At 43.2% G+C, this 461,373-nt stretch carries 422 protein-coding genes and 3 tRNA genes (2 of these 425 running past the window's edge); 212 read left to right on the top strand and 213 right to left on the bottom strand.

Annotation, left to right across the window (positions count from 1 at the left end; all coding sequences use genetic code 11):
• Both ACFQZI_RS05525 and ACFQZI_RS05520 read left to right on the top strand, forming a co-directional pair.
• Positions 1 to 498, top strand: partial view of a glycoside hydrolase family 78 protein gene (locus ACFQZI_RS05525; RefSeq protein ID WP_377139485.1) — the 3' end only. It extends 2,166 nt beyond the left edge of the window; 498 of the gene's 2,664 nt are visible here — the last part of the coding sequence; the start codon falls outside the window, past its left edge; the stop codon is at positions 496 to 498.
• Positions 499 to 668: 170 nt separating this feature from the next.
• Positions 669 to 1,058 (top strand): group III truncated hemoglobin, encoded by a 390-nt coding sequence (locus tag ACFQZI_RS05520; RefSeq protein WP_377139483.1) that lies wholly within the window; start codon positions 669 to 671, stop codon positions 1,056 to 1,058.
• A gap of 84 nt (positions 1,059 to 1,142) precedes the next feature.
• Here ACFQZI_RS05520 and ACFQZI_RS05515 read toward each other — a convergent pair whose 3' ends face one another.
• Positions 1,143 to 1,532, bottom strand: coding sequence for a hypothetical protein (locus ACFQZI_RS05515; protein WP_377139480.1), 390 nt, complete (start codon positions 1,530 to 1,532; stop codon positions 1,143 to 1,145).
• Between the two features lie 41 nt (positions 1,533 to 1,573).
• On the bottom strand, positions 1,574 to 2,380 hold the full coding sequence (locus ACFQZI_RS05510; protein WP_377139477.1) for an SDR family oxidoreductase: 807 nt from the start codon (positions 2,378 to 2,380) through the stop codon (positions 1,574 to 1,576).
• A gap of 36 nt (positions 2,381 to 2,416) precedes the next feature.
• On the opposite strand from ACFQZI_RS05510, the gene ACFQZI_RS05505 reads away from it, so the two are divergent.
• A complete protein-coding gene (locus tag ACFQZI_RS05505; RefSeq protein WP_377139475.1) occupies positions 2,417 to 3,064 on the top strand; it encodes a YceH family protein in 648 nt (215 codons plus the stop codon).
• On the opposite strand, the gene ACFQZI_RS05500 is transcribed toward ACFQZI_RS05505, so the two are convergent.
• From ACFQZI_RS05500 to ACFQZI_RS05410, 19 genes are all read right to left on the bottom strand, one after another.
• Positions 3,065 to 3,652: a TMEM175 family protein gene (locus ACFQZI_RS05500; protein ID WP_377139472.1), complete on the bottom strand. Its 588-nt coding sequence runs from the start codon at positions 3,650 to 3,652 to the stop codon at positions 3,065 to 3,067. It lies immediately after the preceding gene.
• A 56-nt stretch (positions 3,653 to 3,708) separates the two neighbouring features.
• Positions 3,709 to 5,166, bottom strand: coding sequence for a phytoene desaturase family protein (locus ACFQZI_RS05495; RefSeq protein WP_377139470.1), 1,458 nt, complete (start codon positions 5,164 to 5,166; stop codon positions 3,709 to 3,711).
• Positions 5,167 to 5,174: 8 nt separating this feature from the next.
• A complete protein-coding gene (locus ACFQZI_RS05490) occupies positions 5,175 to 5,966 on the bottom strand; it encodes an NIPSNAP family protein (protein ID WP_377139467.1) in 792 nt (263 codons plus the stop codon).
• A gap of 48 nt (positions 5,967 to 6,014) precedes the next feature.
• Positions 6,015 to 10,148: a hybrid sensor histidine kinase/response regulator gene (locus tag ACFQZI_RS05485; RefSeq protein ID WP_377139464.1), complete on the bottom strand. Its 4,134-nt coding sequence runs from the start codon at positions 10,146 to 10,148 to the stop codon at positions 6,015 to 6,017.
• 193 nt (positions 10,149 to 10,341) lie between these two features.
• A complete protein-coding gene (locus ACFQZI_RS05480; protein WP_377139462.1) occupies positions 10,342 to 11,106 on the bottom strand; it encodes a 3-keto-disaccharide hydrolase in 765 nt (254 codons plus the stop codon).
• Positions 11,107 to 11,129: 23 nt separating this feature from the next.
• Positions 11,130 to 12,005, bottom strand: coding sequence for a sugar phosphate isomerase/epimerase family protein (locus ACFQZI_RS05475; protein ID WP_377139459.1), 876 nt, complete (start codon positions 12,003 to 12,005; stop codon positions 11,130 to 11,132).
• 55 nt (positions 12,006 to 12,060) lie between these two features.
• A complete protein-coding gene (locus ACFQZI_RS05470; protein ID WP_377139457.1) occupies positions 12,061 to 12,948 on the bottom strand; it encodes a hydroxypyruvate isomerase family protein in 888 nt (295 codons plus the stop codon).
• 2 nt (positions 12,949 to 12,950) lie between these two features.
• Positions 12,951 to 14,213, bottom strand: a complete 1,263-nt coding sequence (locus ACFQZI_RS05465; protein WP_377139454.1) for a nucleoside permease — start codon at positions 14,211 to 14,213, stop codon at positions 12,951 to 12,953.
• Positions 14,214 to 14,254: 41 nt separating this feature from the next.
• Positions 14,255 to 14,701 carry a c-type cytochrome gene (locus ACFQZI_RS05460; RefSeq protein WP_377139451.1) on the bottom strand — a complete coding sequence of 149 codons (447 nt, stop codon included), beginning with the start codon at positions 14,699 to 14,701 and terminating at the stop codon, positions 14,255 to 14,257.
• A gap of 37 nt (positions 14,702 to 14,738) precedes the next feature.
• On the bottom strand, positions 14,739 to 15,791 hold the full coding sequence (locus ACFQZI_RS05455) for a sugar phosphate isomerase/epimerase family protein (RefSeq protein ID WP_377139449.1): 1,053 nt from the start codon (positions 15,789 to 15,791) through the stop codon (positions 14,739 to 14,741).
• Positions 15,792 to 15,794: 3 nt separating this feature from the next.
• Positions 15,795 to 16,952 (bottom strand): Gfo/Idh/MocA family protein, encoded by a 1,158-nt coding sequence (locus tag ACFQZI_RS05450; RefSeq protein ID WP_377139446.1) that lies wholly within the window; start codon positions 16,950 to 16,952, stop codon positions 15,795 to 15,797.
• Positions 16,953 to 17,093: 141 nt separating this feature from the next.
• The gene (locus ACFQZI_RS05445) at positions 17,094 to 17,666 is read right to left on the bottom strand and encodes a gluconate 2-dehydrogenase subunit 3 family protein (RefSeq protein WP_377139444.1); all 573 of its coding nucleotides are present in this window, start codon (positions 17,664 to 17,666) and stop codon (positions 17,094 to 17,096) included.
• A gap of 45 nt (positions 17,667 to 17,711) precedes the next feature.
• Positions 17,712 to 19,151, bottom strand: coding sequence for a Gfo/Idh/MocA family protein (locus ACFQZI_RS05440; protein WP_377139442.1), 1,440 nt, complete (start codon positions 19,149 to 19,151; stop codon positions 17,712 to 17,714).
• 22 nt (positions 19,152 to 19,173) lie between these two features.
• Positions 19,174 to 20,853 (bottom strand): GMC oxidoreductase, encoded by a 1,680-nt coding sequence (locus ACFQZI_RS05435; RefSeq protein WP_377139439.1) that lies wholly within the window; start codon positions 20,851 to 20,853, stop codon positions 19,174 to 19,176.
• A 179-nt stretch (positions 20,854 to 21,032) separates the two neighbouring features.
• Complete coding sequence (locus ACFQZI_RS05430) at positions 21,033 to 22,748, bottom strand: GMC oxidoreductase (RefSeq protein ID WP_377139436.1); 1,716 nt, start codon at positions 22,746 to 22,748, stop codon at positions 21,033 to 21,035.
• Positions 22,748 to 23,302 (bottom strand): gluconate 2-dehydrogenase subunit 3 family protein, encoded by a 555-nt coding sequence (locus ACFQZI_RS05425; protein ID WP_377139434.1) that lies wholly within the window; start codon positions 23,300 to 23,302, stop codon positions 22,748 to 22,750. The genes ACFQZI_RS05430 and ACFQZI_RS05425 overlap by 1 nt, the downstream gene beginning before the upstream one ends.
• A gap of 71 nt (positions 23,303 to 23,373) precedes the next feature.
• Positions 23,374 to 24,288: a sugar phosphate isomerase/epimerase family protein gene (locus tag ACFQZI_RS05420; RefSeq protein ID WP_377139431.1), complete on the bottom strand. Its 915-nt coding sequence runs from the start codon at positions 24,286 to 24,288 to the stop codon at positions 23,374 to 23,376.
• A gap of 22 nt (positions 24,289 to 24,310) precedes the next feature.
• On the bottom strand, positions 24,311 to 25,852 hold the full coding sequence (locus ACFQZI_RS05415; protein ID WP_377139428.1) for a TolB family protein: 1,542 nt from the start codon (positions 25,850 to 25,852) through the stop codon (positions 24,311 to 24,313).
• 131 nt (positions 25,853 to 25,983) lie between these two features.
• A complete protein-coding gene (locus ACFQZI_RS05410) occupies positions 25,984 to 27,072 on the bottom strand; it encodes a fatty acid desaturase (RefSeq protein WP_377139426.1) in 1,089 nt (362 codons plus the stop codon).
• Between the two features lie 228 nt (positions 27,073 to 27,300).
• On the opposite strand from ACFQZI_RS05410, the gene ACFQZI_RS05405 reads away from it, so the two are divergent.
• From ACFQZI_RS05405 to ACFQZI_RS05395, 3 genes are read left to right on the top strand one after another with little or no spacing between them, the layout of a single operon-like run.
• Positions 27,301 to 30,084: an outer membrane beta-barrel protein gene (locus ACFQZI_RS05405; protein ID WP_377139424.1), complete on the top strand. Its 2,784-nt coding sequence runs from the start codon at positions 27,301 to 27,303 to the stop codon at positions 30,082 to 30,084.
• Between the two features lie 27 nt (positions 30,085 to 30,111).
• On the top strand, positions 30,112 to 30,534 hold the full coding sequence (locus ACFQZI_RS05400; RefSeq protein WP_377139422.1) for a PH domain-containing protein: 423 nt from the start codon (positions 30,112 to 30,114) through the stop codon (positions 30,532 to 30,534).
• A 24-nt stretch (positions 30,535 to 30,558) separates the two neighbouring features.
• Entirely contained in the window at positions 30,559 to 31,257 is a 699-nt protein-coding gene (locus ACFQZI_RS05395) for a hypothetical protein (protein WP_377139419.1), read from the top strand.
• Positions 31,258 to 31,315: 58 nt separating this feature from the next.
• On the opposite strand, the gene ACFQZI_RS05390 is transcribed toward ACFQZI_RS05395, so the two are convergent.
• Entirely contained in the window at positions 31,316 to 31,816 is a 501-nt protein-coding gene (locus ACFQZI_RS05390; protein ID WP_377139416.1) for an FKBP-type peptidyl-prolyl cis-trans isomerase, read from the bottom strand.
• A gap of 77 nt (positions 31,817 to 31,893) precedes the next feature.
• A complete protein-coding gene (locus ACFQZI_RS05385; protein WP_377139413.1) occupies positions 31,894 to 33,891 on the bottom strand; it encodes a thioredoxin domain-containing protein in 1,998 nt (665 codons plus the stop codon).
• A 194-nt stretch (positions 33,892 to 34,085) separates the two neighbouring features.
• Here ACFQZI_RS05385 and ACFQZI_RS05380 point away from each other — a divergent pair, with 194 nt between their 5' ends.
• The 4 genes from ACFQZI_RS05380 to ACFQZI_RS05365 all read left to right on the top strand — a co-directional run bounded on the left by ACFQZI_RS05380 (position 34,086) and on the right by ACFQZI_RS05365 (position 37,889).
• The gene (locus ACFQZI_RS05380; protein ID WP_377139411.1) at positions 34,086 to 34,472 is read left to right on the top strand and encodes a hypothetical protein; all 387 of its coding nucleotides are present in this window, start codon (positions 34,086 to 34,088) and stop codon (positions 34,470 to 34,472) included.
• 94 nt (positions 34,473 to 34,566) lie between these two features.
• A complete protein-coding gene (locus ACFQZI_RS05375; protein ID WP_377139409.1) occupies positions 34,567 to 36,846 on the top strand; it encodes an ATP-dependent helicase in 2,280 nt (759 codons plus the stop codon).
• Positions 36,847 to 37,000: 154 nt separating this feature from the next.
• Positions 37,001 to 37,375 carry a helix-turn-helix domain-containing protein gene (locus tag ACFQZI_RS05370; RefSeq protein WP_377139407.1) on the top strand — a complete coding sequence of 125 codons (375 nt, stop codon included), beginning with the start codon at positions 37,001 to 37,003 and terminating at the stop codon, positions 37,373 to 37,375.
• A 223-nt stretch (positions 37,376 to 37,598) separates the two neighbouring features.
• The gene (locus ACFQZI_RS05365) at positions 37,599 to 37,889 is read left to right on the top strand and encodes a hypothetical protein (RefSeq protein WP_377139405.1); all 291 of its coding nucleotides are present in this window, start codon (positions 37,599 to 37,601) and stop codon (positions 37,887 to 37,889) included.
• Between the two features lie 8 nt (positions 37,890 to 37,897).
• On the opposite strand, the gene ACFQZI_RS05360 is transcribed toward ACFQZI_RS05365, so the two are convergent.
• Positions 37,898 to 39,340 carry a tetratricopeptide repeat protein gene (locus tag ACFQZI_RS05360; protein WP_377139402.1) on the bottom strand — a complete coding sequence of 481 codons (1,443 nt, stop codon included), beginning with the start codon at positions 39,338 to 39,340 and terminating at the stop codon, positions 37,898 to 37,900.
• A gap of 504 nt (positions 39,341 to 39,844) precedes the next feature.
• Between ACFQZI_RS05360 and ACFQZI_RS05355 the strand changes: the two genes are divergently transcribed.
• The 8 genes from ACFQZI_RS05355 (at position 39,845) to ACFQZI_RS05320 (ending at position 41,746) form a co-directional block, all read left to right on the top strand.
• Positions 39,845 to 39,991 (top strand): hypothetical protein, encoded by a 147-nt coding sequence (locus tag ACFQZI_RS05355; RefSeq protein ID WP_377139399.1) that lies wholly within the window; start codon positions 39,845 to 39,847, stop codon positions 39,989 to 39,991.
• A gap of 46 nt (positions 39,992 to 40,037) precedes the next feature.
• A complete protein-coding gene (locus ACFQZI_RS05350) occupies positions 40,038 to 40,184 on the top strand; it encodes a hypothetical protein (RefSeq protein WP_377139392.1) in 147 nt (48 codons plus the stop codon).
• A 44-nt stretch (positions 40,185 to 40,228) separates the two neighbouring features.
• The gene (locus ACFQZI_RS05345) at positions 40,229 to 40,375 is read left to right on the top strand and encodes a hypothetical protein (RefSeq protein WP_377139389.1); all 147 of its coding nucleotides are present in this window, start codon (positions 40,229 to 40,231) and stop codon (positions 40,373 to 40,375) included.
• A gap of 58 nt (positions 40,376 to 40,433) precedes the next feature.
• The gene (locus ACFQZI_RS05340; RefSeq protein ID WP_377139387.1) at positions 40,434 to 40,664 is read left to right on the top strand and encodes a hypothetical protein; all 231 of its coding nucleotides are present in this window, start codon (positions 40,434 to 40,436) and stop codon (positions 40,662 to 40,664) included.
• A gap of 67 nt (positions 40,665 to 40,731) precedes the next feature.
• On the top strand, positions 40,732 to 40,932 hold the full coding sequence (locus tag ACFQZI_RS05335) for a hypothetical protein (RefSeq protein ID WP_377139385.1): 201 nt from the start codon (positions 40,732 to 40,734) through the stop codon (positions 40,930 to 40,932).
• Between the two features lie 68 nt (positions 40,933 to 41,000).
• Positions 41,001 to 41,228 (top strand): hypothetical protein, encoded by a 228-nt coding sequence (locus tag ACFQZI_RS05330; protein ID WP_377139382.1) that lies wholly within the window; start codon positions 41,001 to 41,003, stop codon positions 41,226 to 41,228.
• 70 nt (positions 41,229 to 41,298) lie between these two features.
• On the top strand, positions 41,299 to 41,526 hold the full coding sequence (locus ACFQZI_RS05325) for a hypothetical protein (protein WP_377139379.1): 228 nt from the start codon (positions 41,299 to 41,301) through the stop codon (positions 41,524 to 41,526).
• Between the two features lie 46 nt (positions 41,527 to 41,572).
• On the top strand, positions 41,573 to 41,746 hold the full coding sequence (locus tag ACFQZI_RS05320; protein WP_377139376.1) for a hypothetical protein: 174 nt from the start codon (positions 41,573 to 41,575) through the stop codon (positions 41,744 to 41,746).
• A gap of 95 nt (positions 41,747 to 41,841) precedes the next feature.
• Here ACFQZI_RS05320 and ACFQZI_RS05315 read toward each other — a convergent pair whose 3' ends face one another.
• Positions 41,842 to 42,354, bottom strand: a complete 513-nt coding sequence (locus ACFQZI_RS05315) for a hypothetical protein (protein ID WP_377139374.1) — start codon at positions 42,352 to 42,354, stop codon at positions 41,842 to 41,844.
• Between the two features lie 381 nt (positions 42,355 to 42,735).
• On the opposite strand from ACFQZI_RS05315, the gene ACFQZI_RS05310 reads away from it, so the two are divergent.
• A complete protein-coding gene (locus ACFQZI_RS05310; RefSeq protein ID WP_067062306.1) occupies positions 42,736 to 42,942 on the top strand; it encodes a hypothetical protein in 207 nt (68 codons plus the stop codon).
• A gap of 71 nt (positions 42,943 to 43,013) precedes the next feature.
• Here the strand turns inward: ACFQZI_RS05310 and ACFQZI_RS05305 are convergent, their stop codons facing one another.
• Positions 43,014 to 43,484: a CYTH domain-containing protein gene (locus ACFQZI_RS05305; protein WP_377139371.1), complete on the bottom strand. Its 471-nt coding sequence runs from the start codon at positions 43,482 to 43,484 to the stop codon at positions 43,014 to 43,016.
• Between the two features lie 174 nt (positions 43,485 to 43,658).
• Here ACFQZI_RS05305 and ACFQZI_RS05300 point away from each other — a divergent pair, with 174 nt between their 5' ends.
• The 4 genes from ACFQZI_RS05300 (at position 43,659) to ACFQZI_RS05285 (ending at position 48,298) form a co-directional block, all read left to right on the top strand.
• Positions 43,659 to 46,373, top strand: a complete 2,715-nt coding sequence (locus ACFQZI_RS05300) for a carboxypeptidase regulatory-like domain-containing protein (protein WP_377139368.1) — start codon at positions 43,659 to 43,661, stop codon at positions 46,371 to 46,373.
• A gap of 62 nt (positions 46,374 to 46,435) precedes the next feature.
• The gene (locus tag ACFQZI_RS05295) at positions 46,436 to 46,840 is read left to right on the top strand and encodes a DUF1761 domain-containing protein (protein WP_377139366.1); all 405 of its coding nucleotides are present in this window, start codon (positions 46,436 to 46,438) and stop codon (positions 46,838 to 46,840) included.
• A 125-nt stretch (positions 46,841 to 46,965) separates the two neighbouring features.
• Complete coding sequence (locus ACFQZI_RS05290; RefSeq protein WP_377139364.1) at positions 46,966 to 47,832, top strand: aldo/keto reductase; 867 nt, start codon at positions 46,966 to 46,968, stop codon at positions 47,830 to 47,832.
• A gap of 70 nt (positions 47,833 to 47,902) precedes the next feature.
• A complete protein-coding gene (locus tag ACFQZI_RS05285; RefSeq protein WP_377139362.1) occupies positions 47,903 to 48,298 on the top strand; it encodes a hypothetical protein in 396 nt (131 codons plus the stop codon).
• Positions 48,299 to 48,350: 52 nt separating this feature from the next.
• Here the strand turns inward: ACFQZI_RS05285 and ACFQZI_RS05280 are convergent, their stop codons facing one another.
• A complete protein-coding gene (locus ACFQZI_RS05280; protein ID WP_377139359.1) occupies positions 48,351 to 48,641 on the bottom strand; it encodes a YciI family protein in 291 nt (96 codons plus the stop codon).
• A gap of 143 nt (positions 48,642 to 48,784) precedes the next feature.
• Here ACFQZI_RS05280 and ACFQZI_RS05275 point away from each other — a divergent pair, with 143 nt between their 5' ends.
• The 6 genes from ACFQZI_RS05275 to ACFQZI_RS05250 all read left to right on the top strand — a co-directional run bounded on the left by ACFQZI_RS05275 (position 48,785) and on the right by ACFQZI_RS05250 (position 56,832).
• A complete protein-coding gene (locus ACFQZI_RS05275; protein ID WP_377139357.1) occupies positions 48,785 to 49,954 on the top strand; it encodes a galactokinase in 1,170 nt (389 codons plus the stop codon).
• Positions 49,955 to 49,979: 25 nt separating this feature from the next.
• A complete protein-coding gene (locus tag ACFQZI_RS05270) occupies positions 49,980 to 50,510 on the top strand; it encodes an RNA methyltransferase (RefSeq protein WP_377139354.1) in 531 nt (176 codons plus the stop codon).
• 62 nt (positions 50,511 to 50,572) lie between these two features.
• Positions 50,573 to 54,088, top strand: a complete 3,516-nt coding sequence (locus tag ACFQZI_RS05265; RefSeq protein WP_377139352.1) for a TraB/GumN family protein — start codon at positions 50,573 to 50,575, stop codon at positions 54,086 to 54,088.
• A gap of 17 nt (positions 54,089 to 54,105) precedes the next feature.
• The gene (locus ACFQZI_RS05260; protein WP_377139349.1) at positions 54,106 to 54,768 is read left to right on the top strand and encodes a YdeI/OmpD-associated family protein; all 663 of its coding nucleotides are present in this window, start codon (positions 54,106 to 54,108) and stop codon (positions 54,766 to 54,768) included.
• A 349-nt stretch (positions 54,769 to 55,117) separates the two neighbouring features.
• On the top strand, positions 55,118 to 55,489 hold the full coding sequence (locus ACFQZI_RS05255) for a BlaI/MecI/CopY family transcriptional regulator (RefSeq protein WP_377139346.1): 372 nt from the start codon (positions 55,118 to 55,120) through the stop codon (positions 55,487 to 55,489).
• Positions 55,486 to 56,832, top strand: coding sequence for a M56 family metallopeptidase (locus ACFQZI_RS05250; protein ID WP_377139344.1), 1,347 nt, complete (start codon positions 55,486 to 55,488; stop codon positions 56,830 to 56,832). Before ACFQZI_RS05255 ends, ACFQZI_RS05250 begins: the two co-directional genes overlap by 4 nt.
• Positions 56,833 to 57,008: 176 nt before the next feature.
• Here ACFQZI_RS05250 and ACFQZI_RS05245 read toward each other — a convergent pair whose 3' ends face one another.
• Together ACFQZI_RS05245 and gltB are read right to left on the bottom strand one after the other, a co-directional pair.
• Entirely contained in the window at positions 57,009 to 58,490 is a 1,482-nt protein-coding gene (locus tag ACFQZI_RS05245) for a glutamate synthase subunit beta (RefSeq protein WP_377139342.1), read from the bottom strand.
• An 8-nt stretch (positions 58,491 to 58,498) separates the two neighbouring features.
• Entirely contained in the window at positions 58,499 to 63,022 is a 4,524-nt protein-coding gene (gltB, locus tag ACFQZI_RS05240) for a glutamate synthase large subunit (protein ID WP_377139340.1), read from the bottom strand.
• 251 nt (positions 63,023 to 63,273) lie between these two features.
• Here gltB and ACFQZI_RS05235 point away from each other — a divergent pair, with 251 nt between their 5' ends.
• The 11 genes from ACFQZI_RS05235 (at position 63,274) to ACFQZI_RS05185 (ending at position 74,272) form a co-directional block, all read left to right on the top strand.
• Positions 63,274 to 63,765 carry a D-glycero-alpha-D-manno-heptose-1,7-bisphosphate 7-phosphatase gene (locus tag ACFQZI_RS05235; RefSeq protein WP_377139338.1) on the top strand — a complete coding sequence of 164 codons (492 nt, stop codon included), beginning with the start codon at positions 63,274 to 63,276 and terminating at the stop codon, positions 63,763 to 63,765.
• A gap of 130 nt (positions 63,766 to 63,895) precedes the next feature.
• Complete coding sequence (locus ACFQZI_RS05230) at positions 63,896 to 65,413, top strand: hypothetical protein (protein WP_377139335.1); 1,518 nt, start codon at positions 63,896 to 63,898, stop codon at positions 65,411 to 65,413.
• Positions 65,414 to 65,761: 348 nt separating this feature from the next.
• Positions 65,762 to 66,613 (top strand): ATP phosphoribosyltransferase, encoded by an 852-nt coding sequence (gene hisG / locus ACFQZI_RS05225; RefSeq protein ID WP_377139333.1) that lies wholly within the window; start codon positions 65,762 to 65,764, stop codon positions 66,611 to 66,613.
• 95 nt (positions 66,614 to 66,708) lie between these two features.
• Complete coding sequence (gene hisD / locus ACFQZI_RS05220) at positions 66,709 to 68,010, top strand: histidinol dehydrogenase (protein WP_377139330.1); 1,302 nt, start codon at positions 66,709 to 66,711, stop codon at positions 68,008 to 68,010.
• 116 nt (positions 68,011 to 68,126) lie between these two features.
• Entirely contained in the window at positions 68,127 to 69,173 is a 1,047-nt protein-coding gene (hisC, locus tag ACFQZI_RS05215) for a histidinol-phosphate transaminase (protein WP_377139327.1), read from the top strand.
• Between the two features lies 1 nt (position 69,174).
• Positions 69,175 to 70,323 carry a bifunctional histidinol-phosphatase/imidazoleglycerol-phosphate dehydratase HisB gene (gene hisB / locus ACFQZI_RS05210; protein WP_377139324.1) on the top strand — a complete coding sequence of 383 codons (1,149 nt, stop codon included), beginning with the start codon at positions 69,175 to 69,177 and terminating at the stop codon, positions 70,321 to 70,323.
• Between the two features lie 81 nt (positions 70,324 to 70,404).
• Entirely contained in the window at positions 70,405 to 70,995 is a 591-nt protein-coding gene (gene hisH / locus ACFQZI_RS05205; RefSeq protein ID WP_377139321.1) for an imidazole glycerol phosphate synthase subunit HisH, read from the top strand.
• 3 nt (positions 70,996 to 70,998) lie between these two features.
• On the top strand, positions 70,999 to 71,748 hold the full coding sequence (locus ACFQZI_RS05200) for a 1-(5-phosphoribosyl)-5-[(5-phosphoribosylamino)methylideneamino]imidazole-4-carboxamide isomerase (protein ID WP_377139318.1): 750 nt from the start codon (positions 70,999 to 71,001) through the stop codon (positions 71,746 to 71,748).
• Between the two features lie 115 nt (positions 71,749 to 71,863).
• Positions 71,864 to 72,616 carry an imidazole glycerol phosphate synthase subunit HisF gene (hisF, locus tag ACFQZI_RS05195; RefSeq protein WP_377139315.1) on the top strand — a complete coding sequence of 251 codons (753 nt, stop codon included), beginning with the start codon at positions 71,864 to 71,866 and terminating at the stop codon, positions 72,614 to 72,616.
• A gap of 93 nt (positions 72,617 to 72,709) precedes the next feature.
• Positions 72,710 to 73,297 (top strand): bifunctional phosphoribosyl-AMP cyclohydrolase/phosphoribosyl-ATP diphosphatase HisIE, encoded by a 588-nt coding sequence (hisIE, locus tag ACFQZI_RS05190; protein WP_377139312.1) that lies wholly within the window; start codon positions 72,710 to 72,712, stop codon positions 73,295 to 73,297.
• Between the two features lie 72 nt (positions 73,298 to 73,369).
• A complete protein-coding gene (locus ACFQZI_RS05185; protein WP_377139309.1) occupies positions 73,370 to 74,272 on the top strand; it encodes a WD40 repeat domain-containing protein in 903 nt (300 codons plus the stop codon).
• Here the strand turns inward: ACFQZI_RS05185 and ACFQZI_RS05180 are convergent.
• Both ACFQZI_RS05180 and ACFQZI_RS05175 read right to left on the bottom strand, forming a co-directional pair.
• The gene (locus ACFQZI_RS05180) at positions 74,269 to 75,030 is read right to left on the bottom strand and encodes a C40 family peptidase (protein ID WP_377139306.1); all 762 of its coding nucleotides are present in this window, start codon (positions 75,028 to 75,030) and stop codon (positions 74,269 to 74,271) included. The two genes, ACFQZI_RS05185 and ACFQZI_RS05180, sit on opposite strands and share 4 nt — an antisense overlap.
• A gap of 102 nt (positions 75,031 to 75,132) precedes the next feature.
• Positions 75,133 to 75,486 (bottom strand): 4Fe-4S dicluster domain-containing protein, encoded by a 354-nt coding sequence (locus tag ACFQZI_RS05175; protein ID WP_377139304.1) that lies wholly within the window; start codon positions 75,484 to 75,486, stop codon positions 75,133 to 75,135.
• A 104-nt stretch (positions 75,487 to 75,590) separates the two neighbouring features.
• Here ACFQZI_RS05175 and ACFQZI_RS05170 point away from each other — a divergent pair, with 104 nt between their 5' ends.
• The 9 genes from ACFQZI_RS05170 to ACFQZI_RS05130 all read left to right on the top strand — a co-directional run bounded on the left by ACFQZI_RS05170 (position 75,591) and on the right by ACFQZI_RS05130 (position 84,169).
• Positions 75,591 to 76,616: an acyl-CoA reductase gene (locus tag ACFQZI_RS05170; protein WP_377139302.1), complete on the top strand. Its 1,026-nt coding sequence runs from the start codon at positions 75,591 to 75,593 to the stop codon at positions 76,614 to 76,616.
• A gap of 118 nt (positions 76,617 to 76,734) precedes the next feature.
• Positions 76,735 to 76,938, top strand: a complete 204-nt coding sequence (locus ACFQZI_RS05165; protein WP_377139300.1) for a fructose-6-phosphate aldolase — start codon at positions 76,735 to 76,737, stop codon at positions 76,936 to 76,938.
• A gap of 5 nt (positions 76,939 to 76,943) precedes the next feature.
• Complete coding sequence (locus ACFQZI_RS05160) at positions 76,944 to 77,627, top strand: cell division ATP-binding protein FtsE (RefSeq protein ID WP_377139297.1); 684 nt, start codon at positions 76,944 to 76,946, stop codon at positions 77,625 to 77,627.
• A gap of 201 nt (positions 77,628 to 77,828) precedes the next feature.
• A complete protein-coding gene (locus ACFQZI_RS05155) occupies positions 77,829 to 78,398 on the top strand; it encodes a nucleotide exchange factor GrpE (protein WP_377139295.1) in 570 nt (189 codons plus the stop codon).
• An 85-nt stretch (positions 78,399 to 78,483) separates the two neighbouring features.
• Positions 78,484 to 79,647, top strand: coding sequence for a molecular chaperone DnaJ (gene dnaJ, locus ACFQZI_RS05150; protein ID WP_377139293.1), 1,164 nt, complete (start codon positions 78,484 to 78,486; stop codon positions 79,645 to 79,647).
• A 95-nt stretch (positions 79,648 to 79,742) separates the two neighbouring features.
• Entirely contained in the window at positions 79,743 to 80,888 is a 1,146-nt protein-coding gene (locus ACFQZI_RS05145; protein ID WP_377139290.1) for an exo-alpha-sialidase, read from the top strand.
• A 60-nt stretch (positions 80,889 to 80,948) separates the two neighbouring features.
• A complete protein-coding gene (locus ACFQZI_RS05140) occupies positions 80,949 to 81,857 on the top strand; it encodes an ABC transporter ATP-binding protein (protein WP_377139288.1) in 909 nt (302 codons plus the stop codon).
• Between the two features lie 3 nt (positions 81,858 to 81,860).
• Positions 81,861 to 83,105, top strand: a complete 1,245-nt coding sequence (locus ACFQZI_RS05135; RefSeq protein ID WP_377139285.1) for an ABC transporter permease — start codon at positions 81,861 to 81,863, stop codon at positions 83,103 to 83,105.
• A gap of 134 nt (positions 83,106 to 83,239) precedes the next feature.
• Positions 83,240 to 84,169: a Ppx/GppA phosphatase family protein gene (locus tag ACFQZI_RS05130; protein WP_377139282.1), complete on the top strand. Its 930-nt coding sequence runs from the start codon at positions 83,240 to 83,242 to the stop codon at positions 84,167 to 84,169.
• 220 nt (positions 84,170 to 84,389) lie between these two features.
• On the opposite strand, the gene ACFQZI_RS05125 is transcribed toward ACFQZI_RS05130, so the two are convergent.
• The 5 genes from ACFQZI_RS05125 to ACFQZI_RS05105 form a co-directional block, all read right to left on the bottom strand.
• A complete protein-coding gene (locus ACFQZI_RS05125) occupies positions 84,390 to 84,959 on the bottom strand; it encodes a Maf family nucleotide pyrophosphatase (RefSeq protein WP_377139280.1) in 570 nt (189 codons plus the stop codon).
• A 44-nt stretch (positions 84,960 to 85,003) separates the two neighbouring features.
• A complete protein-coding gene (locus ACFQZI_RS05120; protein ID WP_377139278.1) occupies positions 85,004 to 85,525 on the bottom strand; it encodes a KdsC family phosphatase in 522 nt (173 codons plus the stop codon).
• An 83-nt stretch (positions 85,526 to 85,608) separates the two neighbouring features.
• Positions 85,609 to 85,851, bottom strand: coding sequence for a Fe-S cluster assembly protein IscX (iscX, locus tag ACFQZI_RS05115; RefSeq protein ID WP_377139275.1), 243 nt, complete (start codon positions 85,849 to 85,851; stop codon positions 85,609 to 85,611).
• Between the two features lie 42 nt (positions 85,852 to 85,893).
• Entirely contained in the window at positions 85,894 to 86,226 is a 333-nt protein-coding gene (locus tag ACFQZI_RS05110) for a 2Fe-2S iron-sulfur cluster-binding protein (RefSeq protein ID WP_377139272.1), read from the bottom strand.
• 19 nt (positions 86,227 to 86,245) lie between these two features.
• A complete protein-coding gene (locus ACFQZI_RS05105) occupies positions 86,246 to 87,043 on the bottom strand; it encodes a Rossmann-like and DUF2520 domain-containing protein (RefSeq protein ID WP_377141740.1) in 798 nt (265 codons plus the stop codon).
• Between the two features lie 63 nt (positions 87,044 to 87,106).
• Between ACFQZI_RS05105 and ACFQZI_RS05100 the strand changes: the two genes are divergently transcribed.
• Genes ACFQZI_RS05100 through ACFQZI_RS05085 form a run of 4 tightly spaced genes read left to right on the top strand, consistent with a single transcriptional unit; the run spans position 87,107 to position 90,426 of the window.
• Positions 87,107 to 88,018 carry an alpha/beta fold hydrolase gene (locus ACFQZI_RS05100; protein ID WP_377139269.1) on the top strand — a complete coding sequence of 304 codons (912 nt, stop codon included), beginning with the start codon at positions 87,107 to 87,109 and terminating at the stop codon, positions 88,016 to 88,018.
• A 34-nt stretch (positions 88,019 to 88,052) separates the two neighbouring features.
• Positions 88,053 to 88,388: a YbjQ family protein gene (locus ACFQZI_RS05095; protein ID WP_377139267.1), complete on the top strand. Its 336-nt coding sequence runs from the start codon at positions 88,053 to 88,055 to the stop codon at positions 88,386 to 88,388.
• A 13-nt stretch (positions 88,389 to 88,401) separates the two neighbouring features.
• Positions 88,402 to 89,010 (top strand): class I SAM-dependent DNA methyltransferase, encoded by a 609-nt coding sequence (locus ACFQZI_RS05090; protein WP_377139265.1) that lies wholly within the window; start codon positions 88,402 to 88,404, stop codon positions 89,008 to 89,010.
• Positions 89,011 to 89,052: 42 nt separating this feature from the next.
• Positions 89,053 to 90,426 carry a dipeptidase gene (locus ACFQZI_RS05085; protein ID WP_377139263.1) on the top strand — a complete coding sequence of 458 codons (1,374 nt, stop codon included), beginning with the start codon at positions 89,053 to 89,055 and terminating at the stop codon, positions 90,424 to 90,426.
• A 78-nt stretch (positions 90,427 to 90,504) separates the two neighbouring features.
• Here ACFQZI_RS05085 and ACFQZI_RS05080 read toward each other — a convergent pair whose 3' ends face one another.
• A complete protein-coding gene (locus tag ACFQZI_RS05080; protein WP_377139261.1) occupies positions 90,505 to 91,608 on the bottom strand; it encodes a mandelate racemase/muconate lactonizing enzyme family protein in 1,104 nt (367 codons plus the stop codon).
• Between the two features lie 197 nt (positions 91,609 to 91,805).
• Here ACFQZI_RS05080 and ACFQZI_RS05075 point away from each other — a divergent pair, with 197 nt between their 5' ends.
• From ACFQZI_RS05075 to ACFQZI_RS05060, 4 genes are all read left to right on the top strand, one after another.
• A complete protein-coding gene (locus ACFQZI_RS05075) occupies positions 91,806 to 92,546 on the top strand; it encodes a DUF4290 domain-containing protein (protein ID WP_377139259.1) in 741 nt (246 codons plus the stop codon).
• A gap of 146 nt (positions 92,547 to 92,692) precedes the next feature.
• Positions 92,693 to 94,000 carry a UDP-N-acetylglucosamine 1-carboxyvinyltransferase gene (gene murA / locus ACFQZI_RS05070; protein WP_377139256.1) on the top strand — a complete coding sequence of 436 codons (1,308 nt, stop codon included), beginning with the start codon at positions 92,693 to 92,695 and terminating at the stop codon, positions 93,998 to 94,000.
• A 133-nt stretch (positions 94,001 to 94,133) separates the two neighbouring features.
• On the top strand, positions 94,134 to 95,690 hold the full coding sequence (locus ACFQZI_RS05065; RefSeq protein ID WP_377139253.1) for an ArnT family glycosyltransferase: 1,557 nt from the start codon (positions 94,134 to 94,136) through the stop codon (positions 95,688 to 95,690).
• 139 nt (positions 95,691 to 95,829) lie between these two features.
• Entirely contained in the window at positions 95,830 to 96,201 is a 372-nt protein-coding gene (locus tag ACFQZI_RS05060; protein WP_377139250.1) for a DMT family protein, read from the top strand.
• 62 nt (positions 96,202 to 96,263) lie between these two features.
• Here ACFQZI_RS05060 and ACFQZI_RS05055 read toward each other — a convergent pair whose 3' ends face one another.
• From ACFQZI_RS05055 to ACFQZI_RS05005, 11 genes are all read right to left on the bottom strand, one after another.
• Complete coding sequence (locus ACFQZI_RS05055; protein WP_377139248.1) at positions 96,264 to 97,625, bottom strand: pyridoxal-phosphate dependent enzyme; 1,362 nt, start codon at positions 97,623 to 97,625, stop codon at positions 96,264 to 96,266.
• A 127-nt stretch (positions 97,626 to 97,752) separates the two neighbouring features.
• Positions 97,753 to 98,613, bottom strand: coding sequence for an AMP nucleosidase (locus ACFQZI_RS05050; protein ID WP_377139245.1), 861 nt, complete (start codon positions 98,611 to 98,613; stop codon positions 97,753 to 97,755).
• 136 nt (positions 98,614 to 98,749) lie between these two features.
• Entirely contained in the window at positions 98,750 to 99,988 is a 1,239-nt protein-coding gene (gene clpX, locus ACFQZI_RS05045; protein ID WP_377139243.1) for an ATP-dependent Clp protease ATP-binding subunit ClpX, read from the bottom strand.
• Between the two features lie 87 nt (positions 99,989 to 100,075).
• Positions 100,076 to 100,807, bottom strand: coding sequence for an ATP-dependent Clp protease proteolytic subunit (locus tag ACFQZI_RS05040; RefSeq protein ID WP_377139240.1), 732 nt, complete (start codon positions 100,805 to 100,807; stop codon positions 100,076 to 100,078).
• A 201-nt stretch (positions 100,808 to 101,008) separates the two neighbouring features.
• Positions 101,009 to 102,358: a trigger factor gene (gene tig, locus ACFQZI_RS05035; protein WP_377139237.1), complete on the bottom strand. Its 1,350-nt coding sequence runs from the start codon at positions 102,356 to 102,358 to the stop codon at positions 101,009 to 101,011.
• A 96-nt stretch (positions 102,359 to 102,454) separates the two neighbouring features.
• A complete protein-coding gene (locus ACFQZI_RS05030) occupies positions 102,455 to 103,423 on the bottom strand; it encodes a c-type cytochrome (RefSeq protein ID WP_377139235.1) in 969 nt (322 codons plus the stop codon).
• 90 nt (positions 103,424 to 103,513) lie between these two features.
• Positions 103,514 to 104,239, bottom strand: a complete 726-nt coding sequence (locus ACFQZI_RS05025; protein WP_377139232.1) for a head GIN domain-containing protein — start codon at positions 104,237 to 104,239, stop codon at positions 103,514 to 103,516.
• A 129-nt stretch (positions 104,240 to 104,368) separates the two neighbouring features.
• Positions 104,369 to 104,980: a GIN domain-containing protein gene (locus tag ACFQZI_RS05020; protein ID WP_377139229.1), complete on the bottom strand. Its 612-nt coding sequence runs from the start codon at positions 104,978 to 104,980 to the stop codon at positions 104,369 to 104,371.
• Between the two features lie 1,065 nt (positions 104,981 to 106,045).
• Positions 106,046 to 106,654 carry a GIN domain-containing protein gene (locus tag ACFQZI_RS05015; protein ID WP_377139226.1) on the bottom strand — a complete coding sequence of 203 codons (609 nt, stop codon included), beginning with the start codon at positions 106,652 to 106,654 and terminating at the stop codon, positions 106,046 to 106,048.
• Between the two features lie 340 nt (positions 106,655 to 106,994).
• Positions 106,995 to 108,887, bottom strand: a complete 1,893-nt coding sequence (locus ACFQZI_RS05010; protein ID WP_377139223.1) for a RecQ family ATP-dependent DNA helicase — start codon at positions 108,885 to 108,887, stop codon at positions 106,995 to 106,997.
• 209 nt (positions 108,888 to 109,096) lie between these two features.
• Positions 109,097 to 110,383 carry a citrate synthase gene (locus tag ACFQZI_RS05005; protein ID WP_377139220.1) on the bottom strand — a complete coding sequence of 429 codons (1,287 nt, stop codon included), beginning with the start codon at positions 110,381 to 110,383 and terminating at the stop codon, positions 109,097 to 109,099.
• Positions 110,384 to 110,529: 146 nt separating this feature from the next.
• Between ACFQZI_RS05005 and ACFQZI_RS05000 the strand changes: the two genes are divergently transcribed.
• On the top strand, positions 110,530 to 113,796 hold the full coding sequence (locus ACFQZI_RS05000) for a PAS domain-containing hybrid sensor histidine kinase/response regulator (RefSeq protein ID WP_377139217.1): 3,267 nt from the start codon (positions 110,530 to 110,532) through the stop codon (positions 113,794 to 113,796).
• Between the two features lie 17 nt (positions 113,797 to 113,813).
• Here the strand turns inward: ACFQZI_RS05000 and ACFQZI_RS04995 are convergent, their stop codons facing one another.
• Positions 113,814 to 115,061, bottom strand: a complete 1,248-nt coding sequence (locus ACFQZI_RS04995) for an ABC transporter permease (protein ID WP_377139214.1) — start codon at positions 115,059 to 115,061, stop codon at positions 113,814 to 113,816.
• Positions 115,062 to 115,258: 197 nt separating this feature from the next.
• Between ACFQZI_RS04995 and queA the strand changes: the two genes are divergently transcribed.
• Positions 115,259 to 116,308, top strand: coding sequence for a tRNA preQ1(34) S-adenosylmethionine ribosyltransferase-isomerase QueA (queA, locus tag ACFQZI_RS04990; RefSeq protein ID WP_377139211.1), 1,050 nt, complete (start codon positions 115,259 to 115,261; stop codon positions 116,306 to 116,308).
• Positions 116,309 to 116,421: 113 nt separating this feature from the next.
• Complete coding sequence (locus ACFQZI_RS04985; RefSeq protein ID WP_377139208.1) at positions 116,422 to 117,141, top strand: 2-C-methyl-D-erythritol 4-phosphate cytidylyltransferase; 720 nt, start codon at positions 116,422 to 116,424, stop codon at positions 117,139 to 117,141.
• A gap of 27 nt (positions 117,142 to 117,168) precedes the next feature.
• Here ACFQZI_RS04985 and ACFQZI_RS04980 read toward each other — a convergent pair whose 3' ends face one another.
• The 4 genes from ACFQZI_RS04980 to ACFQZI_RS04965 all read right to left on the bottom strand — a co-directional run bounded on the left by ACFQZI_RS04980 (position 117,169) and on the right by ACFQZI_RS04965 (position 118,566).
• Positions 117,169 to 117,315, bottom strand: a complete 147-nt coding sequence (locus tag ACFQZI_RS04980) for a lmo0937 family membrane protein (RefSeq protein WP_377139205.1) — start codon at positions 117,313 to 117,315, stop codon at positions 117,169 to 117,171.
• A 122-nt stretch (positions 117,316 to 117,437) separates the two neighbouring features.
• Positions 117,438 to 117,587: a lmo0937 family membrane protein gene (locus ACFQZI_RS04975; protein WP_322227803.1), complete on the bottom strand. Its 150-nt coding sequence runs from the start codon at positions 117,585 to 117,587 to the stop codon at positions 117,438 to 117,440.
• 123 nt (positions 117,588 to 117,710) lie between these two features.
• Positions 117,711 to 117,932, bottom strand: a complete 222-nt coding sequence (locus ACFQZI_RS04970; RefSeq protein WP_002996718.1) for a DUF2795 domain-containing protein — start codon at positions 117,930 to 117,932, stop codon at positions 117,711 to 117,713.
• Positions 117,933 to 118,017: 85 nt separating this feature from the next.
• Positions 118,018 to 118,566, bottom strand: coding sequence for a cob(I)yrinic acid a,c-diamide adenosyltransferase (locus tag ACFQZI_RS04965; RefSeq protein WP_377139202.1), 549 nt, complete (start codon positions 118,564 to 118,566; stop codon positions 118,018 to 118,020).
• Between the two features lie 205 nt (positions 118,567 to 118,771).
• Between ACFQZI_RS04965 and ACFQZI_RS04960 the strand changes: the two genes are divergently transcribed.
• Positions 118,772 to 119,791: a chitinase gene (locus ACFQZI_RS04960; protein ID WP_377139200.1), complete on the top strand. Its 1,020-nt coding sequence runs from the start codon at positions 118,772 to 118,774 to the stop codon at positions 119,789 to 119,791.
• Between the two features lie 235 nt (positions 119,792 to 120,026).
• On the opposite strand, the gene ACFQZI_RS04955 is transcribed toward ACFQZI_RS04960, so the two are convergent.
• Positions 120,027 to 121,250, bottom strand: coding sequence for an ABC transporter substrate-binding protein (locus ACFQZI_RS04955; RefSeq protein WP_377139198.1), 1,224 nt, complete (start codon positions 121,248 to 121,250; stop codon positions 120,027 to 120,029).
• 136 nt (positions 121,251 to 121,386) lie between these two features.
• Between ACFQZI_RS04955 and ACFQZI_RS04950 the strand changes: the two genes are divergently transcribed.
• On the top strand, positions 121,387 to 122,010 hold the full coding sequence (locus tag ACFQZI_RS04950; RefSeq protein ID WP_377139195.1) for a hypothetical protein: 624 nt from the start codon (positions 121,387 to 121,389) through the stop codon (positions 122,008 to 122,010).
• Positions 122,011 to 122,068: 58 nt separating this feature from the next.
• Here the strand turns inward: ACFQZI_RS04950 and ACFQZI_RS04945 are convergent, their stop codons facing one another.
• The 3 genes from ACFQZI_RS04945 to ACFQZI_RS04935 form a co-directional block, all read right to left on the bottom strand.
• Positions 122,069 to 122,833, bottom strand: coding sequence for an ABC transporter ATP-binding protein (locus ACFQZI_RS04945; RefSeq protein ID WP_377139193.1), 765 nt, complete (start codon positions 122,831 to 122,833; stop codon positions 122,069 to 122,071).
• 130 nt (positions 122,834 to 122,963) lie between these two features.
• The gene (gatC, locus tag ACFQZI_RS04940) at positions 122,964 to 123,251 is read right to left on the bottom strand and encodes an Asp-tRNA(Asn)/Glu-tRNA(Gln) amidotransferase subunit GatC (RefSeq protein WP_377139190.1); all 288 of its coding nucleotides are present in this window, start codon (positions 123,249 to 123,251) and stop codon (positions 122,964 to 122,966) included.
• Complete coding sequence (locus ACFQZI_RS04935) at positions 123,226 to 123,978, bottom strand: lysophospholipid acyltransferase family protein (protein ID WP_377139187.1); 753 nt, start codon at positions 123,976 to 123,978, stop codon at positions 123,226 to 123,228. The genes gatC and ACFQZI_RS04935 overlap by 26 nt, the downstream gene beginning before the upstream one ends.
• Positions 123,979 to 124,121: 143 nt before the next feature.
• Between ACFQZI_RS04935 and trpS the strand changes: the two genes are divergently transcribed.
• From trpS to ACFQZI_RS04895, 8 genes are all read left to right on the top strand, one after another.
• Positions 124,122 to 125,117 carry a tryptophan--tRNA ligase gene (trpS, locus tag ACFQZI_RS04930; protein WP_377139184.1) on the top strand — a complete coding sequence of 332 codons (996 nt, stop codon included), beginning with the start codon at positions 124,122 to 124,124 and terminating at the stop codon, positions 125,115 to 125,117.
• Positions 125,118 to 125,245: 128 nt separating this feature from the next.
• Complete coding sequence (locus ACFQZI_RS04925) at positions 125,246 to 125,860, top strand: deoxynucleoside kinase (protein ID WP_377139181.1); 615 nt, start codon at positions 125,246 to 125,248, stop codon at positions 125,858 to 125,860.
• 9 nt (positions 125,861 to 125,869) lie between these two features.
• Positions 125,870 to 126,325, top strand: a complete 456-nt coding sequence (locus ACFQZI_RS04920; RefSeq protein WP_377139178.1) for a hypothetical protein — start codon at positions 125,870 to 125,872, stop codon at positions 126,323 to 126,325.
• Between the two features lie 64 nt (positions 126,326 to 126,389).
• Positions 126,390 to 127,712 carry a peptidoglycan DD-metalloendopeptidase family protein gene (locus tag ACFQZI_RS04915; RefSeq protein WP_377139175.1) on the top strand — a complete coding sequence of 441 codons (1,323 nt, stop codon included), beginning with the start codon at positions 126,390 to 126,392 and terminating at the stop codon, positions 127,710 to 127,712.
• Between the two features lie 154 nt (positions 127,713 to 127,866).
• Complete coding sequence (locus ACFQZI_RS04910) at positions 127,867 to 129,477, top strand: CTP synthase (protein ID WP_377139172.1); 1,611 nt, start codon at positions 127,867 to 127,869, stop codon at positions 129,475 to 129,477.
• A gap of 23 nt (positions 129,478 to 129,500) precedes the next feature.
• Positions 129,501 to 131,342 carry a membrane protein insertase YidC gene (yidC, locus tag ACFQZI_RS04905; RefSeq protein ID WP_377139169.1) on the top strand — a complete coding sequence of 614 codons (1,842 nt, stop codon included), beginning with the start codon at positions 129,501 to 129,503 and terminating at the stop codon, positions 131,340 to 131,342.
• A 158-nt stretch (positions 131,343 to 131,500) separates the two neighbouring features.
• Positions 131,501 to 132,868: an exonuclease domain-containing protein gene (locus ACFQZI_RS04900; protein ID WP_377139166.1), complete on the top strand. Its 1,368-nt coding sequence runs from the start codon at positions 131,501 to 131,503 to the stop codon at positions 132,866 to 132,868.
• A 247-nt stretch (positions 132,869 to 133,115) separates the two neighbouring features.
• Entirely contained in the window at positions 133,116 to 133,649 is a 534-nt protein-coding gene (locus tag ACFQZI_RS04895) for a pyridoxamine 5'-phosphate oxidase family protein (protein WP_377139163.1), read from the top strand.
• A 93-nt stretch (positions 133,650 to 133,742) separates the two neighbouring features.
• Here the strand turns inward: ACFQZI_RS04895 and pyrF are convergent, their stop codons facing one another.
• Positions 133,743 to 134,573 (bottom strand): orotidine-5'-phosphate decarboxylase, encoded by an 831-nt coding sequence (gene pyrF / locus ACFQZI_RS04890; RefSeq protein WP_377141737.1) that lies wholly within the window; start codon positions 134,571 to 134,573, stop codon positions 133,743 to 133,745.
• Between the two features lie 82 nt (positions 134,574 to 134,655).
• On the opposite strand from pyrF, the gene ACFQZI_RS04885 reads away from it, so the two are divergent.
• The 4 genes from ACFQZI_RS04885 to purS all read left to right on the top strand — a co-directional run bounded on the left by ACFQZI_RS04885 (position 134,656) and on the right by purS (position 139,252).
• On the top strand, positions 134,656 to 136,188 hold the full coding sequence (locus ACFQZI_RS04885; protein ID WP_377139160.1) for a toxin-antitoxin system YwqK family antitoxin: 1,533 nt from the start codon (positions 134,656 to 134,658) through the stop codon (positions 136,186 to 136,188).
• Positions 136,189 to 136,498: 310 nt separating this feature from the next.
• The gene (gene rho / locus ACFQZI_RS04880) at positions 136,499 to 138,124 is read left to right on the top strand and encodes a transcription termination factor Rho (protein ID WP_377139157.1); all 1,626 of its coding nucleotides are present in this window, start codon (positions 136,499 to 136,501) and stop codon (positions 138,122 to 138,124) included.
• A 91-nt stretch (positions 138,125 to 138,215) separates the two neighbouring features.
• Positions 138,216 to 138,959, top strand: coding sequence for a CDP-diacylglycerol--serine O-phosphatidyltransferase (pssA, locus tag ACFQZI_RS04875; protein ID WP_377139155.1), 744 nt, complete (start codon positions 138,216 to 138,218; stop codon positions 138,957 to 138,959).
• A 38-nt stretch (positions 138,960 to 138,997) separates the two neighbouring features.
• Entirely contained in the window at positions 138,998 to 139,252 is a 255-nt protein-coding gene (gene purS, locus ACFQZI_RS04870; protein WP_377139153.1) for a phosphoribosylformylglycinamidine synthase subunit PurS, read from the top strand.
• A 150-nt stretch (positions 139,253 to 139,402) separates the two neighbouring features.
• Here the strand turns inward: purS and ACFQZI_RS04865 are convergent, their stop codons facing one another.
• Together ACFQZI_RS04865 and folK are read right to left on the bottom strand one after the other, a co-directional pair.
• On the bottom strand, positions 139,403 to 139,780 hold the full coding sequence (locus ACFQZI_RS04865; protein WP_377139151.1) for an Hpt domain-containing protein: 378 nt from the start codon (positions 139,778 to 139,780) through the stop codon (positions 139,403 to 139,405).
• A 22-nt stretch (positions 139,781 to 139,802) separates the two neighbouring features.
• Positions 139,803 to 140,282: a 2-amino-4-hydroxy-6-hydroxymethyldihydropteridine diphosphokinase gene (gene folK / locus ACFQZI_RS04860; protein WP_377139149.1), complete on the bottom strand. Its 480-nt coding sequence runs from the start codon at positions 140,280 to 140,282 to the stop codon at positions 139,803 to 139,805.
• Positions 140,283 to 140,363: 81 nt separating this feature from the next.
• Here folK and sppA point away from each other — a divergent pair, with 81 nt between their 5' ends.
• From sppA to ACFQZI_RS04820, 8 genes are all read left to right on the top strand, one after another.
• Positions 140,364 to 142,142 carry a signal peptide peptidase SppA gene (gene sppA / locus ACFQZI_RS04855; protein WP_377139146.1) on the top strand — a complete coding sequence of 593 codons (1,779 nt, stop codon included), beginning with the start codon at positions 140,364 to 140,366 and terminating at the stop codon, positions 142,140 to 142,142.
• 125 nt (positions 142,143 to 142,267) lie between these two features.
• Positions 142,268 to 143,947 carry a helix-hairpin-helix domain-containing protein gene (locus ACFQZI_RS04850; protein WP_377139143.1) on the top strand — a complete coding sequence of 560 codons (1,680 nt, stop codon included), beginning with the start codon at positions 142,268 to 142,270 and terminating at the stop codon, positions 143,945 to 143,947.
• Positions 143,922 to 144,974, top strand: a complete 1,053-nt coding sequence (gene rfaE1 / locus ACFQZI_RS04845; RefSeq protein WP_377139140.1) for a D-glycero-beta-D-manno-heptose-7-phosphate kinase — start codon at positions 143,922 to 143,924, stop codon at positions 144,972 to 144,974. The genes ACFQZI_RS04850 and rfaE1 overlap by 26 nt, the downstream gene beginning before the upstream one ends.
• Before the next feature lie 85 nt (positions 144,975 to 145,059).
• Positions 145,060 to 145,614, top strand: coding sequence for a D-sedoheptulose 7-phosphate isomerase (gmhA, locus tag ACFQZI_RS04840; protein ID WP_377139137.1), 555 nt, complete (start codon positions 145,060 to 145,062; stop codon positions 145,612 to 145,614).
• A gap of 62 nt (positions 145,615 to 145,676) precedes the next feature.
• Positions 145,677 to 146,195, top strand: coding sequence for a D-glycero-beta-D-manno-heptose 1-phosphate adenylyltransferase (gene rfaE2, locus ACFQZI_RS04835; RefSeq protein WP_377139135.1), 519 nt, complete (start codon positions 145,677 to 145,679; stop codon positions 146,193 to 146,195).
• Positions 146,196 to 146,261: 66 nt separating this feature from the next.
• Complete coding sequence (locus tag ACFQZI_RS04830; RefSeq protein ID WP_377139133.1) at positions 146,262 to 147,230, top strand: glycosyltransferase family 9 protein; 969 nt, start codon at positions 146,262 to 146,264, stop codon at positions 147,228 to 147,230.
• 56 nt (positions 147,231 to 147,286) lie between these two features.
• Positions 147,287 to 147,916, top strand: coding sequence for a porin family protein (locus ACFQZI_RS04825; protein ID WP_377139130.1), 630 nt, complete (start codon positions 147,287 to 147,289; stop codon positions 147,914 to 147,916).
• 63 nt (positions 147,917 to 147,979) lie between these two features.
• Entirely contained in the window at positions 147,980 to 148,456 is a 477-nt protein-coding gene (locus tag ACFQZI_RS04820) for a SixA phosphatase family protein (protein WP_377139127.1), read from the top strand.
• A gap of 93 nt (positions 148,457 to 148,549) precedes the next feature.
• On the opposite strand, the gene dprA is transcribed toward ACFQZI_RS04820, so the two are convergent.
• Positions 148,550 to 149,650: a DNA-processing protein DprA gene (dprA, locus tag ACFQZI_RS04815; protein ID WP_377139124.1), complete on the bottom strand. Its 1,101-nt coding sequence runs from the start codon at positions 149,648 to 149,650 to the stop codon at positions 148,550 to 148,552.
• Positions 149,651 to 149,829: 179 nt separating this feature from the next.
• Here dprA and ACFQZI_RS04810 point away from each other — a divergent pair, with 179 nt between their 5' ends.
• A complete protein-coding gene (locus tag ACFQZI_RS04810; protein WP_191176196.1) occupies positions 149,830 to 150,207 on the top strand; it encodes a BlaI/MecI/CopY family transcriptional regulator in 378 nt (125 codons plus the stop codon).
• Positions 150,204 to 152,318 (top strand): M56 family metallopeptidase, encoded by a 2,115-nt coding sequence (locus ACFQZI_RS04805; protein WP_377139122.1) that lies wholly within the window; start codon positions 150,204 to 150,206, stop codon positions 152,316 to 152,318. The genes ACFQZI_RS04810 and ACFQZI_RS04805 overlap by 4 nt, the downstream gene beginning before the upstream one ends.
• On the opposite strand, the gene rsmG is transcribed toward ACFQZI_RS04805, so the two are convergent.
• The 3 genes from rsmG to ACFQZI_RS04790 are packed head-to-tail and all read right to left on the bottom strand — an operon-like array spanning position 152,311 to position 154,557.
• Positions 152,311 to 152,946, bottom strand: coding sequence for a 16S rRNA (guanine(527)-N(7))-methyltransferase RsmG (gene rsmG, locus ACFQZI_RS04800; RefSeq protein ID WP_377139119.1), 636 nt, complete (start codon positions 152,944 to 152,946; stop codon positions 152,311 to 152,313). The genes ACFQZI_RS04805 and rsmG overlap by 8 nt on opposite strands.
• The gene (locus ACFQZI_RS04795; RefSeq protein ID WP_377139116.1) at positions 152,936 to 153,541 is read right to left on the bottom strand and encodes an RNA polymerase sigma factor; all 606 of its coding nucleotides are present in this window, start codon (positions 153,539 to 153,541) and stop codon (positions 152,936 to 152,938) included. The genes rsmG and ACFQZI_RS04795 overlap by 11 nt, the downstream gene beginning before the upstream one ends.
• Entirely contained in the window at positions 153,532 to 154,557 is a 1,026-nt protein-coding gene (locus ACFQZI_RS04790; RefSeq protein ID WP_377139113.1) for a glycosyltransferase, read from the bottom strand. The genes ACFQZI_RS04795 and ACFQZI_RS04790 overlap by 10 nt, the downstream gene beginning before the upstream one ends.
• A 296-nt stretch (positions 154,558 to 154,853) precedes the next feature.
• Here ACFQZI_RS04790 and tgt point away from each other — a divergent pair, with 296 nt between their 5' ends.
• The 5 genes from tgt to ACFQZI_RS04765 all read left to right on the top strand — a co-directional run bounded on the left by tgt (position 154,854) and on the right by ACFQZI_RS04765 (position 159,141).
• Entirely contained in the window at positions 154,854 to 155,984 is a 1,131-nt protein-coding gene (tgt, locus tag ACFQZI_RS04785) for a tRNA guanosine(34) transglycosylase Tgt (RefSeq protein WP_377139110.1), read from the top strand.
• Complete coding sequence (locus ACFQZI_RS04780) at positions 155,985 to 157,100, top strand: LptF/LptG family permease (protein WP_377139107.1); 1,116 nt, start codon at positions 155,985 to 155,987, stop codon at positions 157,098 to 157,100.
• Positions 157,100 to 158,023, top strand: coding sequence for a DMT family transporter (locus ACFQZI_RS04775; RefSeq protein ID WP_377139105.1), 924 nt, complete (start codon positions 157,100 to 157,102; stop codon positions 158,021 to 158,023). Before ACFQZI_RS04780 ends, ACFQZI_RS04775 begins: the two co-directional genes overlap by 1 nt.
• 501 nt (positions 158,024 to 158,524) lie before the next feature.
• Complete coding sequence (locus ACFQZI_RS04770; RefSeq protein WP_377139102.1) at positions 158,525 to 158,746, top strand: hypothetical protein; 222 nt, start codon at positions 158,525 to 158,527, stop codon at positions 158,744 to 158,746.
• 110 nt (positions 158,747 to 158,856) lie between these two features.
• Complete coding sequence (locus tag ACFQZI_RS04765; protein WP_377139100.1) at positions 158,857 to 159,141, top strand: hypothetical protein; 285 nt, start codon at positions 158,857 to 158,859, stop codon at positions 159,139 to 159,141.
• A 61-nt stretch (positions 159,142 to 159,202) separates the two neighbouring features.
• Here ACFQZI_RS04765 and ispE read toward each other — a convergent pair whose 3' ends face one another.
• Entirely contained in the window at positions 159,203 to 160,006 is an 804-nt protein-coding gene (gene ispE, locus ACFQZI_RS04760) for a 4-(cytidine 5'-diphospho)-2-C-methyl-D-erythritol kinase (protein WP_377139097.1), read from the bottom strand.
• 166 nt (positions 160,007 to 160,172) lie between these two features.
• On the opposite strand from ispE, the gene ACFQZI_RS04755 reads away from it, so the two are divergent.
• The 7 genes from ACFQZI_RS04755 to ACFQZI_RS04725 all read left to right on the top strand — a co-directional run bounded on the left by ACFQZI_RS04755 (position 160,173) and on the right by ACFQZI_RS04725 (position 167,488).
• Positions 160,173 to 160,994 carry a thymidylate synthase gene (locus ACFQZI_RS04755; protein WP_377139094.1) on the top strand — a complete coding sequence of 274 codons (822 nt, stop codon included), beginning with the start codon at positions 160,173 to 160,175 and terminating at the stop codon, positions 160,992 to 160,994.
• 25 nt (positions 160,995 to 161,019) lie between these two features.
• Entirely contained in the window at positions 161,020 to 161,217 is a 198-nt protein-coding gene (locus ACFQZI_RS04750; RefSeq protein ID WP_377139091.1) for a hypothetical protein, read from the top strand.
• The gene (locus ACFQZI_RS04745; RefSeq protein WP_377139088.1) at positions 161,214 to 161,606 is read left to right on the top strand and encodes a type II toxin-antitoxin system death-on-curing family toxin; all 393 of its coding nucleotides are present in this window, start codon (positions 161,214 to 161,216) and stop codon (positions 161,604 to 161,606) included. Before ACFQZI_RS04750 ends, ACFQZI_RS04745 begins: the two co-directional genes overlap by 4 nt.
• Positions 161,603 to 162,085, top strand: coding sequence for a dihydrofolate reductase (locus ACFQZI_RS04740; RefSeq protein WP_377139086.1), 483 nt, complete (start codon positions 161,603 to 161,605; stop codon positions 162,083 to 162,085). Before ACFQZI_RS04745 ends, ACFQZI_RS04740 begins: the two co-directional genes overlap by 4 nt.
• Positions 162,086 to 162,199: 114 nt before the next feature.
• Positions 162,200 to 165,184 carry a protein translocase subunit SecDF gene (gene secDF / locus ACFQZI_RS04735; RefSeq protein ID WP_377139083.1) on the top strand — a complete coding sequence of 995 codons (2,985 nt, stop codon included), beginning with the start codon at positions 162,200 to 162,202 and terminating at the stop codon, positions 165,182 to 165,184.
• Positions 165,185 to 165,312: 128 nt separating this feature from the next.
• Positions 165,313 to 166,626 (top strand): NAD(P)/FAD-dependent oxidoreductase, encoded by a 1,314-nt coding sequence (locus tag ACFQZI_RS04730; protein ID WP_377139080.1) that lies wholly within the window; start codon positions 165,313 to 165,315, stop codon positions 166,624 to 166,626.
• A 4-nt stretch (positions 166,627 to 166,630) separates the two neighbouring features.
• A complete protein-coding gene (locus ACFQZI_RS04725; RefSeq protein WP_377139077.1) occupies positions 166,631 to 167,488 on the top strand; it encodes a hydroxymethylglutaryl-CoA lyase in 858 nt (285 codons plus the stop codon).
• 63 nt (positions 167,489 to 167,551) lie between these two features.
• Here ACFQZI_RS04725 and ACFQZI_RS04720 read toward each other — a convergent pair whose 3' ends face one another.
• The 3 genes from ACFQZI_RS04720 to fbaA form a co-directional block, all read right to left on the bottom strand.
• Positions 167,552 to 167,980 (bottom strand): GNAT family N-acetyltransferase, encoded by a 429-nt coding sequence (locus ACFQZI_RS04720; RefSeq protein WP_377139075.1) that lies wholly within the window; start codon positions 167,978 to 167,980, stop codon positions 167,552 to 167,554.
• Positions 167,946 to 168,446, bottom strand: a complete 501-nt coding sequence (locus ACFQZI_RS04715; protein ID WP_377139072.1) for a low affinity iron permease family protein — start codon at positions 168,444 to 168,446, stop codon at positions 167,946 to 167,948. The genes ACFQZI_RS04720 and ACFQZI_RS04715 overlap by 35 nt, the downstream gene beginning before the upstream one ends.
• Before the next feature lie 94 nt (positions 168,447 to 168,540).
• Complete coding sequence (fbaA, locus tag ACFQZI_RS04710; protein ID WP_377139070.1) at positions 168,541 to 169,620, bottom strand: class II fructose-bisphosphate aldolase; 1,080 nt, start codon at positions 169,618 to 169,620, stop codon at positions 168,541 to 168,543.
• A 255-nt stretch (positions 169,621 to 169,875) separates the two neighbouring features.
• Here fbaA and accD point away from each other — a divergent pair, with 255 nt between their 5' ends.
• Positions 169,876 to 170,757, top strand: a complete 882-nt coding sequence (gene accD / locus ACFQZI_RS04705; RefSeq protein ID WP_377141734.1) for an acetyl-CoA carboxylase, carboxyltransferase subunit beta — start codon at positions 169,876 to 169,878, stop codon at positions 170,755 to 170,757.
• Between the two features lie 155 nt (positions 170,758 to 170,912).
• Here the strand turns inward: accD and ACFQZI_RS04700 are convergent, their stop codons facing one another.
• The 4 genes from ACFQZI_RS04700 to glmM all read right to left on the bottom strand — a co-directional run bounded on the left by ACFQZI_RS04700 (position 170,913) and on the right by glmM (position 174,480).
• A complete protein-coding gene (locus ACFQZI_RS04700; protein ID WP_377139068.1) occupies positions 170,913 to 171,203 on the bottom strand; it encodes a hypothetical protein in 291 nt (96 codons plus the stop codon).
• A gap of 111 nt (positions 171,204 to 171,314) precedes the next feature.
• On the bottom strand, positions 171,315 to 171,788 hold the full coding sequence (locus ACFQZI_RS04695) for a hypothetical protein (RefSeq protein WP_377139065.1): 474 nt from the start codon (positions 171,786 to 171,788) through the stop codon (positions 171,315 to 171,317).
• 88 nt (positions 171,789 to 171,876) lie between these two features.
• Complete coding sequence (locus tag ACFQZI_RS04690; protein WP_377139062.1) at positions 171,877 to 173,013, bottom strand: cysteine desulfurase family protein; 1,137 nt, start codon at positions 173,011 to 173,013, stop codon at positions 171,877 to 171,879.
• Between the two features lie 75 nt (positions 173,014 to 173,088).
• Positions 173,089 to 174,480 (bottom strand): phosphoglucosamine mutase, encoded by a 1,392-nt coding sequence (glmM, locus tag ACFQZI_RS04685; protein ID WP_377139060.1) that lies wholly within the window; start codon positions 174,478 to 174,480, stop codon positions 173,089 to 173,091.
• 136 nt (positions 174,481 to 174,616) lie between these two features.
• On the opposite strand from glmM, the gene ACFQZI_RS04680 reads away from it, so the two are divergent.
• On the top strand, positions 174,617 to 175,186 hold the full coding sequence (locus tag ACFQZI_RS04680) for a phosphatase PAP2 family protein (protein WP_377139057.1): 570 nt from the start codon (positions 174,617 to 174,619) through the stop codon (positions 175,184 to 175,186).
• A gap of 300 nt (positions 175,187 to 175,486) precedes the next feature.
• Here ACFQZI_RS04680 and ACFQZI_RS04675 read toward each other — a convergent pair whose 3' ends face one another.
• From ACFQZI_RS04675 to ACFQZI_RS04635, 9 genes are all read right to left on the bottom strand, one after another.
• A complete protein-coding gene (locus ACFQZI_RS04675) occupies positions 175,487 to 175,936 on the bottom strand; it encodes a MarR family winged helix-turn-helix transcriptional regulator (RefSeq protein WP_377139054.1) in 450 nt (149 codons plus the stop codon).
• Positions 175,937 to 175,965: 29 nt separating this feature from the next.
• The gene (locus ACFQZI_RS04670; RefSeq protein WP_377139052.1) at positions 175,966 to 176,127 is read right to left on the bottom strand and encodes a DUF5522 domain-containing protein; all 162 of its coding nucleotides are present in this window, start codon (positions 176,125 to 176,127) and stop codon (positions 175,966 to 175,968) included.
• Positions 176,127 to 177,065: an exonuclease gene (locus ACFQZI_RS04665; RefSeq protein WP_377139049.1), complete on the bottom strand. Its 939-nt coding sequence runs from the start codon at positions 177,063 to 177,065 to the stop codon at positions 176,127 to 176,129. The genes ACFQZI_RS04670 and ACFQZI_RS04665 overlap by 1 nt, the downstream gene beginning before the upstream one ends.
• Positions 177,062 to 177,664 carry a dephospho-CoA kinase gene (gene coaE / locus ACFQZI_RS04660; RefSeq protein ID WP_377139047.1) on the bottom strand — a complete coding sequence of 201 codons (603 nt, stop codon included), beginning with the start codon at positions 177,662 to 177,664 and terminating at the stop codon, positions 177,062 to 177,064. Before coaE ends, ACFQZI_RS04665 begins: the two co-directional genes overlap by 4 nt.
• Positions 177,665 to 178,612 (bottom strand): YbbR-like domain-containing protein, encoded by a 948-nt coding sequence (locus ACFQZI_RS04655; protein WP_377139045.1) that lies wholly within the window; start codon positions 178,610 to 178,612, stop codon positions 177,665 to 177,667. It lies immediately after the preceding gene.
• A gap of 107 nt (positions 178,613 to 178,719) precedes the next feature.
• The gene (gene yajC, locus ACFQZI_RS04650) at positions 178,720 to 179,040 is read right to left on the bottom strand and encodes a preprotein translocase subunit YajC (RefSeq protein ID WP_377139043.1); all 321 of its coding nucleotides are present in this window, start codon (positions 179,038 to 179,040) and stop codon (positions 178,720 to 178,722) included.
• A 63-nt stretch (positions 179,041 to 179,103) separates the two neighbouring features.
• Positions 179,104 to 179,550: a DUF1573 domain-containing protein gene (locus ACFQZI_RS04645; RefSeq protein ID WP_377139041.1), complete on the bottom strand. Its 447-nt coding sequence runs from the start codon at positions 179,548 to 179,550 to the stop codon at positions 179,104 to 179,106.
• A gap of 84 nt (positions 179,551 to 179,634) precedes the next feature.
• Positions 179,635 to 180,582, bottom strand: coding sequence for a transcription antitermination factor NusB (gene nusB / locus ACFQZI_RS04640; RefSeq protein WP_377139038.1), 948 nt, complete (start codon positions 180,580 to 180,582; stop codon positions 179,635 to 179,637).
• A gap of 42 nt (positions 180,583 to 180,624) precedes the next feature.
• Positions 180,625 to 181,710: a Glu/Leu/Phe/Val family dehydrogenase gene (locus ACFQZI_RS04635; RefSeq protein ID WP_377139035.1), complete on the bottom strand. Its 1,086-nt coding sequence runs from the start codon at positions 181,708 to 181,710 to the stop codon at positions 180,625 to 180,627.
• A gap of 208 nt (positions 181,711 to 181,918) precedes the next feature.
• Here ACFQZI_RS04635 and ACFQZI_RS04630 point away from each other — a divergent pair, with 208 nt between their 5' ends.
• Together ACFQZI_RS04630 and ACFQZI_RS04625 are read left to right on the top strand one after the other, a co-directional pair.
• Entirely contained in the window at positions 181,919 to 183,706 is a 1,788-nt protein-coding gene (locus ACFQZI_RS04630) for an ABC transporter ATP-binding protein (RefSeq protein ID WP_377139033.1), read from the top strand.
• Between the two features lie 126 nt (positions 183,707 to 183,832).
• The gene (locus ACFQZI_RS04625; RefSeq protein WP_377139030.1) at positions 183,833 to 184,153 is read left to right on the top strand and encodes a DUF3276 family protein; all 321 of its coding nucleotides are present in this window, start codon (positions 183,833 to 183,835) and stop codon (positions 184,151 to 184,153) included.
• 78 nt (positions 184,154 to 184,231) lie between these two features.
• Here the strand turns inward: ACFQZI_RS04625 and ACFQZI_RS04620 are convergent, their stop codons facing one another.
• Positions 184,232 to 184,711, bottom strand: a complete 480-nt coding sequence (locus ACFQZI_RS04620) for a DUF5362 family protein (RefSeq protein ID WP_377139028.1) — start codon at positions 184,709 to 184,711, stop codon at positions 184,232 to 184,234.
• A gap of 93 nt (positions 184,712 to 184,804) precedes the next feature.
• Positions 184,805 to 186,175 (bottom strand): magnesium transporter, encoded by a 1,371-nt coding sequence (gene mgtE, locus ACFQZI_RS04615; RefSeq protein WP_377139026.1) that lies wholly within the window; start codon positions 186,173 to 186,175, stop codon positions 184,805 to 184,807.
• Positions 186,176 to 186,369: 194 nt separating this feature from the next.
• On the opposite strand from mgtE, the gene ychF reads away from it, so the two are divergent.
• From ychF to ACFQZI_RS04595, 4 genes are all read left to right on the top strand, one after another.
• Positions 186,370 to 187,473, top strand: coding sequence for a redox-regulated ATPase YchF (ychF, locus tag ACFQZI_RS04610; protein WP_377139024.1), 1,104 nt, complete (start codon positions 186,370 to 186,372; stop codon positions 187,471 to 187,473).
• A gap of 145 nt (positions 187,474 to 187,618) precedes the next feature.
• The gene (locus ACFQZI_RS04605) at positions 187,619 to 188,626 is read left to right on the top strand and encodes an SDR family oxidoreductase (RefSeq protein ID WP_377139022.1); all 1,008 of its coding nucleotides are present in this window, start codon (positions 187,619 to 187,621) and stop codon (positions 188,624 to 188,626) included.
• A gap of 104 nt (positions 188,627 to 188,730) precedes the next feature.
• Positions 188,731 to 188,802 (top strand) — tRNA-Arg (locus tag ACFQZI_RS04600).
• A gap of 160 nt (positions 188,803 to 188,962) precedes the next feature.
• Positions 188,963 to 189,304, top strand: coding sequence for a hypothetical protein (locus ACFQZI_RS04595; RefSeq protein WP_377139020.1), 342 nt, complete (start codon positions 188,963 to 188,965; stop codon positions 189,302 to 189,304).
• A gap of 173 nt (positions 189,305 to 189,477) precedes the next feature.
• Here ACFQZI_RS04595 and ACFQZI_RS04590 read toward each other — a convergent pair whose 3' ends face one another.
• The 6 genes from ACFQZI_RS04590 to ACFQZI_RS04565 form a co-directional block, all read right to left on the bottom strand.
• Complete coding sequence (locus ACFQZI_RS04590; RefSeq protein ID WP_377139017.1) at positions 189,478 to 189,921, bottom strand: carboxymuconolactone decarboxylase family protein; 444 nt, start codon at positions 189,919 to 189,921, stop codon at positions 189,478 to 189,480.
• A 202-nt stretch (positions 189,922 to 190,123) separates the two neighbouring features.
• The gene (locus tag ACFQZI_RS04585) at positions 190,124 to 190,696 is read right to left on the bottom strand and encodes a Crp/Fnr family transcriptional regulator (RefSeq protein WP_377139015.1); all 573 of its coding nucleotides are present in this window, start codon (positions 190,694 to 190,696) and stop codon (positions 190,124 to 190,126) included.
• A gap of 46 nt (positions 190,697 to 190,742) precedes the next feature.
• Complete coding sequence (locus tag ACFQZI_RS04580) at positions 190,743 to 191,138, bottom strand: hypothetical protein (RefSeq protein WP_377139013.1); 396 nt, start codon at positions 191,136 to 191,138, stop codon at positions 190,743 to 190,745.
• A gap of 79 nt (positions 191,139 to 191,217) precedes the next feature.
• On the bottom strand, positions 191,218 to 192,156 hold the full coding sequence (locus ACFQZI_RS04575) for a sugar phosphate isomerase/epimerase family protein (RefSeq protein WP_377139011.1): 939 nt from the start codon (positions 192,154 to 192,156) through the stop codon (positions 191,218 to 191,220).
• Between the two features lie 131 nt (positions 192,157 to 192,287).
• Positions 192,288 to 193,463 (bottom strand): GAF domain-containing sensor histidine kinase, encoded by a 1,176-nt coding sequence (locus ACFQZI_RS04570; protein ID WP_377139009.1) that lies wholly within the window; start codon positions 193,461 to 193,463, stop codon positions 192,288 to 192,290.
• A gap of 245 nt (positions 193,464 to 193,708) precedes the next feature.
• Positions 193,709 to 194,104 (bottom strand): plastocyanin/azurin family copper-binding protein, encoded by a 396-nt coding sequence (locus tag ACFQZI_RS04565; protein ID WP_377139006.1) that lies wholly within the window; start codon positions 194,102 to 194,104, stop codon positions 193,709 to 193,711.
• Positions 194,105 to 194,302: 198 nt separating this feature from the next.
• Between ACFQZI_RS04565 and ACFQZI_RS04560 the strand changes: the two genes are divergently transcribed.
• Entirely contained in the window at positions 194,303 to 194,971 is a 669-nt protein-coding gene (locus ACFQZI_RS04560) for a phosphatase PAP2-related protein (RefSeq protein ID WP_377139003.1), read from the top strand.
• A 102-nt stretch (positions 194,972 to 195,073) separates the two neighbouring features.
• Positions 195,074 to 196,180: a twin-arginine translocation signal domain-containing protein gene (locus tag ACFQZI_RS04555; RefSeq protein ID WP_377139000.1), complete on the top strand. Its 1,107-nt coding sequence runs from the start codon at positions 195,074 to 195,076 to the stop codon at positions 196,178 to 196,180.
• Positions 196,181 to 196,203: 23 nt separating this feature from the next.
• Here the strand turns inward: ACFQZI_RS04555 and ACFQZI_RS04550 are convergent, their stop codons facing one another.
• A complete protein-coding gene (locus ACFQZI_RS04550) occupies positions 196,204 to 197,547 on the bottom strand; it encodes a M20/M25/M40 family metallo-hydrolase (RefSeq protein ID WP_377138997.1) in 1,344 nt (447 codons plus the stop codon).
• Positions 197,548 to 197,630: 83 nt separating this feature from the next.
• On the opposite strand from ACFQZI_RS04550, the gene ACFQZI_RS04545 reads away from it, so the two are divergent.
• The gene (locus ACFQZI_RS04545; RefSeq protein WP_377138994.1) at positions 197,631 to 198,677 is read left to right on the top strand and encodes an endonuclease/exonuclease/phosphatase family protein; all 1,047 of its coding nucleotides are present in this window, start codon (positions 197,631 to 197,633) and stop codon (positions 198,675 to 198,677) included.
• A 68-nt stretch (positions 198,678 to 198,745) separates the two neighbouring features.
• On the opposite strand, the gene ACFQZI_RS04540 is transcribed toward ACFQZI_RS04545, so the two are convergent.
• Together ACFQZI_RS04540 and ACFQZI_RS04535 are read right to left on the bottom strand one after the other, a co-directional pair.
• Entirely contained in the window at positions 198,746 to 200,779 is a 2,034-nt protein-coding gene (locus ACFQZI_RS04540) for a glycosyl hydrolase family 95 catalytic domain-containing protein (RefSeq protein WP_377138991.1), read from the bottom strand.
• Between the two features lie 9 nt (positions 200,780 to 200,788).
• Positions 200,789 to 202,117 (bottom strand): vanadium-dependent haloperoxidase, encoded by a 1,329-nt coding sequence (locus ACFQZI_RS04535; protein ID WP_377138988.1) that lies wholly within the window; start codon positions 202,115 to 202,117, stop codon positions 200,789 to 200,791.
• A 202-nt stretch (positions 202,118 to 202,319) separates the two neighbouring features.
• On the opposite strand from ACFQZI_RS04535, the gene ACFQZI_RS04530 reads away from it, so the two are divergent.
• Entirely contained in the window at positions 202,320 to 203,255 is a 936-nt protein-coding gene (locus tag ACFQZI_RS04530; protein ID WP_377138986.1) for a hypothetical protein, read from the top strand.
• Here ACFQZI_RS04530 and ACFQZI_RS04525 read toward each other — a convergent pair.
• From ACFQZI_RS04525 to ACFQZI_RS04485, 9 genes are all read right to left on the bottom strand, one after another.
• Positions 203,252 to 206,608 carry an FG-GAP repeat domain-containing protein gene (locus ACFQZI_RS04525; protein ID WP_377138984.1) on the bottom strand — a complete coding sequence of 1,119 codons (3,357 nt, stop codon included), beginning with the start codon at positions 206,606 to 206,608 and terminating at the stop codon, positions 203,252 to 203,254. The two genes, ACFQZI_RS04530 and ACFQZI_RS04525, sit on opposite strands and share 4 nt — an antisense overlap.
• A 6-nt stretch (positions 206,609 to 206,614) precedes the next feature.
• Positions 206,615 to 209,914, bottom strand: coding sequence for a VCBS repeat-containing protein (locus ACFQZI_RS04520; protein ID WP_377138981.1), 3,300 nt, complete (start codon positions 209,912 to 209,914; stop codon positions 206,615 to 206,617).
• Positions 209,915 to 210,006: 92 nt separating this feature from the next.
• On the bottom strand, positions 210,007 to 211,593 hold the full coding sequence (locus ACFQZI_RS04515; protein ID WP_377138978.1) for a RagB/SusD family nutrient uptake outer membrane protein: 1,587 nt from the start codon (positions 211,591 to 211,593) through the stop codon (positions 210,007 to 210,009).
• 13 nt (positions 211,594 to 211,606) lie between these two features.
• Positions 211,607 to 214,534: a SusC/RagA family TonB-linked outer membrane protein gene (locus ACFQZI_RS04510; RefSeq protein WP_377138975.1), complete on the bottom strand. Its 2,928-nt coding sequence runs from the start codon at positions 214,532 to 214,534 to the stop codon at positions 211,607 to 211,609.
• A gap of 497 nt (positions 214,535 to 215,031) precedes the next feature.
• Positions 215,032 to 216,651 (bottom strand): DUF6377 domain-containing protein, encoded by a 1,620-nt coding sequence (locus ACFQZI_RS04505; protein ID WP_377138972.1) that lies wholly within the window; start codon positions 216,649 to 216,651, stop codon positions 215,032 to 215,034.
• Between the two features lie 223 nt (positions 216,652 to 216,874).
• On the bottom strand, positions 216,875 to 217,258 hold the full coding sequence (locus ACFQZI_RS04500; protein ID WP_377138969.1) for a hypothetical protein: 384 nt from the start codon (positions 217,256 to 217,258) through the stop codon (positions 216,875 to 216,877).
• A 120-nt stretch (positions 217,259 to 217,378) separates the two neighbouring features.
• Positions 217,379 to 219,838: a glycoside hydrolase family 31 protein gene (locus ACFQZI_RS04495; protein WP_377138966.1), complete on the bottom strand. Its 2,460-nt coding sequence runs from the start codon at positions 219,836 to 219,838 to the stop codon at positions 217,379 to 217,381.
• Positions 219,839 to 220,086: 248 nt separating this feature from the next.
• Positions 220,087 to 220,614 carry an adenine phosphoribosyltransferase gene (locus tag ACFQZI_RS04490; protein WP_377138963.1) on the bottom strand — a complete coding sequence of 176 codons (528 nt, stop codon included), beginning with the start codon at positions 220,612 to 220,614 and terminating at the stop codon, positions 220,087 to 220,089.
• Positions 220,611 to 221,444 (bottom strand): helix-hairpin-helix domain-containing protein, encoded by an 834-nt coding sequence (locus tag ACFQZI_RS04485; RefSeq protein WP_377138961.1) that lies wholly within the window; start codon positions 221,442 to 221,444, stop codon positions 220,611 to 220,613. The genes ACFQZI_RS04490 and ACFQZI_RS04485 overlap by 4 nt, the downstream gene beginning before the upstream one ends.
• Before the next feature lie 64 nt (positions 221,445 to 221,508).
• On the opposite strand from ACFQZI_RS04485, the gene ACFQZI_RS04480 reads away from it, so the two are divergent.
• A complete protein-coding gene (locus tag ACFQZI_RS04480; protein ID WP_377138959.1) occupies positions 221,509 to 223,263 on the top strand; it encodes a lysophospholipid acyltransferase family protein in 1,755 nt (584 codons plus the stop codon).
• A 312-nt stretch (positions 223,264 to 223,575) separates the two neighbouring features.
• Here the strand turns inward: ACFQZI_RS04480 and ACFQZI_RS04475 are convergent, their stop codons facing one another.
• The 10 genes from ACFQZI_RS04475 to rpsT all read right to left on the bottom strand — a co-directional run bounded on the left by ACFQZI_RS04475 (position 223,576) and on the right by rpsT (position 232,104).
• Complete coding sequence (locus ACFQZI_RS04475; RefSeq protein ID WP_377138956.1) at positions 223,576 to 224,112, bottom strand: Mpo1 family 2-hydroxy fatty acid dioxygenase; 537 nt, start codon at positions 224,110 to 224,112, stop codon at positions 223,576 to 223,578.
• A 55-nt stretch (positions 224,113 to 224,167) separates the two neighbouring features.
• A complete protein-coding gene (gene rny, locus ACFQZI_RS04470; RefSeq protein WP_377138954.1) occupies positions 224,168 to 225,733 on the bottom strand; it encodes a ribonuclease Y in 1,566 nt (521 codons plus the stop codon).
• A gap of 297 nt (positions 225,734 to 226,030) precedes the next feature.
• A complete protein-coding gene (locus tag ACFQZI_RS04465) occupies positions 226,031 to 226,324 on the bottom strand; it encodes a cell division protein ZapA (RefSeq protein ID WP_134337669.1) in 294 nt (97 codons plus the stop codon).
• Between the two features lie 21 nt (positions 226,325 to 226,345).
• A complete protein-coding gene (locus ACFQZI_RS04460) occupies positions 226,346 to 226,633 on the bottom strand; it encodes a hypothetical protein (protein ID WP_377138952.1) in 288 nt (95 codons plus the stop codon).
• A 38-nt stretch (positions 226,634 to 226,671) separates the two neighbouring features.
• Positions 226,672 to 226,806 carry a hypothetical protein gene (locus ACFQZI_RS04455; protein WP_377138950.1) on the bottom strand — a complete coding sequence of 45 codons (135 nt, stop codon included), beginning with the start codon at positions 226,804 to 226,806 and terminating at the stop codon, positions 226,672 to 226,674.
• A 14-nt stretch (positions 226,807 to 226,820) separates the two neighbouring features.
• The gene (locus tag ACFQZI_RS04450) at positions 226,821 to 226,949 is read right to left on the bottom strand and encodes a hypothetical protein (RefSeq protein WP_377138948.1); all 129 of its coding nucleotides are present in this window, start codon (positions 226,947 to 226,949) and stop codon (positions 226,821 to 226,823) included.
• Positions 226,950 to 227,008: 59 nt separating this feature from the next.
• Positions 227,009 to 229,408 carry a phenylalanine--tRNA ligase subunit beta gene (gene pheT, locus ACFQZI_RS04445; protein ID WP_377138946.1) on the bottom strand — a complete coding sequence of 800 codons (2,400 nt, stop codon included), beginning with the start codon at positions 229,406 to 229,408 and terminating at the stop codon, positions 227,009 to 227,011.
• A 711-nt stretch (positions 229,409 to 230,119) separates the two neighbouring features.
• Positions 230,120 to 230,359, bottom strand: a complete 240-nt coding sequence (locus ACFQZI_RS04440) for a hypothetical protein (protein WP_377138944.1) — start codon at positions 230,357 to 230,359, stop codon at positions 230,120 to 230,122.
• 138 nt (positions 230,360 to 230,497) lie between these two features.
• The gene (gene radC / locus ACFQZI_RS04435) at positions 230,498 to 231,196 is read right to left on the bottom strand and encodes a RadC family protein (RefSeq protein ID WP_377138941.1); all 699 of its coding nucleotides are present in this window, start codon (positions 231,194 to 231,196) and stop codon (positions 230,498 to 230,500) included.
• Positions 231,197 to 231,849: 653 nt separating this feature from the next.
• Entirely contained in the window at positions 231,850 to 232,104 is a 255-nt protein-coding gene (gene rpsT / locus ACFQZI_RS04430) for a 30S ribosomal protein S20 (protein ID WP_377138938.1), read from the bottom strand.
• 678 nt (positions 232,105 to 232,782) lie between these two features.
• Between rpsT and ACFQZI_RS04425 the strand changes: the two genes are divergently transcribed.
• A complete protein-coding gene (locus ACFQZI_RS04425) occupies positions 232,783 to 233,748 on the top strand; it encodes a zinc dependent phospholipase C family protein (RefSeq protein WP_377138936.1) in 966 nt (321 codons plus the stop codon).
• Positions 233,749 to 233,753: 5 nt separating this feature from the next.
• A complete protein-coding gene (locus ACFQZI_RS04420; RefSeq protein WP_377138934.1) occupies positions 233,754 to 234,170 on the top strand; it encodes a hypothetical protein in 417 nt (138 codons plus the stop codon).
• A gap of 15 nt (positions 234,171 to 234,185) precedes the next feature.
• Here ACFQZI_RS04420 and ACFQZI_RS04415 read toward each other — a convergent pair whose 3' ends face one another.
• From ACFQZI_RS04415 to dnaN, 4 genes are all read right to left on the bottom strand, one after another.
• Entirely contained in the window at positions 234,186 to 234,842 is a 657-nt protein-coding gene (locus ACFQZI_RS04415) for a DedA family protein (RefSeq protein ID WP_377138931.1), read from the bottom strand.
• 49 nt (positions 234,843 to 234,891) lie between these two features.
• A complete protein-coding gene (locus tag ACFQZI_RS04410) occupies positions 234,892 to 235,641 on the bottom strand; it encodes a DUF4397 domain-containing protein (RefSeq protein WP_377138929.1) in 750 nt (249 codons plus the stop codon).
• Positions 235,642 to 235,643: 2 nt separating this feature from the next.
• Complete coding sequence (locus ACFQZI_RS04405) at positions 235,644 to 236,324, bottom strand: DUF4397 domain-containing protein (RefSeq protein ID WP_377138926.1); 681 nt, start codon at positions 236,322 to 236,324, stop codon at positions 235,644 to 235,646.
• A gap of 170 nt (positions 236,325 to 236,494) precedes the next feature.
• Positions 236,495 to 237,619: a DNA polymerase III subunit beta gene (gene dnaN, locus ACFQZI_RS04400; protein WP_377138924.1), complete on the bottom strand. Its 1,125-nt coding sequence runs from the start codon at positions 237,617 to 237,619 to the stop codon at positions 236,495 to 236,497.
• A 193-nt stretch (positions 237,620 to 237,812) separates the two neighbouring features.
• Here dnaN and ACFQZI_RS04395 point away from each other — a divergent pair, with 193 nt between their 5' ends.
• Positions 237,813 to 238,169, top strand: a complete 357-nt coding sequence (locus ACFQZI_RS04395) for a hypothetical protein (protein ID WP_377138921.1) — start codon at positions 237,813 to 237,815, stop codon at positions 238,167 to 238,169.
• Positions 238,170 to 238,182: 13 nt separating this feature from the next.
• On the opposite strand, the gene gldG is transcribed toward ACFQZI_RS04395, so the two are convergent.
• The 4 genes from gldG to ACFQZI_RS04375 all read right to left on the bottom strand — a co-directional run bounded on the left by gldG (position 238,183) and on the right by ACFQZI_RS04375 (position 242,781).
• A complete protein-coding gene (gene gldG / locus ACFQZI_RS04390; RefSeq protein ID WP_377138918.1) occupies positions 238,183 to 240,594 on the bottom strand; it encodes a gliding motility-associated ABC transporter substrate-binding protein GldG in 2,412 nt (803 codons plus the stop codon).
• A 184-nt stretch (positions 240,595 to 240,778) separates the two neighbouring features.
• On the bottom strand, positions 240,779 to 241,294 hold the full coding sequence (locus tag ACFQZI_RS04385; RefSeq protein WP_377138915.1) for an outer membrane beta-barrel protein: 516 nt from the start codon (positions 241,292 to 241,294) through the stop codon (positions 240,779 to 240,781).
• A 176-nt stretch (positions 241,295 to 241,470) separates the two neighbouring features.
• Complete coding sequence (locus tag ACFQZI_RS04380) at positions 241,471 to 241,965, bottom strand: outer membrane beta-barrel protein (protein ID WP_377138913.1); 495 nt, start codon at positions 241,963 to 241,965, stop codon at positions 241,471 to 241,473.
• A 111-nt stretch (positions 241,966 to 242,076) separates the two neighbouring features.
• Positions 242,077 to 242,781 (bottom strand): ATP-binding cassette domain-containing protein, encoded by a 705-nt coding sequence (locus ACFQZI_RS04375; RefSeq protein WP_377138910.1) that lies wholly within the window; start codon positions 242,779 to 242,781, stop codon positions 242,077 to 242,079.
• A gap of 153 nt (positions 242,782 to 242,934) precedes the next feature.
• Between ACFQZI_RS04375 and ACFQZI_RS04370 the strand changes: the two genes are divergently transcribed.
• The 3 genes from ACFQZI_RS04370 to ACFQZI_RS04360 all read left to right on the top strand — a co-directional run bounded on the left by ACFQZI_RS04370 (position 242,935) and on the right by ACFQZI_RS04360 (position 247,892).
• Positions 242,935 to 244,413: a glycine--tRNA ligase gene (locus tag ACFQZI_RS04370; RefSeq protein ID WP_377138907.1), complete on the top strand. Its 1,479-nt coding sequence runs from the start codon at positions 242,935 to 242,937 to the stop codon at positions 244,411 to 244,413.
• A 154-nt stretch (positions 244,414 to 244,567) separates the two neighbouring features.
• Positions 244,568 to 246,664, top strand: a complete 2,097-nt coding sequence (locus ACFQZI_RS04365; protein ID WP_377138904.1) for a tetratricopeptide repeat-containing sensor histidine kinase — start codon at positions 244,568 to 244,570, stop codon at positions 246,662 to 246,664.
• Between the two features lie 88 nt (positions 246,665 to 246,752).
• Complete coding sequence (locus tag ACFQZI_RS04360) at positions 246,753 to 247,892, top strand: AI-2E family transporter (protein ID WP_377138902.1); 1,140 nt, start codon at positions 246,753 to 246,755, stop codon at positions 247,890 to 247,892.
• 129 nt (positions 247,893 to 248,021) lie between these two features.
• Here ACFQZI_RS04360 and ACFQZI_RS04355 read toward each other — a convergent pair whose 3' ends face one another.
• From ACFQZI_RS04355 to ACFQZI_RS04305, 11 genes are all read right to left on the bottom strand, one after another.
• Positions 248,022 to 248,552, bottom strand: a complete 531-nt coding sequence (locus ACFQZI_RS04355; RefSeq protein ID WP_377138899.1) for an REP-associated tyrosine transposase — start codon at positions 248,550 to 248,552, stop codon at positions 248,022 to 248,024.
• 162 nt (positions 248,553 to 248,714) lie between these two features.
• The gene (locus ACFQZI_RS04350) at positions 248,715 to 250,049 is read right to left on the bottom strand and encodes a M16 family metallopeptidase (protein ID WP_377138897.1); all 1,335 of its coding nucleotides are present in this window, start codon (positions 250,047 to 250,049) and stop codon (positions 248,715 to 248,717) included.
• Between the two features lie 18 nt (positions 250,050 to 250,067).
• On the bottom strand, positions 250,068 to 251,447 hold the full coding sequence (locus tag ACFQZI_RS04345; RefSeq protein ID WP_377138895.1) for a M16 family metallopeptidase: 1,380 nt from the start codon (positions 251,445 to 251,447) through the stop codon (positions 250,068 to 250,070).
• A 74-nt stretch (positions 251,448 to 251,521) separates the two neighbouring features.
• A complete protein-coding gene (locus ACFQZI_RS04340) occupies positions 251,522 to 252,112 on the bottom strand; it encodes a DUF4230 domain-containing protein (protein ID WP_377138892.1) in 591 nt (196 codons plus the stop codon).
• Positions 252,113 to 252,193: 81 nt separating this feature from the next.
• The gene (locus ACFQZI_RS04335; RefSeq protein WP_377138890.1) at positions 252,194 to 252,613 is read right to left on the bottom strand and encodes an OsmC family protein; all 420 of its coding nucleotides are present in this window, start codon (positions 252,611 to 252,613) and stop codon (positions 252,194 to 252,196) included.
• 304 nt (positions 252,614 to 252,917) lie between these two features.
• Positions 252,918 to 253,985, bottom strand: a complete 1,068-nt coding sequence (gene namA, locus ACFQZI_RS04330) for an NADPH dehydrogenase NamA (RefSeq protein ID WP_377138888.1) — start codon at positions 253,983 to 253,985, stop codon at positions 252,918 to 252,920.
• Positions 253,986 to 254,096: 111 nt separating this feature from the next.
• Positions 254,097 to 254,801 carry an SDR family NAD(P)-dependent oxidoreductase gene (locus ACFQZI_RS04325; protein WP_377138886.1) on the bottom strand — a complete coding sequence of 235 codons (705 nt, stop codon included), beginning with the start codon at positions 254,799 to 254,801 and terminating at the stop codon, positions 254,097 to 254,099.
• Positions 254,798 to 255,052 (bottom strand): PIN domain-containing protein, encoded by a 255-nt coding sequence (locus ACFQZI_RS04320; protein ID WP_377141732.1) that lies wholly within the window; start codon positions 255,050 to 255,052, stop codon positions 254,798 to 254,800. Before ACFQZI_RS04320 ends, ACFQZI_RS04325 begins: the two co-directional genes overlap by 4 nt.
• 103 nt (positions 255,053 to 255,155) lie before the next feature.
• Positions 255,156 to 255,401, bottom strand: a complete 246-nt coding sequence (locus ACFQZI_RS04315; RefSeq protein WP_377138884.1) for a hypothetical protein — start codon at positions 255,399 to 255,401, stop codon at positions 255,156 to 255,158.
• A 22-nt stretch (positions 255,402 to 255,423) separates the two neighbouring features.
• Positions 255,424 to 257,202, bottom strand: a complete 1,779-nt coding sequence (locus ACFQZI_RS04310) for an aromatic amino acid hydroxylase (protein WP_377138882.1) — start codon at positions 257,200 to 257,202, stop codon at positions 255,424 to 255,426.
• 130 nt (positions 257,203 to 257,332) lie between these two features.
• Positions 257,333 to 258,289, bottom strand: coding sequence for a lysylphosphatidylglycerol synthase transmembrane domain-containing protein (locus ACFQZI_RS04305; protein ID WP_377138880.1), 957 nt, complete (start codon positions 258,287 to 258,289; stop codon positions 257,333 to 257,335).
• Positions 258,290 to 258,487: 198 nt separating this feature from the next.
• On the opposite strand from ACFQZI_RS04305, the gene ACFQZI_RS04300 reads away from it, so the two are divergent.
• Positions 258,488 to 259,357, top strand: coding sequence for a carbon-nitrogen hydrolase (locus ACFQZI_RS04300; protein WP_377138877.1), 870 nt, complete (start codon positions 258,488 to 258,490; stop codon positions 259,355 to 259,357).
• Positions 259,358 to 259,480: 123 nt separating this feature from the next.
• Complete coding sequence (locus ACFQZI_RS04295) at positions 259,481 to 260,524, top strand: agmatine deiminase family protein (protein WP_377138875.1); 1,044 nt, start codon at positions 259,481 to 259,483, stop codon at positions 260,522 to 260,524.
• Here the strand turns inward: ACFQZI_RS04295 and ACFQZI_RS04290 are convergent, their stop codons facing one another.
• Entirely contained in the window at positions 260,525 to 261,676 is a 1,152-nt protein-coding gene (locus tag ACFQZI_RS04290; RefSeq protein WP_377138872.1) for a hypothetical protein, read from the bottom strand.
• Positions 261,677 to 261,846: 170 nt separating this feature from the next.
• On the opposite strand from ACFQZI_RS04290, the gene ACFQZI_RS04285 reads away from it, so the two are divergent.
• From ACFQZI_RS04285 to ACFQZI_RS04270, 4 genes are all read left to right on the top strand, one after another.
• A complete protein-coding gene (locus tag ACFQZI_RS04285) occupies positions 261,847 to 262,680 on the top strand; it encodes a LiaF transmembrane domain-containing protein (RefSeq protein ID WP_377138869.1) in 834 nt (277 codons plus the stop codon).
• Positions 262,681 to 262,753: 73 nt separating this feature from the next.
• On the top strand, positions 262,754 to 263,788 hold the full coding sequence (locus ACFQZI_RS04280) for a sensor histidine kinase (protein WP_377138867.1): 1,035 nt from the start codon (positions 262,754 to 262,756) through the stop codon (positions 263,786 to 263,788).
• Positions 263,785 to 264,531 (top strand): LytR/AlgR family response regulator transcription factor, encoded by a 747-nt coding sequence (locus ACFQZI_RS04275; RefSeq protein ID WP_377138864.1) that lies wholly within the window; start codon positions 263,785 to 263,787, stop codon positions 264,529 to 264,531. Before ACFQZI_RS04280 ends, ACFQZI_RS04275 begins: the two co-directional genes overlap by 4 nt.
• A gap of 177 nt (positions 264,532 to 264,708) precedes the next feature.
• On the top strand, positions 264,709 to 265,413 hold the full coding sequence (locus ACFQZI_RS04270; protein ID WP_377138861.1) for a L,D-transpeptidase family protein: 705 nt from the start codon (positions 264,709 to 264,711) through the stop codon (positions 265,411 to 265,413).
• A gap of 1 nt (position 265,414) precedes the next feature.
• Here the strand turns inward: ACFQZI_RS04270 and ACFQZI_RS04265 are convergent, their stop codons facing one another.
• The 3 genes from ACFQZI_RS04265 to ACFQZI_RS04255 all read right to left on the bottom strand — a co-directional run bounded on the left by ACFQZI_RS04265 (position 265,415) and on the right by ACFQZI_RS04255 (position 268,258).
• Positions 265,415 to 266,140 carry a DUF3891 family protein gene (locus ACFQZI_RS04265; RefSeq protein ID WP_377138858.1) on the bottom strand — a complete coding sequence of 242 codons (726 nt, stop codon included), beginning with the start codon at positions 266,138 to 266,140 and terminating at the stop codon, positions 265,415 to 265,417.
• 97 nt (positions 266,141 to 266,237) lie between these two features.
• Positions 266,238 to 267,125, bottom strand: coding sequence for a flavin reductase family protein (locus tag ACFQZI_RS04260; protein ID WP_377138856.1), 888 nt, complete (start codon positions 267,123 to 267,125; stop codon positions 266,238 to 266,240).
• A 137-nt stretch (positions 267,126 to 267,262) separates the two neighbouring features.
• Positions 267,263 to 268,258 carry a fumarylacetoacetate hydrolase family protein gene (locus ACFQZI_RS04255; RefSeq protein ID WP_377138853.1) on the bottom strand — a complete coding sequence of 332 codons (996 nt, stop codon included), beginning with the start codon at positions 268,256 to 268,258 and terminating at the stop codon, positions 267,263 to 267,265.
• Between the two features lie 624 nt (positions 268,259 to 268,882).
• Here ACFQZI_RS04255 and ACFQZI_RS04250 point away from each other — a divergent pair.
• The 4 genes from ACFQZI_RS04250 (at position 268,883) to ACFQZI_RS04235 (ending at position 272,441) form a co-directional block, all read left to right on the top strand.
• Entirely contained in the window at positions 268,883 to 270,040 is a 1,158-nt protein-coding gene (locus ACFQZI_RS04250; RefSeq protein WP_377138850.1) for a homogentisate 1,2-dioxygenase, read from the top strand.
• A 91-nt stretch (positions 270,041 to 270,131) separates the two neighbouring features.
• Positions 270,132 to 271,256, top strand: coding sequence for a 4-hydroxyphenylpyruvate dioxygenase (gene hppD, locus ACFQZI_RS04245; RefSeq protein WP_377138847.1), 1,125 nt, complete (start codon positions 270,132 to 270,134; stop codon positions 271,254 to 271,256).
• 109 nt (positions 271,257 to 271,365) lie between these two features.
• Positions 271,366 to 271,863 carry a TspO/MBR family protein gene (locus tag ACFQZI_RS04240; RefSeq protein WP_377138844.1) on the top strand — a complete coding sequence of 166 codons (498 nt, stop codon included), beginning with the start codon at positions 271,366 to 271,368 and terminating at the stop codon, positions 271,861 to 271,863.
• A gap of 41 nt (positions 271,864 to 271,904) precedes the next feature.
• Positions 271,905 to 272,441 (top strand): hypothetical protein, encoded by a 537-nt coding sequence (locus ACFQZI_RS04235; RefSeq protein WP_377138841.1) that lies wholly within the window; start codon positions 271,905 to 271,907, stop codon positions 272,439 to 272,441.
• 84 nt (positions 272,442 to 272,525) lie between these two features.
• Here ACFQZI_RS04235 and tamL (ACFQZI_RS04230) read toward each other — a convergent pair whose 3' ends face one another.
• Entirely contained in the window at positions 272,526 to 274,832 is a 2,307-nt protein-coding gene (gene tamL, locus ACFQZI_RS04230; RefSeq protein WP_377138839.1) for a translocation and assembly module lipoprotein TamL, read from the bottom strand.
• A 14-nt stretch (positions 274,833 to 274,846) separates the two neighbouring features.
• Here tamL (ACFQZI_RS04230) and ACFQZI_RS04225 point away from each other — a divergent pair, with 14 nt between their 5' ends.
• The 3 genes from ACFQZI_RS04225 to ACFQZI_RS04215 all read left to right on the top strand — a co-directional run bounded on the left by ACFQZI_RS04225 (position 274,847) and on the right by ACFQZI_RS04215 (position 275,951).
• Positions 274,847 to 275,626, top strand: coding sequence for a TrmH family RNA methyltransferase (locus tag ACFQZI_RS04225; RefSeq protein WP_377138836.1), 780 nt, complete (start codon positions 274,847 to 274,849; stop codon positions 275,624 to 275,626).
• Between the two features lie 47 nt (positions 275,627 to 275,673).
• A tRNA-Cys gene (locus tag ACFQZI_RS04220) sits at positions 275,674 to 275,744 on the top strand.
• Between the two features lie 30 nt (positions 275,745 to 275,774).
• Positions 275,775 to 275,951, top strand: a complete 177-nt coding sequence (locus ACFQZI_RS04215; RefSeq protein WP_377138834.1) for a spore protein — start codon at positions 275,775 to 275,777, stop codon at positions 275,949 to 275,951.
• 72 nt (positions 275,952 to 276,023) lie between these two features.
• Here the strand turns inward: ACFQZI_RS04215 and ACFQZI_RS04210 are convergent, their stop codons facing one another.
• The gene (locus ACFQZI_RS04210; protein WP_377138831.1) at positions 276,024 to 276,374 is read right to left on the bottom strand and encodes a hypothetical protein; all 351 of its coding nucleotides are present in this window, start codon (positions 276,372 to 276,374) and stop codon (positions 276,024 to 276,026) included.
• Positions 276,374 to 277,414 (bottom strand): quinone-dependent dihydroorotate dehydrogenase, encoded by a 1,041-nt coding sequence (locus tag ACFQZI_RS04205; RefSeq protein ID WP_377138828.1) that lies wholly within the window; start codon positions 277,412 to 277,414, stop codon positions 276,374 to 276,376. Before ACFQZI_RS04205 ends, ACFQZI_RS04210 begins: the two co-directional genes overlap by 1 nt.
• 155 nt (positions 277,415 to 277,569) lie before the next feature.
• On the opposite strand from ACFQZI_RS04205, the gene abc-f reads away from it, so the two are divergent.
• From abc-f to ACFQZI_RS04180, 5 genes are all read left to right on the top strand, one after another.
• Positions 277,570 to 279,492 carry a ribosomal protection-like ABC-F family protein gene (gene abc-f, locus ACFQZI_RS04200; RefSeq protein ID WP_377138825.1) on the top strand — a complete coding sequence of 641 codons (1,923 nt, stop codon included), beginning with the start codon at positions 277,570 to 277,572 and terminating at the stop codon, positions 279,490 to 279,492.
• 76 nt (positions 279,493 to 279,568) lie between these two features.
• Positions 279,569 to 280,000, top strand: a complete 432-nt coding sequence (locus ACFQZI_RS04195) for a hypothetical protein (RefSeq protein ID WP_377138823.1) — start codon at positions 279,569 to 279,571, stop codon at positions 279,998 to 280,000.
• 86 nt (positions 280,001 to 280,086) lie between these two features.
• Positions 280,087 to 281,346: a type IX secretion system plug protein gene (locus tag ACFQZI_RS04190; RefSeq protein ID WP_377138820.1), complete on the top strand. Its 1,260-nt coding sequence runs from the start codon at positions 280,087 to 280,089 to the stop codon at positions 281,344 to 281,346.
• A 72-nt stretch (positions 281,347 to 281,418) separates the two neighbouring features.
• The gene (locus tag ACFQZI_RS04185) at positions 281,419 to 281,952 is read left to right on the top strand and encodes an acyl-CoA thioesterase (protein ID WP_377138817.1); all 534 of its coding nucleotides are present in this window, start codon (positions 281,419 to 281,421) and stop codon (positions 281,950 to 281,952) included.
• Between the two features lie 32 nt (positions 281,953 to 281,984).
• Entirely contained in the window at positions 281,985 to 282,506 is a 522-nt protein-coding gene (locus ACFQZI_RS04180; RefSeq protein WP_377138814.1) for an O-acetyl-ADP-ribose deacetylase, read from the top strand.
• Between the two features lie 68 nt (positions 282,507 to 282,574).
• On the opposite strand, the gene ACFQZI_RS04175 is transcribed toward ACFQZI_RS04180, so the two are convergent.
• Positions 282,575 to 282,982 carry an EVE domain-containing protein gene (locus tag ACFQZI_RS04175; RefSeq protein ID WP_377138812.1) on the bottom strand — a complete coding sequence of 136 codons (408 nt, stop codon included), beginning with the start codon at positions 282,980 to 282,982 and terminating at the stop codon, positions 282,575 to 282,577.
• 161 nt (positions 282,983 to 283,143) lie between these two features.
• On the opposite strand from ACFQZI_RS04175, the gene ACFQZI_RS04170 reads away from it, so the two are divergent.
• The gene (locus ACFQZI_RS04170) at positions 283,144 to 283,695 is read left to right on the top strand and encodes a PAS domain-containing protein (RefSeq protein ID WP_377138810.1); all 552 of its coding nucleotides are present in this window, start codon (positions 283,144 to 283,146) and stop codon (positions 283,693 to 283,695) included.
• Between the two features lie 21 nt (positions 283,696 to 283,716).
• A complete protein-coding gene (locus tag ACFQZI_RS04165) occupies positions 283,717 to 284,100 on the top strand; it encodes a hypothetical protein (RefSeq protein ID WP_377138807.1) in 384 nt (127 codons plus the stop codon).
• 8 nt (positions 284,101 to 284,108) lie between these two features.
• Here ACFQZI_RS04165 and holA read toward each other — a convergent pair whose 3' ends face one another.
• Positions 284,109 to 285,128, bottom strand: coding sequence for a DNA polymerase III subunit delta (gene holA / locus ACFQZI_RS04160; RefSeq protein ID WP_377138805.1), 1,020 nt, complete (start codon positions 285,126 to 285,128; stop codon positions 284,109 to 284,111).
• Positions 285,129 to 285,252: 124 nt separating this feature from the next.
• Between holA and ACFQZI_RS04155 the strand changes: the two genes are divergently transcribed.
• On the top strand, positions 285,253 to 285,705 hold the full coding sequence (locus ACFQZI_RS04155) for a type I restriction enzyme HsdR N-terminal domain-containing protein (RefSeq protein WP_377138802.1): 453 nt from the start codon (positions 285,253 to 285,255) through the stop codon (positions 285,703 to 285,705).
• Here ACFQZI_RS04155 and ACFQZI_RS04150 read toward each other — a convergent pair.
• Both ACFQZI_RS04150 and ACFQZI_RS04145 read right to left on the bottom strand, forming a co-directional pair.
• Complete coding sequence (locus ACFQZI_RS04150) at positions 285,702 to 287,513, bottom strand: ATP-binding protein (protein WP_377138800.1); 1,812 nt, start codon at positions 287,511 to 287,513, stop codon at positions 285,702 to 285,704. The two genes, ACFQZI_RS04155 and ACFQZI_RS04150, sit on opposite strands and share 4 nt — an antisense overlap.
• A 108-nt stretch (positions 287,514 to 287,621) precedes the next feature.
• Positions 287,622 to 290,261 carry a valine--tRNA ligase gene (locus ACFQZI_RS04145; RefSeq protein WP_377138797.1) on the bottom strand — a complete coding sequence of 880 codons (2,640 nt, stop codon included), beginning with the start codon at positions 290,259 to 290,261 and terminating at the stop codon, positions 287,622 to 287,624.
• Positions 290,262 to 290,679: 418 nt separating this feature from the next.
• Between ACFQZI_RS04145 and ACFQZI_RS04140 the strand changes: the two genes are divergently transcribed.
• The 3 genes from ACFQZI_RS04140 to ACFQZI_RS04130 all read left to right on the top strand — a co-directional run bounded on the left by ACFQZI_RS04140 (position 290,680) and on the right by ACFQZI_RS04130 (position 295,038).
• Entirely contained in the window at positions 290,680 to 292,749 is a 2,070-nt protein-coding gene (locus tag ACFQZI_RS04140) for a M13 family metallopeptidase (protein WP_377138795.1), read from the top strand.
• 149 nt (positions 292,750 to 292,898) lie between these two features.
• Positions 292,899 to 293,585: an OmpW/AlkL family protein gene (locus ACFQZI_RS04135; RefSeq protein WP_377138793.1), complete on the top strand. Its 687-nt coding sequence runs from the start codon at positions 292,899 to 292,901 to the stop codon at positions 293,583 to 293,585.
• Positions 293,586 to 293,703: 118 nt separating this feature from the next.
• A complete protein-coding gene (locus tag ACFQZI_RS04130) occupies positions 293,704 to 295,038 on the top strand; it encodes a rhodanese-like domain-containing protein (protein WP_377138790.1) in 1,335 nt (444 codons plus the stop codon).
• 16 nt (positions 295,039 to 295,054) lie between these two features.
• Here ACFQZI_RS04130 and ACFQZI_RS04125 read toward each other — a convergent pair whose 3' ends face one another.
• From ACFQZI_RS04125 to ACFQZI_RS04115, 3 genes are all read right to left on the bottom strand, one after another.
• A complete protein-coding gene (locus ACFQZI_RS04125) occupies positions 295,055 to 296,770 on the bottom strand; it encodes a GMC oxidoreductase (RefSeq protein ID WP_377138788.1) in 1,716 nt (571 codons plus the stop codon).
• A gap of 80 nt (positions 296,771 to 296,850) precedes the next feature.
• Positions 296,851 to 297,405 (bottom strand): arylesterase, encoded by a 555-nt coding sequence (locus tag ACFQZI_RS04120; protein ID WP_377138785.1) that lies wholly within the window; start codon positions 297,403 to 297,405, stop codon positions 296,851 to 296,853.
• A 28-nt stretch (positions 297,406 to 297,433) separates the two neighbouring features.
• Positions 297,434 to 297,781 (bottom strand): hypothetical protein, encoded by a 348-nt coding sequence (locus ACFQZI_RS04115; protein WP_377138782.1) that lies wholly within the window; start codon positions 297,779 to 297,781, stop codon positions 297,434 to 297,436.
• A 195-nt stretch (positions 297,782 to 297,976) separates the two neighbouring features.
• Here ACFQZI_RS04115 and ACFQZI_RS04110 point away from each other — a divergent pair, with 195 nt between their 5' ends.
• Entirely contained in the window at positions 297,977 to 298,129 is a 153-nt protein-coding gene (locus tag ACFQZI_RS04110) for a hypothetical protein (protein WP_377138779.1), read from the top strand.
• 70 nt (positions 298,130 to 298,199) lie between these two features.
• Here ACFQZI_RS04110 and ACFQZI_RS04105 read toward each other — a convergent pair whose 3' ends face one another.
• The 3 genes from ACFQZI_RS04105 to ACFQZI_RS04095 form a co-directional block, all read right to left on the bottom strand.
• Positions 298,200 to 299,648: a hypothetical protein gene (locus ACFQZI_RS04105; protein ID WP_377138776.1), complete on the bottom strand. Its 1,449-nt coding sequence runs from the start codon at positions 299,646 to 299,648 to the stop codon at positions 298,200 to 298,202.
• Positions 299,649 to 299,760: 112 nt separating this feature from the next.
• Positions 299,761 to 302,556, bottom strand: a complete 2,796-nt coding sequence (locus ACFQZI_RS04100) for a TonB-dependent receptor (RefSeq protein WP_377138773.1) — start codon at positions 302,554 to 302,556, stop codon at positions 299,761 to 299,763.
• A 117-nt stretch (positions 302,557 to 302,673) separates the two neighbouring features.
• Entirely contained in the window at positions 302,674 to 303,036 is a 363-nt protein-coding gene (locus ACFQZI_RS04095) for a helix-turn-helix domain-containing protein (RefSeq protein ID WP_252756283.1), read from the bottom strand.
• A 486-nt stretch (positions 303,037 to 303,522) separates the two neighbouring features.
• On the opposite strand from ACFQZI_RS04095, the gene ACFQZI_RS04090 reads away from it, so the two are divergent.
• The 3 genes from ACFQZI_RS04090 (at position 303,523) to ACFQZI_RS04080 (ending at position 307,106) form a co-directional block, all read left to right on the top strand.
• Positions 303,523 to 304,200 carry a hypothetical protein gene (locus tag ACFQZI_RS04090; protein WP_377138769.1) on the top strand — a complete coding sequence of 226 codons (678 nt, stop codon included), beginning with the start codon at positions 303,523 to 303,525 and terminating at the stop codon, positions 304,198 to 304,200.
• Between the two features lie 113 nt (positions 304,201 to 304,313).
• Positions 304,314 to 305,951 carry an L-glutamate gamma-semialdehyde dehydrogenase gene (gene pruA / locus ACFQZI_RS04085; RefSeq protein WP_377138766.1) on the top strand — a complete coding sequence of 546 codons (1,638 nt, stop codon included), beginning with the start codon at positions 304,314 to 304,316 and terminating at the stop codon, positions 305,949 to 305,951.
• 135 nt (positions 305,952 to 306,086) lie between these two features.
• Complete coding sequence (locus tag ACFQZI_RS04080) at positions 306,087 to 307,106, top strand: LLM class flavin-dependent oxidoreductase (protein WP_377138763.1); 1,020 nt, start codon at positions 306,087 to 306,089, stop codon at positions 307,104 to 307,106.
• 105 nt (positions 307,107 to 307,211) lie between these two features.
• Here the strand turns inward: ACFQZI_RS04080 and can (ACFQZI_RS04075) are convergent, their stop codons facing one another.
• The 5 genes from can (ACFQZI_RS04075) to ACFQZI_RS04055 all read right to left on the bottom strand — a co-directional run bounded on the left by can (ACFQZI_RS04075) (position 307,212) and on the right by ACFQZI_RS04055 (position 311,658).
• Positions 307,212 to 307,883 carry a carbonate dehydratase gene (can, locus tag ACFQZI_RS04075; protein WP_377138761.1) on the bottom strand — a complete coding sequence of 224 codons (672 nt, stop codon included), beginning with the start codon at positions 307,881 to 307,883 and terminating at the stop codon, positions 307,212 to 307,214.
• Between the two features lie 15 nt (positions 307,884 to 307,898).
• Positions 307,899 to 308,651, bottom strand: a complete 753-nt coding sequence (locus ACFQZI_RS04070; RefSeq protein WP_377138758.1) for a YoaK family protein — start codon at positions 308,649 to 308,651, stop codon at positions 307,899 to 307,901.
• A gap of 113 nt (positions 308,652 to 308,764) precedes the next feature.
• The gene (gene can, locus ACFQZI_RS04065) at positions 308,765 to 309,484 is read right to left on the bottom strand and encodes a carbonate dehydratase (RefSeq protein WP_377138755.1); all 720 of its coding nucleotides are present in this window, start codon (positions 309,482 to 309,484) and stop codon (positions 308,765 to 308,767) included.
• A gap of 72 nt (positions 309,485 to 309,556) precedes the next feature.
• Positions 309,557 to 311,179: a SulP family inorganic anion transporter gene (locus ACFQZI_RS04060; protein WP_377138752.1), complete on the bottom strand. Its 1,623-nt coding sequence runs from the start codon at positions 311,177 to 311,179 to the stop codon at positions 309,557 to 309,559.
• 146 nt (positions 311,180 to 311,325) lie between these two features.
• Positions 311,326 to 311,658 carry a hypothetical protein gene (locus ACFQZI_RS04055; RefSeq protein ID WP_377138750.1) on the bottom strand — a complete coding sequence of 111 codons (333 nt, stop codon included), beginning with the start codon at positions 311,656 to 311,658 and terminating at the stop codon, positions 311,326 to 311,328.
• Between the two features lie 213 nt (positions 311,659 to 311,871).
• On the opposite strand from ACFQZI_RS04055, the gene ACFQZI_RS04050 reads away from it, so the two are divergent.
• The 6 genes from ACFQZI_RS04050 (at position 311,872) to ACFQZI_RS04025 (ending at position 318,102) form a co-directional block, all read left to right on the top strand.
• Entirely contained in the window at positions 311,872 to 313,413 is a 1,542-nt protein-coding gene (locus ACFQZI_RS04050) for an acyl-CoA carboxylase subunit beta (protein ID WP_377138748.1), read from the top strand.
• 236 nt (positions 313,414 to 313,649) lie between these two features.
• On the top strand, positions 313,650 to 314,087 hold the full coding sequence (locus ACFQZI_RS04045) for an endonuclease domain-containing protein (RefSeq protein WP_377138745.1): 438 nt from the start codon (positions 313,650 to 313,652) through the stop codon (positions 314,085 to 314,087).
• Between the two features lie 242 nt (positions 314,088 to 314,329).
• Positions 314,330 to 314,746, top strand: a complete 417-nt coding sequence (locus tag ACFQZI_RS04040) for a GNAT family N-acetyltransferase (protein ID WP_377138743.1) — start codon at positions 314,330 to 314,332, stop codon at positions 314,744 to 314,746.
• Positions 314,747 to 314,961: 215 nt separating this feature from the next.
• Positions 314,962 to 316,077: a M42 family metallopeptidase gene (locus ACFQZI_RS04035; protein ID WP_377138740.1), complete on the top strand. Its 1,116-nt coding sequence runs from the start codon at positions 314,962 to 314,964 to the stop codon at positions 316,075 to 316,077.
• A gap of 62 nt (positions 316,078 to 316,139) precedes the next feature.
• Positions 316,140 to 317,042, top strand: a complete 903-nt coding sequence (locus tag ACFQZI_RS04030) for a nucleotidyltransferase family protein (protein ID WP_377138737.1) — start codon at positions 316,140 to 316,142, stop codon at positions 317,040 to 317,042.
• Between the two features lie 685 nt (positions 317,043 to 317,727).
• Positions 317,728 to 318,102, top strand: coding sequence for a response regulator (locus ACFQZI_RS04025; RefSeq protein WP_377138735.1), 375 nt, complete (start codon positions 317,728 to 317,730; stop codon positions 318,100 to 318,102).
• Here ACFQZI_RS04025 and ACFQZI_RS04020 read toward each other — a convergent pair.
• Positions 318,099 to 319,217 (bottom strand): DUF922 domain-containing protein, encoded by a 1,119-nt coding sequence (locus ACFQZI_RS04020; protein ID WP_377138732.1) that lies wholly within the window; start codon positions 319,215 to 319,217, stop codon positions 318,099 to 318,101. The two genes, ACFQZI_RS04025 and ACFQZI_RS04020, sit on opposite strands and share 4 nt — an antisense overlap.
• A gap of 222 nt (positions 319,218 to 319,439) precedes the next feature.
• Between ACFQZI_RS04020 and ACFQZI_RS04015 the strand changes: the two genes are divergently transcribed.
• The 14 genes from ACFQZI_RS04015 (at position 319,440) to ACFQZI_RS03950 (ending at position 340,358) form a co-directional block, all read left to right on the top strand.
• On the top strand, positions 319,440 to 322,589 hold the full coding sequence (locus ACFQZI_RS04015) for a tetratricopeptide repeat protein (RefSeq protein ID WP_377138730.1): 3,150 nt from the start codon (positions 319,440 to 319,442) through the stop codon (positions 322,587 to 322,589).
• Positions 322,590 to 322,602: 13 nt separating this feature from the next.
• Positions 322,603 to 324,450: a hypothetical protein gene (locus tag ACFQZI_RS04010; protein WP_377138728.1), complete on the top strand. Its 1,848-nt coding sequence runs from the start codon at positions 322,603 to 322,605 to the stop codon at positions 324,448 to 324,450.
• 38 nt (positions 324,451 to 324,488) lie between these two features.
• The gene (locus tag ACFQZI_RS04005; RefSeq protein ID WP_377138725.1) at positions 324,489 to 325,592 is read left to right on the top strand and encodes an HU domain-containing protein; all 1,104 of its coding nucleotides are present in this window, start codon (positions 324,489 to 324,491) and stop codon (positions 325,590 to 325,592) included.
• Positions 325,593 to 325,641: 49 nt separating this feature from the next.
• The gene (locus ACFQZI_RS04000) at positions 325,642 to 326,358 is read left to right on the top strand and encodes a MotA/TolQ/ExbB proton channel family protein (RefSeq protein WP_377138723.1); all 717 of its coding nucleotides are present in this window, start codon (positions 325,642 to 325,644) and stop codon (positions 326,356 to 326,358) included.
• Complete coding sequence (locus tag ACFQZI_RS03995) at positions 326,355 to 326,756, top strand: ExbD/TolR family protein (protein WP_377138721.1); 402 nt, start codon at positions 326,355 to 326,357, stop codon at positions 326,754 to 326,756. Before ACFQZI_RS04000 ends, ACFQZI_RS03995 begins: the two co-directional genes overlap by 4 nt.
• An 82-nt stretch (positions 326,757 to 326,838) precedes the next feature.
• Positions 326,839 to 327,654: an energy transducer TonB family protein gene (locus ACFQZI_RS03990; RefSeq protein WP_377138718.1), complete on the top strand. Its 816-nt coding sequence runs from the start codon at positions 326,839 to 326,841 to the stop codon at positions 327,652 to 327,654.
• An 88-nt stretch (positions 327,655 to 327,742) separates the two neighbouring features.
• Positions 327,743 to 329,062 (top strand): bifunctional folylpolyglutamate synthase/dihydrofolate synthase, encoded by a 1,320-nt coding sequence (locus ACFQZI_RS03985; protein ID WP_377138716.1) that lies wholly within the window; start codon positions 327,743 to 327,745, stop codon positions 329,060 to 329,062.
• Positions 329,063 to 329,174: 112 nt separating this feature from the next.
• Positions 329,175 to 330,164 (top strand): L-glyceraldehyde 3-phosphate reductase, encoded by a 990-nt coding sequence (gene mgrA / locus ACFQZI_RS03980; RefSeq protein ID WP_377138713.1) that lies wholly within the window; start codon positions 329,175 to 329,177, stop codon positions 330,162 to 330,164.
• Positions 330,165 to 330,359: 195 nt separating this feature from the next.
• On the top strand, positions 330,360 to 332,819 hold the full coding sequence (locus ACFQZI_RS03975) for a DUF5686 and carboxypeptidase regulatory-like domain-containing protein (protein ID WP_377138710.1): 2,460 nt from the start codon (positions 330,360 to 330,362) through the stop codon (positions 332,817 to 332,819).
• Positions 332,820 to 332,854: 35 nt separating this feature from the next.
• On the top strand, positions 332,855 to 333,799 hold the full coding sequence (locus ACFQZI_RS03970; protein ID WP_377138708.1) for a hypothetical protein: 945 nt from the start codon (positions 332,855 to 332,857) through the stop codon (positions 333,797 to 333,799).
• An 84-nt stretch (positions 333,800 to 333,883) separates the two neighbouring features.
• Positions 333,884 to 335,413: a glutamine-hydrolyzing GMP synthase gene (guaA, locus tag ACFQZI_RS03965; protein WP_377138705.1), complete on the top strand. Its 1,530-nt coding sequence runs from the start codon at positions 333,884 to 333,886 to the stop codon at positions 335,411 to 335,413.
• A complete protein-coding gene (locus tag ACFQZI_RS03960) occupies positions 335,400 to 336,632 on the top strand; it encodes an ABC transporter substrate-binding protein (protein WP_377138703.1) in 1,233 nt (410 codons plus the stop codon). The genes guaA and ACFQZI_RS03960 overlap by 14 nt, the downstream gene beginning before the upstream one ends.
• Positions 336,629 to 337,831: an RsmB/NOP family class I SAM-dependent RNA methyltransferase gene (locus tag ACFQZI_RS03955; RefSeq protein WP_377138701.1), complete on the top strand. Its 1,203-nt coding sequence runs from the start codon at positions 336,629 to 336,631 to the stop codon at positions 337,829 to 337,831. Before ACFQZI_RS03960 ends, ACFQZI_RS03955 begins: the two co-directional genes overlap by 4 nt.
• Positions 337,832 to 337,961: 130 nt before the next feature.
• Entirely contained in the window at positions 337,962 to 340,358 is a 2,397-nt protein-coding gene (locus ACFQZI_RS03950) for an ABC transporter permease (RefSeq protein WP_377138699.1), read from the top strand.
• Positions 340,359 to 340,498: 140 nt separating this feature from the next.
• Here ACFQZI_RS03950 and ACFQZI_RS03945 read toward each other — a convergent pair whose 3' ends face one another.
• The 7 genes from ACFQZI_RS03945 to ACFQZI_RS03915 all read right to left on the bottom strand — a co-directional run bounded on the left by ACFQZI_RS03945 (position 340,499) and on the right by ACFQZI_RS03915 (position 347,705).
• Positions 340,499 to 341,068, bottom strand: coding sequence for a MarC family protein (locus ACFQZI_RS03945; RefSeq protein WP_377138696.1), 570 nt, complete (start codon positions 341,066 to 341,068; stop codon positions 340,499 to 340,501).
• Between the two features lie 4 nt (positions 341,069 to 341,072).
• Positions 341,073 to 342,266 carry an MFS transporter gene (locus ACFQZI_RS03940; RefSeq protein ID WP_377138693.1) on the bottom strand — a complete coding sequence of 398 codons (1,194 nt, stop codon included), beginning with the start codon at positions 342,264 to 342,266 and terminating at the stop codon, positions 341,073 to 341,075.
• 47 nt (positions 342,267 to 342,313) lie between these two features.
• Positions 342,314 to 343,834, bottom strand: a complete 1,521-nt coding sequence (locus ACFQZI_RS03935; protein WP_377138690.1) for an amino acid permease — start codon at positions 343,832 to 343,834, stop codon at positions 342,314 to 342,316.
• A gap of 285 nt (positions 343,835 to 344,119) precedes the next feature.
• Positions 344,120 to 344,557, bottom strand: coding sequence for a DUF4348 domain-containing protein (locus tag ACFQZI_RS03930; RefSeq protein ID WP_377138687.1), 438 nt, complete (start codon positions 344,555 to 344,557; stop codon positions 344,120 to 344,122).
• Positions 344,558 to 344,567: 10 nt separating this feature from the next.
• On the bottom strand, positions 344,568 to 344,774 hold the full coding sequence (locus ACFQZI_RS03925; RefSeq protein ID WP_377138685.1) for a hypothetical protein: 207 nt from the start codon (positions 344,772 to 344,774) through the stop codon (positions 344,568 to 344,570).
• A gap of 38 nt (positions 344,775 to 344,812) precedes the next feature.
• Positions 344,813 to 345,094, bottom strand: a complete 282-nt coding sequence (locus ACFQZI_RS03920) for a hypothetical protein (protein ID WP_377138683.1) — start codon at positions 345,092 to 345,094, stop codon at positions 344,813 to 344,815.
• A 367-nt stretch (positions 345,095 to 345,461) separates the two neighbouring features.
• Positions 345,462 to 347,705, bottom strand: a complete 2,244-nt coding sequence (locus ACFQZI_RS03915; RefSeq protein WP_377138681.1) for a sodium-translocating pyrophosphatase — start codon at positions 347,703 to 347,705, stop codon at positions 345,462 to 345,464.
• 146 nt (positions 347,706 to 347,851) lie between these two features.
• On the opposite strand from ACFQZI_RS03915, the gene ACFQZI_RS03910 reads away from it, so the two are divergent.
• The 6 genes from ACFQZI_RS03910 (at position 347,852) to ACFQZI_RS03885 (ending at position 353,432) form a co-directional block, all read left to right on the top strand.
• Positions 347,852 to 349,288, top strand: a complete 1,437-nt coding sequence (locus ACFQZI_RS03910) for an APC family permease (protein ID WP_377138678.1) — start codon at positions 347,852 to 347,854, stop codon at positions 349,286 to 349,288.
• Positions 349,260 to 350,675, top strand: a complete 1,416-nt coding sequence (gene dacB / locus ACFQZI_RS03905; RefSeq protein WP_377138675.1) for a D-alanyl-D-alanine carboxypeptidase/D-alanyl-D-alanine endopeptidase — start codon at positions 349,260 to 349,262, stop codon at positions 350,673 to 350,675. The genes ACFQZI_RS03910 and dacB overlap by 29 nt, the downstream gene beginning before the upstream one ends.
• 228 nt (positions 350,676 to 350,903) lie before the next feature.
• On the top strand, positions 350,904 to 351,758 hold the full coding sequence (locus tag ACFQZI_RS03900) for a bifunctional helix-turn-helix domain-containing protein/methylated-DNA--[protein]-cysteine S-methyltransferase (RefSeq protein WP_377138672.1): 855 nt from the start codon (positions 350,904 to 350,906) through the stop codon (positions 351,756 to 351,758).
• A 1-nt stretch (position 351,759) separates the two neighbouring features.
• Positions 351,760 to 352,467, top strand: coding sequence for a 2OG-Fe(II) oxygenase (locus ACFQZI_RS03895; protein ID WP_377138670.1), 708 nt, complete (start codon positions 351,760 to 351,762; stop codon positions 352,465 to 352,467).
• On the top strand, positions 352,464 to 352,727 hold the full coding sequence (locus tag ACFQZI_RS03890) for an Ada metal-binding domain-containing protein (protein ID WP_377138667.1): 264 nt from the start codon (positions 352,464 to 352,466) through the stop codon (positions 352,725 to 352,727). The genes ACFQZI_RS03895 and ACFQZI_RS03890 overlap by 4 nt, the downstream gene beginning before the upstream one ends.
• 114 nt (positions 352,728 to 352,841) lie before the next feature.
• Positions 352,842 to 353,432 carry a tetratricopeptide repeat protein gene (locus ACFQZI_RS03885; protein WP_377138664.1) on the top strand — a complete coding sequence of 197 codons (591 nt, stop codon included), beginning with the start codon at positions 352,842 to 352,844 and terminating at the stop codon, positions 353,430 to 353,432.
• A gap of 3 nt (positions 353,433 to 353,435) precedes the next feature.
• On the opposite strand, the gene ACFQZI_RS03880 is transcribed toward ACFQZI_RS03885, so the two are convergent.
• Positions 353,436 to 354,392, bottom strand: coding sequence for an MBL fold metallo-hydrolase (locus ACFQZI_RS03880; RefSeq protein ID WP_377138661.1), 957 nt, complete (start codon positions 354,390 to 354,392; stop codon positions 353,436 to 353,438).
• A gap of 28 nt (positions 354,393 to 354,420) precedes the next feature.
• On the opposite strand from ACFQZI_RS03880, the gene ACFQZI_RS03875 reads away from it, so the two are divergent.
• The gene (locus tag ACFQZI_RS03875; protein WP_377138659.1) at positions 354,421 to 354,726 is read left to right on the top strand and encodes a hypothetical protein; all 306 of its coding nucleotides are present in this window, start codon (positions 354,421 to 354,423) and stop codon (positions 354,724 to 354,726) included.
• Positions 354,727 to 354,752: 26 nt separating this feature from the next.
• Here the strand turns inward: ACFQZI_RS03875 and ACFQZI_RS03870 are convergent, their stop codons facing one another.
• Both ACFQZI_RS03870 and ACFQZI_RS03865 read right to left on the bottom strand, forming a co-directional pair.
• A complete protein-coding gene (locus tag ACFQZI_RS03870) occupies positions 354,753 to 356,045 on the bottom strand; it encodes a hypothetical protein (RefSeq protein ID WP_377138656.1) in 1,293 nt (430 codons plus the stop codon).
• A 118-nt stretch (positions 356,046 to 356,163) separates the two neighbouring features.
• Complete coding sequence (locus ACFQZI_RS03865) at positions 356,164 to 357,258, bottom strand: AI-2E family transporter (protein ID WP_377138653.1); 1,095 nt, start codon at positions 357,256 to 357,258, stop codon at positions 356,164 to 356,166.
• Between the two features lie 316 nt (positions 357,259 to 357,574).
• Here ACFQZI_RS03865 and fabG point away from each other — a divergent pair, with 316 nt between their 5' ends.
• The 8 genes from fabG to ACFQZI_RS03825 all read left to right on the top strand — a co-directional run bounded on the left by fabG (position 357,575) and on the right by ACFQZI_RS03825 (position 367,608).
• Positions 357,575 to 358,318: a 3-oxoacyl-[acyl-carrier-protein] reductase gene (gene fabG / locus ACFQZI_RS03860; protein ID WP_377138650.1), complete on the top strand. Its 744-nt coding sequence runs from the start codon at positions 357,575 to 357,577 to the stop codon at positions 358,316 to 358,318.
• 217 nt (positions 358,319 to 358,535) lie between these two features.
• Positions 358,536 to 358,778, top strand: a complete 243-nt coding sequence (locus tag ACFQZI_RS03855; RefSeq protein ID WP_377138647.1) for a DUF3253 domain-containing protein — start codon at positions 358,536 to 358,538, stop codon at positions 358,776 to 358,778.
• A gap of 85 nt (positions 358,779 to 358,863) precedes the next feature.
• Positions 358,864 to 360,918, top strand: coding sequence for a hypothetical protein (locus ACFQZI_RS03850; RefSeq protein ID WP_377138644.1), 2,055 nt, complete (start codon positions 358,864 to 358,866; stop codon positions 360,916 to 360,918).
• A gap of 90 nt (positions 360,919 to 361,008) precedes the next feature.
• Complete coding sequence (locus ACFQZI_RS03845; protein WP_377138641.1) at positions 361,009 to 361,857, top strand: endonuclease/exonuclease/phosphatase family protein; 849 nt, start codon at positions 361,009 to 361,011, stop codon at positions 361,855 to 361,857.
• A gap of 127 nt (positions 361,858 to 361,984) precedes the next feature.
• Complete coding sequence (gene ligA, locus ACFQZI_RS03840; protein ID WP_377138639.1) at positions 361,985 to 364,000, top strand: NAD-dependent DNA ligase LigA; 2,016 nt, start codon at positions 361,985 to 361,987, stop codon at positions 363,998 to 364,000.
• An 8-nt stretch (positions 364,001 to 364,008) separates the two neighbouring features.
• Positions 364,009 to 364,983: a Gfo/Idh/MocA family protein gene (locus tag ACFQZI_RS03835; RefSeq protein ID WP_377138637.1), complete on the top strand. Its 975-nt coding sequence runs from the start codon at positions 364,009 to 364,011 to the stop codon at positions 364,981 to 364,983.
• A complete protein-coding gene (locus ACFQZI_RS03830; RefSeq protein ID WP_377138635.1) occupies positions 364,983 to 367,079 on the top strand; it encodes a M48 family metalloprotease in 2,097 nt (698 codons plus the stop codon). Before ACFQZI_RS03835 ends, ACFQZI_RS03830 begins: the two co-directional genes overlap by 1 nt.
• A 19-nt stretch (positions 367,080 to 367,098) precedes the next feature.
• Positions 367,099 to 367,608, top strand: coding sequence for a hypothetical protein (locus ACFQZI_RS03825; protein ID WP_377138633.1), 510 nt, complete (start codon positions 367,099 to 367,101; stop codon positions 367,606 to 367,608).
• 27 nt (positions 367,609 to 367,635) lie between these two features.
• Here ACFQZI_RS03825 and ACFQZI_RS03820 read toward each other — a convergent pair whose 3' ends face one another.
• Positions 367,636 to 367,815: a DUF6496 domain-containing protein gene (locus tag ACFQZI_RS03820; protein WP_377138631.1), complete on the bottom strand. Its 180-nt coding sequence runs from the start codon at positions 367,813 to 367,815 to the stop codon at positions 367,636 to 367,638.
• 656 nt (positions 367,816 to 368,471) lie between these two features.
• Between ACFQZI_RS03820 and ACFQZI_RS03815 the strand changes: the two genes are divergently transcribed.
• Complete coding sequence (locus ACFQZI_RS03815; RefSeq protein ID WP_377138629.1) at positions 368,472 to 368,972, top strand: DUF695 domain-containing protein; 501 nt, start codon at positions 368,472 to 368,474, stop codon at positions 368,970 to 368,972.
• Positions 368,973 to 369,410: 438 nt separating this feature from the next.
• Here ACFQZI_RS03815 and ACFQZI_RS03810 read toward each other — a convergent pair whose 3' ends face one another.
• The 6 genes from ACFQZI_RS03810 to sucD form a co-directional block, all read right to left on the bottom strand.
• Positions 369,411 to 369,617: a cysteine-rich CWC family protein gene (locus ACFQZI_RS03810; RefSeq protein ID WP_377138626.1), complete on the bottom strand. Its 207-nt coding sequence runs from the start codon at positions 369,615 to 369,617 to the stop codon at positions 369,411 to 369,413.
• Between the two features lie 164 nt (positions 369,618 to 369,781).
• A complete protein-coding gene (locus ACFQZI_RS03805; RefSeq protein ID WP_377138624.1) occupies positions 369,782 to 372,160 on the bottom strand; it encodes a ribonucleoside-diphosphate reductase subunit alpha in 2,379 nt (792 codons plus the stop codon).
• A gap of 145 nt (positions 372,161 to 372,305) precedes the next feature.
• Positions 372,306 to 373,280, bottom strand: coding sequence for a ribonucleoside-diphosphate reductase small subunit (locus ACFQZI_RS03800; RefSeq protein WP_377138621.1), 975 nt, complete (start codon positions 373,278 to 373,280; stop codon positions 372,306 to 372,308).
• A 678-nt stretch (positions 373,281 to 373,958) separates the two neighbouring features.
• Positions 373,959 to 374,333 (bottom strand): methionine-R-sulfoxide reductase, encoded by a 375-nt coding sequence (locus tag ACFQZI_RS03795; RefSeq protein ID WP_377138618.1) that lies wholly within the window; start codon positions 374,331 to 374,333, stop codon positions 373,959 to 373,961.
• Positions 374,334 to 374,624: 291 nt separating this feature from the next.
• On the bottom strand, positions 374,625 to 375,059 hold the full coding sequence (locus tag ACFQZI_RS03790; RefSeq protein ID WP_377138616.1) for a hypothetical protein: 435 nt from the start codon (positions 375,057 to 375,059) through the stop codon (positions 374,625 to 374,627).
• A 123-nt stretch (positions 375,060 to 375,182) separates the two neighbouring features.
• Complete coding sequence (gene sucD / locus ACFQZI_RS03785; RefSeq protein ID WP_377138613.1) at positions 375,183 to 376,061, bottom strand: succinate--CoA ligase subunit alpha; 879 nt, start codon at positions 376,059 to 376,061, stop codon at positions 375,183 to 375,185.
• 214 nt (positions 376,062 to 376,275) lie between these two features.
• Between sucD and ACFQZI_RS03780 the strand changes: the two genes are divergently transcribed.
• Positions 376,276 to 377,277, top strand: a complete 1,002-nt coding sequence (locus ACFQZI_RS03780; protein ID WP_377138610.1) for a hypothetical protein — start codon at positions 376,276 to 376,278, stop codon at positions 377,275 to 377,277.
• 54 nt (positions 377,278 to 377,331) lie between these two features.
• On the opposite strand, the gene dctA is transcribed toward ACFQZI_RS03780, so the two are convergent.
• The 3 genes from dctA to ACFQZI_RS03765 form a co-directional block, all read right to left on the bottom strand.
• A complete protein-coding gene (gene dctA, locus ACFQZI_RS03775; RefSeq protein WP_377138608.1) occupies positions 377,332 to 378,564 on the bottom strand; it encodes a C4-dicarboxylate transporter DctA in 1,233 nt (410 codons plus the stop codon).
• Between the two features lie 104 nt (positions 378,565 to 378,668).
• The gene (locus ACFQZI_RS03770) at positions 378,669 to 379,508 is read right to left on the bottom strand and encodes a sulfite exporter TauE/SafE family protein (RefSeq protein ID WP_377138605.1); all 840 of its coding nucleotides are present in this window, start codon (positions 379,506 to 379,508) and stop codon (positions 378,669 to 378,671) included.
• 89 nt (positions 379,509 to 379,597) lie between these two features.
• The gene (locus tag ACFQZI_RS03765; RefSeq protein ID WP_377138602.1) at positions 379,598 to 380,050 is read right to left on the bottom strand and encodes a DoxX family protein; all 453 of its coding nucleotides are present in this window, start codon (positions 380,048 to 380,050) and stop codon (positions 379,598 to 379,600) included.
• Positions 380,051 to 380,098: 48 nt separating this feature from the next.
• Here ACFQZI_RS03765 and ACFQZI_RS03760 point away from each other — a divergent pair, with 48 nt between their 5' ends.
• Together ACFQZI_RS03760 and dapA are read left to right on the top strand one after the other, a co-directional pair.
• Complete coding sequence (locus tag ACFQZI_RS03760; protein ID WP_377138599.1) at positions 380,099 to 381,937, top strand: UbiD family decarboxylase; 1,839 nt, start codon at positions 380,099 to 380,101, stop codon at positions 381,935 to 381,937.
• Between the two features lie 488 nt (positions 381,938 to 382,425).
• Entirely contained in the window at positions 382,426 to 383,304 is an 879-nt protein-coding gene (dapA, locus tag ACFQZI_RS03755) for a 4-hydroxy-tetrahydrodipicolinate synthase (protein WP_377138596.1), read from the top strand.
• Between the two features lie 131 nt (positions 383,305 to 383,435).
• Here the strand turns inward: dapA and ACFQZI_RS03750 are convergent, their stop codons facing one another.
• Positions 383,436 to 383,612, bottom strand: coding sequence for a histone H1 (locus tag ACFQZI_RS03750; protein WP_096354567.1), 177 nt, complete (start codon positions 383,610 to 383,612; stop codon positions 383,436 to 383,438).
• Between the two features lie 286 nt (positions 383,613 to 383,898).
• On the bottom strand, positions 383,899 to 385,050 hold the full coding sequence (locus ACFQZI_RS03745; protein ID WP_377138592.1) for a hypothetical protein: 1,152 nt from the start codon (positions 385,048 to 385,050) through the stop codon (positions 383,899 to 383,901).
• Positions 385,051 to 385,154: 104 nt separating this feature from the next.
• Here ACFQZI_RS03745 and ACFQZI_RS03740 point away from each other — a divergent pair, with 104 nt between their 5' ends.
• On the top strand, positions 385,155 to 385,892 hold the full coding sequence (locus ACFQZI_RS03740) for a DUF5020 family protein (protein WP_377138589.1): 738 nt from the start codon (positions 385,155 to 385,157) through the stop codon (positions 385,890 to 385,892).
• 48 nt (positions 385,893 to 385,940) lie between these two features.
• On the opposite strand, the gene ACFQZI_RS03735 is transcribed toward ACFQZI_RS03740, so the two are convergent.
• The 14 genes from ACFQZI_RS03735 to mraZ all read right to left on the bottom strand — a co-directional run bounded on the left by ACFQZI_RS03735 (position 385,941) and on the right by mraZ (position 403,095).
• Complete coding sequence (locus ACFQZI_RS03735) at positions 385,941 to 387,176, bottom strand: aminotransferase class I/II-fold pyridoxal phosphate-dependent enzyme (protein ID WP_377138586.1); 1,236 nt, start codon at positions 387,174 to 387,176, stop codon at positions 385,941 to 385,943.
• 109 nt (positions 387,177 to 387,285) lie between these two features.
• Positions 387,286 to 388,893 carry a cell division protein FtsZ gene (ftsZ, locus tag ACFQZI_RS03730; protein WP_377138583.1) on the bottom strand — a complete coding sequence of 536 codons (1,608 nt, stop codon included), beginning with the start codon at positions 388,891 to 388,893 and terminating at the stop codon, positions 387,286 to 387,288.
• Between the two features lie 210 nt (positions 388,894 to 389,103).
• Entirely contained in the window at positions 389,104 to 390,453 is a 1,350-nt protein-coding gene (ftsA, locus tag ACFQZI_RS03725; RefSeq protein WP_377138580.1) for a cell division protein FtsA, read from the bottom strand.
• 4 nt (positions 390,454 to 390,457) lie between these two features.
• Entirely contained in the window at positions 390,458 to 391,384 is a 927-nt protein-coding gene (locus ACFQZI_RS03720; protein ID WP_377138577.1) for a cell division protein FtsQ/DivIB, read from the bottom strand.
• On the bottom strand, positions 391,377 to 392,732 hold the full coding sequence (gene murC, locus ACFQZI_RS03715) for a UDP-N-acetylmuramate--L-alanine ligase (RefSeq protein WP_377138575.1): 1,356 nt from the start codon (positions 392,730 to 392,732) through the stop codon (positions 391,377 to 391,379). Before murC ends, ACFQZI_RS03720 begins: the two co-directional genes overlap by 8 nt.
• 45 nt (positions 392,733 to 392,777) lie before the next feature.
• On the bottom strand, positions 392,778 to 393,881 hold the full coding sequence (murG, locus tag ACFQZI_RS03710) for an undecaprenyldiphospho-muramoylpentapeptide beta-N-acetylglucosaminyltransferase (protein WP_377138572.1): 1,104 nt from the start codon (positions 393,879 to 393,881) through the stop codon (positions 392,778 to 392,780).
• 40 nt (positions 393,882 to 393,921) lie between these two features.
• On the bottom strand, positions 393,922 to 395,067 hold the full coding sequence (locus ACFQZI_RS03705; protein ID WP_377138569.1) for an FtsW/RodA/SpoVE family cell cycle protein: 1,146 nt from the start codon (positions 395,065 to 395,067) through the stop codon (positions 393,922 to 393,924).
• 67 nt (positions 395,068 to 395,134) lie between these two features.
• Complete coding sequence (gene murD / locus ACFQZI_RS03700) at positions 395,135 to 396,496, bottom strand: UDP-N-acetylmuramoyl-L-alanine--D-glutamate ligase (protein WP_377138567.1); 1,362 nt, start codon at positions 396,494 to 396,496, stop codon at positions 395,135 to 395,137.
• A gap of 33 nt (positions 396,497 to 396,529) precedes the next feature.
• Positions 396,530 to 397,771 carry a phospho-N-acetylmuramoyl-pentapeptide-transferase gene (mraY, locus tag ACFQZI_RS03695; RefSeq protein ID WP_377138564.1) on the bottom strand — a complete coding sequence of 414 codons (1,242 nt, stop codon included), beginning with the start codon at positions 397,769 to 397,771 and terminating at the stop codon, positions 396,530 to 396,532.
• Between the two features lie 10 nt (positions 397,772 to 397,781).
• Positions 397,782 to 399,242 carry a UDP-N-acetylmuramoyl-L-alanyl-D-glutamate--2,6-diaminopimelate ligase gene (locus ACFQZI_RS03690; RefSeq protein ID WP_377138561.1) on the bottom strand — a complete coding sequence of 487 codons (1,461 nt, stop codon included), beginning with the start codon at positions 399,240 to 399,242 and terminating at the stop codon, positions 397,782 to 397,784.
• Positions 399,239 to 401,329 (bottom strand): penicillin-binding protein, encoded by a 2,091-nt coding sequence (locus tag ACFQZI_RS03685; RefSeq protein WP_377138558.1) that lies wholly within the window; start codon positions 401,327 to 401,329, stop codon positions 399,239 to 399,241. The genes ACFQZI_RS03690 and ACFQZI_RS03685 overlap by 4 nt, the downstream gene beginning before the upstream one ends.
• On the bottom strand, positions 401,326 to 401,739 hold the full coding sequence (locus ACFQZI_RS03680) for an FtsL-like putative cell division protein (protein ID WP_377138555.1): 414 nt from the start codon (positions 401,737 to 401,739) through the stop codon (positions 401,326 to 401,328). Before ACFQZI_RS03680 ends, ACFQZI_RS03685 begins: the two co-directional genes overlap by 4 nt.
• Complete coding sequence (rsmH, locus tag ACFQZI_RS03675; RefSeq protein WP_377138552.1) at positions 401,736 to 402,638, bottom strand: 16S rRNA (cytosine(1402)-N(4))-methyltransferase RsmH; 903 nt, start codon at positions 402,636 to 402,638, stop codon at positions 401,736 to 401,738. Before rsmH ends, ACFQZI_RS03680 begins: the two co-directional genes overlap by 4 nt.
• On the bottom strand, positions 402,631 to 403,095 hold the full coding sequence (gene mraZ, locus ACFQZI_RS03670) for a division/cell wall cluster transcriptional repressor MraZ (protein ID WP_377138549.1): 465 nt from the start codon (positions 403,093 to 403,095) through the stop codon (positions 402,631 to 402,633). Before mraZ ends, rsmH begins: the two co-directional genes overlap by 8 nt.
• 457 nt (positions 403,096 to 403,552) lie before the next feature.
• Between mraZ and ACFQZI_RS03665 the strand changes: the two genes are divergently transcribed.
• Positions 403,553 to 404,659 (top strand): hypothetical protein, encoded by a 1,107-nt coding sequence (locus ACFQZI_RS03665; RefSeq protein WP_377138546.1) that lies wholly within the window; start codon positions 403,553 to 403,555, stop codon positions 404,657 to 404,659.
• Positions 404,660 to 404,662: 3 nt separating this feature from the next.
• Here the strand turns inward: ACFQZI_RS03665 and ACFQZI_RS03660 are convergent, their stop codons facing one another.
• From ACFQZI_RS03660 to ACFQZI_RS03610, 11 genes are all read right to left on the bottom strand, one after another.
• On the bottom strand, positions 404,663 to 406,183 hold the full coding sequence (locus ACFQZI_RS03660; RefSeq protein WP_377138544.1) for a glycoside hydrolase family 32 protein: 1,521 nt from the start codon (positions 406,181 to 406,183) through the stop codon (positions 404,663 to 404,665).
• A gap of 99 nt (positions 406,184 to 406,282) precedes the next feature.
• Positions 406,283 to 406,705, bottom strand: coding sequence for a hypothetical protein (locus tag ACFQZI_RS03655; RefSeq protein WP_377138541.1), 423 nt, complete (start codon positions 406,703 to 406,705; stop codon positions 406,283 to 406,285).
• Between the two features lie 99 nt (positions 406,706 to 406,804).
• Positions 406,805 to 407,230, bottom strand: a complete 426-nt coding sequence (locus ACFQZI_RS03650; protein ID WP_377138539.1) for a tail fiber domain-containing protein — start codon at positions 407,228 to 407,230, stop codon at positions 406,805 to 406,807.
• A gap of 70 nt (positions 407,231 to 407,300) precedes the next feature.
• Positions 407,301 to 407,543 (bottom strand): hypothetical protein, encoded by a 243-nt coding sequence (locus tag ACFQZI_RS03645; RefSeq protein ID WP_377138536.1) that lies wholly within the window; start codon positions 407,541 to 407,543, stop codon positions 407,301 to 407,303.
• 117 nt (positions 407,544 to 407,660) lie between these two features.
• Positions 407,661 to 408,077, bottom strand: a complete 417-nt coding sequence (locus tag ACFQZI_RS03640; protein WP_377138533.1) for a VOC family protein — start codon at positions 408,075 to 408,077, stop codon at positions 407,661 to 407,663.
• A gap of 170 nt (positions 408,078 to 408,247) precedes the next feature.
• The gene (locus ACFQZI_RS03635; RefSeq protein WP_377138530.1) at positions 408,248 to 410,104 is read right to left on the bottom strand and encodes a CocE/NonD family hydrolase; all 1,857 of its coding nucleotides are present in this window, start codon (positions 410,102 to 410,104) and stop codon (positions 408,248 to 408,250) included.
• A 91-nt stretch (positions 410,105 to 410,195) separates the two neighbouring features.
• On the bottom strand, positions 410,196 to 411,389 hold the full coding sequence (locus ACFQZI_RS03630; RefSeq protein WP_377138528.1) for a phosphoglycerate kinase: 1,194 nt from the start codon (positions 411,387 to 411,389) through the stop codon (positions 410,196 to 410,198).
• Between the two features lie 99 nt (positions 411,390 to 411,488).
• Positions 411,489 to 411,923, bottom strand: coding sequence for a GNAT family N-acetyltransferase (locus tag ACFQZI_RS03625; protein WP_377138525.1), 435 nt, complete (start codon positions 411,921 to 411,923; stop codon positions 411,489 to 411,491).
• Complete coding sequence (gene gap, locus ACFQZI_RS03620; RefSeq protein ID WP_377138522.1) at positions 411,920 to 412,918, bottom strand: type I glyceraldehyde-3-phosphate dehydrogenase; 999 nt, start codon at positions 412,916 to 412,918, stop codon at positions 411,920 to 411,922. The genes ACFQZI_RS03625 and gap overlap by 4 nt, the downstream gene beginning before the upstream one ends.
• 53 nt (positions 412,919 to 412,971) lie before the next feature.
• On the bottom strand, positions 412,972 to 414,078 hold the full coding sequence (locus tag ACFQZI_RS03615; RefSeq protein ID WP_377138518.1) for an MraY family glycosyltransferase: 1,107 nt from the start codon (positions 414,076 to 414,078) through the stop codon (positions 412,972 to 412,974).
• 55 nt (positions 414,079 to 414,133) lie between these two features.
• Entirely contained in the window at positions 414,134 to 414,880 is a 747-nt protein-coding gene (locus tag ACFQZI_RS03610) for a glycosyltransferase family 2 protein (protein WP_377138515.1), read from the bottom strand.
• A gap of 73 nt (positions 414,881 to 414,953) precedes the next feature.
• On the opposite strand from ACFQZI_RS03610, the gene ACFQZI_RS03605 reads away from it, so the two are divergent.
• A complete protein-coding gene (locus ACFQZI_RS03605) occupies positions 414,954 to 415,751 on the top strand; it encodes a polysaccharide biosynthesis/export family protein (protein WP_377138512.1) in 798 nt (265 codons plus the stop codon).
• Positions 415,751 to 415,957, top strand: a complete 207-nt coding sequence (locus ACFQZI_RS03600; RefSeq protein WP_377138510.1) for a hypothetical protein — start codon at positions 415,751 to 415,753, stop codon at positions 415,955 to 415,957. Before ACFQZI_RS03605 ends, ACFQZI_RS03600 begins: the two co-directional genes overlap by 1 nt.
• A gap of 84 nt (positions 415,958 to 416,041) precedes the next feature.
• Here the strand turns inward: ACFQZI_RS03600 and obgE are convergent, their stop codons facing one another.
• The 4 genes from obgE to ACFQZI_RS03580 all read right to left on the bottom strand — a co-directional run bounded on the left by obgE (position 416,042) and on the right by ACFQZI_RS03580 (position 418,431).
• The gene (gene obgE / locus ACFQZI_RS03595) at positions 416,042 to 417,058 is read right to left on the bottom strand and encodes a GTPase ObgE (RefSeq protein ID WP_377138507.1); all 1,017 of its coding nucleotides are present in this window, start codon (positions 417,056 to 417,058) and stop codon (positions 416,042 to 416,044) included.
• Positions 417,059 to 417,165: 107 nt separating this feature from the next.
• A complete protein-coding gene (locus ACFQZI_RS03590) occupies positions 417,166 to 417,738 on the bottom strand; it encodes an adenylate kinase (protein ID WP_377138504.1) in 573 nt (190 codons plus the stop codon).
• Between the two features lie 55 nt (positions 417,739 to 417,793).
• Positions 417,794 to 417,867: transfer RNA gene (locus tag ACFQZI_RS03585), tRNA-Arg, on the bottom strand.
• Positions 417,868 to 417,969: 102 nt separating this feature from the next.
• Complete coding sequence (locus ACFQZI_RS03580; RefSeq protein ID WP_377138501.1) at positions 417,970 to 418,431, bottom strand: redoxin domain-containing protein; 462 nt, start codon at positions 418,429 to 418,431, stop codon at positions 417,970 to 417,972.
• Between the two features lie 244 nt (positions 418,432 to 418,675).
• Between ACFQZI_RS03580 and ACFQZI_RS03575 the strand changes: the two genes are divergently transcribed.
• The 15 genes from ACFQZI_RS03575 to ilvA all read left to right on the top strand — a co-directional run bounded on the left by ACFQZI_RS03575 (position 418,676) and on the right by ilvA (position 435,193).
• On the top strand, positions 418,676 to 418,870 hold the full coding sequence (locus ACFQZI_RS03575) for a hypothetical protein (protein WP_377138499.1): 195 nt from the start codon (positions 418,676 to 418,678) through the stop codon (positions 418,868 to 418,870).
• A 101-nt stretch (positions 418,871 to 418,971) separates the two neighbouring features.
• Positions 418,972 to 419,955: an NAD(P)H-quinone oxidoreductase gene (locus ACFQZI_RS03570; RefSeq protein ID WP_377138496.1), complete on the top strand. Its 984-nt coding sequence runs from the start codon at positions 418,972 to 418,974 to the stop codon at positions 419,953 to 419,955.
• A gap of 227 nt (positions 419,956 to 420,182) precedes the next feature.
• On the top strand, positions 420,183 to 421,688 hold the full coding sequence (gene atpD, locus ACFQZI_RS03565) for a F0F1 ATP synthase subunit beta (RefSeq protein ID WP_377138493.1): 1,506 nt from the start codon (positions 420,183 to 420,185) through the stop codon (positions 421,686 to 421,688).
• An 82-nt stretch (positions 421,689 to 421,770) separates the two neighbouring features.
• Entirely contained in the window at positions 421,771 to 422,025 is a 255-nt protein-coding gene (gene atpC, locus ACFQZI_RS03560) for an ATP synthase F1 subunit epsilon (RefSeq protein WP_377138490.1), read from the top strand.
• A 361-nt stretch (positions 422,026 to 422,386) separates the two neighbouring features.
• Positions 422,387 to 424,099: a dihydroxy-acid dehydratase gene (gene ilvD / locus ACFQZI_RS03555; RefSeq protein ID WP_377138487.1), complete on the top strand. Its 1,713-nt coding sequence runs from the start codon at positions 422,387 to 422,389 to the stop codon at positions 424,097 to 424,099.
• A gap of 86 nt (positions 424,100 to 424,185) precedes the next feature.
• Positions 424,186 to 425,934, top strand: a complete 1,749-nt coding sequence (ilvB, locus tag ACFQZI_RS03550) for a biosynthetic-type acetolactate synthase large subunit (RefSeq protein ID WP_377138483.1) — start codon at positions 424,186 to 424,188, stop codon at positions 425,932 to 425,934.
• 49 nt (positions 425,935 to 425,983) lie between these two features.
• Positions 425,984 to 426,589, top strand: coding sequence for an acetolactate synthase small subunit (gene ilvN, locus ACFQZI_RS03545; protein ID WP_377138480.1), 606 nt, complete (start codon positions 425,984 to 425,986; stop codon positions 426,587 to 426,589).
• 172 nt (positions 426,590 to 426,761) lie between these two features.
• Positions 426,762 to 427,820: a ketol-acid reductoisomerase gene (gene ilvC, locus ACFQZI_RS03540; protein ID WP_377138477.1), complete on the top strand. Its 1,059-nt coding sequence runs from the start codon at positions 426,762 to 426,764 to the stop codon at positions 427,818 to 427,820.
• A gap of 81 nt (positions 427,821 to 427,901) precedes the next feature.
• Positions 427,902 to 429,317: a 3-isopropylmalate dehydratase large subunit gene (leuC, locus tag ACFQZI_RS03535; RefSeq protein ID WP_377138474.1), complete on the top strand. Its 1,416-nt coding sequence runs from the start codon at positions 427,902 to 427,904 to the stop codon at positions 429,315 to 429,317.
• Positions 429,317 to 429,907 (top strand): 3-isopropylmalate dehydratase small subunit, encoded by a 591-nt coding sequence (gene leuD, locus ACFQZI_RS03530; RefSeq protein WP_377138471.1) that lies wholly within the window; start codon positions 429,317 to 429,319, stop codon positions 429,905 to 429,907. Before leuC ends, leuD begins: the two co-directional genes overlap by 1 nt.
• Before the next feature lie 41 nt (positions 429,908 to 429,948).
• Positions 429,949 to 430,743: a methyltransferase domain-containing protein gene (locus ACFQZI_RS03525; protein WP_377138469.1), complete on the top strand. Its 795-nt coding sequence runs from the start codon at positions 429,949 to 429,951 to the stop codon at positions 430,741 to 430,743.
• Positions 430,744 to 430,755: 12 nt separating this feature from the next.
• Entirely contained in the window at positions 430,756 to 431,826 is a 1,071-nt protein-coding gene (gene leuB / locus ACFQZI_RS03520; protein WP_377141729.1) for a 3-isopropylmalate dehydrogenase, read from the top strand.
• A 54-nt stretch (positions 431,827 to 431,880) separates the two neighbouring features.
• On the top strand, positions 431,881 to 432,639 hold the full coding sequence (locus ACFQZI_RS03515; RefSeq protein WP_377138466.1) for a class I SAM-dependent methyltransferase: 759 nt from the start codon (positions 431,881 to 431,883) through the stop codon (positions 432,637 to 432,639).
• A gap of 133 nt (positions 432,640 to 432,772) precedes the next feature.
• Positions 432,773 to 433,939: a 2-isopropylmalate synthase gene (locus ACFQZI_RS03510; RefSeq protein WP_377138463.1), complete on the top strand. Its 1,167-nt coding sequence runs from the start codon at positions 432,773 to 432,775 to the stop codon at positions 433,937 to 433,939.
• A gap of 3 nt (positions 433,940 to 433,942) precedes the next feature.
• Entirely contained in the window at positions 433,943 to 435,193 is a 1,251-nt protein-coding gene (gene ilvA / locus ACFQZI_RS03505; RefSeq protein WP_377138461.1) for a threonine ammonia-lyase IlvA, read from the top strand.
• Between the two features lie 172 nt (positions 435,194 to 435,365).
• On the opposite strand, the gene ACFQZI_RS03500 is transcribed toward ilvA, so the two are convergent.
• On the bottom strand, positions 435,366 to 436,853 hold the full coding sequence (locus ACFQZI_RS03500) for a phytoene desaturase family protein (RefSeq protein WP_377138458.1): 1,488 nt from the start codon (positions 436,851 to 436,853) through the stop codon (positions 435,366 to 435,368).
• 125 nt (positions 436,854 to 436,978) lie between these two features.
• On the opposite strand from ACFQZI_RS03500, the gene ACFQZI_RS03495 reads away from it, so the two are divergent.
• Genes ACFQZI_RS03495 through ACFQZI_RS03480 form a run of 4 tightly spaced genes read left to right on the top strand, consistent with a single transcriptional unit; the run spans position 436,979 to position 439,324 of the window.
• Entirely contained in the window at positions 436,979 to 437,812 is an 834-nt protein-coding gene (locus tag ACFQZI_RS03495; protein ID WP_377138455.1) for a phytoene/squalene synthase family protein, read from the top strand.
• Between the two features lie 25 nt (positions 437,813 to 437,837).
• On the top strand, positions 437,838 to 438,404 hold the full coding sequence (locus tag ACFQZI_RS03490; RefSeq protein WP_377138453.1) for a hypothetical protein: 567 nt from the start codon (positions 437,838 to 437,840) through the stop codon (positions 438,402 to 438,404).
• Positions 438,405 to 439,088: a lycopene cyclase domain-containing protein gene (locus tag ACFQZI_RS03485; RefSeq protein WP_377138451.1), complete on the top strand. Its 684-nt coding sequence runs from the start codon at positions 438,405 to 438,407 to the stop codon at positions 439,086 to 439,088.
• Entirely contained in the window at positions 439,088 to 439,324 is a 237-nt protein-coding gene (locus tag ACFQZI_RS03480; RefSeq protein WP_377138449.1) for a cytochrome b5 domain-containing protein, read from the top strand. Before ACFQZI_RS03485 ends, ACFQZI_RS03480 begins: the two co-directional genes overlap by 1 nt.
• Positions 439,325 to 439,522: 198 nt before the next feature.
• Here the strand turns inward: ACFQZI_RS03480 and ACFQZI_RS03475 are convergent, their stop codons facing one another.
• Positions 439,523 to 440,059, bottom strand: a complete 537-nt coding sequence (locus tag ACFQZI_RS03475; RefSeq protein ID WP_133229354.1) for an RNA polymerase sigma factor — start codon at positions 440,057 to 440,059, stop codon at positions 439,523 to 439,525.
• 271 nt (positions 440,060 to 440,330) lie between these two features.
• Positions 440,331 to 441,350 carry a UDP-N-acetylmuramate dehydrogenase gene (gene murB, locus ACFQZI_RS03470; RefSeq protein ID WP_377138446.1) on the bottom strand — a complete coding sequence of 340 codons (1,020 nt, stop codon included), beginning with the start codon at positions 441,348 to 441,350 and terminating at the stop codon, positions 440,331 to 440,333.
• On the opposite strand from murB, the gene ACFQZI_RS03465 reads away from it, so the two are divergent.
• Complete coding sequence (locus tag ACFQZI_RS03465) at positions 441,342 to 442,343, top strand: tetratricopeptide repeat protein (RefSeq protein WP_377138444.1); 1,002 nt, start codon at positions 441,342 to 441,344, stop codon at positions 442,341 to 442,343. The genes murB and ACFQZI_RS03465 overlap by 9 nt on opposite strands.
• Here ACFQZI_RS03465 and ACFQZI_RS03460 read toward each other — a convergent pair whose 3' ends face one another.
• Positions 442,344 to 442,784: a sterol desaturase family protein gene (locus ACFQZI_RS03460; protein WP_377138442.1), complete on the bottom strand. Its 441-nt coding sequence runs from the start codon at positions 442,782 to 442,784 to the stop codon at positions 442,344 to 442,346.
• Positions 442,785 to 442,879: 95 nt separating this feature from the next.
• On the bottom strand, positions 442,880 to 444,283 hold the full coding sequence (gene lpdA, locus ACFQZI_RS03455; RefSeq protein WP_377138439.1) for a dihydrolipoyl dehydrogenase: 1,404 nt from the start codon (positions 444,281 to 444,283) through the stop codon (positions 442,880 to 442,882).
• A 224-nt stretch (positions 444,284 to 444,507) separates the two neighbouring features.
• Here lpdA and ACFQZI_RS03450 point away from each other — a divergent pair, with 224 nt between their 5' ends.
• The 3 genes from ACFQZI_RS03450 to ACFQZI_RS03440 all read left to right on the top strand — a co-directional run bounded on the left by ACFQZI_RS03450 (position 444,508) and on the right by ACFQZI_RS03440 (position 449,076).
• On the top strand, positions 444,508 to 446,373 hold the full coding sequence (locus tag ACFQZI_RS03450; protein ID WP_377138437.1) for a CocE/NonD family hydrolase: 1,866 nt from the start codon (positions 444,508 to 444,510) through the stop codon (positions 446,371 to 446,373).
• Positions 446,374 to 446,541: 168 nt separating this feature from the next.
• Positions 446,542 to 448,191, top strand: coding sequence for a M1 family metallopeptidase (locus ACFQZI_RS03445; RefSeq protein ID WP_377138434.1), 1,650 nt, complete (start codon positions 446,542 to 446,544; stop codon positions 448,189 to 448,191).
• A 186-nt stretch (positions 448,192 to 448,377) separates the two neighbouring features.
• Positions 448,378 to 449,076 carry a head GIN domain-containing protein gene (locus tag ACFQZI_RS03440; RefSeq protein ID WP_377138432.1) on the top strand — a complete coding sequence of 233 codons (699 nt, stop codon included), beginning with the start codon at positions 448,378 to 448,380 and terminating at the stop codon, positions 449,074 to 449,076.
• Positions 449,077 to 449,127: 51 nt separating this feature from the next.
• On the opposite strand, the gene ACFQZI_RS03435 is transcribed toward ACFQZI_RS03440, so the two are convergent.
• Entirely contained in the window at positions 449,128 to 450,168 is a 1,041-nt protein-coding gene (locus tag ACFQZI_RS03435; RefSeq protein WP_377138430.1) for a sulfite exporter TauE/SafE family protein, read from the bottom strand.
• A gap of 76 nt (positions 450,169 to 450,244) precedes the next feature.
• Positions 450,245 to 450,565, bottom strand: coding sequence for a thioredoxin (gene trxA / locus ACFQZI_RS03430; protein WP_377138427.1), 321 nt, complete (start codon positions 450,563 to 450,565; stop codon positions 450,245 to 450,247).
• A 187-nt stretch (positions 450,566 to 450,752) separates the two neighbouring features.
• On the opposite strand from trxA, the gene ACFQZI_RS03425 reads away from it, so the two are divergent.
• Entirely contained in the window at positions 450,753 to 451,079 is a 327-nt protein-coding gene (locus ACFQZI_RS03425) for a hypothetical protein (protein ID WP_377138424.1), read from the top strand.
• A gap of 34 nt (positions 451,080 to 451,113) precedes the next feature.
• Here ACFQZI_RS03425 and ACFQZI_RS03420 read toward each other — a convergent pair whose 3' ends face one another.
• Positions 451,114 to 451,425 (bottom strand): EthD family reductase, encoded by a 312-nt coding sequence (locus ACFQZI_RS03420; protein WP_377138422.1) that lies wholly within the window; start codon positions 451,423 to 451,425, stop codon positions 451,114 to 451,116.
• A gap of 149 nt (positions 451,426 to 451,574) precedes the next feature.
• Positions 451,575 to 455,165 carry a DNA polymerase III subunit alpha gene (gene dnaE, locus ACFQZI_RS03415; RefSeq protein WP_377138420.1) on the bottom strand — a complete coding sequence of 1,197 codons (3,591 nt, stop codon included), beginning with the start codon at positions 455,163 to 455,165 and terminating at the stop codon, positions 451,575 to 451,577.
• Between the two features lie 295 nt (positions 455,166 to 455,460).
• On the opposite strand from dnaE, the gene ACFQZI_RS03410 reads away from it, so the two are divergent.
• Complete coding sequence (locus tag ACFQZI_RS03410; protein ID WP_377138417.1) at positions 455,461 to 460,578, top strand: translocation/assembly module TamB domain-containing protein; 5,118 nt, start codon at positions 455,461 to 455,463, stop codon at positions 460,576 to 460,578.
• Positions 460,575 to 461,373 carry the 5' end (the start) of a translocation and assembly module lipoprotein TamL gene (gene tamL / locus ACFQZI_RS03405; protein ID WP_377138414.1) on the top strand. The gene runs 1,463 nt beyond the window's last position, so 799 of the gene's 2,262 nt are visible here — the first part of the coding sequence; it begins with the start codon at positions 460,575 to 460,577; its stop codon lies off the right edge, out of view. The genes ACFQZI_RS03410 and tamL (ACFQZI_RS03405) overlap by 4 nt, the downstream gene beginning before the upstream one ends.

Genomic DNA, 461,373 nt, shown 5'->3' with positions numbered 1-461,373 from the left:
GCAATTTTGGGCGCTTTAAGTGATAACGGCTATCCGGATGTTGCCTACAAAATCGCATCGCAGGAAACCTATCCATCATGGGGTTGGTGGATGGTTAACGGGGCAACTACGCTTTACGAGAATTGGAACATTGATGCCAAGCACGATATATCACTCAACCACATTATGTTCGGGAATATTGGCGCATGGTTGTATAGCGGTATTGCCGGCATTAAGCCTGATGAAAGGCAACCCGGCTTTAAAAATGTAATACTTCAACCTAATTTTGTACCGGGTTTAGACCAATTCACTGCCGAGCATGCAAGTCCTTACGGCAAGATTGTTTCCTCGTGGAAACGTAATGGTGATGCTGTGGAATATTCAGTAACGGTTCCTGCTAATACATCGGCAGAAATTACTTTCCCGGTAAGTGGCGGCAAAAAGGCTTGGTTGGATGGAAAGGCGGTGTCGGGAATTTATCATGTTGCTGCGGGGAGCTATCAGTTCACTATTAAATAGCTCTGTCATCCTGAGCGACAGCGAAGGATCTACGTGAGCTTTGCATCTCATAAATGCATGGCGGTTAATAGATGCTTCACTATAGTTCAGCATGACAAAAATAAAAATGCATTTACTTTCTTCGGACTTTCGGATCGCCAACTTTCCGGCTTAAGTGGTACCTTTGTATCATGACCACCGCCCAAATATTAACCTTCGATGATATCAAACTGCTTGTTGATACTTTTTACAACCGTATCCAAGCAGATGAGTTGTTGGGGCCAATATTTAATGAACGGATAAAGGACAACTGGCCGGTTCATCTTGAGAAAATGTATCGCTTTTGGCAAACCGTTTTGCTTGAGGAATATACGTACAATGGCAGGCCCTTCCCGCCGCACGCGCAACTGCCTGTTGGCGCGGAGCATTTTAATCAGTGGCTGGCACTATTTATCCAAACCGTTGATGAACTTTTCACCGGCGATAAAGCCACCGAAGCTAAATGGCGCGCCGGTAAAATGGCAAAAATGTTTCAGCATAAGATAGCGTATCTAAAAAATAATCCGTTTAATATCGTTTAGTTTTGCCATAGAGGACACAAAGAAAGAGCACGAAGGTCACGGAGATCTCTGTGGTAACCATCTGTTGTCTCTGTGGTTAAATATTTACAACGTTTCTACCTCATTAGGATGTTTGGGTTGCCAGTAAGCGTAGTAATAAGCGAGGCAAAAAACGCCTAACATAAATGGAATTATCGCAAGGTGCTTGTAGGTAATCGTGCTATAAAACCTGTGCCCATCGAAACCCATAAACTCACTTATCATCCAGTAGGAGTTGGCGCTTATCCAAAAGGTAATGGCCAGGTTGTGGCAAAGTTCAGATACCATATCGCGGGTGCGGTAAGCTATCATTACAGAAATAAATAGCGTGGGTATTATCATCACAAGCCCAAGTGGTTTCCACAAAAGGCACCAGCCAATATCTTTAAAAAGCCAGAAAACGATGTGCAGGTTTTCCATCCTGCGATACTTTAGGGGAATGCTGTATTGTGACATGGTAAGGCTAAAATAGCAAATTATTTACTTTACTAACTGTGTTATTTAAGCCAGTCGTACCAGTTCTTGATGTAGTATTCGTAGCCTAAAAATTTGCCATTATTTACGCTCGAAATCACTTTCCATTCTTTTAGTTCGGGTAGAAATTCCGGCGCCTCCAGCCCTGCTTTTGCTGCTGCCTGTGCGTAAAACGCAAACTTAGGCGGGTGATGCGGCGTGCAGGCATTAAAGGTATAGCCAAAGGCATCTTTATTGAGCACACGCATAGTAAAGCCCACGCAATCCTGCTGGTGAATCATGTTAACTGGCGCCAATCCGTTAGGGATATCTTTCTTATCCGCAAAAAATCTGCCCGGTTCACGGCCGGGGCCTATCAATCCGCCAAAGCGGATAATGGTTGTTTTAAAGCTACTTTGTTGTTTAAATAATTCCTCAGCATTATATAACACCTGTCCCGATGTTGTATCAGGCTCAGGATCATCCGCCTCGGTTAATTCCCGGTTTTGATCTGCATAAATTCCTGTGGAACTGATGAGGATTACTTTTTTTACCCCCTGCTTCGTGGTAGCATCAAGTACCTTTTGAAGTTTCGGCACATATTCCGCACCCTCTCCCGAGCGGGCTTTTGGCGGGATGGCAATAACCAACACATCACATATGAAAAACTCCGGGCTGTCATCTAAATTTCCGGCAGACAGGTCGGCCAAAAAGGGCTCGATACCCTCGGCTTTTAGCAATGGTAATTTAAATGCCGATGTTGTAGAACCCTTGACCTTTGTACCATCAGCAATAAGCGCCTTTGCAAGTGCCAATCCATACCATCCGCAACCTAAGATACTAACCGTCATTTGGGCGAAGATAAAAAACCAATGTTATATTTGTGCATGGATACTCCGCAAACTTTACCCTTATTAACCGATACCGAACTGCGCGTGCTGGGCTCGCTCATGGAAAAAAGTAAAACCACGCCCGACTATTACCCTATGACGCTAAACGGCCTCACCGCCGCCTGCAACCAAAAAACGGCGCGCCGACCGGTGGTTGATTATGACGAGAACACAGTAATGCTTGCGCTGGATACCCTCAAACGCAAAGGCCTTATTTCTACCGCAACGGGCGGCAGCAGCAGGGCCACTAAATACAAACACAATTTTGGTATCGTGTTCCCGGTGGTGCCTTCAGAAGTGGCGGTGATATGTTTGCTGATACTTCGGGGACCACAAACCCCGGGCGAGATCAACACCAATTCGGGCAGGCTTTATGAGTTTGAGGATTTGGATGAGGTACAGGCCATGCTGGAAAAACTGGCGAATGATGAACCCGCATTTGTAGTACAAATGCCAAAGCGCCCCGGCCAGAAAGAAGCGCGTTACCGCCACCTGTTAGGCGGGACTATCATTGAAGATGATACCTTGGATGAACCAACACGCAGAGCAAATACAACCGAATTAGAAGAGCGCCTGGGCAAAGTAGAAACTGAATTGGCCGAACTAAAAGAGGCTTTTGATAAGTTGATGAAAGAGCTGAGCTAATTACCCGCGCCCTTCCTGTTTCATTTTACGTTCTATACGCCTGTCGGGAATAAACCAAACACAGGCGACAACAAAGTACATACCTACGGCTATCCATGGGTGTACAAATGTTACTGCTACCGCTGCTGCGTAAATACCCACAGATGCTTTTCCTTTGGTATCACTGCCTACCGCGGCTGCTAATACTGAATTTTCGCCATGGTGTTTAATGAGTAATTTTGATAAGATGCTGTAAGCTATGCCGCTCATGATCATTACAACACCATAAGCAATAACAGGGAGTTGCGCAAAATGATTTTCGCCCATCCATGCGGTAACAAACGGTACTAATGATAGCCAAAACAACAAAAATAAGTTAGCCCATAAGATTGCTCCATTAACAGATTTTGCCGCATGGAGCATATGGTGATGGTTATTCCAATAGATACCTACATAAACAAAGCTTAAAACATAGCTTAGAAAAACCGGGGCCAGATGACGCAGGGCCTCCCAGGTGGCATCATGGGGCACTTTAAGCTCCAACACCATTATTGTAATTATAATTGCTATTACTCCGTCGCTAAAAGCTTCTAAACGCCCTTTGCCCATAATTATATTGCATAAGTTTGGTTAGAGCAAAATAAGCAAATAATACCGGGTACCGATCAGTTATTGGAACTAAGCCCTACCGAAATATCAAAAATATCTTTTAAAGCCTTTTTAGCGGCATAATATCCGCACATGCCATGCACACCACCACCCGGCGGTGTAGATGATGAGCAAATGTACATACCCTTTTCAGATGTTTTGTAGGGAGAGTATCGCAATGCGGGGCGTGTAAAAAGCTGCCCCAAGTCAATTACCCCGCCATTAATATCACCACCTATGTAATTAGGGTTATATTCTTCAATCTGTATGGTATCCATAGTATGTTTGGCCAATATCGCATCCTTAAACCCTGGTGCGTATCGCTCTACTTGCTTCTCAATAACATCGGTCATGTTCTTGGTAGAGTCATTAGGCACGTGGCAATATGCCCAGGCAGTATGCTTACCTTGGGGGGCGCGGGTATCATCATAAAGGCTTTGCTGGGCCAAAAGCACGTATGGTTTATCGGGATGTTTACCGTTCCATGTTTGCTGCTCGGCATCGCGAATCTCGTTGAGGGTGTTGCCAAGGTGTACCGTACCCGCTTTACGGCAGGCATCCGATTGGAAAGGCACCTGCTCACTTAGCGCCCAATCAATCTTATAAACGCCCATGCCGTAACGGTAACGCTCCAGCTGCCACTTATATATAGCAGAGAACTTATGACCCGCTATCTCTAATAATTGCTTTGGCGTAACATCAAATAATACGGCATGTGCCGAAGGTAACTGGTTTAATGATTTAATATAGGTACCGGTCTGGATCTTACCACCTATCGATTCAAAGTAGGAAGCCAGCGCTTTAGCAATACTATTAGAGCCTCCTTTTGGTATCGGCCACCCGTGGAGGTGCCCGGTTGCCATTAGCACCAGGGCAATTGCCGATGTGGCCATATTTGTAACCGGCTGCATAGCGTGTGCGGCCATCCCGGCTATTAACGCTTTAGCCTGTTTCGTTTTAAATTGTTTGGCAAGCAGGGTCGCGGGCTTTAAAGCATCCAGCCCAAAGCTTGCTAAAGCCAGGGGGTGTTTAGGGAAATGCAAAGGGCCTAAAACATCGGCATCAATTAACGGCCAGTTTTTAGTGACTGACCGAAGTAATTTACGATATATATTTGCGTCGTCGCCTAAATGCTGCGCGGTCACATCAATACTGCGGCACAGTAAAGCTGGTTTGGCATGTTCTAACGGATGGGCGGCATCAATTTCGGGGTAAATGTAACTAAGACCATGATCGGCCAGTGGCAGGGTCTTAAAAAATGGCGAAGCTGCCGCCAGCGGATGAATGGCCGAACAGATATCATGTTTAAAACCGGGCAAGGTTAACTCCGCTGTTCGTAAACCACCACCTATTTCATCTTTACCTTCAATTAATAAAACCCGTTTGCCGTTTTGCTGCATGAGTATGGCAGCGGCCAAACCGTTTGGGCCCGACCCTATTACCACTGCATCAAAATCCCGTTTGTCGAGCGCCATGTTGAATCTTAAAAGTCCGAGTAATCTGTCGGATATAAAAATGTGATATCCGCTTTTGATACATTATTCTGGAATTCCTTTCGCGACGAAAGATCCTTCCACTGTGCATCTTTGCCAAAAGCATCCCAATGTTTATCCCTATCTGCCTTGTTATTAAACGTAGTGAGATACATTAGGTTTGGCATTGTACTGCCTGCAATAACGTTGCCATAAAATACCGGGTTAAATCCCAAACGGTCAAACAGGTCGGTTTCGCCGCTATTAAACATCCGCACTTTATTAAAGTTCAAAGCTTCGGTGGGGCTTTCGTAACTGCGCAATTCATAAATGCGTTTAGCACGCTCGCCGGTTAGTTTAATGCTCAAGGGCGTGGGCCGTGTAACAAAAGCCGTTAAAATAATGGTTTCGATACGATGGTAAGGCGCTTTGTTGTAGGCCGCATTCGGGTATTCCGCATGGTTAGCAGCAAAAGTATTGGGTTCTTCTGCCGATGCGTTAAAGGTTTCAATTTCTTTCCAGTTTTTAAAGGGGATAAAGACATAGATCTTCCTATCGGCTGTATCTGTTTCTACCGGTTTTAGCACCCCTACATTGGTAAAACCTTTTTTGTGCAGCATTGGCAGGTAAGCATGCTGCAGGTAGCTATCCAATACCCTTTCCTGATCGTTAGTTTTAAAATGGTAGATCTTTATCTCGTAATAATATCCCGTGCCCGCTGATTGAGCGTTTGATAAATTTGATGAGAATACAAAAAACGATAACAATACCGCGCAGCGGAATATCTTTTTATAAAATGACATATAGGTAAATTTAGAAGGCTAATTTATTCAAAAATTTCCACCTGCATTTTAAGATAAAGCATTATCATCAGGTTTATAGGCAGACAGAACATCCATCAATTCCTGCAACTTCAACGGTTTGCTTAAATAACCATCCATCCCTGCCTTAAGGCATTTCTCTTTATCTTCTACCAGTGCGTTGGCCGTCATAGCTACAATGGTTGGCTGGTGCTCCATATTCTGCCGTATAAAGCGTGTAGCTTCCAGCCCATCCATTTCGGGCATTTGTACATCCATTAATACCAGATCATATCTTTTACTCACCAGCGCGTTTATGGCATCGTGCCCGTTCTCAACCAAATCAGGCTTATAACCCATCTTGTTTAAAATATAGCGGGCCAGCTTTTGGTTTATGGTGTTATCTTCGGCAATCAGGATGCTCATGGGGTGATGCCTTGCAAAATCTTCAGAGAATGGGGTTTTTACAGGCTGCACCTCTGTATTGAGTTCGCTGTTAATTTTTAATTGCTGTATGATGTGTTTATACAGCGCCTGGTGCTTTGTAGGCTTGGTTAAAGCTACATTAAACAAGTGGGTGTTTTTGCGGCTTTGTTCGTTCCCCATAGATGTTAACAGGATAATAGGTACCTGGCTTTGTTCACGAATCTTTCCGGCAAGTTCTATACCATCAATACCGGGCATATTCATGTCAGATATCACCAGGTCTATACCTTCATTTTCATTTAAAATACCCAAAGCTTCTAACCCGGATGAAGCCATTACCGGTATAAAGCGCCATTGCTTCAGTTGTTCTTCTAATATATCCCTATTGGTTTTATTATCATCAACCACCAAAATATGTTTGTCCTGTATCTCGGCCACATTAAAATGCACATAATTACGCGGCGCTTTAATACCCAGCTTAGCCAATATATTGAACGAGAAGGTAGTGCCTTTACCTACTTTACTTTTTACGCTGATATCACCGCCCATTAAATTGACCAGCTTTTCGCTTATAGCAAGACCAAGGCCCGTGCCGCCGTATTTACGCGTGGTACTGGAGTCGACCTGCGAAAATGCTTTAAACAGCCTGTTTAGCTTATTAGGCGGGATGCCTATACCCGTATCGCGGATCTCGAACAACAGGTTAAACCTGCCATCTATACTTTCCTTTAATTTTACGCAAATGAATACCTCACCCTTAGATGTAAATTTAATGGCATTACCTACCAGGTTTATAAGTATCTGCCTTAAACGAAACGCATCAGCTATAATTTGCGATGGCACATTATGCTCTACCTGGTAAACCAGATCGAGGTTTGCACGCGCAGCCTTTTCTGCAAATACATCAAGCACAGCCTCAATACAATCGCGCAGGTCAAAATCCTGCTCATCCAACTCCATATTGCCCGATTCTATTTTAGAAAAATCGAGAATATCGTTGATAACATTTAGCAAAGTATCCCCGCAATTTTTTATCGTTTCGGTATACTCCTGCTGCTCGGGGTTTAGCGGGGTATTGGCTAAAAGCGCTGCCATGCCCATTACACCATTCATAGGCGTGCGGATCTCGTGGCTCATGGTAGCCAGGAAAATACTTTTAGCTTTGTTCGCCTGCTCGGCTTCCTCGCGTGCTTTTTCGGCATCCTTACGCAGTACACGTTCGTCGTTGGTCATTTTGGCAAGGCGTTCGGTACGTTCTGCTACCTGATTTTCCAGAACGGCTTTCTGAGCATTTATAGCACGCAGGCGTACAATAAAAATAATGTAGATAAGCGCCAATACAACTATTACAGCCAGTATTTTAAACCACCACGTTAACCAAAAAGGCGGCCTGGTAATAATTTCCAAACCAATTGTAACCGGCGACCAAGCCCCTGCTGTATTTTGATATTTTAACTTGAACGTATAGGTACCGGCAGACAAATTTGTATAAGTTGCCGTATTGCGCGTGCCTACATAATTCCATTCCTTGTCAAAACCTTCCAAAAAGTAAGCATAACGCTTTTTATCAGGCGATGAATAATCTAACGCGGCAAATTCAAGTGATATAACCGATTGCGTGTGATTAAGCGTAATGCTCTTTGTATCGGCAATATCTTGTTTAAGTGGCGAAGGGTCTTTATCATCTTTTGCCGGCAAAACGTTTTTGTTGAATAACCGGAGTGCTGTTATTACTACAGGCGAAAAACCCTGCGGTTTTAGGATCTGCCCGGGGGTAAACGCGTTGAAACCATTTATACCTCCAAAGTAAAGTTTATTCCCCTGTCCCTTAAATGCTGAATGCGATTTAAACTCGTTGTCCTGCAAACCATCCTCAACCCCATAATTTTTAAATGTGCGCTTAGCCGGGTCAAACATAGATAAACCTGTGTTGGTACTCACCCAAAAATTACCGTTATCGTCCTCGCGAACAGCGTAGATAATATCGCTTGGCAAACCATCTTTTTTACCATATCTTGTAAAATGCCCGCTAACCGGGTCAAACATGTTCAGGCCCGAAAATGTACTTAGCCAAATGTTCCCCTTACTATCTTCAAACAAATCGGGGATATTATCATTACTGATACTGTTCTTTTTACTATTGTATTGATAGCGGGTAAATTTATTGGTTTTTCTATCCAATAGATTAAGCCCGCCATCAAAGGTACCCACCCAAAGGTTGCCCCGCCGGTCCTCCAGTAAAGAGTATACCCTATCGCTGCTCAGGCTATGTGGGTCATTTACATTATACCTGTAATTGATGAATTTTTTGGTTTTCTTATCGTAGTGGTTTAAGCCGTTATTGTAAGTGCCAATCCAGGTAGTATGGTCTCTTGAGTGGATGAGCGCGTAAATATTGTTGCCTGCTAAACTATTGGGATTATCAGGGTCATTCTTAAAATTGGTGAAAACATTGGTTTTTGGGTTAAAGATGCTTAGGCCATCGGCCCAGGTTCCTATCCAAAAATCTCCTTCATAATCCTGGTTAACCGTTAGCACATAATTACCTGCAATACTATTTTTACCCGTTTTGCTTTTGATGTAATGGTTAATAGTGCCATCTTTATAGTTAAACTTGTTAAGGCCGCCACCATCGGTACCAACCCAAAGGTTTTGATCTTTATCTTCATAAATGGCAAGCACAAAATTGTCAGATAAGCTATTGGCCAACGAACTGTGCCTGTAATGTGTAAAGCTTTTGGTACTGCGTTTAAATATGTTTATACCACCACTGTACGCGCCCAGCCACATATTTCCCAACCTGTCTTTACAAATACTGTAAATGGTGTTACCCCTTAAACTGCTTCCGTCAATATCATCGTGCTGATAGTTAACAATACTTTCAGTTTCGGGGTTAAGGATACACAAGCCGCCATTATCGCTGCCTATCCAAATGTTGCCATTATCATCGGCATTAAGGGAAAGAATAGTGTTGCTTGTTAGCGATCTGGGTGAACCCGGTACACTTTTATACTGTTTGAATGTATTGCTTTTATCATCAAATAAATTAAGCCCCGCATCCTGCGTGCCTATCCACATCCGATGCTTCTCATCCTCAAAAATGCAGCTAATGTTGTTACTCGATATGCTTCGGAGGCTATTATCATCATGGCGAAAGGTCTTGAAAACACCCGTGCCTTTGTTTAAAATCTGTAAGCCGCCTGTAAATGTGCCCACCCAGATATTATGGGCTGCATCCATATAAACATAGCTTACATTGTTATCTATTAAGCTACCGGGGTTATTATCAGCATGCCTGTAATGTTTTATTTTATTGGTGCGGGTATCAAGGTAGTCTAATCCACCCTGGCTGGCTATCCAAAGGTTACCTTTTTCGTCAACAACTAACTTATTAAGGATGTTATTAGAAATGGTATTGGCGTTTTTGTCGTCGTGGCGGTACTGTATAATGCGGCCGGTTTTACGTTCCAGTTTGTTTAGGCCAATAATGGTCGCAATCCAGATATTACCTTCTTTATCCTCAACAATGTCTGATGCCATACTGCTGCTAAGAGATGCAGGGTCCTGCTCATCATGGCGGTAAGTTGTAAACTTATATCCGTCGTAACGATTAAGTCCGTCGCGGGTGCCTATCCACATAAAACCCCGGCTATCCTGTATAATAGTAGCTACGTTTACCTGCGATAAGCCTTCGGCAGTGCCTATGTGCTCAAACTTAAGGCTTTGGTTTTGGCCAAAACTGCTGAGCACGCAAAACATAAGTATAATAAATATATAATGCTTATACATTAAAAGCCGGACTGTGATAAATAGTAAAAGTAACTGGGTATATTGGTTTATAATATCTTATACGGAGCGGCTTTTAATAAGTTCAATAAATACAAAAAGAAATTGGAAGCCAACAAAAAAGCCCATTGTTTTAGCAATGGGCTTTAAATAATTTGCGGGCTTGTTACAGTTCTCTTACCCAAATATTACGGAAGCTAAGCGGTTCGCTTTTATCACCGTGTGCCTGTAATTTAATAGGCGACGGGCCGTGCGCTTTCCTGTAGGCAGGTGTGCCAATGTACTGTGTTGGGCCTAAAAGTTCGATGTTGTTCTCTACCAACACACCGTTGAATAATACGGTTACGCGTGCAGGGGTTTTAACGTTATCGCCGTCAAAAGTTGGGGCGGTCCATATCACATCGTAAGTATTCCAAACGCCCGGCGGCTTGGTTGGGTTTGCCAACGGTATAAACTGCTTGTAGATGCTACCGGCCATACCATTAACATAAGTTTTGTTGTTGTACGAATCTAAAACCTGTAGTTCGTATCCTGCATCGCCTTTACCAATTGATGCCAGGAACACGCCGCTGTTACCACGGCCCTGGCCTGTACCTGTTATATTTGCAGGCACTTTCCATTCAATGTGCAACTGGTAACTCCCGAATGATTTTTTGGTTTCGATGTTCCCTGATGATTTATTAACGGTTAATACATCCCCTTTAACATCCCATTTGGCATCGCCGCCGCTGGCTACATCTTTCCATTCGCTAAGGCCGGTTTTACCGTCAAACAAAACGATCGCGTCAGATGGTGCATCGCTTGTGGTTTTCCCAGCGGTTACAACCTTAGGTACAGGCTCCCATTTTTCGGTATCCTCCGGCTTGTTTTGCGCATTCGCGATGAAGGCTGTGCCTGTTAGCAATGCGCTTAAAATTACTTTATACTTCATTTATTTATAGTTTAATGGTTGGCTTACAAATACAATTTTGTTTTTAAGTATTTAGCGCTTTTAGCAATACTTACATAAGGATCTATATTGGTAAAGTTTTCCTGCTCTACCAGGTAATGTTTTATACCTGCCAATTTTGCTTTGCCTAATATGGTTTTAAAATCGATGGTACCCGATCCTATCTCGGTATTCAGTTCATGATTTGCTTTATCCATATCCTTAACATGTACCATGGCAAAACGACCGGGGTGCTTTTTAAAGATAGAGATAGGGTCATGTCCCGCACGTACTACCCAATAAATATCCATTTCCATAGCTACCAATGATGGGTCGGTTTTGGCAAGGATGGTATCGTAAAAGGTTGTGCCTTCTACCTTTTCCCATTCAAAATTATGGTTGTGGTAACCTAACTTTAATCCTTCTTTTTTACAAACCGCGGCGGCTTTGTTCATTTTATCGGCTATTGAATTAAAATCAGCAGCTGTCTTGATAAGGTCGTGGTTTAAGGATGGGATAACTATGTAGGTTTGGCCGGTTGCATGTGCCGCCTCTATATAGCTGTAAAACTCTTCAGTTTTACCTGTGCTAAAAAACTCGTCCATACCGTAATGGCCACTTGGTGTTTTTAAGCCATTTGCCCTAAGTACCGCTTTAAATTCTTTTGCGCTAAGACCCCAAAAACCATTTTGCTTAGAGTAGCCAAAGGTTTCTACTTCTTTATATCCCGCTTTCGCTATTTTGGCGATAACGCCTTTTGGGTCTTTGGGTAACTGATCGCGCAGGCTATAGAGTTGGATACCAACGCCGTTTACGCTTTTTGCCGATAGTAAAGACGGTGCAAGCACCATACTTGCCGACGCTAAGCCCGCCTGCGCTAAAAATGTTCTTCTGCTTGTCATTATATTAAATTGGTTGATGTAAAATGTTAAATAGACCCGCTATAGGCCTAATGGTTTAAACATCGCAAATGTGTACAGCTTTGCGTAAGGATGCGATCTTGTCTTTTTGCTTAGGGATAAATTCCTGCGCAACAAAACCTTTGTGCCCTACCTCTAACACTGCTCGCATAATAGCCGGGTAATAAAGTTCCTGGCTTTCGTCTATCTCATTACGGCCCGGTACGCCCCCTGTATGGTAATGCGCTATGTATTGATGATGATCGCGAATGTTACGGATAACATCGCCTTCATCTATTTGCATGTGATAAATATCATAAAGCAACTTAAAATTCTCCGACCCTAAACGCTTACAAAGTTCTGCACCCCATGCGGTATGGTCGCACTGGTAATCTTTGTGGTCTATTTTGCTGTTCAATAGTTCCATTACCAAAACAACATTGTGCTGCTCGGCGAGTTTCACCATCGGCTTAAGCCCTTCAACACAGTTTTTCCAGCCTTCCTCATCGGTTTTACCACGACGGCTGCCGCTAAAGCAAATTAGGTTCTTGTAACCTGCAGCTGCTACTTTCGGTATCATGGCACTGTATTGCTTGTGCAACTGGGCGTGAAACTGTGTATCACCAAAGCCATCCGTCAGGTTTATTTCGGCGCCGTTACACATAGATGAGTATAACCCGTGTTTTTTAAGCGTAGGCCAATCCTCAGGGCCAACCAGGTCTATCCCTTTTATACCAATGTTCTTGGCGGCAACGCAAAGCTGCTCTACCGGGATATCGCCATAACACCAGCGGCATACCGCATGGTTTATATTGCCCTTTAACTTTTTATCAGCCATGCCCTCTTTTTGTTCCGACTTAAAAGACGACAGCACGCCCGATGTGCCAATGGCCGCCGAGCCTGCAAGCAAGCTTTTTATAGCCGATCTTCTGTTTGTGTTTGCCATTCCTATACTTCTACGCGGCCTGTTCCCGGTTCTTCAATATCTAAACCCGGTTTAGTTTGAATTTGGTTGGTATCTTTAAATGCTAACAGGAATACAACTAACACAACTGCAGCAATACCTGCAGGAATCAACCAAATAGATTGCCAATTATGTGTAGTTTCTGATATTTTATATGTATCTACAATTTTACCAGCCATAATAGAACCGATAAGCATACCTACACCATAAGTAGCCAAGGTGATGAAACCCTGTGCCGCACTTTTAAATTTCTCGCCGGCAAGGTTATCTGTGTAGATCTGGCCTGTTACGAAAAAGAAATCATAACAAATACCATGTAAAACGATACCACCTATGAGCATCCAATAGTTACTACCTGCATCGCCATAAGCAAACAGAACATAGCGTATAGCCCAAGCTATCATACCAATTGCAAGCATCTTTTTAACACCTAAGCGTACAAAGAACAATGGAATAAGTATCATAAATAAAGTTTCTGATACCTGGCCAAGAGACTGTGTTACGGTGGTTGCTTTCATACCTACTTCCGCAAAGAAAGGGTTTGCAAAGCCGTAATAAAATGCCAGTGGTATACAAATAGCTACCGATGCCAAAAAGAATATTAAGTAAGATTTGTTTTTCAAAAGACCTATTGCATCTAAACCTATAATCTCACGGAAAGAAACTTTTTGTCCTGCTTTTGCTGGGGGTGTTGCAGGTAAAGTGAAACTAAACAATCCCAGTGCAAGGGAAGCAAAACCAGCTAATTTGAAAGTATTTACTAATGCTGCTTCGTTGCCTTGTTTGTCCCAATTAAGATAACTAATCACTATACCGGCTACTATCCAGCCAATTGTACCCAACACCCTTATAGGCGCAAACTCTTTACTTGGATTACTCATTTGCCTGAAAGCAACAGAGTTTACCAAAGCCAGAGTAGGCATATAAAGAACCATATAGACTAAAATTACAGGAAAAAATGCGTTAAAATTTGTTATAGTGGTGATGTATAATAATAAACCGCCACCTATTAAATGTAGAACTCCTAAAACTTTCTGAGCTGAAAAAAACTTATCGGCTATTAATCCAATAATAAAAGGCGCTATAATGGCACCCCATGATTGTGTGGCATAGGCGTTACCGTTTTCTACTCCGGTTGCACTTAAAGTTTTGGTAAGGTACGTCCCCATAGTTACAAACCATGCACCCCAGATAAAAAACTCCAGGAACATCATGGTTGATAACTTAACGCGTGTTGTTACGGTCATAATTGGTTTTGGTTTAAATTAATTGGTTAGGTTGTGATTATTTATTTTACTGATAAAATATATTTCACCATCTCTTTTGCGTCGTTAACAGCCAGATCCGGGTGTGGCGTCATGGCAACAGTTCCCCAGTTACCCGAACCGCCTTTAATAACTTTGTTAGCCAGCATATCAATGTCGCTGTCTTTGTATTTTTTGGCGATGTCAACCAACGCAGGGCCAATAACTTTACTTTGCGCGTTGTGGCAGGTATTACAATCGCTGTTTGCCATTAAAGCCTCTCCTTTATTATCCGGGGTGCCGGCTGCTTTTGTTGTACCAATGTTGTTTGCAGCTGTATCGTTAGCAGCATCAGAGTTATGTGCTACCGCATTCTGGTCTGCCGATTGTGCGCTATCTGCTTCACTGCCGCCTGTAGGTGTTTTATCTGAATTACCACCACAAGCTGCCATAGCTAAGCTTAAACCTAATATTACGAATATCTTTTTCATGAGCGTTTTTCTTTAGAGCGTTTGTATTTGTTTTTATTTATAATCCAATTAGTGATCTGTTAAATGCATCATCGCTGCCCGATGCTGCAAAATCATCAAAGGCACGATCTGTTACCCTGATGATATGGTCTTTAATGAACTGCGAGCCTTCGCGCGCGCCGTCTTCCGAGTTTTTAAGGGCGCATTCCCACTCAAGCACTGCCCAGCCTTTATAATCGTACTGGGTTAGCTTGCTAAAAATGCTTTTAAAATCAACCTGTCCATCCCCTAAAGAGCGGAACCTGCCGGCACGGTCTATCCAATCTGAATAGCCACCGTAAACGCCTTGCCTGCCCGTAGGGTTAAACTCGGCGTCCTTCACATGGAACATCTTTATACGTTCGTGGTAAATATCAATATATTCCAGGTAATCCATAGCCTGCAATACAAAGTGCGACGGATCATATAACAAGTTAGCACGCTTATGGTTGTTAACCTTGCTTAAAAATCTTTCGTAGCTAACGCCATCATGCAGGTCTTCGCCCGGGTGGATCTCGTAACAAAGATCAATGCCATTCTCGTCGAACACATTCAGGATGGGTTCCCAGCGTTTAGCCAATTCATCAAAAGCGGCATCAACCAAACCGGCAGGGCGCTGAGGCCACGGATATACCATCCCCCATATTAGCGCGCCGCTAAATGTAACATGCGCATCTAAGCCTAAATTTTTTGATGCTTTGGCAGCCGCGTGTAATTGCGATACCGCCCACTTTTGCCTTTCGGCAGGGTTGCCTTTTACCTGTGCAGGTGCAAACGCGTCAAATAAGCTATCGTATGCAGGGTTAACCGCTACTAACTGGCCTTGCAGGTGTGTAGATAGCTCGGTGATCTGTACACCGGCTTCATTAGCAATACCTTTTATCTCGTCGGCATACGTTTTACTATCCGCTGCCTTTTGCAGATCTATAAAGCGCAGATCATTAGTTGGCAACTGCACACCTTTGTATCCTAAACCCGCAGCCCACTCGCAAATAGACTTCAGATCGTTAAATGGTGCCGCGTCACTAATAAACTGGGCTAAAAATATAGCCGGTCCTTTTATGGTAGTCATGCGTTAGATAGTATATTTTGTCCATTTTTCGTCGCTGGCATTTGAAGCAACAACGTTGTTTATAAATGCCATACCGCGAATACCGTCGTCAACTGATGGAAAATCGATCCATTCAGGCACTTCGCGCCCTTCAATTTTAGCGCTAAGTGCTAAAGCAAAGTTGCGATACAGGTTACCGAATGCTTCCAGATAACCCTCAGGGTGGCCGCCCGGTGTACGGCAATTTGATGATGCCGCACTTGATAAGTTGGCAGTGCCGGCACGTAATATTTCGGCAGGTTTATCCAGCCATCTTACAATAAGTGTGTTAGGTTCCATCTGGTGCCACTCCAGGCCGCCATTTTCACCAAAGACACGGATAGACAAAGCGTTCTCTGAACCAGCGGCAACTTGCGATGCTATAAGTGTTCCTGTAGCCCCGCCATCAAAACGAAGCAATACAGCGCCGTCGTCATCAAGCATACGGCCATCAACCACAATGTTTAACGAAGCACTTAGCTCATCAATTTTTTGGCCCGAAATATACTCAGCCAAATGAGCGGCATGTGTGCCAATATCGCCCATCGCGCCCGCTTTGCCGGATTTAGACGGATCGGTACGCCATGAGGCTTGTGCATTACCCTCACGTTCCGAAAGGCGGCTTAACCAGCCTTGCAGATACTCAACATATATTTTTCTTACTTTACCTAAAGCGCCGCTTTTAATAAGCTCGCGTGCCTCTTTTACCATCGGGTAACCGGCATAGGTGTGCGTAAGCAATAACATCAAACCTGTTTCCTCAACTTTTGCTTTTAGTTGCTGGGCTTCTTCAAGCGTAAAAGTTATAGGCTTTTCTATAACCACGTTAAAACCGTTCTCTAACGCCTGCATTGCCGGGGCAAAGTGGGCAAAGTTTGGGGTAACTATGGTTACAAAATCCATACGTTCATCAGCCGGTTTTTGGGCTTCGGCCTTAAACATTTCATCGTAGGTGTTGTAAGTTCTTTCGGGATCAAGAAAAAGCATTTTACCGCTCTCCTGTGCTACATCGGGATGCATGCTTAGGGCACCGCATACCAATTCTACCTGGCCGTCCATGTTGGCTGCAATGCGGTGGATAGCACCTATAAAGGCATCCTTGCCGCCGCCAATCATGCCCATGCGCAATTTTCTGTTACTCATATTATAGTAGATAAACTTTTAAAAAAACCAACCGTAGCTGGGTACTGCCGCGGCTTATGGCCGGGAGTTTTTAAAAGTATAAAATTTAGAATTAAAAGAAAAGCCCTTCCGCAGGAACGGAAAGGCTTATTTTATAACGTCCTATGAAAGCGCCCAGGCCCTGTCCCCTTTTTTGTAAGGGTAGTTTCCGTCGTATTTTCCCGGTACAGGCAAATAGCGTAATGCTTTAGTAGCGCCCACTTCTGATGTAAAGTAACCCAACAAAGTTAGTTGCTTGATCATGGTAAAGTAGTGGTTCGGATCTTCCGGCTTTTTGGTCTTAGCGTATTCCTTAGCCTCTTTATCAAGGTCCGTTAAAACCTCGGTGCGTTGTTTGGCATCAGCCTCCATAAAAGTCTTTTTAAACTTCTTGTCGGTTGCTTTGTCAAGCTCAGATAAGCCGTTCTTAAACACCTTCTGATCAGCCTCGGTATAGCAATCTCTCACCATAATAGCCATAAAGCCACCAACATTCGCAGCTTTTGCGCCCGGGGTTTTAGTTTCAGGCAAAATGGTTTCGCCAACCTCATTTAAAAATGCGGTGGTATCTTTTGCAAAAAGGTCGTTGGTATCAACCTTGCTGCCAGATTTACAGCCTGATATAAAGAACTCGGCACCAATTACCGTTCCTCCAAGTATCAAACCAACTCTGCTTATCGCGTCTCTTCTATTCATTTTTTTATAGAATTATGAGTTAATGTTTTTAATTATCATTTATTATTATGCCTTCAGCTCAAAACCAGCCGGATATTGACGCTTAACATATTGGTTAACGTCATCAAAGTTGGTAACCTTCATGGCATTATTATCCCATGTGTATTTGAAGGCACCGCCTTTAAGGTCGTGGCCGCGCACAGCTAAATTAGCCATCAGCAATGCTTCTGTAAGCGGGCCGGCAACCTCAAACGGTGAGCTTACCTCCATTTTACCATAACCTGCCAAACATGCCTCAACCCATTGCGCGTAGTGGCCGTTAGCGCCGCCCGGTACACGTTTGTACTTTTGCGGTGCTTTGGCATCCTTGGTGCGCTCTTTTGGTAACAATGTGGCCGCGTCAGAGTATGTACTCGCGTACATTTTACCCTTTGAACCAATAAATAGCGTACCGTTGCCTTCTTCGCCACCCCATTTCTCGTTAGGGCCAAGCTCTTCAGGTCTTTCGGGCTGTATACCGCCGTCCATCCAGTGCAGGGTAACGTCGCCTTTGGTTTTATTAGTTTTAGGGAAAGTTAATGTAATGTGGCTTGACGGAGGGCAGCTTTCAGGGAAATTACCTTTTCTAAACGAATCAACGTAAACGCTGCCAACGCTTGCCTGTACATCTTTAACATACTGCAGACCTAACACACGGAAAGGTGCCTCAACCAGGTGGCAACCCATATCGCCAAGTGCGCCGGTTCCGTAATCCCACCAGCCGCGCCAGTTAAACGGAACAAGTTTTTCAACGTAATCCTTTTTAGGAGCTGTGCCTAACCATAAGTTCCAGTCAAGTTCTTTAGGGATATTGGTGCTTGGCTCAGGCCATTTAATGCCTTGCGGCCATACCGGGCGGTTAGTCCAGCAGTAAATGGTGTCAACATCGCCTATCAGCCCTGCATCGTACCATTCGGCCATTAAACGCGTGCCATCGTTTGACGCACCCTGGTTACCCATCTGGGTTACCACTTTATATTTTTTGGCCGCGTCAGTTAATAAACGGGCCTCCCAAATATCATGCGTTAGCGGTTTTTGCACATAAACGTGTTTGCGCAACTGCATGGCATGGTAAGCTATAATAGCGTGGTTATGATCGGGCGTTGATACAGATACGGCATCAAAGTTCTTGTGCTCTTTATCATACATTTCGCGCCAGTCCTTATAATACTTAGCCTTAGGGAATGCCGCTCTTGATTTAGCTGCGCTACGGTCGTCAACGTCGCACAGAAAAGCAATATTTGCTTTGCCGCTTTTTGCAAAATTGGCAATATCACTTTCACCTTTACCGCCGGCACCTATACCTGCAACATTAAGCATATCACTTGGTGCGGTGTAGCCTGTTCCGCCTAATACAAAGCGTGGCACTATCATAAAGCCCGCGGCCGCTAATGCGCCCGACTTTATAAAATCCCTTCTGGAAGGGTTTGAACTTTCGTTCGTTGTGGTTTCTTTCTTTTCAGTCATTGTTAGTCGAATTTCAATACTGTTAAATATTACCTTTTTTAAGTTCTTTTACAGCAAAATCAGCCGCGCGTGCTGTAAGCGCCATATAAGTAAGCGATGGGTTTTGGCAAGCTGCCGATGTCATGGCGGCACCATCTGTAACAAATACGTTTTTAGCGTCCCAAACCTGGTTCCATTCGTTAAGTACCGATGATTTTGGATCGCGACCCATACGGGCAGTACCCATTTCGTGGATACCACGGCCTAATACCGGTTCTGATGTATATGTCTGTACATCTTTAACACCTGCATTCTCCAGCATCTCTTTAGCGTCGTTCATCATATCGATGCGCATTTTGCGCTCGTTATCTTTACACTCCGCATCAATAGCCAATACCGGTAAGCCCCATTTATCTTTCTTGTTTTTATCCAGGTAAACTTTGTTCTCGTGGTATGGAAGCGTTTCGCCGAAGCCACCCATTCCAAAGCTCCATGATCCTGGTTCTGTTAAGGCATCTTTAAAGTCGCCGCCGATGTTTAATTCGGCAATATCGCGGCCCCAACCGCTGCGGCTACCGCCACCCTGGTAACCAAACCCGCGAATGTAATCGCGTTTTTCGCCATTTAAGTTACGGTAACGTGGTATATATATACCGTTAGCCCTGCGGCCAAAGGTGTATTTATCTTCAAAGCCTTCTACACGGCCGCCGGCGCCAACACCTAAGTGGTGGTCCATCAGGTTGTGGCCTAACTGGCCGCTGCTGCTGCCTAAGCCGCCTTCCCATACGTCGGTAGCAGAGTTCATTAACACCCAGGCGCTGTTTAGTGCCGATGCATTAACGAAAACTATTTTGGCAAAAAACTCATATGTTTTATTGGTTTCAGCATCCAAAACCTCTACGCCTTTAGCTTTTTTAGTGTTTTTATCGTAAAGGATCTTTGTTACGATTGACCACGGACGAAGCGTTAAGTTACCGGTTTTCATGGCAGCAGGCAAAGTAGCCGACTGTGTGCTGAAGTACGCGCCAAACGGACAGCCTAACCAACACTTATTACGGTACTGGCAGTTTGTGCGGTTATTATGAGGTACAGTAATGTTAGCTGTACGGCCAATTATAAAGTGGCGTGCATCTTTATAAAACTCTTTATAACGTTTTTGAATATCTTTTTCTACAATATTCATTTCCATTGGAGGCATAAAATCACCATCCGGAAGGATTGGAACGCCATCTTTATTACCCGAGATACCTGCAAAGCGTTCTGCATAACCATACCAGTCATGAAGGTCTTTGTAACGAATAGGCCAGTCGGTACCAATACCATCTTTTAAGTTCGCCTCAAAATCGGTATCGTGCCAACGGTATGATTGACGGCCCCACATTAAAGAACGGCCACCTACGTGGTAGCCGCGGAACCAATCGAAACGCTTAATTTCTGTATACGGGCTCTCCTTTTCGTTGGTCCAGTAATCCAGATTGGTTTCATTTAGCGGATAATCGCGCTTTAATACCGGATAATCCTCGATCATTTTTTGCGTACGACCGCCCCTGTGTTCAAATTCCCACGGGCCTTTGTTGGCATTTACATAATCTTTAATGTGCTCGATATTTTTACCGCGCTCCAGCATAATGGTTTTTAAGCCCTTCTCGGTCAGTTCTTTAGCAGCCCAGCCGCCGGAAATCCCTGAACCAATGACGATAGCGTCATAAGTGTTTGTAGACATAAAGGTATAGCGTTTAATAAATTATTATAGTAATTGGTTGTTCCGTCTAATGTATGAATAAAAATTATTTTACAAACTTTTTTCATTGTGTTTTTTACACACAATGTGTTAGTTGGCAGTTTTTAGTTTGCGGTTTGCAGTAAAAACTGCCAACTGCTATTCGTCCACTGCAAACTGACCTATATGTTCCCTTTTTTCAATTCGCCTATGGCATGGTCTACCGCGCGGGCGGTAAAGGCCATATAAGTAAGCGATGGGTTTTGGCAGCTGGTTGATGTCATGCTGGCGCCATCGGTTACATACACATTGTTACAGGCGTGCAGGCGGTGCCATTTATCAAGCATAGATGTTTTAGGGTCTTTACCCATACGCACACCTCCCATTTCATGAATATCAAGCCCCGGTGCCCTATGATCTGTAGATGCTTGTATGTTTTTGAAACCCGCAGAGGTGAACATTTCCGTCATCTGCTCAACGTAATCCTTCTTCATTTTCTCGTCGTTATTATCATAATCAACCGAGATCTTTAATTGAGGGATACCCCAGGGGTCTTTAAGCGATTTATCTAACGCAACGTAGTTTGTTTCTTTGGGTATGGTTTCGCCCATCATGTGCGAACCTACATGCCAACTGCTCAGATCCTTTTTCACAAGGTTCTTCTTCAGGTCCTGGCCTATTCCATCACTGCTATGTTGCTCCCAGCGATAAGCGCTGAAGCCGCAGGCATAGCCGCGCAAGAAGTCTGTTTCCTGTTTGTAAACGTTCCTGAAACGGGGAATGTAACCGCCTCCTGCCGGGTTTCGTCCGTCGGTAGTCCATTCTTTAGCGCCATCGTACTCGGCATTAATATGTGCCGAATAATTGTGGAACGCCACGTATTTGCCCAGGGTGCCACTATCATTACCCAAACCGTTAGGGAAACGGCTTGAGATTGAATTAAGTAAAATAAGATTGCTGTTTAAAGCCGCCGCGTTAACAAAAATAACATTAGCGTAATACTCTATTGCTTCCTTAGTATTCGCGTCAATTACCCTTACGCCTGTTGCCTTGCCTTTTTTCTCATCATAGATGATAGACTCTACTACCGAATGCGGCCTCAATGTACAATGCCCCGAGCGTAGCGCCCACGGTATGGTTGATGAATTAGCGCTAAAGTAGCCGCCGAACGGGCAGCCGCGCTGGCAAAGTGTACGTTCCTGGCACTGCCCCCTGCCCTGATCTAAATGGATCTGGTTAGGTTTTGACAAGTGCGCGCAACGCGCGCTTATAACATGCCTGCCTTTGTACGTTTTTTTTACGTGATTACTAAAGTAGGTTTCTACCGCGTTTAACGGGAATGCGGGTAAAAACTCACCATCCGGCAATTCTACAAGGCCATCGCGGTTACCGGAGATACCCGCGAATTTTTCTACATAGCTGTACCAGGGTGCTATATCCGCGTATCGGATAGGCCAGTCAACCGCGAAACCATCTCGTGCCGGGCCTTCAAAATCAAACTCGCTCCAGCGTTGGGTTTGGCGTGCCCAAAGCAAGGATTTACCTCCTGTTTGGTACCCGCGGATCCAATCGAAAGGTTTTTCCTGCACGTAAGGATGCTCGGCATCCTTTACAAAAAAGTGTGCCGCATCTTCGCCAAAGGCATAGCAGCGATTAACTATAGGGTTTGCCTTCTGCACATCATCGGGCATAACGCCGTGGTGCGGAAACTCCCATGGGTATAAGTTTGTAGTGGGGTAATCCTTTAAATGTTTTACATCACGGCCACGCTCAAGCACCAGGGTTTTAAGCCCTTTATCGGTAAACTCCTTTGCGGCCCAGCCACCACTCATACCCGAGCCTATAACAATGGCATCAAACGTACGATCTTTAATACTATCAATATTCAAATTTGCCATTATACTGCTGCAGCCTTTTTAACAGGGAAGTACGCGTTGTACCTACCCGGAACCAATTCATAAACTATTTGCTTCGTCATAAAATATTTAGACGTGGTGTAGCCAAACACGGTTTGGTCTTTCACCATGCGGTAAAAAGCGGTAAGCTTAGTACTATCTTTATATTTTTCGTCTTTAGCGTTCTTATCTACCGTACCAACAAAAGTTGTGCGTTCCGCAGGCGAGGCTTCGTTGAATGATTTACCCATTTGTTTTTTGGCGGCGGCGTCAAAATCGGACAAACCGGTCATAAAATCCTGTTGATGCTCTTTATCATAGCAATCATCGATCATTTTAAAAACAAACAGGTTTATGCCTAACTCGGCAGCACCGGGGGTATCTGTTTTTGGCAGAATGGTTTCTGTAAGGTTGTTAACCAATTGCTCCTGGGCGGCATCTACCTTAAGCTTTTTTAGCTGTATAACAGGTTTGCCTTTATCAGTAAGGCACGAAGGTAAAACCACAGCACCGCCCAAAATAAGGGCCATGTTCCTGATGGCAATACGCCGGTTCATATTTAAATTCAATGACGAGAGAATTAAATGTTACAAATACGGTTACGGGAGTGTAAGGTAGTTTTTAACTACTAATATCCCCATTTTTTCATGGTTTGTAAATCAATTTTTACACAATCTATCGGGTCAAGTCCCTGGTATGATTCCTGCTCGATGATAAGATATACCGTGCCACCAATTTTTTTAGCCACTTTAAGCGTATCCTTAACCGGTAATACACCCCGGCCCAGGATGGTACTTTCGTAGCCTGTACCTTCGGTTGGTTTAGCACTCTTCACTTCATCCTTAACGTGCATGGATACAAACCTGCCGGGATATTTCTCCAGTAAGCCAATGGCGTTGTTCTCGCGGCCAAACATGTTACCAATATCCAGTTGCTGCGAAACTTTATCAGGATCGGTGTTTTGCATAATATAATCAAACAGGCGCATATCGCCCACCATGGTAGTAAATTCAAAATCGTGGTTATGGTAACCAAACTTCATATTATACTTTTGGCAAAGCTCGCCGCTTTTATTAAACCGCTCCATTGTGCGTTTAAGCAGGTCGGTATCATGGCGAACCCTTTCATCCATCCACGGGCTAATTACAAACTTTTGGCCCATTGCGGCGGCATCTTCAACAGTATTTTTCCAAACGTCGGTAAAATCATTTTTGGCGTCGTCCCAATGCGCAGGGGTCATCACGGTGTGGCCGCTTGGCATTTGCATGCCCAGGTCGTCCAATCTCTTTTTAAATTCTTTTGCTGTCCAGCCGTAAAATTTTCTATCTATATAGTTGGCGTGTTCTACATGCTGGTAACCCATATCGGCCAGTTTCTTTAAAGTACCTGCGGGGTCCTTCATCATGGCATCGCGTACCGAGTAAAGCTGTAAGCCCACCCTTTGTATAGGCGCAGGCGCTGCAAATATGCTTTTAGGCATTACTGCTGCGGCTGTAGCTGCAATGGCACCCGTTTTTAAAAAGTTTCTTCGTGATGAATTCATAGTATTTGAGATTTAGTTGAACTTAGTTTTTACTTATTGGAAACGTTGGGAAAAGTAAAGCACTGTTGCTTACAAAAGCAATATGCTTACTATCCGGCGACCACGACGGTGTGTTAATTGTACCCTGCCCGCCATAAAGGTAAGCCACAACCTTTGGATCGCCACCACCAATTGGCATTACACGAATGTATACGTGTTTATAAAATGGATGGTCGCCCGGAGCTACCTCGCTTTTGAGGAAGGTAATAAACACTATCCACTTACCATCGGGCGATACATGCGGGAACCAGTTGTTGTTATCGTCGTTTGTGATCTGCGTTTGGTTGCTGCCATCAGCATCCATTCGCCAAACCTGCATCAGCCCGCTACGTACAGAGTTAAAGTAGACATGCTTGCCATCCGGCGTATATTCGGGGCCGTCATCAAGCCCTTTAGTTGTAGTAAGCCTTTCTTCGGCACCGCCATTTACAGGCACGCGGTAAACATCATATTCGTTATTGCGTTCGCCGCAAAAAACAAGATACTTACCATCGGGCGACCAGCCATGCATATAAGATGCCCCTTTACCTAATTGAGTAACCCTGCGTGGTTCACCACCTGTAATGGGCACTACGTAACCCACAGACGGGCTCCCCTTATCATTATTACTAATGGTTAGCCACTTCCCGTCAAAGGATATTACGTGGTCGTTATTATTACCTTTTGCGCTACCGGTATTTAAAACCGACGGCGTGTTGGTGGCCAGATTAAATTTGTAAAGCAAGCCCTCGCTGTTGTAAATAAGCGATTTGTTGTCTACCGTCCAGTTTGGGGCCTGCAGTGATCTTGGCGACTGATAAATAATACGGCTGTTTTGGGTAGCCATATCCAATACTTCGATACTACTGCCAATATACTGCTTGTATGTAACCAGATCCGGCGGTGCGGGCACTACTATCCGTACGTTATTAAATATGGCCTTCTCGGTATTGTCGGCATTATGGGCGCAAACAAATATGCCTACATAAACATCATCGCCCAGGTCAAGATCTACTTTTTCTTCGGGCCCAAAAACATCGCCTTTACGGGCTACAGATACGGTATAGGTTTTCCCTTTACGCTCTAACTGTATTATATCTGCTGCGGTAATTAAAAACTTTTGCTCTTTGGTGGAATCACCATCTGCTTTGCGGTATTGTAATGATGTTAAACCATCGCCGTGTACAACAGCGTTAACATGTGCCGATGAGGTATTTAAAGACTTACGCACCATTAAGCCATATTTGCGATGCGCCTCTAAACCTTTATTAACGAAACGGGCGTTTGTGCGCAGAATAAAGTCGCCTTTGATTTTTTTCCATACAAAGCGAAACTCGTCGTGATCTGCCCAGATGTTTGTGCCCGACCCTATAACGGTATATTGTTGCAATTGGGCATCATATACAACACTACCTTGATGCTTAACTTCCCCAACATCTGTACTGCCATCAAATATGCCAACAGGTTTGCTTTGGGCACATGCACCCGCAGCAAATACAGCGGTTACCAGTAAACCGGTAAACACACAAATAGCTTTTTTAAACATCAGATTATCAGGTTATGAATATTGGGTTGCCTAAGTTATACATTCATTTCTAAAAATCACAGCGCTAAATAGCTTTTAAACAAAAAAAGGGGCACTTTCGTGTCCCTTTCCGTTTAAATTAAACCCGTATCTTATATAACCTCGGTAGCGAATATCTGCTTACCGGTTGTTGGGCAAAAAACAGGTTCGGCAGAAAGTACAGCGGGCGCTGCTTTTATATAGTCTTTATAAAACTGTTTTTTAGAATCGTGGTAATGACTCACTGCACCGATGAAGTGCATAAATTTAATGTAGTACCAGGCGCTATCTACCTGGTGTGGCTTAAAGCCCGAGCGCGCGCTTTTAGGATACAGGTGGTGGTTATTATGCCATTCGCCTGCAACAATACCCGGCCAAAGCTGGTTTATCGACATATCTTTACGGTTATGGTCAACACCTTCGCGGCGTTTATCTTCGCCTTTACCGTGGCCTTCATAATTAAATGTACGCACACCTACTGCCCAAAAGCCGGCAGCGCCAAACAGCGCGCAAGCAATCCCGATACCACCCAATAGGTAAAACACCGTAAACCAGAATGCCCAGTTAACAATAACACCCAATATCATATGAAACGGGTTTGCAATAGATCCCCATTTTTTATACTGTGCGTAAGTATTACAGGTAACGCCGGTATGTTTCATTAAAGTAATGCAACGGTTAAAACCTTTTTCTTCTAAGTTACGGTTAACCGGCTGATGATTTGCATCCGCCAGGAAACAGTATAGAAAACCGCCCTGCGCGTTATAAGGGTCGCCGGGGGTATCAGACAATGCATGGTGTACATGGTGCGATATGGCGTAAATCTCTTCCGGGATAATTTTAAGGGTAAGGTTTTGCGTTACAAAACGCCAAAAATTATTACGAAATTTAAAAGCACCATGAGTACAGTATCTATGATACCAGATGGTGCCATGTGTACCCATAACCATCATACTGTAAACAAAGGCGATAATTAGACCCTTTATACTAAAGTACTTAAACAAAAACAAGAATAAAAAAGGTGCAAGGCATAAAACCATGGCCCAGCTCATGAAAGAAAGCCAGTTTTTTTTGTCTTTAAATATATTAAGTCTTGTAAAAAATTCCGAGAAAAGTTGTTTTGGAGTTGGCTTTGAAAGCTGGCCATCAGCGTTTTTCCATCCGTAAGATGGTTCTTGTAGCACATCGTGTATAAATGCCATTCGTTAGTTTAATTAATTGGTTTTATAGGGACTTACGGACTAAAGATACCCTTTAGTTTTGAAAAATCGTTAAAAAACTTAAAGAATAATTAAATTGTCAGCATAATGTCTGCTCTATTGCAACAATTGCATTACGCTCCTCATCTACTGCAACATTTATATTACGATGGCTTTAATGCTTAAACTTTACCAATACCTTCATTGTCACATCGCTAAACAACAACTGGCATGGCAAAATACTTTACTCTTGCACTCTTTGGTATATTTATATCAGTTAAGGCTTTTGCACAATCACGGGATGTTAACGGAACGGTTACCGATACGCTTGGCCATGTTGCAGGCGTTACAGTAAAACTTACCTCAGCAGCCGATAGCATTGTTGTTGGCAGCGATCTAAACGGCAAATTCCATTTCCCGCAGGTTAAATCAAAAAATTTTAAGATAACTGTTTCCGGGTTGGGTTACCAGATGTTTACCCGCCGGTATGTAATGGATAACGATACCAAGCCTATACAGCTTGCCCCTATCAAACTTACTATACAAGTAAACAAATTAAATGGGGTAACTATTACCGCAGCCGCTGTGCCTATTGTTATAAAAGAAGATACCGTTGAATACAATGCGTCTGCATATAAAGTGCGCGAAGGGTCGCAGGTGGAGGACCTGATCAAGAAAATGCCGGGCATTACCGTTGATAAAGATGGCAACGTTACCGCACATGGCAAGCAGGTAACCAAGGTGCGCGTAAACGGCAAAAATTACTTTAGCGGCGATGTACAAACGGCCACTCAAAACCTCCCGGCAGACATTGTAGAGAACATACAGGTAATTGACGATTATGGCGACCAAGCCAACCTAACCGGTATAAAAACCGGCGAACCCGAAAAGATCCTGAACATCACTATCCAAAAAGGTAAACGCACCGGCAAATTTGGGCAGGCTACGGTAGGTGCAGGTAACAATGACCGCTACATCGCCAAACTATCCGCAAATGCTTTTAAAGAGGACAGGCAGGTCTCCGTAATAGGTACCTGGAACAACACCAATACCAACTCCTTTAACCTTGGCTCAGGCGGTGGTGGCGGTGGTCGAGGAGGACGTAACGGCGGTGGCGGCGGGGATGCCGGTGGCGTGAGTACGGCAAACGGCATTACCACCAACCGTTCGCTGGGGTTTAACTATCGTGATGAATGGGGCAAGAAAATAACGGCTTATGGCAGCTACAGTTTTGCCGACAGGGACAGGCTTACTACCAGCACATCTCAGCAGCAAATCACTTTTCCGACCGGGGTAATTGTAAATAATGATAACAGTGTGGGCAAAACCAACAACATTAACCACAGGCTCGATTTTAACCTGGAGTATCGGATAGATACGGCCAACTATCTTAAAATTAACCCCAGCTATTCATACAATTCATCAAACAGCAGTAACACCGATGTTTTTAACAATACCCGGCGTAATATTGAGATCAACGGCAATGAGCTTACCTTAACCAACGGCAATTCGCCCAGCGGAGGGTTAAGCGTGCTGTTTAACCATAAATTTAAAAAGAAGGGCCGTAATTTTAGTATTAACGGTGGTTACAATTTTTCAAAGAACGACCAGGACCAGTATGAACAATACATAACAGAGCCTCAGGACCCAACAACACCGCCATATCAACAGATATATACTAATAACAGCTCTAAAAGGGCCAATGTGAGCCTGAGTTATACCGAGCCTATTGGGAAAACCACTTACCTGGAAGCCAACTATGCTTACAACTATTCTAACACAGATAATAACCGCTTAAACTATAGAATAGACAGCACAACAAAAGCACAAACTTTTATCGACTCGTTGAGCACGGTTTATAATTACCAGTTCATTACCAACCGCTTTGGTTTAAACATTCGTGGCATTGGCACCAAATACAACTATACTGTTGGCCTTGCAGTGCAGCCTGCCACATTAAATGGCCAATCACGTAATTTCAAAACCTCAACAAGCACATTCAATTATATACCTACGGCGAGGTTCATTTATAATTTCAAAAAAAATCATTCACTGTCTGTAAACTATACCGGTACAAACAATCAGCCGTCGTTTACTCAACTACAGCTCCAGCCCGATTTTTCGAACCCCCAAAACCGTATTTACGGTAACCCGGACCTGAAGCCCGAATTTACCAACAACATCAGCCTGCGTTACAACCAGTTTGACCTTGCGAGCGGAAACTCCTTGTTTACCAATCTTTCGTTCAGTACCACGCAAAACAAAATTGTTACGAGCACACGCCCCTTAATAGGCGCGGACTCTAATCGCCTTGCCCAGGAAACGCGCTACTTAAATACAAGTGGTTATTATTCGGCTAATGGCAACTATGCTTTTTCTAAACCGTTTGCCAATCGTAAATTTACGGTAACCTTAAACGGCGGCGCCAATTTTAACAACAATATCAATTTTACTACAAATGAACTTACCGGCGAGCTTCAACGTAACCTTGCCAAAAACTGGGTATTTAACCAGGGCGCTAAGATCCGTATAGATATTGACAGTCTGATGGATACCGAGATAAGCGGTAATTACAGCATTAATAAAACACATAACAGTATACCAACCTTTTTAAGCTCGGACGCTAAAACTTGGACATTGGGACTGGATGGCCGCAATTACTTTTTTTATAACCTGGTACTTGGATACAACCTCACCCAAACCTTTAACAGTGGTTTTAGCAGCACCGTTAAAGCCAACCCTACCCTGTTAAGTACTTATGTGGAATACCAGTTCCTGAAAAACCATTTAGCTGCCTTGCGTTTACAAGCGTTTGACCTTTTTAACCAAAATACAGGCATAACCCGGTCTGTAAGCGGCAACCAGATAATTGATACCCGTACCAACCGCCTGGGCAGGTACTTTATGCTGTCATTTACCATGCGTTTGCAAAAATTTGCCGGCAGGCAGGGTGGCCGTAATGGCGGCGGCGGTGGCCGGCGAGGACGTGGAAGCGGTATGCGGGGTGGCATATAATTTTAGGTTTTTACCTATCTTTATAAAATGACAACCGGGGATAAAGTTTACCCATCAAAAAAGGGATTTTTAATTTATATGGTGATTGGCCTTATGCTAATTATGGAAGTGAGCTATATATTTAACGGCTTGTACCTCCCGGCATTACTACTAATAACTTTAACAGCGGTTATTTTTTTACCATTGCTAAATACCCGTTACACCATAACCGTAGATAATACCCTTAAAGTAAAATGCGGCTTTTTTGTGAACCTCACCATCCCTATTGAAAGTATACGTAAAATAACATCAACCAAAACAATTTTAAGCGCGCCTGCCCTATCTTTCGACAGGTATGAGATATTTTATAACAAGTTTGATTCGGTTGTTATTTCGCCTGTAAATAAAAAAGAATTTATTGCCGACCTGCAAAACATAAACCCGGCTATCGGGTATATTCATGGAGCCTAATAACCCATTATACCACTTACTAAAATGTTAAAACGCTATCTGCTGCTTATTGCCGCTATATTATCTAATACAATTTGTTTTGCGCAAGATACCATTGAGGTAAAACGCAAAATATCTAACGATGTAACCGAGATTTACAAGGTTTTAGCCAAAGATGTAAACACACGCCAGGGGTTATTTAAAGCGCTGTACAAGGGTAAAACAATAGTTGCTACCGGCCTTTACGCTAATGATAAAAAAGTTGGGCTATGGAAGTTTGCAGACCGTAAGGGTAAGATTGTGCAAACGTACGACTACACTAATAACCGCCTTTTTTACGAAGCACCCGAAGACAGCACATCTCGTATAGCTTACTTTGTGGATAAAGAACTTAAAGAGGGTGACAGAATTACTAAGCCTGTTAAAATTGGCGGGGTATTTTACGGCTATTTGCCCTACCTTACTTTGTTTACATTACCAAAAGGATTTAAAGAAATAGACCGCGACCTGGTTATTGCCACTGTTGAGCTGTTAGTAAGCCCGGGCGGGCGCCTGGCCGATTATAAAGTTAACTTAATAGCCGATGCATCGGGCAGGCCATTTAAAAGCATCAATATGAACATTAAACTACCCGATCCTGCCGATCTGGTATTTACACCAGCTACATTAAACGGCGAAGCAATTGCCTGCCGTGTTGTTATACGATGCGTGGTGAACAGCAGGCTGCATTTAGATTTTGAATAGGCACTAATAAAAAGGGAGGCGATTGCCTCCCTTTTTATTATGATATTGTCGCGCAAAATTAGTGTGCGTGGTGACCATCTGGGCCATGCGCGTGTCCGTGAGATAATTCTTCCGGAGTTGCGGGGCGTACATTCAATATCTCGCCTTTAAAGTGCAGGTCTTGCCCGGCCATTGGGTGGTTAAGGTCAACAATTACCGAATCTTCGTTAATTGATACAACCTGGCCCTGGAAACGGTTACCATTGTTATCCTGTAACGGTAATACCTCGCCTATTTGCGGCATTTCCTGGCCCTGGAACATTTCTTTAGGCAGGTTAGCAACTGCTTCTTCGTCAAATTCGCCGTAAGCTTCTGCCGCCTGTATATGAAAATCGTAAGTATCACCTGTAGACAGGGTGCTTAATTCTTCTTCAAATTTGGGAATCATTTGCCCGGCGCCAAATAAAAAGGTAAGCGGCTGCTCTTGTGTGGCGCTTTCTTGTAAGCCTTCTGTTCCGTCCTCTTTCTTAACATACAGATCGTATGTTAATGATACTACGTGTTGTGGTTGTATTTTCATCTAATGGTTTTTTGTAGGCTTGGAACTCCATCCCGCGTTAGCCGGTTATCACAATACCTGTTTATTTATATAAGGATTTAATTATTTATTTGTTTTAAAGCATCTTGGGTATTATACGCCGGTAAGCCGCAGGTTTTATCCCTGCACACAAAGATCCGGGTATCATCACCAAATTTTTCTGCCAGCAAAGGTAAACTTCCATCCTTACCTCCCAATATTATTTTATTTGGAATGTAATTTTGTTCTATTTCAATACGCTTTGCTTCGGCATCGTTACCGGTTATGGCAACTTCATAAGTGCCAAAAACTTCATCCAGCAGTAATACCGACCAGTTTGAATATGCTGAGCCATACTTAGCCAGGTGCGGTACTATGTTGCGAAGCAACTGTGCCGATACCTCCAGGTAACCTTCGATATCAAAAAACAAGCCCAGCTTTTTAAGATTACGTGCCATTACCGAGTTAGATGCCGGAATTACCCCATCCATAATTTCCGATTTTCGGGCTATCAGCATTTCATCATTATCGGCAGTGTAAAAGAATATCCCGCCCTCCCGGTTATAGTAATGCGCAAGTGTATGATCAGTAAGTTTTTGTGCACGGATAAGCCAATCTTCGTTAAATGTCACTTCGTAAAGTGCGATAAACGCGTCTATAACGTTAGCATAATCATCTAAAAATGCCTCTCCCTGATCTTGCTTATTGTAAACTCTGCTAAGCTTCACGCCTGAAACCAGATTTGTAGTTATGAAGGCAGCGTTTTTTAAAGCCAGTTCTAAATACTCCGGCTTGTTAAAAGCACGGTAAGCCTCGCAGAGCCCCTTTAACATCAATCCATTCCATGATGCCAGGATCTTATTGTCCAACCCCGGGCGGATGCGTTGGCTACGGGCTTCAAATACCTTTTGCCGGGATGCCTTAATGCGACGCAGCATTTCATCTACCGGCAGGCCCAATTTTTCGGCAAGTTCGGTATCCTCCTCTCGGCGGAAAAACACGTTTGATTCTTCTTCTTCCCAGTTCCCGGCATCGGTAACGTGGTAATAAATATTGAACAGGTCGGCATCATCGCCCAATATTTCAGATATCTCTGCCTTGGTAAAAATGTAAAATTTACCCTCCTTGCCCTCACTATCGGCATCAAGCGCCGAGTAAAAACCGTTCTCCGCCGAGGTAAGTTCGTGGCTCACAAAGGCAACTATTTCATCGGCGATGGTTTCGTAGAGCGGGTCTGAGTTCCAGGTATGGGCCTCCGCGTAAAGGCTCAGCAACTGCCCGTTATCATAAAGCATTTTCTCGAAATGCGGCACATGCCAAACACCATCAACCGCGTACCGGGCAAAGCCGCCGCCAATATGGTCATAGATACCGCCAAAGGCCATTTTCCTGAGCGTCAATTTTACATTCTCAGCCAAGGCCTCATCTTTCATCATATGCGCGTAGCGCATCAAAAACAATGTGTTATTTGGCATAGGGAATTTAGGCGCGCCGCCGAAACCACCTTCAACAGGGTCGATATACCTGCGCCAGGTGGCTATGATGGCCTCCAAATCGGCTTTGGTATATGTTGCCTGTTCGGTTACAAACTGAACCGATTCGTATTGTTTAATGCCCTCGGTTAGTCGCACGGCGTAATGTTCGGCTTCTTCGGGTTTGGTTTTGTAAAAATCGGCCAGGTTAAAAAGCAGGCTCGTCCAGTCATTCTTACGGAAGTATGTGCCCCCGTAAATAGGTCGTTGATCGGGCAGGCAAATGCAGTTCAGCGGCCACCCACCACGACCGCTCATCAACTGTATGGCGCTCATGTAGATCTGGTCGACATCCGGGCGCTCTTCCCTATCCACTTTGATGCACACAAAATACTCGTTCATTACTGTGGCAACGGCTTCGTCCTCAAAACTCTCATGCTCCATTACGTGGCACCAGTGGCAGGCAGAATAGCCTATGCTCACCAAGATCAGTTTGTTCTCGTCCTTAGCTTTTTGCAACGCTTCCGGCCCCCATGGGTACCAGTTTACCGGATTGTTGGCATGCTGTAGTAAATATGGCGAGGTGGAGTTAGCGAGCTTGTTCATATAAATAGATAATAGGCTAAAATGGTAATTGTTTTGAGGATGTGCAACCTGAGTTTTTAACCATAGAGGGCACAAAGATTTGCATCACGATGATCCACAAAGGACACAGAGGTTCTATTTGGCTCTGTGGCCTTTGTGGTTTTCCTTTGTGCACTCTGTGGTTAACTATACAGCGAGTTACTATTTTTACGGATATGACCACCAAACTCAAAGCTGCCAAAACCATTATGTTGCTGGCTGCTATCTATAATATTTTCTGGGGGATTGTAATCTCCGCCTACCCGCAGATCATCCTCTTCGGCAACCCGCCTACCGATTTCCTGCTTATCATCCTGCGCTGCGTGGGAATGCTGGTTGGGGTTTATGGTATCGCCTATTACTTCGCATCAAAAGACCCGGTGGCATACTGGCCGCTCATACTCGTCGGCTTTATTGGCAAGGTGCTTGGTTTATTATATCTGGCTCGGCAAATTGGCCCCCTCTTTCTTTTGGGTAAACGTTTGGAACGATATGATCTGGCTTGTGCCTTTCGGGTGGATAATTTGCAGGCAGTTATCAAACAGCTAAACAAAAATGGTTAACAAATTACCGGTGGTGGAAAAATTGGTTTACCAATTAATTTAGCTTTCCCGCGCAAATAACTAATTTCGCCGTACAAGAAAAAAGGAACAGGATTTGGATTATTTAGAGGGGTTAAATCCCGAACAAAAGGCAGCCGTATTACAAATTAAAGGCCCGGTGATGATCATTGCTGGCGCGGGTTCGGGTAAAACACGTGTTATTACTTTTAGGGTTGCGCACCTTATACGCAGTGGTGTAGATAGCTTTAATATACTGGTGCTTACCTTTACCAACAAGGCTGCACGCGAAATGCGCGAGCGTATCAATCATATTTGCGGCCCCGAAGCCAAAAACATTTGGATGGGTACCTTCCACTCGGTTTTTGCCAAGCTTTTACGGGTTGAGGCCAACCGCATTGGCTACCCAAGCAATTTTACCATTTACGATACCGACGACAGCAAGAGCGTACTGCGTGCAATCCTGAAAGAAATGCAACTTGACGATAAGTTATACAGCGTAAACTTTGTACTTAACCGTATCTCGGCAGCAAAAAACAACCTGGTTGGCTGGCAGGAATATCAAAATAACGAACAGATACAAGCCGACGACTTTAGCAGCGGCCGTGGTATGCTGGGCACCATTTATCAAACCTATGTGCAGCGCTGTTACCGCGCCGGCGCAATGGATTTTGATGACCTGTTATTTAAAACCAATGAGTTACTCAAAAACCACGCGGATATACTAAATAAATACCAGCAAAAGTTTAAATACCTGATGGTTGATGAGTACCAGGATACCAACTTTTCGCAGTACCTGATCGTGAAACGTCTGGCGGCTGTTAACGAAAATATATGTGTGGTGGGCGATGATGCCCAAAGTATTTATGCGTTCCGTGGCGCTAACATCCAAAACATCCTGAATTTTGAGAAGGATTATCCCGATCTTAAAATATTTAAGCTGGAGCAGAATTACCGCTCTACCCAAAACATTGTAAATGTTGCAAATAGTGTTATTGCCAATAACAAAGAGCAGCTTAAAAAGAATGTGTTCTCGCAAAAAGAAAGCGGCGACAAAATAAAAGTAATGCGCGCTTTTAGCGATAATGAGGAAGGTAAATTGGTTGCTGATGCAATTATGTACCAGCGCACCTCAAATGGACTTAAATGGCATGATTTCGCTATCCTGTACCGTACAAACGCTCAGTCGCGCTCTATGGAGGAAGCGCTGCGTAAGAATGGCATACCATACAAAATTTATGGGGGCTTATCTTTCTATCAACGTAAGGAGATCAAGGACCTGATAGCCTACTTCCGCCTTACGTTTAACCCTAACGATGAGGAAGCGCTGAAACGCGTTATTAACTACCCAAAACGTGGTATTGGGGATACCACCGTTGACCGTATTATTGTTGCTGCCGATAAAAATAATATTACCCCTTTTGAGGTGATATTAGAAGCTAACCGTTATGTAGAGAAAGCGCCTGCTTCGCTGAATGCCTTCGCGGCTATGATACAGAGTTTTCAGGTGATCACCAAAAACCAAAGCGCCTACGAGGCGGCACTACATATAGCGCAACATTCGGGTTTACTTAAAGATCTGTACGAAGATAAATCTGTAGAAGGGCTTAATCGGTATGAAAACATACAGGAGTTGCTTAACGGTATAAAAGAGTTTTCGGAACGTGAAGACATAGAAGAAAAAGGCCTGGATATATTTATGCAGGATGTGGCCCTTTTAACAAACGATGATAAAGATAAAGACAAGGATGCCGATACAGTATCGTTAATGACCATCCACTCATCCAAGGGGTTGGAGTTTCCGCAGGTGCATATTGTGGGGCTGGAGGAAAACCTTTTCCCTTCGCAAATGTCGCTTAACTCGCGCAGCGATCTGGAAGAAGAACGCAGGCTATTTTATGTAGCCATAACCCGTGCCGAATACAAGTTAACCATCAGTTATGCAACATCGCGTTTTAAATTCGGCACGCTTATTAGTTGCGAACCAAGCCGTTTCCTGGACGAGATAGACGCGAAATACCTGGAGCTCGACTTTACAGCCAAACCCGCGGCCTCTTCATCTTTTGACGATGAGCGTAGCGCCTGGACACGCAAAAACGATACATATACCAAACCTAAGGCAGCTACGGCCCCGCCGGTAAAAACCACCTCTATACTGGCCAAAGCTCACGTGCCATCGCCAGGTTTTAAGCCGTCAGATACTTCAAATTTACAAGTGGGTATGCAGGTAGAGCATGAACGTTTTGGCTTTGGTAAAGTGCTTACGCTGGAAGGCAACAAACCCGATATAAAAGCAACCATATTTTTTAAAGAAATTGGCCAAAAACAGTTGTTGCTGAAATTTGCTAAACTGAGTATAGTTGGTGTTGTGGAGTAATATAATTCCCGCTTATGTAGAATAAATTCCCCGGTTTTTTATTTCAAAACATTAACTGTGCGTTAATTGTACCGAATTAGCCCATATTTAAATATGGCATTAGGTTTGGTTAATAGTTAATACCCTTTTCCCTTTATTAACTATTATTATGTACATGATGAGCGATACTATCAAAAAGAAGACGAATAAATCGGCCGGTAAAAATATTCGTACACTACGCCACGAGCATGGCTGGAGCCAGGAAGACGTTGCCAACCGATTGGGTATATCAATCCCTGCTTTCTCTAAAATTGAGACGGGTGTTACGGATATCAATTTGTCGAGGTTAGAGCAAATTGCCAATATTTTTGAAGTGAGCGTTGTAAACCTGCTATCGCTTGAATACACCGAAGAACCAAGCACACAAGATGTGAGCCTGAGCATAATTCAGAAAAAACTGGCTGACCGTGAAATTGAGATAACCAATCTTCAACGCAAAGTAATTTTACTTTACGAAGAATTGCTGAGTAAAGGGAATGTTGCTATCTAACAACCATACTGTTCTATAAACACAACAGTTTATAAGTGTTGGCAACGGCAATACGTCAAATACACTTCACTTTAATTTAATTATTTTAAGCCAATCTTAATTAATTAAGTTAAATGAAACAAAGTTTGATTAATTGCCGTTTTTGCATATAAAATTTATCCAATTAACTCAATTGGATTTATAATTGCATTGACATAGGTGAACACCAAAAAGGAAATTCACCATGTCTAATTATATGATATCTATAGCTAACGCCGATCAGCACACAGTTGGAACTATACATGACAGGCGCAGCAAGTTAAAGGTTAAAGCTTTTGGGTTATTCAGGTCGCATTTAAAGCCCAGAGAGGGTGAAGTTAGGTTTTTTGTCACAGCCGGTGATGAAACATTAGCATTTGAAACTGAAGGTTATAAAAGGCACAGACAGTTGCTTATACTACAAATGATATCCAGGTACTGCATGTATTTGGGATTATTTGAGGCGCAGATACACAGCACTTATCCGGGGATGTAATTTTCTAACTAAACGGTAGTGGGCCTGCTTGTATCATTCAGCATTTCACTCATCTCAATTATCTTTTGGTCGATATCTGAAACGCATTTATCCATCATCTCTATACACTCTTTTTCGTCAACTAAGCCTTCTTTTTCAAGATTCATTAAGCCACGCAATGTTGCTATAGGCCCACGGATCTGGTGCGACAGGTATGATGAATATTCCGAAAGTTTCTTATTCTTTATCTGCAGGTCCTTGGTACGCTCATCAATAATTTCTTCGAGGTGATGGTTCACCCTGTCGAGATTATCTTTTTGCCGCGACACTTCTTCATTCAGCTCGGTAAGTTTGATATTAGTAGCGCTTTTGCGCTTTACATTACTCACCAGCAGCACTATAACAACCAACAGAAGGCCTGCTACCACTGTAACGGCCCAAAACTTAATACGGTCATTTTGTTGCCGCTGAATGGTTAATTCGTTCTCGCGTTGCTTCGCCTGTTGCTTAAACTGCTCCTGCAGCATATTTATCTGCGTAGATTCGTTAGACGCGTAAATTGTGCTATCCTGTCTGAATATAGTTTGAAGATATTGCAAGGCCCTGTCGTAATGTTTTTGCTTGGCCTCTAACTGGTAGTTTGTGTACAGGTAATCAGATTCCAGCTTTTCGTCTTTAAGCGCCTTGGAATAAGCCTGGCCCTCTAATACCACTTTAGTTGCATCGGCAAAACGCCCCTGGGCTATGTAAAGCGATGCGAGGGTAAGATTGGTACTGGCTACAGGCTTGTTTAAATCCATTTCTTTTGCCCACTTGTTAGCAGCTAACAAAAGCTGTTCGGCTTTATCATACTGATTCAGGTTAAAATAAATTACCCCCCTGTTTTGTAATGACTGTATAGTATTAAAGGTATCTTTTATAGCTAAAAATATGGCGTTCCCCTTGTCGTAGTAACTAAGTGCCTGGTAAAAGATTTTCTTACGATAGTAAACGTTACCAATGTTTAAATAGGTAGAACCTATTAACTGCTGATCGTTTAACTTCTGGGCTATAGCCAACGATTTCTTGAGATATACTAATGAACTTGCATAATTATTATCAAGATATAAGTTGCCAATATTATTATAAACCTTAGCCTCGCTACGCAGATCCTTAATTTTCGCGAAACTCGATAATGCCTGTAAATAATCGCGAATAGCGGCGCTTGCCTGGTTTAAATAATAATTCCCGATTCCCCTTACTCTATAAGCCTCACCTATCCCCTTTTCATAACCTACTTTTTCGGCAATGGCTAAAGCTTTGTTAGCAAATTCAACCGTTTGCTCGGGGTTGGTGCCACGGTTATCATAAGCAAGCTTATTTAATTTATTTACCTCAATCGTATCCTGCGCTGCAATGCCGCTTTTATCCAGAGCATACACAGCGGTACAGCTAACAAGAAATAAAACAAGCAACGTAAAAATTTTATTCATCAGGGCTCTATACATAGATATAAGGGTGAAGTTATAAAATTATTGCTACTATATTTCATTTAGTTAAAGTTAATAAAAATCCACAATCATTTTTTTTTCAACATTGCGTGAAAATTAAAAAACATAATTATATTTGTATGGTTAATTTATTGATTGTTAACAAGTTATACAGTTATCTTGACATTTTCTTATGTTTTGATAATCGAAAAAATATAGGTTTTTTATTAACTAATAGTTATTAAAAGTTAGCAATACTACAACAAATAGTTGTATAATTAAATGTTGCTTAAAGGCTAAATTAATTGGAGTAATTAAGTTATTGGACGAATATGAAAAAAATGATGTTGACATACGTATTTCTACTTGGTTGCTTGCTCATAACAAGCTGTGTTAAATCAAGTAACATTCGTATAACGATGAAGATGTTTTTAAAAGCAACAACAGGCATCAAAAAAGATGTTGGCACAGCTGATTAATTATATAAATAGGAATAAACATAAGAATATGAAAAAGTTAATTATAGCAGGAGTATTGATACTGGCAACAGGCGTTATACCATCATACACCAAACAAATTATTGTTAAACCGGCCCCGGCAGCTTTCGACCAAAGTAATTTTTCGTTCAGAAAAGATATTGGTACCGCCGATTAATTAACTACATAAAATATTAAATACCCAATAATTAAATAATACAGTTATGAAAAAGATATTAATAGCAGCAGTCATTTTATCAACAGCGGTTTTATCCTCATACACTAAACAAGTTCCCGTAAAAACTAACGCTAATATATTAATTGAACCGAGCCTGGCTCTTGTAAAAAAAGACATAGGTACTGCCGACTAACTATCTATTATCATAACATCACTTACCATAATAAAAATACGATCATGAAAAAATCAATTATAGCAGCAGCGATCATCATTTTAAGCGCAGGCATTTTACCATCATGCACAAAAAATGCCGAGGTTAAACCAACCGCAACCTTTGAGAAAAGTACAGTAGCCAACAAAAAAGATATAGGTACAGCCGACTAATTAACAATTAAAACGACACACATAACCCAAGAATATACCTTAAAAAATTATAACGATCATGAAAAAATTAATCATAGCAACAGCAATCATATTCGGCGCATTAACAGCAAATACTGTTAACGCATCAACAACTATCACCAACAAAAAAGACGTAGGCACCGCCGATGCTAAAAACAAAAAAGATGTAGGCACCGCCGATAATAAAAAGGATGTAGGTACTGCCGATGCAAGGAATAAAAAAGATGTAGGCACTGCCGATAACAAAAAAGACGTAGGCACTGCAGACTAATTATCAACAACCACAGAGAATAAACAAAACACATTAACAAGCACCACACAATATATACAACACGATCATGAAAAAATTAATCATAGCAGCAGCAATCATATTCAGCACAGTAACATCAAATACCGTTAACGCAGCAACATTTACAAACAAAAAAGACGTAGGCACCGCCGATGCTAAAAACAAAAAAGATGTAGGTACTGCCGATGCAAGGAATAAAAAAGATGTAGGCACTGCCGATAACAAAAAAGACGTAGGCACTGCAGACTAATTATCAACAAACCACAGAGAATAAACAAAACACATTAACAAGCACCACACAATATAAACAACACGATCATGAAAAAATTAATCATAGCAGCAGCAATCATATTCAGCACCGTAACAGCAAATACCGTTAACGCAGCAACATTTACCAACAAAAAAGACGTAGGCACTGCCGATGCTAAAAACAAAAAAGATGTAGGCACCGCCGATAACAAAAAGGATGTAGGTACTGCTGATGCAAGAAACAAAAAAGATGTAGGTACTGCCGATAACAAAAAAGACGTAGGCACTGCAGACTAATTGAACCAACAAGCCACAGAGAATAAACAAAACACATTAACAAGCACCACAATATATAAACAACACGATCATGAAAAAATTAATCATAGCAGCAGCAATCATATTCAGCACCATAACAGCAACTACCGTTAACGCAGCAACATTTACAAACAAAAAAGACGTAGGCACCGCCGATGCTAAAAACAAAAAAGATGTAGGCACCGCTGATAACAAAAAGGATGTAGGTACTGCTGATGCAAGGAATAAAAAAGATGTAGGCACCGCCGATAACAAAAAAGACGTAGGCACTGCAGACTAATTAATCATCTAACCATCACAACAGGTCACCAATAAGTAAAACAAACATGAAAAAGATCATCATAGCAGCAGCATTAGTATTAGCTTCAGCAGTAACCGCATTTTCACTTACTACTAAAACCGACAATAGTGTAAATGCTGATAAATTGAAAGAAGATGCCGTAACGGTTTCTGTTAAAAACACATCAGCGCCAAAATCAGATGTAGGCACCGCCGATTAAGCCTTGACGGCACTACATCTATATAAATAAAAATGCCCCGCTGTATAACGAGGCATTATATAAGTCGGAATATCTTACTTTAAATATAAGTAGAATTAGAGCGATGGTTTAGCCGCAGTTTTAAATTTACTGCAGTTATCAAGCTTGTATATTATAGTATAACCAGCAGCCCCATCAGTTTCCTGGCGGCCATCCTTAGTAACTTTAAAGGGTTTTTGCCTAAGTTCCTGGGCCGATAACTGAAACGCTACAGACATTGTATCTTTAGCGCCCTCCTGCATAAACGTCCATACTGCTTTAATATCGTTACCCTTCATAGTTCCTTCGAGGGCTCCTTTCCGCGCATCCTTTTCTTTGGGCAACCATTGCATTTCACCACTTACCTTACCGGCATTAATAGTTAAATGAATGGCAGTTGTATCCTGGTTACTTGCACCCTCTGTACGTAAAAAACAGTAATCCATATTTTGGGCTGGCGCATTCAGCGTAGCCGTGTTAGATGTATCCTCTGCTGTCGTGTTTTTTGTACTATCAGCACTTTTATTTCCGTTGCCTGTACAAGATGCAAGCGCCAGTGCGCACATGCTTAAAAAAATATATGGTTTCATGCTAAATTGTTTGATTGGTACTTAAACACCTTAAAAGATTAAAAGTTCGATGTTTTATAATTATACCTAAATAAGTTCGATACAGCTATGCCTTTAACAAATACGCTTTAGTAAGAAAAGCTAAATTATAAACAGGCTTAGCAAGAGAGGGTTAGTTATACCAAAACATTTACCATCAGGGCAAATTTACAAAAAGGGTTATTTAATCGTTAATATGTGCAAAAAAATCACCTTTTGTATAATTTGTTAGTTAAGTATAAATACATATATTGCCTTCATTATTAAAAAACATTATCTGTAGTGTGCTAAAACAAACTGACAAATAATGAAAACAAAACATAATTAATCCAGTTACAATTAAAAAACTTAAAAAAACTAAACATGGCAGCTTCAGGAATCACCGCGTATTCAGTAAAGACTAAAACCAAAAATGTTCCAATGATCGATCCGGTTATCGACATTAAATCTGGCAGATACATAGCTACAGGTAAAGATGCAGAAGGTAACAAAATGGCTGCTATCATGGGCAAAGCTACTGCTGAAGAGCATATCAAAGCAGGTAATGCAAAAAAAGGTTCAGGCTGGTAAATCATATTTATCTCCAATAAAAAAACCTGCTTTACAGAGGCAGGTTTTTTTATGCGCTAATTTTACCGTAGCTACGCCCAATTCTTATACGGGTTTAACGATAAACTGGCGTTTGTATATCTGCCATCGTGGCTCACTTCCCGGCCCGCCCAATCGGGTTTTTCAAAGGCTTCACCCTCGCTTTGTAATTCTATTTCGGCAACAATAAGTCCTTCGTTTACGCCGCTAAAAACATCAACCTCCCATAAGTGCCCCCCATGGTAAATATTATAACGTACCTTCTCTATAGTTGATGTTGCAAAATTCTGTAAGATCTCGTTGCCTTCATCAACCGGGATAGTGTATTCATATTCGCTGCGGCTTATACCAGTTGATGCACCTTTAAAGGTAATATATGCCGCTGTGTCTGTAACCCGTATCCTAACGGTACGCTTTTCTTCGCTTAAAATGTACCCTTGTTTATAAAGATTACCCGCGGGTTTAACAATCTGCTCCCACCTGCTGTGATCTACCAAAAATTTACGTTCAATTTCTGTTGGCATAAGCTTCTATTTTGTAGCACTTAATTTACAATAATACTATTTTTAAAAATGCGTTTATACGGTACATTTATAGCATTTTGTTAGCCAATCAAGTTAACAAATGTTAAATCCGAAACCGTGCAACACGCGGTAAAGCTAAATGTTTATATTAGCCACGCTACTTTAACTATTATAATGAGCTTAAAAAAATTTGTGCTGACCATACTACTGGCTACCTGTTTAATTGCCCCTGCCCTTGCCCAACGTGACACTGTTGCCCTTAATACAATTATCACTAAAACGGCTAACTACATCACTAATTTCCCGATAGAAAAGGTTTACCTGCATTTAGACAAGCCATACTATGCCGCCGGCGATACTATTTGGTTTAAAGCATATATAACGCTTGACAAGCACCAGCCATCAAACCTTAGTAATATAGTATATGTAGATATAGCCGGGCAAGATTCTATTATGAAACTGGTTAAACTGCCGGTGGTAAACGGTGTTGCACATGGCAATATCATACTGGCTCCCGGTATTTACAAACAAGGCAACTATCATCTTAGGGCCTACACCAATTGGATGCGTAACTTCGAAACAGATTATTACTTTAACAAAAACATAGCGATAGGCAACGCCATACAAACCAATGTAAATACCAGTATTGTTTTTAACCGTATCGCAGGCCAACCTAAAATTAGCGCCGCCATTTCCTACAGCCAGCCCGGCGAAGTATTAGCCAATAAAAAGGTTAATTGGAGTATTACCACACCTACCGGCGATGAACTAAGTAAAGGTAAAGGCACAACTGATGCAAATGGTGTGTTAACTCTTGTACTTACAGAAACAGCCGCCGCATCGCTTAAAAACGCTACGCTTACCACTAATATCGAACTGGCAAACAAAAAAGAAACACTCAATAAATTTCCGCTTACTGCGGCCGCGGCCGACCGGGATGTGCAGTTTTTCCCTGAAGGAGGCGAACTAACCCTTGGCATACGCTCAAGAGTAGCCTTTAAGGCAATTGGCGCTAACGGGCTCGGTGTAACTATCAAAGGCACTATTACCAATAATACAGGTGAAGTAATAGCTAATTTAGAGTCGGCCCACCTGGGCATGGGTATTTTTGCACTAACGCCCGAAGATGGTAAAACCTATAAAGCCAATATTACCTTCCCTGATGGCGTTACCACTGCTTATGATTTACCACGTATAAAACCGGCAGGTATCACCTTAGCGGTGTACAGCAACGATTCCGATAATATTAACATTAAACTGGCAGCCAACGACCCTTACTTTAAGGCAAACCAGGGGAAAACATACTATGTAGCTGCCCAAAGCGGCGGCGCCATTTATTTCGCAGCTAAAACCGCTTTAGAAACATCTACCTACAGCTCAGCCATTCCAAAAAGCAAATTCCCAACGGGCCTTATACAATTTACGTTGTTTAGTGAGCGTGGCATTGCCCTTGCCGAGCGCATTGTTTTTATAAAGCGTAACGACATGTTGAACCTCACCATGGCGCCGGATCGTAAGGCTTTCTCGGTTAGGCAAAAGGTAAGGTTTACGGTATCAGCAAAAAATAATGCGACGCCTGTCGCAGGCGAATTTTCTGTTGCTGTAATTGATGAAACAAAAGTGCCGGTTGATGAGGATAGCGAAACAACCATCATGAACAACCTTTTGCTTACATCAGAAATTAAGGGTTATATTGAAAAGCCGAACTATTATTTTAATAGTAAGGACCCTAATGTTGATGCTAACCTGGACATATTAATGCTGACGCAAGGCTACCGTCGCATTTCTTACCGTAATATCATCACCGGCAAATTTCCGCAGATCTTCCTTACTCCCGAGCAACAGGGGCTGGAGGTTAGCGGCATATTACGCAATAATACGGGGATGCCAATTTCTAAAGGCAACCTCCGCATCCAGATCCCGTCTAAAAATTATTTTGCAGAAACGGTGGCAGATATGAACGGTAACTTTAGCTTCCCAAAATTGAACTTCCCGGATTCGTCGCAGGTGATTATCAGCGCACGCAATAACCCAAACAGCAAAAACCTGATGATATCAGTTAATGGAGATAACTATCAGCCTGTTACAAAAAATATTAACGCTTTAGATGCTGTTGCTAATATTGATAGCGCTTACAAACCGCTAATGTTAAACAGCAAGCGCCAGTATGATAATTTGCACATATTAAAAGAGGTTACTATTAAATCTACCTCATTGGTAAAAAAGGCAAGCCATAGCGATTACACCACCCTATCTGCCCTGCCATTAATGGCCGACCAACAACTTACCGGCGAACGCTTTAAAGATTGCCCAAACCTATACATATGCCTGCCTGCCATGTTATTGGGCGTAACGGCAGAAAACAATGCCCTATACTTTACAAAAAACATATCCAACCAAAATAAATTGCCTATGCAGGTATTTTTAAATGGCAGCCCTGTTGACTACCAAACGCTGAACGGATACCGCGGATCGGACGTAGAGACAATAGAGGTATTCAAGTCTGACGGATTAAGTAACATCAATCGCAATTTTATGTCTGATGGTATCATATCCATCATTACACGTAAAATAAAAACTGAAAAAATAACGTTTGCTCAACTACAGGAAATGTTGCCAAAAGGCAACTTACTTACTTATACCGCGCAGGGTTATAGCATATCACGTGAGTTTTATTCACCTAAATATGACCCGCTTAAACAAGGGGCCTTTGGCGGCGATCTGCGCAGCACTATATTCTGGAGCCCTAAAATAAAAACGGATAAAACCGGTTTTGCATCATTCGAGTACTTTAACTCGGATAGTAAGGGAAGCTATCGCGCGGTAATTGAGGGTATGGATGCCGAAGGGAACCTGGGCCGCTACATATTCAGGTATACCGTAAAGTAATCAAACATTTGCATAACAAGCATGTATTTGCGTAAATTTAGGTACACTAAAACCTAAATTTTATGAACCCATCACTTATTAACTGGCCGGCTGTTGTTGTAGCCGCTATTTCTGGCTTTGCTGTTGGTGGTATTTGGTACGCCCCAGCTGTTTTTGGTAAAGCCTGGATGGCAGATAGCAATTTAACTGCAGGGAAGGTTCAAAAAGGCAATAAAGCAAAGATATTCGGTTTCACCTTCTTCTTTTCTTTAATAATGGCTGCTAACCTGGCCGCGTTTTTGGCCGATGATAAAACAGATGTTAGCTGGGGCGCTACTGCCGGTTTCCTGGCAGGTATATGGGCGTTTTGCGCTATTGCCATAGCGGCCCTTTTTGAAATAAAAAGCTGGCGCTACATTTTTATTAATGGCGGTTACAGCATAGTGTCGTTAACCATTATGGGTGCCATACTGGGCGCCTGGCGATAAGCCTAATTGGCGGTTTCTCAGCGTTATTAACCCTTGCAGAAACTATATGACATTATTGTGAACCCCTTTACCGAACAATAGGCGTTGGTTAGCGTTTATTTATTTTACCATAAGAACTAAATATAATGAGTGACGCGACAACATTCCCAAAAACATTTAGCATTGGCGGCGACCTTGAGATCAACAGACTGGGTTATGGCGCAATGCGTATTACCGGCAAAGGCATTTGGGGGCCACCAAAAGACCACGATGAAGCCATTCGCGTGTTAAAACGTGCTGTAGAGCTTGGTGTTAACTTTATTGATACGGCAGATAGCTATGGCCCGCATATTTCTGAAGAACTGATAGCAGAGGCATTGTACCCTTACCCCGCCGACCTGATCATTGGCACCAAAGGCGGCCTGCTTCGTACCGGCCCCGATCAGTGGCCAATAAATTCGAGCCCGGCACATTTAAAGGAAGCTTTAGATGGCAGTTTAAAGCGCCTGAAACTTGATCAAATAGACCTATATCAATTACACCGTATAGACCCTAATGTACCTGCCGAGCAAAGCTTTGAATTTTTAAAGCAGGCACAGGCCGATGGCAAGATCCGCCACATTGGTTTATCAGAAGTTGATATTGATGATATTAAAAAAGCTCAGGACTATTTCGAGGTAGTATCGGTACAAAACATGTACAGCGTAGATAACCGCAAGTGGGAAGGTGTGCTAAATTATTGCGAGGAGAACGACATCGCATTCATACCATGGTTCCCGCTTAATGCCGGCAATGTTTCGGCTCAGGAAAAGCTACAGCAAATTGCCCAAAAACACGGTGCTACTGTACACCAGGTGGCTTTAAGCTGGTTGTTAAATCATTCTAAAAACATCTTGCTGATACCGGGCACATCAAGCGTAGCCCACCTCGAAGAGAATATGAAAACAGCCAATATAAAATTGGATGCAGGTGATATTGACGAGTTGGATGGTATTTCGCCACCTGTTGGATAATCAAAAAATTAACAAAAAAGGATGCCGGAATTACCGGCATCCTTTTTTGTTAATCTGTACTTTTGTGCCGATGAAAAGCAAAGAGGAGATACTGAACAGTTATTATTCGCACGCCGCCGATGGCACACCAGAGATAGCCGCGGATGATTTATTAAAGGCAATGGAAGAATACCGCGAGCAGGCCGAAGAAGCGGCTTTCAATGCTGCCCGCGAACTTAACGGCGATAAACCTGCATTCCCATCTTTTAAAGATTATAAAGCCGCCCTCGAAGCTAAAACAGAGCAACAGCCAAAAGAAGATACCGTACGCTTAGTTGCCGACAGCATCATTGAACAATTTTTGCCGGATGACCCGGCCGAAGAAACATTTGAGTTCAGCTTTAAAGCCGAAGGCGAATACCACACGGTGGTTTACAAAAGAAACCCCGCGAGGCAGTGGGAATACTTCGGGGAGATAAAAAGTTAATATAAGAGTACCGCGCAGTTCTTAATTCAACATAAGACTTTCGACTTAAAACTTAAACCGTCGCAACTTTAAACGGCTTTACATCCACCGTTTCCCAAATTTTTTGAGTAATATAAGGTTCGCTTTGTTTCCACGCTTCAAGCCCATCTTCACTCTCAAATTGCAGCACCATAACCGACCCTATCATTTTTCCCTCATCGTTAAGTAAAGCACCGCCTAAAACGTAATTGCCGCTTTCTTTCAAAGCTTTGGCCCCATCAAGGTGATGTGGGCGTATATTCATGCGGCGTTCAAGCGCGCCTTCGTCGGTATAATCGTAACCTGTAACAAGGTATTGGTTCATAATATGGATGATTTTATACGGTATTAACAAATAACCGCAAGTTCTGTTTAGGATGCAAATGATAGCAATAAAAAACTTTCGTTTATCGCTACAGAATAAATGTATAATTTACAATATTTGTTTCCCAACTATAAAACCAATTTATGAGAGCTGATCTGAAACAGGAATTTGTTAAGCAATATGGTAAACAAGCAACCGAAACCTACTTTTCGCCGGGCCGTGTGAACCTTATAGGCGAGCACATCGATTATAACGGCGGGCTGGTTATGCCATGCGCAATTACCTTCGGTTCGTATTTATTAGTATCGCCCAATAACGAGAACATATTCCGCTTTAAAAGCCTCAACTTTAGTGAACAAGCCGAAGTACATTTAAATGCCGAACACAAAAAAGTTGGTGAATTTTGGTACAACTACCCTGTTGGTGTAATTGCGCATTTTTTAAAAGATGGCAAAAAGCTACAGGGGTTAGACATGCTATTTTATGGCGATATCCCTATTGGCTCAGGGCTTTCTTCATCTGCCTCCATAGAAGTAGTTACAGCCTTCGCCTTGAATGACCTGTTTACAACCGATTACAACCGGCTTGAACTGGTTAAGCTTTCCCAATCGGTAGAGAATAAATTTATAGGTGTAAACTGCGGCATTATGGACCAGTTTGCCGTGGCCTTTGGTGAGAAAGATAAAGCCCTGATGCTAAACTGCGATACACTGGATTACCAGGCTGTCGACAGCAACCTTGGCGATTATCTGCTGGCCATCATCAACACCAATAAACCCCGTAAACTGGCCGAATCTAAATACAATGAACGTGTACAGGAATGCCAAACCGCACTTGCCGCTCTAAAACAAGCACTGGATATTAATTACTTGTGCGATATTGATAGCCAAACCTTTGAACAATACAAACACCTTATAACCGATGCCACTGTACAGGCCCGTGCAAAACACGTGGTAGAGGAGAATGACCGCGTAAAGCTGGCGGCAAAAGCATTAAGCGGTAACAATCTTACCGAATTTGGCCAACTGATGTACGCGTCGCATCAATCACTGCGCGACCTGTATGAAGTAAGCGGCGTGGAATTGGATACCGTTGTAGATTATGCTAAAACCAACCCCGATGTTGCCGGCGCACGCATGACCGGCGCGGGCTTTGGCGGCTGCGCGATAGCCCTGGTTAAAAAAGAAGGTTTTGATAACTTTAGCAAAGCGGTAGCAGCCTACTATACCGAAAAGATTGGCTACGCACCTTCTGTTTACGCGTCATTAATTGGTGATGGCGTAGGTGTATTGAATGAGGTGGTAAAATCGTAATTTCGCGGTTCACTATTTTAACAATATGCGCAAACTAAAACTCGACGAACTTAACCGTGCCACTTTAGATGAGTTTAAAGCACAGGACAAACTGCCTGTGGCGGTGGTTTTAGATAATGTGCGCAGCATGCACAACATCGGCTCTATCTTTCGCACATCTGATGGGTTTGCTGTTGAGCAAATTTGCCTTTGCGGTATAACAGCCCAGCCACCCCACCGCGAAATAGAGAAAACAGCCCTGGGTGCAACGCAATCTGTTAACTGGGCATATTTTGAAACTCCCCTGCAGGCTGTTGAGGCGCTGCGCGCAGATGGTTACAGGATAATAGCTATTGAGCAGGCCGAAAATAGCATAATGCTCAACACTTTTACCCCTGTCCCTAATGAAAAATACGCGCTGATCTTCGGTAACGAGGTAAACGGCGTTAGCGACGAGGTTATGCAGAAAATTGATGCCTGTATCGAGATCCCCCAGTTTGGTACTAAACATTCATTCAACATCGTGGTGTCGGCAGGCATCGTTTTGTGGGATTTTTTCTCGAAGATAGCGGTGTAATTTTCTGATGGATTAAAAAAATTATTATATTTTTATAGGGCCCAATCCTTATACAAATATTAATGACCACCTGTTACACAACCAAGTCCAAACTTAGATCTTCGCACGTTTTAAAGTTAAGAAATCTTGTAATAGCTGTAATACTTTGCGCAACATCAGTTGGCGCGGCGGCTCAGCAAAAGCCCGGCTACAGCCTGCTCTGGAAAATAAGCGGTAAAGGCTTAACCAAACCCTCTTATATTTTCGGCACCATGCACGTGAAAGATAAACGTGTATTTGGCTTTAGCGATTCGGTTATGCTTGCCATACAAAGCTGCCCTGCATTTGCGCTCGAGATCCATCCCGATACGGTTATTAAACAGATGTTTGAGGACCTAGGGAATAAGGATACAAAAGGCAGCCTGCGTAAATTATTAAGTAACGAAGATTACGAGAAATTCGCTAAACGCTTTGAGGCGAAAAACGGGTATCCGCCCGGCGACATCGACCCTATACAGGCCGAATCAATGATGCAGGCAGTAAAGGAAAAACCCGACGATAAAAAGGCGTTTGTTGACGCATACCTGTTTGGAGTAGCCCGCGGAATGGGCAAAAACATCATAGGACTTGAAAATACAAGAGAACAAATAAAGGAGCTTGGTGAAAGCGACCAGCTAAAATCAAGATTGCAGGATATACTTGACGGTGACGAGCAGGAAGAGCTTGAACAAACCGAAGAAATGATACGCCTGTATAGTGCAGGTAACCTTAAAGAAATTGTAGACTACCTGGGCGATGACCACCTGGACGACCCCGTACTGATAGCGCGCAATAACGTTATGGTCAACAATATTCTAAAACAAATTGCTACTGAGCCCCTATTTTCGGCCATTGGGGTTGCACACCTGCCCGGCGATAACGGGCTTATTACTTTACTAAGAAACGCCGGTTACACAGTTACCCCTGTTACCGCCACATTTACAGGTATTGCAGATAATTTTAACTCCGACTATACCAACCTTAAATGGAAGACTTATACAGATGAAGAGCAGGGCTATTCGATAAACTTTCCGTTTGAACCTATTAAAACGAGCCCTTCATATGATATTAAGGCCGTGGTATATCCGGATATGGGTAACGAAATGTTTTTGGGCACATATGCCCTGTTGAACGGGCCGAAATCGTCAGATCAGGCCATTGCACGCATATTAAAAAATATCCGTAATAAGGAAGAGCGCATTATAAGCAACAAGGTAATTATGCTCAACGGCATTAAAGCTACCGAAGTAATTGTAGAGAACAAAAAACACATTACAATGCGGTACCGCTTTATTACAAATAACAATTTCCTTTATTGCATTTATGCCGGTAACGATATAACCAGTGTTAATTCGGCCTATGCCAATAAATTTTTCAATTCTTTTAAAAGCTTTAAACCAGCTATAAAGCCAGATAAAAAGTGGATAACTTATAAAAATGACACGGCTGCCTTTAGTGTAGACTTGCCTATGCAGCCCGTTATTATCAAGCAGCACATAGCAAGCCCTAAAAACCCGGATAACACCTTTGAATTAAGCATGTATTTAACGACTGATAGCGTTAACTTTATTAACTATTTAGTGAGGTATAACGATTATCCGAAAGGGACTTACCTTGCTAACAAAACCCAGGCTTTTGAAAGCGTAAGTGGAGAATTAAAATCAAAAGGGGCCGTTATAAAAAAGATCCGTACAATTTTCTTACAGGGTTATGAGGGCCGTGAGTTTGAATTTAGCCTTAAACAATACAGTTGCAAGGCGCAATTTTTTATACGCGGCAATCGTATTTATTTATTATTAAAGCAAAACCTCGAAGGCGGGGAAATGTCTAAAGGTTTTGATTTTTTTAAAACATTAAAGTTTACGCCCTATGCTAAGGCCCCGCTTAACAGCTATGAATTTAAAAATGGCGCATACACAACTAAAGTTTTTCAGAATGTAGTTGCTCCTGTAGATTCTTCGATGCATTATAATTCGTATTTACGGACAGGCGAAACCGTATTTTCTACCAATATGCGATCGGGCGGCGTGTTTGGAGTAGAGCATGCTACATTCAGTAAATATTATCGCATTGCCAACATCGATTCGGCATACAGTAAATTGCTGCATAGTTTTGTAAATTATACTGATAGCCTCATAAAAAAAGATTCGGTAACCGTTAACGGTATTAAAGGCTGGGAACTTATTACACAAGGCAAGTACACAAAAGAAAAAGAACGCCGCAGGTTGATCATCAATAATAACGACGTGTTTACCTTTATGAGCCATGCCGCCGAAGAAGAATTATTTAGTGATGATGCGAACGAGTTTTACAACTCATTAACAGCAACTCAAAAAACATCACCAATATCCCTAAGCGCATCCAAAGCCAAACTTATTATCAAAGACCTTTCAAGCACCGATACTACAACATATAATTTTGCTTTAGGGGCATTAACATATTATGAATTTGAAAAAAGCGACCTGAACGATCTGTTAAGCGCTATCCAAAAAAATTACAGCGACGACACCACCGACAATGGCGCGCGCGTAAAACTTATAGAGGCTATTGCCAATTTGAAAGAACCTTCGTCGGCAGATGTATTGGTAAAAGTTTTTAATGACACCAAAAGCGAGGACATTAAGGTAACTGCGCTTAATGCTATTGTTAAGGTTGATAGCATTAAAGGTTACAATACTTATTTTAACTTGTTAAGCAAGGAAACACTAACAAATGCCAGCCTCAATTATCAGATATTCCGCCCGCTTAACGATTCTCTCGGCTATGTAGCTGCAAATTTTCCGGAGGTAATAAAACTGCTTAAACATCCGGGTTATAGGCGCAATATATTGTCTATAGCGCAAAACATGGCCGGTGAGGCAAATAAGGGTAAATACCTGCCACTTATAAGAGCTAACTTTAATGTACTTACGCAATATGCAAATGAGGACCTAAAAAGCTACCTCGCCGACACTGCGCAATACAAATGGAAATACGGCATATCCAATTACCTGCAATTGATGACAGCCGTTAAGGGGCAGCCGCTTACAGATGGCTTTACATCTGCCATTATAAAAAAAGATGCTTATGATGGTGAAGTAAGCGAAGCCGTAATTACACGTTTAGATAATGGGCTTGCTGTCAACACAATTGTAACTAACAGGCTATTAGATAGTATTAGCTTGAGGTATGGTATATTAGAAGCATTGAATAGAAACGGTAAACTTAATCATGCACCATTAAAATACCGCAGTCAGTTAGATTTTGCTAAAACCTCTTTATATGAATATGTGCAGGGTGAAGATGAAGGCAGCGCAACAAACATTAAGCTTTTAGGCATAATACCCGAAAATCAAAACCAGTATTTTGTTTTTAAATTTGATTCGGGTTATAACGAAGATGCTCATTATACAGCCATTTGCGGCCCCTACAAAACGGGATCTGCTAAGTTAGATTTTTCGATATATCGCGTGTATACAGATTGGGATGATAAACAAACAAACTGGAAACTACATGCCAGGAAAATGATACCAAAATTAAAAGAGGCTAATAAGGAAAGCCTTAAATACGCCCAAAATTAACTTTTAGAGCACAAACAATGAGCACTATTGCTAAAAAACTGTTGATGAAGCCCGGCCAGCATTGGCTTATAATGAACGCGCCCGAAGATTACCTGGCAACATTGGAACCCCTGCCCCAGGATGTTAAACTATCTTTTAATGCAGCAGGCGATTTTAACGGTATACAAGTATTTGTAAAAAATAGTACCGGACTGGCTGAAGCACTGGCCCAATTGAAACCTGTTTTAAAAGACGAAACAGTTTTATGGATCATCTACCCAAAAAAGAACTCAGGTATTGATAGCGACCTGGAGATGATGAGCGGCTGGGAAGTAGCTAAACCTTACGGACTGCGGCCTGTAGCATCCGCCGCTATAAATAACGTGTGGACCACCCTGCGTTTCCGCCCCGAGCATCTGGTAAAACATTCAGGCGCCAGCAAAGAGTCCATCCGAAAAGAAAATGATTACTCCGCATATATCGACGTTGATAAAAAACAGATAACCCTGCCGCCCTACCTGCACGAAGCGTTAGCCCACGAACCTGCTGCAATGGCTGCGTACGAGAAACTTGCCTGGTCGCACCGCAAGGAGTATGTAGTCTGGATATTGAGCGCCAAACAGGAACAAACGCGCGCTAACCGCATCGTAAAAATGATAGAAATGCTGACTGCTGGTAAAAAAAATCCATCGCACAAATAAGCCTTTTACACCAGGTGTCCCACTTTTTATGTTAGAAAAACGGGACACTCTATAACAACCTGATAATCAATTAAATAAAAATTGACTTTTTGTGCCTTAAAGTCAGCGAATATTTTCAAGTTATTGATTTAAAGTTATTTATGTGTTTAACATGGTGTCCCACATATAAAAAAACGGGACGGAATGGGACACCCGGGACAGTGACCCGTCCTGAAAAAAGTTTACACCATTAGCCATAATACTATACCTTATTTACACTTTAATTTATAACCAAATATTTTGCTCGCCGCTTGTATTATTCATTTTAAACTCTACATTTGTAGAATAAGATTTAATATTGTAGAGTAATATGAAACTATCTAAAAAAGAAGAGGAGTTGATGGAGCACCTTTGGTCGCTGGAAAAAGGCTTCATGAAGGATATCCTCGATGCCTACCCCGAGCCAAAGCCTGCAACTACAACCATTGCCACACTGCTTAAACGGATGGCCGATAAAGGGTTTGTAAGTTACACTACTTACGGTAATTCCAGGGAATATTATCCGCTAAAAGCTAAGGCCGAATATTTCTCTACCCATGTAAACGGCCTTATCAAGAGCTTTTTTAACAACTCGGCGTCACAGTTCGCGTCATTTTTTACGCGTGAAACAAACCTTTCCGAGAAGGAACTTGAAGAACTCAAAAATATCATTGATCAGGAAATTCAAAAAAAGAAAAAATGATTGCATACTTCATCAAATCCGCCCTATGCCTTGTTGTGCTGCTGGCCGCGTATTACCTGCTCTTGCAAAAAGAAAAGATGCATCGCTTTAACAGGTTCTTCCTGCTAATCAGCTTGATGTTTAGCCTCGTTGTCCCGGCTATTTCAATCACTTTGCCTAAAGCAGCAGTGCCCAACATGCTCCCAATTGCTTATGTTATTGACGAAGGCAGGCCGCAACAGATCCGTACAGAAATTCAGTCGGTGGATGTGCAGAATGTTGTAGTTGCCCATTCGCTTACTATTACCGAGTACCTGCTGATAGTTTATGGGCTTGGGGTATGCATATTGCTGATCCGGTTTGGACGTAATTTGCTGTCTATTCGCAACAGCATCCGCAGGAACAAAAGCATTGCTACTGTAGATGCAACCCTTGTTTTGATCCCCAACGAGACCATCCCGCACAGCTTTTTAAACTACATTTTTGTAAATGAAGCTGATTACACAAATGGCATCGACCAACAGTTAATACAGCACGAACTTACCCATGTAAAGCAACGCCACTCGCTGGATATCCTGTTCATCGAATTGCTGAAAATAGCGTTTTGTTTCAACCCGGTATTTATCTTGTATAAACGCGCTATCCAGCTAAACCATGAGTTTTTGGCAGATGAAAACGTGCTCTCGGCAAACGCAGATCTGAAGCGGTATCAATACCTGCTGCTATCGAAGGCGGGCTTTAGTCCGGCGGTTAACCTAACAAGTAATTTAAATTATCAGATAACTAAAAAACGCTTAATCATGATGACACAAACAACTCCAAAATTAAGGGCGACGCTAAAGGGAATTGCATTGGCACCTGTAATGCTGGCATTAATACTTTTTGTGAGCGCCAAAGCAGAAGCGGTGGCAGCTAAAGCAGGAAAGGTATTTAACGACACTATCCCGCAAAAAATGCAGGTACAATTTGCCAAGCCGAAGAGTAGAGGCCCTTTTGTTTCTAAAGTTGATAAAAACGGCAAAGCTGTATTCTATAAATACGTTGCAGACCTTACCCCTGCCGAGAAGAAGAAATTCAGGTTCCCGCTGCCCGGCAGCTTTGTTAAGCCCGTTAAGCAATCGCCAAACGAGCGCCAGATGCACTCGTGGTCCACAAAATCTATTTATGGCATTTGGCTGGATGGTAAACACATCTCTAATGATGAACTTGCTAACTACAGCAATAAAGACATTGTTTACTACACCAGCAGCCCGCTTACTAAAAACGCCATTAACTATCCAAAGAATTATTTCCAGGTAGATCTTTATACTGAGGATGGGTATAAGGAGACATTTAAAACTTGGAAAGATAGAGCAACAAAGTAACCTTCTCCAACGCGTCATTGCGAGCGATAGCGTGGCAATCTTCGATGGGCTTATCGGCTACTTTTCTATCGAAGATTGCCACCTTGCTATGACGACTTTCAAATTCTCCAACAAAAAAAGCCCTGTCAGAACTAACTGAACAGGGCTTGGGTTTATAACTGACTGACTAATTATTCTTAATAAAACACCTGGTCAAACTGGTTAACAGCGTCCTTACTTTCCAGGTTGGAATGCCCCATCAGGAACTCGTCAACTTTGCGGGCAGCCTCGCGGCCTTCTGATATTGCCCATACAACCAATGATTGGCCGCGGCGCATATCCCCTGCAGCAAATACTTTACTAACGTTGGTGCGGTAAACACCTTCTTTAGCCTTCACATTCTTACGCTCATCAAGCTCAACGCCTAATTGCTCAAGGGTGCCTTCAAACTGAGGGTTAACGAAACCCATCGCCAGGAATACACGCTGGCAAGGTATCTCGCGCTCGCTGCCTTCAACCTCGTTAAATTTAATGGGGCGGCCCATTACGTCTATCTCCCAGCTTACGTCGGTCACTTTAAGGGCCCTCAGATTTCCTTCAGCGTCGCCTAAAAACTCTTTGGTGTTAATACCCCATGAGCGTTCTACGCCTTCCTCGTGCGAACTGGTGGTTTTTAGCACCATTGGGTAGGTTGGCCACGGCATGTGCGCGGTGCGCTGCTCAGGTGGTTGTACCATCACCTCGAATTGTCTCACAGAACGTGCGCCCTGGCGGTTTGATGTCCCTACGCAATCGCTGCCGGTATCGCCGCCGCCAATTACTACTACATCTTTATCGGTAGCAAAAATTTCTTCGCCTTCAACGGCAATACTGCTTACGCGCTTGTTCTGTTGCTTCAGGAAATCCATTGCAAAGTAAATGCCTTTCAACTCCCTGCCGGGAATAGGCAGGTTACGTGGTATAGTTGAACCACCTGCCAATACAACGGCGTGATGATTGCGGACAACCTCATCAGCAGCAACGTTTTTACCCACTTCAGCGTTGCATTTAAATTCGATGCCGTCCTCTTCCATGATCTGGATACGACGGTCTATAACCCATTTCTCCAGTTTAAAATCAGGGATACCGTAGCGTAACAGGCCACCGGGACGGTCGTCGCGCTCGTAAACGGTTACGCTATGGCCGGCCTTGCTTAACTGTGCTGCGGCGGCTAATCCCGCCGGTCCCGAACCAATCACAGCTACCTTTTTGCCTGTTTTAATAAGCGGGGCAACCGGTTTAACCATATTTTTTGAGTAGGCTATCTCAATAATATGTTTTTCAATTTCCTCAATAGCTACCGGCGGTTTGTTGATACCTAATACACAGGCAGACTCGCAAGGTGCGGGGCAAATACGGCCCGTAAACTCCGGGAAGTTATTTGTTGATGATAAGATCTGGTATGCTTCGTCCCAATTTTTGCGGTATACGGCATCGTTAAACTCGGGGATAACATTACCAAGCGGGCAGCCGCTATGGCAAAACGGGATCCCGCAGTTCATGCAGCGTGCCGATTGCTGGTTCAGCTTCTCATCAGAATACAAACCAACAAACTCATTATAGTTTTTTACCCTTTCGGCAACAGGCGTTTTTACGGGGAGTTCCCTGTTATATTCCTGAAATCCTGTAACTTTTCCCATTATGATATTTAGCTTACGGTTTGATACTCTAATTTTTCTAACACTTTTTTGTACTCCTTAGGGAATACCTTTACGAACTGCGACGATGCCTTATCCCAATTTTTAAGGATACTTTGCGCCAGCTTGCTGCCGGTTAAGCTTACATGCTTTTTCAATAGAGCAGTTATATGCTCCTCGTCTTTTAATGATAGCGGGTCAAGGTCAACCATTTCGGTATTGCAGTTTTCTGTAAATGTGCCGTTAGGGTTATACACCCAGGCAATACCACCACTCATACCCGCCGCGAAGTTCCTTCCGGTTTCGCCAAGGATAAGCGCGCGCCCGCCGGTCATGTACTCGCAACCGTGGTCGCCAATACCTTCAACAACCGTTGTAGCGCCCGAGTTACGCACCGCGAAACGTTCGCCTGCCATACCCCTTACAAACAACTCGCCGCTTGTGGCGCCATACAGGGCAACGTTACCTATCAGGATGTTATCTTCGGGCTTAAATGTTGCGTTTGTAGCCGGGTAGATGGCTAATTGCGCACCCGAAAGGCCCTTACCTACGTAGTCATTAGCCTCGCCTTCCAGCTCAAAAGAGATTCCTTTTGTGGTGAAAGCACCAAAACTTTGGCCTGCCGATCCTTTAAATTTATAGTTGATGGTGTTGTCGGGCAAGCCCGCAGAACCATAGATCTTCGAAATTTCGTTCGATAATAATGTACCAATGGTGCGGTTCACGTTGATAACATCAAACGTAGCAAACACCGGCGTTTTCTCTTCAAGCGCTACCTTGGCGGCTTTCAGCAATTCCCAGTCGAGTATTTCATCCATACCGTGGTCTTGCTTCTCGCTGTTGTATAGCGTGCTGCCTTTGGCGGTAGTAACCGGGTGCAGCATGCCGGATAAGTTGATGGTTTTCGCTTTCCAGCTTTTCAATCCTTCTTTAACCTTCAGGAATTGCACACGGCCAACCATTTCATTAATGGTGCGGAAACCAAGTTCGGCCATGATTTCGCGCAACTCTTCGGCCATAAAGCGGAACAGGTTAACAACGTGATCAGGACTACCACTGAATAGTTTTCTTAACTCAGGATCTTGCGTAGCGACACCTACCGGGCAGGTATTCAAATGGCATTTACGCATCATGATACAGCCGCCGGCAACAAGGGCCGCGGTTGCAACCCCCCATTCCTCGGCACCCATTAGCGTAGCTATAGCCAAATCGCGACCTGTCTTTAACTGACCATCCGTTTGCAGTACTACACGGCTACGCAGCTTGTTGCGTACCAAAGTTTGGTGCGCTTCGGCAAGGCCAAGCTCCCATGGTAAACCCGCGTGCTTAATAGAGCTTATTGGCGATGCACCGGTACCACCGTCGTATCCTGCAATAAGAATAACGTCGGCATGTGCTTTAGCAACACCCGCTGCAATAGTACCAACACCCGCTTTCGATACAAGTTTAACGTTGATACGCGCGGCGCGGTTAGCATTTTTAAGGTCGAAGATCAGCTGGGCCAGATCCTCAATAGAATAAATATCGTGATGCGGCGGCGGCGATATCAAACCTACGCCCGGTGTAGAGTGGCGTGTTTTAGCGATCCACTCGTCAACCTTGTGGCCCGGCAGTTGCCCGCCTTCGCCCGGTTTTGCGCCTTGTGCCATTTTGATCTGTAACTCATCGGCATTGCTCAGATAGTTTGAGGTAACCCCAAAACGTGCCGAAGCCACTTGTTTTATAGCCGAGCGCATCGAATCGCCGTTTGGCAGTTTCTCGTAACGCATCTCGTCTTCACCACCCTCGCCGGTATTGCTTTTGCCGCCAATGCGGTTCATGGCAATAGCCATGGTGCTGTGTGCCTCGTGCGAAATAGACCCGAACGACATGGCACCAGTAGCAAAACGCGTCATGATGCTTTCTATCGGCTCAACCTCGTCAATGCTTATGGCTTCGCGGTGATGTGCAAAATCAAGCAGGCCACGTATGGTGTAATGTTTTTCGGTTTGCTCGTTTATCGCGGCAGCGTAATTTTTATATACGCTATAGCTGTTGCTGCGGGTTGCATGCTGTAGTAAGTGTACCGTGGTTGGATTAAACAAGTGGGCCTCGCCGCGGCGCTTCCATTGGTAAATACCGCCCTCAGGCAATAAGTGGTTTTCTGTTTTAGGGCTATTAAAGCCAATTTTATGTTTGCAAAGCGATTCTTTGGCTATCTCATCCAAACCTAAACCCTCTATACGGGTAACCGCGCCGGTAAAGTAGTTATCAACCACCTCTTTGTTCAGCCCCAGGATCTCGAACACCTGTGAACCATGGTATGATTGCAAGGTAGAGATCCCCATTTTAGAGAAGATCTTCAGCAAACCATCATTAACCGATTTTACATAATTTTTGTAAAGTGTTTTAAGATCAAGGCTGGTTTCTAACTGTCCGTTGTTTTTTAACGTTTCTATTGTTGAAAGCGCCAGGTACGGGTTAATAGCCGTGGCACCAAAAGCTAATAAAGTAGCAAAGTGGTGGACTTCCCAAACATCGCCTGTTTCGGCTACGATACCTACCGCGCCACGGCGGCCTTTTTTGATCAGGTGGTGATGGACAGCAGATACCGCTAAAAGCATCGGAATAGGCGCGTGTTCAGAATCTATCGCGCGGTCGCTCAATATCAGTACCTCAAAGCCATCGTCAACAGCATCCTCCGCGTAGCGGCAAAGCCTCGCTATACCCTTTTGCATCGACCCCGGGTTACCATCGGCATTGTAATAGGTTTGCAGCGTTTTGGCGTGGAATAATCCCGTATCTATCGAACGCAGCTTTTCAAGCTGGTGATTTTTTAATATGGGGTGATTAAGCACCACACAATGGCAATGCATTTTGTCTTCATCCAGCAAATTGCCATTGTTACCTATAAAGGTAGCCAAACTCATTACCAAACGCTCGCGGATAGGGTCTATCGGTGGGTTGGTTACCTGGGCAAAAAACTGTTTAAAGTAGCTCGACAGGTGCTGAGGTTTATCAGACAATATGGCCAAAGGCACATCCGTACCCATCGAGCCTATTGGCTCTTTACCATCCAAAGCCATTGGTTTAATAATGGTATCTATATCCTCGCGGCTGTAACCAAATACCTGCTGGTAGCGATAAACGGCATCGGCACTAAGGCTGGCGAATGATAAACGCGGCTCGGGCAGTTCGCCCAAACGGATCTTATAATTATCTAACCAGGTACCGTAAGGCTGCTGGCTTGTAATTTCTTTCTTAATTTCTTCGTCGGTGATGATCTTTCCCTTTTCGGTATCTATCAGCAACATTTTACCCGGCTGCAAGCGGCCTTTGCGGATAACTGTACTCTCATCTATTTTTAACGTCCCCGCTTCTGATGCTGCTATAACGCGGCCATCATTGGTGATCACAAAACGGAGCGGGCGAAGGCCATTACGGTCAAGCAGGGCGCCAACCAGTTTACCATCTGTAAAGCTGATAGCAGCCGGGCCATCCCATGGCTCCATTAAGGTAGCGTGGTATTCGTAGAATGCTTTCTTAACCGGGTCCATCTGCTCATTGCCATCCCATGCCTCGGGAATCAGCATCATCATTACATGCGGTAATGAGCGGCCTGTGTGAAGCAAGATCTCAATGATATTATCCAGACAAGCACTATCCGACTGATTGTTATCGATCACCGGAAGCAGCATCTCCATTTCCTCGTTGGTGAAATAGGCCGACGCAAAAGATTTTACGCCTGAGTAGAACCAGTTAAGGTTACCGGTAAGTGTATTTATCTCGCCATTGTGCGCAATTAAACGGAAAGGCTGCGCCAACTTCCACGACGGGAAGGTATTGGTGGAAAAACGTGAGTGGATCAAGGCCAGGCCCGATGTTACACGCGGATCGGCAAGGTCGGTAAAGTATTTACGCAGCTGATAAGTGGTTACCTGCCCTTTGTAAATAATTGTTTTACAAGAGAACGAGGTAAAATAAAAGTGTTCGGCAGCTGCCGGTATAGTTTCGGTAACAGTTTTATTGATGTAACGGCGAAGAACGTAAAGTTTGCGCTCAAAATCGTCGGTATTGGTAACGGTGCGCGGACGCGTAACAAAAACTTGTTCGCAATCTGGCTCGGCCTGGCGTGCGGTTTCGCCGATTACCGATGAATTAACATTCAGCTTGCGGTAACCAAGCAAAGTAAAACCTAATTTTTCGATAGCGGCGGCAATAATTTTTCGGCTTGCTTTCTTCAGAGCAGGCTCTTTGGGGAAGAACAACATACCCACGCCGTACTCCCCCGGCTCCGGTAAGCTGATCTCCAGATCAGAACATTCTTCCATCAAAAATTCATGCGGCAATTGAATGAGGATACCTGCGCCATCACCACTTTCGGGGTCACAACCACAGGCACCGCGGTGCTCCATGTTCTCTAACATGGTTAAAGCATCGCTAACAATACTGTGCGATTTATGACCGTTTATATGCGTAATAAATCCTGTTCCGCAGGAATCGTGCTCAAATTCCGACCTGTATAGGCCCTGCTGGTTACAATCAGTTTGATCCATTCTTTTATCCGCTTATTTTATGATGCGGGTAATAACGAAATTATCAAATTTTCATATTTTTATAAAATAGATGGATATTTTTTTAAATTTATTAAAACAATAGGCTTTTTTTACAATTTAATTATTAAGTCGACAATTATAGTATAGTATTTGTATGAATTTAATAATTCTTAATGTTTATTTAATATGCACACATAGTAAATAAATGTAATAATCTAATTTTGCCAAAAAGTACTTATACCTTATAATATATGGCCGATAAAATCAAAGCAGTATTTTTGGACAGAGACGGTGTGTTGAACCGTGAAATGGGCGATTACGTATGCAAGCTGGAGGATTTTCATGTGCTTGATAATTTTGACGCGCTGAAAGAATTGCAAAACCGCGGATATATGCTGCTTGTAGCCACCAACCAGGGCGGACTGGCTAAAGGCTGGTACGATGAAACCGAACTTGGCAAAATGCACGCCCTTCTTAAACAGGTTTACCATGAACACGGTGTAGAAATAAAAGATTTTTTCTACTGCCCACACCACCCCAACTTTACCGGCGACTGCGATTGCCGCAAGCCAAAGCCGGGCTTATTATTACAAGGTATTGAGAAATATAACATCGACCCATCAAGATCATATTTCATTGGCGACCGCGAGCGGGATGTAGAGGCGGGTACAGCGGCAGGGGTAAAAGGCATATTAATAGACAGCGACCAGCCGATAAGCACAATTTTAGATTTGATAGCTTAAAAGTTGATAGATGGGGATATGCAGGAGCAGATCCCTTCATTGCATATCTACGTTTACATATCTTAACATCTACATATATCGCCTTTAAAACAATTTTTGCTTTACATCCTTTAAAATACCAATGGGCTTTTTGGATAAACTAAAAAACTACGACACGCTGCTGTTCGCCGCGATTGCCTTTTATGCCATTTACCTGTTTACCAGTTACAGCGGCATCGGCATCTCGCCCGACTCGATCATGTACACCAGCGCGGCCCGTAATTTTGTTGCCAATGGTAACCTGCATACTTTTAATAATATTCCCATTGTTGATTTCCCTGTATTTTACCCCTTTTTCCTGGGTGTAATCAGTTTCATATCCCAAACAGACCCGGTAAAGTTTGGCGCTGTGCTTAACATGTGCATGTTTGCCACGCTTATTTTTACCAGCGGATGGATCATGTCGCGGTTTACACCTGCATCACACATTTATAAGTGGCTGGCGCTGGCAGCTATTATACTTAACCCGGGGCTGTTGCAGGTTTACTCTTATTTATGGTCGGAGACGCTGTTTATCCTCGAAGTATTATTATTCCTGATCGTTTTTCGTAAATACCTATTAACCCACGCTGGTAAATGGCTGGTATTTGCCGCAGGCATTGCGGCGGTGGCCTGTATAACACGCTATGCCGCGGTAACCATTGTAGGAACAGGCGGGTTGCTTTTATTGCTCGACAGGCAGCTACCCATCAGGAAAAAAGTTAGCCATATTATTATATACGGCCTCATCTGCATTTCGCTTTTAGTAGCTAACCTTACCTTTAACGCCCTGCATACCGGCACCGTAACAGGCCCCAGGGAACCATCCATTACCTCATTTAGCCAAAACCTGTATTACTTTGGCAGCGTATTTTGCGAGTGGATAGGGATGACGCCAAACATGTACCATACCTTTGCTTTGCCCCTCGCCATTATCATATTGGTTGGTTTTATAGCTGCCCTAACATTTAACTTTACCCGCCGCAAGCTGGATAGCTTTGAAAACCTTGCCATTACCTTCGCGCTTATTTACGGGTTGTTTATTGTACTGTCCTCTACCTTTTCGCGGTACGAACGTATTAACCCCCGTTTACTTGCGCCTATGTATATACCCGCCTTATGGGGTTACACCAGTTGGGGGTTGCTGCTGTTGAAGCGCATTGCAGACAGGCGCGTGCGTATGGCCGTTGCCGCCATATTTATACTAATGATGCTTGGCTATATTACCCAAATTTACCTGATAGATAAAAAACGGTATAACGATCAGATAGTTGACGAGTACGGAAACCCCGGTTATACCGACAACGACTGGATGGAATCGGAATTTGCCAAATACTTAAAAACAATCGATAAAGGCATGTTTGCGCCAAAGGTTGGCATTTATTCCGACGCGCATGAGGCGGTTTACTTCTTCTCTGGCATGTCATCATACCTTGTACCGCATAAATTCTTTAAAAAAGATGTAGAGAAGTTTTATAAAATAAAACGTTTCTACCTCATCTGGTTCAATAACCTCGAAAATCCCGAGCTCATCAATATTAAAGACATTCAAAAGGTAAAGAAATTGAAGGTGATAAAGCAGTTTGAGGAGGGGGCGATTTACGAATATGATAGTCAGAATCAGAATTAATAGAATTTTAGGATTTACAAAATCTAAAAATTGCAACATCCTGAAAATTCTCTAATCCTGTAAATCCTGATTCAGACAACAAATTTACATAAGCACTTATACATTTTGCCATTTTTCCAAAATTCGGTAGGTAATTTTATATTTTTTGCAATCAATTTCTTTTTAAATTTTGATTTAATAAAATACGCCCTATATTTGCATCGCTTACCCAAAGCAAGTTATAAAATGAACGGACTTAACACATATCATTTACATCTGCACCATCACCACCATGTGGTGATCATGTAATAGTATGTTTCTACGCGAAATATCGTCCTCCGTTTATTATTCATTCCTTAAAGTCAATTTGTGAAAACACTTAAAATAGCGATCCAGAAATCGGGTCGGCTCAACGAAAAATCCGTCGAATTACTAAAAAATTGCGGCCTTAATTTCGAAAATTATAAAAGCTCGCTCATCTCCCCCGTATCAAATTTCCCGTTAGAGATCCTTTTCCTGCGCGATGATGACATTCCCGAGTATGTACAAGACGGCATTGCCGACCTGGGCATCGTAGGCGAAAACGTAATACAGGAAACCGAGGTTGAGGTAAGCTACCTGCAAAAACTTGGTTTTGGTAAGTGCTCATTAAAAATAGCCGTACCAAACAACAACAGCATTACCGCTTTAGAGCAGCTTAATGGCAAGGCTATTGCTACTACATACCCGGTAATATTGGGTAAATATTTAAAAGAAAAAGGTATTTCATCTGATATCCGCACTATATCAGGCTCGGTAGAAATATCGCCGGGCCTTGGTTTAAGCGATGCCATTTGCGACCTGGTATCAACCGGCGGCACCCTTAAAAGCAACGGATTGGTTCCCTTTGCCGATGTAATGAGCAGCGAAGCCGTTTTAATAGGCCAAAAAGGCAGCGAGAATGAAGATCTGGTGCAGGAATTGATACAGCGTATCCAGTCTGTGTTGCGCGCTAAAGAAACCAAGTACGTGGTGCTGAATGTGGAGCGCAAAAACCTGCCGTCGGTATTAGCGTTGCTGCCGGGCGTAAAAAGCCCTTCGGTAGTGCCATTGGCAGAGGAAGATTGGGTGGCTGTACACACCGTTATACCCGAGCGCGATTTTTGGGACCGCATAAGCCAGCTGAAACAAGCCGGCGCGCAGGGCATTGTAGTAATGCCGATAGAGAAGATAATATTGTAACGCCCCACCCAAACCCTCCCCGAAAGGTAGGGCTTATATGGAGTGGGTTATTTTTAAAAAAGTCTCCCCTATCGGGGGAGATTTAGAGGGGGCTTATGAAGACATTCAATTATTCAGACTTAACTAAAGCAGATATTGCCCGCCTGGTACAGCGTAATGTTGACCCTGCGAACGAAATTCGTACTTTGGTTGAGGAGGTTATAGAACAGGTTAAGCAAAACGGCGATAGCGCGCTGATAGACTTTGCCAGCAAATTTGACAAAGTTGAGCTAACGAAGCTTTACCTTGACAGGGCCGAATTGGAACAGATAGCCTCTGCTGTAACAGAAGACCAACAGGAAGCTTTACAAACAGCATACGCCAATATTTATAAATTCCACAAAACACAGCTAAAAACCGAGGATAAGGTAGAAACCATGCCCGGCGTTACCTGCTGGCGAGAGTTGAGGGCTATTGAAAAAGTTGGCCTTTACATACCCGGCGGCACGGCTGTTTTACCCTCAACTTTTTTAATGCTGGGCATACCGGCACGTATAGCGGGCTGCAGCGAAATAGTAGTTTGCTCTCCGCCACAAAAAAACGGTAAGGTAAATGCTTTTATAGCTTATGTAGCTTTAATGCTGGGTATTGATAAAGTTTACCTGGTTGGCGGCTCACAGGCGGTTGCTGCTATGGCATATGGTACTGAAACCATCAGCCGGGTTGACAAGATCTTTGGCCCGGGCAACCAGTTTGTAACCAAGGCCAAAACCATTATTCAGAGCACTACCACAACAGCAATTGATATGCCGGCAGGCCCGTCGGAAGTTTTGGTGATCGCCGATGCATCTGCCCAACCCGCATACGTGGCAGCCGACCTGTTAGCACAGGCCGAGCACGGGATAGATAGTCAATCGATTCTGGTATGTACCTCGCAGGATATTGCCGATAAAACGTTGGCCGAAGTTGAAAAACAACTGTCCATTTTGCCTCGTGCCGAAATTGCTAAACAGGCATTAAACAATTCATACATCATCATCACAAAAGATCTGGATGAGGCAATGGATTTTAGTAACGAATACGCGCCCGAACACTTAATTTTGGCCACTGAAAATTGGGAGGAACTAACGCCAAAGATCATCAATGCAGGCTCGGTTTTCCTGGGTAACTTAACGCCTGAGAGCGCGGGCGATTATGCATCGGGCACCAACCATACCCTGCCCACCAGCAGTTATGCAAGAGCATACTCGGGTGTGTCGGTAGATTCGTTTGTAAAGAAAATAACCTTCCAGTATTTAACAGAGGAGGGTATACAAAATATAGGCCCGGCTGTAGGGATACTGGCCGAAATGGAAGGCCTGCATGCACACAGGAATGCGGTGAGTGTAAGGATGAGGCCCGACAATAATAAATTTTAATGTCATTGCGAGAATCGTAGCGACGTGGCAATCCCGCGCCAATGCATATCCGTTCTGTAAACAACGAGATTTCCGCGCTATCGCTCGCAATGACATGGTTAAATAAAGAGAATACAATGTTCGAGTTAAATAACATATTACGCGAAAACATCAAAAACTTAACCCCCTATTCATCCGCACGTGATGAGTACACAGGTGAGGCCAGTGTGTTTTTGGATGCGAATGAAAACGCTTTCGGTTCGCCGCTGGAAACAGGTTACAACCGCTACCCTGACCCTTTACAGTACAGGGTAAAAATGAAGTTGAGCGAAATCAAAGGTGTGCCTGCCCGCAATATTTTTCTGGGTAATGGCAGTGATGAGGCTATCGATATCCTGTTCCGTAGCTTTTGTAACCCGGGTGTGGATAATGTAATTATTGTACCGCCAACCTATGGTATGTACCAGGTATCGGCAAATATTAATGACGTTGAAGCGAAAAAAGTACTGCTGACCGAAGAATACCAGCTCGACCTCGACGGTATTGCCGAGGCTATCGACAACAACACGAAACTGATCTTTATCTGCTCGCCAAATAACCCAACGGGTAATTCTATCAATCGAGATGACATAGAAACCCTGCTGGCCAATTTTAACGGCCTGGTTATTATAGATGAAGCTTATATTAATTACAGTCGCCAAAAAACCTTTATACAGGAACTTACTGAATATAGCAACCTGGTGGTATTGCAAACCCTTTCAAAAGCATGGGGACTGGCCGGCTTACGTGTAGGCATGGCATTCGCGAGTGAGGAAATCATCGAGGTGATGAACAAGGTGAAACCGCCTTATAACATGAATGAGGCATCGCAACAACTGGCTTTGCAGGCGCTAAACAATGTATCGCTGGTAAATCTGTGGATAAAAGAAACGCTTGAAGAACGCGATAAATTGGTGCTAAACTTAAAGGAATTTGATTTTGTGCTGGATATTTACCCATCTGATGCTAACTTCATTCTTGTAAAAACAACCAACGCCAAAGCCATTTACGACTTTTTGGTGCAGCATGGCATCATCATTCGCGACCGCTCTAAAGTGGAACTTTGCGAGGGTTGCCTGCGCATCACCATCGGCACGCCCGATGAAAATATAACCTTGTTAGAAACCTTACAGCAATACAAATAGCATGAGTAATTTGCAAAAAGTACTTTTTATTGATCGTGACGGTACCCTTATCAACGAAACGCCCGATGAGCAAATAGACTCGTTTGCCAAGCTGACCTTTTACCCCGGCGCTTTGCAATACCTGCCTAAAATTGCCGCCGAACTTGATTTTGAGCTGGTAATGGTTACCAACCAGGACGGTTTGGGCACCGCCGTATATCCGGAGGATACTTTTTACCCGGTTCATAATTTTATTCTCAAGACATTTGAGAACGAAGGTGTGCATTTTTCGGAACAGGCTATAGACCGTACTTTTCCTGCCGATAATGCCCCTACCCGCAAACCTGCAACAGGCTTACTGACAAAATACTTAGATACCACTAAATACGATCTGGCCAATTCTTTTACCATAGGCGACCGCAAGAACGATGTGTTGCTGGCTAAAAACCTGGGGGCGAAGGCGATATGGCTAAATAACAGATCGGGCTTGGGTGATGGCGAGTTTAGTACAAATACCGATAACGACATTGCAGGAGTAGTAGCCTTACAAACTATTGACTGGAAAGAAATTTACGAATTTTTAAAGCTGGGCCAACGAGTATTTGAACACAGCCGCATTACTAAAGAAACCGACATACGCATCAAAATAAACCTTGATGGCACAGGTGAAGCCAAGGTATCTACAGGCCTGCACTTTTTTGACCACATGCTCGACCAAATTGCACGCCACGGAAGCATAGACCTTGAAGTAACCGCCAAAGGCGACCTGCACATTGATGAGCACCACACCATTGAAGATACCGGTATTGCCCTGGGTGAAATTTTTGCTACGGCATTAGGCAATAAAATGGGAATTGAGCGTTATGGCTTTTGCCTCCCTATGGACGATTGCCTGGCACAGGCAGCCATTGACTTTGGTGGCCGCAACTGGATAGTTTGGGACGCCGATTTTAAGCGCGAAAAAGTTGGTGATGTACCTACAGAAATGTTCTACCACTTTTTTAAATCGTTTAGCGATGCATCAAAAAGCAACCTTAATATTAAAGCCGAAGGGCAAAACGAACATCACAAAATAGAAGCTATATTTAAAGCCTTTGCCAAAGCTATAAAAATGGCCGTAAAGCGCGACGTTAACAAAATGGTTTTACCAAGTACGAAGGGACTTTTGTAAAACAGAATCAAGAGTTAAGAATCAAGAGACAAGACAATTGCTTTTTCCTGATTCTTGACTCTAATATCTTGACTCTTTAATATGATAGGCATTATACGATACGGCGCCGGGAACATATTCTCACTTACTGCTGCTTTAGAGCGGCTGGGCATTGCCTACGGCATGGTTAATACCGAGGCTGACCTGGAAAAGTTCGATCGTTATATCATACCCGGTGTTGGGCATGCGGGCGCTGCCATGCGCAAACTGGAGCATACCGGACTTGTCCCGGCTATAAAGGCCCTTAAAAAACCAACTTTGGGTATTTGCGTTGGCATGCAATTGCTAACGGCCTATAGTGAAGAAGGTGATGCCGGTCTGCTTAATCTTTTTCCTATCAAAACTTTAAAATTCCCTAATAAGGACAATTTTAAAGTACCTCATACGGGCTGGAACCAGGTGTTTGCCGAAAAAGAAAACCCGCTATTTGAAAATATACCTGTCGGGTCACACTTTTACTTCGTACATTCATACTTTATTGAGTACGATCAATTATTCACTTTGTCTTCAACCAGTTACATAAATAAATTTTCGGCATCAATTTGGCATGATAACTTTTACGGTGTGCAATTTCACCCCGAAAAGTCGGGTGCGTATGGCGAATTATTATTAAAAAACTTCTCTAAAATTTAAAGCATGTATATTATCCCTGCCATTGATATTCTGAATAAAAAGGTTGTGCGCCTGCGCGAAGGCGATTATCAACAAGTAACAGAATACGATGTTACACTCGAAGAAATGATAGAAAGGTACCAAAGTAATGGTACAAACTTCATTCACATTATAGATCTTAACGGCGCAAAAGGCGATTTCAGCAACCAGCAATACCTGTTTGATGTTATCCGTAAAACAGATATGCAGGTACAGTACGGCGGCGGTATCCGCAGTATCGACCAGGTTAAGGGCTTGATTGACTCGGGCGTTCACCGCGTTATTGTAGGCACACAAGCTATTACAAACCCAACTTTTTTGGAGGAACTGAGCAAAGAGATTTGTGGTAAAGATAAATGCAGCGACCAGGTGGTTGTAGCTATTGATGTGCTGGATGAGGTTATCAAATACTCCGGCTGGATGGAAAGCTCGCCCATAAAACTAATGGATTATGTAGATAAGTGCCTGCAGTTAGGTTTCTTCCGTTTCCTGTGTACCGACATTAATAAAGATGGTAAACTGGGCGGTGCCGGTGTAGAACTGTATAGCAAATTGCTTGATCATTCGCCGTTCATTAAATTGATAGCATCTGGCGGGGTAAGTTCTATGAAAGATATTGAGGAATTAAATAAAATAAAGGTTGAAGCTTGTGTAGTTGGCAAAGCCATATATGAGAACCACATCAGTATCGAAGAGATCAAAAACTGGAATTTGGAATCCCTTATGTCTATTTAATAATATGTCATTGCGAGGAGCGTAGCGACGCGGCAATCTCGTAGCAATGCATTAACGATATGCTTACGACGAGATTGCCGCGCTATCGCTCGCAATGACATAGTTAAAATCCACCATGCTCGCTAAACGAATCATCCCCTGCCTTGATGTTAAAGATGGCCGCACTGTAAAAGGTGTAAACTTTGTAGACCTGCGTGATGCCGGCGATCCGGTTGAACTTGCCTGGAACTATTCGCAGCAAGGTGCCGACGAATTGGTGTTCCTGGATATTACCGCGACTGTGGAGCGCCGCAAAACTATGGTAGAGCTTGTAAAATCTGTAGCGAGGCAGATCAATATCCCATTTACAATTGGCGGCGGTATTAACGAAATTGCCGATGCTGATGCCCTGCTCAATGCAGGTGCCGATAAAATTTCCATAAACTCGGCCGCGGTGCGCAATCCGGCTTTGATAGATGAGTTAGCTAAGGCATTTGGGGTGCAATTTGTGGTTATAGCGGTTGACACAAGAGTAATCGGAGATAAAAACATAGTGCACCTTAATGGCGGGCGCTTGCCAACCGAAAAAGAAACTTTAGTCTGGATAGTTGAAGCCGAAAGCCGCGGTGCAGGTGAAATACTGCTTACCTCTATGGACCATGACGGTACAAAAGCAGGTTTTGACAACGGTTTATTAAAATTAGTGAACGATACGGTGAACATCCCGGTAATAGCATCCGGTGGTGCAGGGTCTGTACAGCATTTTGTAGATGTGTTTCAACAAACTAATGTGGATGCCGCGCTGGCTGCTTCGGTATTTCATTACGGAGAGATATTGATACCCGATTTAAAATCGGTTTTAAGAGAAAATAATATTGAGGTGAGGTAGCCTCACCCCAAACCCCTCTCCGAGGGAGAGGGGCTTACGAATTAAATTACAAATTAAAAGTCTTCCCTTACGGCGGAGATTTAGAGGGGGCTTATGAACATCGACTTTAACAAAACAGACGGGCTGGTACCGGTTATTATACAAGACGAGCAAACACTTGAGGTGCTGATGCTGGGTTACATGAACCAGGAAGCTTACGATAAAACCGTTCAGGAAAATATCGTTACTTTCTTCTCGCGTTCGAAAAATCGTTTATGGACCAAGGGTGAGACCAGCAAAAATTACCTGTACGTAAAAAGCATGCATATCGATTGTGATAACGACACCCTGTTGATAAAGGTTAAAGCTGATGGCCCTACCTGCCATACAGGTTCGCGCAGTTGCTTTAAAACGGAGTACAATCAGAATTTTTTAATGCAGTTGGAGAACATCATTACCGACAGGTACGAGAACCCCACAGAAGAATCTTACATTAACAAGCTCCGCAAAAAAGGCCTTAAAAAGATCACCCAAAAGGTTGGTGAAGAAGGCGTTGAAGTTGTAATAGCCGCCCTATACGAAACAGAAGCCGAACTGGTTGATGAAGCATCGGACCTGATGTTTCACCTATTGGTACTGCTGAAAGAAAAAGGCCTAAATTTGGAGCGCATAGCAAAAAATTTAGAGGAAAGACATAAGTAGACAGTAAGCAGTTTTAAGTTTGCAGTTAACAACTTAGAACTGCCTACTGAGAACCGCCTACTGCAAACTGAAATGGAAGCACAAAAAACAGCAGAACTTACCGGCCACAGCAACCCTATATTTGGCCTGGAACTTTCACAAAAGCCGGGAATCCTCTTTACCGGTGGTAATGATAAGGGCCTGGTGGAATGGAGCCTGGAAACTAACTCTTTTATCAAAGTAATGTTCCCGGTTATGGCTTCAATTTATGCCATACACTGCCCTGTGGGTTATCCGTTATTATTTGCCGGCTTGCGCAGCGGCGAGGTACTGGTTTTCAACTTCATCGAGCAAAAAATAACCCATCGTTTAAGGCACCACATCAAACCAATATTTGATATTAAATCATCACCCAAAAAAGATGAACTGCTAATTGCTTCAGAAGACGGTACGGTATCAGTATGGAGCCTTAAAACACTCGAATTACTGCATAGCATTTCGGTATCTAACGATACTATCCGTTGCATCAGCGTAAACCCTGCCGAAGACCGCATTGCTTTTGGTTGCCGCGATAACCGGGTTGTTATATATGACCTGGAAGACTATAGCCCCATTAAAGCGTTGATTGGCCATACTATGGCGGTTTTTTCGTTGCAATACTCCCCAATCGGCGATTACCTGGTATCGGGCGCCCGGGATGCGCAGGTAAAGATTTGGGATAATAAAACCTACACGCTTATTCAAAATATCCCGGCGCATTTGTTTGCTGTAAACCATATTGCCTTTCACCCTACCCGGCCATATTTCGCCACTGCAAGTATGGATAAAAGCATCAAAATTTGGGATGCCGTTGATTTTAAACTCCGAAAAATAATTAGCAGGGAAAAGGGCTATGCAAGCCATGCGCTATCTGTCAACAAACTTGCTTGGAATGACGATCAGTTACTTTCTACGGGAGATGATAAAAAAATTATTGTTTGGAATATTGCTTTTTAAAGGTACCGTTTCACAAGTTTAAGCCTGTGCGTATGCCGTTTTAACTCTTCCGAATAGATCCCCTCGGTATCTAGAGCATCTATTTTAACCTTGCCTGATGCATGTATAATTTTGCCTCCGCCCAAAATAATACCTACATGGGTAATACGGCCTTCGGGGTTATTAAAAAATGCCAGGTCGCCGGGCTTTGCTTTTAATACCGAATCTACAAACTCTCCCTGTTCTGCCTGCTGCGAAGCATCGCGTTTAATGGCTATGCCAAGCAGCTTATAAACCACTTGTGTAAAACCCGAGCAATCTATGCCGAAGTGCGTTCGCCCGCCCCATAAATAGGGCGCGTTTAAAAATGATTTGGCAATGTTAATAATACTATTGGTTTCGCCTATTGTGCCTATAATTTCAAACTTTTGGTTACCAATATAACTTGTTGTACCTTCTAAAAATGCCAGCGATGCACCGGCGGGCAGGTAAACAACTGAGTTATCTGCTATTTTCCAGGCCTGTGTTACAGCGCTAAAAGTTACCGGTGGTAGTGTTTGCGCAATACGTTTATAAGCCAGGTGCCCAAGCATTACAAATTGCAGTCGGTCTATCCAACCGGTGTAATTATCATAAGCAGTAGTAATTTGCACCCACTTATCTTTCCACTCTAATATTTCAAAAGCCTCGCCAAACAAAATCTGCGATACCATTTCACTGCGGTCGTTAGGTTCGGCCCGCAGGGGCACTACAGCTAAATTACATATCCCGTATTCCATGTATCAATCACACATTATAACGTTAAATTAATGATAAACTTTTGTTAAACAAAAAAGGGGAACGCATTAAATGCCTCCCCCTTTAAAATAAATATCTTAAAATTATCCGTTTTGGTGCAGCCAATCTTTTTTAGCATGCAATTCTTCTTCGGTTTCGCGTACATCTTCGTCGTCTACACAGCAATCAACCGGGCAAACAGCGGCACATTGTGGTTCATCATGAAAACCAACGCACTCTGTGCATTTATCAGGAACAATGTAATAGATATCGTCAGACAGGGCAGCCTGAGTTTCTTCGGCGTTTAAAGTATTACCATCGCCAAAATCAATTATCCCTTTTAAACTTGTACCATCGCTAAAACGCCAGGCAGCACCTGCATCATAAATAGCATTATTTGGGCACTCTGGTTCGCAGGCCCCGCAGTTTATGCATTCATCGGTGATTATAATCGCCATATTATTTAAATATTCTTATAGTATTCTATTTACCTTTGCCCCCAAATAAGGCACTGCAAATATAACAAAAAAAGGCTTTAAGGGTTTACGCCCTTTACATATATATGTCAAAATTTAATAGTACCGATACAGTAAACACATTTTCGGCTTTAGGGAAAATACTTGCCCAACCCGATTTTGGTTTAATGGAAGTGATAGAGACCGAGCGCCAGCACAACGCATGGTTTACACCCGAGAGTGTTATGAATGCCGTAAAAGCCAACGGCGAAATGCTTAACAGCACCGATCTGGAGCAATGGCTTAACAAATATAACCTTACAAATGCCGGTAACAAACGGGTTGGTTTGGTGCTTGCCGGCAACATCCCGCTGGTAGGTTTCCACGATGTACTTTGTGTACTGGCAACCGGCAACCACGCGCTGATAAAGGCATCCTCGCAGGATTCGCGGCTTATAAAATATGTGCTCGATAAACTTGTTGAAATTGATAGTTCTTATGCAAATAGGTTCAGTTTTGTTGAGCGCTTAGAGAACTTTGACGCCATTATCGCAACCGGCAGCAACAATACTTCCCGCTACTTTGAATATTATTTTGGCAAAGTGCCCAACATCATCCGCAAAAATCGTAATAGCATTGCGTTGCTTACAGGTAACGAAACCAGCGAGCAATTAGCCGCCCTTGGTCATGATATTTTTGATTATTTTGGCTTGGGGTGCCGTAACGTATCTAAATTATTAGTGCCTGAAGGTTATAATTTCAATTTCTTTTTTGAATCGATAGAACACTTTGCCCCTATTATCCATCACCATAAATACAATAACAATTACGATTACAATAAATCTATTTACCTCGTTAACGGCGACGAGCATTTAGATAATGGCTTTTTGCTATTAAAGCAGGACGAACGCTTAACCTCGCCCCTGGCCTGCCTGTTTTACGAAACCTATACCAGCCTGCCGGTAGCACAACAACATTTGCAGGAGCAAAGCAAAAACCTGCAATGTATTGTTACTAATGCCGTTATACAAACTAATAACCAGGTAGTATCATTTGGCCAAAGCCAGCACCCGCAATTATGGGATTATGCCGATGGGGTAGATACGATGGAATTTTTGTCGCGATTAAACTGAAAGCGAAAAGACCAAAGCTAAAAGCTTTTTAGGATTGGCTGGTGGCATATGAACAAAAATCGATAAATTTGAAACCTAAAGCTTTAAGCTATTTGCTTTAAGCTTTAAGCTTATAAAAATGTACATTATAAAAGTAAAAGGCGTTGCCAAAATACCCGATTACGTACAGCTACGGGATGACAAGTTTACCCTGCTGGCATATTTTAGGGTAGACAGGCCCGAGAAATCGTTAGACAAAATTGGCCTGGCCGATAAGTACGACTACATTATGGGTGTTGTTAACGAACTTCCCTTTGGTAAAATATTAAAATTAGAGCTGTAAGAAAGATGATTGGAAACTCTATTATAAAACTAAATAACGTTGATATTTTTCAGCAAAAACACCTGGTTTTATCAAATGTAAACCTGCATATAGATAAAGGCGATTTTGTGTGGCTTATAGGCCAAACTGGCTCAGGTAAAAGCAGCTTACTAAAAGTTATTTACGGCGACCTTAACATTGCCAGCGGCACCGGCCACGCCTGTGGTTATGAATTGAGCAAACTTGCCGGTAAAGACATTCCGTTTCTTCGCCGCAAGCTGGGTATAGTTTTTCAGGATTTTCAATTACTTACAGATCGCTCGGTTGAGCAAAACCTGCACTTTGTGTTACGCGCAACGGGCTGGGACGATAAAAAGCAAATTGCCGACCGAATTTTAGACGTGCTGGAAAAAGTTGGCCTGCGCTCTAAACTAAAAAAAATGCCTCATGAGCTGTCTGGCGGCGAGCAGCAACGTGTTGTTATTGCCCGCGCCTTGCTAAATAACCCCGAAATTATACTGGCCGACGAGCCAACCGGTAACCTCGACCCGGATACATCCGAAGAGATTGTGTTATTGCTTAAACAAATTAGCCAGGGCGGCACTGCAGTTGTTGTTGCCACGCACGATTATCACATCATCCGTACCTTCCCGTCGCGTATCATCAAATGCGAAAACGGTAAGGTTTTAGAGGACGTACAGATAGCTTAGTCAGTTAGCAATAGGCGGTTCATAGTTTGCAGTTTTACATAACGAAAACGGCCTACCGTCATCCGCAAACAAAAGATCCTGCCAACTGCAAACCAAAAACTGCAAACTTAACCGAATATTTTACAGACTACTGCCACGTTGTCGCGTTTAGCCCGATGGCAGGATACTTGATTAGCACTACTTGCTATGAATTTTAACGACATGCTAAAGAAAAAAAATAAAGGAAATTCAGAAACCCCTGAAAATACTGCCGAAGTGACCAATGATAACGGACAGACTGACGGACAGGAAAAAGCTGCTGAAAATAACCAGGACGGCCCTTCTATAGAAGAAAAACACAAAGAAGAGCTTAGCCAGGCCAACGATAAATATTTAAGGCTATATGCCGAGTTTGATAACTTTCGCCGCCGTACAATAAAAGAGCGCGAAGATGCACGTAAAACAGAGGGTAAAGACATAATAGTTGCCTTATTACCTGTGCTTGACGATTTTGAACGCGCTTTACGTTCTATGGACACCGCTACAGATGTGGCATCTGTTAAAGAGGGTGTCGCCTTAATTCAACACAAACTTAAAAATATACTGGCGCAAAAAGGCTTAAAAGAAATGGCATCTGTAGGTACCACCTTTGACGCCGATTTGCACGAAGCTATTACCAGCATACCTGCCCCTACCGATGATATGAAAGGCAAAGTGGTTGATGAAATGGAAAAAGGTTACGAGCTAAACGAAAAAGTTATCCGTTTCGCTAAAGTAATTGTTGGAGCATAACAATTAGTGAAATTCAAAAATAAAATGAGTTAGCGATGCTTAGTAAATCTATAAATCAATAATTCAAAAAATCAATAATTAAAAAATGGCTAAGAGAGATTATTACGATGTGCTTGGGATTAGTAAAGGCGCGGATGCTGATGAGATAAAAAAAGCATATCGTAAAATGGCTATTAAATATCACCCGGATAAGAACCAGGGTGATAAAGAAGCTGAGGAAAAGTTTAAGGAAGCTGCCGAAGCCTACGAGGTTTTGAGCAACCCCGAAAAACGCCAGCGTTACAACCAGTTTGGCCATGCCGCTAACGCAGGCTCGGCAAGTGGCGGCGGTTACGGCGGTGGCAGCATGAATATGGACGATATATTCAGCCAGTTTGGCGATATATTTGGCGGCGGCAGTCCGTTTGAAGGTTTCTTTGGCGGCGGCGGCGGCCGTCAGGGTGGTGGCCGCAGGGTTGCGCGTGGCAGTAACCTGCGTATTAAAGTAAGGCTTTCGCTTGAGGAGATAGCAAACGGTGCCGAAAAGAAAATAAAGGTAAACAAACAGATACTGTGTAAAACTTGTGATGGTACCGGGGCTAAGGATAAATCATCATTCCAAACATGTAAAACATGTGGCGGCCAGGGATCTGTACGCAGGGTTACCAACACCATACTGGGCCAGATGCAAACAACCAGCACCTGCCCTACCTGTAACGGCGAAGGTTCTACAATTACTGCCAAATGTAACGTTTGCCACGGCGACGGTGTTGTACGCGGCGAAGAAACCATCACTATTAACGTACCTGCAGGTGTAAGCGAAGGCATGCAACTGAGCATGAGCGGTAAGGGTAATGCTGCCCCACGCGGCGGTGTACCGGGAGATTTAATCATACTGATAGAAGAAATCCCTCACGAAACCTTAAAACGCGACGGCAATAACGTAATATACGATTTGCATGTAAACTTTGTTGACGCCGCCCTGGGTACCAGTGTAGAAGTACCAACCATTGATGGTAAGGCTAAAATAAAACTGGATGCCGGGACACAAGGCGGAAAAATTCTACGCCTGAAAGGTAAAGGCGTACCGGAGGTAAACTCTTACCACCGCGGCGACCAATTGATCCATGTAAATATCTGGACACCAAAAGCGCTTAGCCGCGAAGAACGCGAAGCATTAGAAAAATTGCAAAGTTCGCCCAACTTTAAACCCAACCCGGGCAAGAACGAGAAAAGCTTCTTCGAGAGGATGAAGGAATATTTTGAGTAAGGCTTATAGATATTAAAACGACATGTTTATAGGCCCGTGATCTAATGATCACGGGCCTTTTTGCGTTTATAATTCTCTAACTGTATCTTTAACGCATGCCTAATTTCCGCTCCCTTTTTATATCACCCCTTATATTTCTCTGTCATTTTGCCGTTGCCCAAAAGCCGGCTGTTAAAAACAACTACCAAACAGAAACCGGCTTGCAGCACCTTAATATCCAGCGCGCTATGATCTACTCGCCCGATAAAGAGTGGCTATATAATCATCACCCTTTTATTATTCGGTTCAAAGGCAAGTTTCTGGCAATATGGTCAAACGGTTTTAAAGACGAGGATTCGCCGGGGCAACGGGTGGTGTATTCAGTTTCTAAAGACTTTAAAAACTGGTCGCCCATAAAAGTTCTGGCCACACCGGGTAAGGTTAATGATACGCTTACCGTGTTAACAGCGGCAGGGTTACATCAGTATAAAGGTATGATGGTTGCTTACTACGGCGAATACACAAAACATCGTGAAAACACGCACTTATGGGCCAAAACCAGTACCGATGGTATTCATTGGAGTGCCGCTATAGATATGCATGTGCCGTTAATACCCAACCACGGCCCGCAGGCAATAAAAAGCGGCCGGCTTATCATTAGCGGTAACTTTTCATTCCCATATACAGACGATAAGCGGGGAATTTCGGGTTGGAAAACAAGTAGCTTTTACGCTGATTCGTTATACACACAAGATAACTCAGCAACCTTTTACGCGCCCGCGGCCAAATTGGGCTTGCCCCCGCTATGCGAAGGGTCGTTTTACCAAACAGATGATAATGTATTGCATATGCTGTTGCGCGTAACCGGCAAGGGCTGGAAAGGCCGACTATGGTTAACAGAAAGTGCAGATAATGGCGTTACCTGGTCGCGGCCGGTAGAAACAGATTTTTCTGACAACGATAGCAAGTTTCACTTTGGCCGCTTGCCCGATAAACGTTTTTACTACGTGGGTATCCCCGACACTTTGCACCATTACGACCGCAATCCCTTAGTATTATCCCTTTCAACAGACGGGAAAACGTTCAACAAAAACCATATAATAGCCAATAAACTTTATCACCTCAAGCAAGAGGGATTGTGGAAGGGCGGCCAATACGGCTATCCGGTAAGCATGATCTACAATGGGGAAATGTATGTGATCATTTCCAGGCAAAAAGAATCAATAGAGGTATTACGGTTTAAATTAGATCAGCTTAAATAGCTGTTTGTTGTAACAAAAACAGGCATCTGATATCTAATTTAGCGTTAAACTAATCCTTATATGCTAAGCATTCGCAACATTGTTAAACAATACGCCGGGCACCGCGCTTTAGATGACGTAAGCCTTGAGGTTGAAAGCGGTAAGATATTTGGCCTGCTCGGGCCAAATGGCGCCGGCAAAACCTCCCTCATCCGCATCATCAACCAAATTACCGCCCCCGATAGCGGCGAGGTATATTTTAATGGCGAAAGGCTAAACCAATCGCACATAGAGCGGATAGGCTACCTGCCCGAAGAACGTGGCCTATACAAAAAAATGGAAATTGGCGAGCAGATGATCTACCTGGCACGCCTAAAAGGCCTAACCCGCGATGAGGCTACAAAAAAGCTGAAATTTTGGTTTGAGAAACTGGGTATGGAAACCTGGTGGAAGAAAAAGATAGAAGAGCTATCTAAAGGAATGCAGCAAAAGGCACAGTTTGTAGCAACCGTTTTGCACGAGCCTGACCTGATCATACTCGACGAGCCCTTTAGCGGTTTTGACCCGGTAAATGCGGAGCTTATTAAAGATGAGATATTGGAACTGAACCGCAAGGGCGCCACCATCCTCTTCTCTACCCACCGTATGGAATCTGTTGAAGAACTTTGCGATTCCATCGCCCTCATCAATAAATCGCACAAGATATTGGATGGCCGCGTTAAGCATATCCGTAACTCGTATAAAAATGAAACTTACCTGGTAGAGTACACGGGCGAGCAACTTGTTTTTGATGGTTCGCAGCCCTTTAATATCATTAGCGAAATTGACGGCGAGGATAACAGCCATACCATTAAGCTAAAGCTGATTAACAGCAACACGGCCAATGATGTATTACAATACCTGTTGCCCAAAACAAGCATCAATATGCTGCAGGAAGTTATCCCGAGCATGAATGAGATCTTCATCGAAAAAGTAAATCTAATTGCCTAAAACATGAACAAAATTTTACTCATTATACAGCGCGAATACGTTACCCGCGTGCGCAAAAGGGCTTTCCTGATCATGATGTTTACAGTACCACTGCTAATTGCCGGTATGACAGCGTTAATAGCATACGTTGCTAAAGACAGCAACCAGATAACCAAACCCCAGGTTGTAAAAGTTATTGACGAAAGCCACCTATTTGTGGGTAAGTTAAAAAATGAAAAAAACATCCAATTCATACCAACTAACGAACCCATAGAGAAGGCAAAAAAAGAATTGAAGGATAATGAAGACCTTTCCATTTTATTAATTTCAAGGGATTATAATACTCAACCTGTACAATTCTTCTCAAAAAAGAAACCTTCTTTTATGCTTACTGAAGAGGTTGAGAGCCAGATGAACGAAATAGCATCAACCAACACCATGCTGGCAAACCACATTGATACCGCGCTGCTTAACAAAGCAAAAAAGAGTCGTGTAGAAGTAAGCGCCCTGGAAGTTACCGATGCAGGTACAAAAGATGCCAACGTAGGTGCAAGTATGGGCGTAGGTATCGCCTGCGCTATACTTATTTATATGTCGCTGTTTATATATGGTGCGCAGGTAATGCGCGGCGTTATCGAAGAAAAAACCAGCCGTATAATAGAAGTAATAATCTCGTCTGTTAAGCCCTTTCAATTGATGCTTGGTAAAATTATAGGTGTTGGGCTGGTAGGTTTAACACAATTTGGTGCGTGGATAATATTATCCGTAATAGCCACAAGGGTTTTAGGTAATAATGCTACAGGCGGCATCATGGGCGCTTTACAAACCCTGCAAACTATACCTGCCGGTTATGTATTAGGGTGCTTCCTGTTTTATTTTATAAGCGGTTATTTGTTATACAGCGCGCTGTTCGCGGCGGTAGGTTCGGCGGTTGATAGCGAGACCGAAACGCAGCAATTTATGTTCCCTATAACCCTGCCGTTATTGTTTACTTACCTGCTATCGGTAACCGTGCTTTTCCGCGCGCCGGATAGTCCGCTGGCTGTTTGGTTATCTATGATACCATTTACCGCGCCGGTTGCCATGATGGTGCGTGTACCTTTTGGTGGTGTGCCCGACTGGCAATTAGCCATATCTATGTTTATGATGGTGGTTGGCTTTTTATTTACCACTTACGTGGCCGCACGCATTTACCGTGTGGGTGTATTAATGTATGGTAAAAAGGCGAGCTTCAAAGAACTGGCCAAATGGTTCTTTTATAAAGAATAATTTTAAAGTCGTAAGCTCTTAACCTAAAGTCTGTAGTAAGCTTTTCAGCTTTCGACTTTGAACTCAATGCTTCCGACTTCAAAAAATCCCTGTTTAAGCAAAACTTAAGCAGGGATTTTTTACTTTAGCGCCCAATGAATAACAAGCACGTTGCCGTAATGGACCTCGGCACAAATACCTTTCACCTGCTTATTGCAGAAGGTTCTGCCGATATTTTTACCGAGATACTGCACCTTAACGAAGGCGTAAAACTTGGCGAAGGTGGCATTAACAAAGGCACCATCCAACCCGAAGCTTTTGAGCGCGGCATTGCTACCATGAAACGCTTCCGCAGTTATATTGATGCTAACACCGTTACCCATATAAAGGCTATTGGTACATCAGCCATTCGCAGCGCTGCCAACGGGCAGGATTTTATTAGTGCCGTAAAAGAACAAGCCCACATAGATATTGAACTGATAAACGGCGAACAGGAAGCAGCTTACATTTATGAAGGCATAAAAGCCAGTGGCGTTCTCACCAACGAAAACGCGCTAATAATGGATATTGGCGGCGGTAGTGTTGAATTTATTATTGGTAACAATAAACAGGTGCTTTGGAAAGAAAGCTTTGAAATTGGCGCAGCGCGACTGATGGACAAGTTTCACCAAACCGACCCGATACCGGTTGCATCCATCAAAGAAATGAGCCGTTACCTGGATGCTAAACTGATAGACCTTTTTGGCGCAGCACTGAAATATAAGCCTGTTAACATCATCGGCTCATCGGGCGCGTTCGAAAGCTTTGCAGAGGTAATAGAGCGCACCAAAGGCCGTGCCTTCGATCTTAAAAAAATAAGATCTTACGAATTTGATACTGATAACTTGCTTGACCTGATAGAGTTGCTCATCAAATCTAACCATAGCTTGCGCGCGAGCATAAAAGGCATCATCCCGGTAAGGGTAGATATGATAGTGGTGGCCAGCCTGCTTACAATTTACATGATGCAAAAAATGGGCATCCCCGATGTAAGTATGTCTACCTATTCGCTTAAAGAGGGTGTGCTGGCGCAGATGTTGGGTTAAAAAACATATTTAATTTTCGCCACAACTTTATATGTGTAACCGTCAATCCGGATAATGCGCTTCGGGATGTGAACAGGAAAAATAGTGGTAAAAAATGTAGCAAGCTACACCTTCAATTCCCTCCCCGGGGAGGTGTGTGGTGGCTTTTGCAATGGCAGGGAGGGGTTTATGAGTAAGCTTAAAAACCCTCCCTACACTCGTGAGGAGGGAATAAATGAAATTAAACCAACCTTTTTAATTGCTGGTACACCTTCTCGGTAGGTAACCCTACAACATTGGTATACGAGCCATTGATCCGCTCGATGCCGATAAGGCCTATACGCTGCTGAATGCCATATGAGCCGGCTTTATCCATGGGTTGGTATTCTTCTACATAACTTCGGATTTCTTCATCCGTAAGCTTACGGAAAAACACCTCGCTCCTGTCGTAAAATTTATTGTATTGGCCTTTGTGTAACAGGCAAACACCTGTGTAAACTTCGTGTACTTTACCAGACAGGCGTTGCAGCATCTCAATCGCGTGCTCAGTTGATTCGGGCTTGCCCAATATCAATCCATCAACAGCTACGATGGTATCGGCGGTTAGCACTATTTCGTCGTTAATGTCTTCGTCAAAAGCCTCGGCTTTTTTGGTGGCAATATAAAGGGCAATTGCCGATGGTGTTAGGCCTTCGGGGTACGATTCATCAACCTCCTTTAAAACCACACGGAAATCAATATCCATCAGCTTTAAAAGTTCTTGTCTACGTGGCGACTTTGAAGCAAGTATAATTTGCGGAAAGGCATTCATGCTGAGAAATTTTGACTTTTGACTTTACACTTTTGACTTAAAACCTACCAGCTATATGCTTCGGCGCTCATCCATTTGCCCTGTACCTTCATTACCTTTTCAATAATGTCGCGGGCGCAGCCTTTGCCACCTGCGTATGGTGATACGTAAGCGCTGATGGCCTTAATTTCCTCGGCAGCATCTGCAGGGCAAACCGGCAGGCCAACTAACTTCATTACCGCCAGATCAGGGATATCATCGGCCATGTAAAGGATATTGGCAGGATTGATGCTTTTCTCCTCAATGTAGATCTTAAATCGTTCGGATTTGGTGTGCGCACCCAGGTACACATCATTAATACCCAAACTATTTAAACGAAACAACGCGCTTTTAGACCGGCTGCCGGATATCGCCGCAACGTTATAACCGCATTTTACAGCCAGTTGCAAAGCGTAACCATCCTTAATATTAAAGGCGCGGCTTTGTACCCCCGTTTCGGTCACAAATATCGACCCATCGGTAAGCACGCCATCCACATCAAAAATAAAAGTGGTAATATCTTTAAGCTTGGTTAAAAAGGATTCCATTCTTTTGGATTACACTGATTGGTTAATAATTTCACCGATTTTGAGGTAACTGCAAACTACCACCTGCCTATTGCAAACTGAAACTATTGGTTATCTCTCCACTCGTAAACCCAGGCGGTTTGTATCTGCTCCAGGTGGCCTTCGTTAGATTCTTCGCGCGTACCTTTAAAGTTTGGCAGGCTAAGCACCCAGTCCAGCAATTCGGTAAAGCGTATGCGGTATATCTTTTGTTCGTTAAAATCATCACCAAACTTTTCGTAAAGGCTCATGGCAATGTCCTCGTAGTCGTTCCAGTGTATGGGTAGGGCGAATTTATCGTCGTTCATGTCTTATCTTGATTCTTGGATCTAAAAATCTTGCTTCTTTAATTAGTGCCCCATAAAGCCCGACTGGTCCGGCAGGGTAACTTCAATATCGCCGTCAATAACAACGCACTGGCAACCCAGGCGAGATGTAATGCGCGGGTTTACAGCCCTGTCAATAAAGTCCTCTTCCTTATCAGTTATCTCCTGGATGTTATCCATCCCTTTGTTAACATATATATGGCAGGTACTACAGCCGCAAACACCACCGCAATTATGCTGCAGTTCGATGCCGTTTTCCAGGCAAACGTCTAAAACAGATTCCCCCTCGGCAATAGCAAGTTCCACGCTTTCGTGGTCCTTCTCCTCAAAGTTAATCTTTACTTTAAAAATATTCATTTTGGCAAAAGTAACAAAATTACTTATCCCCGTTGCGGGTGTTTTGGTTTTTGATAATATCCTGACTTAAACGTGTATAAATTTCCTGCAGATCGGGCTTATCGTTAAGCATTTGCAAATGGCTTTGCATGGTTAACTCATCGTTACGAACGGCAGGGCCGGTTTGAACACCGGCAGGTGAATGTTCTTTTATTTTATCGGCGGTTTCGGCTATCAGCGGGCGCAGCATATCAAAGTTCATACCGCTGCCGGTTAAAAGCTGTTCGCCAATAGCATACAGGTGATTGGTAAAATTACAAGCGAACACGGCAGCCAGGTGCAATACCTTGCGTTTCTCGGAATTTATACGGTATACTTTATTACTGATGTCACGCGCAAGGCCTTCCAATGTTTGGGTGATAGCTTCGTCGGCACCTTCTATACAAAGCGGTACTTCCCTAAAATTTACCTCTTTGGTTTTACTGAAGGTTTGGAGCGGATAGAAAACACCCGCGTTTGTTGTAACTTTAATTATTGCGTTTAGCCCTACCGCACCTGATGTGTGTACTATAAGTTTGTTGTAAGATGATAAGAGGGGCACAAATGCTGGTATGGCATCATCTTTTATAGCGAGGAAAAAAATATCAGCCTCAGGGCTGATGTCTTCAGGTTTATCAATAGCCTCCGCACCGACGTGATAGGCTAATAACAAGGCATTGTGTAAATTACGGCTGTAAACCTGCGCTATGCGATGGCCCGCGTTTTTAAAAACTGCCGCCAAATGTGTGGCAACATTGCCCGAACCAATGATGGTGATACGCATAACATGTTTATTAATAGATAGCGCTAAATTAAATATTTAAAGTATTTTTAATCACTAAATCGATCACCCCTAATTGATATGAAGAAATTCCTGTGGCTCATAACTATCCTGTTAATATTTGGCGCTGCCGCAGCTTTTATTATTTACGATCACTACAACGTGGAGAAAAAAGAGCTCACCTACGAACTACGCAAAAACACTAACGGCAGCTATATAGAACTTAACAATGGCGTTACCCATTACGAACTTGACGGCCCCGATACCGGTAAGGTAGTGGTATTGATACATGGTTTTAGCGTACCCTATTACATTTGGAATGGCACTTATGAATATTTAACCGAACATGGTTTCCGTGTGTTACGGTACGATCAGTTTGGCCGCGGCTTTTCCGACAGGCCAAACGTAACTTATAATAAACAGCTTTATTTGGGGCAACTGAATGAGCTGATTGATAAACTGCACCTTAAAAAACCGGTAAGCCTGGTTGGCGTGTCATTCGGGGGAGAGATTGCAACCGATTTTACAGCCGCTTACCCCGACGCGGTGAATAAAGTAGTGCTGATAGACCCCGGCTATGTAGACAGTAAACCAAATTACCCATCATTTGTGATGGATTTTTACGAGGCTACCCATGCCGAAGAACGCGCGCTTGGCCAGATGAGCGATTTTAAATACCCGGCACGCCACCCAAGCTGGGTTGAGCAATACCAGCCACAAATGGAATACAAGGGTTTCCGCAGGGCACTGGTTTCTACTATATATAACTATAATTATAAAGCCCGCGAGGCAAACACCGCCCTGAATGGCAAACATAAACCTGTGTTACTTATTTGGGGTAAAGAAGATAATACCGTTCCATTCAGATACAGCGACTCGGTACGCAGTGTGCTTAAAACAGAATTTTTGCCTGTGACGGATGCCGGCCACCTGCCTTTTATTGAACAGCCGGATGTTGTTAACCCTGCTTTGGTAACATTTTTGAAGAAGTAACATCTAAACGTAAACTAACACTAATAAAACTATTATGGATACTTCGTTAATTACCACCAGCACCGGGTTAGACGGTTATAAAGTTGTAAAACATTTAGGCGTTGTACGGGGCATTACTGTACGCAGCCGCAGCGTTGTAGGCAACTTTGCAGGTGGCATTCAATCGTTATTTGGCGGCAGGCTTTCTGTATATGTAGAGCTTTGCGAGAACGCGCGCGAAGAAGCTTATCATCTGCTGATACAACACGCGCAGGCCCTTGGTGCAAACGCCATCATTGGCATGCGTTATGATGCCAACGAAGTGATGCAGGGCATTACCGAGGTATTGGCTTACGGTACCGCAGTAGTGGTGGAGAAAGTGGCGGACTAAAACTTACTATCACATGAACCAGGCTGAAAGCAATAACGTTTACAAAGTTTACGACAAGATAGCCAACTGGTTTGCCACTAACCGGGATACGGTATTATTAGAACAGAACTACCTCGATAAACTTATTGCTTGTTTGCCCGCCAACGGCACTGTACTTGATGTAGGCTGCGGCACGGGTAAACCCATCTTACAATATTTACTCAGCAAGGATCTGGTTGTTACCGGCATTGATGCCAGCAGCCGGATCCTTGAGATAGCGCGATTCAATTTTCCGCAAAATGAATTTATTTTAGGAGATATGCGGCAGCTAAATCTCAAGAAAAAGTTTGATGCCATTATTGCCTGGCACAGCTTTTTTCACCTGCCCGCTCAAGATCAGCCTGCAATGTTTAACATCTTTAAAAAACACTTAAACCCTAACGAGATCTTGCTTTTTACTTCGGGTACCGAAAACGGAGAAGCCTGGGGAATGGTGAGTGGCGAAAATCTGTTCCACGCCTCATTAGATAAAATAGAATACGAAAACCTATTAAAACAAAATGGTTTTGCAGTTTTACAATATACTGCCAACGACCCCGATTGTGGTTATGCTAAGGTTTGGATGGCAAAATTGCTTCCGTGACAAAGCCAATAAACTTCTATCTTTGCTTCAAATTACAAACCTATGCAAGTAATAAAGCAATATATAGAAGATAACAAGCAACGTTTGCTGGACGAGTTATTTGAGCTACTGCGCTTTCCATCCGTAAGTGCCGACCCAAAATACGCGACTGATGTTTTAAACGCTGCTGATTACGTAGCTAAAAAACTAACCGATGCAGGCGCGGACAATGTGGAGGTTTGCAAAACAGCCGGCTACCCTATTGTTTACGGCGATAAAATAATTGACGCTTCCCTGCCAACCGTTTTGGTTTACGGCCACTATGATGTGCAACCGCCAGATCCTTTAGAGCTTTGGCATACGCCACCCTTTGAGCCAACTGTGCGCGATGGCAAAATTTATGCCCGCGGCGCGTGTGATGATAAAGGACAGTTTTATATGCACGTTAAAGCATTTGAACTAATGATGCAAACCAACACCCTGCCATGCAACATCAAATTTATGATTGAAGGTGAGGAAGAAGTAGGTTCAAACAACCTGGGCATATTTGTAAAAGCCAATAAAGAGCGGCTTAAAGCTGATGTGGTTTTAATATCAGACACCTCCATGATCAGCATGGAGCACCCATCTTTAGAGACCGGCTTGCGTGGCCTATCATACCTGGAGGTTGAAGTTACCGGCCCTAACCGCGACCTGCACTCGGGTGTTTATGGCGGCGCAGTAGCAAACCCGGCCACTGTTTTAGCCAAGATGATAGCATCGTTGCATGATGATGATAACCATATCACCATCCCGGGTTTTTATGATGATGTTACCGAACTGACTACGGCCGAACGCGCTGAGTTAAACGCCGCTCCGTACGATGAGGAAGAATACAAAAAAGACCTTGACATTGCCGAAATATGGGGCGAAAAGGGTTATACCACTTTTGAGCGTACCGGCACCCGCCCCACTTTAGAGGTTAACGGCATTTGGGGTGGCTACATTGGCGAAGGTGCTAAAACGGTGTTACCGTCAAAAGCCAGCGCTAAAATTTCGATGCGTTTGGTGCCTAACCAAATATCAGAGAAGATCACCCAACTCTTTACAGATCATTTCCTAAAAATAGCCCCTAAATATGTGAAGATAAAAGTTACCCCGCACCATGGCGGCGAGCCGGTGGTTACCCCTACCGACAGTATTGCCTACCGTGCCGCGCAGAAAGCCATTGCCGAGGCGTTTGGCAAACAGCCTATCCCAACCCGGGGAGGCGGCAGCATCCCAATTGTAGCCTTATTTGAAGCCGAACTGGGTATCAAAACCGTGTTGATGGGCTTTGGCCTCGACAGTGATGCCTTACACTCACCAAACGAAAAATACGATATTTTTAATTACTACAAAGGGATCGAAACCATCCCATTGTTCCACAAGTATTTTGCGGAGTTGAGTAACGTCTGAACTCGAATTTAAAGAATTTATCGAATTGACAGAAAATGTATGCAATTCGATAAATTCCTTAATTTTTTAAATTCGAGTTTAGACCGTCCACTTCTCGCACTTTTTCAAAAACTCTTCATCAGCATCTGCGCCTATCCCAATAGCGTCGCTAATGTTGAGTTTGTACCCATCGTAGGTAACCCCTCCAACGCAGGGGTCTTGCAGGTGGCCAAGCATACAGGTATCCATATCGTAGAAATGAATGTTTGGGCTGGCGTACACAAAATGCAGTTTGGCGCTCAACGCTATACGGCTTTCGAGCATACCGCCCATCATACAGGGAATGCCGCGTTCGGCAGCTGTATCATGAATCTTTTTCGCCTCCAGTATCCCGCCCGATTTGGCCATTTTTATATTGATGTAATGGCAAGAGCCGCTGTTGATCTGCTTGCGTGCGTCGTGGTGATTGTAGATGCTCTCGTCGGCCATTATTTTCACCGGCGATAGTTTCAATAATTCGGGCAGGCGGTCGTCATACCAGGTACGCATGGGCTGTTCGCAAAATTCAATTTCGTAACTCCCAAGCGCCTGCAATGCAAGAACCGCCTCATCGAAACTCCAACCCTGGTTAGCATCTACCCGGATCTTCATCTCTGGGCCAACCGCTTCCCGGATCTGTTTAATGCGCTCCACGTCTGTTCCGGCACCCTTACCCAGCTTTACTTTTAAGATGTTTGCGCCCGATGCTTTAAAATCAATGGCTTTATGGGCCATAGCTTCTGGCGTATTAATGCCAATGGTTATGTCGCTCTCAACAACTCGCTTTTCACCACCAAGAAATTTATACAAAGGCAAGCCGGTATTTTTAGCACTAATATCATACAAGGCCATGTCAAACGCGCTTTTTATAGTGGTATTACCCGCGGCGGCATCGTGCAATTGCTGCATGCGTGCTTCAATATCAAGGGCATCCTTTCCTATCCAAAGTTTAGCGAAATATTTAGCCATTACCAGGCAGGTGTCCTGCGTTTCGCCTACGATCATCGGGAAGGCCGAGCATTCGCCCACACCGTAAAACCCTTTATTGGTATGTACGCGGATAAACACATTCTGGGCGTGGTTCATAGTGCCGGTGGCAATGGTGAAGGGCTCCATTTGGATGCTGAAACGGTAGATATTGATGGACGAAATAATTGCTGACATTGTTGTATTGCTTAATTGCTAAAATACATAAATAACCTGCTCACGATCTAAAATTTGCACTTTAACACATTTAGCATATATTTGCGTTAGTACTTCGTACCATTTCATTTCGGTTCTCCGGTTTCCGTTCCTTTTCCAGGAAACTGTCCATGCATCGAAAAGCAATTCAAGACAATTTTATTTATTAAAAAATATACATGGCATTAACAAATTTGCCTGGTCCGTTTGATTACAACTCAACCAGGAGTAAACTTTTATTAACCGAATACGGCCGTAACGTACAAAACATGGTGAAATACATTGTGGCGTTACCAACTAAAGACGAGCGCAACAAATACGCGCAGGTGGTTATAGATCTGATGGGCTTTTTAAACCCACACCTGCGGGATGTAGCCGATTTTAAACATAAGCTTTGGGATCACCTGCACATCATATCAGATTTTCAGCTTGATGTTGATTCGCCGTACCCGAAACCAAGCCCAGAGGCTATCCACCTTAAACCCGAACCGCTTAAATACCCTCATCAGCGTATAAGGTACAAGCACTATGGCAAAACCATAGAAATGATGATAGAAAAAGCCAAGGCTATTGAAGAGCCGGAGCGCAAACGCCACATGGTGCAAGCGATTGCCAACTTCATGAAAATGGCTTATGTACAGTGGAACAAAGATTCGGTTGCCGATGAAACCATCCTTTCAGATCTTTACGCTTTATCAGGCGGTACCTTAAAGCTGGAAGAGAACGTAAACCTCAACCGTGTTGAGTTCCGTGCCAACCCATACCAAAATAATCAGAATAACAACAACCGCGGACGCACCAATAACAATCAAAACAACCGTGGTGGCAGCAATGGCGGCCGTTCCAATAACAACAATCCGCGTAATAACAACAATCAAAACAACCGCAACCGCAACACGGGAGGGGCTAAAAAATATTAATTGATCATTGGTTCATAGTTGACGGTTCATAGTTCATAGAAAGAATTTGGGCTTGGGTGCAATTATTTTATAATCTTTGTACCCAAAGCATGATCTGACGATTGGAATTAGACCATGAACTATGAACCATCAACCATCGACTAAAAATGAAAGACGCATTCGAAATACAAGGCGGTAAAAAACTTAAGGGCGAAATAACCCCTCAGGGCGCAAAAAACGAAGCACTACAAATTATATCGGCCGTGTTGTTAACCGGCGAAAAAATGACCATCAGTAACATTCCGGATATTCAGGATGTAAATAAACTGATAGAGTTACTGGGCGACATGGGTGTTGAAGTTAACCGCATATCGCGCGATACCTGCACATTTGAAGCTAAAGAAATAGACCAGGATTTCTTCAACTCCGACGCGTTTAAAACAAAAGGCGGTGGTTTACGCGGCTCTATCATGATACTAGGCCCGCTATTGGCCCGTTTTGGTAAGGCATCTATCCCTAAACCCGGTGGCGATAAAATTGGCCGCCGCAGGCTGGACACCCACTTCCTGGGCTTTGAAAAACTGGGTGCCCGTTTTGATTACAACCCGGATAACGGCTTTTATAATGTAGATGCATCAAACCTGCAAGGTACTTACATACTGCTTGATGAGGCGTCGGTAACCGGCACGGCCAACATTGTAATGGCAGCCGTACTGGCAAAAGGTACAACCACTATTTACAACGCAGCCTGCGAGCCTTACCTGCAACAGCTTTGCAAAATGCTTAACCGCATGGGTGCAAAAATAACCGGTGTAGGCTCCAACCTGCTTACTATTGAAGGCGTAACCGAACTTAGCGGCACCGACCACCGTATGCTGCCGGATATGATAGAAATAGGATCGTTCATTGGCCTTGCCGCCATGACGGGCTCTGAAATAACTATCAAAGATGTGCATTACGACGAATTAGGTATGATACCCGATGTTTTTAAACGTCTTGGTATTAAACTGGAACGCCGTGGCGATGATATTTACATCCCGTCTCAAGACCATTATGAGATAGATACTTTTATTGACGGCTCTTTGTTGACTGTTGCCGACGCCCCATGGCCCGGCTTTACCCCCGACCTGCTGAGCATTGTGCTTGTAGTAGCCACACAAGCTAAAGGATCGGTATTGATTCATCAAAAGATGTTTGAGAGCCGCTTATTCTTTGTAGATAAATTGCTGGATATGGGTGCAAACATCATCCTGTGCGACCCGCACCGTGCTACTGTGATCGGTTTAGATAAAATGGTGCAGTTACGGGGTATATCTATGACCTCTCCTGACATTCGCGCGGGCGTTTCTTTACTTATCGCCGCGTTGTCGGCACAAGGACAGTCTACCATTTACAACATCGAACAGATAGAACGCGGCTATCAGAATATTGATGAGCGCCTTAAAGCGCTTGGTGCTGATATAAAAAGGGTTTAAATTAACTCCAAACACCCAATATTGAATTTCGAATAATGAAGGAAAAATTAGCACTTCATTATTCGGAGTTCTAAATTCAGTATTCGATATTACTTCTTTTTCTCTATTTTTATCGAAAACCAATAAAGCCATAATGCCTTATAAAAACCGGAGGTCATCGTATTCTACCTTTATACTGATCTTTGTTGCTTTAAAAATTATTCTTAACCTGTTTGCCATCAGCAATTTTGGCTTTCATCGCGACGAACTTTTGCACCTGGTTTTAGGCGACCACCTCGACTGGGGTTATAAAGAAGTACCTCCGTTTATAGCCCTTTTGGCAAAAGTAACTCTTAACGTTTTTGGCGATTCAGTTTTCGCGGCACGCATTTTTAGCACCCTGGCAAGCGGGCTTATTATTTGGCTTACCGGGCAAATAACTGCAGAACTTGGCGGCCGCCGTTATGCCATCACTATCGCTTGTTTAGCACTGATCTTCGCCCCCGCCTTCGCGGCAAGCGGTTATCTTTTTCAGCCTGTGGTGTTCGATCAGCTTTGGTGGGTAGTAACCGTATGGCTTTTTGTACGGTACCTTAACACCGCGAATGTAAAATATCTGTACTGGCTTGGTGTAGCTGTGGGGGTGGGTATGCTTACCAAGTATACCATGGCATTCTTTACCGCGTCGCTTATTGTTGGGATATTGATAAGCAGGGAACGTAAATTGCTTTTTAACAGGCACGTTATATTTTCTGCTCTTATAGCCATATTAATATTCCTGCCTAACATCATCTGGCAATTTGCGCACCACTTGCCGGTTATACACCATATGCGCGAGCTGCGCGAAACCCAGCTTGATTATGTAAAGCCAATGGATTTTGTAATGCAGCAGCTATTGGTTAACGGCGTAGCGCTGTTTGTATGGTTTACCGGGTTTTGCTTTTTACTTTTCTCATTCAAATTACGCAGGTTCCGGTATCTGTCTATCGCCTATATCTTAATATTTTTGTTTTTACTGAAGATGAATGGTAAAAGCTATTATCTTTTTGGCGCCTACCCTATGCTGTTTGCCGCGGGTGGCTTTGCTTTGGAGCGTATGCTTAAACGCACTTATTATGTACTGCGCACTGTTGCGGTGTTACTGTTTGTTGTACCTAACCTGCTGCTGCTACCTTTGGTATTACCCATACTGCCATTACAAAGCACGGTAAGCTTTATTAAAACCACTAAGCAGCGCCTGCCTTTCCTTGATTTTTTAACAAAGTGGGAAGACCAACAACAGCACCCGCTTACACAAGATTACGCCGATATGCTGGGTTGGGACGAGATGGCTAAAAAAGCTGCCGATACATATCACAGTTTGACCCCCGAGCAGCAAAAAAACACACAGTTATTTGCCGATAATTATGGCCAGGCGGGTGCTTTGCATCATTACAGGCATAAGTATAACCTGCCCGAAGTGGTTAGCCTAAACAGCAGTTTCCAGCTTTGGGCTGCCGATAGTTTAAGTGCACATTACATTATTTATGTTGACGACGACGACAATGTTGAACGCAGGTTAAGCAAAGTGGTAGAAAGCTACAAAGAAACCGGCAGGGTATTAAACCCACTGGCGCGTGAGCATAATTCAAGAATCTATCTTATTACAAACCCATCGCCAAAGTTGAACGAGATCTATAAGGCGGAGCTTGCGAAGAAACGCTTGCAGTAATCTTTCCCCTTGTCATGCTGAGGTACGAAGCATCTAATCGCCGGCATACATCTTCAATAATAGATCCTTCGCTATCGCTCAGGATGACAAATAAAACAATTCCATCAATTTTTTATTTTTACATCAGAAAAATCAAATCATGCGCGGCGCGAAAACCATCCTCTTACTCACCATATCAAATATGTTTATGACGTTTGCCTGGTATGGGCACCTTAAATTTAAGGAATACGACTGGGGCAAAAACCTTGGATTATTTGCAATTATTTTAATAAGCTGGGGGCTGGCATTTTTTGAATACCTTTTTCAGGTGCCGGCAAACCGCGCGGGCTTTAAGGAAGATGGCGGGCCCTTTACCTTAGTACAACTTAAAACCATACAGGAAGCCATTACGCTTACCATGTTTATGGTGTTCACCATCGTATTCTTCAAAACGGAAAAGCTTGGCTGGAACCACCTGGTCGGCTTCGGGCTGATCGTATTGGCGGTGTTTGTGATATTCAAGAAGTGGTAATATTATAAACAAAAAGAGACGCAAAATTCGCGTCTCTACATTATATGTTATACTATCCAAATTTAAGCAGATATCGCGTTGATGATATCGTACTGGGTAATGATCTCTATCTTGCCGTTATCATCCTCTACCAGCACGGCAATGTTATCCTTATTGATCATCCCGGAGATCTTATCTATTGAAGTGTTCAGGTCGATAAAAGGGAACGGGGCGGTTGAGATATTCCTAACCGGCTGCGATTTAATACCCGGATTTTCGATCAGCGAATCCAATATGTCACTCTCCGTTATCTTGCCTATCACCATACCTTTTTGCGTAACCGGTATTTGGCTTATGTTAAGCGATTTGATTGTGTTAATGGCTTCTAAAACGGTTTTTTCGCAATCTATAGTCACAATCTCCTGGCTCTCTTTTTTACCAATGATGTGGCGTGCGGTAAGCTTCTCTTCTTTAATAAAACCGCGGTCGCGCAACCAATCGTCATTATACATTTTACCCAGGTAGCGGGTACCGTGGTCCGGGAATATAATAACTACTACATCGCCTTCCTTAAACTTATCCTTCATTTGTAATAAGCCCGCAACTGCCGAACCCGTTGAGTTTCCTGCAAAGATGCCTTCTTTACGGGCTATCTCGCGGGTCATGAGGGCGGCGTCTTTATCAGTCACCTTCTCAAAATGGTCAATCAGGCTAAAATCAACGTTTTGCGGTAAAAAGTCTTCGCCAATACCTTCGGTAATGTAAGGGTATATCTCGTTCTTATCAAATATGCCGGTTTCCTTATATTTTTTAAATACCGAACCATAAGTGTCTATACCCAAAACCTGTATGGCAGGGTTCTTCTCTTTTAAATAACGAGCAGTACCGGAAATAGTACCGCCGGTACCCACGCCTACTATAAGGTGAGTTATCTTACCCTCGGTCTGCTCCCATATTTCAGGGCCGGTACTTTCGTAATGCGCCTGCGAGTTACTCAGGTTATCGTACTGGTTTGGTTTCCATGAGTTAGGTACCTCACGCTCTAAACGGGATGATACCGAGTAATAAGATCGGGGATCTTCGGGCTCAACATTGGTTGGGCAAACAATAACTTCGGCACCAAAAGCACGCAGGGCGTCAAACTTCTCTTTCGATTGCTTATCGGTACTGGTAAATATACATTTGTAGCCTTTTATAACGGCAGCTATGGCCAAACCCATGCCTGTATTACCTGATGTACCTTCAATTATGGTACCCCCCGGCTTAAGTTTACCGCTTTTCTCGGCATCCTCGATCATTTTAAGCGCCATACGGTCCTTAATAGAGTTACCCGGATTGGTTGTCTCTATCTTGGCTAAAACAGTAGCGGGGATGTCCTTCGCTATTTTATTGAGTTTAACCATTGGCGTATCGCCTATGGTTTCGAGTATATTATTGTACCACATAATATTAGATCAAGTATTTGTTGCAGGTTTAACAGGCAGTGCCCAAAATTAGTAATTAATGGTGAATAGTACTTATGGATAACTATAGATAAAACCATCCACCACTCAATTAAATACTCACCAATAATTAAAACTTAAGGTGTTTTACTGTTAACCCGCCGTTAATCAGCTGCTTTAACGATTCGATACCTACACGCAGGTGGGTTTCTACATATTGATTGGTTACATTGCTGTCGCTCTCGGCAGTTTTAACACCTTCGGGGATCATCGGCTGGTCCGATACAAGTAATAATGCTCCCGTTGGGATCTTATTGGCAAAACCTGTTGTAAAAATGGTGGCTGTTTCCATATCCACCGCCATAGCGCGGAGCTCTTTCAGATATTTCTTAAATTCTTTATCGTGCTCCCAAACGCGGCGGTTGGTTGTGTAACAGGTGCCTGTCCAGTAATCGCGCGATTGATCGCGGATGGTAGTAGATATAGCCTTTTGCAGCGCGAATGAGGGCAGCGCGGGCACTTCGGCAGGTAAGTAGTCGTTTGATGTACCTTCGCCCCTTATAGCGGCTATAGGCAGTATAAGGTCACCTACATTATTCTTCTTTTTTAAACCGCCACACTTACCTAAAAATATCACCGCTTTAGGGTGAATGGCCGTTAGCAAATCCATAACCGTTGCAGCTACGGAGCTACCCATACCAAAGTTAATAATGGTGATACCGTTTGCGGTTACGCTTTGCATAGGTTTATCAAGCCCCATTATCGGCGCGTTATCATTCCATTCAGAAAACAGCTGCAGGTATTTTGAGAAATTTGTTAGTATAATATATTCACCAAACGCATCAAGCGGGCGGCCTGTGTAACGTGGCAGCCAATTGGCTACAATAGCCTCCTTAGTTTTTAAACCCGATTTTACCGGCGTAGAAACTTCTTTAACTTTTTTTGCAGCGGGTGTGTTGTCATCTTTCTTAACATCTAATTCTTCGTTCATCTTTTTTTTTCCTCTTTTTGTGTGTATGTATTTGTACTATAAGGTTATGAAACCTTTTTATACAGCAAACCCCGGCGTGTGTTCACCAGGGTTAGTGTGTAATATACGAAAATACTTTTGTATTATCAAATAATTATTAAGCCACCTTTAACTTTTTAAGGTCGCTTTTCTCAAACTTGTCGTGTGCGTATTCTAATGTTATGTTTAAACGCTTTACGTCTTTTTTAGACGGGAACTCAAACATGGCATCTATCATAATAGCCTCGCATATAGAGCGCAAGCCGCGTGCCCCAAGTTTAAATTCCATTGCCTTATCAACAATAAAATCAAGCACCTCGGCATCAAACTCAAGCTTTACACCTTCGTACTCAAACAGTTTTTTATATTGCTTAAGTAAAGAATTTTTTGGCTCGGTCAATATATTTTGCAACGCCTCGCGATCGAGCGGGTTAAGATATGTTAATACCGGTAAACGCCCTATCAGTTCAGGTATCAACCCAAACGACTTCAGATCCTGCGGAGTAATATACTTGTACAGGTTCTTCAGATCTATCTCGCTGTCGTCGCGTTTCATTTTGTAACCCACGGTTTGTGTGCGCAGGCGGTTAGCAATTTTTTTCTCGATGCTATCGAAAGCGCCGCCACAAATAAACAGGATGTTACTGGTATTTACCGTTATCATCTTCTGGTCGGGATGTTTACGTCCCCCTTGCGGCGGTACGTTAACCATAGTACCTTCTAAGATCTTTAATAAAGCCTGCTGAACGCCTTCGCCGCTTACATCACGGGTAATAGAGGCATTATCACTTTTGCGCGCGATTTTGTCAACCTCGTCAATATATACTATGCCGCGCTCGGCGGTATTTACATCATAATCAGCAGATTGCAGCAAACGGGTTAGGATGCTTTCCACATCTTCACCCACATAGCCCGCCTCGGTTAATACGGTTGCATCACAAATACAAAACGGAACGTTAAGGATCTTGGCAAGTGTTTTTGCAAGCAGCGTTTTACCAGTACCGGTTTCGCCCACCATAATAATGTTCGATTTTTCAATCTCCACTTCATCCTTATCCACACGCTGGTTTAACCTTTTGTAATGGTTATACACAGCAACCGACAATACCTTTTTGGCATCATCCTGACCTATAATATACTGGTCGAGGTGTGACTTTATTTCGGCAGGCTTAAGCACAGAAGGTATAGCCGGCGCGGCCTTTACTTTGCGCACCTTTAATTCCTCTGCCAGTATCTCGTTTGCCTGGTCTACACATTTATCGCAAATGTGCGCATCCAAACCGGCTATCAGCATCAGGGAATCCTGTTTACCGGCACCACAAAACGAGCATCTGATCTCCTTGCTGTTCTTGTTCATCCTATTGGGTTTTATCAAAAATAAAAATTTAACAGGTTACAACAAAGCCCGCTACTGTTAGCCGGGCTTTGTAAACCTCATGCTATATTATTTACTTGTATTTGCTCTTAAAATCTCGTCAACCATACCAAATTCCTTTGCTTCTTCGGCAATCATCCAGTGGTCGCGGTCAGATGCATCCCAAACGGTTTGGTAATCGGTACCGCTATGTTCGGCAATTATCTGGTAAAGCTCTTTCTTCAGTTTTGTGATCTCGTGATAGGTTATCTCGATATCGGATTGCTGGCCCTGGGCACCACCCGATGGCTGATGTATCATCACCCTTGAGTGAGGAAGCGCGGCGCGTTTGCCCTTGGTTCCTGCCACCAATAATACGGCACCCATTGATGCTGCCATACCTGTACAGATGGTTGCCACATCGTTTGAAATGAACTGCATGGTATCATATATACCTAAACCTGCATAAACAGAGCCACCCGGTGAATTGATGTAGATCTGGATATCGCGTTTAGCATCTGCCGATTGCAAGAACAATAGCTGGGCTTGTATAATGTTCGCATTTTGATCGTAAATAGCATCGCCAAGGAAGATGATACGATCCATCATTAAACGGCTGAAAACGTCCATAGCCTGTACGTTCAATTGACGTTCTTCCAGGATATAAGGCGTCATGCCGGTAATACCCGGGCCGGTAACAATACCAGACGGGGTTGTGCCGCGGTTTACACCACCAATAAATTTATCTACATAGGTGCTGCTAATGCGGTGATGCTTAACAGCGTATTTACGGAACTCGTTTTTATCGATATTACTACTCATGATATGTGTTTGTTATAGTATTATAGTTTAAATTAGGTAACTGCAATAAATATAGTTTATAGTTGAATATATTTTACGCCATAAAGTTTTTTTAAAGTAATAATAATTGGTGAGTGCCTGCAAAATATGAACCTGTTATAACACAAAAGCACTTGCTGGTAGGCAAATGCTTTTGTAATGATGTTATTTAAGTGTACTGTATTATGCAGCAAGCTTGTTAAAATCAGAGAACAGGATCTCTTTTTTATCAAGCGTAACAACACTCTTAATGTAATCAAACACCTTAAGCGCCTTTACTTGCTCAAATACTTTATTAGCATTTTCTCTATCCTGAAGGTACTGTACAGTGTACTGGCCTAACTGCTCCTCTGTTAAAGCCTGTGGGCTATACATACGGAACTGCTGGTCTAAACTGCCTTTTGCAAATTCAAACACTTCTTCGTATTTAATTTCGATGTTGTTAGCCTTCATCAATTTATTTTCGATAAGTGTCCATTTAAGGTTTTTTGCAAAATCGGCGTAACCGCCTTCCAACTCTTCGTCGGTAAGTTTTTCGTTAGTAGCTTTTAACCAGCGTTTTAAAAATGCGTCGGGTAGTTCGAAATCTACTTTTCCAATACTGTAGTTGTAAATTTCGTCCTGCAGTTTGCGCTCGGCATCCTGGGTCATCATCATTTCTAATTCTTCGGTAATTTTAGCTTTGAAACCGGCTTCGTCGGTAACTACACCTTCACCAAATATTTTATCAAAGAACTCCTGGTTTAAGTCGCCTTCTTCTAAACGGTTAATATTCTTAACAGTTAGTTTGAAGTTAGATTTTAAATCAGCTGCTTCATCTTCTTCAATTTTTAATAAACCGGCAACTTTAGCTGCGTCGCTATCAAAAGCCGCGTTGATGTCAAATACCAGTTCGTCGCCTTTTTTCAAACCGATAAGAGATTTTTTGATCTTCTCATCTTTGATCTGATCCAAACGAACAGACGCGGTATTGCTTATGCCTCCTTCAAAAACAGAACCATCCGGAGAAAGTTGAGTTAATTCGGAATAAAGCACATCATCATCTGCCGATACGTCAGGATTTGTCATTTTGCCATAGCTACGGCGGATGTTTTTGATACGAGACGCTAAGGTTTCGTCATCAACTTTTATTACGTACTGGGTAAGTTTATCTTTCGATGAAAAATCAATATCAAACTGTGGTGCCAAACCAACCTCGTAGTTAAATTCAAAGTTATCGGCAAAATCCCAGTTATACTCTTTAGTGTCGTCAACTTTTGGCAATGGCTGGCCTAATACCTCAAGTTTCTCATCATCTAAGTATTTATTTAAAGTATCAGATAGCATGTTGTTGATCTCATCAACCAAAATGCTTTTACCGTACATTTTTTTAATGTGGCCAACCGGAACCATACCCGGGCGGAAGCCGGGTAGTTTCGCTTTCTTAGCCTGGTCTTTCATGGCCTTTTCAACACGCGGCTGGTAATCTTCCGGGTTGATGTTGATCTTAACAACTGTATTCAGGTTATCAATTTTTTCCTGTGATATATTCATCTTTTTACCTGGTATTAATTTAATTTTATTGAAAGTACAGCCTCCCCGGCTGTGTAAAATTCGAGGCGCAAAAGTATGAATTTATTTTTAATTTAGTTAGGCCTTTGGCTTGCTTTGAAATTTAACCACCCTGTTGTTTACAGGTTTAACGGTTCTTAGGTAGGCGTATATAGCGCCAAGGTCCTTTTCGTTCATACCGCTATACCTCCACCATGGCATTACCGTTTGAAACTGTCCTGCCTTTACTGCCCGGGGCTGGGCTTTATAATCGGTAAACTGTTTAAATTTGGCAATAAACATTTGCTTACTCCAAGTTCCAATACCCGTTTTAGCATCAGGCGTTATGTTAGAAGACGTTACTACTGTATTGCCGGGCATTCCAAATTCCTTACCACCGGCATAATCAAGATCTTTATTGTTAGTATGGCAATCGGCACAAGCTGCGGTAGTAATTAAATATTTACCATAAGCAATGGTATCACTCTCGGCAGGGCGTGTGGTTTCTGCTGCTTTGCCCGGCATGGTATGCACAATAATATTTAACGGGAAATTAAGGCGGCGGGCCGGGAACTTCGTTTCATGCGGTTTTAATGTGCGCACATATGCGATTATACTATAAACATCCTCAGCATCCATCTTACCGTATGAACCATAGGGCATAATAGGGAATATTGCCGAACCATCCTTTTTTACGCCTGTGGTTATGGCGCGGTAAAGTTCTCCGTCGGTCCAGTTTTTCAAATTTGCCGGGGTGATGTTTGGTACATATACATCGCCCGGGAAACCAACATTGGCGTCGAAGTGTTCGCCGCCGGCCCCTATTATAGCGGTATCAATAGGCGCTGCAAACTCATTCCATTTACGGGTGCTGTGGCAATCTATACATACCGCTACATGGTTGGCCAGGTATTTACCACGGGCAATACGCTGGGGTGTCAGGTCGACTTTGAGAGATTGGGGCTCTCCTACGTTTGGCAGCGCCAGTGTAACGTATGATATGGTTACAACAATAATAAGCGCTATTGTAATGGCTATATATGCCATCCATTTTTTTAACTTTTTCATGATAAGGTTGGTAAACTAAAAACTTTTAAAATAACAATGACGGCTTGAGGCCGTCATTTGTTACAATATGGTAATAGAAAATATTATTTTTTAGTCTATCTTTTTTACAGACGAAGCGCCTGACTGATCGTTATTTACCTTTGAAGGATTACCACGGTACTGTATGTCGCTGGAACCGCTGGTATGAACATCCAACTCGTTCAGTACGTTTATTTTACACTCGCTTGCTCCCGAGGTGCTGATCTTGTATTTGCCAACCACAAAATCAAGCGCTTCTACTTTGCCCGAGCCGCTCATGTCAACATCGTGCGATGCCGCCTGGCCCTTTAAATAGATCTCGCTTGAACCGCTTGCTTCTGTACGGACTTTACCGGCACTAAGGTCAAGATCAACCTTGGTTGAGCCCGATAGGTCTATGCCCAGGTCCTTAACATTTAAGCGCCCGTTAGATGTTATATCAACAGCGCCCGATGCAGCTATAGCTTCGAGGTTTTTAACGCCAATAACCAGGACGCTTTCGCCGCTTGGGCAAATATTACGGCGGCTGTGTACGCGTAATGTTCCGCCTTCAACAGTAGTTTCTACGTATTTAAACAGGTTATCATCAATGGTGATAGAGATGGATTCGCTGCTATCCTGCTTTAAGGTTACTTTGTAACCGCCCGATACATCTATTTTAGTAAAGCCTGTCATTTTACGGGTTTCGGTACGTTGGTTACCGGTACCTTTTATACACCTAAACCTGCGGCACGATGAAAATAAGGTAATGGAAACAGCCGCTACAAGCAGCACTATTTTAAAGTTTAAGTTTTTCATATGTTGTGTTAGTTTAGTTTTTTGGACGTTGGTTTACGGGTTGAAGTTACAGTAAATTTAAAAAAAGCCGCTGATTTATTCTCAAACGGCTTTTTGATATATGATGGACCTTGCAAGACATGCTAACAGTTACAAACCTGCAATTTCGGTTTGTTTGGTTTTTGCAATTGTTACGCCTGTTGTTTGCGCGGTAGTGCTTACAGCTACAAAGTTTTTATGATTAACGTTTGCAGGCTGGCTACAGGTTAAATTGTAATCGTTCACATTACCTGTTAAGTTTACTTTAGCATCATCGTTAACGTTTACTGTCGCTTTGTAAGCCTCTACGTTTAAATCGGCAGTTGCGGTATTGTAGAGGTTAACTTCAAGGTCTAATTTTTCTAACTTACCAAACGATTTTACCTCGGCATTGTCATAAGCGTTAATAGCCTGCAGATCTGCGGCTGTTACCCAAACCACCAATTTTTCGTTTTTGTAAGATGAGATCCTTAACAGGCCGTTCTTGCTTTGTACCAAAGCGCTTTCCGCATAGTATTTATTGTAAACCTTAACCTGGTCGGCTGCGCCGTCAGATACGTAAAGCTCAACATTCCCGTGTATTTCGATCTTGTTGATCTTGCTTACGTTGGTTAATACGGTTGCTGCTTCTTCGTTATTATTATTAACGTTTGCATAGGTGTTTGTTGTGGTTACCACTGCCATAATCATTACGGCTACCATGGTGAAAATTGTTGTTTTCATTTTATTAATATTTTGATTATGAATACTATAAGTTGTTTTTTGTAACTAAATACACTTATATGACGAACGTGCGAAAGAAACGTTACAGCCGTTTAGGTTGTATTAGATACAGTGCGGGTTTATGTCGGTGAATGACAGAAATGTGTCGGTGAAAGGGAAAAGAAATTTTGATCTGAAACGTCGGAAGCAGGAAGAAGGGGCATTAGCATTGTAGGTAGCGGAGTATCTATTGTGCGATACAATTCTCTGCTTTTGAGTTTACTCACCCCCTGCCCCCTCTCTGCTGCGCAAAGAGGGGTGTAAATTATATATCTTTTCTATTCCTCTTTACCCTCTTTCCGTGCAGCGAAGAGAGGGCCTACAAGCGAAGCGATGTCGGGGAGTAAACTTATGAACTTGGCATATAAGCCTTCCTACAGGTGTTGGTGACAACACAAACAACGGCGAAAAATTATATATCCTTCTATTTCCCTCACCCTCTTTGCGCGCAGCGAAGAGAGGGTCGACAAGCGAAGCGATGTCGGGGAGTAAACTTATGAACTTGGCATATAAGCCTTCCTACAGGTGTTGGTGACAACACCAACAACGGCGAAGAAATTATATATCCTTCTATTTCCCTCACCCTCTCTTCGCTGCGCGCAAAGAGGGTCGACAAGCGAAGCGATGTCGGGGAGTAAACTTATGAACTTGGCATATAAGCCTTCCTACAGGTGTTGGTGACAACACAAACAACGGCGAAAAATTATATATCCTTCTATTTCCCTCACCCTCTTTGCGCGCAGCGAAGAGAGGGTCGACAAGCGAAGCGATGTCCGGGAGTAAACTTATGAACTTGGCATATAAGCCTTCCTACAGGTGTTGGTGACAACACCAACAACGGCGAAAAAATTATATATCCTTCTATTTCCCTCACCCTCTTTGCGCGCAGCGAAGAGAGGGTCGACAAGCGAAGCGATGTCGGGGTGAGTAAACTCTTAGCGAAGCAAACTCTTTCTTCCGAGAGAACACAAAAAAAGCCACCGCTTTCGCGATGGCTTCTACTATATAATGAACTTTGCAAAGTGCTTACAGAATGGCTAATTCAGATACCTCGGCCTTAACAAATTTGTTGGTTACTGTTTTGTTGCGGTTAACGGCAGCCAGGTTGGTGTGGTTTACGGTTGCAGACTGGTCTTGCACAAGGTTGTAGTCGTTAACTGTACCGCTGATGTTTGCTTTGGCACGGTCGTTTACGTTAATGCTGGTTTTGTAAGCATCAAGGTTCAGCTCGGCAGAGGCATTGTTATTTAACGTTACAGCAAAATCTAATTTCTCCAGGCTACCAAATGATTTAACGGTTGAGTTATCGTTGGCAACAATAGTTTGCAGGTCGGCTGCTTTTACCCAAACCACTAATTTTTTATCCGTGTATGATGAGATACGTAAGGTACCATTCTGGCTTTGAACCAGGGCGCTTTCTGCATAATACTTGTTGTAAACTTTTACCTCGTCGGCTGCGCCGTCAGAGATGAACAGCTCAACGTTTCCGTGTAATTCTATTTTGTTGATCTTGCTAACGTTGGTAAGTACAGTGCTTACTTCGTCGTTATTGTTTTTAACAGATGCAAAGGTTGATGATACTGTACCTACTGCTAATGTAAAGATGGTTGCTATGGTTAAAATTGAAGTTTTCATTTTATTATGATTTGATAGTGAGTGTTTTATTTCGTCTAATTTTTAAATACACCAATATGACGCCCCCATTTACAAAACGTTACAGCCATTTGGCCGGTAATAGATGTACGGGCTGTTTATGTCGGTAAACGGCGGATTTGTGACGGTGAAATGGTAAAGTTTTTTGAAACAGAAAGGTAACAGCTGCGCACGCTGAATTATTTTTGTGATAGTTGTGGTGCTGGCACAATAGCTAAGAATCTAATTTCCGACGTGCGTTTTAAAGCACAGCTTAATAATAGATTCTTCACAATTGTTCAGGATGACAATTGCTCAAAGTTGATATTGATTAGAGAACGCTTTACAAATAATAATTCCCGCCATCCGTTTTTATCTTGCCGGCATCAAGCAGCAGGCGGATCGTTTCGATACGTTCTTTCTCGGTACCGAGCTTTAAAGAGGTTATCAACTCGTCTATGCCGTAAGCATCAGTGCTTAGTAGTTGCACTATTTCGTTAGTAATATCGTCAAAGATCTCATCGGCATTCCGTTGGCGGCGTTCTTCGAGGCAAACATCACAAACACCGCATTTAGGTGCGTTGGTTTCATCAAAATAATTCAGCAGCATTTGGCTGCGGCAGTGTTTATGCTCCGCATAGGCAAAAACGGCTATCATTTTTTGGCGATAGGTTTCCTTACGCTGCTCTATAAAAACTTTATTAATATACAGGTTATTGGCGTGTTGCCTTGGCTTAAGCCAGGTTATTTGCGGCTTATCGGTTTGGGGCAGATAGCTCAGCAAGTTAAAATCTTGCAATTGTTTTAAACCATCTATTACCTGCTGGGTGTTCATCCCCGTGCGTTTGGCTATATCATATTCTTTAATGCGTACATAATTCTCAAATGAACCTCCGTACGAACGTAGTAAGGTCTTTACAAATGGGTCCCAGCCCGGGTTTTGGATCTGGAAGTTATATAGTTCTTCATTCAATACCTCAAACCTAAACCGCGACGGCAAAAAAACGCTTTCGTTAAAGGCGAGGTATTCGTCCTGCTCCAGAAATTTAAGGGCGTTGATAGTTTTAATCGCATCTAACTGGAACCGGCCGCAAAATTCGCCAAGGTCCAGGTCGAAATTCGCGCCTTCGCCTGCATCATAAGCTATCTGGCAGTAATTGCCAAGGTGATGGTAGATCTGTTTTATTTCCTCAACTGAAGGGAAATTTTGTAAGAAGCGCTTTTCCTGCCTTAAACGGTCGGTTATATTGTAAAGTAAAATGCCGTAGGCACGCTTTTCATCACGGCCTCCCCTGCCGGCCTCCTGGTAATAGGCTTCCAGGCTTTCGGGCATATCTTTATGTATCACAAACCTAACGTCGGGTTTATCGATACCCATTCCAAAGGCATTGGTGGCTACTATAATGCGTGTGTGGTTATTTTTCCAGGCCTCCTGCCTGGCAGAACGTTCCTCGGTTGGCAAACCGGCGTGGTAATAATCGGCACTTATGTTATGCTGGTTATAATGTTTGGCAATTTCAAAGGTTTCCTTTCGGCTGCGTACATATACTATACCACTGCCGCTAATGCCACGGGCAATATCAAGCAATTTGCGTAACTTATCCTCTGTGTTTTGTACCACGTACCGAAGATTTTTTCGCTCAAAGCTTTGCTGGTAAACAATGCCGTTCTTAAATTGAAGCTTATCCTGTATATCATCGCGCACCTGGGCGGTCGCGGTAGCTGTAAGAGCGAGTACAGGTACATCAGGGTGCAGCTCCCGCAGATCGCCAAGATGCAAATAGGGCGGCCTAAAATCATACCCCCATTGCGAGATACAATGCGCTTCGTCAACCGCAAAAAGGTTTACCTTCATGTATTTGATGCGCTCGCGCACCAGTTCTGATAGTAAACGCTCGGGCGACAGGTATAAAAATTTTACCTGTCCATAAACGCAATTATCTAAAGCAATATCTACCTCGCGCCTGCCCATGCCCGATACGATGGCTATGGCCTCTACACCTTTGGCTTTCAGGTTCTCCACCTGGTCTTTCATGAGCGCGATGAGCGGCGATACTACAATGCAGATACCATCCATTGCCAAAGCCGGCACCTGGAAACATACCGATTTACCCCCACCTGTAGGCAATAACGCCAGCGTATCCCTACCCTGCAATACAGATGCAATGATCTCCTCCTGCAAGGGCCGGAAGCTATCATGTCCCCAATATTTTTTAAGTATTTCGCGTGGTGTCATTGCTCTACAAAAAAAGCCCGGCAAGCGGGCTTTAAATTATGAATATTTTTTATCTGCGGATTAGTTTACTCACCCGGTCTTTGCTTCGCTCGACCACCCTCTCTGATGCGCAAAGAGGGTTAAAATTTTCCTTCTCCCCTTCTTTCCGCTTGCGGAGAGAGGGTCGACCAGCGTAGCGTAGTCGGGGTGAGTTAGCTCTATGAGCGATCTTACCTACTTTTAATATCCGTATATTCTTTATCGGTTTCACCAACGTAGATCTGGCGCGGGCGGCCGATCGGTTCTTTGTTAGCTTTCATTTCTTTCCACTGGGCAATCCATCCCGGCAGGCGGCCAAGGGCAAACAGCACGGTGAACATTTCTGTAGGAAAACCAAGCGCGGTGTAAATAATACCCGAATAGAAATCTACGTTAGGGTAAAGTTTACGCTCAACAAAGTATGGGTCGCTTAAGGCAACTTCTTCCAGCTTCTTAGCTATTTCTAACGTTTCATCGTTTATACCTAATTTCTCAAGGATATCATCGCAAGCCTTTTTGATGATCTTGGCACGCGGGTCAAAGTTCTTATAAACCCGGTGGCCAAAGCCCATCAAACGAAACGGATCGTTTTTATCCTTTGCTTTTGCAACCCATTTATCAACGTCGCCGCCGTCTTCTTTTATCTTTTGAAGCATCTCTACCACAGCCTGGTTTGCACCACCATGCAGCGGGCCCCAAAGTGCCGAGATCCCGGCAGATATAGAAGCATAAAGGTTAGCATCTGATGAACCAACGATACGCACGGTTGATGTAGAACAATTCTGCTCATGGTCGGCATGCAATATCAGCAACTTGTTCATGGCGCTTACTACAACAGGGTCAATCTCCACATCTTCGGTACGCTGCCCAAAGGTCATGTGCATGAAATTGGTCACATAGTCGAACTTATTGCGTGGATAGATAACCGGGTGCCCTAACGATTTTTTGTAGATCCAAGAAACAATAGTGCTCATTTTTGCAATAAGCTTAATAATTTCGGTGTTGATCTCCTCGGCAGAAAGGCCTTGCTTTAACGATGCAGGGTTAAATGCAGCCAAAGCGCCAATTAATGACGACAACTGCCCCATTGGGTGTGAGCCCGAAGGGAATCCGTCAAAAAATTTCTTCATATCCTCGTGTACAAGGGTATGGTGGCTTATTTCAAACTCAAATGCCTGTAACTGTTCGGTAGTTGGAAGTTTACCATATATAAGCAGATAGGCCACCTCAATAAAGGTTGATTTTTCTGCAAGTTGTTCAATAGAATAACCACGGTATTTTAATATACCTACCTCGCCATCTAAAAATGTGATAGCGCTTTTTGTAGCGCCGGTGTTCTTATAACCAATATCTAAGGTAACATAACCGGTCTGGTCGCGTAGTTTAGAAATATCAATAGCCTTTTCGCCCTCGGTACCTTCTATCACCGGCAAATCATAGGTTTTATCACCAATCTTTAATTGTGCAGTTTCAGACATAGAAAAATATGTATTTGCAACAAATGTAAATAAATCTGCGTATTAATAGCCTTTAAGATATATTTACTCTTTGTAAAATTCTTATTAAGTACTTATGGTTTATTTCCCAATATTGTTTGGCATAAATAAAAATACCCCTATTGTATATGTCTTTTAAAAACAGGGCGCTACTATTAATTGAAAACGACATAACTATATACAGGCTTACTTTATTAGGCTTACTAATAGCCAGCCCGTCACTACATTATTTGTGTTTTCAAAACTCCTACGACCCGCTTTGGCTACGTGCAGTTAACTGCATTTTTTGCCTGGTAACATTGGGGCTCTCCTACAGTAAAAATAAAGGCCTTTTTAAAGCCATGGTATATGTTACCATGTGTTCTTACCTGTTTGTTAACAATTTTATACTCCTTGGTGTAAACGGTTTTTCGCACGTTTATGTTTTTAGTTCTATTACCATATTTATTGCATTATCCTTATTCTGCAAGCAAAGGCGCGAGTTTGTAAGCATCAGTATATTGAATTTCATAGCCGTTGTTGCGGCGTATTACACCGCTCCTAAAGTTGCCATATCTGTTAACATACTCATAATTTTACTGGGCGTTTTTACGGTTATTGCTTATGTATCATTCCTGGTTATGCTGGCTTACAAAATGCAGTTTAAAAAAGCGGTAGCCAATATTGTACAGCTAAACGAGTCGTTGTTAACGAATGCGGAAAAACTGCGGAACAGCCAGCAGCAGATGCACGCGTTAATCAGTTCTATTAACGATACCATTTTAGAATTTGATGAGCATGGCGTTTGTATCAATATGTGGCTCAGCCCACAATCGCCCGATTATTTAAAGACCGAGGATTTTTTGAATAAAAAAATCATTGAATTTATTGGAGCCGAAAGGGCGAAACCTTTTATTGATGTTTACGAGTACGTTTCCAAACACAATAAAACTACGAGCATAGAATTTCGGTCGTTATTTGGCGAACCACGCTGGTTTGTGGCCAAGGCATCGCCGGTGCTTGATGTTAATGGTAATTACACCAACCGTATCTCTGTATCTGTAACCGATATTTCTGAACAAAAAGCCTATGCCGATGCCCTTATCGAAAACAAAAACCTTTTGATGCAGGCACAGGATATTGCAAAAACCGGTAACTGGTGGTATGATGGCGATACAAAAGAAAACTACTGGTCCGAAAGCCTTTTTAATATCCTGGAGATAAAAGATATACCACCCGGCTTAAACCGCTTTGAATATTATATGCAAATGGTTCACTCGGATGATCGTGAATTTGCTGTGAATTATTTTACCAAAATCAATTCAGTTACCGAAAACAGCTTGGTGCATAAGTTTATTACCCCACAGGGCAACTTAAAATATTTAAGGGTTTTACGCGGCGATGTATCGCGCAACGAGGATGGTAGCCTTAAGCGGGTTGTAGGTATCATACAAGACATTACCGAATCTAAATTGGCCGAGAAAGCGGTAAAAGTTAGCCAGGCCGAGTTATTGGAAGCCCAAACCATTGCCAAAATTGGCAACTGGAAGTATGACAGCACTACACACATGCTATCATGGAGCGATGAGGTTAATTCTATTTACGAGGTTAAGGATAATGGCAGTTCGGCTTCCCGCTTTGGCCGTAGGCTGCTGAACCAAATTCACCCCGATGACAAATATATTGTAAAACACCTGTTTAAAAGTGGTAACAACAGTGATTCTTCTTACGAGTACCGTATCATTACGCCCAATGGCAATATTAAGTACGTTAGCGTTATTATTGGTAAACTGATGTTCCGCGAGGATGGCAGTGTGCGCAAGATCATAGGCACCCTACAGGATATAACCCTGCGCAAACAAGCCGAGATAGACTACCGCCGTACGGAGAACAAGTACCGCCTGGTATTGGAAACCATTAAGCTTGCGGCTGTATCTTTAAATGCTGAGGGCAAGGTCATCTTTTGCAACAAATACCTGGCAAACCTGCTTGGCTACAGCCAAATGGAAATTTTGGGTATGGACTGGATGGAACATTTTGTGACCGGTGAACACAAAGGCATACTTACCGGTTGGTTCAGGTCAAATTTAGTTAAGGCGCATTATGTTAACCCAATAAAATGCCGCAACGGCGAGCTGCGCACCATTAGTTGGCAAAACACCGTTAGTTACGACGAGAATGGCAATATTAAAGAAACTACCAGCATTGGCGAGGATATTACCGTACAGCAAAAAGTAAGACAGGAATTAATATCTGCTAAGGAGCGGGCCGAACGCTCGTCGCACTTCAAGTCGGAGTTCCTGTCTATCATGAGCCACGAGATCCGCACCCCAATGAATGCGGTTATAGGTACAACCAACCTACTGCTCGAAGAAAACCCTAAGCCCGAACAGTTAGATTACCTGAACACCCTTAAATTTAATAGCGAAAACTTGCTGGCTATTATTAATGATGTTTTAGATTATAATAAGATAGAGGCGGGTAAACTGCAGCTAAGCAATATCCCATTCAACATTCACCAGTTGGCGCAAAATATCCGGCAATCATTCTACTCAAAAGCGGTGGAGAAAAACCTGGAGATTGAGTTACTGGCTGACGAAACCATACCGGATTATTTAATGGGCGACCAAACCCGCCTCGGCCAGATCCTGATAAACCTGGTAAGCAACGCTGTTAAATTTACCCACCAGGGTAAGGTAAGTATTATACTGGAGAACGAACAGCTAAGCAAAGACGAGGTTACAGTTAAGTTTACAGTGAATGATACAGGTATTGGCATCGCTGCCGAAAATATGGCCATCGTGTTTGATCCGTTCATACAGGGGCCGCAAACAATTACGCACAGCTATGGCGGTACCGGCCTTGGTCTGGCTATAACCAAGCGCCTGATAGAGCTTTATGAGAGCAACATCAACGTTTTTAGCGATTTGGGCAGAGGTACCCGCTTTATATTCAGCATCCGTTTTAAAATAGCATCGCCTGTTGCTGGCCTTGGCGACAACACTACGGCAGACATTGTGCTGCCATTAAACCTTAACGGCATGCATATTTTGGTGGTTGATGATAACAAAATGAACCTGATGATAGCCTCTAAATTCCTTAAAAAATGGCAGGCTAAGGTTGATGAAGCCATAAACGGCCAAATTGCGGTAGATATGATAAAAGCTGGTAATTACAATATGGTAATTATGGACCTGCAAATGCCTGTAATGGATGGATTTGAAGCTACCAGGATCATTAAAAAAACCCATCCCGGGTTACCTGTAATAGCCTTTACGGCCGATGCTATGCCCGAAACCCATAGCAAAGCCTATGAAGCCGGCATGTGCGATTACCTTACCAAGCCTTTTGTACCCGATGTGCTTTTCGAAAAAGTGTCGAAACACCGTAAATCAATAATACCTGAGACTAATTAACAAGGTAGTAAAAGGTCCTAATTTGTCCTTATTGCCTCTACCGGGTCGAGCCTTGAAGCGAACCAGGCCGGTACTATGCCCGATATCATCCCGATGGCAACTGATATACCAATACCAAATATGATGTTACCCATATCCAGCACCACTTCTATACCGGAAGCAGCCTTAACCCCGAGGGTCCCTAAATAAACCAGTAACAGGCCTATAAAACCTCCCATCAGGCATAATGATATTGCCTCAATCAAAAACTGAAGCAGGATGAAATAATTTTTTGCGCCTAACGACTTTTGGATGCCAATGATGTTGGTACGCTCCTTAACAGATACAAACATAATGTTGGCTATACCAAAACCACCTACCAGTATCGAAAAGCCCCCTATAATGGCGCCGGCTATATTAACAATACCAAATAACTGATCGAGCTGGTTTGTAAGAATGGTTGATTTATTTAGCGAAAAATCATCCTCACCACCCGGGCGTATGCTGTGGATAGAACGCATTAAACCGCGCACTTCGCTTTCAACTTCTACATCGCTCAATTTATCCATGCCACGCACCACTATTTGCGGGTTGTACCTTTCATTCTCAATATCTATTACGTTTTTGGCAAAGTTTAGTGGTAGCAAAATCTCATTATCGCTGGTGATGCCTAACATATCTTTACCCTCTTTGGCAAAAACACCAATAATGGTAACCTTACGGCCCATAATTTTTATTTGCTTGCCTACGCCGGTTCCACCCGGGAAAAGCGCTTCGGCTATATCGGCACCTATGATGGTAACAGGGGCGCCCGTACGCGATTCGATGTCGGTAAAATACCTGCCATCCTGGAAATCGAAGTTCCAGGTTTTGTCATGGTCGTGAGACACGGCGTCTATCTGCGCGCCGTCAACCGTGTTACTCAGGTATTTTACAGTACGGTTATCAATACTAATTTCGTATGAAATTGCTTTCGCGGTTTGGCTGCGGCGGGTAAGCTGTTCAAAATCGCGAAGTTTTGGTACCGGGCGCTGCATATATTTCCACCAGGGGAAGTTATCCTCGCCCACCCAGGGCCATTTTTGTATATAAATGCTGTTACTGCCTAACTTGTTAACGCTTTTTTGCAGGTTGTTACGAAGCGTATCAACCGCCGAAAAAACTGCTATAATGGTAAAGATACCAATGGTTACACCCAATAACGATAGCATGGTACGCAGCTTATTTTGCCTAAGCGCGTCAAACGCGAACAAGAAACTTTCACGAATAAGTTTAAGTATGATCATATCGTTGTTTTGATGTAACCGGGCGCGCCGGGTAATTGATTTAGCGTTGTTTTAAAACAGTATTTGTTAGACTGTGTTAAAGCACTTAAGTTACAGTAATTTTCACTTTTACTATTAACAGTATAGCCCTGTCAAAAAAAGGTGAAAAATAACAAAAATTCCGTACATTTGCGCCCTGAAAATTCATATATATAAGCATGAAATTATCTCAATTTAAATTCAATTTACCCGAATCATTAATTGCTCATTCTCCGTCGGATATCCGCGACGAGTCACGTTTAATGGTTTTACACCGCGATTCTGGTAAAATTGAGCATAAAATATTTAAAGATGTATTGGATTATTTTGATGACCAGGATGTAATGATCCTGAACAATACCAAAGTATTCCCGGCGCGTATGTATGGTAACAAAGAAAAAACCGGCGCTACCATCGAAGTATTTTTGCTTCGCGAACTGAACAAGGAATTACGCCTTTGGGATGTATTGGTTGACCCGGCCCGTAAAATACGCGTAGGTAATAAACTTTACTTTGGCGACGATGACCTGCTTATTGCCGAAGTTGTAGATAACACTACGTCACGCGGCCGTACCATCCGTTTCTTATTTGACGGTACTGATGAAGAATTTCGCCGTAATGTGGAGATCCTTGGCGAAACACCGCTTCCAAAATACATAAAACGCAAGGCAACTGCCGACGATAAAGAGCGTTACCAAACCATATTTGCCAAGCACGAAGGCGCTGTTGCCGCCCCTACCGCAGGTTTACACTTTAGCCGCGAGCTAATGAAACGCCTTGAATTAAAAGGTGTAGAATTTGCCGAGGTTACACTGCACGTTGGCTTAGGCACCTTCCGCCCGGTTGAGGTTGAGGACCTTACCAAACACAAAATGGATTCTGAGCAATTCATTATCGAAGAAAAACAAGCCAACATCGTAAACCGTGGTATCGAAAGAAAAAAACGTATTTGCGCGGTTGGTACAACATCTATGCGTGCGGTTGAATCGGCAGTTTCTGCTGGTAAAATTTTAAAGCCGGCTAACGATTGGACCAGTAAGTTCATCTTCCCGCCGTATGATTTTAGCATCGCGAACAGCATGATCACAAACTTCCACACACCAGAATCGACCTTATTGATGATGGTTGCGGCCTTTGGTGGTTACGAGCACGTAATGAATGCGTATGAAATTGCGGTAAAAGAAAAATACCGTTTCTACAGCTACGGCGACGCGATGCTAATTATTTAGAGGTTAGAGATTGAAGATAAGAGATTAGTGAAACTAATCTTACAATTTATTAAGAGATATGGGTTTACTCATATCTCTTTTTATTTATATAATTTTGTATGATACTATACAAGATGCCTAATCTCCAATCTCCAATCTCTAATCTCTTTAAAACTTATGCCATCATTGTTGCTGGTGGATCGGGTAGCAGGATGCAGTCGGCCTTGCCTAAGCAGTTTATCGAGCTGTGCGGCGAGCCGGTATTGATGCACACTATCAGGGCGTTTAAAGAGAGCTTGTCATCCCCACAAATTATTTTGGCGCTGCATACAAGTTATCAAGAGCTTTGGGCCCAATTGTGCAGCAAGCATAATTTCACTATCCCCCACACCGTAATTGCCGGTGGCGAAACCCGTTTCCATTCGGTAAAAAATGCTGTAGATAGTATTAAAGATTTAGATGCGCTTATTGCCGTGCATGATGCCGTTAGGCCGCTGGTTAGCGCCGCGATTATAGATGAAGCCTACCAATGTGCCGCAGATGATGGAACAGCCGTAACAGCCGTTAAAAGCCGCGACTCTATAAGGCAGGCAAATAACGGGGCATCAACAAGCTTAAATCGCGATGGCATTTACCTGGTGCAAACGCCCCAGGTATTTAAAGCAGCTATTTTAAATAAAGCGTACAAGCAGCCTTACACCGATAATTTTACCGACGACGCGAGTGTAGTTGAACAAAGTGGTGTTGCCATAACGCTTATTGAGGGCAGCTATGATAATATTAAAATAACCTTCCCTGAGGATATTACCATTGCCGAAGCGCTTATAAACAAAAAGCCATCAACATTAAGCTGATGGCTGTAAGATCTATCTGATAATTGATCAGGCCCTTCTTATCACACCCAATAATACAGCAATAACTGCTATTACCAATAAAATGTGAATTAAGCCGCCTGCGTGGTTTACAAAGAATCCAAAGATCCATCCTATTACCAAAATAACTGCGATGATGTACAATAAGCCTCTCATAGTTGTGTGTGTTTAGTTAATGTTTATTTATAGATGTAAATAATAAACCAACGTTTTTATAAAAAGTTTTGGTCATAAAAAAAACCCGGGATCGCCCGGGTTTATATTGTTCATTGCTTTAATTAAGCCCTCCTGATGACGCCTAAAATTACAGCTATGATAGCTATAACTAACAATACGTGAATAATGTTACCGCCAAATGGTGAAATAAATGCTCCGAAGATCCACGCAATTACAAGGATTACAGCAATAAGGTACAATAAGCTTCTCATGGTAAAGTGTTTTTAGTGTTTAAGTAAATGTATGTACAGTTGCTTATACCAAAATCATTCCAAAAAGATATAATTACAAAAAAAGCCCTGTATACAGGGCTTTTTAATACTTGTTAAAAGGGCTTAATATTCGTCCTCGTTAAAAAAGAAATCGTCTTTGGTAGGATAATCCGGCCAAATCTCTTCTATATTTTCATACGGTTCACCATCATCTTCAAGTGCCTGCAGGTTCTCAATAACCTCTACCGGCGCTCCAGAACGTATGGCGTAATCAATTAATTCGTCTTTTGTGGCAGGCCATGGAGCATCTTCAAGGTGCGATGCTAATTCAAGTGTCCAATACATGTTTTTATATTAAAGTGGTAAATTTTGCTTTTTCGCAAAAGTATAATATTTTTAAATTGATTATCAATATTTTTTTGTAATTTTTTTATATACGTGGTATCCACTGGTTTTCAGGGATTTTATCCGCGTAACCAACCATCCTGGCTAAGGTGAACAAGTAATCGCTCAGCCTGTTCAGATAAATATTCACTTTTTCGTCAACAGTGCTTTCTTCGGCCAAATGTACGCTTAGCCTTTCGGCGCGGCGGCATACGCAGCGCGCTATATGGCAGTATGATATGGTATTGCTACCACCGGGTAAAATAAAATGGCGCAGTTCCGGCAAAGTTTCATTCATGCGGTCTATCTCCTTTTCCAGTAGCTCAATATCTTCGGGATAAAGGTCCGGTATCACCATCTTAGATTTTTCGGGGTCGGCCGCCAGCGAGGAGCCTATGGTAAACAATCTGTCCTGTATTTGTTTCAGTATGTCCTTTTCGTGGTCGGTAATCTGCTGGTCGCGTATGAGGCCTATGTACGAGTTCAATTCATCAACAGTACCATAACTCTCAATGCGCAGGTGGTGCTTAGGCACACGCGTGCCGCCTATTAATGATGTGTAGCCCTTATCGCCTGTTTTAGTATATATCTTCATAAGAATAGCAGCAATGTAAGCGTTTTAGATTTGTTTAACCATAAAGTGTACAAAGGTTTTTTGCACAAAGCACCAAAAGAGGAAGGCGACTTAGTGCTCATTGTAATTTTTCTTTGCGTTATTTGTGGTTAAGGCGTATGCTAAACAATGTTTAAACTTAAACTTACATATTGTGTTTGTTCAAAAAGTATCATTTAATAAAATCATGAAACTCATTATATCAACAGCAAAGCTGGTTACTGTAAGTTTGTTTGCCTTATCGTTACTGGGTTTTAGTTGCAGTGGCGGCGCTGCCAATAGCAAAACCGACAGCACTTCTACACCGGCTGCCACTCCTGCCCCTGCCCCATCGTTCAGCAAGTTTTTAACAGAAAAACAATTTAATGATCTTTTCCCCGAGCGCGATAAGTTTTATACTTACGCAGCCTTTATAAAAGCCGTTGACGAACTGGCGCAGATAAAAGTTCAGGTGACACGCAGGGCGGTATCGGTATATCAATTTATACGTACAGATAAAAGCACCGGAAAAGCAACCACTGTACGCCAGGACGGCGATTGGAATGAGGCCTGGGCTAAAGTTAAGCCCGATAGCGTTTATACGGTAGACTATGGTAACTTTTGTACCGAAAAAGATGCAGCCGCCAATAAACGCGAACTGGCAGCTTTTTTCGCGCAAATAGCTCACGAGACCCGCCACGGCCAAAACGAAAGTTATACTGATGGATTGATGCTAATACATGAAGATAACACCAATAATGTTTATGTAAGTGATAGCGACGAGTACCCGCCGGTTAAGGGGCAAAAATACTATGGCCGCGGGCCTATGCAAATAAGCTATAACGGCAATTATGGTTATGCATCAGATTGTATTTTTGGCGACAAACATGTTTTACTTAACAACCCTGCCTTAATAGAGACCGACCCGGTTGTAGCATTTAAAACAGCCATTTATTTTTGGATGACGCCCGAGACTCACAAGCCATCGGCGCATGATGTAATGATAGGCAAATGGCAGCCAAATGCTACCGACAAAGCCAAAGGCCGTACACCCGGCTTTGGCATGACCATATTAATTGTAAACGGCGAACTGGAATGCAACAAAGGCGAAGACAACTATAGCATGAAAGACCGTATTGGCTTTTACCAATTTTTCCTGAAAAAGCTGGGCGTTACCGATGAAAATTGCGCCTGCAGCTGTGGCAAAATGGAACCCTATAAGTATTAAAAGAAGTATGCTACTAAGGGCGGTACTATAAACTTTTTATTGGTGTTCATGGTGTCAGTACCTTGTCAGTAATTACAACATTAAAATTTTGATTATTAACGTTTTACAAAAAACATACCTGCATGTGCAATCGTGAACGTGAACATCTGGCTACTTTTTTTCCTGAAATACCAATAAAAACGGTTGTCAAATTTGGCAACCGTTTTTTTATATCCGTAATAAATATCCCAGCTCTTTATTCAGATTTCTCAATAAACGCCCAGTTGTATTTACCATCGGCACCTTTGGTGATACCAAAATAATCAAATATGCCGCTTGCACGGTCGCCGTTGGCATCAAGCGCGTCGCTGCCGGTAATGCCCTGGTGTTTATTAGCTTGTTCTACAAAGCTGGTTTTTAGTTTAGCAAAATCGGTTATGTCGCCATTATTAGCTTCGATGGTGTAGGCAATAGCCCAAACCGCATCATAGGCGGCTAATGCAAAGGCATCCGCATCTAATTTAGTTTTTGCCTTAATACGCTCTGCTATAGGCTTGTATTGTGGCTCTAAAGCCGCAGGCAAACCAACAGATGGTGCAAAAAAGCCCGTTTTAAAAGCAAACTCTGCTGCGGCATCGTCACCTGTAAATGCCGCGCTCAACACCGCGCCATCACCACCAAACCATTTAACGGCGGCAAGTGTAGGTTCGGCGTTAGCCAGTTTCATAATTTTTACACCCTCATCAAACGATGCCAGGTAAACGCCAACCTTATCGGCGCCATATGTACCGCTAAGTGCCGCAACCTTTGTTTTAATATCGGCAACTATTGCGGCGTAATCTGCATCGGCAGTGGCAGCAGCAGAATATGGTGTTGCAGCGCTAACAACACCACCTTTAGCAGTAAAAGCTGCACCCACGGCAGTTTGCAGGCCTTTGTTGCCTGCATCGTCCTGGGCTACAGTAACCAAAGCCGTACGGCCTTTATTATAAATGGTATTTGCCATGGCCGCGCCTTCTACTTTATCGGGAGGGCAAAAACGGAATATCGCGTCGCCAGGTATGGCCAGGCTGCCTGCCGTACTGCTTTGACTTACAACAATGATGCTCGATTGGTCTACCTCGGGCTTTATTGCGGCCAGTTCCGCGCTGCTTTGCGGGCCTACAATAAAACTGATGCCATCTGCCTTTGCATTTTTTAAATTTGCAAGGGCTAAATCGGCGCTATGCCTGGTATCTACTATGTTTACGCCAATGCTGTAATTATAGCCGTTATCTGCAAAATATTTATTTACGTCATCCGCTGCAAGTTGCATGGCTGCACTCGAGGTTATGCCTAATGTATTACCACTACCGGTTATAGTAAGCAACCCTCTGATGGTAATGCCACGCGTTGTGGTAACATCTTTACTTTTTTTGCACGATTGAAATATAAGCGCGAAAGCAAAAAGCGCGATAACCGGGAGTAATATTTTTTTCATATTAATTTATAAATATTTAACACTGCAAAATACGCTTAATTTACCATTTTGTTTATTTAAGGCCTGTTGATAATGAATTTGTTACCAAAATGTAACATCTGATATTATCTTTAGTCTGATTTTTTTATTGTAACGAATGGACAAATTTTCACCTGACGCATCCGGACTAACCCCCCTCCCGGCTAATGATATTGAAGCTACCAGCCGGGCCATAAAAGACCAATTCAGGATAGAGACACCCGGCTTTATTGATTTTAAGTTAGAGCAGTTTGAGGTTTTAAACCATCACCGTGCTGTAAACATCACCAATACCTTTGCCATAAAAAATGCCTGCGGCGATAGCTACTTATTGTTTTTAAATGTAGATACCGACCATACCCCCGCAAAAGGCCAAAAAACTGTCGTCACCGAACAACAGGCCTGGGCGTTGGCCTATTTAAAACGTGATTTTGGCCGGGTGTTTATCCGTACGGAAACTATCATAGATAAGATCCGCGAGATCATTTTCCCAATAGAGCTTGACTTTAAGGAAGATAAACCATTCAGCGACCGCTATTATGTACTAACCGACGACAAGCATAAAACCGAACAAGCCATCACCCTGGAATTTAGAACTGCGATGATGGCTATTAAGGAAACAGATTTTGTAGTGGAGATCTTTGAGCATACGCTCATCATCGGCAACCGCAAACCCATCACTCCCGAGCATACACTTTACCTTGCCGGGTTTGTTGCAAAACTGGCTGAGTTGAAGTGTTAAACATAAAAAGCCCTTTTTGCAGGGTGCAAAAAGGGCTTCATACTGTATTAGAAAACCACTACTTACTTAAATCAATATTTTCTTTTTCGGGTACTCTCCTGCTTACAGTTTGGATGTTCTCGTTCTTGTAATCATTCTCTACAAGGCCATCGCGCATGCGTACAATACGGTGGGCATGCATGGCAATATCTTCTTCGTGCGTTACCAGTATAATGGTGTTGCCTTTGGCGTGGATATCTTCCATCAGGCCCATGATCTCTATAGATGTTTTGGTATCAAGGTTACCTGTGGGCTCATCTGCAAGAATAATAGATGGGTTGTTAATTAACGCGCGGGCTACGGCCACGCGCTGGCGCTGACCACCCGAAAGTTCATTAGGGCGGTGATCGGTACGGTTGCCAAGGCCAACATTTTCGAGTGCAAGGCGGGCGCGTTCGTTACGCTTTTCTTTGCTGATACCTGCATAAACCAAAGGGAGGGCAACGTTATCTAACGCGCTGTTACGCGGTAAAAGGTTAAACGTCTGGAAAACGAAACCAATTTCAGTGTTACGCACCTCTGCCAGATCGTTATCCGTCATGTGGCTAACGTTGATGCCGTTAAGTATGTATTCGCCTTTACTTGGGGTATCCAAACAGCCTAAGATATTCATTAGGGTTGACTTACCCGAACCGGAAGGGCCCATTAGCGCTACAAATTCGCCTTTGTTTATGGTTAAGGATACCGATTTTATCGCATGGATAATTTCCGACCCGATAACATATTTACGGCCGATATCTTTAATAATAATTAGAGGCTCTTCTTTTTTTGTAGCTATTGCCATGTTCCGTTTTTTGTTACTTTGACAGCAAGATAGTATTAAATGTTACAGGTGTAAGGGATAAAAGATTACAAGAAGCAAGAGACAAGATTTCCCTTCGTCTTGGTTCTTGATTTCCTGAATCTCTGAATAACTATTTAATCACCTTGGCTACTAAAAAGTGGCTCTCGTCATGGTCGGGAGCATTTTGTAAGGCCTCGGCTGTGGTAATTTGTTGCTTAACCACATCCTCGCGCAGTATGTTTGGCTCGGGCATCATGTAAACTAATGGTTCTACGCCGGTGGTGTCTACCTCGTTAAGCTTATCCATAAAACCCAGTATCTTGTTCATGTCTTTGATCATGGCCTGCTTTTCGCTCTCAGCCAGTTTAAGGCGTGCCAGATGGGCTATTTTATCAACCGTTTGTTCGTCTATGGTCATGCTCGTTAATTTTGTTGCTGATAATGTCGTGCACCTCATCGCGCAGTGCATCAGCATCATCTATGGTAAAGTGGGCCGTTTCAATCGGCTTATGTACAAATATATCACATACGCCCGGCTTACTGCCATATTTACTGCCATCATCCCAAAAAATTTTCCAGGTGTTTAGCGATGTTACCGGGATAATAGGCACCTTAAGTTCTATAGCCATACGGAAAGGGCCGTTTTTAAAGGCATGCAAATGTGGGGGGAACTGGTCTGGTATGGTAGCCTCGGGGAAAATGATCACCGTCATGCCGTTGCCAAGCCGCTCCATGGCCACCTTAAACGCCCGGAATGATGCTATTTTACTTTCGCGGTTAACCGGTATATCAACTGTGCGGAAGAAAAGGCGTGTAACCAGGCCATCAACCAATTCCTCTTTACCCATAAAGCAGCAATTGCTTTTTACCAGTATGCTAAGCGCGGTAATATCAAGGTTACTGGTGTGGTTGGGGCAAACAATGTAGGTTTTGCTCCAATCTATAGGTTGCTCAAACTGATATTTGTACCTGATGCCTACACAAAACGAACTTACCCGCCCCCAAACACGCCTAACGGCATTCATATTCTTGTACCTTTGGGCTTTGCGCGAAAAGTAGTAAAGTAAAGGCCACAGCAGAAAATAAAAAAGCCCAACGCTGCCCTGGTAAAGGTATAGGTGCACTTTCTTCAATAGCATTTTCATTGCCGTCAAAAATATAAAAAATAGTGACGTTTTGGCCCCCTCTAAATCTCCCCCGACAGGGGAGACTTTTTTTTTAAAAAAGCCCCTCTCCCTTGGAGAGGGGTTTGGGGTGAGGCCAAAAAATACTTACTTTCGCCCTCTATATGGAAACTGTTGTTAGCGGTATACGTTCTACCGGAAATTTGCACCTGGGTAATTACTACGGGGCTATTCAAAACTTCGTTAAAATGCAAAATGAGTACAAGTGCTATTTCTTTATAGCCGACCTGCACTCGTTAACCACGCACCCTACCCCGGCTAATCTGCATGGCAATGTTAAACAGGTTTTGGTAGAATACCTTGCCGCAGGTATCGACCCTGAGAAAGCTACCATATACGTACAAAGCGATGTGCCCGAAGTTACCGAACTATACCTGTACCTTAATATGAATGCCTATATGGGCGAACTGGAACGCGCGACCTCTTTTAAAGATAAAGTTCGCGCCAACCCCGATAATGTTAACGCCGGCCTTTTAACCTACCCGGTTTTAATGGCTGCCGATATATTGATACACAAAGCAACAAAAGTACCTGTAGGGAAAGACCAGGAGCAGCACCTCGAAATGGCGCGCACTTTTGGCAACCGCTTTAACAGGCTTTACAATAGCGAATACTTCCCCGAGCCATACGCGTTTAGCATGGGCGAAAGCCTGGTAAAAATACCGGGGCTTGACGGCAAGGGTAAAATGGGTAAAAGTGAGGGGGAAGGCAACGCCATTTTCCTGAGCGACACACCCGAGGCCATCCGTAAAAAAGTAATGCGCGCCGTTACGGATAGCGGCCCAACCCAGGATAACCAGCCCAAACCCCAAGAGATCCAAAACCTGTTCGACCTGATGAAGGTGGTATCTACGCCGGACACTATCGAGCATTTTGATAACCTGTACAATACCTGCGCCATCCGCTACGGCGACCTCAAAAAGCAGCTTGCCGAAGATATGATCATGGCAACAGCGCCTATCCGCGAGAAAATTAACGATATAGCCAACGATGCCCCATTGTTAAGGCAGGTAGCACGTTACGGCGCTGCAAAAGCCCGCGAAAGCGCTGCAAAAACCATTAAAGAAGTACGGGAAATAATAGGTTTCAGGAATTTTTAGATAGTTCATTGTTGATGGTTCATGGTTCATAGCGTATATTAGCGATGTAGCTAATGTGTTTAAGCGATGACTTTCTGACCATGAACTATTATCTATTAACAACGAACAAATAATCGCAATAAAAGGATATGCACATAGCTATTGTAGGAAATATAGGCGCCGGTAAAACAACACTTACCGAAATGTTAGCGAAAAACTACGGATGGGAACCGCTTTACGAGGCGGTTGACAACAACCCTTATCTGGAAGATTTTTATAACGAAATGAAGCGCTGGAGCTTTAACCTGCAGATCTATTTCCTGAACAGCCGCTACCGCCAGATCGTAGATATACAGAAAGGTGGCCGCAACATCATCCAGGACCGTACCATTTATGAGGATGCCTACATCTTTGCAGAAAACCTGCATGATATGGGACTTATGACCACGCGCGACTACGAGAACTACCAGAGCATGTTTGATAACATCACCGAGTTCATCAAACCGCCTGATCTGCTGGTTTACCTTAAAGCTTCTGTGCCTACCCTCGTAAACAATATCCAGCGCCGGGGCCGCGAATACGAGATCGGAATCCGTATCGACTACTTATCCAAACTGAACGAGAAATACGACAAGTGGATAAACGGCTACAAGCTTGGCAAACTGCTTGTGCTTGATAAAGACAACCTCGACTTTGCCAATAATACCGAAGACATGGCCTCTATTGTAGAGAAGATTGAGCGGGAGATAAACGGGTTATTTTAAATAGCAAATATGAAAAAGTGGTATGCTTTAGTTATGTTACTTTTTCCTTTATGTATGTCGGTTAATGACAATTGTAAGGACTATGATTTTAACTATTTCAAATTATCCGTTCCAGCTAATTGGGAATACAAAAAAGGTAATGGGATAGATGCGTTTACAGGAACAGTTACAGGCGCTAAAATTCTGCTAAAATTCAACTTCAGCGAACAAGGATTTTCACCCAATCTAAACATTTCAGATGATGAAAATGAACACGATTACCTCATCAAAACAGAAAAGCAGGGTAACTTTATCAGAAAATTGGTAATTTCCAAAAAAGCCTCACAAGGCATGACAGGTATTTATATTTATCAGGTCCATAGATCAATAGAAGACTTCAGGAGTTTTAGTATGGTTGGTTTCAATTTATCAGAAACACAGCAATCTGTTGCGATCAAAGTTTTTAAAACCATCAAACTAAAATAATTAATACTGCCATTCATCAAACTTTATTTTCTTTCTACAGGTTTCTTAATCATAAGAAACCAACATGCTTAAACACACATATAAACCCATACTTTTTGTAGCTCTTTGCATCGCCGCATCTGCCTGTAGCAAAAGCAGAGGTCCGCTGGCTATATTTAAAAAGCTATCGCCGCATGATGCTTATGCGCAGCGTTTAAAAGATAATGGCTTCGACCGTACAGCAATGGGCAGCGCCTGGCTGCTTAATGCCGACAAAGCGGTTAGCGCGCCGCTGAACATCAACATCCCTTACAAAGAAACGGGTTATTTTGCCGATGATAAGGTGAGCAGCACCGCCTTGAGGTTTGATGCTAAACGCGGGCAAAAACTACGGATCAGTATAATCAAAAAACCAGTCACCAACTTTGCCATCTATGCCGATCTGTTTCAGGATAATGGCGCGCAGCCTAAACTTACCGCTTTTGCAGATACCCTTGGCGCAGTGCTGGAGCACGAAGTAAAACAAACGGGTAAATACATCCTGCGCCTGCAACCCGAGCTTTTACGCAGCGGCGAGTACACGCTCACCATTACCGCCGGGCCATCATTGAGTTTCCCAGTTTCGGCAACAGGCAAGCCGCGCATTGGAAGTTTTTGGGGCGATGGCCGCGACGAGGGCGGTCGCAAGCATGAAGGCATAGATATTTTTGCGCCCAAGCGCACACCCGCCATAGCAGCCGCCAACGGAACAGTTACCGGCGTAACAGTGAATAACCTGGGCGGCAACGTCGTATTTATGCGACCGGATAATGCAGATTATACGCTTTACTACGCCCATTTAGATGTACAAACCGTGCAGCAAGGCCAAAATGTAATCATTGGAGATACCCTTGGGCTTGTTGGTAATACCGGTAATGCACGCACCACCCCATCGCACCTACATTTCGGCATCTACACAAACAGCGGCGCAATAGATCCGCTTGCATTTGTGGATAGGGATGTTAAACTGCCCCTGCCTGTATCTGCATCGCTTAAATATTTAAATGATACCGTCCGCACAAGTGTCAAAAACAGCAAATTGTATAATCTCCCGTCAGAAAAAGGTTATGCCATTCAAACCCTATCTGCCAATACTCCATTAACCATAACCGCCGCCACCGACGGCTGGTATAAAGCGACCCTCCCTGACGGACAAACGGGCTATATTAATAGCAATAACATAACGGCCGCAAATACCATCCGCAGCATTACACTTAAAACAGACCTGCCATTATACAGTACGCCAGATAGCCCTCGCGCCCCGCGCATAAAAATTATAAACGCAGGGCAAAAAGTGGGTTTGTTAGCTATCTATAATAAGTACCTTTTGGTGAATGATAACGGGAATACGGGTTGGATAACTGAATAAAGAATTTTATCTAATCATTCAAATCCGCTCAATTCCAGTCCTTTTCCACAATTGTAAAATCACCCGCCAAATCCCGCAAATTTTGTTACTTTTGTATCCCGTACACAAACAATGGTTTCGGCTTTAAAACCGCTTACCGGATTTCAAAAAAATCATGACTAAATACATTTTTGTTACGGGTGGAGTTACCTCATCGTTAGGAAAAGGCATTATTTCGGCCTCATTAGCTAAACTTTTACAGGCGCGCGGCTATCGCGTAACCATCCAAAAATTCGATCCCTACATTAATATTGATCCGGGTACTTTAAACCCTTACGAACATGGCGAATGCTATGTTACCGAGGATGGTGCCGAAACCGACCTTGACCTTGGCCACTACGAGCGCTTTTTAAACACGCCAACATCAAAAGCCAACAATATTACTACCGGCCGCATTTACCAAAATGTTATTAACCGCGAGCGTGAGGGTGCATTCCTTGGTAAAACCGTGCAGGTTGTGCCACACATCACCGACGAGATAAAACGCAACATGCGCATACTTGGCGAAACCGGCGATTACGACATTGTGATTACCGAGATCGGTGGTACCGTGGGCGATATTGAGTCGTTACCATTTGTGGAGGCTGTAAGGCAGTTTAAATGGGAGGCCGGCCCAAATAACGCGCTGGTTATACATCTAACGCTTATCCCCTTCCTTGCTGCTGCGGGCGAGTTAAAAACCAAACCTACACAACACTCGGTTAAGATGTTACTGGAGTACGGTATTCAGCCTGATATTTTAGTTTGCCGTACCGAGCACCACATTAATGCCGACATCAGAAAAAAAATTGCGCTATTTTGTAACGTTAACATCAACGCGGTTGTCGAATCGATGGATGCATCAACAATATATGATGTGCCTTTGCTGATGCTAAAGGAAAAATTGGATCAAACGGTACTTTCAAAATTAAAGCTATCACATAAGAATGAGCCTAACCTGGATAACTGGAAAGACTTTTTGGGCCGCTTAAAAAACCCAACGTCCGAAGTGAGAATTGGCCTGGTTGGTAAATATGTGGAACTGCCGGATGCCTATAAATCTATCATTGAAGCCTTTATACACGCGGGCGCTAAAAATGAGTGTAAGGTACGTGTGCAGTACATCCCTTCGGAGCAATTAACGCCTGAGAACGCGGTAGAAAAACTGCGTGGCCTGCATGGCGTATTAGTTGCACCCGGCTTTGGCGAACGTGGTTTTGAAGGCAAGATCGAGGCTATCCGTTACGTGCGCGAAAACAATATCCCATTCTTTGGCATCTGTTTGGGTATGCAGTGTTCTGTTGTAGAATTTGGCCGTAACGTGCTTAATTTGAAAGATGCCAGCAGTACCGAAATGAACCCAGATACCCCACACCCGGTAATTGCCATGATGGAGGAACAGAAAACCATTGTAAACAAGGGCGGTACAATGCGTTTAGGCGCTTACCCATGCGACCTGAAAAAAGGCAGCAAGGCAGCTTTAGCATACGGCAAAACACATATTAGCGAACGCCACCGGCACCGTTACGAATTTAATAACAGTTATTTAAAAGATTACGAAGCAGCAGGCTTAACACCATCCGGCATAAACCCCGATAATGGCCTTGTTGAAGTTGTGGAGTTAAAAAACCACCCGTTTTTTGTAGGGGCGCAGTTTCACCCCGAATTAAAATCAACAGTTGCTAATCCGCATCCACTTTTTATTAACTTTGTCGCCGCTTCGCTGGCTTATGCCCGCAAGAACTGATTGATAGTACGATACAATAGATAATGGATAAAAATCAATTTACAGGATTGTTCCTGATCATGATAATTATGGGCGCGTCCATATATTTCATGAAACCATCTGAAGCTGACATTAAAAAAGAGCAGCTTACCGTTCACCTTGATTCGATTAAAAAAGGACTGATAAAAGACCCGGCCGCAACAACTGCTGCTAAAAATGCACCTAAAGCTGATACTGCTCATAAAACAGGTGTTGTTGATTCGGCGGTGTTAAAAACCCCTTTTGGCGCAGCTACGGTTGGGAGCGAACAGTTTGTAACTATCGAGAACAAAGAGATGCGCCTAAAGCTATCTACCAAAGGTGGCCGTATATACTCTGCCGAACTTAAAAATTACAAAACCTTCAGTAAAAAGCCATTAATACTTTTTGATGGTAAGGATAACAAATTTGGGTTAACCCTTAAAGCCGGCGACAGGACGTTAAACACAAACGATCTTTATTTTACGCCAAGCGGTACAGGTTTAACAGTTGCAGATCAGGATTCGTCATCAATTACCATGCGGTTAAGCTACAGCCCAACGCAGTATGTAGATTATATTTATTCGCTTAAAGGTACCGGCTTTAAAGTTGGCTTGAATATCAAATCTACCGGGTTAGAACAGGTAGTATCTACTGTGGGCGGTTATAACCTTAACTGGAGCGCGAGCTTACCTAAAAAAGAAAAGGACATGACGCAGGAGCGTCAATACTCTACGGTTTATTATAAAAATACCGATAATGAGGTTGATTACCTGAGCGAAACTAAGGATGATAAAAAGGCCATTGCTGATAAAAAAATGCAATGGGTTGCGTTTAAGCAACACTTTTTTTCAAACGTGCTGATAGCTAAAGATGGCATTTCAAAATCTGACCTTGAGGTTGCTACCGACGTTGCCGACACTACAAACGTAAAGCAAATGAAGGCTAACCTTACCCTAACGCCTAATGCGGCGGGCGCGGTTCCTTTAGAGTTTTATTTTGGCCCCAACCGTTACAATACCTTAAAAGACCAGGGTTACGATCTGCAAAAGCTGGTTAACCTGGGTTGGGGACCGTTAAAATACATAAACCAGTTTGCGGTATTGCCGTTGTTTAATTTACTAAATAAATTCAACTGGAACTATGGTATCATCATTTTGATACTAACCATTGCATTGAAACTGGTATTGTCGCCGTTAACTTACAAGTCGTACCTATCCATGGCTAAAATGCGCGTATTGAAGCCGGAAATGGACGAAATAAAAGCTAAGGTTGGCGAAGATAACCCTACGCTTTTACAGCAGGAATATCTTAAGCTTTATAAAAAAGCGGGGGTAAATCCATTGGGTGGTTGTTTGCCATTGCTGATACAGATGCCTATCGTGATCGCCTTTTTCCGTTTCTTCCCAAGTTTGTTTGAACTCAGGGGCGAAAGTTTCCTTTGGATGAAAGATCTGTCGACTTACGATGCGGTAATAACTTTTGGTCATATCCCGTTCATTGGTGACCACATTAGTTTAATGTGTTTATTGATGACAATATCTACATTGATATACACCTACTTTAACAACCAAATTTCGGGCGCTACCGGGCAAATGAAGTATATAGGTTACATTACACCTATCATTTTCCTGGCTACGCTTAACAGCTATCCATCAGGTTTGAACTATTATTACTTTTTGGCAAACATGTTAACTTTTGCTCAGCAATACCTGATCAAGTTTATGGTTGACGACAAAAAGATCCATGCGCAGATCCAGGAGAACAAAAACAAGCCTGAGGACAAAAAGAAAAAATCGGGCTTTGCTGCCAAAATGGAAGAAATGATGCGCCAGCAACAACAGTTGCAAGCGAAGAAAGGGAAGTAATTTTAAGTCGGAAGTCCGCAGTCGGAAATCCGAAAGATAAAAAGTAGAAGCCCGGTAGTTTAAACCTATCGGGCTTTTTGCATTAACGACATCAGACTATGGGACTAAATTTTAAAACAGACTAATATTATTAGCAAAATTGTTTTACATTTGAAACCATGTATGCAATTGTGGATATTGAGACGACGGGTGGGCATGCCAGCGCTAATGGCATTACCGAGATTGCTATATGCATACACGACGGTAAAAGAGTAACCCGACGGTTCGAATCCCTGGTAAATCCGCAGCGGGATATACCGGTTTATATTCGTGCCTTAACGGGCATCACCAACGAAATGGTGCAGGACGCACCGCTTTTTGAGGATGTTGCGCACGAAATTTACCACCTGCTTAAAGGCCAGATCTTTGTGGCCCACAACGTAAACTTCGATTACTCTTTTTTAAGATACCACCTGAATGCCGCCGGTTATGAGCTGAATGCCAATAAACTGTGTACTGTTCGCCTTGGGCGCAAAATAATGCCGGGGCTGATGTCATACAGTCTGGGAAAGCTTTGCACACATTTAGGAATTTCCAACAATGCCCGCCACCGCGCCATGGGGGATGCCGAAGCTACTGCACAATTGTTTAGCTTATATTTAAAGAACGATACTTCGAACCACATAGGGGCGGCATTAAAGCAAAACAGCAAAGAACAGGTGTTGCCCGCCAACCTGCCAAAAACGGATATTGAAGCGCTGCCAACATCGCCGGGCATTTATTATTTTCATGATGAAAAGGGCAAGGTGGTGTATGTGGGCAAAGCCAAAAACATCAGGAAACGGGTTTGCAGCCACTTTACCGGTAATAACCCAAACCTGCAAAGGCAGGAATTTTTGAAAAACATCTATCGCATTAGCCACCAGGTTTGCGGCAATGAGTTGATAGCCCTGGTGACCGAAGCTGTAGAGATCAAACGGTTGTGGCCAAAGTATAACCGTTCGCTTAAGCGTTTCGAAAACACTTTTGGTATTTATATGTACGAAGATCAGCGTGGTTATATGCGCCTGGCTGTAGATAAGCACCGTAAGCATATGCCTGCGGTTTATGCCTGCAACTCGCTTTACGAGGGCCGTAATTTGTTACTTAACCTGATAGATACCTTTGGCCTTTGCCCAAAACTTTGTTTTATCCAAAAAAACGACCAGCCCTGCCAGGGTGCTAATGTAGGTGCCTGTGCCTGCGAAGGGCATGAGTCGCCGGAGGTTTACAACCAGCGTATCCAGGGTGCCTTAGATGAATTGAAGAAAGCACTACCAACCTTCGCCATACGCGATGAAGGACGTACCGATGATGAGCATAGCTGCATACTAATTGAAGAAGGCCGTTTTTACGGCATGGGGTATATTTCTCATTATTACGATGTAGGCAACATTCAGGCGCTTAAAAACTACCTTACACCCTACCCTGGGAACGATTACATCCGCAATATTGTAACCGGCTACGCCGAGCGTTTCCCACAGCGCAAAGTGAGTTTTTCGGCGTAATTAAGGTTAAAAATCGTTAATAAAAAGTGGCAAAATGTTCACGTTCACGTTTGCACAACCAAGCTATTTTTTCGTAAACAATTGACTATTAAGTTTTTGATTTAAAAAGTAGTGACGCAATAGTGACACCATGAACATCACTTAAAATGCTATATCCCTTGATGCCAATATTTAAACCTGCAATCTTCCCAAACAAATAAATTTCATGAGGGTTAATATATTATCATAAAAACATATAAAAACTACCATGGATAGCATTAACCAAAATCAACCCGAAGATAATTTTGAGAACCTGCAAGGTACCCAGGCATGGACCAAACTGAAAGAACTTGCCGAAGGGGTAAGCTGCTTTTTTTGTACAAACATCCGTACAGGTTTGCCCTTTTCAACCCGCCCTATGTCGCCACAAAAGATTGATGATAACGGCGACCTATGGTTTCTGAGCGCTAACGATAGCCATAAGAACGCGGAAATTGCGCAGGATCCAATGGTGCAGCTTTTATTTCAAGGATCTAAATATTCCGACTTCCTTAACGTATACGGTATAGCCGAGATAAGTGAGGACAAGGAAAAGATAAAAGAGCTATGGGAGCCTGTATTAAAAACCTGGTTTACCGAAGGTGTAGACGACCCGCGCATCTCAGTAATCAAAATATCGCCAACACAAGGCTATTATTGGGATAACAAACATGGCAACGCCGTTGCTTTTGTTAAACAGCTGGTTGGCGCGGCCATCGGCAAAACGCTTGATGATTCTATTGAGGGGAAATTGGAGGTATAGAACTTGGAATCAAGATACAAGAGCCAAGAGTCAAGGATCAAAATAAATATTGTGCTTTCTTGTCTTGGCTCTTGATTCTTATCTCTTGCCTCTTTATACAACGCCTGCCTTTTCTAACTCGGCCTGCATTTGTTGTTGTAGCTTTAATGCTTCGGCACGGGCGGCTTCGGCAAAGTCTTCGCCATTACTTGCGTAGATGATCCCGCGCGATGAGTTTACGATCAGTCCGCAATCTTTGGTCATACCATATTTACACACATCTTCCAGGCTCCCCCCCTGCGCGCCAACGCCGGGTACAAGCAAAAAGTTATCGGGCGCGTATTTACGAATGTTGGTAAATTCGGTGCTTTTGGTAGCGCCAACCACAAACATCAGCCTGTCGGCCCCTGCCCAGGTATTAGCCTTTTGTATAACGGTTTCGTATAAAAAGCCACTTTCCGTCTCCAGATATTGGAAATCTTTACTTCCAACCGATGAGGTAAGCGCTAAAATAATTACCCATTTGCCATCGTACTTTAAATATGGCGTAACGCTGTCATTACCCATATATGGCGTAACGGTAATAGCATCAAAGCTCATACCCGATGTTTCTTCGTTAAAAAAGGCTTTGGCATAATTGTCAGATGTGTTACCAATATCTCCGCGCTTTGCGTCTATTATATTCAGGATGTTTTTTGGAGTATATTGGGAGGTGCTGATTAAGCTTTGCAAACCTTTTAACCCGCGGCTTTCGTAAAAAGCGGCGTTTGGCTTGTAGGCAATACAAAGGTCTTTAGTAGCATCTATAATTCGTTTATTAAATTCAAAAACCGGATCGGGGTATTGCAGCAAAAATTGGGGTATCTTATCTATGTCGGTATCGAGGCCAACGCATAAAAATGATTTTTTCTGTTTTATCTGTTCAACGAGTTGCGCGCGGGATATCATGTAGATTTTGAATTTGTTATATGCTGCAAAACTAAAAAATTAAAGGCAATTTAGTAATGTTTTACATTTTACAGGTGTTATGAAGATAAAGGTTACTGATGGCCTTAATATAATTACAATAGGATATAGCGATATAGGGTCTTATTTAAAAATCAAAAGGCCGGTTTCGCTGATATGGTATGACTGTGGAGGATCTATAGGCCAATATTTATGTATGATGCCATACTCCGTAAGTGAAAGGCAATTAATACGCGACAAGATCACTGAAAATCTTTATGAGGATTTTACCGACAGGGCAGAAGAATTGCATGATATTTTAAAGCCGTTATTTACACTATTTGAAAATGGAGAGTATAGCCTTTCATACAGTGACGGCAAAAGTAAAAAACAGGTAACCGTAACTTCAGTTAATGGCAGTAGCACATATGACATGGCCTGGTACATGTTTTATCCGCAATCGGTTAACTTAAATCTTAGTGATGAATTAAGAGATGATTATAAAAAACATTATCATAGTAGAGGATTGGAAAGTTATTCAAACGATGATTTAACTTCCTTTACCTCAAGCCAATTATATGATACTGGTCACAGCAGCGTTTATATTGCTACACGTCCATTTTCCGAGATTGACCCTGAGCACGTAAACTTTTTTGAACAAGAAATAAAAAATGGAAAGCGTCCATTTGTTATATTAATGCACGCTTATTACATGCCCGAATATGATGTTTCTGGAACATTTATACTTGACGGGCACCATAAAATGCAAGCATATCAAAATTTAAACATAGATCCCCCGTACGTTATCATCAGTCGTGATTTTATTACCGTAAATGAGCCGGAATTTGATATGGAAAGCCTTGCCGACCATCTTTACCCCTGGCAAATAAAGCACATCATTGAAAACTGGGATGAAAAGGAAGCATTATTACCAGGACTTTTAGAGACCACAACAAGTAAGCTGAAAGAATATATCAAACATGGTGATTACAAAGAATTCCACGATAATGGAAAGCTAAAATTAGAAGGACATTATCAATATGATAAACCAGAGGGAATTATAACTGAATGGTTTGATAATGGCAATATAAAAGCAGAAAAGAAATATAATGGCGGCATGCGGGTTGGCATTTGGAGAGATTGGTTTTTTTCCGGTCAACTTAAATCATCAGCAGAATACAATGAACATGGGCAGTTAAACGGAGAGTCATCAGCTTACTTTCAAAACGGAAAGCAGCGGTCCAAGTACATTTATAAAAACGGGAATTATGCAGATGGCTACGGTTTTAGAAGATGGGCGCACACAGAAAATATGGAGTATGAATTTTGGTACAAAGATCAAATATTAGTTAAAAAAATAAGTTATGCTGATGATGGCCGACTGATTCGGCATGAAATATATGACCTAATGGCTAAATCCCTTATAAGTAAACCAATATATGGCAACTATTACTTCCAGGAAGATGAGACTACGGAAGATGAGGCCACAGAAGTTGAAACGGATTTAGGCATAATAAGAGAAAGAGAATACCCAAAAACTAATTACCTGTTAAATTGGAGGGTTGCAATATTATTTATTTTTATTGTGATACAATTACTTCGTATGTGTCATTGATTGCCTTTATTTATTAATGGAATCAATCATATCGAATATACTATATTTATATTTACTATTTTAAGTTTAAAGGTATAGCAATTGTCGTTTTTGCAATAATCTAAATATCTTTATTTTTTTAATAAATTTGCATTGTAAGATAATTTCGTTAAAATTGCACTGTTTTCCTGCATTATTTCTTGCACTAAAGAAACAATTTCAACTCCACGTACTTTATTAGCTAATACTTTACCTGGCCTTTAATTGCATAATACAGGGTTTCACAAAACAATTTTCACATAAAAAATCCTTTTGAACTATAATTCATATCATGTCTGATACAATCGAATTGAACGACAAACTCGTTTCTGAGTTGCGCGAAATTGCTAAAAGTTTGGGTATTGCAGAAGCCGATGAGCTTAGGAAAGCCTCACTTATCACTAAAATAGTTGAGCAACAGCAGTTAATAGAAGCCGCCAGGAACCAACAAGCCATTGTTGAAAATAATTACGCAGAAAAACCGGCTGCCGAAGCCACCCCAGATACAACTGAAAAAACACGCAAACGCACACGTTCTGTAAAAACCAAAGATACCCCGCGTGTTGAAGTACCTTTAGATGATACAAACCTTTTTGAACAAGAGGAAGATGCACCGCAACAGGAAGACGAAGCCAACGCTGTAAACGCTGAAGCCGCGCCGGCAGCTAAAACGGAAGATGCCGGTGAAAGGACCGGGCAGCCCGGCCAGCCCGAGCAGCCTGTTACCGAAGGCCGCCCTCAAAAATTTGAACGCCGCCCGCCACAACAGCCAAAAAACCAGGAACCTGCCGTAAACCTCGACTTTGATAATGTTATTGTTAACGAAGGCGTTTTAGAAATAATGCCCGATGGTTACGGCTTCCTTCGCTCGTCAGACTATAACTATCTTACCTCTCCCGATGATATTTACGTATCGCAATCGCAAATAAAATTATTTGGCTTAAAAACAGGCGATACCGTGCGCGGTAGCATCCGCCCGCCAAAAGAGGGCGAAAAATATTTTCCACTGGTACGTGTAGAGGCCATTAATGGCCGCATACCTGCCGAAGTGCGCGACCGTGTACCGTTTGACCACCTGACACCACTTTTCCCGTCAGAAAAGCTAAGTCTGTTCACCGATTCGGGCAATTACTCTACCCGTATTATGGACCTGTTCTCGCCAATAGGTAAAGGGCAGCGCGGTTTAATTGTGGCACAGCCAAAAACAGGTAAAACCATGTTGTTAAAGGATGTTGCCAACGCGATAGCCAAGAACCACCCCGAAGTTTACCTGATCATATTACTGATAGACGAACGCCCTGAGGAGGTTACCGATATGGCCCGCAGCGTACGTGCCGAGGTTGTTTCATCAACATTTGACGAGCCTGCAGACCGCCATGTTAAGATCGCTAACATCGTTTTAGAAAAAGCGAAGCGTATGGTTGAGTGTGGCCATGATGTAGTTATCCTGCTGGATTCTATTACCCGTTTAGCGCGTGCTTACAACACCGTAGCCCCTGCATCGGGTAAAATATTATCGGGTGGTGTTGATGCCAACGCGTTACACAAGCCAAAACGCTTTTTTGGTGCCGCGCGTAACATTGAGGATGGCGGCTCGTTAACCATTATTGCTACAGCATTAACAGAAACCGGTTCTAAAATGGATGAGGTTATATTTGAAGAGTTTAAAGGTACAGGTAACATGGAGTTACAACTGGATCGTAAACTATCTAACAAACGTATTTTCCCTGCTATTGATATTACCGCTTCAAGCACCCGCCGCGACGACCTGTTGCTTGACCGCGACACCCTGCAACGCATCTGGATATTGCGTAACCACCTTGCAGACATGAACTCGCAGGAATCGATGGAATTTTTACAGGCGCAAATAAAAGGCACCCGTACTAACGAAGAATTTTTGATATCGATGAATTCATAATATCTTTACCCCTATAGGAGTTATTAATTAATATAACGTTAATTGTAACTCCTTTGGGTTTTTGTAAATTTTATGATACCTTCATAACATTATGAGGCGACGGGTTAAAAAACATCTTCCAAATGCTATAACGTGTGCAAACCTGTTCAGCGGCTGTATAGGTATTGTTTTTACTTTTCAGGATAATCTTGTTTTTGCAGCCTACGCAATTTTTCTGGCAGCCATATTCGATTTTTTTGATGGCTTCGCTTCACGTGTTTTACAATCCTTTTCGGGCATAGGTAAAGATCTGGATTCGCTTGCCGATATGGTGAGCTTTGGCGTACTGCCATCGGCCATTATGTATGAGCTGTTGCTACAAGCCCCGCAAATAACCCATGTAAGCGATTATTTAAATTTCATTGCCTTCCTTATCCCTGTGTTTTCGGCATTAAGGCTGGCTAAATTTAATAATGATACCCGCCAGGCCGATAGCTTTATTGGCCTACCAACACCAGCAAATGCTATTTTAATAGCTTCGATACCGTTGATTATAGCTCAGCCACAGTACAGTAATATTGCGCGGTACATCCTTAACCCTTATGTATTATCGGTATTTATAATTGTAATGTGTACGCTGTTGGTAGCCGAGATCCCGCTGATGTCGCTTAAATTTAAGAACCGCGATTTTAACAAAAATTTTTATCGCTATATATTGCTGTTATTCTCGGCAATACTCATTCTATTTTTTAAATTTGCCGCGGTTCCGGTGGTTATTGTAATGTATATCACCCTATCGTTAATTCAACTTAAATTTGCAGATGGTAACATCGTAAGCGCTAAAAAAAACTTTTAAGCTTATTATTTTACGCCACTCGCTAACCCTAAAAACTGATGAAAAAATTCCTGGCCGAAATTGATGTAATGCCGAAGAAAGAAATACTTGACCCGCAAGGTAAAGCCGTAACCGGCAGTATGAAAAACCTGGGCTTATCCGAAATTCAAAACGTACGTATAGGCAAACACATTACCCTCGAAATTGACGCCGACAGCACCGAAACTGCCAACGCCAAAGTTGACCAGGCATGCAAAAACCTGTTAGCCAACCTTATTATGGAAAGCTACAGCTTTACCGTTACAGAAGCATAATTTTTAAAGTGAAAGAATAAAGGTAAAGGCGAAAGGTTTTTATCTCAATAAAATAGAAAAGGCAACCCGGTATAGGTGGCCTTTCTTTTTTGTATCTGTTTGCGGATTGATTAGAGCCTTTGACCTTTCGCCTTTCAGCTTTTACCTCTCTTATAAATTAGCTTCTTTCTCAGCTTTAATTTTTTGTAACTCTACAAGATTGGCCTCTACTACCGCTTTAACGGCTTCAAATTTTGTTTTAATATCGGCCGGGTCCGCGCCGCCTGCTTTGCAGGCAAGTTCTACTTCCTGTATATTGGCCTGGCTTTGGGGCATCCCAAAAAAGCCCAGGTTGGGCTTTAATTTATGAGCAGATTGTGCTGCAACTGCCCAGTCACCGGCATTTATAGCATCGTTTATAGCTGTTATGAGTTGAGGTGTTTGCTCTAAAAACATCCCAATAGAATCAACAATAAATTCATCACTGCCGTCGGCAATTTCGTAAAGAAAAGAAAGGTCAAGATCTTGTGGTGGTAAGTTTCCGGACATTGTACAGGTTTATGATCACAAATTATATTCTATTAACAACCAAATTGTCGTTAAGGTTGTTTTTTAAATCTAATATAGTTTTATTTAACACAGGATGAACAAAGTTTGGCGCTATAATTCCTAATGGCTCTAAAGTAAACCTTCGGTTATGCAATTCGGGGTGTGGTACGGTAAGGTTGGTATCGTTAATTACTTCATTCCCGTAAAACAAAATATCAATATCTATAGTACGGCTCCCCCACTTTTCTTCGCGTTTTCGGCCCAACTCAATTTCAATTGCCAATATCCTGTTTAATACTTCTTGTGCAGGTAAACTGGTTTGTAATAGTATAACCTGGTTTAAATAGTCGGGCAAGTCGGTTTTTCCCCATGATTGTGTTTCGTAAACAGGCGAGGTTTGTTGTATTTCCCCTACATCCTGGCGTATGCGTGCTATAGCCTTTTGCAAGTACAAATTACGGTTACCAAGGTTACTGCCCAGCAGTAAAAAAACATTTATCATGTTGTAACAAATATCGGGTATAAGGCTCTTAATGTTGTGCTAATTACTAAGTTTGCATATATAGATTATTTATAACAGTTAATGAAACAATTCTTCAAATTTGTATTAGCTACTATAGTTGGTGTTACGCTTATGGCAGTTATAGGTCTTGCCCTGTTACTTGGCTTGATTGCCGCCGCTGCGGGGAGTGATAAAGCGGTAGATGTAGAGGCCAACTCTGTTCTGCATATAAAATTTACGTCGCCCATAAACGAGCGTACGCCCAATAACCCGCTGGCAAACCTTGGTTTTTTGGGTTTAGATGGCGATAAATCAATAGGACTTAACGATATACTGGCAAGCATTAAAAAAGCAAAAACCGACAATAACATTAAGGGCATTTTTTTGGACGAAAGTTACATGATGAGCGGCCAGGCCACTACCGAAGAGATCCGCAACGCGCTTATCGACTTTAAGAAATCTAAAAAGTTCGTTATTGCCTATTCTGAAATTTACACACAAGGCTTTTATTACCTGGCATCAGTTGCCGATAAGGTTTATATTAACCCAAAAGGTATTTTCGAATTTAGGGGCTTTAGTTCCGAGATTACTTTCCTTAAAGGTGCATTAGATAAATTAGGGATAGAGGCACAGGTAATAAAAGTTGGTACTTATAAAAGTGCTGTTGAGCCCTATATACTTACCAAAATGAGTGATGCCAACCGCTTGCAGGTCACCTCCTATTTAGGGTCGATGTATGATCATTTCCTCACCGGGATAGCCAAAAGCCGCAACATTAATAAAGATTCGTTATTTAACTATGCTAACAGCGGCCTCATTCAACAGCCGGAAGATGCCCTTAAATACAAACTTGTTGATGGCCTTAAGTATAAAGACGAAATATTGAGCGATCTTAAAAGCCGCACAGGAAAAGCCGAGAAAAAAGACCTATCAGGCGTTGAACTGGCCGACTACTTAAAAAGCGGCTCCAAACCGGAGACCGACCCTAAAGATGTAACTTCATCAAACAGGATAGCGGTTGTTTATGCATCGGGCGAAATTACCGGCGGTGATGGCGATGATAATACTATAGGGTCTGAAACAATTTCAAAAGCCCTGCGCAAAGTGCGTATGGATGATAAAGTAAAAGCTGTAGTGCTTCGCGTAAATTCACCGGGCGGCAGTTCGCTGGCATCTGATGTGATATGGCGCGAAGTGATGCTAACCAAAAAGGTTAAGCCTATTATTGTATCTATGGGTGATGTTGCAGCATCGGGTGGTTATTACATAGCCTGCGCTGCCGATTCTATTATTGCCGAGCCAAACACCATCACCGGTTCTATTGGTATTTTTGCCATACTGCCCAACATGCAAAAATTGTTTAACGATAAGCTTGGCCTTAGCTTCGACGGTGTAAAAACCGGTAAATATGCCGATCTGGGTGATGTTAGCCGCCCGCTATCACCGGAGGAAAGGGCAATTTTGCAGAACAGCGTAAACCACGGGTACGATGATTTTACAAAAGCAGTGGCCAACGGCCGCGGCAAGACACAACAATATATAAACAGTATTGGCCAGGGCCGGGTATGGACAGGCACCCAAGCTTTAAAAATTGGCCTTGTAGACAAGTTGGGCAATATTAACGATGCTATTGCATCTGCCGCTAAAAAAGCTAATCTTAAAGGGTACAAACTGGTTGCATACCCCGAGCAAAAAAGCATCTTTAACAAATTTGGCGAAGGCTTAACAGCCGAAGTAAAGGCCCACTTTGTAAAAGCCGAACTTGGCGAAAACTACCGCTATTACGAACAAATAAAAGGCGTTACCAAAATGATGCGCACCCCGCAGGCACGCATGCCTTACGATGTGATCATAAAGTAATTTCTATAAAATTTTGAATGTGGAAGCCGCCTGTAATGGTGGCTTTTTTGTTACTGCCCGAACAATAGTTACTATATTCTGTATTATAATTACCTCAATTCGTATTTTTACAGCATAACTAAATTATGGAGAATAAACCCATAGCACGTACGCTTCGTTTACTGTCGCAATTGATGGAATTGCACGAGGTTAACCCTTTCAAAATAAAGTCGATAGCGAATGCTGCCTTTAAGGTAGACAAGCTGTCTTTCCCACTGGCGGGTAAAACCGTTGCGGAGTTGGAAAAGATAGACGGAATTGGCAAAAGCCTTGCCGCCAAAATTGCCCAGCTTTTAGAGACCGGCACCATGGGCGAATTGCAGGAAATGCTGAGCCAAACGCCTGAGGGTGTGGTAGAAATGATGAATATCAAGGGTATTGGCCCGAAAAAGGTAGCCATTATCTGGAAAGAGTTGGGTATTGAAAACGTGGGCGAATTATACTACGCCTGTAACGAGAACCGCCTGGTAGAAGCCAAAGGCTTTGGCTTAAAAACCCAGGACGAGATCAAAAAGGTGATAGAATTTCGGATGGCAGGGAATGGCAAATTCCTTTACTCGCAGGTAGAGAAGGAAGCCAACGAGCTGATGGAAGAGATACGGGGGGTGTTCCCGGAGGCGTTAAAGCATTTTGCAGGCGAGTTTCGCAGGCTTAACGAGATTATTAGCGAACTGGTTATTGTAATAGGCAGCTTAAACCAGCAAATAGCGTTTAAAGCACTGGCCGAATTAGATACGTTAAAGAATGTAGTGTTGAACGGAACACACATTTCTGCCGAATTAACCAACGGCCTGCTAGTCGATATTATTTGTGTGGATAAAGCCGATTATTACTACGAGCTTTTTGTAAACACCGGCCCTACCGAGCATGTGGATGCAGTGCTGTCACGCATAAATATACCACTTGAGCAACCCGAAACCGAAGAAATTATTTACCAGAAGGCCGGCCTTGCCTGGATGCAGCCGGAAATACGCGATGGTGATACATTTATTGAGAAAGCAGCCGAGAACAAGCTACCCACCCTTATTAGTTACCATGATCTTAAGGGCACCCTGCACAACCACAGTACATGGAGCGATGGTGTAAATACTCTTGAAGAGATTGCCTTGTATTGCCGCGATGAATTGAAATTAGAGTATCTTGGCATTTGCGACCACAGCAAAAGCGCGTTTTACGCCAAAGGCTTAAGCATTGAACGCGTTTTGCAGCAGCAGGAAGAAATAGACCATCTGAATAATAGAATTACCGGGTTCCATATCTTTAAAGGTATAGAGTCAGATATCCTGAATGACGGTTCGCTGGATTATCCTGACGAGATCCTGAAAAAATTTGATTTCATTGTGGCTTCCGTACATGCTAATCTTAAAATGACTGAAGATAAAGCTACAGCCCGCATCATTAAAGCTGTAGAAAACCCTTATACTACTATTTTGGGCCACCCAACATGCAGGTTATTACTTAGCCGCAAAGGGTATGATATTGACCATAAAAAAGTGATTGATGCCTGTGCCACAAACAATGTGGTTATTGAAATTAATGCCAACCCGCTAAGGCTCGACCTTGATTGGCGCTGGCACCAGTACGCACTGGATAAAGGCGTAATGCTATCTATAAACCCCGATGCGCATCGTAATAGCGGCTTTCATGATATGCATTTTGGCACAAACGTTGCCCGCAAAGGTGGTTTAACAAAAGAAATGTGCCTAAACGCATTAACTTTGGCCGAGATTACAAAAGTGTTTGAAAAGAAAAGAGCAGGCCGGTAACGCCAAAGCTCGGGAAGTCAGCAATGACCCAATGACCCAAAATATGTTAACAGATAAAGTACGCGAACTTCAACGATCGGGCCCAAAGCCAAATATACTGGTAATTGGCGATCTGATGATTGACCATTATATTATAGGTGATGCTAACAGGCTATCGCCGGAGGCGCCAGTGCCTATTGTAAACGTAAAAAAGGAATTTACTACCCCGGGCGGCGCGGCTAACGTGGCACAAAACCTGTTGTCGTTAGGTGCCGGCATCTCTTTGGCAGGAATTACCGGTAACGATGCCGATGCTACCCGCCTTAACGAAATTTTGGTTAACGAAGGCATTAATGCTGATGGCATTTTTAAGGATGCTAACAGGCCTACTACGGTAAAAACCCGAATAATGGCCGGCAGTCACCAATTGGTACGTGTAGACAGGGAGGTAACTACCCCCTTAACAGAAGGATTGCAAAGCGGGTTTATTGAGCAGATAAAAGCGGGGATAGCTCAAGCGGATATTATTATATTCTCTGATTATAACAAAGGTTTATTTTCTGAAGGGCTTACGCAGCAGCTTATTAACGAGGCTAACAAGCAAAGTAAAAAAGTAGTTATAGACCCTAAAGGCCTTAATTACGAAAAGTACAGGGGCGCCTACATTATAAAGCCTAACCGTAAGGAACTGGCAGAGGCCGCAAAAACAGAAAAGATTACTAATATTGACGAATTGCAACAGGCTGCCCGCGTAATCCTGAAACAAACCGGGGCCGAATATATTGTAGTAACCCTGTCTGAACAGGGCATGGTTATCATTAGCGAACTAACTTATAAGCTGTTACCGGTAAAAGCAACATCGGTATTTGATGTTACCGGGGCCGGGGATACCGTTATAGCCACAATGGTTTACTTTATGGCCCAGGGCTTAAACATTGAAGAAGCCTGCGAACTTGCCAACCATGCTGCCGCTATTGTAATAAGGCAAACGGGCTCGGCGGTAACTACCGTTAATGAGATACTGCAAGACATGAGTAACAGAGATTAAAGGTTGGAGATCAAAGATTAGGATTAAACTTAAAAGCCTTATTAACTTTTTTAAATTTAGGGTTTAGAATTTAGCATTTTAACAGATGGTTATTGAAGAACTTTACGCGCATCGGGATATAATACAAAAGGTAATTGATACGCTGTCGGCAGATATTGAGGCTGCTTGCCATACTATGGTTGCCGTATTAAAAGATGGTAAAAAGGTACTAATTGCAGGTAACGGCGGCAGCGCTGCAGATGCGCAACATATAGCGGCCGAACTTAGCGGCCGGTTTTTAAAAGAACGCAAAGCGTTACCGGGCATTGCCTTAACAGTTGATACATCGGCACTTACGGCAATAGCTAACGATTATGGTTATAACCACGTATTTTCGCGACAGGTAGAGGCCTTGGCGCAACCCGGCGATCTGTTTATAGGTATTTCTACAAGCGGTAACAGCCAGGGGATACTGAATGCCTTTGAAGCGGCTACAAAAATTGGTTGTAAAACGCTGGGCCTGTCCGGCCGCGATGGTGGTAAGATGAACGCCATTTGCGATCTGAATATCATCATACCATCGGATGTTACTGCCAGGATACAGGAAATGCACATTCTGATAGGTCATATCTTATGCAAAGCAGTGGATGATGCTTATTAAGACTAAAGCAAAAAGTGAGGATAAGGCTAAAACTCAGACAGTCAATAAATCAATAATTGTATATGCGCCACGACCTGGAAAAAACATTGCTTGCTAAAATAACCACCTTGCCCCAACTCACAGCCAATATAGCCGGCTGGAAAAGCGATGGAAAAAAGGTTGTTTTTACAAATGGTGTGTTCGACCTGCTGCATCTTGGGCACATAACTTACCTATCTAAAGCTGCCGAACTGGGCGATAAACTCATCATTGGCTTAAATACCGATGCATCAGTAAAAAGGCTTAAAGGCGAAAGCCGCCCGGTAAACGATCAAAATAACCGTGCCGCATTGTTAGCCGCGCTGTTTTTTGTTGATGCCGTTATATTGTTTGAAGAAGATACCCCGCGCGAGCTAATAACTAAATTAATGCCCGATGTGTTGATAAAAGGTGCCGACTACACGGTAGAAAATATTGCCGGTGCTAAAGAGGTATTAGCCAACGGCGGCGAGGTAAAAACAATAACCCTGGTTGATGGCTATTCATCCACATCTATTATCAACAGAATAAAGGCGCAGGTTAAAGGCGAACAAACTTGCTGAAAGATGTTTTGCAAGAAAATAAGTCAAATCCACAATCACTAAATCAATCAATTATAAATTAGCTCTGTGAAGATACTGGTGATCCGCTTTAGTTCGATGGGTGATATCATTTATACTACACCTGTTGTACGTTGCCTTAAAACGCAACTTGCTGATGCCGAGATACACTTCCTTACCAAACCGGCTTTTAAATACATTTACGACAATAACCCTTATGTTGATAAGCTGCTGCTGTTAAAGCCAAGCCTGACAGAAACCATAGCGGAGATAAAAGCAGAGGGATACGATCACATTATTGACCTGCATAATAACCTGCGCACAGCCATTATTAAGCTGCGTACAGGCATAAAAGCGTCAACCTATAAAAAGCAAACTATCCGCAAATGGCTTAGCCTCAAGCTTAATTTAAAGCTTGTACCGCCTACCCACTTGGTAGACAGATACTTAAAAGCAGTGAAATTTTTAGGTATAACCAATGACGGTAAATCTATAGACTATTATATAAAGCAAGATCATCAGCTTACTGCGCTGCTTCCGGCATCGCACCAAAACTATGTGGCTTTTATAATTGGCGCTACGCACTTTACCAAACGGATGCCTAACCAAAAGATCATCAGCATTTGCAGGCAGATCAATTGGCCGGTTGTATTGTTGGGTGGTAGTGATGTTAAAGCAAATGGAGATGAGATAGCCGCGGCCATCGGTACAAATATTTACAATGCCTGCGGTATCACTACGCTTGAGGAATCTGTTTTCCTGGTATCAAAAGCCAAAAGCATTATTGGTTTTGATACAGGCCTTACCCATATTGCCGAAGCATTTGACCGCCCTATAGTATCTATCTGGGGTGGCACCGTACCCGACCTTTTAGGCGTACAACCCTATATGGTAAAGGATGTTTTAGTGGCAGGGATTGACCTTAGCTGCCGCCCCTGCTCTAAGTTTGGGCTGGAGAAATGCCCCCTTGGTCACTTCAAATGCATGCATGATATACCCGAAGAACCTATTGCCGCTTTTGCAAACAATAAAATTTAAACGAATTATTTAGTTTAAATTATTACTTTTGCGCGCAAACAATAAACACTTATTACATGAAAAAATTATTACTTATTGCAGTTGTGCTAATGAGCGCATCTTTAGCTTCTTACGCTCAATTACCAACATTTGGTATCAAAGGTGGCGTTAACTTTGCAACATTAAATGCATCAGCTTCATCAGCAGGTACATCTGTTTCTGTAACTACAGGTACATTAACTACATTTTCGGCAGGTGTATTCGCCGATTTTAAATTAGGCGGTATCTCTTTGCAACCGGCGCTTAACTTTACCGGTAAAGGTGGCAAACAAGAAGAAGATGGCAACGTAGCCAAAATTAACTTGTATTACTTACAGTTGCCTGTTAACATTGTTTATCATGCCCCTGTAGCCATCGGCAATGTTTATTTTGGTGCTGGTCCTTACGCAGCGCTTGGTGTAACCGGTAAACAAAAATATACAGGCGGAGGCGTAACCCAAAGCGAAGATATTACTTTTGGCAGCGATGCAGGTGATGTTAAACGCACCGATTTTGGTATCAACGGTATTGCAGGTGTTGAATTTAAAAATGGTTTTCTTGTAGGCCTTAACTACGATCTTGGTTTATCAGATATCGGAAACGACGGCACAAGCCAGGCATCTACCAAAAACCGCGTATTTGGCGTTTCTGTTGGTTTTAAATTCTAACCGAGGAACTTTTACGAAACAAAAAAAGAGGGACATATGTTCCTCTTTTTTATTTTAGGGCCTATGAAAAAGTTATTGCTGATACGCCACGCCAAAGCCACGCACGAAAGCGGCTTTGCCGATTTTGAACGCCCTTTAACAGACAAGGGGTTCCAACAGGCAGAATTGATGGCCGCACGACTACAGGCAAACAGTATTCAACCACAAATATTGGTTGCAAGCCCTGCCTTGCGTACCCTGGCTACCGCGAACGTTTTTAGCCAGGTTTTAGGTTTACCAAATGCGATAACCAATAAAACTATTTATGATGCCAGCGAAAGCGCCTTACTAAAAGTGATTGAAGGCCTGCCGCAGGATAAAGATTTTATTGCCCTTGTTGGCCATAACCCCGGTATAAGCCAGGTACTTTATTACTTAAGCGGCGCCATAAAAGAAGTCCCGCCCTGCTCTGTAGCGCTGATTGAATTTGAGTTGGACACCTGGGCAGAGATTTATGAAGCTACGGGCAAACTTACTTTTTACGACACACCTAAAGATTAAGCTAAGTCCAAATTTTTTAGTCTAAAGTTCTGAGTCAAATATAAATCAGACACCAATAAAGACTTTCAACTTAAGACTAAAGACTTAGGACTTCTAATTAACCTTATACATCTTACCCGGCAACGAGCGGATAAAGCCCTGTAATTCCATGTCAAGCAGGGTCATGGCCAGTTGGCTCATAGGCATATTAGCTTTAATAGACAGGTCATCAATAGCTAACGGAAGTTTATGTTGCTGAATGATCTCGTAAACGGACCGCTCTTCGGCAGACAGATCTATAGGTAATATTAATTGCTCGGGCGCGCTCGTTATCTCGCTGTTTTTTTCCCACCCAAGGCTATAGGCCAGGTCAGCAACACAGGTAAGCAGCGCCGCTTTGTTGTTTCGGATGAGGAAGTTACACCCTTCCGAGTACTCATCCCCTAACCTGCCGGGGAATGCGAATACATCTCTGTTATAAGTATTGGCAATTTCGGCAGTAATTAATGCCCCGCCTTTTAACCCTGCTTCTACCACAACGGTAGCATCAGCCATACCGGCAACAATGCGGTTGCGCTGCGGAAAGTTCTCGCGCCCGGGTTTTGTGCCTGATGGATATTCGGTTAAAAGCCCACCATTTTGCAGCATCTTTTCGGCAAGTGAGCTGTTCTGGCTGGGGTACATCCTGTCGTAACCATGCCCAAGCACGCCAACCGTTGGTATATTTAGCGCAATGCTTTCGCGATGCGCGGCTGTATCAATACCGAGAGCCAGCCCGCTTACGATCAATACATTATAATCCTGCAATTCTTCTATTAATTGCCTGCACAAACTACGGCCATAATCTGTAGCGTTGCGGGTGCCTACAATACTTATAATACGGTGATTGTTAAGGTTGGCATTCCCTTTTGAATAGAGCAGCAAAGGCGAATCGTTACATATTTTTAGTTTACGCGGAAACCGCGGATCGGTATAGTATAAAACATCTACCTTGTTATTCTCAATGAATTTCAGCTCCTGCTCCGCCCTTCGTAAGGCCTCGTTAAAATCAGATAGTTCGAGCCTTTTGGCCCCCACGCCTCTCGCCTGTGTTAACGCCTCTTTGGATTTTTTGAACACTTCTTCGGCTCCGCCAAAGTGGCTCGCCATTGATCGTGCAAGTACCGGACCTATTTTATTTACAAACGTTAAAGCAACCTGGTGTAGTAGAGACATGTATATTTCAGAAACTCTAAATTATATATTTTCCTAAAATAATTAGCATTTATAGCTAAAATATTTCATTTATCATGTTTATAACCATAACCATAAAAATAATTTAAAATAAACTACAAAAATAGTTTGAAAACTATAAAAATAGTTTTACCTTAGTCTAACTATAAAAATAGTTTACTATGAAATTAAAGGAACTCACCAAAGCCGAAGAACAGATCATGCAGATATTGTGGCAATTGAAGGAAGGAATTGTAAAAGATATTCTGGAGAAAATTCCAGAGCCAAAGCCGGCATATAACACAGTATCAACCGTTGTGCGGGTATTGGAGGGAAAGGGATTTATAGATCATAAAGCTTATGGCAACTCGCACGTGTACTTCCCGCTCATCAGCGAGGACGATTATAAGAAATTTACTTTTGATAAGCTAATGAGCAACTACTTCGATAACTCCTACAAAAGCCTGGTTTCCTTTATTGCTGATGAAAAGGACCTTGGCCTAAAAGAACTGGATGAACTTACCGAATTGATTAACAAACTTAAATCTCAAAAAAAATGAGCTGGCTGCATTATCTCATAGAGGCAAATATATACCTGGCGGTATTTTATTTGTGTTATTGCTTGTTCTTGAACCGCGATACCCACTATATGCTGGGCCGTGTTTACCTCATATTTAGCTGCATAATTGCCTTTGTGCTGCCCTTTACACAGCTTGGTATACTTAAACCGGTTATGCCCCAAATTGAAATTGCAGAACCTGTTACCCAGGTGATTGTTCTGCCAGCAAACGTCCAGAAACCAGCTACACCTATAGACCAATTTACATTTGATGATGCCATGCCATACCTGTATATAGCCGGTGTAGCTGTAGCAGTATTCATACTAATGTTCCGCTTACGCAAGCTGTATATTCTTACACGTAAAACCGCGGTAGTAAATACTAATAATTATAAGTTGGTAAAGCTTAAAGATGATAATACAGCGTTTTCTTTTTTTAATTACCTGTTTATAGGCACCAATATACCACAGCCCGAAACTATAATAGCACACGAGTTGGTACACATTCGCCAAAAGCATTCGGCCGATATCATCTTCTTAGAGATAGTAAAAATATTTAACTGGTTTAACCCCTTCATTTATCTTATACAGCGCAGCCTTAAAACCATACACGAATACATTGCCGATGAGCAAACCGCCTCCCTTGAACAGGATGCCCTTGCCTACTCTTCTTTTCTGCTAAATAATGCTTACGGCGTGCAAGGCAATTATATAGCGCATTCATTCTTCAATTATAACCTATTAAAAAAGAGGATAATTATGTTAAACAAAAACAGATCGGGTAAGTTAGCAAGGCTAAAGTACCTGGCAGTGCTGCCGCTATGCGCGGGCATGCTCTGCACATCAACACTGGTGTTTAGTAAGGATTACGGACTGATAGACCTGGCACCGCGAAAGGCTGTGGTTAATTCATCGCTTGACACGTCAAAATACATCCTCAGGATAACTAACCCAAAAACAAACATCTCGGTAACAGGGAGTGATATGGTGTACAAGGACACCTTAACGGGAGTGGAGAAAAAATACACCGCGGCTACCCTTACTAAAGCGGACCAGGATGAGTTATTGCAAAAGAAAGGGCTTATACTCGAGAAGATCATCAGCACACCTGTTATCGACAGCGTAAATTATACATTGCAATTAACAGCACCAAATGGTACTACAGGTACAGGTAATTCTGTAGTGATTGACAATAGGGCAACGGGCTTTAAACACACCTATTCGGTTAATAACCCCATAACCGAAGCTGAGCAAAAAGATTTAGAAGCAAATGGTTATAAGCTCGCCGTAATAGAACGCCCTAAAGAGTGGGCTGATACCGGTAAACGCTTACCGACCCCACCTCAGCCGCCAAAATCAATATACAACAAAGATAAAAAAGGAAGTGCACTGGTAATTGCGCCACAATTGCCTAATCATAAAGCCTTACTCCCCCCGCCCCCTCCTTACGAAGCGGCATATATAGCTTTGTATAAACACATGGCAAAAACTTTGCGGTACCCACAATCGGCCCGGGAAAGTAAAACTGATGGAAATGTAATATTATCTTACCGCTTGAATCCCGATCATAAAATAACCGATGTAAAAGTGGAAAGAGGCATTGGCAAAGGGTGCGACGAAGCAGCTGTTAACGCACTGCGATCTTTTAACGGCATAGTTAATAAAGCCCCCGGCCAATACTATATGGTTACTGTATTTGCATTACAAGGCTATACTAAAAAATATCAGTCGATAGACGATTACAGGTCTAAACCCAACTTTGCAGGGGTTGTTGTAGCTACCGGCTACGTAAATGCCCCACCGCCACCTGCCCCACCGAAGGTTAAAAGTAAAGTACCGCCGCCACCGCCGCCAATTGAAAAAGCGCCGCCTGCCGTAAAAGAAAATCAGGATGCAAAAGTATATGACCCAGCCAAATCTCCCGTTATAATCGTAAACGATAAGATCTACAAAATTGATAAATCCGCTATAGGTAAAAAGCTAAACATCACCACGGCAGACTCGGTAATGGTGTACGCAAAGGGCGATGAATATGCGCTTAAAAGATGGGGTGATCAAGCAAAAAATGGCGTTATTTTACTTTATGGTAAGCCTTCTATTACTTTCAAATAAAGCTATCTTTCACGTAGATAACCTGCTTGGTTTCAAAAAACTCCTCCTCAAAGTAGTCTTTGAGATGATATTGCTGAACGGCTAAACCCGCGTCGGCAATTTCTTGTGTAAGGTCCCCGCCTTTTAAATACAGTATCCCGTTAGCTAATTTATTTTTGGATTGCTTGCTGAATTTACCTTTCACCCAGGGGTAAAAATCTTTTAGTTGCGTAACCGCGCGCGACACTACAAAATCAAACTGTTGCTTTATCTCTTCTGCACGGGCATGAGTTCCTTTAACGTTTTTTAAGCCCAAAGCGGAAGCTACTTCATTAACCACCTTTATTTTTTTACCAATAGAATCAACCAGATGGAAATTGGTTTCGGGGAATAAAATAGCCAAAGGGATACCCGGGAAACCACCACCTGTACCAACATCAAGCACATTTTCGTCGGGTAAAAAGGGCATAACCTTAGCAATTCCTAACGAATGCAGCACATGGCGCTCGTAAAGCAGGTCAATATCCTTACGGGATATAACGTTGATCTGGCTGTTCCAAAGCGTGTAAAGCTCCTGCAATCGGGCAAACTGTTCTTGCTGATCGGCAGTCAGATCGGGGAAATATTTCAGCAGGATCTCAGATGTCATCCTTATTATGGCGGTTAATGATGTTACCTAACAAATACCTGGCTCTAAACAATTGCGCTTTAACAGTGCCCAGGGGCAGATCGAGCTGTTGTGCTATTTCCTCGTACGATAATTCGTCGAAGTAGCGGAGCGTAATGAGGTTACGATAGCGTATAGGTAAACTTTCTATCAATAATTTAAGTTCTTGTGTTTGTTGTTTTTTAATAGACGATTCCTCGGGGTTCAGCACATCAGATTTTATCTGCAAGGGTTTTTCATCGCCCTCTTCATCTAACATGCCATGTATCGACTGTGTACTAAGCTTTTTCTTACGTATAAAATCGATACAATTGTTGGTGGCCACACGGAAAAGCCAGGTACTAAAAGCATATTCGGGCTGATACTTTTCCAGTTTTTCAAAGGCTTTGGCAAAGGTTTCAACAGTAAGGTCGTTAGCATCTTCCTTGTTGTTCACCATCTTAAGCACCATAAAGTATATCGAATCTTTATAGCGGTGCATCAGGTCGGCATATGCCTTCTGGTTTCCTTCCCTTGCTTTTACAACCAGGTGAAAATCGTTCTTTGCGTTTTCGGTAAAATTTTTATTTATTTCCATCTGGTGGTTTTAATAAATGTACCTATCAAACCAAACACATTTAAATATATATAATATGTAATGTCAAAAAACGGCAATGACCATACCAAATCGCCACAAGCCAACTGTTTAAATATCTTACGGTATATAATTAACTGTAGAGCCAACCTAAACACAACTACGCCAATGGCTAATAGCGGTTCAAATTTGTACACCAGGCACAATATAAATAAAACATAAAATAAAAACCCACTAATAGCATCAAAACTAAGCATGCGCCTGTGGTTGTTCTTATACAATTTACCTACGCCCATGTGCCTTTTCTTTTGCCTGAACCAGCCTCCCAGCGTAGTTTTAGCATCTGTATAAGTAAATGTATCGGGGTGTATTTCAATGGCGGTATTTTGTAATGTTGCGTTTTGATTTACAAACAGGTCGTCGTCGCCGGATATTACGTGCATATGCGCTGCAAAACCCTTAGCGCCAAAAAACAATGTTTTAGTATAGGCCAGGTTACGGCCAATACCCATATAGGCATTACCGTTTAAAGCCGCCGACAGGTAGTTCACAGCGGTTTTTAACGTCTCAAATCTTATGAAGGGGTTTAAAAAATTACCCGTGCGCGTGTATGGAGAGTAGCCTAAAATTATCTGCGTGTTGCCGGTAAATTTGGCTGCCATGCGGGTTACCCAGTTTAAGGTTGCCGGTTTACAATCAGCATCGGTAAATAACAAATGTTCGTATTTGGCAGCCTTTATACCCAGGGTAAGCGCGAATTTTTTACCTGTTTTAAAGCGCACATGCTCGGTAATGGTAACCACTTTAAGATGCGCAAACTCGCGCTGAATATCCTGTAGTATCTCGTCAGAATTATCGGTAGAGCAGTCGTTAATAACTACCACCTCATAATCGGGATAATTTTGCTGTAATATATAAGGTAAGTTTTGGATGAGGTTGCGGGCCTCGTTACGGGCGCTGATGATTACCGAAATGGGCACCGTTGGTGCGGGCAAGGCATCTTCGGGGGTGTAGCGCATTAGCTTGCTATGATTACTAATGAGGTAATACAGCTGAACAATAAAACATAACTGAAATAAAACAAACAGTACCCCTTGAATATAAGCTTCCAAACGCCTTTATAATAAGGTGCAAATTTGATAAAAAAGCTTGTAATGTTGTAACGTTTTAAGGCTGAAATGTTAACATATTTCGGTTTGGGGGCTCTACATTATTAAATTGTGCAAAACATTTAGCTATCAGCAACAAACATTACCGCTTTACAGCCTTAAAGGTTACAACAATAAGGCAGGTTTTGTTAATTTTGCCGGGATAAATGAAATTTAATTTAACAGCACAAGATCCCCTTTCTAAAGCCCGGGCGGGCGAGGTAACTACAGACCACGGGGTTATACAAACGCCAATTTTTATGCCTGTTGGCACAGCCGGCACCGTAAAAGCAGTACACCAGCGCGAGCTGAAAGACGATATAAAGGCGCAAATTATATTAGGGAACACCTATCACTTATACTTACGGCCGGGCTTAAACACCATTGAGCAGGCCGGCGGTTTGCATAAATTTAATGGCTGGCAGGGCCCTATTTTAACAGATAGCGGCGGCTACCAGGTATACTCGCTTACCGAAGTGCGCAAGATAAAAGAAGAAGGTGTAACCTTTCGCTCGCATGTGGATGGCTCAAAACACTTGTTTACGCCCGAAAATGTGATGGATATACAGCGCACCATTGGAGCCGATATTATTATGGCCTTTGATGAATGTACACCCTACCCCTGCAACTATAATTACGCCAAGCGCTCTATAGAGATGACCCATCGCTGGCTTAAGCGCTGCTGCGACCGCTTTGATACTACCGAGCCTAAATATGGGTATAGCCAAACGCTTTTCCCAATTGTACAAGGGTCGGTTTACAAAGATCTGCGCGTGCGTTCTGCTGAGGTTATAGCATCTTTTGAGCGCGAAGGAAATGCTATTGGCGGCCTTAGCGTAGGCGAACCTGCCGAAGAAATGTACGCCATGACAGAGGTTGTTTGCAATATATTGCCCGAACATAAGCCCCGATACCTGATGGGTGTAGGCACACCGGTTAACATATTGGAAAACATAGCCTTGGGTATTGATATGTTTGATTGTGTTATGCCAACCCGCAACGCGCGTAACGGCATGCTATTTACCAAAGATGGTATCATCAACATCAAAAACGAAAAGTGGAAGAATGATTTTAGCCCTATTGAGGCCAATAGCGACCTATATGCCGATACCTGCTACACCAAGGCTTACCTGCGCCACCTGATACATAGCGGCGAAATGCTGGGCGCACAGATAGCTACTTTGCATAACTTACACTTTTACATATGGTTAGTACAGGAAGCACGCAATAAAATCATCAGCGGTGAGTTTTACGACTGGAAGAAAGTTATGGTAACCCGTTTAGGCCAAAGATTGTAAATGAAGCGCTTTTTAGATAAGTATCTAACCATTATCGATTCCTTTATTATGAGGAAATACCTGGGCACATTTGTGTTTACCCTGGGTATTTTTCTGGTAATATCGGTAGTGTTTGACGTGTCCGAACACCTGGATAACTTCCTGAGCGACGAAACTACGATACATGATGTAATTTTTGTTTACTACGCCGGGTTTATTCCGTTTTATATGATGCTGTTGTCGCCATTAATTAACTTTTTAGCGGTAATATTCTTTACCGCTAAGATGGCCAACCAAACAGAAATTGTTCCCATTTTAACCAGTAAGGCAAGTTTTTATCGCTTTATGAGGCCCTATATCATATCGGCTTCGCTGATATTTGTGGTGTCATTATTCATAAATGTTTATGTTTTACCTTATACAAACAAGCTAAAGGTATCGTTTGAAAGCTCACATTTCTTCAAAAACGACGACCCATCCAAGAGCGAAGTGCATATCCAACTGGATAAAAGGACCTTTGTTTACCTGCAAACTTATGACCCCGGTCTGCAAACCGGGTACAATTTTACGCTCGAAAAGTTTGATGGCGATGAGCTGAAAGAGAAGCTTACAGCTACCAGTATCAAGTACGATTCACTTAAAAACAGGTGGACTTTAAACACGCCAACCATACGTTATGTAAATGGTTTAAAAGAAGTTTTAAAGCAAAACCTGCCCCCCATTGATACCGCTTTAGACATGCGCCCGGTAGACTTTGAGGCCCACGATAACATCATAAGTAACATCTATGGAGCCATGAGTTTGTCGGTTTTAAACAAGGGGATAGAGAAGGAAAAGACCCGCAGTACCGGTGTAATTGTGGACATGCAATTTGAAAAATACAGGCGTTTTGTAGAGCCATTATCAACGTTTGTACTCACTTGTATCGGGGTTGCCATAGCCTCGCGCAAGGTGCGCGGCGGGGTTGGTTTACCCCTTGGTATCGGGATTTTTATCTGTTTCACCTTTATAGTTGTAAACAAATTTGCCTTGGTTTTTGCCATTAAAGGAGGCTTCCCTCCGCTTATTGCAGTGCTTACACCGAGCACATTATTTGGCATTTTAGCCTATATCCTTATTATTAAAGCACCAAAATAATGGCTGAAACGGCTACTGATCCGAGGCAAAAACCGGCGATTCCAGGTCTAAATAAGAACCTTTTAATTCTGCATTTTACTGTTTTTATTTGGGGGTTTACAGGAATTTTAGGCCAGGCTATCACCATTACTGCAGTAAACTTGGTTTGGTACCGGGTGCTTATAGCAGCGTTTTCGTTGTTTTTTTACTTCAAATTCAGCAAAACGGCGTTTAAAATAGAGTATAAAATGGTGTTAAAACTGGCGCTTACGGGCGCTTTAGTGGGCGGCCACTGGATACTTTTTTTCGCTTCTATCAAGCTTTCTACCATTCCGGTGGCATTGGTTTGCCTCTCATCCATCACACTTTTTACCGCTATTTTCGAACCTCTGATAAACAAAACGCACATCTCAAAAATGGAGATCGTAGCCGGAATTTTAATAATTATTGGCATCGTTTTGATATTTAAATTCGAAGCGAAATACACTAAGGGTATTATAGCAGGCTTGGTTAGCGCCATATTAGCAAGTCTTTTTTCTATCATCAACAGTCGGTTTGTCAAGAAAATGGAAGCCCCTGTGATAGCATTTTACGAGTTAAGCGGCGCCTTTTTATGGATCACCATTTACCTTTTTACTACAGGTGGCACTGCACAATTTATCATTCCAAACCTTTCTGATATTGGTTACCTGGTTATCCTCGGAACCGTTTGCACGGCCCTTGCCTACGTTGCCGGGGTATCTGTAATGCGCGAGATATCGGCCTTTAAAGTAGCGCTCGTTACCAACCTTGAGCCGGTATATGGCATCATCATGTCGTTCCTGTTCTTTGGCGAAATGAATAAAATGTCGGCTGGTTTTTGGGTTGGCTCGGTAATTATTTTGTCAACTGTCTTCTTATTTCCTGTTGCTCAAAAGCAGGTGGCTAAGCGCCGCAACCGCTAATTATATGTTTCATTATTTCCAAATCTTTATCCAAATCACACCCGGTTCTTCACGGGGTAGGGGTAAAGTAGCGTTGAATTTTGACGCGTTTTAAGCCCTTCTAAGACATCCAATATTTTTAAGGTAGATTTTCATGTCGCAAATATTTCGGACGGAATAGCGACATTTTCAGTTTTTAGTTAGTGTACTGAATTTTCACTTCATATAAAATTTTAAACACAACCAAATTCGAACTAAATTTTAAATAACTATACAGATTTACTATCACAAGTATAATTTATATATATTTATAAATCAACAATTTATGAACTACATGTAAATAAAAAAATAAACTATAATTAAAAATCAATTTCACAAAATACTAAAAAAAATAGCATTTAATTAAATTAGCGCAATTATCTCTGTTTATAACATTGTAAATGAGAGAATTTAAATGTGTTAAATGATGTAAAAATTTGCTTTGCTAAAACAGTCAAGTAATTTGAATAAAGTGTATTGGATTTGAAATACGAGATTTTAAATAAATTGGGGGAGATGCATAAGCTGTATACAGATTTACAATTTGAGCGAAATTTAGCCTTAAAAAACCACCGTCTGGTAATTGAGGTAATGCCACTATCATGCCAAAATGGAGGCAGTTTTAACGAAGCTAAAAAAAACGGATTTCTAAAAAATGAAGAGCGATTTTTAGTTACCGTAGTTTCACATCGATTCAAAGTCTGACTTTCTTCGACACAAAACATAAATGGGATATTTCCATCTGCTAAGGTTCCAGATTTTTAAAACACATTTTAAAATCGCATCTTGTAGAAACTAAAAACCAGGGAGAAAAAATGAGCATTAAAAATATTATCGCGCTTGTAATTGTGGTATTGCTAACCATCATTATTATGCAGAATACCGATGAGGTAAAATTTACAATTTTGTTTAGCACCGTCTACATGTCGAAGGTGCCGGTAATGACGGGGATCGCGGTGGTTGCATTTATTTTAGGTGTATTGGTTGGCCGCCCAAAAAATAAAAAATACAACATCAGCGAACACTACGATGAACGGCACGCCGGCGACGATAAAAATACACTAAGTGACGAGGACCGGGACTACATCAGCAGAGATTAGTGTTAGATATCGGAGACCGAAGGTTAGAAGATTAGGTCTTGCCTTCCCTTTCCCTGGATTGCTATACGTTTTCAAATACCTGGTAGTTTTCTTTCATGTCTTCAAGGTTTGGGGTGTCCTCAAAAATACCAAAAACAGACGCTCCACTCCCGCTCATACTGGCGTATATGGCGCCATGCCCATACAACTCTGCTTTTACGCCACGTATAACGGGATGATCGCGGAAAATGTGCCCCTCAAAATCATTCTTAATATGCCCTCTCCATGCAGTAAGAGGCATTTTTATCAGGTCGTATAACGAATCAAGAACCGGGGCAGGTTTTACGCCTCTGTACGCCTCCGCGGTAGATACGTGCTCATCAGGCATCACCAATGCAAGTTTGTATGCCGACAGGTCAAGATTGATAGGTTCAAATTCGTCTCCCTTCTCAAACGCGAACACCGGTTTATTACGGATAAAGAATGCACAGTCGGCACCAAGCTGGCGGGCGTAGTCTTCCATCCTATCGTTGTTAAGGCCGAGGGCAAATTTTTCATTCATCAGTTTAATGAAAAAACCGGCATCGGCAGATCCCCCACCCAACCCGGCGCCTATCGGGATATTTTTATGAAGATGGATTTTTATGGGCGGCAAATCGAAATCCTTTTTCAGCAAGTGATAGCCCTTTATGCAAAGGTTGTCTTCCATCCTGCCGGGAATGTCTAAACCTGATGATTCAAAACTTAAGTCATCGGCCTCTACCACTTCCAGTACATCGTTAATTTTAACGGGGTAAAAAACGGTCTCCAGATCATGATAACCATCCGGGCGGCGGGCGGTAATATTTAGTCCGATATTTATTTTGGCGTTTGGAAATGCTATCATTAAAATTCAATTAACACCGTATGTATTTATACACATCAGTAGGATACCAAAAATAGATTATTTTTATTTGTGTTAGAATTGTTCATTGGTTCATTAGTTCAATGGTTCTTTAGTCCCGTTAACAATCCATCCAATCAACAAATCACTAAATCAATAATTACTTAAAATGAAACAGTACCTCGACCTGATGCAGCATGTGATGGAGAACGGAGCGCAAAAGCATGACCGCACCGGTACAGGCACACTCAGCGTGTTTGGCTACCAGATGCGTTTTAACCTGCAGGATGGTTTCCCGATGGTGACAACCAAGAAGCTGCACCTCAAATCCATTATACATGAGCTCATCTGGTTTTTATCAGGTGATACCAACATCCAATACCTGAAAGATAACGGCGTACGCATTTGGGACGAGTGGGCTGATGAGAATGGCAACCTTGGCCCTGTTTACGGTTACCAGTGGCGCAGCTGGCCAACACCCGATGGCGGACATATAGACCAGATAACCCAGGTAGTAAACCAACTGAAGAACAACCCCGATTCGCGCCGCATTATGGTATCGGCCTGGAATGTTGCTGATGTTAATCAAATGGCCCTGCCACCCTGCCATAGCCTGTTCCAGTTTTATGTGCAACCGGCTAATACCACAAAAGGGGAAACGCGTGGTAAGTTATCCTGCCAGCTGTATCAGCGCAGTGCCGATATATTTTTGGGTGTGCCTTTCAACATCGCGTCATACGCATTGCTTACCATGATGATGTCCCAGGTATGCGACCTGGACTATGGCGACTTTATACACACCTTTGGCGACGCGCACATTTACAATAACCACCTGGAGCAAGCCACGCTGCAACTAAGCCGTGAGCCAAGGCCATTACCAACCATGAAGATCAACCCAGATGTAAAAAGCATCTTCGATTTTAAAATTGAAGATTTTACACTGGAGAACTATGACCCGCACCCACATATAAAAGGGGTAGTTGCAGTTTAGGCATAGGTTTTGTAAATTTGAGATTATGACGGTTACAGAAATCAAAACTCGATTACACCAGGTAATTGATAGATTACCTGAAAATGAAAATCAGCTTGGCGATGTTTTGCTTTTGCTTACCAAAATTGAGCAAGGTAAAAATATTGATGACGTAACTTTTGATAGCTATGTTGATGATATCATTGCTGAAAATAAAGAGTTACTCGAGCGTTTAGCAAAATGATAACCGTTGACGCAGCCTTAAGAGCACATAACAGATTAATTGATTTATTTGGCGGGTCAAAAGGTATTAGAGATAAAGACTTATTAGATTCTGCATTAAATAGGCCTTTTGCTACTTTCGACAATATTGATTTATATCCAACTGCTATTGAAAAGGCTGTAGCCCTTCTCGAAAGTATAGCCATAAATTATCCATTTGTTGATGGTAATAAAAGAACTGCATACACTCTCATGGAAGTTATCTTACGGCATGGCAAGTTTATCCCAATAGCCACACAGGAAGAAAAGTACAACCTGGTTATCAAAGTTTGTATCGGCGAATATCGATTTGAAGAAATCAAATTATGGCTTTTGGCTAACTGTAAACCTCTCTCAACTAAAATCAAATGACAATCTCCATTATAGTAGCCATAGCCCAAAACTACGCTATTGGCAAAAACAACCAGTTACTTTGGCACATGCCTAAAGATCTTAAACATTTTAAAGAGATCACCTCAGGCCGAACTATTATCATGGGGCGCAAAACTTATGAGTCTGTAGGTAAGCCGCTGCCAAACCGCCGCAATATTGTGGTGACAAGGCAGGATATAGAGATCCCGGGCTGCGAGGTGGTAAAATCTATTAACGAAGGCCTCGAGCTTTGCAAGGGTGAGGATGAAGTGTTCATTGGAGGTGGCGCCGAGATCTACCGCCAGGCGATGGACATAACTGACCGCATCTACCTAACCATAATCCACAAAGATTTTGAAGCTGATACCTTTTTCCCAGAAATTGACTACTCAAAATGGGACGAGGCTAGCCGTGAATATAACGAGCCTGATGAGAAAAATCCGCTCCCTTATTCATTTATCACACTAAACCGCCGGTAACAAAAACTAAGATTATTTTGTTTCAATTAAAAATTTCAGGCTTGTGAAATTTTATTAGATTTGCCGTCTTATTTAAAAAGCTTATAAACTAATTAATTACATATTTAATTCGCGATGCAAGGTAAAGGGGTTATTAAATTTTTCGCCATTCTGCTGGCTGTGGTGTGCTTATACCAGCTTTCATTTACATGGGTGGCCCACAAAGTTGAGAATGATGCCGAAGTGTACTCAAAGGGAAATCCTGAAAAAAAAGCGGCATATCTTGATTCTGTTTCAACATTACCGGTTTACCCGGTGTTTGGCCATACTTACCAGTATTGCGTAGACAGGGAACTTGCCCTGGGCCTCGACTTAAAAGGCGGTATGAACGTAACGATGCAGATCTCGTTACGTGAGCTGGTAACAAAGTTATCAAACAACAATGCCGATGTTGCCTTTAACCAGGCTTTATCAAACGCGCAGGCACGTAGCGTAACCGAACAAAAAGATTACATCACCCTTTTTGTAGATGAGTATGAAAAATTAGCGCCCAACAATAAGCTTGCCGCCATATTTGCAAACAGCAACAACCAGGATAAGTTAAAATACAATTCATCAAACAGCGAAGTTGAAGCTTATCTGAAAGATCAGGCATCTACAGCGGTACAACAATCGTACACGGTACTACATACCCGTATAGATCAGTTTGGTGTAACACAACCAAACATTCAGTTGCAAAAAAGCACTAACCGTATCTTAATTGAGTTACCCGGTGTTAAAGAGCCTGAGCGTGTTCGTAAACTTCTATCGGGTTCGGCTAAACTGGAGTTCTATCAAACTTATGATAACACCGAAGTTTATAGTTTACTGAATAACATAAATGGCTTATTAGCTGCAAAAGCAAAAGCTGCTGCACCTAAAAAAGATACTGTTAAAGCTGACACCGCTAAAGCAAAACTTGCAGGTACAGCAAAACCAACAACCGCTAAAGACTCTGCCGCTTCGTTATTAAGCAAATTAAAAAACACTGCTGCCGGTAAAGATTCTGCCGGTTTAAACAAAGCACAAATTGCTGCACAGAACCCGTTATTCGCGGTTATGTCACCGGTTACCTATCAGGGTCAGGATGGCCAGCAGCAGTTAAGCCCGGGGCCTATTGTTGGCTACTCGGCTGTAAAAGATACTGCCAAAGTTAACAGCTACCTGCGTAGCGCGGATATCAAATCTGTTATTCCGCAAAACATGAAATTCCTTTGGAGTGTAAAACCTATTAAAAGCACCAAGGTATTTGAACTATATGCCATTAAACTTGCAGGTGCCGAAAACGGCCCGGTACTATCAGGTGATGTAATAAACGATGCACGTTCTGATGTTGACCAGCAAAAAGGTGGTTTTGAGGTTACCATGTACATGAACTCACAAGGTGCCCAAAAATGGAAAACAATCACAGCAGAAGCATCAGCATCGGCACAAAAAAGAGCTATCGCTATTGTGTTGGATGATAACGTTTACTCTGCCCCTAACGTTCAAAACGAAATTTCTGGTGGTGTATCATCAATATCAGGCAACTTTACACAAGAAGATACTAAAGACTTAGCCAACGTATTAAAAGCAGGTCGCTTACCGGCACCGGCCCGTATTATTGGTGAGGCTGTTGTAGGTCCGTCTTTAGGACAGGAAGCTATTAACGCAGGTTTATTATCATGTGTACTTGGTTTAGTAGTTATTTTAATCTTTATGATAGCCTACTACAAACGTGCGGGTACTGTAGCCGTTATAGCGGTATTGATTAACGTATTCTTCCTGATGGGTGTATTGGTGAGTATCCGTGCAGTATTAACGCTGCCTGGTATCGCCGGTATCATCCTGATATTAGGTGTTGCGGTTGATGCTAACGTATTGGTTTATGAGCGTGTGCGTGAAGAGCTTGCTTTAGGCAAATCTATCCGTATAGCTGTAGCCGATGGTTTTAAACATGCTTTACCATCAATTCTTGATGCCAACATCAGTACATTCTTAACAGGGGTTATCTTGTTCTTATTTGGTTCGGGTCCTATCCAGGGTTTCGCAACTACTTTGATGATCGGTATTATAACAACGTTATTCTGTTCGTTATTGATCTCAAGGCTGATATTTGAATACATGTTAGAAAAAGGTTGGGATATTACCTTCTCGCGCCCATGGAGCTCACATACTTTCAAAAACGCTAACTACGCGTTTGTTAAAAACCGCTTCAAATTTTATGCTTTCTCTGGCATATTTATCTTAGCAGGTTTAGTATCAATGGTTACACGCGGTTTTAACTACGGTGTTGATTTTGGTGGTGGCCACACTTACATTATTAAGTTTGACCACCCGGTTACTACCGAGCAGATCCATGAGTCTATAGACGGTGTTATTGGACACGGTGCCGAGGTAAAAACTTACGGTACTGATAACAAAATGAGCATCAATACCAATTACTTGATTAATGATAACTCGCCAAATGCCGATGATAAAGTTGAGGCGGCATTAATAAAAGCGTTGGCAGCTAACCCGGCCACAAAAATTGAAAAAAGCCAGATACTGAGCCATCAAAAGGTTGAAGCTACTATCGCTAACGAGGTTAAAGCCTCGGCTAAATGGACAATTATATTGGCTATCATTGTAATCTCAGCGTACATCCTGATCAGGTTCCGCAAATGGCAGTTTAGCCTTGGAGCGATGGTTGCAACCGCGCACGATTCATTGCTGGTACTATCGTTCTTCTCGTTGTTTAAAGATATCCTTCCGTTCTCTTTAGATATCGACCAGGCATTTGTTGCGGCGCTGCTTACCGTTATTGGTTATTCAATTAACGATACCGTGGTAGTGTTTGACCGTATCCGCGAATTTTTGGTGCATGAGAAAAATACCGACCCTAAAGAGGTTATCAATCACGCTATTAACAACACCTTAAGCCGTACCATTATTACCGCGTTTACAGTAATATTGATATTGGTGATATTATTCGCTTTCGGTGGCGATGTTATTAAAGGCTTCTCCTTCGCGTTGCTGATAGGTGTTATTTTTGGTACATATTCATCTATCTGTGTAGCCTCACCGGTTATTATCGATTTTGGAAAGAAAGACCTGAAATAATCATTTTTAATATTTTTAAAAGGCTCCAAAGAACATTTGGAGCCTTTTTTGTTTTACAACTATTAGCTTTCTTTAAGCTCGCACCCCAAAAGGTGTTTGATTGAGCTACAAACAATAAATAATTACTCATGAATTCTACTGATCAATCAAAATTTCCAACGGTAGTTATTATAGGTGGCGGCTTTGGCGGTATACAAGTTGCCAAACAACTTGCTGATAAACCCGTGGAAGTTGTACTAATAGATAAACACAACTATCACACATTTCAACCATTGCTATATCAGGTAGCAACGGGTAGTTTGGAGGCCGAATCTATTGCCTTCTCGCTCCGTAAAAATTTTGATGACCAAAAGAACCTCCGCTTTCGACATGCCGAAGTTAACCGGATAGATACCGAACGCAATACTGTTATAACGAGTATAGGTAACATCGATTACGATTATCTGGTTATTGCAACAGGATCTACCACCAACTTTTTCGGGAATAAGGAGATTGAGCATTACGCGATGCCTATGAAATCTATACCCGAGGCATTAAACCTACGCTACATGGTATTGCAGAACCTCGAAGAAGCCATTTTAAAGCCCTCTAAGGAAGAACGCGCTCCCCTGCTATCATTTGTACTGGTTGGCGCAGGGCCTACAGGTGTAGAGCTTGCCGGCGCTTTGGCAGAGTTGCGTAACCACGTGTTAAATAAAGATTATCCCGAACTATCTAAAGAGGAGATGAAAGTTTACCTGGTAGATTTTCTTCCGAAGGTGTTAGGCCCCTTTAGCGATGAAGGCTCTAAAGCAGCTGAGGACTATTTGCATAAAATGGGGGTTGAAGTGTTGCTGAATGTAAAAGTAGAGAGCTATGATGGTAACGAAATAAAATTTGAAGGCGGCAAAAGCATCCGTACCAAAAATGTGATATGGTCGGCCGGGGTAATGGGCGTTGTGCCCGAGGGCGTATCTAAAGAGGCTATTGAGCGTGGTAACCGTATTAAAGTAGATACCATTTGCCGCGTTGCAAGCTTTAACAACATATTTGCCATTGGTGATGTGGCCGCTATGATAACTGAGGAAACCCCCAAAGGCCATCCCGGTGTGGCACAGGTTGCCATTCAAATGGGTGACGCTACCGGTAAAAATATTTATCGCCTGATAAAAGGCGAGCAAACTGTACCTTTCAAATATAACGACAAGGGGTCATTGGCAACTATTGGCCGCAATAAGGCTATTGCCGACTTAGGTAAACTAAAATTCCAGGGATTTTTTGCCTGGTTAATATGGATGTTTGTGCATCTTATCTCCCTTATGGGCGGCCGCAACCGTGTTATTGTTTTTATTAACTGGGTTGCCAGCTATATTACCTATAATGGTGGCAGCAGGCTTATAATACGTAACTTTAGGCGCGAAGAACTTGTAGATAAGCAAGAGCAGGTATCTAAACCCGACTAACCTAATGGCTCAACATATTAAAATTACCGAATGCCCGCGCGATGCTATGCAGGGCCTGCACAATTTTGTTCCTACCGATGTAAAAGCCGAATACATAAACCTGCTTTTACAGGTAGGTTTTGATACGATAGATTTTGGCAGTTTTGTATCACCTAAGGCTATACCTCAATTACGCGATACGGCAGACGTTTTAAGCAAGCTGGACCTGGATAACACGCAATCGAAGCTGTTAGCTATTATAGCCAATTATCGCGGCGCGGAAAATGCCCTGATGCACCCCGAGATAAATTACCTGGGTTACCCCTTTTCTATCTCTGAGACTTTTCAGCTACGTAATACCAACACCACTATGGCGCAGGCATTTAATAATGTAAAGCGCATTAACGAGCTATGCGTCGCAAATAACAAAAGCTTGTTAATTTACCTGTCTATGGGTTTTGGTAACCCTTATGGAGATGAATGGAACGCTGATATTGTACAGCACTGGGCGCAAAAGATGATAGATGAAGGTATTGGCTATATAGCCTTATCAGATACTATAGGCGCATCTACCCCAGAGCAGATCACCAGCCTTTACCCTGCCCTAACCCGGTTATCTCCAATTACAGAATTTGGCGTACACCTGCACTCCACACCCGATACCTGGCAGGAAAAGTTAGCCGCGGCTTACCAGGCCGGCTGTAACAAATTTGATGTGGCCTTAAAAGGATACGGGGGATGCCCAATGGCCGCAGATGACCTTACAGGTAACATTGCTACCGAAAACCTCATAGCCTATCTCCTGCATCAAAACCTCGACCTAGGCCTTGATTTGGACAAATTAAGCGAAGCGATGGATTATTCGGGAAAAGTATTTGGGTGAAATGTATAGCTTAATATTTATCACCGGAAGTAAATCTTGACTCCTTACTCTAATGCCTTAAATCTACTTCTTCAGTACCATTTTATAGTGCATCATACCTGCCTCTTCAAACTCCGGCCCCACTTTTTTAAAGCCAAAGCGCTGGTATAGGCTAACAGCAGGCGTTTGTGAGTTGAGGTAAACATAACCGGCATTTGCAGGCAGATCTTCCAGTACAGCCTTTACAAGGGCCTGGCCCACGCCAAGACCCCGAAACTTTTCTAATACGGCAAAACGCTCCAGTTTATATCCATCGGCAGTTTTGCGCCAGCGGGATGCACCGGCAGGTTCACCATCAACCTTAGCTAAAAAATGGTGAGCTTCATCTTCGTTTGCCCGTTCCAGGTGAGCGGGGCAGTTTTGGCCTGTCACAAAAACCTCATGCCTTATGGCAAAAGCCTTTTCCAGATCGGCAGGGTTATTTATTTTGTTTACTTGTACTTGTTTTTGCACTTTTATAATGCGCTTTAGATTTGATTTTTGTTAACTTTTCGTTATGATTCTCTTCGGCGGCATCAATTGAATGTGTACATAAAATATCGTCCTCTTTTTCTGCCAGATCAGATATTTTTACGTAAAATTTATGCAGCTTATCAAGCTCATCTTCTGTAAGGTCCTCAATATCAACCATACGGTTACTCGCGCCCTCGTGCGATGCAAGCAACTCATTCAACTTTAAATGTATAGCTTTAGAATCTTTATTCTGCGATTTTTGGATGAGAAACACCATTAAAAAAGTAATAATAGTAGTGCCTGTATTAATTATTAACTGCCATGTATCCGAGTATTTAAATACAGGGCCGGTAACCAACCATACTATAATGGTGCAAATAGCAATAATAAAAGCGGCAGAGCTGCCGGTTGCGGCTGTTGCCCAGTTTGCAAACCGTTCAAATAGATTTTTCTTTTTCTTTGCCATTGTATAAGCCTATATGTTGAATAATCTTACAACTAAAAAAAACCGCCAATGTTTATCACATGGCGGTTTTTTATTCCTGTTTGTTTTACTTTGCTTACAGTTTGCTGTTAACGTCTATACAGTTAAGATCGCCAAAAGCTTCAGTTAACCTTTTTACAAAGCTTTCTTCGGCCTTGCGTAACCAAACGCGTGGGTCATAATATTTTTTGTTCGGAGAATCTTCACCTTCAGGGTTGCCAATTTGTGTTTGCAAATAACCTTCTTTAGCCTGGTAGTAATCGCGGATACCTTCCCAGAATGCAAATTGCATATCTGTATCGATATTCATTTTGATGGCACCGTAAGATATCGCTTCGCGAATTTCTTCCTGGCTGGAGCCCGAACCACCGTGGAATACAAAGTTGATAGGCTTCTCGGCAGTAAGCTTATGTTTCTCTTTCAAAAACTCTTGTGAGTTATGCAGGATAACCGGTTGTAATTTAACATTACCCGGTTTATAAACACCATGTACGTTACCAAATGCAGCGGCAATAGTAAACCGGTGGCTAACTTTAGAAAGTTCTTCGTAAGCGTAGGCCACCTCTTCCGGTTGGGTATATAAGCGAGAGCTATCAACATCAGAGTTATCAACGCCGTCTTCCTCGCCGCCGGTAACACCAAGCTCAATCTCTACCGTCATGCCCATTTTAGCCATGCGCTCAAGGTATTTGGCAGATATTTCAATATTTTCTTCAATAGGCTCTTCAGAAAGGTCAAGCATGTGCGATGAGAACAACGGCTTGCCGGTTTCAGCAAAAAATTTCTCGCCATGTTCTAACAAGCCATCTATCCAAGGTAACAATTTTTTAGCGGCGTGGTCGGTATGCAAAATTACGGCTACACCATAATGCTCGGCTAATAAATGCACGTGTTTAGCGGCCGACACAGCACCTAAAATGCAGGCCTGTAGTTTCGAGTTATCTAACGATTTACCCGCGTAAAACTGCGCGCCGCCATTAGATAGCTGAATAATAACAGGCGATTTAACAGCTGCTGCTGTTTCCATTACCGCGTTAATAGTGTTTGTGCCGATAACGTTAACGGCAGGTAAAGCAAACTGATGTTTTTTAGCTGCTTCAAATAGTTCCTGCACTTGGTCACCATGCAGAACACCTTTAATATTTTTTAAATCCATGAGCGTATGTTTGGGCCTCGAAGTTATAAAAATTATGGGTTTTACCTATATCATTATTAAAGTTTTAGCTAATTATGCTAAGCTAAATGCCAATAAATGTGCATAAAACCTTACTACCGCTTTATATAGGGTGTTATTTTTACACTTAGCTCCCTCTTAAAAACACCCGCAACAACTTTAACTTCTGTTAACATTTACAAACTTGTTGTGATATTTTTTGTTTCTTTGCAGTACTTGAAAGACTTAGAAATAGACATGGCGTGGTTTAAGCGAGAAATAAAAGGGATAATTACAACTACTCAGGAAAAGAAGGAAGCCCCGGACGGCATCTGGAATAAATGCCCTAACTGTAAAAAACCTTTACACTATTCTGAACAGGTTGAAAACCAATACGTTTGCCACTATTGTGGTTATCATTTACGAATTGGTTCTAAAGAATATTTTTCTGTTTTGTTTGATGACAACCAATTTACCGAACTGTTTACCAATCTGCACTCAGGCGACCCTCTTCACTTTACTGATACCAAAAAATATACCGACAGGTTAAAAGAAACTAAAAATAAAACCGGTTTAACCGATGCTATCCGCGCCGCCCATGGTAAAATGAACGGCCAGGAACTGGTTATTGCCTGTATGGACTTTAACTTCATTGGCGGATCCATGGGATCAGTTGTGGGCGAAAAGATAGCACGTTCTATCGACCACAGTATCGAACATAAAATACCTTTCCTGATGATCTCAAAATCGGGTGGCGCACGTATGATGGAAGCGGCATTCTCGTTGATGCAAATGGCCAAAACATCAGCTAAACTTGCTTTATTAAGTCAGGCCAAAGTGCCCTATATATCATTACTAACCGACCCTACTACAGGTGGTGTTACCGCATCATACGCTATGCTTGGAGATATAAACATTGCCGAACCGGGTGCATTGATAGGTTTTGCAGGCCCAAGGGTTATTAAAGAAACCATTAAAAAAGATCTTCCTAAAGGTTTTCAAACTGCGGAGTTTGTTCAGGAGCACGGTTTTCTTGATTTTATTGTAGACCGCAGGGAAATGAAAGAAAAGCTGGCATCATTTTTAAAAATGCTCGCCCCGACTGTTGCTAAAGAAGAAAAGATTGAGCCCCAGGCTTAATAACATCATTATCCATAAAAAAGGCCATTCGTTAGTTTTACGAATGGCCTTTTCTTTTTGGTTTTGTCATGCTGAGCGACAGCGAAGCATCTGTTATAGAACTTACAAAAGATTCATGCTTTAATTTCGTTTAGCATGACAAAGTAATTTGAGGCTTAAATACCCTCGGTGCCCGGCTCGTGGCCTAACATACGGCCTGTTGTACGGCCCTGCTCACGGCTGGCAAAATCTGTTTTAGTTGCTGCACCTGTTGACGGGAACTCATGTCTTTCTGGTGGAGTCACATCATTTTGTTCGCTAAATGAAGTATCTGCACCTTCCTGCTGTTGTTCCTGCTCGTTTTGCTGGCTATATCCTGTGCCTTCGTTATCCGTCTGGCGTTCTTCAGGGTTTTCGTTTGGATTTTGGTTCGGAGTGTATTCCGGGTTTCTTTCGTTGCTTTCCATGGTTTTAGTTTTTAATTGTTAATTAATAAACAATCAAAAACAAGGCCATCTTTTAATATTTTTGAAATTAACGGCAAAAATCTGTTATCCAATCTCAAATCACATACCTACTTACAGTAAAACCTTTTCGGAAACAAAATAACTGTTGCGAGAGTGGCTGGCAGTGCCTAACCCATTACCAGCCGAGCCGGTATCCTCAGACAGGTCATCGTCTGTTTCTTCATCATCAACAAAATCATCGTCAACAAGTTCATCATCATCGGGTACGTCATCACCTGTTGCCAGATCAAGATCGTCGTCGTCGTCAGACAAGTCATCATCTGTTGCCAGGTCATCGTCATCATCCGGGCTGTTGGCACCACGCATGCTTTCGTTTGATGAATAGCTTCCCGGAATATTCCCACCACCGCCTTCTGTGTCATCAAGGCTGTTTTCGTCGATGCCGCTATCTTCATCAACATCATCGCTGTAGTTGCTGTCTGTAGTATTGCCGGTGTTGCCCGGGGTACCAAAAGAATTTGAGCCGCCGCCCTGGTTCTGATTATCTAAATCATCATTCAAGGCATTTTCATAATTAGTTATCATAGGTTTATATTTTATATGTACCTATATAACCTCCAAGCCCTAACAATTGTTTAATTTATTTCTAAAAAAGAAAATATATTAATTAGAATTAAATCACAACCGCGCAAAGTTCTTTTAATTTTGAAACGGTAAAGTCCACCTCATCTTTGGTATTATACTTAGAGAATGAGAACCTTACAGATGGCCTGTCGGGGTTTGCGCCAATAGCGGTTAGTACATGCGAGCCAATATCTGTACCCGAACTGCAAGCGCTGCCACCCGAAGCTGAAATGCCGGCAATATCCAGATTAAACAACAACATATCGGCCATTTCCATCTCGGGGAACGACACATTTAGCACGGTATATAAACTTTTGGCAGGATCTGTCTCTCCATTAAATTCTACTCCAGGGATGTTTTGTTCCAATTGCGCCTTCATATAGCTCTTAAGGCCCTGTATCTGGGTTTGATGGGCATCCATATCGGCGTAAGCCATTTCAAGCGCTTTGGCAAGGCCTGCAATACCGTAAACGTTCTCGGTACCGCCCCGCATATTGCGCTCTTGCGAGCCGCCGTATATCATCGGATTAATTTTAACCTTATGGTTGATGTGCAGGAAGCCCACGCCTTTCGGCCCATGCAGCTTATGCGCCGCGCAAACCATAAAGTGCAATTTAAGCTTGCTAAGATCGTGCTTATAGTGGCCAACAGTTTGTACTGTATCGCTATGGTATAAAGCGCTGTATGCGTCGCAAAGCTCGCCTACGCGCTCAATATCCGTAAGGGTGCCTAACTCGTTATTGGCGTGCATAAGCGATACAAAGCTGCGCTCGTTATTTTTAAGCAGTGTTTCGAGGTGATCGTAATCTACATTGCCTTTGTTATCTACATCAGCATAGCTTAATTTGATTACGCCGGCCTTCTCCATAGCCTGCAGCGTATGCACAACAGCGTGGTGCTCAAGCTTAGTGGTAATAGCGTGGGTAAGTTTATGGTCGACAATACCGCAACGGATGGCTGTATTATCGGCCTCGGTACCGCCGCTGGTAAAAAAGATCTCGGCAGGTGAGGTATGCAGTAGATTGGCGATGGTTTTGCGCGAACGCTCTATCAGCGTGCGTACCTCGCGCCCATGCGAGTGTATTGATGAAGGATTACCAAACTGGCTTTCCATCACTTTGTACATTTCTTTCAAAACCTCAGGGTCGAGCGCAGTAGTAGCGGCGTTGTCGAAATAAACTCGCATCGTTTTTTAATAATTATGGTCAGTAAAACAACAGGGCACATCTGTGGAAGTTCCCCAACCCCACAGGTCGCCCTGTTACTCGTTTAAATTTAATATTTCTTTTATATCTGTGATGATCTTGTTGGCCAGATTATCTGCAACCGCTTCAGAATTTGCTTCGGAATAGATGCGGATTATAGGCTCGGTGTTTGACTTACGCAGGTGCACCCATTGCTTATCAAACTCTATTTTTAAACCATCAATGGTAGAGTGCGGCTGTTTCTGATATTTTTCTTCAACCTTTAACAACAACGCGTCGATATCCATCTCCGGAGTTAAAGTGATCTTATTTTTTGAAATAAAATAGCTTGGGTAAGATGCCCGTAAAACCGATACCGGCTTGCCGTAATTAGCCAAATGAGTAAGAAACAAAGCTATACCCACCAAAGCATCGCGCCCGTAATGCAACTCGGGATAAATAACCCCGCCATTGCCTTCTCCACCAATAATGGCATTAACCTCCTTCATCTTGTTTACCACGTTAACTTCTCCTACGGCTGCAGCATGGTATTCGCCACCGGCAGCCTCGGTAACATCGCGCAGCGCACGTGTTGATGACAGGTTTGATACCGTATTTCCTTTTGTATTCTTCAACACGTAATCGGCAACGGCAACAAGGGTGTACTCCTCGCCAAACATAGTACCATCTTCGCAAACAAAGCAAAGGCGGTCAACATCAGGATCAACAGCTATACCCAGGTCAGATTTGGCTTTTTGAACCTCTTGCGACAAGGCAACCAGGTTCTCCGGCAGTGGCTCAGGGTTGTGCGGAAAATGTCCGTCGGGCTCGCAATAAAGCTCATGCACAACCTCCACACCTAACGCTTTCAGCAATGCCGGTACAAATATGCCACCTGTAGAGTTTACACAATCAATAGCTACTTTAAAGTTTGCTTTCTTAATTGCGGCAACATCAACTAATGGCAACGCCAATACCTTATCAATATGTTTTTGCAGGTAACTGTCATCATTGGTAACAGTACCCAGGTCGTTTACATCGGCATAAACAAAATCGCTGTTCTCGGCAATTTCTAAAACTTCTTTTCCGTCAACATCGCTAATGAATTCACCTTTTTCGTTAAGCAATTTAAGGGCGTTCCATTGTTTTGGGTTATGGCTGGCGGTAAGGATAATACCTCCCGCGGCCTTTTCGTCCGGCACGGCAACCTCCACAGTCGGCGTGGTTGAAAGGCCGAGGTCTATTACATCAATACCCAAACCCTGCAATGTACCTATTACCAGGTTGTTTACCATACTGCCCGACAGGCGGGCATCGCGGCCCAAAACTATCTTCTTAATACCTGTACGTTTTACCGCCCAGCTACCGTATGCAGAAGTAAATTTCACAATGTCCAATGGGGTTAACCCGTCGCCGGCTGCACCACCTATGGTACCCCTGATGCCCGAAATTGATTTTATGAGTGTCAAAACGTGTAGATGATTAAGCCGCAAAAATAACAATATTTAAATGATAGCATTGTAAAATTCACATACTTTTAGGTGTTAATTTATTAGCTATATTTACCAGCTGCTGAGAACACTAAGTATTATCTTATAAAAGCCAATGCCCCATTTCCTGCTAAACTTTGACCGGCATTTATTTTACTTTATTAATCACGATCTGTCAAACGCTTTTTTCGACGGCTTGATGCCATTGATGCGCAACCCGAAGTTTTGGATACCGCTGTATCTGTTCATTATTATTTTTAGTGTTTGGCGATACAAGAAGCAAGGGGTTATATTGGTAGTATTTTTATTACTCGCCGTTGGCTTTGCCGATTATACCAGTGCCAGCATTATTAAGCCTACCATAGGCCGCCTGCGCCCCTGCCGCGACCCGATAACAGGCCCAACAGATATTAACCGCGTTGCATGCGGAACGGGCTACAGTTTTCCATCTACCCATGCTACCGACCATTTCGCCATAGCCACATTTTTGAGTTTCCTATTTTTTAAACGATGGAGATGGATATTACCCGCAACCCTCTTTTGGGCAGCTTTAATTTGCTTCGCACAGGTTTACGTAGGTGTACATTATCCGCTTGATGTAACCGGCGGGGCTATTTACGGCAGTTTGGTGGGTATTTTGTTTGTGGTTGGATTTCGGAACGTGGCGCCGGGGTTTAGGGCATAGGCTGTTGGTTTACTCACTCCGCGGCACTATGTGCGCGCCCCTCTCTGCTGCGTAAAGGGTGTGAGAGAAAAAATTAAGCTTATCCCTCTTTCCGCCGCAGGCGAAGAGAGGGTGGTCGAGCGAAGCAATGACCGGGTGAGTAATCGCCGGGCGACAGGCTCTGCGCAACAAAAGGCAATCACTATACAAATAGCCCTCCCAAGGGAGGGAATTATGCCTAACAAAAAAGGGTGCTTACCTTAGTAAACACCCTAAATATTTTGTCTTGATTCCTGACTCTAACAGTCTTGAATCTCCCACCTATCCTCGCATCTTATCCAGCAGGTCGCTTAGCTGGCCGGCTTCTTCCTCTGTAAGATTTTTCTTGAACAGGTCTTTTGTTTTGAAGCAGGCATCCATTTTCTTAAGAATATCTAAACCCTCATCGCTGATGCGGATATCGACAGCACGGCGGTCGCGTGAGTTGGTGCAGCGCGATACCAGGCCCTTTTGTACCAGGCGGTCGACAATACGCGATGCGTCAGACATTTTATCTATCATCCTGTCCTTTAACAAATTTACTGTGGCCGGCTTAGGGTACTGCCCGCGTAAAATGCGCAGGATATTAAACTGCTGTTGGGTAAGCTTATAACGCTCAAATTCGGGGCGCATATAGTTGTTGATCCAACCGTACGTATAATTCAGATTAATTACCGCCTTATGGTAATTATCCTCAAAATTCGTGCTTTTTATATCTTCCTCTATTCCCATGATTTAACTATTCGGCAAATATAACCTATTTATCTTTTTGTTTTTTGTTCAGTTTTATGCTCTCCCTTAAAATTCCACGGGCAGTGCAGGCATTGGTTTTTACAACAATAACCGCGCTTTAAATGGTACTCTTTTGTAAAAACGAAATTACCATCCTCATTTATATAATAATCAACATTCTCCTGTAGCATCAGCTCAGCAATTTCACAAAAATATCATTATTAAAATAATTTTTAAGATGCGTGCCGTCGCCATGCAATGTCCAGATCTCCTGTGGCCCGGTTTGTTCAATGGTTTTAATAATATCGTTCCAGTCGGCATGATCAGATATGTATAACGTATCCTGGTTGTTCACCTGTAAATTCTTCCAACCGGAAGCAAACAGCCGCTTTACCCCCGTTGCCCTTATATAACTGTCAAAAGTAAATGGCGGCACTATGTACACCCACTCCTCTTGTGTTTTCATGAGTTTACGGCTATATATTTGATGGCTGCCTAACTCAAAACCCAGTTTTTGATAAATGGCGTTTATAGGCATAATGCGGTGATGCACCAATATCTTTTTTTGCGGCGCATGATCGTTTATCATCCTGATCAAACGCTGGGCCTTACCCAAGCTGTATGCACCAAGCAGAATATTTATTTTAATATCGCTCAGCTTTTTAATTTCCTGTAGCGGGTTGGGATGCGCGGTGCTGGGGTCGGCAAAGGTGCTCTCGGTTATCAGCACATCCGCTTTTACAAATTCAAACGGCTCGCAGGTATCGTCCGGCTGTAGTTTATAATCGCCGGTATATAGGTATCTAACACCTTTGTACTCCATTAATACCTGTGCCGAGCCCGGCATGTGCCCTGCGGGGATAAAAGTTATTTGCACATCGCCAATGGTAAACGGCGCATTATAAGCCGATAAATAACTTGCTTTAGCCGCACCTTTGCCGTAGCGTAATTGCATAAAGGCATAAGTGGCAGCAGTTGTGTAAACGTTTATATTGCCGCTTTTAGCATGATCTGCATGGGCGTGGCTTATCATTGCATTGCCAACAGGCAGTTGCGGATCGAGATAAAAGTCGGCATAACGGCAATACAGGCCATTGGCATTAAAGGCAATAAAATCGTTTAATATCATGAATTTTGCTGGGCGATGGTTAAGTACAGCTTGTGCAATTTTAATACTTGTGGTATAACAAGCTGCGTATCATCATTTATAATAACATCATTTGCCAGAGTAAGCTTTTTTTCTTCGGAAAACTGGCGGTCGTTACGGCTTTTAACTTCGTCTGCTGTGATACCATCGCGCTGCGTGACACGTTTAATGCGAATATCCAATGGCGCCGTAACCATTATAGACCTGTCACATAATTTATAAGAATCACTCTCAAAAAGTATGGCGGCTTCTTTTAACACATATGGCGCATGCTTTTGGTTTTTTACCCATTTATCAAACGCACTAAAAGTAGCGGGGTGTACCAGCTCGTTAAGCTTTACCAGTTCGTCTTTATTATTGAACACAATAGCTGCTATGTACTTACGGTTTAGGCTACCATCGGCAAAATAGGCTTCGTTGCCAAAAGTTTGCTTTATAGAGGCAACCAGTTCGGCATCGGCTATCATCACTTCTTTAGCCGCGTCATCGGCGTAAAAAACCGGAATGCCCAATACCTCAAATATTTTACAAACGGTGGTTTTGCCGCTCCCTATATTACCGGTGATACCAACTTTAAACATTTATTTTTTGATGATAAAATCTATATTTTGAGGCATTATCTTAACCACTTTACTGTATGATGGCGACCTTGTAACCTTTACAGGCAACACGGTATATCCGTTATTACGCCATAGGTCCAGGTCGGCTACGGCTTCAAAATCGTCTTCGTTCAAGTCGGGATAGTTAGTGAGCGATGTTGTAAAAGTAACCTTAACCTTTTGCGGAAATATCTTTACATCGTAATACTTATGATTATTTACAAGCTTTACAGGCACCTCTATCGTTTTTTCGGTGTATTCATCTATTGGGATATTTACCATAACGCTTTTGGGTAAAACACTAAGGTTCCCCTCTTTTACACCCTGCAATTTTACACGGCCATAAAAATCCTCGTTGGCATCGTTTAGCTTAACGGTATCCGTTTTCCAGCTGATAATTTTATTTATCATTTCTGCCGGGCCGCTAATGGTAACGTACCGGGGCTTAATATTCACATTGTCTGACTGGGCAAACTGCTTTTGGTAGTTTATTGCCTGTACCAGTTCTACCGGTACACGTTTAACCGTGCGACTGCTAAAATCAAAAAATAAGGTATCGGGCGTGAGGGCAATAATATCATGTTCCATATCCCTGCCGGCGTTTATTTGCTTTAGCTGAGAACTAAGTACCACATAATTTTTAGTATCCAGCGTGTGCAGATCAACAGTGATGGCCTTTTTCTCATCATTCATCCTAAACATCAGCATTTGCCAGCCGGTGCCCTGCACCAATGCGTTAACCGTATCTGGCTGTAACGGGTGAAAAGCCCGTTTCTGGGGCACGTTCTTAAACACCACAACCTGCTTAACGGTGAATTTGTATGGATTGGAAAGCGTGGTAAACATCCACGCTACAATGGCTATCACCAGGCAGGTTACAAAGGCTGATAACCGCCGGCGCTCAATTGCAGATAATTTGATTATTGCCATTTTGTGATACTTAAAGCAGAAAGCGAAAAGCAGAAAGCTGATTGTTATCCGCCTTAGCTTTTCGCTTTGTAATATCGGGTTATAGCTTAAAGCTTTACGCTTGTAGCTTATTTACTTGCTACCGGTGTGTTTAACGCTTTTGAAGCATCTAACGAAATGGCAGATTTATCGAAACGGATACGGCCACCGCCTTCTGTTTCGATAAGAAAGGTGGTTTCGGCAACTTCGTAAATTTTACCATGTATCCCGGCGGTAGTAATAACTTTATCGCCTTTTTTAAGCTCGTCAACGTATTTTTTCTGGTCTTTTTGTTTCTTAACCTGCGGGCGGATCATGAAAAAGTAAAACACAATGGCAATTAAACCAAACATGATCAATTGCTGGTAACCTAAGCCGCCCCCGGCTTGTAATAGAACTGTAGCTATCATTATAAATTAATTAGTGTGTAAGTGATTTAGTGAAGAAGTAATTTAAACTTCACTAATATGTAATTATTTTGCAGGCTTCTCAGCTGTTACTTCGCCAATTAAATGTACCATGCTTTGCGCAGGATTGGTGTTGGCGGTAATGGTAATTTGTTTATCCTGTAAACCCATTTTGTGCGCGCTGTCAAAAGTAACCTTTACGGCACCTTCGGCACCAGGTTGTATTGGTGTAGCAGGCCATTCTGGTTTTGTACAGCCACATGTAGCTACTGCATCTTTAATAATTAATGGCGATTTACCTGTATTAGTAAACTTAAATGCATAGGTTACTTTTTCGCCCTCTTTAATTTTACCAAAGTCGTGCGTTTCTTTTTCAAACTTCATAACAGGCGCATTGGTAGCGCTTGTGTTGCCATTGTCGGCTACGGCGGCTTGAGCATTTTGGCCGGTTTGGTTACAGGCCGATGTAAATAGCGCGCCTGCAATAATTGCACATAAAAACAGCTTTTTCATTTTATATTATTGATTTACTGATTTACCAATTTATTAATTTTTCGAATAATAACAGGCAGATACCTAATCTCCAATCACTAACCTTTATTCAATTAATCCCCTGCCTATTTTCTTGATCTTCTTCTGCTCTTTCAGCTCAAATAAAATCTTGTCTAATATACCGTTTATAAACGAATTACTCTTAGGCGTGCTAAACTCTTTAGAGATCTCCAGGTACTCGTTAATGGTAACCTTTACCGGTATAGATGTAAAGTTAATAAACTCTACAATGGCCATCTTCATCAATAATGTATCCATCATGGCAATACGGTCCGGCTCCCAGTTTTGGGTCTTCTCGGCTATCAGCTCCTGGTAAGCGGCATCATTACGGATGCTTTGCTCAAAAAGATTTATCACAAATTCCCGGTCCTCAACCCAGTTGCCGCTAATTTCTGCCAGTTTATTTTCGGCGTAGTTGTCTGACGAAAAGTTTTTGAATGTTTTAGCGATCAGTGCCTGCAGTACCTCGCGGTCAACCGGCCAGTAAATAAATTTATCCTCAAAAACCTGCTCGGCTAATGACGATTTTAGGATCACCTTTTTAAAGATGAACTTAATGATGTCTTTATCTGTTTGTAGGGTATCGTCGGTTTTTGCAATGTATTCTGCATAATCCGTCGAATTTTTCAGCGTGGTGAAAAGTGATTTGGCAAGCTCAGGATCAAACGACCATTCAACTTTATACTTTTTAAGTGCTAAAAGATAATCGCGGTTCTCTTTTAACGACAGCAGGAAACGGTTACTCATGATCTTAACGCTCGCGTTAAGGTCTTCTGCCGTTGGTAAGTGCTTGTTGGCCCTTTCTGCCGCATCTGTTTCGCTGTAATCTATCACTTCGCTTATTAGCGATAACATCCAGATGTACATTTCAAAAACCTGATCGATGCTGCTCAGCAGGTTTTTTTCATGCGCTTTGATGTCTTTTTTGTCTGACTGGTGGAACGCGTACAGCGATTGTAACACTTTTACCCTAAGGTGCCTTCTGTTTAACATGTTGTAAGAACGATTAAGCCCACACCGGGGCTATGATAAATTTTAATAGGTTGATTTTACTTTTTTAATATCTGCAATACGTTTTTCGGCTATTTTGTTTGCCGCATCAGTAGTAGAAATGTTTTCCAGCTTAGAAAGTTTTAAAACGTTGCGGGTAGCTTCATAAATATTTTCGGTAAGCTGCATGGTGCGTTTTTTACTAAAGCCCATCAGCTCCGAGTAACAGTTAATAATACCACCCGCGTTTATTACGTAATCGGGTGCAAACAGGATGCCTTTCTCCAGCAACATTTCGCCATGTACGCGTTCGTCCTGTAACTGGTTATTGGCCGACCCGGCGATGATGCCGCATTTTATTTTGGCAATAGTTTCGGTATTGATGGTAGCCCCTAAAGCACAAGGCGAATAAATATCCGCGTCGATATCAAATATTGAGTTATTAGAAACCGCTTCGGCACCATACTTTTTAGATACCTGCCGGGTACGCTCATCGTTAATATCACTAATGTAAACCTTGGCGTTTTCGTCGCGGAGCAGCTTTACCAGGTTTTCGCCAACATGGCCAATGCCCTGCACAATTACCGATTTGCCGGTAAGGCTATCGCTGCCAAACTGTTCTCTAACACAGGCTTTGATACCCATGTAAACACCTTTAGCCGCAATTGGCGATGGGTCGCCGCTGCCGCCCAAACTCTCGGGTATGCCGGTAACATGCTGGGTTTCCATGCGTATGTACTCCATATCGCGCGGATTGGTGCCTACATCCTCAGACGTGATAAACTCGCCGTTAAGGTTTTTAATGAAGCGCCCAAATTTACGCATCATGGCCTCGTTCTTATCCCTGCGCGAATCGCCGATGATAACCGAGTAACCACCGCCCATGTTTAAACCGGCAATGGCACACTTGTAGGTCATGCTTTTAGATAGTCGCAAAACGTCGTTCAAAGCATCGCCTTCGGTTTTGTAGGCCCACATACGGGTGCTGCCAAAAGCCGGGCCAAGCGTAGTATCATGTATCGCTATGATAGCTTTTAAACCGGTGTCGGGGTCGCTGCAGTACACAACTTTTTTGTGTCCGAAGGCATCCAGCTGGTTAAATATACTATCGGTAAGTTGTTGAACAGACATTTGCGACGCGAATGGGTTAATTATAGTTGGGCAAAAGTAGAGGTTTTTTTTTGTGTGACAAAGTTAAAGTCGGAAAGTGGGCAGCGGTAAAGCCGGAAACTAAACATTATGGCTTCTTTTTACTTTAGAGTTACTATTAAACATGTACTTTTGAGACACAAGGCAGCATCGTCGTCCAAGCTTTACTGTCTTTCGGGATTAAACACGAATGAAAGACCTCGCATACCTAAATAAATTCTTTTATAAATATCGCTGGCGCCTTGTACCGGGCGTGTTGTTTGTTATTATATCAAATATCTTCGCTGTGCTGCCTGCACAGGTTATACGCGTTGCTTTTGACCTCGTTACCGAAAATATTGGCGTTTACCAGCTATTTGATGGGTTTAACAGGCAGGAGGTTATTTACGATATTTTTGGCAGCAGCCTCTTGCTGTTTGGTATATTGGTATTAGTGCTGGCATTATTACGTGGTTTGTTCCTGTTTTTTATGCGGCAAACCATCATCCTCATGTCGCGTCATATCGAGTACGATCTAAAGAACGAGATCTATGCGCATTACCAGGTATTATCGCTTGCTTTTTACCGCCGTCATAACACCGGCGACTTAATGAACCGCGTTACCGAGGATGTAAGCCGTGTACGCATGTACCTTGGGCCGGGCATTATGTACACTATAAACACCGTTGTGCTGTTTGTATTGGTTATATACGCCATGCTTGCTGTAAACGTGCGGCTGGCCATATTTTCGGTTCTGCCCCTGCCCATTCTGGCAGTTATTATATTTTATGTGAATACGGTTATAGAATACCGGAGCGAAAAGATCCAGCAACGCCTGTCAAACTTATCCAGTTTTGTTCAGGAAAATTTTTCTGGTATCAGGGTCATCAAGTCTTTTGTACGCGAGGGCTATGTACGCCAAAGATTTGCCGCCGAAAGCGAAGATTACAAAACACAAAGCATGGCTATGGCCAGGGTACAGGCGGTATTCTTCCCATCTATGCTCTTGCTTATTGGCTTAAGTAACGTTATTACCATTTATATCGGCGGCGTAGAGGTAATGAAAGGTAATATTACCCCTGGAAACATCGCCGAGTTTATAGTTTACCTTAATATGCTGGCTTTCCCGGTAATTTCATTAGGGTGGGTAACCTCACTAATACAACGTGCCGCTGCATCACAAAAACGTATTAACCAGTTTTTACACGAAGAGCCGGAAATTAAATCGCCAAAGGCGGCCAACCATACCCTTGCCGGTAAAATAGAGTTCAGCAACGTTTCATTCAACTACCCGGACACTGGTATTACCGCGCTAAAGAATGTTTCGTTTACCGCTAACCCCGGTGAAATGGTAGCTATTATTGGCCGCACAGGTTCGGGGAAATCTACCATAGCCAACCTTATTATGCGTATGTATGATACCACCGGGGGTGAAATATTGATAGACGACAAGCCCCTTACCAAGCTCAACCTTGATAATTACCGCTCGCAGATAGGCTTTGTACCACAGGAGGTTTTTCTTTTCTCTGATATTATATCACACAACATAGCCTTTAGCGCCGATGTATTAGATATGCCAAGGGTAGAGCAGGCCGCGAAGGATGCTGCCGTTTACAATAACATTATGGAGCTGGAGAAGGGCTTTGAAACCCTCATTGGGGAGCGCGGTGTTACACTATCCGGCGGGCAAAAACAGCGTGTAAGTATAGCAAGGGCCATAGTAAAACACCCGCAGGTGTTGATTTTTGATGATTGCCTTTCGGCTGTAGACACCCGTACCGAAGAAGAAATACTAAGCAACCTGGGCCGCATAATGCAGGGCAAAACCAGTGTAATTATATCGCATCGGATCTCTACCATCAAAAATGCCGACAATATCCTGGTGATTGACAACGGCGAAATTGTTGAGCAGGGTACCCATAACCAGCTAATGGAACTTAAAGGACCATACTTTGAGTTATACGAAAAACAATTGCTTGAAGAAGAGGAACGAGCTTAAAACGCAACACTTTACTCTTTATTAGCGTAAAAGATTGAGATGAAGGCTTATTTATGCCCCAATTAAATACTTGCAATTAGTTTTTTATATATATTTATGCCACTAAAACTATTACAATAAAATTTTATGGGAGATTTTGATAACAGAGAACGTGAAGAAGTGTACTCCAAAAAAGTAAGAGCAGGTAAACGCACTTATTTTTTTGATGTAAAAGCAACCAGATCTAACGATTACTATGTAACCATTACCGAGAGTAAGAAACGTTTAGAAGATGGTGTTTTTGTAAAACATAAAATTTTTCTGTACAAAGAAGATTTCGAAAAATTTTTTGAAGGACTTAAAGATACCGTAGATTACATTAAAGACCATCAGGATGTGGTTGAAAAACGTTACGAATTTGGCGAAAATATAGAAACAGCTAAAGCAGACGAAGATTTCTCTTACTAATAAAGAAATAAACAAACCTAAATTAAATAAGAAACCCCGCCTTATAAAGCGGGGTTTTCCTGTTTTAAAAATGTTTTATTATCTGCCCATCATGGCGGCGGCACCACCAAGGATTCCTATTATGATAAACAGTGCCATAAAGGATAAATATACGATAGCGAATATGCCCCATAATTTAAAAAATGACTTTAACTTACTAAGCGCAAGCGTTACCTCTTCGTTATTTTTAAAGGTTATACCCTTTTTAATGCGATCGCCAAATTGATAGAGATATAAAGCAAAGAAAAAGCTTACCAGAGCTATAAGTAAATAAACAACCGTAACGGCCCCCCCTGCGCCTGCAGCTGCGGCCATCATCGGGTTCATGGTAGCCATTGTAGTAAAAATAGTACCAACAAACAAAGCCAATATTGCTATAAAAGCGGTACCTACAAAGCCCATTATACCCAAAAAGTAAGCCCACTGGCCGGCTTTATGCAAATAATATTGCGCTTGCTCGTTTAAAATTAGTTGTGGTTCGGTAGGTACAGGTTGTACCGGCGTTTCGTTAATTTCCATTGTGTAAGTTTAGATTGTTTTAATTTCTTTTAAAGATAGAAATTCCCTAAACCGAAACAATAAATAAACTAATATTTACTTTGAAAATCTGCGCTAATGATTTATGCCCGGCATAAACATAACCGCTATAGTAAAGTATATGATAAGACCGGTAACATCAACCAGCGTTGCCACAAACGGGGCGGATGAAGTGGCTGGGTCGGCGCCTAACTTTTTTAACAGTAAAGGCAACATCGATCCCGCTAACGACCCCCAAAGCACTACCCCCACAAGGGCGATGCCTACTATAAAGCCAACCGTCATCCAATCCGGGCCGTATATATCGCTAAAAAGCGTCCACACGTATATTCGCATAAAGCCAATTATACCCAGTGTTGTACCCAACAACAAGCCCGATATAATTTCCCGGCGCATTACACGCCACCAATCGGCAATGGTTACCTCGCCAAGGGCCATCGCCTGTATAATAAGTGTTGATGCCTGCGAGCCGCTATTGCCCCCGCTTGATATAATTAGTGGCACAAACAAGGCCAAAACTACCGCCTTGGCAATGGCATTTTCAAAGTGACCCATAGCTGTCGCGGTAAGCATCTCGCCCAAAAAAAGTACAATAAGCCAGCTCACACGTTTCTTTACCAACCTAAAAATATTTATATCAAGATAAGGCTCATCTAAAGCTTCGGTACCACCAATTTTTTGGATGTCTTCGGTATATTCTTCATTCGCTATCCAAAGTATATCGTCTACCGTTACAATGCCCAGCAATATATCGTCCTCATCGGTTACGGGCAAAGCGGTACGGTTATTCATCCTAAACACGTTAATGGCTTCTTCCTGTGGGTCATTAGCACTAAGGGCTATAAGGCGTCCATCCATCAGGTCGCTTATTTTAGTTTCGGGCGCTACCAGCAAGATCTCGCGGATGCGAATGTCGTCCAGCAGCTTACCGTTCTCGCCTATTACATATATAACATCAATAGTTTCGGAGTTTTTACCGTAGCGGCGAATGTGCGACAGCACACGGGTTACATCCCAGCTTTTTTTAACGGCAATGTAATCGGGCGTCATCAAACGGCCAACACTGTCCTCTTTATAACCCAAGAGAGAAAGTGCCTCTTTACGGTCGGCCGGCGATAAATGAAGAATAAGTTTAGTTACGGCATCGCCATGTAATTCGCTAAAAAATGCGGTACGGTCATCTGGCGGCAGTTCGTTTATGATCTCGCTTACCTTTTTACCGGGAAGTTTTTTGATGATGCGTTCCTGTGTAGGAAAATCGAGGATACGGAACACGTTAACCGCGCGGTTAATAGATAATATCTCAATAAATTTAGGGCCATGCTCGGGCAGCTCGTCTATAAGCTCTTCAACGTCAGATATATTGAGGTTGTTCAAATATTCCTGCAGCTGCGTGGTATCTTCTTGCTCCAGTAGTAATTCTATTTGCTCAACCATCTCTTCCATAAGCCCTGTTTTTACATGTTATTAACCTATTTTGCCGCCTTTTGTGTCGCTGGCAAAAGTCGTTTATTTTTTCAAATTACAAGCCTTTTTTTCTGTTATCTTTGCGGCTTTAAAAGTGAGTGGTTGATTAAGTTAGCAGTGAGTGGTTAACCATTCACCTCATCAACCACTCACCAATCAACTAAATAAATAAAATGGGTTTACAATGTGGTATAGTGGGTTTGCCAAACGTGGGCAAGTCTACACTTTTTAACTGTTTATCAAATGCCAAGGCGCAGGCGGCAAATTTTCCGTTTTGTACCATAGAGCCAAACGTAGGGGTAATTACCGTGCCCGATGAACGCCTTACAAAATTAACAGAGATTGTTAACCCAAAAAGCATTGTTCCGAATGTTATTGAGATAGTGGATATTGCCGGCCTTGTTAAAGGCGCCAGCAAAGGCGAGGGTTTGGGTAACCAGTTTTTGGCAAACATCCGTGCAACCAATGCTATTATACATGTTTTGCGTTGTTTTGATAACGATAACGTGATACACGTAGATGGCTCGGTAGACCCTATCCGCGATAAAGAGATCATAGATACCGAATTGCAGTTGAAGGACCTTGAATCGATAGATAAAAAGATTCAGAAGGTAGAGAAGATGGCTAAAACCGGCGGCGATAAAGAGGCTAAAAAAACCTATGATGTGCTTACCGTTTACAAAAACCATTTACTTGAAGGTAAAAGCGCACGCACCGCCCCTGTTGCCGAAGAGGACAAAGTATATATCGAGGATATTTGGTTGCTCACCTCAAAACCGGTAATGTATGTTTGTAATGTTGATGAGGCTTCGGTAGCTACCGGTAATGCTTACGTAGAAAAAGTAAGGGCCGTAGCTAAAGAAGAAGGTGCAGAAGTACTTGTTATATCTGCCCAGATAGAAGCTGAGATAGCCGAACTGGAATCATTTGAGGAGCGCCAGGAGTTTTTGAGTGATTTAGGCCTGACCGAGTCTGGTGTTAACAAGCTTATTAAGGCTGCTTACAGCTTGCTTAACCTTGCCACCTACTTTACCGCAGGTGTGCAGGAAGTACGCGCCTGGACCATTACCAAAGGCTTTACCGCCCCGCAAGCCGCGGGTGTTATCCATACCGACTTTGAGAAAGGCTTTATCCGTGCCGAGGTTATCAAATACGATGACTTTGTAAAATTCAACGGGTCTGAAGCGGTAATAAAAGAAAATGGTAAAATGGCCGTAGAGGGTAAAACCTACATTGTGCAAGATGGCGATATTATGCACTTTAGGTTTAACGTGTAAGCGTCGCCCCCGAAAAGGGTACTCGCAAGATATTGATAGCCGCCGTTAATTAACGGCGGCTTTTTTGTTGCCGATTTTATTGGATGGGTTAAAACTAAATCAAAAACCATGGGTTATTATTTTATACTATAACGAAAATAAACTCATGGATAACGATAACAAAATAAGCCGCAGAACTGTAATAACAGGCCTTGGCGCAGGGCTGGCCGCGGCAGCGGTTTCGCCGGTTTTAGGAGCAACCGGCACCCTATCAGCAAATGCCAACACCTCACAAGGGCTGGAAGACCCGCAAACCAAATACCCGAAACCACCATTTAACGGGCAATCGCAGCCGTGGCCGGGCCTGGCAAGCAAAATGGATCCTGTGCCGGACCATGGTGAGAAAAGCTACAAAGGCTCGGGCCGGTTGGCCGGCCGCAAAGCCTTAATTACCGGTGGCGACTCGGGCATGGGGCGCGCAGCGGCGATTGCTTATGCCCGCGAGGGTGCCGATGTCGCCATAAACTACCTGCCTGCCGAAGAGGAAGATGCCCGCCAGGTGATAGCCTTAATAAAAGCAGCCGGCCGCAAGGCAGTTGCCATACCGGGCGACCTGCGCGACGAAGCTTTTTGCAAACGGATGGTTGACGATGCCGCTAAACAGTTGGGCGGACTGGATATATTGGTGAATAACGCAGGCCGCCAACAAACCCATGCCTCGATACTTGACATTAGCACCGAGCAGTTTGACTGGACCATGAAAACCAATATCTACGCTCCATTCTGGACCATAAAAGCAGCATTGCCTTATTTAAAACCGGGTTCGGCCATTATTGGCACAACGTCTGAACAAGCAACCGACCCATCCGGCGATCTGTACGATTACGCGCAAACCAAGGCGGCTACAACAAACTACGTAAGGTCCTTAGCCAAACAATTGGCACCAAAAGGAATTCGTGTAAACGGCGTTGCCCCCGGCCCTATATGGACACCACTACAGGTGAGCGGCGGAGCCACGCAGGAAAAGCTTAAGCAATTTGGCGGACAAACGCCTATGGGGCGCCCCGGCCAGCCGGCCGAACTTGCCTCTATTTATGTGCAGTTAGCTGCTGCAGACGCAAGCTATGCCACCGGCCAGATCTATGGATCTACTGGGGGTGCAGGAATGCCATAACAGAACGGCAATCGTTTAAAAGCCCGGGCGCATACAAGCAACCCGGGCTTTTTATATTGTGCTGAATAAGTAACCCTAAATAATTCTATATTTGCGCAAACATCGTCCTCGTAGTTCAATGGATAGAATTATGGCCTCCGAAGCCGTCGATATGAGTTCGAATCTCATCGTGGACACTTATATAAACCGTCTTAATTAATTTTAAGGCGGTTTTTTGTATCAAACCAATTTGTGTTTAATGAACTTACGATTTTAATTCCCTGTGCATCCCTTGGTTAGCAGATAAAAAAGGGAATAGCAAAGGTAGCCGATTAATTAGGCTACCTTTACCCGCACATGGAAGAAAGAAAATATTTAACAACCTGGAGAAAATATATTCCGGTTATTCGCCTGCATCTTAAAAGAAGTTTGAATGAAGATCAAAGTTTTAAACTTAATATAACCGATTTCGAGTCGGCGGGCGACAGGGGTAAATCTGGTTACACGTTTAGTCTCTCAATGGAAAATGGTAAAGTAATTAACAATATCAGCGGCTCTGCTGTAGCCCGTGATTTGTATGAAGCATTAAGAACAGATGATGCCATCAAGGAGATGATCCAGGATAAAAATGTTAAAATAAGCGTAGGAAAAACCTTTGTATTTAGCATCAAAACTACACACGTGTCTGCTTATAAATAAGCAGAACTGGCATAAAAATACAAGAAGCCGCTTACATCAATAAGCGGCTTTCTTGTTACACATAGCATTCAGGCAGTGTTCACGTTCACGCAACACGACCACCTATACGTCTGCAATTAGCTAATAATCAGGCGTTCATGTTCTAATAACTATTAACAAATCGTGAACATGAATTACTTCTGCAACGCGGGCTGAAAGTGCGAGCTGATGGCTATCCTGTTCCAGGCGTTAATAGTAATGATTGCGATAATAACTTGCCCTACGTATTTAGCGCCCAGCAGCTCGGTAGCTTTATCATATACCTCGTCGGACACCCCGCCGTTGCTTATCATGGTCACTTCTTCTGTTAAAGCCAGTATCGCTTGCTCCTTTTCGTCAAAGAATGGCGTATCCCTCCAGGCGCTTAGTGTGTAAATACGCTGCTCGGTTTCGCCTAATTTGCGCGCATCCCTACTGTGCATGTCAAGGCAGTATGCGCAACCGTTTATTTGTGACGAACGCAGTTTTATCAGCTCTTTGTGAATAGGTTCTATCTCGCTGCTAATAACGAAATTCTCTAAAGCCATTATCGCTTTATAAGCATCTGGCTGTGTGGTTAAAATGTTTGTCCTTTTCATTGTCTCTTTGTTTTTTGTTAAGACAAAGTTGCAAACGAACACCCTCTCAAAAAATGAACTGAGTTTAAGAAATTGAGAGTGGTTGATTAGAGATTAGAGATTAGAGATTAGAGATTAGAGGAAATGTTATATGAGTATTGTTGTTTAATTTATTTCAAATTATTTACCAGGAACAACTAATCTCTAATTAACCAATCACTAATCAACTTTTCTTCCCTCTTATCCTGCTTAAAAATTGCGGGGTGAAGCCAAGGTATGAGGCCAGCATATATTGCGGTACGCGCTGCACAAAACCGGGGAACTGCGAGGTAAAGTACCGGTAACGCTCTTCATCCGTTTGGTTAAACAGGAAGCCTATGCGGCGCTGCGAGGCGATGAACGCCCTTTGCATGGTTAGCCTAAAGTAAGTATCTAATTTAGGAATCTGCTCCAGTAGCGGTCCTTTATCGCGGTTATGCAGCAACAATACCTCTGATGCCTCTATGGTTTGGATATAAGTACCTGCAGGTACTTGGTTAACAATACTGTCATGATCGGCTATCCACCAGTTCTCTAGGGCAAATTGTACTATCTGCTCATTAAGTTTGGCGTTCACATAATATTGGCGCAACAGCCCGCTAAGCACAAAGTATTCCCCCTTGCAATGCTGCCCCGGCTCCAGGATGATCTCCTTCTTTTTAAACTTCTTAAGTTCTACCGCATCGCAAAGCATCTGCTCTTCCTGTGGGGTAAGCTGCACCAGGCGTTTAATATGGGCGAGTAATTGCGGATACATCAGGTGCTAATTTAAATAATAGTCTGATATATCCTTATTGATATTATTATGGCAGCTTAAACTCAAACCGGTATAATACCTTTTTGCCTGTCTGGGTTTTGGTATCAACAACTTCGCCATCAACCTTAATGGTGGTTACCAACTGGCTTGCAGGGCTTGTTTTTGGTAGTTTTACATCAACCGTAAGCTTTACGTTTTGCCCGGATGGTAGTTCTACCGCCTTGTTAAAATTACCCTTATGATGTTCTTCTATATGCCTTACGTTGTTTACATCCTGGTATGATATAAGGGCGGTTGTACCATCCGGTATCTCAGATGTATACTCTACTTTGTAAGTACTTTTCTTAGCAATAGGCAATTCGCCCTTGCTCATATCATAAACAGTATAGCTGCAGCTGCTGCCAATAAAGGCTATTAAAGAAAGATAAAGTAGTTTTTTCATGTGGCGAATGTAAATAATAGTGATAATAAAAATGGCGTCTATAAACCAATAGACGCCATTTTTCATCGCAGCGTTACAATTATTTTAAAGCATCGACAGCGTAAGCACGGCAGGCCTTTACTTCCTTAACCGCATCAGATCCCTGGGGGATGTTATATTCCAACTCTATCGTAGCCGGGAACTTGTATTTATTTTTTTTCATCAACGCAAGCACCTCTTTTATAGGCGTATCGCCCTGACCCCATACCGCGTTTGGCCCATTATTAAATTTACGGTCCTTAATATGCATGCTGGTAATGTGGTCGTGGTATTTTTCAATAAAAGGTACGGGGCTGCTGCTTGTACCCGATGCATAGTGCCCAATGTCAAGGTTAATGCCGTTATATTTCGATTGTGCCAAAGCAGCATCCCACAACGTTGGAGTGGCTTGTGTGTGAGCATGGTAACCTACCATCATTTTATGTTTGGTTGCCAGATCGCCAAGCCGCTTGGTTTGGGCTTCGTCTGGCAGTTCAACGGTTACATGGCTACAGCCTAAAGCCTTTGCCGCGTTAAAAGCATACTCAATTTCGGCATCGGTGTTTTTAACGCCGAGCGCGTTTGGCTTCCATGCGTAGATGCTAACACCGGCATCATTATACATTTTACGCAGTTCTTTAAACTTATCCATAGTTGCGTTTGCCCGCCATTCGGCCAGTTTTGGGGCAAAGTCGCTCCAGTTTTGGCCTTGTTCGCGCTTTGGCGCTCCTGCATAGGCTTCGGCGGCATCGCCCATTAACTCTATGGCGTTGATATTACAATCAATGCAGTATTTAAGCAAATCTTCGGCTGTACCCGGCATGCTGCGGAACGAATAGGTTATTACCCCTATCTGCACGCCGTTTATGAGCGAGTTTGGTTTAGCAAACCCGCTTAAAATCGAATTGGCTAAAGATAATTTTGAAAGGAACAATACCCCGGTTGCCGCTATAGCCCCGGTAGCAATAAACTTGCGCCTGCTCATGGTTTGCTTTGTCATAATTTAATACGGTTGGATGTTTGTGGATTGCTTAAAGTTATTAATTTATAACATCCGCTAAATCATGTATTAAAAGTTTTACCTGTTAGCTTGGCAGCTCCTATGTAAATGCAACTTCAAACATCACCTGCTTATTGCTCCTGCGGCAATACAATCTCGAAATTAGCGCCGCTACCCTGTTGCGAATAAATATGCATGGTACCTTTCAGGCTATCAACCAGATGCTTTACAAGCGCCAGACCAAAACCGTAGCCTTGTTCGCCGCTTGTACCGCCTGTAGATTGCGCTTTGCCGCTCAATATGGTATCAATAGCTTCCTGGCTTAAGCCTACTCCCGTGTCTGTTACGTTTATTTGCAGCAGGTTTTGTGTTTCCTCTATCTTGAGGCTCAGGTCAACAGTTACCTTTCCATTTACCGGAGTAAATTTTATGGCGTTAGATATAAGGTTACCAGTTATTTGCAGCAGCTTATTTTTAGCGAATGGTATGGTAGATGAATTTACCGATGTATTTACGGTAAAAGTTATCTTCTTGTTAATAGCTTGCGGCGTGTACAGTTTCTCCAGCTTATCTTTAAAAACCACCAGATTAAATTCATCGGCTTTCAGGTCTCGCTGGGCACGTTTGTCAGCTGTCAGTATCTCGTCGGCAAGTTCCAGTAACGACCGCCCGCTACGCTGTATGAGGTCAATAAACTCCAGCACCTCTTCTATCTCATTCTCATGCCCCTGCTCGCTTATTACCTGCGCAAGGCCAATAATACCACCCAATGGCCCGCGGATGTCATGAGCTACCTTCTTTTTGGTTTCGTTGGCCTCATGCAATTTTGTTTTAAGGCCGTTTATCAGGCGGTGAGCGTTAAGGCGGTTAACTATCTCATCGGCTATGATCTTTAACAGTTCTATCTTTTCGGGTGATAAAGTCTTTAGGTCTTTATCCAGCATGCACAATGCACCAAGATTATGGCCTTCATTCGTTTTTAGCGGGATACCGTAATAATAGCGCAGGCTTGGTTCATCGGCAACATAAAATTTATCCTTAAAACGTTCATCGGCTTTTAGATCGCGCACCTCAAAATGATCGTCCCGCCTGGCAATGGTGTACTGGCAAACAGATTCCTCGCGCGGCATCTGCTCAATATCTAAACCATGGTTGGTTATTGTCCATTGGGTAAAAGAATCTATAAGATTGATAAGTGATATTTCGGTACCGGCAACTTTGGCGGCTAATTTTGCCAGGTCTTTAAAACTATCCTGGAAACTTGTATAATCAAGGTCATAGTCAGACAGACTAATGATCCTCTCCATTTCATTTTCTGGTATCGGCAAATTGTGCATCATTAAAAATTTAGATCGCAACTAATTACGTACTTTTAATACAAAAAGTTGTCAAAAAACAATACAACTGCCGAAATTATTCCTCAAAGTTCTGAAGTTATAGCTACTCAAAAATAAAAACATCCGGCCAAGGCCGGATATAAACAGTGAGCACCGCCAAAGATTCCCCCCAATCTTATACGGCGGATGCTCATCTATCTAAATCACAACAAATATTATTGTACCACAACGGTAGCAGTTGCCATGGTAGAATGGATAATACATTTGTAAGTATAAGTACCTGCGGTTGCAAATATATGCGAGTACGTGGCCGACTGGTTTAAGGTGCCGCTGTCAAAAGAACCGTTAACATCCGTTGCGGTATGTGGAGCAGCATCGCTATTGGTCCATTTTACTGCCTCGCCTGCTTTGATAGTTACGCTTGCAGGAGAAAAGGCAAAGCCCGAAATTGTTACCGATGCCCCACCGGTAGCAGGATTTGACGGGTTGTTTGGATTGGTGGGCGTGTTAGGTGTTGAAGGCGCCGGATCGCTGCCCGATTTTGAACAGGCGGCGATGCCCATAACAATTACGGCAACCATAAAAGATATCCCTAAGATGTACTTTTTCATATTAAATGGTTTTAATGTTTAATATGATTACGCCCGCAATTAAGGGATGGTTGCTTTAGGTCGACAAACTTTTTAACCGGGCTTTTTTTGAGAACAGTAACAACTTTTTAAAATACAGTCTATTCTAACAAAAGTGTAATATTCAATCAACCTTTAATTAATATTAGGGGTTTTCGTAAATTTGCGCTCCCTTAATTAATGTATATAGTGACGGAATTAGGTAAACCTTCTATAAAACAAGCGTGGATTGCTGCCCTTCAATCGCCCAAAAAACGTGATAAATTATTAATAGGTTCCTTCATCATAGCTATCCTGCTATCGTCATTACCCATTTATTTCAGCATTATACAAAATCGTAAAGGCGTTGTACTTAACGATTGGGTTTTGGCCCACATCCCCCCTTATGATGTTTCTATCCCCATATTTGCTATTATTTGGGGTATGGCCACGCTGATATTTATCCGCGCGCTCTATAACCCCGTTATTTACATTCATTATGTGTGGACGTTGATATTCATCAACATTGCCCGGATGCTAACTATATACTTTGTTGCGCTTGACCCGCCCGTTGGCCTCATTCACCTTGTAGACCCGCTTACCGGTATATTTTACGGTAATACCATTATTACCCGCGACCTGTTCTTTTCGGGCCATACATCTACCCTGGTGCTTATATTTCTTTGCCTAGAGAAACGTAACGATAAGATAATTGGGTTTATATCTATAGTAGCCGTAATGGTGCTGCTGCTTGTACAGCACATACATTATACTGTTGATGTGGTTGCGGCACCTGTTTTCGTCTACCTAATCTTTTTGGGTGTACGCAAAGTTTTAAAGCTGCATACGCTGAAAAACAGCGAGAACTAAGCCTATCCCCCGCCGATAAACAAACATCTTACCATGATAAACAGGGTGGTAATAGCTATAATATTATTTTAAAATGTCCGAACAAATTAACATTTTTATCAAATGGAAAATTCGAGAAGGAATTTTATAAAGAATACCGCCATAGTATCTGCAGCTGCTGCCATACCTGCAAAAGGCTTTGCTATATTACATAAAGATAAACAGCCCGATGAGCAATTGATAGGTCATAATGGGTTCACTTATAAAGTTGATCAAAACTGGGCCAAAATAAGCGTTACCAGCACTCCGCTGGCTAACTGCCACGAGATGGTACAGGACAGCAAAGGCCGCCTTATTATGCTTGGCGACCATACTCAAAACAATGTACTGGTGTTTGACAGATCGGGCAAGTTGCTGGATCATTGGGGAACTGCCTTACCGGGCGGGCACGGGTTAACCATAAGCAAAGAAGGCGGCGAAGATTTTTTGTTGCTAACCGATTGCGGCTGGGCTTTAGACCGCACAGGCAATACCTACGGCCAATCGGGCCAGGTGTTAAAAACTACTGTTGATGGCAAGCTGATATTTGCTATTGGCCACCCGCGCACCATTGGCATTTATAAAGATTCCGAGCCCTTTAAACCTACCGAAACCGCTGTTGCGCCCAACGGTGATATTTATGTGGCAGATGGTTACGGGTCTGATTACATCATTCAATACAATGCAAAAGGGCAATACATCCGTCACTTTGGCGGGCATAACAATACCAACCCCGAGCATAACCTGCGCAATGCGCATGGCGTAACAGTTGATACCCGCGATAAGAATAATCCTACTCTCATCTGCACCTCGCGTGAGGAAAACTGCTTTAAAGTATTTACGCTTGATGGTAAGTTCATAAAACGGATAGACCTGCCGGGGATGTATGTTTGCCGCGCGGTTGTCAACGGCGATAACATTTACGCCGGCGTATGCTGGTCTAAAAACGCCGAAGGCAAGCAGTTCGACAGATCGGGCTTTGTGACAATACTGGATAAAAATAACAAGGTGATCTCGAATCCGGGCGGGGCAGCACCTGTTTACAAGAACGGGGTATTGCAGCAGACCCTGCAAGCCAATAACCCGGTTTTCATGCACGGCCACGACGTTTGCATTGACGAAGACAAGAACGTTTACGTTTGCCAATGGAACGCCAACCACACCGCACCGGTGAAGTTGACGAGGGTGTAGACGGTTACAGCCCGTATGCAATCCTACCTCACCGGCTTAGGAAATATCGGTAAACTTTCATGTCCATCAGCGTCAACGGATTGTACGGCAAACAGGTAATTATCTTTTGAGTAGCCAATATTAGCCGATGTGCCGGTTACCCAAAACTTCTTTTCCCAGTACGGGCTAATGGTTTCGCGCATCAGCACATAATAGCCTGCGGGTGCTTTGCCTTTTGGAGCATCCCATTTTAGCTGCGTTTTATTAGTGAGACCGCTGGTAATAATGCCTACGTTTTGTGGCGACGCCGGTGCCATGGCAAGGTTTGCCAACACTGACAGGTTCATACGGGCTACTTTTTGGGTGTAATCGTAATCGGCAAAATCGGGCAGGTCGCCGTAATCAACACCGTTTTCTTTGCGGATATCCTGGTGTTGGCGGTTAAAATCTTCATTCATTTCGGTAATGCGGATGGCGGTGTAGCCTTGTTGGGAGAATGGGGTATGGTCGCCGCCGCGCAGGTAACGGTCGCGGCGGTAAATCAACTTAACATCCAATTGCTCTACATAACGCTCGGCGATTACTTTGGTGTAACGGGCCAACTCACGGGCCGGGCTATCGTTTTCACCGCCTACCGAGTTACGGGTAGCCGCCTGTTTTTCAGTTTCCGCAGCAGGCACACCCTCACTAAATACGCGTACGCTGCGGTTATCTTTCAACCCGGTTTCCATGCCGTATGTATTGCCTACAATATCATTATTCAGCATGGCATCAATCTGCCACCCCTCGGCTTTGGCACGTTTGGCAACGTTGGTAGAACCGTAAAGGCCCTGCTCCTCGCCTACCACGGCCATAAATATAATTGTTGCCGGGAACGATCGTTTAGCCATTATCCTCGCCAGCTCCATAGAAACCGCTGTGCCAGATGCATCATCAACAGCGCCGGGGGCAAAGTCTTTAACGTTCATCACATCCGTCACCCTTGAATCGTAATGGCCGGATACAATGTAAACTCGTTTATCCACAGTATCCGTTCCTTTTAATACCGCCAGCACATTTTTCATGGGCGTTGGTTTATCTATACGGTTTCCTTTAGGTTGTATAAACTCATCAAATTGCACTCTCATTCGCCCACCGGATGCAGCCGCGTATCGTTCATATTCGGCTTTTATCCAGTTACGCGCCGCCCCAACACCTTCGGTTTTGCTTACAGTGTCGCTTAGGGTATGCCGGGTTTTAAAACTTACCAGTTTACGCACAATGGCTTCAATATTTTTTGACGATACCTCATCAATCATTTGTTTGATGGTAGCATCTTGCTTTACGGTAGTTTGTGCCGATGCGGAGATGGTTACCAGTGAAATAATAAACAGGCAGATACGTTTCATGACAGCAAGTTATAAAATACAATTGCTGCAGGTAAATGAAATTTATATTTATCTGTTTATCTTGCTGCCCTATATACAGATCAATGAACCTTGTCTTAATAATATTCTCTTGCATCCTGCTTGTTTTTACCTTACTGCCACTGGTAAGAAACGATTACTGGATCTTTAGAGTGTTTGACTACCCGCGCCTTCAAAAACTTTTTTTAAATATAGTTGCAGTAATACTTTTAGCCTGGCTATACACCGGAGATAATCCGGTAAAATACGCTGTAATGATAGCCTTGGATATAAACATTGTTTACCTGTTGTGGCTTATTTACCCATTTACCCCAGTAGCGGCAAAACAAGTGTTAAAAGCCGGGCCTAAGGATGATGCGCGCAGCATTTGTATTATGATAGCCAATGTTTACCAGTATAACACAAATGTTAAAGGCTGCTTAAAGGTAATTGCCGCCGCTAATCCAGATGTGGTGATATTATTGGAAACCGATAACCACTGGGACACCGAAACCAGAAGCCTGGAAAAAGACCATCCACATTTCATTAGGGTGCCGTTAGAAAACACCTACGGCATGTTGCTATACTCTAAACTTAAGCTTGATGATACACATGTTAAGTATTTGGTAGAAGCTGATATACCATCCATACATACTAAAGTAACACTAAACAACGGGCAAATGGTGCAATTATATGCGGTGCACCCAACCCCGCCTGTACCTGCAGAAAATGTAAGATCGACCGAACGCGACAAGGAGTTATTGTTAATTGCCGACCTTGCCAAAGAAAGCAACTTACCGGTAATTGTAGCCGGCGACCTGAATGATGTGGCCTGGAGCCATACGACCGAACTATTCTTAAAAATGAGCGGCCTGCTCGACCCAAGGCGCGGCCGTGGCTTTTTTAACTCATTCCACGCGCATTACTTTTTTATCCGTTTCCCATTAGACCACGCCTTTATATCACGCCATTTTAAACTAAACAAAATAAAAAGGCTATCTAATTATGGTTCAGACCATTTTCCGTTCTTTTTAGATATCCAACTGGATGATAACGCCTATCAGCAACAGCAACCCATAAAAGCTGATACGGATGACATAGAGGAAGCAGAGGAAAAGAAAGAAAAAGTTTAACAGAAAAACAGAGAGCTACATTTAATTAACATAAAAAAGAGACGCGATGTACGCGTCTCTCTTTGCTTTTATTTAACTGTGTAGGTAGCTTTATTTACCCCTACCCCGATAATTTTTAACGATTTCCAGTTAGCAGGTAGCTTACTTTTAATTTGAGTGATGCCCGTGGGCGTAATATCTAAACCGCCAAAACCCATTAGCATAGCCTGTATAATACCGCCCGCGCCGGTTGCAAAATATGGGTTTGTACCACCCTTTGTTTCCGCTATCACGCGGAATGGTGGGTTAAGATTTGGTTCATAAGCATCCTTAAACCAATGGTAGGCTTTTTGACCATCGCCCAGGCGGGCATAAAGCAAGGCAAATACGCCTTGCGTCATGGCCGGGGTACCTTCGTTTGGCACACGGGTTTCGTAATACTCCAGGTCCTTTTTGATCTGCGCCGGGTCTGTTATGGTTTTCAGGGGATATGCCAGCAAGTTTACGTCGGCTTGCTTGATGCCCTCGCCTTTGTATTGGGCATGTTCCTGCGTTACACCGTTAGCCATTTTTAGTATGGGAATGTTATTGGCAACATTCACCCAATCGCTGTCCGCCTGTATATTTAAGATTTGCGCGGCGGCTGTGGCATTCATTAAATTAGCTTTTGCGGCAGCATTAGTAAAGGCGTTATTATCTATATTTTCGGCCCACTCATCAGCGGCTACCACGTTTTTAATATCGTAATGGCCGGCCCCGTTACGCTCTACGCGACTTGCCCAAAAATCGGCCGTGGCAGATAAGATGGGCCAACCCCTGTCGCGCAGCCATTGCTTATCTTGGGTTACACAATAGTAAGCCCAGGCAGCGTTGGCTACGTCGGCGCTAATGTGGTGCTCAAACGGGCCGCTAAGCGCCCAAACAGGTGTTTCCTCTACACCGGTGTCGGCGCTTTCCCAAGGGTACATTGCACCCTTATATCCGTGCGAAAACGCGTTTTTACGCGCGTTCTCCAATCTTACGAAACGATATTCTACCATCGACCTCGCAATCTCAGGGTGCATCACCAGCATAGCCGGGAACATCCAAAGGTCGGTATCCCAAAATACGTGGCCGTTATAACCTAAGCCCGATAAGCCCATTGGCGACGGCGATAAAGCCGTACCTGCGCGAGAGAAAGAATACAAATGATACAACATGCTGTGTACATCCTGCTGTGCCTGCGGGTCGCCTTCTATCTGTATATCGCTTTTCCAAAGCTCATCCCAGGCTTTGTTATGAAATTGCACCAACCTGTCGCGCCCTTCCAGTTTAGCGAAGATGGTTAGACGTTCAGCCTCGTTCAGCGGGTCGGCATGGTGTGCCGATGTAATAGACGACCCGGTTACGCCATACTTATAAGTTTGCCCCGCTGTAATAGCACGGCTAAACTTCATCAGGTGCATGTTATTATCCCACATTTCGTGTATAACCCGGGGTTCTTTGCCATGCTCTTCGTTAAACAAAAACGATGTTGAAGCGCAAAGCTGTAGCTTGCCTGTTGGCGATTTAGCCGTAGATGTTAGCAAGCTGATGGTTACGTGCGGCCTGTCTATCTCGTTATAATAATTTTGTACTTCTTTTAAAGCGTCCGGCGCCTCCATTACACTGGCGGCAGTAATGTTAATGGCTTTTTTAGCGGTGATAGCAACATCCATTAAAACGGTAAAGGGCAGTTGGCGCAGTGAATAGTAGGTATATTTAATGCTTGCTTTATCGCCATAATCAAATGTAGTTGTCATGGCGGCGTGCTGCATATCCAGTTCCTGTTTCATGTTGCTTACCATTTTGGCGTCGAGGCGTTTGCCGTCAACCTCCAGGTACATGTTAAGCAGGTTAAAGCTATTTAAAAAATTACTAACCCGGCCACGGCCATACAGGTCATAAGCCCCGGCAAGCACTACATTTTTAACCTTAAAAGGCTCGGGCGATGATACAATGCCTATCATACCATTGGCTGCCGTAATGCCGTAATAATTGTTTGGGTCTATCTTATCCGCCTTAATTATCCATGGGCTTTGTGCCGAGGCATTATTTACTGCCAATAGGCCTGCCAAAGCAAAAAGGGATACCATTTTTTTCATATAGCCCGGTTATTTTATTTTAAATTGTAATTTTTCGTTCACCAGTTCGCCTATTTTACGGCCGGACATGCTACCAGCAACGCAGGCGTTCTTGTAATGGATCCCCCCATAAACGCGCGACATAGCCGCCTCTTGTGCAGCAGCCCTGAATGAAGGAAAGCTACGGGCAGGAATATCAAACTCTGTTTCAGATGAATCTGTATAGGCTAAATTATCGCCAAAACTTTTGGTAAGCGTTTCGGCTGCCGCTGCAGATATTACCGCGTGCCCGCTAATATATTCGGGGAATGGCGGGGTTTGTATGCGCGGCCTCCACTCAGGGTCAATAAGTTTGGTTATAACGGTTTCGGGGCGCACGCTATTTGCTTTATATTTTACGTACCAACAGTTAATAAAGGCATCAAACAAGGCTATCGAGGCTCTGGTGTAGGCAGCAACGGTTGTACCAAAATCGGCATTTTTTAGTTTTGAACCTATGCCTGCTATATTCATCCAGTGCCCGGCGGGGCCAAACTTTTTAGTGGCATACATTGCGTGGCCTACCACATTCATTTTAAAGGCGTTATCATCCCAAAAATCGGCCATATGCCTTTGATCGGCCGTAAGGCTGTCGCCAAGGGTTTTAACTTCCATCACACTCTTATAAAATACACCGTTCTTATCTGTCATGTTATAAGGAGGTGGTTCCGGCGCCGGGATCTGCGCTGCCGAATCCAATACCATGGTACGGATCTCGCCCCAATGTGGCTCAAGGGCCTGCGCATACATTGGCGGCGTTGGTATCCAGCGGCCATCTTTGCGGGTAACCGTATATTTACTTGCCGAGCGGGTTTGCGCGTAATGGTCTTTCTTGCTCCATTTCATAATATGTTTGGCAACACTATCTGAGTAGGCAACCGAGTTTTCAAACACATCCGACGGCATGCGTGCATCCTTAGCTTTTTGTTTCAGCTCATCTACGTAAACAGACATGCTGCCTTCGGGGAAAGTAACCGCATTACCAACAAAGCAAAATGACAGCAGCGATGCGAATTGAAAATCTATCTCTTTACCTTTTTGCGGCTGTGGTGCCTTGGGCAAATGTTTGATTTGCCCCGCTAATGAACGATAGTGCTCAGGATCGCCGGCGGCTATAACTTCGTATGCCGCAATATTGGCATACACATAATTACGCGACGCGATTACCGGCGGAAAGTTGTTTTCCAGTACAATATCATTCAGTTTTTTTACGGTTGTGCGGTAAAGTTCGGGGTCGTGGGTAACTTTTTGGTAGTCGGCTTTCTTGCAGGATGCAAACATTAAAATTGCACCTGCAATCAAAAACAGGAAACGGTTCATATCATAATTTAGTTAAGAAAACTTAAGGTAAGGAATAGTCGTATTCCTATTGGCTTTTCTTGTATTACAGGCTAATATAAGGTTTTTCGGTTAATAGCTCGATACATATATTGTTTGATTTTAAAGCGCTTAAATAATTACTTTTACGCCGAAAAAAACGGCAATTTCGATTTGCGCCGTAGTCAAATGTTTCCTGATCTTTATGAAAAAACCGGCACTCATATTTTTTGGCATATTACTCGTTATACTCATTGGTATTTACTTTATCATACCGCAAAAAATAGTAACTACCCATAATGTTGAGGTTGGTACTATTGACCTTAACGTAGCCAAGTTCCTGGTGTATAAAAAAACCTGGAGCAAATGGTGGCCGGGCCAGCATAATTCTTCGCAACCGGATCTATATACTTATAATGGCATCGAATTTTTGCTGCAAAAAAATACCAACGCGCAGATCGATGTGGTAATAGATCCAAAAGGCATCAACTTACCCGGTACCATTACCTACCTGGCAACCAGCGATGATGTTTGTAAGGTAACCTGGGTTACCGAAACGTTAAGCCAACTTAACCCTGTTAGCAGGGTAACCGAATATTTAAAAATTAAGAGCGCCACCAAAAATATTGATGCCATTCTTGCCCGCTTTAAAAGTTTTATGCAGCAAGACAGCAATATCTACGGCATAACGGTTGTAGCCGAAAAAATAAAATTCCCGATAGTGGTGGCAAAAACAACCAATACAAGTACCTACCCAACAGTTAAAACAGTTTACAGCCTTATAGCCGATCTTAAAAAACAGGTACAACAACAACAGGCGCTGGAATTAGATTCGCCGATGCTGAATATTCACCAGATGGAAAAAGGTTTCCAGGTAATGGTTGCCATACCCATAAATAAACTGATAACGCCGGCAAAGGGTTCGGTAATTAATAAGCTCCCAAAAGGCGGCAACCTACTGTCTGCACGCGTTAAAGGCGGCTTTAAAACGGTTAACGACGCGTTTACCCAACTTAAAAACTTCCAAACGGATAAGGGGTTAAAATCTCCAGCTATGCCCTACGCTTCGTTACTTACAAACAGGCTTGCTGAACCAGATTCGGGCAAATGGATAACCAAAATATATTACCCCAGTTATTAATTGTTTTTAACCAGTATCAGTTTACCATCGTAAGTGGTAATGATAAAACCATTGCCAGAAGCGTTTTTGTACGGGTACAAATGAGATATCTCCTGCGAATTTAGTAATGGGTTAAGCCAATACGCAGGCGCAGATAATTGTTTTGTTTGCTCATCAAAATGCGTGGTTACAAGGCCTAATGCATCATATTTACCCTCGTAGGGCACTACCCCCCAAAAGTTACCATTTATCAATATATCATGCTGCTTATTATTAAGCGGCATTAAGGTTATAATTGGTGCTTGCTGGTAAAGGTATGGCAGTGGTTTAACCTCACGGGCGTTTAAAATATCGCTTATATATATACTGCTAAACTGGTTTGCTACTAAGCGGTCCTTTTCAGTGAGTTTGTCTTTAAATATTTGGTCGGTGGTTTTATCGGCCATTTTTTGATAGCTCAAGAATTCCTTTTTAATATAAGGCAGTTCCTGTTCCAAGTCATTTTTTGGCCGAAACGGGTAATAATTGTCTTTATAAAAGTAAGATAATATCAGGTCGTTCTTCCCGTCTTTATCTAAATCATCATTATAGGCATACAGCGGGTGCTTTGCGGTTACATTGTACTTGTTATTTTCGCCCCAGTTGCCGGCCAGCAGATCAGCCTTACCGTCACCATTAATATCGGTAACAATTGCAGATTGCCACCAACCCTTTTGATCATCAAGTAACGGCGATGAAAATTTAACCAGCTTTTTATTCTTGTTCAGGAAGATCTGTACGGGCTGCCATTCCGCGCTTATGATTATATCATCGGCACCATTATGGTCAATATCCGCCGTAGAGATATTTGTTATGTAACGGATGCCGGTTAGCCCGGCAAACTGGTTTTTAGATGCTAAAGTAAAGTTGCCATTCGCTTTGTTTAACAACACAACTGATGTGGCGGGCCTGGTATAGTCAGAAAAGGACACGCTGTTACTCAAAAAAAGGTCTTTATTACCATCGCCGTCAAAATCATAAGCCAGTATCTTTGATACAAGACTGTTAATTTTTGGCAATGCTTTGTGCTCAAATTTATAATTGCCTTTGTTAATATATAGCCGTGGCTGCGCAATTTCGCCCGCGCTAATGAACGGATGGCTGGCGCTTAGCACAACCAGGTCTGGCAGCCCGTCGTTGTTCACATCTACCCATTGCGCTTCGTTATCGGCCTGCTGTTTAAATGGAGCGAAGGCCTCAACAGTAATCTTGCTGAAATTCCCATCTTTAGTACCGGCCAAAATATATTTGTCCTCGCCTGTTATTCGCCCCACATAAATATCATCAATTCCATCATTATTTACATCTGCAACTGCAATAGCGGGATTATGCGGCAGGTAATTATGGGGCAGTAAACCGTAGTAATTAAAATCGGGCGTTTCAAACGGCTGCACCGTTGCTATAATATCGGCCTTAACATCGGTATAAGTAAATTGCTTAATACTGCCTATGAAGCTGCTTATTAAGCTGGGAACATCAATAGCCTTTTGCGTTTTATTTTCTGCATAGTTAATAACCGTTTTTTTACCGATGCTAAAATCTTTTATAACCTGGTAAGAGTTATCCGGCCAAAGCACCAGTAATTCAACAGGTTTATCGCCGGGTAAAAATGTAAACAGCAGGTTGTTGCCCTGCGTACTTTCATAGGCCGTGCTGGTTTGTATCTCCTGGTGATCTACCTGTCCGGCTGACCGTAAATACAACTTTGTGCCAATTCCATCGGGATTGGCTTTTGTGTATTTTACGCTTAGCTTAAGGTACGATGGCTTGTTTTTTTCATGGCTTTCCATCGTCATGTTTTGGTAGATAAATGCCGGTGCATCCATATTATTGGTTACCAGTTCAAGGTCGCCATCGTTATCCAGATCTACCGCAACCGTACCTGCAGATATAGATGCTTCCTGCATATCGTTACCGGCGGATGCATCACTAAACTTAAGATCTTCCTCTCCACGATAAAAGTAATTGTGCACGCTGCCATCTGGCATCAGGTTAATCTTCTCTTTATCAAAAAACCGGCTTGTTTTAAAATCTTTAATCACGTTAGGGTCGCCCAGGTATTTCAGGTAATCCATATCGTTCAAACGCTTTTTGATGCCGTTAGAAAAAAACATGTCTTTACGGCCATCCATATCAAAATCCTGCACCAGCGGAGACCATGTCCAATCGGTAGCGGAAACACCTGAATACAGGCTTATGTCTACAAACTTTTTACCATTGCCCACATTCAACTGCAAACAATTTTTTGAGTACTGATAATGGAAACCCGAGTTTACCTCCTGGTTATAAATATCAAGCGGCTGATCGTTTATGGTCGTTTTTAACGGCATCATTTCCTCGGGCAGCATATCTGTGCTTATTACATCCAGGTGCCCGTCCTTATTCACGTCGCTTATGGTGTTACCCATAGAAAAGAGACTGGTATGGCCAAATGCGCTTTTTAGCTCCTCCTTAAACGTCCCGTTTTTTTGGTTGATGTAATAATAATCCTGTTCAAAAAAATCATTGCTAACATAAATATCATCCCATCCGTCGTTATTTAAATCGCCAACGCTTACGCCAAGGCCGTAGCCAATGGGCGCCGAATAAATACCCGAGCCTGTGGTAACATCTGTAAACTTATTATTATCGTTCCGGAAGAGATGGTCGCCCGCGTCATGGCTGGTTTTGAAACGCAGGGTAGAGTCGCCATAGGTTTCGTTACTATGTACCGATGAAGTGAGCAGGAACATGTCCAGGTCGCCATCCTTATCGTAATCTACAAACGATGCCTGGGTAGAAAAGCCCGAAAAGTCTAATCCGTATTTAGCGGCGGATTCGGTAAAAGTGAGGTTACCGTTATTGATATAAAGCTGATTCTTGCCTTTAAACGTTTTAAAGTTAGATACCACACAAACGTAAATATCCTTTAGGCCGTCGCCATTAATGTCTACAACAGTAACGCCGGTTTTCCAGTTACCGGTGCCAGCAACACCGGCTTTAGCCGTAATATCCTCAAATTTAAGGTTGCCTTTGTTAAGGTATAATTTATTAGGGCCCTGGTTTGATACAAAATAAATATCCTCAAAGCCGTCGTTATTAAAATCGGCTGATGCTACTCCCGCCCCGTTGTAAAAATAGAGGTAGTCTAATATATTAACCGAATCTGTTACTACGTTTTGATTTACAAAATTGATATTTGTTTGACTCGCCGATAACAGCCTAAATGTACCATCGCCACTTTTTTTGCTTTTACGCGTAGCATAAATAACTACTCCCGCCAGTATAACGCAGCAAACAAGTATAAATTTTATGTATGGTTTACCTGCAGGCTTTTTCTTTTTAGCTTTTGGCATAGTGGCTTAACGTAGTTTATAGGCTTTAAGCTTATCGTCATTTACTCCAAAAAGGTAATATTTTTGGCCCGAGGAATTTTTCAACATTAATGACGATCTTATTTGCCCGCTTAACACCATACCACTTTTAGAGGGCGAAATATAAGTAAATCCGTTTTTAGTGTACTTATAAATTGTACCGTAACTTGCATCTAAACGACCAACCTCGGGCTTGAAGCCATAAAAGTTACCGCCGAGTATTATTGCAGGCGTGCCGCTGTTATCAATATCATCGCACAAAATCGTGCTCACGTTCGACAGCTGGGCATTATATGGCAAGGGCTTGCACGTAAACTTACCGCCCCCCTGATTGATAAACACTGCCGATGCGAGGTAATTCATTTCATGCTCCTCGGCGCCTTCTAACATTTCGGGGGTAAACACCTCGTTAAATGGCTTACCGGCGTAATCGGCATATTTCAAATATTGTTTTTTAAGGATAGGCATTTGCCCGGTAAGATCTGGCTTCATGTGGAAAACATATGGCACGCCCTGACGGTAAACAGATGTAACACATTCCTTAGTTCCGTTACCATCAAAATCTTTCACATAGATTTTCATTGGCTCGGCAGTAGTCGCTTTAAATTTTGAGTTTAACCCAAGGTTGCCCGCAATAATATCAAGCTTACCATCGCCGTTAATATCGGCAATTTGCAAACTGCTCCACCAGCCTTTATAGCCCTCCAATTCCTTATCAGGCGTAAACTTGCCGTTGTTGTTCCTGTAAATTTTAATGCCCATCCAATTACCCGCAATAACCAGATCGGGATAGCCATTACCATCTATATCCGCCCATTGTGCAGATGTTATCATACCGGGTTTTGTATCGGCTCCTAAAACCTGTTGGGTTACATTGGTAAAGTTGCCCTTGCCGTCGTTATGCATCACGTACGATTTTGGCGACACGGCATAGGTACCCGGTATGCTACGGCCACCAATAAAAAGGTCCAAATGCCCGTCCATATCGTAGTCGCAAGCGCTAATAACGGATGCGTTAACAGGAACCCTAATAGCCTTTTGAGCATTACGGTGCAGATAACCCTTCCCGTCATTCTCAAAAAAACGGGGGTAATAAATTACAGTACCCGCTTCTTCGGCATTGCCGCCAACTCCAATTATAAGGTCTTCATCCCCATCACCATCAAAATCGCCAAATGCGGCCCCAGCATTTTCAATATAACTTTGCTTTTCCAAATCCTGCGGTATGTACTGCTTAAATTTTCCGCTTCTTTGCTGAACATAAATTGCTGCCGGACTATCTTTTGAAGCACCAAAGTAAAAATCTTCTAAGCCATCTTTATTAATATCCCCTTTAGCCATATATGGGTTTTCGGTAGATAGCATTTGCAGCATCAGGCGTTCATTATCGAAATCGATAAAACCGTCTTCGGTATGTTTAGGTACTGAATCAAACAAGGTCTTCTCGGCTGCTACCAAAAGTGTTTTCACCGCTGGTTTGGTAAAGTTGTATTGGAGGTTAGCATCAGTAATTTTATAGGTGTAAACCTTATTGGTTTGTACGTTTTTTACATTTTGGAACTTACCACCGGGCCAAATTATTTGTACAGAGTCGGCTTGTTTAACTTTGCCCATACCTATGGTAAGCAAATTTGGCGAGGTACTGCTCTCGAACCCGCGGGTAGGCTGGTGATAATATATTATAGATGAATTTTTAGAGTAAACTTTGATTGTAGCACCTACGCCAAAACGGTTAAGTGCATCGCCCTGTAGTTTTACCTGAATATAGTTGTTATGCAGTTTCTCGGCATTGCTTTTATAGATAAATAGTGGTGAGTTCACGTTATTTACAATAAGGTCATTATCGCCGTCGCCGTCAAGATCACCATAGGCAGCACCATTGCTAAAAGCAGGTTCGTCTAACCCAAAATCGGTTGTTTTATTGGTAAATGTTAAATTATGATTATTTAAATAGGCGTAGTTAACCAACGGTGTCGAAACCATTTTATTGGTAAAATCCTTATAGTCGAATTTTTTCTTTTCGGCTATCTTATCCATGTTTTCGCGGTTGCCCAAAAACTCCACGTAATCCTGGTCGGTAAGATCCTTGTAGATGCCGTTTGATACAAAAATATCTTTCCAGCCATCGTTATCCATATCAAAAAAGAGTGCACCCCAACTCCAGTCGGTAGCGCTTACGCCGGCATTAAATGCTACTTCAGAAAAAGTACCATCACCGTTATTTAACTGCAGGCAATTTTGCATGAACTGGTTAAAGTAACCATCGTGCTGCTTTAACTTTATTACATCGTATGATTCAAAAGAGGTCATTTGCTTTAACCGCTTGTCGCCTTCAGGTAGCATTTCAGTAGTAAAAATATCCAGGTTACCATCGTTGTTAATATCGGCAATGTCCGACCCCATAGATGCAAGGCTCAAGTGCCCGGTCTCATTCTGGATATCTTCTTTAAAAGTACCGTTGTGTTGATTAATATAAAGATAGTCGCGCTCAAAAAAATCGTTAGAAACATAGATATCCGGGTATCCATCGTTATTTACATCCGCTACCGATACGCCTAAGCCAAAGCCAATATCGCTGGAGAAGATGCCCGCTTGTTTGGTAATATTTGTAAAATGGCCATTATCGTTACGGTAAAGGCGCGCACCGCCCAGTTCATCAACCACAGCGCGCAGGTTCTGGCTAAAATCAAAAGAGCCAATAGGCCTGAAAGAGTTATTTAGCACAAAGCAATCAAGGTCGCCGTCGTTATCCATATCAAAAAATATTGACTGGGTTGACAGGCCATTATCAACCAAGCCATATTTTTCGGCTTCCTCTTTAAAAGTACCATCGTGCTGGTTAATAAAAAGCTCGTTACCCTTCCTGTCAATAATATTACCGCTATGGCAAACGTAAATATCCAGCCAGCCATCGCCGTTCACATCGGCCATGGTTACACCGGTGCTCCAATATTTGGTTCCGTTTACATTGGCTTTGTCTGTAATATCATCAAACTTCCAGTTCCCCTTGTTTAAGTATAATTTATTGCCACCCTGATTTGAGGTTAAATAAATATCATTTAAGCCATCGTTATTGATATCCCCAATAGCAACGCCACCCCCGTTGTAGTAATTGCGAAAGCTAAAAACGTTGGTCTTATCCTGTTCATCTAACTTGTTCACAAAGTCAATTCCTATTTTATCGTTATCCAGCTTTGAAAACAAGGGGTTTTCCACGCCTTTTTTTTGGCAGGAAGTAAGGCCAAGTACAATTGCGGCAAGGGTTAAATAACAATTTATCTTAATCATCTGAGGGGGCAAAAAACAAACGTAGCGAATTGCTTCGCTACGTTTAAAAAAATCAAATCAAATATAACTAAATTGAAAACTTGTTACAATTATTAATAACCCGGGTTTTGTTTCAAATTAGGGTTAGTATCAACCGCACGCTGTGGAATTGGGTACAAAGTGCGGGTTTTGTCTGACGTGGTAGCACGCTGATCAACCGGATCGTTAAACTTACCGAAACGAATCAGGTCATTACGTCTCCAGCCTTCCCAGTATAATTCGCGGCCACGCTCGGCAAGCATATCAGCGTCTGTTACTGCGCCTAACGCTGCAGCGCCACGCGGCGTTCGGATAGAGTTAACCAGTGTTAAAGCCGACTGTCCGTTTGGATCGGTACCACCACGCATAATGGCTTCGGCTTTCATCAACACAACATCGGCGTAACGCAATATAACGTAGTCGTTGGTTGAGTGTGAGTCATCAAATGAGCCTTTGCCATCAGGGCCAACTTTTATAATTGGTTCCGGCAGGTATTTGTACACCCTTATACCCTGTGCTTCTGTAGAGAAGTTTAAGTTAACCTGTGGTGTAAACACCAGCGGCTGGCCACCACGTTGTTTTAACGCGATAATTGCCGGGTTTTGTTTATTGTTAGGATCGCGGCCGAATTGCTGACCAACAGCAAAACCTGCCCTTAAACCAAACGATGGCGTTAATACCGGGTAGTCTACACCCCTGCGCTCATCATTCGCCTCAAACGAGTTGTAGAAATCTGCAAGTGTAGTAAAGCCATTCCAGCCATCAGCAGTTTGGTTGTAGTGAGATTGCATCCTCCAACGGCTGTTAGGGTTTGCAACAGTACGTGCTGCCGAGTTTGAGATACCAAAGATGTTACCGTGTGATTTTTCGGTGTTATCCCAGGCAAAATCATCAAAGTACTTACCAGCAGGCTCTAATGTGTAGCCTGCCGCGGTTACTTTGTTAGCGTACTCAATTACCTTATCCATATCTGCCTTTGCAAATGTGAACGGACCGCCAACTGTTGCTGATGTGTAAACAGCTTTGTTCAAATACACCTTGGCTAATAATGCCTGTGCTGCTGCTTTGCTTGCAACACCTATATCAGCAGACGCACCTAAGTTAGCCTCAGCAAATTCAAGGTCTTTAATAATAAAGTCGGTACCTTCTGCACGGCTAAACACTTTAGGAATATCATCTGGTGATGATTTTGGTTCGCGAAAAGGTGCCTGACCAAAAATATCAATGATCTGGAACATAAAGTATGCCCTTAAAAAGGCGGCCTGCGCTTTAATAGCGTTATCAGTTGCGCTACCATAAACCTGCGTAGCCCTAAATACACCAATGTTTAATTCGTCCCATGTGTTATTGATCTGGTTGTGTGATGGCTCCCAGGTGTGCTGGTGAAGCTTACGCCATGTACCAAAATCTCCCCAGTCGGTACCGCGTGTAGGGCCCATCATCTCATCTGTTGAGTGCTCTTGTAACGCGTAGGTATTTTCCTGGCTTGTTTGGCCGTTTAACTGTGCATAAACCCCATTTAAATCTGATGTAGAAGCCGGTGCATTCGGATCTACCGGCGATTTAGAACCGTATAGCTGTTCGTTTAGTTTGGTACAGCTTGCAGACACCGCCACTAAAACGAATGCTGTTACTGCAATTTTATAATTAATTTTTTTCATATATCGTTTGATTTTAGAAACCTGCGTTTAAACCTAATGTAAATATCCTTGAACTTGGGTACGATGTATAATCGATACCTCTTGACGGTACTTCGTTCCTGGCTTTGTTAGTATTGATCTCTGGATCAAGACCGCTGTAGCCGGTAATTAAAGCTAAGTTTTGGCCGGTTACTGACACTCTTAAAGTTTTGATCTTGCTTTGTGGAGCCATTCTGAATGTATAACCTAAGTTAACGTTAGCTAAACGGATGAAATCGCCTTTTTCAAGGAAACGTGTAGATACCTCTCCTGAGTTCAACGGGTTCTCTTTGCTGGCAGCTACTTCTTTAGTTACGTTACGACCGCTCACTAAGTTGCCTTTTAAGAAATAGGCGTTTGCAGTGTTGTTGTAAATATAAAAGCCTGCAGAACCATTAATAAAGATATTTAAATTGAAGTTACCGTATGTAAAGTTGTTTGTTAAACCTGCGGTGAACGTAGGAATAGCGCTACCAACAATTTTGGGTTGGTCAATGATTTGTGGGTCTTTGTTAAAGCCCTGATCATCAAAGCCCGAGAACTGGCCTACTTTGAATGAGAATAATGGCTCGTTATTAGTAATTACCTGTGAGTAAGCACCAGATAAGCCCTGCCCATCGATGTTACCGGTAATTACGTTGGCGTTACCAAAGTTGGTCATCCTGTTTCTTAACAAAGTCATGTTGTAAGATAAATCCCAGCTAAATTTACTGCCCTGTATAGCGGCGTAATTTACGATCATATCAACACCTGTGTTTTTTACAGTACCTGCTAAGTTAACCCAACGGCGTGCAAACGCTGATGGCTGAGCGTAATCCTGGAAGAATAACAGGTCTTTTGTGCCTTTGTTAAAATAATCTATCGAACCTGTTAACCTGTTGTTAAACATCGAGAAATCAATACCTACACCATAAGCCTCGGTGGTTTCCCATTTTAAGTTAGGGCTTGCCGGGTTAAGTGTAACCAGCGAGTTGTTGTATTGTAACTGGTTAACCGCAATTGACGCGTAAGGAGGAAACTCCTGGTTACCTGTTTTACCGTAGTTAAGGCGAACGCTCAGGTCATTAAATACGCCATTTTTAGGCATAAAGCTTTCGTTCATTAACTTCCATTTGAATGATAACGCAGGGAAGGTAGCATACTTGTTGTTTTTACCAAACCTTGATGAACCATCAGTACGAAGAGTTGCCGTGAACAAGAAACGATCTTTGTATGAGTAAAATGCACGGCCAAAGAACGATTGCAACTCAGTTTTAGAGCTATCACCTGTAGGGTAAGGCAACTGATGAGCAAATTTGTCAAGATCCTTTACATAAGAACCACCAGAAGGAATACCAAAACCAATTCTGTTTACGCCATAGTTTTTATAGCTGTAGTATGAGTAACCACCTAATACAGTCAACTGGCTGTTATCAGCCCATTTTTTGTCGTAGGTTAAGGTATGCTCGATAGTGAAGTTCATTAACTTCTGATCCTGATATACAGCCCTTCCGTTACCGGTTGCAGGGTCGATGTTAAAGTTCCTGTAACCCGAGCCATCTGTGAATGCAGGGATAGTAGGATCGAAGAATGTTTTTCTTAAGCCTTTTGAAAAGTCATAACCTGCTGATGCTTTGTAAGCTAAGTTTTTAGTAATGTTAAAAGTAGCAGCAAGGTTTGTTAAGTAACGGTTAATGTTATCAGCGTCATCAACAAGGTTTAACAAAGCAACCGGGTTACGGAAACCATTAACCGAAAAGTAGGTACCATCAGGGTTACGAACCGGGTAGGTTGGGTTGGCCTGTAATGCCGCACCAATCAAACTTCCCTGGAAACCCGCGTTGTTGGTAATAAGTGCATACCTGTTTTTAACGTTAGATGCTAAAAAGTTAAGGTCTAACTTTAGGAAGTTATCAAAAAACGATTGTGAGGCGTTTAAACGGCCTGTTAAACGTTTTAAGTTTGAAGTTTTAACGGTACCGTTCTGATCATCATAACTAACTGATGCACGGTAGTTACCTTTATCGTTACCACCACCAAAAGCAAGGTTGTAGTTTTGCGATATGGCAGTGCGGAAGATCTCTTTCTGCCAATCGGTGTTACCACCCAAGTCAACAGCGCTTGCATCTGCACCTACCGCGTTAACGCCTGCAAGGAATTGATCGCGGTTTAACAAGTCGTAACGTTTTGCAACGTTAGCAACACTTGTGCTTGCTCCAAACTGGATGCCCTGGCCTTTACGACCTTTACGGGTTGTAATTAAAATAACACCATTAGCACCACGAGAACCGTAGATTGCTGCAGATGACGCGTCTTTTAATACCGAAATATTCTCAATATCCGCAGGGTTTAAGAATGCCAAGGGGTTACGTGCTGATGAAGAACCAGCGTTGGAATCAAAACCACCGGATGTACCACCGGCATCCAAAGGCACGCCGTCAATTACGTATAACGGGTTATTACCCGCACGGATAGAGCTTGTACCACGGATATTGATAGAAGCACCCGCGCCAGGTTCGCCACTTGCAGGGGTAACTTGCACACCTGCTATACGGCCCTGTAGCAATTGCTCGGGAGTTGAAATAACACCTTTATTAAAATCCTTGGTGCTAAGTGATGCTACCGAACCGGTCGCATCTTTAACCCTTTGCGAACCATAACCCAATACCACCACTTCGTTTAGTGCAGTACTGGAAGATTCCATAGTTACATTAACGGTAGAACCGGTAATAGTTACAGTTTGGCTTTTGTAACCAATGTAAGTAAAGTTTAAAGTAGTAGTGTTGGCCGGTACCGAAAGCCTGAAGGTACCATCTACACCGGTTAGTGTACCAACACCGCCGGTAGCGCCTACAGATACACCGATCAAGGTCGATCCGTCTTTTTTGTCAGTCACCTTACCTGTAATTACTTTGTTTTGCGCCAATGCGGGCTGAACAAACAAACAGGTTAAAGCAAAAAAACATAATGTGAGTAAGTGTTTAAATTGCATAGTTTGTGGTTTAATTGATAATTGGTTATATATAAGTTTAGTACATGGTTCACTTTGTTACACATAAACAGGCATGCAAATAAATTCGACATGTCGGTTTAAATGAATCGGGTACTTACCCTAAAAACACAAAAAAATAGTACAGTATATATTGGTTTATAATTATGCTTTCTAAAGCTGTTCGATAATGTTTAAGACATCTTTTAAGGCCTCAAAACTTTTTATCTATATACAAAGATGTATCTCTGCCGCCTCATTCCCTACTACTTTAACCAATTTACAAAAAAATATAAACTTTATAAAATTTAAATATTTGATTATCAATTAATTAATTATAATTTTCATCTCGAAAATATAAGCCTTTTAAAGTCATTTCCTGCTCAAAAACAGCAAATTTATCACCTATATAGTTTTTAAAGTATCCATAATGATACACTTTATATCGGTCCTTAATCAATGTTAGCAACGGCCTTAATGTCCATTATACACTGTTCAAATTGGTCCGGATTTTTAGCCTTTGCCTTAATACGCATTTTATATACATAGATGGTATTTACCGAATATTCAAGAATTTTTGCGATAGTTTCATTATCATTTATCCCCATCCTTATCAGTGCAAAAATACGGAGATCGGTGTTCAGCACTTCGTTTTCATGTGGCCATATCTGGTCTTTTTCCTCGAACTGTGAATTAAACACCGAAATAAAGTTTGGGAAGATCTTTAAAAAGATATGATCGAAGCTGTAGTATAATGCTTCACGTTCTTTTTTGATATTTATGCCATTTACAATCTGCCGTATATCATCATACTTTTTGATAGATAGTTTGGTATCTACCGACATTTTCAGCTTTTCTAACTTTAAAATGTAACCGGATATGATCTTGAAGAACTGGCCAATATATTCCTCTTTAATATGGGCGTCTTCTTCCAGTTTATGATTAATATATTTTAATTGCAGGTTTTGCTGCTCAATAATGCGCTCTTTAAGCTTTAGCTTACCTAGCTGCTTGTATATCATTACTAAAAACAAAATAACTAATGATGCCAGCGCAGTTATGGCTAGCAGGTATTTTAGTATGGTGCGCTTTTCGCTTTCAGAATGGTTCAATTCTTCGGCTGCTACCAACGGCAATATGGCGCCTATCTGGATCTTGCGTTGCCTCGCGCCATAAAAATCTGCATCTGCCTTGGCCAGCTGAATAAATGTGTAAGCGTCTTTAATGTTACCTTGTTTATATAGCTGCTCGGCAAGTGTAAACAGCGCTACTGTTTCTTTTGTTGATGATTTTATATCAGCAATGGCAGACTGTATGAGCAGGTCTAACCCCTCGTCCTGCTTATCGCCCGTTAAATATATGATACCTAACGAACAACTGATCATAGCGCGCAAATGCATGGATATTGGCGCTTGAGGCGTGATGAGCTTGTTTAACTCAGCAGATCCATTTATAAAATCGTTTTCTGCTATATGTTTTAAGCCCATGTAATAAGTATAATCTACTGAGCCAGGTTTACTTATTCTTATGGCCGAATCAATGTATGCCTTTCCGGCCTTAATATATTCGGGGGTAAAATATTTATCGCTGTTGTATTTGGCAAGGTCGCTGTTGCAGCGGTACATAATAAAGTAATATTCTACCTTCATAGAATCGGTAAGCAAATTGGGATCAACCTTTCGCATACTGTCGAAGGTTTCTTTAAACATACCCGATGAAAGTAATATAAAGCCAAGCTTTATCTGGCTATAATAGGCTCTCGACATATCATTCATGGATATGCTTAGGTCCTTGAGTTTGTTTACATAAACATAAGCTGAATCGTACTGGTACGACTTATACTCGTCATAAAGTTTAAGGCAGAGGTTATACTGTCTTGTAAAATCGGCTTTAGGTGTATTGCGCTGCAGCTTTTTTAAGTTGGCTATGCGAGCTTTTTTCGCGTCATCGTATGTATCCTTTCTGCTTATTTCTGTTTTTAAGACATTTATTAAGCTATCTGTACCGGCGCCAACAGAAATGGCCGGATACACAAATAACATCACAAATACACACCTCAGGAAAAATTTCATAATAGGTTATAACACGAATTAAAGTTAATTACTATAAATTAAAATTTAAAGCTTAACCAATTCTTCAACCGTAATATTAACAATTATCCCTCAAATTCGCACCCCGGCGCATACTTTTACAAAAAAGCTAAAAAAAAAGCCCGTAGGTTATTAATAACCTACGGGCCGCCGCATCACTTAAAAAGCTTTTCTTAAAAATCAATGCACTATCAATCAAATTATCTTACTGGCAAGGGCCATTTTTGGTCCAGGGCCCGCCGCTAACAGTACCCTCCTGGGCGCATACAGTGGTTGAGCCGCCTCTCTCAATATGTTGTTGGCGCACAACCCCGCTGCAATCTGTCCATTGGTAGGTGGTACTAAAACCTTGATTAGCCGAAAGCGTGTGTGTATAACAAGCTGTTGGGGCGGCCGCTACTTTCTTTTCGGCATTTACAGCTGCAAGCGTGGTAACGTCTGTTTTTACTTCTGTTACAGGTTTTACCACTTTTGCACTTTCTACCGATACAACCGGGCTCGTTTTAACATTTACAGCCAATGATTGGGCATTAGCTATACCTGCAAAACCGCATAACATTACAATAAGAGCTAACAAATTCTTTTTCATAATAATTAGTTTTAGTTGGTTAATACCCAAATATAATTAAACCAATTATTAAATATTTAAGTAAGGAATAATTATATTTCTTAACAATTGTTTAAACATAAATGAATTTAACCTTTAATTTCAATAGTTTATATTTATTACGTCATTGCTATTTTTCATCACGATGTTTTTCACATTTTCTCCTTCAACAGGGTTGGATTGACCGGTAGGGTCAAATCTCGAAATAGGTACCATTAGCGCCTCAAAGCTCTTAACAAGCTTATTTTGTTTGCCGTTCAATTTAAAGGTGGTATTATCTGCAAAGCCGTGCAATATCAATTTAACATTATTAAATTTTGATTTGCCCGAACCCTCCACTTTTGCAAAGGATATAACTCTCTTGCTTGCATCATAAGTAATGGTACGTTTATAAAACTCACCTTTTTCGTAGTCGAAGCTTTCGCCGTCATCTTCGTAATAAACAAATTTGTTGTTTACATCACCTTTATATACGTGTACATAAAGTGTATCAACTGGTTTTTCGGCCGTTGTTTGTATTTGCGATTGCATTGGAATAATACTGCTCTCTTTTACATAAACAGGCAGTTGCGAAATGCCCAGGTCGAGCGCTATCTTTTGGTTTCCCTGTTGCACCTGCCCATTATACAGGTTAAACCACTTACCTGCCGGGAAATAAAGCTTACCGTAATTGGTTACCCCATCAAACGGGAACACCAGGAACGCTTTACCAAACATGTACTGGTTTTCGTACTGGCCGCTATATACATTTTCATCATGCGTATAATCTATGGTTAACGAGCGCATGATAGGGCTGCCGGTTTGGGTGGCATCGTAAAAGCTGGAGTATAGGTATGGCAGCAAACGGTAACGCAGATTGATATAGTTGCGCGTAATTTCTAATACCTCTTCGCCATAGGCCCAGGGCTCTGATGCTTTTGAATTGATGCCGGAGTGGTTACGCATGTACGGATTAAACGCGCCGATCTGCATCCAGCGGGCGTATAACGATGGTGATGCGCCACCGGTAAACCCGCCAATATCCATACCGGCAAACGGCACACCGCTTAGGCCGAGGCTATTCATCAGCCTAACGCCTAACAGCATATGGTCGTTTTCTGCGCGGTTGTCACCTGTCCATATTGCGGCATAACGTTGCAAACCAGCATAGCCCGAACGGGTTAAAATGAACGGGCGTTTATTATCGCGCGCTGCTTTAAAGCCTTCATAACTGGCACGTATCATTTCTAAACCATACACGTTATGAATTTGCGGGTGCGATGCTATTTTTCCCTCGTAGTTGAACAAAATGTTGTCCGGCGCCTTTTGCCCCCAGGTGCTAAATTCGTTCATGTCGTTCCATATACCGCTTACACCCTCGGCAGCATATTTCTTTAACTCGCTGCCCCACCAGGCACGGCCCTTTGGATTTGTAAAATCGGGGAAGTTACACCAGCCGGGCCAAACCTGGCCTGTGTAATTAGTACCATCTGGGTACTTAGCAAAAATATCTTCTTTTAGCCCACGTTCGTAAACGCCATAGCCCTTTTCCTCTTTAATACCAGGGTCAACAATAAGAGTTACCTTAAAGCCAAGGCTATTCAATTTTTTGGTCATGGCGGCTGGGTCGGGGAAGCGGTTGGCATCCCAGGTAAATACCTTGTATTTATCCATATAGTGGATATCCAGCGTAATACCATCTGCCGGGATCTTTTTTTCCCGCAAGGTTTCTGCAATGCGCATTACTTCCGCCTCGGGATAATAGCTATAGCGGTTTTGCTGGTAACCAAGGCTCCACATTGGAGGCATTTTTACGCGGCCGGTGAGCGACGTATATGATCTGATAATATCTGCAACGTGGCTGTTATAAATAAAATAGTAATTCATTTCGCCGCCCTTGGCGCCAAACGACGCGAACCTGTTGTTGCTGGCGCCAAAGTTAAAATCGCTTTGCCAGGTATTGTCAAAAAATATTCCATACTGCACATTATGGTGTACGCCGATATAAAACGGAATAGTTGAATAAATGGGGTCCTGCCCGGTTGTGTAGGCGTAGGTATCGCTGTTCCAATGCGTGTACGCGTTGCCCTTCCTATCTAACGGACCTGTTTTTTCGCCTAAGCCGATGAAGTGCTCGTTATCCTGCATATGTTTGTAGGTTGTAACGCTTTCATTCACCCACGAAGTAGTTAAGCCCGGCTCATCCTGGTTTATCACTTCGCCTGCAAGTGTGCTGAATGTTATCAGATAGGGATTTTTGCGGATGTTCACCTTCAGCGAGTCGGTGGTTAGGTTTATCTCATCGTTATTTTGAGTAATATCTACTCTGGTTTTGATGGGTTCGCTAATTACAGCGTACGAAAAATCGGCAGTTAACTTTTGCTTATCCATACGCACCCTTATAATATTGGGGCTATACACGGTAAGCTTTATAAAAGCGTTTTCGGTAGTAACATCAATATCCTGGTTGTTTACAGTTACAGCAGTTACTTTACCAGCCTGTTTGATTGGGCTTTGGGCAGATAAGAGTTGCGCACAAGCCGTAAATACTACAGCAATGGCAATGCGGCGATTTAATTTCATGTTTTATTGAACGGTTTAGCAATGGTTCATTAAACGGCTTCAAAGCTGTTTAATATCGGCTGCGTATTGGTACGCGCTGCCAATTAATCGCTGAAATTAAAATACATTTACCGCAAGGCGCATCAATATTAATCGGCCAAAATATTTTATAACGTAAAAACCCTCTAATTTTATTAATTAGAGGGTTTTTGATGATTTGATCAGCAAAAAATATAAGGTTGAATATTAATGCGTACCGGGCTGTAAAATCAGTAATCGGCCAGTATAATGATGTTGTTACTAATGGGGCTTATCTTTTCGATGCCATTTAAAAAGCTTAAACCTACCACAAAACTAAAGCCCGCTACTATGCCGCCCATGTCCTGGATCAGTTCGCTGGTGGCGGTAACCGTACCACCGGTAGCCAGCAGGTCGTCGTGTATTAATATGCGGTCGCCGGGACTAAACGCATCGGTGTGTATCTCGATGGTAGCAGTGCCGTATTCCAGTTCATAAACTTTCTGGTTAACAGTATGCGGCAGTTTGCCGGCTTTACGCACGGGTATAAATGGCACCCCCAATTTAGTTGCTAATGACAGCCCGAATAAAAAACCGCGGCTTTCTACGCCTGCAACGGCATCTATCTGCAGGTGTTTTATTTTCTCTAAAAAGGCGTCGTTTATTTGAGTGCAAAGCGCGGGATCTTTCAATATTGGGGTAATATCTTTAAAGATGATACCCGGCTTTGGGAAATCATGAATATCTCGTATAGCGGTCTTGATCTGCTGCTCTATCATTTATAAATTAAATAAGGGCCAATTTTACGCAAAATATCGGCATCAATTATGGCAATATTCTGCAAATCGTCAATGGAGGCATAATCGCCATGCTGGTTGCGATATTCGATAATAGCGTTTACCTGTTTATAATTAAGGTATGGCATTAACCGTAACTTATCAAAAGTAATGGCGTTAATATTTATTTTACGGATGCGGTTGGCATCTACCTTAACCTGTCCTTTTATTTCATCATACTTTAAATCGTCAATCCCAAAAACCTCTTTTAACTGCTCTTTACTAATAAAGCCGCCTAAGCGCTCGCGGTAGTAGATGATTCGCTTGGCGAAAGCCCCACCTATTCCATCAATGCTTGTAAGCTTTGCAGAGTCGGCGCTGTTCAATTCTACTACAATATTGGGTTTCGCCTTCTCCTCGGGGATGATGATGAATGGTGCCAGCCGGGCATAGTCGACCTTCGTCAACCCGTAGATTTTTTGCAGGTCCTCCGCCTTGCGGAACCGGCCACCTTTGGTAGTGTAATTTTTGATAATGGCAGCTTGTTTTGCGGTTAAGCCAAGCCGTTGCCAGTCATCTGTCGAAATAGTGTTGGGGTTAAACTTATAAAGGACGGTTTTGGGTGATTTAAAGTCTTTTGAAAGTGGCGGATTAGCTTCATCCAGGGCTGCAATATCGGCGTTAAACGCAGTAACGTTTATTGTATTATCTTTGTGATACCATTGATAAATATAGGGTGCAACCAGCACAACCGCTATCAATACCAGCAGCACAACCATACCGTTCCATTCTTTTTTGGTGAGAGATAGGTAATTTTTGAACTGCGCTTTCATTATCAACAGGCTATTGGGCCGTTAAATTAATAATTTATAATACTATTATTGCGTTAATTACAGCATGAAAATTATAACCACCGAAGAGTTTGCCAAAGCCACCAAACTGGATACCCTGAAAATGCCGGGTTTAGCATCTATGTTAATGGAGCTGATGAAGATAAACCAGGTGAACCAACTTTTTGCTCAAGCCCAGCCCAAACAGGGCCCCGAGTTTGTAGATGCCATTTTAAAAGGTTGCGGAATAGACATTGAATTTGATGAGCGCGAGCTTAGGCATATACCCAAAGAGGGTGCTTTTATAGCCATAGCAAACCACCCTTATGGCGGCATAGAGGGCTTAATATTGCTTAAAATGCTTACTATGGTTAGGCCGGATGCCAAGCTGATGGCAAACTTCCTGCTTAAAAAAATACCTAACCTAAGCGATTACTTTATTGCTGTTAACCCATTTGAGAATGTTGAACATTCATCAAGCATCAGCGGATTGAAAAACACGCTCGAATTGCTAAGCAATGGTACACCTATAGGCATTTTCCCGGCCGGTGAGGTATCCACATTTAAATTAGAGAAACGTGAGGTTACCGACCGCCTTTGGCACCCTGTGGTAGGTAAAATTATTGCCAAGGCTAAAGTGCCTGTGGTGCCTATATATTTCCATGGCAACAATGGCCTGTTGTTTAACCTGTTGAGCATGATACACCCTGCTCTGCGCACGGCCAAACTGCCATCAGAATTGTTTAACAAGCAAGGGCAAACCATTAAACTGCGTATTGGCAAACCCATAAAGGTTGATGACATTCCCGATAACAGGAACAGTGCCAGCATACTTAACTTTCTTCGTGCTAAAACTTATGCCCTTGGCGCGGGATTAGATGAGGAAAAAAAACTGTTTAACCCCCGCAACCTGTTCAAAATAAAAAAATTACCAGAGGCTATAGTCTCTGAAACCGCTGCTGTTAATCTGGAAAAAGAGGTTGATACCCTACGTGAGAATTATAAAGTCTGGACCGAAAAGAATTACGAGGTATACATCACGCCAACGGCCCAAATACCTTGCATTATACGCGAAATTGGACGCTTGCGCGAGATAACCTTTCGCGAGGTTGGCGAGGGTACCAATAAAGCTACCGACCTTGATGAGTACGATATTTATTATCACCACCTGTTTATTTGGGATGTTGAAGCCAAACGTATTGTAGGCGCCTACCGCATTGGCCTTGGCGACGAGATATTTTACGGAGTTGGCAAAAAGGGTTTCTATATTAACGAGTTGTTTAAAATAAAAGAGCAGTTTACCCCTGTTTTAAAGAAGAGCCTTGAGCTTGGCCGGTCATGGATCCGTAAGGAATATCAAACTAAACCGCTGCCGCTGTTCCTGCTGTGGAAAGGCATCCTGAAGTTTGTTATAGACAATCCCCGCTACCGTTACCTCATAGGCCCGGTAAGCATCAGTAACTCTTTCTCAAAATTCAGTAAATCGCTTATTGTGGAGTATATTAATCGCAACCATTTCGACCACGAGATGGCGCAGTATGTAAAGCCACGCAAGAAATTTAAGGTAAACTTCGAGAACATTGATACCGACCTGTTGATGTCGGCAGGTGACAGCTTTAAAGGATTGGATAACCTGATATCTGAAGTGGAAACGCATAACATGAAGGTGCCTGTGCTGCTACGCCAATACCTGGCCCTTAACGCCCATATCATCAGCTTCAACATCGACCCTAAATTTGCCGATTGCCTGGATGGTTTCCTGGTGTTAGATCTGGAGAAGGTACCGCAGGATATATTGGAGAAGTTGGGTAAGAACCTTTAGCCAAAACATTGTCATCCTGAGCGATAGCGAAGGATCTATTATTGAACTTTGCTCTCGAGTATACATGTCGGCGATTAGATACTTCGCTATTGCTGAGCATGACAGGCTGTGATTTGGTCCGTCCGTTTCTAAGTGCGACACCTTTAGACAAGAAGTGGACAGTTGTCATAGCCGTCTGCTTCAGATGACTGATAACAAGCAGAAATAGTTTGGCTTTGGCCTAAAGTGCTTATGATTTTTGGCTGAAGCCAGACTTTTTTATTTTACACGCCGTCAGCTAAAGCAAACGGCAAAGAATTAGATTTATAATACTTAATACTTCAATCCAAACTTCTGCGTAAGCTTGTACATCACCCATAGCGGGGTTATGTGGGCCAGCTTGGTATCATCGTTAAAAGATTGCTCGTTACCTTCTATTTTGCCGCCTATATACTGGCCTGCAAGCGACACCATCAATATAGCTACGCTGATAATACTTAATTCTACGCCACCCGCTTTTTCATAAGTTTCCAGTTGCATAATACCATAGCTTAGGCCGAAGAAAAGAAACAATGCGAAGTAAGATAACAACGGCGACATTTTAAGGTAATAATAAATAGCAAAGGCAATGACAAATGATGCCCAGTTGAAATAGCCGTTGTATTTACCTATAAAACTTAAATGGGGGAACGGCATAGCCCACGCCATACCCAAAATGCCCAATACCATCAGCGGTACAAAAAAGTAATGCAGTAGTTGGTTGGTAGGGTTTTGATGGCTGGCATCTAAACGCTTAAAGTAAACGTCTATCTTACGCTCGTTGCCCGGTTTGGCAGGCTGAGGCTTAATGTTTGAATGTTGTTTTCCCATAAAACAAAAAAGCCCTCTCCTATGTGAGAGAGGGCCTATATAAGCTTGTTATTAATTACTTGGCAAATGCTACCGAACGGGTTTCCCTGATAACAGTAACTTTTATCTGACCAGGGTAGGTCATTTCTGTCTGGATACGGTTGGATATATCTGCCGCTAATATCTCCGATTGTGCATCGCTGATCTTTTCGCTTTCTACAACAACACGCAACTCACGACCTGCCTGTATTGCAAATGTTTTTTCGACACCCGGGTACGATAATGCAAGCTCCTCAAGCTCTTTTAAGCGCTTAATGTAACTTTCTACCACTTCGCGCCTTGCACCCGGCCTTGCGCCTGAAATAGCGTCACAAACCTGTATTATGGGCGATAGCATCGAGGTCATTTCTACCTCATCGTGGTGGGCGCCAATGGCGTTACACACTTCAGGATGTTCTTTATATTTTTCGGCAAGCTGCATACCCAAAATAGCGTGTGGCAGCTCCGGGTTATCATCAGGCACTTTACCAATATCATGTAACAGACCGGCTCGTTTAGCCAGCTTTACATTCAGGCCAAGTTCTGCCGCCATAGTAGCACAAAAGTTGGCCACCTCGCGCGAGTGCTGCAACAGGTTTTGCCCGTATGATGAGCGGTAACGCATACGCCCTACCATCCTGATCAGCTCGGGGTGCAGGCCGTTGATACCCAGATCGATAACGGTGCGCTCGCCTATCTCCACAATTTCTTCCTCAATTTGCTTTTTGGTTTTGGCAACCACTTCTTCAATACGTGCCGGGTGGATGCGTCCGTCCGTCACTAACCGGTGCATAGCCAAACGGGCTATCTCGCGGCGAACAGGGTCAAAACCTGAAAGGATAATTGCTTCCGGAGTATCATCCACAATAATTTCGATACCGGTTGCTGCTTCCAGCGCACGGATGTTACGGCCTTCCCTGCCTATAATACGGCCCTTGATCTCGTCATTCTCGATGTTGAAGATAGATACCGTATTTTCAATAGCGCTCTCGGTAGCGGTGCGTTGTATGGTTTGTATAACTATCTTCTTAGCTTCTTTAGTAGCGGTTAGCTTGGCTTCGTCAACAATATCTTTAATTTGAGCCATAGCCTTGCTGCGGGCTTCTTCGCGCAGGTTATCTACCAATTGCTCGCGTGCTTCTTCGGCGCTTAGGCCAGCAATGGTTTCTAACTGGGCAACGTGCTGGTTTTTTAGATGCTCCACCTCTTCCTGTTTTTTCATCAGGATCTCGGTTTGGGTTTCCAGCTTTTTACGTACGTTATCAACTTCCGCTTCTTTGCGGGCCATGTTCTCCAGCTTTTGGTTAAAAGATTGCTCTTTTTGCTTGATGCCGTTCTCGCGTTGGTTTAACACGTTGTTTTTGGCGTTTACCTCTTGCTCATGCTCGGCTTTTAGCTGTAAGAATTTCTCTTTTGCCTCAAGCTGGCGGTTCTTTTTAAGTATCTCGGCGTTGTTCTCAGCATCTTTCAGGATTTTTTTTACCTTGTTTTGAGCGTTTATTTCCTGGTCTTTAAAGAGTTTACGAAGCAGGAAGCGCCCTATGACTATTCCTGTTGGGATGCCCGCGAGCAACCCAATAATGATGTATAATATGATGTCCATTGGTTATTTAGGTTATAAAATAAAAAAAACCGCAACTAAACTTCTAAGTGTTCATGTATTGTTAAAACTTCTTGTCGGATGGAGTGGATCACGGGTTACCGTTAAATACACGATCAACGCATGCCTCTTTGTAATCCGAAGATATTGAAGCGTTAAGTTTTTAATAGTGAAAACTTAAAATTTAACTGCGGTTAAATCTTAATATGGCTCATAGCTGAAAGCATAAAATACCAAAGCTTAAAGCTTTTAAGGGCTTTTTGCTTTAAGCTTTTTGCTTTAAGCTCAATTTAAAGAACGTTATTGTTTCGAAAAAAAATCGTTCAGTAAGTGATCCAGTTGATAAACCTTTTCGGCTACCTCGGTATCTTCCGTAGTAACTTTTTTATCTGCCTTTAATGACGATGTTGCGTAATGCAGCACACACATCGAAAGCAAATCCTGTTTATCCCTAACCGCGTAATTTTCCTGATATTCCTTTATACGGTCGTTGATCAGCTTAGCTGCCCTTCTTATAATCTCTTCTTCTTCCATGTTTACCTTTAAGGGGTAAACTCTGTCAGCAATATTTATTTTTATTGAGATTTCTCCCATCTGAGCTTTTCACTTTCTGTACTACTTTTTAAGCAATACAATACACTTATCTATTTCCTGCACAAAGTCGTTAATTTTTTGCTTAATATCAACACTTTTTTCATTTGTTTCTGAAAACGACTTTGCCAGCTTCAATACACGAAGCTTTTCTTCCAGGTCTTTTGTCTTATTTGTACTGGTTTTAAGGGCCACGTTTAATGCTTCACTTTCCAGCTTAAGCAGGTCATTCTCTTCCTGCAACGCAGCACAAAGCTCTATCAACCTTTCGGTTTTTTCTACAACTTTACTTAATTGGTCTGAAATATTCATTAGAGATTAGAGATCAAAGATTAGTTTGCCTGCTTAATTTATTTTTGGATTAACGCCTGACTTCTTAAATACTTGATGTACCCGTTTATCATCTTAAGGCATTCTTCACAATCTTCTTTAAATTTATTAAACACTTCTTCGTAAATATAATGTTCGCCAAGAGCTATTATCAAATGATCAATTGTTTCTATTGCAGATCCCCGAGCGTTAAGTAAAAATTAGAGGAGTCGGCAAAATGGTATCTTTCATGTCCTTCGGCAATATCCCTCAGCACTCTTGATTTCTTCCAAACATCCAGATCGGTGAATGCTTTCATAGTTATTAAATAATTCTAATTAACCAATTACTAATCTTTAATCAACCACTCCCTAATCTCTATTTCCTTATCTCCGCTCCTGCTTCTTTGCCTAAATTATAAATTAATTTTTGCATCACTGCATCCACCGCTTTATCTGTTAAGGTTTTTTCGGTATCCTGCAATACAAAGCTTAGGGCGTATGATTTTTTGCCTGCCGGGAGCTTATCGCCCTGGTAAACATCAAATACATTCACTTCTTTCAGCAGCTTTTTGTCCGTCCGTTGGGCTATTTGCTTCAACTGTCCGAAGGTTACGGCCGTATCTACCAGCATGCTCAAATCCCTGCGTACGGCCGGGAACTTGGATACTTCCTGGTAAACAATTACATTCTTGCGTACGGCATTCAGCACCAGGTCGAAGTTGAAGTCGGCATAATAAACCTCTTTATCTACATCTACCTTTTTTAACGCGTTTGCGCCTACCTGCCCAAATTTGACAAGCTGCTTGCCGTTAAGCATGTACTGTAAGCCAAAGGCAAGCTTGCTGCAGGTGCTATCTTCAACCACTACATCGGTTATTTTAAGGCGCTTGAGGATGCCATCAACAACAGCCTTTAAATTATAGAAAGTAACCGGTTTTTGCTTTTGGTTCCATTGCTCGGCGGTATTGGCACCGGTGATGAATACGCTGAAACGCTGTGTTTCGATGTACTTATCTTCTTTGGTGCTGTACACCTTGCCAAACTCGTAAAACTTCAAATCGGCAGCACGGCGGTTCTGGTTGTAGGCAATGGCCTCTAAGCCCGAGTACAGCAGGGTTTGGCGCATGGCATCCAGGTCGCTGCTTAGCGGGTTTACTATCTTCACAGCATCATCGGGGTTATCCGAGTAGGCCAGTTTGGTAAGCGAGTTAGCCAGCATCTCGTTAAAGCCATTGGCGCTAAGCAGATCGGCAATTACGTTTTGCACGGTATCTTTCTCGGGGCGGATAGAGTTATTCAATGATGCTCTGATCTGTGTAGGGATCTCGATATTGTTGTAGCCGTAAATACGCAGTATCTCTTCCACCACATCCACATCGCGGGTTACATCCACACGGTATGGCGGCACTTGCAACGACAGGCCTTCGGCAGTTTCGTTTACTATCTTAATATCTAAAGCGGTTATGATGCTCTTGATGGTATCGTTACCAATGGCCTTGCCTATCAGCCTGTCGATGGTGTTATAGGTAATATCAACAGCAAACGGCGCTACAGGCTGCGGGTAATGGTCGAAAATCTCTGACGTTACCTTACCGCCTGCTACCTGCTGTATTAACAAGGCCGCGCGTTTAAGGGCAAATACGGTCATATCAGGGTCGGTGCCACGCTCAAAGCGGAAAGAGGCATCTGTTTTTAACCCAAACCTTTTTGAAGTTTTACGTACAGATACGGCATTGAAAAAAGCGCTCTCCAGGAATATATCCGTAGTGCTTTCACTCACACCGCTTTTTGCACCTCCAAATACGCCTGCAATACACATGGCCTCATCGGCATTGCATATCATCAGGTCATCGGCGCTTAGCTTGCGGTCAACATCATCCAGCGTTTTAAATACAGTGCCCTCGGCTACGGTTTTTACAATAACCTTGTTGCCTGTTATGGCAGCAGCGTCAAAGGCGTGCAGGGGCTGCCCAAGCTCGTGCAGTACGTAGTTGGTAACATCTACCACGTTGTTAATGCTGCGCACGCCTATTACGGCCAAACGCTCTTTTAACCACGCGGGCGACTCGCCCACTTTAACATCAGATATGGTCAATCCACTGTACCTTGGTGCAGCGGTTTCATTTTCTACCACCACCTGTATAGGGCTGGTGTTGCTTTCAACCTTAAAAGCGCTTACATCGGGCTTGTTGATGCCAATTTTGAGGAAGGCGGCTATATCACGTGCCGTACCCAGGTGCGATGCCGCGTCGGCACGGTTTGGGGTAAGGCCAATCTCGTACATGTAATCGTCGTTCAGCTTAAAGTGGTCTTTTGCTAAAGTGCCTACGGGCACATCGGCATCAAGCACCATAATGCCGGCATGGTCGTGGCCCAGGCCAATCTCATCTTCGGCGCAGATCATCCCTTCGGATACCTCTCCCCTTATTTTCGACTTTTTAATGCTAAACGGCTCGCCTACGGTTGGGTAAATGGTTGTGCCCACGGTTGCCACTACTACTTTTTGGCCTGCGGCAACGTTATTAGCGCCGCAAACAATTTGCAGGTCCTCGCCGGTGCCAACATCTACTTTGGTAACGTGCAGGTGGTCGGAGTTGGCGTGGTCTACACATTCTTTAACATAGCCTATCACCAGGCCTTCTAATCCGCCGGGGATGGCCTGCACCATCTCGAGGCTCTCTACCTCAAGGCCGGTACCGGTAAGTATGGTTGATAATTCCGCAGGGGTTTTATCGGTATCAATAAATTCTTTAAGCCAGTTGTACGATATCTTCATTGTAGGAGAATGATAATGGGCAAAGATAGGATTTGTTTTGATTTACGATTTTAGATTTACGATTTTAGATTGGCTTTTAGGCATCCCGTCCGTCCGTTTCATTATCAAAGACAGCGTAAAACAAACCGGAAACAAATTACAACACAAATAAACCTGATACAAGCGGATACCGGCCACTTACAACAGTAGCAATTGCAGTAACAGGCGGAGGCACTTTAATTAGTGGCGCTTAAGGCCTGTGCAGTATGAGCGGATAGCAGGGCCGGCTTTGATAGCAGCACCGGCCTTGATTTGCAAATAGATCGTCCGCATTGTTTTACAATTGTCCCGCTTGCAAATACGGACGAACGGCAAACATAAGTTATTTTATATAATTATTTGATAATCAATATATTATATGTATATTTGCATTACTACCCAACGACTTAAAAGGACTACATTGCACAGCCATCTAATCTTATTTATATATAAGTGTTAGTAAGGGAGGAGTATTATTAAAATCTGAGGTGAGTATTTTTTTCTACCGCAAATAAAAGGGTTGCGGTAATAACTTTGGGCTTGTAATTCAAATGCTGTAGCATTCGGTTACGATTGCCGTTCGTTCGTTTTGGAGAGTGAGACAAGGATGGAACACCGCGAACAAAATTTAAGTAACCGTCCATTCGTTTGGCATTGTATTATATAACCAAACGGACGGACGGCTTATCCTAATTATTCATCATCGCCGGTGCTGTTGTCATCATCATCCAGGTTAAGGGTGTATGATGGCTCTGCGGCATCGTAAGCCTGTTGCGCCTGCGGTGTTTCGTCGGTTTCGCCAATATCGTCGTTGGTATCATCAAAGCCATTGCTGTGAATATCCTGCTGGCTCATTTGGTCTTCATTTTCGTTTTGGCTTAGCTGATCATCCTGTTGTAACTGGTCGTCCTGCTCTTCTGGTTGCTGTATCATGGTTTTATAGTTTAAAGTTTTGTAAAGATACAACGCTGCATGAGGCTGGTTGTTTTATTAAGCCCCCTCTAAATCTCCCCCGATAGGGGAGACTTTTATTAAAAGCCCCTCTCCCTCGGAGAGGGGTTGGGGAGAGGCTCACAAAAGCCCCTCATCGCCAAAGCTAAAATACCCGTTATCGGTTATTATGAGGTGATCCAGCACGTTGATATCCAGCATGCGGCCTGCATCGGCAATCTTTTTCGTTAGCACCAAATCCTCACGGCTTGGTTTTAGGTTGCCCGATGGATGGTTATGCACCAAAATAATGGCACTTGCCTGGTGCTGCAAAGCCATGTGGAAGATTATTTTAGGGTCGGCAACGGTACCGCTCAGGCCGCCCTTGCTCACCAGTTCCTTAGCCAGCACCTTGCTCGAACGGCCAATCAGCATCAGCCAAAACTCCTCGTGGTTAAGGTCCATCAAATGGCGGCGCATAATGTTGTAGCCATCGCGACTGCTCTTTACCTCGTCCAGTACCTTAACCTCGGTATCGCCGCGCCTGCGGCCTATCTCCAGCGCTGCAATAATAGATATTGCCTTCGCTTCGCCTACGCCTTTAAACTTGCATAACTCGGCTATGCCGGCTTTACCAAGCTTGTTTAGGTCGTTATCGTAATGGTGAAGGATGCGCTTGCTTAGCTCCACGGCGCTTTCATCGCGGCTGCCGCTACCTATCAGTATGGCAATCAGCTCGGCATCGGTAAGCGCACGGCGGCCCTGCCCGCTGAGTTTCTCGCGCGGTCGGTCTTCCTCGGCCCAGCTTTTAATACTTATTTTATTGGGGTAATCTTCCACAAGGGGTTAGGTTTTGCAGTGACTAAAGTAGAAAATATATCGCATAGTTTACTCACCCCCTGCCCCTCTCTGCTTCGCAAAGAGGGGAGCTTTTATTTACTACTTTATTCTCTGCTTCGCATAAGAGGGGAAGCTTGGATAATGTATATTGTTACCCCTTATTAGCGGATGTACAAAATGCACAGGCAGTTGTGTTCTCCTTTTTAGAGGAAAGCAAAGGCAGCGCTAAAGCAGTAGTGCACATAAGGGGTAAATACAGCAGTGTACTTTACGCTTCGCAACGAGGGGAACATTTGCTTTCTACTTTATTCTCTGCTTCGCATAAGAGGGGGAGCTTGGATATTGTATATTGTTACCCCTTATTAGCGGATGTACAAAATGCACAGGCAGTTGTGTTCCCCTTTTTAGGGGAAGGCAACTGCAGTGCTAAAGCAATAGTGCACATAAGGGGTAAATACAGCAGTATACTTTACGCTTCGCAACGAGGGGAAACATTTGCTTTCTTTTTTTCCTTACCCTCTTTGCGCAGCAGAGAGGGTCGGGCAGCGAAGCGAACCCCGGGGTGAGTAAATTCGCCAACAGAAATTTAGGCCACAAAAAAAGGGATAATGCATTACGCACTATCCCTTTTAATATTATTGGAGATTAAGCTATTAGCTTAAGCCGTTTACAAATTTTGTAAGCTTCGATTTGTTGTTAGAAGCTTTGTTTTTGTGAATAACGTTCTTTTTAGCCAAACGATCTAACATCGAAATCACTTTAGACAATAAAGGAGTAGCATCAACCTTAGTTGTAGTACCTCTTAATTTTTTGATAGCGTTTCTGGTGGTTTTTGCCTGATACCTGTTACGCAGACGCTTCGCAGCGTTTGACCTGATTCTTTTTATGGATGATTTATGATTTGCCATCGTATAGCTTTGTTATTCTTTTCTTTATTTTGAGGTTGCAAATATAGGTACACATTTTTAAATATGCAAGCCTAATTAGGTAATTTTTAAATTGTGGATAAATCGTGTAATGTTCATTACTCCATTCATCCTGTTCGCATCCTGTACAAAATGTTCCGGGCAGGGAAACGGACGAACAAAGATAGGTATTATCGCGTTACCTGCGGTCGGGCTATGCGTTCATACGCCTGCAGGCATTACGCAACGGGCCGGTATCCACTCCTATCCTTAACGCGGAAGATTGTCTTGAACCGGGATTAATGGGATTATTTTGATTTTAAGATTTTTATCTGAACCAGAATTTTCAGAATATTAATAAGCACTTGACGAACAGAACGATAACCTAAAAATGCGACATAGCGTAACACACGGGTAGCACCACAACTGATGAAGCACTAACTTAAACAGGGTGTTACCAAGTCGCGACTTTTCTTTGGTTCGTTTCTTTTGAGAGAAAAGAAATGAACATCCACTGACGATTCATATTACTCACTGCCATTCCTAACGAAGAACTAATCGTCGATTTTCTTATGTGCGATTGCCGCGCTATCGCTCGCAATGACACGTGTATTATAATTTGACGAGATTGCGCTTTTGCTAACTTATAAGCTGTGATCAAAGTTCTATATTTACACTTCCATGAAACGCCCACTCCTAACCCTCGTCACCGGCATAGCCATTATTACGCTTTGTTCCTCGTGGGGTTTCTTTGCGCATTACCGCATTAACAGGCTGGCTGTTTTTACGTTACCTAAAGGCATGGCGGGATTTTACAAGGCAAATATCGACTTTATAACAGAACACGCTGTAAGCGCCGATAAAAAGCGGTATGTAGACAGCACCGAGGCACCCCATCATTTTTTTGATGCAGACCATTACGGCAAGCAGCCATTCCGCGATGTACCTCTACGCTGGATAGATGCCGCAGCCAAATACAGCAGCGATACGCTGAACAAGTATGGCACGGTGCCATGGGCCATACAATCTAACTATTACTGGCTGGTAAAGGCCTTTAAGGCGAGGGATACCACGGCCATTCTCATTTCATCAGCCAACCTGGCGCATTATATGTCAGACGCGCACACGCCCCTGCATCTCACTCAAAACTACGACGGCCAATTAACCAACCAGCAGGGCATCCACTCCCTTTGGGAAAGCCGCCTGCCCGAGCTGTTCAGCAACAGTTATAATTACAATGTGGGCAAAGCCAGGTATATCAACAACCCATTGGCCGAAGCATTTAAGATCTGCCGGGCATCTTACAAAAGTGTAGATACCGTATTGAGGGTTGAAAGGGCTTTGAACAAAACCTTCCCTGCCGCGCAAAAATATGCTATGGAGCAACGCGGCAACCGCAAGGTAAAGGTATATTCGGTAGCTTACAGCAGGGCTTACCACCGGCTGCTAAAGGGCATGGTGCAAAGGCAAATGCGGGCAAGCATCCTAAGTGTGGGCAGCTATTGGTTCTCTGCATGGGTAGATGCCGGGCAACCAGATCTTGATAAGCTTATTGTAAAGCCGTTAACACCGGCAGAAACACAAAGCCTAAATAAAGAAGAAGCATTTTATAAAGCAGGTAAAGTATTACTTTTAAATAAGCCTTAACATTTATGAAATATATACTTTGCTTATTGATATGGTTACCCGGCATAGCCTATTGCCAAACCAACATAAGCGAACAGATAATTTTAAGCAAAGTAGCCGCCATGCCCGAGGTTAAATCGTTTATGAAAAAAGCCAGGGCATCGCAACCTCAAATAACAATAGAACGGACACCCGAAAAAGATTTTAAATATTATTGGGTTAAAGTAGGGTTAAGTAACCTTGGTATGTACAGGACCGCCAGCAACTTTTATGTTGACCCTGAAGTTTACAAGATATACTACGTAGACAATATGACCGGGCAAGGCGAACAGCTTTTAACCCTTACACAGTGGCGTAAATGGCGCAAACTATCTGTGTGGCAAAAGTGGCATTGCTACCAACACAAGAATAAAAAACTAACCATCTACCCCTGTAAACCTTAAACGAAAGTTTAACTACTATACCGATTGACTTTTTTTGCCAAATTTATTTTTCAATATGGCGTATATAGCCGGTATTATAGATACCAGTATGATAATAATAGCCACCAGCGAGAAGTTCTTGGCGATGAACGGCACTTTGCCAAACCAAAACCCGCAGAACAGGAAGATCAATATCCAGCTTACACCACCTACAACGTTGTATAGGGTGTAGCGGGTAAACGGCATATGCCCTACCCCGGCCACAAAGGGTGCAACTGTGCGTATTATGGGTACGAAACGGCTAAATATTACAGCCTTGCCCCCATGCTTATCAAAAAAGGCCTTGGTTTGCAGGTAGTAGCTTAACTTTAAAACCTTATTTTCTTCTTTAAAAACCTTAGCGCCCAAATATTTACCAAGCAAGTAGTTTACTGTGTTGCCGGTTATGGCAGCCGCTATCAGTATAACGGCAAGCAGGTAAATGTCAAGACCCGATTGGCCGCCTGCTATAAGCGCGCCTGCCGCAAACAGCAGCGAATCGCCGGGAAGGATGGGCGCCACAACTAACCCTGTTTCAGAAAATATGATAATGAATAGGATGAGGTACGTCCAGCTTTGATATTCGCTGGTTATTTGCACCAAATGCTTATCAATATGTAATATAAAATCGATTATGCTGTGTATAAATTCCAAGGCTTTAAAATTTTAGCAAAAATATAAAGATAATACAGATAGCCAACCTTTAATATTTTGTGCCTACAGGTAACGAGTTTAACAAAATATTGGCACTGTACTTAGCGGAGTCGGTACTGTTAGAGAGCCCGTAAAAATAAACGGTGTACAGTTTACCATCTAACACGGTATATTTATTTACAGGGGCCAGAACTGTTTTAGGTGCCGAGGTTGCAACCACATTAAAATCGTAGTTGCCTGCTGTTACTTCTATGTAATCTGTTACGGTTTTGTAAGGAATGTTTTTAAAGGCGGCAGTGTCGTTAAGGGTTAAGTTCATATTTATAGCTGTGGGCGATGCATTCACAAATCTTACCTTACCCCTACCGTTTGGCGGCGCACCTGCTGTATCAACTGTTACTATAGATGTAAGAGAGCTATCGGCCTTTAAGCCGGTAACAAACCAGGTATATGGCACACCGGGCTTTAAAGAGCCGGGTAACGTGAGCAAATTGGTTGGGTTGATACCATTTGTAGTTACCGATGTACGGATCTGAAAAGGGGTATCAATAGTATTTACCAAAAAATATCCTGATGGGTTAGGATAGTAATATGAGGCGGCACTTTGCTTTATAAAAAAAGCGTAGAGGTTAAAGGGTTGTATATCGGGGCTTAAATTTACTATTTGCAACCGGGCATTTTGCCCGCTGCCGCCGCTTACTCCCGTTTTACTGCACGATGCAAGCATAGGGATAATCATAACCCCCATTATAAATAAACCAAGGCCCAGTAATATGCCGCTTTTATTATTTTTAGCCATGCTTATTGATTGATGATTAAACCGGTAGACGCGTCTGTAGCGCCGGCATCCGTTAGCCCCGCTTTTGTGAACAGGGTGTATGCACGGCCAATTTGCAAGATACGGTCTTCCTGGCTTAACAATATTGAAGTACCCGCTTTGTAAACCTGTATGGTTTCTACACCCTCTTTAACGGTTACGTATACCGACGCGCTTTTGAAACTCCGGTTATTTATTCTTACCACTTTTTTAGCATCATCTGTTAGTACAATATCTACAGGCCCTAATTTAGGCGATGTATGTACAAACCTTATCGACGAAACTTTATTGGAAAGTGTAGACAGGGTATCACGGGTAATGATAGAATTTTCTATCGTTCGGTCAACGGCGTAGAATGAATACACACCTTCTGCCTCTAACATTATAGGGGTGTTAAACAATACCTCGCTACGGCCAAACCTTTTAACCTCGTAGTTTTGCTCGCCCAAGGGCGACTGTATGTACCCCGATGAACCAAGTGGATAAGTTGATGACAGCCTGTTTAGCCTGCTGCCATTTACATAAAAGTTAAGCGTATCGCCAGAGGGATTTATAAAGTTAAGATACGTAGTTGGCACCTTAACGGGTGGTTCGTCAAACTTTTTGCAGGCGGTTAAAGCCAAAACCACTATCAGAGCAATAAATACAGGTAATTTAAATTTCATCGTGTATCAGCAGATGCTATATAACTCCATTATGATAAGTTTTGTTATAAAGAGAACAAAAAAGTCCGGCTTAGTGCCGGACTTTTTTTGTGAAAAGATTGGAGATTAGAAATTAGAGATTGGGTTTCTTGCAATCAACTAATCTCTGATATCTCATCTCTAATCACTAATTACGCATAGCTGTTAAGCATAACCGGCATAACCAGCATTAGTACGTCTTCATTCTCGTCGCCGCCTTGTGGCAATAATATACCCGCACGGTTAGGTGTCGACATTTCTAACGATACTTCCTCGCAATTTAAATTCTTTAACATTTCTATCAGGAAACGGGCGTTAAAACCAATCTCCATGTCGTCGCCCTCGTACTGGCAGCTTAAACGCTCATGCGCTTCGTTTGCAAAATCAATATCTTCTGAAGATATATTTAGTTCGCTGCCGCTTATTTTTAACCTTACCTGGTGGGTAGTTTTGTTAGCATAAATAGCAACACGGTTAAGCGATCCTAAGAATGCCAAACGGTCAATAGCCAGTTTGTTGGGATTTTCTTTAGGGATAACCGCTTCGTAATCAGGATAACGCTCGTCTATTAAACGGCATACCAGGTTAATGTTGCCAAATTTAAAGAAGGCGCTGGTGCTGTTATATTCTACAGAAACGTTAACATCATCTGCCGGCAGGGCCGATTTTAATAGCGTTAACGCTTTTTTAGGTAGTATGAAAGATGTGGTGCTATCTGCTTTGGCATCCTTACGGCGGTAACGCACCAGCTTATGGGCATCTGTAGCTACAAAGGTGAGGTGCTGGCTGCTTAGCTGGCAAAAAACGCCTGTCATGGCGGGGCGCAGTTCATCGTTACTCACCGCGAATATGGTTTTATTGATAGCCTCGCCCAGTACAGATGCAGGCAGGTTTACTGATGACGCATTCTCAACAACCGGGATCTTCGGGAAGTCTTCGCCGTTTTCGCCGCTAAGCTTGTATTTACCGTCGCCGGCGCTTATCTCAATGGCAAAAGTGCTGTCATCAACAGAGAACGCCACAGGCTGCTCCGGTAACGATTTAAGGGTATCTAACAATATGCGCGATGGTATGGCAATACGGCCATTCTCTTTAGCTTCTACAGCTAAAGATGTGGTCATGCTGGTTTGCAGGTCGGTAGCAGAAATGGTTAAGTTCCCTTCTTTTATCTCGAACAAAAAGTTTTCCAGTATAGGTAATACGGTGCTATTGCTTAAAGCGCCGCTTACAGACTGTAATTGCTTGAGTAGTGTTGATGTGGAAACAATAAATCTCATAATGTTTAATAACGTTTATCTATCAAAAGTATAAAATTTAATGAGCATACTTTCGCTTGCACAAGTATTGTTGAAAAATAGATATAATTTCAACATCGGTTTAAATAAATCCTATTTAAATTTTAGAGAAACTACTTTTTTGATAAATTGAATTTGCGGGATTTGTATTTTTAACACTACTGAAATAAAGATTATGACCCTAACCGACCACCAAAAAAGCAAACAAGAAAATTATATAAAAAAGCTTGTTTCAAATTCAAGAGCAATAATATCAAATCAAATTGCGCTACCTCTTGGTGTAAGTAAAATGACGACCATCATATCCTGGATAAATCAAATAGACCCAATCGAGAATATAGATTTAAAAGTTTTTCAGGAATATATGTCAAAAACGAAAAATCTACCATTAGGCACTGAACGGCTTACCTACAGTAGGGATTTTCTCAAGCTACAGGATTTGCAACTTGACAAGGTAACAATGATTTATAAGGACAGGATAATTGATAAGTGCTTTGAGATAATCAAGAAATTTTCAAACGAATCCCAATAAGTTTAATGGTATTTTAATGAGCGTACTTTCGCTTGCGGATATAATGTTGAAAAATAGCAAATATTAATACTAACGCAATGGGTACAACATTATTTACGAGCTGCCAAAACAGCTTTTCTTCTCGGATTCGGGCACGGTTCAGCAGGCGAATCTGAATCTCCTTATTACGCAGCGCTATAAGGCCCGAGTCATCGGTCATGTAGTCGGCAATGTTTAGCAATAAATTCTTGTTGCCGTAGCTCTGGTGGCTGTAATGGTCGTAACCCAGCGGATAAGGCGAACTATCGCTGCCAACCTGGTTGCGTAGGATATCGCCATCGCTTAATACGATCATTTTTGTTGGGGTGCCCTGTGGCTGTATGGTTACCTTTTCGTTTAAGCCTTCCGGCAAGGGGCGGTTCTTAAAATCTGATGTAAAGCTCCCCTCTAACAATACCCCGGTAATTTTAGGGTTGCTCTGAAAATCCTTTGGTTTAGGCTCTTCTTCAAGCGCCTGTAAAGAAAGCACCTTAGGCGTACTTAATTTTTTATTGTATGGAGATGACGTAAGCAGGATGGTCTTTTCAATATTTTTAGTCTCCAGCAAGTCTATACTGCTGGCAAACTGGCTGGTAATACCATCCAGATTTTTTACGATGGGGTGTTTAGACAATGGTAAAAACACCGGGTAATACAGCCATTGCAGCATTTGTATCTGCGCCTGGCCGCCCGCATTGCCTGTAGTAACTGGTATAGGCGAGCAGTTCATGTCAGCTATCAGATCGTAATTGATACGCACCCCGTAACGGAACAGTTGGTCATCAAGGTTCAATTGCTTGTTAAATGCCAGTTGCTCGCCACCATGGCCGCGCAGGCTATCCAATTCGGCGCTTACCTGGTCAATTGCCCAAAGCACGCGGCCGCCGTGCATAATGTATTGGTCAACCTTAAATTTCTCCAGTTCGGTAAAAGCCTTGTCGGGCTTGGCTATCACCAGCATGCTAACTTTGGCCAGGCTGTCTAAAGGGATGCTGGTAAGATTAATGCGGCCAACCAAATAACCGTCGCTAAGGGAATGCATGGCATCATTCAACTGCAGGTCGGTAAGTTCGTTGTGGCCTTCGGTAAAGCCAATACGTTGCTTACCGCCGTAAACAGCTTTTTTTATTGCCGATGTAAAGGCGTACTCCAAATTTTGGATAGAGTTATTCAGTACCTCATCGGGCGAGAGGTTCATGTTACTTTGTGATTGCAGCAATTTTACCGGGATACTTTTATCGCCCACAGTAACCAGCGCATACGGAAATATCACTTTTTGCGACACACCATCATCTGTTTTAACACTCAGGTTTTGCGCCTCTACGCCTTTTGCCGCAAGATCTTCATAAGCCTGGTTCTGCTGCTCGTTAGACAGGCCCTTTATAGGGTCTACAAATTCGTATTTTAATTCACCCCTGCTGTACGCCTGTAGGTCGCTCAGCATATCTTTAACAGATGTTTGCAGCCTTTTCATCCCCCCGGGGAAGTCTTTTCCCTCGAGGTAAATGGTAACATTAACCGGCTGCTTCAAACTGTGCATTACATTACGGCTCACCTTGGATATGGTAAAGCGTTTCTCTTTTGTAAAATCGAACCGGGTGAATAATTTATCAGAAACAATGAATAACGATGTTAACGTAAACATGATACCCAATACGCTTAAAAAAACCGTATTGATAAACTTTTTGCCTGCCTGCCTGTGCAATACGAACAATGTAAGCCATAAAAAAAGTATTACCAGCACAATAAAGTACATCAGATCGCGGGTATCCAAAACTCCCCGACTTATGGACTGGTAATGCTCGTTTATACCTAAACCTTGTAGGCCTAGATTTTGGAGGGATAATATTGAACTCAGCGAATCGAACCCGCTGTAAAAAAAGAAGCAAAGGAAAACCGCAATAGTAAATGCTATTATCTGGTTTTTACTAACCGATGAGGCAAATAAACCAATAGCCGCGAATGAAGCACCTAACAGGAATAAGCCTATATATGAACCAATAACAGCGCCTGTATCAATATTACCTTGCGGTGTGCCTAAAGTGTAAACACTAAAGTAATAAACTAATGTTGGTACCAAAGCAAACAGTACTATGGTTACGCCTGCGAGGTATTTACCTAATACAATTTGTATATCTGTTAAGGGGCGGGTGACCAAAAGTTCAAAGGTGCCCTCCCTCCGCTCCTCGGCAAGCGAGCGCATGGTAATAGCAGGAACCAAAAACATGAACAGGTATGGCGCAGTGTTAAAAAGGCTCTCTAAACCCGCATAACCATAAGCAAGTATGCTGGTTTCCGGAAACACCCACAAAAACAAACCTAAAACCAGCAGGAAAACACCAATGGTAATATAGGCCACCAACGAGCTTAGGTATGATGTTATTTCTTTTTTGAGGATGTTGAACATTGTTAATTGTTATGGTATTGCCAACCGCCGAAAATACGTAAATAGTCTGAACCTAAATTTCCAGAATAAAAGAATTTTCAGAATGCTTACTTGTCGCACACAAGCTGCCCGCCAACGGATATTAAAGGCACAAAAAAGCCCGGGATATTATCCTGGGCTTTTCAAAAACGTTTTCTCTTTTAAATTAGAAGCTATATGCTAAACGGGCAGCTACCTGGCTAACTGTGGTACCACTTTTTGACCATCCTTCGTAACGCACGCCAAGATCTACACCACCGCCAAAATTATAACCAACACCCGGAGAATATGCGAAAGTTGTAGTGTTGCCGCTAATGCCGCCTACACTTTCGTTTACAAAAGCAGCACCTAATTGTGCTTCACCGTAGAAGTTTTCGGCCAGGAAATATCTAAGACCAACTTTTACTGGGATTGCGTAAAGTTTGTAGTCGATAGTTTTAGCATCATCGTTTGATAAAAACTTGTTGTAACCCGCAGATAACGTAACAAACGTACCTGTTGCAATAGGATGATCGTATTTTAATGAACCACCAATAGCAAAGTTCGAGTAGTCTTTAACTTTACCTACCGGTAAACCTGCTTCAACGCCAATGCTGAATTTACCAGACTCTGATGACGATTGAGCGAATGAGCTGATTGAAATACCGCATAATACGGTTAATAGGAATAATACTTTTTTCATGTGATCTTTTTTTAATTGTGTAATTTTAAGTAAGGCTTTGCAGGGTACCGTCTGCGCTGCCCGGTTTGTGGTGATATTGACGCAGCACCACCATATTATGTTACAAGAAATTTAAAAAAAACACAAAAAAAGCCCTGGACAGATTGCCCGGGGCTTGTATAACAATAACGGTATCCTTATAAATTTACAGCTAAACGAAGCGCTAACTGGCCCAAGGTACCGTTGTCTGACCATGCCTCGTAACGCACGCCGGCTTCTAAGCCACCATCAAACGTATAACCAACACCCGGTGAGTAAACAAAAGAAGTACCCGCCCCGCTTGCTGTACCAAAGGCAGCACCTAACTGGCCTTCAACAAAAAAACGGTTGTCGGCATAGTATTTAAGGCCGGCTTTTAAAGGTACCGCACCGTATGAGCTAAAAACATTTTTATATCTGTCTTTAATAATAAATGAGCTATAACCTACCGATACGTTGAAAAAGGTGCTTGGCGCAACCGGAAGATCATATTTTAATGAACCGCCAACAACAGCGCTGTAGGCGGTAGATGCATCGCCTACAGGTATGCCAAGTTCAAGGCCCAGACTAAATTTTCCGTCTTTTTTTGATTGTGCAAATGATGTGATAGATAACCCGCAGACTACGGTCAAAAGAAGTAGTACTTTTTTCATGATGTTTTATATGGTAAATATTAATACTAAAGCACAATTTATGCTTCCGCAGTTAAGACAACCATAGCCCGAAAAGGTTTTTATATAATTAAAGATTAATTGGCAGCCCTGTTAATTGGTAAGGCCAATAAAAATATGCTCAAGCGAATCGCCTTTATTATTACTGCGCAGATCTGCCAGTGTATCGTTAGCCACTATTGTACCTTTGTTAATAATAATTACCCGGCCGCACACGGCCTCAACCTCCTGCATAATGTGGGTAGAGAGGATAATGGTTTTGGTTTTGCCCAGATCGGTAATTAACTGGCGGATACCTATAAGTTGGTTAGGATCGAGCCCGGAAGTAGGCTCATCCAGTATCAGCACCTGCGGGTCGTGAAGTATAGCTTGTGCAAGGCCAACCCTTTGGCGGTACCCCTTTGACAGCTGTCCTATTTTCTTATGCTGCTCAGGCCCCAGGCCCGTTTGATCTATAACCTCCGCAATACGCCTATCCGCATTATGCAGGCCATGTATGCCCGCAACAAACGCCATCGATTCTTTTACATACATATCGGTGTAAAGTGGGTTGCTTTCCGGCAGGTAACCTATGTTACGCTTAACGCTTAAGGGATCTTTACTAATATCAAACCCGCAAACTGATGCTGTACCCGATGTTTGAGGGATAAAACAGGTGAGCATTTTCATGGTAGTACTTTTACCAGCGCCGTTTGGCCCTAAAAAGCCCAATACACCTACACCGGCTTCAAAGCTGATGCCATCCACAGCTTTTTGCTGTCCGTAAATTTTTGTTAATGCATCTACACGGATACTCATGCGGTAAAAGTAAAGAATTTCGGATTTCGAAATTCGGATTTCGGATTTTTAGATGCTTTTATTTACCAGGCTTGGCAAATCGGCCATTGAAAAGTTAAATTCGAAATCGAAAATCCGAAATCAGAAATCAAAAAATATATCTTTGCCCTCATTATGAGCAAATCAACCGACGAACTTTTTAAGAATGTAATATCGCACAGCAAAGAATACGGCTTTGTTTTTCAATCAAGCGAGATATATGATGGCCTTAGCGCAGTTTATGATTACGGCCAGAATGGCTCGGAGTTAAAAAACAATATCAAAACCTATTGGTGGAAAGCCATGGTGCAAATGCATGATAACATTGTTGGGATAGATTCGGCCATATTTATGCACCCTACCACCTGGAAAGCAAGCGGCCACGTTGATGGCTTTAGCGACCCGATGATAGACAACAAGGACAGCAAAAAACGTTACCGTGCCGACCAACTACTGGAAGACCGCATAGCGAAGCTTGACGAGGAAGGCAAAACCAGCGAAGCTGAGGAACTACAGATAGAAATGGATAACGCCTTAAAGGCCGAAGACCTGCCCCGCCTGCGCGAACTTATTATCGAACAAAATATTAAATGCCCTATAAGCGGCACCGCCAACTGGACAGAAGTACGCCAGTTTAACCTGATGTTCAGCACACAGGTTGGCGCCATTGCCGATGAATCTGAAACCATTTACCTGCGCCCCGAGACAGCACAGGGTATTTTTGTAAATTACCTTAACGTACAAAAATCGGGCAGGATGAAGATCCCGTTTGGTATAGCACAAATTGGTAAGGCTTTCCGTAACGAGGTTATTGCCCGCCAGTTCATTATCCGCATGCGCGAGTTTGAACAAATGGAGATGCAATTCTTTGTTCGCCCCGGCACACAAAAAGAATGGTTTAACAAGTGGAAAGAAACCCGCTTAAAATGGCACCTTGCCCTGGGCACCGATGCCGCTAAATACCGTTATCACGAACATACCAAGCTGGCGCACTATGCCGATGCCGCATATGATATTGAGTTTGAATTTCCGTTTGGCTTTAAAGAGGTTGAAGGCATACACAGCCGTACCGATTTTGACCTGAGCCAGCACGAGAAATTTTCGCGCAAAAAAATGCAATACTTTGACCCGGAATTGGGCGAGGATGGTAAACCTTACGGCAACTACATCCCTTACGTAATTGAAACCTCCATAGGCTTAGACAGGATGTTCCTGCTTACCATGATAAATGCCTACGATGAAGAAGACCTGAGCACCGAAGAAAAACAGGATAGCCGTACCGTGCTGCGCCTGCACCCTTGCCTTGCCCCGGTTAAAGCAGCTATTTTCCCGCTTACCAAAAAAGATGGCCTGCCCGAGAAAGCCCGCGAAATAATGGACAAGCTGAAACTTGATTTCAACATACAGTACGAAGAAAAAGATGCTATTGGTAAACGCTACCGCCGCCAGGATGCCATTGGTACGCCCTTCTGTATCACGGTAGATCATCAGACTTTGGAGGACGACACTGTTACCATACGCCACCGCGATAGCATGGCTCAGGAGCGTGTACCGGCAGCCGACCTTGACCGCATTATTGGCGACATGGTAAGCTGGAAGAACTTATTAGGATAACTTTTTATATATATTTACGTAAAAGCCTGCATAATAGCGGGCTTTTCGTTTGTTATATCACCATAAGAATTATACCTTCAACCGGAAAAATATACACTTGAAACGTTTTGCTTTATTAATACCAATCCTTTTGGCTTGCATAAATTGCCCGGCCATGCAGCATAACGCCAAGATAGATAGCCTAAAAAAAGAATTATCTGCAACCTTATCCGGTTCTTCTTCTTATGTAAAGCCGCAAACCATTGATAAAATAGTAGAACTGGCCGATGAGCTTTATGAATCTGCGCCTGATAGTACAATTCGTTACGCGCAATTCGCTATCAGCTCATCAAAAAAAACAAATTATATAAATGGTGTTGCCGCAGGTAACCGGTTGTTGGGTTTAGTAAACTCATTTAGAGGGAACTATGATATTGCAGCCAAAAATTACAACACAGCATTACAACTATATACCCAAACCAAAAACGAGATGGGCGTTTCTGACGCTTATTTGGGCCTTGGCCGGGTGCAGGATTTTTTAGGCGATTATGACAAAGCTATTTCTTACTTTCATAAAGCATTATCCATCCGCAAAAGGCTTGGAGACCAATTGCAAATAGCGCATTGCTACGCGTTACTTGGTATCACCTATGACAATAAGGGCGATTTAAATAAAGCGCTTGACAATTATTTTAAATCGTTGAGTATCGACCTGAAACTTAACGACCAGCTTGCGGCGGCAGACAATTACTGCAACATAGGTGTAGTGATGCAGCATTTAGAACTTTACCCCAAAGCACTCGAGTATTTTAATAAAGCAAATTCGCTTTGGCTAAAGCTTGATGATAAACAAGGTATAAGTACGGCCTATCAAAATATAGGTGAAGTGCTGATGGCTCAAAAACATTATAAACAGGCTTATCCTTTTTTTGAAAAAGCCTCAAAATTATACCACGAGTTAGGCGACGAAGAGGGTATCGGGCTCATCTATTACAATATCGGTTTATACTATTACCATACGGGCAATCCGGCATCCGCTATAGATTTTATGAACAAGTCTATCGCGTCGGCTAAAAAGAGTGATATAGGTTATAACCTTGCAAATGCTTATACGGGCATGGCGTTGGTTTATAATCTTGAAAAGAATTACCCGGAGGCTTACAAATACGCTGTAATGGCTTACAACACCGCCAACCGTATTAAAAGCCTTAGTTTAACAGCCGATGCCACGTTACAGGTAAGCGATGCTTTAGCCGGTTTAAAAAAATTTACCGGGGCTTACCAAAAGCACAAAGAGTACACCCTATTACGCGACAGTTTAAAGAGCGATGAAAGCCTTCAAAAATTCACGTCGTATAACCAAACAATAGCATTTGAGGAAGCGCAACGCAAAACAGCGCAAAAAGAAGCACAACTTGTTGATAAGCTTGCACAACAACGGCGCGCTAATGCTGTATACGCCATTGTTATAGTAATTATTAGCATTATGCTGGTGTTTTATTACAATGCCAAGCGCAAACAATTAAAGGTAAACGCGTTGCTGGCGCAGAAAAATCTGGAATTTATTGAACAGGCGGAGAAATTAAACGATCTGAACCACCTTAAAGACCGGTTGATAAGTATCCTGGCGCATGATCTTAGGGCACCGCTAAGCACGCTCAGAAGTGCGTTCTCGTTATTTATAAGCAAGGATGTTACTGATAAAGAATTTGTAGAAATGGTGCCCGTAGTTTTTAGTAAGCTCGAGCATACCTCAGACTTTTTAGACACCCTGTTATTTTGGATTAACAGCCAGGTAGATAATCTTGCCGAAACCATTAAGGACTTTTGCCTTTGCGATATAGTAAAAGAAGAGTTGAGGTTACTTGATGAGCAGTTTAAAAACAAAAATATAACCTGCCTAAATTCGGTTGGAAAAGGCCACGTAGTTATGGCAGACCCAAAATCGATAAGGATAGTAGTGCACAACCTGCTAACCAATGCTATTAAATTTTCGCATCGGGATAGTGCTATAGAAATAAGCGCCAAACATGGCGACGGAAATATCGAGCTGATCATAACCGACCACGGCATTGGCATGAGCGACGATCAGTTGAAACGCCTTTTTGCAGGTAAGGTAACCAGCCAGGCCGGTACCATGAATGAAACAGGCACAGGCATGGGCCTTATTTTTTGTAAGGACCTTGTCGAAAAATACCAGGGAACCATTACCGCCAAAAGCATAGCGGGCAAAGGGACCGAATTTAGCTTTACATTACCTGCTTATACCTAATGCAGACCTTTATACAACGCTTTTAGTAGGGGATAAAACAATTCTCACGTACACTCCTTTTGTGTTATATTTATGAAAACACAAGTACATGTATATAAAAATTAAAGATCAGCCGTTTTACATACAAAGTACAGCAGTACTTTTTGGCCTTGTGCTGCTGGTTTATGTAATGATACAGCTGGCAGATATACTGGTGCCGCTTGCCTTCGCGGCATTTTTAGCCATACTACTAAACCCGCTTGTTAACCGTTTAGAAAAATACCGGGTACCCAAAATCATTTCTATTGGCATAGCCATACTGGTAATGATAATAGCGGTGGCCACGGTATTTTACTTCCTGAGCACCCAGATAGTACAGTTTGGCGATTCGTTACCGATGCTGCAAAAAAAGTTTCAATCGATAACCGCCGACCTTAAAACCTGGATCCAGCAAACATTTGGCGTTGAAGTAAGCAAGCAGGAAAAGATGCTGAAAGATGCGCTTAACAACAGCCAGGCTGTGGTTGGTAAAACCGTAAATGGCTTGTTGGGTACGTTGGCCATCATATTTTTGCTGCCCGTGTATATATTTTTAATGCTGCTATACAAAACGCTTATCCTTAACTTTTTATACGAGGTGTTTTCTGAAGAAAACTCTAAAAAGGTAAGCGATGTACTGGCCGAAACCAAAGGCGCCATACAAAGCTATATAGTTGGTTTACTGATAGAGATGATCATAGTAGCAGCCATGAACTCTGCCGCGTTGATCTTATTAGGTGTTAAATATGGAATATTGATAGGCTGTATCGGGGCAATCCTTAACCTCATCCCCTATCTTGGTGGTATTATAGCTATAGCGCTGCCTGTGTTAATGGCTACAGTTACTAAAGATGGGTACTCTACCCAACTGGGTGTTATCATCGCTTATATCGTTATCCAGTTTATTGATAATAACATCCTCGTGCCACGCATTGTATCATCTAAAGTGCAAATAAACGCGCTAATGTCAATTATTGTGGTGCTGCTTGGTAACGCGCTTTGGGGGGTATCGGGCATGTTTTTATCCATCCCCTTTGTCGCGGTATTAAAAATAGTTTTCGACCGCATAGACGATCTTAAACCATGGGGTAAGCTGCTTGGCGATAATATCCCCACCCATCACATGGGCGAAATGTGGCGCAACCGAAATAAGCGTAAAGCCGTATTGCCCCAACAAGAGAAACAGAAGATAGAGAAGGCTGGCGGGTGATAATTTTTAGACTATAGACTATAGTAATAAAAAAGGCCTGCAACGTATTGTTTGTTGCAAGCCTCCCCGCACTCGCTCGGCTCCAGCCGAGTGAGCAGAATTATAAGGCCTCCGGCCGCAACACCTTAATTAACTTTCATCAACAATAAACGGTGAATCAGGGTTAGCGCTGCTATAAACATAAGCGGTTTCATCATTAACAAGCATCGCCTTCACGGGGTTGTGATGTATATAATTAACTTTCTGATCAAATACCTCAGGAGTGTATAATTCAATTGGGAAACTTGTTTTTTGCCAAAATTGATATTCGCTGTTTTGGCCTGTGTTGTTGGCGAAAAATTTAAACAAGTAAAGCAGCCATTCTTTACGGCTTTCCTGAATGTTATTGCTGATCATTGCTATGATCCGTTTAGCAGTGTAGCTTTTAAGATCTCGAATCACATCAGGCAATTTTCCGCCATCGTGTGCCGCAACCAAATGGATATGATTACTCATTATACAGTAAGCGTAAACCTTTAAACCTTTATTTTTCCTGCAGTATTCTAAATTGCGAATAAATTCTTCACAATAATCTTTTCTGATAAATACATCAATCCAGCCTACAACCGGCAATGTCAGGAAAAAAGGGCGGTCGCTATTTGCTTTTCTTAACTCGGACATTTATCGAATATAATTATTGTTCGGTAAAAAAGTGAGATTGCGGCCGGAGGCCTTATAATAATCGTCACTCGCGAAGACGCGAGTGACTTCCGGATAAAAAAAGGGTCTGGAGCTTGCGCTCCAGACCCTTTTTCGATATGAACCATCAACTATAAACCCATATCAGTGGCTTACCGGGTTATCGGCTTTGTTAAGTGTACCGTTGGTAAACAATATCGGGTTAACTTTTTTAGGGTCGCCCTGGTACACCCAAATCATGTTACCAATATATTTACGGAACGCGTCGCTAACCTGCGTTGGCGTTAATTTTTTAACATCGTCTGCAAACGTTAAAGATCTCCTCCAGTTATTGTGCAGCACTTCGTTAGACACAATTGAACCGGCCTGGGCGGTGTTGGTTTCGTTCTTGTAGTAAAAACCTGTTAAATAGGTAACCTTCATATCGGCAACATCGGCAGCATTAAAACCTTCTCTTTTTATCCTGTCAACCAGTTTATCAAAAACGGCTATATATTTATTAGGCTCGGTGGTTGATACCGAAACTTTAGATACCGAGGTAGCGCCGCCGCTAAACCATGCCGATGGCGCATACGATAGGCCGTTGTTGGTACGGACATCTAAAAAGTGCTTGTCGTAAAAAATACGCATGGCTACCGCAAAGGCGTCAAAATCTGGCATACCCGGCGATGGGCCACTGCTTACACCTTCTACATAATTTGTAGCCAGGTCGCGCTTCTCGGCAGAGAAGGTGGTTTTATAAACCCTAAAGAATGATTTCTTAAGTTCAAACGGCGCTCCTTGCTTTATGGTGCTTAACAAGCCTTTTACCTTCGCTTCAATATCGGCGCGGTCAAGATCTGCTACCACAACTATTACCATACGCGATTTGGTTAGTATGGAGTGGTAGTAATTTTTAGTCTCTTCGGCCGTAAGCGGCGTTATGGTTTGGGCTGTTCCGCTTGGGTCTTTTGCATAATCGCGGCCATTAAAGGCAACCTTGTCTGCATATTTATCTATCGCATTGTCGGGATCAGAGTCCTCGGCCTTAATTTGGCTTAATTGGTCCTGCTTAATACGTGCAAACTCTTTTGTATCAAATTTAGGTATGGTTATAGCTTCTACATATAAAGGCCAGGCAGTTGGCAAATCGCTTTTAATACAATTGATCTTTATCACCGAATAGTTTTTTAACGCCACACCATAAACGGCAGCGCTAATTTTATCCAGCTGATTTTTAAATGCATTTTTATCGTGCTTCAGCGTGCCGCACTCATTTAGGGCGTTCATGGCCATGGCCTCAATACCGGCTTTATTTGCCGGGTAATTTTGCACTCCTCCTTTTATAACAGTTTGTATCTCTACAATATCGTTACCGCTTGGCTGTACAATAACCTTTACGCTGTCAACCATCATTTCATAAGCTTTTTGCTGCGCCGAGGCTGTATTTACAATAGAGCTTGCTGCAGTAATAAGCAACAGGTATATATATTTCTTCATTGTGATTAGTGTTAGAGATTATTTAGCTACAAAAAACGAAGCCGCGTTAACTGCCTTACTTGCCTCGGGCGTTAAAATTATACCCGATACTACCGGTTTACCTACAATGTAAGTATTAAGGTATTTAGCAATATCCGCACGGGTAATCTTTTGGTAATTATCGGTAAGGTCGGTAGCGTAATTAAACGATGTGCTGCACCATTGAAAGCTTAATTGCGATGGCAACGACGATGGTTTCTCCATTTCGCGGCTATGCTGGCGCAATAATATCGCTTTAGCATCGGCTAATTGTTCGTCGGTGTAATAATCTGCCTTTCCCCACTGGCTCAATTGGTTTTCTAATTCGGCATGGCACTCTTTTATTTTGGTCGGGTTAGGCACAACAAACAACGAGATCATTCCCGGATAACGGCCTGTGCTGTAACTCAAACCGGCTGACGATGCAAGCCCTTTATCAACAAGTGCCTGCTGTAGTTTTGAAGAGTTAAGGCCCAATATTGTTGAGTGAACATCAGCAGCTACGGTTGATGCCGAATCTGTCATGTAAGCGGGTCCCTGCCATGCGTACATCATAAACGGTGTTTGCGCTATAGACATCTCCTTTACAAACGCCACACTTTTTTCAACCGGTTTAAAGGCCGGGATAGGATATTTCACATGCGGGTCGAAACCACTGTTTGCCCAATCACCAAAAATGGCCTCCGCTTTTTTAAAGCCATCTTCGTGCTTAACATCACCGCAGATAATTAAAAGGCTATTGTTTGGGTAATAGTATTTGTCTTTGATGATCATCATCTTTTCAGGCGTGGCGGTATTAATTACCTCGTGGATTCCTATTGGCATTTTGCGGGTAATAAGGTCGCCCCAAAGGTTTTTGCTGATATCATAGTAGAGCTGAAAACCCGGGCTGCTCTCGTTACGCTGAAACTCACCATCAACAACCGGGCGCTCCTTTTTCATATCCTCTTCGCGGTAAATGGGGAAGCGTATGGAAGAATTGATAAGCTTAAGGCCACCATCAAGGCTATCCTTACCAACTGTAAAGTAATAGTTTACACGTTCGTTACCGGTGGTACCGTTCCAGATAGCGCCAAGTTCCTGCGTGCGTTTCAGGAATTTCTCCTGCGTAGGGTAATCTTTGTTGGCTTTAAAAAACATGTGCTCAAACAAATGCGAAAGGCCGCTATACTCGGGCCCCTCGGTGTAAGCTCCATTCTTTACCGCAATTTCAATGGTTGTTAACGGCACTTTGCTGTTCTCTATAACAACAACATCCAGTCCGTTTGGCAGTTTCTTGTAAAAATAGCCTTCGGGCAGCCGCGGCTGGGCAACCGCGCATATTGCAGACAGCATGCTCACGGCGGTAATTGTCAATAGTTTAGTGATTTTCAGGCTCATATAAATTACTTGATATTAGGTTAGATTATCATCCCCCTAATATATTACAAGTAATTTAAAAATAGTTGGGCGCTCTATTTAAATTTGATAAGTACCCTTTTGCCCGATACGTTTTCTAAAAAAGGCTTGAATATGAGGTTGGCGTTCTCTCTTGCTTTGCCCAAAACGTTCATCTCAGTAGCCGTGGTTAGCATCTTCTTTTCTGCCAGCTTGTAAACATCTTCCACCATCGCCTTCGCCTTATCAGGGAACCAAACACCCGATACATCATACACCTTCGACCTTTGGTGATCGAGTTTTACATAGCAGATCTCGGGCTGAGGTAACGTGATCACAACCGTATCGTTACCCTGACTAATGTCGCCGCGTTTTACTTTTGTAAGATCTATACAGGCAGTAACCTCTCCCACTGCTACAAATAACACGCGCGAATCGGGCAGTAACCGGTACAGCTCCTTTTTTTCAACTACATCTTTCATCGCATATTTTACAAGCTCCAGCTTACCCATACTTATTACCCGCGACACCATAGCATCTTCGGTGACCTCCGTACGGGTGGTATTAAACTCGTGTTTTATATAAAAGAACAGGAAGATCAACAACCCGGTTATTATAAGGGCGAATATTAGTGTAATCGATGTACGCGAGCGTTGGCTATATAACATAACGGCTATTTACCCATACCTACAAACAAAAATAGCGATGGTTTGCACCATCGCTATTAACAAGAATAATTGATACTTAAATTATGCGTAGGTAACGTTTAAAGTAATAGGCACGCTAAGCGCTTTAGATACAATGCAGCCGCTTTTTGCACCTTCGGCAACTTCTTTAAATTTGGCTTCGTCTACCCCATCAATAACAGATGCTTTCAGCTCCAGGTGAATGCCTTTAATTTCTAAAGCCTGCATATCCAGGTCAAGAATGGCATCGGTTGTAAGATCGCCCGGGGTAATGCCTTGCTGCGTTAATGCCGCGCCTACCGCCATAGTAAAACAACCCGCGTGTGCAGCGGCTATCAGTTCTTCAGGGTTGGTGCCAATACCATCAGCGAAGCGGGTTTTAAAAGAATATTGTGTTTTGTTAAGAATGGTGCTTTGTGTGGTTATTTCGCCTTTACCTTCTTGTAAAGTTCCATTCCAATGTGCATTTGCTGTACGTTTCATAGTTTTATGTTTTTTGGAGTTTTTGCTAAAGTAGCGATATGTTATGTTGAATAAAAGTTATACAGGTTAAGTAATTATAAATTGCAATAAAATGTTGTTTGAAGTCTTTTCAACATTATCGCAATTTACTTGATGCTGAAGATTTACTCACCCGACCATCGCTTCGCTTGGCCACCCTCTCTCCGCAGGCGGAAAGAGGGCTTCGTTTTTTCCACCCTATTTTCTTCACCCTCTTTGCAAAGCAGAGAGGGTCGACCAGCGAAGCGTAGTCGGGGTGAGTAGCTAACAAAGCGGGAGATCACTTCTACCACTTTGCCCGTTCATACTGCACCGGCCACTTAACTTCAATACCAAGCTCGTGTGCTGCCCGTAGCGGGAAATGCGGATCGCGTAAAAGCTCTCGGGCCATCACTACCATATCTGCCCGGCCGGTTTCAATTATCTCGTTTGCTTGTTTAGCTTCGGTTATTAAGCCTACAGCGCCGGTTAATATATTGGTGTTTTTCTTTATTGCTTCGGCAAACTCAACCTGGTAGCCGGGTTTAAGCGGTATTTGCGCCCCGGCAACGTTACCGCCGGTAGAGCTATCTACCAGGTCTACCCCCTTTTCGCTTAATACTTTTGCTAACGCGATAGAATCCTCAATGGTCCAGGCACCTTCAGTCCAGTCGGTTGTAGACAGGCGTACAAACAAGGGCAATTCGGCCGGCCAAACCTCTTGCACCGCATCTATAACCTCTAACAAAAACCTGCTTCGGTTCTCAAACGAGCCGCCATATTCGTCGGTACGCTTGTTGCTATGCGGCGACAAGAATTCGTTAATGAGGTAACCATGCGCCCCGTGTAGTTCAATCACTTTAAAGCCTGCCTGTAAAGCACGCGCGGCTGCAGCTTTAAAATCAGCAATAACTTTATCAATACCGGCTTTATCCAATTCAAGCGGCGCGGTCTCGCTGCGGCTAAAGGCAACAGCACTCGGTGCTACAGATTGCCAACCATTCTCTTCATTCGGCTGGATCTGTTTCCCTCCGTTCCAGGGCTGTTGATGGCTTGCCTTGCGCCCGGCATGTGCTAATTGCACACCTGCATAAGCGCCCTGCTCTTCAATAAAGGTTGTAATTTCTTTTAATTTCTTTATATGCTCGTCTTTCCAGATACCCAGATCGGCAAAGCTGATACGGCCTTCGGGCGATACTGCTGTAGCTTCGGTAATTATAAGTGCTGCACCGCCGGTTGCCATTGCGCCTAAGTGCACCAGGTGCCAGTTATTGGCAAAGCCATCTGTGCTGGAATACTGGCACATTGGCGATACCACAATACGGTTTTTGAATTCGATACTTTTTATTTTGAGCGGAGAGAATAAATGCGACATATGTTATTATTTGTGATACAAATATGAATAAGTAACATACATTGCGGTTCATGGTTTTGTCATGAAGTATAAAGGCGGCCTTTATTTACACGGTAATGATAAGATGGCACGTCACGGTGTAGAAACTGCCACCGGCAATATTTTCCCGTTAAAGAACCGATGGCCCGATATGGCGAAATCGGCTATATACTTACCCATCTCAAAAGCCATAACCGGCGACTCGTATCCCGGGAATGCCTGCTCAAGCATTTCGGTTTGCGCCGAACCCAGTGCAAGGCAGTTTACCTTTATACCCTGCTCAACTAATTCTTGCGCCAGGCATTCGGTAAGGGTGTGCAAGGCGGCCTTACTTGCCGAGTAAGCCGATAAGCCATTAAACTTGGCACTACCCTGAAAACCACCCATGCTGCCAATATTGAGGATGTGCGAGCCATTACCCATAAATTTTAACAGGCTTTGAATAATGCGCACATGCCCTATATAGTTGCTTTGCAGCATCTCTACAAAATCCATTTCCTGTAATTGTAAAAAGGGCTTATTGATGAGCACACCTGCGTTATTAACAAGTACATCTACCTTACCGTCAAAGTTAGCAGCTATAAACTGCTCTAAGCCGGCATAATCATCGTGCACAATATCAAAAGCAATTGCATATATCTCGCAATCGGGGTTAAGGCCTTTGGCTATCTCAAGCAAGCGGGTAAGCTTTTCCTGCGAACGTGCTAAAGCCATCACTTTGTGCTTGCCCGATAGTATCAATTCCAATACAGCCTCAAATCCTACGCCGCTGCTGGCGCCTGTTATAATGATGTTCATAGTTTAAATGGATCTATTAATTCCACTTTATTGCCCAGCGATTTAAAGTCGGCAATATTATTTGTTAGCAAAGGTAAGTTTTGAACCAGGGCCGTTGAATAAATTATTGCGTCGGGAAGTTTGATTTTATTTTTTTTGCGAACGGCAATTGTAGCTTGAATTATTTCTTCAGATAAATTAATTATCCTACATGAAGAACATATATCATGCATGTAGTTCTCTTCAATTTCAGTTTTAAAAGAATAACCCATAGCCTCGATATATGACACCACCGAAATCTGCGCTGATGAATTTGGCTGTATTAAGTCGGTAATTTTTAAAATGTTTTTTGATAGGAAGATTAAGATATTCTTATCAAAAATCACGATCCCATTCCTTTCTTATTTCGCGTTGCCATTCCGACGGATCTTTGATTTCTTCGAACAACTTTTTATCGCCAATTTCTTCCTGAATTTTTTTTATTCTTTCGTAAGTAGATTGCGGATCCTTAAGCTGTGTCGTGGTTTCCTCTTCAACTTCATGTACATAAGGTATCTCACTCAATATTTTTTTGAGTGATTCTGTACGGTCGTCATCTACTTTTACAATCAGCGTTGTCATACTCTAAATTACGGTTTATATCTCAAACTACCAACCTCTCCTCAACAGGGTGCTTAATAAGATACAGTCCATCGGTTATCAACTTTTTGTACTCAGGCTCATTTGCTGCTTTATTTTCAAGGAACCGGCGGATCTCGGCAGCGAGGGCCGGCTCGGCATCTTCATGATCTAATAGCTCCAGTATCTCAAGGGCGCAAAGCCAATCGTCATGATGGAATTTTTGAAGCATCATCCACACATTACCTAAAAAGCCAAGATCGCCCCCGGTATGGCGGCGGTTGCGCACCTGCTGATAGAGCTGATGCAGCTCTTTAGTTTTAGTATCATATTGTGGGTGATGGGTACCGGTAGCAGACTTGTACGCTATTTCCAGGAATGCGTCTTTATCTGCCGCTCCGCAAAATACCGAGGTGATTTTTTCACCAACTGCCATGTCGTAAACGCCCCACGAAGGATCAAATAATATATTGCCCATATTATCTTTAACCGTGCAATCGGTAAAGGTTATCAGTTGCAATTTATTGTTTTCAATATGGGTGCTTTTTACTTTCCCCTCAACCGTAATGTTGTTTTCAAATGTTAAAAAGGTATTACTCCCAATCGTAATACCCATATCCTGTAATTCGCGAGCGGTAACATCTTCAAGCGGTTTATTAACGCCTTTTAGCCTGCCCACCGGCGAACTGAATCCGTGTTTGTGGTAGCTTTTACTATGGCCCTTTAACTGTTTGTTATTAACGGCCAACGCTGTCTCACCAGTTGTTTTGATAAAGGTTGGTTCACCTTCTTTATCTGTCTTAAACTCCGTAAAGGTACCCGATACCTGTAAGCCCGAGCTATAAACGGCTGTACAGGTGTTTTTACTGTCGATAGCTTTTTGAAGCCCGTAAGCCCCGCCACGCCGAAACGCCATGGTATCTGCAAACTGCTCCAATACGTCAATCAGGTTTTGAAAAGTTGGTGTTACAAAAAGCTGTGGCTGGGTTTTGGTTATATCGTAACTGTAATTTACTGCATCAATACTATAGGGCAGTTTTTTCACATCATCCATCATGCAGCTGGCACTTTCGCCAATTGATGACAGCAGGCCTGCCCCGTAGATCTTGGGCTCCTGTAATGTGCCTATTAACCCATACTCTACCGTCCACCAGTGCAGGCGGCTAAGCAGGGCCATTTCAGATGGTTCGCCCATGTTATCCTGGTGCCAGGCAACCACTTCATCAGCTTTCTTTATCTCTTCGGGGTCGGCGTCAGGCATTTCTTTTAGTATGGATAACGCGCGGATAGCTTCGTAAAGTTCAAAATCCTGCGCGCTGAACATCGCCTTAGCCCCTATCGAACCAAAATAGCTCAGGTACTCGTGGTAATCCTTATCGGCAATAATGGGCGCATGCCCCGCCGACTCGTGTATAATATCCGGCGCTGGTGTATATTCTATATGTTTTAACTGGCGGATGTCGGCAGCAATAACCAGCACCCGGTAAGCCTGGTACTCCATAAAGGCCGCGGGCGGTATAAAGCCATCAACCGTTACAGCACCCCAACCAATTTTGGCCAGCGCGTTATTCATATCATGCAGATCAGGGATTTTCTCTATGGTTAACCCTGCTTTTTGCAGGCCGGGTATGTACGGATAGTAAGCAACATCTTTAAGATAGCTGTAATTCTGTCGCATTACGTAACGCCACACGGCATGGTCTACCGGAGTATAGTGGTCGTAGTGCTGGTCAACAATAAATTGTTTTAAATGGCGGGGCAACGCCGCGACCTGCGGGTTGTTAAAATCATTAAAATCGCTCATTTCCTAAATCAGGTTTGTTACAAGAGAAACGCTAAATTATAAAATAAGGTTTACGCAAATAAGAATTTCAACAAAAATATTACCCTTAATTATGATACAGAAAGGATATGCGAAATATAATTTTAAAAGACTAAATTTTTTCAGAATTATCTTCCGATTTAGGTAAGCCCTCCTCTAAACGACTCGGGCGAAGCACATAGTATATGCCTAACAACGCCACGGTGATAGAAATTAAATAGAAAGATATGGGCAGGAAAACTGCCAGGTCTACATCCATCGGGAAAACCCTGGTAAGCTGCTGAAAAACAGTTTCGCGGATGCCCGCCCCGCCTACGCTGATAGGGATGATGGTTGCCAGCGCCGAAATTAAAAACGATAACAGGTAAGGCGAAAACTTACCCGTAAAATTTTGCCCGAACAAAATAAACACAATAGCCGTAACCTGTAAACCTTGTACTGCAAGCGCTTTTAAATGTGCCTGCCAAAAATAGTGGGTGTAATCCCTAAAAAACTTATACGCTACAAAGTAATATATGGCCGTAGCCACCACAAAAATACTTAGCGGTATACCTATATGGATATCTATCTGAGGGATTAAAAATATAAGGGCTACGGTTATTAGGCCAATAGCCCATAGGCCGCTTAACCTATCGAACATAATGGCCCAAAAAACTTTTTTGGCGGGTAACTTATAGTTTTTATTCAGCAGGTAGATCTTGTAACCATCACCGCCAATACCACCCGGCAACAAAAAATTATAAAACAAGCCCAACAGGTATAACCTAAAATTAAAACGTGGATCGAGTTTTAATTTGATGGATTTAAAAAAGCTTGATAAGCGCCACGAAGACATGATCATAGACAGGAAGAAACAAATCAGCGCGGCAAACATCCACCAGTAATTGGCATTTATAAGCCTCATTTTAACCTGCTGCAAGGGCACTTTGCTAAAAACGTAGTACAACAATGCTGACGTAACCGCGAACTTAAGTACCAGCTTAGTAATGCTCCATAAACGTTGTTTTAAGGTTTTGGGGGCAACCAGTTCCTGTGCTTCGTCCTCTTCGGCTTGTGCTAAGTCTTTCATTGGGTGCAAAGGTAATGATTTAGAGATTAGTTGCCAGAGATTAGAGATTAGTTAACATCCCTTAACAGTAGTGTTACAAATTCACTTAATTATAGAGCAAAAGTTACAATAAGATGAGCGGCCACACGCTAACTAATCTCTAATCACTATTCTCTAATCACTAAAATAAAGTATTTTTGCGCCAAATTTCTATCAGATATGAGTAAGGTAAAAGTTGGTATAGTGCAGATGACCTGCACTGCAAACAAACAGGAGAACCTGGATAAAGCCATTGTTAAGGTACGCGAAGCTGCCGAAAAAGGCGCGCAGATCGTTTGCCTGCAAGAGCTTTTTACATCTCTGTATTTTTGCGATGTGGAGGATTACGATAACTTTAAGTTAGCCGAGCCCATCCCAGGCCCATCTACCGATGCTTTGCAAAAAGTAGCCGGCGAACTGGGCGTGGTGATTATTGCCTCATTGTTTGAGAAACGCGCGCAGGGCGTTTACCACAATACTACCGCCGTTTTAGATGCCGATGGCAGCTACCTGGGCAAATACCGCAAAATGCACATACCGGATGACCCCGGCTTTTATGAGAAATTTTATTTTACCCCCGGCGACCTGGGTTACAAGGTTTTTAAAACCAAATTTGCTACCATAGGCGTATTGATCTGCTGGGACCAATGGTACCCGGAAGCAGCCCGCATTACCGCATTAATGGGTGCCGAGATACTGTTTTACCCAACCGCTATAGGCTGGGCTACTACGCAGGACGAGGCTACCAACACCAAGCAATACAATGCATGGCAAACCATACAGCGAAGTCATGCAGTTGCAAATGGCGTACACGTGGTAAGCGTTAACCGTGTTGGCGAAGAAGCCGGCGTAAAATTCTGGGGAGGATCTTTCTTTGCCGATCCGTTTGGCGAGGTATTGCACCAGACAACGGTTGAGCAGGAAGAGGTAATTGTTAAAGAGCTTGACCTTGATCAGTCGGATTACTATCGCAGTCATTGGCCGTTTTTGAGGGATCGACGCATTGATTCATATCAGCCTATCACGAAACGCTTAATAGACGAGGACTAAATTAACAACCCCGTCATTGCGAGGAGGCTTTGCTGACGTGGCAATCCTAGACCTACAGAGCGGATCTGCAAATCGAGGATTGTCACGCTATCGCTCGCAATGACGTACTTTATATTTTGAACCATGAGCCAATCATCAAACCTACCTACAGGATTTCATTTTCCCGCTGAATGGGCTAAACAAGAGGCTATGTGGCTTAGCTGGCCGCATAAAGAGGCTTCATGGCCGGGTAAATTACCGTTGATATATCCAAAGTATTGTGAATTTATAAAAGTGGTTGCAGAAGGGCAGATCGTTCGCATCAACGTGGTTGATGAGCAGATGACGGCTTTTGCCAAACAACAACTACAACTGGTTGGTGCCGATCTGAGCAAGATAGAGTTTTTTGAATTTGGCACAAACGATGCCTGGTGCCGCGACCATGGCCCGGCATTTTTGGTGAATTATAAAACCAAACAAAAGGTGATTGTAGATTGGGATTACAACGCCTGGGGTGATAAATACCCCCCGTATGACCTTGATGATGTTATCCCAACTAAAATAGGCGCGCAGTTTAACCTGCCTGTTTACCACCCCGGTATTGTGATGGAGGGTGGCTCGGTTGATTTTAACGGCGAGGGCACTTTACTTACCACTACAGCCTGCCTGCTCAACAAAAACCGCAACCCGCATTTAAACCAGCAGCAAATAGAGGAATACCTGCAAAATTATTACGGCGTAGAGCAGATCCTTTGGTTGGGCGATGGTATAGTCGGCGACGATACCGACGGCCATATTGATGATATTACCCGCTTTGTAAACACCGATACCGTGGTTACCGTTGTGGAACACAACAAAAACGACGAAAACTACCACCTGCTACAGGAGAACCTGCAAACCCTTAAAACCATGCGCCTGCTAAACGGCAAGCAACTCAACATTGTAGAGCTGCCCATGCCCGAACCGGTGATCTACGAAGACCAACGCCTGCCCGCGTCATACGCCAATTTCTATATCGCTAATTCGACAGTGGTTGTGCCAACCTTTCGTTCGCACCATGATGATAAAGCGCTGGACATCATCCAAACCTGCTTCCCCGACAGAAAGGTCGTAGGCATCGATTCAACAGATATTATCTGGGGATTGGGCAGCTTCCATTGCTTAAGCCAGCAGGAACCGGCGGTGTAGTTATTGTGTTATGTAATACCAGGGGATGTGTAACTTCCCCTCTTTCAAAGTCACATTCACTTTTGAACCTACAGATACCTGGTCATAAAAGTCAGATGAAACTGTAATATCATCTGGTGTTTGATGATATTGCCATCCTGTAATTACAATATGATAAGTTGTGCTTTTACCTCTTTTTACATATTGATCACTAACAGTCGCGGAGAAAACTTGCGGTTTAGAACCGTCAAAATTCCTATTAATCTGCTGAACAGCCCCAAAACTAAAAAACGCGGATATTAATATAACCGGCACTATTTGGCCTTTAATTGTTGGATTGGCTTGCTTAAATATTATTTGGCTTAATATACCTATCAGGATAATTAAACCCACAATTACCGGGGTCCATACCTTGCTAAAATCTAATATTTTGGTATCAATAAATGTTTGTAGTATTAATGCAATACAGGCGAAAAACAACCCCATAAAAACGGAAGGATATGCACTCCCCTTTTTAATATTTAATCTGATAAGGCCCTTACTAAATGCCATTACGGCTATCCCAATCAACGGATAAGCAAGAAGAAATATTGAAAACACAAGGTTACTTTGATGAAAAAATATAGATATCAGCATCAAAACGAATGAAATGCCAGAATAGACCAATGCTATTACTGACAATTTTTTCAATTTAACCTCCCGTTCCTCTTGTGTGAAACCTAGTTCGGTATCCTGTAGTATTACTGCTTTTTCTTGCTCATAATCCTCGTTATCTAAATCTCTTACATTCGTTGTTAACCATTCTTTCAGTTCATCACTTTTACCAATAGCGTCAAAATCGTTAATGGTTATTTTACCGCCATTTACAAGGTGAATGAACACAGCTTTACCGTTGCTCCTGATACCCCTAATATCGTTTATATAAGCTTGTTTTGTTCCGAAAGCACCTTTTACTATTACTTGTTCGTCTGATACAGTTACCCGCCTTTTTATTACATACAAAACAAGTAGTGAAGCCAGTGTTGAAAATACAAATGCCGTAACTATTGCACCACCAACCTGCCCTTTGGATAATGTGGAGAGTGCTATAAACACACCAAAAGCCGCGATTACTATTGCCCCTATCCCGTAAAAAAACTTATACCCCGTCGAAATTCTATACTCTTGTTGCATTGCGATAATTTAGATTTCCTAAAGTATCTAAATTTATAAAATACCCCAACCTAATTTTTTACCGACAATTTATCCCCCCTTACCGACTACTTTAATGTTATTGCCAATATTGGGTTTGCATATCTGGAATGTTAAGTTAGTTTTGGTTAACATTTAAATAGAACAATACCATGTCCAATCATATAGACAATAAAATCCGCACCCCACAAAACAAGGTTTTAGCCGGGGTTATACTTTTGGTAGTTGGCGGGATACTGCTTATAAAACAATTCGATTTTTTCTTTTTCCCAGATTGGTTGATCAGCTGGCCGCTTGGGCTTGTAGTTTTAGGCTTGTACCTTGGGGCAAAACATAACTTCCGTAAGCCGTTATGGATCATTTTGGTGCTTGTAGGTTTTTTCAATTTCCTTGATGATATTTTCCCGAGGGTTGATTGGGGAGATATCGCGTTTCCGGTTATACTTATTTCTTTTGGGATATGGATAATATTACGCAAACGTGCCGAACCTGCTATACCCAATGGTGATTATTGGGACAAAAAGTATAAAGCCAACCCATTTGGTGCTTCCACTGCCGAAAAGCCATTGGCCAACTTCGATACCGAGGCAACAGGCGGGCAGGAAACCGCCGAACAACCCATAGGCAGTATCCCGCCACCCACTCAGGACGATTACCTTAACGCCACTGCTATATTTGGCGGCGTTAACAAAACCATCCTCTCTAAAAACTTCCAGGGCGGCGAAATTACAAACGTATTTGGGGGTACCGAGCTTGATTTTACCCAGGCAGACATCCACGGGCGTGTTACTATTGATATTACCCAGATGTTTGGCGGCACCAAAATAATAGTACCTGCCAACTGGCATGTAGTGCCCGACCTGGCAGCCGTATTTGCCGGGGTAGACGATAAGCGTATTAAAACCGCTAAGCCCAACCTTGTCGAAAAGGTGCTGGTGTTAAAAGGCGTATCAATATTTGCCGGGGTAGATATCCGTAGCTATTAACAAAATTTAAAAACGTTTTACCCAAACCCTCTCCTAAGGAGAGGGTTTGGGTGAGGCTCCTAACTTAAAAGCTTTGGCTTCATCACACATATCGCAATCAAAGTTACTTGGCGCCTTCGCGGTTTGCGGCCTGGTATGGACAGCCCTGCAGGCATACATCATCCATGGCTTTGGCTTCCCGTGGATGACCGCGGTATCAGACGCGGGTATTAGCGCCCTGCTTTTGGCAGGTGCATGCTGGCTCATTAACAATAACCTGCGCTACTACCAGCCCGATAAAGAGAGCTACGTATATTTGTTAATATGGTGCGCGGCCCTGGCAGGTGCTTGTATTGCCGGTATCCGTTATATTATGCCGCTGTTTAATATGGGGCAGGTATATTTTAACTTCCTGCAACAATCGTTAATCATCCGCTTTTTCACCCTGTTCCTGGCTATTGGATGGATGGCCATGATCAGCGCGCTGTGGTATTCGCAGCTGGACCATAAAAAAACTGTTGAACGTAAAACAGAGGCCGAAAAGCTTGCCCGCGATGCCGAGCTGTACAACCTGCGCCAGCAGCTGCAACCGCACTTTTTATTTAACAGCCTAAACTCTATTAACGCGCTTATTGGCTTTAAGCCCGAGCTGGCCCGTAAGATGATCCACCAACTGTCGGACTTTTTGCGCGGCACTTTAAAAAAGGACGACCAGTTGTTGGTACCATTAACAGATGAGCTTGCGCATCTTAATTTATACCTCGAGATAGAGAAGGTACGCTTTGGGCACCGCCTGCAAACCGAAATTAGCTGCGACGATAAATGCGGCGAAAGCGTACTGCCATCATTATTGTTACAACCATTGGTAGAGAACGCCATTAAGTTTGGTTTATATGATACTACTGACGATGTGACCATAAGCGTACGTGCTGAAACTGAGGAACAATACCTCATTATCATGATCCAGAACCCTTACGACCCTAAAACCAGCAGGCGCAGCAAGGGCACCGGTTTTGGCCTTAGCGGGGTGCAGCGCAGGCTTTATTTGATATTTGCCCGCAACGATTTGATGGAAACTCACGCAAATGATAATATATTTACAACCATAATAAAAATACCGCAGTTATGATCAGCGCTTTAATTATTGACGACGAGCCCCTGGCCCGTATGGTTGTAAAAGAATATTTACTGGATTTCCCCCTCATAACCGTGTTACAGGAATGTGGCGATGGCTTTGAAGGCCTTAAAGCCATACAGCAGCACCAGCCCGACCTGATATTTTTAGACGTGCAGATGCCTAAAATAAACGGCTTTGAAATGCTGGAACTGGTTGATAACCCTCCCGCAGTAATCTTCGCGACAGCGTTTGACGAATATGCCATAAAAGCATTTGAGGCGCATGCAGTTGACTACCTTTTAAAGCCATTCAGCAAGGAACGGTTTACCAAAGCGATAGAAAAACTATTAGCCCAAGCTCCCGCCGGCCCTACTCCTGTTACTAAAACCAATCCGTTGTTGGAAGAGGCCGCGCAATCTCCCGCGCAAAACGAGCGCATTGTGGTTAAAACCGGCACTAAGGTAAAGATCATATCTGTACAGGATGTAGAGTACCTGCAAGCCGACGACGATTACGTAAGCGTAGTAACCGCCGAAGGCGCGTTCCTGAAAAACAAGACCATGGCGTTTTTCGAGAAAACGCTCGACCCACGTTATTTTGTACGAGTACACCGCTCATACATTATAGCTATACAACAAATTACGCGGTTAGACCCCTATGAGAAAGACAGCCACCTGGCTATCCTGAAATCGGGCGCTAAAATCCCGGTAAGTAAAACAGGGTATGTAAAGTTAAAGCAGGTATTAGGGATATAGATTTCATACTCCCCGTTTGTCATCCTGACCGATAACGAAGTATCTATTATTGAGATTTGTGTTCGAAGACGCATGTCGGCGATCAGATGCTTCACTACGTTTAGCATGATAAGTGATATTTAATTTTTTTTTCAAACTAAAAATTTAGGTATATTTATCGTGCTATTTGTTAGATAGATGCCTAAACTTCTTTTTATCCTGTTATTGCTGCTATTGCCGGTACTAAAACCTATAGACCTGCCCGATAGTAAACGCGCGAGCGATGCCCGCCTGGCTAACTGGCCCAGTTTGCAAAAAGAACTATCGACACAAAAATTCGATAGCAGGTACCGCATTTACATCCGCATAATTAAACAGCTTAACCTGATGGAAGTGTGGGCCAAAAAAGGTAAGACCTACGAAATTTTTAAGCGTTATAACATTTGCTATTACTCGGGTGGCTTAGGCACTAAGATTAGCGATGGCGACGGCAAAAGCCCCGAAGGCTTTTACACCATTGGCCCTAAGCAATTAAACCCGGTAAGCAGCTATCACCTATCCATTAACATTGGCTACCCAAACAAACTGGAAAGGCTTAAAGGCTATACCGGCGATGCTATTATGATTCACGGCAGCTGCGCATCCATCGGCTGCTACGCCATGACTAACCCCACCATCGAAGAAATATATACGCTTGTATACAAAGCGCTCGAAGCAGGGCAAAATAGTATCAACCTGGATATTTTTCCTTTCCGGATGACAGATGGGCACATGAAAGAGTTTGAAAGATCACCCAATATAGCCTTTTGGAAAACCATGAAGCCCGGTTACGATCTTTTTGAAAAGAACCATATCCCCGCTGTGGCAAACGTAATTGACAAACAATACGCGTTTGGTAAGTAACCTATTTCTCCAATTTCCAAAACTTCTCCACCACCCCGGCTCCCATTAGCTCTTTTTTAAATTGGCCGCCATTTTTAAACTGTAGGGTAGCAAGTGTACGGCTTTCCAAAGTTAGCGTAAAGCTATCATCCTCAAACGGCCAGGGCTTAATGGTAAGTGAGCCGTTGGGGTTACGCATGAGCTTGTATTGCTCGTTATCGGGGCCCTGGCTTACCTCTATGGTGCGGTTCTCGGGCTGTACATAATGTTGTGCAAGCAGTAACGAGAATGCGTCGCACCATTCCAATAATCCGTAAGCACGGTCAATTTCTTTTTGAGTGATGTTAAGTTCACTCATCCATCCCTTTTGCAGTTTCTTTTGGGCATTAAGGAATGCTTTAACCTCAGGATCGGTTTTGCCCTCATCTTTGTGCAGAAAGCATAAATGGATAGATGTGAGCAGAGCGATGTAACGGCTTTTAGATATTGAAAAATGATACAGCCTTTCGCAATGCTCCGGCTCAAACTTTTTCATGCTAAAATCAACCGGGCCGCCCTGAGCGGTTAGCAGATCGTCGGCTTCCAGTTCAATTTGCGCGTCATCGTGGTCGGCAATGGCAATAAGGGTTTCGGTCCAGCGTTCGGGCCGGTCTTTTTTTCGCCATTGCATGGCTATTTGGGCAGCAAGCAGGCCGTGTGCCCGTTGCGTAATAATTTCCCAGCCTTGTTCTGTATAATTAACGATCATTAAAGGATTAATGATCGGGGCGTAAAATTGTTTACACCAATTCCCTAAAGGGACTTCTGATAATCAAAGCCTCACTTCGAGGCAGGACCTAATCGGATTACATCAGCAACACCATCCAGGCTTCATCTACCTTACCTTCATCCAATAACTGTTTAGCTTTTAAATGCAGTTGTAGTTCGCGGGTTTGGCTATCCCCGATGGTAGCATCAAATAACTCTTTTAACTCGGCAGATCGCGTGTAGGCTTCAATCGCCTCATCGGTAGGTAAGGCAACCACATTACCCAGTTGCCCCAGGTTATTGCCTGTAAGCACATTAGAATTGCGAATGGCATACGGAATGGCATCAACCCCGATACCGATTGTAGTAACCGGCTTTGCAACTTTAAACAGGCTATCGGCAGTAACACGGCAATACCAGTCGCCGCCAAGGCGCGCAACATGGTCGGTTTTTAATTGATCTATCGCACCGTCAGCATTTAAAACATCTTCGCTGATATGGATCACCTTCACTTCGGCCACAACAAGGTTACCCGCACCGGGTGTATCGCCCAAACTAATAACTTCTTTTACCACGCATTCCAACTGTATCTTAGATTCGGCCACGCGGGGAGGTTTTACCATAGTTGATGGCAGCTGGGTTAAACCTGCTTTGATAAACTCATTAACCCCGGCAGGATACTCCACACTTGATAACGACACCTGCTGCACCATATCATAATTAACGATGTTAATGACACACTCGGGCACTTCCTTAATATTTTCCAGGGTGTGTTTAGTGGTATTATCCCTCACCCTTCTGCTCGGCGAAAACACACACACCGGCGGGTTAACGCTAAAAAGGTTAAAAAAACTAAACGGGCTGAGGTTTACATTACCACCCCTATCAATGGTAGAAGCCAGGCAAATAGGCCGGGGCGCTACCGCGTGGTTCAGGTAGGTCTGGATTTGTAGGGGGCTGAGGTCGGTTGTTTCGAAGGATAGCATATTATTTAAAATATGTCATTGCGAGGAGCGATAGCGACGCGGCAATCTCGTAGCCAATGCATGGACGTATGGCATACGACGAGATTGCCGCGGCCCGCTTACGCCGGGCCTCGCAATGACATGGTGGTTAAAGGTTCTTATTTTTTTATTGCAAGCAATGAAAAATCATCATCACTCTTTTTAATGATATTTCCCAATACGCCCAATCCGGTTATCTCCATTTCCACCAGGTCGTTAGGTTGCAGCCATTGGGTTTGGTAGTTTGGATCATTAAGCAGGCCTGTACCATTTAGCTCCAGGAAGCAACCTGTACCAACCGTGCCCGAGCCTATCACATCACCGGGTAACACATCGCAACCGTAAGCACAACGCTCTATGATCTCGGCAAAGGTCCAGTCCATATCCGCCATATTGCCGCTGCTTACTTTTTTGCCGTTAACATGGCATTTCATCGCAAGGTTATACGCGGCACCTACGTGGCCTTCCTTCGGGCTGGTTTTGTATTGCTCCAACTCATCGGGCGTAACCAGCCAGGGGCCAATCACGGTAGAAAAATCTTTGCCCTTAGCCGGGCCAAGGTTTAGCAACATCTCCTCCATTTGCAGGGTGCGGGCACTCATATCGTTCATGATCATGTAACCGGCTATATAGCTATCGGCTTCAGCAGCGCGTATGTTACGGCCTTTTTTATTGAGCACAACAGCCACTTCGAGTTCAAAATCGAGCTTTTGGAAATGATCGGGCATGCACTCAATTTCGCCCGGGCCTTGTATGGCGTTATGGTTGGTAAAATAAAATATAGGGTATTGGTCAAACTCGGCGATCATATCTACCTTACGGTTACGGCGGGCTGCTGCCACATGCTGGCGAAATGCATAGCCATCGCGGCACGATGTTGGGTGCGGCACGGGTGCCTGCAATTCGTAAAACAATTCTTCTTTTGCCGCTAATTTACCGCTTTTAATGTCCTCATTAACCCTTTTGGCATGCTCCATTAGCTCATCACCTCCCCATAAAAATTCGTTCATGTTGTCGGGTATCAGTTTATCGCAGGAGTTTAAATTATAGATATGGCCATTAATATAAACGCCCAAATGCTCCCGGTCTTCGGTTTTGTAGGATACTAATTTCATAGATATAATTGGTTTATTGGAAATCAAAAGTAGTAAAATAGTTGATTGATGAACATTTACCCTGATAAGCCATACAGATAAACGTTTGAGCCAGCTGTCTCCCTAACCTGGTCTATGTAGCTGTATAATTAGATCTGATACATGTGGTGACGCTACACTGTCAGTATTTTTAAACAATAAAAACTGATTAACAATAATTTATAAAAAACACACCTGGTTGTGCAAACGTGAACGTGAACATTTTCTGCTTATTATCGACGCGAAATCCTCAAAAATTAAATCTTCAACCAGTCGCCAACAACCCCTTCACATAAAACATTATGCTTGCATATTAAATATTTTCGGCTTAATTTCGTTTAACCAATGATGAGCATACGCAAACAATTCTATTTTTCCCTTGGCCTCACTTCCATGAGCAGGTCGGCCATGTTCAGGGATGCTATGCTTTCCAAGATCGTTTTAGCCCAATTCTAAGTCTTTTGTTAAGGTTTTGTAAAGTTGGACTGTTGTTCCGGCTTTTCGTCGAAAACCACCTCCCCATTCAAATGTTTGATTTTTAATTTGTTAGGATAAGGTCTCCAACTTTAAAACCTTTCAACATTCCAACATTTAAACTAACCAATTATGCCAATTTACCATACATTAGGGAATATCCCGCATAAGCGGCACACCCAATTCCGTAAGCCCGATGGCAGTTTATACGCCGAAGAGCTGGTATCTACCGAAGGCTTTTCGAGCCTTTATTCGCTGGTTTATCACGCTTACCCGCCCACTATTGTAAAAGAGCTGGGCGAGCCGTATTCTGTTGAGCCAAAAATTGCCCGAGAAAAGCACCTTAAACATACCAGCCTCATCGGTTTTAATATACAACCCGAAGACGATTATCTGAAAAGTCGTAAACCGATTCTGGTGAATGCCGACCTCCATATCTCGCTGGCCGCCCCGCGCAAAAGCATGACCGACTACTTTTATAAGAACAGCCAGGCCGACGAGGTAATATTTATCCACGTAGGCTCGGGCACTTTAAAAACAGGTTTCGGTAAGATAAAATTCGAATACGGCGATTACCTGGTGATACCCCGCGGCACTATTTACCAGCTGGAGTTTAATGACGAGAACAACCGGCTGTTCATTGTTGAAAGCTTTAGCCCGATACGTTCGCCAAAACGTTACCGCAACGCTTACGGCCAGTTAATGGAACACTCGCCCTATTGCGAGCGCGACATTAAACGCCCTACCGACCTGGAAACCATTGACCAGAAAGGCGATTTTAAGATCCTCATAAAAAAACAGGGGCTTATCTATCCGTACACCTACGGCACCCACCCTTTTGATTTTGTGGGTTGGGATGGCTTCCATTACCCCTGGGCTTTTTCCATTCACGACTTTGAACCCATAACCGGCCGCGTGCACCAACCGCCACCGGTACACCAAACCTTCGAAGGCCATAACTTTGTGATCTGCTCGTTTGTGCCACGTAAGTTTGACTACCATCCGTTATCCATACCGGCCCCTTACAACCACAGCAACGTGGACAGCGACGAGGTGTTGTACTACGTAGACGGTGACTTTATGAGCCGTAAAAGCGTAGTAAAAGGGCAAATAACCTTACATCCGGGGGGCATACCGCATGGCCCTGCGCCGGGCTCGGTAGAAAAATCTATAGGCAAAGAATTTACCGATGAGCTTGCCGTAATGATAGACCCTTTCCGCCCGCTAATGCTGACAGAATATGCCGTAAATATCGAGGACGAAAATTATTATAAAAGCTGGGTTATTTGAAAAATCAAGACAGCAAAACACAAGAATCAAGACATAAGATTGGGAGTCTAAATCACTAATTCACTCAATCAATAAATCACTAATTAGATAAATGGAAACATTAAGATTAGATACAAAACCACAAACAACAGATTTTTTACCGCTTAACGGTACAGATTATGTTGAATTTTATGTGGGCAATGCCAAACAGGCCGCTCATTATTATAAAACCGCTTTTGGCTACCAGGATCTGGCCTATGCCGGCCCGGAAACAGGTGTACGCGACCGAGCATCGTATGTTTTGCAGCAAGGTAAGATCCGTTTGGTGCTGACGACGCCGCTGCATTCCGACCATCCTATTGCCGAACATATTAAAAAGCACGGTGATGGGGTAAAGGTGTTAGCCCTGTGGGTTGACGATGCTTACGATGCCTTTGAACAAACTACCAAACGTGGCGCCGAGCCGTACCAACAACCCCAAACCATTACGGATGAGCATGGCGAAGTCCGCACCAGCGGTATTAAACTTTACGGCGAAACCGTTCACTTATTTATAGAACGTAAAAACTACAACGGCCCGTTCCTGCCGGGTTACAAGGCCATGCAAACTACATACCAGCCACCTGTTGCAGGTTTGCTTTATGTAGACCATTGTGTAGGTAACGTTGGCTGGCATAAAATGAACCACTGGGTTAATTTTTATGAAGACATTATGGGTTTCCGTAACATTTTAACCTTTGATGACAAGATGATCTCTACAGAGTACTCGGCCCTGATGAGTAAGGTAATGAGCAACGGGAATGGTTACGTAAAGTTCCCTATAAACGAGCCTGCTGAGGGTAAAAAGAAAAGTCAGATCGAGGAATACCTGGAATTTTATGAAGGCGAAGGTGTACAGCATTTGGCTTTAGCCACTGCCGATATTGTTAAAACCGTTACCGACCTGCAAAACCGCGGCGTTGAGTTTTTAACCGTACCTACCACCTATTACGACGAACTAACCGATCGTGTTGGTAAAATAGATGAAGACCTTGAACCCCTTAAAAAATTAGGCATTTTGGTTGACCGTGATGATGAGGGCTACCTGCTACAGATCTTCACTAAGCCTGTTGAAGACAGGCCTACCCTGTTCTTTGAGATCATCCAGCGTAAGGGTGCTAAATCATTTGGTGCAGGTAATTTTAAAGCACTATTTGAAGCCATAGAGCGTGAGCAGGAAATAAGAGGAAACCTGTAGTTAGATTTAGATAGTACCAGGCAAAACCGGGTGAACTCACCCGGCTTTGCTATTTAGTTTATGTATAACTTAGTAGATGCTTCAGGAATAAATACCTTAGCAATTTCCTATGAAAACCGAATCAACACAACGCCCGTTGCGCCCCTTAGCGCTTGTTATAAGTTTGCTTATTACATTATCTATCGGCGTGGTAGCCTCATTGTTTACACGCCCCGAGATAAAGGATTGGTACACTACGCTTTATAAGCCATCGTTCACACCACCCAACTGGCTTTTCCCGGTAGCGTGGACCACTCTTTATATCCTTATTGCTATTGCTGCCTACATGGTTTGGCAACTTCGGGATGGATCACGCACCTATAAAACCGCGGCAATGATCTATATAATTCAGCTGGCGTTGAATTTTTCATGGTCTATTGTGTTTTTTGGGATGCACCAAATACTTGGCGGGTTGGTTATTATTGTATCGTTATTAATTGTGATTGTGCTTAATATATCGTGGTTTGGCAGGTTTAGCCGAACGGCTGCATGGTTGCTTGTGCCTTACCTGCTTTGGGTTAGTTATGCCACTTTGCTAAACATTGGCATTTGTGTACTTAACAAATAATAAAAACGCTATTTTTATTGCACGTTTACGGTGCATCTAAAATGAAAAAAGCATTCCTTACCTGTATTTTTATTATTACCGCCCTTGCCTGTTTTGCGGATACAGTATCTATCAACCACTTTGTAATTAAAGAAAACCCCTTTGCTAAAGATGAGATCGCCATTGTCGCGGTTGACACGGCAGGCACTATACAGGAAAAAGTAAATGGCCTGTTCACGTTTAGCGTAAACGGATTTACCGAACAATTAACCTTTGACAAAGGCACGGCATTTTACAGGCATAAAATGGAAAAATCGATGTTTGTATTTGCACGCCACGAGAACGACAATGGCACACATTCTATGTTGTACTACGTTTACCGGCACGATAGTAAGCTGAGCCCTGTTAAAATAAGCTGGGTATTACTTATCTGTATCCCTTTGGGGCTGGTGCTGTTAGGTTACCTTTTTAAACGCTTTATCATCATAGCGGTTATCATCTTCCTAATATTCCTATATTTTAATCACAGTAATGGGTTGAGCATACCTACATTCTTCCAAAGTATCATTGATGGATTAAAGGGGTTGTTTGCCAGTTGAGATTAGAGATTAGAGATTAGAGATTAGAGAGAATGCTTTATTGATTTGTTTGTTTTAGAAATCACTAATTCAATAATTCGCTAATTAAAACGGTAGCCCGATACCAAAGTTAAGCTGCATAAAGCCATAGTTTTCGCCGTTGGTTTGGCGGTATCTTTCCGTAAACTGGCCTCCGCCAATCAGCTCGTTAAAGTGCTTAACAAACACCCATTGATCTGAACCTGTAAACTGAGGATCTTTAAACTTAAAGGCTGCATCCAAACGGAAGATAAAGAAGGCCAGATCGAAACGTAAACCTGTACCTATACCAATTGCTGTAGAGTTCCAAAGGTTATTAAATCTAAACTCACCGTTCGGGTTCTCTATTTGCTTACGCAGGCGCCAAACGTTACCCGCATCTACAAAAAACGCCCCCTTTAGCTTAGTACCAAAAAAGTTATCGGCAAGTTTATAACGGTATTCGGCGTTAGCTACTATTTTTATCTCGCCAAACTGGTCCAGGTATTTTAGGCGGGCGCGTGCGGTATCTGCGGCACCACCTATGCCATAGCTGGCGCGGTTAAACTGACCCGGCCCAAGCGTGCGCGGCAACCACGCGCGGATGTCGTTGGCACCACCGGTGTAAAAGTTTTTTTCAAATATCAATTGCTTGCTGTTGCCGTAAGGAATACCTATGCCGGGATTGATACGGAAAATAAATTGTTTTTCGCCACCTAAACTGCGATACCAGCGGTAATCAAGCTCTGTTTTAACATACTGGGAAAAGGCGTAACCAAATATGGTGCGCTGACCAAGTGTATCACGGGGGGCGTTTACCAGCTTGCTTAATAAGCTTAAAGTATTACCGCCAATATCTAACCCGCCACGGAAATAAATAAAGTTTTTGTAAGAGTTTAGCTCCTGCGCGTTATACTGGAAAGTATATTGGCTGCTTGATGTAAACGTTGTACGGCCTATGAGATATACATATGAGTAACGGTTTTGCCTTAATAACTCCGCTTTAGCGATAGGATCTATGCTGCCGCTTGAAAACTCGATACTAATTGGTGTAACCGAATGCTGCTTGCGGGCTGTCTCAAAAAAATCGTACGTGATGGAGTTAATAAAGCTTCTTCGCTCTACCAGTCCCTTTTGATAGAACAGTTGGAAGTTGGTAGATAACGTAGTGTGGGGCACACCAAATTTTGCCAGATTAGGAAACTGGAACGGCAGCAACAGCCTTGGGTAAATCACACTTATCCCGGTCCTGAAATCCTGGTTCTGGATACCTTGCTTTACAGATGAATTACCATTATCAAACAAAATACTCCAGTTTAATTTCACCTGTAAAATAGCGGCCTGTTTAAATATATTACGGTTGGTAAAGGTATTACCGAGGTTGTATCCAAAACGCCCCTGGTTAAACAAAAATTCGGCCTCTACACGGTCGGTCATACGCTTAAGGGGCACTATATCAATTTTAGAATTTAACCGGTTGGTGCTATCCGGTAGTTTTTCATAAGTTGGGTTAGGTACATTACGAAACACATTTAACTCCGATAAGCGTGTGGTGGTTAACGTTTGCTTATCAAGGTTATATATTTCCCCTTTCTTCTGAAACGTATAATCAATAACCGTACGTGGTTTAAACCTGCCCGAGTAATCAACAAACCTAAATTGCGAATCAACTTGTATGGTATCGGCTTTACCTATGGTGCGACCATTGCTGCGTGCAATAGTTATCAGCGTATTATTAATGGTATAAACAGGGTGCGCTTTTTTATCGGCAGGGTTGTCGATGGTCATCACCAGATCCACCACGCTCTTGTTAAAGCTGGAATCGGGCAGGAAGGTGATGTATTGGCGGTAAAAATCATAATAACCGTTACGTTTCATCACCTGGAAAAACTGGTCGCGGTCATAGGCTAGGCTATCGGTGTCGAAACGGCTCCCTTGGTTTACATGGGAGTAAAGTTTACGCGTATCGCGGTACAGTTGCCTTACCTTGGGGTCGTAAATGCTATCCCTGAAATTACGGATCTTAAACAGCGGGCCTTGGTTAGCTGTAAAAAACAACTTGGCCTTTTTCTTTTTGACAACAATAGAATCAGACACTTTGGCTTTTAAAAAACCCTTATTAACCAGATATTTTTGGATTTGCAGTCGCGAAAATTCAACCAAATTACTATCCAGCAATGCGGGCGCCTCACCTATTTTGCGTTTGCCTTTATTGCTAAACAGATAGTAAAACTGCAGGTTAAGCCAGTTGTTAGGCTGTTGCTCTTTATCAACATAATTAATGGCCTCTTCAGCAAACTCCTTGTCAATACCTTTTATGGTAACTTTGCGCACAATGGCCTCATTATCCTTAATACCGCGCGTAACACTACAGCCGGCACTAATAATAACCATCAAAATACTTAATATTGCAAGACGGATACGGCCCGGTATATGATATGCTTTCAAAATCACAAATAAGTTTACTAACGTCCTTACAACATAAAAAGTTTCGCAGGGAACATGGTTTATTTATGGTTGAGGGATCTAAATCGATAACAGAGTTTATTGATTCCGATTATCAGGTCCACACCATATATCATACGCCTGGTACAGCCCCAAAATTGCTTAAATTATCCCAAAAAATAAATTTTCAGGAGATTTCTTTAAACGACCTCCAAAAAATAAGCGCCTTAAAAAATCCTGCAGATGCAATTGCTACCGTTAATATACCTCAATGGGCTGGTTTAAACCACACAACGCTAAAGGATAAATTTAGTTTGGTGTTAGATGGCGTGCAGGACCCGGGTAATATGGGTACCATCATCCGCACGGCCGACTGGTTTGGAATTAACAATATCATTTGCTCTGAAGACACGGTTGACGCGTATAACCCTAAAGTTATACAGGCTACTATGGGCTCTCTGGCCCGTGTAAATATCACTTATACCAATTTAGCAGGCCTGATTTCGGCCGCTAAGCTGCCCGTTTTCGGAACTTTATTAAATGGCGATAATATTTATTCCACAAATTTTGGCACCGAAGGCTTACTGATAATGGGGAATGAGGGCAATGGCATACGCCCTGATATACAGCCGTTAATCACAAAAGCTATCACTATTCCGCGCATTGGACAAGCCGAATCATTGAACGTTGCCATAGCTACAGCCATATGCTGTTCACAACTTGCTGCAAAATCGTTCAAATAAAAATTGATTGACAACAAATAATTACTATTTTTGCAATCCTTAAAATTGGTCGGGTGGCCGAGTGGCTAGGCAGAGGTCTGCAAAACCTCGTACAGCGGTTCGAATCCGCTCCCGACCTCAAGGTTAAAAACATTTAAAATAAAAAGTCATGGGCGTTACTCGTTTAAAAAGAAAAGATAGAAGGAACAAAACTACTTCACGTTTAGAAGTTCAGTTTTTGAAATTAGCTACCAACATTGAGTTGGGCGACCGTTCTGCACAGAAAAAAGGCAACCAGATTGATAAAAACAACGAGGTTTTAGCTAAAGCTGCTGCAAACAACTAATCCTTCTTTTTTAAGGAAATTAAAAAGGCGTACCGTTTAACGATACGCCTTTTTTCTGTTAGTATGAATTGCTTATAGCAACTTCCCTACCGGGAAATTTTCTTTATTATAGATCTCTTTCCAGTAATCGCGCACGGTTTTAAGCGTTGGCACGTTGTGCGACTCGGCTACTATCTCGGCAAAATCAGCTTTTACCTGGCCTTTTGTAAGTCTGCCTAATATGGCGTCATTGTATGATGCTACGATCAGCTCAAACACGTGGAACTTTGTTTCATCATCCAGATCGGTACTTTTATAATAATTGATAAACTCGGCCACACGGGTCGGGTCGGAATTTACAATACCCCAATCCTGCATGTCGCTTGGGTCAAATTCAATCTTTAAGGCCTTACAAACCTTTTTTAACGATTCTTCTACACTCATTATTTTCTATTCAATATTTCTTTGTTTATTCTCCCTATCAATGCCGGGCCTTCATAAATAAACCCTGTATATAATTGTACTAAAGACGCGCCTGCGGCTATTTTATCCATAGCATCCTCGGCAGAGTGGATACCCCCTACCCCAATGATTGGGAACGAACCTTTTGACACCTTGTATAAGTACCTGATAACCTCAGTAGACCGTTTGGTTAAAGGTATACCACTTAAGCCTCCCGTTTCGCTCTTATGTTTGGATGTTAAACCCTCGCGGCTTATAGTAGTATTAGTAGCTATAATTCCCGCGATGCCGGTTTGTTTTACAATATCGGCAATATCATCCAATTGCTCGTTGGTGAGGTCGGGCGCTATTTTTAATAATATGGGTCTGCTGATGCCATCCTTATGATTGCGTTGCTGCAGGGTATTTAAAATATGCATCAGCGGTTCCTTTTCCTGCAATGCACGCAGACCGGGTGTATTCGGCGAACTTACATTCACCACAAAATAATCAACCACGTCAAAAAGCCTGTCGAAACATTTGATGTAGTCGCTTACGGCATCTTCATTTGGTGTTATCTTATTTTTACCGATGTTACCGCCTATTATTATTGCCTGTTGGCCCGGTTTAAGACTTTTGCGGTAAGCGGCAATGCGCTCGGCAGCTACATCTACACCATGGTTGTTAAAGCCCATGCGGTTTATCAGCGCCTCATCCTCGGGCAGGCGAAACATTCTTGGTTTATCATTACCCGGTTGTGGCAGCGGCGTAACGGTACCAACCTCAACAAACCCAAAACCCAGGTTACCCATTTCGCTAATGAGTTCGGCATTTTTATCAAAACCGGCGGCAAGGCCTACCGGGTTTTTAAATTTAAGGCCAAAAACCTCGCGTTCCAATCGCTTATCTTCTACTCCCCAAAGGGCTTTGCTTAATGTCGCCCCGCCCGGGAAACGGTTAAACCGCCTGAGGTTGCGCGTAACAAAATAATGCACGTTCTCCGGGTCGAACTGAAACAACAGGGGCTTAAGCAATTGATACATGCCGCGAATTTAGGGAATTTGATTATTAGGTTAAAGCGAAAAGACTAATGCTGAAAGCCAAATGCAACAAAGCTTCACGATTTTAGGTGATTACGCGTTAGGCTTAAAGCTTTCTGCTTTCAGCTCTCCCCTCAAAATCGTATCTTTGCGGCCAAATGATCGCTATAAATAACCTTACGTTCGAGATTGGTGCACGGGCCCTGTATGATGATGCTAACTGGCACATAAAGCCGGGCGAAAAAATTGGCCTTATAGGCGCAAACGGCACGGGTAAAACCACACTGTTAAAGATCATTGTGGGCGATTACACGCCTACATCGGGCACCATTTCTATGGCTAAGGACCTCACCATGGGCTATCTTAACCAGGATCTGCTGTCGTACTCGTCAGACAAGAACATTGTACACGTTGCTATGGAAGCATTTGAGCGCCAAAACCAACTGCATGATGAAATCGAGGTACTTCTTAAAAAACTGGAAACAGATTACACCGAAGACCTGCTGCACAAACTAAGCGATAAACAGCACGAGTTTGAACTGCTGGACGGCTATAACATCGAATATAAAGCACACGAAATTCTCGCAGGTTTAGGTTTCAGCGAAGCCGATTGTCAGCGTAAACTGAGCACCTTCTCGGGAGGGTGGCGCATGCGCGTGATGCTCGCCAAGATACTTTTACAGGCACCCGACATCCTGCTACTGGATGAGCCTACCAACCACCTTGATTTACCATCAATACAGTGGCTGGAGGACTATTTGAAGGCCTTTAGCGGCGCTATCATCATCGTATCTCACGATAGGTGGTTTTTAGATAAAGTGATAAACCGCACGGTTGAATCGCGCAAAGGTAAGCTAACCGTTTACGCGGGTAACTATTCTTTTTACCTGGAAGAGAAAGCCCTGCGTGCCGAAATACAGCGTGGAGAGTTTAAAAATCAGCAGTCGAAAATAAAACAGGAGGAACGCTTGATAGAACGTTTCCGTGCTAAAGCCTCAAAAGCTAAAATGGCGCAATCGCGCATTAAGATGCTCGACAAAATGGAACGGGTGGATGATGTGGATGATGATAATCCTGAGGTTAACTTCAGCTTCCGTTTTAGCAAGCAATCGGGCCGCCACGTGGTTACTTTAGAACATATCACCAAAAAATATCCCGGTATTGATATCCTTGATGATGCGGAAGCCATTATAGAAAAAGGCGATAAGATAGCATTGATAGGTGCTAACGGTAAAGGTAAATCTACCTTGTTGCGTATTGTTGCCGGTGCCGATAAAGATTTTGGCGGCACGGCTGTAACCGGCCATAATGTTACCCAAACATTCTTTGCACAGCACCAGTTAGAAAGCCTCCACCTCGAGAACCAGATATTGCAGGAACTGCAATCCTTTGCCCCTAAACATACCGATACGGAGCTACGCTCGATATTAGGTTCGTTCCTGTTTACGGGTGATGATGTATTTAAAAAGATAAAGGTGCTATCGGGTGGCGAAAAATCGCGCGTAGCGCTGGCCAAGGCCCTTACCGCGGATGCAAACTTTTTGGTGCTTGATGAGCCTACCAACCACCTGGATATGGCTTCGGTAAATATCTTGATCCAGGCGCTGCAACAGTACGAGGGTACGGTGATCGTAGTATCTCACGACAGATACTTCCTTGATAATGTGGCCAACAAGATCTGGTTCATCGAAAACCAAAAGATAAAACAATACCCGGGTACTTACGCCGAGTATGATGAGTGGAATGCCAAACGTAAGCTCGACCCTAAGGCAGAAACGCCGGCTCCACAGCCAAAAAAGGAAGAGAAAAAGCCTGAGCCTACAAAGCAGCCACAAAGTGAAAACAAAACCCAGCAGCTAAAAAAGCTTAACCAGGACCTGACTAAAATGGAAGAGCAGATAGCGGTTTTGGAAAAGGATGTAAAAGAATTAGAAGTAAAACTGGCCGACAATAGTATTTACAACCAGGCTGCAAAACTGCAGGAAATGACCGATGCTTACCAGCTTAAAAAGCTTACCTTAAGAGAGCAACAGGCCCGCTGGGAAGCATTGGCTGAGCAGATAATGGAATTAGAAGCTTAATAAATACAAAGGCAGTTGCGAAAGTAGCTGCCTTTTTTGTTTAAAGATTTTGTAGCTTTAAGTTCTAAATCGAACCATGCCCTTGCCCTATCGCTACAAAAAATTAACGTACTGGATCTTATTGACCAATTGCCTGATCATTGTTGGAGCCGGACATGGTGTTGCCCCTATGATTTTCTTTGAGATTTTTGTTCCGTTTAATCTTGGGGCTGATGGGTTTGAGTTTTGTATTGGTAATTGCAATTACGAAAAATCAATATTATTGTCAGCTATTTTATGCTTTTGCGGCCAAATACTTTTACTAATTGCCAATAGCGAAGAATCACGTGTTACAAGAACATTTGGCCTGGTGTTTATGTGGCTTGGGCTTTATAATTTATGCCATAATTTTGATGACATGGCAGGAATAACACTCTCTTTTGCTTTGCCATTTATTGTTACAACGCTTTACTTTTTGTTTTTTTCTACTAAGGATGTAATTGATCGGCGGAAAGCAAACGAATTATAATTTCTGCCGTTGTTGGTGTTGTCACCAACAATAACTCGCCCCGAAATAATTTCGATACCATAACGTTTTGTTGGTATATTGTATCGATGAAAAATTTCTACGTTTTTATTCTTTGCCTGTTTGCAAGTGTTGCCGGCTTCGCGCAAAACGCACCATTTGATAATAACGTTTACAAGCACGAGATAAAAAGCGTTGAGTTTTATAATTCAAAAAAGGCGGCTTCTTTCCCGGCTATTGATCTTGGCGGCCGCGAGACCGTTACCCTTGGTTTTGACGATCTGAGCGGCGCCAGTCGTACCTTCAATTACACTATACAACATTGCGATGCCAACTGGAACCCGTCGCGCTTGTCCCCTGCCGAGTATTTGGAAAGCTTTACGGATGATAGATTGAACGATTATACCTATTCATCGGGCACTTTCCAAAAGTACACGCATTACGAAGTGAAGATCCCTAACCGCAACATCATCCCAAAAGTATCCGGCAACTATATCCTGAAGGTTTATGAAGATGGCGACCCGAATAACCTGATCCTTACCCGCAGGCTGTACGTGGTGGGCAAAAGGGTTTCGATGAGTGCTAATATCATCAGCTCCAACAACGTGGCCTTAAGGCGTACCAATCAAAAGGTAAACTTTACCATTGATTACAGCGGTTTGGCGGTGCAGAACCCAAATACCGATATCCGTGCTTTTTTAATGCAGAACGCGAGGATAGAGACAGGTTTCATGAACAATGTGCCCACTTACATCCGCGGTACGCAGCTGGTTTATAATGATGTAAACATTAACGACTTCCCCGGGCGCAACGAGTTCAGGCATTTTGATACGAGGACGCTTAAGCTAAACTCGGAACGGATCTCTAAGATCTATAAAGATACTGCCAACACCGTTATGTTGCTGGGCGACCCGAACCGCAACCTGCCAAATTATACGCTACTTTATGATATCGACGGTAAGTTTTTCATCCTGAACCAGGACGGCAACGATGCCCGCCGCGACGCGGATTATGCCCACATGTATTTCAGTCTGTTCATCAGCAAATCGCCGGATGATGGCGCGCCTTACATTGTAGGCCAGTTTAATGATTATAAGATTGACGACCGCAGTAAACTTACTTTTGACAGCCGTGGCCGCTGGTACACCGACTTGCTCCTTAAACAGGGCGTTTACGATTACCAATATATTTGGGTGAATAAAGCCACTAACAAACCAGATGACACCATTTTAGAGGGCAACTATTTCGAGACTGAGAACGAATATCAGTTGCTGGTTTACTACCGCCAAACCGGCTCACGTTACGAGCAATTGGTTGGATACAGCTTATTGAACACTGCAAAGCCCTAACCAGCTGCACAAAAGCTTTGGCTATAAGAGTTTTAGAAACGATACTTTCCGCTTAAATTTTATCTTTGCAGCATGAAAGGAAAATCGTCTAAAGAATCATTCACCATCATGAACGAATTGGTATTGCCCAACGATACCAATACCCTTAACAATTTAATGGGGGGCCGTTTGCTGCATTGGATGGATATCGCGGCAGCCATATCGGCACAAAAGCATTGCAACCGTATTGTGGTAACCGCTTCTGTAGATAATGTTTCTTTTCAGCATCCAATTAAACTGGGCGATGTAATTACAATTGAAGCTAAGGTTTCACGCGCGTTTACTACCTCTGTTGAAGTAAGGCTTGATGTGTACGCCCAAAACATACCATCCGGTACGAAGGTAAAAAGTAATGAAGCATATTACACTTTTGTCGCGTTAGATCAAAACGGCCGCACTATTCCTGTCCCCCCAATGTTACCCGAAACAGACGAGGAAGTAGAGCTGTACGAAGGCGCTCTCCGTCGCCGGCAGTTACGTTTAATATTGGGCGGCAAGATGAAACCGGATGATGCTACCGAATTAAAAGCTTTATTTTTTGGCGCGGTAGAAAGTAAGAAAAACTAAAACATCCTATCCGTACGATAGGTTATCCGTACATGGATAAGCGCGTAACACTACAACAGGGAGATATTACCAAATTACAGGTTGATGCCATTGTGAACGCGGCTAACAGTAGCCTCATGGGTGGTGGCGGAGTTGATGGCGCCATACATCGCGCGGGCGGTAAAGAAATACTGAACGAATGCATTAAGATAGTTAACCGACAGGGCGGTTGCAAAACCGGCGAGGCTGTGATAACCACCGGTGGCAACCTACCTGCCAAATATGTAATACATACGGTTGGCCCGGTTTGGGGCGGCGGCAATCGTAAAGAGGAACAGCTGCTGGCAAACTGTTATATAAACAGCCTCAAGATAGCTGTAAACAATAACGCCCAAACCATTGCATTTCCCAACATAAGCACGGGCGTTTACCGTTTCCCTAAAGATAAAGCGGCAGCAATAGCCGTTAAAACAGTGCACGAATACTTACAAAACAACGCTACCATTAGCGAAGTAATATTTATATGCTTCGATGATGAGAATTATAATTTATATAAAGCTTTGCTGGGTTTATAGAATAAAAATCGCACAGATTTTACACCCCATGCTCTTTGTGATAACCACTGTTGGCTCTGTGGTTAATATCAAGCTCCCGCCAATTCCAGTATCCTGTCAAACTCTTCGCGTTTCATACCCATTACAGATAGGCGGCCCTGCCTTACCAGGCCAATATCTTTCAGGCGTTCGTCGGCTTTTATCTGCTCCAGGGTTACCGGTTTTTTTAGGGATTCAACAGGTGCCAGGTCTACCACTACCCAATTAGGGTCTTCGGTAGTGGGGTCCTGGTAAAACTCCTTTACAACCTTGGCTATCCCAACAATTTCCTTCCCTTCGTTGCTATGATACCACATTACCAGATCGCCCTCTTTCATCAGCTTAAGATTATTACGCGCCTGGTAGTTACGTACGCCGTCCCAAAAAGTGCGGCCTTCCTGATTAAATTTTTCCCAGCTATATTTAAACGGTTCACTTTTTACAAGCCAATGGTTCATGTTACGTGTCTCTTAAATAATGCGCCAAATTAGGGATTTTGTGAGAAAAAACTTAGTAATTTATGCGGAGTAATAGTTATAGCACGCACTATTAATTTATAATAAATCTTATCAGTAGATTTTATATCATTGTAATAACAACACTTGGGACATGAATTAATATGCCGCTGCAAATACGTAATGATGACGCAAGCTTTGAGGTGCTTTTTCACAACAATCCTAACCCCATGTGGATCGTTGAGGTGGATACCTTGCGTTTTAAAGAAGTAAACGAGGCTGCTATAAAACACTACGGCTACTCGCGTAACGAATTTTTGAACAACATTATCCTGTCAGATATCCGCCCGCCTTACGAACGCCCGGAAATGCTCACGCTCATTAAACGTATTAAGCATAACCAAACCATTAAGCACGACCTTACCCACGTTAAAAAGGATGGCACAAATATATTTGTACACATTACTTCTTATACGGTCGATTATTATGGTAGTTTCTGTAGAATGGTGATCATTCATGATATAACCGAGCAAAAACTTAAAGACATAAAACTTACGGAGGCTGTAAATAAAATAAAGGAAACGTTAGAAAGCATAACCGATGGCTTTATAACCCTTGATAACAAACTGAGGGTTACCTACTGGAATAAAGAGGCCGCGCGCATCTTATCAATAAGCCAGGATACGGTGCTGCATAAAACACTTTGGGAACTTTAGCCCTATTACAAAGAGCTGGTGGTGTTTAAACAATTTAACGAGGCATTAACCACCCACCAAACCGTTAAGTTTGAAGAATATATAGCGCCATTAAAAAAATGGGTTTGCTTTACGGTATACCCTAACGATGGCCTCGCAGTGTATTTTCAGGATATTACCGGGCAAAAGCATGGCGAGGAATTAATAAACCTCAAAAACGCCAGCCTCGATCAAATAGCACACATTAATTCACACATCATCCGCAAGCCTTTAGCTAACATCCTGGGTATCATTAACTCGTTAGAAGATATGCCCTGCGACGAAGAGCATATGGCCGAGCCTATAAAACTGTTGAAACTAAGCGCTACTGAGCTTGACCATATTATTATGGATATAAACAGCAGGGTAGAAAATACAAGAAAGTGATTGACTTATTAATGCAGGATCTTAAACACAAGCTCCTTCATCAAACCGCCATGGTCGGTGTTTGATTCTACACCTTTGCTTTTCAGGTCGTACTCCCGCAGGTAACTTATCACCTGGAATACTTTACCAAGGCTGTAGTTACGTGCCGCCTGCTCATAATCCTTTAAAAAGTATGGGTTAACGCCCAATTCTTTAGCGGCGTTGCCTTTATCTTTAACATAATGATAGGCCAGCACCTTGCTGAAAAAGTTATTCAGGTTACCCAGTACCAATACAATGGGGTTGGCTTTAGGGTTAGCTTCAAAATAATTTACAATTTGGTTCGCCTTGTAAACATCCTTTCGGGTAAGCGCGCTCTGCAGTTCAAAAACATTGTACTCCTTACTAATTCCTATGTTGTCAGCGATCAGTTGCAAGGTTATCTCCTGCCCGGGGCTGATGTTAAGCATTAGCTTATCAAGCTCGTTGGCTATCTTAGATAGGTCATTTCCCAAATATTCGGATAGCATGGCCGATGCCTGCTGGTTTATTTTGTATTTTTTATCAGATACATAACCTTCAATCCATCCCGGGATCTTATTATCATATAAAGCGGTCGATTCAAAAACCAACCCGTTCTTTTCAATAGCCTTGTACGTTTTTTTCCGCTTATCAAACTTGCCGTACTTATAACAAAAAACCAGAACGGTGCTTGCCAGCGGGTTTTCGAGGTAGCTTAAAACCGGGTTGATGCCCTTCTTATCATCATCATCGCGGCCCCATTTCATATCCTGGGCTTCTTTTACCATTACAACCTGGTAGTCGCTCATCATGGGGTAACGCTTCGCGGCGTTTATAGCCGTCATAACGTCGGTATCTTTACCGTACAGCACGGTTTGATTAAAACCCTTCTCCTCATCAGATAACAGGTGATGCTCAATGTAATTGCTTACCAGGTCAATGTAATAAGGCTCCTCTCCATGCAGCAGGTACACGGGTTTAAGTTTGCGGTTCTTAAGGTCTTTAATGATTTCCGGAGCAGTAGCCATGGTTAAGTCAAAAGTAAAAAGTAAAAAATAAAAAGCCTTGCAATGTGGAGAATAAAGCCATTAATATTTGGGTGTTTTATAAATTCCCTTTTACTTTGGACTTTTTACTTGCTACTTAAAAAGAATGCTAACGCCGCTTAATCTTCCGCCCTATCCGTTTAAACTCACCGATGATAAAGGGCAGCTTACGCTTTTTGACGAGCTGAGGAAGAAAAACATTGTACTTACCCCCGAAGAATGGGTGCGCCAGCATTTTGTGCAGTTTCTTATCAGGCAAAAGCAGTATCCAAAGTCGTTAATAAAATTAGAGGGAGGCCTTAGGCTGCATGGCATGGCCAAACGCACAGATATTGTAGTATTTAACCCCTTTGGCGAAAAGATTTTATTGGTAGAGTGTAAAGCGCCGTCGGTAGCCATAACCCAAGCTACTTTTGACCAGGCAGCACGTTATAATATGGTGCACAAAGTAAAATTATTAGCGGTTACCAACGGCCTGCAGCACTATTACTGCAATATAGACCATGAAAATCAGACTTATAAATTTGTTGAAGAATTACCCGGCTATAAGGAGCTTTAATTATTTACAGTAGCAACAAGGTTCTGTATCTTTTCCATTAGCTCGTCCGGTTTAAATGGTTTGGCTACATAATCATTCATCCCGGCGTTGGTTACCTGGTCGCGAATATCAAATAAAGCCGACGCGGTTAATGCTATAATTGGCACATTAGCCTTAGCAGGGTCCGTCATCTTACGAATCTCCATCGAAGCATCAAACCCGTTCATTACGGGCATTTGCAGGTCCATTAGTATTACATCAAAATTACCGTACTGCATAATTTCAACAGCACGCTCGCCATTTTCTGCAATAGTTGGTACTATCCGCCATTTAGAGAATAGCTTTTTCATGAGCATTACGTTAACAGGATTATCTTCGGCTATTAAAACACGAAGGTTGCTGCCCGGATCCTCCACATGCGCCATTGCTTGCTGCTGCTGTGGGTCTGCCAGTTTCTCTTTAGCTATGGCCACCTCTGTAGCTACCGGGAACTCCATGTTGAATGAAAACTCCGACCCTTTATTTACCTTACTGCTAACATGCATCTGGATGCCCTGCAACTCGAGCAGGCGCTTTACAATTGCCAGGCCAAGCCCTGTGCCACCATATTGGCGGGTTGTGGTGATAGATTCTTGTGTAAATGGCTCAAATATGGTGTCCAGATTTTCTTTTTTTATACCGATACCTGTGTCTTTTACCGAAAAGCCAACCGTAATATTATTATGGCGGTCCTCCAAACAAGTTACCCTTACCAAAACATTCCCTTCAGACGTAAACTTAATGGCATTGCTTACCAGGTTAAATATAATTTGTGTTAAGCGGGTTGGATCGCCAAATATCACTTTTCGGCGTAAGGCGCTATCAATGTCCAGTTTAAATAATAACCCCTTTTCTTCCGCTTTGATGATTTGCCCTCCGCAAATATTGTGCATCAGGTCTACAAGGTTAAACTTTATTTTTTCAAATACGATCTTGCCTGATTCTATCTTGTTAAAGTCGAGTACATCGTTTACAATGGCCAGCAGATTGTTGGCCGAAAATTTCAATATCTCCAAATTCTCGCTTTGATCCTGCCTTGGGTTATTCATCAAAAGCAGGTTACTCATACCAATAACGGCATTTAACGGCGTGCGGATCTCGTGCGACATGGTAGACAAAAATTCTGACTGTGCCTGCGACGACTTTTCGGCTTTTTCGATAGCGCGTTCAAACTTTATGTTCAGCGCTGCCTGCTCCTCGCTGTTGTCTTTAAGTTGTTTGATGTTCTTTAAAAACGCGGTGTAAAAGTGGCTATGAATAAATATGATAAGTATAAAATTGGCAAACACAGCTATAATAGTTGTGGATTCGTCGGCAGTTTCGGGCTTAAAGTCTATAAAATAGTTATGGTCATATTTCATCACCATAAAAATCAATACAGGCAGCAGGTTTAATAAGGAGAAAAACATGCCCCAATTTTGCCCAAGCATGTAAAAACTGAATAGTATTACAAGAATTGTAATTTGAATGGGAATGATATTTACATCCTGCAGAATGACGAATACAGTAACCATATTCACTATTGTACCAATTACCAGCAACAAGTGCGATATGGTGCGCCAATGTGGTTTAAACGTAAGGTATTTAAATAGGGCAAATATTGCTACAAGTAACCCACCTGCCATAAGGGTCATGAAATGCAGGTTTTGAAGATAAACGCTAAGATACAGAGCCCCCAAACCTACAATGGCAAGCAGTAAACCAAAATATAACAAACGGATGCGGGCCTTATCAAGAATTGACAGTTCCCTTGTTAATATTTTGTTTATAGAAAGGTTAAAAAAGCCCACTTAAGTAACTGCCGGTATTTAATAATTAGTTAACTAAAAATATAAATAATTGTAGTAATATACACAATTAGCTATTGTTTAGTTAAGTACCAACAATTAATTGTGCAATTAGCCTGCCAATCCCCTTAAATTATCTTCAACAATTTTTAACCGGGCTTCTGCATCAGCTTTTTTCTTCTTTTCATTTTCAACAACCTCGGGCTTGGCGTTAGCCATAAAACGCTCGTTATTTAACTTTGCGTTAACCGATCTCAGGAAACCTTCGAGATAATCTTTTTCCTTAGTAAGTCGTTCGGTTTCAGCTGCCACATCAATTTCGATGTTAAGCTTTATAAAAAACTCGTCTGTGCCGGCTATAAAGCTGTTTGCACCTGCAACAACATCAGCAACGGTTGTTAGCTCGGTAATATTACCAAGCTGTTTTATTACGCCCTCGTAAGCCATATAATCTATCCCGGACGTGGTTTTAACAGCCAGGGGCAGTGCTTCTTTTGGTGAAAGCTGGTTGCTGTTGCGTATATTTCTTACCTGGGCAATAACCTGCTGTATCACTTCTATCTCGGCAACAAGGCGGGAATTTATTTCCCCAATTACTGGCAACTGTGCAACAATACAACAATCAAGTTGGGCGCGTGCGCCAAAAAGTTCATCGTGCCAAAGCTCCTCACTCAAGAAGGGCATGTAAGAGTGTAATACCTTTAATATATTCTCAAAAAATGCTACGGTAGCGTTGTAGGTTTTAGCATCTATCTTTTGTTTTTCTACACCTTGCTGGTAAACCGGTTTTACCATTTCCAGGTACCAGGCGCAAAAGTCGTCCCATACCAGTTTATATGTGGTCATTAACGCTTCTGATAAACGGTATTGCTTAAAGTCGCTATCAATATCAATCAAAGCCTGGTTAAAGCGGCTTGCAAACCATTCAATAGCTATCTGATTCTTAGGGGCGATACTCTCGTCAATCTCCCAACCTTTAACCAGTTTAAACGCATTCCAGATCTTATTGGCAAAGTTACGGCCCTGTTCGCAGTAGCTTTCATCAAACATCAGGTCGTTACCGGCAGGCGAACATAACAACATACCTACACGTACTCCATCGGCACCATACTTTGCAATAAGGTCTAATGGATCGGGCGAGTTACCTAACGATTTAGACATCTTACGGCCCAGTTTATCTCTAACAATACCGGTTAGGTAAACATTGCTGAACGGTTTCTGCTCGCGCAACTCATGGCCTGCCATGATCATACGCGCCACCCAAAAGAACAGTATTTCGGGAGCAGTTACCAAATCGTTAGTTGGATAATAGTAGTTTATCTCGGGATTATCCGGGTTACGCACACCGTCAAAAACCGATATAGGCCACAGTCCCGATGAAAACCAGGTGTCTAAAACATCCTCGTCCTGAGTAAGTTGATCTATAGTAAGCGATGCATCAATTTTGTGAGCCTCGGCCAAAGCTTCTTCCTTAGTTTTGGCTACAACAAATTCGCCGTTGGGTAGGTAGTAAGCCGGGATCTGCTGGCCCCACCATAACTGGCGGCTGATGTTCCAGTCCCTTACATTCTCCATCCAATGGCGATAGGTATTTATAAACTTCTCGGGGATAAGTTTTACATCGCCATTCAGCACATATTCTAAAGCGGGCTTAGACAGCTCGGGCATTTTGCAAAACCATTGCATGCTTAGCTTTGGTTCAATAGCTGCGTTAGTTCGTTCGCTGTAACCTATTTGCGAGGTATAATCCTCTGTTTTTTCTAACGCGCCGGCTTCTTCTAAAAGCACCGCTATTTTTTTACGTGCGATGAAACGGTCTTCGCCTACCAGTATCTGCGCCTTCTCATTCAGCGTGGCATCGTCATTCAATATATCAATTATCTGTAGCTTATGCTTTTGGCCCAGCTCGTAGTCATTCAGATCATGCGCGGGTGTAACCTTTAAACATCCTGTACCAAAATCCATAGTAACATACTCGTCCAATATCACCGGGATCTCGCGGTTGATCAGCGGGATAAACACTTTTTTGCCATGCAGATGCGTGTAACGCTCATCATTAGGGTTAATGCATATAGCCGCATCAGCCATGATGGTTTCGGGGCGGGTGGTAGCGATGGTTAAATGGCCGTCCTCCCCTGCTACTTTATACTTAATATAATAAAGCTTCTGATTTACTTCCTTCCGGATAACTTCTTCATCGCTAACCGCGGTTTTACCTTGCGGGTCCCAGTTTACCATGCGCACACCGCGGTATATCCAGCCTTTTTTATGCAGGTGTACAAAGTAGTCGATAACCGACTCGCTCATGTCCTCATCCATCGTGAATCGGGTACGTTCCCAATCGCATGAAGCGCCCAATTTTTTCAATTGTTCAAGGATGATACCGCCGTACTTTTCTTTCCACTCCCAGGCGTAGCTTAAAAATTCTTCGCGGCTTAGGTCCTTTTTATTGATGCCCCGTTCTTTTAACATGGCAACCACCTTCGCCTCGGTAGCGATACTCGCGTGGTCGGTTCCCGGTACCCAGCAGGCATTTTTGCCTTTCATGCGGGCGCGGCGAATGAGTACATCCTGTATGGTATTGTTTAACATATGGCCCATGTGCAGCACACCGGTAACATTTGGCGGAGGGATAACGATGGTATATGGTTCGCGCTCATCAGGTAACGACCTGAAAAAGTTATTTTGTAACCAGTAACTATACCATTTTTCTTCAGCTTCGGCAGGCGAATAGGTTTTTGCAATACTCATAGCCCGCAAAAATAACTATTTGGCGCTAATTGGGAATAGAGAAAATCGCACTAAACGCTCGTCAATTTACTCACCCGGTCTTTGCTTCGCTCGACCTCCTCTCTCTGCAAGCGGAAAGAAGATTTAGAATAAAGCCCCCTCTCCTTTGGAGAGGGCTGGGGTGAGGCTTTTAATCAATAACAATTATAAATTACGTTCCAGCCAAAATCAGCAACAATATTTTTACATGCAAACGTTTATTACATATAAACATTGTAACAGCTATGAAAACATTGCCTGTAAATCGTTTTTTGGCGGCTTTTATCAAAATGTCCCGCTTATCATTCCTCATCAATTGGTTTAACAAGTAGCTAATGCTGCGCCTTACAGTTGCCATGCGGCGGATAAAATAATTAACTTCACGTTTTACTGATTTATCATGAAACTAAAGTTAACCAACTTAATGCTGATGGGTGCCTTGTGTCTTTCGGCCAACGTTTTTGCCGCCACCGGCGACAAGTATCCCAAAACAAAATCACCAAACGATCCGCCAAAAAAATACATCGACCCGGCCAATATGAACCTGTCGGTAAAGCCCGGCGACGATTTTTTTGACTATGCCAACGGCAACTGGATAAAGCAGAACGCCATTCCTGCTAAAGAAACCCGCTGGGGCAGCTTCAACATTCTCCGCCAGGAAAATACCAACCGCCTGTTGGGCCTGCTTAACGAGGTTAGCAAAACACCAGGCCAGCCAAAAGGAAGCCTTAAACAGCGCGTGGGCGATCTATATGCCAGCGGTATGGACAGCCTTACCATCGAGAAGAAAGGCTACACCCCTATTACCGCCGACCTTGCCCGCATCAACAAAATAACTGATGTAAAAGGTGTTGTTAACGAGTTAGTTTACGAACGTGTTAACGGCATTGGCAGCCCGCTGTTTGGTTTTGGCGTTGGCCAGGATGAGAAGCACGTAGACCGCTACATTGTTACCCTGCGCCAGGGCGGCACCAGCCTGCCCGATAGGGATAATTACCTGAAAGATGATGCCCGCAGCAAAAAAATTCAGGATGCGTTAAAAACTTATATCACTACCTTGTTTACCCTAACCGGTACAGATGCGGAAACAGCGGCTAAGAATGCAGGTATCATCTTCGAACTGGAGAAAAGCCTGGCAAAATCGCAGCTAAGCCGCGTTGCACAGCGCGACCCAAATGCTACTTATAATAAATTATCGGTAGCCGATTTTAGCAAAACTACACCCCATTTAAACTGGGTGCAAATACTGCCGATGCTAAAAGCCGCTGGGCAGGACACCATTATAGTAGGCCAACCAACTTTTTTTAAAGATGCGGATGCGCTGCTTGCTTCTACCTCTGTTGAGGATTGGAAAACTTATTTGAAATGGAACATCCTACGTGGGTCGGCATCTTCCTTAAGCTCGCCTTTTGTAAACGCAGGCTTTGCATACAGCAGCGCACTTAGCGGCCAAAAAGCACAAACCCCGCGTAGCGAACGCATGAGCGGCCTTGTTGATGGCAGCATTGGCGAATTGTTAGGCCAGCTTTACGTAGAAAAGTACTTTACCCCGGCCGCCAAAAAATACATGATAGACCTGGTAAACAACCTTAAAGCGACCCTTGGCGACCGCATAAAACGCCTTGACTGGATGAGCGAAGAAACCAAAGCACGGGCCCTCAAAAAACTGGCTGCATTCCGTGTAAAAATTGGCTATCCCGATAAATGGGAGGCTTATGACGGCCTGGTAATTAACCGTGATGATTATGCAGGTAACTTAAGGCGCATTGCGGTTTGGCGTTATAACTTTAACGTAAGCCGCCTGGGCAAACCGGTAGACCGCACACGTTTTGGTATGACACCGCCAACCGTTAACGCATCATATAACCCAACCAATAACGAGATAGCTTTCCCTGCGGGGATATTGCAGTTCCCGTTCTTTGACTTTGGGGCTGATGACGCCGTGAATTATGGTGGTATCGGGGCGGTTATAGGCCACGAAATGACGCATGGCTTTGACGACGAAGGCCGACAGTACGATGCCGATGGAACCCTGCGCGACTGGTGGACCAAAGCCGATGCCGATAAATTTAAAACCCGTGCCGACCAGGTTGTTGGCCAATACAATGCCTTTACCGTGCTGGATACCATCCACGTAAACGGTAAACTTACCCTTGGCGAAAACCTTGCCGACCTTGGTGGTTTAAACGTAGCTTATGAAGCATACAAGAAAACCAAACAAGGCCGGTCTGACACTAAAATAGACGGTTTTACGCCCGATCAAAGGTTCTTCCTGTCGTGGGCGCAGGTTTGGCGTAGCGCGCAACGCCCCGAGGCAGCCGCGCAACGGATCCTTACCGATCCCCACTCGCCCGAGCAGTTCCGTACCAACGCACCCGTTGTAAATATGGATGCCTGGTACACCGCATTTGATGTAAAACCGGGCGACAAGATGTACAAGAAGCCCGAGGACAGGATAAAAGTGTGGTAGTGGTTACAAATTAGGGAACATACAGCCCGGTTGAGAGACCGGGCTTTGTTGTTTTATGAAATTATGATAACCATCACCTAACCCTGTGCCCGTCATCAGCCTATACATATTGTGCAGGGGATACTTTTGAACCAACAAATAAATATTGTATGAAAAAGTATCTTATCTTAACCTTCTCCCTGGTCCTGTTTTCAACTATAAATGTTTTAGCACAGGCTAAACACGAATGGGACATCCGTTTACGTGCCGCAGCTGTAATTCCGCAAGAAAGCGGAACTGTTGGTGTTATTGGCGGCAAGCCAACCCTTAGCAACTCATTTATACCCGAGCTGGATTTTACGTATTACTTCGCTAATAATTTTTCTGCCGAACTGATATTGGGCACAACCAAACATAAAGTATCAACACAGGCATCAGATCTTTCGGCCATTGGCGCAAGTTCATCGGCAGATGTAAACCTGGGTAAAGTTTGGCTGTTACCGCCCACCCTTACGTTCCAATACCATTTACCTGTAGGTAACTTTAAACCTTACGCAGGCGCAGGTGTAAACTACACCATATTTTATAACTCGGATGCCGGCCCCGTAGTAAAGGGAATTGATTACAAAAACAAATTTGCATTTGCTGCGCAACTTGGTTTTGATTACGACATCTCAAAAACCGTCTTCATCAACGCGGATGTTAAAAAACTACTTTTAAGCACAGATGTGGTTGTGGATGCATCAAACCTTACACCTGCTAATAATCCGTCATTATCACCGGTGTTACAGCATATACCGGCACATGTAAAAATAGATCCCTGGATAATTGCTGTTGGTATAGGCAAGCGCTTTTAATACCATAATGGCGGTAGGCTACCCGGGTAGATTGCCGCCATTATTATACTTCTGTTAGGTAATAGTTAACATCGGCATGATGTATAAAAATTCTATCTTTGCGGCACTGACACATCATATGATAATTCATCAATTTTACGACAAGGGGTTGGCGCATGCTTCGTACGCCATAATCCGCAGCGGCAGAATGGTTGTTATTGACCCTGCCCGTAACCCGCAGCCCTACTATGATTTTGCACAACTGCATAACGCGGATATAACCGGCGTTATAGAAACCCACCCGCATGCCGATTTTGTGAGCTCTCATCTCGAGATCCATCAAACTACAGGCGCGGTTATCTACGTAAGCAAACTCGCAGGCGCCGGATACCCTCACGAAACCTTTGATGATGGCGATGTGATACAACTTGATGACATTAAGCTTAAAGCGCTTAACACCCCCGGTCATTCGCCCGATTCTATCTGCATTTTGTTGGAAGATGAGAACGGCCGCGACTGCGCTATATTTACCGGTGACACGCTATTTGCTGGTGATGTCGGCCGCCCCGACCTGCGCGAAAACGTAGGTAATATTACCGCTAAAAAAGAAGAACTGGCCCGCCAGATGTACCATAGCACCCGCGAAAAACTAATGGTTTTACCCGCCGATGTTACTGTTTATCCTGCGCATGGCCCCGGCTCGCTTTGTGGTAAAAGCATGAGCCCCGACCTGCAAAGCAGCATTGGCAAAGAGTTGCGCGAAAACTACGCCTTGCAATTAATGGACGAGCTAAGCTTTGTAAAAACCCTGATGGCCGACCAGCCCTTTATGCCAAAATACTTTGGCTACGATGTAGAGCTGAACAAAACAGGCGCACCTAATTTTGAAGAAAGTATTGGCATGGTACCCCGCCCATCAACAGATATAGCATTGGAGAAAGGCGCATTGATAGTTGATAGCCGCGTTAAAAATGTATATCGCAGCGGTCATGTAAAAAACGCCATTAATTTGCAGGATGGCGAGAAGTTTGAAACCTGGTTGGGATCGGTAATTGGGCCCGATGAGCAGTTTTATTTAATAGCTGCTATAGACAAAGAACTGGAAGTTGTTATTGGTAAAGCAGCAAAAATAGGATACGAGAAAAATATAATAGCTGCCATTTTAACACCGGCTAATGCCAAAGAAAGATCTGCCGATATTGATTACGCGGATTTTAAAGCGCAGCCCGATAAATATACTATTATAGACGTACGCAATTGGGCAGAGATAAAAGGTGGCAGGATATTTAAAAACTCCCTTACCATCCCATTACCCGAACTACGTGAGCGTGTTAGCGAGATCCCGACAGATAAGCCTATTGTAGTGCATTGCGCCGCGGGTTACCGTTCTACGGCAGCGGCAGGCATTATAGAAGCAGCCGTAAGCAACGTACCCGTTTATGACCTGGGTGAAGCTGTTAATGATTGGAAATAGTTATTATCTGATACCTTTATAACCCTCCCCTTTTTAAAGTATCGGCCGCGTAGTTCGCGGCGCGGGCGGTTAATGCCATAAAAGTGAGCGATGGGTTTTGTGTGCCGGTAGAGGTCATGCAGGCTCCATCGGTTACAAACACATTGGGGCAATTATGTAACTGGTTCCATTCATTTAACATAGATGTTTTGGGATCACGCCCCATGCGGATGCCGCCTACCTCGTGAATATCCAGCCCGGGGGCCTGCTTGCTATCATTTGTGGCTATGTTTTTACAGCCCGCTTTATCCAGCATTTCTGCACCCTGTACCAGGAAATCTTTCAGCAACTTTTCATCGTTATCATCATAATCTACCGAAATACGCAACTGCGGGATGCCCCATTTATCTTTTTGATCTTTACTAAGGCTTACAAAATTGTTTTCTTTAGGTATAGTTTCCCCCTGCATCATCATATAAATACCCCATGGCCCCGGTTCGGCTATGGCGTCTTTAAATGCAGCGCCAACTTGCTCCCCTTCAGTAAAGTGTCCCCAGCCCGGCCGTGTTGCTGTATAGAAGGTCATATAACCACGCAAAAAGTCTGTTTCTTGCTTGTGCACATTCCTGAAGTTGGGCATCATCACAGCCGTTGGCCTGCGGCCATAATAGTAGCTATCCATCGGCCCGTCGAAACTTGCCGACATAGAGCCACGATAGTTATGGAACGCTATGTATTTACCCAACAGCCCATGATCATTCCCCAACCCGTTAGGGAACCTATTTGATGTAGAATTAAGTAAAATTAGGTTACTGTTTAAAGCGGCGGCATTTACAAAAATAACCTTAGCAAAATACTCTATAGCTTTGTTGGTATGCGCGTCGATCACCCTAACGCCAACGGCCTTTTGCTTTTTTTCGTCGTAAATTATAGAGTGTACAACAGAATCGGGCCGCAGGGTTAGTTTACCTGTTTTGGCAGCCCAGGGCAGTGTAGATGAGTTAGAACTAAAATAGCCCCCAAACGGGCAGCCTCTTTCGCAAAGGCTGCGCGCCTGGCACTGCCCCCGGCCTTGCTGCAAATGTATCTCTTTTGGTTTGGTAAGATGGGCGCAGCGGCCAATAATAACGTCACGGTCCTTATAGTGGGCCATGATGCGTTTTTGAATTTCCTTCTCCACTACGTTCATCTCCCAGGGTGGCAAAAAGTCGCCGTCGGGCAGGGTTTCAAGTCCATCACGGTTGCCGCTTATGCCGGCAAACTGTTCCACATGGGTGTACCAGGGTGCTATGTCATTATAACGGATAGGCCAGTCAACGGCAAAGCCATCGCGTGCAGGGCCTTCAAAATCAAACTTGCTCCAGCGCTGGGTTTGCCTTGCCCATAGCAGCGATTTACCACCCACCTGATATCCCCGGATCCAATCGAAAGGCTTGTCCTGAACGTAAGGATGTTCCTTATCCTTTACAAAAAAATGCTCTGTAGCTTCGCTAAAGGCATAGCAACGCCCTGTAATAGGGTTTTCTTGTTTAACCGTTAAAGGTAACTGGCCGCGGTGTGGGAAATCCCAGGGATTTTTAGTAGCCGTAGGGTAATCCTTTAGGTGCACTATATCCTTTCCACGCTCTAAAACAAGCGTTTTAAGGCCTTTATCACAAAGTTCTTTAGCTGCCCAGCCGCCGCTTATACCCGATCCTATAACTATAGCGTCAAAAGTATTAGCCGCAAATTCATTCGAATTTACATATGCCATTATAATTGGTTTTGGAAATTTGAAAGTAGCAATTGTAAATGATAAGAGCAATAAAACGCGCTTGCTTTAACGCTGGCCCGCTACAAAACACTTTTTAAAGCCGGCCAAACTGTTTCTGCTACTACTTTATATCCTTCGGCAGATGGGTGCAGCCTGTCCCAAAGATTAAGGTGCTTTACACCTGCTACGCCTGCCAACAAGAATGGTACAAAAGCTAAACGGTTATCTGCTGCAAGTTTTTTATAGATCCCGTTAAAGGCTACTGCGATATCGCCGCCCAAAAATACCGGGATCTCCATTCCCAACAGCACAATTTTTACCTGCGGATATTTACTTTTTACGTTATTGATAATAAGCTTGAGATTATGGGTAATGGTATTCGGCGGCACTCCTCTGCGGATGTCGTTTATGCCAAGCTCAAGCACAAATACATCAACAGGTTTGTTCAACCAATAACTTAAGCGGGACAAACCGCCCGAAGTTGTATCGCCACTTACGCCGGCGTTGATAACCTGATAATTGAATCCCTCTGCTTTAAGCTTAGTACCAATCAGCGCCGGGAATGATTCTGCCGCCGCGTTAGCGAGCCCATATCCGGCGGTTAAGCTATCACCAAAAAATAAGATGTTCTTCATCGGGTTAAAGAAAATTGACAAGGGTTTGTTAATCTATTCCCTCAACGCTCCACAAGCCGGAATGGTCGCGGTAGTGGGATATATTTTCAATTACCTCTTCCACTTCCTGCGATGTTAGTTCATCCCGGCCATCGGCGGTATATGTAAAAAGTTTGCCGGGGTCTTCAAATGTGATGTATCCTAAATAGTTGGGGTCGGTTTTGGTTTCAAGTAACAGTTCGCTTTCCTGCCTATACTCTTCATCCTTATCAAATCCTAAATCAGCGTAAATGTTATATGTATAAGTAAGTACCTGGTGGCCATCTACCTGCGCTTGCGTATTGGGGATGACTTTTACAGGTCTGTTATTTCCAACGGTAAAAAATATAGGAATCATGGCTGTGGTAATTTTATTAGTGACAAATGCTGAAACAAATGGTTTGCATAAAAATTCTTAACTTAACATGATGATAAACTTTACACTTACCAAAGGGCTATTTTTAGTTATAGCGCCTGATACTAAAAAGCTAGGTTGGTGATAAGCGATGGCAACACCGAATTTGCCTGCAGAAAAGAAGTTTTAAGTAAGCTAATGCGTTTCATACACGCCGACGAAGATGAAGCCCTGTTTAAAGGCCGCCTGCAACTTCGTAAAAGCGGAGATGATATTATTACCGTATTTAAAGGTGAGCCTGTTGGCAGTATCCCGGTAAGCGATCTTAAGGAAGCCCTTAACGCTCTATAGCGATTATTAGTCAACAAAAAAGCGGCTACCTTATTTGGATAGCCGCTTTTTATATTAAGTTTTGCTTGTATTATTTAACAGCACCAGGGGTGGTGTAAGGCATAACCTGTGGGTTAAAGTTAGCCCAGCCAGCACTCCAGTCTTCGGTACCGAAAGCGCCTTTAAAAGCAACTTTGGTAAAGAAGTCGGCATTTACTTTTGCATCTGTAAATACAGCGCCGGTTAAAGCTGGTGAAGTACCGATCTGTGTAAAGACAGGAACACCGGCCCTTGCAGCAGGAGCAATATCAGCACCAAATTTGTAAGCATCGGTGTAGATACCGGCAGCATACAGGTCTGGAGAGAATGTATTGTTTAATAATAATTTTGCAGATACAGCAGCTAAGGCAGAGGCTGCAGCTTTGATCTGGTTGCCTTTGCTATTGCTACCTGCTACCAGGTTATTAGCAAATACAGATGCACCAGAAGCTAAGTTAGCAGATGCGTTTGCAGCACCACCAGCCGGTAAAGCATCATCATAAAATACACCTTCGGTATAACCAACTATTACAGAGTTTAAGATGCTGATAGCTGAGTTACGACGGATCTGCGCACCATGCTGGAAGCTGGCGTTAATAGAAGTAAAGTCCGATTTCTCTTTAGGGCCTAAAATGGTCATGTTAGAGAAAACAGCATTTGTTTGCGGGGTAGCATTTGTACCTGTAGCGTTGTTATCTGATTCGAAACCGTTTGAACCCGATACGTCGGCAGTTGCAGCTAAACGCTGTGCTAAACCAAACTGAACTTTACCAGAGAAACCGTTATCAGTATCAAAGTCATCATCCCAGCTATCAATAGCTAATAAGTGCTTAGCGTTTACGCTACCACCAAACCATTCAAAAGCATCGTCGCCAGAGCGGTAAACCTCTACGAAATCGATAGTAGTACCAGAACCAACGCTACCAAAAGTTAAACCGTTGATCTCGTTATCGGGACTAAGAGCAATACCGGCGTACTCAATACGTACATATTTTAAAGTACCAGAGTTGTCAGCAGCATCGGTACCACCGTGCTTACCTTTATCGGTAGCATCAGATATACCTTCGATTGGTACTGAAGTACCAACGTTGTTTGGAGCCTTACCTAAAAGGATAACGCCGCCCCAGTCGCCTTGTACACGGCCACCAGCAGCCTGGTTTGATGTAAATACGATTGGCTTATCTACTGTACCAACAGCTTCAATTCTTGAACCGCGGGTGATAATCAAAGCGCCTTTAGTTGCTTTATCACCTTTAATGATGGTACCGGGTTGGATGGTTAAAGTAGCATTGTTAGTTACAAATACGTTACCTTTTAAAAGGTAAATTTTATCTGCTGTCCAGGTTGTATTTGCTGTTATGTCAGCATTTACAGTTACAACACCATCACCTGTTGGCGGGGTAACAACGCCAGGACCGTCACCCGGGTCAACCGTGTTTTTTGAACAACTTGTAGCAAACAGGGTAAAGCCTACTGCAGCAACTAATAGAATTTTTTTCATTTTCTGATTTTTAATTTTCTGTTCAAAGTAACATAAGCACCTTTTACTTTACGTTAAGGGTTGTTTATGTGTATGTTAAATAATATTGGTTAATGTTAACCTTGTATTAATATTAAAGGGTGTATGTAAATGCCAATGAATATGTAGCGCCCGGTTTGTAACTGCTTTGGATACCATCTCCGGCATCAACCTTTTTATTAAAGTTGTTATCGTAATAGTAAGTAGCAGAATTATTAAGGATATCGGCAGCGGTAACTTTAAGTTCGCCTTTACCTTTAAACACCTTAAGACCAAGCTGCGCGTCAAACACGTTACGAGGCGCTTCCCAAATATCTTCGTATAAGGCACCTGCAGCTACGTTAAGCCTGCGGCCTACCCTATTGTAAAGAGCATTAAAGTTTAGTTTATTGTTAAGGAATGCGTGCTGTAAACCGGCATTAATAACATATGGTGCCTGGCCTACTAACGGGCGTTTCTCGTATTTAAAGTTGATACCCGCGTTTTTAGGGTTGTAAGAAGTTGACTTAATTACCGCTACGTTAGCATAAGCGGTAGTATTTTTCATAAAATCGGTATTGTACAAGAAGTCCAAAGTTTTACGGATCTCAAACTCTGCACCAAATACGTTAGCTTTATCAGAGTTAAAGTAGGTGATGGTACGGGTTGAGTTAACATCCTGGTTGTACGTTTCAATAGCGTTTTTGAAGCGCTTGTAAAACCCTGATACCGAGATGATCTGACCGGCTGACGGATAAAACTCATAACGCAGGTCGATGTTATCGATATTAGACCTTTTCAGGTTAGGGTCACCTTGTTGCAAGGCCAATAACTCGTAATCGTAGTATTGAGAGATAGATAATTCCCTAAACTCGGGGCGGGCCAATGTACGGGTGTAAGATGCCCTTAAATTGGTTTTATCTGTTAAGGCGTATGTTAAGTTAGCTGATGGTAATACGTCAACATAGTTTTGTTTAACAATACCATCTGGGCGTTTGCTTACAGGTGTAACACGTACGTCAAACTGCTCTACACGTGCTCCCCAAACTAACCTTAATTTATCGGTAAGCTTGTTATCTAACATTACATAACCGGCATTGGTTAAAGAGTGCGCGTTGTAAGAGTCGTCAGAACCATCTATCTCGGTTAATTTGTAAACGTCGGCATTAAGAACATCGCTGCGGAATAAGGTGCTGATAGGGCGTTGTTTTAACGGACGGATAAAATCAGGATCATTCAGGTTCGGGTCATCGGTAACTACAGCGCCCAGGAAGCGTACGTTATAGTTCCTGTCGCGGTATAAGCTGGTTAAACCCGTTTTAAGTGTGCCTGTATGCGAGAACATTTTTATAGGCATAGAGTAGTTAACTGCGCCAGAATATTGGTTCTCGTTAAGTTTTGCGTAAAGCGTTGCGTTATCTTTACCTAACGTAGATACGTTTGCCTCAAAAGGATCGTTGCTGCCTATGTTGCGCGAGTAGCTTACCTTGCGTTGCTGAGGCTGATCATTAAGTACATTACTGTAGCTTAAATTCCAGTTTATTTTAGCGCCTTTTTCGCCCAGCGGATGGTTACCCTCTAAGGTGGATTTAAACAAGGCTTTCTGTAAAAGGTCGAACGCGTAGTATTTTACATCAGAGTTAGTTGCCTGGTTGCTGCCTGTACGTTGCAGGAACTGGTCGTCATAGATCCTGTTGTAAACGTTTTTAAACGTGATCTTATTTTTACCGTATGAGTAACCGAGGTTTAATATAGCACCAAGGTTGGTAGAGAACTTGTAAATATCATCATTGTAGTTATAGCCATAAGCATCACGCTTAACATCGTTCAAAATGCTTTGCGAATTGCGGTAGGTTACACCAAAAATAGCCCCGAAACGGTTGCCGGTTTTCTCATAATCCTTTACCCTCGATAAGGTGAACTGGTAGTTTTGCGTTGGCAGGGCAGTGTTTTTATAGATGTTATAATCCTGGGAGATGCTCTTTAACAAATTCCTGTTTTGCTGCAGGCTTAAGCCATTTACTATTGAAGAATAAGGTACAAAGCCATTGGGCAATTGCTTTTTACCGTTGTCAAAACCAAAGTAATCGGTAGCGTTACGCTGGCCGCTCAAAAAGGTTTTACCTGTTGATGCTGTGTTATAGCCTGTACCAATACCAAAAGATATAACGTTTTGCTCGGGCAAGTCTTTGGTATTGATCTGTATCAAACCACCGGTAAAGTCACCCGGCTGGTCTGGCGTAGCGGTTTTTACGATGTTTAAGCTTTCAACAAGGTTTGAAGGAACGATGTCGAAAGAGAACGCTTTACGGTTTGGTTCGGTGCTTGGTAATGATGCACCATCAAGTAAAGCGCTGTTGTAACGGTCGCTCAAACCACGCACAACAACAAATTTATTGTCCTGCACGGTAGCACCGCTTACACGTTTTAAAACATCAGCAGTGTTGCGGTCAGGTGATTTTTTGATCACCTCGGCAGATGTACCATCAGAGATGGATACGCTATTTTTTTGCATAGCATATAATGCACCTACAGATGCCTGGCGATAGGTCGATTTAATAACCACTTCGTTAAGCGCCTTTGATTCGGCCTGGCCAAGGGTAATATCAAGCGCGGTATTAGCGCCTTGTTTTACTTCAATATCAGAAATTGTTTTGCTTTGGTAACCAATATATCTCACCAGAATGGTGTACTTGCCCGGTGCAATACCGGCTAATACATAATGCCCGTCAACATCGGTGGCAACAGCTTTTGTGGTGCCTTCTATATTAACAGTTGCGCCAATAAGTGTTTCGCTGGTTTTTTGGTCGATGACCTTACCAGATATACGGCCCGTGGTTTGTGCAAGCAAATTGCCCGCCGTTAGGGTTAAAACAAATAGAACGGTGATTGCGGATAAAACTTTTTTCACGTGTATTAATTTAATACCGCAAAACTATTACCGCGATGTTAGTTGAATGTTACGAGTGCATTACCATAACAACCACTTAATATTATGCCAATGTTAACAAGTGCCTTAAATATACTGTTAACCAGCTTTTTGCTTATCAGTTAAGTTATACTGCTTTAATTCTTCCAGCTGGATCTCGTAGGCGCGCATCCTGGCATGCAAAATATCTACCTCGGTACGCAGCATCTGGATCTCGGTGATCAGCTTGGCCGAATCCGGTTTATGGATCATTTTATCGCCTGTGCCCAATATAAGCCACTCGGGCGAGTACTTTAACTGGAAACAAAGTTTACGGATAAGGTAATAACTAATATCCTGCTTTTGATTGATAACCTTACTTATAAAACCCTGGTCAACCCCTATGGCGTTAGCCAGTGCAAGCTGCCCGCCATGCTCCTTTACAATTACCTTAATACGCTTTACAACTGCTTCGTCAGACATGCTACAATTATAAACATTTTTAGGAATTAGGTTAAGCTTTATGAAAAACCACCCTTAACCATCTCACTGTCCCACTTTTTTTGTTACTAAAACATATAAATATACAATAGTTTGATAATCAATAACTTAAAATTTGACTTTTATTAAGAAATAGTCAGCTAAAAATCGCAACATACTGATTTACAGATATATAAATTTATAAAAGGGTGTCCCATTTTTTAAAAAACGGGACGGAATGGGACACCCGGGACGCTGACCCGTCCTGAAAAAAGTTTACGCTATTGGTTGTTAATACTGATACCGATTTAAACTTTAAACTTAAGTACTATATAGGTTAAAAAAACCGCCTGTACATATCCTTTACCAATAGCTATAATCGCAAATCATGTGATAAAGACCATAAAGATTTACATATTTTAATTAAAGCTTCTGCTTATATTGGCGATAAATTTCAACCTCTTTTTTTGCCTTATACACACCAATTAAATGAAGAAAACGCTATTAGTTTTGCTAATTACTATTTCGCTGTCACAATTAAAAGCTTTTGCGCAATATGGTACTAATTCGCAAACTCCTATAACGGATGCACTTGGCAGGCCCGTGGCCACACGCGATTTTATAAAATTTAAAGGGTCGCCCTTTTTATATGACGAATGGGTTAAAGGCGAGATCACAACTAACGATGGACAAGTTTACAAGGACTTGCTGCTAAAGTTTGACTTAACCCATAACCTATTAACGTTTACATACAATAAAGACGACGAACCACAACGTTTTAAAGACCCGGTACGGGTGTTTACTATGTACGCCGAAACCGTGCGTGTTTTTGCAAATGGTTTCCCTAAAACAGACGGGCTTAACAAAGACACTTATTACGAAGTAATAGCTGCCGGTAAAACCCTGCTGTTAAAACACCACCGGCCAATTCTAAAGACCGTGAGGGACGAAAACCGCGCCCCGGTTGTAGGCCAGTATACCGAAACCCAATACTACTATATATTTAAAAATGATAAGATAAATAAAATAAAACGCAATCAGCAGGCTATCGCAGCCGCACTCGCCGATAAAGCAGATCAGGTAAGTACATATTTAAACACTCACAAAACAAACTTTGATAGTGACGCAGACCTGAAAAAGCTATTTGATTATTATAATAGTTTGTAGTTACACATTTGTCACATTCCTATCAATCACACGTCACAATTCCAATTTCCCAATCCACATATTCGCACATCTGCACATTTACCCCTATCTTTGCGGCACTAAATTAAACACCTATGTTAAAAGGATTTTTTAATGTTCCGGAGGCTGTAAACGAGCCTGTGTTAAACTATGGCCCCCGCAGCGTAGAGCGCGCGGCGCTTAAAGCCGCTTTGGCAGATGCCCGTTCAAAACAAGTAGATATCCCTATGTATATTGGCGGTAAAGAAGTGCGTACAGGTAAGCTCATGGAACTGCGCCCTCCGCATGATCATAAACACCTTTTAGGTACTTTTCATTGGGGCGATAAAAGCCACGTTACCGCTGCAATTGATGCCGCCCTTGCCGCCAAGGCCGATTGGGAAAACCTGCCCTGGGAACAGCGCGCCGCTATATTTTTAAAAGCTGCAGACCTGGTTGCCGGCCCATACCGTGCTACCATTAACGCGGCTACCATGCTTGGCCAAAGCAAAAACGCCTACCAGGCCGAAATTGACGCCGCATGCGAGTTTATAGATTTTTTGCGCTTTAACGTGCAATACATGACCGAAATTTACCAGCAGCAGCCGCCCGTATCGGGCAAAGGCGTTTGGAACCGTCTGGAGCAACGCCCGCTGGAAGGTTTCGTATTCGCGCTTACGCCTTTTAACTTTACGGCTATTGCGGGTAACCTGCCAACTTCTGCCGCCATGATGGGTAACGTTGTGGTTTGGAAACCGGCAGATACCCAGGTTTACGCCGCCAATGTTATTATGCAGATATTGATAGAAGCCGGCTTGCCTGCAGGTGTAATCAACCTGATCTACGCTGATGGGCCCGAAGTTGGCGACGTGATATTTAACCATCCCGATTTCGCGGGCATCCACTTTACCGGTTCTACCAAGGTGTTCCAGCACATCTGGCAAACCATTGGTACCAACATTCATAAATATAAAACCTACCCGCGCATTGTGGGCGAAACCGGCGGTAAAGACTTTGTACTTGCCCACCCAAGTGCCAATGCCGACGCGGTTGCCGTTGCCCTTTTACGCGGCGCGTTCGAATACCAGGGGCAAAAATGCTCGGCAGCGTCGCGCGCCTACATCCCGGCAAGCCTTTGGCCTGCGGTTAAGGAGCATGTTGTGCGCGAAATGGCTACCTTTAAAATGGGCCCAACCGAAGATTTTGAGAACTTTATTAATGCCGTTATCAGCGAAGCATCCTTTGATAAGCTGGCTAAATATATTGATGCCGCCAAAGCCGATGATGGTGTTGAAGTAATAGCGGGTGGCGGTTACGATAAGAGCCAGGGCTGGTTCATACAGCCAACTGTGCTGCAAGTACAAGACCCATACTATGTAACCATGTGCGAGGAGCTGTTTGGCCCTGTACTAACTGTATATGTATATGATGATAGCGAATGGGATAACATCTTAAATATTGTTGATAAGACGTCTATCTATGCTTTAACCGGCGCCATCCTTTCGCAAGACCGTTACGCTATTACCGAGGCTACCACACGCCTGCGCAACGCTGCCGGTAACTTCTACATTAATGATAAGCCAACGGGCGCCGTGGTTGGTCAGCAGCCGTTTGGTGGTGCCCGCGGTTCGGGTACTAACGATAAGGCAGGCTCCATGATAAACCTGCTGCGCTGGGTATCGCCGCGCACGATCAAGGAAACTTTCGATTCACCTAAAGATTACAGGTATCCGTTTTTACAGCCGGAACATTAATTTTAGACACATTGAAGCTAAAAGCGAAAGGTCAAAATACCTTTCGCTTTTTTTATGCTTCATCATTTACAAATTCATGACCGGAATATTTGTTTGAAATAGATGTTTAAACAAATATTTTGTCGAAATTGCATCATGGAAATTGGAATAGATAGTTTTGCTTCTGCCCTTTATGGCTCTAATGAGCTTACGCCCGTTGTTGCAATGGAACAATTGCTGCAACGTATTGAACTGGCAGATGAGGTTGGGCTTGATGTGTTTGGGATAGGCGAACATCATAAAAAGGAGTTTCTGGATTCGGCCACAGCCGTAATTTTAGCGGCTGCTGCCACCCGCACCAAACGCATACGTTTAACCAGCGCTGTAACCGTGCTTAGCGCAGCCGACCCGGTACGGGTATTTCAAAGCTTTGCCACGCTCGACCTTATTTCTAAAGGCCGGGCAGAACTGGTGGTAGGCAGGGGCTCATCTGTTGAGGCCTATCCCCTTTTTGGTTTCAGCCTGAACGACTATGACGCGCTGTTTTCAGAAAAGCTTGATCTGCTGCTGAAGATACGCGAACAGGAATTTGTAACCTGGTCGGGCAGGTTTCGCCCGGCGCTCGATAACCAGCCGGTTTACCCAAGGCCGGTACAGGCGAAATTGCCCATATGGTTAGGCGTTGGCGGCACACCCGAATCTTTTGTAAGAGCCGGTACGCTTGGGCTGCCCTTAATGGTAGCTATTATTGGGGGCAACACTTCCAGGTTTCGCCCGCTGGTTGACCTCTACCGCGAAGCCGGCGCCCAATCAGGCTTTTCGGCGGACCAACTAACTGTTGGCCTGCACTCGCCGGGTTACGTTTCTGATAACAATGACAAGGCGGTAACAGAGTATTACCCCGGTTATGCCGAACTATGGACCCGCTTAGGCCGCGAACGTGGCTGGCCGCCGGTAACACGCCCGCAATTCGATCATTTGATAGGCCCGGAAGGGGTATTGCTGGTTGGCGGGCCCGAAAAGGTAGCCGAAAAATTGTTAAGGCATAGCGAATCTCTTGGCGGCATCAGCAGGTTTACCTTCCAGATGGATAACGCAGGCCTCACACATCAACAATTAATGCGCTCTATTGAACTGATAGGTACAAAGGTTATACCGTTGGTAAAAGCAGGTTAACGCTGCGATTTAGATATCATAAATAAGTAAGGCCAATGTTGTAATTGGCCTTACTTATTTTACCGTAAATGATATCACATGTGAAACATGATTTCTCTTTTATGCTTACGAAGCTGTTTGGCTGAACCTGAAAACCTCGTCCATTTTAAGGTTGTTATCAGTGCTCACCTTCATATCGTTTATTAGGCCCGTAGCCAGGCTATATACCCAACCGTGTACATGCAATTCCTGGCCTTTAGCCCAGGCATTTTGCACGATAGATGTTTTGCAAAGGTTGCTAACATTCTCTATTACGTTTAGCTCAACAAGGCGGTCGCCACGCTTGGTTTCGTCCTCAATGGCATCAAGCTCCTGGGCATGTACGCGGTAAACATCTTTAATGTGGCGCAGCCAGTTATCTATCAGGCCAAATTGTTTGTTGGTCATGCTGGCAAGTACGCCGCCGCAACCGTAGTGGCCGGTTACAATCACGTGTTTTACCTGCAATACGTTCACCGCGTAATCCAGCACGCTCAGCATGTTCATATCGGTATGTATCACCATATTGGCAATATTGCGGTGTACAAATATCTCACCCGGGTTAGTACGGGTTATCTGGTTAGCCGGTACGCGGCTATCGGCACAGCCAATCCAAAGTATAGGTGGTTTTTGGCCGTTAGCAAGCGTAGTAAAAAACTCGGGATCTTCTTTTAAAGCGTCAGCCACAAATCGCTTGTTACCTTCTAAAAGGCTTTCATAAGTAATATGGCTTGTGTCGTGAATTAGTTGTGCGCACATAGGATTATGTTTTTATTAAGATTTTGTAATTTTTGTTTTAGTTGGATAAATGAGTTGGTATATCTTATGGAAAAATACAGGTAACAGATCGTAATACAATATAGTGAGCAATATAAGCGGTACAAAGTAAAATACTTTAAATTCGTATATATTAAAGAAATAACCTCCTGCCAATCCTCCTGCAATAAAAAAGGTAAGCACGGTAATACGTACGTAAACCTTATTTTTTACAGCCTGGGTATCTTCCGTTCTGGGGTGCATCCATTCGGCAAGTTCGCTGCCCAAGTCTGTAAACAAACCCGTAAGGTGGGTAGATTTGATTAGCCCACCAGATATGTTTGATACCAACCCGTTTTGCAAGCCCATGGCAAACAGCAAAGCCCCGATAACGATCTTACGCTCAGTGTCGGTTTCGTGATAAAATTTATTGCCGTAAACCGCAACAAACAGCAGTACAAATATTTCTATTATAATAGGCGCGGAATGTGCCCTGTACCAGCTTTTATGCTTTAAAGATTGTATTATAAATTTTGACGTGAACGAACCCATCATAAACATCAGCAGCCATATACCAAAGATAATAACATCGCTAAAATCCTGCTGAAGGATGTTCTTGGCAAGGTTGGCCACGTGGCCGGTAACATTTGAGGTAAATGCTAAAAAGGCCAGCAACCCTACCACATCAATAAAGCCCGCCACAAATGCCGACGACGAAGCCAGCATCAGGTTGTGGTTTAATGTACGTTTATCTTGCGGTTGCCTTAACATTTGTATTTTTTTTTGTTCGTTAAACATATACACCAACATCATGTTTTGTTAATTGGTAATTAACCCCGGCCGCAAGCAGCCGGGGAATATATATAGATAGATAATAGGGCTAATTAATGCGCGGCAGCGGTTTCTACATTGTCAAACTCATAAACATAGCCCAGGCTACGCGGGTTACTGTTGCTAACGCCAAGGTCTTTTATTAAACCCGTGCTTATATCAACCACCCAACCGTGTACTTCAAGGTCGTGGCGTTCCATCCAGGCGTTTTGTATGATAGATGTTTTACAGATGTTGTACACCTGCTCGGTAACGTTTAGCTCAACCAGGCGGTTCACTTTGGCTTTCTCGTCGGTAATGCGGTCGAGCTCGTTAGCGTGTAAACGGTAAACATCTTTAATATGGCGCAACCAGTTATCAATAATACCAAACTGTTTGTTGCTTAAAGCGGCGGCTACGCCGCCACAGCCATAGTGGCCTGCAATAATCACGTGTTTTACCTTAAGTACGTTAACCGCATAATCGAGCACGCTAAGCATGTTCATATCAGAATGAACACACACATTAGCAATATTACGGTGAACAAACACTTCGCCGGGTTTGGTGCCGGTAACTTCATTTGCGGGCACGCGGCTGTCTGAGCAGCCAATCCACAATACTTCGGGGCTTTGGCCTTTAGCTAAGTTGGTAAAAAACTCAGGGTCTTCGGCAACGCGTTTGGCAGCCCAATCGCTGTTATTTTGCTTTAACTTATTATAGCTGGCAGTTTGCGCAAGTTTTATGCTGTTGGTATCAATACCGTTCTTTCCGTTTTTATTTTCTGTATTATTCATGGTAGTTTTAGTTATCTGATTTATAAATAGCCCCGTCTAAATCTCCCCCAAAGGGGAGACTTACGAATGGCTTTACCTTGTTTGGTTCTGTTCATCAGGATTGTAAACCAAATCTTTCAAAGGCGGTATATCATACCGTTCCTTTATTTCTTTTAATTGTACTATAATGCCTTTTGTATAGGCGTTGTGTTTAAAGTTATTAATGGTCTCCAGTACATCCGGGTCTATGTAGCGCGAGTTAGAACCATCAATAATTACATCGCTGCCTTTTGGCAAACTGGTAAGGGTAATTTGTATAGCCGCTTTATTAAGGAATGAAACCTCCTCGGCAAGTTTTATACGTATCGTATTTTTTTCGCCATTTGGAGCTATAGTGTAGAAATAAGGGTTACGCAGGTTGGTACGTAAAATATAAAATACCCCTACCATCATCCCAATACCAACACCTATCAATAAGTCGGTGAAAACAACGGCTATAATAGTTATTACGAAAGGTATGAATTGGTTTAGCCCCTTGTGCCACATGTGTTTAAACAAGCTTATCCTGGCCAATTTATAACCCACTGTTAACAATATAGCCGCCAAACATGAAAGCGGAATTTTATTTAGGAGCGATGGTATGGCAAGCAGGCATACCAGCAATAAATACCCGTGAAATATAGCGCTTACTTTGGTACGTGCACCGGCGCCTACGTTGGCTGATGAGCGTACGATCACGGCCGTCATAGGCAAGCCACCCAATAACCCGCTTACAATATTACCTGCACCCTGGGCAACCAGTTCGCGGTTGGTAGGCGATACACGTTTAATAGGGTCAATTTTATCAACCGCCTCAAGGCTTAAGAGGGTTTCTAAACTGGCTACAATAGCAATTGTAACCGCGGTTACCCAAACCGCCTTGTTGCCTATTCCGCTAAAATTGGGAGATTTGAACAGACCGAAAAATTCGCCCGTGCTGTGTACTAAAGGTATCTGTACAAATTGTTTATCTAAAAGTGCAAAACCTGTACCCGAAAAAATGGCGGCCAGTATGGTACCTACAACCACCACCAAAAGTGGAGCGGGTATCAGAGCCAGCTTCTTAACTTTAGGCCAGTATATCATAATAGCAAGCGATACCACTGTGATGATAACCGCCCCGTAATTGATCCTGGCAAGCGCGCTCAATATCCCCGAAAAGGTATTTTCAGTATCCATCTGGCTAAAACCTTCGTCGCCTTCGTAATCCTTATCATACCCAACGGCGTGGGGGAACTGTTTCATGATAAGGATGATACCTATAGCGGCAAGCATACCTTCTATAACCGCCGATGGGAAATAATTGGCGATAGTACCGGCTTTTACCAACCCGAATATCATTTGCATCACACCGGCAATTACCAGGGCAAGCAAAAACGCGTCAAACGAACCTAAACTGGTTATAGAGTTTAATACGATGGTGGTTAAACCCGCGGCAGGCCCGGCCACACTTAATTGCGAGCCGCTGAGCGTACCCACTACAATACCACCTATTATACCGGCCAGTAAGCCCGAGAATAATGGCGCGCCCGATGCAAGGGCAATACCTAAACACAGGGGCAGTGCTACTAAGAACACCACTAAGCCCGCGGGAAGGTCCTTTTTTAGATTTTTAGCTAAGAAATACTTTTTCAGGTTGAGGTCGCCGGCGGAAACGCCGCCTTGCTTGATTTGCATAAACAATAATTTTTATAATGAAAACTTTAGTAAACAGCACATTAGCAACACCAAAGCGGGTTGTAAGCAATGCATGGTATTCCGCCTGTTAAAAAAACAGGGGTGTGTTGCAGTTCACCGGATATGAAAATATCCGGTTATTTGTATTAAGCGTTGGGAGGAGGGGTAGGTACCAGAGGGTGAAATACCTGGTTGTAGAGGGAGCGTTCCTGGTTGTGCAGTATGTTGGTTTCAACTATAAGCGGCCTGTAAACTGTAAGGTGGTTTACATTTTCATCAAAAAACTTTTTGTCTTTAAAGGCATCTTTTTCAAGGTCCTCCTTCTCGTTTTTTGATTCGTGCTCCAGTTGCATGATCACCGCCCGAACGGTTTTGTTATTCAGGCAGGTAAAAACAGGCGCGATAGATATAACCATCTTTATTGCAAAGATGCCTATAAAGAGTGCCGCAATCGCGTTTTTAAAAATCCTGCTCCTCATTCGCAACAAAGATAATATTTTTTAGAAATGCAAAGTATCATCCGGCTATTTAAAGCTAATCTTACAATATAATTACTATAAGCCTCACCCCAAACCCCTCTCCCAAGGAGAGGGACCTTAAAAATATAAATAGAACCCTCTCCCTTATAGAGAGCCGAATGAGGCCTTATCAATTTTATTATTAATTTTATCGCTTAACCAATAAACCATATTGTGAATAAAAAGTTGGAGATTTTACAAAAAAAACGCGATCAGGCGCTTGAGGGCGGAGGTGCTGCACGTATTGAAAGTCAGCACAAAAAAGGGAAGTTAACCGCGCGCGAAAGGCTGCATTTTTTGTTAGACGATGGTTCTTTCCAGGAAATAGGGATGCTGGTATCGCACCGCAGTACCGATTTTGGGATGGAGAAAGAAAAGTATCCGGGCGACGGTGTGGTAACCGGTTATGGCACCGTAAACGGCCGTTTGGTGTACGTTTTCTCGCAAGATTTTACCGTTTTTGGCGGCTCGCTGTCTGAAACACATGCCGAAAAGATAGTTAAGATAATGGACCTGGCCATGAAGAACGGCGCGCCCGTGATCGGCCTTAACGACTCCGGCGGTGCGCGCATTCAGGAGGGTGTGGTATCTCTTGGCGGCTACGCCGATATTTTTTATAAGAATACCATGGCCAGCGGCGTTGTACCGCAGATCTCGGCCATTATGGGACCCTGCGCGGGTGGCGCGGTATACTCGCCTGCCATTACTGACTTTATTTTAATGGTAGAGCACACCAGCTACATGTTTGTAACCGGTCCCAATGTAGTAAAAACGGTAACACACGAAGAAGTAACATCAGAAGAACTGGGCGGCGCCAATACACACGCCACCAAAAGCGGTGTTACCCATTTTGCCTGCGCTAATGAGATAGAAGCCATCAACCATGTAAAAAAGCTACTGAGCTACATGCCGCAAAATTGTGAGGACCGTGCCCCTGCCCTGCCTTACGAGGTAAAGAACGAGGACCGCCCCGCATTAACCGATATACTACCCGAAAACGTTTCGCAACCTTACGACATACGCGAAGTAATAGAGGAGGTAATAGACGGCGCATCATTCCTGGAGGTACATAAAGATTTTGCCGAAAATATTGTTGTAGGCTTTGCCCGCCTGGCAGGCCGCAGCATTGGCATTGTGGCTAACCAGCCCGCATTTTTGGCAGGGGTGCTGGATATTAATTCCTCTACCAAGGGCGCGCGCTTTGTGCGTTTCTGCGATAGCTTTAATATTCCCCTATTGGTATTTGAAGATGTACCGGGCTTTTTGCCGGGTACCGACCAGGAGTGGAACGCCATTATTACCAACGGGGCAAAGTTGCTTTACGCTTTTTGCGAGGCTACCGTGCCGCGTATTACCGTAATTACCCGCAAGGCTTATGGCGGCGCGTATGATGTAATGAACTCCAAACACATTGGTGCCGATATGAACTACGCCTGGCCATCGGCAGAGATAGCTGTAATGGGCGCCAAAGGCGCTGCCGAGATCATTTTTAAACGCGAAATAACTTCCGCGGGAGATCCGGAAGCCAAATGGCGCGAAAAGGAAGAGCAGTACGCCAATATATTTGCGAACCCCTACCGCGCCGCCGAGCGTGGGTTTATAGATGAGGTAATTGCCCCCGCCGAAACCCGCATTAAACTCATACACGCCTTTAAAATGCTGGAGAATAAAGTGGTAAATAATCCGAAGAAAAAGCATGGGAATATACCTTTGTAAATTCGGATTTGAGGAGCGCAGGCTTGGTGCGATTCCCTCACTTGGGAGGGTGTAGGGAGGGGTATATAAGCGACTAATATCGTAAAGACCTATCTCCACCATAACACAGACCTCGTGCGATTCCCTCCCTTGGGAGGGTGTAGGGAGGGGTTATACAAGCGATTAAATTGCAAATGGCATAAACCCCTCTCTGCCACAACACAGTCAACCGCACCCCTCCCAAGGGAGGGAAAAAAATGAAACTACCAATGGTTAAAATAATTCCATACAACCCCAAACTAAAAGCCTTGGCCCGTAAGCTTAGAAAGGATATGACTTTTGGAGAAACTCTATTATGGAACGAATTAAAAGAAGACAAACTTTGGGGATTTGATTTTGACCGGCAGCGGTGTATTGATAACTACATTGTAGATTTCTATTGCAAACCATTGATGCTGGCGATTGAGATTGATGGTATGTCACACAACCGCGAGGAAGCTTTAAATAAAGATGAATTGAGACAGCAAAAGCTGGAAGGCTTTGGCATAACTTTTATTAGGTTTAGCGAAGCAGATGTGAAACATGATATGGCAAATGTGATTCGTGCTATTTCGGGCGTTATTGTAGAAATTATCAGAAAAAACAAGTCAATTAACATTCCTAAAGAGTTTCCGATGGAGGTTTTTAATAATTGAAGCGCAGGCCTGTGCGATTCCCTCCCTTGGGAGGGTGTAGGGAGGGGTTTCTGCAAGCGATTAATTGAAAATTGCATACACCCCTCCCTCCCAGCACATCGTCCGTTTCACCCCTCACAAGGGAGGGTGTAGGGAGGGGTTATATAAGCGACTAATATCGCATAAACCCCTCCCTGCCACAACACAGTCAACCGCACCCCTCCCAAAGGAGGGAATCTTAAATTTAACTTTTATTCTTCCTTATGCTTTCCATCGAACAAATAACTCCCCGCTTAACCTGGCGCCTGCGTAAAGAAGTACTTTACCCCAACAAGCCCTTGAATAGTATGATGATGGAAGAGGATGAACATGGCTACCACTTCGGCGCTTTTGAGGATAATAAACTGGTGGGTGTAGTGTCATTGTTTAAGCATCAGGATGATTGGCAATTTCGCAAGCTGGCTGTTATAACAGATGGACAGGGAAAGGGCATTGGCACACAAATAATAGCCTACATTACCGGCTTTGTTGAGCGTGAGCACGGCACAAAACTGTGGTGCCACGCAAGGCTATCGGCAACGGGGTTTTATGATAAATTGGGGTATAGTAAAGTGGGTAATGAATTTCAAAAGAATGGCATCAATTATATCAGGATGGAAAAAAGCCTGACTGTAAAATAAGAAGTCAGCCTGCCTTGCGCAAACTGACCTCTTGTGACTTTAACTAATTAACTGATCTTTTTATTACGCTGCAAAAGTGCGGTTACATTATAAAGTAAATGTTAAATAATAAACAAGCTTTATAACTGTTAAACAGACACTTCTTTGTTATAACAATTGCTTTATTATATTTGCGAACCGCTACCCTCCCCCGGTAGCATTATTAAATATAACACATGGCAAAAAAGAAACCAGAAGCCGAACAAAAAACGGCTGTAGTAAACGAAACATCTTTAGCGTTTTTCGAAAAATATATTAATAACCCTTCTCCTACCGGTTTTGAATACAAAGGTCAGGAACTTTGGCTGGACTATCTTAAACCCTATATCGACGATCATTTTGTAGACAATTACGGTACCGCGGTTGGTGTAATTAACCCACAGGCCGACTACAAGGTAGTTATAGAGGCACATGCCGACGAAATTTCGTGGTTTGTAAACTACATTACCAATGATGGGTTGATATATGTTATCCGCAATGGCGGCAGCGACCATCAGATAGCACCATCTAAACGTGTAGACATCCACACCGATAACGGTATTGTTAAAGCAGTATTTGGCTGGCCAGCTATCCATACCCGCTTAGGCGGCGAAAAAGAAGAAGCCCCAACGCTTAAAAACATCTTTTTAGATTGTGGCTGCACCAGCAAAGAAGAAGTTGAAGCCCTGGGCATCCACGTAGGTTGTGTAATTACTTACGAAGATGAGTTTATGGTGCTAAACAACCGCTACTATGTTGGCCGTGCTTTAGATAACCGCGCCGGTGGTTTTATGATTGCCGAGGTTGCCCGTTTGCTTAAAGAAAATAACATTACTTTGCCTTTTGGTTTATACATTGTAAATGCCGTACAGGAAGAGATTGGCTTGCGTGGCGCCGAAATGATCGCTCACCGCATTAAACCGAATGTTGCAATTGTCACTGATGTTACCCATGATACCGGTACCCCAATGATAAACAAGATAACCCAGGGCGACCTGGCCTGCGGTAAAGGACCGGTTATATCATACGCTCCTGCTGTACAAAACAATCTTAATAAATTGCTGATAGAATCTGCACAAAAAGCGGGCATACCTTTTCAGCGTCAGGCATCAAGCAGATCTACCGGTACCGATACAGATGCCTTTGCATACTCTAACGATGGTGTGCCATCGGCATTGATCTCGTTACCGTTACGCTACATGCACACCACGGTAGAGATGATCCACAAAGATGACGTTGATAATGTTATCCGCCTGATATACGAGAGCTTACTAAATATTCAAAACGGACAGGATTTTAGATACATCAAATAATTTAAAACATTTATACACAATAAGCATTGTGTATTCACAAACTCCTATACCCTACTTTTACCATGAAACCAACACTATTAATTTTGGCCGCAGGTATGGCCAGCCGCTACGGCAGCATGAAACAAGTGGACGGCTTTGGCCCAAACGGCGAAACCATCATCGACTATTCCATTTACGATGCTATTAAGGCAGGTTTTGGAAAGATCACCTTCATCATCCGCGAGGAATTTGCCGAGCCTTTTAGAAATATATTCGAGCCTAAATTAAACGGACGTATTGAAACTGATTACGTTTTTCAAAATTTTGACCTTGAACCGTTTGGCATCAGCGAAAAAATTGAGCGCGCTAAACCCTGGGGTACAGCCCACGCTGTGTTAGCAGCCCGCAACCAGGTAAACGAGCCCTTTTGCGTTATTAATGCTGATGATTACTATGGGTATGATGCCTTTAAAAAAATGGCTGATTTCCTGACCACAGAAGTGGCTGATGATAAATACGCTATTATTGGTTACCAGATAGATAAAACCTTATCAGACCATGGCACCGTGTCTCGCGGGGTTTGCGCGGTTGACGATAATGGCAACATGACCGAAGTAACCGAACGCACCGAGGTTTATTTTAAAGAAGATGGTACTGTAGCTTACAAAGACGCGACAGGCGAACACCCGTTAGCTAATGATACGCGTGTATCAATGAACTTTTGGGGCTTTACCCCGGCTGTTTTCAGGCAGAGCGAAGAAATGTTCAGGAACTTTGTTGAGGCTAACAAAACCAACCCAAAATCAGAATTTTTTATACCGTTGGTAGCCGATGAGCTTATAAAAAGTGGTACGGCGTCATTTAAAGTTATCCCAACCGCTACAAAATGGTTTGGCGTAACTTATAAAGAAGATAAACCAATAGTACAGGCATCAATATCTGAACTGGTAAACAACGGCACCTACCCAAGCAACCTTTGGGATTAAACAACCGCTAACATACTTTAAGCCCCCGTTTTAGCTAACGGGGGCTTTTTCTTTTTTAGTCCCAAGCCTCCGTAAAACAAGCCGCCCGGCCCCCTCTTATTAATTATTAATGCATAAGTATCAGCAGGTTTGCTTTATCAATTAGTGTTTTTAACTAAAAAGATTTTTTCAAAAAAAATATTTTAAACCCATTACATTTTACATTAATTTAATATCAAATTAAGATTGTTTTTGTAACAATTTTGATCAAACCAATATAATGAACAAACTGGCTAATGTATAACACACACAATTTCCTTAGCTTTGTTGCCCTAATTTATTAACGTGAAAACTATTGATAAATGTAATAATATGTAACGCAGCACATTAAAGAGCAGGCAAACCATATCTTAACATTTAACGTAATTATCGCAATTATCATTAGCAGAAACAATTTGAGCCGAGCAGCTAAATCACCCAGTACTTATTGCCCTAAATGCGGCAATTTATTTCACCACCAGTTACATAGAAGCTGGTTTGTAAAAAACATTCTATTTTTCTTACCGCTAAAAAAATATTTTTGCGCCAACTGCAAAAAATCCAGGTACGTAGTTAAAAAGGCGGACTAATTTTACACATGGGCTATTTTGGTATAAGTATTGCTACAAGTTGCTATATAACATACAGATACTAAGAAGATACGCAAATGAGAAGGATATTAGCTGTGGATGATGATCACGATATACTGGAAGTACTACAATTCATCCTTGAAGATTCGGGCTATAAAGTAGACACGCTTTCTGACGGACACAAATTAATGGATACAATACAGGAAAATCATCCCGACCTTATACTGCTGGATATTATGCTTGGTAATATGGATGGCCGCGAACTTTGTAAAGAAGTTAAAAAGCAAATAAGCACCCATAAAATCCCGGTTATCATGATATCAGCCAGCCATAATGTTGGCACCTCCCTAAACCAGGAAAATGGACCCAACGACTTTATTGCAAAACCATTTGATATAAATGTATTGCTTAATACCGTTAAAAAGCAATTGTCGCAATCGGCTGCTGCTTAAGAAGCTTTATTCTTAATACCAAACTGCACCAACTCGTCTTCTATTTTAGCGTTCCACAAATTTTGCCTATAGGTGTCCGCACCATGCGCGGTTTCGCTATCATACTGTTTCTGTAACTTATTCATTTCTCTTAAAGCCTCCAAATACTCCATACTAATAACAGCGTCATAAGTATCCGGCGTGGGCTTTTCATTCAGGATCTTTTGCTTGTAGTGTTCGGCAACTAATTTAGCAATATCAAAATGCCTTTGTTCGTGGTTAAGGCTATAACCGTTCTTTGCAACCGCGTCAACCCAGCAGGCGCTTTTGGGTACATATACCTTTAAGGTAAAGGTCATGTACACGGTGCTATTCTCAACCTTCAAATCCTCGTCGTAACCCAATCCCGCGAATATTTCTGCCCCGTATTTGCTATTGGTACCCCTCCTGCCGCGAAAATCATCCCATTTTAACGGCCGGTTTTTATCGTAATATATGGTATCCCCTTCGTTTGGCTCTTTGTGGTCAACAAATTTTATCTTAAAACTTTTAGCCAGCTTTATATTTCCTGCCGCCTGCGCATCCATCCAGGTATTTAAATAGGTTATACAATTGCTTAAAGCACTGCGTATCAAAGGTTCTATTTGCTGTGCAGCCCCCGCTTTACGCTGATAGCTGGTAGTAGTACGGTAGTCTGCCAAATGCACGGCATCATCGCCCTTTTGCAGGTAAAACGATGCCATTAGTTTTATATCTCCTTTAACAGCCCCTGTTCCTGCGGGCAACTCGGTCACCTTCAATTCATTTAACTTTATAATTACGGGGCGTAAGGTTTTATCAACCGGCAGGGTATATGCCACAAAGTTTTTAATAGCAGCTATCCCGCCTTTCAAATCAATATTGTACACACCCGGTTTGCCCGGTGCATTTGTTACCGAAGCAATTGCGCTTAAGGTACCAATAGATGTATTATTGCTGCGCCCGTCTTCTACCGCTGCTATGTAAAACTCTTTAGGGATTATTTTAAGCGCCTGGTTTTGCAGGGTAATATAAGTAGTGGGCGCACCGGCTTTAAACGATGTTATCAACACAAATAAGCATGGCACAAATAATAAATAATAATATTTTTTTAGCATTCTAAATTAAAAACGCCCGGGGCGCATAAATATTTTTAGCTTGAAGTCATCCGTATGTAATAGTCATACAAGCTGTTATCATACAAATTTTAAAGTTTTCCACAGCTATACCATTGCCGCGATACAAGCCGTTAAAAAAAGTGCTTATCCACATTTGTTAATTACTAATGTGGATTGCATTTTTGCGTTTAGCTAATTTAGCACCCATCATTATTGCGCTTTATGATCAAACTAAGATACATCACCTTTATTGCACCGGTGCTTTTGGCCCTGCCAACACAGGCACAGCAAAACCCATCGTTCCACACCAACCGCATTTATCAGAATGCCAATAACCTGCTGGCGATGGGAAAATATGCTGCCGCGGCAGAGCAATACCGTTTGGTTGAACAAACAAGGTTAAAGACCGGCCAGCAATCAAAGTTCGAGTCGGAACTGTCCCTGCTAAAAGAAAACTCCCAATATTACGAAGCCCTTTGCGCGCTTGAACTGGGTAATGATGATGCCGAAAGCATGTTTACCCGTTTTATTAAAGAACACCCCGAAAACCCGCTTACCAAATTAGCTTATTTCCAGGTGGGCAGGTCGTACTTTAAACAGGGTAAGTACAGCGAGGCCCTGGTATGGTTCAACAAAGTTGACGCGGTGGACCTTAATGGCTCGCAAAACACCGAATACAAATTCCGTAAGGGGTATGCCTATTTTGTAACCAACGATTATAAGAATGCGCAGCTATTATTTGGCGAGGTAAAAAACAAGCGCTCGCCATTTACCGATGATGCCACCTATTACTTCGCATACATCGCGTACTTAAATAAGGACTATCATTTGGCGCTGCTAAACTTCGAGAAGCTTAAAAACTCTAAAAAATACGAAAATAGCTACCCATACTATATTACCGCCGTTTACTTTTTAGATAAGCGCTATGATGATGTTATCAATTACGCCATCCCTATCATCAACAGTACCAAACAGCAAAACGAAACCGAGATGCTGCGTATTATTGGTGCTTCTTACTTCGCTAAGGGCAACTACGATAAGGCGGTTGAATATTATAGCCGTTTTGAAGATGGCGACCAAGGCCGTACACAAAACACCCAGGATAGCTACCAGATAGGTTACGCTTATTATAAAGTAGGAAACTACGGTAAAGCGGCCATGGTACTTGAGAAACTTGTTGCACAAAACGATAATTACAGCCAGAGCGGGAGTTACACACTGGGCGATGTGTTCCTGAAAATGAACAACAAGCAAAGCGCCCGTAACGCTTTCCGCACGGCATCAAAACTAACGTATGACAAGCAATTGCAGGAAGATGCTTTGTATGAATACGCCAAACTATCCTACGAGCTCGATTTTAATAACGACGCGCTGATAGCTACCCGCGCTTACCTTAAAAACTACCCGCGATCTACCCGCAACGATGAGGTAAAGATATTATTGGGCGAAGCATTGCTTAACTCAAAAAATTATAAAGAAGCGGTTGAGATACTGGAACCAATCCCCAATAAGTCGGAAAGCGCGCAAATAGCTTACCAAAAGGTGACTTATTACCGGGGCCTGGAGTTTTATAACGAACGTGCTTTTGAAAATGCTATAGGCATTTTCCTGCGATCGTTACGTAACCCGGTTGATACCAAGATACAAGCGTTAACCCTTTACTGGATGGCCGAATCGATGTACGAGGTAAGAAAGTACACCGAATCTGTCGAGAACTTTGAGGAGTTTTTGGCGATGCCGGAATCTAAACAGACCGATGTGGCAAACTTTGCCAACTATGCCCTTGCCTACGCCGCGTTTTATGATGAGCAATACAAAAAGGCCGCCAATTACTTTGAGAAGTTTTTACGTGGTGACGTGAAAGACCAGGCTACCGAAAACGATGCCATAAGCCGTTTAGGCGACAGCTACTTCGCGATGAAAAGTTATGGTAACGCGCTGGAAAATTATAACCGCATTATTGCCCGCCATAGCCAGGGGCAGGAATACGCCTTGTTTCAGCGTGGTATCATTCAGGGTTTACAAAACAACCCTGATGCTAAGATAGGTACGCTTAACAGCCTGTTAAGCCAGTTCCCGAACTCGGATTATGCGGATGATGCCTCTTTTGAGATAGCGTACGCCTACTTCCTTAAAAATGACGGCGACCGCGCCAAAGCCGACCTGAATGCTATGATAGCCAAATACCCGCGCAGCAGCTATGTACCGCGTGCTTACACTACCATTGGCTTAATTGACTACAATGCCGGCCGCGACGAAGAGGCTACCAACTCGTTTAAAAAGGTAGTATCTGAATATTCGTCATCAGACGAAGCCAAACAGGCGTTAAAGCAGGTTGAAAAGATCTATACCGATAAAGGCGACGCGGCTTCGTTCTTAAACTATGCCAACTCCACCTCAATAGGTAACTACACTACATCCGAACAGGAGAGCATTTTATATACCGCTGCAAATAACCTCTATTTAAAAGGCGACTGGCAGGGAACGGTTAATGCCGTAAACGCTTATTTCGATAAATTCCCAACCAAACAGATCTACGAAAAACAAAGCCGCTTTATTCGTGCGCAAAGTTTGGCTAATCTTGGCAAAACAGATGAAGCTGTAGTAGATTATAACGTGATATTGAACGACTGGACAAGCGCATACAGCGAGAAATCGCTTATAAGCATGGCTAAGTTATATATGTCGCAAAAGAAATATAACGATGCCATCGTGTTCCTGAAAAGGCTGGAAACGAATTCGGAATATAAAGCCGATTATACCTTCGCGGTTAATAACCTGCTGATAAGCTACTCGCAAATAAACATGCCCGACGATGTATTGAAATACGCCAAGCTGGTACGCGATAACGAGAAATCATCGCAGGAAGATAAATTTAAAACAGGCCTTTACGCGGGTAAAGCCTACCTGCAAAGGGGCGATACAACAGCGGCGATAAAAGAACTGAATTATACGGTTGCCAATACCAAAACTATAGCGGCTGCAGAAGCCAAATACAATATTGCCAACGTAGAATACCTGCAGGGCAAATACAAGGCATCACAAAAAACCTGTTTCGATCTGGTGAAGGACTTGCCAAACTATGATTATTGGGTAGCTAAAACTTATATCCTTTTAGCAGATAACTATGTTGGGCTTAAAGACGCGTTCCAGGCTAAGGCTACATTGCAAAGTATTATTGATAACTACAAAGGCAACGATGATATTTTAACAATAGCCCGCCAAAAATTGAATGTGCTGGAACCATCTAAGGCGAAACAGGAAGCACCTGCTGAGACCAAACCTGCCGAGGTGGCACCGGCAGAAACAACCCCGGCAACAACTACACCTGCCACAACAGAACCAACCAAACAGGAAAACAAAGAACAATAGAACAAGACAAGCAATGAATCAAAAACACACCATAACACTGCTTACCTTTTTAACGGTATTCTTCTTTGTTCCTGCCATGGCGCAAACAAAGAAACCCGCGGATAAGAAACAACCTGCTAAAACTACTGCCAAGCCGGCTGCAAAAGCTAAAGCACCTGCCAAAAGTACCACCGTGCAAAAAGCGGGCGCTAAAAACCTGGGCGATGCAGCATCTAAGGTTGCAGCGGCAGATACTACTAAAAAAGGCGGGCAAACTAATCCAAATAATAACAACAGCAGCCTTGCCGAAGAGATTGTTGTAACTACATCATACAAACCGGTTTTGGCCGAGGCTGTAAAAATTCGCCGCAACCCTGATTTGGAAGATAAAACGCCTTACAAAGCGCCGTTGAATTACGCCCCTATAGATAAAAAACTGGCACAGGATAACAACATCCGCCAGTTGGATGCTATGCAAAGGCCACCTGAACAAGATTCGGTACAAACCAATAACTATGCTAAGGTGGGTATAGGAAGTATGAAAACAACTTTTGGCGAAGCCTATTTTGGCAACGGTAAAGACCAGGCGCTGCAGGTTGGCGGTTACCTTAAACACTTCGCGCAATCGGGTTCATCGCTCGAAAAACAAAACGACAGCCGCCAGGAAGTGGGCGTATTTGGTAAAAGCATTATGGCCGAAAATACGCTTACCGGCCGCATTACTTACAAACGCCATCAAACCTACTTTTACGGTTTAGACCAGGATAACCCACCTGCTACACCTTTTGACCCGGCTAAGCAGGTATTTAACACCATTGGCGCCGAGGGCGAGATAGCTAAAAACTTTAAAGACGAAGAAAACGCTTTTACTTACGCCGCTAAATTTAAAGGCTACATATTTAACAATGCCTTTAGCGCAAAAGAAAGTAATGTGGTTATCAGCGGGTTTTTAAATAAAACCGTTAAGCAGTTTTATGCAGGGCTAAGCGCCTCGGTAGACCTTGGCTCTCAAAAAGATGTGCTGTATTCGCAAAGCAACAATATTGTAAGGGCAAATCCATACATCAAATTCCAGGGCGAGAATTATAAGATTGACGCGGGTGTAAACATTGCCAAGGAGTTTGGCTTTTCAGATCGTTTCTACATCTTTCCGGCCGCCAAACTGGAGTTCCAGGTGGTGCCAAAGTATGTACGTTTATTTGCCGAAGCTAAGGGCGATATAAACCGCGCGTCTATTAAAGAGTTTACAGATGTTAACCCATTCCTGAGCGAAAACATCAACTTGCAAAACTCGGTTGATAAGCTGGATATTACTGTAGGCTTAAAAGGTACACTTGCACCCGGGCTGGGCTTTAAAGCGGCCATCTACCGCAACAGCATTAAAGACCTGCCTTTGTTTGTAAACAACTTTGCCGCTACATTTAACAAATACCAGGTTATTTATGACAACGGCGACGCACGCGTGAGCGGCTTCAACGGCGAGCTTGATTTTAAAGCAAGCGAAGATGTGAATGTTTATGGCCGTATAGAAATTAAGGATTACAAAATGGCCAGCGAGGCACAGCCCTGGAACCTGCCTAAATTTATATTAACTGCCGGTACCAGCATCCACATTAATGATAAGGTTGATATAAACGGCTCGTTGATGTTCCGTGGCAGTACGCAAGACCCATTGTTGTTGACAGGCAGTACACCTGCGGCACCTCAATACATACAAATAAAATCATTCGCCGATTTAAGCGGTGGGGCTACATATAAAATAAACAAACAGTTCTCGGTATTTGTTCAGGCAAATAATATCCTGAATGCCAGTAGCAAAACATGGGTTTATTACCCCAATTACGGGTTTAATATCTTTGGTGGCGTAGGCTATGCATTTTAAGCTTTTTGATGTTTTATAATTATCCTTACTTTTAGCGAATGGATGTAGGCAATTTTATAAGCGACCTGCTGGCGCAACATGGCGATGTTAGTGTGCCGGGCCTGGGCTATTTTGCACTTACCCGTATCAATGGCCATTATAACGAACAGGAAGGCAAGATATATCCGCCCGCTTATAGGGTACAGTTTGATCCGCAGGTGATTGAGGATGAAACGCTGACGCAATACATTGCCGATAAAAAGAATATTTCGCTGGCGTCGTCAAAATACTTTACCGACAAATTCATCACCAATATAAAGCTTCAGGCACAATCTGAAGAGGTGGCACTGGCTAACCTTGGCTGGTTTTATACCCAAGGCGATCAACTTTTCTTTCGCCCGAGTATAAGTATCAGTTCCGACCCTGAGTTTTTTGGCTACGAGCCGCTCAATCTTTACAAACTGGGTACAGCGCCGGTACAAACAGCGCCGGTTAACGCCGGGCCCGACCCTGTTAATGAACAAACTTTTGTACCTCCGGTTGCAGTACCCCATGAAGAAGAACCCGCAGAAGAAGGCTATCGATATGAGACAGACGAAGAACACGAGGCTTACCTTGTTGACCTAACAAATAAAAAACGCCGAAACTCAACCATTTTATTTATTGTTTTAGCTGTTGCTTTAACAGTAGGGGTGGTTTATCTGGTAAACCGGTACGACGTTCCCATATTTAACCTGGAAGCGCCTAAACCCAAACCCTCTAAAACAGCCGCGGTTGTAACGGCAAAAGTAGATACCATTACACCTGTAGATACCGCTAAGAAAATTGTAAAAGTAGATAGTGCCGTTAAAACGGTTACGCCGCCTGTTACAGATACAATTACTAAAAGTGCGCCAATTGTAAACAATAAAATTACAGGGCCACGTTATGAAGTAATGGCCGGTGCATTTAAAACCATTGCAGCAGCCAACTTACAAATAGCGCGTTACGAAAGGATGGGCTTTGAGGCACATATAGCGGAAGGCGTACCCGGAAGAAAGTACAATATTTCATTAGGTACCTACCGTACTAAAGGGGAAGCCGCCGCCGCTTTAGACAAAATTTTAAACACTGGTAAATTAAAAGAGAAGGACGTTTACGTACGCCCGCTCGGTATAAAATAATCAACCCTAAAAAGGGCTACATTTTCAAATTAAGAATTAAACAAAAACTATGATGTTATTATTGCAGGTTGCAGCAGATACCACCGCAAAACTGATTGATACCGCGCAAACAGCCGCAACTCAACAACTGGCCAAGATACCTGATGAAGAATTACGCTTTGGCGATTTGCTTATAAAAGGTGGCTGGGTAATGATACCTATTGGTATACTGGCCATATTGGGGCTTGTTATATTTTTCGAACGCTTTTTTACTATCCGTAAAGCATCAAAAGACGAATCGCACCTAATGAGCCAGGTACGCAGCAGCATTCACTCCGGCGATCTGCAGTCGGCCATAGCCATTTGCCGCAACAGCAATTCGCCGTTGGGGCGTATGCTGCAAAAAGGTTTATTACGTATAGGCCGCCCAATAAAAGATATTGAAGGCGCCATTGAGAATGTAGGTAAGCTGGAAGTATCAAAACTGGAAAAGAACATCGGCATTATAGGCATCGTAGCCGGTATTGCGCCCATGTTTGGTTTCCTGGGTACCATTGCGGGTGTAATTAAGATCTTTTACGATATTTCAAAAACCGATAACATCAGCATGGGTGTAATATCAGGTGGTTTATATGTTAAGATGGTAACCTCGGCAGCCGGCTTATTTGTAGGTATCATAGCATACGTATGTTACCACATTTTAAATATGATGGTTGATAAGGTAATTTTGAAACTGGAGACCGACGCCATTGAATTTATTGACTTGTTAGAGGAGCCAAGCAAATGAATTTAAGAAAAAGACACAGGGGCGCATCGGCAGAGGTACACACCTCCGCTATGAACGACATTATGTTTTTCCTGCTTTTGTTTTTCCTTATCGCGTCAACGGTAACCAACCCAAACGTGGTAAAGCTGATGCTGCCAAAATCATCAAGCGGGCAATCGGTATCTAAAAAAACCATCAACGTATCTATCGATAAGAACTTGGTTTATACCATCGATAAAAAACAGGTGCCGGTAGACCAGCTGCAGCCAACCCTGCAAAGCTATAAAAGCCTGGCAACCGAGTTAACGATAGTTTTATACGTAGACCGTACCGTAGCTATACAAGATGTGGTACAGGTAATGGACATAGCACAAAAGCTGAACATTAAAATGGTACTGGCAACAGAACCTAAGGGATAAGATAAGGAGTGGGCAGTTATAAGTTTGCAGTGCTTAATTTAATAACTGTAAACCGCAAACCGGCCATTGCAAACTGAATAAAATGGATTACAGGGAAGAAAATAATTATCCGAAGGCATTTATAGCAACAGGCATCATACTTGGCCTGGTGATGGCTTTGTGCTATTTTATTGTTTTTCATAATCCGCCGCCACACGAGGAAGGTACCGGCGGTATCCTGGTAAATTATGGCACGGTTGACGAAGGAATGGGTAGCGATTACATGAGCACCGAGGAACCCTCCGTTGCCGAAAAAGCCAATAATACCAAACCAGATAAGGTAACCCCTGCCCCGCCAACCGAAGAAAAGCAACAGGTAGATAATAGTGATAAAAACCTAGTTACCCAAAGTACCGATGATGCCCCCGAGGTTACGGCAAATACTAAAAAGCCAAGCACAACAGTAGCTACGCAACCAACTACCAAAACCGAAGCAAAGCCGGCAGTTAACCAAAACGCGCTTTACAAGGGTAAAACCAACAACGGCACCGGCGAGGGCGACGGTACAGGCAATACCCCGGGCAACCAGGGCAAACCCACAGGTACTACGCTTACCAATAACTATAACGGAACAGGTTCCGGCAATGGTGGTAATTTAAACCTTACCCAGCGTAGCTTTGTAAGCGCGCCAAGGGTTGACGCTGGTAACCGTTATACAGGCAAAGTTGTGGTTGATATTATAGTAGACCAAAACGGCAATGTAATACAGGCCACAGCAGGCGCACGGGGCACAACAATAACAGATGCTGCCCTGCTGCAAAAATGCGAAGACGCAGTAAAACGATCCCGCTTCAATACCTCAGAAACGGCTCCCGAAAACCAAAAAGGAACGTTGACTTTTGTGTTTAAGGTGAATTGATTAAAAGCTTATAGTTAATTGTAAAATTTCTTTGGCTAATGCTTCAATTCAGTTTTCGATACTAAATTTGTAGGCAAGTAGTTCGGCCATGAACTATGAACCATCAGCCATGAACTACGCAGAAACCCTCAACTATCTCTACACCCAGCTCCCTGTTTTTACCCGGGTGGGCGCGTCGGCTTACAAGGAAGACCTTACCAATACCATCGCGCTGTTAAATATTCTGGATAACCCCGAGCACGGGTTTAAAAGCGTGCATGTGGGTGGCACAAATGGCAAAGGCTCAACATCGCACATGTTGGCGGCTATATTGCAGGTCGCGGGATATAAAACAGGCCTTTATACCTCGCCTCACTTAAAAGACTTCCGCGAGCGCATCCGCATCAATGGCGAAATGATAAGTGAGCAAACGGTTATCGACTTCGTAGCCAAACACCGCCCCGATTTTGAACAGATCCAACCATCTTTCTTCGAGATGACGGTAGCCCTGGCCTTTGATGTATTCGCCAAAGAGCAGGTGGATATCGCCATTGTAGAAGTAGGCTTGGGCGGCAGGCTCGACTCTACCAATGTCATCAGTCCGCTGCTATCCGTCATCACCAATATTGGCTGGGATCATATGAATTTACTGGGCGATACATTGCCCAAAATAGCAGGCGAAAAAGCGGGTATCATCAAACCCTCTACCCCTGTAGTTATTGGCGAATATCAACAGGAAGTTGCTAATGTATTTACAGAAAAGGCAAAATCGGTAGATGCACCGCTGGTTTTTGCTTCGGTTATAAAGTCAAAAGTTAAAAATCAAAATTCAAAGGCAAACCTTGATTTTATGACACTTATAGTTCCGACTGACGACTCAGGACTTAAGACTTACGACTTAACAATTGACCTCCCCGGAACTTACCAGCTAAATAATGTACGTACCGTTTTAACAGCCGTTGATGAATTGCGCAAACAAGGTTTTATCATTACCAATGAGCATATAACAACTGCGTTAAAACAGGTTAAAACGCTAACAGGGCTGCACGGTCGCTGGGAGGTTTTGAGCCATAACCCGCTAACTATTTGCGATACCGGCCACAACCCCGAAGGTATTGCAGAGGTGTTAAAGAACATCGCTAACGTAAAGTACCACCACCTGCATTTTGTGATAGGCATGGTGAACGATAAAGATATCAGCAAGGTACTTTCCATGCTGCCCAAAGATGCCACTTACTACTTTTGCCGCCCCGACATTCCACGAGGCCTGGAAGCAGAAAGCTTAAAGGAAAAAGCAGAAGGTTTTGAGTTGAAAGGAAATACATACAATTCAGTTAAAGAAGCCCTAAATGCTGCGCAAGCAAACGCCACCGACAAGGATTTGGTATTTGCCGGGGGTAGCACATTTGTTGTGGCAGAGGTGGTATGAGTTAAGCCGTAGTGTCATTAGGAGAGGGCTTGTCGAAGCTTTTATCCAAAAAATCGTAAAAAACAGTTAATCCCGGTTCAGAAATATTACTTTAGCCATAAACAAAACAATTATGACTTACCTACCCTCTCGTGCCCGGTACGATAAAATGCAATACCGCCGCTGCGGTAAAAGCGGTATAAAATTGCCTGCTATTTCCTTAGGCCTTTGGCATAACTTCGGCCATGTAGATGTAATGGAGAATTTCCGCAGCATTTTGCATTTGGCTTTTGACAGTGGCATAACCCATTTCGACCTGGCAAACAATTACGGCCCGCCCCCGGGCAGCGCCGAAACCAATTTTGGCAAGATCCTGAAAGAAGATTTCGCCGGCTACCGCGACGAAATGGTCATCAGCAGTAAGGCGGGGTACACCATGTGGGATGGCCCTTATGGCGACTGGGGGTCGAAAAAATACCTGGTATCCAGCCTCGACCAAAGCCTTAAACGCATGGGCCTGGATTATGTGGACATTTTTTATCACCACCGCCCCGATCCTGAAACACCGCTGGAAGAAACCATGAGCACTTTAGACCTTATCGTTCGCCAGGGCAAGGCTTTATATGTAGGCATTTCCAATTACAATGCGGAAGAGGCTGAAAAAGCCATCGCCATATTAAAGCAACTTGGTACGCCTTGTTTAATCCATCAGCCCAAATACTCGATGTTCGTGCGCGATGCGGAGGCCGGCCTGTTAGAAGTGCTTGAAAAAGACGGTGTAGGTTGTATCCCGTTCTCGCCATTAGCACAGGGCTTACTAACCAACAAATACCTGCACGGCATCCCCGAAGATTCCCGCGCGGCAAAATCAACAGGATTTTTACAAGAAAGCCAGGTTACTGACGAGGTTATCGGCAAAATAAAAAAACTCAACACACTTGCCGAACAGCGCGGCCAAACCCTTGCTCAAATGGCATTGGCCTGGCTGCTAAAGGATGAGCGTGTAACATCGGTACTCATAGGCGCCAGCAAACCTGCTCAATTGGCCGACTCGTTAAAGGCATTAGATAACATCGATTTTTCATCAGATGAGTTAGAAAAGATAGAGCAAATATTAAAATAGCGATATTACTCCAACATGCTCACCCTCTTTGCGAAGCAGAGAGGGTCGACAAACGGAGTGAAGTCGGGGTGAGTAAATGACCTGGAGGATATTAAATGAAGGCGTATTTAGAAATAAATACGCCTTTTTGTTTAACAAACATTAACATTCCGCATCTAAAATGTTTCAGCATATTTACGGTACTAAATCCTGTTCATGAAAGCATCTTTCCTTATTGCCACATTTTTATTCTTAACAGCTTCATTATTCGCGCAGGACTACACCCTCAGCGGTAAAATTACCGATGGCGCGGGCAACGCTGTACCCTTCGCTACGGTTTACATCCGCAATACTACAAAAGGGACATCGGCCAATAACGATGGCAACTATACGCTTAATCTAAAGGCAGGTCGCTACGATGTGCGTTACCAGGCCATAGGTTTTAAGCAGGAAAGCCATACCATAGATCTGAAGGCTAACCAGAACATCAACATTAGCCTAAAGGCCGAAGATTACCAGCTGAAAGAAGTTTCGATAAGCGCCGGCGCCGAAGATCCGGCCTATGCCGTCATCCGCAAGGCGATAAAAAAACGAAAGACTTACCTCAACGAAGTGAATGCTTACACCTGCGAGATCTATATCAAAGGCTTGCAAAAGTTACTGGCCGCGCCAAAGAAATTCCTGGGCGTTGACGTGCAAAAGATAGCCCGCGAGAACGGGCTCGACTCTAACCGTCGTGGTATTGTTTACCTGTCAGAATCGCAATCTAAATACAGCTTTATAAGGCCTGATAAGGTGCACGAGGAAATCATTTCGTCCAAATTCTCAGGCAGTAACCGGGCCTTTACCTTCAACCGAGCGTCGGACATGCAGGTGAACTTTTATGAAAACCTGCAAATCTGGGAAGGCCTGAGTAACCGCCCGCTCATTTCGCCTATTGCCGATAACGCCTTATCCTATTACAAATACAAATACGTTGGTTTCACTACAGAAAATGGCGAAACCATTAATAAGATTCAGGTTACACCACGCAACGCATACGACCCTTGTTTTAGCGGCTACATTTATATTATGGATGATAGCTGGCGCATCCAAAGCCTTGGGCTGTATATCACTAAAAAATCTAACATCAACTTTGTAGATACCTTAAAGGTTAACGAGCAGTTTTTCCCGGTGGGCGATAAAGTGTGGATGCCATCGTCGCTAAAATTTGAGTTTACGGGCGGCTTGTTCGGCTTTAAATTTGGCGGTTATTTTATATCGGTTTATAAAAATTATGAGATAGACCCTAAACTCGACAAAAAGCAGTTTGCCGAAGTGTTGCGCATCACTAAAGGGGTAAACAAAAAAGATTCAGCCTATTGGGAACAGGAACGCCCCATCCCACTTACCGATGAGGAGAAAATAGACTACCAAAAGAAAGCCATACTGGCCGCCAAACGCGAATCCAAACCTTACCTCGATTCATTGGATAAGGTAAACAACAAATTCAGCGTGGGTAAATTCCTGTTAGGCGGCTACCGCCACCGCAACAGGTACGATCATGAGTACTATAATTTCAATTCCTTGCTTAGCTCAGTAACCTATAATACTGTTGAAGGCCTGGCGCTTGGTTATGGCGGCTCGTTCACCAAGCAGATAGACAGTATCAACAACCGCTACATCAATGTATACGGTAAGGTGCGTTACGGCTTCTCTAATAAACTTTTTAATGCAACAGGCGGCATTACCATGCCGGTGGGCTCGGCGACACTTAATCTTTCGGGCGGAAGTGATGTGATAGATATGAACAACCGCGAACCCATAAGCGCGTTCATGAACACGGCATACACATTGCTGAACAGGCAAAATTTTGAAAAGCTTTATCAAAAGCAATATGCCTCGGCAAGTATATCTAAACGCATCTATGGTGGCTGGCAGGCAAGCGCAAGTGCGGAGTGGGCAAACCGCAAATACTTATCAAACACCACCGATTATAGCTTCTTCCACCCCAAAGGCCACGAGTTTACATCCAATAATCCATTTTCGCCGGGTGTAGATGCACCGCTCTTCCCCGAGAACCAGTCGTTCAAGGTAAATGTGCGCACCACTTATGATTTTAGCAACCGCTACGAAACCTACCCTACAGGCAAGCGTTACATCCCGTCGAAATACCCGACGATCGGTTTAAGCTTCACCAAGGCCGTTAAGAACGTGTTTGGTTCTGATGCGGATTATAACCTGATCTCGGCGGATATTTCCAAATCAGAGATCCCGATGGGCTTTTATGGTAAAACATCATTTTACGTAGCAGCGGGTAATTTCTTTAATACCAAAAACATCTATTATACCGATTACCGCCACTTTAGCGGTAATCAGGTGCTGTTTTACCAGGGCGGCATCAACAAATTCCTGCTGTTGGATTTTTACCAGTTTAGCACAGGCGACAAGTACCTGGAGGGTCATCTGGAGCACAACTTTAGCGGCCTCATTACTAACATGATCCCTGTTATCCGGAAACTGAAGTTGCAAGAGATCATCAACGTAAACTACCTCTCTACCCCTACCCTGAAAAACTACACCGAACTGGGTTTAGGTTTCCAAACCAATATCGGTTTAAGGGTGATGTACGGCACATCGTTCAACAACAAAATAGCCGGGGCAAATCAGGCGATAAGGATCGGGGCGAGTTTTTAGGGGGAATATTTACCTTTGTAACAGTTTGAACAGCAATGTATAAAATCTTAATTACCTTCATCACAGCGTTATCTGCGAATTATGTGTTTGCACAAAACATCAAGATATTTAATCATACCAACTCGGTATTACCAGATAATGAAATATCTCGGGTTATAATAGACAAAGACAAGGTTTGGATAGGAACAAAGGGCATTTTTGTATATGATGGAAAAGCAATTTCTCCTTATAATAATCCAGCAGTAAACAGCCACAAACTTGATCTTCTATTTAAAGATAAAAAAGGCAGTATCTGGTTTTCCTATAACTATAAAAATTACAGGCTCGCATGCTTTGATGGAAAGTCGTGGAAACTCTTTAGTTCGAATACCAATGGAATTACAATAAACGACGTGCATTGTGCAACAGAAGATGGCAATGGCAAATTGTATTTCGGCAGCATACAGGGCATCGTAACTTATAACGGAAAAACATGGGAACGATTTTCGCTCCCTAAAGAATCAATATATCAATATACTATCCGCTCCATTGCCGTGAACCCTAATGGCGATATTGCTATAGGCCTAAATTCGGGATTATTTTTATATCACAATAAACAATTCAAACTTTTGAATAGCGACAATTCTGAATTGCAGCTCGACGTTGTTATGGCCGTTAAATATGCACCCGACGGCTCGTTATATATTGGTTATAACGGAGGGCTTGGAAAAGGCGGATTTTCAATTCTAAAAAATGATAGATGGACGCATTTCAATACCTCAAATTCAAAGCTTCCAGATCAAACAGTAAGAGGCTTCGAGTTCGCCGAGAACGATACCTGGCTGGCTACAAACAGTGGACTTATCAAATTACATAATAAACAATGGTCATTAAAAAAATTCACTAGTAGTAGGTGGGAAGCTATACTTGGGATGGCTGTAAACAAAGATGGTACAATGTTGATAGCAGAACCTGAAGGCTTTATCTCATTTAAAGAATAACGTCTTGTATTTATATTATTTATCCTATCTAAAACCTTTTGATTTTTACTTTTGAATTTTGCCTTTGCAATCCTATCTTTGCCCATGCAAGAAAAAATCCTCATTCTTGACTTCGGTTCGCAGTTCACCCAGCTTATCGCGCGCCGTGTCAGGGAGCTCAATATTTACTGTGAGATCCATCCCTTTAACAAAGTTCCTGAAGTTGACGCAAGCGTAAAAGGTATTATCCTTTCGGGCAGCCCGTATTCTGTACGTCAGGATGATGCACCTCATTTTGAGTTTGCCAAACACCACAAAACACTGCCTATTTTAGGCGTTTGTTATGGCGCGCAATACGTAGCGCATTTCCATGGCGGCGAGGTACTGGCATCAAGCACACGCGAATATGGCCGCGCTAACCTGGATTATATTAAGCCAGATACCATTCTGTTTAAAGATGTGCCGCTTGGCTCACAGGTGTGGATGTCGCACGGGGACACAATTGCCAGGATAGCAGACGATTTTGAAATTATTGCAAGTACCGATAGTGTTAAAGTTGCCGCTTACCATATAACCGGTACCGAAACTTACGGCATCCAGTTCCACCCGGAGGTTACCCATAGTATTGATGGCAAGAAATTGCTGGAGAACTTTTTGGTAGATATTTGCCATTGCAGCCAGGACTGGACCCCGGATTCGTTCATAGAAACCACTATTGCCGAACTAAAGGCGAAACTGGGCGATGACAAGGTGGTTTTAGGCCTTTCGGGCGGTGTCGATTCATCGGTAGCGGCGGTATTGCTGCACCAGGCCATCGGCAAAAACCTGCACTGTATATTTGTTGATAACGGCTTACTGCGTAAAGACGAGTACCAATCGGTACTGGACTCTTACCAGCACATGGGCCTAAATATAAAAGGGATTGATGCCAAGCAACGTTTTTACGATGCATTGGCCGGCATAAGCGATCCTGAGAAAAAACGTAAAGCCATTGGCCGCGTTTTTATCGAAGTTTTTGATGACGCCGCGCACGAGGTACAGGGTGTAAGCTGGCTTGGCCAGGGCACTATTTACCCGGATGTTATCGAATCTGTTTCGGTAAAAGGCCCGTCGGCAACCATTAAATCGCACCATAACGTTGGCGGTTTGCCCGATTTTATGAAGCTGAAGGTTGTAGAACCTCTAAATACCCTTTTTAAAGACGAAGTACGCCGTGTAGGTGCCGCTTTAGGTATCGACCCTAATATTCTTGGCCGCCACCCTTTCCCGGGTCCCGGACTGGCTATCAGGATTCTGGGCGATGTTACACCCGAGAAAGTTGACATATTACAACAAGCCGATGCGATTTATATCAACAATTTACGCAGTGGCGGTGTTTATGATAAAGTTTGGCAGGCAGGCGCCATCTATTTACCGGTTCAATCGGTAGGTGTTATGGGCGATGAGCGTACTTACGAGAACGTTATTTGCCTGCGCGCGGTAGAATCATTAGACGGGATGACGGCAGATTGGTGCCACCTGCCTTACGACCTGCTCGCTAAAATATCAAACGAGATAATCAACAACGTAAAAGGAATTAACCGGGTAGTATATGACATCAGTTCGAAACCACCGGCCACCATTGAGTGGGAATAAGTGGTTTATATTTGTTTTAGCGGCGCTGATACTTGGTGCATGTTCGCCCAAAGTACGAACTGTACCTTCATCTACCGTAAAAACAACAACTGAAAATCCCGTAACAAAACCAGTAAAGCCTGCCGAAAAGCCCCCGGTGAAAACACCGGAGGCAAAGGCATCGGTTATATCGCTCATACTCCCTTTCGGTTTAGATCATGCTGCTGGCGGGCAGCGCTACACTGCGGCCAAACTAAAAATGGCCAACATGTCGGTTGAGTACTACCAGGGTTTTAAGCTGGCGCTGGATTCGCTTACAGCCAATGGGAGCAACTACAAACTTCAAATTTTTGATAGTAAGGATGACGCCGCGCAAGCGCACAGCCTGGGACTAAACCCGCAGGTAAAAAACAGCGAAATAATTGTGGGTCCCGTATTCCCGGATGATGTAAAAGCCTTTACGGCCATGCTAACCTCGGCGCGAAAGCCTATAGTATCGCCCCTGTCACCAGCCGCGCCGGCAACGTTCAAAAACCAAAACCTGGTTACCATGACGCCCCCGTTAGAGTACCATGCTATGGGCGCGGCTACATTCATTGCCAAAAGTATTAAACCTAAAAAGGTATTCATATTAAACTCCGGCTTTAGCGCCGAAAAGCTTTATACATCGCCATTTAAGCGCACTTTAGATAGTTTGAGCAAACGTAAGATACAAGTGGTAAATATTACGGTAGTAAGGGGTAACTTAACTCCTTTGGCTGCACAGCTATCTAATAAAGATCAAAATATATTCCTGGTACCATCTACCAAACAGGCTTTTTTAATGGTTACGCTAAAATCGCTGGATACGCTTTCAAAAAAGTTCCCGGTAACGCTGTTTGGGCATCCCAACTGGGAAAAATACACGTTCCTGAAGGCGGCGCTTCTACAAAGGCTGAACACGCATATTACATCTACCGATAAGGTTAATTACAAAAGCGCGGAAACCAATACTTTTTTACGCAGCTATCGCCGCACTTATCACGCCGAGCCTACTGACTATGCCATCAAAGGCTTTGACCAGGGTTTATATTTTGGAAAATTATTGGCCGATGGCGAGAATATGAACAAGCCAGATCTGCAAGACTTTACCGGCCTGCACAACAGTTTCCACTTTATTAAAAAACCGGGGTTAGGCTGGATAAATACGCATGTGGATATCCTCAGATACCAAAATTTCGACCTAAAGAAAGTAGAATGAAAGCCATAAACCAGTTAAAGACGTTTCAGCGAATACTGAGTGAATACCCGGCTGATACGCCTTTAGGGAAATTTTTACCTGGCTTTTATCGTCAAAACAAACAGATGGGATCTACCGACAGGCGCGTTGCCGGCAGGTTGATCTACAACTACTTTCGTCTTGGCCGTGCATTGCCCGATTTGCCGGCCGAAGACCGTTTAATGGTGGCCGAGTTCCTGTGTAACACACAAACCAATTCATTTTTACAACACTTTAAACCCGACTGGGCGGCATGTATAAACTTTGGCATCGATGAAAAGATAAACCTGATTAAAACTACTTACCCGGACTTTAATCTCGAAGATGTGTTCCCATGGACGGAGCGGTTATCTGCCGGGATCGATAAAAACGCCTTCCTGAAATCATTTTTCATTCAGCCCGATCTGTTTATCCGCGTAGCTAAGGGTTTTGAAGCACAGGTAAAGGCAGAGCTAACCAAAGCAGGCGTTGCCTTTAAAGATGAAGGTAATAATTGCCTCTCCCTGCCAAATGGCACCAGGCTGGAAACTATCTTCCCTAAACAGCACTGGTTTGAGGTGCAGGACCTGTCGTCGCAGCAAACGGCTAATTACTTTAAGCCCCAAAAATGGGATAGCTGGTGGGATGCCTGCGCCGCATCAGGCGGCAAATCGCTTTTATTGCATAGTCTGCAGCCTGATATTAAATTGGTGGTATCCGATATCCGGGAGTCTGTTTTGTCGAATTTAGATGAGCGGTTCCAAAACGCGGGCCTGCGTAAATACCAGAAAAAGGTAATGGACCTTACCGAGAATAACGAACAGCTTTTATACAACTACGAGTTCGACGGTATCATCCTTGATGCGCCGTGCAGCGGATCGGGCACCTGGGGCCGTACGCCCGAAATGATCAGCCAGTTCGAGATCCATAAAACCGACTTTTTCAAGCGCCTCCAGCACGCCATTGTTACCAATGTTGCCAAGTACCTTAAACCCGGCAAGCCGCTTATTTACATCACTTGTTCGGCATTTAAAGCCGAGAATGAAGACGCGGTGAACTACATCACCCAACAGCTTGGCTTGCAATTGGAAGAAATGAAAGTTTTGTCCGGGTTTGAAAATAAGGCTGACACCATGTTTGTGGCAAGGATGGTAGCGCCGGAAGAAGATTCAAGAAATAAGAGTCAAGAGACAGGACAATAAATAGAAACTGTAGCTCAGCCGCCTGTATCTATAGGCTGATCATACTAATGCAGACACTTTAGTTAAAAAATGTTAATCTTTTCACTCCTTGCGTATTAGCAGCTAAATTAGTTTTAACAAACCGCCACCTATGCTGCACAACTACTTTACCATTGCCTGGAGAAACATTTGGAAACATAAACTATTTTCGCTTATAAACATCTTCGGCCTCTCTGTTGGAATAGCCTTTACCTTACTAATTGCCGCCTACGTTTGGCATGAGGTTAATGTTAACGCCGACCTGAAGAACTCCGATAACCAGTACATTATTCAAAGCAAATGGAAAGACCCAAACATGGGTTTTGTGTTAACGGCCCTTGCCCCTATGCCCAAGACATTAAAAGAGGAATATCCAAACCTGGTTGCCAATTATTACCATTGGGATGGTGTAAGCTCTAATGTATCAAAAGGTGATAAACACTTCCGTGAGAGCCTGCAGGTTGGCGACAGTACACTCCTGAACATGTACGGCTTTAAGCTGCTAAATGGCGACCCTATAACGGCTTTGAATGCCCCATTTTCGGCTGTGATAACGCAGGAAATGGCTATTAAATACTTTGGTAAAACCGACGTAGTTGGCGAGACGGTAAGTATAGAAAGTTTCACAGGCACCAAACACGACTTCGTGATCACCGGTGTGTTAGAAAAATTAAAAAAGAACTCGGTTATTAATGTTATTGATGCCAGCAACAGCACCTTCTTTTTACCGGCCGCGGCGGCTAAATTTCTTGGCCGCAGTTTGGATGGATGGAACAATACCAATATAGTAGGCCTTATAGAATTAAAAGAAGGGGTTAAGCCGGAAGCGTTAACCGGGCCAATGAAAAGCCTGATCAAACGGAATGCTGCCCCGCAAATTGCGGAGAACCTCACCCCCTACATTGTTCCACTCAAAACCTATTATTTAGAATCCGGCATCAAAAAGATGCTTTACACGCTATCCTCTATAGCGCTGTTTATTTTACTGATGGCGGTTATCAACTTTGTGAACATCTGCATCAGCCGCTCCTCTCAACGCATGAAGGAAATGGGCATCCGCAAGGTATTGGGGGGCTTACGCAAGCAACTCATTTGGCAGTTTCTTATCGAATCTATATTAATGGTGCTGATAGCTACTTTAATAGCCCTTGGTATTTATGCGTTGGCAAGGCCATTCTTTGCAAATTTGTTAGCTACAGATATCAACGGATTGTTCTCGTTCCCGCTTTACTTTTATGCATTACCTGTAATATTAGCTTTGGTGATTGGCTTACTGGCTGGTCTGTATCCCGCCCTTGTGCTGTCATCCCTAAAATCTATAGATTCGCTTAAGGGCAAGCTCGACAGGGTAAAAGACAATGTGTTGTTCCGCAAATCGCTTATCGCTTTTCAATTTGGTACCGCCGCGGTAGTGCTTATTTGTGCCATCGTAATTTCTAAACAGATCAACCTTTTCTTTGGCAAAAGTTTGGGTTACGATAAAGATTACGTGGTTTACGCCCAACTTCCGCGGGACTGGAGCAAAATCGGCGTGCAAAAAATGGAAGATAAACGCTACCGCCTGTCGCAATTGCCGCAGGTGAGTTCGGTTGCATTATCATGGGCTATTCCGGATGGGAATAACGGAGGTAGTGTGCAAGCCTATAAAATGTCCGACAACCCTAACCAGGCCTTCGCGTCACAGGTATTAACGGTTGATAACCAATATGCGGCAACATATGGTATTCCGCTAAAGGCAGGCGAGTTTTTTAAACCGCAGTATGCGCCGGGCGATTCCGCCGAAGTAGTGATCAACGAAAAACACTTAAAAGCATTGGGCTTCAAAAAGGCGCAGGATGCCATCGGCCAACAGTTTCAGGCGCAGGGAATGCCGCCGCTAACTATACGGGGTGTTGTAGGCGATTTCCAATTCGGCTCGATGCAAAGCCCCATAACGCCGGTAACTTTTATTAATGTAAACTGGTCGCCCTTTTATCGTTATTTTTCTATCAAACTGAAACCGGGTAATATCGAAGGGAGCATTAGCGCGCTTCAAAAGAAATGGGCCGAGGTATTGCCGGGTGCACCGTTCGAATATGGTTTTATGGACGAGGCCATTGCCAAAATGTATAAAACCGAGCTACAGCTTAAAAAAGCTTCGTACCTGGCTACGGGCCTGGCAGTAGTTATAGTGCTGCTGGGTGTATTAGGATTGATCTCGCTCAGCATACAGAAACGAACCAAAGAAATAGGCATTCGTAAAGTTTTAGGCTCGTCTGTTAAAGATGTGATGCTGCTTTTCCTCAAGGACTTTTTAGGGACAGTAACCATCGCAGGCCTCGTAGCCTGCCCGCTCGCTTACTGGATGATGAGTAAATGGCTTAACAATTATGCCTATAAAATAAGTTTAACAGCCGTACCATTCGCCATAGCAGTGTTTGCATTGCTTGCAGTTACGGCTGTGCTTATCAGTTTACAAACTATAAAAGCGGCACTGGCCAATCCTGTAAAGAGTTTGAGATCGGAATAGAGGTAAGAAATCGAGAATCAGGAATCAAGATAATTATTATGGAATAAGTCATTGCAAGGTACAAAGCAATGACGCGTAGGGAATAGATCTTATTGTTTTTTTAATTCTTGCGTCTTGATTCCTGGCATCTTGCATCCGTCTTATAAACCCGAATTACTCCTAAACAATTTTATCGCGATAGCCAGCAGTATCACCCCAAAGGCTTTGCGCAGGATATGCAAGCCTGTTTTACCGAACAGTTTCTCCAGCCACTTTACATTTTTAAGTACCAGGTAAACAAACATCGTATTCAGGATGATACCTACAATAATGTTTTGGGTTTGATATTGCGATTTGAGGGAGAGCAGGGTGGTCATGGTACCGGCCCCGGCTATCAGCGGAAAAGCCAGCGGAACGATGGACGCGGCCTCGGGCGCTTCTTCTTTAAAAAAGGTTACGCCCAACACCATTTCCAGCGCTATGATAAAGATCACGATAGAACCTGCTATCGCGAAGGAAGATATATCGAGCCCAATAACCGCCAGCAATTCATCCCCTACAAATAAAAAAGCTATCATCAGCACCAATACGGCTATACTCGCCTTTTCCGACTCGATATGGCCAACCTTTTGGCGTAGCTGGATAATGATGGGTATGGCGCCAAGGATATCTATAATGGCGAAAAGGATCATCGTTACAGATAATACCTCTTTAAATATAAGTGGATGCATAAGCTTAGGATTGTTTTTCTTTTATGATCAACCGGATACTAAACAAAAGTGCAATTAAAATAAATAAAGATGATAAAAAGAATATACTATGTACAGAAATAGCGGCAACCAGGCCTGCCCCTACCGGCCCTAAAGTTTGACCTATGGATATGTAGGATTGATTGAGGCCCATTACCTGCCCGCGTTCGTTATCGTCGATCCTGTCGGCGATGATGGCATTAAGCATGGGGTTACGCAAACCGTTAAATAAGCCGTAAATGCCTACCCCAACAGCAAATAAAACAAAACCTGTTGCCAGCCCCGCCACGATCATCATACCCAGGCAAAACAAAGTAGAAATAAGCAAAATGGTGGCCTGCGAAGATATCACCTTCTTAATAGCCGGTACCAGCATCTGCATTAATATCCCGCTGATGCCAAAGCCCCCGTAAAACAGCCCTATCTGTGTCGGGTTAAGTTTAAGCTGATCTACACTAAAGGTTTGGAAACCAATGAGCATGGTAAATTGCGCCATGGTAAGCAAAAAACCGGTAAAGATGGCTGTGCCTATTACCGGCTTCTTCAACACCGTATATAAGGCCGCAAACGTAAATTTGTATTCACCGTCGGCTTTTTTTCCTTTGTTCTTGTTGGTTTCTTTCAGAAAGAACCAGGTGAGTAACACCCCTAATATGGCAATGCCTGCCGCGAAAAAGAACGGAACCTTCATTCCAAACTTGCTTAGCAAACCACCTATCGCAGGTCCAATCACAAAGCCAAACCCAAATGCCGAGCCCAGGATCCCGAAGTTTTTGGCGCGTTCTTTAGGTGAGGAAATATCAGACACCATGGCCTGCGCCACAGAAATATTGCCGCCCGTTAAGCCGTCTAATATCCGCGCGGCAAAAAGCATAAAAATACTATTGGCCAGGCCAAATAAAATAAATGATGCGGCGGTGCCAATGAGGCTGAAAACCAGTAAGGGCTTACGGCCATATTTATCAGACAATGAGCCTAAGACCGGAGTGGCAAAGAACTGCGCAATAGAGAACGCGGCGGTAAGCAGGCCGATGGTATGCTCGGTAACGCCAAACTTTTTACCATATGGGTACAGCAGGGGTATAATGATGCCAAACCCCATAGAGTTAATAATGGCAATAAATACAAGTACCCAAAGTATCCGTTTAGAGGTCATCCATAACAAAAGCGTTTTAAACAAAAAAGGTTCTGCAAATGCAGAACCTTTTTAATATCGTAACAGCTTAATTACTGTTTTTCAAAATCGGATGCTTTTGGCAATATATCTGCCACGTTACCTAATTTACTATGTTTTTTGCTGTAACCAAAGTAGATTAGTAAACCTGCAACCATCCAAACCAAAGCGCTTAACTGCGTTTCGTGTGGCAAGCCAACTATCATACCCGCACAAACAATAATGCCCAATATAGGTACCAATGGTACAAGCGGTGTTTTAAACGGACGAGGCAAATTCGGATCGGTTTTACGAAGTAAGATAACGCCCACACAAACCAGGATGAACGCGAACAATGTACCTATTGAGGTTAAATCGCCCGCTACGCTGCCCGGTACAAATGCCGCGAACGCACCTACAAATATGAAAAGGATCATGTTGCTTTTGTATGGTGTACGGAATTTTGGGTGAAGGTCTGAAAATACTTTTGGCAATAAACCATCTGTAGACATGGTGTAGAACACCCTCGACTGGCCCATTAACATCACCAATATAACTGATGAGAAACCAGCAAGGATAGCAACAGTTACCATGGTTGATAACCAGCCATAACCGTGCATATAATTGCTGATTGCGAACGCTACCGAAGCCTCTTTACCCGATTTCATGAAATCGGTATAAGGGGCTACGCCTGTTAACACCCAAGAGAAAAGGATGTAAAGGATGGTACAAACCACTAATGAACCCAAGATACCTATAGGCATATCGCGTTTAGGGTTCTTAGCTTCCTGTGCAGCGGTTGACACAGCATCGAAACCGATGAAAGCGAAGAAAACCACACCAGCACCGCTAATGATACCACCCCAACCGTGGTTAAAGAATGGCGCGTATGAGTATGGCTTACCATTTTGCTGTATAATATCCGGTGCATCGGCAGGGATAAGGTATGGTGTATGGTTAGCCGGGTTAATAAACTGCCAGCCAATAGCAATAAACACCAATACAATAGCAACTTTAATAAATACGATGATACCGTTAACCGTAGCTGATTCCTGAGTACCTTTTATAAGTAGCAACGATAATACGATAAGGATCAACAAAGCAGGTAAGTTAGCTATACCATGCACGCTTTGGCCGTTTACCATAATAGATTCCATTGGCGAGTGGCACCACTCGTAGGGTATGCTGCCCCCGAGGAGCTTATTGGCATACTCACTCCAACTGATGGACACGGTGGCCGCGCCAAGTGCGTATTCTAATATTAGCGCCCAACCTATAACCCAGGCAACAATTTCGCCCATGGTGGCATAAGCGTAAGTGTACGCGCTACCGGCAATAGGGATAATAGAAGCAAATTCGGCATAACATAAGCCCGCGAACGCACAACCAATTGCCGCTACAATGAATGACAACGTTACTGCCGAGCCCGCGTGTTCGCCGGCGGCAGCGGCCGTTCTTACAAATAAGCCCGCGCCAATAATAGCCCCAATACCCAACGCGATAAGGCTGCCCGCCCCAAGCGTTCGCTTCAGGCTGCCTTCTGCATCTACAGAAGAAGTTAGCTGTTCAATAGATTTTTTTACAAATACCTTCATGTTTTAATTTAATAAGATCAATTACAATAGTCTTGAAATCAGTTTCTCCAAACGTACTTAAATTTATTGAAAACTTAAAGAGCAGAATGTAACAAGGCTATTGCGGTTTTTAACAGAATAAAAGGGGGTGATATTGAGTGAGTTGGATTTAAAATTCAATGGCAGTAAAAGCCTCGTTTAAAACACTAAGTATATTTACATTGTTCAACCACAGAGGGCGCTCAGGTTTCACAGAGAGCACGAAGCTTAAGTATGATGCAAGTTTTACTTTTAAAGTCGGACTGCTCAATCCGATTCATCTTTCAAAGCAACCAACTGCCATTTGCCCTGGTCATATAAAAAAACAAACTCTATATAAATTCCAGTATCCTTAACCATGTAGCGTACAGAAGCTTTAGTTTTATTTACCACAGCTTGTTTAAATATCTGGTCCTTTTGGTTTTCAAAAGTTGTGTACCGCCATTGGTCTTTCTTGGTGTAGTCCGCAGTTTCACTATTTCCCTCATCGTTCGCCACTACCTTTCTTAGCGGAAATTTAACATGTGCTATCTGGTAAATAGAATCTGCCTTAAACTTCTTAAAAAAGGAAGCAAAATCAGCCGACTCACCCACACGCAAACCTTTAGCTGTATCAACCACTCTATCAGAAGATTTTGGAGCTTTGTTTTTACAGGACAATAGTATGCTTAAAACGATGAGTAATAAGTATAGAGGTCTATTCATGAACCATCACTTAAAATAGCTTCCTCGGGCCCCTATTATCACGTTCAGCATCTCTTGCTGCGCGGGTTTCGGGCGTTTCGTCCAAATTGATAGGTGGTATTTGGTTACCGGGAAGTTGGGTAACATGGTCTACCTGATAGTCGTAGCCGTTTGCGTTTAAAAAAGTAACCAGTGCCTGGTATTCTTGTTCGGTTTGTGGGTTTATGGTGATGGTCATACCCAAATTTACAACACAACAGGGGGATTAGCAAATACCTACCCCGGCAACCCTCTCAAAATAAACCAGGGTGTGAATATCATGTTCATCAATATCATAATGATGCCTAAAACTTTGTTGAACCTTCCCTCTGTTCGTATCAATATAATCCCAATCACTATCCCGCCAAATAATAACATGGCTGCATCGAAATAAAGCAGGTAATCGATAGTAGGTGGCTGGATATCTGAACCAAACAAATCGAAAATGTCCGGCAGGTAGAGGTATAGGTCGTAGAGGCAGAGGAAATAAAAAATATATCTTACAATAGGCTTTTTCATTTGGCTACCTCTTATATATCCCGCTTCTTAAATAGAAAAAAGAATATAACGGGCATAATTAACATTCCGGCCATCATGAAATATTGAAATGGCCCGCAACTTATGTGAGTACTGCTTCCTCCGTATTTACTATAAATCGTCCCTCCAAAACCAGTACCCAACATCATAGAATATAATCCCATACCTACCAGCCAAATTAATGCAATAGCGTAAATTACCCATAAAGCTTTATTAATTCTTAAGGGGATATTCGTAGGTTCGCTGATTTTGCGCAATTGCTAATTTGATTTATACCTTCTAATATAAGATTTCCGCACAAAAAAGCCCTCCAATAAATCGAAGGGCTTTCCATATTCAATCAAATCCGTTAGATCTTTTTATCTACATGGATCTGGTGTACATTCATCGATTGTACCTTTTCTTGTTTCTGCATCATTTTGTTGGTTGCATCGGCACTGTTTAAATGCGGTGCAATAACCAATGAAACGATAGACATTAACTTGATGAGGATGTTCATCGACGGTCCTGAAGTATCCTTGAACGGATCGCCAACGGTATCACCCGTTACTGATGCTTTGTGCGGTTCAGATTTTTTGTAATAGATCTCGCCGTTAATTTCCACACCTTTCTCGAATGATTTTTTAGCGTTATCCCACGCGCCACCGGCGTTGCTCTGGAAGATGCCCATCAATACGCCCGATACAGTAACACCTGCCAATAAACCACCCAACACTTCCGGGCCAAATAAGAAACCGATAACGATTGGTGTAATTAATGCGATAAGTCCCGGTGCAACCATCTCGCGGATAGATGCCTTGGTTGAGATCTCTACACATTTCTCGTATTCAGGGCGTGCCTTGTACTCCATAATGCCCGGGATCTCGCGGAACTGACGGCGAACCTCCTCTACCATCGACATGGCAGCCCGGCCTACTGCCGAGATACATAATGCCGAGAAGATGAACGGTATCATCCCACCCACAAATAAACCGGCCAGTACGTTGGCTTTGTAAATATCGATATGCTCGATACCTGCAACACCCACAAAGGCCGCGAACAAAGCCAGTGAAGTTAACGCTGCCGAAGCGATAGCGAAACCTTTACCTGTTGCAGCGGTAGTATTACCTACGGCATCTAAATTATCTGTACGGCCACGAACTTCCGGTGGCAACTGGCTCATTTCGGCGATACCACCGGCGTTATCGGCAATAGGGCCAAACGCGTCGATAGCTAATTGCATAGCGGTTGTAGCCATCATACCGGCAGCGGCGATAGCCACACCGTATAAACCCGCGAAGAAGTATGAACCGTAGATCCCGGCTGCCAATACCAAAATAGGCAACACGGTAGATTCCATACCGATAGCTAAACCGCCAATGATATTGGTTGCATGGCCTGTTGAAGATTGTTTGATGATGCTTAGCACGGGGCGTTTACCCATAGCGGTGTAATACTCGGTGATGATAGACATGAGCGTACCAACAACCAAACCTACCAGGATAGACGCGAAAACACCATTTTTGGTAAACACTAACGAACCTGCCTTAATAGCGCCGTTAGCATCCAGATCGCGGGTTAAGTGCATTTCGGTGGTCGGCAGCATCCATTGCACTACAAAATAAGTAGCGATTGCCGTTAATACAATAGATGCCCAGTTACCCAAATTTAAAGCAGCTTGTACGCTGTCGGTTTCTTTCTTGATACGCACCAGCGATGCGCCAACAATAGAGAATATCAAACCTAAACCGGCAATAACCATCGGTAACAAAACCGGGGCAATACCACCAAAGTTATCGGCAGATACTATTTCGCGGCCCAGTACCATGGTAGCCAGCATCGTAGCCACGTATGATCCGAACAGATCGGCGCCCATACCGGCAACATCACCCACGTTATCGCCCACGTTATCTGCAATGGTAGCGGGGTTACGCACATCATCCTCGGGGATGCCTGCTTCAACTTTACCTACAAGGTCGGCGCCTACGTCGGCAGCTTTGGTATATATACCACCACCCACACGGGCGAAAAGCGCGATAGATTCGGCACCTAGCGAGAAGCCCGCTAATACATCAAGCGCTTTGGCCATAGCATCGCCGTTTACGCTGCTACCTGCAACATTTACCACGTACATCTGGTAAAACACAATAAATAACGAGCCTAAACCGATGATTGCCAAGCCGGCAACACCCAAACCCATAACCGTACCGCCGGTAAACGATACCTTTAAAGCTTGCGCCAGGCTTGTTTTAGCCGCCTGTGTTGTGCGCACGTTTGATTTTGTAGCGATGCGCATCCCCAAATAACCCGCGAACGCAGATAAGAAAGCGCCGATAACAAACGATACTACAATAATAGGGCTCGATTTATCGCCCACTGTTGTACCGCTCCATGCTAAAAGTATGCCTGCTACTATTACAAAGTAGCTCAGTATCTTCCACTCAGCGCGTAAAAACGCCATTGCCCCATCAGCAATGTAGCCCGCAAGCTGGTTCATAGATGCATCGCCTGTTTCCTGTTTGGTTACCCATGCCGATTTCACCGCCATCACCAGGATGCCGATAAGGCCGAAAACAGGGATCAGATAAATTAAGTAATTGTTCAAAAGATCCATATTGTATAATTAGTTTATAAGTGTGTAGTTTACTTGCGCAACGCGCTGTTTATAATTTGGTTGCCGCAAAATAGTAAATTAATTTCTTTACAATAGCCTGTCAATTTAAAGTTTTTGAATAGTTTAGTACTTTAAACTAAGCCCGAATGTCTGAAGAAACTTCACAACACAAATTAAAACACGAATTAGGCCTGCTTGACGGCACCATGCTGGTGGCAGGTTCCATGATAGGCTCCGGTATATTTATCGTTAGTGCCGATATTACCCGCAACGTTGGTTCGGCAGGCTGGCTGATAGCTGTATGGCTGATAACCGGCTTTATGACGCTTACCGCTGCACTAAGCTACGGCGAATTAAGCGCTATGTTCCCAAAAGCTGGCGGACAGTACATCTATCTTAAAGAATCGTACAACAAACTGGTGGCATTTTTATACGGCTGGAGTTTCTTCGCGGTGATACAAACGGGTACTATTGCCGCTGTGGGTGTGGCGTTCTCAAAGTTTACAGCCTATCTTATTCCGGCAGTCAGTGAGGATAACATTCTTTTGGACGTGGGTTTTATGAAGATAAGTGCCGCGCAGATCGTTTCTATCGTGCTGATATTCTTCCTTACGTTCATCAATACAAAAGGTGTAAAAGGTGGTAAGGTTATCCAAACTACATTTACGCTTACTAAGCTTTTAAGCCTGTTCGGGTTGATCATCTTTGGGTTCTTCGCATTTAAAAGCGACATCTGGAACGCTAACTGGACCAACGCCTGGGACATGCACAAGCTGGCTAAAGACGGCACCACTACCGATTATACCATGAGCGCCGCTTTAGGCGCCATAGCAATAGCAATGGTGGGCTCTATCTTCAGCAGCGATGCCTGGAACAACGTAACCTTTATAGCCGGCGAAATGAAGAACCCGAAACGCGATGTGGCATTGAGCCTGTTCTTCGGCACCATGATCGTGACCATCATTTACGTATCTGCCAACATAGTTTACACGGGCGTGCTTTCGTTACATGATATTGTGAATGCCGATAAAGACCGTGTGGCAGTTTCAGCATCGCACGTAATATTCGGTAACATGGGCTCTTATATCATCGCGGTAATGATCATGATCTCCACCTTTGGTTGTAACAACGGGTTGATATTGGCCGGTTCGCGCGTGTATTATTCAATGGCAAAAGATGGTTTATTTTTTAAGAAAACCGGGACTTTAAACCAGCATGATGTGCCAGAGTTTGGATTGTGGATCCAGGCGGTTGTGGCATCAATCCTATGTTTAAGCGGCCGTTACGGCGATCTGTTAGATATGATCTCATTTGTGGTAGTACTATTTTACGTGCTTACCATCATCGGTATCTTCATTCTGCGTAAAAAAATGCCAAATGCCGAGCGTCCTTACAAAGCTTTTGGTTACCCTGTATTGCCTATCATTTATATTATAATGGGATTGGCCTTTTGTACGTTACTTATTGTTTACAAGCCGGAGTTTACCTGGCCTGGATTGATCATCGTTTTAATAGGCATCCCTATTTATTATATATCACAACGCAACGTTACCAATGAGGATAAAACGAACGTGCTTAATTAGTTTTTTATTTATTGCTCAAATTGCAGGGGCGCAAACCCTGCAGCAAAATCTACAAAAGGCATTTGGCCGCCTGCAACAGGACAGCCAGTGCCGCTATGCCTCGGTATCGTTAACCGTGCTTGATGCTAAAACCGGCGAGGTTGTGTTTGCTGCCAACCCGGATATCGGGCTTGCTCCGGGATCTACACTTAAAACAGTTACCAGCATTACCGCTTTTAATGTATTGGGAAAGGATTACCAATACCAAACCCAGTTAGGCTACACCGGCGCTATAAGTGCCGATGGTGCCCTTACCGGGGATGTGATCATTAAAGGCAGCGGCGACCCCACCCTGGGCAGTTGGCGTTGGGCAACCACCAAAGAGGGCGTGGTGCTTAACGCCATGGTTACCGCGCTGAAAAAAGCGGGCATCAAAAAAATTAACGGGCGCATTATTGGCGATAACGGAAATTTCAAGAGTCAAGGTATCCCCGATGCCTGGATATGGCAGGACTTGGGCACTTATTACGGCGCGGGGATTGCCGGGCTTTGCTGGCGCGAAAACCAGTTTGATATTATGCTGCGCACCGGCGCGGTAGGCAGCACCATCGGCGTGGCGGGCACACAACCCGAAACCAACTACCTGCAATACAAAAGCGAATTAACCAACGGCGCCTCCAAAACCGGCGACCTGGCTTACCCTTACCTCCCCTCATTCGGCAGCAAGGTGATGTATTTGCGCGGCACCTACGCCATCGATCAAACCAAAAAACGTGTAGCCGCCGCCATCCCCGACCCTGCTTACGACGCAGCACTCAGACTGAACGACACGCTAAAACGCATCGGCATCAGCGTAAGCGTTGAGCCCATTTCATCAGTAATGCTGGCAGATAAAGGACAAACCGTAGCGTCAGCAACTAAAAATATTACTACTTTACTTTCACCAAAATTAAGCAAGATAGTTTACTGGCTCAATCAAAAAAGCGTAAACCTTTATGCCGAGCAATTATTGGTTACCATCGCCGCTAAAACAGGCAAAGGCATATCTACCAATGATGGTGTAGACGCTGTTAAGGACTTTTGGCAGCAAAAAGGTATCAACAAAAACTCCATGAACATCTTTGATGGCAGCGGGCTTTCGCCGCAGAACCGTATAACCACATCAACAATGGCGCGTATCATGCAATCGGCCCGTTCTGCTGCCTGGTTTAACGATTTTTATGAGAGCCTGCCCGTTTACAACGACATGAAGATGAAAAGCGGCAGTATTAACAGCGTGCAGGCTTACACCGGTTTCCAAACCCACGCCGGCCGTCAGCTTTGCTTCGCCATTATGGTAAATAATTACAATGGCCCGGGCAGCGGCATAAGGGCTAAAATGTTTAAGGTGCTGGATGGGTTGAAGTAAGAGTTAGAGATTAGAGGTTGGTGATCAGAGATTAAGCTTTGCAATTTATAAACCATGTCATTGCGAGCGATAGCGCGGCAATCTCGTCGCTCGCAAATCGGCAATGCACAGCTACGAGATTGCCACGTCGCTACGCTCCTCGCAATGACATGGTGAAGAAAAGTGAGCAAGTTTCGGGTTCTATGGGCTATATCACCAAGGTACTTTTGTGTTATATATATTTAAACAATGGAAACACAAAACAACATCAATTACGAGCGTATTGCCGGGGCGATAGATTACATCAAACTAAACTTTAAAACCCAACCCAACCTGGATGAAGTAGCCGAAAAGGTAAACCTCAGCCCCTTTCATTTTCAGCGCATGTTTACAGATTGGGCGGGCATTAGTCCGAAGAAGTTCCTGCAATATATGAGCCTGGAGTATGCCAAAGGCATTCTGAAAGAACAACAGGCCACCCTGTTCGACGCCGCTTTCGAAACCGGCTTATCGGGTACCGGCCGCCTGCACGATCTGTTCATCAACATCGAAGGGATGACACCTGCCGAGTACAAGAATGGCGGCAAGGAATTGTCTATCAACTTTAGCTATGCCGAAACACCGTTCGGCAATATCATTGTGGCATCAACCCCAAAAGGTATTTGCTACATGGCCTTCGCCGATGATAAGGACGATGCTTTTAACCAGCTTTACACCCAATTCCCCAACGCCAGTTATTACCAGGTGGTAGACCTGGCACAACAAAATGCGCTGCTTATTTTTAAAAAGGACTGGTCGCAGTTATCGAATATCAAGCTTCACCTCAAAGGCACCGATTTCCAGTTGAAGGTTTGGGAAGCATTGTTGAAGATCCCAATGGGTGGGCTGAACACCTACTCCACTGTGGCAAACACGGTGCAAATGCCAACTGCCAGCAGAGCTGTGGGAAGTGCTATAGGTGCTAACCCTGTAGCGTTTTTGATCCCCTGCCATAGGGTTATCAAATCAACCGGTGAGTTTGGGCAATACCATTGGGGCAGCAACCGCAAAACAGCCATGATAGGCTGGGAAGCAGCGCAGGTGAACTTTAAAGAAGCGATGTAAGATGGAGTTACAGCAAAGAATTGATCAAACCGATTGGGCGCTGGTTACTGAAAGCATGAACGCCAAAGGTTATTCTTCTATCCCCGGTATTTTATCGGCAGATGAATGCGACGCGTTAGTAGCACATTATGGCGACGAAGCCGGTTACCGTAAAACTATCGTGATGGAAAACCATGGGTATGGCCTCGGGCAATATAAATATTACAGCTATCCCCTGCCCAGTGTTGTGCAAGAGCTGAGAGAAAAGGTTTACCCGCACATCGCCCCTATTGCTAATAAATGGATGGAAGTATTAGGAATTGACAAACAGTTCCCGCATGTATTATCCGAGTTAACAACACTTTGCCATGAGGCCGGGCAACTGCGCCCTACCCCGTTGATATTAAAATATAACAAAGGCGGCTACAACGCCCTGCACCAGGACCTGTACGGCGAAGTGTATTTCCCCATGCAACTGGTGGTTTGCCTGAACGAACCGGGGAAGGATTTTGAAGGCGGGGAATTTGTACTGGTTGAGCAGCGCCCGCGAATGCAATCTAAAGCCATGGTACTTAATCCTAAAAAGGGCGATGTGCTGCTCTTCACCACCAATTTTAGACCGGTGATGGGCAGTAAGGGCTACTATCGCGTAAATATGCGCCATGGTGTAAGTGAGGTCACAAACGGCAACAGGCATACGCTCGGCATCATTTTTCATGATGCGACATGATACAGCATATCGACCTTGGTGATAACGATTTTAGTCGCCGGAAGGCTTTAAAGTTATTGATAAACGAGCGCCAAATATCTATTGGCGGTAACCGTAAATTGAAAATCTACGGCAAACTAGACTGCACTTCAGGCAAGCGAATGAAACCCTTAAATCGTGTGTTTTTTATAGACAGGCAGGATGCTATCAACGAAGGCTACCGCCCATGCGGGTACTGTATGCGTGATGAATATTTGAAATGGAAGGCTTTAAACTTGTAAAGCTGCTGTCTGTCTAAAATATCGAACGACGAATAGGGATTGATGAATTTCGAGTAAAAATAATTAAGTCAGAATCATTATTTTAAGATCAGAGTTCGATATTCGTTATTAATTATGAAAAGATTATTTCTGGTTTTTTTCGTTTCGTTTACTGCTATAATTGCCCGTGCGCAAACCGCCGATGAAGTTTACAACCAATACCTCGATTTTAACCTGGCACGCCTGCAGGGCGAAGGCAAGGCGTTATCAATAGGTCAGGATATTATCCCAAACGCAGACAAGCTTAAAGAAAAAATGCGTATCAGCTTCTTTTATTCGATTGGAAACCTTTTTAAAAACGAGGGCCAATCGGTAAAGGCTATTGAATACTATGAAAAAGTCGCGGCAGCTGTGCCTGATTATTACGTGGTACATCGCGCTCTCGGTTACCTGTATCTGAAAAATGCCGATGCTATTAGCGAGAAATTAAACGCCGCCAAAAGCGACATTAACGAAAATAAACGGCTAACTATATTATATATCGCCGCGGGAAAAAAAGCTCTCCCACACCTTGAAAAAGCCCAGGCCTGCGACCCAAGCGACGAAACACTCTCTATCATTAAAATGCTTTACAGGAACACAAAAGACACGCAAGGCGCGGCAACGCTCAACTCACGCTTAAAAGCCATGTCGAAAACCTGTATCGACTTGTTGGATGATAAATAATTGTTAAAAATCCAGCGTTTTGCCCTGTTGCGGATAGATGAGGTTAAGCTGCATTTTATTGGCCACCTTAAGCTGCGCTTTTATTTTGGTGATGCTTTTATAAGGTGGTTTTAGGTGCGTAACCACAATGTTTAATCCTTTTAAGGACGCGCTGCTCAGCTTGCTTAACTCGCCCATCTCATTCATTAACAACCTTGGGGTAAGGTGGCCAAAAAGGCTTTTATCCGGCTGCTCATTCGGGAATGATACCTCTATCATTATCGCCTTTAATTTTTGAGCTTTAACTAAAGGGGCGACAGCCACCCAAAGGTTATGCAGGTTTTGGCTCTTCTCCTTATCATCTGCACCGGTATCACCCAGGTACAACATGTAGCTGTCATTACTGCGCACCAAAAACGCGGTACTTGTTAAGTTTGAATGCGCCAGTGGAAATACCCGCACCTGCATATCGGTATTTTCAATCGCAGTTTCGGTATCGGGTTGTAAAGGTTTATAATGATATTTTTTGAGCTGAGGGGCACCACCGTCATCGGCAAAATTGGCCCAGCTTTCCCAGGTAAAGTAGTTGGTTTTGATAGTTTCAAGCGTGCTTTTTAGTCCGTATATATTTTTCACGGTATCATCGGGCGAGTTCATGACCATGCCTGCCAGGTGATCCAAATGCGCGTGCGAAATAAAATATCCTTTAATATATTTCTTTAAAACCTGTTCTGCAGGCCCGTTAAAAGTTTTGTTAGCCAAAGCTTTAGCTATCCCCGCGTGGATCGTCCCGGCATCGAGGCATATGTAATTGTCTGAACCTTTTGGTGCCAGCATATAAGCCGACAGGTTACTTTCATCGGCTCCGCCTAAAACGCCTAATGGTACCACACGGAACGATGCTACCGGTTTTATCTGCGCAAAAGCAAACACAGGCAACAGCATAATTATCAGGAGCGGCAGTTTGAGTTGATTATACATTACGCCAAATTTACTAATTTGGCCGCGAATGAAAACAAGCCAGATAGCCGCTAAAGTTGTAACCCGTTTATTTTTCTTTTTATTGCTGATAGCGATAGTGCCGTTCTTACAGGGCAATACCTCCAAACTACAGCATATTTATTTATCGCCAAAACACGGGTGGACGCTAATATTCCCTATACTGCTTATACTGGGCTTTATTGCACTCCTGGTAATTTGCTCTATTAAAAAATTCAGCAAAACGGATTTGAACTGGTTACTGGTTTTAAATACGGTTATGCTAATGGCCTACGGCGTTACCATTTATATCAGCATCTATAAGCTTATCGGTTAAATAAATGCCTTATTTATAGAAGACTATCATTGTACATTAAAAGCTACCTTATATTCTTTTAATGGATAGCCTTTTTGAGACGTAAAGCCATTACCGGTTATATAGAAATTATAGCTTTTTCCTGACTGTAACGATAGCTTGACTTTAAATGACTTCCTATCCTCTGTAAAACCAATTGCCCCTGTTAAAGGGAAATGTTCTTTCCCCCCTTCTCCGAAAGATATCGACACGCCTTTACCCATTGGTTCAGAAAAATTAAATGTAAGCTCATTCAGGGTTGCAGGCACGTTTTGTTGTGAGTTAATTGCCGGATATATACTTACTACGAATGGTTGTAACTTTTCAAATTCAATTAACGATTGCTTCTTGTAGACTGGTTTGTTGAAATACTTTGACCGATCAAGAAAATCTACCACTTGCTGCTCGTTGTTATAGTCCAGTTCTATGATGTCTTTGATAGCCTGCTTTTTGTTTGATTGTTGTTTATAATAGGCCTTGCAAATGGCATAACCAATATAGTAACCTAAATCCGCATGAGGGTTGACAGACCCATTGTATAACCACAGCCCTGTAGCTGTACTAAACATATCAATGTTAAATTTCAGCTTCAATTCATTTTCATGTTCCCTGCCGTATATTACATAAGCATTTTTATTTGGCTTTTTGGTTACCAGTTCTGCTATAAAGTCTGCCGCGCCTTCCCTTATGCATTGTACCAGCACGGTATTGCCTCCCGGTTTTTGCTGGGTATGTATATATTCGTGAATATTAACGCTTACAAGGTTTGAGCTTTGTTGGTTTTTAAAAACAGTTTGTAGCCAATCACCAAGTTCCGAAGCATCAGTGTTATTATCAGCCGTCGCTATTTCTGCACCAACTAAAACCATATCGCCTGTAGTGGTACCGCCAGAACGTAACCCGCCAATCGTAAAATACATTTTAGCGGGTCGCATTTCAGGATATATCTTTTTTAATGTTTGAACGGCGGCAGTAATCAAATTTACCTGACCCTTTACCGATAAAGTGTTGGCTTTAATGCTTTGCCAAAATTTAGGGTACTTATTGATAAGTTTGCACCACAATTTGGCATCATAATCCCGTGCTTGCATAAACGCTTTTAAGCCTTCGGTGCCTTTATCCACATATAGCTTTTGAACAAACTGCACTTGCTTAGCTGTATCGCTTGTGGAGCGTACGCTGTCAAAAGCAGTCCAAAATCTGTCTATATCAGATGTATATACAATTGTGCTTTTTTGATGTTGGGCTTGCACGAAAAATGGAAAAACCATTGCAACTGCCAAAATATATAATCGTTTCATATTCGGGGGTAAGACGCCCCCTTAAATATGAATGTTACAACTTATTTAAAATTGGACAAATGTTTTGGGCTTCATTAAAAGCGAAACTATATGAAAAGCAAATCTTTAAGAAAATCCTCTACTCCGTTTTCATTTCCTTTGCGGCCGAATCTTTATATTCATAGTCTCCGCCCAGTAAATAACCCCATGGTTTAAGGCTGTCTACCCTGTCGAAAATAATTTTAAAGATGGCTATTACAGGGATAGACAGGAACATGCCCGACAGCCCCCAGATCATTTCACCAATGATGATGCCTATGAATGAGATGAGCGCGTTAAGCCTCACTTTTGAACCCACAACCGCCGGCAGTAAAAAATTAGCATCTACCGCGTGGATGCCCACCACACTTATGGCAACCGTAAGCGTTTGGCTGATGGTACCGGTAGCAAATGTTACTATAGTACTTAACAGCAACGCCGTAAAAATGCCGATGTAAGGTATAATATTAAATACGCCTACAATTATGCCAAGCAGGGCGGCATATTTTATGCCTACCAAATAAAACACGGTAATTGCCATGCCCGATACAATAACCATCTCTATAAGCAGGCCCAATATGTATTGGCGCAGTATTTTTTGAACATTCTCAACAATATCAACCACAATATCTTTATGGTCGCCGCTAAATACCCAGGTAATAAAGCGGAAAAGCAAACGCCTATAAAACAGTATAAAAAAAGTAAAAATGAGTATAAAAACATAAAACAACACCAACGAAGATACTGCGCCAAAGGTAGTGCCCAATACTGCAGTGCCCGATGCCATTATTTTATCGGCCGTACTGTTTACATAAGTAATTTGCTTATGCGCGTTTATGTGAAAGGTATCCTGTACCCATGCCTGCAGGTTGGTAATAGAATCTTTTACCTGGGTTTGCAGCATGGGCCAGTCGTTAGCGATTTTTGAGATCTGCGAGCCTATGAGGTACAATACCCCGCCAACAAAACCCACCAATAATAATATTGATACAAATGACGACGCGCTGCGTGGCAAACGTAATTTTTTCTCTAATAGATTGGATACCGGCAATAACAAAACGGCAAACAGGAAACCGAAGATCATGGGGTCAAGTATCTCTTTACCGGCTACAACAACATACCCTAATATGCAAACCCCTATCAGCACCAGGGCAAGGCGTTCGTAAAAAGGGGCGATTAACTTTTTTGTGGGCATAAAGGGGTATTTATTTGTATTGATGAACATGCGGGGCATTTATATGTTTTAGCCGCCGGTATAAATGTAAACATCCGAAACGTTTTTTCTTAACTGGTAAATACTTCTGCTATATTAGAAACACTTGCCGGATAACTCCTTTTGTTTTAATGATCATGCTCTGTTCGGCAACCCATGCGCAGCGCCGTTCAAATGCTTTAATTGTCCAATTTTAACAAACTACCGTTAAAAGGCATTAAAGCACCTTACAATGTATGGCTTCGGGTTTTCCTACTAATTTCTTACCTTCACCCGCTCGATAACTCATACTTAAATTATGAAACTACTTGAAGGAAAAACAGCGCTTATCACCGGCGCATCAAAGGGTATAGGCCGTAAAATAGCAGAGAAATTTGCTGAACACGGCGCTAAAGTCGCCTTTACATATTTATCATCTGTAGAAAAAGGACAAACGCTTGAGCAGGAACTGCAAAGCTTTGGCACACAGGTTAAAGGCTACCGCAGCGATGCCTCTAAATTTGACGAGGCCGAAAAACTGGTAAACGATATTGTCGCCGATTTTGGCGCGTTGGATATTGTGGTGAACAACGCCGGCATTACCAAAGACGGCCTGCTGATGCGCATGACTGAGGAACAATGGGACGACGTGCTTAACGTAAACCTGAAATCGATATTCAACGTAACCAAAGCGGCCTCAAAAATTATGATGAAAGCCCGTAAAGGTGTGTTCATTAATATGAGCTCGGTTGTTGGTGTGCAGGGCAATGCAGGCCAGGCAAACTATGCCGCCTCAAAAGCGGGTATCATCGGTTTCTCAAAATCGGTAGCCAAGGAATTAGGATCGCGTAACATCCGCACCAATGTGGTTGCCCCGGGCTTTATCCGCACCGAGATGACCGACGTGCTTGACCCTAAAGTGGTTGAAGGCTGGGCGGCAGCTATCCCGTTGAAACGTGCCGGCGAACCCGAGGATGTAGCAAACACCTGCGTTTTCCTGGCGTCAGACATGGCAGCGTACATCACCGGGCAGGTGATCCCTGTAGATGGCGGGATGTTGTAAAGTTCAAGTCAAAAGTTAAAATTCAAAAGTAAAAAATGATACATTGTGGTGGCGCAATGCTGTCAGAACTTTAACAGTCAAATAATTGACTATTAACAAATTGCAAAAAACAGGCTGGTTGTGCAAACGTGAACGTGAACATTTTCTGCCTAAAATCACCATATATTGACAAAAAGCGGCAAGCAAAAACTTGCCGCTTTTTGTTTTATAAAAACGAATGACAAATATTTCCATTCCTCAAACTATCCTCACCATGGCTGCCCAGCGCGGGCCGGATAAAACTGTTTGCCCCAGCGAGATAGCGCGTGAGTTGTTCCCTGTTAACTGGCGTAAACATATGCAGGAAGTTAGGGATGCGGCTATAGAACTGCAAAAAGATGGCAAGGTTAGCATCACGCAAAAAGGACTGCCTGTAGATGTTGAGCATATTAAAGGGCCTATCCGCATAAAAATTAATTAAGCCATTCCACAATAATTTCGCATTTTGCGGGTATGGATGATATGCGCTTTCCTATACTTTTCACCAATTACTCTGTACTCAATTAATGTCGCTAACCTGGGGAACTGTTTCGGGGTGGTGGGCGCCTGCCTGCATGATATTAGGCTTGCTTTATGCCTGGCTAATGTACCGCAAACCGGTGCAACTGGTAAAGGGCGTGCGCTATGCGCTATTCGCATTCAGGGCATTTGTAGTAAGCTTTTTAGCGCTGTTGCTGGTGTCGCCCATGGTAAAATCAACCAAATACTTGCCGCAAAAACCGGTGGTACTGATAGCGCAGGATAATTCGCAATCTATAAAATTGTTCGACAAAAGCCGCCTTTCTCTCTCAGCCCTTAAAAAAGAACTTGGCGATAGCTACGAAGTCCACGAGTTTAATTTTGATAAGGATCTGCATGATAGCCTGTCTAACAAATATGATGGGCGGCAAACGGATATTTCATCTGCCCTGCACCAACTTAACGAGCGTTTTGTCAACCGCAACATCGGCGCGCTGGTTCTGGCAACCGATGGTTTATATAACTTGGGTACCGACCCGCAGTATGAGGCCCGCAATATCAAAACCAGCATTTACGCCATCGCCCTTGGCGATACCGTTCCGCGGCGCGATCTGGTTATCAGCAATGTCAACTATAATAAAACCGCTTTTTTGGGGAATGACTTTGAGGTAGAAATATTGGCTGAGGCTTACCAGAGCAAGGGCGAACAAATGCGCTTAAGCATTACACAGGATGGCAGGCAGGTACACGCCCAAAACATCGCTATTAATTTGGCGGCGTTTAAAAAAGTAATTCCCGTAAAATTGAATGCTGATAAAAAAGGCATCCGTAAGTTTACCATCAGCCTTGCCCCGGTAAAAAACGAGCTATCGGTACAAAACAATACCGAAAACATTTATATAGATGTGCTGGACGCCCGCCAAAAGATCCTGCTGCTGTATGACGGCCCCCACCCCGATCTGGCTGTAATTAAGCAAGGCATCGAAAGCAATAAAAACTTTGAGGTAAAAACCAGCCTGGTGAGCGATATTGGCCCGCTTAAACTTGCCGATTACAATATGGCTATCCTATACCAATTATCGGCCGATAGCTATAGTAAATTGCAGCCCCTGCTGCAAAGTAAAACACCCGTTTGGTATATAGCGGGTACACAAGCAAACCTATCGGCATTTAACAGCGCACAAAAAACGGTTAAAGTAACCTCTAACAGCCAGGAAATTCAGGAAGCTTTTGCACAACCGGTTAGCACCTTCTCGGCATTTACGCTCACAGACTCCACAAAAAATAAAATAAGCAAATTACCGCCATTGGTTGCCGCGTTTGGCAGTTATGCAGCATCTGGTACGGCCTCCACATTGCTAAAACAAAAGATAGGAAATGTGGAAACCGCCTACCCCCTTTTGGCTTTTAGTGACGAAGGCGGCCGCAAATCGGCGGTACTAACAGGCGAGGGTATCTGGCGCTGGCAACTGGCCGAGTACCGCGAGCACGGCAACCACCACGCGGTAGAAGAATTGCTAAGCCAAACTGTACAATACCTAACGGCTAATGCCAACCGCCAACGCTTTAGGGTATACGCATCCAAAAACGTTTTTGATGAAGGCGAAAATTTGCTGTTAAACGCCGAGTTATATAACGACGCTTTAGAACTTATTAACACACCCGATGTAAAGATCAATTTAAAGAGCCAATCGGGTAAAAATTACAGCTTTCTGTTTACGCGCAGCGGGCAAAGTTACCAGCTAAATGCAGGCACTTTACCAATTGGCGAGTATACCTACCAGGCCACTACAAGCATTGGCAAACAGGCATTTACTGCTAACGGGCAAATAACTGTTAAACAGCTTAATTTAGAGGCCCGCCAAAGCACGGCAAATCATCAGTTGCTGCGCGGCATGGCGGCACAGTCGGGCGGGAAAATGCTGCTGCCATCGCAACTCACTCAACTGGCCAGTTTGATTCGCAAAAACGAAAACATCAAAACCGTTGTTTATGAAGACAAGCACTACAGCGACCTCATAGATGTGAAATGGGTTTTCATATTGATACTATTGCTGCTGAGCGCCGAATGGTTTTTAAGGAAACGGGAAGGGGAAGTTTAGTGTCCCGATAGCTATCGGAAAATGTGAGCAGTTCACTGTCAATCGTTGAAATAACTTACGTTATTATTATTACATACTACAAATACCTATATGAAAATCAAACTAACACTAATTGTACTGCTAATTACAGCTACGGCGACATTTACCAAAGCACAACAGTTTAACATTGGTACATACAACCTGCGTAATGCAAATAAGGGCGACTCTACAGCCGGCAATGGCTGGGGCGAACGCTACCCCTGGGTTGCAAGGCTTATTCAATTTCAGGACCTGGATATATTTGGGACACAGGAAGCTAAGTACCACCAACTGACAGAACTTACCGACAGCCTGCCCGGTTACAAATGGGTTGGCGCAGGGCGCGATGATGGTAAACACGGCGGCGAACACTCGGCCATATTCTATAAATCAACCCGGTTTAAATTGTTAAAAACAGGCGATTTCTGGATGTCGACAGTTACCGATAAACCCAACAAAGGCTGGGATGCTGCCCTGCCACGTATATGTACCTGGGCGCAGTTTAAAGAAACCAAAACCGGGCTGGTATTTTATTTCTTTAACCTTCATATGGATCATATTGGCGTAGTGGCCCGCCGCGAAAGCGCTAAACTGGTACTTCAAAAAATAAAGCAAATGGCAGGTAGCATGCCAACCATTTTAACCGGCGACTTTAACGTAGACCAAACTTCAGATAGTTACGCGGTGATCAACAACTCGGGGGTACTTAAAGATAGCTATGTGCTTTCGCCTATTAAACTTGCGCCAAGCGATACCTTTAACGAGTTTAATGCCAATACAGCAGGCGATAAACGCATCGACCATATTTTTGTAACCAAACAATTTAAGGTAAAACGCTACGGCATTTTAACCAATACCTACCACGGCCGTACCCCGTCAGATCATTACCCGGTAGTGGCTGTGATGGAATTTATAAAATAGCACCTTGTTCATGGTTCATGGTAAACATTATCTATACAAATTGTTGTTTCCGCTCTTGCGAAATAAGAGCTATGAACTATGAACCATCATCTATGAACCATCACCTAAAAAAACTATCTTCGCTAACATGTCGCCTACCGAAGCTAAAGACCAAATTAAGGCCCTTACTGCCGAGCTAAGACAGCACACTTATAACTATTACGTGCTGGCTATGCCCACTATATCCGATTATGATTTTGACCAAAAGCTGGAGCAGCTGAGCAAGCTGGAAAAGCAGTTCCCCGAGTTTTTGGACCCCGAATCGCCAACGCAGGTTGTTGGCGGCGAAGTAACCAAAGAGTTTGTAACGGTTAAGCACCGCTGGCCTATGCTGTCGTTAGGCAACACCTATAACGAGCAGGAACTTATTGATTTTGACCAGCGCATCCGCAAGGCTATAGGTGATAATTTCGAATACGTTTGCGAGTTGAAGTTCGATGGTTTATCCATGAGCCTTACTTACGAAAATGGTAAGCTTGCCCGAGCCGTTACCCGTGGCGACGGTACACAGGGCGATGAGGTTACTACAAACGTCCGTACAATACATACCATCCCAAAAAAACTGGAGAAAGGCGATTACCCCGATCTGTTCGAGATCCGTGGCGAAGTGTTTATGCACCTTAAAGCCTTTGAGCGATTGAATAAAGAGCGCGTAGATAATGGGGAAGTGCCTTATGCCAATCCCCGTAACTTTGCATCGGGCACCATGAAACTGCAAGACTCGGCAGAGGTTGCCCGCCGCCCGCTGGATTGCTTTTTATACGGGTTGTATACTGAGAAAACATTATTTAAGACCCATTGGGAAAGCCTCGAGGCTGTAAAAAGCTGGGGGTTCCATGTAGATGATCACAGCCGGTTAGTGAGCGATATTAACGGCGTACTGGAGTTTATTAACCATTGGGATACCGAACGTCATCACCTGAGTTATGATATTGACGGTATCGTAATAAAAGTGAACAACTACTCGCAGCAGCAGGAACTTGGCTTTACCGCTAAATCGCCGCGCTGGGCTATCTCCTATAAATTTAAGGCAGAACGTGTCGAAACCGAACTACTTGCCGTTACCTACCAGGTTGGGCGCACAGGCGCGGTTACGCCGGTTGCCAATTTAAAGCCGGTGCTGCTTGCAGGTACAACCGTAAAACGCGCCACCCTGCACAATGCCGATGAGATAACCGAACGCCTTAAACTGCACGAACACGATACTGTTTTTGTTGAAAAAGGTGGTGAGATAATCCCCAAGATCATCAGCGTCAATCTCAATAAACGCCAACCCGGCGCAAAGGCTATTGAGTACGTAACCCATTGCCCGGCCTGTAACACCAAATTATTACGTACCGAAGGCGAGGCAGCCTGGTACTGCCCTAATGATGAAGGATGCCCGCCACAAATAGTGGGTAAAATGCAGCATTATATTGGCCGCAAAGCCATGAATATTGACGGCCTGGGCGATGAGACAATAGAAACCCTTTACCGGCGGGATTTTATTAAGCGCATCAGCGATATATATATTTTATACCAGCTGGCCAATGAACTGAAACAGCTTGGGCGTTTTGGTGAGAAATCTATCAATAACATGCTGGATGGTATCGAAAAGTCTAAACAGCAGCCGTTCGAGAAAGTGCTGTTTGGCCTGGGGATCCGCTACGTGGGCGAAACGGTCGCCAGGAAGCTGGTGGCGCATTTTAAAACTATTGATAACCTGATGGCTGCGACTACCGAGGAACTAACTGCTGCCGAAGAGATTGGGAGCCGGATAGCCGAAAGCATTACCGAGTATTTTGCAGACGAAAGCCATCGCGAAGAAATTGAAAAACTCCGTGCGGCCGGTTTGCAGTTTATTGCAGAAGAGAAGGAAGTAACACTTGCCAGCGATAAATTGAGCGGACAAAATTTCATCATTTCGGGCACGTTTGAAAAATATTCGCGCGATGAGTTGAAGGATATTATTGAACAAAATGGCGGCAAGATCCTGAGCAGTATATCTGCCAAATTGAACTACCTGGTAGCCGGCGAAAATATGGGGCCTGCTAAATTAGAAAAAGCCAATAAATTGAATATACCTATCATCAGCGATGAGGAGTTGCTGGCGATGTTAAGCTAAAAACGTACATGACTAAAATTAATTGGGGCATCATTGGCTGTGGCAATGTAACCGAAAAAAAAAGCGGCCAGGCTTACAACAAAATAGAAGATAGCAAACTGGTTGCCGTAATGCGTCGCGATGCTGCCAAAGCTGCCGACTATGCCCAACGCCATCATGTAGGCAAATGGTACAACGATGCCGAAGAATTGCTGAATGATCCGGAGGTAAATGCCGTATCTATAGCCACCCCGCCAGCCTCGCATCTAGAATATGCCTTGCGCGCCATAAAAAAAGGGTTAAACATATATGTAGAGAAACCAGTCACCCGCAACGCGCAGGAAGCACAGGAAATGGCAGATGCCGTCCGCGAAAGTGGCGCTAAGCTTACCGTGGCGCATTATCGCCGCGCTTTGCCCATGTTTCTGCATGTTAAAAGCTTGATTGACAGCAATGCCGTTGGCGACATCCGTACGGTGCAGATACGCATGTGGAAGTATCAGAATCCTGATCCACAGGCCAATGTAGACAACTGGCGGCTTCAGCCTGAATTTTCGGGCGGTGGTTATTTTCATGACCTCGCCCCCCACCAGCTCGATCTGATGCTATATTATTTTGGCGAGCCCGCAAACTCAAGCGGCTACAGCCTTAACCAGGGCGGGTTTAGTCCGGCGGACGATCATGTTTGCGGACAGATCGTATTTAAGAACAAAGTAGTGGTAAATGGTTCATGGTGTTTCAACGTAGCCCCAAGCGAGGCGGTGGACAGTTGCGAGATCATCGGCACAAAAGGCAAAATAACCTTCCCGTTCTTTGGTACGTTTGTTACCCTAAAAAATGAGAACGGCGAAGAGACGGAGAACTTTACCCACCCCGAACATATCCAGCAGCCTATGATAACCAAAATAGTGCAGTACTTTAAAGGCGAAGGTCCCAATCCCTGCACTATTGATGAAGCTGTAGTTTTAATGAAGATAATGGATTCGTTTACTATCTTTAAGTAATGAACCCAACCTTATCGCTTCCACCTTTACCTGCCAATGCCGATAGAAATATCATCAAGCCGTCGGCGTCCTTTAATAAAAATGTGTACCGCTCTATTGGCGCGGTGCTGCTATTTGTTATAACGTATGTCATTTTGCTTTTGGCTGCAATTGGTTTAGCTGTGGCCTTTGGCGCATTGGGTGTAGCTATAATATCGGCCACTGCCAGTTTTTTAACACTTGTATTGGGTGCCGCGCTCATCGGGTCGGGCTTAATGCTAGTATACTTTGTTATTAAATTCATCTTCCAGCGCAACAAGGTTGATTACTCGGGTATGGTAGAGGTTACCGAACAAGAACAGCCGATGTTGTTTGATTTTATAAGACAGCTAACTGCGGAAGCAAAAGCACCATTCCCCAAACGCATTTTTTTAAGTGCCGATGTTAATGCCGCGGTTTTTTACAACTCCAGCTTTTGGAGCATGTTCCTGCCTGTCAGGAAAAATCTTACAATAGGGCTCGGGCTGGTAAACGCCCTTAATGTATCGGAGTTTAAGGCCGTGATGGCGCACGAGTTTGGTCACTTTTCGCAACGGAGCATGAAATTTGGCAGTTATGTGTATAACATGAACAAGGTTATCTACAACATGCTTTACGATAACGAGGGTTATGGCCGCCTGCTCAATTCCATGTCTAAACTCCACTCCTTATTCTTTTTAACCGCGAAGATCAATATCTGGATAATTACCGGTATGCAGTTTATATTGAAGAAGGTGTACGTTGTGCTTAACAAAACGTATATGCGCCTATCGCGCGATATGGAGTTTCATGCAGACGCCATGGCAGCCTACGTAAGCGGATCTAATCAGGTGATTACTTCATTAAGGCGGATAGATATCGCCCAATCTTGCTATAACGAACTGTTAAATTACTGGAGCGCGCAACTAAGTAAAAATAAGCGTTCGGATAATTTATACCCGCAGCACCTGGTGATGATGAATTATTATGCCATAAAAAACAATCTGGCACAGGATGTTAACGGGTTGCCTGTTATTACAGGTGCAATGGATGTGGCGAACGCCAGCCAGGTAATTATAGATGACCAATGGTCATCACACCCGTCCACTACAGACAGGGAGCATCACCTTAATATTATCGATCTTAAAACACCGGTAGTGCACAGCTCTGCCTGGTCGCTTTTTCATGATGCCGAAAAACTGCAGGTATTGCTTACCGATGATATTTACGCTTCTACATCAGCCACAGCCAAAACCGAAAGGATAGATAGTAGTGCTTTTAAAGAAGATTTTTATAAAGATGTTAATGAGTTTTTGCTCGATAAGATCTACGCCGGCTACTATGACGGGCGTTTCATTAATAACTTTAATGTAGACGAGGCTGTGGCTCTGGCGTCTTCCCAAAAAGATTTAACATTAGGTGAATTATTAAAAGAAACCAATACAAGCCTGCCTACCGCAACCGACCGCATGCAGCAGGATATATTTACATTACAAAACATAGTTGAACGTAAAGACATTAAAACTTTTGACTACAAGGGCAATAAGTACAAAAATAAAATGGCGGTAGATGTGGTGAAAGAGATAGAGCAACAGCGGCAGGAAGCTGTAAACAAAATTGAAGCACTTGATAAAAGCATTTTTATGTACGCCTATAACGTAGCTACGGATGAGGATAAGGCCTTGCTTGTTACTAAATACAAAAGGCTGTTTGCATTGCAGGACAATAGTGCTACAGATTTTGAGCTATACAATAACACCATGGCATACTTTAACAAAGTTTATAATACAATGCCTTATGAACAAATTACATCAAATCTTGCTAACGTTTACCGCGAGGAACGAAAATTAAAGCCCCGTATCAAAGAAATGATGGCCGACGAGCAAACCCGGCCTTATATTACAGGTGAACAACTTGCCGCTACGGAGAGTTATTTAGCTGCAAACCTGGTGTACTTTAACCATCCTACTTATGATAACGATGCTATAGTTACATTTAACGAAGGCGTAAGCGCATATATCTCGGCAATTGGGAAACGAAACTTTGAGGCTAAAAAAGATTTGTTAAGTTTCCAGGCGGGTATTGTTAAAGGCAATTAATTTTTTCATATTTAGCCAAATGAAAAAGTTTTTCATAATGTGTATTTTATCCTTTGCATTTTATGCGAATGGATGGGCGCAAACTTATGAAGTGCCTAAAGATTATCATTTTAACAAGCCCGAAGATTATACCAAATACGAACCAGACGTTATTAAAACAGCCGATTGGCTCATGCATACCGCCTGGGGTACCGAACCCGTAAAAACAGAAAAGGCTACCCAATTTATCCTAAAATGGTCGGAAGGGACGCCGGATGTGGTTATAGAGTTAAAGCAGGCCATCATGGACCTATCAGACACTAATCCACAGTTGGGGTTCATATACATGTCGCAGTTTTCTAAATACGCCATTCAACATAAAGGCGATTTTGATAAAACGCAGGCTAATTTAGTAGCGCTGAAAGCTCTAATGGATAAATACACCACCGAACCCTCACATAAGCGCGACAACGACGTAGAACGGCTAATACAGCTTACTAAAGAAAACCGTTTAGAAAACTGGATCAACAGCGAATTTTCATTCCAATAATGCCCCGATTTGGCGGCACACTACCTGTTAGTCTTTCTTTTTCTTGGGCACTTTAGCGCCTTCTTTACGTGCTTCAGATAACCCTATAGCTACAGCTTGCTTTTTACTGGTAACTTTTTTACCGCTGCCGCTTTTTAACTTCCCTTCTTTCATCTCGTGCATGGTCTCCTCAACCTTTTCACTTGCCTTTTCCGAATATTTTGCCATGGTAGTATGTATTGGTTTGTCTTAACCGTAGCAAAGTATTTGCCAGTTTTTACCACAGAGGACACGAAGAGGAAACACCAAGATCACGGAGATTTTCATAGCCCCTAAAAAAGTTATATTTTCTCTATCTTAGTGTAAAAGTCAATCTCATGCAATTTCTATTACGTTTAAAATCCTGGCAACTTTTTTTATGTATATGTCTACCTTTTGCGCTTCCATTAAGCGGAATTATTGGCGGTGCAACCCTGTTACTTGGTTGCCTGTTTTATTTTTCATGGGTGTATGAAATTGGCATAACAATTCGTTCATTGCTTCCTAAGCAACTAAAACCCAATTTAACTTATTTTAAAATAAGTTATTGCGTGAATTTAATTACATCTTTTATAGCTGTAATTTTCAATTATTTAAATCTGGATCCGTTTGATTATATAATTTTTTTACTGATAATCTTAGTTCCGTACATAGTTTCAGCGTTCTACTTTTTAAGCTTTACAGCAAGGATGCTCGAATCGGTGACAGAGGGTAGGCTTGTGGGAATAAGCCATTCACTAAAGATTTTTTTATGTTTTTGGTTTTTCCCTTTAGGTTTATGGTATATCCAACCTGCAATTAACAGGGCTTTAAATAACATACAATGTCAGGCACATTACTAAACTATGAAGTTATCTATTACCTCGCTTTTAATGTTGTGTTTAATAAGTTGTAATGCACAGTTTACCAAAAACGCAGGAGCACTGCCCGAAAAGTTCACCGTTGTAAAGGCAAAATTAGGTAGTGGTAAAGCGGCCGTAGGCTCCTTTAACATGGCTTATAAGAATTATAGTTTAAAGGAAAGCTACCCCTGGTGCCTTAAAATAAATATGGCATTAGATTTGAAAAATGTTACCGAAAATGGTTTACCTGTTAAGGCAGAATCAGACATTGCAAATAAATATGAAGATTACCTCATAAACAATATCCGTAAGCTTTCTACCACTCTTTACGTTGGGCACCTCTATAATGATAGCTTTTTGGATATTTATATTTACCTGGATGAGCCGGAAAAAGTTAATGAGTTTTTAAAGGCCGAAGTAGGCAAGAAAGATGTTACCCGCCAATTCGCATATGAAATAAAGGAAGATGCGAACTGGGAAACGGTGGCCGACTTTTTAATGTAGAAAACAAATTTTACATACAAAAGATGCAAAGCTTTCAATCTAATATCACGTTAAAGCAAATATTGATGGCTAAAACTCAATATTTGTATCTATCAATTGGTTTAATATTGTCTGTAGCTCTTTATTGCTTAATAAATTTTGTAAACATTTTATATGGTGGATGTCATTTGGAGAAGGTGCGAGTTCTGATGAAAAGTACCATTCAATAACAGCTCAACTGTATACGATATCACCGCTGGTTATTCTTTATATAATCTATTGTTTATTGGCTTATAAAAATCTGTCATCTAACAAGCTGTCACGGGTAAAGTCATTAATGATATTAACCACAGTTATGATAGCAATCCATTTATTCAGGCATATACTGTTTTTAGATATATTTTATTCTTGACCTTGTCAACGTGTAACTTTTAACGATAATACTTACCGCAGGTTTCTTTACAAACTCTCCTTATATTCCTTCTGCAATTCCAGCAGGCAGTTGGCACAAAGGCATCCATCATATAGCTCGCTTACATACTGTACTTCGTTGATGCTTAGCTGTACGGTACTGCACTGGCACTTGGTGTAGGCGTTAGCCTTGCACTCAAATGGCGCGCTGCAGCGGTCGCAGTGAAGTATTTCGTGTTTGGGTGAGGTGAGCATTGTTTTATAAGTCGCGAAAGTTGGTGAAGACCCAAAGTCCGGGAAGTGGTTTTGTTTAATTAAAAAGTCCGAAAGCAAAGATGGTAAAACATCTTCAACTTTCGGACTTGCGCGGAACTTCTGACTTTCCGACTAATTATAACTTATATGATGTATTAGGCTAATTATGCAGAACAGGTAACACAACCCTCTTCCATTGAGCAAGACGGGCCGGCCGGCATTTCTTCCTGGTTGCTGTTAGATACCACTTCGGGTATAACGGCTTCCATGTTTTTACCACCACCCTGGTTCTCAACTGTAAATTTAACCGCTTGCGATGCTGCTTGTGTACGCAGGTAGTACATACCTGTTTTTAAGCCTTTCTTCCATGCGTAGAAGTGCATTGAAGTAAGTTTAGAGGCATTTGGCGCGTTAATGAACAGGTTTAACGATTGCGACTGGCAGATGTAAGCGCCCCTATCGGCAGCCATATCTATAATGTTACGCATCTTAATTTCCCATACGGTTTTGTAGATATCCTTAATATCCTGAGGTATCTCGGCAATGTCCTGAATAGAACCGTTGGCGGTAATGATCCTGTCTTTCATTGAAGTATTCCAGATACCAAGGTTTACCAGATCGCGCAGCAGGTGTTTGTTCACAATAATAAACTCGCCACTTAACACACGGCGGGTGTAAATATTTGAGGTATATGGTTCAAAACATTCGTTGTTACCCAATATTTGCGAAGTTGATGCGGTTGGCATTGGCGCTACTAACAGTGAGTTACGCACACCATGGTTCATTACATCAAGACGCAGGTTATCCCAATCCCAACGGGTGCTGGCGGGTTTAACATCCCAAAGATCGAACTGGAACTTACCCTCTGATAAAGGCGAGCCTTTAAAGGTTTCGTAAGGTCCGTCTTTTATAGCCAGGTCTTTAGAAGCTGTCATGGCAGCAAAGTAAATGGTCTCGAAAATCTCTTTGTTCAGTTGTTTTGCCTCATCGCTTTCGAATGGTAAACGCAACAGGATAAAGGCATCGGCCAAGCCCTGCACGCCTAAACCAATTGGGCGGTGGCGCAGGTTAGAGTACTCGGCTTCGGCAACCGGGTAATAGTTATTATCAATGATCTTGTTCAGGTTCAAAGTAGCCTGGTAGGTTACTTCATACAATTTAGCATGGTCAAATTCGCCGTTGATAACAAAGCGTGGCAATGCTAATGAAGCAAGGTTACAAACCGCAACTTCTTTATCAGAAGTGTACTCCATTATCTCGGTACAAAGATTCGAGCTTTTTATAGTACCCAGGTTTTGCTGGTTAGATTTTAAGTTAGCAGCATCCTTGTATAATAAGTATGGCGTACCGGTTTCAACCTGTGCATCAAGCACTGCAAACCAAAGCTCCTGCGCTTTAATGGTTTTACGGCCGCGGCCTTCTTTTTCGTAACGCTCGTAAAGTTCTTCAAACTCTTTACCGTGGCAGTCTGCTAGGCCCGGTGCTTCGTGCGGACAGAACAATGTCCATTCCTCATTAGCTTCTACACGGCGCATAAACAGGTCAGATACCCAAAGGGCGTAGAAAAGATCGCGTGCGCGCATTTCTTCTTTACCATGGTTTTTGCGCAGGTCAAGAAACTCGAATATATCTGCATGCCATGGCTCTAAATAGATAGCAAAGGCACCTTTACGCTTGCCACCGCCCTGGTCTACATAACGCGCGGTATCGTTAAATACTTTCAGCATCGGGATAATACCGTTGCTGGTACCGTTTGTACCGCTGATGTACGAGCCTGTAGCCCTTACGTTGTGGATGCTTAGGCCAATACCACCCGCGCTTTGCGAAATTTTTGCAGTTTGTTTTAGTGTATCGTAGATACCCTCGATGCTGTCGTCTTTCATAGTTAACAAGAAGCACGACGACATTTGAGGTTTTGGTGTACCGGCATTGAAAAGGGTTGGTGTAGCGTGGGTAAACCATCGCTCGCTCATCAGGTGGTATGTTTTGATGGCGCTTTCAATATCTTCTTTATGGATACCAACCGATACACGCATAAACAGGTGCTGCGGGCGCTCGGCAATTTTACCATCTATTTTTAGCAGGTACGATTTTTCCAGGGTTTTAAAACCAAAGTAATCGAAACCGAAGTCGCGGTCGTAAATGATGCTGCTATCCAGGATGTCGGCATTATCACGGATGATAGCGTAAACATCATCGGCCAGTAAAGCGGCATTTTTACCGGTTTTTTTGTCAACGTATTCATACATACGTTTCATGGTTTCAGAGAACGACTTGGTGGTGTTTTTATGCAGGTTAGATACCGCTATACGCGAGGCAAGTAAAGCGTAATCAGGGTGTTTGGTGGTTAACGATGCTGCCGTCTCGGCTGCAAGGTTATCCAGTTCGGAGGTGGTAACACCATCAAACAAACCTTCAATTACTTTTTTTGCCACGTCAATTGGGTCAACCAGGTTAAACCCATAGCACAGTTTTTCGATACGTGCTGTGATCTTGTCGAATTTAACCGACTCTTTTCTTCCGTCTCTTTTTACTACGAACATTTTGCCACCTCCTTATTCCCTGCCAACCCGACAGGGGCTTATTTTATTTAGTTAATTAGTTATTGTTTTCTATTTGATTTCACCGATTTGGGGATGATTACACTGATTTGATTTTTCTTCCTAATCTCCAACCTCTAATCACCGTTTAGAAATCCTCGTCTAACGAGAATGCTTTGCTCTCTGCAGTGCTGTTCATTACGCCGCTTTTTTGGTAATCGCCAACGCGTTTTTCAAAAAAGTTGGTTTTACCCTGCAGGCTTATCATCTCCATAAAATCAAACGGATTTGTTGCATTATAAACTTTAGGGTAACCCAGTTCAGATAACCATCTGTCGGCAACAAACTCAATGTACTGGCTCATCATTTTGGCATTCATGCCTATGAGGCTTACCGGCAATGCATCATTCACAAACTCTTTTTCAATCTCCACCGCATCGGTAATGATTTTTGTAACCGCTTCGGTAGACAGCTTATTTTTAAGCATACCATAAAGCAAACAAGCAAACTCGCAGTGCGAACCTTCATCGCGAGAGATCAGCTCATTACTAAAGGTTAAGCCCGGCATTAAGCCGCGTTTTTTTAACCAAAAGATAGAGCAGAAACTACCGCTAAAGAAAATACCCTCTACCGCCGCGAATGCTACCAAACGCTCTGCAAAAGTTCCGTTGTTTATCCAGCGCAGCGCCCACTCCGCTTTTTTACCTACACATGGTACGGTATCAATAGCGTGGAAGAGGCGGTCCTTTTCGGCAGGGTCTTTAATATATGTATCAATTAAAAGCGCGTAAGTTTCTGAGTGGATATTCTCCATCATGATCTGAAAGCCGTAGAAGCAACGCGCCTCGGGTAACTGCACCTCGCTCATGAAATTGATAGCCAGGTTCTCATTAACAATACCGTCGCTTGCTGCAAAGAATGCCAGGATGTGCGAAATAAAATGACGCTCTCCATCGTTAAGCGCTTCCCAGTGCTTCATATCGTCAGACAGGTCAATCTCCTCAGCTGTCCAAAAACTGGCTTCGGCCTTTTTATACATTTCCCAAATAGCGGGGTATTTAATTGGGAGGATCACAAAGCGATCTTTGTTTTCCTTTAATAGTAATTCTGTTTCCTCTGCCATGTCTAACGGTCCTTATATATTATGTATTAAAATTCGTTGCCTGTTTAACCTTATCTTGTTGCTTATGTACCGGGCCGACAGCAGACAGGTATACCATGCGAGTATTTTTACTAACGGCGAAAAACTTATTTTCCGCATTTATTTTACTCACCTTTTACCCCTCACTAATCGTTTCTAAACTAATTTTAGTAGCACATTAGCCCATGTGTTATCATGGTCTTTTCTTTTCTGCCGCGATAGAAACACCTGCGACATAGATAGCGTTAAAAGAACTTCTAATTCAAAGATAGGTCAACATGCTATTTAATGTTAGTCTAAGTTTTTAACATCACCTATAAGTTGTCCACAAAACAATTTGACAACACAATATTATTATGGGATGACAAAAAAATTAAGCGGCTAACAAACAACGCTTTACAAGACAATAAGACTGGCTATTATCAATTAGAAAATAAAAAATCATAAAAACTTGCAGGATATAAACACGTTATCAACGGCCCTTAAACTCAACAGAATACCTAAGCTAAAAGGCCTTAAAAAGGGCATTTTAGCGCGCCGAAAATTTAACATTGGGTGACTGATTATTTAACAAAACCACATGTGGAAAACAAAAGATCTCCGCCAAAAAAATTGGACGGAGATCTTACTTTAGTGGGTTTTACAACCTGCCGTATTGACTTATTTTTTCAATTCGTCAACAGGAACAAATTTCATAGAAAGAGAGTTTACACAATGCCTTGTATTTTTGGGCGTAAGGTACTCCCCCTCAAAAACGTGCCCCAAATGGGCTCCACAATTGGCGCACAAAATTTCGGTACGGCGGCCGTCAGCATCGGTCTCGCGCCTTACGGCGCCGGGTATCTCATCATCAAAGCTTGGCCAGCCACAGTGTGATTCAAATTTAGATTCGGAAGTGTAGAGCGGCGTATCGCAACGCTTACAAACGTAAACGCCCTCAGCCTTGTTATCCAGCAGCGCACCGGTAAACGGGCGCTCGGTACCTTTATGCAGTATGATATATTCTTCTTCGGGTGTTAATTGATTATATGCCATGTTATTGATTATGATTAAATGATTTTGAGAAAGATTACACCTATTATAGCACTGTTTCAAAAATTACAAATCAGTATATATTATTTCTTCCTTCTATATAAATATACGACAATTTGGGGACAGATTTTGTTTGTGGGATAGATGTTTACATGGGTTTGACAAGCATTAGGGTGAGCGGTTGAACCGGATGATATTTCTTAGTTATCGCTCTGTTAAATAGCTTACATCTTAACCAAGGCCTAACAAAAAATCCCGGTCAAACTGACCGGGATCCTTAACTAAATTTTTAAGTTAAATTTTCTTAAACTGAATTACTGTAACAGCTTTTGCATAGTCGGTGCCACCGTTATCCATTTCCTCAACAGTCCAGGTCATAGTGCTTGAGCCGTTAAACACAACCTCAAACGACTGATTTGCCACGTTTAACATTATCTTGTTATTAACGTTGGTCATATTGTATGCGTAGGTATCATCCGAAGATCCCGAGGCTTTAAGACTTGTGCTATTGATAAACTGAAAGGTTTCGCCTTTGTTCGAATCGGAGTTGTCGGTATCAATCACCTTACCCGAAGCATCGTAATAAGTAATAGTTGTGCTTTGTACAGCCCAGGTACCGATGATTTGACTTTTAGCGTCGGCTAATCTATCTTCAGGAGATTCATCCTTTTTACAGCCAAACAACACGACAGAAAAACAAAGAATAAGTAGTAATGATTTTAATTTCATAGTGATTAGTTTCTACTTAAACATCTTTTTTCCTATAAAGTTCAGCCCCCCTAATCAAAAAATCCCGGCCAAAACATGACCGGGATTTCCTATATCTTGAATCTTGATTTTTACGTCTTGATTCTATTTCACTTTCGCTAACTCCTCTGCCATGGCAGCGCCAATTTCAGCGGGAGATTCTACTACACGGATACCACACTCGCGCATGATCTTCATTTTAGCGGCAGCAGTATCGTCGGCACCGCCAACAATTGCACCCGCGTGGCCCATACGGCGTCCCGGAGGCGCGGTCTGACCAGCGATGAAACCAACAACCGGTTTAGTACCGTTCTCTTTTATCCAACGGGCAGCGTCAGCTTCCATACCACCACCAATCTCACCAATCATGATGATACCGTGGGTATCCGGATCGTTCATTAACAATTCAACAGCTTCTTTGGTTGGGGTACCAATAATTGGGTCGCCACCAATGCCAATAGCGGTGGTGATACCTAAACCGGCTTTAACAACCTGGTCAACCGCCTCGTAAGTAAGCGTACCCGATTTTGAAACCACACCAACGTTACCCTTTTTAAAGATAAACCCAGGCATAATACCAATTTTGCTTTCGTCGGCAGTGATAATACCCGGGCAGTTAGGGCCAATCAGGCGGCTGTCTTTATCAGCCAGGTATTCTTTAACCTCAATCATATCCTTTGTAGGGATACCTTCGGTTATACATACAATCACTTTAATACCGGCTTCGGCAGCTTCCATAATAGCATCTGCACCAAAAGCAGGCGGAACAAAAATGATAGATACATCGGCACCTGTTTGGTCAACCGCATCTTTAACAGTATTAAAAACAGGTCTGTCTAAATGGCTTTGGCCACCTTTACCAGGTGTAACACCACCAACTAACTGTGTACCATAAGCAATCATTTGCTCAGCATGGTAAGTACCTTCTTTACCGGTAAAACCCTGTACTATAACTTTAGAATCTTTGTTTACGAGAACGCTCATCGGCTTTTTAGTTTTTGTATGGCAAATCTAAAGTTATTGCCTTTAAAGTCAAATTATATTTTGTAACCAACAGCATTTTTACTTACATATGTCGCGCGCCTAAATACTCGTGGCTTGCCAACATTTCATATACCGCAAATAAAATGCTGTATGTAAACTGTAACCTTTACTTAACATCTTTTGGTTAGTTTAGCGGCACATTACTACCTCACTTATGAAAACATACAAATACTTCGTGTTAAGCATAGCTCTGTGCGTGCTTTTTTCTCCTTATGCAAACGCCCAGTTTGGCGGCCTGGGCAAGAAACTATTTGATAAAGGCGCCGAAATGGCATCAGGCGGCGGACTGAACAAAATACTAAAACAGCCCCAGGCCATTACCACCAGCTTTAACGATGTAAACAAAACCGGTTCAAAACCTCCATCCTTTTTAGAAGGGCAACAACCGCAGCCGTTATACCTGCTGCCAAAGGCACTTGCGGGCGGCTTTAAGCTCTGTGCCGGTTTTTTTGAGATGACCTGTAAAAGCTATTGTTTGCATGCCGGCACCCGTGGCCCAAGCAAAGGCGATGGCTACATGCTCGCCCCTGTCCTAGGCCCCAAAAGCGCGGTTGTAATACGGATACTTAAAAGCGCCGAAACACACCCAAATGTTAGACAGCACGATATACAGGTATTGCTTTGGGCAATTATTGCACGCACACGGTTTGTAGATATGGGCGCAGATATTAAGCTAACGGCAACAACTTTGCTTACAACCCAGGAACTGCTTATGCTGGAGGGTGGCGCGTTGGGCGTATTACCTGCAAACCTTATGGATAAAGCCAAAGGCCAGTTACCACCAGCCGTACAGGCGGTTTTTGAGGCTGAAAACAACATCCGTAGATTGGCGGCATCGGGTAATTCATCGTACGAAGAAATGGAAAGATATGCGATACTGGCCGGCCTGGCACCACAACCAGACCCTGATGTACCATCGGGCATATGGTCTTTGCACCCGGATGGTTATTATGTCCGTTATTCCCCAAGCAGCTATTCTGTTACCAGGGTACAGGTGTACGTTCCAAAAGAACTTATTAGCACCAAGCCCGATCTGGTTTATGACGGCCCTAACGGTATTGCCTGCCCGGCTAACGTGGGTGCTCAGCGCCTTGCTCAAACCAATGAGCCCTTAAACCCCGACTATACCAAAAAACTAAATATAATATGCAAATAATTAAAAAGGCCGGATGTTTATCCGGCCTTTTTAATTTGAAGTTCTGATGAATACTTAGTCACTTAATTGCTTAACAAACTCCCCCTCACTCTTGGCTATTACAATAGTAGCCACCCCATTGCCTATTATATTAGTGATGGCGCGTGCTTCGCTCATAAAGCGGTCTACGCCTAAAAGTATTGCCACGCCTTCTACAGGGATAATTTTGATAGCGGCCAGAGTTGAGGTAAGCACAATAAAACCACTGCCGGTTACGCCTGCCGCGCCCTTTGAGGTGATCATGAGGATGCCGATAATGCTGAGTTGTTGCTCAATAGAAAGATCTATCTTAAACACCTGCGCCAAAAATATAACCGACATAGACAGGTATATGGTAGTACCATCTAAATTAAAAGAGTATCCTGCGGGGATCACCAAACCCACTACCGATTTAGAGCAACCAAATTTCTCCAGCTTTTCCATCATTCCCGGCAGGGCCGATTCTGATGATGACGTCCCCAGTACGATCAATATCTCTTCTTTGATATGCTTTAAATATTGCCATAAACTAAACTTAAACACATAACAAATAATATTGAGTATCACAAATATGAACAGGAACATGGTAAGGTAAACCGACCCCATCAGCAAAGCCAGTGGTTTAAGCGTAGCCAACCCGTAAGTACTGATGGTATAAGCCATTCCCCCAAACGCGCCGATCGGCGCCACCTTCATCACCACTTTCATCATATTAAAGAACACTTTAGAAAGCTTATCAAAAGTGACAATAACAGACTTCCCGGTTTCGCCCATCCGGCTTAGCCCAAAACCAAACAGGATGGCAAAGAATAGCACCTGTAAAATATCTCCTTTGGCAAAAGCCTCGAAGGCATTGGTTGGCACAATATGGGTTATAAAATCGCCCCATTTCATTTCGCTGCCGGCCTTTTCATAGGCAGCAAGCTTGGCGGCATCAACCTTAACGTGGTTGTTGATGAAATTTGCGCCCGGCTTAATGATATTAGCTACCGCCACGCCAATAATCAGCGCCGTTGTAGTAACCAATTCAAAGTAAAGAAGAGCCTTCCCTCCAACGCGGCCAACCTTTTTCATATCGCTCATGCCGGCAATGCCCAGCACAATGGTGAAGAAAATGATGGGTGCTATCAGCATCGTTATTAGGCTGATGAAGATCTTGCTAATCATTTGCGCCGTTGGCGCGAAACTTTTGAAGTATAAGCCAATCACAATGCCCAATATTATGGCAATAATAACCTGAAAGGTGAGATTGCTAAAAAGGCGTTTCATGGATTGGTGAGTAGTGAATAGCTTATTAATGAATGGTTGTTAAACTTGGGATAAAAGGTAAATATAAAAATTAAAACTGCTTACCATTCTCTATTCGCCACTCACTATATTTTCCCCGTTATCCCGTTATAGATCATTTGGCTGGCCAAAAAGGTTACTACTATGGCAAACACCCAACGTAACCAGCGCGATGATTTAGTGTGGACAAGTATCTTTGACCCCGTTATAGCACCGAAGAGAACGCCTATAACCACCGGCATGGCAATACCCGGGTCGATATATCCACGTTGCAGGTAAACAACCGCGCTGGCCGCGGCGGTTACCCCTATCATAAAATTACTGGTGGTGGTTGATACCTTAAAGGGAATGCGCATAATGGTATCCATAGCCAGTACCTTTAACGCGCCCGAACCAATACCCAATAGCCCCGAAATAGTACCCGCGAAAAGCATCATAAAAAAGCCGCCGCTTACACGGGTAACACCATAATTCACCTGTACACCATTACCATCGGGATAACTGCCATAGAGCTTCAGTTTGGCGGCCAGGTAGGTCGGCTCGGTTAATATGTTCTCCGCTTTTTTACGAAGCGACATCAATGCCGAAAAAATGAGTATCACCCCAAATAATATAGCAATATATTGCACCGGGATATAAACGGCTATTAAAGCGCCGAACAAGGCGCCTATAGTTGTGGCAATTTCTAAGAACATACCCAGCCGAATATTAGTGATACCCTCTTTTACATAAGCTGCTGCCGAGCCCGATGAAGTTGCTATAACGGATACCAATGAGGCACCGATGGCATAATAAATATCAACACCCAGCACAAGCGTAAGTAACGGTATAATAACTACGCCCCCGCCAAGGCCGGTAAGCGAACCCAGCAAGCCCGCGAAATACGCGCCGACAAGTATAATTATGGTAAAAACAAGTACCGACATAGAGGCTGGTATAATTAACAGCCAAAAGTAATATAACTTTTTTAATGATTAAAAGGAAGTAAATCTATCGTCTTACTTTTTTTAAGCGGCTAATGCATCACCCCAAAAAAGTAAACCCAGGCAATAAAAAACAATTGCAGCGGCACCCTGAACCAAAGGTAGTTTAAGCCATTGCCGCATATATCCGGTTTCTCCAGGTTCACCTTATTTTGAGCGGCGTAGATATTGGCAGGCAAAAGCAGCACTAAAAATACAATTACAAACCAGGCTACAGGTTGGCGTATGGTTTTCACCAGCATGCCTATTGCTGCCAGTATCTCCACATAGCCGGTAATATGTACTATCGCTTTTTTGTAAGGGATAAAGCCCGGCACCATCAATACCATTCCATTGGTAAATTTAAAATGCGCCGTAGCCGCGAAAATGAGCATCACACCCATAGCCAGCCTTCCGCAGAAATAATAATCGGGTGGGTGGCCGGCAATAAATGTAGCCGCGCTACTTACGCCAAACACGGCCAGCAAAACTATAAGCGGTTTCATAAGCTAAATATCGTTAAAACATTAAATGTATAATATCTTTGAGGCCAAATGGGATACAATAGTTTACATGCTTGCATTACCGACCTTGAAAAGAACGGCCACCTCATCCGCATTAAGGAAGAGGTTGACCCTTACCTGCAAATGGCTGCCATACACCTGCGTGTTTTTGAGCACGAAGGCCCGGCCATATTGTTCGAGAATGTAAAAGGGAGCAAATTCCCCGCGGTGTCAAATTTATTTGGTACGCTGGATAGGTCGCGGTTTATTTTTAGGGATACGCTTGATAAGATCAAAACATTGGTGGATATTAAAAACGACCCGATAAAGGCCATTAAGCATCCTTTTAAATATGCTAATACAGCTTTAACAGCACTATCGGCTCTGCCCATGAAAGTGCGTAAGGATGCTCCCATAAGTTTCGGGAAAACAACTATAAGCGAGATACCCCAAATAGTAAACTGGCCTAAGGATGGCGGCCCCTTTGTAACTATGCCACAGGTTTATACCGAGGATGCCGATATGCCAGGCATTATGAATGCCAACCTGGGTATGTACCGCATTCAATTAGGCGGTAACGATTATGTGCAGGATAAAGAGATAGGTTTGCACTACCAGTTGCACCGTGGTATTGGCGTACACCAAACCAAGGCCAATGCAAAAGGCCAACCATTAAAGGTGAGCATATTTGTAGGTGGCCCGCCTGCGCACCCGGTTGCCGCTGTTATGCCCCTGCCCGAAGGTTTAAGCGAAATGACCTTTGCCGGTGCATTGGGTAACCGCAGATTCAGGTATTTTTACGATGCCGAAGGTTTCTGTATTTCTGCCGATGCCGACTTTGTGATAACCGGCACCGTAATGCCAATGGAAAATAAACCGGAAGGCCCCTTTGGCGATCACCTGGGATATTACAGCCTTGCCCACCCCTTCCCGCTGATGAAGGTACATAACGTTTATCACAAAAAAGACGCGATATGGTCGTTCACGGTGGTTGGCCGTCCGCCGCAGGAGGATACCAGTTTTGGGGCATTAATCCACGAGATAACAGGCAATGCTTTGCCTAAAGAAATCCCCGGCCTGCATGCTGTTAACGCGGTTGACGCGGCCGGTGTACACCCGCTTTTATTTGCCATTGGCAGCGAACGCTATACTCCTTATGTAAAAGAACGCCACCCTGCGGAACTCATCACAATTGCCAATCATATTTTAGGTAAAGGGCAATTAAGCCTTGCTAAATACTTATTTATAGCTGCTAAAGAGGACAACCCTGCTTTAGACGTCAACGATATAGGCGCGTTCCTGAAACACATCCTGCAACGCATAGACCTAACCCGCGACCTGCATTTCCATACCCGCACTACTATTGACACGCTCGATTACAGCGGCGAAGGCCTAAACAGCGGTAGTAAAGTAGCTATTACCGTGGCAGGCGATATTAAACGCGAACTATGGAACGAGTTGCCCTCAACCTTTACCCTGCCGCGCCCTTTTTCCAACTATAAAATGGTAATGCCGGGCGTATTGGCTGTAGAAGTACCAAAGAACATCCGCACCAGCGATATGCCCTTGATGCTGGAGATATTGCAGGAACATTTCGCCGAAGCCCAGTTGACAGGTTTACCGTTGATGGTTTTATGTGACGATGCGGCTTTCACCGCGCAAAACCTCAACAACTTTGTATGGGTAACCTTTACCCGCAGCAACCCAAGCCACGATATTTATGGCATCAACAGCTTTACCGAACACAAACATTGGGGCTGTAACGGCCCGCTCATAATAGATGCCCGTATCAAACCACACCATGCCCCGGTATTGGAACGCGACCCGGACGTGGAAAAATTAGTGGATAAAATGGGTGAAGCTGGTGGGGTGTTGCATGGGATAATCTAAAACATAGCCTTTAAACGGCTGTCCCTTTGAGGGAAGCGCAGCGACGAGAAATCTTATTAGATAATACAAGTCGGCGATCAATTCTTCGTTAGGAATGGGTTTGCTTTATTAATCGCCTGTGAATGTTCATTTCTTTTTTGTCGCAAAAAAGAAACGAACCAAAGAAAAAACACGCGGCTGTCCAATAAGCTACGAAAGACTGTGCTTTGGCAGGTACGGTGTTTCCGCTTATTGCAAGGCCGCATTAGGACGTAGGCGTTCTGTTCGTCAGGCTATAATTTAAATTTAAAAAATCTTTAATTCGATAAATTCGGGTTCAGACAAAATGGCGACGAGTTTTAAACTCATCGCTACGATAATAAAATCCCATCAATCGAAATTGTCCCATGAATCCCGGTTCAGACAATCATCTGCACATTTGCATATCTGCATATCCGCACATTAAACCACATTTTACTATCTTAGCGGCCTTATAACATTTCAAGCACATGAACAAATTTCACGGAACGGGGGTTGCGATGGTAACTCCTTTTCAGGCAAATGGGCAGGTGGACTATGATGCTTTACAAAAGCTGATAGACCACCTGATTGACGGCGGGGTAGAATACCTCGTGTCACTTGGTACAACCGGCGAGAGCGCCACATTGGGTAAAGAGGAGAAGAAGCAGGTTTTCGCCTTTACCGCCAAGGCCGTGAATAAACGTGTGTTATTAGTTGCTGGTATTGCAGGTAACAACACATTAGATGTTGTTGCCGAAATTAAAGCTTTCGATACAACCGGCTACGATGCCATACTATCGGCAAGCCCGCATTATAATAAACCAACGCAGGCAGGGATTTACCAGCACTATAAGGCAATTGCCGAGGCTGCCCCCCTGCCAATAATATTATACAACGTGCCAAGCCGTACCGGTACATCGGTAAGTGCCGAAACTACCGTTAGGCTGGCTAAGGATTTTAAGAACATTATTGGTATAAAGGAAGCCTCGGGTAATTTTGAATTGCTGAACCAGTTGTTCCGCGACAAGCCGGAGGACTTCCTGGTCATATCGGGCGATGACCCTATAAGCCTGCAGATGATAGCTATGGGTGCTGTAGGTGTAATATCTGTTGTTGGCAACGCGCTACCAAGGGAATTTAGCAACATGATAAGAAAATGCCTTGCCGGTGATTTTAAGGGTGCACTGCCATCGCACTATAGCATAATAGAATTTACCCGCCTGATGTTTGCCGAAGGCAGCCCTGCCGGTGTAAAATCGGCTTTGAAACAGCTTGGTGTTTGCGGCGATACTTTGCGCTTGCCGTTGGTTAATGTTGGTGCCGATACCGAAGAAAGAATAAAAGTGCAGTTAGGCGTGGTGAAGTGAGACCATCGAATCGAAAGTACGTCATTTCGAGCGTAGCAATGAACGCATTGGAAACTATAAACATAAAAATCCGGGTAGCCAAAACTACCCGGATTTTTTGCTTAAAGTAAATTAACCTATCGACTATTTAATTACGCTTTGTTTTTCGCTTCCTGAACTTCAAGACGAATAGCCTGCGCTAAGTTTTTAAGGTCTTGCATACCCTTACGTACACGGGTACCAGCAGCGCTGTTACCTTTGTTATAAAATTTGTCGGCATCAGCTTCTAATGATGCAACCAGCTCTTTTACTTCAGTAAATTTTTTCATTGTGACTACTCCTTTAATTTTTGAGGTTTATTGTTTATTGAGCTAATCTAAAGTGTTTTTTAATAATAAAAAACTTTTGCCATGTAAAAATAGTGGCTTTAAAGTGGTTTTTTTCCACATTTTTAGCGAAAACGAGGTCAAAACAAGCCCATTTCGGTTGTCTGCCATAAGCCGCAATTATCAAAATGCAAATTATTTAGGCAATTCTTTATATCCCGAATAAAGATTACTCATTTATATTTCAATTATAACAAAGCATAACTTATATAATTGAAAATCAACTTAGTTATTCGCAAACAAACGTTTGCAGATTGAAATTTTTAACTATAACAGGACTTACCCTGGTAGCCTTCATCCTGCCTTTAATAGCGAAAATAGCTACGTAACGTGGTATAAAGCCAATTTTTTTTACGGCGATTTCTTTAAATGCGCCATTAGATGCTGCACCGCCCGCATACAAGAACCTGTACGTCTTATCGTTTCGCTCTATACGTAGGGCAGTGTATCTTAGGTTTGAAGCCATTCCCGGGCTATCAATGCTATCCAAAGCCATTACGGGCCAATGAGCAAATTCTTCAGGCTTTGCATTATGACCGGGCGAGGCGATTGCCTGCACCAACACTTCTTTCGGCTTATTGTAACCGCCGAACATATCGTTATAAGCCAATGATACCCTTATACTCGGGCCATTTAAAGTTGTGTCTGCTAATAATAATAACCCGGCCTGCTGCCACTCTGCCATAGGTACAAAACTCTGCATTTGCAACTCGGCGGTAAAGCAGTCATCCGGCAATGGGCGTGTTAGCAGATTTTTTATTTCGGAACTTATATTGCCATCCGGCCAATTATCACCCTGCAGCGTAAATAAGGTAAGACTGCCCGGCGACTGATTTCTTTTAGCCCAATAAATATTGTCTTTGTCAAGCACTTTCCAACCGGCCTCATTAAGATAACTTTCACTAAGGTCGTGGAAGTTTTCGTTGATCGTTACTTTACCTTGATGAGGAACAAATATTATTACGCCGCAAACAATTACCAACAAAAATACAGCCGGTAAAAGCCAGCTCCTGTTGCTTACCACGGGCTTAGTTGCAGCAGTTTGTACCAATAGTTTATTACGGTACATGTACCAGTAAGGATGATGTGCTTCATCGTTCTTCCGGGATATCTCACTTGTGTAAGGCGCTTTAAGCACATATCGGGCAAGGGTATCCATTGAAGCTATGGACGGATTCTCGTTACGGGTATGATCAAAAACGAAAAACGAATAATTTTTCAGGCTCCGCCATCCTACCGTTAGCCCAGTACTTTCAAATATATGCTGATAAAATAGCTTGCTTTCCGTTTCTGTGATAGGTGCTGTTAATGGTTGGTTAAAGCACCTTTGGTACGCCTCGCGGTACAAATTAACAAATACGGTAATATCAGGCGTTTCCATTACCCAAATATACAATTCCGTTACGTTTCCGTTCCCTTACCGCTTCATTTGATGCTGTCATAAGATTTTTGTATTCGCAATTATGCCAGGCCAAATCTTAACAAATGAAACGCATTCCTTTTCTGTTAATAACTTTTTTGTGTCATCAGCTCGCAGCGCAAACACTACAGCTGCATTACGATGCACGGCACACAATCGATCGAAAAAACAACACTAAAAATTTCACAACCGTGCAATTTGAATATTTTAAGCAGTTAGACACCGGGAAGACCTCTGTAAAGCCGGGTGCCTTCTTTTTAAAATTACAGGCCGACATGCTGGGCGATAAGGCCAATATTGGCAAATATTATATGCAGGTTTCGCAGGAAGTAAGGTTTTGGCGGCCAAAGATCTTTATCAACCTCCAATACAGCGGTGGACTGGGTGTTACCGAACCCAAACAGTATAGTTATTATATCCAAAACGCTTACCAGGCGGGTATAAGTTATCCGTTTAAAATCGGCGACGCTTACTTCAGCAGCGTTTTAAATTACAAATATGTTGCCTACAAAAAACCAAGCAACGATTTTTGGTACACCTTTTATTTTTATAAAGGATTAATGACCTACAAGGCCGAGTTCGCCGGAGATTTTTCCTTCGGTACCGAAAATAAAAACCATGGGGATGATTTTACAAAAACCCTTCATGGAAAACGTTTCCTGTTTTTTGCCGAACCCCAGTTTTGGTACAAGATCAACAAAACCGTCTCATTCGGCACCAAACTTAATGTTTACTATCATATCCTCACAACCGAGGATAAAACGCAGGCCTACCCAACATTAGGCATCAGGGCTAAACTATAAACAAAAAGCCCCGCATCAAATGCAGGGCTTAATTAATAAGTTTGAAACCTAAGCCGCAACCATTTTATAGTGCCCCTCCATTAACCTGGCTGATACCGCATTAAACGCATCCAGCGTTTGCTGTACATCCTCTAACGTATGTAGGGCTGTTGGTATCAACCTAAGCATAATTAACCCCTTAGGGATAACCGGGTATACTACTATAGAACAAAATATACCGTGCTTCTCGCGCAATTCGGTTGTTAAGCTTGTTGCTTCGGTAAGGTCACCTTTTAAAAATACAGGTGTAACCATACTATTGGTAACGCCAATATCAAAGCCCTGGGCAACTAAGCCGTTTTGCAGGGCGCGTGCAACCGTCCAAAGCTTTTCGCGCAATTGCGGGTTTGATCTTAGCAGTTCAAAACGTTTCTTGAGGCCTAATACCATTGGAATAGGCAGGGCCTTGGCGAAGGTTTGAGAGCGCATGTTATAGCGGAGGTAATTGATGATCTCTGTATCGGCAGCTATAAAAGCGCCAATGCCCGCCATAGATTTGGCAAAAGTGCCGAAGTAAAGGTCAACCCCGTCCACGCAACCCTGCGCTTCATGCGTGCCCGAGCCTTTGATACCCATGGTGCCAAAGCCATGCGCGTCATCCACCAACAGGCGGAACGTATATTTTTCTTTTAATTCAATGATCTCTTTCAGTTTACCCTGCGCACCCGACATGCCGAAAACGCCTTCCGTTATAACCAGGATGCCACCGCCGGTTTGCTCAACTACGCGTTGAGCATGCTCCAACTGCTTTTCAAAGCTATCAATATCATTATGCTTGTAAACAAAGCGTTTGCCTATGTGCAAGCGTACACCATCTATGATACAGGCGTGCGACTCGGCATCGTAAACAATAACGTCTTTACGGTCTACTAACGCATCTATAATAGATACCATTCCCTGGTAGCCATAATTAAGCAGGTAGGCGGCTGGTTTGCCCACAAATTCGGCAAGGCTATTCTCCAGTTCCTCGTGATGTATGGTATTGCCCGACATCATCCTGGCGCCCATTGGGTAAGCCATACCATAATCGGTAGCAGCCTGCGCATCGGCTTGGCGCACTTCGGGGTGGTTTGCTAAGCCAAGGTAATTATTAAGGCTCCAAACCAGGTGTTTTTTGCCGTTGAATATCATGTGGGGAGCTATCTCTCCCTCTAAACGCGGGTATGAGAAGTAGCCATGCGACCACTTCTGGTGCTGCCCGATAGGGCCGCCCATATTCTGATTTATCTTTTTAAACAGATCCAATGCTATAAATTTTCTTAGTGTAAACGTGCTGCAAATATGCGTGATTTATCCCTATAACAAAAAAGCCCCTGCATTGTTGCGAGGGGCTTCATATTTGGGTTTAGATCAATTAGTCAACATTATCGTGCAGGAAAGAATTATTGTTCCTGATCTCGGTTTTGCCATCGCTATCAGGCAGTAACGAGAACCTTGATACCTGGCTTTCATCACTCGCCGGTGTTTGCTGTAAAGCGATCTCCTTGCGTTTGTAAGCCGGTATGTTCTCCAGCTCCTGGATGTTGCCGTTACGTAACTTCATGCTCAGGTCTTTCAAACGCATGATACGTTCGCGGGATTTACGCAGTTGTTCTTCTATTGATTCGTCTGTTTTATTTTCGTCGGCATTAACAACCTCCGGCTCGGGTTCAGGCTCAGGCGCTTTTACTTCGGCAACAACCGGCTCGAAATTCATCACTGTTTCGGTTACTTTAAAAGTAAACTCAGATGGGTCATTTTCTTCGGCAGCAGCCGGTGCTTCTTCGTTAAGGTCGTACCTGATGATACCATTATCGGCAGCATCCTGCTCTTCGGCGCGGGCAAACAAGTCAAATAAACCGGTTTGTTTGGGCTCGTCCTTAAGCTTCATATATGGCGTGGTGTCCATTTCAGCATCAGGTTTTACCGGGGTAATAAACTCGTTAACCGGCTTTACCAATGGTGCACTTTCAGGCACCAGCATCGATACTACTTTTTTGTTACTGTTCTCTTTCTCGCGCTCGTCTTTAGTTTGGAAACCTGTAGCGATGATGGTAACAGATAATTTTTCGCCAAGGTTTTCATCAACACAGTTACCCCAAATCAGGTCTGCAGCTAAGCCTGCTTCTTCCTGTATATAATCGGTGATAACGCTTACCTCATCCATGGTCACCTCTTTAAGGCCCGAGCTGATATTTAGTAAGATGTAACGCGCACCTTCAATTTCGTTATCCTTTAATAAGGGCGATGATAAAGCACCTTCAACCGCTTTTAAAGCGCGGTTCTCGCCTTCGGCAGTGCAGCTACCCATTATAGATACGCCACTGTCTTTCATAACGGTGCGCACATCCTTAAAATCCACGTTTATATAGCCAGGCAGTGTGATGATCTCGGCTATACCTTTAGCGGCAGTGGTCAAAATATCATCGGCCTGCCCAAATGCCGAGCTCATGGTTAAATTACCAAAGATCTGACGTAACCTGTCGTTTGAGATCACCAGGAAAGAATCTACATATTTCTTTAGCTCTTCCATACCGGCATCGGCCTGCATTTTACGGCGTTTGCCCTCAAATGAGAATGGAGTTGTAATGATACCTACGGTTAGGATATCCATTTCGCGTGCTGCTTTGGCTATGATAGGGCTTGCGCCTGTACCGGTACCACCACCCATACCAGCTGTAATGAACAGCATTTTGGTATTTGAGCCAAGCATTTGCTTAATATCGTCGATGTTTTCGATAGCGGAGTTTTTACCCACTTCGGGTATAGACCCGGCACCCATACCTTCGGTTAGGCTTGCGCCTAACTGTACTTTATTGGGGATAGGGCTTAGCTCAAGCGCCTGGGCATCGGTATTACAAATAATGAAATCAACACCGGTGATCCCCTGCCTGTACATATGGTTTACCGCGTTACCGCCGCCGCCGCCAACACCAATTACCTTGATGATAGACGATTTTTCCTTTAACATCTCAAACTGCATAATCCTTATTTTCAGCTATATGTATTCTGGTGAATAGATAGATTTTCTTATTGTAATAATATGACTTTTTCCACAAGGTTTTTCCACAAATGTGCACAATGTGGAAAAGTTTTAGGATGTGAATAAAAAGCCCCCTCTAAATCTCCCCCAATAGGGGAGACTTCTTTTCTTGCTCCCTCTCCTTCGGAGAGGGTTGGGGAGAGGCTCCACTTATTTCAAAAAGTCCTCGTCTTTTATATCGTCCTTAATAAATTTCTTGCCCGACTCCAGGATCTTGCCCAGCAGGCCAAATTTTCTGTCGTCGGTATATTTCGTTTTTTCGGCTTTAACTGATGTTGTTGCCGGCACTTCTTTAATGCCATTATATTCCATCTTCTGAATACCTTTTATCAACAGGCCTATACCTGTTGCGAAAGTTGGGCTCTGCAAGTCCTCGTAAACATTCTTTGGTAAAAACTCATTCTTGGCCAAATGCTCGTTAGGGTAACCTACGCGGCAATCTAAACCTGTTACGTATTCAATCAGCTGTGTAAGGTGCTTTAACTGCGCACCACCACCTGTTACTACTATACCTGCAATAAGTTTTTTCTCATAGCCCGATGATTTGATCTCGTAATAAACATGCTCAATGATTTCTTCCATACGCGCCTGGATAACAAAGGCAAGGTTCTTTACTGAGATCTCTTTGGGTTCGCGGCCACGTAAGCCTGGTACGCAAACAATCTCATTCTCTTTGTTCTCTTCTGCCAGGGCCGATCCAAACCTTACTTTCAACTGCTCGGCTATGTTACGCATTACCGAACAACCCTCGCGGATATCCTCTGTAACACTGTTACCACCAAACGGGATAACCGCGGTATGACGAATGATACCTTCGTGGAAGATGGCCACATCTGTTGTGCCACCACCAATATCTACTAAAACCACACCGGCTTCTTTTTCTTCGTCGCTCAATACAGATTCTGACGATGCTAAAGGCTCCAGTATCAACTCCTGACTTTCCAACTGGGCTTTGTTAACACATTTAACAATGTTTTTAATAGCCGTTACCTGGCCAGATATGATGTGGAAATTCGCTTCCAAACGCACACCAGCCATGCCTATAGGGTCTTTCACACCCGGTTCATTATCTACTGTAAACTCCTGCGGTAGTACGTGGATGATCTCCTCGCCCGGAGGCATTACCAGGTTGTACATATCTTCAACCAGCTTATCAATATCCTTGCGGCTTATTTCGGAGCTCAGATCCTTACGGGTAATTAAACCACGGTGCTGTAAGCTTTTTATATGCTGACCCGCTATACCTACATTCACTATCCTGATCTCGACATTTGATTGCGTACCGGCAATATCAACCGCGGCGGTAATACCCTGCACGGTTTTATCGATATTTGACACCATACCGCGCGTTACACCGGCCGATTCGGCCTTTCCTATTCCCAATACCTCTATTTTGCCATTTTTGCTTCTGCGGCCAACTATTGCACAAATTTTAGTGGTTCCTATATCAAGGCCTACTACAATTGGCGAACTTTTTTCTTGTGTCGAACTTTTGTCCATATACTTAGTTTTTAATAGATGTCTTTATCTCTGTGCTTTCTAATACCGGCGCGTTATCGCCATTCCCTACTGTGTCACTTTTAAACGATGCTATCGTTGCCTTCTTTACCGAATCGGCCATAAACTGCTTACGGCGCTTGATCGAATCGATCAATGTTTCATTCCTCACTCCTACAACCTGGTTATAATATTTAATATTGATCAGTTTATAAGCATCCCACCCAACCAAAGGCAAAGCCTGCTTATAAAATATTTTTAAGTTGGCAAACTTTGTAGCCAGCGAATCGGCATTACCCAGCAATATACGCTGGTTGCCTACGCGCGGCACCAATTCTATCTCGTGATCCTGGTTTACATACAGCTGTGCTATCTGCGCATCCCAAAGCGAATCCTTCCTGATAAAATCGGCCGTTTTAAATATCTCTTTTGCCAGCGGCGTGCGTAACGAGTCAACCTTGTTGGCAAACAGCTCATCTATAAAGCCGTTAACCGCCAGCACCCTTGCGGTAAAGTTTTGCGATAACGGCATTTTTAAACCATTCTGATCAACGTAAAAGTCCTGGTCAAAACGGTTCATCATGCGCAGTATGGGTTGGCGCTGGCTAACCTCAACCTGTATAACTCCATCCATATCTACATATACCTTTGCAAATTCAACAAAGGGATTATGCTTCAATTTGTTTTCGAGCGCGTGTATATCTATATTTTGTAAGCGGCGGCCAATAAGCGTATGGCTGGTGGTTTGCAGTATGTTATCAACCTCCTGCCTGTCTAAAAAATATTGATTGCCGGGTATGTATACATTTACTTTTTTACAAACCAACTCTGCCTTCTTCACTTCAATAAAACTCATAAGCACCACCAGGCTGGCCAGGCTGATAAGCCAGCCAAAGCCAATAAGCAGCGGTTTCCATATGCGTTTTTTAAACATTCTCTATAACTTGTTTTAGGGGTAAAACCAACGTATCTATATCGCCGGCGCCTACCGTTAAAAGTAACTCAGGTTTTTCAAATGCCACAATATCAACGCTTTCTTGTTTTCCACATTTGCGCTTATTTAACATTTTCATCCTACTCAGGATCATATCACTATCAACTCCTTCTATAGGCAGTTCACGAGCAGGGTAAATATCTAATAACAATAGCTCATCGGCCATATCAAGTACTTCGGCGAAGCCGTCGGCAAAATCGCGGGTGCGGGTAAACAGGTGTGGCTGAAATATCACCGTTAATTTTTTATTAGGGTATAAACGCTTTACCGATGATATAGCCGCCCGTAACTCTTCGGGGTGGTGGGCATAATCATCAATATAAATTTGCCTGTTGTTTTTTACAATGTATTCAAACCTGCGTTTAACGCCATTAAAAGAACCCAACGCTTCGTGAATAGCCTCTGCAGATACTTCTACATGCAGCGCGGCTTCAATAGCAGCAGTAGCGTTCTCTATATTGTGCAAGCCGGCTATGCCCATTTTAATATCAGGGATGCTGGTTTTACCATCATTAAAATCAAAATAGAAGTTGCCTTCTTCTATTCGCACATTAGTTGCCATAGCCTGCGCCTCGCTATTCATGGCGTAGGTCACGCCCTCAACCAATGGCAGGCCTTTATGGTAAATAAGCGTACCACCCTGCTTTAGCTGCGATGCAAATAGCTTAAACGACTCTTCTAATTGGGAATGATCGCCATAGATATCCAGATGGTCGGCATCCATTGATGTAATAATAGCCACATCGGGGTGCAGGGTCAGGAAAGAGCGATCGTACTCATCGGCCTCTACCACTACAATATTATTAGCGCCATAGAGCACATTGGTTTGGTAGTTGGATGAGATGCCGCCCAAAAAAGCCGAGCAATCTTTACCCGAATCCTTCAGGATATGCGCTATCATGCAGGATGTGGTGGTTTTGCCATGTGTGCCGGCCACCGCAATGGTGTACATGCTTTTGCTGATGATACCCAATACCTGCGACCGCTTTTGCAAGTCGAAACCCTTTCTTTTGAAATAGTTTAGGATCTCTGAATCTTTTGGAATTGCAGGGGTATAAATAACTAGCGTACCCTCATCAACATTTTGAAAACTCATGGGGATAAGATCAGTGTTATCCTCAAACAACATGCATATGCCTTCGTTGTGCAAGCTATCTGTTAGTGGGGTGCTTGTTTTATCGTACCCGCAAACAACACAACCTAAATGGTGGAAATAACGCGCAAGGCCGCTCATGCCTATGCCGCCTATACCTACCAGGTAAACTCTTTTTATGTTGTTTAGTTCCATGTCTTTTAAAAAAGGCTATCTCCCCAAACGGAGAGATTAGCCGATTTAATTGTTGTTTGTTATTTGGATAACCTCTTTCGCAATAACTTCATCAGCTTCGGGCAGTGCCAGTTTGCCAATATTATTGCTTAATGTTCTTTGCAGATCTTTATCATTTAAAAGTGCAAGCACCTTATCTACTAACTTTGTTTCGGCATCCCTGTCTGCCACAAATAGCGCGGCGTTCTCTTCTACCAATGCCAGCGCGTTCTTGGTTTGGTGATCCTCGGCCACGTTTGGTGATGGCACCAGTATAACCGGTTTTTTAATTACACACAGTTCGGCAATTGTACCTGCGCCCGCCCTTGATATAATTACATCGGCAGCAGCATATGCCAGGTCCATACGGTTCAGAAATTCTACCACGCAAATGTCCGGGTGTTTATCGGGCCCTAACTGCTCTAAAATGGTTTTATGATAAAACTTGCCCGTTTGCCATATTACCTGTACATCAGCAGCAACTATCTTATTGATACCTGCCATGATGCTGGTATTTAAAGTACGCGCGCCAAGGCTACCCCCGGTTATCAGTATTGTTTTTTTAAATGATGACAGTTTATAAAGCTCAAGCGCCTGCATATGTTTGCCGGCGATATTCACCGACTCTTTACGGATAGGGTTGCCTGTTTTGATGATCTTATCAAACGGGAAAAACTTCTCCATACCATCGAAAGCCACACATATCTTTTTTGCCCTGCCACCCAACCATTTGTTAGTGATACCGGCGTAAGAATTTTGTTCCTGTAACAGCGCTGGGATGCCCTTTAACGATGCGGCGTAAAGTAACGGACCAGATGCATAACCACCCACACCTACCGCGGCATCGGGCTTAAAATCTTCAATGATCCGGATGGCCCTGCGCACACTCTTAAACAGCTTAATAGGGAACATCACATTCTTCCAAAGTGATTTACGCTGAATACCCTGAATATCTAACCCAATAATTTTATAACCTGCCGCCGGTACTTTTTCCATTTCCATACGGCCGCTGGCGCCAACAAATAGTATTTCGGTATCAGGGTCAAGCTTTTTCAAAGCATTGGCAATAGCAATAGCCGGGAAGATATGCCCCCCAGTACCGCCGCCGCTTATGATAATTCTTTTTGCCATTTCCTTTCTTGCTTCCTAAATCCTGACTTCTTGCTTCTCTTTACGCTATACTTATCTCACCTACTACAACCTTCTTCGGCTCATCTATATCCCTGCTCACCGATAGTATGATACCAAAGGCCACGCTGGTAAATAGAATAGACGTACCGCCCATACTAACCAATGGCAACGGCACGCCTGTTACCGGGCCTAAGCCTACAGCTACTGCCATGTTGGCAAACGCCTGTATGGTTAAACTAAAGCTTAAGCCCGCAGCCAATAAGGCCCCAAAGGCTTTAGGCGCTTTAGTTACAATTTTTATACATCTGTACAGTAAGAACAGATAGATGCCTACCAGCATGAAGCCGCCTATTAAACCATATTCTTCAACAATAGTTGCATAAATAAAATCCGAATACGGGTGTGGCAGATAATTACGCTCGGTACTGTTACCGGGGCCTTTACCAAACACACCGCCGGTAGCTATGGCTATCTTAGAGTGATCTGACTGGAACGATTTATCGGGGTTAGCTGCTTCGGGGTGCATAAACGCATGAATACGGGACATATACGTTGTGCGGCGCGGGCCTAACAGCATTACACCTGCTAATAAAAACCCGCCTGCAACACATACTATAGCAATTTGCTTTATACTGATGCGGCCTATGATGAGCAACAAAATACTTACCCCAAACAGCATCAAGGCCGTTGAAAGGTTTGCCAGCGCTATCAGTATAAAAACTAAACAAACCGAACCCATGATTGGCAAAAATGAGTTTTTTACATCCTTAATATTCTCCTGCTTGCGCGACAGTGTACGGGCCAGGTAAGTAATTAGTGCCAGCTTTGCCAAATCGGAGGTTTGGAAGGTTAACCCTGTACCGGGGATAGCGATCCAACGGCTTGCATCATTTACATGGCTACCAAATACCAATGTATACAGCAATAATGGAATGGTAATAACCATTAATATTTTTGAAATACCGGCATAGTAACGATAGTCTAACAAATGCGAAAAGTACATCAGTGCGATACCGCCTATGATCATAAACATGTGCTTTACCAAGTATGACTCTGCGCCTTTATTATGTTTATACGCAATAGTACCTGTTGAGCTATACACAGCCAGCATGGATAGCACAGACAGCAGGATGACGATAAGCCATATCCAGCGGTCTCCTTTTACGTTACTGAGTATTTGATTCATATTGTTCTTTTGAATTTCACCGATTATTTGATTTCACCGATTTATATCATTTATATTTCCATCAGAATTATAGTTCTTTAACGGCATCCTTGAATTGACGCCCCCTATCTTCGTAATTTTTGAACAGATCGAAGCTTGCACAGGCGGGTGACAATAATACTGTGTCGCCTTTGGTTGCCAGGTGATAAGCTACCTGCGCCGCCTCTGCTGCCGACATGGTATTTACAATTACCTCCACATCTTCTTCAAATGCATCATGGATACGCTTATTGTCTTTACCGAGGCATACAATAGCTTTTACTTTTTGCTTTACCAGGGGTTTAAGCATGCTGTAATCGTTGCCTTTATCCACACCTCCCAATATCAATATTACGTCACTGGTCATGCTCTCCAGCGCGTACCATGTAGAGTTTACGTTGGTAGCCTTAGAATCATTAATGAAACTGATACCCGATATTTTACCTATCGACTCCAATCTGTGTTCAATGTTCCTGAAGTTACCCATGCTCTCCCTCATTGTTTCGTTGCGCAGCTCAAGCACTTTGGCAACAATACCAGATGCCATTGAATTGTAGATGTTGTGCTTACCCTGCAGGGCCAGTTCGTTTATTGACATTTGAAAATGTTCTTGGTGTACGTTTATAATTAGGTTGTTATCGTCGTCGAGATATGCTCCCTCTTCAATCTTTTTTTCTATCGAAAAAGGCAGTTGCTTTGCCGATATTAATTTGCCTTCAATTACTTTTTTAGTCTCCGCGTCGTCTGCGCAGTAAATAAAATAATCGTCAGCACCCTGGTTTTGCGTTATCCTGAATTTAGACGCCGCGTAGTTCTCCAATTTATAGTCGTAACGGTCCAGGTGGTCTGGGGTGATATTTAACAATACCCCTATATCTGCCTTAAACCTGTACATATTATCCAACATAAAGCTGCTTATCTCCAGCACGTAGTAATCATACTTTTCGGTAGCTACCTGGTAGGCAAAGCTTTTACCAATGTTACCCGCAAGGCCTACATTTAAGCCGCCATTTTTAAGGATATGATAAGTAAGGCTGGCGGTGGTTGTTTTACCGTTAGAGCCGGTTATACATATCATTTTAGCATCGGTATAGCGACCTGCAAACTCAATCTCGGATATTACCGGGATACCTTTCTCCACCAGTTTTTTAACCATCGGTGCCTTGTCTGGTATACCCGGGCTTTTTACCACTTCTATGGCGGATAGTATCTCCGTTTCGGTATGGCCGTTTTCTTCAAACCGGATATTCCACTCCTGCAACTGTTGTTTGTAATGACCGGCTATTGCCCCAAAATCCGACACAAAAACATCATACCCCTGCTGTTGGGCAAGGTATGCCGCCCCAACGCCGCTTTCGCCGGCGCCAAGTATGGCAAGCCTTTGGGTTGATATGTTTTTGTTATCGTTCATTTTAACTGATCTCTATTCTCTACTTATTATTCACTAACGAAGCTTCAGCGTTATCACCGTTATTATGGCCAGGAAAATGCAGATGATCCAAAAACGGGTAACGATCTTGGATTCATGGAAACCTTTCTTTTGATAATGGTGATGCAGCGGTGCCATCAGGAAGATCCTGCGGCCTTCGCCATATTTGCGTTTGGTAAATTTGAACCAGCCTACCTGCATCATTACCGAAACATTTTCTACCAGGAACACACCGCACAGTACCGGCACCAGTAACTCCTTACGGATGATAATGGCAAATACTGCAATGATACCTCCAATAGCTAAGCTGCCTGTATCGCCCATAAAAACCTGTGCCGGGTAAGAATTATACCACAAGAAACCTACACAAGCACCTACAAACGCACCGGCAAAAATTACCAGTTCGCCCGAATTAGGGATATACATAATGTTCAGGTAATCGGCAATCAGGGTGTTACCCGATACATAAGCTAAAATTGCAAGCGTTAAGCCAATAATGGCTGATGTGCCTGTAGCAAGCCCATCTATACCATCGGTTATGTTTGCACCGTTTGATACTGCGGTTATGATAACAATAACAAATACCATAAATACCATTAACGCGTAATGCTCATAACCAGGTCCTAAAAACTTAAGCACCTTTGCGTAATCAAACTCGTTGTTCTTGTAAAATGGCATGGTGGTTTTGGTCGATTTAATATCTTGGGTATAAACCTGCTTATCGCCACGCATATGAAAATCAACAGGCACATCGTACTTAACGGGCAGCTTAACTTCCTGCCTGATGGTTATGTTGGTATGGAAATACATCGTCCAACCGATGATGAGCGCTAAGCCTACCTGGCCCGTTATTTTAAACTTACCCGCAAGGCCCTCTTTATTCTTTTTAAATACTTTAATATAATCATCCAGGAAACCGATGAGGCCTAACCAAATTGTGGTTACCAGCATCATTACGATATAAATATTATCAAGTTTGGCAAAAAGCAATGTGGGTATAAGGATACCAAGAATAATGATGATACCACCCATTGTAGGCGTACCCGATTTTTGCATCTGCCCTTCCAGCCCAAGGTTACGTACAGTTTCGCCAACCTGCTTAAAGCGCAGGTAATCAATTAACCTGCGGCCATACACAGTGGTAACCAATAACGATACAATTACCGCCATAGCCATCCGGAAGGTGATGTACTGGAATACACCTATCCCGGGGATACTGTAGTTTTTACTTAGATAGGTAAACAGGTAGTAAAGCATCGGCTTTGTTTTAATTCAGTTGTTTAAATTGTTCCTGTAACTCCTCCATATCGTCGAAATGGTTTTTCACACCATTTATTTCCTGGTATTTTTCGTGGCCCTTGCCGGCAAGCAGGATAATATCTCCCGGTTGCGCAAACATGCAGGCGGTTTTAATAGCCTCGCGCCTGTCGGCTATGCTTACGGTGTGGCGTTTGAATGCCGGGTCGATACCTGTTTCCATATCTTTTATGATCTGGGCAGGGTCTTCGGTGCGCGGGTTATCTGATGTAAGGATCACTTTATCGCTCCACTCGCTGGCAACCTTAGCCATTACCGGGCGTTTGGTTTTGTCCCTCTCGCCACCGCAGCCTATTACCGTTATTACTTTTTCGCTCCCTTTACGTATATCATGAATAGTGCTCAGCACATTCTGCACTGCATCGGGCGTGTGGGCATAATCCACAATACCTATTACCTTATTAAGGGCAACTATATATTCAAACCTGCCTTCGGCTCCGGTTAATCTGCTTAAGCTTACCAATACTTTTGATCTATCCTGCTCCAGCAACATAGCTGCCGAATAAACAGCGAGCAGATTGTAAGCGTTGAACGTACCCACCAACTTAAACCAAACTTCTTCATTATCTATGTTCAGCAGTAAGCCACCAAACTGGTTCTCAATAATTCGTGCCTTATAATCGGCCATGCTTTTAAGGCCGTATGATTTTTTGTGTGCAGAGGTATTCTGCAACATCACATTCCCATTTTTATCGTCGCTGTTGGTTAAAGCGAAAGCACTTTTGGGCAGATTATCAAAAAAGGTCTTTTTGGCCTTTAAGTATTGATCAAATGTTTTATGATAATCCAAATGGTCGTGCGTAAGGTTAGAGAAGATCCCGCCCGAAAACTTAAGCCCATCCACCCTATGCTGCGAAACAGCATGCGAGCTTACTTCCATAAAGCAGTAATCGCAGCCTTCGTCTACCATGTCGGCAAGTAGCTTGTTCAATGCAACAGGATCCGGCGTGGTATGGGTTGATGGTATTATGCGGCCATTCACCTGGTTCTCCACGGTAGATAAAAGACCGCATTTATAGCCCATATCAATAAAAAGCTTATATAAAAGCGTAGCTATAGTGGTTTTACCGTTTGTACCGGTAACACCAACCAGCTTTAGGTTTGATGAAGGGTTTTCGTAAAAGTTTGCAGCAATAGTTGCCAATGCTTTTGCAGAATCGGCCACCATTAAAAAATCTACTTCGGTTGCCGTATGTGCAGGCAGCTCTTCGCAAATAATAACTATAGCGCCATCTTTGATAGCCTGATCGATATAATCGTGCCCATCAACAGCGGTACCTTTTACCGCAACAAACATACAGCCCGGCACTACCTTACGCGAGTCAAATACAATGGCGGATATTTCCACATCGGCACTTCCCTGTAATTCGGTAAATGCTACCCCTTCAATTATATCGCTTAAATATCTCATTGCAGTTCTATAATTATTTTTGAACCTTTTGGTATAATGCTGCCACCGGTTACCGACTGTGTGGCTACCTGGCCACTTCCTTTTACCGCTACCTTATAGCCTGCGTTACCCAAGGCAAAAAGCGCGTCGCTTAAGCCCATGCCGGTAACGTTTGGCACTGTGCCTGTTTTATATTTATTATCCTCTGATGCTATACCGCTGCTGGTATCAATACCACTTGGCGTAACTGATGCATACAATGGTTTAACGCCTAATTTTTCGTACACCTTCTTTAATGCCTTTAAGTTGCCTTGTTTAAACTTAGGCAGCGTGGTATTACCAATTAAATGAGCTGGCGCCTGGTTAAGGTCCATATCGGCGGCATAAACTTTATCGGCAATTTCCCTAAACGCAGGGCCGGCAACTGATGCCGCGTAATACCCATTCTTAGGGTCGTTGATAACTACTATAAGCGAGTACTTAGGTTTATCTGCCGGGAAGTAACCACAAAACGACGACTGGTATTGCTTTTTAGCTTTATAACCTTTATTTGCATCGGCAACCTGGGCGGTACCCGTTTTACCGGCTATTTTATATAACGGATTGTACACATACTCGCGGCCGCTGCCTTCAACTACTACACCCTCTAACATTTCCTGCATTTTTTTCAAGGTAACATCAGAGCAGATCTTGTTATTAAGCACTTTGGTTTGGAAGCGCTCTACCGTATTGCCTAAGCGCCGAATTTCTTTTACAAAAACAGGGGTGATCATTTTGCCATTATTGGCAACAGCGTTATACAAGCTCAACATTTTTAAGGGCGTAAGCTGCATCTCGTACCCATAAGCCATTTGGGGCAGAGTCATGTTCTTATTCCAGCTGCGGTTATTTGGATTTTTAACCACAGGCTGTGCTTCACCAGGAATTTGCAGGTCCATTTTTTCGTTCAGGTGCCAATCGTACAGGTGGTCTGTAAATTTAGATTGGTTATCTTTATAGTATTTACTTACCAATGAAGCAACGGCGGCGTTTGATGATTTTTCGAACGCCTTTTTAACCGATACAACCCCTATGCTACCGTGCGAATCTTTAATAACATGACCGGGAATAGGGAATTCGCCGGTATTTACCCGGGTGCTTGTATCTACCTTGTTATCCTCCAACAAAGCCATGTACGATGCCAGCTTAAAGGTTGAGCCGGGATCCTGGTTGCCTGCAATAGCATAGTTAAATTTCTCTTTAAAAGTATTATCCGGCATGCGGGTATAGTTGGCAACGGCCCTTACCTCGCCGGTAGCTACTTCCATTAATATGGCTGTACCGTGGTCGGCTTTGGTAATTATCAATTGCTTTTCAAGCGCGCTTTGCACGTAGTCCTGCATGTTTATATCAATGGTAGATATAATATCGGCCCCTTCTTTTGGCGCTATCTCATCTTCGTCGTTAATAGGCATCCAAACACCACCAGCCATACGGCGCTCCAGGCGTTTGCCGCTTTCACCGTTGATATAATCGGCATAGGCACCTTCAAGGCCAACGCCATTCTTCACATTGGCGTTTTTATATCCAATAGTACGTTCGGCTAAAAAACGGAAAGGGAAAATGCGCCTGTTTTGCTGAACCGCTATTAAACCGCCTTTATATTTTCCCAGGTTAAAGATCGGGAACTTGCGGATCTCTTTTAGTTGCTGGTAAGTAACCTTACGCCTAACCAATTGATAACGCGAACTATCCTTACGGGCATCGCGGAAGATCCTTGAATATTCACGTGCCGATTTATCGCCAAAATAGCTGGATAGCTTCATAGCCAATGAATCTATCTTCTCGTTAAAGACCTTATCATTCTCGATACCACCGGCAAGCATATCCATATGCAATTCATACTCCGGCACCGATGTTGCCAGCAGGCTGCCATCGTTAGCGAAGATGTTACCCCTTGTTGCTTCAATGTTTTTGTAACGGGTAGACTGCGCCTTAGACATGGCCTGCCATTTTTTACCCTGCACAAACTGTACACGGCAAAGCTGAAATAACACAGCCCCCGCAAAAAGCAAGATCAACCCAAAAGCAAGGTAAACCCTAACAAGTATATTGGTCCTGATACTCATTCCTGTACATCCTCCTTTACAGTTATTTTTTGTGGCGGCTCGTTAGATTCTTTGATGCCCAAAGTATCTACCCGCTTCGCAACCTCGTTTAATGTGCTTTTAAAGGCCAAATCAGCCTTAGTACTTTTATATTCCCAACTTAGTTCTTTAACCTCTTTACTTATTTTATCAATATCGCGGATGTTGTTTTCAGACAGGTGCCTGTTACCAATGTATAACATCCCTAAAAAGGCTAAGTAAAAAATAAATGGCAAAGCGCTGGTAGCATCATCGGTAGTGATAACCCCATTTCTTAAGAACTGGGTAAAAAAGTTATCCGGAAGCTCCTTTTTTACAGGCTTTTCTTCCACAATAAGCTTTTGCTCCTCTAATTCTTCTTCCTGAATTTCTGTACGTAAACGATTGGTCATTTTTTTACAGCTATCCTTAATTTGGCACTGCGTGCCCTGTTATTTAACACTATCTCTTCGTCGGTGGCTACAATAGCGCCGCGACTAACCGCATCAAACGGGCGGTTATTATTTCCGTATAGATCTTTTTCTACCTCACCGCTGAATTTACCTTTGGCGATAAAGTTTTTTACCAGCCTGTCTTCCAGCGAATGGTAAGACATTACCACCAGCCTGCCACCGGGCTTTAAAACCTCTGCGGACTGATTAAGAAAATCTTTCAGGGCTTCCAGTTCCTGGTTAACCTCTATCCTTAACGCCTGGAAAACCTGCGCCAGGTATTTATTTTCTTTCCCCCTTGGGGTGATGTTGCTTATCGCATTCTTCAGATCCGCCACGGTATTTATTGGTCCGTTAAGCCTTGCGGTCACAATGGTTTTGGCAAGCGATTTCGCATTTTGCACCTCGCCATACATTCCGAAGATGCGGTGCAGATCGACCTCGCTGTAGTTATTCACTACCTCTTTAGCGCTCAGGTCTGATGCCTGGTTCATACGCATATCCAGTTCGGCATCAAAGCGGATAGAAAAACCACGCTCGGCCTGATCAAACTGGTAAGATGATACCCCCAGATCTGCCAGGATCCCATCAACCGGAATAGCATCATGCAGGCGGGTAAAATTCTTTAGATACCTAAAATTCTGATCAATGAAGATAAACCTGTCATCATCTATCAAATTCTGCTGCGCATCGGCATCTTGGTCAAAAGCAAACAAACGGCCGTCTTCGCCAAGGTGTTTTAAAATCTCACGCGAGTGCCCGCCACCGCCAAAGGTTACATCAACATAAGTACCGTTCGGCTTAATATTCAAAGCCTCTATGCACTCGGCCAGCATAACAGGTACGTGATAATTACTCATCGCGCCCCCTTCCTTTATTAGCCATAACCTCTTCGGCTAACGCGGCAAAGTTTTCAGGCTCCTCACTTATCATTTTCTCATGCGCCTTTTTATCCCAAACCTCTACCTTATTTAGCATACAGGTTAACACAACCTCGTTAGTTATACCGGCGTAATCCAGTAAATTCTTTGGTAGGTTAACCCTCCCGGTGCCGTCGGGCTGCAAATTTGTTGCACCAGCGGTAAAATATCTTACAAACTGAATGGCTTTTCTGTCGTATTCGTTAAGTTTGCTCAGCTCGTCAAGTTTCTTGTCCCATTCCCGTTTAGTGTAAATAACGAGATAATTCTCAAGGCCACGATTGATCACAAGGCCCTCTTTCTCAGCTTCCGGAAGCTGTTTTTTGAGGTCCGAAGGGATCATCATCCGCCCTTTGGCATCCAGTTTACAATTAAATTCTCCGGTTAAATAGGACATTCTTTACGGTCAACAATATTTGTTACGTAAAAGTAGTTTACTTTTACCACTTTATGACACTTTTTACCACCAAAAAGTTTTCAACATTTTTGGCGCTTTTTCGCCTATATTATTTTCTTAATAATGAAAGCTTTGAGACTGTATTTTATCTTCAGATCGTTACCATCTCCCAACGCACAAACCGCATATGCATAGAGTTGCAACATAGGGCCTGTATGTACCGATAATTTTAATTGTACATATGACGGTTTTGTTCACGTTCACGTTTGCACAAGCAATCAATAAACTACAATGCACTAATAATCAAATATTTATATTTTTAGGCACTGACAAAATGCTGCCACCATTAATTTCAATTACTTTACAGGTGAGTGGTTGATGAAGTTTAAACTGTCGCCAAAAAATACTTTTTAAGAATCAAGTATTTATTGTACCTTAACAGGACGATAACCTTATCATGAAATTATACCTAATTACCTTTATAGCAGCACTTTGCTGTTATTCTATCGCATCTGCACAGGAAACTGCTTCTGTTTCAAGAAACATCAGGCTCGAGTTTATAAAAGGCGACAGCATCCGTTTAGGCTTAAATGAAGAATTTAATTTAATTGAAGAGAACTGTAGCCAGATACTTCGTTACTGCCATGTAGATCTGCAACAGAGAAAGTTCACCGGCCCTTTCAAAGATGTAAGCCACGATAACCCTCAATTGATTATAACCCAAGGCGCCTATTCTGCTGAAGGGCTTAAAGAGGGACCGTTCATTATTAATTATTTAGACGGTACGCCGCAGGCAAGGGGTAGCTTTAAGCACGATAAGTTTGAAGGCAAATGGGAGCTATTTTACAACACAGGGAAACCACTAATGACTTTTGATGCCAGCGGTACAGATATTAAAATTATTGATGTTTGGGATGAAAAGGGCAAAAAAACCGTAGACAACGGCAATGGTATTTACCGCTCGGATATGGGGTTTATATACTGGAAGGGCAAGTTGCTTAATGGCAGGCCGGATGGTAAGTGGAGATCCAAAAAAACGGCGGATAATTCTGACTTTACCGCAGAAGTGTATAATTTGGGTGCATTTAAAAAAGGCATTACCTCATTTAATGAGTATACAGACGGGCCGCGTATGGAACTGATCTCACCAACATTATTTTTATTTGTAGGCGCCGAAAGGCTAAGCTTTTCGCAGTTTGGCTGTGGTTTTAGCAAACCAAAAACAATAATACACGCCAGTTACTCCGGCGGCATGAATTCATTTTCTGAACGTATTGGGGAGGCGTTAAGCAGTTACCTTAATACAATCGACCTGAAATCTTACGATGAGCTATTGACAATCGAAGGAGAGATAACGGAAACGGGTAACCTTGCCAAACTGAAAGCCATTAATCCTTTCAATATCAATATATCACAAAGCCTGATAAATAAACTGCGTACACTACCACGCCTAAAGCCCGCAACTATTGATGGCAAACCCGTTGCAGAAGGTTTTTCTATTACGATGACCTTCCAAAACGGTATGTATAGGTTTAGCTACCAGTTTTTACCAATTAAACAATAATAACTACCAAATAGACTTCAAAGGCTGTATCTGTAGCTTTTCTATCTCCATACCATTGTTTATAATGCCTAAACTTGTGTAAGGCTTTTTAGGGAAGTATATGCCGGTGAGGGTGCTTAAGCCTCCATCTGCAAACAACTCTACGGATGATACATCGACCAATAACTCAAAATTTGAGGTTGGTAGTAATGATACGCGCGGCACATATGCTATAGCAGCAAATTGTTTATTAAAGGCGCTTTGCCCTGCCTTTGTGCGGTCTATATAATAACGGCTGTTTGCCGCATCATAACCTACAACCAGTTTTTCGCCATAGGCATTTGATAGTACTACAGCGTAATCTTTTACGGCCGCGGTGTTAAACTTTAGCACATATTGTGTGGGTGTTTGTTTTATAACAGAAAATATGTTGTTGTTTTTGGCTAATTGCAACGCATCAACATCAAGAGTTTGGGTGGCAATTTTATTCAGTTCTTTAACCGGGGTTGATGCCAGGTAAATATCGCCCGCCGCAAGCTTCAACGAAAGCTCGCGCGGAATGGTCATGGCATTGCGCCATTTAACTGTTGGCACCTCGTTAGCATACATCCAGTTACCCATCCAGCCTAAAAACACTTTACGGTTACCGGTGTTGCCAAAAGTTACACCGGCATAATCATCAGGCCCGTAGTCTATCCATTTAGTTTGATTACTGCTTGGGGTAAAGTTTTTACCATCAAAATGCCCAACAAAATATTGCGTTGCCGACCCCTTGTTTGGCCCCCCGGGATTTATGCTTACCAATAACACCCAATACTCTTTACCATTTAACTTAAGCGGAAACAGATCAGGGCATTCCCAAACACCACCGTGCGCGCCAAGCATCTGCCCAAAATCGCTTTCCTTTTTCCAGTCTTTAAGGTTTGGAGATGAATAGAAGGTTATCCTATCTTTAGTGGCCAGGCTCATAACCCATTTTTTATCCTTGGCGTACCAAAACACCTTAGGGTCGCGAAAATCTTTTATGCCCGGGTTTTTAAGTACCGGGTTACCAAGGTACTTTACCCAGGTAACGCCTTCGTTAAGGCTGTAGGCCAGGCTTTGGTTTTGAAAGGCAGATGTATTAGCCTTCTCGCCCTTTGGGTTGTGATGAGTAAATATGGCTACCATGGCCGGTTTATCCTTTGTACCAAAGCCCGATGTATTGTTTTCATCAACTACAACACTCCCGCTAAAAATATAGCCCAGTTTATCGGGGTATAATGCTATGGGCATTTGCTTCCAGTGGATAAGGTCCTTACTTACCGCGTGGCCCCAGTGCATAGGCCCCCATACCGAAGCTTTGGGATAATGCTGAAAAAACAGGTGATAAGTACCTTTATAATATACCATCCCATTAGGGTCGTTGGTCCATTTCTCTTTTGGTGAAAAATGCGCCTGAAGCCTATATGGTTCATGATATAATTTGGATGCTGCTTTTTGCGCCTGCGCAGTAATTGACGCTACAATAAAGCAAACGGCAAGCAAACGTTTCTGGATATTCATAGATGTTACAATTCGGTTTAAAGTATGCCCGGCATATACAATTAGTACGCTAAAGCTAAGTACTATAAACTGAATTGTAACAAGAATAGTATGAAATTGTTAATCGAACTTTGCAGTTTCGGGGCCCGATATCTTGTTAACATGGCAGTTACAGCCACCCGATACTTTTATGGCAACCTGTTTAGTTTGGCCGGTTGCTTCGCTTGTAGCCGTTATACGAACGTCATCACCTTCGGCAGAGAACGCGCTTTTGGTTTCATCGGTAGCTACAATTATAACACCGGGCACAGTGTTAATAGTAGCCGCATAGGATGTTGCCGGGACTGCTTTGCCTGTACGAACATTTATTAATGATACATCCTTAATGGCCGTAGGCTTGCCATCTGCGTCGGTAAACGAAAAATCTATTATGGCAAATACCGCTGTACAGGTTTGTGTGCCGCACGTTGGCTTGTCGTTATTTTTTTTACATGCCGATAAGCTTATAGCCAGCACCAGTACTAAAAGTAGTTTCTTATACATAATTGGTTGGTTTATAACTATTACGCCTGCTTGGCTTATGATGCTACAACTTTAAAAAATAAAAGCAGCGTTTTAGGCGCTGCTTTTATTAATGTGATTTTACTTGCTTTTCTTGAGTTGCTCTATTTCGGCACGCAGTTGCTCTATCTGGGCTTGCTGCTCTTTAACAGCGCCAACCAATAGCGGCACCAGTTTTTGCAGATCTACCTCGCTGGTAGTTAGGGCGCGCTGGTTGCCTTTACCCGCAGTGTACCAATTGTTGTGCGTAGTAATGGCCGAAGGGACTACCAGTTTGGCATCATTAGCGATAAAGCCAAATTGCGTACCTGTGGGCAGGTTAAGCTGCTTGTATTCGCCGCGGTTATACTGGTAAGTAACCGGCTGAAGTTTGTTAATGTAACTTAGCGAATTTGTTACGGGCGCAGTGTTGGTTTTGATCTGCGCATCGCTAACGGTTTGTGCTGATGCAGTAAATGCAGAAAGAACTATAACTAAAAATAGTATAAATGGGATGTGAATTTTCATGATATAAAATAATTTAATGTAAATAATAGCCGCACCAAATGGCAGCATTAATAATTGACAGGAAATTAAATTATACGTTGGGAGGCGGCGTAGGCACAGACGGCACCCACGCTAAATGCGCGGTATGGTTATAATCGCGATAAATTATTCTTTTAAAACTAATGTAAATCTGCGGTAACGCAACAGGGCTTACCGCCCAAAACTCTTTGGGGTTGGTTTCTTTAGTTTCGTTACGCCCAGCAGCATTCTCCTCGTCGTTAGCAGCCTGCGCGTCCGTTTGGGTAATGCGGTGCTTAGCTATTATAGACAGCACAGACACGCCTGCACTTTCTAATAGAGCGCAAACACACAAACATACCAAAAAATGCTTAAGCCAACTTGATAGCATTACGAATAATTTACTATGCAAACATAGCAAATTTAAAATGGTTTAAAGAATTTGGTTAAATTCTAACCGCTCACCATCGGGCCCGGTAATATTAAAATATCTGCAGCCATTAGCCCAAAACTGCAAAAATACCGGCCCGGGTTCTACAATATTAAAACCTGCCTCTTTTGCCATAGCGTAAGCTTTATCAATATCGGGCACGTTAAAGGCAATATGATCTATATGCCCATTTTCCCTACTGCGAATATCGTTCAATTCCTGTTCGGGAAGCTGGTATATTTCAATCACCATTTCACCACGCTGCATCATAACACAACTGCCTGGTTGCCCATTGTGCATAAAGCCTGCCAACATAACCCTTTTAAATCCAAGGCGCTCATAAAACGTTTGCGAATCGCCTATGTTAGTTACCGGTATACCAACGTGCTGAATAGCGGTGATGTTGATGAATGATTGCATAGGTGATCAGAGTTTACTTAACTGGCTATACGCCGGCGTTATTATTTTTATGAAGGTTTAGTTAATAACGTTAACAATGGCATAATAATAATGTTCTATCTCAGTTTGAGCTTATCGAAGACCTATATAACGACAAATGTTTCCACAAGCTCAACATGACAAAATTATCTTTACAAGACCCTTACCTTTAAATAGCTTGGATTTAGTTTTGAACTATATACTTTATGCGTTGCCTTTTTAAAATCAGTATCCTTAGCCTTCATGATATCCTGAAATTGCTGGGTGCTCCTGTCAATAAGCGGGAACCAGGTGCTTTGGATCTGCACCATAATGCGGTGGCCTTTCTTAAAGGTATGCAAAACATCCTGCAACTCGAAGTTTACCGGGGTTACTTTGCCGGGCACAAAAGGTTCGGGCTTACTAAAGCTGTTGCGGAATTTTCCGCGCATAGCCTCGCTGCGTACCATTTGCTGGTAACCGGCCATGCTTACATCCTTACCGGTAAATTTATTAACGCTTGCTGTATCAGGGTACACATCCAATACTTTTACAATCCAGTCGGCATCGGTACCTGTTGTACTCACTTTTAGGTTTGCCCAAATGTTGCCGGCAATTGTAATGTCTTTATCCAGTACTTCGGTTTTATAGGTAAGTACATCCGGGCGCTTTTCGGCAAAACGCTGGTCGGCGGTCATGTATTCCCGTTTCATATCAAAATCGATACCATCAATAAACGGCACCGGGTTCATCGGGTCTGATACAAATTCTTTAAAGTCGTTTTTGGTAGTGGTTGGCGCGGTGAATGAAAGCTTGCCACCCGGCAACATGTACAGGTTTTTTTCCTGGGCCTCAACCGGCGGCCATGCCTTGTAGGTTTTCCATTGGTTTACACCGGTTTGAAAGGTGTTCACTTTGGCAATATCCAGCGGTGTACCTTTAAGGTAATGGCTAAAAAACGCGAACTCTATCTTTTCCCTGTAAAACGAACCTGTTGGGCCGCCAAAATCAACATCGCCTAAATGATCGCCATTGCCGCGTGCCCAGCCTCCATGTACCCAAGGGCCCATAGCAAAATAAACAGGAGTGGTTGGGTTCTTTTGAGCCAATACCTTATAGGTGTTAATAGCGCCATATAAGTCCTCGGCATCGTACCAGCCACCGGTAACCAACACGGCGGTTTTAATATCGTGTAGGTGGGTCAATACATTGCGGTCCTTCCAGTGCTGGTCGTAATTTGGGTGGTCCATCATTTCGTTCCACAGGCGGATGGTATCTTTAAAATACTTTACGTTAGAATTACGCATGCTGCCCATATCCAGAAAGAACTTATAGCCATCCTCAGTACCGGGATTAAAGCCTTTTCCACGGCGCTGGGTTGGTTTATCATCCTGCCTGTTGGTGAAACCCGGATAAAAGCCGAAGTTGGCAACCAGCATAAACGCGCCATTATGGAAGGCATCATCGCGATACAGATCGGCAATTGGCGCTTGCGGCGATGCGGCAACCAGCGCCGGATGGCGGCTTAGCAAGGCGGTAGTGGTGTAAAAGCCCGGATAAGATATACCCCACACCCCTACTTTGCCATTATTATTTGGCAGATTTTTTAGCAGCCAGTCAATAGTATCATAGGTATCAGTACCTTCATCAACATCTTTATTGGTTTTATGTACTTCCAGTTCGGGCGTCATTTCTTCGTAAATGCCCTCGCTCATCCAGCGGCCACGTACGTCCTGGTAAACAAATATATAACCATCATGTACAAACTGGCTCGACGGGCCAAGGCTGCCTTTATACTTATCTGCACCATAAGGCGCAACACTGTAGCAGGTGCGGTCCATCATGATAGGATATTTTTTCGACTGATCTTTTGGCACATATACCGATGTGAATAGCTTTTTGCCATCGCGCATGGGTATCTGGTATTCAAACTTCGTGTAGTTCTCCTTGATATAAGCGGCATCGTTTTGCGCGAAAGAGCTGAAAGCCAAAAGCAGGAAGCTAAAAGCAATAAGTAAAGTTTTTTTCATGATGTGGAATTGATGCTTTAAAAGTAAACAATAAAACAAAGAAGCCCTCCGAAATTCGGAAGGGCTTCTTATAATATTTACGTTACAATACTTAGTCTTCGTTAATGGCTTTAACACCCGGTAACTCTTTACCTTCCATATATTCCAACAATGCGCCACCACCTGTAGATACATAGCTAACGTCTTTGGTCATATCAAACTTGGCTACCGCCGCCGCAGAGTCACCACCACCTATCAGCGAGAATGCACCGTTATCTGTCGCCTTGGCTACAGCCTCGGCAATGGCTTTGGTACCCACCAGGAACTTTTCCATCTCGAACACTCCCATAGGGCCATTCCAAAGAATAGTTTTTGACTCCTCAACCACCTTGCTAAACAATTCAACGGTTTCAGGACCAATATCCAAGCCCATCCAGTTATCAGGGATCTGGCCGGTTTTAGCAACATCAGTATTAGCATCGTTGCCAAATTTATCGGCAATAACGTTATCAACCGGTAAAAGCAGGTTAACACCTTTGTCTTTTGCTTTTTGTTTCAGGCTTAGTGCAAGATCAAGTTTATCGGCCTCAACCAGTGATGTACCAATAGTACCGCCATCTGCTTTGGCAAACGTATAGGCCATACCACCACCAATGATCAGGTTATCAACCTTATCTAAAAGTTTTTCTATCAACTCTATCTTGTCTGACACCTTTGACCCACCCATAATAGCGGTAAAAGGTTTTGCAGCACCGTTCAATATTTTTTCGGCATTGTTTAACTCAGCAGCCATCAGGTAACCAAATACTTTGGCGTCCGGGAAAAACTGTGCTATAACCGCTGTTGAAGCGTGCGCGCGGTGAGCGGTACCAAAAGCATCGTTCACATATACGTCGCCCAGTTTTGAAAGCTTTTCGGCAAAATCCTGATCGCCTTTTTCTTCTTCTTTATAAAAACGAAGGTTTTCTAACAAAAGCACTTCGCCTTTTTCAAGCTCTTTTGATTTTTGTACGGCCTCTTCGCCAATACAGTCGTCAGCAAACTCAACCTGCTGGCCTAACAGATCGGCTAAGTGTGGTACTATATGTTTTAAGCTGAACTCTTCAGTCGGGCCATTTTTAGGGCGGCCTAAGTGCGACATCAAGATAACGGCACCGCCATCTTTTAAGATCTTTTTAATAGTTGGCAAAGCCGCGGTCATACGGTTATCATCGGTAATGTTGTAGTCCTTATCCAGGGGTACATTAAAATCTACACGGATAAGCGCACGTTTACCGTTAAAACTGATCTGATCTACTGTCTTCATATATTGATGTTATATAATTTACAAACGGGGCCAAAATGGGTAAATTTATTCTAATCACCAACGCAAAAGTTAAAAAGGTGTTTGCATTTGCTTAAAACTTCATTGTATCTTAACATACATGGCATGATGCGGGCCAATGCCGGGAACCTCAAACTCAGGAGATATGATCTCGAAACCAACACCTAAATAAAATTGAATGGCGTTTTTACGCGCGTTGCACCAAATGTAATTTACCCTTTGCCCGCGCAGGTATGTAATGGCAAAGTTTACCAGCATATTTCCGTAGCCCCTGCCCCTATACTCCGGGGCCGTGGCCATGCCGCGTAACTGGTAAGCCTTACCCTCAAATCCCTCATATCCCATTGGATGAAAAGATGCGATACATACCAGATCATCATCTTTATAATAACCCAAATGAAACGCGCCATCGGCATCATCATTAGGGAAGCGGCATTCCTGTAGGCTAAGTTTACCATCGCGCAAAACCTGGTTACGCAATGGCAATACATCATTGGCTGTAATAAACTTTATCATGCGGGTAGCTGACTAATTTCTTCAACCAGGTCGGCAAGCCGGCTGCTGTAGCCCATCTCGTTATCGTACCAGCCCACAACCTTAACAAGGCCGCCAACAATGGATGTTAGCTGCGCGTCAAATATACAGCTGTGCGTGTTATCTAATATATCGGTAGAAACAATAGGGTCTTCGGTGTATTCCAGCACGTTTTTCATGGTGCCATTGGCTGCTGCCTTAAAAGCCTCGTTGATCTGGGCAACGGTTGGCAATACCTCAAGGCTGCAGGTAAAATCGGTAAGGGAACCGTTAAGCACCGGTACACGGATGCCCGCGCCACCCAGCCGGCCTTCCAAATGCGGAAAAATGTTGGTTATGGCTTTAGCGGCGCCGGTTGTTGTGGGGATGATAGATGCCGATGCGGCCCTTGCCCTTCGCAGATCCTTATGTGGCGCATCGTGTAGGCTCTGGTCGCCCGTCATAGAATGTACGGTGGTAATATAGCCGTCTTTAATGCGCCAGTTATCGTCCAATATCTTTACCATTGCGGCTACATTATTGGTGGTGCATGATGCGTTGGAAAGTATAGGCGCTTTAAGATCTACCGTACCATCGTTAACGCCAAGTACAACTGTTGGGATACTTTTATCGGCCGAGGGGGCCGATATGATAACCTGTCTTGCGCCTGCCTCAAGATGTTTTGACGCGCCCGCTTCTGTTATGAATTTCCCGGTCGATTCTATAACCAGGTCGACACCTAATTCTTTCCATGGCAGCAGTGCCGGGTTGGGTTGCCGGTAAACTTTTATGGCGTTGCCATTAACATACAGGTTGGCTTCATCGTGGGTGACCGTACCCTTAAAACCACGGTGTACAGAATCGTACTTAAACAGATGGGCAAGTGTACCGGTATCCGTTTGGTCGTTTATAGCCACAACCGTGATGCCCGGCTTTGCAAGAATGGTTCTTAGAAATATACGGCCTATACGGCCAAAACCGTTTATAGCGATCCTCATTTACAATTAAATTAAAGGATGCAAAACTAACAAAATAAACAGGGCACTAAAAGCTACACAAACAGATTGCGAACCGATAAGCTCGCGCGCTCTTTTGAACGTAAGAAGAATGTGATAGCCCAGTTAAACAGCAGCGATGCCGAAAGGATAAGTACCATAAGTGTAAAGTTACCCAAATGGGCAAACGCGAACACAATAATAATTAGCATGATATTGATACCGGCCAGTAAAAACGTGGTTTGCAGATGCGTATACCCAAGCCTGAGTATCCGGTGGTGTATGTGATTACGGTCGGCAGCGAAAGGCGACTTACCCTGCGCAACACGTAAAGTAAATACCCTTAACGTATCAAAAATCGGCCCTATTAATATGGCAAATGTAAGCGCCGGTGCAGAGATAACCGCGGGCACGTTAACTGATGATGTAAATTTATTGAACTCTATAAATTTAACGGCCATAATTGCGGATATAAGTCCTATAAGTAAGGATCCGGCATCGCCCATAAATATTTTTGCGGGGGTTAAATTAAACCGTAAAAAGCCAACTACCGCGCCTACTATGGTTAACGATACCGCCGCCATTTCGTAATGCTTCATGGAGATAAACAGGATAGAGAATGCACCGTTTACAATAATGCAGGTGGTAGCCGCCAGCCCGTCAATACCATCAATTAAATTAAAGGCGTTTATAATAAGGATAATAAACAGCACAGATAATACCGCGCTGGTTAAGTACGATATATTTGTTAAGCCAAATATGCCATACATGCTGGTAAAGCGTATATCACCCAATATAACCAGTATGGTAGCTACTATAAATTGTATTAAAAACTTTGTGCTTGAGTTTACGCCCGAAAGGTCATCCTTTACACCCATTATAAAAAGCACAATGCTGGCTGTAAGCAAATAACTAACAGGTATGTTTTTATCTATGATACTAAATAATAGGAGGGTAATTATAAAACTTACAAATATGGCTACTCCGCCCAAACGGGGTATGCCATGATCGTGCTGTTTTCGAAAATGGCCAACATCATCATATAAATGCCTGGTGCGTGCTACGTGTAAAATTGAGGGGATGGAAAGCAACGTTATCAGAACTGAAAACGCTATCATTAAAAAATAATACGCAAAATAATACGTGTTTAAATATTCGGGCATCTATATAAATGTTAGGGGCAATTATATACCCCAAATGTATAAATTTTATCTACCATTAAAAAAATTGCCTTAACTTTCTTAATGGCTTTAATACCAGTGTTACAGGCGGAAATATTATTCTATTATTATACATCGCCTTCATATCAAACAATAAAGCTTTGAGCCTATTTTTAATACTGCTATTGCTTACACCACCAATGCTCATTTGCACCAAAACCTGTTTTACGTAAAAAACCGACAAATGGTTTAGGTGTAAATACCTTAACATTAATTCATAATCGGCCGCGGTACCAAAATCCAGGCTATAATTACCAAACCTTTCAAACAATTCGCGCCGGCAATAAAACGTTGGGTGGGGTGGCATCCAGCCGAAGTTAAACTTCCCTTTTTCATATTCGCCGCTCACCCATTTACGCCTGATCGTGCCATCCGGCTTAATGTAATTTAGGTCGCCGTAAACAATATCAGTATTGTTATTTTTAAAAGCATCAGATACAACTGTTAAAATGTGGTTACCCGCAAAAAAGTCGTCGGCGTTAAGTATGCCTACTATATCCCCTGTTGCCAAAGCAATGCCTTTGTTCATGGCATCGTAAATTCCCTTGTCGGGCTCAGATACTAAAACACTTATATATTCACGGTATTTTTGGGCTATTGATACGGTATTGTCTGATGAGTTGCCGTCAATTATGATATACTCAACGTTATTATAATCCTGGCTTATTACCGACTTTATTGATTGCTCAATTGTGGCTTGAGCATTATAGGCAACAGTTATTATTGATATTTTAAGGTCATGCACCGCGGAAAAATACGTTTATTTATGATGCAAATTATGTAATTTTGAAATCGCTGCATAATTTATTAGTAACATTATGCGGCAATTATTTTATATGCGTGCTTTATACTTAATTTATTTTGTTGGTATTATTGTTTTAGGCAGTTCTTGCTCTTACAAACAAAATCAAATACTTTTTGAGAAGAAAGCATCCACTGCCGATACCTCAATATCACAGCCAATGCCAACGGTTAGCTACCGTATACAACCGCAGGATGTGTTACAAATTAGGAACCTGCAAAACATAAAATACATTGTTGATGAATCGCCCGTAGCATCAAATGGCAACTCGGCAAATATGGTTGCGGGCCAGGGCCAAACTTACCAGGTTGAAGAAGACGGCACCGTTGCCTTACCTGCCATAGGGCACGTACAGGTTAGTGGCCTAACACGCACCCAGGCAACAAAATTAATTGAGGACCTGTATCGTAAAACGCTGTTAAAAGACCCCATAATTGAATTGCGTGTTGTTAATTTAAAGGTTACCTTATTAGGCGAGGTAAAATCTCCCGGTAACTTCCCCATAGTAAAAGACAATACTACCCTTGTAGAAATACTTGGGCAGGCAGGCGGCTTAACCACCGGGGCCAACGAAAAAAATATAAAGATAATTAGGGGTAAAGATAAAGACCGCAAAGTGGCTGAAATTGACCTGAGCAACATCAATTCACTATCAGACCCGAGAACGCTTTTACAAAATGGTGATATTATTTACGTTGCTCAAAATAAACGCGCCATACGCGGCGAAAACCTGCAAAGCTTTGATACCTGGATACAACCGGCATTACTGTTATTGAACACAGCACTGATAATTTTTACCCTTAGCAGGCAGTAATGGAAGAGATAGACAAAGTTGTCAAAAAACTACCCAACCAGGAGGTTGACTATTTTAAAATAGGCAAAATTTTGGTAAGCCGCTGGTATTGGATAGCGGGTTCGCTCCTGTTATTTATGTTGGGGTCGTATGTTTATTTGTGGTACACACCTAAAACATACGCTACCTCGGGCACTATGAAGCTCGAAGAAAATATATTGGTATAAGGGCATCTGTGATTCTAAAATCTTTCCCGGACTATAAGGGCTTTTCGCTTAAGGAGCTTAGCGATAATTACGTGCTTTATTTTGCTACTGAGGCCCGGTAACGTCTTTATTAATTTCTTTCCAAAGCAGGTCCTTCAGTTCCGTAATATTCTTTTGAGCAACTGAGGATATAAATACGTAAGGTACATCCTTAGGCACTTCCTTCTCCATTTCCTGCTGCAACTCTTCATCAAGCATATCAGATTTGGTTATAGCCAATACCCTTGGCTTGTGCATCAACTCGGAGTTATATTCGTTAAGCTCTCTTAACAGGATGTCGTATTCTTCTTTAATGGTGCGGTTAGTATCAGCAGGTACCATAAATAACAGTACCGAGTTACGCTCTATATGGCGCAGGAAACGGATACCAAGCCCCTTGCCCTGTGACGCACCCTCTATAATACCCGGTATATCGGCCATAACAAACGATCTGTTGTTGCGGTAGCCAACTATACCCAAATTAGGCACAAGTGTAGTAAAGGCGTAATCAGCTATCTCCGGCTTGGCGGCAGATACCACCGAAAGTAAGGTTGATTTGCCAGCGTTAGGGAACCCTACCAAACCAACATCGGCAAGTAGTTTTAGCTCGAGTATATTCCATTCTTCCTCACCATCTTCCCCGGGCTGGGCAAAGCGCGGGGTTTGCTGCGTTGAAGTTTTAAAGTGCCAGTTACCTAAGCCACCCCGGCCACCCTTAGCTAAAATTTTGGTTTCGCCATCGGCGTTTATTTCAAATAGCACTTCACCTGTTTCGGCGTTTTTGGCTATAGTGCCTAAGGGTACTTCCAATATCTCATCGCGGCCGGTTTTACCGGTACGTAATGAGCTACCGCCCGAATCTCCATCACCGGCGATAACATGTTTACGAAATTTAAGGTGAAGCAGCGTCCATAATTGCGCGTTTCCTTTTACAATAACGTGCCCGCCACGGCCGCCATCGCCCCCATCCGGGCCGCCCTTTGAAGTTAAAATATCGCGGTGCAGGTGCGACGAACCGGCACCGCCATGTCCCGAACGGCAGCATATTTTTACGTAATCAACAAAATTTGAGCCTTGAGACATAGTTTTATTTTTAAGTCGGAAAGTTTTTTAGACGGAAAGTCCGAAAGACAGCAAGCGCGATTACTTTACTGACTTTCGGACTTTCCCGACTTTCGGACGATAATTAATTAATAGGCTTCAATAACCGAGTTTATAGAAGCGAAGATCTCATCTATAGAACCGATACCATTAATGCTTTTAAATTTATCCTGTTTTTTATAAAAGCCTGCAACGGGTGCAGTCTTATCATTATATTCTTTAATACGCTTGCGTATCACTTCGGGGTTAGCATCATCTGCCCTGCCAGATGTTTCTCCGCGTTTTAATAAACGTTGCTCTAATTCGCTATCTGTAACTTCCAAAGCTATCATGCCGGATATGGCCGATCCTTTAGATTCAAGCAGGTTATCTAAAGCCTCGGCCTGAGCAACCGTGCGTGGAAAACCGTCAAAAATAAAGCCCCTTGCATCTTTGTTTGCATCAAGCTTATTACTGATCATACCTATCACAACCTCATCCGGCACCAGGGAACCTTCATCCATCAGTTTTTTTGCTTCGATCCCCAGCTTTGTGCCTTGTGAAATTTCGCCACGCAGCAAGTCGCCTGTTGAAAGGTGAATTAAGCCAAATTTTTCGATAAGATTTTGTGATTGGGTACCCTTCCCGGCACCGGGCGGACCAAACAGAACTAAGTTAAGCATCCCTTGCGATTAAAGTTAAAAGCCTTTCCGTTGTTTACAGAAAGGCTTAAATGTGTGCACTTGTAGGGATTCGAACCCCAAACCTTCTCATCCGTAGTGAGATGCTCTATCCAATTGAGCTACAAATGCGTTTTTATGATGTAAAGCTGCTATCACTAACCGATAACCGCCCCGTTTTTAACGGACTGCAAAAATAGGATTTTCTGCATCCATTGCAAACTTTTTTAAAAATTACTTTACTTTTTCGGCAATTGCCTCAAAATTTGGCAGGTCGCCGGCGTTTTCCAGCACCTCTGCATATATCACATTTTGCTCCTCATCAATCACAAAGGCAGCACGTTGCGATACCCCTTTCATACCAAAAGCAAACTCGGCATACAAAGCTCCGTAAGCCGCAGATACTTCTTTGTTAAAATCGGAAAGCAGCGGAAACTGGTACGCGTTCTCTTCTTTAAACTTAGCCAACGTAAATGGCGAATCGACAGAGATACCTAAAATTTGCGCATTCAAGCCATCATAATAACCAAAGCTATCGCGCATGGTGCAAAGCTGCGTAGTGCAAACACCTGTAAAAGCTAACGGGAAGAAATGGATAACTACCTTTTTACCCTTAAAGTCGGTTAACGAAACTTCTTTAAGATCTGACGAGGTTAATGTAAACTGCGGTGCGGCCTGTCCTGTTTGTATTGGCATAATAATATGTGTTTAGTATCACTGCAAACTTATAATAATCAAAGCATTTACCATAACGCCTGTTCATTTTAAAATACTTTCGCAGGTATTACTTTTAATTAATAAATTTATATCAACAGGTAATACAATCCGCTTCCCCTAAGCGAAAATTAAACAAATACCAATAAACATACATCTCAAAATATGTTAGCCTATATTGCCGGGGCGTGATTACGGCATCATTTTTAAATTATACCTTAAAATTATGTCGAAATTTGTTAAACTGAACAGAAAGGAAATGAAGAATGTTAGAGGCGGTGGTTATACCCCTGTAAGATGCAATGCGGGCGGCCGTTGCTTTAGCGGCGATTGGGAAGGCGTTTGCGTAGGCGAAGGCAAATATTGCACTTGTCAGGGCAGCGGCATCCCGGAAAATTATATAGGCGGTTGCGCTTATTAACTACTTGCAAGCCGCATCATTTAAAGGTGCGGCTTTTTGTTGAATTTGATGATGGATCGCGGTCATCGGCAAAAACATAACATGTAACAATTGGTTTTTTTATGATGAAAGCCATTGTTATAACCCAACCGGGAGGCCCCGAAGTTTTAAAAATTGAGGAAAGGCCAATTCCCGCTTATGCTGCCACCGATGTGCTTATTAAAGTTATGGCGGCAGGCATTAACCGGCCCGATGTGGCGCAGCGTAAAGGGAATTATCCGCCGCCTGCCGGTGCGCCAGCAGATGTCCCGGGTTTGGAAGTAGCCGGCATTATTGCCGAAGTTGGCGCCGATGTTGCCCGTTGGCGGGTTGGCGATAAAGTTTGCGCGCTGGTAACCGGCGGCGGCTATGCGGAATATTGCCCCGCACCAGAAGGCCAATGCCTCCCTATGCCAGAAAACTTTTCATTCGCCGAAGCGGCATCATTACCCGAAACATTCTTTACCGTATGGAGCAATGTGTTTGATCGTGGGCGGTTGCAAGCCGGCGAGAGCCTGTTGGTGCATGGCGGAAGCAGCGGCATTGGCGTTGCAGCCATACAAATGACAACCGCGTTGGGCAGTAAGGTTTATGTAACCGCAGGCAGTGATGAAAAATGCAGATTTTGTGAAGAACTCGGCGCGGAAAGAGCGATTAATTATAATAACCAGGATTTTGGCGAAGAAATAGCAAAACTAACCGATGGCAAAGGCGTAGACGTAATACTGGATATGATTGGCGGCAGCTACACCGGCCCAAACATAAAAAGCCTTGCTAATGACGGTCGGTTGGTATTTATCAATATCATGAAAGGGAAAAGTGCAGAGATAGACATTGCCGAAGTAATGCGTAAACGCATTTACATTACCGGTTCAATGCTGCGCCCAAGGGATGTGGCTTTTAAAAGCGCTATCGCTCAAAACCTCCAAACCCACATCTGGCCCTTACTGGCATCCGGAAAAATAACACCTGTGGTATACAGAATTTACCCTGTTGCAGAAGCCTCCAAGGCTCACCAGTTAATGGAAACAAGCCGGCACATGGGCAAAATAGTGCTGGAATTTTGACCAGTAGCAATAACCTGTGATTAGTTAACTCGCTTTAATTATAATTATTTAGAAAAAAAACTGTCTTATTTTAGCCTGGTAACCATAAAGTGATTTTTGGTTTAAAAAACCTCCTCAAGCTATTTTAATATTTGGCAATAAACCTTAACTTTGCGCCTCTGAAATAGTATCGTTTTTTAAAGAAGGTATCTGTTTCATTGTAAATTATTTAAAACACCAGGTTATATATGCCAAACATTGGAAAAATATCAAGGATCATCGGTCCGGTAGTTGACGTAAGTTTCGCTGATGATGCACATCTTCCTAAGATCTACGATGCGCTTGAGATCACGAAAGACAACGGACAAAAAATTGTTTTAGAAGTTCAGCAACACTTAGGTGAAGACCGTGTGCGTGCAATCGCGATGGACTCTACCGACGGTTTACTACGCGGGATGAAGGTTTTAGATACCGAGGCTGCTATTAAGATGCCTGTTGGTGAAGCCATTAAAGGCCGCGTATTTAACGTAGTTGGTGATGCAATTGATGGTATTGCCGATTTGGATAAAACCGCCGGTCGCCCAATTCACGCAACCCCTCCGCGTTTTGAGGACTTATCTACCGAAACTGAAGCCCTGTTTACAGGTATTAAAGTTATCGACTTGTTAGAACCTTACGTAAAAGGTGGTAAAATTGGTTTGTTTGGTGGTGCCGGTGTTGGTAAAACAGTATTGATCCAGGAACTGATCAACAACATCGCGAAAGCTTATGCAGGTTTATCTGTATTTGCTGGTGTAGGTGAGCGTACCCGCGAAGGTAACGACTTACTGCGCGAGATGCTTGAATCGGGCATTATAAAATACGGCGATGCATTTATGCATTCAATGGAAGCCGGTGGTTGGGACCTTTCAACTATCGATCCTGAAGCCTTAAAAGAATCAAAAGCAACATTCGTATTCGGCCAAATGAACGAGCCTCCGGGTGCACGTGCACGTGTGGCGCTTTCTGGTCTTACCCTTGCAGAGTATTTCCGCGATGGTGACGAAGAAGGCAAAGGCCGCGATATATTATTCTTTATTGACAACATCTTCCGCTTTACGCAGGCAGGTTCTGAGGTATCGGCACTATTGGGCCGTATGCCATCAGCGGTAGGTTACCAGCCAACACTGGCTACCGAGATGGGTACCATGCAAGAGCGCATCACGTCAACAAAACGTGGTTCAATTACATCTGTACAGGCCGTTTACGTACCTGCGGATGACTTAACTGACCCTGCACCGGCAACAACATTTGCCCACTTAGATGCAACAACTGTACTTTCACGTAAAATTGCCGAGCTTGGTATTTACCCTGCGGTGGATCCTTTGGATTCTACTTCGCGTATCCTTAGTGCAGCAGTTTTAGGCGACGAGCACTATAATACAGCTCAGCGTGTTAAAGAGATCTTACAACGTTATAAAGAACTTCAGGATATCATCGCCATTTTAGGTATGGATGAGCTTTCTGAAGAAGATAAATTGGTTGTATCTCGCGCACGCCGTGTACAGCGTTTCTTATCACAGCCATTCTTTGTTGCTGAGCAATTCACCGGCTTAAAAGGTGTGTTGGTTGACATTAAAGATACCATCAAAGGTTTCAACATGATCATGGATGGTGAAGTTGATGAGTACCCCGAGGCAGCATTTAACCTTGTAGGCAGCATTGAAGACGCTATTGAAAAAGGTAAAAAATTATTAGCAGAAGCTAATAACTAATAGAAACAAGACATAAGAGTCAAGAATCAAGAACTTAGAGAAATCTTAAATCCTGATTCTTAACTCTTGAATCTAACAACAGATGACATTAGAAATTCTTACCCCTGATAAAAAAGTTTACGAAGGCGAGGCTACCTCGGTAACCTTACCCGGTACGTTAGGATTTTTAGAGATCTTGAATAACCACGCCCCTATCATTTCTACTTTAAACGATGGCAAACTAACCATTCGCGGTGCCGCAGGTACTAAAGAGGAAGTGTTTTTTATACAGGGTGGTGTGGTAGAAGCCTTAAACAACAAGGTTACCGTATTAGCTGAGGGTATTACCCACAAGTAGAACTTTTTATACTGATAAATGAAAAGTCCGGTCAGTAATGGCCGGACTTTTTTTATTTAATTTTTTGAGCTTAGCACCCATTTTACGCCGAATTTCAACAACTTACTATGCATGCATAAAAAACATACCGAATACCGTTTTAAACTTTGGTATAATTTAATAAAAATATAATTCTTTAATTATATATATTTGTAATATATAATTTTATTTTTTGATAAATAATAGAATTATGTACTTATTTCAAATTTATTTTTAAAGCCTTGCTATTCCATAAGGCTATATCTAACTTACAAAAACGCAATGGAACCTAAATAGGCAAATGCTTTTTTAGGCCAATTTGTAACCAAAACGCTTAACAAAAATGAGTTCATCATCAGATACTACAAACGCTGTAGAGATAAATAAGTACAGTAAAACCTTTACCCAGGACGAGACCCAACCTGCGGCAAAAGCCATGCTATATGGTATAGGGCTTACCGATGATGACATGCAAAAAGCACAGATTGGTGTTGCCAGCATGGGTTACGATGGTAACACCTGTAACATGCACCTGAACGACCTGGCTAAACTGGTTAAACAAGGCATTTGGGATGAGGATATGGTAGGCCTTATCTTCCACACCATTGGTGTGAGCGATGGCATGAGCAACGGTACCGAAGGTATGCGCTACTCGCTGATGAGCCGCGATATCATAGCAGATTCTATTGAAGCGGTAACCGGCGCGCAATACTACGATGGATTAATAACCCTGCCCGGTTGCGATAAAAACATGCCGGGTTCTGTTATGGCAATGGGCCGTTTAAACCGCCCCTCTATAATGGTATATGGCGGTACTATAAAACCAGGCCATTACAAAGGCGAAGACCTTAACATCGTTTCGGCTTTTGAAGCCTTAGGTAAAAAAATAGCGGGGCAGATCACTCCCGAAGATTTTATCGGCGTAATAAAAAATGCCTGCCCAAGCGCGGGTGCTTGTGGTGGTATCTACACAGCAAACACCATGGCCGCTGCTATTGAGGCTTTGGGTATGAGTTTGCCTTATTCCTCTTCAAACCCAGCTTTAAGCGACGATAAAAAAGCGGAGTGCTTGGCAGCCGGTAAAGCAATAAAGATATTATTAGAAAAAGACATTAAACCATCCGACATCATGACCCGTGCGGCATTCGAGAACGCTATAGTGGTTATTATGGTTTTGGGTGGTTCTACCAACGCGGTGCTACACTTAATTGCCATGGCCAAAAGCGTTGGCGTAAAAGTTACACAGGACGATTTTCAAACCGTGAGTAACCGCATCCCTGTACTGGCAGATATGAAGCCGAGCGGTAAGTACATGATGGAAGACCTGCACAACATTGGCGGCGTGCCTGCGGTAATGAAATACTGCCTGGCACAAGGCTGGCTTGATGGCAGCTGCTTAACAGTAACCGGTAAAACCCTTGCAGAGAACCTTGCCTATGTACCTGAATTAGAATTTGAAGAGCAAAAAATAATATTCCCCGCCGAAAACCCTATCAAGGCTACTGGCCACTTACAGATCCTTTACGGGAACCTTGCCGAAGGCGGCAGCGTTGCCAAGATCACCGGTAAGGAAGGTACCAGCTTTGAAGGCCCTGCCCGCGTTTTTGATGGAGAATTTGAGCTCATTCACGGCATCCAGAGCGGTTTTGTTAAAAAAGGCGATGTGGTGGTTATCCGTAACGTAGGCCCTAAAGGGGCGCCTGGTATGCCCGAAATGCTTAAACCAACCTCAGCCATTTTTGGCGCAGGGCTGGGCAGTTCGGTAGCATTAATTACTGATGGCCGGTTTAGCGGAGGTACACACGGTTTTGTTGTAGGCCACATTACACCCGAAGCTTACGATGGTGGCGGTATAGCCTTTGTAAAAGATGAGGACAGGATCTTCATCGATGCTATCAATCGCACCATCAATGTATTGATAAGCGACGAAGAGCTTGCAGCGCGCAAAGCAGCATGGGTAAAACCGGCGCTAAAAGTTAGCAAAGGTCTTTTATACCGCTACGCCAAAACGGTAAGTAATGCCGCCGAAGGTTGCGTAACAGATGAAATGGAATAGTCTGAGTCAGAATTTCAGAATTAAAGAAATAAGAATAATAAAACAAATCGGTGCAATCTTAAAATCATCGGTGCAATCAAAATAATATGGAAACAATCACACAGCAAATCGGAGAAATCACAGAGGAATCGGTGAAATCACCTGCGGTAGAACTATCAGGATCGGAAGCATTACTTGAAGCCCTGATCGTGGAAGGTGTTGACACTATTTTTGGTTACCCCGGCGGCGCTATCATGCCAATTTATGATGCACTTTACGATTACAGTGATAAGCTAACCCACATCCTTGTTCGCCACGAGCAGGGCGGCATCCATGCCGGTCAGGGTTATGCGCGTACATCCGGTAAGGTGGGTGTTGTTTTCGCTACCAGTGGTCCCGGGGCTACCAACTTGGTAACCGGTTTGGCCGATGCGCAGATAGACAGCACGCCTTTGGTATGCATCACCGGCCAGGTTTTCGCGCATCTTTTGGGTACCGATGCTTTCCAGGAAACAGACGTGATCAACATCACCACCCCTGTTACCAAATGGAACTACCAGGTTACTGATGCTACCGAGATTCCCGAGGTTATTGCCAAAGCTTTTTACATAGCCAAAAGCGGCAGGCCGGGCCCAGTTTTGATAGATATTACCAAGAACGCTCAGATTCAGAAATTTGATTTTGAAGGATACGTAAAATGTAACCATATCCGCAGCTATAGGCCCAAACCTATCGTACGCCCCCAGTATATTCAGGAAGCTGCCGAGTTAATCAACTCCGCCAAAAAACCATTCATCATTTGGGGCCAGGGTGTAATATTGGGCGCTGCTGAGCAAGAGTTTAGAGCCTTTGTGGAAAAAAGCGGTATCCCCGCTGCATGGACCGTTCTTGGTGCAGGCGCCATTCCTACCGATCACCCGCTTAACGTGGGTATGCTGGGCATGCACGGTAACTACGGGCCAAACGTTTTGACCAACGAGTGCGACGTGCTTATCGCCATAGGCATGCGCTTTGACGACCGCGTAACCGGCCGACTTGATAAATACGCCAAACAGGCCAAGATTATTCACCTGGATATTGACCCTGCAGAGATTGACAAAAACGTAAAATCTACCGTGCCGGTTTGGGGCGACTGTAAAGAGACCATTCCGACGTTAACGGCCCTAATAGAAGAGAAAAAGCATACCGACTGGCACGATAAGTTTAAAGACTACACCCGCCAGGAAGTTGAGCAGGTAATACACGACGAGCTAAACCCGACTACGGACGAAATGACCATGGGCGAGGTTATCAAACAACTGAATGAGATAACCAAAGGAGAGGCTGTTATTGTGACCGACGTTGGCCAGCACCAAATGGTAGCCTGCCGTTATGCGCAATTCAATAATACCCGCAGTAACGTTACCAGCGGTGGTCTGGGTACTATGGGCTTTGCCCTGCCGGCAGCTATTGGCGCTAAGTTTGGCGCGCAAAACCGCACAGTGGTTGCCATTATTGGCGATGGTGGTTTCCAGATGACCTGCCAGGAATTGGGTACCGTAATGCAAAGCGGCATCGATGTAAAGATCATCATCCTTAATAACCGTTTCCTGGGCATGGTGCGCCAGTGGCAGGAACTGTTCAACCAACGCCGCTATTCGTTTGTGGATATCGAAAGTCCGGACTTTGTGGCACTGGCTGCTGCATACCGCATTCCCGGTAAATCCATCAGCGACCGCAGCGACCTGTCATCAGCATTAAATGAAATGTTGAGCAACCCCGGCTCGTTCCTTTTAGAAGTAATGGTAACCAAGGAGAACAACGTGTTCCCCATGGTACCGCAAGGTTGCAGTGTAAGCGAGATCAGGTTAAAGTAATATGCCTCACCCAACCTCTCCAAAGGAGAGGAGTTAAAGTACAAACAACATGGAAAATCAGGATAACGCCAAGCAGGAATTTAATATAACGGTTTACACCGAGAACCAGATAGGTTTGCTTAACCGTATCGCCATCATATTCACACGTCGTAAGATCAATATCGATAGTCTTAACACTTCTCCATCCGAGATTGAGAGTATCCACCGTTTCAATATCGTGATAACCGAATCTGAAGAGGTAGTGCGCAAGCTTACCCGCCAGATAGAGAAACAGGTGGAAGTACTAAAGGTGTATTACCATACCAATGCCGATGTTATTTGGCAGGAACTGGCCTTATACAAGGTATCTACCGATGTTATTGCCGAGCGTGTTAGCGTAGAGCGTTTACTGCGCGAAAATGGTGCGCGTGTAGTGGTTTTACGTAAGGACTACACCGTGTTTGAAACCACCGGCCACCGCGAGGAAACTGACAACCTGATCAGCATACTACAACCTTACGGACTGATAGAATTTGTACGCAGCGCACGTGTTGCTATCATTAAAGATAGCGAAGGCTTTAACAGCAAACTCCGCGAATTTGAAAGGCTTGAACCGGGAGAGGACGTTATAGAAAACGAATACCTTAACCAGGGGCAAAAAGTGTTTACGATGTAAATGTTAGAGATTGGAGAATAGTGAGTAGAGATTAGTTATTAATCGGCGAAATCTCTTGATAGCTATCGTACCAGTCTGCAAATCAAAAAGTAAATTATAAATCACAATAAAAGAACCAATCGGTGAAATCATCTTAAATCGGTGAAATCCCCAAAAATCAAAAATCAAAACAATGGCAAAACTAAATTTCGGCGGTACTGAAGAGAATGTAGTAACCCGCGAAGAGTTCCCTTTAGCAAAAGCTCAGGACGTATTAAAAGATGAAGTTGTAGCGGTAATTGGCTATGGTGTTCAGGGTCCGGGCCAGGCGCTCAATCAAAAAGACAATGGCATTAACGTAATTGTTGGCCAGCGTAAAGGCACAAAAACATGGGATAAAGCTATCGCTGATGGCTTTGTACCCGGCGAAACCCTTTTTGAAATTGAAGAAGCCCTTGAAAGAGGAACCGTTATTTGTTATTTGTTAAGCGATGCCGCGCAGATAGCTTTATGGCCAACTGTTAAAAAACACCTAACCCCCGGTAAAGCACTTTATTTCTCGCATGGTTTTGGTATCACCTTTAACGAGCAAACCGGTATCATCCCTCCTGCTGATGTGGATGTATTTTTGGTTGCACCAAAAGGTTCGGGCACATCGTTACGCCGTATGTTCCTGCAAGGCCGCGGCTTAAACTCAAGCTACGCTATTTTCCAGGATGCTACTGGTAAAGCCTTTGAGCGTGTTATCGCTTTAGGTATCGCCGTTGGTAGCGGTTACCTTTTCGAAACCGATTTCAAAAAAGAAGTATACAGCGATTTAACAGGCGAGCGTGGTACGCTAATGGGTTGTATACAGGGTATCTTCGCTGCACAATACGAAGTGTTACGCAGCAACGGCCACTCACCTTCAGAGTCGTTTAACGAAACTGTTGAGGAGCTTACCCAATCGTTAATGCCATTGGTTGCAGAGAACGGTATGGACTGGATGTACGCCAACTGTTCAACTACTGCTCAACGCGGCGCATTGGACTGGTGGAAGAAATTCCGCGACGCTACCAAACCGGTATTCGAAGATCTTTATAAAAGCGTTTCAACCGGGGTTGAATCACAAAAATCGATCGACAGCAACAGTAAAGAAGATTACCGCGAGAAACTGGATGCCGAATTAAAAGAATTACGCGACAGCGAACTTTGGCAGGCAGGCAAAACTGTACGCAGTTTACGCCCCGAAAACCAGGCTGTAGAAGCATAATATAAGTCTTGAGTCGTAAGTCGTTAGTAGAAAGTCTGCTGATGACTTACGACTTAAAACTTGAGACTAAAGACTTAAAAAATGGGACAAACATTATTTGACAAGATCTGGGATGCACACGTCGTCAGTAGCGCTGAAGGCTTCCCGGATATTTTGTACATCGACACACATTTTATTCATGAGGTAACCAGCCCGCAGGCATTTGATGGTTTGCGCCAACGTGGTTTACCTGTTTTCAGGCCGCAACAAACCGTTGCCACGGCCGACCACAACGTCCCCACCTGGGACCAGCACCTCCCCATTAAAGAAGAACTTTCCCGATACCAGGTTGATATGCTCACCAAAAACTGCGCGGAGTTCGGTATTGAACTTTACGGTTTGGGGCATCCTTTCCAGGGTATCGTCCACGTTATAGGCCCCGAGCTTGGCATCACCCGTCCCGGCGGCACCTACGTTTGCGGCGACAGCCATACATCAACCCATGGCGCTTTTGGCGCTATCGCGTTCGGTATAGGCACCTCGCAGGTAGAGCAGGTTTTGGCTACCCAATGTTTACTGCAATCTCGCCCTAAGCGCATGAAAATTGAGGTAAACGGCCAATTGCAAAAAGGCGTAGGTGCAAAGGACATCATCCTCTACATCATTTCGCAGATTTCGGCCGCAGGCGGTACGGGTTATGCGGTTGAATATGCCGGTGATACCATCCGAGGTTTAAGTATGGAAGGCCGCATGACCATATGTAACATGAGCATCGAAATGGGTGCCCGTTGCGGATTGATAGCGCCAGACGAAACGACCATCAACTACGTTAAAGGCCGCGAATTTGCACCAAAAGGCGAAGATTGGGACAAGGCTGTAGCTTACTGGCAAACGCTGTACTCTGACGACGATGCTGCTTTTGACAGCGTGCTAAGCTTTAATGCTGAAGACATTGAGCCGATGATAACCTACGGTACCAACCCCGGTATGGGCATCGGCGTTACGCAACACGTTCCCGAGACTTCTTCTTTCGAACAAAAAGAACAAGGCTCATACAAAAAAGCCCTTGATTATATGGGTCTCCAGGACGATCAGCAATTGTTGGGCAAGCCTATCGATTACGTTTTCATTGGTAGCTGTACCAACAGCCGCATTGAAGACCTGCGTGAGGTTGCCCAGTTTGTAAAAGGGAAACACAAGGCTGAAAATGTAACGGTTTGGGTTGTCCCAGGATCGAAACAAGTACAGGAACAAGCCATCCGCGAAGGTTTGGATAAGATCTTCGACGCGGCAGGTTTCCCCCTACGCGAGCCAGGTTGCAGCGCATGTTTAGGCATGAACGAAGACAAGATCCCCGCAGGTAAATACTGTGTATCTACTTCTAACAGGAACTTCGAGGGCAGACAGGGGCCAAACTCACGCACGTTTCTTGCCAGCCCGCTAACAGCAGCGGCAAGTGCCATAACGGGGGTGGTAACTGATATCCGTACATTTCTTAATAAGGAGGAATTAGTGTAATGGCAACTAAAATATTCAAACACATACAAACCAGCGTGGTACCCTTGCCTATCGAGAACATCGATACGGACCAGATTATCCCTGCACGTTTTTTAAAGGCCACCACCCGCGAGGGTTTTGGCAATAACCTGTTTCGCGACTGGCGTTTTGATAACGACGGCAATCCAAAAACAGATTTTGTACTTAACGAACCGAAATACAGCGGCAAGATCCTGGTTGCGGGTAAAAATTTTGGTTGTGGCAGTAGCCGCGAGCATGCTGCCTGGGCCATTGCCGACTATGGTTTCGATGCCGTGGTAAGCAGTTTCTTTGCCGATATTTTTAAGGGGAACGCGCTGAACAACGGTTTGCTTCCGGTACAGGTAAGCGAGGAATTCCTGAAGAAAATTTTCGACGCTGTCGACGCTGATCACACAGCGGAAGTGGAAATAGACCTGGTAGACCAATTTATCAAAATTGTTAAAACCGGCGAGCAGGAAAGCTTTGAGGTTAACCCCTACAAAAAAGCCTGCATGACCAACGGCTATGATGATATCGATTATATCCTTAGTCAAAAAAATAAGATAGAAGAATTTGAAGTTGCAAGATAGTCGCGGTTGCAAGACCAATGAATTATTGAACAAGTGAACAAATGAACCAACAAAAAGAGATAAAACGCGAAGGCAAAGGCACCGCAAAGCTGTTTGATGAGCGCAGCCTTGAGGCCGACTATGCCACACTCCCGCCCCTGCTTAAAGATGGCTGGCGCGTGCTGGATATCGGTTGCGGAACCGGCGCTATCTCTAAGGACATTGCAAAACTGATTGGGCCAACGGGACAAGTAACCGGCATTGATAACACGGCTTACTTTATCGAGAGCGGTAAAGAAACCTATGCTGGTGTTACCAATCTGGAACTTATAAATGCGGACCTGTTCACTTATGAACCAACAGAAAAATTCGACCTGATAGTAGCCGCGCGGGTGTTGCAATGGTTAAGCAACCCGCAGGAAGCTGTGGCGAAACTGAAAAGCATGTTGAAGCCGGGTGGCATATTATCGGTACTCGATTATAACCATGAAGCATTAGAATGGCAGCCGGAACCACCCGCAAGTATGCGCAAGTTTTACGCTACGTTTTTAAGGTGGCGCGGCGATGCAGGCATGAACAACCATATCTCGGAAGATCTGCCCGGTTACTTTACTGAAGCCGGCTTAGTAAATATTGAGGTGCTTGAGGCTAATGAGGCTTACAAAAAAGGGAACGAAAATTTTGAACACAAAGTTGGCATCTGGTCGTCGGTTGCACAGATGACCCAGATCGTTGAAGAAGGCTACATTGACGACGCTGATCGCCTGCAGGCTATTGAAGATTATAATATATGGATTAAAAGCGACGCGCAACTGATGGTTATGAAGCTAAAAGAAGTGCGCGGGACTAACGCATAAATAATAATGGGAATTAAAAAACACATATTAGTAATACCAGGTGACGGCATCGGCCCTGAGGTTACCACCTGGGGCAAAGCCGTATTAGAGAAAATTGGTGCTGATTGCGGTCACGACTTTACGTTTGACGAAGCCCTGATGGGCCACGCCGGCATTGAGGCTACAGGCAATCCGCTGCCCGATAAAACGCTCGAAAAAGCAAAAGCAAGCGATGCCATCCTGTTTGGCGCTATCGGCCACATCAAATACGATAACGATCCATCAGCAAAGGTTAGGCCCGAGCAGGGATTGTTAAAGATCCGCAAGGAACTGGGCTTGTATGCCAACCTTCGCCCCATCATGTTATTTGATGAGTTGCTGGATGCATCGAGCCTGAAGCCAGAAATATTAAAAGGAACGGACATCCTATTCTTCCGCGAGTTAACAGGCGATGTTTACTTCGGCGAGAAAAAACGCAGCGAAGACCGCAATACTGCATCGGACCTGATGATCTACCACCGTTACGAGGTAGAACGCATTGCTACAAAAGCTTTTGAAGCCGCGCGTGTACGTGGCAAAAGATTATGCTCTGTAGATAAAGCAAACGTGCTTGAGGCATCACGCCTATGGCGCGAAGTGGTGCAGGAACTGGCAAAACAATACCCCGATGTTGAAACAGAGCACATGTTCATCGACAATGCCGCTATGCAATTGGTTAAAAACCCCAAAAAGTTTGATGTGGTTTTAACTGCCAACCTTTTTGGTGATATCCTTACCGACGAAGCCTCACAAATAGCGGGTTCTATGGGTATGCTGGCATCCGCTTCAATTGGTGACGGTACGGGCTTCTTTGAGCCTATCCACGGTTCGGCGCATGACATTGCCGGGCAAGACAAAGCCAATCCGCTGGCCTCTATCCTATCGGTGGCACTCATGCTGGAGATCAGCTTTGGGCTGAAGGAAGAAGCTAAAAGGATAACCAACGCTATTGACAAAACATTAAAAGAAGGTTACCGCACAGGCGATATAGCTGATGCCAATACCGACAAAAGCAAAATATTGGGTACCAAAGCCATGGGGCAAAAAGTATTGGAGTATTTGTAAGTCAAAATTAAAAGTCAAAAATGACTCAATGACTAATGACACAATAACGAAACTATGAAATGGGACGCTGAACTATATGACCAGAAACACGCATTTGTTTACCAGTTTGGTGAGAATGTGCTGGAAACCTTAGATGCCAAACCGGGGGAGCATATCCTGGATATTGGCTGCGGCACTGGCTATTTAACGCAGCAAATCCAAAACACTGGCGCTATTGTAAAGGGTACAGATTATTCGCCCGATATGATAGCCCAGGCAAAAGAGAGCTATCCCGAAGTTACATTTGAAGTTGCCGACGCCAGCAAATTTGATGAAGCTGGTAAATATGATGCTATATTTTCAAATGCTGCCCTGCACTGGGTAAAAAATCAGGATGGCATGATGGATAGCGTTTATAAAAGCCTTAAGCCCGGCGGCCGCTTTGTTGCTGAAATGGGTGGTAAAGGCAACGTAGGTAAACTGATAGCCGCTACAAAACAAGTGTTAGAGCAACGAGGATACCACAAACAAGCTAAAACGCAAGTATGGTACTTCCCATCGCTGGGCGAATACGCCAGCAGGTTAGAAAAGCACGGTTTCAGAGTGACTTACGCCGTTCATTTTGACCGTAAAACACCGCTGCAGGATGGCGACCAGGGCGTGGCTAAATGGATAACGATGTTTGCGCCACTTTACCTGGTGGGTGTGCCCGCTGCCGAAAAACAGGAAATGCTGAAAGAAGTTACCGCACTACTGGAGCCGCATTACAACGAGAACGGGCAATGGTATGCCGATTATAAAAGATTAAGATTTATAGCAGTAAAAGAGATATGAGAATTGAGATGTGAGATATAAGATTTCGCATCATTAAACTACGATCTACATAAAAAAGAATTAAAAATTGAAATTAACCGATGACAGGTTCGAGTCTCAAATCTCAGATCTAACATCTCAAATCTAAAAGAATATGTTACACGACCCTAACCGCGTTTACGTTTTTGATACCACGCTTCGCGATGGCGAGCAGGTACCGGGCTGCCAGTTAACAACTCCCGAAAAGATCGATATTGCCCGCGAGCTGGAGACGCTGGGTGTGGATATTATAGAAGCAGGCTTCCCGGTATCGAGCCCGGGGGATTTTTTAAGCGTTGTAGAGATATCGAAGGCCGTAACCGAGCCCGTAGTTTGCGCACTTACCCGTGCCAACAAAACTGATATTGACGTGGCGGTAGAATCGTTAAAATATGCCAAGCGCCCGCGTATCCATACTGGGATTGGTTCGTCAGATCAGCATATTAAGCATAAATTCAACAGCACGCGCGAGGAGATTTTAGAACGTGCAGTTGAAGCTGTTAAATACGCCAAAAGATCTGTTGAAGATATTGAGTTTTATGCTGAGGATGCAGGTCGTGCCGATGTAGCCTTTTTGGCGCAGATGGTTGAGGCTGTTATTGGTGCAGGCGCAACGGTGGTAAACATACCCGACACCAACGGTTATTGCCTGCCAGATCAATATGGCGCTAAGATAAAATACCTGAAAGAGAACGTTAAAAACATCGACCAGGCTATTATTTCGGTACATTGCCACAACGACCTTGGCTTGGCTACGGCCAACTCCATAGCGGGTTTACAAAATGGCGCCCGCCAGATAGAGGGTACTATTAACGGTATTGGCGAACGTGCAGGTAACACCTCTATCGAAGAAGTGGTGATGATCCTGAAAACGCACTCGGTACTTGGGTTACACACCAATGTAAACAGTAAGAACTTTTACGAGATGAGCCGCATGATCAGCAGCCAGATGCGTATGCCGGTACAGCCTAACAAAGCCATTGTAGGCAGCAACGCGTTTGCGCACAGCAGCGGCATTCACCAGGACGGCTTTTTAAAGAACCGCGATAACTATGAGATCATTCGCCCAGAAGATGTGGGCTTCCCAAGCGCCAGTATTGTACTTACAGCACGCAGTGGACGCCATGCGCTCAAATTCCACCTGGAAAGACTTGGTCATAAACTGGATAAGGATGAACTATACGAAGTTTATAAAACTTTTTTAACGCTTGCTGATGCCAAGCTGGATATAAATGATGACGACCTACAAGGCTTAATGGCCCACAGGCTGGTAAAAAACTAAGTGATGGATACAGCAACAGAAGTGCATTTAGATTTTGACGCCGCCTACCAGCGCCTTAAAGGTGTGGTGAAGCATACCCCCCTGGAGTTTAATGAGGGATTATCGGCAAAATACGAATGCAAAATATATTTAAAGCGCGAAGACATGCAGCTTGTACGCTCGTACAAACTGCGTGGAGCTTACAACCTGATAGCCCAGCTTACTGATGAGCAGCTGAGCCGTGGCGTAGTTTGCGCCAGCGCGGGTAACCATGCACAGGGGGTGGCTTATTCATGCAAGAAGAAAAACATTAAGGGTGTTATTTTTATGCCCGAGATAACGCCTAAACAAAAAGTTAAACAGACAGAAATGTTTGGCAACGGCAATGTTGAACTGGTTTTAACAGGAGATACATTTGATGATTGCCTGCGCGAAGCATTACTGTACACGCAGGAGCACGGCATGGTTTTCATTCCGCCTTTTGATGATTACCGCACCATTGAAGGCCAGGGAACTGTTGGCGTTGAGGTATTGCAGGAATTGCCAAATATTGATGTAGCTATTATGCCTATAGGCGGCGGCGGCCTTGCAGCGGGCATGGGTACTTATTTGAAACAACAGTTGCCCAATGTTACACTGATAGGCGTTGAGCCGGAAGGTGCGCCATCCATGCTAACATCGCTTAACAATGGTGAAAACACCACACTTGATGCTATCGACCGGTTTGTTGATGGCGCAGCAGTAAAACGTGTAGGCGAAAAAACATTTGACATTTGCCGCGAAATGTTGGATGATATGCTTACCGTACCCGAGGGCAAGGTTTGTACTACCATTCTAAAATTATATAATGAGGACGCCATTGTGGTTGAACCCGCGGGCGCATTATCTGTAACAGCGCTTGATGCCGTTAAAGACCAGATAAAAGGCAAAACCGTTGTCTGCGTGATAAGCGGTGGCAATAATGATATCGACCGTATGGCCGAGATCAAAGAAAAATCACTGCTGTATGAAGGATTGAAGCATTACTTCATTGTGCGCTTCCCGCAGCGCCCCGGTGCTTTAAAATTATTTGTGACCGAGGTATTAGGCCCCGGTGATGATATTACCCGTTTCGAGTTTATCAAAAAAACATCTAAAGAAAATGGGCCTGCCCTTGTTGGTATCGAGCTAAAAAACGCCGAAGACTATCCAGCCCTGCTCGAACGCATGCGCGAGAACCGCTTTGACGTTATCGAGATAAATAAAGACGCTACTTTGTTTGAGTATTTGGTGTAAACACCAATTTGTCATGCGAATTTATTTCGGCAACTCACACACAGTCCACTTGTCCTGAGAGGCGCTGAAACAAGTTCAGCATGACGTTAAAAAGAAAGACGTGGCAATCCCCAATCTACAGAGTCGCTCTGCAAGGCGAGGATTGCCACGCTCGCTCGCAATGACAGTAGAGTTAACTCTTACCCCCCATCACTATCATCGCCTCTGCGGCCGCAATCTGCCCGCTTATCAAAGCAGGAGGCACACCAGGGCCGGGAACGGTTAACTGGCCTGTAAACAACAGATTTTTAATATGCTTTGCCCGCATGCTGGGTTTAAAAAATGCTGTTTGGGCAAGTGTGTTGGCCAAACCGTATGCGTTACCTTTAAAGGAATGGTAGTCGGCTTTAAAATCTTTCAATGCGTAGCTGCGTTTCACTACAATGTCATCGCGGATGCTTTGACCGGTTACTGATTCAAACCTATTAAGCATTAAATCAAAATATTTTTCGCGCGTGGCGTCGTTGTCATCTAAGCCAGGTGCTATTGGCATTAAAAAGAAAAGGTTCTCTCCGCCTTCCGATGCTGCATCCGGGTCGGTCTTTGAGCTGCAGCAAACATAAAACAAAGGCTTGCTTGGCCATTGCGGGTCTTTATAGATCTCTTTAGCGTGCAACTCAAAATCCTCGTCAAAAAACAAGTTGTGGTGTTGAATATCCTCAACTTTTTTATTTGTACCAATGTAAAACAGCAAACTCGATGGCGACATGGTACGCTTATCCCAATATTTAGGGGTGTAGTTCCTGTCAGGTTGTTCTAAAACATGCTGGTCTATATGTTCGTAATCGGCACCCGCTATAACAAAATCAGCGTTATACCTGCCGTTGTTGGTTTGAATGGTTTTAGCTTTTTTATCTGCAATGTCAATTTTAGTTACCTCGGTATTTAATTTAACTTCCACACCATAGCTTTCGGCAACGTTCACCATGGCTTTTACTATTTCGTTCATGCCACCCATGGGGTACCATGTACCAAGGGTAAGGTCGGCATGGTTCATCATACTGTACATAGCGGGAGTATCCTGCGGAGTGGCGCCCAAAAAAAGCACCGGGAATTCTAAAAGTTTGATCAGTTTGGGATTTTTAAAATACTGCCGCACATGGCTGCCCATACTGGTGAGCAACTGCATGCTCATACTTTTGCGGATCAGGTTAAAGTCAATGAATTCGGTAATGGAATGCGAGGGGCGAAAAACGTATTCCCCCATGCCTACTTTGTACTTATAGGCCGCCTGCTCTAAAAACTTACGCAGGCCAATACTGCTGCCAGGCTCTGTTTCTTCAAAAAGCTTTTCCAGCTCCTGCATATTGGCAGGTACATCAAGTATATCATCCTTGCCATAGTAAACCCGGTAACCGGGATCGAGGCGTTTGAGGTCGTAATAGTCTGATGGCTTTTTACCAAAAATGGCAAAGAAATTTTCGAAAACATCGGGCATCCAATACCAGCTGGGGCCCATGTCAAACTTAAAGCCGTCCTTTTCCCAAACACGCGCGCGACCGCCCGGCTGGTCGTTCTTTTCTAAAATAGTAACCTGGTATCCTTCTTTTGCCAATACACAGGCCGAGGCGAGCCCCGCAAAACCTGCTCCTATTACAATAATTTTCCTTTTAGCATCCATCAGCGACCAAATTAAACAAAAAGCCTCATCCCTGCCCTCTATAAAGTGGAGTGAATGAAAATTTCTACATTCTATCCGTAATAGAGGATTGAAACAATACAGCTTTCATTTTGTACTTTTGAGTGATGAACCTGTTTGATGAAACGTGCTTTGAATGCAGCAAACTGATAACCACTAAGTACAGTACTTCTTTTAGCAGCGGTATTAAAGCGTTCGATAAACGTTTTAGATACCCCGTTTACGCCATATACGGCTTTGTGCGCTATGCAGATGAGATAGTAGATACCTTTTACGATCACGATCAGCGCCGGCTTATAGATGAGTTTAAGTATGAAACTTTTAATGCGATAGACAGGGGCATTAGTACCAATCCTGTTTTACAGTCGTTTCAGCAGGTGGTTAATAAATATCAAATTGAAAAAGAACTGATAGAGGCGTTCCTCACCTCCATGAAAATGGATCTGGATAAAACCGCGTATGACGATAACGGATATAAAACTTATATCTATGGCTCTGCAGAAGTGGTTGGTTTAATGTGCCTGCGCATATTTTGTGAGAACGACGCCACACTTTACCAACAATTGGTACCAAAAGCTAAAAGCCTGGGTTCGGCATTTCAAAAAATAAACTTCCTGAGAGATATTAAGTCGGATTATGAGGACCGCGGCCGTACATATTTCCCCGAGGTAGACTTCAAAAATTTTACCGAAGCCGACAAGCATTTGATAGAGACCGACATCAAAAAGGACTTTGACGATGCACTGCAAGGGATAAAGTTATTGCCAAAAGGGAGCAGACTGGGTGTTTATGTAGCTTATATTTATTACTTGCAATTGTTTAAAAAAATCAAGGCTACTACAGCGCTAACCATTATGCAAAAAAGGATAAGGGTATCTGATACGCAAAAGCTAAGCTTGTACTTTAAAGCGCGGTTACATCAAAGGTTTAATATAATTTAACATTACCGGTACCGTTATAATTGTTATGCTAACCCAGTTCAAATATTTGTTTATTACAGCTGTATTGATGCTGATTGTACCGATAAACCGAAGCAATGCGGGCGCTGTTCCGGATGATGTTGAACCTAACCTGCATGTAATACGTAAACTATTGGTAACTGCAATTAACAGCAGCAAAACAACTGACTCACTTTATCGCGACCTCGGGTCGATAAAGAACCGCACTGGACTTATAATTGGTTATATGGGCACTTTGGAAGCATTAAAAGCTAAGCATACCTGGAACCCTTATTACAAGATCAAATACCTTAAAGACGCCGAAAAAAGCTTTAAAGGCGCTATAACCAGGGATCCAAATAATATAGAGATTAGGTTTATGCGCTTTTCAGTAGAACATAATGTGCCGGGCTTTTTAGGTTATAACAAAAACCTTGATGCCGACCGTACCGAGATCATCAAACAAATAGACCGCAAGCATTATTCTTCGGCAGATACAGCACTTGTAAAAACCATTATAACTTTCCTGATAAACTCTAAGCGCTGTACCCTGGCCGAGCATCATATCCTTACACAGCATTTAGCCTCATTATAAGTGAAATATACCTACCTGCTTATTAACATACTTACCATTTTTTTCCCGGTTGTGTTATCGTTTGATAAACGCGTGGCCTTTGCCAAAAGCTGGCGGTTCATTTGGCCGGGTATGGCAATTACAGGATTGTTATTTTTGTTTTGGGATGTGCTGTTTACCATTCATGGTGTATGGTCGTTTAATGCTCAATATATCATTGGTATAAAGTTTTTTGGATTGCCGCTTGAGGAGATCTTATTTTTCTTAACTGTGCCTTTCGCTTGTATATTTATTTATGCCTGCCTAAATTACTATGTAAAATGGCAACCGACGAATGCTGCGGCAAGGATCATTTCAAATTTATTAATAGGCACTTCTGTTGCTTTACTCGTTTTATATTATACCCGGCTGTACACTGCTGTAACCTTTGGCTTGCTGGCGGTAATATTAATACTGCTACTCTATTACTTTAAGGCTGATTGGCTTAACCGATTTTTTATGGCCTTTGTGGTGTCGCTTATACCGTTTTATTTGGTAAATGGACTGCTTACTTCCATACCAGTTGTACTTTATAACGATGCGCAAAACATGGCAGTACGCGTAGGTACTATCCCCTTCGAAGATCATTTTTATAGCATGGCCCTATTGCTGATGAACGTTGGCTTTTTTGAGTATTTTAAGAACCGTAAAAAGGTTGCTGTATAATGGCCGATTTACCCATATATACCAAATCGCAATTAGCGCTGCGCAACGGGCAGGATAAGCCGCAGATATGGGTAGCCTACAAAGGCATTATTTACGATGTTACCGACAGCCGCCTGTGGCGCAAGGGAAAACATTACGAACACTGGGCCGGGCAGGACCTGACTGATGAACTCGTGGATGCCCCACATACCGAAACCGTTTTTGAGAAATTTGTTGCTATTGGCAAGTTGGCTTAAGAAGAAAATGTTCACGTTCACGATGCACAAATGTTACTTAATTTTTGTGAACATCTCATAATCAATAACTTGACGCATAAATTACTGACACAGTTGTGCCACCACTATCATCATAAATTCATTATTGATACTAAATTAAGTAAACAAAAAAACCTGCCATTGGGCAGGTTTTTGTATATATATTGAGTTTATTAAATCTTAGTTTTCGGCGTAAATAGGTTTTGCAACACCGTTATCGTAAGCTTTTAAGTTCTTTTTAAGCAGCTTGCGGGCTACGTGGATGCGGGTTTTAACTGTACCTATCGGGATGGTTAAATGGTCGGCTATCTCGTGGTATTTATGGCCTTCAAAATACATGGTAAAAGGTACATAGTAATCTGCAGGTAAACGGTCTAAAGCGCGTTTTATATCATCCATCACAAATTTAGCTTCGCCCTGGTTTTTTGTTGAGCTGAATACCAGGTTCGGAGAAGATATCTCGTCGCTTTTAGTAACAAATGTGCTCATTTTAACAAAACGGCGGTAATTGTTGATGAAAGTATTTTTCATGATAGTGTACAACCAGCCTTTAAGGTTAGTACCTTCTTTAAACTTGTTATAGTAAGTTATAGCTTTCAACATTGTATCCTGAACAAGGTCGTTTGCGTCGTCAGCATCGTGTGTAAAATGTAAGGCGTATGACCTTAATGAACTTGCTTGACGTAATACCAGGGTGTTAAACTCAATCTTTGTCATTCTGTTAATGTTTTGTATTGAGTATTAGACAAACATAATACCAATCATGAAAAGCCTATGAAATTACAATCGTGTCCGCTTAAAATGAATACACAAAGAGAAATTGACTGAAAAAATAAACATCATGCTACAAACACCTATAAATTAGCGCTTTACAGCCCATTATCATGCAATTGTATTATTAAGAAGATAAAACCAAATAGTTAAAACAAATAGTTGTTTAACTTACTGTAGATGAGACAGGCCGATAATTAAACTATAATTAAATTAATTAATCAATTATATTAACCTCGCGCTGTAGCATAACGCCAAATTTTGTGTACACACTGTCTATGATTTGCGACGAAAGGCTGTACACTTCTTCGCCCGTTGCGCCGCCATGGTTCACTAAAACCAGCGCCTGGTTCTTCCAGGTACCGGTGTTTCCAACAACTTTTCCCTTCCAGCCGCATTGCTCTATAAGCCAGCCGGCCGCAAGTTTATGCTGCCCTTCGCCAGCGGGGTAATTTACCACATCCGGAAATTGCTCCATCAATAACCTGAATTGCACATCGCCTATTACAGGGTTTTTGAAAAAACTGCCGGCATTGCCAATGGTTGATGGATCGGGAAGTTTAGATACGCGGATGTATGATACTACTTTAGACACATCCTCAATAGTAGGGTTGCTGATGCCTCGGTTAGCCAGCTCCTGCTCTATAGCGCCATATTTTAGGTTGATGTTCGGTTTTAACGATAAATGGAACTTTACCGATACGATGATGTATTGCCCCGCAAGTTCTTTTTTAAAAACACTTTCACGGTATCCAAATTTACAATCTTCTTTGGTGAACGTACGGAAATTGCCCGTTGCTATTTCAAATGCACGGCAGCTCTCGAACACATCTTTCAACTCCACCCCGTAAGCCCCGATATTTTGAATGGGAGATGCCCCAACCGAACCAGGGATAAGGCTCAGGTTTTCCATACCCGCATAGTTGCGGTCTACGCAAAAGTTCACCAGGTCATTCCAAACTTCGCCGCCGCCAACTTCCACAAACACATCATCATGACTAATGCGGTGTTCGATACCACGGATGTTCATGCGAATAACCAGGCCTTCAAAATCTTTTACCATCAGCATATTGCTGCCACCGCCAAGTATAAGCCGTTTTGCCTGCAGCCATTGCGGGTCTGCAAAAAGTTCGGTCAGTTCATCCTCATGACTAATCTCGGCAAAGTAGCGTGCGTTAACATCAATACCAAAAGTGTTGAATTTTCTAAGCGAAACATTTTCCTGTATTTGCAGCATGAGGTTGATGATTTGGAATGGGACGAATTTCGGGAATTTAATTGGTATGCGATAGTTGAAAAACTAATTCACTATCTTCATTCCAAATTCAGCTCAATGAAGCCTAAATTATCACTTATAGTACTTTTAATTTTGTGCGTTATAACCACAGTTTCGGCTCAGGATTTTAAAGCTAAATTCAAAGAGATTTTCCCTAAAGGAAACGCCGATGCCACCTTAGCCCTGCTCAAACAGTGGCGTAAGGCCGTCCCTAACGATCCGGAGTTTTATGTATATGCATATAACTTTTACGCGCAAGAAGGATTAAAGCCCATATTAAGCCTCACAAATGACAAAAAAAACAATAACGGATTCGAAATAAAAGATAAGAATAATAAGGTAGCAGGATACTTAGGGGAGTCGAAAAGCTACAATGAAACTTTAATTAATAAAGGCTTCAACTATATTGATACCGGGATAAGCAAGTTTCCTAACCGATTAGATATGAGATTTGGAAAAGTTTATGTATTGGGCCGTATAAAGAATTATAAACTTTTCACTCAAGAGATAATTACAGCGATAAACTACGGTGAAACTATCAATTATAAATGGGCCTGGACGGATGGTAAACGATTAGAAGACCCTCAAGATTTTATGCTTGCCACTGTACAACAATATGTTTCGCAAATGTTTAACGAGGGAGACCAATATATGGCAGACATAAAAAGCATTGCCGAAACTGTGCTCAAGTATCATCCTGACCATGTAGAAAGCTTGTCAGATGTTGCCGTGTACTATATCGTAAATAAGGATTATAAAAATGCATTGCCTTTACTTTTAAAAGCAGAGAAAATAAAGCCGCAGGATGATATCGTTTTAAACAATATTGCTTACTCATACAGCCTACTTGGAGATAAATCTAACGCTATTAGATATTATGAATTGGTGGTTAAATATGGTGATGCAGAAAATAAAAAGATTGCTACGGAAAAAATCGCCGAATTAAAGAAATAACTACCTCCTAAACCACTTCTTCCCCACCACCAACAATCCAAACTCTTCCGAAGGATTTTTCTCTGTTGATTTGTGGTGGATCTTGTGGGCTCGTCTAATAGCCATCAGGTAACGGTTATTACTGCGGAAAGCCTTGAAACGATTATGTATAAACCAATCGTGAAAGACAAAATAAATAGTGCCATAGGTACTGATGCCGGTGCCTATCCAGAAGCGGTAATCTAAATTAACGTGCCCTGCCCACATCAGCCATAAGGCCAACGCCGCAAAGCCAATACTGAACAGGTCGTTCAACTCGAACCAGCCGTGACGCTCCTGGTGATGCGTTTTATGGATAAACCACAACGGCCCATGAAACAAGTATTTATGCATAGCCCAGGACAGCAACTCCATGGTGGCAATAGTCAATAAAACAATTCCAATATTTATTAGTACCTGCATTTATCTTGTCTTAAATGTAAAAAGCAGAAACAACCGTAATTGTTCTGCTTTTATATTCTTAGATCCGAAATCGAAAATCCGAAATTCGAAATTTCTTAAATATGTATCGCCCTATTTTCTGTAGCTGCTAAACATGCTTCGCGCATAGCTTCAGTGTAGGTTGGGTGCGCGTGGCTGGCGCGGGTTACATCCTCTGCAGAAGCGCGGAACTCCATCGCGATAACCGCCTCGGCTATCATATCTGCAGCGCGCGGGCCTATCATGTGTACACCAAGGATCTCATCAGTAGTAGCATCAGCCAATACTTTTACAAAACCGTCAAGATCACCGCTTGCGCGGGCACGGCCGCTGGCTTTGAACGGGAATGACCCAACTTTATATTTTGTTCCGGCTTCTTTCAATTGCTCTTCGGTGAAACCAACTGCGGCCACTTCAGGCCAGGTATAAACCACACCCGGTATCAGGTTATAGTTGATATGCGGTTTTTGTCCGGCAATAAGTTCGGCAACAAATGTACCTTCATCTTCTGCTTTATGGGCCAGCATGGCGCCCTTAATTACATCGCCAATGGCGTATACGCCTTTAACGCTGGTTTCCAGGTGCTCGTCAACCGTAATTTTGCGGCCACGCTCTTCAACGGAGATGCCTATCTTATCAAGACCCAAACCATCGGTATAAGCTACACGGCCAACGGCTACCATACAGTAATCGCCTTTAAGTTCCTGCTTTTCGCCTTTTGGGTTATCAAACGTAACGGTAACCTCTTTACCTTTCGCAGTAGCGCCGGTTACTTTGTGGCCCAGGTAAAAATCCATACCCAGTTTCTTCAATACCTTCTGCAACTCGCGGCCAAGGGCTTTATCCATAGTTGGGATAATGCTGTCCATATATTCAATTACAGATACCTTGGCACCCAAACGAGCGTAAACCGACCCCAGCTCCAAGCCAATAACCCCGCCGCCTATCAATATAAGGTGTTTAGGTATTTCGGTAAGGGTTAAAGCCTCGGTAGAAGTTATGATGCGTTTCTTATCAATCTTCAAAAACGGCAGGCTCGATGGCTTTGAACCTGTAGCAATGATCACCTTTTCAGTAGTCAGCTCGGTGGTAGTTCCATCGGCTTTGGTTACAATAATGGTGTTCTTATCTTTAAAAGACCCTACACCAACGTGTACGTCTATTTTGTTTTTCTTCATCAGGTAGGTGATGCCGCTGGTATTAGCGTCAACAACTTCCTGCTTGCGTTTTATCATCTGGCCAAAATCAATACCCAGGTTATCTAATTTAATACCGTGTGTAGTGAAAGTATGGGCGGCGTTATGGTAATGCTCCGACGAATCAAGCAAGGCCTTTGACGGGATACAGCCTACATTTAAACAGGTACCGCCAAGAGTGTTATATTTTTCGATAATTGCGGTTTTCATTCCCAGCTGGGCGCAGCGTATCGCCGCCACATAACCACCCGGACCAGAACCTATAACGATTACATCATATTGCATAGTAGTGTATTTTGGTGGCCAAAGTTAAGGAATGTTTACAGGCTTATAAATAGGTAATTAATTAAAATGTGAGCAGGTTGACACTTGCTTCATCAAGCCTTTCCTATTCGGCGAAACCAGGCACCTAATCTAACAAGATGGACTTTGTAACACCTTTATAACCTATTAGTATATTATATATATACTTAGTAAATTACGCCATCACTAACTTACTGACCCACATCATGAAAAAACTCTACGCGTTACTATTTGTAATGGCCGCTGCCTGTAGTGGTGTTTTTGCACAAAGCACCTATGTTAAAGAGCATTACACCAAAAAGGATGTTTACATCACCATGCGCGACGGTGTAAAACTTTTCACCTCTATTTACACCCCAAACGATGCATCTAAGGATAAAAAATACCCTATCATGATGCAGCGTACCTGCTACAGCGTTGCCCCTTATGGCGAAACAAAGTATCCCGGCCAGGTGGGCCCGTCCAAATACATGATGCAGGAAGGTTATATTTTTGTGTACCAAGATGTGCGCGGCCGCTACAAAAGCGAAGGCACCTGGACCAACATGACACCTGTTATAGATAACAAAAAAGCCAAAACAGATGTTGATGAAGGCTCAGACACTTACGATACCATTGAGTGGCTGATAAAAAACGCGGTTGGCAATAATGGCAAGGTTGGCCAGTGGGGCATCAGCTACCCCGGTTTTTATACCGCGGCGGGCATACTAAGTAACCACCCTGCGCTTAAGGCATCATCGCCGCAGGCACCTATCTCCGATTTCTTTTTTGACGACTTTCACCACAATGGCGCTTTTATCGAAAGCTATTTTTTTACTTTCCCGGTGTTTGGCGTACAAAAAACAGATACTACCAGCAAAGCATGGTACCAAAATCAAATGTTTAACCCTGGCACACGCGATGGCTACCAGTTTTTACTTGACCTTGGCCCGCTTAGCAATGCCGACAAATATTATAAAGACAACTTTTTTTGGCAGGAAACGGTTAACCACCCAAGCTATGACGAGTTTTGGCAAAAACGCGGTTTGCTTAAACATTACAACAAAGTTAAACCTGCGGTGATGCTGGTAGGCGGCTGGTTTGACGCCGAAGATTTAACAGGCCCGCTGGCTATTTACAAAACCATCGAAAAGAAAGACCCAAGCGCTTATAATACCATTGTGATGGGTCCATTTGGGCATGGCAGGTGGTCGCGAGAGACAGGGCATACTATGCACAGCAACATTTACTTTGGCGACAGCATTGCTACGTTTTACCAAAAGAACATCGAACAGAAATTCTTTGATCATTTCTTGAAAGGCAAAGGCGATAAAAACTCTGGCTTGCCCGAGGCTTACATGTTCAACACAGGTAAAAACGAGTGGCGTAAATTTGATAAATGGCCCGCTGCCGAAGCCACGCACGTTAAATTTTACCTGAACAATGATGGCAAACTGGCCAATGCTGCACCGTCTGCACAGGGCAGCACCAGCTTTGTAAGCGACCCGCTTAAACCTGTTCCGTACACCGAGGATAATACTACTACCATAGGCTTTACCCCGCATAACTACATGAGCGAGGACCAGCGTTTTGCTGGTCGCCGTACAGATGTATTGGTTTTCCAGACCGATGTTTTGGCGGATGACATGACCCTTGGCGGAGAAATAATGGCTAACCTAAAAGTGGCAACCACCGGCACCGATGCCGATTGGATTGTAAAACTGATAGATGTTTACCCTGCAGATGAGCCGAACAATCCTTACATGCCAAACAAGAACATTATTTTGAGCAACTACCAGCAAATGGTGCGTTCGCAGATAATGCCAGCGCGTTTCCGCAATGGTTTTGAAAAGGCTGTACCAATGGTAGCCAATCAAAAAACGGATGTGAACTTCCACCTGAATGATGTGCTACACACCTTTAAAAAAGGCCACCGCATTATGATACAGGTACAAAGCACATCGTTTCCGCTGTATGCCCGTAACCCGCAAAAGTTTGTAGAGAACCCATACAAAGCCGAAGCAAGCGATTATCAAAAAGCTACACACACCGTATTTAACGATAGCTTTATTGATGTGGAGGTGTTGAAGTAGAGTTTAGAGATTAAGAAAAATACCCCAATGTCATTGCGAGGAGCGGGATGGCCAGGAGCGCTGTCGCGACGTGGCCATCTCATAGACAGAGCGTAAGTGCTATTCATCCACTGAGATTGCCAAGCTATCGCTCGCAATGAGATATTAGAAGAACGAAATAATAAGAAAATGAAAATACGCCTGATTGCACTTTTAATTTTATTTGCATCCGCCGCCCACGCCCAGCTCGGCACACATAAAGAAACCTTTACCCATGCGGATACCTTGCGCGGGATGCTTACGCCGCTGCGTACCTGTTACGATATTAATTACTATCACCTGGACGTGAAGTTTGATATTGACAATAAATTCATCAGTGGTAATGTGCTTTTTAAATACACCGCCACGCAGGATTTTAATAAATTACAATTTGACCTTTTTGCTAATCTTAAGGTAGAAAAAGTAGTGTATAAAGGTAAAGAAGTGCCTTACACCCGCGAGTTTAACGCGGTGTTTGCAACCTTCCCGCAAACCATAAAACAAGGCAGTAAAGATCAGTTCACGGTTTATTACTCGGGTAACCCAACTATTGCCAAACGCGCGCCATGGGATGGCGGCGTTGAATACAATGTAGATTCGCTTGGTCATAAATGGGTATCCACCGCTTGCCAGGGTATGGGTGCCAGTGTGTGGTGGCCTACTAAAGACCATCAGGCCGACGAGGTTGACAGCGTACTGATCAGCATAAGCGTACCAAAAGGCTTAAAAGACGTAAGCAATGGTCGCCTGCGTAAGGTTACCGACTTAAAGGACGGCTACACCCGTTTCGATTGGTTTGTATCTAACCCCATTAACAACTACAACATAGAAGCCAACATTGGCGACTACGTGCATTACACAGATACATACATGGGCGAAAAAGGCAAACTCACCATGGATTTTTGGCCTTTAAGCTATAACCTGGCGAAAGCCAAAAAGCACTGGGGTGCAAATGCCAAACCCATGCTTAAAGCTTTTGAACACTGGTTTGGCCCCTACCCTTTTTATGAGGATGGCTATAAACTGGTAGAAACCCATCACCTGGGTATGGAACATCAAAGCGGTACAGCCTATGGTAACCACTACCAAAATGGCTACCTGGGCCGCGACCTATCTGGCACCGGCTGGGGTCTAAAATGGGATTATATTGTGATACATGAAAGCGGCCACGAATGGTTTGCTAATAATATTACGACCAAGGATATTGCCGACATGTGGGTACACGAAGGTTTTACCACTTACAGCGAATCGCTTTTTGTGGAAGATAACTGGGGCAAACAGGCCGGGCTGGAATACGTACATGGCGAGCGTGGTGGTATACAGAATGATGGACCGATCATAGGTCCCTATAATGTAAACAAAGAGGGTTCGGGCGATATGTATCCTAAGGGTGCAACACTGCTTAACATGATCCGTACAATCATTAATGACGATGAAAAATGGCGCGGCATTCTGCGTGGCTTAAATAAAACTTTTTATCATCAAACCGTTACGCACGACCAGATCGTGAACTACATTAATGAGCAAAGCGGTAAAAATCTTACGCCGGTATTTGATCAGTATTTAAAGTACAAAACCCTGCCCACATTGGAGTTTGCTACCATTAACGGCAAATTATATAGCCGCTGGATAGCCGATGTGGCCCGGTTTGAGATGCCTGTTCGGGTAAAGATAAAAGGTGGCGAATACCAGTTCATCACACCAAAAACCAGGTGGGCACCTGTTAATATCCAGGGCGTCACCAAGGATAATATAGAGGTAGATACCTTTAATTATTATATAGGGGTGCTGGTAGATTAATAAAAGTTTGTCATGCTGAACGGAGTGAAGTATCTATCCGCCGACCTGCCTTTCCAACAGGCATGGTTCAATAATAGATCCTTCGCCATGCTCAGGATGACAAATATTTTATTTTCAAAACCATGCAACTAACTCAACCGTGGGTGCGTCTAATAGACAGACAAACACTAAAACCAACCCCACATCATGAAAAAATTTAAAGCACTATTAGTGGCTGCCGCGCTGGTAGTAACAGCCGGATTAGCTAAAGCAGATACCCAGGACCGCCACCTTACAGGCTTTACTTCAGTTGCTGTTGCAGGTTCTTACGACGTATTTATCACCCAGGGCTCTTCAGAATCTGTAAAGGTTGACGCCCCGGCTAACGTTATAGACAAAATTATCACTGAAGTACAGGGCGGTGTGCTAAAGATCTACACCAAAGAAGGAACCAATTGGAACTGGAGTATGGGTAATAAAAAGATGATCGTTTATGTATCTATTAAAGATGTTAACGCGGTAAGCCTTGCCGGATCGGGCGATGTGGTATTTAAAGATGGCTTAAGGGCAACATCTTTAAAAATCAAATTAACCGGTTCGGGCGACATCACTGGTAAAGTGGATGTGAAGAACCTGGAAAGCAGCATTGGCGGCTCGGGCGATATCACATTATCCGGCCGTGCAGATAACTCAGTTGTCAGCGTAGTAGGCTCGGGTGATTTTACGGGTCAAAATTTGGTGACCACTAATACCCAGGTTAAAGTTGCCGGAAGTGGCGATGCAAGGGTTAACGCTAACGACAAGATAGAAGCTTCGGTAGTTGGCTCAGGCGATGTGCATTACACTGGTTCTGCTAAAAATATCTCCAGCTCCAAAGCAGGCAGCGGTAGTGTTAGCAGGATGTAATAGATGTAAATATTAAAAGTCAGGCTGTGCAATATTGCACAGCCTGACTTTCTATTTTAACTCAAATTCAGTTAATTTGTTACCATGATATAGATTAACTTCTACATAATGCTTACTAAAACCATAAACTTCTTCTAAGATTACTTTGTCGGCGTCTTTTTTCAAATAAGCAACTTGATTTTGCAACCTATCTGATAGATCTGAAAAATTGATAGTATGCTCTGTTTCAAAACCCTCATCATATTCAAATTCTACAGAAAAAGCCTGCTGCCGGTAACTCACTTTGGTTTCAAATCCATTTTCAACATCAACCAGTTTAAGTGCTAAATTATCCCTGCTTATTAAAAGGTCTATTGAATTAAATAACATAAAACAGCCAAGGCTTACCATGGCGGTTATACCAATTTTTCTAAAGAACTTTTCAGAGATTGCTCTTAATATGGGTTTCATTAGTAGCGAAGAAATTATTGCTGTAAATGCAACAACCAACCCAACGCTTACTGATTTTATTGTAACCAAACCAAAAAAAGCGTACAAAGCTAACTTCAGGATATGCAATAGCAACTCGTTAGCAGCCCGTGTTGCAATTATTTCTTCTTTAGACAAGCCCCGTGTTAAATAAAACCTATTGAAAAGTAAACCCACGGCCCCCGTTAAGCCCGACAAAAATCCTGTTGCAAACCCAATAATAGCAATTGTAAATTTACTACTACCTTTTGCCATAGTACGTGCACCATCAAAAGGCACAAACATCATTGGCAAATTAATTGCTAAAAACACCCCTATCGTCAATTGCATAAATAAGGGGTTAATAAGAGTGATAAATTTTGCTCCTAACCAAACTGCCGGTAATGCGGTGGGTACAAAATAGCCCACAATGTCCCAACGAACATTTTTTTTGAAAATAGCCAATCTTGATATGCTGCTGGTTAACGACCCCAAAGAAATAGCAGCGGGTATTTGTGTTACAGGTAAAAATAGCCCCAACAATGGCAGCAATATAAAGCTTGCGCCACCGCCACAAATTCCACTAATTACAAATGCGATAAATGATGCTGCGAAAAGCGCAATCGATAAAAAGCTTAAGGTCATTCTTAAAAGTTAAGGGTATAAAAAAAGGGAATAGTTAAATAACTTTCCCTTTCTTATTTTATTGTATTTAAAATAATTAAGCTAACTGCTTAGTTAATTTATCTGCAAGTACTGATTTTGGTACAGCGCCAATTTGTTTGTCAACAATTTCGCCGCCTTTAAAATATAATAAAGCCGGGATATTACGGATGCCGTATTTCATCGAAATACCCGGGTTGTTATCTACGTTTACTTTACCTACAACGGCTTTGCCATCGTATTCTTTAGCAAGTTCTTCAACAACAGGGCCTACCATTCTACAAGGGCCACACCACTCTGCCCAAAAATCAATTAGTACAGGTTTATCTGATTTAAGTACAAGTTCGTCGAAGTTTGCATCAGTTATTTCTAAAGCCATGATTTCTATATTTTTAATAATGTTATACAAATATATACTATTCAAATAGCTTGCCACAAGTAGCCGCATGACAATGTGACAATTATATTATCAACATATCACCTTATGACGTGGGCTGCTTTATTTTGCGCTTAAAGGGGTTACTTTTTATGTGGAAAACGTATTAAATAGAACCAATTAAATAGGTATGCACACGCTCATATTTGCAATTATTCCGCTTTTATTACTGTTTACAGCACCTGTAATACAGGTAGTTTTATCAAGTAAGAAGGTCCATGGTAAAATCGCGCTTTCTTTCATCGGCATTAATATCATAAGTTTACTATTGGGTATTATTTTACCGTTAGTTGCTACCTATATTTTTATCTGTGGTATTTCTTCAAATATTAAATGCATTACCGGCGTAGAGGGTGTTGCTATAATAGGATTTTTGATCACTTTTATTGCTACACCTATCATAGCTATAATTAGTTATAGCAATTATAAGTCTAACCAAAAAATGAAAGAAGGTTGAAGCAAGTCGCCGCTTGTGTTTAAACTTGACCCATTTATTCAACCACCTCGCTTATCTGTATAATAGGCTTGATGTTGGTATAGTGAGGAATATCTGCTCTTATTTCCGCAGCGTGCTCTTTCATCCCGTTTTGAAAAGCCGAGATGTTTTCGAAGTATAAATAGCCTATCGCTAAAAATGGCACAGGCGCGCCGGGCGTGCCCGAAGCCATGCCTTTGTCGATAGCGGTGGCTTTCATGCTATCGCCAAACACGCGCCTTAGCATAGGGAAGTGTTTGCCGGTGTAGTAGGCCATATCAAAGGTGTTTCCCTCGGCGTTAGGATAAAGGATGGTTACTTTTATCATCCCCTTTTTTTATTTCCTGGGCATGGGCGGCCGCTGGTTGACAGATTACCGCGAACGCGATAGCCGCGACAAATAGTAAAAATTTGGTTCTCATGCAATTTTGGTTTGATGTTTGACATCATTATCAGCAAATTACACAATAACCTTCACTACATCAACACCGGCTGCGCATTCGTCAGGTTAAAAATATCAGCCATCAGCTCATCACTTGGGCTTACCTTATGCGATTTGGACAGCAGGTCTACATACATCGCATCTTCGCCGTCGCGGATCTTAAATTTAAGCGCGCAGCTTTTTGCCGGGTATTTCTCGTTGTTGGTGTTGATCACCTGCATCAGGTTATCAAGCAACTGGTTGTTCAGCGCTTTTACATCCAGGCATACGGTTAAAGATTTGGTTAACTTATCCCGCATTTCAGAAAGTAAACTTATAGAAGTTATCCTCAGATCCCAGTTATCTTTTTGGCGGAATTTCTCTTCTATAGTGCCTTTAATATGCAGGAAGAAGCCATCAACCATCATATTACGGAATTTTGGATAGTCTTCGCCAAAGAAAGCAAACTCATAACTCTCGTTGTAATCTTCCAACACGAATGTACCAAAAGGCTTGCCCATCTTGGTGGTTTTATGCTGCACGTTGCCCACTACGCCGCCGATACATATCTCGCCGCGTTTGCGCAGGTTGGCTAGGTTCTCCATTACTTCTTCGCCGCCTTCTCCTGTGCGCGCTTTTTGAATAAGCTTCAATTCGGTAAGAGTAGTATTGCAATACTTATCCATCTCCAGCTTAAAATTGTCAAGCGGGTGGCCGGTTAAATAAATCCCGATAACATCTTTCTCGTATTTAAGCTTTTCTATCAACGGCCATTCTTCGGCATCGGGCATAGCCGGCTCGGGTATGTACGAAGCAACCGAACCACCAAACAGTGATGATTGCGAGCTGCTTTGCGTATTTTGATAATCGTTACCATATTTTATAAGGCGCTCTACCCCGCTTAAAATACCGTTCTCGGTTTTGGCGAAGAATTGCGCGCGGTTTAAACCAAACCCATCAAATGCCCCGCCATAAACCAAATTTTCATAAGATTTACGGTTTACGCAGCGCGTGTTGGAGCGCTGGGCAAAATCATAAACACTTTTGTATGGGCCATTTTTTAGTCGCTCTTCTATTATGCTTTCAACTGCCTTTTCACCTACCCCTTTAACCCCTGCCATACCAAAACGAATAACGCCTTTTCTGTTGGCGGTAAAGGCCATATCGCTCTCATTAATATCCGGGCCTAAAACCTCAACACCCATGCGGCGACATTCCTCCATAAAGAAGGTTATCTTCTCCATGTTGTTTTGGTTGTTTAGTACCGCCGCCATATATTCTGCCGGGTAATGCGCTTTTAGGTAAGCCGTTTGGTAAGCCACAAAAGCGTAACAGGTGGAGTGCGATTTATTGAAAGCGTACTGCGCAAAGGCCTTCCAGTCGGTCCAGATCTTGCTCAATTTATCTTTGGGATGGCCTTTCGCCATGGCTCCCTCCATAAACTGAGCCTCCATTTTATTGAGGACCTCGATCTGTTTTTTACCCATCGCCTTACGCAAAACGTCGGCATCGCCCTTACTAAAGCCCGCCAGCTTTTGCGACAGCAGCATCACCTGCTCCTGGTATACGGTAATACCATAGGTCTCGCCCAGGTACTCTTCCATATCGGCAAGGTCAAACACAATAGGTTCAAGCCCGTGCTTACGCTTAATAAAGTTGGGGATGTACTCTATCGGCCCCGGGCGGTACAGGGCGTTCATGGCAATTAAATCCTCAAACTTATCGGGCTTAAGGTCGCGCAAGTACATTTGCATACCGTCACTTTCAAACTGAAAGGTACCGTTGGTATCACCACGCTGGTAAAGCTCATAAGTAAGCTCATCATCCAGCGGGATATAATCTATATCGATATGTACATCGTGGTTTTGTTTAATGAGGCGAAGCGCGTCTTTAATGATGGTTAGGGTCTTTAATCCCAAAAAGTCCATCTTTATTACACCTGCGTCCTCAATTACGCGGCCATCGTACTGAGTAACCAAAAGGTCAGAATCCTTCGCGGTTGCAACCGGGACGATCTCGGTGAGATCGTATGGAGCTATAATGATACCCGCGGCATGCACACCCGTATTTCGAACAGATCCCTCCAGCTTTTCAGCCTCGCGTAGCACGGTGCCCCTAAGATCATCGGCTTTATAAATAGCTTGCAGTTCGGGCACTTGTTCAATGGCCGTTTTAAGATTGATGCCAAGCGTTTCGGGCACCAGCTTTTTCATAGCGTTCACCTCACTAAGCGGCATATCTAACACGCGGCCTACATCCTGTATACTGGTACGGGCAGCCATAGAACCGTAGGTGATGATCTGAGCTACCTGGTTCTTGCCATATTTATCAACCACGTAGTCGATAACTTTCTGGCGACCGGCATCGTCAAAATCCGTATCAATATCGGGCATGCTTTTACGGTCCGGGTTAAGAAAACGCTCGAAAAGGAGGTTGTATTTTAAAGGGTCGATGTTGGTGATACCCGTACAATATGCTACCACCGAGCCGGCGGCCGAACCACGGCCCGGACCAATGAATACGCCCATATCGCGGCCGGCTTTAATGAAATCGGCTACAATTAAAAAGTAGCCCGCAAACCCCATGGTGCGGATGGTAAACAACTCGAAGTTGATGCGCTCCTCGGCCTCGGGGCTAATGTCTTTATAACGCTCTTTAGCACCCATAAAGGTAAGGTGCTTCAGGTACTCCCATTGGTTAAGGGTATCCGCGTCGGGCGTCATATCGCTGTGGATCTTAAACTCTGGCGGGATAACATAGTTGGGCAGCAGGATGTCCCTTTTCAGTTTCAGTACATCTACCTTATCTACAATTTCCTGCGTATTATCCAGCGACTCGGGCATATCACTGAACAGCTTACCCATTTCTGCCTGTGTTTTAAAGTAAAACTGGTCGTTGGTGAAGCCAAAACGGTAGCCTTTGCCACCTTCTTCATCGGTAGCTATGGGGGTGCTTTGCAAATCGCCGGTATTTACACAAAGTAAAATATCGTGGGCGTTACTATCCTGCTGATCTACGTAGTGCGAATCGTTAGAACAAATAACTTTAACATTATATTTTTTGGCGAATTTAGCCAACACCAGGTTAACGGTATTTTGCTCGGGAATATCGTGGCGCTGCATTTCTATGTAGAAATCTTCGCCAAACAGATCAAGCCACCACTTAAATTCAATTTCGGCGGCGGCTTCGCCATCGCGCAATATGGCCTGCGGTACAGATGCACCAAGGCAACAGGTAGTTGCAATAATACCTTTATGGTATTTCAGGATCAGCTCCTTATCAATACGCGGCCACTTGCTGTAAAGGCCCTCCATGTAACCGAGAGAACAAAGCTTAATAAGGTTTTTGTAGCCCTCGGCATTTTTTGCCAGCATTAACTGGTGGTAACGCTTATCTTTTGCCTCTTTGGTAAATTGTTTTTTATGCCTGTCATCAACCACATAAAACTCGCAGCCTACAATAGGTTTTACATTATGCTTACCTGCTTCGGCCACAAATTTAAACGCGCCAAACATATTGCCGTGGTCGGTAATGGCCAGGGCTTTCATACCATCGGCAGCCGCTTTTTTATATAGTTTTGATATATCGGCGGCACCATCAAGTAATGAAAATTGGGTATGTACGTGTAAGTGCGAAAATTCGGGCATGGTATCTCTTTCTGCTAAATCCTGTGGGTTACAAATTTATCAAAAACAAAACGGGCTGCGCATAGCTTATGGCATTAATATTTCAACAATATTAGTTTTGTGGGTCAACCAAATTTTCCTTTGGCATGCTTTTTCTGTAAAGAAGGTATTACATATGTGCCGGCGCCTGTTTTTTCTAAGCAATTCCCACCGCTAACAGCAAACATTAGCATTAAACGTGTGTTAAAAACTTATTCCGGCAATGGTTTAGCTATAATTTGTATAACTATAAGTAGTAACCCTAACCTTTAATAATTTGGAACGATTTGGACGTATAGCCCTTAAAACAATACTTTGGATACTTGCAAGTGTAATCTTTTTAGTTTTGCTTGTAGTTATTTTAATACAGGTACCTGCCGTGCAAAACTTTGCGAAGGACAAAGCGGTTACCTTCCTGCAAAATAAAATTCATACAAAAGTTGAGATTGGCCACATTAGTTTGGGGCTGCCTAAATTATTGGTACTTGAGGACGTATACTTTGAGGACCAGAAAAAAGATACCCTTATTGCAGGCGACAAATTAAAAGTAGATATCACGCTACTAAAGCTGCTAAAAAACAAAGTTGAAATAAACGAAATAAACCTGGAGGGTATAACAGCCAACGTTAGCCGCGGGCCCGATAGCCTTTTTAACTTCGATTATATTATTAAGGCGTTTGCCGGTGAGCAAAAAAAAGAAGTTAAGCCCGAGGACACCACCTCTACCATGAAATTCTCGGTAGATAAAATAATACTCGACAGGATAAATGTTAAATATAAAGACGTTACTACCGGTAATGATGTAAAATTCCTTTTAGGCCACTTTGACACCCGTATCAAGGATTTTGATATGGATAAAATGAAGTTCACTATCCCTAAAATAAACCTGAGCGGAGTTAATGCCAAAATTATCCAGACACCGGCAGGTTCATCCATTAAACAGGCCGCTACTATTGATACCGCAACCAAACCCTTAAATATGGACCTTGGCCTAGGCGAAATAAATATTGACAAGGTTAAGGTTGATTACAAAAGCAGCGAAATGGCCGCCAATGTTGACCTGGGCAAGTTTGTGGTAAACATGGATAAGATAGATATGAAGAACCAAAGCGTTGGTATTAAATCTATCACCTTAGATAATACCACCGCCGGGCTTACATTTGCCAAACCAACCACGGTCGCTAAGGCGGTTGATAAAACCATTAAAAAAATTGATACGTTAACCTCGCGCACGCAGGCCAAAGGCTGGAGCGCAAGGCTGGATAAGGTAGTGTTTACCAATAACAACATTAAGTTTGATAACGACGCGCAAAAACAGTTGCCACGCGGATTGGACTTTGCCCACATGAATATTAAAAACCTGAATGTTGATGCTGAGAAAATTGGCTACTCAACTGATAGCCTCTCGGGCCGGGTCAACTCGTTTACCTTTACCGAAAAGAGCGGTTTAGCGATAGAAAAATTCCATACTACATTTTTTTACGGACCAAAGAATGCTTACCTGAAAGACCTGCTGGTGCAAACGCCGCGCTCGGTTATCCAAAAAGACCTGCAGGTTGGCTACCCATCAATAGAATCGTTAACCAATAACCTGGGTAAGCTAAGCATCAACGCCAATTTAGATGGCAGCAAACTGGGCCTGCGCGATGTATTGCTGCTGATGCCAACCATGGCATCTATGGAGCCTTTTAAATCGTCGCCAAACTCTACTATTAAAATAAACGGCCGGGTTAACGGCACGGTAGATAACCTGCGCATCCCGAATATTGAAATAAGCGGCTTCGGCAATACTTATGTTAAAGCATCAGCCAATATGCGCGGCCTGCCTAATGTAGAAAAATCGGTGTTTGATGTTACGATAAATGATTTCCGTACAACACGCAACGATATTACCCGCCTGGTACCAAAAGGTACTATCCCGCCAAATGTGAGTATCCCCGAAAACATGGACCTAAAAGGCACATTTAAGGGCAGCATGAAAAACTTTAATACAAAAATGACCCTGCGCAGCAGCTATGGCGCTGTTGACCTGGTGGCGGCTATGAAAAGTGGTGCGCGCAAAGGCAGCGAAACTTATACGGCCAATATCAAAGCGAATAACCTAAATGTGGGCGCGCTTACTAAACAACCGCAAATGGTTGGTTTTGTAACCATGAAAGCCAACATCAGTGGTACCGGCCTCGACCCTAAAACCGCCAGCCTAAAATTTAATGGAGATGTGGTAAGCGCAAATGTTAAAGGTTACACTTACCGTAACCTTATCATGAATGGCACAGCCCGCAATGGCAGCTATGTGGCTAAAGCCCGCATGAAGGACCCTAACATCAACTTTACGCTTGATGCAAAGGCCAACATGAACAAAAAATACCCGTCGGTGAATGCCACGCTTTCGGTTGACAGCATCGATCTGCAAAAGCTGCATTTTACGGCTAACCCAATGCGTTTCCACGGTAAAATAATTGCCGATGTACCAACCGCAGATCCTGATTATTTAAACGCTAAGATATTAGCTACCGATCTGTTGATCAACAATAACGGTCAGCGTATTCAATTGGACACCGTAAGCCTGGTATCTACAGCTACTGCCGACAGCAGTACGCTTTATTTAAAAGCGCCAATGTTTTACGCGCATATGGCCGGTAAGTATAAGCTAACACAAATTGCGCCTGCCGTGCAGGATGTTATAGACAAATATTACAACACCAGCCTGGGCAGCAAAACGCCTCGTGCAAAAGTGAAATACTCGCCTCAGCAATTTGCATTTGACGCACGACTTGTAAAAACACCACTGGTTACCCAATTTGTGCCCGACCTTAAACAGCTTGACCCGGTAATTTTTAACGGCCGCTTTAACAGCACTACCGGCGAGTTGATCGTAAACGGATCGGCTCCTCGGGTTATTTATGGCACCAATACGGTTAACAACCTTAAACTGGCCGTAAACACAGGCAACAACGCGCTTAACTATAACCTAACCATTGATGAAATAGAAGTTGGTTCATCGCTCGATTTGCTATACACCAGCGTAGGCGGCATGGCCCAAAACAACAAGTTGGGTATTAGTTTACAGGTTAGGGATAAAACAAGAAAAGAACGTTACCGTGTTGCAGGGCAGTTTAGCGCTTTACCAAACGAATATCAGTTCAGCTTTTTAGAAAATGGCTTATTGCTTGACTATACCGCATGGTCGGTTAATCCAAACAATGCTTTAATGTTTGGCGGTAAAGGGGTTTTGGCAAGGAATTTTAGCATCACCAACAGCAACCAGGTGTTAAGCGCCAATACCACTTCGGGGCAGTACAATGGGCCTATAACGGTTGATTTCAGGAACTTCAGAATAGAAACTTTAACTAAACTTGCTAAACAGGATTCGCTGTTAGTGGGCGGTACCATTAATGGTAATGCCGAGATAAGCAACTTCCAAAAATCGCCTGTATTTACGGCAGCGTTAAACGTAAGCGACTTTAATTTTAAAGGCGATACTGTGGGCAACATCGCCTTAAAGGTAAATAACCAAACAGCTAATGCCTACGCCGCGCAAATGAGTATTACCGGCCGCGGCAACCAGGTAGACCTGAATGGTATGTATTACACCCTTCCCGAGAGCCGGTTTGACCTGAATTTAAACATCGTTAACCTGGGCATGAAAAGCATAGAGGGTTTTAGCTTTGGCGCCATCAAAAACTCGAGCGGTAACATAACCGGTAGCCTGAAGATAACCGGTACAACCAGTGCGCCGGCTGTACGGGGAAATATTAATTTTAACAAGGTTGGGTTTAACGTAAGTATGCTTAACTCCTACTTTACTATGCCGCAGGAAAGCATTACGTTTAACGATGAGGGGATCCGCTTTAACGATTTCACCCTTGTCGATTCTACGGGGAATAAAGCCATTGTATCAGGTTCGGTGTACACTAAAACCTATACCGACTTTAAATTTGGCATGAATATCCGTGCCAACAATTTCCGCGCGGTTAATTCTACCAAGGCAGATAACAAGCTATTTTATGGTAAATTGTTTATCGATACCGATATCAAGGTCCGTGGTGATATGGCCAAACCGGTTGTTGACGCCACATTGACCGTAAACGATAAAACCGATATGGTTTTTGTGTTACCGACCACTGACCCTGGTGTAGAAGACCGTAAAGGTGTTGTGGAATTCTGGAACTCTAAAGACCCTAAAATGGATTCGATACTGGTTGCCCGGCAGCTGGATTCATTGAAAAACTCGGAGATAACCGGGTTGGATGTGAACGCGACGGTAAACATCGATAAGAACGCGAAATTCAATATCGTTATCGACGAGCGTAACGGTGATGTTGTTGAGCTTTTAGGCGAGGCGCACCTGAGTGGCGGTATAGACCCAAGCGGCAAAACCAGCTTGACAGGTACCTATACGGTAAACCGTGGTTCATATAACCTATCCTACGCTACAGTATCGCGCAAATTCAACTTTAAGCAAGGTAGCACCATCACCTGGACAGGCGACCCAACCAGCGCTAATATAGACCTGACAGCTATTTATGTAGCCAACGTGCCCCCTATTGATCTGGTAGCTAACCAGCTAAGCGACGAGAACTCTACTCAATACAAACAGAAGTTACCGTTTAACGTAAACCTTAACCTGCGTAACGAGTTGATGAAACCAAACATCAGCTTTGATATTACCCTGCCGGACAGCAACTATAACGTAGCCGCCGAGGTAACCAACAACGTTGAGACCCGCCTGGCACAAGTAAGGCAAGACCCTAATGAACTGAACAAACAGGTACTTGGGGTATTGGTACTGGGCCATTTTATTGGCGATAATCCGCTGCAGAGCCAGGGCGGCAGCGCAGGTGTGCAGGGTGCCATACGTAATAGCGTAAGCAGTTTATTGACAGACCAGTTGAACAGCCTTGCAGGCGGTTTAATTTCGGGCGTGGATTTGAATTTCGGTTTGACATCGGGCGAAGATTACTCATCAGGCACAGCCACTAACCGAACGGATCTGAATGTAGGCTTGTCCAAACGTTTCCTTAACGACAGGCTGACGGTGTCGGTAGGTAATAACTTTAATTTGGAAGGCGCCCAGCAAGGGCAAAAAACATCAAACATCGCCGGTAACGTTTCGGTAAATTATAAGTTGAGTAAGGATGGCCGCTATACCCTGCGCGCTTATCGCAAGGATGAGTTCGTAGTGATACAGGGCCAGATCGTTGAAACTGGTCTGGGCTTCTCGCTTACTGTAGATTACAACCGCTTCCGCGAAATATTCCGCAAGCGTACCGAGCAGGAAAAAGCTATGCGCCGAAAATACAAACAAGAGCAGAAATTGAAAGACGAGCAGGAAAAAGCCTCGCAGGAAAAAGATAAAGAACAAAGAGCTAAGACCCAGACCACTACCTTATGATAAAACGGATAATATATTTACTATCACTGGCCGTAATACTAAACGCTTGCAGTACCACCAAATACGTACCCGAGGGTGAAAAATTATATACCGGTGGTACCGTAAAGGTTAATGATAAAAATATATCAAAAGGTGATGCAAAGGCCATTAGTGCCGAAATGAAAACACTCATCCGCCCTAAACCCAACGCTAAGTTACTGGGCATGCGCATTAAGCTTTGGCTTTATTATAAAACCAAAGCGCGTAAGGGTTTTATTCAAAAGTTTTTGAGCAAATATGGCGAGCCGCCTGTTTATGTAAGTCAGGTTGACCTGGCCAAAAATAGCGAGATCATGACCAACCGGTTGCAAAACGAAAGCTATTTCCAGGCCTCAGTTAGTGGTGATACCATTGGTAAAAAGAAAACTGCGTCGGCTGTATTCACCGCTTTGCCGGGGCCATCATATACTATTCGCAACGTAACATTCCCAAGTGCTACGGATAATAATCTGGATACGGCTATCAAAGGCACACAAGCGGGTACATTGCTGAAAGCCGGCGACAAATACAACCTGGATGTTATTAAATCTGAAAGGATACGTATTGATACGCGCCTGAAAGATGAAGGCTTCTTCTTCTTCGCGCCCGAGCAATTGATCGTGAAAGTTGATAGTACGGTTGATACCCACAAGGTAGATCTATTGGTAAAAATTAAAGAAACCACACCCGAGCGTGCGCGCGAGATCTATACTATCCGTAACATTTATGTTTATCCCAACTACAATTTGAGGGATACTTCTTTAAAGCTTGACCAGG

Origin of the sequence: Mucilaginibacter lutimaris (assembly GCF_042676625.1) — a bacterium.
Lineage (GTDB): Bacteria > Bacteroidota > Bacteroidia > Sphingobacteriales > Sphingobacteriaceae > Mucilaginibacter > Mucilaginibacter lutimaris.
Note: the sequence above shows the minus strand (reverse complement) of the source record. Positions and strands in the feature narration are given on the sequence as shown.

Excerpts from the sequence above, each read along its gene's own strand:
- ACFQZI_RS05515 (WP_377139480.1), bottom strand. The coding sequence starts at position 1,532 with ATGTCACAATACAGCATTCCCCTAAAGTATCGCAGGATGGAAAACCTG.
- ACFQZI_RS03570 (WP_377138496.1), top strand. The coding sequence starts at position 418,972 with ATGATGAAAGCCATTGTTATAACCCAACCGGGAGGCCCCGAAGTTTTA.
- pheT (WP_377138946.1), bottom strand. The coding sequence starts at position 229,408 with ATGAAGATATCGTACAACTGGCTTAAAGAATTTATTGATACCGATAAA.
- lpdA (WP_377138439.1), bottom strand. The coding sequence starts at position 444,283 with ATGCAATATGATGTAATCGTTATAGGTTCTGGTCCGGGTGGTTATGTG.
- ACFQZI_RS04725 (WP_377139077.1), top strand. The coding sequence starts at position 166,631 with ATGGCTCAACATATTAAAATTACCGAATGCCCGCGCGATGCTATGCAG.
- ACFQZI_RS04690 (WP_377139062.1), bottom strand. The coding sequence starts at position 173,013 with ATGCGAGTTTATTTCGACAACGCCGCTACTACTGCGCTCGACCCTGAG.
- ACFQZI_RS04810 (WP_191176196.1), top strand. The coding sequence starts at position 149,830 with ATGAAATTAAAGGAACTCACCAAAGCCGAAGAACAGATCATGCAGATA.
- ACFQZI_RS05440 (WP_377139442.1), bottom strand. The coding sequence starts at position 19,151 with ATGACTGAAAAGAAAGAAACCACAACGAACGAAAGTTCAAACCCTTCC.
- ACFQZI_RS04440 (WP_377138944.1), bottom strand. The coding sequence starts at position 230,359 with ATGATACAGCAACCAGAAGAGCAGGACGACCAGTTACAACAGGATGAT.
- ACFQZI_RS03500 (WP_377138458.1), bottom strand. The coding sequence starts at position 436,853 with ATGGATGCTAAAAGGAAAATTATTGTAATAGGAGCAGGTTTTGCGGGG.
- guaA (WP_377138705.1), top strand. The coding sequence starts at position 333,884 with ATGCAAGAAAAAATCCTCATTCTTGACTTCGGTTCGCAGTTCACCCAG.
- ACFQZI_RS04535 (WP_377138988.1), bottom strand. The coding sequence starts at position 202,117 with ATGAACCGTTTCCTGTTTTTGATTGCAGGTGCAATTTTAATGTTTGCA.
- ACFQZI_RS04825 (WP_377139130.1), top strand. The coding sequence starts at position 147,287 with ATGAAAAAATTATTACTTATTGCAGTTGTGCTAATGAGCGCATCTTTA.
- ACFQZI_RS04540 (WP_377138991.1), bottom strand. The coding sequence starts at position 200,779 with ATGAAAAAAATGGTATCCCTTTTTGCTTTGGCAGGCCTATTGGCAGTA.
- ACFQZI_RS04545 (WP_377138994.1), top strand. The coding sequence starts at position 197,631 with ATGAACCTTGTCTTAATAATATTCTCTTGCATCCTGCTTGTTTTTACC.
- ACFQZI_RS03890 (WP_377138667.1), top strand. The coding sequence starts at position 352,464 with ATGATACAGCATATCGACCTTGGTGATAACGATTTTAGTCGCCGGAAG.
- ACFQZI_RS04115 (WP_377138782.1), bottom strand. The coding sequence starts at position 297,781 with ATGATTCCTATATTTTTTACCGTTGGAAATAACAGACCTGTAAAAGTC.
- rny (WP_377138954.1), bottom strand. The coding sequence starts at position 225,733 with ATGGACATCATATTATACATCATTATTGGGTTGCTCGCGGGCATCCCA.
- ACFQZI_RS05130 (WP_377139282.1), top strand. The coding sequence starts at position 83,240 with ATGAATAACAAGCACGTTGCCGTAATGGACCTCGGCACAAATACCTTT.
- ACFQZI_RS04120 (WP_377138785.1), bottom strand. The coding sequence starts at position 297,405 with ATGAAGAACATCTTATTTTTTGGTGATAGCTTAACCGCCGGATATGGG.
- coaE (WP_377139047.1), bottom strand. The coding sequence starts at position 177,664 with ATGTTTAAAGTTGGTATCACCGGTAATATAGGGAGCGGCAAAACCACC.
- ACFQZI_RS05250 (WP_377139344.1), top strand. The coding sequence starts at position 55,486 with ATGATTGCATACTTCATCAAATCCGCCCTATGCCTTGTTGTGCTGCTG.
- ACFQZI_RS03950 (WP_377138699.1), top strand. The coding sequence starts at position 337,962 with ATGCTGCACAACTACTTTACCATTGCCTGGAGAAACATTTGGAAACAT.
- mraY (WP_377138564.1), bottom strand. The coding sequence starts at position 397,771 with ATGCTTTACTACCTGTTTACCTATCTAAGTAAAAACTACAGTATCCCC.
- ACFQZI_RS04055 (WP_377138750.1), bottom strand. The coding sequence starts at position 311,658 with ATGAGGAGCAGGATTTTTAAAAACGCGATTGCGGCACTCTTTATAGGC.
- ilvA (WP_377138461.1), top strand. The coding sequence starts at position 433,943 with ATGGATACAGCAACAGAAGTGCATTTAGATTTTGACGCCGCCTACCAG.
- ACFQZI_RS03915 (WP_377138681.1), bottom strand. The coding sequence starts at position 347,705 with ATGGATCTTTTGAACAATTACTTAATTTATCTGATCCCTGTTTTCGGC.
- ACFQZI_RS05400 (WP_377139422.1), top strand. The coding sequence starts at position 30,112 with ATGACAACCGGGGATAAAGTTTACCCATCAAAAAAGGGATTTTTAATT.
- ACFQZI_RS04255 (WP_377138853.1), bottom strand. The coding sequence starts at position 268,258 with ATGAAATTAGTATCCTACAAAACCGAAGACCGGGAGCATTTGGGCGTT.
- ACFQZI_RS04900 (WP_377139166.1), top strand. The coding sequence starts at position 131,501 with ATGTATGCAATTGTGGATATTGAGACGACGGGTGGGCATGCCAGCGCT.
- ACFQZI_RS03685 (WP_377138558.1), bottom strand. The coding sequence starts at position 401,329 with ATGAGTATCAGGACCAATATACTTGTTAGGGTTTACCTTGCTTTTGGG.
- ACFQZI_RS05080 (WP_377139261.1), bottom strand. The coding sequence starts at position 91,608 with ATGTCAGCAATTATTTCGTCCATCAATATCTACCGTTTCAGCATCCAA.
- ACFQZI_RS03770 (WP_377138605.1), bottom strand. The coding sequence starts at position 379,508 with ATGTCGGTACTTGTTTTTACCATAATTATACTTGTCGGCGCGTATTTC.
- ACFQZI_RS04805 (WP_377139122.1), top strand. The coding sequence starts at position 150,204 with ATGAGCTGGCTGCATTATCTCATAGAGGCAAATATATACCTGGCGGTA.
- ACFQZI_RS04995 (WP_377139214.1), bottom strand. The coding sequence starts at position 115,061 with ATGATCATACTTAAACTTATTCGTGAAAGTTTCTTGTTCGCGTTTGAC.
- ACFQZI_RS04920 (WP_377139178.1), top strand. The coding sequence starts at position 125,870 with ATGAAAAAGTGGTATGCTTTAGTTATGTTACTTTTTCCTTTATGTATG.
- ACFQZI_RS03640 (WP_377138533.1), bottom strand. The coding sequence starts at position 408,077 with ATGCAATCATTCATCAACATCACCGCTATTCAGCACGTTGGTATACCG.
- ACFQZI_RS04110 (WP_377138779.1), top strand. The coding sequence starts at position 297,977 with ATGCGTTTCATACACGCCGACGAAGATGAAGCCCTGTTTAAAGGCCGC.
- pssA (WP_377139155.1), top strand. The coding sequence starts at position 138,216 with ATGAGGCGACGGGTTAAAAAACATCTTCCAAATGCTATAACGTGTGCA.
- ACFQZI_RS05435 (WP_377139439.1), bottom strand. The coding sequence starts at position 20,853 with ATGTCTACAAACACTTATGACGCTATCGTCATTGGTTCAGGGATTTCC.
- hisIE (WP_377139312.1), top strand. The coding sequence starts at position 72,710 with ATGAACATCGACTTTAACAAAACAGACGGGCTGGTACCGGTTATTATA.
- ACFQZI_RS03705 (WP_377138569.1), bottom strand. The coding sequence starts at position 395,067 with ATGAATCAAATACTCAGTAACGTAAAAGGAGACCGCTGGATATGGCTT.
- ACFQZI_RS04125 (WP_377138788.1), bottom strand. The coding sequence starts at position 296,770 with ATGGCATATGTAAATTCGAATGAATTTGCGGCTAATACTTTTGACGCT.
- ACFQZI_RS03790 (WP_377138616.1), bottom strand. The coding sequence starts at position 375,059 with ATGAAATTAAAATCATTACTACTTATTCTTTGTTTTTCTGTCGTGTTG.
- ACFQZI_RS03635 (WP_377138530.1), bottom strand. The coding sequence starts at position 410,104 with ATGAAAAAAACTTTACTTATTGCTTTTAGCTTCCTGCTTTTGGCTTTC.
- ACFQZI_RS03475 (WP_133229354.1), bottom strand. The coding sequence starts at position 440,059 with ATGACAAAGATTGAGTTTAACACCCTGGTATTACGTCAAGCAAGTTCA.
- ACFQZI_RS04265 (WP_377138858.1), bottom strand. The coding sequence starts at position 266,140 with ATGATCGTTAATTATACAGAACAAGGCTGGGAAATTATTACGCAACGG.
- ACFQZI_RS05200 (WP_377139318.1), top strand. The coding sequence starts at position 70,999 with ATGTATATTATCCCTGCCATTGATATTCTGAATAAAAAGGTTGTGCGC.
- ACFQZI_RS05305 (WP_377139371.1), bottom strand. The coding sequence starts at position 43,484 with ATGCCAACAGAAATTGAACGTAAATTTTTGGTAGATCACAGCAGGTGG.
- ACFQZI_RS05185 (WP_377139309.1), top strand. The coding sequence starts at position 73,370 with ATGGAAGCACAAAAAACAGCAGAACTTACCGGCCACAGCAACCCTATA.
- ACFQZI_RS03765 (WP_377138602.1), bottom strand. The coding sequence starts at position 380,050 with ATGAAACCGCTTATAGTTTTGCTGGCCGTGTTTGGCGTAAGTAGCGCG.
- ilvN (WP_377138480.1), top strand. The coding sequence starts at position 425,984 with ATGGAAAATCAGGATAACGCCAAGCAGGAATTTAATATAACGGTTTAC.
- ACFQZI_RS04060 (WP_377138752.1), bottom strand. The coding sequence starts at position 311,179 with ATGCAAATCAAGCAAGGCGGCGTTTCCGCCGGCGACCTCAACCTGAAA.
- ACFQZI_RS04095 (WP_252756283.1), bottom strand. The coding sequence starts at position 303,036 with ATGTCTGACGAAGCAGTTGTAAAGCGTATTAAGGTAATTGTAAAGGAG.
- ACFQZI_RS03625 (WP_377138525.1), bottom strand. The coding sequence starts at position 411,923 with ATGATAAAGTTTATTACAGCCAATGATGTATTGCCATTGCGTAACCAG.
- ACFQZI_RS04820 (WP_377139127.1), top strand. The coding sequence starts at position 147,980 with ATGAAAAAGTTATTGCTGATACGCCACGCCAAAGCCACGCACGAAAGC.
- ACFQZI_RS04235 (WP_377138841.1), top strand. The coding sequence starts at position 271,905 with ATGAAAAAAGCATTCCTTACCTGTATTTTTATTATTACCGCCCTTGCC.
- ACFQZI_RS05335 (WP_377139385.1), top strand. The coding sequence starts at position 40,732 with ATGAAAAAATTAATCATAGCAGCAGCAATCATATTCAGCACAGTAACA.
- fabG (WP_377138650.1), top strand. The coding sequence starts at position 357,575 with ATGAAACTACTTGAAGGAAAAACAGCGCTTATCACCGGCGCATCAAAG.
- accD (WP_377141734.1), top strand. The coding sequence starts at position 169,876 with ATGGCGTGGTTTAAGCGAGAAATAAAAGGGATAATTACAACTACTCAG.
- ACFQZI_RS04170 (WP_377138810.1), top strand. The coding sequence starts at position 283,144 with ATGCCGCTGCAAATACGTAATGATGACGCAAGCTTTGAGGTGCTTTTT.
- ACFQZI_RS04310 (WP_377138882.1), bottom strand. The coding sequence starts at position 257,202 with ATGAGCGATTTTAATGATTTTAACAACCCGCAGGTCGCGGCGTTGCCC.
- ACFQZI_RS04480 (WP_377138959.1), top strand. The coding sequence starts at position 221,509 with ATGAAAATTATAACCACCGAAGAGTTTGCCAAAGCCACCAAACTGGAT.
- ACFQZI_RS05395 (WP_377139419.1), top strand. The coding sequence starts at position 30,559 with ATGTTAAAACGCTATCTGCTGCTTATTGCCGCTATATTATCTAATACA.
- ACFQZI_RS03990 (WP_377138718.1), top strand. The coding sequence starts at position 326,839 with ATGGATTACAGGGAAGAAAATAATTATCCGAAGGCATTTATAGCAACA.
- ACFQZI_RS04020 (WP_377138732.1), bottom strand. The coding sequence starts at position 319,217 with ATGCTAAAAAAATATTATTATTTATTATTTGTGCCATGCTTATTTGTG.
- ACFQZI_RS04780 (WP_377139107.1), top strand. The coding sequence starts at position 155,985 with ATGAAGCGCTTTTTAGATAAGTATCTAACCATTATCGATTCCTTTATT.
- ACFQZI_RS05520 (WP_377139483.1), top strand. The coding sequence starts at position 669 with ATGACCACCGCCCAAATATTAACCTTCGATGATATCAAACTGCTTGTT.
- trpS (WP_377139184.1), top strand. The coding sequence starts at position 124,122 with ATGGAAACTGTTGTTAGCGGTATACGTTCTACCGGAAATTTGCACCTG.
- ACFQZI_RS03895 (WP_377138670.1), top strand. The coding sequence starts at position 351,760 with ATGGAGTTACAGCAAAGAATTGATCAAACCGATTGGGCGCTGGTTACT.
- ACFQZI_RS03935 (WP_377138690.1), bottom strand. The coding sequence starts at position 343,834 with ATGAAGGTATTTGTAAAAAAATCTATTGAACAGCTAACTTCTTCTGTA.
- rpsT (WP_377138938.1), bottom strand. The coding sequence starts at position 232,104 with ATGGCAAATCATAAATCATCCATAAAAAGAATCAGGTCAAACGCTGCG.
- ACFQZI_RS04375 (WP_377138910.1), bottom strand. The coding sequence starts at position 242,781 with ATGAGTATCCGTGTAGATGCATTAACAAAAATTTACGGACAGCAAAAA.
- ACFQZI_RS04975 (WP_322227803.1), bottom strand. The coding sequence starts at position 117,587 with ATGAGAAGCTTATTGTACCTTATTGCTGTAATCCTTGTAATTGCGTGG.
- ilvC (WP_377138477.1), top strand. The coding sequence starts at position 426,762 with ATGGCAAAACTAAATTTCGGCGGTACTGAAGAGAATGTAGTAACCCGC.
- ACFQZI_RS04005 (WP_377138725.1), top strand. The coding sequence starts at position 324,489 with ATGGATGTAGGCAATTTTATAAGCGACCTGCTGGCGCAACATGGCGAT.
- ACFQZI_RS04180 (WP_377138814.1), top strand. The coding sequence starts at position 281,985 with ATGGATAAGCGCGTAACACTACAACAGGGAGATATTACCAAATTACAG.
- yidC (WP_377139169.1), top strand. The coding sequence starts at position 129,501 with ATGGATAAAAATCAATTTACAGGATTGTTCCTGATCATGATAATTATG.
- pruA (WP_377138766.1), top strand. The coding sequence starts at position 304,314 with ATGTTAAAAGGATTTTTTAATGTTCCGGAGGCTGTAAACGAGCCTGTG.
- ACFQZI_RS04320 (WP_377141732.1), bottom strand. The coding sequence starts at position 255,052 with ATGGGTTATTCTTTTAAAACTGAAATTGAAGAGAACTACATGCATGAT.
- ACFQZI_RS04530 (WP_377138986.1), top strand. The coding sequence starts at position 202,320 with ATGAAAAAACCGGCACTCATATTTTTTGGCATATTACTCGTTATACTC.
- ACFQZI_RS04185 (WP_377138817.1), top strand. The coding sequence starts at position 281,419 with ATGAAAGGAAAATCGTCTAAAGAATCATTCACCATCATGAACGAATTG.
- ACFQZI_RS03795 (WP_377138618.1), bottom strand. The coding sequence starts at position 374,333 with ATGGCATATAATCAATTAACACCCGAAGAAGAATATATCATACTGCAT.
- ACFQZI_RS05050 (WP_377139245.1), bottom strand. The coding sequence starts at position 98,613 with ATGAACGAAGAATTAGATGTTAAGAAAGATGACAACACACCCGCTGCA.
- ACFQZI_RS05000 (WP_377139217.1), top strand. The coding sequence starts at position 110,530 with ATGTCTTTTAAAAACAGGGCGCTACTATTAATTGAAAACGACATAACT.
- ACFQZI_RS03495 (WP_377138455.1), top strand. The coding sequence starts at position 436,979 with ATGAACCTGTTTGATGAAACGTGCTTTGAATGCAGCAAACTGATAACC.
- ispE (WP_377139097.1), bottom strand. The coding sequence starts at position 160,006 with ATGATAGCATTTCCAAACGCCAAAATAAATATCGGACTAAATATTACC.
- ACFQZI_RS03850 (WP_377138644.1), top strand. The coding sequence starts at position 358,864 with ATGTCGCTAACCTGGGGAACTGTTTCGGGGTGGTGGGCGCCTGCCTGC.
- murD (WP_377138567.1), bottom strand. The coding sequence starts at position 396,496 with ATGAACGATAACAAAAACATATCAACCCAAAGGCTTGCCATACTTGGC.
- ACFQZI_RS04515 (WP_377138978.1), bottom strand. The coding sequence starts at position 211,593 with ATGAAAAAAATTAATTATAAAATTGCAGTAACAGCATTCGTTTTAGTG.
- sppA (WP_377139146.1), top strand. The coding sequence starts at position 140,364 with ATGAAACAATTCTTCAAATTTGTATTAGCTACTATAGTTGGTGTTACG.
- ACFQZI_RS04730 (WP_377139080.1), top strand. The coding sequence starts at position 165,313 with ATGAATTCTACTGATCAATCAAAATTTCCAACGGTAGTTATTATAGGT.
- ACFQZI_RS03885 (WP_377138664.1), top strand. The coding sequence starts at position 352,842 with ATGAAAAGATTATTTCTGGTTTTTTTCGTTTCGTTTACTGCTATAATT.
- ACFQZI_RS05245 (WP_377139342.1), bottom strand. The coding sequence starts at position 58,490 with ATGGGAAAAGTTACAGGATTTCAGGAATATAACAGGGAACTCCCCGTA.
- ACFQZI_RS05110 (WP_377139272.1), bottom strand. The coding sequence starts at position 86,226 with ATGAATATTTTTAAAGTAAAGATTAACTTTGAGGAGAAGGACCACGAA.
- dnaJ (WP_377139293.1), top strand. The coding sequence starts at position 78,484 with ATGGCTAAGAGAGATTATTACGATGTGCTTGGGATTAGTAAAGGCGCG.
- ACFQZI_RS04305 (WP_377138880.1), bottom strand. The coding sequence starts at position 258,289 with ATGAAAGACTTAGCACAAGCCGAAGAGGACGAAGCACAGGAACTGGTT.
- ACFQZI_RS04565 (WP_377139006.1), bottom strand. The coding sequence starts at position 194,104 with ATGAAAAAGTACATCTTAGGGATATCTTTTATGGTTGCCGTAATTGTT.
- ACFQZI_RS03650 (WP_377138539.1), bottom strand. The coding sequence starts at position 407,230 with ATGAAAATTCACATCCCATTTATACTATTTTTAGTTATAGTTCTTTCT.
- ftsZ (WP_377138583.1), bottom strand. The coding sequence starts at position 388,893 with ATGCAGTTTGAGATGTTAAAGGAAAAATCGTCTATCATCAAGGTAATT.
- ACFQZI_RS05125 (WP_377139280.1), bottom strand. The coding sequence starts at position 84,959 with ATGAATGCCTTTCCGCAAATTATACTTGCTTCAAAGTCGCCACGTAGA.
- ACFQZI_RS04070 (WP_377138758.1), bottom strand. The coding sequence starts at position 308,651 with ATGTTAAGGCAACCGCAAGATAAACGTACATTAAACCACAACCTGATG.
- ACFQZI_RS04490 (WP_377138963.1), bottom strand. The coding sequence starts at position 220,614 with ATGATAGAGCAGCAGATCAAGACCGCTATACGAGATATTCATGATTTC.
- ACFQZI_RS04965 (WP_377139202.1), bottom strand. The coding sequence starts at position 118,566 with ATGAAGATATATACTAAAACAGGCGATAAGGGCTACACATCATTAATA.
- ACFQZI_RS03820 (WP_377138631.1), bottom strand. The coding sequence starts at position 367,815 with ATGGCAAAATATTCGGAAAAGGCAAGTGAAAAGGTTGAGGAGACCATG.
- ACFQZI_RS05355 (WP_377139399.1), top strand. The coding sequence starts at position 39,845 with ATGAAAAAGTTAATTATAGCAGGAGTATTGATACTGGCAACAGGCGTT.
- ACFQZI_RS04895 (WP_377139163.1), top strand. The coding sequence starts at position 133,116 with ATGGATAGCATTAACCAAAATCAACCCGAAGATAATTTTGAGAACCTG.
- ACFQZI_RS04175 (WP_377138812.1), bottom strand. The coding sequence starts at position 282,982 with ATGAACCATTGGCTTGTAAAAAGTGAACCGTTTAAATATAGCTGGGAA.
- ACFQZI_RS05165 (WP_377139300.1), top strand. The coding sequence starts at position 76,735 with ATGTACATTATAAAAGTAAAAGGCGTTGCCAAAATACCCGATTACGTA.
- ACFQZI_RS05145 (WP_377139290.1), top strand. The coding sequence starts at position 79,743 with ATGCCTAATTTCCGCTCCCTTTTTATATCACCCCTTATATTTCTCTGT.
- tgt (WP_377139110.1), top strand. The coding sequence starts at position 154,854 with ATGAAATTTAATTTAACAGCACAAGATCCCCTTTCTAAAGCCCGGGCG.
- purS (WP_377139153.1), top strand. The coding sequence starts at position 138,998 with ATGAAAAAATTCCTGGCCGAAATTGATGTAATGCCGAAGAAAGAAATA.
- ACFQZI_RS04935 (WP_377139187.1), bottom strand. The coding sequence starts at position 123,978 with ATGAAAATGCTATTGAAGAAAGTGCACCTATACCTTTACCAGGGCAGC.
- queA (WP_377139211.1), top strand. The coding sequence starts at position 115,259 with ATGAAATTATCTCAATTTAAATTCAATTTACCCGAATCATTAATTGCT.
- rsmH (WP_377138552.1), bottom strand. The coding sequence starts at position 402,638 with ATGAGTAATTATCACGTACCTGTTATGCTGGCCGAGTGCATAGAGGCT.
- fbaA (WP_377139070.1), bottom strand. The coding sequence starts at position 169,620 with ATGGATTTAAAAAATATTAAAGGTGTTCTGCATGGTGACCAAGTGCAG.
- ACFQZI_RS05280 (WP_377139359.1), bottom strand. The coding sequence starts at position 48,641 with ATGAACCAATACCTTGTTACAGGTTACGATTATACCGACGAAGGCGCG.
- murA (WP_377139256.1), top strand. The coding sequence starts at position 92,693 with ATGAAAGACGCATTCGAAATACAAGGCGGTAAAAAACTTAAGGGCGAA.
- ligA (WP_377138639.1), top strand. The coding sequence starts at position 361,985 with ATGTCGCCTACCGAAGCTAAAGACCAAATTAAGGCCCTTACTGCCGAG.
- ACFQZI_RS05275 (WP_377139357.1), top strand. The coding sequence starts at position 48,785 with ATGAGAGCTGATCTGAAACAGGAATTTGTTAAGCAATATGGTAAACAA.
- ACFQZI_RS04680 (WP_377139057.1), top strand. The coding sequence starts at position 174,617 with ATGCCCCATTTCCTGCTAAACTTTGACCGGCATTTATTTTACTTTATT.
- obgE (WP_377138507.1), bottom strand. The coding sequence starts at position 417,058 with ATGTCTCAAGGCTCAAATTTTGTTGATTACGTAAAAATATGCTGCCGT.
- ACFQZI_RS04670 (WP_377139052.1), bottom strand. The coding sequence starts at position 176,127 with ATGCTACAGGAGAATGTTGATTATTATATAAATGAGGATGGTAATTTC.
- namA (WP_377138888.1), bottom strand. The coding sequence starts at position 253,985 with ATGTCGCATTTATTCTCTCCGCTCAAAATAAAAAGTATCGAATTCAAA.
- ACFQZI_RS04950 (WP_377139195.1), top strand. The coding sequence starts at position 121,387 with ATGGACAAATTTTCACCTGACGCATCCGGACTAACCCCCCTCCCGGCT.
- ACFQZI_RS05480 (WP_377139462.1), bottom strand. The coding sequence starts at position 11,106 with ATGAAGTATAAAGTAATTTTAAGCGCATTGCTAACAGGCACAGCCTTC.
- ACFQZI_RS04945 (WP_377139193.1), bottom strand. The coding sequence starts at position 122,833 with ATGGCAATAGCTACAAAAAAAGAAGAGCCTCTAATTATTATTAAAGAT.
- gltB (WP_377139340.1), bottom strand. The coding sequence starts at position 63,022 with ATGGATCAAACTGATTGTAACCAGCAGGGCCTATACAGGTCGGAATTT.
- ilvD (WP_377138487.1), top strand. The coding sequence starts at position 422,387 with ATGAGTTCATCATCAGATACTACAAACGCTGTAGAGATAAATAAGTAC.
- ACFQZI_RS03510 (WP_377138463.1), top strand. The coding sequence starts at position 432,773 with ATGTTACACGACCCTAACCGCGTTTACGTTTTTGATACCACGCTTCGC.
- ACFQZI_RS04765 (WP_377139100.1), top strand. The coding sequence starts at position 158,857 with ATGAGCATTAAAAATATTATCGCGCTTGTAATTGTGGTATTGCTAACC.
- mgtE (WP_377139026.1), bottom strand. The coding sequence starts at position 186,175 with ATGGAAGAGATGGTTGAGCAAATAGAATTACTACTGGAGCAAGAAGAT.
- ACFQZI_RS04665 (WP_377139049.1), bottom strand. The coding sequence starts at position 177,065 with ATGATATTAAACGATTTTATTGCCTTTAATGCCAATGGCCTGTATTGC.
- ACFQZI_RS05085 (WP_377139263.1), top strand. The coding sequence starts at position 89,053 with ATGCAAGTAATAAAGCAATATATAGAAGATAACAAGCAACGTTTGCTG.
- ACFQZI_RS04045 (WP_377138745.1), top strand. The coding sequence starts at position 313,650 with ATGAAACTACCAATGGTTAAAATAATTCCATACAACCCCAAACTAAAA.
- ACFQZI_RS03490 (WP_377138453.1), top strand. The coding sequence starts at position 437,838 with ATGCTAACCCAGTTCAAATATTTGTTTATTACAGCTGTATTGATGCTG.
- ACFQZI_RS03745 (WP_377138592.1), bottom strand. The coding sequence starts at position 385,050 with ATGGAAACGCCTGATATTACCGTATTTGTTAATTTGTACCGCGAGGCG.
- ACFQZI_RS03975 (WP_377138710.1), top strand. The coding sequence starts at position 330,360 with ATGAAAGCATCTTTCCTTATTGCCACATTTTTATTCTTAACAGCTTCA.
- ACFQZI_RS05290 (WP_377139364.1), top strand. The coding sequence starts at position 46,966 with ATGAGTGACGCGACAACATTCCCAAAAACATTTAGCATTGGCGGCGAC.
- ACFQZI_RS04425 (WP_377138936.1), top strand. The coding sequence starts at position 232,783 with ATGAAACGCCCACTCCTAACCCTCGTCACCGGCATAGCCATTATTACG.
- ACFQZI_RS05325 (WP_377139379.1), top strand. The coding sequence starts at position 41,299 with ATGAAAAAATTAATCATAGCAGCAGCAATCATATTCAGCACCATAACA.
- murB (WP_377138446.1), bottom strand. The coding sequence starts at position 441,350 with ATGCTGCAAATACAGGAAAATGTTTCGCTTAGAAAATTCAACACTTTT.
- ACFQZI_RS04450 (WP_377138948.1), bottom strand. The coding sequence starts at position 226,949 with ATGAAAGCATTCACCGATCTGGATGTTTGGAAGAAATCAAGAGTGCTG.
- ACFQZI_RS05140 (WP_377139288.1), top strand. The coding sequence starts at position 80,949 with ATGCTAAGCATTCGCAACATTGTTAAACAATACGCCGGGCACCGCGCT.
- can (WP_377138761.1), bottom strand. The coding sequence starts at position 307,883 with ATGTGCGCACAACTAATTCACGACACAAGCCATATTACTTATGAAAGC.
- ACFQZI_RS03580 (WP_377138501.1), bottom strand. The coding sequence starts at position 418,431 with ATGCCAATACAAACAGGACAGGCCGCACCGCAGTTTACATTAACCTCG.
- ACFQZI_RS04270 (WP_377138861.1), top strand. The coding sequence starts at position 264,709 with ATGCCTAAACTTCTTTTTATCCTGTTATTGCTGCTATTGCCGGTACTA.
- ACFQZI_RS03680 (WP_377138555.1), bottom strand. The coding sequence starts at position 401,739 with ATGACCAATCGTTTACGTACAGAAATTCAGGAAGAAGAATTAGAGGAG.
- ACFQZI_RS05385 (WP_377139413.1), bottom strand. The coding sequence starts at position 33,891 with ATGAACAAGCTCGCTAACTCCACCTCGCCATATTTACTACAGCATGCC.
- ACFQZI_RS04205 (WP_377138828.1), bottom strand. The coding sequence starts at position 277,414 with ATGTATCAATTGCTTAAGCCCCTGTTGTTTCAGTTCGACCCGGAGAAC.
- ACFQZI_RS05360 (WP_377139402.1), bottom strand. The coding sequence starts at position 39,340 with ATGAATAAAATTTTTACGTTGCTTGTTTTATTTCTTGTTAGCTGTACC.
- ACFQZI_RS04575 (WP_377139011.1), bottom strand. The coding sequence starts at position 192,156 with ATGACAAAGCAAACCATGAGCAGGCGCAAGTTTATTGCTACCGGGGCT.
- ACFQZI_RS04645 (WP_377139041.1), bottom strand. The coding sequence starts at position 179,550 with ATGAAAAAGCTGTTTTTATGTGCAATTATTGCAGGCGCGCTATTTACA.
- ACFQZI_RS05010 (WP_377139223.1), bottom strand. The coding sequence starts at position 108,887 with ATGACACCACGCGAAATACTTAAAAAATATTGGGGACATGATAGCTTC.
- ACFQZI_RS04155 (WP_377138802.1), top strand. The coding sequence starts at position 285,253 with ATGCTAACGCCGCTTAATCTTCCGCCCTATCCGTTTAAACTCACCGAT.
- ACFQZI_RS04775 (WP_377139105.1), top strand. The coding sequence starts at position 157,100 with ATGGCTGAAACGGCTACTGATCCGAGGCAAAAACCGGCGATTCCAGGT.
- ACFQZI_RS04550 (WP_377138997.1), bottom strand. The coding sequence starts at position 197,547 with ATGAAACGTATCTGCCTGTTTATTATTTCACTGGTAACCATCTCCGCA.
- ACFQZI_RS03525 (WP_377138469.1), top strand. The coding sequence starts at position 429,949 with ATGAACCAACAAAAAGAGATAAAACGCGAAGGCAAAGGCACCGCAAAG.
- ACFQZI_RS03515 (WP_377138466.1), top strand. The coding sequence starts at position 431,881 with ATGAAATGGGACGCTGAACTATATGACCAGAAACACGCATTTGTTTAC.
- ACFQZI_RS04580 (WP_377139013.1), bottom strand. The coding sequence starts at position 191,138 with ATGAAAAAACTACTTTATCTTTCTTTAATAGCCTTTATTGGCAGCAGC.
- ACFQZI_RS03845 (WP_377138641.1), top strand. The coding sequence starts at position 361,009 with ATGAAAATCAAACTAACACTAATTGTACTGCTAATTACAGCTACGGCG.
- ACFQZI_RS05015 (WP_377139226.1), bottom strand. The coding sequence starts at position 106,654 with ATGAAAACTTCAATTTTAACCATAGCAACCATCTTTACATTAGCAGTA.
- ACFQZI_RS04715 (WP_377139072.1), bottom strand. The coding sequence starts at position 168,446 with ATGGCAAAGAAAAAGAAAAATCTATTTGAACGGTTTGCAAACTGGGCA.
- ACFQZI_RS05450 (WP_377139446.1), bottom strand. The coding sequence starts at position 16,952 with ATGAGTAACAGAAAATTGCGCATGGGCATGATTGGCGGCGGCAAGGAT.
- ACFQZI_RS05510 (WP_377139477.1), bottom strand. The coding sequence starts at position 2,380 with ATGACGGTTAGTATCTTAGGTTGCGGATGGTATGGATTGGCACTTGCA.
- hppD (WP_377138847.1), top strand. The coding sequence starts at position 270,132 with ATGGAAACATTAAGATTAGATACAAAACCACAAACAACAGATTTTTTA.
- ACFQZI_RS04520 (WP_377138981.1), bottom strand. The coding sequence starts at position 209,914 with ATGATTAAGATAAATTGTTATTTAACCCTTGCCGCAATTGTACTTGGC.
- ACFQZI_RS04360 (WP_377138902.1), top strand. The coding sequence starts at position 246,753 with ATGTATATAAAAATTAAAGATCAGCCGTTTTACATACAAAGTACAGCA.
- ACFQZI_RS05475 (WP_377139459.1), bottom strand. The coding sequence starts at position 12,005 with ATGACAAGCAGAAGAACATTTTTAGCGCAGGCGGGCTTAGCGTCGGCA.
- ACFQZI_RS03810 (WP_377138626.1), bottom strand. The coding sequence starts at position 369,617 with ATGCTCACCTCACCCAAACACGAAATACTTCACTGCGACCGCTGCAGC.
- can (WP_377138755.1), bottom strand. The coding sequence starts at position 309,484 with ATGAATAATACAGAAAATAAAAACGGAAAGAACGGTATTGATACCAAC.
- ACFQZI_RS03920 (WP_377138683.1), bottom strand. The coding sequence starts at position 345,094 with ATGAAAAAGCCTATTGTAAGATATATTTTTTATTTCCTCTGCCTCTAC.
- ACFQZI_RS04035 (WP_377138740.1), top strand. The coding sequence starts at position 314,962 with ATGGCAAAAAAGAAACCAGAAGCCGAACAAAAAACGGCTGTAGTAAAC.
- gap (WP_377138522.1), bottom strand. The coding sequence starts at position 412,918 with ATGAGGATCGCTATAAACGGTTTTGGCCGTATAGGCCGTATATTTCTA.
- ACFQZI_RS05455 (WP_377139449.1), bottom strand. The coding sequence starts at position 15,791 with ATGACTACCATAAAAGGACCGGCTATATTTTTAGCCCAGTTTATTAGT.
- ftsA (WP_377138580.1), bottom strand. The coding sequence starts at position 390,453 with ATGGACAAAAGTTCGACACAAGAAAAAAGTTCGCCAATTGTAGTAGGC.
- ACFQZI_RS04980 (WP_377139205.1), bottom strand. The coding sequence starts at position 117,315 with ATGAGAGGCTTATTGTACATCATCGCAGTTATTTTGGTAATAGGATGG.
- ACFQZI_RS05170 (WP_377139302.1), top strand. The coding sequence starts at position 75,591 with ATGTCAAAATTTAATAGTACCGATACAGTAAACACATTTTCGGCTTTA.
- ACFQZI_RS04295 (WP_377138875.1), top strand. The coding sequence starts at position 259,481 with ATGAGCCAATCATCAAACCTACCTACAGGATTTCATTTTCCCGCTGAA.
- clpX (WP_377139243.1), bottom strand. The coding sequence starts at position 99,988 with ATGAACAAGAACAGCAAGGAGATCAGATGCTCGTTTTGTGGTGCCGGT.
- hisC (WP_377139327.1), top strand. The coding sequence starts at position 68,127 with ATGTTCGAGTTAAATAACATATTACGCGAAAACATCAAAAACTTAACC.
- ACFQZI_RS05020 (WP_377139229.1), bottom strand. The coding sequence starts at position 104,980 with ATGAAAACAACAATTTTCACCATGGTAGCCGTAATGATTATGGCAGTG.
- ACFQZI_RS03590 (WP_377138504.1), bottom strand. The coding sequence starts at position 417,738 with ATGCTTAACTTAGTTCTGTTTGGTCCGCCCGGTGCCGGGAAGGGTACC.
- dctA (WP_377138608.1), bottom strand. The coding sequence starts at position 378,564 with ATGAAACGCCTTTTTAGCAATCTCACCTTTCAGGTTATTATTGCCATA.
- ACFQZI_RS03750 (WP_096354567.1), bottom strand. The coding sequence starts at position 383,612 with ATGAAAAAATTTACTGAAGTAAAAGAGCTGGTTGCATCATTAGAAGCT.
- ACFQZI_RS04250 (WP_377138850.1), top strand. The coding sequence starts at position 268,883 with ATGCCAATTTACCATACATTAGGGAATATCCCGCATAAGCGGCACACC.
- tig (WP_377139237.1), bottom strand. The coding sequence starts at position 102,358 with ATGAATATATCACAGGAAAAAATTGATAACCTGAATACAGTTGTTAAG.
- leuD (WP_377138471.1), top strand. The coding sequence starts at position 429,317 with ATGGCAACTAAAATATTCAAACACATACAAACCAGCGTGGTACCCTTG.
- ACFQZI_RS05260 (WP_377139349.1), top strand. The coding sequence starts at position 54,106 with ATGAGCACTATTGCTAAAAAACTGTTGATGAAGCCCGGCCAGCATTGG.
- ACFQZI_RS04790 (WP_377139113.1), bottom strand. The coding sequence starts at position 154,557 with ATGCGCTACACCCCCGAAGATGCCTTGCCCGCACCAACGGTGCCCATT.
- ACFQZI_RS04195 (WP_377138823.1), top strand. The coding sequence starts at position 279,569 with ATGCCCTTGCCCTATCGCTACAAAAAATTAACGTACTGGATCTTATTG.
- ACFQZI_RS03445 (WP_377138434.1), top strand. The coding sequence starts at position 446,542 with ATGAAAATACGCCTGATTGCACTTTTAATTTTATTTGCATCCGCCGCC.
- ACFQZI_RS03835 (WP_377138637.1), top strand. The coding sequence starts at position 364,009 with ATGACTAAAATTAATTGGGGCATCATTGGCTGTGGCAATGTAACCGAA.
- ACFQZI_RS04555 (WP_377139000.1), top strand. The coding sequence starts at position 195,074 with ATGGAAAATTCGAGAAGGAATTTTATAAAGAATACCGCCATAGTATCT.
- ACFQZI_RS04570 (WP_377139009.1), bottom strand. The coding sequence starts at position 193,463 with ATGGAGAGGATCATTAGTCTGTCTGACTATGACCTTGATTATACAAGT.
- ACFQZI_RS05135 (WP_377139285.1), top strand. The coding sequence starts at position 81,861 with ATGAACAAAATTTTACTCATTATACAGCGCGAATACGTTACCCGCGTG.
- ACFQZI_RS04090 (WP_377138769.1), top strand. The coding sequence starts at position 303,523 with ATGAAGAAAACGCTATTAGTTTTGCTAATTACTATTTCGCTGTCACAA.
- ACFQZI_RS03855 (WP_377138647.1), top strand. The coding sequence starts at position 358,536 with ATGACAAATATTTCCATTCCTCAAACTATCCTCACCATGGCTGCCCAG.
- hisH (WP_377139321.1), top strand. The coding sequence starts at position 70,405 with ATGATAGGCATTATACGATACGGCGCCGGGAACATATTCTCACTTACT.
- ACFQZI_RS05285 (WP_377139362.1), top strand. The coding sequence starts at position 47,903 with ATGAAAAGCAAAGAGGAGATACTGAACAGTTATTATTCGCACGCCGCC.
- ACFQZI_RS05295 (WP_377139366.1), top strand. The coding sequence starts at position 46,436 with ATGAACCCATCACTTATTAACTGGCCGGCTGTTGTTGTAGCCGCTATT.
- ACFQZI_RS04420 (WP_377138934.1), top strand. The coding sequence starts at position 233,754 with ATGAAATATATACTTTGCTTATTGATATGGTTACCCGGCATAGCCTAT.
- ACFQZI_RS04500 (WP_377138969.1), bottom strand. The coding sequence starts at position 217,258 with ATGAAAAAGAATTTGTTAGCTCTTATTGTAATGTTATGCGGTTTTGCA.
- ACFQZI_RS04635 (WP_377139035.1), bottom strand. The coding sequence starts at position 181,710 with ATGTCTGTTCAACAACTTACCGATAGTATATTTAACCAGCTGGATGCC.
- mgrA (WP_377138713.1), top strand. The coding sequence starts at position 329,175 with ATGACTTACCTACCCTCTCGTGCCCGGTACGATAAAATGCAATACCGC.
- ACFQZI_RS03865 (WP_377138653.1), bottom strand. The coding sequence starts at position 357,258 with ATGCCCACAAAAAAGTTAATCGCCCCTTTTTACGAACGCCTTGCCCTG.
- ACFQZI_RS04260 (WP_377138856.1), bottom strand. The coding sequence starts at position 267,125 with ATGCTATCCTTCGAAACAACCGACCTCAGCCCCCTACAAATCCAGACC.
- ACFQZI_RS05495 (WP_377139470.1), bottom strand. The coding sequence starts at position 5,166 with ATGGCGCTCGACAAACGGGATTTTGATGCAGTGGTAATAGGGTCGGGC.
- ACFQZI_RS04850 (WP_377139143.1), top strand. The coding sequence starts at position 142,268 with ATGGAGAATAAACCCATAGCACGTACGCTTCGTTTACTGTCGCAATTG.
- ACFQZI_RS03870 (WP_377138656.1), bottom strand. The coding sequence starts at position 356,045 with ATGAAACGATTATATATTTTGGCAGTTGCAATGGTTTTTCCATTTTTC.
- folK (WP_377139149.1), bottom strand. The coding sequence starts at position 140,282 with ATGATAAATGTTTTTTTACTGCTGGGCAGTAACCTTGGTAACCGTAAT.
- ACFQZI_RS04630 (WP_377139033.1), top strand. The coding sequence starts at position 181,919 with ATGAAAGACCTCGCATACCTAAATAAATTCTTTTATAAATATCGCTGG.
- ACFQZI_RS05155 (WP_377139295.1), top strand. The coding sequence starts at position 77,829 with ATGCTAAAGAAAAAAAATAAAGGAAATTCAGAAACCCCTGAAAATACT.
- ACFQZI_RS04525 (WP_377138984.1), bottom strand. The coding sequence starts at position 206,608 with ATGCCAAAAGCTAAAAAGAAAAAGCCTGCAGGTAAACCATACATAAAA.
- ACFQZI_RS03995 (WP_377138721.1), top strand. The coding sequence starts at position 326,355 with ATGAATTTAAGAAAAAGACACAGGGGCGCATCGGCAGAGGTACACACC.
- ACFQZI_RS04495 (WP_377138966.1), bottom strand. The coding sequence starts at position 219,838 with ATGAAATTAAATCGCCGCATTGCCATTGCTGTAGTATTTACGGCTTGT.
- ACFQZI_RS05095 (WP_377139267.1), top strand. The coding sequence starts at position 88,053 with ATGGATACTTCGTTAATTACCACCAGCACCGGGTTAGACGGTTATAAA.
- ACFQZI_RS03760 (WP_377138599.1), top strand. The coding sequence starts at position 380,099 with ATGGGATACAATAGTTTACATGCTTGCATTACCGACCTTGAAAAGAAC.
- gmhA (WP_377139137.1), top strand. The coding sequence starts at position 145,060 with ATGGTTATTGAAGAACTTTACGCGCATCGGGATATAATACAAAAGGTA.
- ACFQZI_RS05470 (WP_377139457.1), bottom strand. The coding sequence starts at position 12,948 with ATGGCAAACACAAACAGAAGATCGGCTATAAAAAGCTTGCTTGCAGGC.
- ACFQZI_RS04795 (WP_377139116.1), bottom strand. The coding sequence starts at position 153,541 with ATGGAAATAAATAAAAATTTTACCGAAAACGCAAAGAACGATTTTCAC.
- ACFQZI_RS03825 (WP_377138633.1), top strand. The coding sequence starts at position 367,099 with ATGAAAAAGTTTTTCATAATGTGTATTTTATCCTTTGCATTTTATGCG.
- ACFQZI_RS03575 (WP_377138499.1), top strand. The coding sequence starts at position 418,676 with ATGTCGAAATTTGTTAAACTGAACAGAAAGGAAATGAAGAATGTTAGA.
- ACFQZI_RS04325 (WP_377138886.1), bottom strand. The coding sequence starts at position 254,801 with ATGAACATCATTATAACAGGCGCCAGCAGCGGCGTAGGATTTGAGGCT.
- ACFQZI_RS05465 (WP_377139454.1), bottom strand. The coding sequence starts at position 14,213 with ATGACCGTAACAACACGCGTTAAGTTATCAACCATGATGTTCCTGGAG.
- ACFQZI_RS04560 (WP_377139003.1), top strand. The coding sequence starts at position 194,303 with ATGTATATAGTGACGGAATTAGGTAAACCTTCTATAAAACAAGCGTGG.
- dapA (WP_377138596.1), top strand. The coding sequence starts at position 382,426 with ATGAACAAATTTCACGGAACGGGGGTTGCGATGGTAACTCCTTTTCAG.
- ACFQZI_RS04625 (WP_377139030.1), top strand. The coding sequence starts at position 183,833 with ATGGGAGATTTTGATAACAGAGAACGTGAAGAAGTGTACTCCAAAAAA.
- hisF (WP_377139315.1), top strand. The coding sequence starts at position 71,864 with ATGCTCGCTAAACGAATCATCCCCTGCCTTGATGTTAAAGATGGCCGC.
- ACFQZI_RS03815 (WP_377138629.1), top strand. The coding sequence starts at position 368,472 with ATGAAGTTATCTATTACCTCGCTTTTAATGTTGTGTTTAATAAGTTGT.
- ACFQZI_RS04915 (WP_377139175.1), top strand. The coding sequence starts at position 126,390 with ATGCTTAAACACACATATAAACCCATACTTTTTGTAGCTCTTTGCATC.
- ACFQZI_RS04740 (WP_377139086.1), top strand. The coding sequence starts at position 161,603 with ATGACAATCTCCATTATAGTAGCCATAGCCCAAAACTACGCTATTGGC.
- ACFQZI_RS04700 (WP_377139068.1), bottom strand. The coding sequence starts at position 171,203 with ATGGAAAGCAACGAAAGAAACCCGGAATACACTCCGAACCAAAATCCA.
- dprA (WP_377139124.1), bottom strand. The coding sequence starts at position 149,650 with ATGTCTCTACTACACCAGGTTGCTTTAACGTTTGTAAATAAAATAGGT.
- ACFQZI_RS04040 (WP_377138743.1), top strand. The coding sequence starts at position 314,330 with ATGCTTTCCATCGAACAAATAACTCCCCGCTTAACCTGGCGCCTGCGT.
- ACFQZI_RS04350 (WP_377138897.1), bottom strand. The coding sequence starts at position 250,049 with ATGAAGAAATATATATACCTGTTGCTTATTACTGCAGCAAGCTCTATT.
- ACFQZI_RS04745 (WP_377139088.1), top strand. The coding sequence starts at position 161,214 with ATGATAACCGTTGACGCAGCCTTAAGAGCACATAACAGATTAATTGAT.
- ACFQZI_RS05425 (WP_377139434.1), bottom strand. The coding sequence starts at position 23,302 with ATGAACCGGCGTATTGCCATCAGGAACATGGCCCTTATTTTGGGCGGT.
- ACFQZI_RS05075 (WP_377139259.1), top strand. The coding sequence starts at position 91,806 with ATGGCATTAACAAATTTGCCTGGTCCGTTTGATTACAACTCAACCAGG.
- ACFQZI_RS04395 (WP_377138921.1), top strand. The coding sequence starts at position 237,813 with ATGACCCTAACCGACCACCAAAAAAGCAAACAAGAAAATTATATAAAA.
- ACFQZI_RS03480 (WP_377138449.1), top strand. The coding sequence starts at position 439,088 with ATGGCCGATTTACCCATATATACCAAATCGCAATTAGCGCTGCGCAAC.
- ACFQZI_RS05180 (WP_377139306.1), bottom strand. The coding sequence starts at position 75,030 with ATGGAATACGGGATATGTAATTTAGCTGTAGTGCCCCTGCGGGCCGAA.
- ACFQZI_RS03435 (WP_377138430.1), bottom strand. The coding sequence starts at position 450,168 with ATGACCTTAAGCTTTTTATCGATTGCGCTTTTCGCAGCATCATTTATC.
- ychF (WP_377139024.1), top strand. The coding sequence starts at position 186,370 with ATGGGTTTACAATGTGGTATAGTGGGTTTGCCAAACGTGGGCAAGTCT.
- dacB (WP_377138675.1), top strand. The coding sequence starts at position 349,260 with ATGAGGATAAAACGAACGTGCTTAATTAGTTTTTTATTTATTGCTCAA.
- ACFQZI_RS05330 (WP_377139382.1), top strand. The coding sequence starts at position 41,001 with ATGAAAAAATTAATCATAGCAGCAGCAATCATATTCAGCACCGTAACA.
- leuC (WP_377138474.1), top strand. The coding sequence starts at position 427,902 with ATGGGACAAACATTATTTGACAAGATCTGGGATGCACACGTCGTCAGT.
- ACFQZI_RS05120 (WP_377139278.1), bottom strand. The coding sequence starts at position 85,525 with ATGGAATCCTTTTTAACCAAGCTTAAAGATATTACCACTTTTATTTTT.
- ACFQZI_RS04145 (WP_377138797.1), bottom strand. The coding sequence starts at position 290,261 with ATGAGTATTGCAAAAACCTATTCGCCTGCCGAAGCTGAAGAAAAATGG.
- ACFQZI_RS04380 (WP_377138913.1), bottom strand. The coding sequence starts at position 241,965 with ATGAAAAAAGTACTACTTCTTTTGACCGTAGTCTGCGGGTTATCTATC.
- ACFQZI_RS04340 (WP_377138892.1), bottom strand. The coding sequence starts at position 252,112 with ATGTTATATAGCCAACGCTCGCGTACATCGATTACACTAATATTCGCC.
- ACFQZI_RS04865 (WP_377139151.1), bottom strand. The coding sequence starts at position 139,780 with ATGTCCGGAAACTTACCACCACAAGATCTTGACCTTTCTTTTCTTTAC.
- mraZ (WP_377138549.1), bottom strand. The coding sequence starts at position 403,095 with ATGTCCTATTTAACCGGAGAATTTAATTGTAAACTGGATGCCAAAGGG.
- abc-f (WP_377138825.1), top strand. The coding sequence starts at position 277,570 with ATGATCGCTATAAATAACCTTACGTTCGAGATTGGTGCACGGGCCCTG.
- ACFQZI_RS05310 (WP_067062306.1), top strand. The coding sequence starts at position 42,736 with ATGGCAGCTTCAGGAATCACCGCGTATTCAGTAAAGACTAAAACCAAA.
- ACFQZI_RS04620 (WP_377139028.1), bottom strand. The coding sequence starts at position 184,711 with ATGGAAATTAACGAAACGCCGGTACAACCTGTACCTACCGAACCACAA.
- ACFQZI_RS03925 (WP_377138685.1), bottom strand. The coding sequence starts at position 344,774 with ATGACCATCACCATAAACCCACAAACCGAACAAGAATACCAGGCACTG.
- ACFQZI_RS04465 (WP_134337669.1), bottom strand. The coding sequence starts at position 226,324 with ATGGGAGAAATCTCAATAAAAATAAATATTGCTGACAGAGTTTACCCC.
- ACFQZI_RS04475 (WP_377138956.1), bottom strand. The coding sequence starts at position 224,112 with ATGGGAAAACAACATTCAAACATTAAGCCTCAGCCTGCCAAACCGGGC.
- ACFQZI_RS04215 (WP_377138834.1), top strand. The coding sequence starts at position 275,775 with ATGGGCGTTACTCGTTTAAAAAGAAAAGATAGAAGGAACAAAACTACT.
- ACFQZI_RS03880 (WP_377138661.1), bottom strand. The coding sequence starts at position 354,392 with ATGTATAATCAACTCAAACTGCCGCTCCTGATAATTATGCTGTTGCCT.
- ACFQZI_RS03875 (WP_377138659.1), top strand. The coding sequence starts at position 354,421 with ATGAAAACAAGCCAGATAGCCGCTAAAGTTGTAACCCGTTTATTTTTC.
- ACFQZI_RS05005 (WP_377139220.1), bottom strand. The coding sequence starts at position 110,383 with ATGTCTGAAACTGCACAATTAAAGATTGGTGATAAAACCTATGATTTG.
- ACFQZI_RS04290 (WP_377138872.1), bottom strand. The coding sequence starts at position 261,676 with ATGCAACAAGAGTATAGAATTTCGACGGGGTATAAGTTTTTTTACGGG.
- ACFQZI_RS03805 (WP_377138624.1), bottom strand. The coding sequence starts at position 372,160 with ATGTTCGTAGTAAAAAGAGACGGAAGAAAAGAGTCGGTTAAATTCGAC.
- ACFQZI_RS03600 (WP_377138510.1), top strand. The coding sequence starts at position 415,751 with ATGGAAGAGATAGACAAAGTTGTCAAAAAACTACCCAACCAGGAGGTT.
- ACFQZI_RS04025 (WP_377138735.1), top strand. The coding sequence starts at position 317,728 with ATGAGAAGGATATTAGCTGTGGATGATGATCACGATATACTGGAAGTA.
- ACFQZI_RS04300 (WP_377138877.1), top strand. The coding sequence starts at position 258,488 with ATGAGTAAGGTAAAAGTTGGTATAGTGCAGATGACCTGCACTGCAAAC.
- ACFQZI_RS05340 (WP_377139387.1), top strand. The coding sequence starts at position 40,434 with ATGAAAAAATTAATCATAGCAACAGCAATCATATTCGGCGCATTAACA.
- iscX (WP_377139275.1), bottom strand. The coding sequence starts at position 85,851 with ATGAACGACGATAAATTCGCCCTACCCATACACTGGAACGACTACGAG.
- hisB (WP_377139324.1), top strand. The coding sequence starts at position 69,175 with ATGAGTAATTTGCAAAAAGTACTTTTTATTGATCGTGACGGTACCCTT.
- ACFQZI_RS04485 (WP_377138961.1), bottom strand. The coding sequence starts at position 221,444 with ATGAAAGCGCAGTTCAAAAATTACCTATCTCTCACCAAAAAAGAATGG.
- ACFQZI_RS05445 (WP_377139444.1), bottom strand. The coding sequence starts at position 17,666 with ATGAATAGAAGAGACGCGATAAGCAGAGTTGGTTTGATACTTGGAGGA.
- nusB (WP_377139038.1), bottom strand. The coding sequence starts at position 180,582 with ATGTTAAACAGAAGGCACCTTAGGGTAAAAGTGTTACAATCGCTGTAC.
- ACFQZI_RS05405 (WP_377139424.1), top strand. The coding sequence starts at position 27,301 with ATGGCAAAATACTTTACTCTTGCACTCTTTGGTATATTTATATCAGTT.
- ACFQZI_RS03425 (WP_377138424.1), top strand. The coding sequence starts at position 450,753 with ATGCACACGCTCATATTTGCAATTATTCCGCTTTTATTACTGTTTACA.
- ACFQZI_RS04080 (WP_377138763.1), top strand. The coding sequence starts at position 306,087 with ATGGAAATTGGAATAGATAGTTTTGCTTCTGCCCTTTATGGCTCTAAT.
- hisD (WP_377139330.1), top strand. The coding sequence starts at position 66,709 with ATGAAGACATTCAATTATTCAGACTTAACTAAAGCAGATATTGCCCGC.
- ACFQZI_RS05060 (WP_377139250.1), top strand. The coding sequence starts at position 95,830 with ATGCGCGGCGCGAAAACCATCCTCTTACTCACCATATCAAATATGTTT.
- ACFQZI_RS03830 (WP_377138635.1), top strand. The coding sequence starts at position 364,983 with ATGAACCCAACCTTATCGCTTCCACCTTTACCTGCCAATGCCGATAGA.
- atpC (WP_377138490.1), top strand. The coding sequence starts at position 421,771 with ATGACATTAGAAATTCTTACCCCTGATAAAAAAGTTTACGAAGGCGAG.
- ACFQZI_RS05235 (WP_377139338.1), top strand. The coding sequence starts at position 63,274 with ATGGCCGATAAAATCAAAGCAGTATTTTTGGACAGAGACGGTGTGTTG.
- ACFQZI_RS04010 (WP_377138728.1), top strand. The coding sequence starts at position 322,603 with ATGAATCAAAAACACACCATAACACTGCTTACCTTTTTAACGGTATTC.
- holA (WP_377138805.1), bottom strand. The coding sequence starts at position 285,128 with ATGGCTACTGCTCCGGAAATCATTAAAGACCTTAAGAACCGCAAACTT.
- ACFQZI_RS04960 (WP_377139200.1), top strand. The coding sequence starts at position 118,772 with ATGAAACTCATTATATCAACAGCAAAGCTGGTTACTGTAAGTTTGTTT.
- ACFQZI_RS05365 (WP_377139405.1), top strand. The coding sequence starts at position 37,599 with ATGTCTAATTATATGATATCTATAGCTAACGCCGATCAGCACACAGTT.
- ACFQZI_RS03780 (WP_377138610.1), top strand. The coding sequence starts at position 376,276 with ATGAAAACATACAAATACTTCGTGTTAAGCATAGCTCTGTGCGTGCTT.
- ACFQZI_RS05090 (WP_377139265.1), top strand. The coding sequence starts at position 88,402 with ATGAACCAGGCTGAAAGCAATAACGTTTACAAAGTTTACGACAAGATA.
- ACFQZI_RS05065 (WP_377139253.1), top strand. The coding sequence starts at position 94,134 with ATGCCTTATAAAAACCGGAGGTCATCGTATTCTACCTTTATACTGATC.
- ACFQZI_RS04030 (WP_377138737.1), top strand. The coding sequence starts at position 316,140 with ATGAAACCAACACTATTAATTTTGGCCGCAGGTATGGCCAGCCGCTAC.
- ACFQZI_RS04370 (WP_377138907.1), top strand. The coding sequence starts at position 242,935 with ATGAGCAAATCAACCGACGAACTTTTTAAGAATGTAATATCGCACAGC.
- ACFQZI_RS04240 (WP_377138844.1), top strand. The coding sequence starts at position 271,366 with ATGAAAACCGAATCAACACAACGCCCGTTGCGCCCCTTAGCGCTTGTT.
- gldG (WP_377138918.1), bottom strand. The coding sequence starts at position 240,594 with ATGTTCAACATCCTCAAAAAAGAAATAACATCATACCTAAGCTCGTTG.
- ACFQZI_RS05410 (WP_377139426.1), bottom strand. The coding sequence starts at position 27,072 with ATGGCATTTATACACGATGTGCTACAAGAACCATCTTACGGATGGAAA.
- ACFQZI_RS03945 (WP_377138696.1), bottom strand. The coding sequence starts at position 341,068 with ATGCATCCACTTATATTTAAAGAGGTATTATCTGTAACGATGATCCTT.
- ACFQZI_RS05270 (WP_377139354.1), top strand. The coding sequence starts at position 49,980 with ATGCGCAAACTAAAACTCGACGAACTTAACCGTGCCACTTTAGATGAG.
- ACFQZI_RS03655 (WP_377138541.1), bottom strand. The coding sequence starts at position 406,705 with ATGTATAAGAAACTACTTTTAGTACTGGTGCTGGCTATAAGCTTATCG.
- ACFQZI_RS05490 (WP_377139467.1), bottom strand. The coding sequence starts at position 5,966 with ATGTCATTTTATAAAAAGATATTCCGCTGCGCGGTATTGTTATCGTTT.
- ACFQZI_RS03800 (WP_377138621.1), bottom strand. The coding sequence starts at position 373,280 with ATGGCAGAGGAAACAGAATTACTATTAAAGGAAAACAAAGATCGCTTT.
- ACFQZI_RS05415 (WP_377139428.1), bottom strand. The coding sequence starts at position 25,852 with ATGTTTAAAAAAGCTATTTGTGTGTTTACCGGTTTACTGGTAACCGCT.
- ACFQZI_RS04605 (WP_377139022.1), top strand. The coding sequence starts at position 187,619 with ATGGATAACGATAACAAAATAAGCCGCAGAACTGTAATAACAGGCCTT.
- ACFQZI_RS04955 (WP_377139198.1), bottom strand. The coding sequence starts at position 121,250 with ATGAAAAAAATATTACTCCCGGTTATCGCGCTTTTTGCTTTCGCGCTT.
- dnaE (WP_377138420.1), bottom strand. The coding sequence starts at position 455,165 with ATGCCCGAATTTTCGCACTTACACGTACATACCCAATTTTCATTACTT.
- ACFQZI_RS03660 (WP_377138544.1), bottom strand. The coding sequence starts at position 406,183 with ATGAATATCCAGAAACGTTTGCTTGCCGTTTGCTTTATTGTAGCGTCA.
- ACFQZI_RS05485 (WP_377139464.1), bottom strand. The coding sequence starts at position 10,148 with ATGTTTTGCGTGCTCAGCAGTTTTGGCCAAAACCAAAGCCTTAAGTTT.
- ACFQZI_RS03665 (WP_377138546.1), top strand. The coding sequence starts at position 403,553 with ATGAAATTATACCTAATTACCTTTATAGCAGCACTTTGCTGTTATTCT.
- ACFQZI_RS03740 (WP_377138589.1), top strand. The coding sequence starts at position 385,155 with ATGAAACGCATTCCTTTTCTGTTAATAACTTTTTTGTGTCATCAGCTC.
- murC (WP_377138575.1), bottom strand. The coding sequence starts at position 392,732 with ATGGAACTAAACAACATAAAAAGAGTTTACCTGGTAGGTATAGGCGGC.
- ACFQZI_RS04925 (WP_377139181.1), top strand. The coding sequence starts at position 125,246 with ATGCACATAGCTATTGTAGGAAATATAGGCGCCGGTAAAACAACACTT.
- ACFQZI_RS04135 (WP_377138793.1), top strand. The coding sequence starts at position 292,899 with ATGAAAAAGTATCTTATCTTAACCTTCTCCCTGGTCCTGTTTTCAACT.
- ACFQZI_RS03930 (WP_377138687.1), bottom strand. The coding sequence starts at position 344,557 with ATGAATAGACCTCTATACTTATTACTCATCGTTTTAAGCATACTATTG.
- ACFQZI_RS05025 (WP_377139232.1), bottom strand. The coding sequence starts at position 104,239 with ATGAAAAACTTAAACTTTAAAATAGTGCTGCTTGTAGCGGCTGTTTCC.
- ACFQZI_RS04590 (WP_377139017.1), bottom strand. The coding sequence starts at position 189,921 with ATGAAAAGGACAAACATTTTAACCACACAGCCAGATGCTTATAAAGCG.
- secDF (WP_377139083.1), top strand. The coding sequence starts at position 162,200 with ATGCAAGGTAAAGGGGTTATTAAATTTTTCGCCATTCTGCTGGCTGTG.
- ACFQZI_RS04315 (WP_377138884.1), bottom strand. The coding sequence starts at position 255,401 with ATGACAACGCTGATTGTAAAAGTAGATGACGACCGTACAGAATCACTC.
- ACFQZI_RS03900 (WP_377138672.1), top strand. The coding sequence starts at position 350,904 with ATGGAAACACAAAACAACATCAATTACGAGCGTATTGCCGGGGCGATA.
- ACFQZI_RS03985 (WP_377138716.1), top strand. The coding sequence starts at position 327,743 with ATGAACTATGAACCATCAGCCATGAACTACGCAGAAACCCTCAACTAT.
- rfaE2 (WP_377139135.1), top strand. The coding sequence starts at position 145,677 with ATGCGCCACGACCTGGAAAAAACATTGCTTGCTAAAATAACCACCTTG.
- atpD (WP_377138493.1), top strand. The coding sequence starts at position 420,183 with ATGCCAAACATTGGAAAAATATCAAGGATCATCGGTCCGGTAGTTGAC.
- ACFQZI_RS05320 (WP_377139376.1), top strand. The coding sequence starts at position 41,573 with ATGAAAAAGATCATCATAGCAGCAGCATTAGTATTAGCTTCAGCAGTA.
- ACFQZI_RS04755 (WP_377139094.1), top strand. The coding sequence starts at position 160,173 with ATGAAACAGTACCTCGACCTGATGCAGCATGTGATGGAGAACGGAGCG.
- ACFQZI_RS04000 (WP_377138723.1), top strand. The coding sequence starts at position 325,642 with ATGATGTTATTATTGCAGGTTGCAGCAGATACCACCGCAAAACTGATT.
- sucD (WP_377138613.1), bottom strand. The coding sequence starts at position 376,061 with ATGAGCGTTCTCGTAAACAAAGATTCTAAAGTTATAGTACAGGGTTTT.
- ACFQZI_RS05500 (WP_377139472.1), bottom strand. The coding sequence starts at position 3,652 with ATGGGCAAAGGGCGTTTAGAAGCTTTTAGCGACGGAGTAATAGCAATT.
- ACFQZI_RS04655 (WP_377139045.1), bottom strand. The coding sequence starts at position 178,612 with ATGGCAATAATCAAATTATCTGCAATTGAGCGCCGGCGGTTATCAGCC.
- ACFQZI_RS04885 (WP_377139160.1), top strand. The coding sequence starts at position 134,656 with ATGAAGATAAAGGTTACTGATGGCCTTAATATAATTACAATAGGATAT.
- ACFQZI_RS04695 (WP_377139065.1), bottom strand. The coding sequence starts at position 171,788 with ATGATAACTAATTATGAAAATGCCTTGAATGATGATTTAGATAATCAG.
- ACFQZI_RS05315 (WP_377139374.1), bottom strand. The coding sequence starts at position 42,354 with ATGAAACCATATATTTTTTTAAGCATGTGCGCACTGGCGCTTGCATCT.
- ACFQZI_RS05370 (WP_377139407.1), top strand. The coding sequence starts at position 37,001 with ATGATGAGCGATACTATCAAAAAGAAGACGAATAAATCGGCCGGTAAA.
- ACFQZI_RS04105 (WP_377138776.1), bottom strand. The coding sequence starts at position 299,648 with ATGAAAAAAATTCTATTAGTTGCTGCAGTAGGCTTTACCCTGTTTGCT.
- ACFQZI_RS05255 (WP_377139346.1), top strand. The coding sequence starts at position 55,118 with ATGAAACTATCTAAAAAAGAAGAGGAGTTGATGGAGCACCTTTGGTCG.
- ACFQZI_RS05350 (WP_377139392.1), top strand. The coding sequence starts at position 40,038 with ATGAAAAAGATATTAATAGCAGCAGTCATTTTATCAACAGCGGTTTTA.
- rsmG (WP_377139119.1), bottom strand. The coding sequence starts at position 152,946 with ATGACATCTGAGATCCTGCTGAAATATTTCCCCGATCTGACTGCCGAT.
- ACFQZI_RS04345 (WP_377138895.1), bottom strand. The coding sequence starts at position 251,447 with ATGAGCCTGAAAATCACTAAACTATTGACAATTACCGCCGTGAGCATG.
- trxA (WP_377138427.1), bottom strand. The coding sequence starts at position 450,565 with ATGGCTTTAGAAATAACTGATGCAAACTTCGACGAACTTGTACTTAAA.
- ACFQZI_RS03450 (WP_377138437.1), top strand. The coding sequence starts at position 444,508 with ATGAAAAAACTCTACGCGTTACTATTTGTAATGGCCGCTGCCTGTAGT.
- ACFQZI_RS04140 (WP_377138795.1), top strand. The coding sequence starts at position 290,680 with ATGAAACTAAAGTTAACCAACTTAATGCTGATGGGTGCCTTGTGTCTT.
- ACFQZI_RS03420 (WP_377138422.1), bottom strand. The coding sequence starts at position 451,425 with ATGATAAAAGTAACCATCCTTTATCCTAACGCCGAGGGAAACACCTTT.
- ACFQZI_RS05430 (WP_377139436.1), bottom strand. The coding sequence starts at position 22,748 with ATGGCAAATTTGAATATTGATAGTATTAAAGATCGTACGTTTGATGCC.
- murG (WP_377138572.1), bottom strand. The coding sequence starts at position 393,881 with ATGGCAAAAAGAATTATCATAAGCGGCGGCGGTACTGGGGGGCATATC.
- ACFQZI_RS04335 (WP_377138890.1), bottom strand. The coding sequence starts at position 252,613 with ATGAAACGTACAGCAAATGCACATTGGAATGGAACTTTACAAGAAGGT.
- ACFQZI_RS04285 (WP_377138869.1), top strand. The coding sequence starts at position 261,847 with ATGTCCAATCATATAGACAATAAAATCCGCACCCCACAAAACAAGGTT.
- ACFQZI_RS04365 (WP_377138904.1), top strand. The coding sequence starts at position 244,568 with ATGCAGCATAACGCCAAGATAGATAGCCTAAAAAAAGAATTATCTGCA.
- ACFQZI_RS04750 (WP_377139091.1), top strand. The coding sequence starts at position 161,020 with ATGACGGTTACAGAAATCAAAACTCGATTACACCAGGTAATTGATAGA.
- ACFQZI_RS04385 (WP_377138915.1), bottom strand. The coding sequence starts at position 241,294 with ATGAAAAAAGTATTATTCCTATTAACCGTATTATGCGGTATTTCAATC.
- ACFQZI_RS05160 (WP_377139297.1), top strand. The coding sequence starts at position 76,944 with ATGATTGGAAACTCTATTATAAAACTAAATAACGTTGATATTTTTCAG.
- ACFQZI_RS03690 (WP_377138561.1), bottom strand. The coding sequence starts at position 399,242 with ATGAGATATTTAAGCGATATAATTGAAGGGGTAGCATTTACCGAATTA.
- tamL (WP_377138839.1), bottom strand. The coding sequence starts at position 274,832 with ATGGTTATTATTAGTGCCGGCTGTAGTGTTACGCGCGGTATTAAGGAT.
- yajC (WP_377139043.1), bottom strand. The coding sequence starts at position 179,040 with ATGATAGCTACAGTTCTATTACAAGCCGGGGGCGGCTTAGGTTACCAG.
- ACFQZI_RS03720 (WP_377138577.1), bottom strand. The coding sequence starts at position 391,384 with ATGTTTAAAAAACGCATATGGAAACCGCTGCTTATTGGCTTTGGCTGG.
- ACFQZI_RS04210 (WP_377138831.1), bottom strand. The coding sequence starts at position 276,374 with ATGAGTGTAGAAGAATCGTTAAAAAAGGTTTGTAAGGCCTTAAAGATT.
- ACFQZI_RS04505 (WP_377138972.1), bottom strand. The coding sequence starts at position 216,651 with ATGAAATTTTTCCTGAGGTGTGTATTTGTGATGTTATTTGTGTATCCG.
- ACFQZI_RS04970 (WP_002996718.1), bottom strand. The coding sequence starts at position 117,932 with ATGTATTGGACACTTGAATTAGCATCGCACCTTGAAGATGCTCCATGG.
- ACFQZI_RS03630 (WP_377138528.1), bottom strand. The coding sequence starts at position 411,389 with ATGAAGACAGTAGATCAGATCAGTTTTAACGGTAAACGTGCGCTTATC.
- ACFQZI_RS05175 (WP_377139304.1), bottom strand. The coding sequence starts at position 75,486 with ATGGCGATTATAATCACCGATGAATGCATAAACTGCGGGGCCTGCGAA.
- ACFQZI_RS05300 (WP_377139368.1), top strand. The coding sequence starts at position 43,659 with ATGAGCTTAAAAAAATTTGTGCTGACCATACTACTGGCTACCTGTTTA.
- ACFQZI_RS04355 (WP_377138899.1), bottom strand. The coding sequence starts at position 248,552 with ATGTCCGAGTTAAGAAAAGCAAATAGCGACCGCCCTTTTTTCCTGACA.
- ACFQZI_RS05460 (WP_377139451.1), bottom strand. The coding sequence starts at position 14,701 with ATGAAAAAGATATTCGTAATATTAGGTTTAAGCTTAGCTATGGCAGCT.
- ACFQZI_RS05345 (WP_377139389.1), top strand. The coding sequence starts at position 40,229 with ATGAAAAAATCAATTATAGCAGCAGCGATCATCATTTTAAGCGCAGGC.
- ACFQZI_RS04460 (WP_377138952.1), bottom strand. The coding sequence starts at position 226,633 with ATGAATATTTCAGACCAATTAAGTAAAGTTGTAGAAAAAACCGAAAGG.
- ACFQZI_RS04675 (WP_377139054.1), bottom strand. The coding sequence starts at position 175,936 with ATGGGAATAGAGGAAGATATAAAAAGCACGAATTTTGAGGATAATTAC.
- ACFQZI_RS05390 (WP_377139416.1), bottom strand. The coding sequence starts at position 31,816 with ATGAAAATACAACCACAACACGTAGTATCATTAACATACGATCTGTAT.
- rho (WP_377139157.1), top strand. The coding sequence starts at position 136,499 with ATGTCTGATACAATCGAATTGAACGACAAACTCGTTTCTGAGTTGCGC.
- ACFQZI_RS05265 (WP_377139352.1), top strand. The coding sequence starts at position 50,573 with ATGACCACCTGTTACACAACCAAGTCCAAACTTAGATCTTCGCACGTT.
- ACFQZI_RS04410 (WP_377138929.1), bottom strand. The coding sequence starts at position 235,641 with ATGGCTAAAAATAATAAAAGCGGCATATTACTGGGCCTTGGTTTATTT.
- ACFQZI_RS05380 (WP_377139411.1), top strand. The coding sequence starts at position 34,086 with ATGACCACCAAACTCAAAGCTGCCAAAACCATTATGTTGCTGGCTGCT.
- ACFQZI_RS03955 (WP_377138701.1), top strand. The coding sequence starts at position 336,629 with ATGAAAGCCATAAACCAGTTAAAGACGTTTCAGCGAATACTGAGTGAA.
- ACFQZI_RS05040 (WP_377139240.1), bottom strand. The coding sequence starts at position 100,807 with ATGAGTAGTAATATCGATAAAAACGAGTTCCGTAAATACGCTGTTAAG.
- dnaN (WP_377138924.1), bottom strand. The coding sequence starts at position 237,619 with ATGAGATTTATTGTTTCCACATCAACACTACTCAAGCAATTACAGTCT.
- ACFQZI_RS05505 (WP_377139475.1), top strand. The coding sequence starts at position 2,417 with ATGGATACTCCGCAAACTTTACCCTTATTAACCGATACCGAACTGCGC.
- ACFQZI_RS05100 (WP_377139269.1), top strand. The coding sequence starts at position 87,107 with ATGAAGAAATTCCTGTGGCTCATAACTATCCTGTTAATATTTGGCGCT.
- ACFQZI_RS04015 (WP_377138730.1), top strand. The coding sequence starts at position 319,440 with ATGATCAAACTAAGATACATCACCTTTATTGCACCGGTGCTTTTGGCC.
- ACFQZI_RS04275 (WP_377138864.1), top strand. The coding sequence starts at position 263,785 with ATGATCAGCGCTTTAATTATTGACGACGAGCCCCTGGCCCGTATGGTT.
- ACFQZI_RS04910 (WP_377139172.1), top strand. The coding sequence starts at position 127,867 with ATGACTAAATACATTTTTGTTACGGGTGGAGTTACCTCATCGTTAGGA.
- ACFQZI_RS03910 (WP_377138678.1), top strand. The coding sequence starts at position 347,852 with ATGTCTGAAGAAACTTCACAACACAAATTAAAACACGAATTAGGCCTG.
- ilvB (WP_377138483.1), top strand. The coding sequence starts at position 424,186 with ATGGAAACAATCACACAGCAAATCGGAGAAATCACAGAGGAATCGGTG.
- ACFQZI_RS03970 (WP_377138708.1), top strand. The coding sequence starts at position 332,855 with ATGTATAAAATCTTAATTACCTTCATCACAGCGTTATCTGCGAATTAT.
- ACFQZI_RS03615 (WP_377138518.1), bottom strand. The coding sequence starts at position 414,078 with ATGCCCGAATATTTAAACACGTATTATTTTGCGTATTATTTTTTAATG.
- ACFQZI_RS04595 (WP_377139020.1), top strand. The coding sequence starts at position 188,963 with ATGGAAGAAAGAAAATATTTAACAACCTGGAGAAAATATATTCCGGTT.
- ACFQZI_RS04130 (WP_377138790.1), top strand. The coding sequence starts at position 293,704 with ATGATAATTCATCAATTTTACGACAAGGGGTTGGCGCATGCTTCGTAC.
- ACFQZI_RS03460 (WP_377138442.1), bottom strand. The coding sequence starts at position 442,784 with ATGCAGGTACTAATAAATATTGGAATTGTTTTATTGACTATTGCCACC.
- ACFQZI_RS04985 (WP_377139208.1), top strand. The coding sequence starts at position 116,422 with ATGCCTAATCTCCAATCTCCAATCTCTAATCTCTTTAAAACTTATGCC.
- ACFQZI_RS05420 (WP_377139431.1), bottom strand. The coding sequence starts at position 24,288 with ATGAATTCATCACGAAGAAACTTTTTAAAAACGGGTGCCATTGCAGCT.
- gatC (WP_377139190.1), bottom strand. The coding sequence starts at position 123,251 with ATGACCATAGACGAACAAACGGTTGATAAAATAGCCCATCTGGCACGC.
- ACFQZI_RS05030 (WP_377139235.1), bottom strand. The coding sequence starts at position 103,423 with ATGAAAAAGTTAAAAAAATGGATGGCATATATAGCCATTACAATAGCG.
- ACFQZI_RS04190 (WP_377138820.1), top strand. The coding sequence starts at position 280,087 with ATGAAAAATTTCTACGTTTTTATTCTTTGCCTGTTTGCAAGTGTTGCC.
- ACFQZI_RS05055 (WP_377139248.1), bottom strand. The coding sequence starts at position 97,625 with ATGTGGTACAATAATATACTCGAAACCATAGGCGATACGCCAATGGTT.
- ACFQZI_RS03605 (WP_377138512.1), top strand. The coding sequence starts at position 414,954 with ATGCGGCAATTATTTTATATGCGTGCTTTATACTTAATTTATTTTGTT.
- ACFQZI_RS04405 (WP_377138926.1), bottom strand. The coding sequence starts at position 236,324 with ATGAAATTTAAATTACCTGTATTTATTGCTCTGATAGTGGTTTTGGCT.
- ACFQZI_RS04585 (WP_377139015.1), bottom strand. The coding sequence starts at position 190,696 with ATGTATCCGCAATTACTCGCCCATATTAAACGCCTGGTGCAGCTTACC.
- ACFQZI_RS03440 (WP_377138432.1), top strand. The coding sequence starts at position 448,378 with ATGAAAAAATTTAAAGCACTATTAGTGGCTGCCGCGCTGGTAGTAACA.